This is a genomic window from Streptomyces sp. NPDC002580, from assembly GCF_042889485.1.
GTDB lineage: Bacteria > Actinomycetota > Actinomycetes > Streptomycetales > Streptomycetaceae > Streptomyces.
Genome location: NZ_JBIAQZ010000001.1, coordinates 115343 through 576715, shown reverse-complemented (window position 1 = coordinate 576715; position 461373 = coordinate 115343). Strand labels below are relative to the sequence as shown.

General features: G+C 71.7%; 384 protein-coding genes, 11 tRNA genes, 5 pseudogenes and 1 riboswitch (2 of these 401 only partly in view). Of the genes and pseudogenes, 184 read left to right on the top strand and 216 right to left on the bottom strand.

Going from position 1 to position 461373, the window contains the following annotated elements; all coding sequences use genetic code 11:
* Window positions 1-800, bottom strand: partial view of a 2-isopropylmalate synthase gene (gene leuA / locus ACFYW7_RS02450; protein ID WP_389497134.1) — the 5' portion only. 952 nt of this gene lie to the left of the window's left edge; the window shows 800 of its 1752 coding nt (coding positions 1-800); the start codon lies at window positions 798-800; the stop codon falls past the left edge of the window.
* 320 nt (window positions 801-1120) lie between these two features.
* Here leuA and ACFYW7_RS02445 point away from each other — a divergent pair, with 320 nt between their 5' ends.
* The 5 genes from ACFYW7_RS02445 to ACFYW7_RS02425 all read left to right on the top strand — a co-directional run bounded on the left by ACFYW7_RS02445 (window position 1121) and on the right by ACFYW7_RS02425 (window position 6213).
* Window positions 1121-2191 carry a M4 family metallopeptidase gene (locus ACFYW7_RS02445; RefSeq protein WP_389497133.1) on the top strand — a complete coding sequence of 357 codons (1071 nt, stop codon included), beginning with the start codon at window positions 1121-1123 and terminating at the stop codon, window positions 2189-2191.
* A gap of 103 nt (window positions 2192-2294) precedes the next feature.
* Window positions 2295-2561: a protealysin inhibitor emfourin gene (locus ACFYW7_RS02440; protein WP_389497132.1), complete on the top strand. Its 267-nt coding sequence runs from the start codon at window positions 2295-2297 to the stop codon at window positions 2559-2561.
* A 114-nt stretch (window positions 2562-2675) separates the two neighbouring features.
* Window positions 2676-3992 (top strand): GH1 family beta-glucosidase, encoded by a 1317-nt coding sequence (locus tag ACFYW7_RS02435; protein ID WP_389497131.1) that lies wholly within the window; start codon window positions 2676-2678, stop codon window positions 3990-3992.
* Window positions 3989-5251, top strand: a complete 1263-nt coding sequence (locus tag ACFYW7_RS02430) for an MFS transporter (RefSeq protein ID WP_389497130.1) — start codon at window positions 3989-3991, stop codon at window positions 5249-5251. The genes ACFYW7_RS02435 and ACFYW7_RS02430 overlap by 4 nt, the downstream gene beginning before the upstream one ends.
* A gap of 101 nt (window positions 5252-5352) precedes the next feature.
* A complete protein-coding gene (locus tag ACFYW7_RS02425; protein ID WP_389497129.1) occupies window positions 5353-6213 on the top strand; it encodes a GNAT family N-acetyltransferase in 861 nt (286 codons plus the stop codon).
* A gap of 4 nt (window positions 6214-6217) precedes the next feature.
* On the opposite strand, the gene ACFYW7_RS02420 is transcribed toward ACFYW7_RS02425, so the two are convergent.
* A complete protein-coding gene (locus tag ACFYW7_RS02420; RefSeq protein WP_389497128.1) occupies window positions 6218-7096 on the bottom strand; it encodes an NAD-dependent epimerase/dehydratase family protein in 879 nt (292 codons plus the stop codon).
* Between the two features lie 119 nt (window positions 7097-7215).
* On the opposite strand from ACFYW7_RS02420, the gene ACFYW7_RS02415 reads away from it, so the two are divergent.
* The 4 genes from ACFYW7_RS02415 (at window position 7216) to ACFYW7_RS02400 (ending at window position 11539) form a co-directional block, all read left to right on the top strand.
* Window positions 7216-8070, top strand: a complete 855-nt coding sequence (locus ACFYW7_RS02415) for a helix-turn-helix transcriptional regulator (protein WP_389497127.1) — start codon at window positions 7216-7218, stop codon at window positions 8068-8070.
* Between the two features lie 338 nt (window positions 8071-8408).
* Window positions 8409-8885, top strand: coding sequence for a hypothetical protein (locus ACFYW7_RS02410; protein WP_389497126.1), 477 nt, complete (start codon window positions 8409-8411; stop codon window positions 8883-8885).
* A 223-nt stretch (window positions 8886-9108) separates the two neighbouring features.
* Window positions 9109-10437: a beta-xylosidase gene (locus ACFYW7_RS02405; RefSeq protein ID WP_389497125.1), complete on the top strand. Its 1329-nt coding sequence runs from the start codon at window positions 9109-9111 to the stop codon at window positions 10435-10437.
* Between the two features lie 91 nt (window positions 10438-10528).
* On the top strand, window positions 10529-11539 hold the full coding sequence (locus tag ACFYW7_RS02400) for a WxL protein peptidoglycan domain-containing protein (protein WP_389497124.1): 1011 nt from the start codon (window positions 10529-10531) through the stop codon (window positions 11537-11539).
* On the opposite strand, the gene ACFYW7_RS02395 is transcribed toward ACFYW7_RS02400, so the two are convergent.
* Both ACFYW7_RS02395 and ACFYW7_RS02390 read right to left on the bottom strand, forming a co-directional pair.
* Window positions 11433-11771: a P-II family nitrogen regulator gene (locus tag ACFYW7_RS02395; RefSeq protein ID WP_389497123.1), complete on the bottom strand. Its 339-nt coding sequence runs from the start codon at window positions 11769-11771 to the stop codon at window positions 11433-11435. The two genes, ACFYW7_RS02400 and ACFYW7_RS02395, sit on opposite strands and share 107 nt — an antisense overlap.
* Entirely contained in the window at window positions 11768-13075 is a 1308-nt protein-coding gene (locus ACFYW7_RS02390) for an ammonium transporter (protein ID WP_389497122.1), read from the bottom strand. Before ACFYW7_RS02390 ends, ACFYW7_RS02395 begins: the two co-directional genes overlap by 4 nt.
* Window positions 13076-13343: 268 nt before the next feature.
* Here ACFYW7_RS02390 and era point away from each other — a divergent pair, with 268 nt between their 5' ends.
* A complete protein-coding gene (era, locus tag ACFYW7_RS02385) occupies window positions 13344-14336 on the top strand; it encodes a GTPase Era (protein ID WP_389497121.1) in 993 nt (330 codons plus the stop codon).
* A 201-nt stretch (window positions 14337-14537) separates the two neighbouring features.
* On the opposite strand, the gene ACFYW7_RS02380 is transcribed toward era, so the two are convergent.
* From ACFYW7_RS02380 to ACFYW7_RS02355, 6 genes are all read right to left on the bottom strand, one after another.
* Window positions 14538-14891, bottom strand: a complete 354-nt coding sequence (locus ACFYW7_RS02380; protein ID WP_389497120.1) for a cytidine deaminase — start codon at window positions 14889-14891, stop codon at window positions 14538-14540.
* Window positions 14892-14934: 43 nt separating this feature from the next.
* Window positions 14935-15294, bottom strand: coding sequence for an MmcQ/YjbR family DNA-binding protein (locus ACFYW7_RS02375; protein WP_389497119.1), 360 nt, complete (start codon window positions 15292-15294; stop codon window positions 14935-14937).
* Entirely contained in the window at window positions 15291-16595 is a 1305-nt protein-coding gene (locus ACFYW7_RS02370) for a hemolysin family protein (RefSeq protein ID WP_389497118.1), read from the bottom strand. The genes ACFYW7_RS02375 and ACFYW7_RS02370 overlap by 4 nt, the downstream gene beginning before the upstream one ends.
* Window positions 16592-17089, bottom strand: a complete 498-nt coding sequence (gene ybeY / locus ACFYW7_RS02365) for an rRNA maturation RNase YbeY (RefSeq protein WP_389497117.1) — start codon at window positions 17087-17089, stop codon at window positions 16592-16594. Before ybeY ends, ACFYW7_RS02370 begins: the two co-directional genes overlap by 4 nt.
* A gap of 12 nt (window positions 17090-17101) precedes the next feature.
* Complete coding sequence (locus ACFYW7_RS02360; protein WP_389497116.1) at window positions 17102-18169, bottom strand: PhoH family protein; 1068 nt, start codon at window positions 18167-18169, stop codon at window positions 17102-17104.
* A 308-nt stretch (window positions 18170-18477) separates the two neighbouring features.
* Window positions 18478-19587, bottom strand: coding sequence for a carbohydrate kinase family protein (locus ACFYW7_RS02355; protein ID WP_389497115.1), 1110 nt, complete (start codon window positions 19585-19587; stop codon window positions 18478-18480).
* Window positions 19588-20073: 486 nt separating this feature from the next.
* Between ACFYW7_RS02355 and ACFYW7_RS02350 the strand changes: the two genes are divergently transcribed.
* Window positions 20074-21480, top strand: a complete 1407-nt coding sequence (locus tag ACFYW7_RS02350) for an MFS transporter (RefSeq protein ID WP_389497114.1) — start codon at window positions 20074-20076, stop codon at window positions 21478-21480.
* 55 nt (window positions 21481-21535) lie between these two features.
* Here ACFYW7_RS02350 and ACFYW7_RS02345 read toward each other — a convergent pair whose 3' ends face one another.
* The 10 genes from ACFYW7_RS02345 to hrcA all read right to left on the bottom strand — a co-directional run bounded on the left by ACFYW7_RS02345 (window position 21536) and on the right by hrcA (window position 32664).
* Complete coding sequence (locus tag ACFYW7_RS02345; RefSeq protein ID WP_389497113.1) at window positions 21536-22528, bottom strand: adenosine deaminase; 993 nt, start codon at window positions 22526-22528, stop codon at window positions 21536-21538.
* A gap of 130 nt (window positions 22529-22658) precedes the next feature.
* Window positions 22659-23564, bottom strand: a complete 906-nt coding sequence (locus ACFYW7_RS02340) for a ribonuclease Z (protein ID WP_389497112.1) — start codon at window positions 23562-23564, stop codon at window positions 22659-22661.
* A gap of 6 nt (window positions 23565-23570) precedes the next feature.
* A complete protein-coding gene (locus ACFYW7_RS02335; RefSeq protein WP_389497111.1) occupies window positions 23571-23948 on the bottom strand; it encodes a histidine triad nucleotide-binding protein in 378 nt (125 codons plus the stop codon).
* 197 nt (window positions 23949-24145) lie between these two features.
* Window positions 24146-27358, bottom strand: a complete 3213-nt coding sequence (locus tag ACFYW7_RS02330) for a S41 family peptidase (protein WP_389497110.1) — start codon at window positions 27356-27358, stop codon at window positions 24146-24148.
* A 73-nt stretch (window positions 27359-27431) separates the two neighbouring features.
* A complete protein-coding gene (locus tag ACFYW7_RS02325; protein WP_389497109.1) occupies window positions 27432-27992 on the bottom strand; it encodes a hypothetical protein in 561 nt (186 codons plus the stop codon).
* A gap of 144 nt (window positions 27993-28136) precedes the next feature.
* Entirely contained in the window at window positions 28137-28529 is a 393-nt protein-coding gene (locus ACFYW7_RS02320; RefSeq protein ID WP_389497108.1) for a VOC family protein, read from the bottom strand.
* 32 nt (window positions 28530-28561) lie between these two features.
* Window positions 28562-29311: a 16S rRNA (uracil(1498)-N(3))-methyltransferase gene (locus ACFYW7_RS02315; protein ID WP_389497107.1), complete on the bottom strand. Its 750-nt coding sequence runs from the start codon at window positions 29309-29311 to the stop codon at window positions 28562-28564.
* Window positions 29308-30402: a nitronate monooxygenase gene (locus tag ACFYW7_RS02310; RefSeq protein ID WP_389497106.1), complete on the bottom strand. Its 1095-nt coding sequence runs from the start codon at window positions 30400-30402 to the stop codon at window positions 29308-29310. Before ACFYW7_RS02310 ends, ACFYW7_RS02315 begins: the two co-directional genes overlap by 4 nt.
* 111 nt (window positions 30403-30513) lie before the next feature.
* On the bottom strand, window positions 30514-31647 hold the full coding sequence (dnaJ, locus tag ACFYW7_RS02305) for a molecular chaperone DnaJ (RefSeq protein ID WP_389497105.1): 1134 nt from the start codon (window positions 31645-31647) through the stop codon (window positions 30514-30516).
* Window positions 31648-32664, bottom strand: coding sequence for a heat-inducible transcriptional repressor HrcA (gene hrcA / locus ACFYW7_RS02300; RefSeq protein WP_389498528.1), 1017 nt, complete (start codon window positions 32662-32664; stop codon window positions 31648-31650).
* Window positions 32665-32842: 178 nt separating this feature from the next.
* On the opposite strand from hrcA, the gene ACFYW7_RS02295 reads away from it, so the two are divergent.
* Both ACFYW7_RS02295 and ACFYW7_RS02290 read left to right on the top strand, forming a co-directional pair.
* Window positions 32843-33583: an MBL fold metallo-hydrolase gene (locus tag ACFYW7_RS02295; RefSeq protein WP_389497104.1), complete on the top strand. Its 741-nt coding sequence runs from the start codon at window positions 32843-32845 to the stop codon at window positions 33581-33583.
* A 31-nt stretch (window positions 33584-33614) separates the two neighbouring features.
* A complete protein-coding gene (locus tag ACFYW7_RS02290; protein WP_389497103.1) occupies window positions 33615-34421 on the top strand; it encodes a DUF3097 domain-containing protein in 807 nt (268 codons plus the stop codon).
* On the opposite strand, the gene ACFYW7_RS02285 is transcribed toward ACFYW7_RS02290, so the two are convergent.
* The 3 genes from ACFYW7_RS02285 to ACFYW7_RS02275 form a co-directional block, all read right to left on the bottom strand.
* Complete coding sequence (locus tag ACFYW7_RS02285; RefSeq protein ID WP_389497102.1) at window positions 34405-35682, bottom strand: hypothetical protein; 1278 nt, start codon at window positions 35680-35682, stop codon at window positions 34405-34407. The genes ACFYW7_RS02290 and ACFYW7_RS02285 overlap by 17 nt on opposite strands.
* A gap of 26 nt (window positions 35683-35708) precedes the next feature.
* The gene (hemW, locus tag ACFYW7_RS02280) at window positions 35709-36941 is read right to left on the bottom strand and encodes a radical SAM family heme chaperone HemW (protein WP_389497101.1); all 1233 of its coding nucleotides are present in this window, start codon (window positions 36939-36941) and stop codon (window positions 35709-35711) included.
* A gap of 219 nt (window positions 36942-37160) precedes the next feature.
* The gene (locus tag ACFYW7_RS02275; RefSeq protein WP_389497100.1) at window positions 37161-39260 is read right to left on the bottom strand and encodes a SpoIIE family protein phosphatase; all 2100 of its coding nucleotides are present in this window, start codon (window positions 39258-39260) and stop codon (window positions 37161-37163) included.
* Between the two features lie 375 nt (window positions 39261-39635).
* Between ACFYW7_RS02275 and ACFYW7_RS02270 the strand changes: the two genes are divergently transcribed.
* Complete coding sequence (locus ACFYW7_RS02270) at window positions 39636-40220, top strand: two-component system response regulator (RefSeq protein ID WP_389497099.1); 585 nt, start codon at window positions 39636-39638, stop codon at window positions 40218-40220.
* A gap of 161 nt (window positions 40221-40381) precedes the next feature.
* On the opposite strand, the gene ACFYW7_RS02265 is transcribed toward ACFYW7_RS02270, so the two are convergent.
* On the bottom strand, window positions 40382-42256 hold the full coding sequence (locus ACFYW7_RS02265) for an AMP-dependent synthetase/ligase (protein WP_389497098.1): 1875 nt from the start codon (window positions 42254-42256) through the stop codon (window positions 40382-40384).
* Between the two features lie 214 nt (window positions 42257-42470).
* The gene (gene lepA / locus ACFYW7_RS02260) at window positions 42471-44339 is read right to left on the bottom strand and encodes a translation elongation factor 4 (protein WP_389497097.1); all 1869 of its coding nucleotides are present in this window, start codon (window positions 44337-44339) and stop codon (window positions 42471-42473) included.
* Window positions 44340-44698: 359 nt separating this feature from the next.
* Between lepA and rpsT the strand changes: the two genes are divergently transcribed.
* The gene (gene rpsT / locus ACFYW7_RS02255; protein WP_261702665.1) at window positions 44699-44965 is read left to right on the top strand and encodes a 30S ribosomal protein S20; all 267 of its coding nucleotides are present in this window, start codon (window positions 44699-44701) and stop codon (window positions 44963-44965) included.
* 516 nt (window positions 44966-45481) lie between these two features.
* On the opposite strand, the gene holA is transcribed toward rpsT, so the two are convergent.
* The 8 genes from holA to leuS form a co-directional block, all read right to left on the bottom strand.
* On the bottom strand, window positions 45482-46468 hold the full coding sequence (holA, locus tag ACFYW7_RS02250; RefSeq protein WP_389497096.1) for a DNA polymerase III subunit delta: 987 nt from the start codon (window positions 46466-46468) through the stop codon (window positions 45482-45484).
* A gap of 432 nt (window positions 46469-46900) precedes the next feature.
* Window positions 46901-47146 carry a hypothetical protein gene (locus tag ACFYW7_RS02245; RefSeq protein WP_389497095.1) on the bottom strand — a complete coding sequence of 82 codons (246 nt, stop codon included), beginning with the start codon at window positions 47144-47146 and terminating at the stop codon, window positions 46901-46903.
* Between the two features lie 182 nt (window positions 47147-47328).
* Entirely contained in the window at window positions 47329-48168 is an 840-nt protein-coding gene (locus ACFYW7_RS02240; RefSeq protein ID WP_389497094.1) for an arylamine N-acetyltransferase, read from the bottom strand.
* A gap of 4 nt (window positions 48169-48172) precedes the next feature.
* Complete coding sequence (locus tag ACFYW7_RS02235; RefSeq protein WP_389497093.1) at window positions 48173-50743, bottom strand: ComEC/Rec2 family competence protein; 2571 nt, start codon at window positions 50741-50743, stop codon at window positions 48173-48175.
* A 446-nt stretch (window positions 50744-51189) separates the two neighbouring features.
* Complete coding sequence (locus ACFYW7_RS02230) at window positions 51190-52392, bottom strand: ComEA family DNA-binding protein (protein ID WP_389497092.1); 1203 nt, start codon at window positions 52390-52392, stop codon at window positions 51190-51192.
* Between the two features lie 126 nt (window positions 52393-52518).
* The gene (locus ACFYW7_RS02225) at window positions 52519-53364 is read right to left on the bottom strand and encodes a DegV family protein (protein WP_389497091.1); all 846 of its coding nucleotides are present in this window, start codon (window positions 53362-53364) and stop codon (window positions 52519-52521) included.
* 72 nt (window positions 53365-53436) lie between these two features.
* On the bottom strand, window positions 53437-54165 hold the full coding sequence (locus ACFYW7_RS02220) for a hypothetical protein (RefSeq protein WP_389497090.1): 729 nt from the start codon (window positions 54163-54165) through the stop codon (window positions 53437-53439).
* A 170-nt stretch (window positions 54166-54335) separates the two neighbouring features.
* Complete coding sequence (leuS, locus tag ACFYW7_RS02215) at window positions 54336-57224, bottom strand: leucine--tRNA ligase (RefSeq protein ID WP_389497089.1); 2889 nt, start codon at window positions 57222-57224, stop codon at window positions 54336-54338.
* A gap of 425 nt (window positions 57225-57649) precedes the next feature.
* Between leuS and ACFYW7_RS02210 the strand changes: the two genes are divergently transcribed.
* Window positions 57650-58918: a cytochrome b/b6 domain-containing protein gene (locus ACFYW7_RS02210; protein ID WP_389497088.1), complete on the top strand. Its 1269-nt coding sequence runs from the start codon at window positions 57650-57652 to the stop codon at window positions 58916-58918.
* Complete coding sequence (locus tag ACFYW7_RS02205) at window positions 58915-60531, top strand: NADH-ubiquinone oxidoreductase-F iron-sulfur binding region domain-containing protein (RefSeq protein ID WP_389497087.1); 1617 nt, start codon at window positions 58915-58917, stop codon at window positions 60529-60531. Before ACFYW7_RS02210 ends, ACFYW7_RS02205 begins: the two co-directional genes overlap by 4 nt.
* A gap of 114 nt (window positions 60532-60645) precedes the next feature.
* Here ACFYW7_RS02205 and ACFYW7_RS02200 read toward each other — a convergent pair.
* The 10 genes from ACFYW7_RS02200 to ACFYW7_RS02155 form a co-directional block, all read right to left on the bottom strand.
* Window positions 60646-60718 (bottom strand) — tRNA-Ala (locus ACFYW7_RS02200).
* A gap of 560 nt (window positions 60719-61278) precedes the next feature.
* A complete protein-coding gene (locus ACFYW7_RS02195; protein ID WP_389497086.1) occupies window positions 61279-61512 on the bottom strand; it encodes a hypothetical protein in 234 nt (77 codons plus the stop codon).
* A gap of 3 nt (window positions 61513-61515) precedes the next feature.
* Window positions 61516-61689, bottom strand: a complete 174-nt coding sequence (locus ACFYW7_RS02190) for a hypothetical protein (protein ID WP_389497085.1) — start codon at window positions 61687-61689, stop codon at window positions 61516-61518.
* A gap of 352 nt (window positions 61690-62041) precedes the next feature.
* Window positions 62042-62114, bottom strand: a tRNA-Ala gene (locus ACFYW7_RS02185).
* Window positions 62115-62230: 116 nt separating this feature from the next.
* Complete coding sequence (locus tag ACFYW7_RS02180) at window positions 62231-62905, bottom strand: histidine phosphatase family protein (RefSeq protein WP_389497084.1); 675 nt, start codon at window positions 62903-62905, stop codon at window positions 62231-62233.
* The gene (rsfS, locus tag ACFYW7_RS02175; RefSeq protein ID WP_081217237.1) at window positions 62902-63345 is read right to left on the bottom strand and encodes a ribosome silencing factor; all 444 of its coding nucleotides are present in this window, start codon (window positions 63343-63345) and stop codon (window positions 62902-62904) included. The genes ACFYW7_RS02180 and rsfS overlap by 4 nt, the downstream gene beginning before the upstream one ends.
* 112 nt (window positions 63346-63457) lie before the next feature.
* The gene (locus ACFYW7_RS02170; RefSeq protein ID WP_389497083.1) at window positions 63458-65248 is read right to left on the bottom strand and encodes a LytR C-terminal domain-containing protein; all 1791 of its coding nucleotides are present in this window, start codon (window positions 65246-65248) and stop codon (window positions 63458-63460) included.
* A 17-nt stretch (window positions 65249-65265) separates the two neighbouring features.
* Window positions 65266-65985: a nicotinate-nucleotide adenylyltransferase gene (gene nadD, locus ACFYW7_RS02165; RefSeq protein WP_389497082.1), complete on the bottom strand. Its 720-nt coding sequence runs from the start codon at window positions 65983-65985 to the stop codon at window positions 65266-65268.
* Between the two features lie 69 nt (window positions 65986-66054).
* Window positions 66055-66216, bottom strand: coding sequence for a hypothetical protein (locus ACFYW7_RS02160; RefSeq protein WP_389497081.1), 162 nt, complete (start codon window positions 66214-66216; stop codon window positions 66055-66057).
* A 218-nt stretch (window positions 66217-66434) separates the two neighbouring features.
* A complete protein-coding gene (locus tag ACFYW7_RS02155; protein ID WP_389497080.1) occupies window positions 66435-66593 on the bottom strand; it encodes a hypothetical protein in 159 nt (52 codons plus the stop codon).
* Window positions 66594-66696: 103 nt separating this feature from the next.
* Between ACFYW7_RS02155 and ACFYW7_RS02150 the strand changes: the two genes are divergently transcribed.
* Window positions 66697-67818, top strand: a complete 1122-nt coding sequence (locus tag ACFYW7_RS02150; protein ID WP_389498526.1) for a M48 family metallopeptidase — start codon at window positions 66697-66699, stop codon at window positions 67816-67818.
* 48 nt (window positions 67819-67866) lie between these two features.
* Here the strand turns inward: ACFYW7_RS02150 and ACFYW7_RS02145 are convergent, their stop codons facing one another.
* The 11 genes from ACFYW7_RS02145 to ACFYW7_RS02095 form a co-directional block, all read right to left on the bottom strand.
* Window positions 67867-68934 carry a hypothetical protein gene (locus ACFYW7_RS02145; protein ID WP_389497079.1) on the bottom strand — a complete coding sequence of 356 codons (1068 nt, stop codon included), beginning with the start codon at window positions 68932-68934 and terminating at the stop codon, window positions 67867-67869.
* 124 nt (window positions 68935-69058) lie between these two features.
* Entirely contained in the window at window positions 69059-69697 is a 639-nt protein-coding gene (locus ACFYW7_RS02140; protein ID WP_389497078.1) for a hypothetical protein, read from the bottom strand.
* 515 nt (window positions 69698-70212) lie between these two features.
* Window positions 70213-71499 (bottom strand): glutamate-5-semialdehyde dehydrogenase, encoded by a 1287-nt coding sequence (locus ACFYW7_RS02135; RefSeq protein WP_389497077.1) that lies wholly within the window; start codon window positions 71497-71499, stop codon window positions 70213-70215.
* A gap of 61 nt (window positions 71500-71560) precedes the next feature.
* Window positions 71561-72019 (bottom strand): hypothetical protein, encoded by a 459-nt coding sequence (locus ACFYW7_RS02130; protein ID WP_389498524.1) that lies wholly within the window; start codon window positions 72017-72019, stop codon window positions 71561-71563.
* Between the two features lie 167 nt (window positions 72020-72186).
* Window positions 72187-73293, bottom strand: coding sequence for a glutamate 5-kinase (gene proB, locus ACFYW7_RS02125; protein WP_389498522.1), 1107 nt, complete (start codon window positions 73291-73293; stop codon window positions 72187-72189).
* Window positions 73294-73967: 674 nt separating this feature from the next.
* Window positions 73968-75404: a GTPase ObgE gene (obgE, locus tag ACFYW7_RS02120; protein WP_389497076.1), complete on the bottom strand. Its 1437-nt coding sequence runs from the start codon at window positions 75402-75404 to the stop codon at window positions 73968-73970.
* A 201-nt stretch (window positions 75405-75605) separates the two neighbouring features.
* Entirely contained in the window at window positions 75606-75860 is a 255-nt protein-coding gene (rpmA, locus tag ACFYW7_RS02115) for a 50S ribosomal protein L27 (RefSeq protein ID WP_037618784.1), read from the bottom strand.
* 16 nt (window positions 75861-75876) lie between these two features.
* Complete coding sequence (rplU, locus tag ACFYW7_RS02110) at window positions 75877-76197, bottom strand: 50S ribosomal protein L21 (protein ID WP_164320786.1); 321 nt, start codon at window positions 76195-76197, stop codon at window positions 75877-75879.
* Window positions 76198-76449: 252 nt separating this feature from the next.
* Window positions 76450-80457, bottom strand: coding sequence for an Rne/Rng family ribonuclease (locus ACFYW7_RS02105; protein WP_389497075.1), 4008 nt, complete (start codon window positions 80455-80457; stop codon window positions 76450-76452).
* Window positions 80458-80718: 261 nt separating this feature from the next.
* Entirely contained in the window at window positions 80719-81507 is a 789-nt protein-coding gene (locus ACFYW7_RS02100; protein ID WP_389497074.1) for a TIGR03936 family radical SAM-associated protein, read from the bottom strand.
* Between the two features lie 48 nt (window positions 81508-81555).
* Window positions 81556-82773: a hypothetical protein gene (locus ACFYW7_RS02095; RefSeq protein WP_389497073.1), complete on the bottom strand. Its 1218-nt coding sequence runs from the start codon at window positions 82771-82773 to the stop codon at window positions 81556-81558.
* A 227-nt stretch (window positions 82774-83000) separates the two neighbouring features.
* Here ACFYW7_RS02095 and ACFYW7_RS02090 point away from each other — a divergent pair, with 227 nt between their 5' ends.
* The 3 genes from ACFYW7_RS02090 to ACFYW7_RS02080 all read left to right on the top strand — a co-directional run bounded on the left by ACFYW7_RS02090 (window position 83001) and on the right by ACFYW7_RS02080 (window position 85416).
* Window positions 83001-83408 carry a hypothetical protein gene (locus tag ACFYW7_RS02090; protein ID WP_389497072.1) on the top strand — a complete coding sequence of 136 codons (408 nt, stop codon included), beginning with the start codon at window positions 83001-83003 and terminating at the stop codon, window positions 83406-83408.
* A 409-nt stretch (window positions 83409-83817) separates the two neighbouring features.
* Entirely contained in the window at window positions 83818-84645 is an 828-nt protein-coding gene (locus tag ACFYW7_RS02085) for a hypothetical protein (RefSeq protein WP_389497071.1), read from the top strand.
* A 300-nt stretch (window positions 84646-84945) separates the two neighbouring features.
* Window positions 84946-85416 carry a VOC family protein gene (locus tag ACFYW7_RS02080; protein ID WP_389497070.1) on the top strand — a complete coding sequence of 157 codons (471 nt, stop codon included), beginning with the start codon at window positions 84946-84948 and terminating at the stop codon, window positions 85414-85416.
* A 163-nt stretch (window positions 85417-85579) separates the two neighbouring features.
* Here ACFYW7_RS02080 and ACFYW7_RS02075 read toward each other — a convergent pair whose 3' ends face one another.
* The 11 genes from ACFYW7_RS02075 to ACFYW7_RS02025 form a co-directional block, all read right to left on the bottom strand.
* Entirely contained in the window at window positions 85580-87550 is a 1971-nt protein-coding gene (locus tag ACFYW7_RS02075; protein WP_389497069.1) for a TIGR03960 family B12-binding radical SAM protein, read from the bottom strand.
* A gap of 244 nt (window positions 87551-87794) precedes the next feature.
* Window positions 87795-89306 (bottom strand): CHAD domain-containing protein, encoded by a 1512-nt coding sequence (locus ACFYW7_RS02070; RefSeq protein ID WP_389497068.1) that lies wholly within the window; start codon window positions 89304-89306, stop codon window positions 87795-87797.
* 310 nt (window positions 89307-89616) lie between these two features.
* Entirely contained in the window at window positions 89617-90813 is a 1197-nt protein-coding gene (gene rodA, locus ACFYW7_RS02065) for a rod shape-determining protein RodA (RefSeq protein ID WP_389497067.1), read from the bottom strand.
* Window positions 90814-90847: 34 nt separating this feature from the next.
* A complete protein-coding gene (mrdA, locus tag ACFYW7_RS02060) occupies window positions 90848-93106 on the bottom strand; it encodes a penicillin-binding protein 2 (protein WP_389497066.1) in 2259 nt (752 codons plus the stop codon).
* Window positions 93107-93353: 247 nt separating this feature from the next.
* Complete coding sequence (gene mreD, locus ACFYW7_RS02055; protein WP_389497065.1) at window positions 93354-94025, bottom strand: rod shape-determining protein MreD; 672 nt, start codon at window positions 94023-94025, stop codon at window positions 93354-93356.
* Between the two features lie 18 nt (window positions 94026-94043).
* On the bottom strand, window positions 94044-94982 hold the full coding sequence (gene mreC / locus ACFYW7_RS02050) for a rod shape-determining protein MreC (protein WP_389497064.1): 939 nt from the start codon (window positions 94980-94982) through the stop codon (window positions 94044-94046).
* A gap of 216 nt (window positions 94983-95198) precedes the next feature.
* Window positions 95199-96218 (bottom strand): rod shape-determining protein, encoded by a 1020-nt coding sequence (locus ACFYW7_RS02045; protein WP_389497063.1) that lies wholly within the window; start codon window positions 96216-96218, stop codon window positions 95199-95201.
* 437 nt (window positions 96219-96655) lie between these two features.
* The gene (gene ndk, locus ACFYW7_RS02040; protein ID WP_389497062.1) at window positions 96656-97069 is read right to left on the bottom strand and encodes a nucleoside-diphosphate kinase; all 414 of its coding nucleotides are present in this window, start codon (window positions 97067-97069) and stop codon (window positions 96656-96658) included.
* A gap of 207 nt (window positions 97070-97276) precedes the next feature.
* Entirely contained in the window at window positions 97277-97651 is a 375-nt protein-coding gene (locus ACFYW7_RS02035; RefSeq protein WP_389497061.1) for a DUF4233 domain-containing protein, read from the bottom strand.
* Between the two features lie 5 nt (window positions 97652-97656).
* Entirely contained in the window at window positions 97657-99192 is a 1536-nt protein-coding gene (locus ACFYW7_RS02030) for a bifunctional folylpolyglutamate synthase/dihydrofolate synthase (protein WP_389497060.1), read from the bottom strand.
* 222 nt (window positions 99193-99414) lie between these two features.
* A complete protein-coding gene (locus ACFYW7_RS02025; RefSeq protein ID WP_389497059.1) occupies window positions 99415-102066 on the bottom strand; it encodes a valine--tRNA ligase in 2652 nt (883 codons plus the stop codon).
* Window positions 102067-102202: 136 nt separating this feature from the next.
* On the opposite strand from ACFYW7_RS02025, the gene ACFYW7_RS02020 reads away from it, so the two are divergent.
* On the top strand, window positions 102203-103162 hold the full coding sequence (locus ACFYW7_RS02020) for a hypothetical protein (protein WP_389497058.1): 960 nt from the start codon (window positions 102203-102205) through the stop codon (window positions 103160-103162).
* A gap of 272 nt (window positions 103163-103434) precedes the next feature.
* On the opposite strand, the gene clpX is transcribed toward ACFYW7_RS02020, so the two are convergent.
* The 5 genes from clpX to ACFYW7_RS01995 form a co-directional block, all read right to left on the bottom strand.
* Window positions 103435-104721, bottom strand: a complete 1287-nt coding sequence (gene clpX / locus ACFYW7_RS02015; RefSeq protein WP_389497057.1) for an ATP-dependent Clp protease ATP-binding subunit ClpX — start codon at window positions 104719-104721, stop codon at window positions 103435-103437.
* 171 nt (window positions 104722-104892) lie between these two features.
* Window positions 104893-105573 (bottom strand): ATP-dependent Clp protease proteolytic subunit, encoded by a 681-nt coding sequence (locus ACFYW7_RS02010; RefSeq protein WP_261708770.1) that lies wholly within the window; start codon window positions 105571-105573, stop codon window positions 104893-104895.
* Window positions 105574-105690: 117 nt separating this feature from the next.
* On the bottom strand, window positions 105691-106296 hold the full coding sequence (locus ACFYW7_RS02005; protein ID WP_060897745.1) for an ATP-dependent Clp protease proteolytic subunit: 606 nt from the start codon (window positions 106294-106296) through the stop codon (window positions 105691-105693).
* Window positions 106297-106712: 416 nt separating this feature from the next.
* Window positions 106713-108107 (bottom strand): trigger factor, encoded by a 1395-nt coding sequence (gene tig / locus ACFYW7_RS02000; protein WP_389497056.1) that lies wholly within the window; start codon window positions 108105-108107, stop codon window positions 106713-106715.
* A 201-nt stretch (window positions 108108-108308) separates the two neighbouring features.
* Window positions 108309-108385, bottom strand: a tRNA-Pro gene (locus ACFYW7_RS01995).
* A 151-nt stretch (window positions 108386-108536) separates the two neighbouring features.
* Here ACFYW7_RS01995 and ACFYW7_RS01990 point away from each other — a divergent pair.
* Together ACFYW7_RS01990 and ACFYW7_RS01985 are read left to right on the top strand one after the other, a co-directional pair.
* Window positions 108537-108610, top strand: a tRNA-Gly gene (locus ACFYW7_RS01990).
* A gap of 135 nt (window positions 108611-108745) precedes the next feature.
* Complete coding sequence (locus tag ACFYW7_RS01985) at window positions 108746-109138, top strand: hypothetical protein (protein WP_389497055.1); 393 nt, start codon at window positions 108746-108748, stop codon at window positions 109136-109138.
* 21 nt (window positions 109139-109159) lie between these two features.
* Here the strand turns inward: ACFYW7_RS01985 and ACFYW7_RS01980 are convergent, their stop codons facing one another.
* Together ACFYW7_RS01980 and ACFYW7_RS01975 are read right to left on the bottom strand one after the other, a co-directional pair.
* Window positions 109160-110500 carry a PQQ-binding-like beta-propeller repeat protein gene (locus ACFYW7_RS01980; protein WP_389497054.1) on the bottom strand — a complete coding sequence of 447 codons (1341 nt, stop codon included), beginning with the start codon at window positions 110498-110500 and terminating at the stop codon, window positions 109160-109162.
* Window positions 110501-110817: 317 nt separating this feature from the next.
* Window positions 110818-111012 (bottom strand): hypothetical protein, encoded by a 195-nt coding sequence (locus ACFYW7_RS01975; RefSeq protein ID WP_010986847.1) that lies wholly within the window; start codon window positions 111010-111012, stop codon window positions 110818-110820.
* 646 nt (window positions 111013-111658) lie between these two features.
* On the opposite strand from ACFYW7_RS01975, the gene ACFYW7_RS01970 reads away from it, so the two are divergent.
* Window positions 111659-112846 carry an acyltransferase family protein gene (locus ACFYW7_RS01970; RefSeq protein ID WP_389497053.1) on the top strand — a complete coding sequence of 396 codons (1188 nt, stop codon included), beginning with the start codon at window positions 111659-111661 and terminating at the stop codon, window positions 112844-112846.
* Between the two features lie 179 nt (window positions 112847-113025).
* Here ACFYW7_RS01970 and ACFYW7_RS01965 read toward each other — a convergent pair whose 3' ends face one another.
* A complete protein-coding gene (locus ACFYW7_RS01965; protein ID WP_389497052.1) occupies window positions 113026-113481 on the bottom strand; it encodes an HD domain-containing protein in 456 nt (151 codons plus the stop codon).
* Between the two features lie 62 nt (window positions 113482-113543).
* Window positions 113544-114716 (bottom strand): PP2C family protein-serine/threonine phosphatase, encoded by a 1173-nt coding sequence (locus ACFYW7_RS01960; protein ID WP_389497051.1) that lies wholly within the window; start codon window positions 114714-114716, stop codon window positions 113544-113546.
* A 172-nt stretch (window positions 114717-114888) separates the two neighbouring features.
* On the opposite strand from ACFYW7_RS01960, the gene ACFYW7_RS01955 reads away from it, so the two are divergent.
* Window positions 114889-116118 carry a GNAT family N-acetyltransferase gene (locus tag ACFYW7_RS01955; protein WP_389497050.1) on the top strand — a complete coding sequence of 410 codons (1230 nt, stop codon included), beginning with the start codon at window positions 114889-114891 and terminating at the stop codon, window positions 116116-116118.
* 96 nt (window positions 116119-116214) lie between these two features.
* Here the strand turns inward: ACFYW7_RS01955 and ACFYW7_RS01950 are convergent, their stop codons facing one another.
* Together ACFYW7_RS01950 and ACFYW7_RS01945 are read right to left on the bottom strand one after the other, a co-directional pair.
* Window positions 116215-117024 carry an Fpg/Nei family DNA glycosylase gene (locus ACFYW7_RS01950; RefSeq protein WP_389497049.1) on the bottom strand — a complete coding sequence of 270 codons (810 nt, stop codon included), beginning with the start codon at window positions 117022-117024 and terminating at the stop codon, window positions 116215-116217.
* A gap of 118 nt (window positions 117025-117142) precedes the next feature.
* On the bottom strand, window positions 117143-117631 hold the full coding sequence (locus ACFYW7_RS01945; RefSeq protein ID WP_389497048.1) for a ribose-5-phosphate isomerase: 489 nt from the start codon (window positions 117629-117631) through the stop codon (window positions 117143-117145).
* A 259-nt stretch (window positions 117632-117890) separates the two neighbouring features.
* On the opposite strand from ACFYW7_RS01945, the gene ACFYW7_RS01940 reads away from it, so the two are divergent.
* Entirely contained in the window at window positions 117891-119378 is a 1488-nt protein-coding gene (locus ACFYW7_RS01940; RefSeq protein ID WP_389497047.1) for an amino acid permease, read from the top strand.
* Between the two features lie 185 nt (window positions 119379-119563).
* Here ACFYW7_RS01940 and ACFYW7_RS01935 read toward each other — a convergent pair whose 3' ends face one another.
* The gene (locus tag ACFYW7_RS01935; RefSeq protein ID WP_389497046.1) at window positions 119564-122260 is read right to left on the bottom strand and encodes a protein kinase; all 2697 of its coding nucleotides are present in this window, start codon (window positions 122258-122260) and stop codon (window positions 119564-119566) included.
* Between the two features lie 186 nt (window positions 122261-122446).
* On the opposite strand from ACFYW7_RS01935, the gene ACFYW7_RS01930 reads away from it, so the two are divergent.
* A complete protein-coding gene (locus ACFYW7_RS01930) occupies window positions 122447-123166 on the top strand; it encodes an LPXTG cell wall anchor domain-containing protein (RefSeq protein ID WP_389497045.1) in 720 nt (239 codons plus the stop codon).
* A 144-nt stretch (window positions 123167-123310) separates the two neighbouring features.
* Here ACFYW7_RS01930 and ACFYW7_RS01925 read toward each other — a convergent pair whose 3' ends face one another.
* Window positions 123311-123895 carry a biotin transporter BioY gene (locus ACFYW7_RS01925; RefSeq protein WP_389497044.1) on the bottom strand — a complete coding sequence of 195 codons (585 nt, stop codon included), beginning with the start codon at window positions 123893-123895 and terminating at the stop codon, window positions 123311-123313.
* 567 nt (window positions 123896-124462) lie between these two features.
* Between ACFYW7_RS01925 and ACFYW7_RS01920 the strand changes: the two genes are divergently transcribed.
* The 7 genes and pseudogenes from ACFYW7_RS01920 to ACFYW7_RS01890 all read left to right on the top strand — a co-directional run bounded on the left by ACFYW7_RS01920 (window position 124463) and on the right by ACFYW7_RS01890 (window position 133370).
* Window positions 124463-125689 (top strand): ROK family protein, encoded by a 1227-nt coding sequence (locus ACFYW7_RS01920; RefSeq protein WP_389497043.1) that lies wholly within the window; start codon window positions 124463-124465, stop codon window positions 125687-125689.
* 710 nt (window positions 125690-126399) lie between these two features.
* Window positions 126400-127479: an ABC transporter substrate-binding protein gene (locus ACFYW7_RS01915; protein WP_389498520.1), complete on the top strand. Its 1080-nt coding sequence runs from the start codon at window positions 126400-126402 to the stop codon at window positions 127477-127479.
* 164 nt (window positions 127480-127643) lie between these two features.
* The gene (locus ACFYW7_RS01910; RefSeq protein WP_389498518.1) at window positions 127644-128489 is read left to right on the top strand and encodes an ABC transporter permease; all 846 of its coding nucleotides are present in this window, start codon (window positions 127644-127646) and stop codon (window positions 128487-128489) included.
* A pseudogene (locus tag ACFYW7_RS01905) lies at window positions 128465-129193 on the top strand (ABC transporter ATP-binding protein); the annotation flags it as partial. The gene ACFYW7_RS01910 and the pseudogene ACFYW7_RS01905, both read left to right, overlap by 25 nt.
* 167 nt (window positions 129194-129360) lie before the next feature.
* On the top strand, window positions 129361-130758 hold the full coding sequence (locus tag ACFYW7_RS01900) for an LLM class flavin-dependent oxidoreductase (protein WP_389497042.1): 1398 nt from the start codon (window positions 129361-129363) through the stop codon (window positions 130756-130758).
* Between the two features lie 101 nt (window positions 130759-130859).
* The gene (locus tag ACFYW7_RS01895) at window positions 130860-131750 is read left to right on the top strand and encodes a TauD/TfdA dioxygenase family protein (RefSeq protein ID WP_389497041.1); all 891 of its coding nucleotides are present in this window, start codon (window positions 130860-130862) and stop codon (window positions 131748-131750) included.
* Window positions 131751-131975: 225 nt separating this feature from the next.
* Complete coding sequence (locus ACFYW7_RS01890) at window positions 131976-133370, top strand: amino acid permease (RefSeq protein ID WP_389497040.1); 1395 nt, start codon at window positions 131976-131978, stop codon at window positions 133368-133370.
* A 57-nt stretch (window positions 133371-133427) separates the two neighbouring features.
* Here the strand turns inward: ACFYW7_RS01890 and ACFYW7_RS01885 are convergent, their stop codons facing one another.
* Entirely contained in the window at window positions 133428-134054 is a 627-nt protein-coding gene (locus ACFYW7_RS01885; RefSeq protein WP_389497039.1) for a histidine phosphatase family protein, read from the bottom strand.
* A gap of 473 nt (window positions 134055-134527) precedes the next feature.
* Here ACFYW7_RS01885 and ACFYW7_RS01880 point away from each other — a divergent pair, with 473 nt between their 5' ends.
* Window positions 134528-134749: a hypothetical protein gene (locus ACFYW7_RS01880; protein WP_389497038.1), complete on the top strand. Its 222-nt coding sequence runs from the start codon at window positions 134528-134530 to the stop codon at window positions 134747-134749.
* Between the two features lie 105 nt (window positions 134750-134854).
* Here the strand turns inward: ACFYW7_RS01880 and ACFYW7_RS01875 are convergent, their stop codons facing one another.
* Window positions 134855-135523 (bottom strand): DsbA family protein, encoded by a 669-nt coding sequence (locus ACFYW7_RS01875; protein WP_389497037.1) that lies wholly within the window; start codon window positions 135521-135523, stop codon window positions 134855-134857.
* Window positions 135524-135717: 194 nt separating this feature from the next.
* On the opposite strand from ACFYW7_RS01875, the gene pepN (ACFYW7_RS01870) reads away from it, so the two are divergent.
* From pepN (ACFYW7_RS01870) to ACFYW7_RS01860, 3 genes are all read left to right on the top strand, one after another.
* Window positions 135718-138324, top strand: a complete 2607-nt coding sequence (gene pepN / locus ACFYW7_RS01870) for an aminopeptidase N (protein WP_389497036.1) — start codon at window positions 135718-135720, stop codon at window positions 138322-138324.
* A 293-nt stretch (window positions 138325-138617) separates the two neighbouring features.
* Window positions 138618-139670, top strand: coding sequence for a hypothetical protein (locus ACFYW7_RS01865; protein ID WP_389497035.1), 1053 nt, complete (start codon window positions 138618-138620; stop codon window positions 139668-139670).
* A 172-nt stretch (window positions 139671-139842) separates the two neighbouring features.
* Window positions 139843-140421, top strand: a complete 579-nt coding sequence (locus ACFYW7_RS01860; RefSeq protein ID WP_389497034.1) for an isochorismatase family protein — start codon at window positions 139843-139845, stop codon at window positions 140419-140421.
* Between the two features lie 73 nt (window positions 140422-140494).
* On the opposite strand, the gene ACFYW7_RS01855 is transcribed toward ACFYW7_RS01860, so the two are convergent.
* The gene (locus tag ACFYW7_RS01855; RefSeq protein WP_389497033.1) at window positions 140495-142279 is read right to left on the bottom strand and encodes a TIGR03767 family metallophosphoesterase; all 1785 of its coding nucleotides are present in this window, start codon (window positions 142277-142279) and stop codon (window positions 140495-140497) included.
* A 258-nt stretch (window positions 142280-142537) separates the two neighbouring features.
* A complete protein-coding gene (locus tag ACFYW7_RS01850; RefSeq protein ID WP_389497032.1) occupies window positions 142538-143407 on the bottom strand; it encodes a pyridoxamine 5'-phosphate oxidase family protein in 870 nt (289 codons plus the stop codon).
* Between the two features lie 155 nt (window positions 143408-143562).
* Between ACFYW7_RS01850 and ACFYW7_RS01845 the strand changes: the two genes are divergently transcribed.
* Entirely contained in the window at window positions 143563-144207 is a 645-nt protein-coding gene (locus ACFYW7_RS01845; protein WP_389497031.1) for a CGNR zinc finger domain-containing protein, read from the top strand.
* A 244-nt stretch (window positions 144208-144451) separates the two neighbouring features.
* Window positions 144452-147748, top strand: a complete 3297-nt coding sequence (locus ACFYW7_RS01840) for a S8 family serine peptidase (protein ID WP_389497030.1) — start codon at window positions 144452-144454, stop codon at window positions 147746-147748.
* 181 nt (window positions 147749-147929) lie between these two features.
* On the opposite strand, the gene ACFYW7_RS01835 is transcribed toward ACFYW7_RS01840, so the two are convergent.
* Together ACFYW7_RS01835 and ACFYW7_RS01830 are read right to left on the bottom strand one after the other, a co-directional pair.
* Window positions 147930-148703, bottom strand: a complete 774-nt coding sequence (locus ACFYW7_RS01835; protein WP_389497029.1) for a hypothetical protein — start codon at window positions 148701-148703, stop codon at window positions 147930-147932.
* 1 nt (window position 148704) lies between these two features.
* Window positions 148705-149232, bottom strand: a complete 528-nt coding sequence (locus ACFYW7_RS01830; protein WP_389497028.1) for an RNA polymerase sigma factor — start codon at window positions 149230-149232, stop codon at window positions 148705-148707.
* A gap of 308 nt (window positions 149233-149540) precedes the next feature.
* On the opposite strand from ACFYW7_RS01830, the gene ACFYW7_RS01825 reads away from it, so the two are divergent.
* A complete protein-coding gene (locus ACFYW7_RS01825; protein ID WP_389497027.1) occupies window positions 149541-150557 on the top strand; it encodes an aspartate-semialdehyde dehydrogenase in 1017 nt (338 codons plus the stop codon).
* Between the two features lie 163 nt (window positions 150558-150720).
* Here the strand turns inward: ACFYW7_RS01825 and pepN (ACFYW7_RS01820) are convergent, their stop codons facing one another.
* Window positions 150721-153300, bottom strand: a complete 2580-nt coding sequence (gene pepN, locus ACFYW7_RS01820) for an aminopeptidase N (RefSeq protein WP_389497026.1) — start codon at window positions 153298-153300, stop codon at window positions 150721-150723.
* A gap of 112 nt (window positions 153301-153412) precedes the next feature.
* On the opposite strand from pepN (ACFYW7_RS01820), the gene ACFYW7_RS01815 reads away from it, so the two are divergent.
* Window positions 153413-153889 (top strand): DUF1203 domain-containing protein, encoded by a 477-nt coding sequence (locus ACFYW7_RS01815; RefSeq protein WP_389497025.1) that lies wholly within the window; start codon window positions 153413-153415, stop codon window positions 153887-153889.
* 189 nt (window positions 153890-154078) lie between these two features.
* Here the strand turns inward: ACFYW7_RS01815 and ACFYW7_RS01810 are convergent, their stop codons facing one another.
* Entirely contained in the window at window positions 154079-155599 is a 1521-nt protein-coding gene (locus ACFYW7_RS01810) for an FAD-dependent monooxygenase (RefSeq protein WP_389497024.1), read from the bottom strand.
* 185 nt (window positions 155600-155784) lie between these two features.
* On the opposite strand from ACFYW7_RS01810, the gene ACFYW7_RS01805 reads away from it, so the two are divergent.
* Window positions 155785-156414 carry a TetR family transcriptional regulator gene (locus ACFYW7_RS01805; RefSeq protein ID WP_389497023.1) on the top strand — a complete coding sequence of 210 codons (630 nt, stop codon included), beginning with the start codon at window positions 155785-155787 and terminating at the stop codon, window positions 156412-156414.
* A 275-nt stretch (window positions 156415-156689) separates the two neighbouring features.
* Here the strand turns inward: ACFYW7_RS01805 and ACFYW7_RS01800 are convergent, their stop codons facing one another.
* From ACFYW7_RS01800 to ACFYW7_RS01790, 3 genes are read right to left on the bottom strand one after another with little or no spacing between them, the layout of a single operon-like run.
* Window positions 156690-156932, bottom strand: a complete 243-nt coding sequence (locus tag ACFYW7_RS01800; RefSeq protein ID WP_389497022.1) for a hypothetical protein — start codon at window positions 156930-156932, stop codon at window positions 156690-156692.
* A 57-nt stretch (window positions 156933-156989) separates the two neighbouring features.
* Window positions 156990-159137, bottom strand: a complete 2148-nt coding sequence (gene malQ, locus ACFYW7_RS01795) for a 4-alpha-glucanotransferase (protein ID WP_389497021.1) — start codon at window positions 159135-159137, stop codon at window positions 156990-156992.
* Entirely contained in the window at window positions 159137-159406 is a 270-nt protein-coding gene (locus ACFYW7_RS01790; RefSeq protein ID WP_389497020.1) for a hypothetical protein, read from the bottom strand. The genes malQ and ACFYW7_RS01790 overlap by 1 nt, the downstream gene beginning before the upstream one ends.
* 236 nt (window positions 159407-159642) lie before the next feature.
* Here ACFYW7_RS01790 and ACFYW7_RS01785 point away from each other — a divergent pair, with 236 nt between their 5' ends.
* The 6 genes from ACFYW7_RS01785 (at window position 159643) to ACFYW7_RS01760 (ending at window position 167555) form a co-directional block, all read left to right on the top strand.
* On the top strand, window positions 159643-162963 hold the full coding sequence (locus tag ACFYW7_RS01785) for a beta-N-acetylglucosaminidase domain-containing protein (RefSeq protein ID WP_389497019.1): 3321 nt from the start codon (window positions 159643-159645) through the stop codon (window positions 162961-162963).
* 33 nt (window positions 162964-162996) lie between these two features.
* Window positions 162997-163617, top strand: coding sequence for an RNA polymerase sigma factor (locus ACFYW7_RS01780; RefSeq protein WP_389497018.1), 621 nt, complete (start codon window positions 162997-162999; stop codon window positions 163615-163617).
* Window positions 163614-164507, top strand: a complete 894-nt coding sequence (locus ACFYW7_RS01775; RefSeq protein WP_389497017.1) for a zf-HC2 domain-containing protein — start codon at window positions 163614-163616, stop codon at window positions 164505-164507. The genes ACFYW7_RS01780 and ACFYW7_RS01775 overlap by 4 nt, the downstream gene beginning before the upstream one ends.
* 113 nt (window positions 164508-164620) lie before the next feature.
* Complete coding sequence (locus ACFYW7_RS01770) at window positions 164621-165364, top strand: ABC transporter ATP-binding protein (protein ID WP_389498516.1); 744 nt, start codon at window positions 164621-164623, stop codon at window positions 165362-165364.
* Window positions 165361-166911, top strand: coding sequence for a hypothetical protein (locus ACFYW7_RS01765; protein ID WP_389497016.1), 1551 nt, complete (start codon window positions 165361-165363; stop codon window positions 166909-166911). The genes ACFYW7_RS01770 and ACFYW7_RS01765 overlap by 4 nt, the downstream gene beginning before the upstream one ends.
* Entirely contained in the window at window positions 166908-167555 is a 648-nt protein-coding gene (locus ACFYW7_RS01760) for a hypothetical protein (RefSeq protein ID WP_389497015.1), read from the top strand. The genes ACFYW7_RS01765 and ACFYW7_RS01760 overlap by 4 nt, the downstream gene beginning before the upstream one ends.
* Window positions 167556-167605: 50 nt before the next feature.
* On the opposite strand, the gene ACFYW7_RS01755 is transcribed toward ACFYW7_RS01760, so the two are convergent.
* Complete coding sequence (locus ACFYW7_RS01755; RefSeq protein WP_389497014.1) at window positions 167606-168142, bottom strand: HNH endonuclease; 537 nt, start codon at window positions 168140-168142, stop codon at window positions 167606-167608.
* 271 nt (window positions 168143-168413) lie between these two features.
* Here ACFYW7_RS01755 and ACFYW7_RS01750 point away from each other — a divergent pair, with 271 nt between their 5' ends.
* Together ACFYW7_RS01750 and ACFYW7_RS01745 are read left to right on the top strand one after the other, a co-directional pair.
* Window positions 168414-169523, top strand: a complete 1110-nt coding sequence (locus tag ACFYW7_RS01750; RefSeq protein ID WP_389497013.1) for a mechanosensitive ion channel family protein — start codon at window positions 168414-168416, stop codon at window positions 169521-169523.
* Window positions 169524-169771: 248 nt separating this feature from the next.
* A complete protein-coding gene (locus ACFYW7_RS01745; RefSeq protein ID WP_389497012.1) occupies window positions 169772-170395 on the top strand; it encodes a Uma2 family endonuclease in 624 nt (207 codons plus the stop codon).
* Here ACFYW7_RS01745 and ACFYW7_RS01740 read toward each other — a convergent pair.
* Window positions 170385-170861, bottom strand: coding sequence for a hypothetical protein (locus tag ACFYW7_RS01740; RefSeq protein WP_389497011.1), 477 nt, complete (start codon window positions 170859-170861; stop codon window positions 170385-170387). The genes ACFYW7_RS01745 and ACFYW7_RS01740 overlap by 11 nt on opposite strands.
* Before the next feature lie 155 nt (window positions 170862-171016).
* Window positions 171017-171604: a hypothetical protein gene (locus ACFYW7_RS01735; protein WP_389497010.1), complete on the bottom strand. Its 588-nt coding sequence runs from the start codon at window positions 171602-171604 to the stop codon at window positions 171017-171019.
* A gap of 292 nt (window positions 171605-171896) precedes the next feature.
* Between ACFYW7_RS01735 and ACFYW7_RS01730 the strand changes: the two genes are divergently transcribed.
* The 14 genes from ACFYW7_RS01730 to ACFYW7_RS01665 all read left to right on the top strand — a co-directional run bounded on the left by ACFYW7_RS01730 (window position 171897) and on the right by ACFYW7_RS01665 (window position 190699).
* Window positions 171897-172736, top strand: a complete 840-nt coding sequence (locus tag ACFYW7_RS01730; RefSeq protein WP_389497009.1) for a hypothetical protein — start codon at window positions 171897-171899, stop codon at window positions 172734-172736.
* Window positions 172737-172959: 223 nt separating this feature from the next.
* Window positions 172960-174171, top strand: a complete 1212-nt coding sequence (locus ACFYW7_RS01725; RefSeq protein WP_389497008.1) for an ROK family protein — start codon at window positions 172960-172962, stop codon at window positions 174169-174171.
* A gap of 83 nt (window positions 174172-174254) precedes the next feature.
* Window positions 174255-175592 carry an ABC transporter substrate-binding protein gene (locus ACFYW7_RS01720; RefSeq protein ID WP_389497007.1) on the top strand — a complete coding sequence of 446 codons (1338 nt, stop codon included), beginning with the start codon at window positions 174255-174257 and terminating at the stop codon, window positions 175590-175592.
* 10 nt (window positions 175593-175602) lie between these two features.
* The gene (locus tag ACFYW7_RS01715; protein WP_389497006.1) at window positions 175603-176544 is read left to right on the top strand and encodes a carbohydrate ABC transporter permease; all 942 of its coding nucleotides are present in this window, start codon (window positions 175603-175605) and stop codon (window positions 176542-176544) included.
* A 3-nt stretch (window positions 176545-176547) separates the two neighbouring features.
* Complete coding sequence (locus tag ACFYW7_RS01710) at window positions 176548-177441, top strand: carbohydrate ABC transporter permease (protein WP_389497005.1); 894 nt, start codon at window positions 176548-176550, stop codon at window positions 177439-177441.
* A gap of 2 nt (window positions 177442-177443) precedes the next feature.
* Window positions 177444-178709: a 6-phospho-beta-glucosidase gene (locus ACFYW7_RS01705; protein WP_389497004.1), complete on the top strand. Its 1266-nt coding sequence runs from the start codon at window positions 177444-177446 to the stop codon at window positions 178707-178709.
* A 59-nt stretch (window positions 178710-178768) separates the two neighbouring features.
* Window positions 178769-179725, top strand: a complete 957-nt coding sequence (locus tag ACFYW7_RS01700) for an N-acetylglucosamine kinase (RefSeq protein ID WP_389498514.1) — start codon at window positions 178769-178771, stop codon at window positions 179723-179725.
* A gap of 288 nt (window positions 179726-180013) precedes the next feature.
* Entirely contained in the window at window positions 180014-181504 is a 1491-nt protein-coding gene (locus tag ACFYW7_RS01695; RefSeq protein WP_389497003.1) for a hypothetical protein, read from the top strand.
* A gap of 14 nt (window positions 181505-181518) precedes the next feature.
* Window positions 181519-182550 (top strand): glutamate ABC transporter substrate-binding protein, encoded by a 1032-nt coding sequence (locus tag ACFYW7_RS01690; RefSeq protein WP_389497002.1) that lies wholly within the window; start codon window positions 181519-181521, stop codon window positions 182548-182550.
* 68 nt (window positions 182551-182618) lie between these two features.
* The gene (locus ACFYW7_RS01685) at window positions 182619-183953 is read left to right on the top strand and encodes a hypothetical protein (RefSeq protein WP_389497001.1); all 1335 of its coding nucleotides are present in this window, start codon (window positions 182619-182621) and stop codon (window positions 183951-183953) included.
* 88 nt (window positions 183954-184041) lie between these two features.
* Window positions 184042-186540 carry a tetratricopeptide repeat protein gene (locus ACFYW7_RS01680; RefSeq protein ID WP_389498512.1) on the top strand — a complete coding sequence of 833 codons (2499 nt, stop codon included), beginning with the start codon at window positions 184042-184044 and terminating at the stop codon, window positions 186538-186540.
* Between the two features lie 3 nt (window positions 186541-186543).
* Window positions 186544-187980: a protein phosphatase 2C domain-containing protein gene (locus ACFYW7_RS01675; RefSeq protein ID WP_389497000.1), complete on the top strand. Its 1437-nt coding sequence runs from the start codon at window positions 186544-186546 to the stop codon at window positions 187978-187980.
* A gap of 99 nt (window positions 187981-188079) precedes the next feature.
* Entirely contained in the window at window positions 188080-189426 is a 1347-nt protein-coding gene (locus ACFYW7_RS01670; RefSeq protein ID WP_389496999.1) for a VWA domain-containing protein, read from the top strand.
* 73 nt (window positions 189427-189499) lie between these two features.
* Window positions 189500-190699 (top strand): FHA domain-containing protein, encoded by a 1200-nt coding sequence (locus ACFYW7_RS01665; RefSeq protein WP_389496998.1) that lies wholly within the window; start codon window positions 189500-189502, stop codon window positions 190697-190699.
* 113 nt (window positions 190700-190812) lie between these two features.
* Here ACFYW7_RS01665 and ACFYW7_RS01660 read toward each other — a convergent pair whose 3' ends face one another.
* On the bottom strand, window positions 190813-191799 hold the full coding sequence (locus tag ACFYW7_RS01660; RefSeq protein WP_389496997.1) for a methyltransferase domain-containing protein: 987 nt from the start codon (window positions 191797-191799) through the stop codon (window positions 190813-190815).
* 104 nt (window positions 191800-191903) lie between these two features.
* On the opposite strand from ACFYW7_RS01660, the gene ACFYW7_RS01655 reads away from it, so the two are divergent.
* Entirely contained in the window at window positions 191904-192308 is a 405-nt protein-coding gene (locus ACFYW7_RS01655) for a globin (RefSeq protein ID WP_389496996.1), read from the top strand.
* An 88-nt stretch (window positions 192309-192396) separates the two neighbouring features.
* Here the strand turns inward: ACFYW7_RS01655 and ACFYW7_RS01650 are convergent, their stop codons facing one another.
* From ACFYW7_RS01650 to ACFYW7_RS01635, 4 genes are all read right to left on the bottom strand, one after another.
* Window positions 192397-193104: a hypothetical protein gene (locus ACFYW7_RS01650; RefSeq protein WP_389496995.1), complete on the bottom strand. Its 708-nt coding sequence runs from the start codon at window positions 193102-193104 to the stop codon at window positions 192397-192399.
* Entirely contained in the window at window positions 193101-193511 is a 411-nt protein-coding gene (locus ACFYW7_RS01645; RefSeq protein WP_329299712.1) for a thioesterase family protein, read from the bottom strand. The genes ACFYW7_RS01650 and ACFYW7_RS01645 overlap by 4 nt, the downstream gene beginning before the upstream one ends.
* 6 nt (window positions 193512-193517) lie before the next feature.
* Window positions 193518-195182: an energy-dependent translational throttle protein EttA gene (ettA, locus tag ACFYW7_RS01640; RefSeq protein WP_389496994.1), complete on the bottom strand. Its 1665-nt coding sequence runs from the start codon at window positions 195180-195182 to the stop codon at window positions 193518-193520.
* Between the two features lie 270 nt (window positions 195183-195452).
* Window positions 195453-195737 (bottom strand): DUF1876 domain-containing protein, encoded by a 285-nt coding sequence (locus tag ACFYW7_RS01635; RefSeq protein WP_389496993.1) that lies wholly within the window; start codon window positions 195735-195737, stop codon window positions 195453-195455.
* Between the two features lie 511 nt (window positions 195738-196248).
* On the opposite strand from ACFYW7_RS01635, the gene ACFYW7_RS01630 reads away from it, so the two are divergent.
* On the top strand, window positions 196249-198264 hold the full coding sequence (locus ACFYW7_RS01630) for a hypothetical protein (protein ID WP_389498510.1): 2016 nt from the start codon (window positions 196249-196251) through the stop codon (window positions 198262-198264).
* 591 nt (window positions 198265-198855) lie between these two features.
* Here ACFYW7_RS01630 and ACFYW7_RS01625 read toward each other — a convergent pair.
* Window positions 198856-199950, bottom strand: coding sequence for a hypothetical protein (locus ACFYW7_RS01625; RefSeq protein ID WP_389496992.1), 1095 nt, complete (start codon window positions 199948-199950; stop codon window positions 198856-198858).
* 331 nt (window positions 199951-200281) lie between these two features.
* On the opposite strand from ACFYW7_RS01625, the gene ACFYW7_RS01620 reads away from it, so the two are divergent.
* Window positions 200282-201049, top strand: coding sequence for a calcium-binding protein (locus tag ACFYW7_RS01620; protein ID WP_389496991.1), 768 nt, complete (start codon window positions 200282-200284; stop codon window positions 201047-201049).
* 560 nt (window positions 201050-201609) lie between these two features.
* Here the strand turns inward: ACFYW7_RS01620 and ACFYW7_RS01615 are convergent.
* Window positions 201610-201685: transfer RNA gene (locus ACFYW7_RS01615), tRNA-Arg, on the bottom strand.
* Window positions 201686-201995: 310 nt separating this feature from the next.
* On the opposite strand from ACFYW7_RS01615, the gene ACFYW7_RS01610 reads away from it, so the two are divergent.
* From ACFYW7_RS01610 to ACFYW7_RS01595, 4 genes are all read left to right on the top strand, one after another.
* A complete protein-coding gene (locus ACFYW7_RS01610; protein WP_389496990.1) occupies window positions 201996-203603 on the top strand; it encodes a dynamin family protein in 1608 nt (535 codons plus the stop codon).
* 5 nt (window positions 203604-203608) lie between these two features.
* Entirely contained in the window at window positions 203609-205711 is a 2103-nt protein-coding gene (locus ACFYW7_RS01605; protein WP_389496989.1) for a GTPase, read from the top strand.
* Window positions 205712-205843: 132 nt separating this feature from the next.
* Window positions 205844-206311, top strand: coding sequence for a single-stranded DNA-binding protein (locus ACFYW7_RS01600; RefSeq protein WP_389496988.1), 468 nt, complete (start codon window positions 205844-205846; stop codon window positions 206309-206311).
* A 258-nt stretch (window positions 206312-206569) separates the two neighbouring features.
* Window positions 206570-207979 carry a TQXA domain-containing protein gene (locus ACFYW7_RS01595; RefSeq protein ID WP_389496987.1) on the top strand — a complete coding sequence of 470 codons (1410 nt, stop codon included), beginning with the start codon at window positions 206570-206572 and terminating at the stop codon, window positions 207977-207979.
* A 177-nt stretch (window positions 207980-208156) separates the two neighbouring features.
* Here ACFYW7_RS01595 and ACFYW7_RS01590 read toward each other — a convergent pair whose 3' ends face one another.
* On the bottom strand, window positions 208157-208921 hold the full coding sequence (locus ACFYW7_RS01590) for a YcnI family protein (protein WP_389496986.1): 765 nt from the start codon (window positions 208919-208921) through the stop codon (window positions 208157-208159).
* A gap of 29 nt (window positions 208922-208950) precedes the next feature.
* Window positions 208951-209538, bottom strand: a complete 588-nt coding sequence (locus ACFYW7_RS01585; protein WP_389496985.1) for a hypothetical protein — start codon at window positions 209536-209538, stop codon at window positions 208951-208953.
* A 129-nt stretch (window positions 209539-209667) separates the two neighbouring features.
* Between ACFYW7_RS01585 and ACFYW7_RS01580 the strand changes: the two genes are divergently transcribed.
* A complete protein-coding gene (locus tag ACFYW7_RS01580) occupies window positions 209668-210627 on the top strand; it encodes a D-2-hydroxyacid dehydrogenase family protein (RefSeq protein WP_389496984.1) in 960 nt (319 codons plus the stop codon).
* 205 nt (window positions 210628-210832) lie between these two features.
* A complete protein-coding gene (locus ACFYW7_RS01575; RefSeq protein ID WP_389496983.1) occupies window positions 210833-211177 on the top strand; it encodes a chaplin in 345 nt (114 codons plus the stop codon).
* A gap of 73 nt (window positions 211178-211250) precedes the next feature.
* On the opposite strand, the gene ACFYW7_RS01570 is transcribed toward ACFYW7_RS01575, so the two are convergent.
* From ACFYW7_RS01570 to chpG, 8 genes are all read right to left on the bottom strand, one after another.
* On the bottom strand, window positions 211251-212117 hold the full coding sequence (locus tag ACFYW7_RS01570; RefSeq protein ID WP_389496982.1) for a tyrosinase family protein: 867 nt from the start codon (window positions 212115-212117) through the stop codon (window positions 211251-211253).
* Window positions 212101-212523: a tyrosinase family oxidase copper chaperone gene (locus tag ACFYW7_RS01565; RefSeq protein ID WP_389498508.1), complete on the bottom strand. Its 423-nt coding sequence runs from the start codon at window positions 212521-212523 to the stop codon at window positions 212101-212103. The genes ACFYW7_RS01570 and ACFYW7_RS01565 overlap by 17 nt, the downstream gene beginning before the upstream one ends.
* Before the next feature lie 237 nt (window positions 212524-212760).
* A complete protein-coding gene (locus ACFYW7_RS01560) occupies window positions 212761-213270 on the bottom strand; it encodes a hypothetical protein (protein WP_389496981.1) in 510 nt (169 codons plus the stop codon).
* Between the two features lie 118 nt (window positions 213271-213388).
* The gene (locus ACFYW7_RS01555; RefSeq protein WP_389496980.1) at window positions 213389-214015 is read right to left on the bottom strand and encodes a vitamin K epoxide reductase family protein; all 627 of its coding nucleotides are present in this window, start codon (window positions 214013-214015) and stop codon (window positions 213389-213391) included.
* Window positions 214015-214512 carry a DUF5949 family protein gene (locus tag ACFYW7_RS01550; RefSeq protein ID WP_389496979.1) on the bottom strand — a complete coding sequence of 166 codons (498 nt, stop codon included), beginning with the start codon at window positions 214510-214512 and terminating at the stop codon, window positions 214015-214017. The genes ACFYW7_RS01555 and ACFYW7_RS01550 overlap by 1 nt, the downstream gene beginning before the upstream one ends.
* A gap of 164 nt (window positions 214513-214676) precedes the next feature.
* Complete coding sequence (locus ACFYW7_RS01545) at window positions 214677-214916, bottom strand: chaplin (protein ID WP_389496978.1); 240 nt, start codon at window positions 214914-214916, stop codon at window positions 214677-214679.
* Window positions 214917-215002: 86 nt separating this feature from the next.
* Entirely contained in the window at window positions 215003-215305 is a 303-nt protein-coding gene (locus ACFYW7_RS01540; protein ID WP_389496977.1) for a hypothetical protein, read from the bottom strand.
* A gap of 259 nt (window positions 215306-215564) precedes the next feature.
* Entirely contained in the window at window positions 215565-215804 is a 240-nt protein-coding gene (chpG, locus tag ACFYW7_RS01535; protein ID WP_389496976.1) for a chaplin ChpG, read from the bottom strand.
* Window positions 215805-216121: 317 nt separating this feature from the next.
* Here chpG and ACFYW7_RS01530 point away from each other — a divergent pair, with 317 nt between their 5' ends.
* Genes ACFYW7_RS01530 through ACFYW7_RS01490 form a run of 9 tightly spaced genes read left to right on the top strand, consistent with a single transcriptional unit; the run spans window position 216122 to window position 226957 of the window.
* Complete coding sequence (locus tag ACFYW7_RS01530; protein ID WP_389496975.1) at window positions 216122-217276, top strand: DUF3344 domain-containing protein; 1155 nt, start codon at window positions 216122-216124, stop codon at window positions 217274-217276.
* Between the two features lie 40 nt (window positions 217277-217316).
* Window positions 217317-218516, top strand: a complete 1200-nt coding sequence (locus ACFYW7_RS01525) for a glycosyltransferase (protein WP_389496974.1) — start codon at window positions 217317-217319, stop codon at window positions 218514-218516.
* Window positions 218513-219949 (top strand): exopolysaccharide biosynthesis polyprenyl glycosylphosphotransferase, encoded by a 1437-nt coding sequence (locus ACFYW7_RS01520; protein WP_389496973.1) that lies wholly within the window; start codon window positions 218513-218515, stop codon window positions 219947-219949. The genes ACFYW7_RS01525 and ACFYW7_RS01520 overlap by 4 nt, the downstream gene beginning before the upstream one ends.
* Before the next feature lie 4 nt (window positions 219950-219953).
* Window positions 219954-221366 (top strand): O-antigen ligase family protein, encoded by a 1413-nt coding sequence (locus tag ACFYW7_RS01515; RefSeq protein WP_389496972.1) that lies wholly within the window; start codon window positions 219954-219956, stop codon window positions 221364-221366.
* Window positions 221363-223303 (top strand): murein biosynthesis integral membrane protein MurJ, encoded by a 1941-nt coding sequence (murJ, locus tag ACFYW7_RS01510; RefSeq protein ID WP_389496971.1) that lies wholly within the window; start codon window positions 221363-221365, stop codon window positions 223301-223303. The genes ACFYW7_RS01515 and murJ overlap by 4 nt, the downstream gene beginning before the upstream one ends.
* Entirely contained in the window at window positions 223287-224048 is a 762-nt protein-coding gene (locus ACFYW7_RS01505; protein WP_389496970.1) for a polysaccharide deacetylase family protein, read from the top strand. The genes murJ and ACFYW7_RS01505 overlap by 17 nt, the downstream gene beginning before the upstream one ends.
* The gene (locus ACFYW7_RS01500) at window positions 224048-225160 is read left to right on the top strand and encodes a glycosyltransferase (RefSeq protein WP_389496969.1); all 1113 of its coding nucleotides are present in this window, start codon (window positions 224048-224050) and stop codon (window positions 225158-225160) included. Before ACFYW7_RS01505 ends, ACFYW7_RS01500 begins: the two co-directional genes overlap by 1 nt.
* Before the next feature lie 16 nt (window positions 225161-225176).
* Entirely contained in the window at window positions 225177-225833 is a 657-nt protein-coding gene (locus ACFYW7_RS01495) for a lipopolysaccharide biosynthesis protein (RefSeq protein WP_389496968.1), read from the top strand.
* A complete protein-coding gene (locus ACFYW7_RS01490) occupies window positions 225830-226957 on the top strand; it encodes a GNAT family N-acetyltransferase (RefSeq protein ID WP_389496967.1) in 1128 nt (375 codons plus the stop codon). The genes ACFYW7_RS01495 and ACFYW7_RS01490 overlap by 4 nt, the downstream gene beginning before the upstream one ends.
* Window positions 226958-227418: 461 nt before the next feature.
* Here ACFYW7_RS01490 and ACFYW7_RS01485 read toward each other — a convergent pair.
* Window positions 227419-228843, bottom strand: a pseudogene (locus ACFYW7_RS01485) (glycoside hydrolase family 26 protein); the annotation flags it as partial.
* 260 nt (window positions 228844-229103) lie between these two features.
* Between ACFYW7_RS01485 and ACFYW7_RS01480 the strand changes: the two are divergent.
* Window positions 229104-230564, top strand: coding sequence for an ATP-grasp domain-containing protein (locus ACFYW7_RS01480; RefSeq protein WP_389496966.1), 1461 nt, complete (start codon window positions 229104-229106; stop codon window positions 230562-230564).
* Window positions 230564-231835, top strand: coding sequence for an NAD(P)-binding domain-containing protein (locus ACFYW7_RS01475; protein WP_389496965.1), 1272 nt, complete (start codon window positions 230564-230566; stop codon window positions 231833-231835). The genes ACFYW7_RS01480 and ACFYW7_RS01475 overlap by 1 nt, the downstream gene beginning before the upstream one ends.
* Before the next feature lie 78 nt (window positions 231836-231913).
* On the opposite strand, the gene ACFYW7_RS01470 is transcribed toward ACFYW7_RS01475, so the two are convergent.
* Both ACFYW7_RS01470 and ACFYW7_RS01465 read right to left on the bottom strand, forming a co-directional pair.
* Window positions 231914-232948: a chaplin gene (locus tag ACFYW7_RS01470; RefSeq protein WP_389496964.1), complete on the bottom strand. Its 1035-nt coding sequence runs from the start codon at window positions 232946-232948 to the stop codon at window positions 231914-231916.
* A gap of 102 nt (window positions 232949-233050) precedes the next feature.
* The gene (locus tag ACFYW7_RS01465; protein ID WP_389496963.1) at window positions 233051-233308 is read right to left on the bottom strand and encodes a chaplin; all 258 of its coding nucleotides are present in this window, start codon (window positions 233306-233308) and stop codon (window positions 233051-233053) included.
* A gap of 622 nt (window positions 233309-233930) precedes the next feature.
* On the opposite strand from ACFYW7_RS01465, the gene ACFYW7_RS01460 reads away from it, so the two are divergent.
* Window positions 233931-234341: a rodlin gene (locus tag ACFYW7_RS01460; RefSeq protein ID WP_389496962.1), complete on the top strand. Its 411-nt coding sequence runs from the start codon at window positions 233931-233933 to the stop codon at window positions 234339-234341.
* A gap of 97 nt (window positions 234342-234438) precedes the next feature.
* Window positions 234439-234846 (top strand): rodlin, encoded by a 408-nt coding sequence (locus ACFYW7_RS01455; protein WP_389496961.1) that lies wholly within the window; start codon window positions 234439-234441, stop codon window positions 234844-234846.
* A gap of 94 nt (window positions 234847-234940) precedes the next feature.
* On the opposite strand, the gene ACFYW7_RS01450 is transcribed toward ACFYW7_RS01455, so the two are convergent.
* The 3 genes from ACFYW7_RS01450 to ACFYW7_RS01440 form a co-directional block, all read right to left on the bottom strand.
* Entirely contained in the window at window positions 234941-236557 is a 1617-nt protein-coding gene (locus tag ACFYW7_RS01450; protein ID WP_389498506.1) for a von Willebrand factor type A domain-containing protein, read from the bottom strand.
* 161 nt (window positions 236558-236718) lie between these two features.
* Window positions 236719-237582, bottom strand: coding sequence for an ABC transporter permease (locus ACFYW7_RS01445; RefSeq protein WP_389496960.1), 864 nt, complete (start codon window positions 237580-237582; stop codon window positions 236719-236721).
* Window positions 237579-240263 (bottom strand): alpha/beta fold hydrolase, encoded by a 2685-nt coding sequence (locus ACFYW7_RS01440; RefSeq protein ID WP_389496959.1) that lies wholly within the window; start codon window positions 240261-240263, stop codon window positions 237579-237581. The genes ACFYW7_RS01445 and ACFYW7_RS01440 overlap by 4 nt, the downstream gene beginning before the upstream one ends.
* A gap of 116 nt (window positions 240264-240379) precedes the next feature.
* On the opposite strand from ACFYW7_RS01440, the gene ACFYW7_RS01435 reads away from it, so the two are divergent.
* Entirely contained in the window at window positions 240380-240790 is a 411-nt protein-coding gene (locus ACFYW7_RS01435; protein WP_389496958.1) for a GNAT family N-acetyltransferase, read from the top strand.
* Between the two features lie 37 nt (window positions 240791-240827).
* On the opposite strand, the gene ACFYW7_RS01430 is transcribed toward ACFYW7_RS01435, so the two are convergent.
* The 6 genes from ACFYW7_RS01430 to iolC form a co-directional block, all read right to left on the bottom strand.
* A complete protein-coding gene (locus ACFYW7_RS01430; protein WP_389496957.1) occupies window positions 240828-242237 on the bottom strand; it encodes an APC family permease in 1410 nt (469 codons plus the stop codon).
* 376 nt (window positions 242238-242613) lie between these two features.
* A complete protein-coding gene (gene mmsA, locus ACFYW7_RS01425) occupies window positions 242614-244125 on the bottom strand; it encodes a CoA-acylating methylmalonate-semialdehyde dehydrogenase (RefSeq protein WP_389496956.1) in 1512 nt (503 codons plus the stop codon).
* Between the two features lie 14 nt (window positions 244126-244139).
* A complete protein-coding gene (gene iolD, locus ACFYW7_RS01420; RefSeq protein ID WP_389496955.1) occupies window positions 244140-246023 on the bottom strand; it encodes a 3D-(3,5/4)-trihydroxycyclohexane-1,2-dione acylhydrolase (decyclizing) in 1884 nt (627 codons plus the stop codon).
* Complete coding sequence (gene iolB / locus ACFYW7_RS01415) at window positions 246020-246862, bottom strand: 5-deoxy-glucuronate isomerase (RefSeq protein WP_389496954.1); 843 nt, start codon at window positions 246860-246862, stop codon at window positions 246020-246022. Before iolB ends, iolD begins: the two co-directional genes overlap by 4 nt.
* 7 nt (window positions 246863-246869) lie before the next feature.
* Window positions 246870-247751 (bottom strand): deoxyribose-phosphate aldolase, encoded by an 882-nt coding sequence (locus ACFYW7_RS01410; RefSeq protein ID WP_389498504.1) that lies wholly within the window; start codon window positions 247749-247751, stop codon window positions 246870-246872.
* A gap of 56 nt (window positions 247752-247807) precedes the next feature.
* Window positions 247808-248758 carry a 5-dehydro-2-deoxygluconokinase gene (gene iolC / locus ACFYW7_RS01405; RefSeq protein WP_389496953.1) on the bottom strand — a complete coding sequence of 317 codons (951 nt, stop codon included), beginning with the start codon at window positions 248756-248758 and terminating at the stop codon, window positions 247808-247810.
* A gap of 121 nt (window positions 248759-248879) precedes the next feature.
* Between iolC and ACFYW7_RS01400 the strand changes: the two genes are divergently transcribed.
* Both ACFYW7_RS01400 and ACFYW7_RS01395 read left to right on the top strand, forming a co-directional pair.
* On the top strand, window positions 248880-249857 hold the full coding sequence (locus ACFYW7_RS01400; RefSeq protein ID WP_389496952.1) for a sugar phosphate isomerase/epimerase family protein: 978 nt from the start codon (window positions 248880-248882) through the stop codon (window positions 249855-249857).
* 225 nt (window positions 249858-250082) lie between these two features.
* Window positions 250083-250283 (top strand): helix-turn-helix transcriptional regulator, encoded by a 201-nt coding sequence (locus tag ACFYW7_RS01395; protein WP_389496951.1) that lies wholly within the window; start codon window positions 250083-250085, stop codon window positions 250281-250283.
* A 117-nt stretch (window positions 250284-250400) separates the two neighbouring features.
* Here the strand turns inward: ACFYW7_RS01395 and ACFYW7_RS01390 are convergent, their stop codons facing one another.
* Window positions 250401-251444, bottom strand: a complete 1044-nt coding sequence (locus ACFYW7_RS01390) for a zinc-dependent alcohol dehydrogenase family protein (protein ID WP_389496950.1) — start codon at window positions 251442-251444, stop codon at window positions 250401-250403.
* Between the two features lie 43 nt (window positions 251445-251487).
* Entirely contained in the window at window positions 251488-253830 is a 2343-nt protein-coding gene (locus ACFYW7_RS01385; RefSeq protein WP_389496949.1) for an MMPL family transporter, read from the bottom strand.
* Window positions 253831-253996: 166 nt separating this feature from the next.
* On the opposite strand from ACFYW7_RS01385, the gene ACFYW7_RS01380 reads away from it, so the two are divergent.
* The 3 genes from ACFYW7_RS01380 to ACFYW7_RS01370 all read left to right on the top strand — a co-directional run bounded on the left by ACFYW7_RS01380 (window position 253997) and on the right by ACFYW7_RS01370 (window position 257795).
* On the top strand, window positions 253997-254671 hold the full coding sequence (locus tag ACFYW7_RS01380) for a TetR/AcrR family transcriptional regulator (protein ID WP_389496948.1): 675 nt from the start codon (window positions 253997-253999) through the stop codon (window positions 254669-254671).
* Window positions 254672-255213: 542 nt separating this feature from the next.
* Window positions 255214-255453, top strand: a complete 240-nt coding sequence (locus tag ACFYW7_RS01375; RefSeq protein WP_389496947.1) for a heavy-metal-associated domain-containing protein — start codon at window positions 255214-255216, stop codon at window positions 255451-255453.
* Between the two features lie 92 nt (window positions 255454-255545).
* Window positions 255546-257795: a heavy metal translocating P-type ATPase gene (locus ACFYW7_RS01370; protein ID WP_389496946.1), complete on the top strand. Its 2250-nt coding sequence runs from the start codon at window positions 255546-255548 to the stop codon at window positions 257793-257795.
* A 608-nt stretch (window positions 257796-258403) separates the two neighbouring features.
* Here ACFYW7_RS01370 and ACFYW7_RS01365 read toward each other — a convergent pair.
* From ACFYW7_RS01365 to ACFYW7_RS01345, 5 genes are all read right to left on the bottom strand, one after another.
* Complete coding sequence (locus tag ACFYW7_RS01365) at window positions 258404-259693, bottom strand: citrate synthase (RefSeq protein ID WP_389496945.1); 1290 nt, start codon at window positions 259691-259693, stop codon at window positions 258404-258406.
* A 293-nt stretch (window positions 259694-259986) separates the two neighbouring features.
* Window positions 259987-262242 carry an ATP-dependent RecD-like DNA helicase gene (locus ACFYW7_RS01360; protein ID WP_389496944.1) on the bottom strand — a complete coding sequence of 752 codons (2256 nt, stop codon included), beginning with the start codon at window positions 262240-262242 and terminating at the stop codon, window positions 259987-259989.
* Window positions 262243-262602: 360 nt separating this feature from the next.
* Window positions 262603-263433 (bottom strand): sugar phosphate isomerase/epimerase family protein, encoded by an 831-nt coding sequence (locus ACFYW7_RS01355; RefSeq protein WP_389496943.1) that lies wholly within the window; start codon window positions 263431-263433, stop codon window positions 262603-262605.
* Complete coding sequence (locus ACFYW7_RS01350; protein WP_389496942.1) at window positions 263430-264587, bottom strand: dihydrodipicolinate synthase family protein; 1158 nt, start codon at window positions 264585-264587, stop codon at window positions 263430-263432. The genes ACFYW7_RS01355 and ACFYW7_RS01350 overlap by 4 nt, the downstream gene beginning before the upstream one ends.
* Complete coding sequence (locus tag ACFYW7_RS01345) at window positions 264584-265735, bottom strand: Gfo/Idh/MocA family protein (RefSeq protein WP_389496941.1); 1152 nt, start codon at window positions 265733-265735, stop codon at window positions 264584-264586. The genes ACFYW7_RS01350 and ACFYW7_RS01345 overlap by 4 nt, the downstream gene beginning before the upstream one ends.
* Window positions 265736-266045: 310 nt before the next feature.
* Between ACFYW7_RS01345 and ACFYW7_RS01340 the strand changes: the two genes are divergently transcribed.
* The gene (locus tag ACFYW7_RS01340; RefSeq protein ID WP_389496940.1) at window positions 266046-267095 is read left to right on the top strand and encodes a LacI family DNA-binding transcriptional regulator; all 1050 of its coding nucleotides are present in this window, start codon (window positions 266046-266048) and stop codon (window positions 267093-267095) included.
* A gap of 163 nt (window positions 267096-267258) precedes the next feature.
* Window positions 267259-268158, top strand: a complete 900-nt coding sequence (locus ACFYW7_RS01335) for an MHYT domain-containing protein (RefSeq protein WP_389496939.1) — start codon at window positions 267259-267261, stop codon at window positions 268156-268158.
* A 138-nt stretch (window positions 268159-268296) separates the two neighbouring features.
* On the opposite strand, the gene ACFYW7_RS01330 is transcribed toward ACFYW7_RS01335, so the two are convergent.
* From ACFYW7_RS01330 to ACFYW7_RS01315, 4 genes are all read right to left on the bottom strand, one after another.
* Entirely contained in the window at window positions 268297-268941 is a 645-nt protein-coding gene (locus ACFYW7_RS01330; protein WP_389496938.1) for a GNAT family N-acetyltransferase, read from the bottom strand.
* Window positions 268942-269013: 72 nt separating this feature from the next.
* Window positions 269014-270309, bottom strand: coding sequence for a Gfo/Idh/MocA family protein (locus tag ACFYW7_RS01325; protein ID WP_389496937.1), 1296 nt, complete (start codon window positions 270307-270309; stop codon window positions 269014-269016).
* A gap of 109 nt (window positions 270310-270418) precedes the next feature.
* Window positions 270419-271657 (bottom strand): 3-phosphoshikimate 1-carboxyvinyltransferase, encoded by a 1239-nt coding sequence (gene aroA, locus ACFYW7_RS01320; RefSeq protein ID WP_389496936.1) that lies wholly within the window; start codon window positions 271655-271657, stop codon window positions 270419-270421.
* A 4-nt stretch (window positions 271658-271661) separates the two neighbouring features.
* Window positions 271662-272567 carry an EamA family transporter gene (locus ACFYW7_RS01315; protein ID WP_389496935.1) on the bottom strand — a complete coding sequence of 302 codons (906 nt, stop codon included), beginning with the start codon at window positions 272565-272567 and terminating at the stop codon, window positions 271662-271664.
* A gap of 114 nt (window positions 272568-272681) precedes the next feature.
* Between ACFYW7_RS01315 and ACFYW7_RS01310 the strand changes: the two genes are divergently transcribed.
* The 3 genes from ACFYW7_RS01310 to ACFYW7_RS01300 all read left to right on the top strand — a co-directional run bounded on the left by ACFYW7_RS01310 (window position 272682) and on the right by ACFYW7_RS01300 (window position 276512).
* Window positions 272682-273593, top strand: coding sequence for a LysR family transcriptional regulator (locus ACFYW7_RS01310; protein ID WP_389496934.1), 912 nt, complete (start codon window positions 272682-272684; stop codon window positions 273591-273593).
* Between the two features lie 324 nt (window positions 273594-273917).
* Complete coding sequence (locus tag ACFYW7_RS01305) at window positions 273918-275780, top strand: glycoside hydrolase family 3 protein (RefSeq protein ID WP_389496933.1); 1863 nt, start codon at window positions 273918-273920, stop codon at window positions 275778-275780.
* Window positions 275781-275888: 108 nt separating this feature from the next.
* Window positions 275889-276512 carry a hypothetical protein gene (locus ACFYW7_RS01300; protein ID WP_389496932.1) on the top strand — a complete coding sequence of 208 codons (624 nt, stop codon included), beginning with the start codon at window positions 275889-275891 and terminating at the stop codon, window positions 276510-276512.
* Between the two features lie 27 nt (window positions 276513-276539).
* On the opposite strand, the gene ACFYW7_RS01295 is transcribed toward ACFYW7_RS01300, so the two are convergent.
* A complete protein-coding gene (locus ACFYW7_RS01295) occupies window positions 276540-277997 on the bottom strand; it encodes a S28 family serine protease (protein ID WP_389496931.1) in 1458 nt (485 codons plus the stop codon).
* Window positions 277998-278175: 178 nt separating this feature from the next.
* Entirely contained in the window at window positions 278176-278562 is a 387-nt protein-coding gene (locus ACFYW7_RS01290) for a hypothetical protein (RefSeq protein WP_389498502.1), read from the bottom strand.
* Window positions 278563-278747: 185 nt separating this feature from the next.
* Between ACFYW7_RS01290 and ACFYW7_RS01285 the strand changes: the two genes are divergently transcribed.
* Window positions 278748-279224, top strand: coding sequence for a hypothetical protein (locus ACFYW7_RS01285; protein ID WP_389496930.1), 477 nt, complete (start codon window positions 278748-278750; stop codon window positions 279222-279224).
* Here the strand turns inward: ACFYW7_RS01285 and ACFYW7_RS01280 are convergent.
* Together ACFYW7_RS01280 and ACFYW7_RS01275 are read right to left on the bottom strand one after the other, a co-directional pair.
* Window positions 279208-282936, bottom strand: coding sequence for an ABC transporter ATP-binding protein (locus tag ACFYW7_RS01280; RefSeq protein WP_389496929.1), 3729 nt, complete (start codon window positions 282934-282936; stop codon window positions 279208-279210). The two genes, ACFYW7_RS01285 and ACFYW7_RS01280, sit on opposite strands and share 17 nt — an antisense overlap.
* Before the next feature lie 157 nt (window positions 282937-283093).
* Window positions 283094-284017: a serine hydrolase gene (locus ACFYW7_RS01275; protein ID WP_389496928.1), complete on the bottom strand. Its 924-nt coding sequence runs from the start codon at window positions 284015-284017 to the stop codon at window positions 283094-283096.
* A gap of 188 nt (window positions 284018-284205) precedes the next feature.
* Here ACFYW7_RS01275 and ACFYW7_RS01270 point away from each other — a divergent pair, with 188 nt between their 5' ends.
* From ACFYW7_RS01270 to ACFYW7_RS01260, 3 genes are all read left to right on the top strand, one after another.
* A complete protein-coding gene (locus tag ACFYW7_RS01270; RefSeq protein ID WP_389496927.1) occupies window positions 284206-286455 on the top strand; it encodes a glycosyltransferase family 39 protein in 2250 nt (749 codons plus the stop codon).
* A gap of 298 nt (window positions 286456-286753) precedes the next feature.
* Window positions 286754-287557, top strand: a complete 804-nt coding sequence (locus ACFYW7_RS01265; protein ID WP_389496926.1) for an endonuclease I family protein — start codon at window positions 286754-286756, stop codon at window positions 287555-287557.
* Between the two features lie 183 nt (window positions 287558-287740).
* Complete coding sequence (locus ACFYW7_RS01260; RefSeq protein WP_389496925.1) at window positions 287741-289225, top strand: FG-GAP-like repeat-containing protein; 1485 nt, start codon at window positions 287741-287743, stop codon at window positions 289223-289225.
* A 109-nt stretch (window positions 289226-289334) separates the two neighbouring features.
* On the opposite strand, the gene ACFYW7_RS01255 is transcribed toward ACFYW7_RS01260, so the two are convergent.
* From ACFYW7_RS01255 to ACFYW7_RS01245, 3 genes are all read right to left on the bottom strand, one after another.
* Window positions 289335-291020: a thiamine pyrophosphate-binding protein gene (locus ACFYW7_RS01255; RefSeq protein WP_389496924.1), complete on the bottom strand. Its 1686-nt coding sequence runs from the start codon at window positions 291018-291020 to the stop codon at window positions 289335-289337.
* Window positions 291017-291985, bottom strand: a complete 969-nt coding sequence (gene speB, locus ACFYW7_RS01250) for an agmatinase (protein WP_389496923.1) — start codon at window positions 291983-291985, stop codon at window positions 291017-291019. Before speB ends, ACFYW7_RS01255 begins: the two co-directional genes overlap by 4 nt.
* A gap of 63 nt (window positions 291986-292048) precedes the next feature.
* Entirely contained in the window at window positions 292049-293509 is a 1461-nt protein-coding gene (locus ACFYW7_RS01245; RefSeq protein ID WP_389496922.1) for a sodium:solute symporter, read from the bottom strand.
* A gap of 185 nt (window positions 293510-293694) precedes the next feature.
* Between ACFYW7_RS01245 and ACFYW7_RS01240 the strand changes: the two are divergent.
* Together ACFYW7_RS01240 and ACFYW7_RS01235 are read left to right on the top strand one after the other, a co-directional pair.
* A pseudogene (locus tag ACFYW7_RS01240) lies at window positions 293695-295342 on the top strand (PucR family transcriptional regulator).
* 96 nt (window positions 295343-295438) lie between these two features.
* On the top strand, window positions 295439-296227 hold the full coding sequence (locus ACFYW7_RS01235) for a phosphatase (RefSeq protein WP_389496921.1): 789 nt from the start codon (window positions 295439-295441) through the stop codon (window positions 296225-296227).
* 209 nt (window positions 296228-296436) lie between these two features.
* On the opposite strand, the gene tesB is transcribed toward ACFYW7_RS01235, so the two are convergent.
* The 3 genes from tesB to ACFYW7_RS01220 all read right to left on the bottom strand — a co-directional run bounded on the left by tesB (window position 296437) and on the right by ACFYW7_RS01220 (window position 299224).
* Window positions 296437-297321 (bottom strand): acyl-CoA thioesterase II, encoded by an 885-nt coding sequence (tesB, locus tag ACFYW7_RS01230; protein WP_389496920.1) that lies wholly within the window; start codon window positions 297319-297321, stop codon window positions 296437-296439.
* 33 nt (window positions 297322-297354) lie between these two features.
* The gene (locus ACFYW7_RS01225; RefSeq protein ID WP_151470808.1) at window positions 297355-298512 is read right to left on the bottom strand and encodes an acyl-CoA dehydrogenase family protein; all 1158 of its coding nucleotides are present in this window, start codon (window positions 298510-298512) and stop codon (window positions 297355-297357) included.
* Between the two features lie 109 nt (window positions 298513-298621).
* Window positions 298622-299224 (bottom strand): TetR/AcrR family transcriptional regulator, encoded by a 603-nt coding sequence (locus ACFYW7_RS01220; protein WP_389496919.1) that lies wholly within the window; start codon window positions 299222-299224, stop codon window positions 298622-298624.
* Between the two features lie 96 nt (window positions 299225-299320).
* Here ACFYW7_RS01220 and ACFYW7_RS01215 point away from each other — a divergent pair, with 96 nt between their 5' ends.
* From ACFYW7_RS01215 to ACFYW7_RS01165, 11 genes are all read left to right on the top strand, one after another.
* Entirely contained in the window at window positions 299321-300937 is a 1617-nt protein-coding gene (locus ACFYW7_RS01215) for a carboxyl transferase domain-containing protein (protein WP_389496918.1), read from the top strand.
* 8 nt (window positions 300938-300945) lie between these two features.
* Window positions 300946-302874, top strand: coding sequence for an acetyl/propionyl/methylcrotonyl-CoA carboxylase subunit alpha (locus ACFYW7_RS01210; RefSeq protein WP_389496917.1), 1929 nt, complete (start codon window positions 300946-300948; stop codon window positions 302872-302874).
* Window positions 302871-303830: a hydroxymethylglutaryl-CoA lyase gene (locus tag ACFYW7_RS01205; protein WP_389496916.1), complete on the top strand. Its 960-nt coding sequence runs from the start codon at window positions 302871-302873 to the stop codon at window positions 303828-303830. Before ACFYW7_RS01210 ends, ACFYW7_RS01205 begins: the two co-directional genes overlap by 4 nt.
* Before the next feature lie 11 nt (window positions 303831-303841).
* Window positions 303842-305002, top strand: coding sequence for an acyl-CoA dehydrogenase family protein (locus tag ACFYW7_RS01200; RefSeq protein ID WP_389498500.1), 1161 nt, complete (start codon window positions 303842-303844; stop codon window positions 305000-305002).
* A gap of 583 nt (window positions 305003-305585) precedes the next feature.
* Complete coding sequence (locus ACFYW7_RS01195) at window positions 305586-307361, top strand: tannase/feruloyl esterase family alpha/beta hydrolase (RefSeq protein ID WP_389496915.1); 1776 nt, start codon at window positions 305586-305588, stop codon at window positions 307359-307361.
* A 234-nt stretch (window positions 307362-307595) separates the two neighbouring features.
* The gene (locus ACFYW7_RS01190; RefSeq protein WP_389496914.1) at window positions 307596-308645 is read left to right on the top strand and encodes an ABC transporter substrate-binding protein; all 1050 of its coding nucleotides are present in this window, start codon (window positions 307596-307598) and stop codon (window positions 308643-308645) included.
* Window positions 308646-308685: 40 nt separating this feature from the next.
* A complete protein-coding gene (locus ACFYW7_RS01185) occupies window positions 308686-309540 on the top strand; it encodes a siderophore-interacting protein (protein WP_389496913.1) in 855 nt (284 codons plus the stop codon).
* Window positions 309541-309719: 179 nt separating this feature from the next.
* Window positions 309720-311162 (top strand): lysine decarboxylase DesA, encoded by a 1443-nt coding sequence (gene desA / locus ACFYW7_RS01180; protein WP_389496912.1) that lies wholly within the window; start codon window positions 309720-309722, stop codon window positions 311160-311162.
* The gene (locus tag ACFYW7_RS01175) at window positions 311146-312423 is read left to right on the top strand and encodes a lysine N(6)-hydroxylase/L-ornithine N(5)-oxygenase family protein (RefSeq protein ID WP_389496911.1); all 1278 of its coding nucleotides are present in this window, start codon (window positions 311146-311148) and stop codon (window positions 312421-312423) included. Before desA ends, ACFYW7_RS01175 begins: the two co-directional genes overlap by 17 nt.
* Window positions 312420-312965 carry a GNAT family N-acetyltransferase gene (locus tag ACFYW7_RS01170; RefSeq protein WP_389496910.1) on the top strand — a complete coding sequence of 182 codons (546 nt, stop codon included), beginning with the start codon at window positions 312420-312422 and terminating at the stop codon, window positions 312963-312965. The genes ACFYW7_RS01175 and ACFYW7_RS01170 overlap by 4 nt, the downstream gene beginning before the upstream one ends.
* Window positions 312962-314734, top strand: coding sequence for an IucA/IucC family protein (locus ACFYW7_RS01165; protein WP_389496909.1), 1773 nt, complete (start codon window positions 312962-312964; stop codon window positions 314732-314734). Before ACFYW7_RS01170 ends, ACFYW7_RS01165 begins: the two co-directional genes overlap by 4 nt.
* A gap of 78 nt (window positions 314735-314812) precedes the next feature.
* Here ACFYW7_RS01165 and ACFYW7_RS01160 read toward each other — a convergent pair whose 3' ends face one another.
* A complete protein-coding gene (locus ACFYW7_RS01160; protein ID WP_389496908.1) occupies window positions 314813-316396 on the bottom strand; it encodes a beta-N-acetylhexosaminidase in 1584 nt (527 codons plus the stop codon).
* Between the two features lie 119 nt (window positions 316397-316515).
* On the opposite strand from ACFYW7_RS01160, the gene ACFYW7_RS01155 reads away from it, so the two are divergent.
* Window positions 316516-317394: a DUF4429 domain-containing protein gene (locus ACFYW7_RS01155; protein ID WP_389496907.1), complete on the top strand. Its 879-nt coding sequence runs from the start codon at window positions 316516-316518 to the stop codon at window positions 317392-317394.
* 112 nt (window positions 317395-317506) lie between these two features.
* Here the strand turns inward: ACFYW7_RS01155 and ACFYW7_RS01150 are convergent.
* Window positions 317507-318304, bottom strand: a pseudogene (locus tag ACFYW7_RS01150) (phosphoesterase); the annotation flags it as partial.
* Between the two features lie 151 nt (window positions 318305-318455).
* On the opposite strand from ACFYW7_RS01150, the gene ACFYW7_RS01145 reads away from it, so the two are divergent.
* Complete coding sequence (locus ACFYW7_RS01145) at window positions 318456-318713, top strand: hypothetical protein (RefSeq protein ID WP_389496906.1); 258 nt, start codon at window positions 318456-318458, stop codon at window positions 318711-318713.
* A 14-nt stretch (window positions 318714-318727) separates the two neighbouring features.
* Window positions 318728-320545, top strand: a complete 1818-nt coding sequence (glmS, locus tag ACFYW7_RS01140; protein WP_389496905.1) for a glutamine--fructose-6-phosphate transaminase (isomerizing) — start codon at window positions 318728-318730, stop codon at window positions 320543-320545.
* A 121-nt stretch (window positions 320546-320666) separates the two neighbouring features.
* Here the strand turns inward: glmS and ACFYW7_RS01135 are convergent, their stop codons facing one another.
* Entirely contained in the window at window positions 320667-321230 is a 564-nt protein-coding gene (locus ACFYW7_RS01135) for a GPR1/FUN34/YaaH family transporter (protein ID WP_389496904.1), read from the bottom strand.
* Between the two features lie 180 nt (window positions 321231-321410).
* Window positions 321411-321938 carry a universal stress protein gene (locus ACFYW7_RS01130; protein ID WP_389496903.1) on the bottom strand — a complete coding sequence of 176 codons (528 nt, stop codon included), beginning with the start codon at window positions 321936-321938 and terminating at the stop codon, window positions 321411-321413.
* A gap of 385 nt (window positions 321939-322323) precedes the next feature.
* Between ACFYW7_RS01130 and ACFYW7_RS01125 the strand changes: the two genes are divergently transcribed.
* The 5 genes from ACFYW7_RS01125 to ACFYW7_RS01105 all read left to right on the top strand — a co-directional run bounded on the left by ACFYW7_RS01125 (window position 322324) and on the right by ACFYW7_RS01105 (window position 326162).
* Window positions 322324-322905 carry a hypothetical protein gene (locus tag ACFYW7_RS01125; RefSeq protein ID WP_389496902.1) on the top strand — a complete coding sequence of 194 codons (582 nt, stop codon included), beginning with the start codon at window positions 322324-322326 and terminating at the stop codon, window positions 322903-322905.
* A 383-nt stretch (window positions 322906-323288) separates the two neighbouring features.
* Window positions 323289-324530, top strand: a complete 1242-nt coding sequence (locus ACFYW7_RS01120) for a helix-turn-helix domain-containing protein (protein WP_389496901.1) — start codon at window positions 323289-323291, stop codon at window positions 324528-324530.
* A 141-nt stretch (window positions 324531-324671) separates the two neighbouring features.
* Window positions 324672-325274 carry an oligoribonuclease gene (orn, locus tag ACFYW7_RS01115; RefSeq protein WP_389496900.1) on the top strand — a complete coding sequence of 201 codons (603 nt, stop codon included), beginning with the start codon at window positions 324672-324674 and terminating at the stop codon, window positions 325272-325274.
* A 108-nt stretch (window positions 325275-325382) separates the two neighbouring features.
* Window positions 325383-325455, top strand: a tRNA-His gene (locus ACFYW7_RS01110).
* Window positions 325456-325598: 143 nt separating this feature from the next.
* The gene (locus tag ACFYW7_RS01105; RefSeq protein WP_389498497.1) at window positions 325599-326162 is read left to right on the top strand and encodes a GNAT family N-acetyltransferase; all 564 of its coding nucleotides are present in this window, start codon (window positions 325599-325601) and stop codon (window positions 326160-326162) included.
* Window positions 326163-326205: 43 nt separating this feature from the next.
* Here the strand turns inward: ACFYW7_RS01105 and ACFYW7_RS01100 are convergent, their stop codons facing one another.
* Complete coding sequence (locus tag ACFYW7_RS01100) at window positions 326206-327030, bottom strand: serine/threonine protein kinase (RefSeq protein WP_389496899.1); 825 nt, start codon at window positions 327028-327030, stop codon at window positions 326206-326208.
* A 77-nt stretch (window positions 327031-327107) separates the two neighbouring features.
* Window positions 327108-328163, bottom strand: a complete 1056-nt coding sequence (locus tag ACFYW7_RS01095; protein ID WP_389496898.1) for a LacI family DNA-binding transcriptional regulator — start codon at window positions 328161-328163, stop codon at window positions 327108-327110.
* A gap of 387 nt (window positions 328164-328550) precedes the next feature.
* Here ACFYW7_RS01095 and ACFYW7_RS01090 point away from each other — a divergent pair, with 387 nt between their 5' ends.
* The 4 genes from ACFYW7_RS01090 (at window position 328551) to ACFYW7_RS01075 (ending at window position 333345) form a co-directional block, all read left to right on the top strand.
* Window positions 328551-329873 carry an ABC transporter substrate-binding protein gene (locus ACFYW7_RS01090; RefSeq protein ID WP_389496897.1) on the top strand — a complete coding sequence of 441 codons (1323 nt, stop codon included), beginning with the start codon at window positions 328551-328553 and terminating at the stop codon, window positions 329871-329873.
* Window positions 329870-330898: a sugar ABC transporter permease gene (locus tag ACFYW7_RS01085; protein WP_356467855.1), complete on the top strand. Its 1029-nt coding sequence runs from the start codon at window positions 329870-329872 to the stop codon at window positions 330896-330898. The genes ACFYW7_RS01090 and ACFYW7_RS01085 overlap by 4 nt, the downstream gene beginning before the upstream one ends.
* Window positions 330895-331806, top strand: a complete 912-nt coding sequence (locus tag ACFYW7_RS01080; RefSeq protein ID WP_389496896.1) for a carbohydrate ABC transporter permease — start codon at window positions 330895-330897, stop codon at window positions 331804-331806. The genes ACFYW7_RS01085 and ACFYW7_RS01080 overlap by 4 nt, the downstream gene beginning before the upstream one ends.
* Window positions 331807-331914: 108 nt before the next feature.
* Complete coding sequence (locus tag ACFYW7_RS01075; RefSeq protein WP_389496895.1) at window positions 331915-333345, top strand: GH1 family beta-glucosidase; 1431 nt, start codon at window positions 331915-331917, stop codon at window positions 333343-333345.
* Window positions 333346-333460: 115 nt separating this feature from the next.
* Here ACFYW7_RS01075 and ACFYW7_RS01070 read toward each other — a convergent pair whose 3' ends face one another.
* Window positions 333461-333886, bottom strand: a complete 426-nt coding sequence (locus ACFYW7_RS01070) for an ATP-binding protein (protein ID WP_389496894.1) — start codon at window positions 333884-333886, stop codon at window positions 333461-333463.
* A 240-nt stretch (window positions 333887-334126) separates the two neighbouring features.
* On the opposite strand from ACFYW7_RS01070, the gene ACFYW7_RS01065 reads away from it, so the two are divergent.
* Window positions 334127-335008 carry a helix-turn-helix domain-containing protein gene (locus ACFYW7_RS01065; RefSeq protein WP_389496893.1) on the top strand — a complete coding sequence of 294 codons (882 nt, stop codon included), beginning with the start codon at window positions 334127-334129 and terminating at the stop codon, window positions 335006-335008.
* Between the two features lie 15 nt (window positions 335009-335023).
* A complete protein-coding gene (locus ACFYW7_RS01060; protein ID WP_389496892.1) occupies window positions 335024-335227 on the top strand; it encodes a DUF397 domain-containing protein in 204 nt (67 codons plus the stop codon).
* Window positions 335228-335357: 130 nt separating this feature from the next.
* Here the strand turns inward: ACFYW7_RS01060 and ACFYW7_RS01055 are convergent, their stop codons facing one another.
* The 3 genes from ACFYW7_RS01055 to ACFYW7_RS01045 all read right to left on the bottom strand — a co-directional run bounded on the left by ACFYW7_RS01055 (window position 335358) and on the right by ACFYW7_RS01045 (window position 339124).
* Window positions 335358-336845 (bottom strand): cellulose binding domain-containing protein, encoded by a 1488-nt coding sequence (locus tag ACFYW7_RS01055; RefSeq protein WP_389496891.1) that lies wholly within the window; start codon window positions 336843-336845, stop codon window positions 335358-335360.
* A gap of 201 nt (window positions 336846-337046) precedes the next feature.
* Window positions 337047-338423, bottom strand: coding sequence for a sensor histidine kinase (locus ACFYW7_RS01050; protein ID WP_389496890.1), 1377 nt, complete (start codon window positions 338421-338423; stop codon window positions 337047-337049).
* Entirely contained in the window at window positions 338420-339124 is a 705-nt protein-coding gene (locus ACFYW7_RS01045) for a response regulator transcription factor (protein ID WP_389496889.1), read from the bottom strand. Before ACFYW7_RS01045 ends, ACFYW7_RS01050 begins: the two co-directional genes overlap by 4 nt.
* Before the next feature lie 155 nt (window positions 339125-339279).
* On the opposite strand from ACFYW7_RS01045, the gene ACFYW7_RS01040 reads away from it, so the two are divergent.
* Window positions 339280-339840, top strand: coding sequence for a hypothetical protein (locus tag ACFYW7_RS01040; RefSeq protein WP_389496888.1), 561 nt, complete (start codon window positions 339280-339282; stop codon window positions 339838-339840).
* 162 nt (window positions 339841-340002) lie between these two features.
* On the opposite strand, the gene ACFYW7_RS01035 is transcribed toward ACFYW7_RS01040, so the two are convergent.
* Both ACFYW7_RS01035 and ACFYW7_RS01030 read right to left on the bottom strand, forming a co-directional pair.
* Window positions 340003-340896 (bottom strand): spermidine synthase, encoded by an 894-nt coding sequence (locus ACFYW7_RS01035; RefSeq protein ID WP_389496887.1) that lies wholly within the window; start codon window positions 340894-340896, stop codon window positions 340003-340005.
* A 271-nt stretch (window positions 340897-341167) separates the two neighbouring features.
* On the bottom strand, window positions 341168-341605 hold the full coding sequence (locus tag ACFYW7_RS01030) for a hypothetical protein (RefSeq protein ID WP_389496886.1): 438 nt from the start codon (window positions 341603-341605) through the stop codon (window positions 341168-341170).
* Between the two features lie 298 nt (window positions 341606-341903).
* Between ACFYW7_RS01030 and ACFYW7_RS01025 the strand changes: the two genes are divergently transcribed.
* Window positions 341904-343445 carry a hypothetical protein gene (locus ACFYW7_RS01025; RefSeq protein ID WP_389496885.1) on the top strand — a complete coding sequence of 514 codons (1542 nt, stop codon included), beginning with the start codon at window positions 341904-341906 and terminating at the stop codon, window positions 343443-343445.
* A 19-nt stretch (window positions 343446-343464) separates the two neighbouring features.
* Here ACFYW7_RS01025 and ACFYW7_RS01020 read toward each other — a convergent pair whose 3' ends face one another.
* Complete coding sequence (locus ACFYW7_RS01020; protein WP_389496884.1) at window positions 343465-344061, bottom strand: histidine phosphatase family protein; 597 nt, start codon at window positions 344059-344061, stop codon at window positions 343465-343467.
* A gap of 248 nt (window positions 344062-344309) precedes the next feature.
* On the opposite strand from ACFYW7_RS01020, the gene ACFYW7_RS01015 reads away from it, so the two are divergent.
* The 7 genes from ACFYW7_RS01015 (at window position 344310) to ACFYW7_RS00985 (ending at window position 350896) form a co-directional block, all read left to right on the top strand.
* The gene (locus ACFYW7_RS01015; protein ID WP_389496883.1) at window positions 344310-345311 is read left to right on the top strand and encodes a phosphatase PAP2 family protein; all 1002 of its coding nucleotides are present in this window, start codon (window positions 344310-344312) and stop codon (window positions 345309-345311) included.
* Window positions 345262-346485 (top strand): hypothetical protein, encoded by a 1224-nt coding sequence (locus ACFYW7_RS01010; RefSeq protein ID WP_389496882.1) that lies wholly within the window; start codon window positions 345262-345264, stop codon window positions 346483-346485. Before ACFYW7_RS01015 ends, ACFYW7_RS01010 begins: the two co-directional genes overlap by 50 nt.
* Complete coding sequence (locus ACFYW7_RS01005) at window positions 346476-348071, top strand: hypothetical protein (RefSeq protein WP_389496881.1); 1596 nt, start codon at window positions 346476-346478, stop codon at window positions 348069-348071. Before ACFYW7_RS01010 ends, ACFYW7_RS01005 begins: the two co-directional genes overlap by 10 nt.
* Window positions 348068-349402, top strand: coding sequence for an AAA family ATPase (locus ACFYW7_RS01000; protein WP_389496880.1), 1335 nt, complete (start codon window positions 348068-348070; stop codon window positions 349400-349402). The genes ACFYW7_RS01005 and ACFYW7_RS01000 overlap by 4 nt, the downstream gene beginning before the upstream one ends.
* Window positions 349403-349544: 142 nt before the next feature.
* Window positions 349545-349922 carry a hypothetical protein gene (locus ACFYW7_RS00995; protein WP_389496879.1) on the top strand — a complete coding sequence of 126 codons (378 nt, stop codon included), beginning with the start codon at window positions 349545-349547 and terminating at the stop codon, window positions 349920-349922.
* Between the two features lie 208 nt (window positions 349923-350130).
* Window positions 350131-350832 carry a hypothetical protein gene (locus ACFYW7_RS00990; protein ID WP_389496878.1) on the top strand — a complete coding sequence of 234 codons (702 nt, stop codon included), beginning with the start codon at window positions 350131-350133 and terminating at the stop codon, window positions 350830-350832.
* A tRNA-Lys gene (locus ACFYW7_RS00985) sits at window positions 350823-350896 on the top strand. Before ACFYW7_RS00990 ends, ACFYW7_RS00985 begins: the two co-directional genes overlap by 10 nt.
* A 289-nt stretch (window positions 350897-351185) precedes the next feature.
* On the opposite strand, the gene ACFYW7_RS00980 is transcribed toward ACFYW7_RS00985, so the two are convergent.
* Complete coding sequence (locus ACFYW7_RS00980; RefSeq protein WP_389496877.1) at window positions 351186-352715, bottom strand: M6 family metalloprotease domain-containing protein; 1530 nt, start codon at window positions 352713-352715, stop codon at window positions 351186-351188.
* Between the two features lie 324 nt (window positions 352716-353039).
* On the opposite strand from ACFYW7_RS00980, the gene ACFYW7_RS00975 reads away from it, so the two are divergent.
* On the top strand, window positions 353040-354968 hold the full coding sequence (locus ACFYW7_RS00975; RefSeq protein WP_389496876.1) for a putative bifunctional diguanylate cyclase/phosphodiesterase: 1929 nt from the start codon (window positions 353040-353042) through the stop codon (window positions 354966-354968).
* A 120-nt stretch (window positions 354969-355088) separates the two neighbouring features.
* Here ACFYW7_RS00975 and ACFYW7_RS00970 read toward each other — a convergent pair whose 3' ends face one another.
* Both ACFYW7_RS00970 and ACFYW7_RS00965 read right to left on the bottom strand, forming a co-directional pair.
* A complete protein-coding gene (locus ACFYW7_RS00970) occupies window positions 355089-356177 on the bottom strand; it encodes an LLM class flavin-dependent oxidoreductase (protein ID WP_389498494.1) in 1089 nt (362 codons plus the stop codon).
* Window positions 356178-356511: 334 nt separating this feature from the next.
* Complete coding sequence (locus ACFYW7_RS00965) at window positions 356512-357252, bottom strand: decarboxylase (protein ID WP_389496875.1); 741 nt, start codon at window positions 357250-357252, stop codon at window positions 356512-356514.
* A gap of 476 nt (window positions 357253-357728) precedes the next feature.
* Here ACFYW7_RS00965 and ACFYW7_RS00960 point away from each other — a divergent pair, with 476 nt between their 5' ends.
* From ACFYW7_RS00960 to ACFYW7_RS00930, 7 genes are all read left to right on the top strand, one after another.
* The gene (locus ACFYW7_RS00960; protein WP_389496874.1) at window positions 357729-358712 is read left to right on the top strand and encodes a D-2-hydroxyacid dehydrogenase; all 984 of its coding nucleotides are present in this window, start codon (window positions 357729-357731) and stop codon (window positions 358710-358712) included.
* 112 nt (window positions 358713-358824) lie between these two features.
* Window positions 358825-359754, top strand: a complete 930-nt coding sequence (gene ehuB / locus ACFYW7_RS00955; RefSeq protein ID WP_389496873.1) for an ectoine/hydroxyectoine ABC transporter substrate-binding protein EhuB — start codon at window positions 358825-358827, stop codon at window positions 359752-359754.
* Window positions 359751-360488: an ectoine/hydroxyectoine ABC transporter permease subunit EhuC gene (ehuC, locus tag ACFYW7_RS00950; protein ID WP_389496872.1), complete on the top strand. Its 738-nt coding sequence runs from the start codon at window positions 359751-359753 to the stop codon at window positions 360486-360488. Before ehuB ends, ehuC begins: the two co-directional genes overlap by 4 nt.
* A gap of 49 nt (window positions 360489-360537) precedes the next feature.
* Window positions 360538-361188: an ectoine/hydroxyectoine ABC transporter permease subunit EhuD gene (ehuD, locus tag ACFYW7_RS00945; protein WP_389496871.1), complete on the top strand. Its 651-nt coding sequence runs from the start codon at window positions 360538-360540 to the stop codon at window positions 361186-361188.
* Window positions 361189-361237: 49 nt separating this feature from the next.
* On the top strand, window positions 361238-362005 hold the full coding sequence (gene ehuA, locus ACFYW7_RS00940) for an ectoine/hydroxyectoine ABC transporter ATP-binding protein EhuA (protein WP_389498493.1): 768 nt from the start codon (window positions 361238-361240) through the stop codon (window positions 362003-362005).
* A 253-nt stretch (window positions 362006-362258) separates the two neighbouring features.
* Complete coding sequence (locus ACFYW7_RS00935; RefSeq protein ID WP_389496870.1) at window positions 362259-363017, top strand: IclR family transcriptional regulator; 759 nt, start codon at window positions 362259-362261, stop codon at window positions 363015-363017.
* 191 nt (window positions 363018-363208) lie between these two features.
* A tRNA-Lys gene (locus tag ACFYW7_RS00930) sits at window positions 363209-363282 on the top strand.
* Between the two features lie 120 nt (window positions 363283-363402).
* Here ACFYW7_RS00930 and ACFYW7_RS00925 read toward each other — a convergent pair.
* The 6 genes from ACFYW7_RS00925 to ACFYW7_RS00900 form a co-directional block, all read right to left on the bottom strand.
* Window positions 363403-364704 carry a M18 family aminopeptidase gene (locus tag ACFYW7_RS00925; RefSeq protein WP_389496869.1) on the bottom strand — a complete coding sequence of 434 codons (1302 nt, stop codon included), beginning with the start codon at window positions 364702-364704 and terminating at the stop codon, window positions 363403-363405.
* A gap of 796 nt (window positions 364705-365500) precedes the next feature.
* The gene (locus tag ACFYW7_RS00920; RefSeq protein ID WP_389496868.1) at window positions 365501-367201 is read right to left on the bottom strand and encodes an AMP-binding protein; all 1701 of its coding nucleotides are present in this window, start codon (window positions 367199-367201) and stop codon (window positions 365501-365503) included.
* A 71-nt stretch (window positions 367202-367272) separates the two neighbouring features.
* Window positions 367273-367743, bottom strand: coding sequence for a DUF3592 domain-containing protein (locus tag ACFYW7_RS00915; protein WP_389496867.1), 471 nt, complete (start codon window positions 367741-367743; stop codon window positions 367273-367275).
* Between the two features lie 133 nt (window positions 367744-367876).
* Window positions 367877-368515 (bottom strand): lytic polysaccharide monooxygenase, encoded by a 639-nt coding sequence (locus tag ACFYW7_RS00910; RefSeq protein ID WP_389496866.1) that lies wholly within the window; start codon window positions 368513-368515, stop codon window positions 367877-367879.
* A 155-nt stretch (window positions 368516-368670) separates the two neighbouring features.
* On the bottom strand, window positions 368671-369858 hold the full coding sequence (locus ACFYW7_RS00905) for an SPFH domain-containing protein (RefSeq protein WP_389496865.1): 1188 nt from the start codon (window positions 369856-369858) through the stop codon (window positions 368671-368673).
* A gap of 61 nt (window positions 369859-369919) precedes the next feature.
* Window positions 369920-371281, bottom strand: coding sequence for a peptidoglycan-binding protein (locus tag ACFYW7_RS00900; protein ID WP_389496864.1), 1362 nt, complete (start codon window positions 371279-371281; stop codon window positions 369920-369922).
* A gap of 185 nt (window positions 371282-371466) precedes the next feature.
* Between ACFYW7_RS00900 and ACFYW7_RS00895 the strand changes: the two genes are divergently transcribed.
* The 3 genes from ACFYW7_RS00895 (at window position 371467) to ACFYW7_RS00885 (ending at window position 375857) form a co-directional block, all read left to right on the top strand.
* Window positions 371467-371540, top strand: a tRNA-Lys gene (locus ACFYW7_RS00895).
* 433 nt (window positions 371541-371973) lie between these two features.
* Window positions 371974-373923 carry a glycosyltransferase family 2 protein gene (locus ACFYW7_RS00890; protein ID WP_389496863.1) on the top strand — a complete coding sequence of 650 codons (1950 nt, stop codon included), beginning with the start codon at window positions 371974-371976 and terminating at the stop codon, window positions 373921-373923.
* Window positions 373920-375857: a galactose oxidase-like domain-containing protein gene (locus ACFYW7_RS00885; RefSeq protein ID WP_389496862.1), complete on the top strand. Its 1938-nt coding sequence runs from the start codon at window positions 373920-373922 to the stop codon at window positions 375855-375857. Before ACFYW7_RS00890 ends, ACFYW7_RS00885 begins: the two co-directional genes overlap by 4 nt.
* Before the next feature lie 94 nt (window positions 375858-375951).
* On the opposite strand, the gene ACFYW7_RS00880 is transcribed toward ACFYW7_RS00885, so the two are convergent.
* The 6 genes from ACFYW7_RS00880 to ACFYW7_RS00855 form a co-directional block, all read right to left on the bottom strand.
* Window positions 375952-376968: a glycoside hydrolase family 6 protein gene (locus ACFYW7_RS00880; RefSeq protein ID WP_389496861.1), complete on the bottom strand. Its 1017-nt coding sequence runs from the start codon at window positions 376966-376968 to the stop codon at window positions 375952-375954.
* A gap of 553 nt (window positions 376969-377521) precedes the next feature.
* Window positions 377522-378187, bottom strand: a complete 666-nt coding sequence (locus ACFYW7_RS00875; RefSeq protein ID WP_389496860.1) for a class F sortase — start codon at window positions 378185-378187, stop codon at window positions 377522-377524.
* A 1-nt stretch (window position 378188) separates the two neighbouring features.
* Entirely contained in the window at window positions 378189-378908 is a 720-nt protein-coding gene (locus ACFYW7_RS00870) for a hypothetical protein (protein ID WP_389496859.1), read from the bottom strand.
* 128 nt (window positions 378909-379036) lie between these two features.
* A complete protein-coding gene (locus ACFYW7_RS00865; RefSeq protein ID WP_389496858.1) occupies window positions 379037-379816 on the bottom strand; it encodes an HAD-IIA family hydrolase in 780 nt (259 codons plus the stop codon).
* Between the two features lie 161 nt (window positions 379817-379977).
* Complete coding sequence (locus ACFYW7_RS00860; protein WP_389496857.1) at window positions 379978-380988, bottom strand: hypothetical protein; 1011 nt, start codon at window positions 380986-380988, stop codon at window positions 379978-379980.
* A 410-nt stretch (window positions 380989-381398) separates the two neighbouring features.
* Window positions 381399-382532, bottom strand: a complete 1134-nt coding sequence (locus tag ACFYW7_RS00855; protein WP_389496856.1) for an ROK family protein — start codon at window positions 382530-382532, stop codon at window positions 381399-381401.
* Between the two features lie 216 nt (window positions 382533-382748).
* On the opposite strand from ACFYW7_RS00855, the gene ACFYW7_RS00850 reads away from it, so the two are divergent.
* Both ACFYW7_RS00850 and ACFYW7_RS00845 read left to right on the top strand, forming a co-directional pair.
* The gene (locus tag ACFYW7_RS00850; RefSeq protein WP_389496855.1) at window positions 382749-383840 is read left to right on the top strand and encodes a Gfo/Idh/MocA family oxidoreductase; all 1092 of its coding nucleotides are present in this window, start codon (window positions 382749-382751) and stop codon (window positions 383838-383840) included.
* Window positions 383837-384310, top strand: a complete 474-nt coding sequence (locus ACFYW7_RS00845; RefSeq protein WP_389496854.1) for a heme-degrading domain-containing protein — start codon at window positions 383837-383839, stop codon at window positions 384308-384310. Before ACFYW7_RS00850 ends, ACFYW7_RS00845 begins: the two co-directional genes overlap by 4 nt.
* Before the next feature lie 121 nt (window positions 384311-384431).
* Here ACFYW7_RS00845 and ACFYW7_RS00840 read toward each other — a convergent pair whose 3' ends face one another.
* The 4 genes and pseudogenes from ACFYW7_RS00840 to ACFYW7_RS00825 form a co-directional block, all read right to left on the bottom strand.
* Window positions 384432-385289 (bottom strand): fumarylacetoacetate hydrolase family protein, encoded by an 858-nt coding sequence (locus ACFYW7_RS00840; RefSeq protein ID WP_389496853.1) that lies wholly within the window; start codon window positions 385287-385289, stop codon window positions 384432-384434.
* Window positions 385290-385518: 229 nt separating this feature from the next.
* Window positions 385519-386280, bottom strand: a complete 762-nt coding sequence (locus ACFYW7_RS00835) for a YidC/Oxa1 family membrane protein insertase (RefSeq protein WP_389496852.1) — start codon at window positions 386278-386280, stop codon at window positions 385519-385521.
* A gap of 146 nt (window positions 386281-386426) precedes the next feature.
* Complete coding sequence (locus ACFYW7_RS00830; protein ID WP_389496851.1) at window positions 386427-386735, bottom strand: DUF6412 domain-containing protein; 309 nt, start codon at window positions 386733-386735, stop codon at window positions 386427-386429.
* A 273-nt stretch (window positions 386736-387008) separates the two neighbouring features.
* Window positions 387009-387527: pseudogene (locus ACFYW7_RS00825) on the bottom strand (winged helix-turn-helix transcriptional regulator); the annotation flags it as partial.
* 128 nt (window positions 387528-387655) lie between these two features.
* Between ACFYW7_RS00825 and ACFYW7_RS00820 the strand changes: the two are divergent.
* Window positions 387656-389098: an MFS transporter gene (locus ACFYW7_RS00820; RefSeq protein ID WP_389498491.1), complete on the top strand. Its 1443-nt coding sequence runs from the start codon at window positions 387656-387658 to the stop codon at window positions 389096-389098.
* 34 nt (window positions 389099-389132) lie between these two features.
* Here ACFYW7_RS00820 and ACFYW7_RS00815 read toward each other — a convergent pair whose 3' ends face one another.
* Window positions 389133-389969 (bottom strand): class E sortase, encoded by an 837-nt coding sequence (locus ACFYW7_RS00815; RefSeq protein ID WP_389496850.1) that lies wholly within the window; start codon window positions 389967-389969, stop codon window positions 389133-389135.
* 345 nt (window positions 389970-390314) lie between these two features.
* On the opposite strand from ACFYW7_RS00815, the gene ACFYW7_RS00810 reads away from it, so the two are divergent.
* The 4 genes from ACFYW7_RS00810 to ACFYW7_RS00795 all read left to right on the top strand — a co-directional run bounded on the left by ACFYW7_RS00810 (window position 390315) and on the right by ACFYW7_RS00795 (window position 397023).
* Window positions 390315-391790 (top strand): beta-1,6-galactanase, encoded by a 1476-nt coding sequence (locus ACFYW7_RS00810; protein ID WP_389496849.1) that lies wholly within the window; start codon window positions 390315-390317, stop codon window positions 391788-391790.
* A gap of 290 nt (window positions 391791-392080) precedes the next feature.
* Complete coding sequence (locus ACFYW7_RS00805; RefSeq protein WP_389496848.1) at window positions 392081-393097, top strand: SEC-C domain-containing protein; 1017 nt, start codon at window positions 392081-392083, stop codon at window positions 393095-393097.
* A 38-nt stretch (window positions 393098-393135) separates the two neighbouring features.
* On the top strand, window positions 393136-393555 hold the full coding sequence (locus ACFYW7_RS00800; protein ID WP_389496847.1) for a DUF3592 domain-containing protein: 420 nt from the start codon (window positions 393136-393138) through the stop codon (window positions 393553-393555).
* A 378-nt stretch (window positions 393556-393933) separates the two neighbouring features.
* Window positions 393934-397023 carry a DUF3427 domain-containing protein gene (locus ACFYW7_RS00795; RefSeq protein ID WP_389498489.1) on the top strand — a complete coding sequence of 1030 codons (3090 nt, stop codon included), beginning with the start codon at window positions 393934-393936 and terminating at the stop codon, window positions 397021-397023.
* Window positions 397024-397026: 3 nt separating this feature from the next.
* On the opposite strand, the gene ACFYW7_RS00790 is transcribed toward ACFYW7_RS00795, so the two are convergent.
* Window positions 397027-397683, bottom strand: coding sequence for an ATP-binding protein (locus ACFYW7_RS00790; RefSeq protein WP_389496846.1), 657 nt, complete (start codon window positions 397681-397683; stop codon window positions 397027-397029).
* A gap of 211 nt (window positions 397684-397894) precedes the next feature.
* Between ACFYW7_RS00790 and ACFYW7_RS00785 the strand changes: the two genes are divergently transcribed.
* Together ACFYW7_RS00785 and ACFYW7_RS00780 are read left to right on the top strand one after the other, a co-directional pair.
* Entirely contained in the window at window positions 397895-398740 is an 846-nt protein-coding gene (locus tag ACFYW7_RS00785) for a helix-turn-helix domain-containing protein (protein ID WP_389496845.1), read from the top strand.
* Window positions 398740-398958: a DUF397 domain-containing protein gene (locus ACFYW7_RS00780; RefSeq protein ID WP_389496844.1), complete on the top strand. Its 219-nt coding sequence runs from the start codon at window positions 398740-398742 to the stop codon at window positions 398956-398958. The genes ACFYW7_RS00785 and ACFYW7_RS00780 overlap by 1 nt, the downstream gene beginning before the upstream one ends.
* A 33-nt stretch (window positions 398959-398991) precedes the next feature.
* Here ACFYW7_RS00780 and ACFYW7_RS00775 read toward each other — a convergent pair whose 3' ends face one another.
* Complete coding sequence (locus ACFYW7_RS00775; RefSeq protein ID WP_389496843.1) at window positions 398992-399684, bottom strand: hypothetical protein; 693 nt, start codon at window positions 399682-399684, stop codon at window positions 398992-398994.
* 161 nt (window positions 399685-399845) lie between these two features.
* Between ACFYW7_RS00775 and ACFYW7_RS00770 the strand changes: the two genes are divergently transcribed.
* Window positions 399846-400148, top strand: coding sequence for a hypothetical protein (locus tag ACFYW7_RS00770; protein ID WP_389496842.1), 303 nt, complete (start codon window positions 399846-399848; stop codon window positions 400146-400148).
* A 19-nt stretch (window positions 400149-400167) separates the two neighbouring features.
* Here ACFYW7_RS00770 and ACFYW7_RS00765 read toward each other — a convergent pair whose 3' ends face one another.
* Window positions 400168-401133, bottom strand: coding sequence for a GlxA family transcriptional regulator (locus ACFYW7_RS00765; protein WP_389496841.1), 966 nt, complete (start codon window positions 401131-401133; stop codon window positions 400168-400170).
* A 258-nt stretch (window positions 401134-401391) separates the two neighbouring features.
* On the opposite strand from ACFYW7_RS00765, the gene ACFYW7_RS00760 reads away from it, so the two are divergent.
* Complete coding sequence (locus tag ACFYW7_RS00760; protein WP_389496840.1) at window positions 401392-401940, top strand: hypothetical protein; 549 nt, start codon at window positions 401392-401394, stop codon at window positions 401938-401940.
* Window positions 401941-402092: 152 nt separating this feature from the next.
* Window positions 402093-402608: a levansucrase gene (locus ACFYW7_RS00755; RefSeq protein WP_389496839.1), complete on the top strand. Its 516-nt coding sequence runs from the start codon at window positions 402093-402095 to the stop codon at window positions 402606-402608.
* 52 nt (window positions 402609-402660) lie between these two features.
* Here ACFYW7_RS00755 and ACFYW7_RS00750 read toward each other — a convergent pair whose 3' ends face one another.
* The 3 genes from ACFYW7_RS00750 to ACFYW7_RS00740 form a co-directional block, all read right to left on the bottom strand.
* A complete protein-coding gene (locus ACFYW7_RS00750) occupies window positions 402661-403020 on the bottom strand; it encodes a VOC family protein (protein WP_389496838.1) in 360 nt (119 codons plus the stop codon).
* 116 nt (window positions 403021-403136) lie between these two features.
* Window positions 403137-403616 (bottom strand): hypothetical protein, encoded by a 480-nt coding sequence (locus tag ACFYW7_RS00745; RefSeq protein WP_389496837.1) that lies wholly within the window; start codon window positions 403614-403616, stop codon window positions 403137-403139.
* A 132-nt stretch (window positions 403617-403748) separates the two neighbouring features.
* A complete protein-coding gene (locus ACFYW7_RS00740) occupies window positions 403749-405113 on the bottom strand; it encodes a DUF445 domain-containing protein (RefSeq protein ID WP_389496836.1) in 1365 nt (454 codons plus the stop codon).
* A gap of 292 nt (window positions 405114-405405) precedes the next feature.
* Here ACFYW7_RS00740 and ACFYW7_RS00735 point away from each other — a divergent pair, with 292 nt between their 5' ends.
* The gene (locus ACFYW7_RS00735) at window positions 405406-406734 is read left to right on the top strand and encodes an SGNH/GDSL hydrolase family protein (RefSeq protein WP_389496835.1); all 1329 of its coding nucleotides are present in this window, start codon (window positions 405406-405408) and stop codon (window positions 406732-406734) included.
* A gap of 79 nt (window positions 406735-406813) precedes the next feature.
* On the opposite strand, the gene ACFYW7_RS00730 is transcribed toward ACFYW7_RS00735, so the two are convergent.
* The 4 genes from ACFYW7_RS00730 to ACFYW7_RS00715 all read right to left on the bottom strand — a co-directional run bounded on the left by ACFYW7_RS00730 (window position 406814) and on the right by ACFYW7_RS00715 (window position 410532).
* Window positions 406814-407689 (bottom strand): DUF1707 domain-containing protein, encoded by an 876-nt coding sequence (locus ACFYW7_RS00730; protein ID WP_389496834.1) that lies wholly within the window; start codon window positions 407687-407689, stop codon window positions 406814-406816.
* Window positions 407690-407749: 60 nt separating this feature from the next.
* Window positions 407750-408748, bottom strand: coding sequence for an ATP-binding cassette domain-containing protein (locus ACFYW7_RS00725; RefSeq protein ID WP_389496833.1), 999 nt, complete (start codon window positions 408746-408748; stop codon window positions 407750-407752).
* Between the two features lie 10 nt (window positions 408749-408758).
* A complete protein-coding gene (locus ACFYW7_RS00720) occupies window positions 408759-409625 on the bottom strand; it encodes an ABC transporter permease (RefSeq protein WP_389498487.1) in 867 nt (288 codons plus the stop codon).
* A gap of 106 nt (window positions 409626-409731) precedes the next feature.
* On the bottom strand, window positions 409732-410532 hold the full coding sequence (locus ACFYW7_RS00715; RefSeq protein ID WP_389496832.1) for an ABC transporter permease: 801 nt from the start codon (window positions 410530-410532) through the stop codon (window positions 409732-409734).
* A gap of 209 nt (window positions 410533-410741) precedes the next feature.
* On the opposite strand from ACFYW7_RS00715, the gene ACFYW7_RS00710 reads away from it, so the two are divergent.
* Window positions 410742-413195 (top strand): transglycosylase domain-containing protein, encoded by a 2454-nt coding sequence (locus ACFYW7_RS00710; protein ID WP_389496831.1) that lies wholly within the window; start codon window positions 410742-410744, stop codon window positions 413193-413195.
* A gap of 60 nt (window positions 413196-413255) precedes the next feature.
* Here ACFYW7_RS00710 and bcp read toward each other — a convergent pair whose 3' ends face one another.
* Window positions 413256-413723: a thioredoxin-dependent thiol peroxidase gene (gene bcp, locus ACFYW7_RS00705; protein ID WP_387192983.1), complete on the bottom strand. Its 468-nt coding sequence runs from the start codon at window positions 413721-413723 to the stop codon at window positions 413256-413258.
* A gap of 133 nt (window positions 413724-413856) precedes the next feature.
* Here bcp and ACFYW7_RS00700 point away from each other — a divergent pair, with 133 nt between their 5' ends.
* From ACFYW7_RS00700 to ACFYW7_RS00675, 6 genes are all read left to right on the top strand, one after another.
* Window positions 413857-414195, top strand: a complete 339-nt coding sequence (locus tag ACFYW7_RS00700) for a DUF3618 domain-containing protein (protein ID WP_389496830.1) — start codon at window positions 413857-413859, stop codon at window positions 414193-414195.
* 97 nt (window positions 414196-414292) lie between these two features.
* Window positions 414293-414595, top strand: a complete 303-nt coding sequence (locus ACFYW7_RS00695; protein ID WP_389498485.1) for a GroES family chaperonin — start codon at window positions 414293-414295, stop codon at window positions 414593-414595.
* A gap of 53 nt (window positions 414596-414648) precedes the next feature.
* Window positions 414649-414714: riboswitch (guanidine-III (ykkC-III) riboswitch) on the top strand.
* Between the two features lie 34 nt (window positions 414715-414748).
* On the top strand, window positions 414749-415069 hold the full coding sequence (locus ACFYW7_RS00690) for a DMT family transporter (RefSeq protein WP_389496829.1): 321 nt from the start codon (window positions 414749-414751) through the stop codon (window positions 415067-415069).
* Window positions 415070-415165: 96 nt separating this feature from the next.
* On the top strand, window positions 415166-415825 hold the full coding sequence (locus tag ACFYW7_RS00685; protein ID WP_389496828.1) for an HNH endonuclease signature motif containing protein: 660 nt from the start codon (window positions 415166-415168) through the stop codon (window positions 415823-415825).
* Window positions 415825-416499, top strand: a complete 675-nt coding sequence (locus ACFYW7_RS00680) for an HNH endonuclease (protein WP_389496827.1) — start codon at window positions 415825-415827, stop codon at window positions 416497-416499. Before ACFYW7_RS00685 ends, ACFYW7_RS00680 begins: the two co-directional genes overlap by 1 nt.
* A tRNA-Leu gene (locus ACFYW7_RS00675) sits at window positions 416499-416582 on the top strand. The genes ACFYW7_RS00680 and ACFYW7_RS00675 overlap by 1 nt, the downstream gene beginning before the upstream one ends.
* Before the next feature lie 50 nt (window positions 416583-416632).
* On the opposite strand, the gene rdgB is transcribed toward ACFYW7_RS00675, so the two are convergent.
* The 4 genes from rdgB to ACFYW7_RS00655 all read right to left on the bottom strand — a co-directional run bounded on the left by rdgB (window position 416633) and on the right by ACFYW7_RS00655 (window position 419043).
* The gene (rdgB, locus tag ACFYW7_RS00670) at window positions 416633-417235 is read right to left on the bottom strand and encodes an RdgB/HAM1 family non-canonical purine NTP pyrophosphatase (RefSeq protein ID WP_389496826.1); all 603 of its coding nucleotides are present in this window, start codon (window positions 417233-417235) and stop codon (window positions 416633-416635) included.
* A gap of 150 nt (window positions 417236-417385) precedes the next feature.
* On the bottom strand, window positions 417386-417784 hold the full coding sequence (locus ACFYW7_RS00665) for a hypothetical protein (RefSeq protein WP_389496825.1): 399 nt from the start codon (window positions 417782-417784) through the stop codon (window positions 417386-417388).
* A gap of 144 nt (window positions 417785-417928) precedes the next feature.
* Window positions 417929-418675 carry a ribonuclease PH gene (gene rph, locus ACFYW7_RS00660; RefSeq protein WP_389496824.1) on the bottom strand — a complete coding sequence of 249 codons (747 nt, stop codon included), beginning with the start codon at window positions 418673-418675 and terminating at the stop codon, window positions 417929-417931.
* A 134-nt stretch (window positions 418676-418809) separates the two neighbouring features.
* Window positions 418810-419043, bottom strand: a complete 234-nt coding sequence (locus tag ACFYW7_RS00655; protein WP_389496823.1) for a glucose PTS transporter subunit EIIB — start codon at window positions 419041-419043, stop codon at window positions 418810-418812.
* A 173-nt stretch (window positions 419044-419216) separates the two neighbouring features.
* Here ACFYW7_RS00655 and ACFYW7_RS00650 point away from each other — a divergent pair, with 173 nt between their 5' ends.
* Both ACFYW7_RS00650 and ACFYW7_RS00645 read left to right on the top strand, forming a co-directional pair.
* Window positions 419217-420503: a PTS transporter subunit EIIC gene (locus ACFYW7_RS00650; protein ID WP_389496822.1), complete on the top strand. Its 1287-nt coding sequence runs from the start codon at window positions 419217-419219 to the stop codon at window positions 420501-420503.
* 236 nt (window positions 420504-420739) lie between these two features.
* Window positions 420740-421990 carry a PTS transporter subunit EIIC gene (locus ACFYW7_RS00645; RefSeq protein ID WP_389496821.1) on the top strand — a complete coding sequence of 417 codons (1251 nt, stop codon included), beginning with the start codon at window positions 420740-420742 and terminating at the stop codon, window positions 421988-421990.
* A gap of 86 nt (window positions 421991-422076) precedes the next feature.
* On the opposite strand, the gene ACFYW7_RS00640 is transcribed toward ACFYW7_RS00645, so the two are convergent.
* The gene (locus tag ACFYW7_RS00640; protein WP_389496820.1) at window positions 422077-422829 is read right to left on the bottom strand and encodes an MBL fold metallo-hydrolase; all 753 of its coding nucleotides are present in this window, start codon (window positions 422827-422829) and stop codon (window positions 422077-422079) included.
* Window positions 422830-423079: 250 nt separating this feature from the next.
* Between ACFYW7_RS00640 and ACFYW7_RS00635 the strand changes: the two genes are divergently transcribed.
* Entirely contained in the window at window positions 423080-423553 is a 474-nt protein-coding gene (locus tag ACFYW7_RS00635) for a type II toxin-antitoxin system PemK/MazF family toxin (RefSeq protein WP_389496819.1), read from the top strand.
* 234 nt (window positions 423554-423787) lie between these two features.
* On the opposite strand, the gene ACFYW7_RS00630 is transcribed toward ACFYW7_RS00635, so the two are convergent.
* The 7 genes from ACFYW7_RS00630 to clpS form a co-directional block, all read right to left on the bottom strand.
* Complete coding sequence (locus ACFYW7_RS00630) at window positions 423788-424738, bottom strand: PLP-dependent cysteine synthase family protein (protein ID WP_389496818.1); 951 nt, start codon at window positions 424736-424738, stop codon at window positions 423788-423790.
* Between the two features lie 17 nt (window positions 424739-424755).
* Window positions 424756-425034: a MoaD/ThiS family protein gene (locus ACFYW7_RS00625; protein WP_389496817.1), complete on the bottom strand. Its 279-nt coding sequence runs from the start codon at window positions 425032-425034 to the stop codon at window positions 424756-424758.
* Window positions 425035-425150: 116 nt separating this feature from the next.
* Window positions 425151-425252 (bottom strand): putative leader peptide, encoded by a 102-nt coding sequence (locus ACFYW7_RS00620; protein WP_389496816.1) that lies wholly within the window; start codon window positions 425250-425252, stop codon window positions 425151-425153.
* A 79-nt stretch (window positions 425253-425331) separates the two neighbouring features.
* Window positions 425332-425754, bottom strand: a complete 423-nt coding sequence (locus ACFYW7_RS00615) for a Mov34/MPN/PAD-1 family protein (protein ID WP_389496815.1) — start codon at window positions 425752-425754, stop codon at window positions 425332-425334.
* Window positions 425755-425864: 110 nt separating this feature from the next.
* Window positions 425865-427316: an amino acid permease gene (locus ACFYW7_RS00610; RefSeq protein WP_389496814.1), complete on the bottom strand. Its 1452-nt coding sequence runs from the start codon at window positions 427314-427316 to the stop codon at window positions 425865-425867.
* A gap of 344 nt (window positions 427317-427660) precedes the next feature.
* Window positions 427661-428266 carry a DUF2017 domain-containing protein gene (locus tag ACFYW7_RS00605; RefSeq protein ID WP_389496813.1) on the bottom strand — a complete coding sequence of 202 codons (606 nt, stop codon included), beginning with the start codon at window positions 428264-428266 and terminating at the stop codon, window positions 427661-427663.
* 54 nt (window positions 428267-428320) lie between these two features.
* Window positions 428321-428638: an ATP-dependent Clp protease adapter ClpS gene (gene clpS / locus ACFYW7_RS00600; protein WP_389496812.1), complete on the bottom strand. Its 318-nt coding sequence runs from the start codon at window positions 428636-428638 to the stop codon at window positions 428321-428323.
* A gap of 118 nt (window positions 428639-428756) precedes the next feature.
* Between clpS and ACFYW7_RS00595 the strand changes: the two genes are divergently transcribed.
* Together ACFYW7_RS00595 and ACFYW7_RS00590 are read left to right on the top strand one after the other, a co-directional pair.
* Window positions 428757-430136 (top strand): nicotinate phosphoribosyltransferase, encoded by a 1380-nt coding sequence (locus tag ACFYW7_RS00595; protein WP_389496811.1) that lies wholly within the window; start codon window positions 428757-428759, stop codon window positions 430134-430136.
* A 197-nt stretch (window positions 430137-430333) separates the two neighbouring features.
* Window positions 430334-430918: a nicotinamidase gene (locus tag ACFYW7_RS00590; protein ID WP_389496810.1), complete on the top strand. Its 585-nt coding sequence runs from the start codon at window positions 430334-430336 to the stop codon at window positions 430916-430918.
* Between the two features lie 133 nt (window positions 430919-431051).
* On the opposite strand, the gene ACFYW7_RS00585 is transcribed toward ACFYW7_RS00590, so the two are convergent.
* Together ACFYW7_RS00585 and ACFYW7_RS00580 are read right to left on the bottom strand one after the other, a co-directional pair.
* On the bottom strand, window positions 431052-431387 hold the full coding sequence (locus tag ACFYW7_RS00585) for a hypothetical protein (RefSeq protein ID WP_389496809.1): 336 nt from the start codon (window positions 431385-431387) through the stop codon (window positions 431052-431054).
* Window positions 431388-431508: 121 nt separating this feature from the next.
* The gene (locus ACFYW7_RS00580; protein WP_389496808.1) at window positions 431509-433863 is read right to left on the bottom strand and encodes an immune inhibitor A domain-containing protein; all 2355 of its coding nucleotides are present in this window, start codon (window positions 433861-433863) and stop codon (window positions 431509-431511) included.
* A 441-nt stretch (window positions 433864-434304) separates the two neighbouring features.
* Between ACFYW7_RS00580 and ACFYW7_RS00575 the strand changes: the two genes are divergently transcribed.
* Window positions 434305-434604: a hypothetical protein gene (locus tag ACFYW7_RS00575; protein ID WP_389496807.1), complete on the top strand. Its 300-nt coding sequence runs from the start codon at window positions 434305-434307 to the stop codon at window positions 434602-434604.
* 182 nt (window positions 434605-434786) lie between these two features.
* Here the strand turns inward: ACFYW7_RS00575 and ACFYW7_RS00570 are convergent, their stop codons facing one another.
* Together ACFYW7_RS00570 and ACFYW7_RS00565 are read right to left on the bottom strand one after the other, a co-directional pair.
* The gene (locus ACFYW7_RS00570; protein ID WP_389496806.1) at window positions 434787-435509 is read right to left on the bottom strand and encodes an RDD family protein; all 723 of its coding nucleotides are present in this window, start codon (window positions 435507-435509) and stop codon (window positions 434787-434789) included.
* Window positions 435510-435572: 63 nt separating this feature from the next.
* On the bottom strand, window positions 435573-437273 hold the full coding sequence (locus tag ACFYW7_RS00565) for an RDD family protein (RefSeq protein WP_389496805.1): 1701 nt from the start codon (window positions 437271-437273) through the stop codon (window positions 435573-435575).
* 277 nt (window positions 437274-437550) lie between these two features.
* Here ACFYW7_RS00565 and ACFYW7_RS00560 point away from each other — a divergent pair, with 277 nt between their 5' ends.
* On the top strand, window positions 437551-438069 hold the full coding sequence (locus ACFYW7_RS00560; protein WP_389496804.1) for an SsgA family sporulation/cell division regulator: 519 nt from the start codon (window positions 437551-437553) through the stop codon (window positions 438067-438069).
* Between the two features lie 95 nt (window positions 438070-438164).
* Here ACFYW7_RS00560 and ACFYW7_RS00555 read toward each other — a convergent pair whose 3' ends face one another.
* Complete coding sequence (locus ACFYW7_RS00555) at window positions 438165-439580, bottom strand: FAD-binding oxidoreductase (protein ID WP_389498482.1); 1416 nt, start codon at window positions 439578-439580, stop codon at window positions 438165-438167.
* A gap of 92 nt (window positions 439581-439672) precedes the next feature.
* Between ACFYW7_RS00555 and ACFYW7_RS00550 the strand changes: the two genes are divergently transcribed.
* Window positions 439673-441370: a tetratricopeptide repeat protein gene (locus ACFYW7_RS00550; RefSeq protein ID WP_389496803.1), complete on the top strand. Its 1698-nt coding sequence runs from the start codon at window positions 439673-439675 to the stop codon at window positions 441368-441370.
* A gap of 160 nt (window positions 441371-441530) precedes the next feature.
* On the opposite strand, the gene hppD is transcribed toward ACFYW7_RS00550, so the two are convergent.
* Complete coding sequence (hppD, locus tag ACFYW7_RS00545; RefSeq protein ID WP_389496802.1) at window positions 441531-442685, bottom strand: 4-hydroxyphenylpyruvate dioxygenase; 1155 nt, start codon at window positions 442683-442685, stop codon at window positions 441531-441533.
* 122 nt (window positions 442686-442807) lie between these two features.
* Here hppD and ACFYW7_RS00540 point away from each other — a divergent pair, with 122 nt between their 5' ends.
* From ACFYW7_RS00540 to ACFYW7_RS00520, 5 genes are read left to right on the top strand one after another with little or no spacing between them, the layout of a single operon-like run.
* Window positions 442808-443278 carry an Lrp/AsnC family transcriptional regulator gene (locus ACFYW7_RS00540; protein ID WP_389496801.1) on the top strand — a complete coding sequence of 157 codons (471 nt, stop codon included), beginning with the start codon at window positions 442808-442810 and terminating at the stop codon, window positions 443276-443278.
* A 22-nt stretch (window positions 443279-443300) separates the two neighbouring features.
* Complete coding sequence (locus tag ACFYW7_RS00535; RefSeq protein ID WP_389496800.1) at window positions 443301-443948, top strand: ABC transporter permease; 648 nt, start codon at window positions 443301-443303, stop codon at window positions 443946-443948.
* Window positions 443941-445230: a betaine/proline/choline family ABC transporter ATP-binding protein gene (locus tag ACFYW7_RS00530; RefSeq protein WP_389496799.1), complete on the top strand. Its 1290-nt coding sequence runs from the start codon at window positions 443941-443943 to the stop codon at window positions 445228-445230. Before ACFYW7_RS00535 ends, ACFYW7_RS00530 begins: the two co-directional genes overlap by 8 nt.
* A 41-nt stretch (window positions 445231-445271) precedes the next feature.
* Window positions 445272-446090: an ABC transporter permease gene (locus ACFYW7_RS00525; RefSeq protein ID WP_389498479.1), complete on the top strand. Its 819-nt coding sequence runs from the start codon at window positions 445272-445274 to the stop codon at window positions 446088-446090.
* Window positions 446087-447070: a glycine betaine ABC transporter substrate-binding protein gene (locus ACFYW7_RS00520; protein ID WP_389496798.1), complete on the top strand. Its 984-nt coding sequence runs from the start codon at window positions 446087-446089 to the stop codon at window positions 447068-447070. Before ACFYW7_RS00525 ends, ACFYW7_RS00520 begins: the two co-directional genes overlap by 4 nt.
* Before the next feature lie 61 nt (window positions 447071-447131).
* Here the strand turns inward: ACFYW7_RS00520 and ACFYW7_RS00515 are convergent, their stop codons facing one another.
* From ACFYW7_RS00515 to ACFYW7_RS00490, 6 genes are all read right to left on the bottom strand, one after another.
* Window positions 447132-447920 (bottom strand): S16 family serine protease, encoded by a 789-nt coding sequence (locus ACFYW7_RS00515; protein ID WP_389496797.1) that lies wholly within the window; start codon window positions 447918-447920, stop codon window positions 447132-447134.
* Window positions 447921-448117: 197 nt separating this feature from the next.
* Complete coding sequence (locus ACFYW7_RS00510; protein ID WP_389496796.1) at window positions 448118-448759, bottom strand: IclR family transcriptional regulator; 642 nt, start codon at window positions 448757-448759, stop codon at window positions 448118-448120.
* Between the two features lie 489 nt (window positions 448760-449248).
* On the bottom strand, window positions 449249-451054 hold the full coding sequence (locus ACFYW7_RS00505; protein WP_389496795.1) for a DEAD/DEAH box helicase: 1806 nt from the start codon (window positions 451052-451054) through the stop codon (window positions 449249-449251).
* 231 nt (window positions 451055-451285) lie between these two features.
* The gene (locus ACFYW7_RS00500; protein ID WP_389496794.1) at window positions 451286-451672 is read right to left on the bottom strand and encodes a type II toxin-antitoxin system death-on-curing family toxin; all 387 of its coding nucleotides are present in this window, start codon (window positions 451670-451672) and stop codon (window positions 451286-451288) included.
* Complete coding sequence (locus tag ACFYW7_RS00495; RefSeq protein WP_389498477.1) at window positions 451673-451870, bottom strand: Arc family DNA-binding protein; 198 nt, start codon at window positions 451868-451870, stop codon at window positions 451673-451675.
* Window positions 451871-451918: 48 nt separating this feature from the next.
* Entirely contained in the window at window positions 451919-453349 is a 1431-nt protein-coding gene (locus tag ACFYW7_RS00490) for an MFS transporter (protein ID WP_389496793.1), read from the bottom strand.
* A gap of 227 nt (window positions 453350-453576) precedes the next feature.
* On the opposite strand from ACFYW7_RS00490, the gene ACFYW7_RS00485 reads away from it, so the two are divergent.
* Window positions 453577-453651, top strand: a tRNA-Cys gene (locus ACFYW7_RS00485).
* A gap of 70 nt (window positions 453652-453721) precedes the next feature.
* Here the strand turns inward: ACFYW7_RS00485 and ACFYW7_RS00480 are convergent.
* The 6 genes from ACFYW7_RS00480 to ACFYW7_RS00455 all read right to left on the bottom strand — a co-directional run.
* On the bottom strand, window positions 453722-454900 hold the full coding sequence (locus ACFYW7_RS00480; RefSeq protein WP_389496792.1) for an SUKH-4 family immunity protein: 1179 nt from the start codon (window positions 454898-454900) through the stop codon (window positions 453722-453724).
* A 345-nt stretch (window positions 454901-455245) separates the two neighbouring features.
* Entirely contained in the window at window positions 455246-455470 is a 225-nt protein-coding gene (locus ACFYW7_RS00475) for a hypothetical protein (RefSeq protein ID WP_389496791.1), read from the bottom strand.
* A complete protein-coding gene (locus ACFYW7_RS00470; protein ID WP_389496790.1) occupies window positions 455470-457773 on the bottom strand; it encodes a xanthine dehydrogenase family protein molybdopterin-binding subunit in 2304 nt (767 codons plus the stop codon). The genes ACFYW7_RS00475 and ACFYW7_RS00470 overlap by 1 nt, the downstream gene beginning before the upstream one ends.
* A complete protein-coding gene (locus ACFYW7_RS00465) occupies window positions 457770-459218 on the bottom strand; it encodes a 2Fe-2S iron-sulfur cluster-binding protein (RefSeq protein ID WP_389496789.1) in 1449 nt (482 codons plus the stop codon). Before ACFYW7_RS00465 ends, ACFYW7_RS00470 begins: the two co-directional genes overlap by 4 nt.
* Complete coding sequence (locus tag ACFYW7_RS00460; RefSeq protein ID WP_389496788.1) at window positions 459215-460108, bottom strand: FAD binding domain-containing protein; 894 nt, start codon at window positions 460106-460108, stop codon at window positions 459215-459217. Before ACFYW7_RS00460 ends, ACFYW7_RS00465 begins: the two co-directional genes overlap by 4 nt.
* Before the next feature lie 280 nt (window positions 460109-460388).
* Window positions 460389-461373: the 3' portion of a beta-N-acetylhexosaminidase gene (locus ACFYW7_RS00455; protein ID WP_389496787.1), read on the bottom strand. Its footprint extends 692 nt past the window's final position; the window shows 985 of its 1677 coding nt (coding positions 693-1677); its start codon lies beyond the right edge, outside the window — the gene reads right to left on this strand; it ends in the stop codon at window positions 460389-460391.

Sequence of the window (461373 nt, the reverse complement as noted above, 5' to 3'; positions counted from 1 at the left end):
TCGTTGTGGGGGTGGATCGACAGGCAGACGTGCTCACGGCGGGACAGGTGGCGGCCCATCCACTCGAAGCGGTCCGCGTGCGTGGAGGGGGTCGAACGCTCCACGGTGGCGGGCAGGTTGAGGATGATCTCGCGGCCCGGGCCGGGCTGCCAGACGTCCATGACCGCCTCGCAGACCTCCAGCGCGAAGTCCAGCTCGGTGTCGGTGAAGATCTCGGGGCTGTACTGGTAGCCGAACTCGGTCTCGGGGCCCAGCAGCTTCTCCGCGTACTCGACGACCAGGCGGGTGCCGTCGACGGCGATCTGCTTGATGTCGTCCCGGGAGCCGCGGAAGACGACGCGGCGGAAGACCGGGGCGGTGGCGTTGTACAGGTGCACGTTGGCGCGCCGGGCGCCCTTCAGAGACTCGACGGTCCGCTCGATCAGGTCCTCGCGGGCCTGGGTCAGTACGGAGATCGTGACGTCGTCCGGGATCGCGGTCTCGTCCTCGACGATCGAGCGGACGAAGTCGAAGTCCGTCTGGCCCGACGCCGGGAAACCGACCTCGATCTCCTTGTAGCCCATCTTCACCAGCAGGTCGAACATCTCGCGCTTGCGCGCGGGCGACATGGGGTCGATCAGGGCCTGGTTGCCGTCGCGCAGGTCCGTGGACAGCCAGCGGGGGGCGACGGTGATCCGGTTGTTGGGCCAGTCGCGGTCGGGGATGTCCACCTGGTCGTACTGACCGTACTTGTGGACCGGCATCGACGTGGGCCGCTGACGGTTCGGGCGGGTCTGCTGGCTGCTCTGGCTGTTCGCCATGATGCGTGGGCTCCTCAGGATGTCCGAAAGGACGGCCGACGGCGCAGCACCGAACTCCGCGGGGAGGGGGCCGGCCTCGACTACAGACCCTCGCCGCGGCAGCTAAGGAGAAGCAGCCCGAAACGCATGATGCTCGGCAGCCTAACCGAGCCGCGCTCCGTACGGGGGGGCTGTATCAGTATGCGGGATCGCACCCCCTGAAAAGGACGAAAAGTGCGCCATACCACTTCTTTGCGGAATCACAGGCTCCCCGTCCGGCATTTCACCAATCATGGTTGCGCGTAGTGACATGAAGGTCACTCAGTGCAAGGGTGCCGGGCATGACGACACACGGGGGCTTCGAGCCCGTCTTCTGCACCATCGTCCCGCCCCACGTCCTCGACAAGCTCGCCCGGCACGAGGACCCCGCGCTCTCCGGTCCCGCGCGCCAGACCCTGGAGCGCGACGCGTACGAGCGCACCCACCGGCGGCTGACCACCGTCATCGGCGCGCCCTCCGTGGCCGCGCCCACCACGGGCGACGAGCCGAAACCGCACCGGACGATCTACGACGCCCGCCACCGCCAGGACCTCCCCGGCAAGAGGGTCCGCGGCGAGGGCGACAAACCCGGCAAGGACGCCACGGTCAACCGCGCGTACGCCGGTCTCGGCGCGACCTTCGAGCTCTACCTGAAGGCCTACCAGCGTGCCTCGATCAACGGCGAGGGCCTGCCGCTCGACGCCACCGTGCACTTCGACACGAACTACAACAACGCGTTCTGGAACGGCGAGCAGATGGTGTTCGGCGACGGTGACGGCGAGATCTTCCTCGACTTCACCCTCCCGATCGACGTCATCGGTCACGAGCTGACCCACGGGGTCACCCAGTACACGGCGAACCTCACCTACTTCGGCCAGCCGGGCGCCCTGAACGAGTCCATGTCGGACGTCTTCGGCTCCCTGATCAAGCAGTACACGCTCGGCCAGACCGCCGGTGAGGCCGACTGGCTGATCGGCGCCGGGCTGCTCGCCCCCCGGATCAACGGCACCGCGCTGCGCTCCATGAAGGAGCCGGGCACGGCGTACGACGACGACGCCCTCGGCAAGGACCCGCAGCCCGCGACGATGGACGACTACGTCAACACCGGCCGCGACAACGGCGGCGTCCACATCAACTCCGGCATCCCCAACCACGCCTTCTACCTCGCCGCCCAGGCCCTCGGCGGCCACGCGTGGGAGCGGGCCGGACAGCTCTGGTACGACGTGCTCACCGGCGGAGAACTGCCCCAGCAGGCCCTCTTCTCGGACTTCGCGCGGCTGACGCTCGCCGCGGCCCGCGCCCGGTACGGCGAGGGCGAGGAGCTGCTGGCCGTGACGAAGGCCTGGGAGCAGGTCGGAGTGCCGTCCGTCTGAGCCCCGCCCTCCGGACGGGACCGGGCCCCCGGGGCGACGGGGGCCCGGCCGCTCGCCGCCGGGCGTCTGGCCCCGGCGCCCGACACGTACTAGACAGGGACCCATGCGTATCCAGGTACGGCGCACGGGCGGGTTCGCCGGCATCGAGCGCCACGGCGAGGTGGACACCTCGGGGCGGCCCGACGCCCACGAGTGGCACACCCTGGCCGAGCGGGCACTCGCGGCCGGCCGGAGCACACCCCCGGCCGGCGTCCCGGACGGCTTCGGCTACCGGATCACCGTGGACGGCAGGACGGTCCACGCCGCCGACCCGGGGCTGACCGAGGAGCAGCGCGAGCTGATCTCCCGCGTACTGAAGGAAGGGGCCTGAAGGAGGGCGCCTGACGAGGGGCCGGACCGGAGCGTCCGGCGGCCCGCCGGGCGGGCGGCGGGCGGGAGCCACGGGTTCACGCCGAACCGTTGACTTCCGTCCCCGCCGGTACCGATGATCGCGCGCATGGCGACCCATCCGCTCCCCCGGTTCCCGTCCGACTTCCTCTGGGGTGTGTCCACCTCGGCCCACCAGATCGAGGGGGCCGTGGACGAACGCGGCCCCTCGGTGTGGGACGCCTTCACCGCCGGGCCCGGACACATCAAGGACGGCTCCACAGCGGCGGTGGCCTGCGACCACGTCCACCGCTACCCCGAGGACGTGGCCCTGCTCGCCGGCCTCGGCGTGGACGCGTACCGCTTCTCCGTCTCCTGGCCCCGGGTGAACTCCCCCGGGGGACTCGACTTCTACGACCGCCTGGTCGACGCCCTGTGCGCGGCCGGCGTCCGGCCCGTGCCGACCCTCTTCCACTGGGACCTGCCGGCGGAACTGGACTGGATGGACCGGGACACCGCCGAGCGGTTCGCCGAGTACACCTCGGTCGTCGCCGGACGCCTCGGCGACCGCGTCAAGAAGTGGATCACCCTCAACGAACCAGCCGAACACACCCTGCTGGGCCACGCGCTCGGCGCGCACGCCCCCGGCAAGCAGCTCATGTTCGACGCCCTGCCCGCGGCCCACCACCAGCTCCTGGCCCACGGTCTCGCCGTACGGGCGCTGCGCGCGGCCGGCGCCGACGACATCGGCATCGCCAACTCGCACGGCCCTACCTGGGCGGCCTCGGACCGCACGGAGGACGTCGAGGCGGCCGACTTCTACGACCTCCTGCTCAACCGCCTCTTCGCCGACCCCGTGCTGCTCGGCCGGTACCCCGAGGGCATCGGCGAGCTGATGCCCGGTGACGTCGAGGCCGACCTGAAGATCATCGGCGAGCCGGTCGACTGGTACGGGATCAACTACTACCAGCCGACGAAGGTGGGCGCCCCCGAGGGCGCCGAGATCGAGTTCGGCGGACTCACCCTGCCCGCCGAACTGCCCTTCACCGTCAAGGAACTGGAGGGGTACCCGGTCACCGACTTCGGCTGGCCGGTGGTGCCCGAGGCGCTCACCGAACTGCTGACCGGCTTCCGCGAGCGCTACGGCGACCGGCTCCCGCCCGTCGTCATCACCGAGAACGGCTGCAGTTACGACGGCGTCGACGACCAGGAGCGGATCGCCTTCCTGGACGGTCACATACGGGCGCTGCACCGGGCGTCGGAACAGGGCGTCGACGTACGCGGCTACTTCGTCTGGTCCCTGATGGACAACTTCGAGTGGGCGGAGGGGTACGAGCGCCGCTTCGGTCTCGTGCACGTCGACCACGACACCCTGGAGCGGACCCCGAAGGCCTCGTACGGCTGGCTGCGGGACGCCCTGCGGGCGCAGAGATGACCGCGGCCGACCCGGTCGTGCCCGTGGCCGCGCTCACCGAGCCCGCCGAACGGGTCGGCCGGGGCTGGACCTCGGCGCTCTCGCTCGCCAACGGGGCGATCTGGGTGGGCTGGTACGGCCCCCTGCAGATCCTCCTCGCCTCCCAGGCGGAGGACTTCGCTCCCGGCAGCGGCCTGTCCAAGGAGGCGATGCTGGCCTGGGTGACGGGTGCGGGCGCGGTCGTCTCGCTGATCGCCAACCCGCTGTTCGGCGCGCTGTCCGACCGTACGACCTCGCGCCGGGGCCGCCGTACGCCGTGGATCGTGGCCGGGGCGGCCGGCGGAGCGCTGTCCCTGCTGCTCCTCGCGGGAGCCGGCGGCGTGTGGACGATGGCGGCGGGCTGGTGCCTGGTCCAGCTGACCCTGAACGCCGCGTTCGCCGCGGTCACCGCGGCCGTCCCCGACCGGGTGCCGCGGCTGCAACGCGGCTCCGTGGGCGGCTGGCTGGGCGCGGCCCAGATCCTCGGCGTGGTCGGCGGCACGGGGCTGGCGACGGTGGCCGGGGGCATCGGCGGCGGCTACGCGGCCTGCGCGGTGTTCACCCTGGTGGGCGTCCTGCCGTACGTGCTCCGCTTCCCCGACCTGCGTCTGCCGGTGTCGGCCCGCCCGCCCTGGTCCCGGCGCGCCTTCCTCGGCTCGTTCCGGCTGAGCCCGCGCGAGCACCCCGACCTGGCCTGGGCCTGGCTGACCCGCTTCCTCATCAACCTCAGCAACGCCCTGGTCCTGCTGTACCTGCTCTATTACCTGCGGGACCGCCTGCACCACGACGACCCCGAGCAGGGGGTGCTGATCCTGACGGCGGTGAACGGGGTCACGCTGCTCGCCACGGTCGTCGTGGGCGGGGTGTGGTCGGACCGGCTGGGCCGCCGCAAGCCGTTCGTCATCTGGTCCGGGGTCCTGATGGCGGTGGCCACCGCGGTCCTCGCGGGGTGGCAGACCTGGCCCGGGGCGATCGTCGCGGCCGCCGTCCTCGGGGTCGGCTTCGGCGTCTTCACCTCCGTCGACTTCGCCCTGATGACCGACGTCCTGCCCACGGCCCTCGACCGGGGCAAGGACCTCGGCGTCATCAACATCGCCAACGCCCTCCCCCAGGTCGCGGCGCCCGTGCTGGCGGCCCCGATCGTGACGTATCTGGGCGGGTACCGGGTCCTGTACCTGGTCGCGGCGGTGATCGGCCTCGCGGGGGCGGTGCTGGTGGGGCGGATCAGGGGAGTCGACTGAGCGCGGGGCCGAGGGGGAACCCCGGGGGAGCCGAGGGCCGGCGGGGTCGAGCGTGGCCGAAATCGGGTGACTCCTCCCGGGCGGTCGTCTTGGATGGCCGCATGACCACCCTGAACCCGTCACTCGGCCGGCTGGAGCAGTACTACGACGCGGTGCCGCGTGCCTCCGCGCGGGCTGAGGACCTCGGCCCGTTCACCCTCTTCGTCCGGGAGCCCCCGGGCTGGCCGTACTACGCGCGCCCCGCGATCGGCTGGACGGGCCCGGCAGCGACCGCCGAGGACGTCGACCGCGTACGGGCCCGGCAGCGCGAGCTCGGGGTGCCGGAGGCGTTCGAGTGGGTGGCCGAGGTGACACCCGGACTGCGGGAGGCCGTCGAGGCCGCGGGGCTACGGGTGCACGCGCACCCGCTGATGGTCCGGGAGGGCGACCTGACGGACCGGGACGCAGACCTGACGGACCGGGACGGCGCGGACCCGGCCGGTGCTCTCCCCGGCCCCCACCCCCTCGTCCGCGTGCTCGGCCCCGACGACCCGTTCCTGGCCGGTGCGCTGGCCGTTCCGCACCTGGCGTTCGCCGCTCCCGGTACGGCCACGGGCCCGGCGGGGCCCGCCGAACTGGCCGCCGAGATCATCGCCCGGGCCGACGAACTGCCCGCCGGGGCGGAACGCGTGCGCGCGGGCCGCACGGTGATCGCCGCCGCGGTCGAGGACGGCGTGGTCCTCTGCTCCGGCATGCACCTGCCCGTCGGCCGGGTGAGCGAGGTCGTGGGCGTCGGCACGCTGCCCGCCGCGCGCCGCCGCGGGCTGGGCCTCGCGGTGACCGCCGCCCTGGTGGCCGACGCCCGGACGCGCGGTGTCGACACCGTGTTCCTGTCCGCCGGGGACGAGGACGTGGCCCGGATCTACGCCCGCCTGGGGTTCCGGCGGGTGGCCACGGCGCTGATCGCGGAACCGGTGGCCTGAACCGTCACAGGGCCCCGGCGTCCCTGGCCGTCCACAGGGACGGGTACACCGGGCGGAAGCCCAGGTCGTGGCGGATGCGGTCGGTGGACACGATCCCGTGCCAGGGGTCCGGGTCCGTGCGCTCGTACAGGGCGGGCGGCACCTCGACTCCGTTGATCAGGTGGAGGTCGACGGTGGTAACGGGGGCGTCGTCGGCGATGTTGTAGATCCGGCCGCCGCCCACGGCGGGGGCGTACAGCAGGCGGAGCAGTCCCTGGGCGACGTCCGCGTGGTGGACCATCTGGAGCCGCCGGCCGGCGGCCCAGTGCGCGGCCCAGTGCAGTGACGCGGCCAGATGCGGGTCGCCCTCGCCGTAGACGAAGGAGAGGCGGCCGATCCGGACGTCCATGCCGCCCTCCAGGGCGAGCAGGCCGTCCTCCGCCTCCTTCTTGGACTCCGGGTAGGCGCCCCACATCTCGGCACCGGGCAGGGTCGGGTCGTCCTCGGTCAGCGGGCGGCCCCGGCCCTTCCCGTACACCAGATTGGTGCTGACCTGCACGAACCTGCGCACGCCCGAGGAGAGCGCGGCGCGGCCCAGTTCCAGCGCGGCGTCGCGGTTGACCGACCGGGCCTCCTCGTCGGGCACCCCGCGGAAGGCGGCGGCGATGTTCACGACCGCGTCGACGCCCACAAGGGCCTTGCCGAGCGTCCCGGAGTCGCGCAGGTCCCCCACGGCGATCTCGACCCCGAGACCGGTGGGGCCGGTCAGGTCCGCCAGGGCCGTGGCCCGGGACTCGTCGCGGACCAGCACCCGCACCCGGTCGCCCGGGGGTGCCTGCTTCAAGAGGCGGGGTACGAAGCGGCGTCCGACCTCGCCGGTGGTTCCGGTCACCAGTGTCAGCATGATCTGTTCCTCTCGTCGGCCTCCACCGTCCCCCGGTGCCGGGCGGGGCGGGAGAGACCTCCTTGTCCGGGGACCGGCGGTCCCTGGATAAGACCGGCGGCCCGCGTCACCCTGGAGAGGTGGACCGAGCCGAACTCGCCGACTTCCTGCGCCGCGGCCGTGCCCGGCTGGACCCCTCCGACGTGGGGCTCCCCGCCGGTTCCCGGCGCCGCACCCCGGGCCTGCGCCGCGAGGAGGTGGCGGCGCTCGCGGGCATGTCCGTGGACTACTACACCCGGCTCGAACAGGCGCGCGGACCGCATCCCTCGCGGCAGATGCTGGGCGCCCTGGCCCGGGCCCTGCGGCTCACCGGCGACGAGCGGGACCACCTCTTCCACCTGACCGGGGAGGAACCGCCGCGCGCCACGAGCGCCTCCGCACACGTCCGCCCCGGACTGCTCCTGATCCTCGACCGGCTGCACGACGCGCCCGCGATGGTCCTGACTGACTACGGCGACGTGCTGGCGCAGAACGCGATGGCGGCCGCGCTGACGGGCGAGGCCGAGCCCGGGCGCAATCTCGTACGCCGGTTCTTCACCGACCCGCGGGCCCGCGCCCTCTGCCCTCCCGAGGACCGCCCCGGGCACGCGCGCTCCCATGTCGCCAACCTGCGCGCGGTCGCCGCGGCCCGCCCCGACGATCCGGCCCCCGCCGCCCTGGTGGCCGAACTCCGCTCCGTGAGCGAGGAGTTCGCGCTCCTGTGGGAGTCCCACGAGGTCGCGGTGCGACGCGCCGCGACGAAGCGGTTCCTGCATCCCACGGTGGGTCTGCTGGAACTCGACTGCGAGCTCCTGCTCAGCTCCGGCGACCACCAGCAGCTCATCGTCCACACCGCGCGCCCCGGCACCGAGTCCTACGAGCGCCTCCGGCTGCTGCGTGTGGTGGGCCTGCAGGACATGACCTCGCCCGCCGGGCCGCCGACCGGTCCGAGGTGACACCGGACGCCCGCGCCCACACCGGAGCCGGGTACGGAGCCGGGGCGTCGGTCCGGCCCCGGGTTCGACTTCGGCCACTTTTCATGACCGTTGAAGGAAAGGGTCCGCTTCCCTTGCCATCGTGAGGCACCCGCGCCTCAATGGAACCGCACGTTCCGACAGGCCGTCAGTCACGCCTCCGCACGGCGTCCCGCACCCCACCCGCGGACGGTCCGCGTACACGTCTCCCCGCACCCTCACCGGGCACAGAGGTGAGGACCCGTGTGCCCGGACCAGGGCGGACGGACCCGTCCCGACCATCCCCACATGGCAATTCCCGTACAAGGGAAGGGATTTCGATGAGAGGCAAGCAACTCACCACCGTCGCGGCGTTAGCCGCCGGCACCCTCGCCGCGACCGGTCTGGCCTTCGCGCCGGCCGCCGCGGCCGTCACTCCCCAGAGCGCCACCATCAACGCGACCTGCAACATCGGCGGTGGCGGAGAGGCCACCCTCACGGCCACGCAGGACAGCACGGCCGCGACGATCACCCTCAGCTCCACCAGCATCACGACCCCGCTCCCCCTGGCCCAGAACTCGGTCACCTCCACCCTGACCCTGGTGAACGCGAGCGGCGGGACCACCGCCTTCAGCGGCAAGAAGAACCCGGCCATGGCCGCGGGCAGCGGGGTCTCGGTGGGCCCGCTGGACGGCACCGTCGCCTCCGGCGACAGCCTGGAGACCTACGGCGGCTCCCTGAAGATGGTGGTGTTCGGCATCACCATCAGCTGTACGGCGAACGCGCCGCAGTCCCCAGGCCCGTTCGTCTTCGACTGACCCGCCACGACCTGACCCGAGGGCCGGTGCCGCCCGCGCGCAGCGGCACCGGCTCGGCAGTTCCCCGGCGGGTGGAGGCAGCCGCCGACCATGACAGGAACTGATGGGCCATCAGTCACTGCACCGGGACTCCATTGACTTCTTACACGGCCCGCACATCAATGGCCCCCTGTCGGCGCGGATGAGCCGCTGCGCCCGCATCCCTCAGGAGGGGGCAACAACCATGTCAACCACGGGTCCGACAACCCGAAGACGCCGATGGGCGGCACTGCTCGGGGCGGCCGCCCTCGCACTCACCGCGGGAGGTGCGCTGGCCGCCCCGGCCGGAGCCGCCTCCACGAACGTGGACTTCGCCACGCACTGCATCCCGCCGGCGATCGCGGGCCTCCCGCCGATCGACGGCACCACCACGGCGAAGATCACGGTGGACGACGCGAGTCCCCAGGTCGGCGACACGGTCACCGTCACGTACACGGTGGTCACGCCCGCCGCGAGCAACCCCACCGATCTCGCCCTGCCGGCCGACATCATGACGCCGACCGGCAAGGTCACGCTCGGCGGGGCGCAGACGGGCAACGTCACCGTCGCGGGGCCGAAGAAGAACGACCCGGTGCCCGGCCGGGGCGCCTTCCCGTCGTTCTCCATGACCGGCACCTTCACGGTCACCGCGCCCGGCGCGATCACGCTCTCGCCCGGCGACTACAACATCCACACCAGCTACATCCTGGAGCTGGACACCCCGTGCACGGTCATCAGCCCGCCCGCCCCGGTCTCCGAGACGGTCACCGCGACGGGCGGCGGACAGACCAACACCCGGGCCATCCAGCTCGGTTCGGCATCCGGCAACCCCGGTGACAGCGTGACCGTCACCGGCAGCGACTTCACCCCGGGAGCCACCGTCACCCTCGCCGGACGGTCCGGGGCCACCCAGACCGCCGACACGGCGAGCGTGACCGCGAACGCCCAGGGCTCCTTCAGCGGCTCGCTCGTCGTCAACGACAAGACGACGACCGGCGTGGTCGCGTACGAGGGAGGAAGCTGGAACGCGGACACCGGAGCGGGTCCGGCCGCGTATGTCGTCATCGACAACACCCCTGTCCCCGAGGGCAGTCAGAAGCTCACCACCACGGTGAAGGCGGGCACGCTGTCGATGACCCAGGCCGGGGACGCCGTCGCGCTGTCGGCGGTCGACTTCGGCAAGGGCGGAGCCTCCACGGGCGCCCTGAAGACGGTGACGGTCAAGGACTTCCGCGGCGGACCCGCGGGCTGGTCCCTGACCGGCAAGGTCACCGACTTCACCGGCCCCGGCGCGAAGATCGACGCCGGTGCCCTGAGCTGGACCCCGGCCTGCGCCACCAAGGCCGGCAGCCCGAGCACCTGCCAGGCCGGCTCGTCCGGCACGGTGGGCACCTCGGGAGCGACCCTGGCGTCCACCCCCAACGGGGCAGTCACCGGTGGCGAGTTCACCGTCGACGCCGGACTGTCGCTGAACGTCCCGGAGTTCACGCCTCCCGGCTCCTACTCCGGTGTGCTCACGCTGACGCTCAGCTGACCGGTCCGCCGGTCGCTCCGCACCCCGGTGGCCGGGCGCGCACCCGCCCGACCACCTCGTCCGCCCAAGCCGTCCGCGGGGGTCCGCACCCATGCGCAAGACGTACGCCCTCCTCCTGAGCCTCTTCCTGGCCCTCCTCGCCACCCCCTCGTACGCGGCCGACAACGGCAGTTGGTCGGTCTACCCCGTCGCCTCGCGCGTCGCAGCGCGGCCGTACTTCTACCTGTCCGCCGATCCCGGCCAGACCCTGAGGGACAAGGTCACCGTCACCAACAGGACCGGCCGCCCCCTGGCCTTCCGGCTGTACGCGGCCGACGCCTACAACACCGCCCGCGACGGCGGTTTCGCCGTGCGCACGCTGAAGGAGAAGCAGCGCGGGGTGGGGGCGTGGGCCAGGGCCGCCCGCTCGCGGGTCACCGTTCCCGCGCACGGGAAGGTCACCGTGCCGTTCACCCTCCGGGTCCCGGAGGGGGCCGAACCCGGTGACCATCCGGGCGCGCTGGTGGCGCTCGACGAACGGATCGAGACGGGCGGGGACTCCCTCACCGTCGGGGTACGGCGGGCGGTGGCCGCCCGTGTCTATCTCCGGGTCGGCGGACCGACCGTTCCCGCCCTCGCCGTGGAGAAGGTCCACCTCTCCCACCACCAGCCGCTGATCCCCGGCGCGGGATCCGCCACGACCACCCTCACCTACACCCTCCACAACACGGGCAACGTGACGCTGAACCCGCAGGTGCGGCTGAGGGCCGAGGGCCTCTTCGGACGGACCCTGCTGTCCCGGGGGCTCACGGACATCCCCTCGGAACTGCTCCCCGGCCAGCGGGTCCGGCTCACCGCCCCCTGGCACGGATCGCCCCAACTCGACTGGGGAGACGTGACGTTGACAGCCAGTGCCCCCGGTACCCGGGAGTCGGCGAGGGTGTCGTTCCTCGCACTGCCGTGGCCGGCGGCGTTGCTCGTGACGGCCGGACTCGCGGCGGCGGTGGTACTGACGGTCAGAGCGCGTCGGGCCCGCGTTCGCCCGTCCGCACCCGCACGACCGTCTCCACGGGTACGGCCCACACCTTCCCGTCCCCGATCTTCCCGGTCCGCGCGGCCTTGACCACCGCGTCGATGACCGCCTCGGCGTCCGCGTCGTCGACGACGACCTCGATCCGGGCCTTGGGCACCAGGTCGACCTGGTACTCGGCGCCGCGATACACCTCCGTGTGCCCGCGCTGACGCCCGTACCCGCTGGCCTCGGTGACGGTCAGCCCGTGCACACCGATCTCCCGCAGGGCGGTCTTGACCTCGTCGAGCCGGTGGGGCTTGACGATCGCCGTGATGAGCTTCATTCGTGGGGCCTGGCCTTCTGCGCGGTGGGAAGGGACGAGGAAACCGGGGCGCCATGGCCCAGAACCCCGTGATCGTAGGCGCTCTCGGCGTGCACCGTAAGGTCCAGGCCGGTCCGCTCGTGGTCCTCGTCCGCGCGCAGGCCCACGACCCGGTCGATCAGCCTGCCGAGGCCGTAGGTCACGGCGAACGCGTACGCTCCGACGGCCGCCACCGCGACCAGCTGCCTGCCGAGCTGGCCGAACCCGCCGCCGTAGAGCAGCCCCTGGGCCCCGCCGGTCATGTCGTGGACGGCGAAGACGCCGATGAGCAGCGTGCCGATGACGCCGCCGACCAGGTGGACGCCGACGACGTCCAGCGAGTCGTCGTAGTTCAGCCGGAACTTCCAGCCCACGGCATACGAGCAGACGGTGCCGGCGGTGAGCCCGACGGCGAGCGCGCCCAGCAGGGACACGGAGCCGCAGGACGGGGTGATGGCCACCAGACCGGCGACCGCGCCCGAGGCGGCGCCCAGCGTCGTCGGGTGGCCGTCGCGACGCTGCTCGACGAGGAGCCAGCCGAGCAGGCCCGTGCAGCCGGCGGTGAGCGTGTTGAGGAAGGCCGCGGCGGCCAGACCGTTCGCGCCGAGGGCCGACCCGGCGTTGAAGCCGAACCAGCCGAACCACAGGAGACCGGCGCCGAGCATGACCATGGGCAGGTTGTGCGGTCGCATCGCTTCTTTCTTGAAGCCGAGCCGCGGGCCGAGGACCAGGCACAGCGCGAGCCCGGAGGCGCCCGAGGTGATCTCGACCGGCATACCGCCCGCGAAGTCGAGCGCGCCGAGACCGTCACGGATCCAGCCGCCCGGACCCCACACCCAGTGCGCGACGGGAACGTATACGAGCAGCGCCCAGGCGGGCACGAAGACGAGCCACGCCCCGAACTTCGCCCGGTCGGCGACCGCCCCGCTGATCAGCGCGGCGGTGATGACCGCGAAGGTGAGCTGGAAGGTGGCGAAGAGCAGGGTGGGGACGGTGCCCTGCACGTCGGCGGGACCGAGTCCGGCCATCCCGGCGTGCCGCAGCCCGCCCACGAGCCCGCCGAACGCGTCCTCGCCGAACGCGAGGGAGTACCCGGCGGTCAGCCACACGACCGTCACCAGGGCGATCGACACGAAGCTCATCATCAGCATGTTGAGCACGCTCTTGGCCCGGACCATGCCGCCGTAGAACAGGGCGAGGCCGGGAGTCATCAGGAGGACGAGCGCGGTGGCGGCGAGCAGCCAGGCTGTGTCGCCGGTGTCGATCCGGGCAGCGGCCAGAGTCACGGTCTCTCCAACGGGGTGGGGGCGTCGTCAGAGCGTCACGGGCCCGCATTTCCGGATGTGTTCGCCGAGGTTTCCACGGTGTTTCATTGCGTCGCGGTTACCGGATCCTCACCTCCGGCACACCGGTGGGCGACATCGGGACGGCCCGGACCGCGCGTCCCGGCCCACCGGCGGACGCGTCCTCGAACGCCGTGCGCGCGGGTAGCGGAATGCCTGCTTCCGGCCTCTCGAACAACTTGGTACGGCGGGCACCCGACGATCAGGGAGAATGGGCGCCATGAGCGTTCGCAACCAGTCATCCGAGCCGTCCAAGGACGGGGGCAGCTCGCAGGCCCTCGACGCCGCGGGGAACCACCGCGCCGGCTTCGCCTGTTTCGTGGGCCGCCCCAACGCGGGCAAGTCCACCCTCACGAACGCTCTGGTCGGCCAGAAGGTGGCGATCACCGCCAACCAGCCGCAGACCACGCGGCACACGGTGCGCGGCATCGTGCACCGGCCCGACGCGCAGCTGATCCTCGTGGACACCCCCGGCCTGCACAAGCCGCGCACCCTGCTGGGCGAGCGGCTCAACGACATCGTCCGCACCACCTGGGCCGAGGTCGACGTGATCGGCTTCTGCCTGCCCGCGAACGAGAAGCTCGGCCCGGGCGACCGTTTCATCGCGAAGGAGCTGGCGTCGATCAAGAAGACGCCGAAGATCGCGATCGTCACGAAGACCGACCTCGTCGACAGCAAGACGCTCGCCGAGCAGCTCATCGCGATCGACCAGCTCGGCCGGGAGCTCGGCTTCGAGTGGGCCGAGATCGTTCCGGTGTCCGCGGTGGGCGACTCACAGGTGGGCCTGCTGGCCGACCTGATCGTCCCGCTGCTGCCGGAGGGGCCCGCCCTCTATCCCGAGGGCGACCTGACGGACGAGCCCGAGCAGGTCATGATCGCGGAGCTGATCCGCGAGGCCGCGCTGGAGGGCGTCCGCGACGAGCTTCCGCACTCCATCGCCGTCGTGGTCGAGGAGATGCTGCCGCGCGAGGACCGCCCCGCCGACAAGCCGCTCCTCGACATCCACGCCTTCGTCTACATCGAGCGCCCCAGCCAGAAGGGCATCGTCATCGGCCCCAAGGGCAAGCGGCTGAAGGACGTCGGCATCAAGTCCCGCAAGCAGATCGAGGCGCTGCTGGGCACGCCGGTCTTCCTCGACCTCCATGTGAAGGTCGCCAAGGACTGGCAGCGGGACCCCCGGCAGCTGCGCAAGCTCGGCTTCTGAGGAACCTCCGGCTCCGGCCGCCGTCTCCACCCGCACCGCCCGCACCGCCCGCACCGCCCGCACCGCCCGCACCGCCCGCACCGCCCGCACCGCCCGCACCGAGTACTTTCGGCCGCCCGGGCAGTGGCGGCGGGGTGGGGTGGGACAGGCGGGGCGGACGGTCGGACGAAGCGGCCGGTCGGTCCGGCGGTCGGTCGGGGCTCAGCCCGCGGTGACCGTCATGTGCACCACACCGTCGGGTCCGGCCAGCAGCACCGGTGTGCCGGGCCCGCCGAGATCCCGTACGGCCGCGAGATCCTCGTCCACGACGGCCGCGACCTCGGACACCACGGCAGCCGCCTCCAGGGACTTCGCCCCGGACGCCACCGCCATCGCCACGGCCGTGCGCAGGGCGCTCAGCCTCAGGGACGCCAGGTCCACGGTCCCGGCGACGTAGGTACGCCCCGTCTCGTCCCGTACGGCCGCCCCCTCGGGCACACCGTTGCGGGCCCGCGCTGAACGGGCCAGGGTGACGATCTTGCGGTCCTCGGGGTCGAGCGCGCTGCTGTCGGTCATGCCCAGAGCATACGAAGTGCCGGGGCCGGTCCCCGCCGACGGGTCAGGGCCGGTCGAGGCGCAGCCGCTCGGCGCGCGGCAGACCGGCCACGACGAGGTCGTACGAGTCCTCGACGAGCTCCCTGACCAGGCGGTCCGGGAGTTCGCCGTCCACGGTCACCGTGTTCCAGTGCCGCTTGTTCATGTGCCAGCCGGGGACGATCAGCCCCGGGTACTGCTCGCGCAGCCGGATCGCGTCCTGCGGGTCGCACTTGAGGTTGACCGCGAGCGGGCGCGCGTCCAGGTTCGTCAGCGCGAAGAGCTTGCCCAGCACCTTGTAGACCGAGGTCTCGGGGTTGAAGGGGAAGTCCTCCACGGCGGCGTTGAAGGACAGGCAGAACGCGCGCAGCCGCGACGGAGTCACCCGGGTTCCTCCTCCTTCTCCTGACCGGCCGGGCGGACCGGTTCCACGAGCACCGTGACGATCTTGTTCCGGCGGCCCGCCGCGGCCTCCGCGGTCAGCCGCAGCTCGCCCCCGTCGGGCAGTTCGACCACCGAGGAGGCGCCGGCGATGGGCACGCGTCCCAGCGCCTTGGCGAGCAGGCCGCCGACGGTCTCCACGTCCTCGTCGTCGTAGGCCTCGAAGCCGTACAGCTCGCCGAGGTCGCCGATGTCGAGGCGGGCGGTCACCCGGAAGCGCCGGTCGCCGAGCTTCTGGACGGGCGGCAGCTCGCGGTCGTACTCGTCGGTGATCTCGCCGACGATCTCCTCGAGGATGTCCTCGATGGTGACGATGCCGGCCGTGCCGCCGTACTCGTCGATGACGACGGCGACGTGATTGCGCTCCTGCTGCATCTCGCGCAGCAGGTCGCCCGCGTTCTTGGTGTCGGGCACGAAGGTGGCCGGCCGCATCGCGGTGGACACGAGTTCGGACTCGGCGTCCCGGCTGATGTGCGTCTTGCGGGCCAGGTCCTTCAGGTAGACGATCCCGACGATGTCGTCCTCGTTCTCCCCGGTGACGGGTATGCGCGAGAAGCCCGAGCGCAGGGCGAGGGTGAGGGCCTGCCGGATCGTCTTGTAGCGCTCGATGACGACGAGGTCCGTGCGGGGCACCATGACCTCGCGCACGAGGGTGTCGCCGAGCTCGAAGACGGAGTGCACCATGCGGCGCTCCTCGTCCTCGATGAGGGACTCCTTCTCGGCGAGGTCGACGAGCGCCCTCAGCTCCGCCTCGGAGGCGAACGGGCCGTGCCGGAAGCCCTTGCCGGGGGTGAGCGCGTTGCCGATCAGGATCAGCAGCGGGGGGATCGGGCCCATGATCCGGGCCAGCGGCAGCAGGACGTACGCGGCGGCCGTCGCGGTGTTCAGCGGGTGCTGGCGTCCGATGGTGCGCGGTGAGACCCCGACCGCGACGTACGACACGAGGACCATGACGGTGATGGCGACGGCCAGTGCCTGCCAGGTCCTGTCGAGCTCCTTCAGGCAGGCGTAGACGACGAGCGCGGCGGCGGCCATCTCGCAGACGACACGGACGAGCAGCGCCACGTTCAGATAGCGCGTGGGGTCCGCGGCGACCTTCGCGAGCTTGGCGCTGCCGCGCCGCCCGCCGCGCACGGCCTCCTCGGCGCGAAAGCTGGAGACGCGGGCGATACCCGCCTCAGCGCAGGCGGCGAGCCAGGCGACGACGACCAGGGCGATGGCGCCCAGGACCAGCTGAGCGCTCATGACACGGTCGGGGCCGGAGAGGGACCCGTCATGCCCTTCTCCGCGCGCCAGCCGTCCACGATGGCGGCCTGGAGACCGAACATCTCGGCCTTCTCGTCGGCCTCCTCGTGGTCGTAGCCGAGCAGGTGCAGCACTCCGTGGACGGTGAGGAGCTGGAGCTCCTCGTCCATGGAGTGCTGCGTCGGGGCGTCCTTGCCCTGCTGTTCGGCGACCTCGGGGCAGAGCACGATGTCGCCGAGCAGGCCCTGCGGCGGCTCGTCGTCGTCCTTCGACGGCGGACGCAGCTCGTCCATCGGGAAGGACATGACGTCCGTCGGGCCGGGCAGGTCCATCCACTGGATGTGCAGCTGCTCCATGGCGTCGGTGTCCACGACGATGACCGAGAGCTCGGAGAGCGGGTGGATACGCATCCGGGCGAGCGCGTAGCGGGCGATGTCGAGGATCGCCTGCTCGTCGACCTCGGTTCCGGATTCGTTGTTGACGTCGATCGACATGGCGGTGCTGGTCTACTTCCCCTTGTGTCCGGCGTTGCCGCGGCCCTTGTGGGAGCCGTTCTCGGTGCCGTTCTCGCTGTCGTACTTCTCGTACGCGTCGACGATACGGCCGACCAGCTTGTGCCGGACGACATCCTGGGACGTGAGCCGCGAGAAGTGCACGTCGTCGAGGCCCTCGAGGATGTCCTGGACCTGCCGCAGACCCGACTTGGTGCCGCTCGGGAGGTCGACCTGCGTGACGTCACCCGTGATCACGATCTTCGAGTCGAAGCCGAGCCGGGTGAGGAACATCTTCATCTGCTCGGCGCTGGTGTTCTGGGCCTCGTCCAGAATGATGAAAGCGTCATTGAGGGTGCGGCCCCTCATGTACGCCAGCGGTGCGACCTCGATCGTCCCTGCCGCCATGAGCCTCGGGATCGAGTCGGGGTCGAGCATGTCGTGCAGGGCGTCGTACAGGGGGCGCAGGTACGGGTCGATCTTCTCGTACAGCGTGCCGGGCAGGAATCCCAGCCGCTCGCCGGCCTCGACCGCCGGGCGGGTCAGGATGATGCGGTTGACCTGCTTGGACTGGAGCGCCTGGACGGCCTTCGCCATCGCGAGGTACGTCTTGCCGGTACCGGCGGGGCCGATGCCGAAGACGATGGTGTGCTTGTCGATGGCGTCCACGTAACGCTTCTGGTTGAGCGTCTTGGGGCGGATGGTGCGGCCTCGCGAGGACAGGATGTTCTGCGTGAGCACCTCGGCCGGAGTCTCCTGGCCGTCGCCCTCCCCGTTCTCGCTCGCCCTGAGCATGGCGATCGAGCGTTCCACTGCGTCCTCCGTCATGGGCTGCCCCGTGCGGAGCACCAGCATCATCTCGTCGAACAGGCGCTGGACGAGAGCGACTTCATCGGCGTCGCCGACCGCACTGATCTCGTTTCCCCGGACGTGGATGTCGGCCGCCGGGAAGGCCTTCTCGATCACGCGCAGGAGGGAGTCCCCGGAACCCAGCACCGTCACCATGGGGTGTTTGGCCGGGACGGTGAAGTGCGCGCGTGCCTGCCCCTGAGCGGGGTCGTGAGCTGTGGGTGTCTGAGTCATGGGCCGGCTCTGTAGGCCTGCGTATCCTCCTCGGTCGGCACGCTTGCCACACGGGCAGCCTTGCGTTCCCAGCGTACGTCGCGGCGCTGACAGAGCCGTAGGGCTTTTCCCGACGTCACGACGTCGTGACCTGAGAGCGAGACGATCAGGCGCCTCCGGCCCCGTCCCCGGCCTCGGGGCCGCGGGCACGGACGCGCCTACGGCGAGGGAGGACCCACGATCGGGCTCTCCGCGACCGGCCGTCCCCTCGTCGGGCACTCCGTTCGATCGAGCGCCCGTTTGATCGAGCGCCCCACGACGGGCCGGTCTCACGCCGAGCGGCCGAACCCGATCGTCGGCACGGCCCGCCGCAGCGGCCAGGGGCGGGTGACCTCGGGGAGCAGTCCCTCCAGGAAGGCGTACCGGCGCAGGGCCGCCGGGTCCTGGTCGTCGACCGACTGGACCCGGCGCCACCAGGCGGCGATCTCCGACCAGCCGGGCGCCGACAGCGATCCGCCGAACTCCTGGACGGAGAGCGCGGCGGTGAGCCCGGCGAAGGCGAGCCGGTCGGCGAGCGGCCAGTCGGCCAGCGTCCCCATGACGAATCCGGCGACGAAGACGTCCCCCGCGCCCGTCGGGTCCAGCGCCTCGACGGCGATCGCGGGAACCTCGGCGCACTCCCCCGAGCCGCCGTCCACGGCGTAGGCGCCGTCGGCGCCGAGGGTGACGACCGCCAGCGGCACGTGCTCGGCGAGCGCGTGCGCCGCCGCGCGCGGGCAGTCGGCGCCGGTGTACCGCATGGCCTCCTCGGCGTTCGGCAGGAACGCCTCGCAGTGCGCCAGGTCGGCGAGGCCCGCCAGGTCCCAGCGGCCGGTGTCGTCCCAGCCGACGTCCGCGAAGATCCGGGTCCCGCGGCTCGCGGCCTGCGCGAGCCAGGGCGCGCGGATTCCCGGGGTCAGCGAGGCGACGGCGGCACGCGCGCGGGGCGGGCAGTCCGGGGCGGGCTCCTCGGGGGGCGGCTCGTGCCCGTGGCTGACCATGGTCCGCTCGCCCTCGTACGCCATCGACACGGTGACCGGCGAGTGCCAGCCGGGCACGGCCCGCGACGGCGTCAGATCGATGCCCTCGCCCTGTTCGAGCGCGTCCCAGCAGTACTCGCCGTAGTGGTCGTCCCCGAAGGCCGCGGCGAGCGAGGTCCTCAGACCCAGCCGGGCGAGGGCGGTCGCCATGTTCGCGACCCCGCCGGGGCTCGAACCCATGCCCCGCGCCCAGGACTCGGTGCCGCGCACGGGGGCGGAGTCCAGCCCGGTGAAGATGATGTCCAGGAAGACGGGGCCGGTGAGGTAGACGTCCCAGGGCGGGTCCTGCGCCGTGCGCAGCCGGGCGAGCGGGTCGACATGGGCCTGGCGGAACGGTCCCCCGCCGTTGGACGCGATCACGGTGCGCTCCCTGGGGTGGTACGGATCTGGCCAGTGTGCACCACACCGGCCGGACGGGCCGTGGGTCACGCCGGGGCTGTCGCCGCCCGTGGTGCGGGCGGGGCTCCACCGGTCACCGACCCGCGCCCGCCGCCGCCCCCGCCGAGGGGCGCGCACCCGCGGCCACCTGCCGGTACGCGGTCCTTCCGGGGTGCGGGAGGCGTGCTCCGACGGCTCGCGCCAGGGCGGCCCGACCGCCTTCCCCCGAGCGGGGGCCGGCCCCGCTCCCGCGCCGGGTGATGACGTCCGGCACCGTCCGGTGCCGGGAGAAGGGGCCTGGCTGCCCCCTCGGCCCCCACCTCAAACAAAGAGTGCCCCAGATCACACCGTCACACCTTTTTCGCGGACCCCCCACTTTGATACAAATTGCCCGCGCGTTCCTGTCCGTCGACAGCCGCTCCTCCCCCTCTCTCTTCCGAGTCGCTCTCGCATGCCCTGGGAACGCCCGTGTCCGCCCGCACCCCCACGCCCTGGCCCCTCGTCGCCCTTTTCACGGCCGGGTACCTCGCCGCGTATCTGCTGCCCACCACCGTCGGCCGGCTGGACGCGGGGCTCCCGCTCTCGGCCACGCAGGCCGGAGCCATCGGCAGTGTCCTGCTGCTGGGCTCCGCCTCGTCCGGCTTCCTGCTCGCCTCCCGCGTCGACCGTTTCGGCCCGCGCGCTCTGGCCCGCGCCGGTCTGCTCCTCGCCGTCGTCGGCTACGGCACCGCCGCGCTCTGCGGAGCCGTGCCCCTCGTGGTCGCCGGCGCGATCGTCGGCGGCTTCGGATCGGGTACGGCCACCACGGTCGCCGCGACCGGAATCGCCGGCCGGCGCGATCCGCACCGGGTCACCACGCTGGGTCTGCTCGGGGTCTCCGGCCTCGCGGGCGCGCTGTACCTGACGATCCCCCACCTCGGCCCGGCGCACGGCGTCCCGCTCGCCGCGATCGCCTGTACCGCCCTGCTCGTCCTGCCCCTGACGGGACGGCTGCCCGCGCACGCGCCGGCCGCCCACACCCGGCGTGCCGCCGGTGCGCTCCCGCACCGGCGCTCCGGCCTGCTCCTGGCCGCCTCGATGCTCTTCTGGTCCCTCGCGCAGAACTCCCTGTGGGGCGTCAGCGGCCGGATCGGCGTGACCCAGGCGGGCCTGAGCGAGGTCACGGTCGGCGCGGTGTTCGCGGTGGCGCTCGGCGCCGGACTGCTCGGGGTCGTCGGAGCGGGCGTCCTCGGCCCGCGGCTCGGCCGGGCGCTGCCGATCGGCCTGGGCACGGCGCTGATAGCCGGCTGCATCGCGCTCAGCTCGGCGGCCACCGACCTGACGTCGTTCGCGTCGGGCGAGATCGCCTGGAACGCGCTGTACCCGGTCGTGCTCACCTACGTGATCGGTCTCGCCGCGTCCATGGACCCGCGGGGCCGGTGGGCGGTCCTCGTCGGTTCCGCCTCCTCGCTCGGCACGGCCTGCGGTCCGCTCACCGGCAGTCTGCTGTCGGCGCGGGCGGGCTACCCGGCGATGGGCACGGTCCTGGCGGCGGGTCTGCTGCTGGTGAGCGTCCCGATGACGCTGGTGGCCCTGCGCTCGCGACGCGGCACGCAGGTCGTGGAGATCCCCGTCGTGGAGGTGCCGGTCGCGACCGAACCGGTGGCGCCGGTCCCGGTCATGGGCGGCGGGTCCACCGAACTCCCCGTCTCGGACGGCCGGTTCCCGGAGGTCCCGGTCGTGGAGATCACCCTGGCGCCGGTCCCGGCGGCCGAGCGGCCCTTCGCCGAGATCGGCCCGGAGCCCCCCGCCACGGCGATCGCCTCGCAGGCCCCGTCGGCCGGGCCGGCGGCGTCCGACGCGGCGGGTCCCCGGCACCCGGTGGCGGCCCGCTAGGCCGTGCCGTCACCTTCCCGCCGTCGCCCGGAGGGCGGCCCCGCGGCGTCAGGGCCTAGGGGAACTCGTACGCCTCGACCTCGGCGATGTAGCGGGCCCGCCGCTCCTCGTCGTGTTCCAGGAAGGACGCCTCGAACGAGTTGCGCGCCAGTTCCCGCAGCCGCTCCTCGCCGAGCCCGAGGGCCTCGCGCACCGCGCGGAAGTTGTCGCCGACGTACCCGCCGAAGTAGGCGGGGTCGTCGGAGTTGACCGTGCACAGCAGCCCGGCGTCGAGCATGGCGGGCAGCGGATGCTCCGCCAGGACGTCCACGGCGCGCAGCCGTACGTTCGACAGCGGGCAGAGGGTCAGCGGCACCCGCTCCCGGACCAGTCGCTCGACGAGCGCGGGGTCCTCCATGCAGCGCAGCCCGTGGTCGACGCGCTCGACGCCGAGGACGTCGAGGGCCTCGGTGATGTAAGCGGGCGGCCCCTCCTCGCCGGCGTGCGCCACGCGCCGCAGACCGAGCTCGGCCGCGGCCTCGTACACCGCCCGGAACTTGGCCGGCGGGTGGCCGACCTCGGCGGAGTCGAGTCCGATGCCGACGATCCGGTCGAGGTGGGGCTTCGCGGCCTCCAGGGTGTCCATGGCCGACTGGGCGGACTCGTCGCGCAGGAAGCACATGATCAGCTGGGTGGAGACGCCGTGGGTCTCCTCGCTGCGCCCGAGCGCCCGCCACAACCCCTCGACGACCGTCCCCATCGGCACGCCCCGGGCGATGTGCGCCTGCGGGTCGAAGAAGATCTCCGCGTGCCGCACGCCCTGCGCGGCGGCCCGGGCGAGGTAGGCGTCGGCCAGGTCGGCGAAGTCCTCCTCCGTCCGCAGCACGGCCATCAGCTCGTAGTACAGGTTCAGGAACGTCTGGAGGTCGTCGAAGAGGTACGCCTCGCGCAGCTCCTCGGTGTTCGCGTACGGCAGGGTGACGCCGTTGCGGGCGGCGAGCGCGAAGGCCAGTTCGGGTTCGAGGGTGCCTTCGATGTGAAGGTGCAGTTCAGCCTTGGGGAGGGACATCGAAGCATCGTACGGTCGATTCCCGGGCACACCGAAACCGGCACCTTCCCGACACCGGTGCCGGACCCAGCCCGGACCCGGCCCGCGGCGAACCGCGGGCGACGGGCCCCGGCCCGGGTCCGTCGCCCCGTCACCGGCGCTTGGGGACCGGCACCCTGACCAGATCGTGCGCCACCGTCAGTTCCCCGTCGAACCCCGCCGCGCGGGCCTCGCGCTCGAACTCCCCGGGATCGGAGTAGCGCTGGCTGAAGTGGGTGAGCACGAGGTGCCGTACGCCCGCCTCCTTGGCCACCCGGCCCGCCTGCCCGGCGGTCAGATGTCCGTGGTCCGAGGCGAGCTTGTGGTCACCGTCGAGGAAGGTCGACTCGATGACGAGCAGGTCGCAGTCCTCGGCGAGGGCGTCCACCCCCTCGCACAGCCGGGTGTCCATGACGAACGCGAACCGCTGGCCGCGCCGCACCTCGCTGACGTCGTCCAGCGTGACGCCGCGCAGCGAGCCCTCGCGGTGCAGCACGCCGACGTCGGGGCCCCTGATCCCGTGCTCGGCGAGCCGCTCGGGCAGCATCCGCCGGCCGTCGGGTTCGACCAGCCGGTACCCGAAGGACTCGACGGGGTGGGAGAGCCGGCGGGCCTCGAGGGTGTACGCGGGGGTCGTCGCGAGCACGCCGTCGTCCGCGACCGGCGCCTCGGTCAGCGCGACCGTCTCGCGGTAGGCCGTGGCGTACCGCAGCCGCTCGAAGAAGTGCTGTCCGGAGAGCGGGTAGTGCGCGGTCACCTCGTGCGGTACGCGGTCGAGGTTGACGCGCTGGATCACCCCGGCGAGTCCGAGCGAGTGGTCGCCGTGGAAGTGGGTGACGAGGATGCGGTTCAGGTCGTGCGCGGCGGCCCCGGCGCGCAGCATCTGGCGCTGGGTGCCCTCGCCCGGGTCGAAGAGGAGACCCTCGCCGTCCCAGCGCAGCAGATAGCCGTTGTGGTTGCGGTGCCGGGTCGGGACCTGGCTGGCGGTGCCGAGGACCACCAGTTCACGTGCGGACAAGGCGGGCTATCCCGGCGGCCACTGGAGACCGCGGCCGCCCAACAGGTGGGCGTGCGCGTGGAAGACGGTCTGGCCGGCGCCGCTGCCCGTGTTGAAGACGATGCGGTAGCTGTCCAGCTTCTCCTCGCCCGCGACCTCACCGGCCTCGCGCAGGACGTCCGCGAGGACGCCGGGTTCGGCGGCGGCCAGGGAGGCCGCGTCCGGGTAGTGCAGTTTGGGGATGACCAGGATGTGGGTCGGCGCCTGCGGGTTGATGTCGCGGAACGCCACGACCGTGTCCGTCTCGCGTACCAGTGTCGCCGGGATCTGCCCCGCCACGATCTTGCAGAACAGACAGTCGTCCTGCGGTTCCCCGCCGTCTTCCCGCCTCGGCTCCTGCGCCATGCGTGTGCCTCCTCACGCCAGCCGATCATTACCTGGGCATGCTAGGCCCTGTCGTCACCTTCCCGCCTGTCCCGCGACGCCATGCACGCTCCCCCGAGCTCTGCGGGCAGGGGGCACCCCCACTCGCCGCACCGGGCGACAGGACCTGGCGGCCCGGCGCGGGCGGGCCGCCTCTCACGCCGCCCGCCCGTGCCGGATCACAGCGGCGGCAGCGCGGGGGCGGTCCTCGCCGGGTTCTCCTCCAGCGCGGCCAGCGCGATCCTGACCGCCTCGTCGAGCTGGGTGTCGCGGCCGGCCGCGTGGTCCTGCGGGGCCTGGACGACCTCGATGTCGGGATCGACGCCGTGGTTCTCGACGCTCCACTCGTAACCCTCCAGCCAGAAGGCGTACTTGGGCTGGGTGACGAGGGTGCCGTCGACGAGGCGGTAGCGGCTGTCGATGCCGATGACGCCGCCCCAGGTGCGGGTGCCGACCACGGGTCCGATGCCGAGCGCCTTGATCGCCGCGTTGACGATGTCGCCGTCGGAGCCGGAGAACTCGTTGGCGACGGCGACGACCGGGCCGCGCGGCGCGTCCTCCGGGTAGCTGTAGGGGCGCAGGCCGCGGGGCAGGTCCCAGCCGACGATCCGCCGGGCGAGTTTCTCCACGACGAGCTGGGAGGTGTGGCCGCCGCGGTTCTCGCGGACGTCCACGACGAGGCCCTCGCGGGCCACCTCGATGCGCAGGTCGCGGTGGAGCTGCGCCCAGCCGGAGCCGACCATGTCCGGCACGTGCAGATAGCCGAGGCGCCCGCCGGACCGCTCGTGGACGTAGGCCCGCCGGTCGGCGACCCACGCGTGGTAGCGCAGCGGTTCCTCGTCGGCGAGCGGGACGACGACCGCGTGCCGGGGGTCGCCGCCGCCCGAGGGCGAGACCGTCAGTTCGACCGGTTTGCCGGCCGTGCCGACGAGCAGCGGCGCGGGTCCGGTCACCGGGTCCACCGGCTGTCCGCCGACCGCGACGATCGCGTCCCCGGCGCGCACGGCGACTCCGGGCGCGGCGAGCGGGGCCCGCGCGTCCGGGTCGGAGGTCTCCGAGGGGAGGATCCGGTCGATGCGCCAACTGCCGTCCTCGTGGCGGGAGATGTCCGCCCCGAGGAGTCCCTGCGCCCGGTCGCCGCCGCCCCGGCCGCCGCGCGGGGTGACGTACGCGTGCGAGGTGCCCAGTTCTCCCTGGACCTCCCAGAGCAGGTCGACGAGGTCGTCGTGGGTGGCGACCCGGTCCAGGACGGGGCGGTAGCGGTCGAGGACCGCGTCCCAGTCGACGCCGCCCAGGTCGGGGCGCCAGAAGTTGTCCCGCATGAGGCGGCCGGTCTCGTCGTACATCTGGCGCCACTCGGCGGCCGGGTCGACGGTCTGGCGCACCCGCGACAGGTCGACGGTGATGTTCGTGTCGCTCTCGTCGTCGTTCGAGGCGCGCCGGTCGCTGGGGACGACCTTGAGCTTGCCGTCGGTCCACAGCAGGACCCGCTTGCCGTCGCCGGTGACGGTGAAGTGGTCGGCGTCGGCGGCGAGGTGCTCGATGCGCTGCTGGGCGAGGTCGTACCGCTCCAGTTCGGTCTTCGGGTCCGGGTCGTCCGGGGTGGCGCGGGAGGCGCCGAGCACGCCGCGGACCGGGTGGCGCAGCCAGAGCACCCCGTCCTTGGCGGCGCGCAGCGTCGAGTAGCGGGCGGCCTCGACGGGGAACGGCACGATCCGGTCGGCGAGTCCGTCGAGGTCGATGCGGGTGCTGGGGGTGCCCTCGCTGTCGGGGGTCTCGTCCTTGTCGGGTGTCTCGAAGGGTCTGCCGTGGCGCTGCGGTCCGAAGGGGGAGGGTGTCGTCGCCGCGAGGGTGATCAGGTAGGGCCGGGAGCCGCCGACGAAGGCCAGGTCGAAGACGTGCTCGTCGTAGACGGGGTCGAAGGCCCGGGCCGAGAGGAACGCGAGGTGCTTGCCGTCGAGGGTGAACGCGGGCGCGTAGTCGCGGAAGCGCAGCGGGGTCGCGTCGGTCACCGACAGGTCGGTGGTGTTGGCGAGCTTGAGGTGGCGCAGCGGGCGCGGTCCGGGGTGCGACCAGGCGAGCCAGGCCGAGTCGGGGGAGAAGACGAGCCCGGTGACCTCGCCGTCCTCGCTGCGGTCCACCTCGCGGACCTCGCCGCTCTCGCGCTCGACGAGCAGCACGCGCCCGTCGTGGGAGGCGACGGCGGCGCGGCTCCCGTCGGGTGCCACGGCGAGGCCGAGGACCCTGCCGAGCGCGCCCGCGGCGAGCCGTCGCGGGGTGGCCCCGGGGGCGACGCCGGTGGCGGGGGCGAACTCGAGGGCGTCGTCGCCCTCCGCGTCCGTCACCCACACCACGTGCTCCTCACCCTCGGCACGGAAGGTGTGGGGCAGCCGGGCGCGGACGCCCTGGGTGGTGGCGAGCGCGCGGGCCGGGCCGGAGCGGTGGGTGACCCAGTGGACGGCGCCGCGCACGGAGACGGCGCTGCCGCGTCCGGTGTGGTCGGGCGCGGCGGCGGAGAACCAGCGCGCGGCGCTGACGGGGTGCGGCTGCTGGTCGACGCGCTGGCCGCCGAGCCGGATGTCGAGGCGGCGCGGCTCGGCGCCGTCGAGGTCGTCGAGGAGCCACAGTTCACCGGCGGAGGCGTACACGACGCGGGTGCCGTCGGTGGCCGCGTGGCGGGCGTAGAAGTGGTCGAGGGGCGTGTGGCGGCGCAGGTCGGATCCGTCGGCGAGGGAGGAGTACAGGGCCCCGACGTCCTCGTGGTCGGACAGGAAGGCGATCCGTTCGCCCACCCAGAGGGGGTGTTCGAGGTTTCCGTCGACGTCCTCGTGCAGCCGGACGAACTCGCCCCGGCCGTCCCGGTCGATCCACAGCTTGCCCGCCGTCCCGCCCCGGTAGCGCTTCCACCAGGCGGCCTCGCGGCCCATCGGGGCGGACAGCAGGACGACGCCGGGCGCGCCGTGGGCGACGTCGCCGACGGGGCCGTACGGCAGGGTCGTGGCGGGGCCGCCGTCGAGCGGGACGGACCGTGCCCAGGTGCGGCGCAGGCTGGCCTGGCCCTGGGTGCTGAGCGCGAGCACCTGTCCGTCGGGGGTCCAGCCGCGCACCTGGGTCTTCGAACTGCCCCAGTACGTCAGCCGTCTGGCGGGCCCGCCGTCCAGGGCGGCGACGTGGACCTCGGGGGCTCCGTCACGCGTGGACGTCCAGGCCACGGTCGTGCCGTCCGGGGAGATGCGCGGATGGTTCACCGGTACGTCGTCGGCGCTGACCCGCCAGGCGCGGCCGCCGCCGTCGAGGGCGGCGGCCCAGATGTCGTCCTCGGCCGTGAAGACGACCAACTCGCCGTGCAGGTGCGGGAACCGGAGATACGCGGAGGCTGCGGACTCTGTCACCCGGTCACCCTACGCAGCCCGTGGACGCCCCGACAGAGGTTCGGATCACTTGAACCTCGTACGGCCCGGCAGGTCACTTGCCCTGTGCGGGCCAGCAGGTGGGGTCGCCCTTGCACCACATCGTCTTCGTGACGGTGACGGTGACGGTCGGGTCGGGCTGTCCGTCCGGGGGTCGGTAGGTGGCCGGCGGGGTGGTGGTGTCGCAGTTGCCCAGACCGCTCACGTGGAACCACTGCTTCCCGCCGACGGTGGCGCGCAGGTCGCCGCGTACGCAGGCACCGCTGACCGCGCGGGTGACCTTGCCCTTGACGGTGATGTCCCGTCCGTCCTCGGTCTGGCCCCGGCAGTCGACGGACACCACGGTGTTCTCGCTCGGCGAGCGTGACCTGCCGGGGGTGGGGGCCTTGTCGGCGCCGCCGTAGTTCGCGGTGCAGGTGAGCCAACTGACGTCCACGTGCTGCCGTTCGAGCTGCTTGGTCGCCGTCTGGTCGGTCGTGTAGGCCACGGTGGCGGCGCTGAGGCCGTCACCGGGCTCGCACCCGGTCACCGCGAACACACCGGCCGCGGCCAGCCCGAGTGCCGTCAGCACCCGCTCGCGCACCGCCCGGCGCCTGATCCGCCTCAATGCCCCCATGGACGGCAGCGTGCCACCGCGCGGCGCGGCGCGGTAGACCGCATGCGGCCATCGGGGGCACAACCACCCGAAGGAGTTGCCCCTCTCCCCCGGGTCACGGGGGAGGTTCCCCGTCCCCCGGCCCGCCGGGCCGGGGGCCGCCGGTCAGCCCAGCAGCAGGAGCCACTCCTGGAGTTCCACGAGGTTCCCCTCGGGGTCCTTGAGGTGGGCGACGCGCATGCGTTCGGTCATGGGCGCCGGGCCGTGCACCAGGGTCGCGCCGCGCGAGACGACCTGCTCGCAGTAGGTGTCGAGGTCGTCCACCCGCAGCACGACCAGCGAGCGGTGCCCGGCCACCTCGTCGCCGATCTCGCCCAGGATCCCGGTCATCATGGCGCGGTCCTGGAGGGCGATGCCGGCGGACCCCGTGACGGGACTGAACTTCTCGTACGGGCCCTCGGCGGCGCCCGACTGGGGCTTGAGGCCGAGGACCTCCGAGTAGAAGCGGTAGCAGGCGGGGAAGTCGGAGACGAGCAGCCGTACCTGGGCGAGTTCCATGGGTTCCCTGCTGGATGTGCGGACGGTGGGGGTCAGGACCAGCGGCCGGTGCGGGCCAGCAGCAGTGCCGTGGCCACGGTCCCCGCCGTCGACGTACGCAGCACCGTACGCCCCAGGTGGAACGTCTTCGCCCCCGCCGCGGTGAAGAGGGCGACCTCTTCGGGGGAGATCCCCCCCTCGGGGCCGACCACCAGGACGATCTCACCGGAGCCGGGCAGGGCCGCCGTCGCGAACGGCTCGGTGCCGGCCTCGGTGTCCTCGTGGAGCACGGCGGCGAGGTCGGCTTTGGCGAGAAGTGCGGCAACCTGCTTGGTCGTCATCGCGTCCGCGACCTCCGGGAAGCGCACCCGGCGGGACTGCTTGCCGGATTCCCGGGCGGTGGCGCGCCACTTGGCGAGAGCCTTCAGGCCCCTCTCGCCCTTCCACTGCGTGATGCAACGGGAGGCCGCCCAGGGGACGACGGCGTCGACGCCGGTCTCGGTCATGGTCTCGACGGCCAGTTCGCCCCGGTCGCCCTTGGGCAGTGCCTGGACGACCGTGATGCGGGGCTCCTCGGCCGGTTCCTCGGCCACCGTGTCCATCTTCACGATCAGCCGGTCCTTGCCCTCGGTGTCGAGGACCACGCAGTCCGCCCAGCGGCCGGCGCCGTCGGTGAGTACGACGTCCTCGCCGGCCCGCAGCCGTTTCACGGAGACGGCGTGCCGTCCCTCGGGGCCGTCGAGGACGTAACGTCCGCCGCCGCCCGCGTCGAAGTGCTCGACCAGGAACACCGGTGCTGTCATCGGGCCGCTCCCTCTTCCGGGATCTCCTCGGCCGCCGACAACGCTGTCCGCGCGGCGGCGATCTCGGCGTTCAGTACCTCCACGAGCTGCCCGGCGGGCAGCTCGCGTGCCATGCGGTGCCCCTGTCCCGCCCACAGCGCCATGCCCTGCGCGTCGCCCGCCTTGGCGGCCGCCTTGCGCAGCGGCACGGTGAGGTGGTGGACCTCGGGGTAGGCGGCGGGGGCGTACGGACCGTGCTCGCGCATGAAGCGGTTGGCCAGCCCGCGCCCCGGACGCCCGGAGAACGCGCGCGTGAGTTCCGTGCGGACGAACAGGGGGTCGGTCAGCGCCTGCTTGTGCACGGCGTGCGCGCCGGACTCGGGGGTGGCGAGGAACGCGGTGCCGAGCTGGGCGGCGTTCGCTCCCTCGGCGAGCACGGCGGCGATCTGGCTGCCGCGCATGATGCCGCCGGCCGCGACGATCGGGATCCCCACGGCCTCGCGGACCTGCGCGACCAGGGAGAGCAGGCCGATGCCCGTGCCGTCCGTCTCCGGGTTGTCGCGGTGGGTGCCCTGGTGGCCGCCGGCCTCGATGCCCTGCACGATGACCGCGTCGGCGCCGGCCCGCTGCACGGCGAGTGCCTCCGCGGCTGTGGTCGCGGTGACCAGGGTGAGGGTGCCGGCGCGGCGCAGGGAGTCGAGCACGTCCTGGCTCGGCACGCCGAAGTGGAAGGACACCGCCGCCACCGGGTTGTCGAGGAGGACGGCGAGTTTGGCGTCGTAGCCGTCGTCACGTCCGCTGTCCCGGTCGCCGAGCTCGACCTCGTACCAGGCGGCCTCACCCGCGAGCTGGCAGGCGTACACCTCGACCGTGGCGGCGTCCGCGTGCTCGGGCTGCGGCATGAACAGGTTGACGCCGAAAGGACGGCCGGTCAGTCCGCGAAGCTGCTTGATCTCCTGGTACATGCCGTCGGCGGTCTTGTACCCGGCGGCGAGGAATCCGAGCCCGCCCGCATCGGACACCGCGGCCGCGAGCTGCGGGACGGAGACGCCGCCCGCCATGGGGGCCTGCACGATCGGGTGAGGGAAGAGATCGGTCAGTGCGGAGGACATGACGGCATGTTGTCACGTCCCCAGGGCAAGTCCGAATCCGGCCGTCCGCCCGGCACGGGCCGCCGCGACCGGCGGGCACGGGGTGGCATCCCACCCCGTGCCGCGCTTGGGTCAACGGCCGTTGAAGGCGTCCTTCAGCCGGGAGAAGAGCCCCTGCTGACCGGGCTGGAACTGACCGGTGGGCCGCTCCTCGCCGCGCAGTATGGCGAGCTCGCGCAGGAGCCGCTCCATCTCCGGGTCGAGCTTGGTCGGCGTGGTGACCTCGACGTGCACGATGAGGTCGCCGCGTCCGCCGCCCCGCAGGTGGGTGACGCCCCGGCCGTGCAGCGGGATCGACTGGCCGGACTGCGTGCCCGGACGGATGTCGACCTCCTCCATGCCGTCGAGCGTCTCCAGCGGCACCTTCGTGCCGAGGGCCGCCGCGGTCATCGGGAGGGTGACCGTGCAGTGCAGGTCGTCGCCGCGCCGCTGGAAGGTCGAGTGCGGCAGCTCGTGGATCTCGACGTACAGGTCGCCGGCGGGGCCGCCGCCGGGGCCGACCTCGCCCTCGCCCGCGAGCTGGATCCGGGTGCCGTTGTCCACACCGGCCGGGATCTTGACCGTGAGGGTGCGACGGGACCGGACCCGGCCGTCGCCCGCGCACTCGTGGCACGGGGTCGGGACCACGGTGCCGAAGCCCTGGCACTGCGGACACGGCCGCGAGGTCATGACCTGGCCGAGGAAGGACCGCGTCACCTGGGACACCTCGCCGCGACCGCGGCACATGTCACAGGTCTGCGCGGTGGTGCCGGGGGCGGCACCCTCGCCGCTGCAGGTGGCGCAGACGACGGCCGTGTCGACCTGGATGTCCTTCGTGGTGCCGAAGGCCGCCTCGTCCAGCTCGATCTCCAGCCGGATCATGGCGTCCTGGCCCCGGCGGGTGCGCGAGCGCGGTCCGCGCTGCGACGCCGTGCCGAAGAAGGCGTCCATGATGTCCGAGAAGTTCCCGAAGCCGCCCGCGCCGAAGCCTCCGGCGGCGCCGCCCTGCTGGGACAGCGGGTCACCGCCGAGGTCGTAGACCTGCTTCTTCTGCGGGTCCGACAACACCTCGTAGGCGGCGTTGATCTCTTTGAATCGCTCCTGCGTCTTCGGATCGGGATTGACGTCCGGATGCAGCTCGCGTGCGAGCCTCCGGAACGCCTTCTTGATCTCGTCCTGGGACGCGTCGCGGCGCACGCCGAGAACGGCGTAGTAGTCCGTGGCCACTCAGGACTCCGCCAGGATCTGTCCGACGTACCGTGCCACCGCTCGTACCGCTCCCATCGTTCCCGGGTAATCCATGCGGGTCGGGCCGACCACGCCGAGTTTGGCTACTGCCTCGCCGCCCGAACCGTAGCCGACCGAGACCACGGACGTGGAGTTGAGTCCCTCATACGCGTTCTCGTGCCCGATTCGCACGGTCATGCTCGAATCCCCGGCCTCTCCAAGCAACTTGAGGAGCACAACCTGCTCCTCCAGCGCTTCGAGCACCGGCCGGATGGTGAGAGGGAAGTCATGTCCGAAACGGGTGAGATTGGCGGTACCGCCGATCATCAGCCGCTCCTCGGTCTCCTCGACGAGTGTCTCCAGCAGGGTGGAGACCACTGTCGAGACCGTACCCCGGTCCTCCGCCTCGAAGGCGTCCGGGAGGTCCTGCACGAGCTGCGGCACGTCCGCGAAGGGGCGTCCCGCGACCCGGCTGTTGAGCCGGGCCCGCAGATCGGCGAGGGACGTCTCACCGAACGGCGCCGGGCAGTTGATCATGCGTTGCTCGACCCGGCCGGTGTCCGTGATCAGCACGAGCATCACCCGCGCGGGGGCGAGTGACAGCAGCTCCACATGGCGCACGGTCGAGCGGGTCAGCGAGGGGTACTGCACGACGGCGACCTGGCGGGTGAGCTGCGCGAGCAGCCGCACGGTCCGCCCGACGACGTCGTCGAGGTCGACGGCACCGTCCAGGAAGTTCTGGATGGCCCGCCGCTCGGGCGCGGTCATCGGCTTGACGCCCGCGAGTCTGTCGACGAAGAGCCGGTATCCCTTGTCCGTGGGGATGCGCCCTGCACTGGTGTGCGGCTGGGCGATGTAGCCCTCGTCCTCCAGGGCCGCCATGTCGTTGCGGACGGTCGCCGGCGAGACGCCCAGGCGGTGCCGTTCGGTGAGCGCCTTGGAACCGACCGGTTCCTCGGTGCCCACATAGTCCTGGACGATGGCGCGCAGCACCTCGAGCCTGCGTTCACTGAGCATCGCGCACACCTCCAGAGTCGACTCGGTGGTCTTCGTGGCCTTCGTGGCTTTCGTCTGGCACTCAGCGCACACGAGTGCCAACGTTCCCCGGTTCAGTGTACGGCGGTGCGGCACGACCCCGGCAAGGGCGGGCCTGCGCCGTGGTGGAGTGGCACCCGGTCACCGCTAGCGTCGCCGCATGAGGCTGACTTGGGAAGAGCTGGAGTGGGAAAGGGTGGCGGACCGGGTCGGACGGCGGCGGCTTCCGGACTGGGACTGCACCGTCGGGCTCGTCGTCGGCGAGGGCGCGGCCCTGCTGATCGACGCGGGATCGAGCCTCGCGGAGGGCGCGCGGCTGCGCCGGGAGGCGCAGGCCCTCGTCGGGCACCGTGTGACGCTTGTCGCGCTCACCCACCCCCATTTCGACCACGTCTTCGGCGCGGCGGCGTTCGCGGGCGCGGAGATCCTCGTCGCGGACGGCTCGGCCGAGATGTACGAGAGGGGCCGCGGCGAGCTGTGCGCGGACGCGGTGCGCAACGGGCTGGACCCCGGGGCGGCGGAGGAGGCGGCCGACGCCCTCGTGCGCCCTGGGGGGTTCGTCCGGGGGACGCGGCGCCTGGAGCTGCCCGGCGGCGTCGAGGTCCTGCTGGTGCGGACGGGGGACGGCCATACCGCCCATGACCTGGTGGTCGTGGTGCCGGGTGATCCGACGGTGGTGTTCTGCGGCGACCTCGTCGAGGAGTCCGGCGAGCCCCAGGCGGGGCCCGACGCCGTGCCCTCGCGCTGGCCCGCGGCCCTCGACCGGCTGCTGGACCTGGGCGGCGAGGACGCGGTGTACGTGCCGGGTCACGGCGCGGTCGTGGACGCCGGGTTCGTACGGTCCCAGCGGGACGCCCTGGCCGCGCGTTTCGGCGTGCCGGGTTCCGGCGTGTCGCGGTGAGCGCCGCCGGGTTTCTCCTATCGTCATCCGAATGCGCCAGTACTCTCCGGACCTGACCCCGCCGTGGAAGAAGCCCGAGCCCGTGCCCGAGGTCCCGGCGGACCGGGGTCTGGTGGTGGAGGAGCCCGGCACCGGCTTCTGCGGCGCGGTGATCCGCTGCGAGGCGGGCACGGTGACCCTGGAGGACCGCTTCGGCAAGCACCGGGTGTTCCCGCTGGAACCGCGTGGCTTCCTGCTGGAGGGCAGGGTGGTGACCCTGGTGCGCCCGGCCGCCGGCGCGCCCGTACGCCCCGGCCGCACGGCGTCCGGCTCGATGTCCGTGCCCGGTGCCCGCGCCCGGGTCGCGCGGGCCGGACGCATCTACGTGGAGGGCCGCCACGACGCCGAACTGGTCGAGCGGGTGTGGGGCGACGACCTGCGGATCGAGGGCGTCGTCGTGGAGTACCTGGAGGGCGTCGACGACCTCCCGGCGATCGTCGCCGCGTTCGACCCGGGCCCGGACGCCCGGCTCGGCGTCCTGGTCGACCATCTGGTGCCGGGTTCGAAGGAGTCCCGGATCGCCGGGGCGGTCACGAGCGAGCACGCCCTGGTGCTCGGCCACCCGTACATCGACGTCTGGGAGGCCGTGAAGCCGTCCTCCGTGGGTATTGCGGGCTGGCCGAGGGTCCCGCGCGGTCAGGACTGGAAGACGGGCGTGTGCCGGGCCCTGGGCTGGCCGGAGAACACCGGCGCGGCCTGGCAGCACATCCTGTCCCGGGTGCGCTCCTACAAGGACCTGGAGCCGGAGCTGCTGGGCCGGGTGGAGGAACTGATCGACTTCGTCACTGCGCCGGAGTGACGGCCGGGGCGGCGGCCTCCCGGGTCCGGCGGCGGTGGCCCTTCACGTCGGGGGTCCCTTCGTAGCCCGGCGGCATCCGCTGCGCGCCGAACCAGAGGTCGGGCGCCCAGCGCCGGCAGCCCGCCGCCACGGCGTGCCGGGCGCTGCCGGGCCGGACGGAGACGCGGTGGCGCAGCCGGGGTCGCCCCGGCTGCGCCGGCTCGCTGTCGCGCACGAAGATCCACAGCATCGGGTCGTCGCGGTCGATCTCGTCCTTCGGACAGAGTTCGAGGGTGTGGAGGGCCGATGTGCCATGGATGCCGACGCCGGTCAGCGACTCCCACGGCACGGTCGCGGACCGCCCGCGCCGGCTGACGTGGACACCGGCGGCGTCCATCGTGACCCGCTGGTTCCAGATGTATCCCACACCCCGGGCGATCGTCACGAGGGCCCAGGAGGTCAACAGCACGAGGGCGGCGGCGAGGCCGTCGCGCACCACGGCACCCACCCCGTGCCCGTGCTCGGGGACGAGCGCCCACGCGGCCCACGCGCAGGCCGCGACCATGACCGACGCCGCGGCCAGACGGCGGCGGACCAGTACGCCGCCACGATGGACGACGACCGAATCCCCGATCTCGACGGTGTCGAGCACCAGCGCGTCGGACGCGGCGTCCGCCGCCGGGCCGGTCCGTCCGGCCAACCGGTCCCGGTGCCCCTGGCGATCCTGCTGGCCCGGGTACGAGTACGGCTGCTCCTTGCGTCCGAACCACAGGTCGGGCGCCCACTGTCTCAGGGCCTTCTCGTACAGCTTGTCGGAGCCACGGACGTCGATGCGGTACCTGAGCCGGGGCAGGTCCGGCCGGATCGGGTCCGTGTCGCGGACGAACTTCCACAGCAGCGGATCATCACGGTCGATCTCGCCCTTCGGACACAGCTCGACCGTGAAGACGACGCTTTTGCTCCCGCGCGCCCAGTAGATCCCCGCCCCGGCCAGCGAGTCCCAGCGGATCAGCGCGATCTCCTTGCCCCGCATCCACCAGAACCCGGTGGAGTCGAAGACGGTGATCCAGCGGCGGGCCCGCCAGGCGGAGACGAGGAGTGTCACCCCCATGATGCCCAACAGCAGCGCCATCCAGCTGGACGCCGTCCCATGGACGGCGCTCCAGAGTCCCATCGCGCTACTCCCGATGAGCACCACCACGAACGGCAGCACCTGGAGCAACTGCCGCTTTCCGTAGCGCACAACGGTCGCGTCCTCGTCGGGCCGTCCACTGGAGATCATGGTGCCGGACGGTAGCGAACAGGCGTTCAGTCCACCAGGTCCCGGACCACCGCGTCCGCCAGCAGCCGTCCGCGCAGCGTGAGCACGGCGCGGCCCTCGTCGTAGGGGCCGGTTTCGAGGAGTCCCTCGGACAGGGCGCGGCGGGAGGCCGAGAGTCCGGCCGGGCGGAGCAGCGAGAGCGGGCAGCCCTCGCGCAGCCGCAGTTCGAGGAGGATGCGCTCGACCCGGCGGTCCTCGCCGGAGAGGAGTTCGCGCCCGGCCCCCGGGGAGCGGCCCGAGGCCAGCGCCGCCGCGTACGCCCCCGGATGTTTCACGTTCCACCAGCGAACGCCGCCGACGTGACTGTGCGCGCCGGGGCCCGCTCCCCACCAGTCGGCGCCGCGCCAGTACAGCTCGTTGTGCAGACAGCGGCCTGCCTCGGAGGTGGCCCAGTTCGACACCTCGTACCAGTCGAAGCCCGCCGCGGACATCACCTCGTCCGCGATGAGATAGCGGTCCGCGTGCACATCGTCGTCCGTCATCGGGACCTCGCCGCGGCGGATGCGGCGCGCGAGCTGGGTGCCCTCCTCGACGATGAGCGCGTACGCGGAGATGTGGTCGGGTCCCGCGCCGAGGGCCGCTTCGAGCGAGGCCCGCCAGTCGTCGTCCGACTCCCCCGGTGTGCCGTAGATCAGGTCCAGGTTCACATGTGCGAAGCCGGCCGCGCGGGCCTCGGCGACACAGGCCTCGGGGCGGCCGGGGGTGTGCGTGCGGTCGAGCACCTTCAGGACGTGCTGCCGGGCGCTCTGCATGCCGAAGGAGATCCGGTTGAAGCCGCCGGCGCGCAGCGTCGCGAGGTACTCCGGTCCGACCGACTCGGGGTTCGCCTCTGTCGTGATCTCCGCGTCGTCCGCGAGCCCGAACTCGTCCCGGACGGCCGCCAGCATCCGTACGAGGTCGTCGGCGGCCAGCAGCGTGGGCGTGCCGCCTCCGACGAAGACCGTGCGGACGGGGCGCGGGTCGTCGCCGAGGACCTTGCGGGCGAGGCGGACCTCGTCGATCAGCGTGTCCGCGTAGTTGTCGCGGGAGGCGAGCACACCGCCGGTGCCCCGCAGCTCGGTCGCCGTGTAGGTGTTGAAGTCGCAGTAGCCGCAGCGGGTCGCGCAGTACGGCACGTGGAGGTAGAACCCGAGGGGCCGCTCGGCCGCCCCGGCCAGGGCGTGAGCGGGCAGCGCCCCGTCGTCGGGGACGGGCTCACCGTCGGGAAGTGCGGAAGGCATGCGTTCCATTGTCCAGCACGGGCGGGGTCCACGTGTCCGGCCGGGACGGGCGCGCACGTGTCCGATGTCACGGGCGGGGTCCACGTGTCCGGTCCCACGGGGCGCTCGCTCTCGTCCCGCGCCCGGTCCGGCACGGACGCGGGCCGGTCTCCGGCCGGGCGCCCGCCACCGCCGCGGGTGCGCGCCCCGGCACCGGCCCGAAGCGCGTGCCGTCGCGTGCTACTCCGCCTGTAACACCAGGAGGGCCATGTCGTCCTCGGGCGGGCGCGGACCGAATGCGTGGACGAGCCCGCGGATCCGTTCCGCGACGGACTCGGCGTTCAGGCCGGCGCAGTCCGCGAGGGCGCGCGCGAGGCCGTCGTCGTCGTCGAACTGGCGGGACCCGTCGCGCCGCTCCGTGACCCCGTCGGTGACGCACAGCAGGGTGTCCCCGGGATACAGCTCGAAGGACTCGGAGACGTACTCCGGGTCCTCGAAGACGCCGAGCAGGGTCTGCGGCCGGGCCACCTCGCGTACGTCGCCGTCGGGGCCCAGCAGCAGCGGCAGCGGATGCCCCGCCGAGGCGAGGGTGCAGCGGACTCCGCCGTCGAAGGGCACCAGCTCCCCGTACAGCATGGACAGGAACCGCGTCTGCGGTCCGAGGTCGGTGCCGAGCCCGGGTCCGCCCGCGGCCACGAGCGCGCGGGCCGCCGCGTCGGCGGCCTCCGTGGCGTCGTCGAGCAGGAGCTGGTTGAGGCGGTCGAGGACGTCCGCGACGTCGTAGCCCTCGCGGGCCAGCAGCCGCAGCCAGGGCCGGGCCAGGCCGATGACGACGGCGGCCTCGGGCCCCTTGCCCTGGACGTCGCCGACGGCGAAGCACCAGCGGCCGTCGCCGGCCGGGAACACGTCGTAGAAGTCGCCGCTGGGCCCGCCCTTGTCGAGCGGCTCGTACACGAGCGCGCTGCGCACCCCGGGGATCTCCGCGACCGCGCCGGGCAGCAGCCCGCGTTGCAGGATCCGGCTGATGGTGGCCTGGCGCGCGTACTGGCGGGCCGCGCCGATGGCGAGGGCGATGCGGCGGCTGAGGTCCTCGACGAGCCCGGTGACCTCGTCGGGGAAGTCCGGCAGTCCGGCCCGGCCGATGACGAGCGTGCCCAGCGGCCGGCCGCCCGCGATCAGCCGGTACGCCAGTGCCGCGCCGCTCACCCCGCGCGCGCCCAGGGCCGCGCCGGGCCAGGGCACCGGCACGGCACGGGACCGCACCGCGTCGGGCAGCCGCGGCGGGTCCCCCTCCAGGGCCGCGCGCAGGTCCTCGATGAGGTTCTCGCTGCCGTGCCAGACCCTGGCCAGGCGGGGCCCGAGGGCCAGGCCGAGGCCGCCCGCCCGGTCGGTGGCCTCGTCCTCCAGCCACACCGCGCACCAGTCGGCGAGACGGGGGACCAGGAGCTGCCCGGCGAGCGCGGCGACCAGGTCCTCGTCGAGCTGTCCGGCGAGCAGGTCGGAGGCCTCTGCGAGAAAGGAGAGGGCTCCCCGGTCGAGCCAGTCGTGGGCCTGCGCCGTGCCCCACGGCGGCCCGGAGGCGAGCGCCCCGGAGGAGAAACGGACGGCGGCCCGCGGCTCGTACCCCGCGGACCACGCCTCGGCGTACGCGTCGGCCCCGGCCGGATCCGCCCCGCCCGCCGCCCCCACACGGCCGACGTCCGCGAACCCGCCCATCCCGGCGAGGTCGTCGGCGTCCGTGAACCCGCCGGCCCCGGGCACGCCGTCGGCGTCGGTGAACCGCCCGGACCTGGCCGGCTCGTCCGCGTCCGTGAACGCGCCCGTCCGGGGCACGACTCCGGTGTCCGTGAACACGTCCGGTCCGGGCGGCACAGCGGCGCTCGCGTCGGCGGGCAGGCGCGCCCACACCGTCTTGACGCCCGGCCGGTAGGTGATCCCCCAGGCCTCGGAGAGAGCGGAGACGAGACGCAGACCGCGCCCGTACTCCGGTGTCCCGTAAGGGTGTTCGGCGCTGTCGTCCCGTATGGCACGGGCCGGGTGCTGGTCGGAGACCTCCAGGACCAGCGCTCCGGGCAGGCCCTCCACCGGGCTCTCCAGGCGGCACAACAGCTCGACGTCGGTGCCCGCGTGGACGACGGCGTTGGTGACGAGCTCGCTGACCACCACGGCGGCGTCGTCGGCGAGCCGGTCGTCGGTCGTCCCGGGCCCCGGCAGGCCCGGTTCGGCCCAGATCGCGAGCGTGTCGCGCAGGAACCGGCGGGCGGCGCCGGGGGCGAGCGGGGTACCCGGCAACGAGGTGCGGGCCACGGCGTCCTGGCCGGGGCGGTGATAGGCGGGCATGCCCGGGACGCACGCCATGGACTCCCGTTGCGTCGGAATGGCCCCCACTGTGCGGCTCCCTGAGCAGTTCGGACGAATACACCTCAGCCGGTGCGGACAGGGTGACAGACTGAGCGCGCCCGTATGCGGCGAGTCACCGAATCGGGCCGTCATGAGTGAGAACAGTGGTAGTCATGTGCCCGAAGACGGACAGATCCGAGCATCGGGACGCACGTCCACTGTTCGCCTCGACGACCGCGGCCTCCCCGCGCGGACGCGGGCCGCCGCGACCCGATCGGGTCCGTCGACACCGGTTCCGCGCGAGCCGACCCCGTCGGCGAAGGCGCCGCGAAGCGGGGCACCGAGAAATCGCAGACCGAGTGAGGCACCGTCACGATGAGCGCTGAGGCAACGACCGGCGAGCGCGCGAACATCCTTCTTGTCGACGACATGGAGGACAACCTGATCGCCCTGGAGGCCGTCCTGGGCTCCCTCAACGAACCGCTGGTGCGGGCGCGTTCGGGCGAGGAGGCGATGCGGGCCCTGCTGCGGCAGCGGTTCGCGGTGGTCCTGCTCGACATCCGGATGCCGGGGATGGACGGTTTCGAGACGGCCGCGAACATCAAGAGGCTCGACCAGACCAAGGACGTGCCCATCATCTTCCTGACGGGCACGGACACCGACGCGGGCTACGCCTTCCGCGGGTACGCGACCGGAGCCGCCGACTACCTGACGAAGCCGTTCGACCCGTGGGTCCTGCGCGCCAAGGTCACCGTCTTCCTCGAGCTGCACCGCAAGAACCGGCAACTGGAGCACCTGCTGGCCCGCGAGCGGGGACAGTTCGACGAACTCGCCGACCGGCTGCGGAGGATCGAGGCGCACCTGGCGGCCGGCACCCTCCAGGACGCGTCCGAACTCCGCTCCCGGATACGGCGGATGGAGGAACTGCTGACCGAGATACGCAGGGGGCGGGCCGCGTAGGGCTTCACCGCTCGATCGCGGAGAAGCCCCGTACGACACCGCTCCCGTCGGCACCGGGCCACGGACCCGGACGCAGGTCCCCGACGCCGGACCCGGACGCCGGCCCCTGACATCGGGACCCTTGCGTCGGACCGGCCCCGCCCCCAGCCCCGGACCGGGGACTACGCCTCGCGGCTGCCCGCGTACATCTCGTCGATCAGGTGCTTGTACTCCCGCTCGACGACCGGGCGCTTCAGCTTGAGGCTCGGGGTGATCTCCCCGTGCTCGACGTCCAGGTCGCGGGGCAGCAGGCGGAACTTCTTGATGGTCTGCCAGCGCTGCAGACCCGCGTTGAGCTCCTTCACGTAGCCCTCGACGAGGGCGAGCGTGACGGGCGCCGCGACGACCTCCGCGTACGACTTGCCCTCCAGGCCGTTGTCCTTGGCCCAGCCGAGGATGGACGGCTCGTCGAGGGCGATGAGCGCGGTGCAGAAGTTCCGGTCCGCGCCGTGCACGAGGATGTTGGAGACGTACGGGCAGACGGCCTTGAACTGGCCCTCGACCTCGGCGGGCGCGATGTACTTGCCGCCCGACGTCTTGATGAGGTCCTTCTTGCGGTCGGTGATCTTCAGGTAGCCGTCCACGGACAGCTCGCCGATGTCGCCGGTGTGGAACCAGCCGTCCGCCTCCAGCACCTCGGCGGTCTTGTCCGGCAGCCCGTGGTAGCCCTCCATGATGCCGGGGCCGCGCAGCAGGATCTCGCCGTCGTCCGCGATGCGCACCTCGGTGCCGGGCAGCGGCTTGCCGACCGTGCCGGTGCGGTAGGCCTCTCCCGGGTTCACGAAGGAGGCGGCGGAGGACTCGGTGAGTCCGTAGCCCTCCAGGATGTGGATACCGGCGCCGGCGAAGAAGTAGCCGATGTCCGGCGCGAGCGCGGCCGAACCGGAGATGCAGGCGCGCAGGTTGCCGCCGAAGGCTTCACGGATCTTGGCGAAGACGAGCGCGTCGGCGACCTTGTGCTTGGCGCCCAGCGCGAAGGGCACGGAGGCCGAGCCGGTGCGGCGGAAGTTGTCCTGGCTGGCCTTCGCGTAGTCGCGGGAGACCTCTGCGGCCCACTGGAAGATCTTGTACTTGGCGCCGCCGCCGGCCCGTGCCTTGGCCGCGACCCCGTTGTAGACCTTCTCGAAGATGCGCGGCACGGCGGCCATGTACGTCGGCCGCACCACCGGCAGGTTCTCGATGATCTTGTCCACGCGGCCGTCGACCGCGGTGACGTGACCGACCTCGATCTGGCCGGAGGTGAGGACCTTGCCGAAGACGTGCGCGAGCGGCAGCCACAGGTACTGGACGTCGTCCTGGCCGATCAGGCCGGTCGAGGCGATCGCCTTCGCCATGTACGACCAGTTGTCGTGCGGCAGACGGACGCCCTTGGGGCGGCCCGTGGTGCCGGAGGTGTAGATGAGGGTCGCGAGCTGGTCGGCGGTGATCGCGCCGACGTGCTCCTTGATCAGCTCGGGGTGCTTCTCCAGGTACGCGGCACCGCGCGTCTCCAGGTCGGCGAGCGTCAGGACCCAGTCGTCGGTCTCCACGCCCGCCGGGTCGATGACCACGACATGCGTCAGCTCGGGAAGCTCCGCGCGCGTCTCCCGGGCCTTGGCGAGCTGGGCCGCGTCCTCCGCGATGAGGACCCTGCTCGCGGAGTCGGCGAGGATGAACGCCGACTCCTCGGCGTTGGTCTGCGGGTACACGGTCGTGGTGGCCGCGCCCGCGCAGAGGATGCCGAGGTCCGCGAGGATCCATTCGACCCGCGTCGAGGAGGCGAGCGCGACGCGCTGCTCCGGCTGTACGCCGAGTTCGATGAGGCCGGCCGCGATGGCGAAGACCCGCTCGGCGGCCTGTCCCCAGGTCAGCGACTTCCAGTCTTCCGGGCCCTCGCCCGAGGCGGGCACCACCGGGTAGCGGTAGGCCTCGGCGTCCGGTGTGGCCTCCACCCTCTCCAGGAAGAGGGCCGCGACGGACGGCGGGCGGTTCTCGATCAGGGTCTGTGTGTCGCTCACGACATCCTCCGGGGCCCCGCGGCAGTGCGGCTGGCTCAATTGCGGCTGTTGTTTAACTCGCGAGTAACTACCGAGCAGAGATCAGACTAGAGCGCGTCCGGCCGGTGCGTAAGAGGCGGCGGGTCGTCACTTCCTCCAGGACATCACCCGGAGACAAGCACAGGGCCCGCCGCGCCGAAGCGCGACGGGCCCTGGATTACGGCATTCGGCGTGACTACTTCTTACCCTTGGCCGAGCCGCCGCTGTCGTCGCTGGACAGCACGGCGATGAAGGCCTCCTGCGGAACCTCCACAGAGCCCACCATCTTCATCCGCTTCTTGCCCTCCTTCTGCTTCTCCAGCAGCTTCCGCTTACGGGAGATGTCACCGCCGTAGCACTTGGCGAGGACGTCCTTGCGGATGGCGCGGATGGTCTCGCGGGCGATGACCCGGGAGCCGATGGCCGCCTGGATGGGCACCTCGAAGGCCTGCCGCGGGATCAGCTCGCGCAGCTTGGCGACCAGCCGGACTCCGTACGCGTACGCGGCGTCCTTGTGCGTGACCGCCGAGAAGGCGTCGACCTTGTCGCCGTGCAGCAGGATGTCGACCTTGACCAGGCTGGAGGCCTGCTCGCCGGTGGGCTCGTAGTCCAGCGAGGCGTAGCCGCGCGTCTTGGACTTCAGCTGGTCGAAGAAGTCGAAGACGATCTCCGCGAGCGGCAGGGTGTAGCGGATCTCGACCCGGTCCTCGGAGAGGTAGTCCATGCCGAGCAGGGTGCCGCGCCGGGTCTGGCACAGCTCCATGATCGCGCCGATGAACTCCGAGGGGGCGAGGATGGTCGCCCGCACGACCGGCTCGAACACCTTGTCGATCTTGCCCTCGGGGAACTCGCTCGGGTTGGTGACCGTGTGCTCGCTGCGGTCCTCCATCTCGACGCGGTAGACCACGTTCGGGGCGGTCGCGATCAGGTCGAGCCCGAACTCGCGCTCCAGCCGCTCACGGATCACGTCGAGGTGCAGCAGGCCGAGGAAGCCGACACGGAAGCCGAAGCCCAGCGCCGCCGACGTCTCCGGCTCGTACACCAGCGCCGCGTCGTTGAGCTGGAGCTTGTCCAGGGCGTCGCGCAGCTCGGGGTAGTCGGAGCCGTCCAGCGGATACAGGCCCGAGAAGACCATGGGCCGGGGGTCCTTGTACCCGCCGAGCGCCTCGGTGGCGCCCTTGTGCAGGGTGGTGATCGTGTCACCGACCTTGGACTGACGGACGTCCTTCACGCCGGTGATGAGGTAACCCACCTCACCGACGCCGAGCCCGTCGGCCGCCTTCATCTCGGGGGACGAGACGCCGATCTCCAGCAGCTCGTGCGTGGCGCCGGTGGACATCATCCTGATGCGCTCACGCTTGTTGAGCTGGCCGTCGATGACACGGACGTACGTCACGACACCGCGGTACGAGTCGTAGACCGAGTCGAAGATCATCGCGCGGGCCGGGGCGTCCTGGACGCCGATCGGGGCCGGGATCTCCGCGACGACCCTGTCGAGCAGCGCCTCGACGCCGAGGCCGGTCTTGGCCGAGACCTTCAGCACGTCCTCGGGGTCGCACCCGATGAGGTTGGCGAGCTCCTCGGAGAACTTCTCCGGCTGGGCGGCCGGCAGGTCGATCTTGTTCAGTACGGGGATGATCTTGAGGTCGTTCTCCATCGCCAGGTAGAGGTTGGCGAGAGTCTGCGCCTCGATGCCCTGGGCCGCGTCGACGAGCAGCACCGTGCCCTCGCAGGCCGCGAGCGACCGGGACACCTCGTACGTGAAGTCGACGTGCCCGGGGGTGTCGATCATGTTGAGGACGTGGGTCTTGCCCGGGTCCTCGGTCGGCGCCCAGGGCAGCCGGACCGCCTGGGACTTGATCGTGATGCCACGCTCGCGCTCGATGTCCATACGGTCGAGGTACTGAGCACGCATCTGCCGCGGGTCGACCACCCCGGTCAGCTGGAGCATGCGGTCGGCGAGCGTGGACTTGCCGTGGTCGATGTGCGCGATGATGCAGAAATTGCGGATCAGAGCCGGGTCGGTACGGCTCGGCTCGGGCACATTGTTAGGGGTCGCGGGCACGCAGGGTCCTGTCTCTTGAGGCGCCTGTCGCCTCGGGTCGGATCGATACGTAGGCTCCATGGTCCCACGCGCGGGGACCTGCGACCGGTTTGGGCCACGTGAGCGGGGCATCCGCCGTCTTGTCCCGAGCCCGGACCGCGCTCGCGCGCACGGGCCGGGCACGAGTGGCGCACGGGTGGGGGCGGACCGGTTCCGGGTCCGCGAGCAGCGGCGGGGCGGCCGGGTTTGGGCCGGTCGCACGGGGACTGGTAGCCTGGGTGGCTGTGTCTCGTGCCCTCTCAGCAGGAGACACGCCCAAGAAAATCAAACGGCGAGTGAGACGTGCTGTCTCGCGCGCCTGAACCTGTAAAGGCTCATTCGTGGCGAACATCAAGTCCCAGATCAAGCGGATCAAGACCAACGAGAAGGCCCGGCTGCGCAACAAGGCCGTCAAGTCTTCCCTGAAGACCGCGATCCGCAAGGCCCGCGAGGCGTCTGCCGCGGGTGACGTCGAGAAGGCCACCGAGTACACGCGCGCCGCGTCGCGCGCTCTCGACAAGGCCGTCTCGAAGGGCGTCATCCACAAGAACCAGGCCGCCAACAAGAAGTCGGCGCTTGCTTCGAAGGTCGCCGCGCTCAAGGGCTGAGTCGGCTGAGTCCGTCTGGGCTCAACCCCTGACTTGACCGTCGGCCGGACCCGAGCGGGCCCTCTCTCCCGCTCCCGACCCGACACCTCGGATTCGCGCACGATCTGCGTTCGCCACGCGGGCGCGAATCCACCGGCTTGAACCGAAGGCCCCGCTCCTCCCTTCCCCGGGAGCCCGAGCGGGGCCTTCGGTGTACCCAGGAACTTCCCCGCGGTACTTCCACCGCCGGTGCCGGCGCCGTGGCCCGTGCGGTCGCTGTAATTCCGGTGTCGGGGCCGATGCCGGTGCCGCCGCGGTGTTTCCGCCACCGGTGCCGGTCGCGGTGCTTGCGCTGCCCATGACGAACTGCTGGGGCCGGTGCGGTCGCGGTGCTTGCGCTGCCGGTGCCGTGGCCGGTGCGGTCGCCGTGTTTCCGCCGCCGCGTCGTGGCCGGTGCCGTCACCGCGGTGTTTCCTCCACCGGTGCCGGTCGCGGTGCTTGCGCTGCCCGTGACGAGTCGCTGTGCCCGTCGAGGTGCTATCGCCGGCCGGAGCGGGCGGCGCGGGCGATGGCCACGACCGCCTTCTCCAGGGCGTACTCGGGATCGTCCCCGCCGCCCTTGACCCCGGCGTCCGCCGCGGCGACGGCCGTGAGGGCCGCGGCGACCCCGTCGGGTGTCCATCCCCGCATCTGCTGCCGCACCCGGTCGATCTTCCACGGCGGCATCCCCAGCTCACGCGCCAGGTCCGCGGGTCTGCCGCCCCGGGCGGAAGACAGCTTGCCGATCGCCCGAACCCCTTGCGCGAGCGCACTGGTGATCAGGACGGGAGCCACGCCGGTCGACAGTGACCATCGCAAGGCCTCCAACGCCTCCGCGGCGCGCCCCTCCACGGCCCGATCGGCCACGGTGAAGCTGGAGGCCTCGGCCCGCCCCGTGTAGTACCGCCCGACGACGGCCTCGTCGATGGTCCCCTCGACATCCGCGGTCAGCTGCGACACGGCGGACGCCAACTCGCGCAGATCGCTCCCGATGGAGTCCACCAGCGCCTGGCAGGCCTCCTGCGTCGCGGCCCGGCCCAGCGCCCGGAACTCGCTCCGCACGAACGCCAGCCGATCCGCCGGCTTCGTCATCTTGGGACACGCCACCTCCCGCGCCCCCGCCTTGCGCGCGGCGTCGAGCAGCCCCTTGCCCTTGACCCCGCCCGCGTGCAGGAGCACCAGGGTGATCTCCTCGGCGGGCGACCCCAGATACGCCTTGACGTCCTTGATCGTGTCAGCCGAAAGATCCTGCGCGTTGCGTACGACCACGACCTTGCGCTCGGAGAAGAGCGACGGACTCGTCAGCTCGGCGAGCGTGCCGGGCTGCAACTGGTCCGGGGTGAGGTCCCGTACGTCCGTGTCGGCGTCGGCGGCCCGGGCGGCGGCCACCACCTCCTGCACGGCACGGTCGAGCAGGAGATCCTCCTGGCCCACTGCCAGCGTGACAGGGGCGAGAGGGTCGTCTTGTGCGGTCTTCTTGGCCATCCCCGAAAGCATCCCACGCGCCACCGACAACAGGTGCCGCGAGCCGCGACCCCCACGCGAGCGAACTCCCGCCCCTTGCCCGGCGCCCCGGACACGCCCCAGGCTCCCGCTCCTGCCCCCGGCGCGGCTACGACCCAGCGCTCCCGTTCCTGCCCCCGGCACGGGCACGACCCGACACGCCGTTCCTGCCCCCGGCACGTCCACGGCCCCGCGCTCCCGCCCCGCCCTCGGCGCGGCCACGGCCACAGCTCCCCTGGCCCGCCTGCCCTGCGCACGGGTACGGTCCAGCGCTCCGGCCCTGCCCAACCCGCTCGGCTCGGCTCGGCTCGGCTCGGCTCGGGCCACAGCTACAACCACGGTTCCCGCCCCGGCCAGGTCTTCTGCCGCCCCGGGCAGGAACCCCCGCCGATTCCGGCTCCTCCCCGGTTCGGGCTACGGCTCCTCGTGCCAGCCGTCCCACTCCGCCGCGAACTCGTCCAGTTCCTTCGGGTCCAGCCCCGTCCCGGGGTCCGTCAGCACCACCAGCCACTGTGCGTCCTCGGCGTCGTCCTCGCCCGCCAGGGCATCGCGGACCAGCTGCGGCTCCTCAAGAAGCCCGAACCGGTCACCTACGGCCTCCGCCGCCTCTTCCGCGGCATCACGGTCGGGCAGCACCAGCACATGTCTCACATCGCTCACGTGAACATTTTCCGATACGCCCGGAGCGGCCGACGCCGGGGGCCGCCCTAGGGTCGGCGGCCCGGCCCGGCCGCCTCACCGCCGCGCCCTGGCGGCCCGCCCGACCCCGGTCTCCTCGACCGCCCGGCTCACCGTCGTCCGAGCCGGCTGCTCACCACGCTCCGGGGACCGCCGGGCCGGAGTCACCGCGTTCCCCGCGTTCCCCCGACTTCCGGGACCCGGTCCAGTTCGATTCCGAAGCGGTCCCGGTAGCAGGCCAGCACCTCCTCGTCGGTGGCCGGTTCGGACACCTCCTTGGTCCCGTCGGCCGCCGTCACCGTGAACCTGCGGCCGCTGAGTGTGATCCGCCCGCCGTCCTCCGTGACCCGCGAGCAGACCAGTGAGCGGGTGAAGTGGGACAGCGGCGAGGTGCGGTGCCACCACGCGCCGGCCACGAAGTCCCCGAGCGCCCGAGGCCGAACCTCCAGGCGGTACTGGCGCTTGCCGCCCATGAGGACGTCGAGGTCCTCGCGCTCCCGCGATCCTCCGGCACCGCGCACTCCCGCCGCGTCCGGGCCCGATTCCACGACCCGGAACACTCCGCCGGGATCCTGCTGCTCCCCCCGCTCCCCGAAGGCCAACGGGTAGTGGCTGTGCGCCCCGAACCCCACATCGGTCAGCCAGTCACCCCCGTCCACCGTCCGCACCCGCAGCGCGAGATGGTCGAAGGGAATCCCGGGCTTCCCCTCGTCTCCGTACACCCGCGCCGCGAGCAGCGTCACGTCGAAGCCCAACGCCCCCAGCAACGCCCCGAAGGCACCGTTCAACTCGTAGCAGAAGCCTCCTCTGCGAGCGCCCACCACCTTGTCCAGCAGTCTCTTCTCCTCCAGCACGATCTCCTCGCCGAGATGGATCGACAGGTTCTCGAACGGAACCGTCCGAAGATGGCGCAGCTGAAGGTCACGAAGCACATCGGACGTGGGCCAGGCCGGGTGCTGGGCCCCGATCCGGCGAAGATAGGCGTCGGCCTGTGCGGAGTTCATGTCCTCATTGTCCTGCCACGCTCAGCCCGTCGCCCACACCGCTGACCGCCAGCGCCCCCTCCTCGTCGGTGCGCACCACCACCGCTCCCCCGGCTCGCAGGGCCGCGACCGTACTCGGGGCAGGGTGCCCGTACCGGTTGTCGCCGCCGACGGAGATGAGCGCGAGTCGCGGCGCCACTCTGCGCATGAGTTCCGGATCCTGATAGGCCGACCCGTGATGGGCGACCTTGAGCACGTCCACTCCGCCCAGTTCCCCGGCCTCCGGTGATCTCGACAGGGCCCGCTGCGCGGGTGGCTCCAGGTCTCCCAGCAACAGGAGCCGCAACCCCGCGGACCGCACGAGCAGGGTGACGCTCGCGTCGTTCGGACCGTCCGGGACCGGGGCAGGGTCCGGTGGCGGCCACAGCACGCGCCAGTCGAGGTCTCCCGTACGCCGCCGCTCCCCCGCCACGGCCCGAGTCAGCGGAATGTGCCGTGCGTCCGCCTCCCTTCGTACGAACTCTGCCTGCTCAGGGGGCTCTTCGAACCCCGTCGTCTCGATCGCGCCCACCGAGCGCCCGTGGAGCACGCCCGGCAGCCCCGCGACATGGTCGGCGTGAAAATGTGTCAGGACGACGAGCGGGATCCTGGTGACGCCGAGCGTGCTCAGGCAGCGGTCGACCAGCACCGGGTCGGGCCCGGCGTCCACCACCACGGCACTGCCGTCACCCGCCGCCAGGACCCCCGCGTCGCCCTGGCCCACATCACATAGCGCGAACCTCCAGCCCGCCGGCGGCCACCCCGTGATCACACGGGTGAGCGGCGGCGGCTCCACCACCACCAGAAGGAACAGCACCGCGCAGACGGCGCTCAGCAGCGGATGCCTCAGCAGCCTCCGACCGGCGACCACGACGACCACCACGACCAGGGCCAGCAGGAGGGCTCCCGTCCAACTGCCCGGCCAGTCCACTCCCCCACCGGGCTGGGCCGCCCCCGTCCGCCCGATGTCGGCGACCCATCGCACGGGCCAACTCGCGCACCACGCCAGGGCCTTGGCCACCGGCATCGCCACGGGAGCCGCCGCCAGCGTCCCGAAACCCAGCACCGTGGCCGGCGCGACCGCGAACTCCGCGAGCAGGTTGCACGGTACCGCCACCAGACTCACCCGGGCCGACAGCATGACGACCACGGGCGCGCACAGGGCCTGGGCCGCGGCGGCCGCGGCGAGCGCCTCGGCCAACCTCGGAGGCACCCGGCGCCGCTGAAGCGCCCTGCTCCAGCGCGGGGCGAGCGTGAGCAGGGCTCCGGTCGCGAGAACGGAGAGCAGGAAGCCGTAACTCCGGGACAGCCAGGGGTCGTACAGCACCAGGAGCAGCACCGCCGTGGCCAGGGCCGGAATCAGGGACCGGCGGCGTCCGGTCGCGATGGCGAGCAGCGCGACCGAACCGCAGGCCGCAGCCCGGAGCACGCTCGGGTCCGGTCGGCACACGATCACGAAGGCGAGGGTGATCGCTCCGCCGAGCATCGCGGTCGCCCGGAGCGGCAGGCCGAGCCAGGCTGCGAGACCTCGGCGCTCGACCCTCTGGGCGAGACCCGGCGGCCCGATGAACAACGCGAGGATGATGACGAGGTTGCCTCCACTGACAGCGAGGAGATGGGTGAGATCGGTGGCCTTGAAAGCGTCGTCCAGCTCCGGCGGGACACGCGAGGTGTCCCCCACCACCAGCCCCGGCAACAGCGCCCGCGCGTCCGTGTCCAGGCCGTCGGTCGCCTCCCGCAGTCCTTCGCGCAGCCGGCCGGCGAACCGCTGCGGCCCGGACGGCCCCGCCACCACCTCCGGCGGGACGCTCCCCCGTACCCGCAGCACCGCGGCGATGTCGTCCCCGTCCGACAGAGCGGGCACGATCCTGGCCGCCACCCGCAGCCGGGTGGACGGCAGCAGCGACAACCAGGGCGAGCGCTCGACCGCCCGGGGCGAACCGCGTCGCGTGCGCGCGTCGACGACCACGAGCACCGGTGTCCGCGTGGCCAGCGCCTCGCCGCCCACCGGCGTGACCCGGGTGACCCTCGCGTCGAACACCACCCCGGTCGGAACGACCCGGTCCCCGCTGACGCGGGGGCGGGTGAGCCGTGGATCGGAGGTGATCTCCACCTCGGCGATCACGTCGGCGTACCGCTTCGCGAGCGCGGGAACCGGTCCGCGTCGCAGGTCCGCTCCGTGCAACCCGGCGGAGGCCGCGGCCGCGCCGACGCAGAGCAGCACGGCGGCGACCGCCACCCATGGTGACGACTCCGGCCGCGCGACCGCTCGTCCCCGCCCGGCAGGCGCGTCACTCCGCCCCGCACGCTCGTCCGGCCGTCTCGTGGCGCCGTCTTCGCGCCGCTCCTTGATCGTGTCCCGCCGCCCGACCGCCAGCACTGCGCAGCCCGCCACCAGGGACACCGCCACCACGCCCGTGACCCAGCCCGGCGACAGCCCGACCGTCACGGCCGCCGTGAGCCAGACCGCTGCCGCGGGGCCCACCAGCCGAAGGTCCGCGGGCCCTTCCGTCCTGGGGTGCGAGGCGCCAAGGCGTCCGCCCGAGGCGGCGTGCACGGACCTGCGGTCGGTGGCGCCGGGGAGTCCCGACGGGCGCGGCGGACGGTCATCCGACTCACCGACCTCCCTCGCCCCCACCGGCCCGCGTGGCTCTCGCGTCATGCCCGGCTCTCGCGTCGCTTCCGATTCGCCCTCCCCCACCAGTCCTCGCGGCTCTCGCGTCATAGCCGCTTCTCGTACCGCTTCCGATTCGCCTTCGCCCTCCCCTCCCGCGCTCCCCAACCCACGCGGCGCCGGCGTCGCCGCCCGGCCTGACTGCCCGCTCGCTCCCCCAGGCCCGCGCGTCCGTCGGGTGACCAGCCCTCCCCGTCGGTCCCGCGTCGCGGACCCGGCCGGCCCGGCACGTCCCGCACGACGTCCGGCACGCCCGTTCCCGGCCAAGGGCGCACCACGGCACGTGCTCGTCGCCGGGATCGTGATCCTGACCCTCCTCCCTGAATGCCTCATGGCCGCACCAGCGGGCGCAGGTCGGCGAATCGGCGGTCCCCGATGCCGTTGACCTCGCGGAGTTCGTCGACGGAGCGGAACCCTCCGTGCGTCGTGCGGTAGTCGACGATGTGCCGGGCCAGGACAGGACCGACGCCGGGCAGGCCGTCCAACTGGTCGACGGTGGCCGTGTTCAGGGCAACCGGCGAGGAGGGTGCCGCTCCCGCCACGGATCCTCCGGACCCGACCGGACCCGGACCGCCCGCTCCCGCCCCCGCGACGGGCACGGGCGCGCCGACCACGATCTGTTCGCCGTCCACGAGCAGCCGCGCACGGTTGAGACCGTCCGTGTCCGTGCCGGGCCGCACCCCTCCGGCGGCTCGCAGGGCGTCCTCGACACGGGACCCCGCCGGCAACCGCTGGAGTCCGCGGACGCGCACCTTCCCACCGACGTCCACGACGATCGTGGTCCCGACGGCCCCGGTGTTCGAGGCTGCGGCCGGGGCCCCGGACTCCGTGCCCGGCGACTTGCGCGGCCCGCTCTTCCCGCCGAACGGCGCCGCCGCGCGCACCACTTCAGGAGCCCGGACCGGCTGGGTCCTGCCGGCCCAGAAGTGCTGGAGGGCGAAGACGGCGGCGACGGCCAGCAGCACGGTCAACGCCGCCGCGCTCCTGCGCTCGAGACCGCACCTGGACTGCAACCACAACGGCATCCGTTCCCGCACGGCGAGCCCGGCCCTGTCCCGCCAGCCGCCCGCCTCCACGACCGGCACGCTCCTGCCCGTCCCCGTCGTCGGCGCGCTGGTGGCGGCCGCCCGGCCGGTCCGTGAGCGGTCCGGCCAGCGGGTCCGGTCCGTCCCGTCAGTCCCGTCAGTCCCGTCCGTCTCCGGACCCCTGTCACGGCCGTCGGTGCGGACCTGGCCGTATCGGGGTCGCCGAATGTCGGCCGCAACTCGCGTATCCACCGCCGTGTTCGTGCCGGGGCCGTCCCCGGCATCGCGGTCGGCTCCCGGTGGCGCGTTCCCCGACTCCCTTCTGCCTCCCGGGCGTTCGACGAAGAGCGCTTCGGCGCGCAGGCGGAGGGCCGAGGCCGACACCTCGTGGCGACGGGTGCGGCCTCGTGGATGCCGAGGTCGATGCCGGCCGCGGCTGTCGGAGGCGGGGCCGCGACCGGGTCCACTGGTCGGCGTGGCAGTGCGTGAGCTTGATCGAAGTGCCATGCGACGAGAATCCGGCATCCCGGCACCCTCGCGATGATCTTGCTCAATTCCGGTGGAGAACGCCCTGGTTGTGGATAACCCCGTCACCCTCACGGGCGCCAGGCACAAGCAGAGCAGAGGGCCGCCTCAACGAGGCGACACGACCACCCCGAGCAGTCCCGGACCCGTGTGGGCTCCGATCACCGCGCCCACCTCGCTCACGTGCAACGCGGCGATACCCGGCACCCGTGCCCGCAACCGGTCCGCGAGCGCCGAGGCACGCTCGGGGGCCGCCAGATGGTGAACGGCGATGTCGACCTGCGCGCCGCCCGCACGGTCGGCGACGATCTCCTCGAGGCGGGCGATCGCCTTGGACGCCGTCCGGACCTTCTCGAGGAGTTCGATGCGGCCGTCGTGAAGCTGCAGCAGCGGCTTCACCGCGAGCGCCGAACCCAGCAGCGCCTGCGCGGCCCCGATCCTGCCGCCACGGCGCAGGTAGTCGAGGGTGTCGACGTAGAAGTACGCGGATGTTCCCGCCGCCCGCTTCTCGGCGGCCGTGACCGCCTCGTCGACGGTGCCCCCCGCCTCCGCGGACTCGGCCGCGGCCAGCGCGCAGAACCCGAGCGCCATCGCGACCATCCCGGTGTCCACCACACGCACCGGTACCGGGGCGTCGCGCCCCGCGAGCACGGCGGCGTCGTAGGTGCCCGAGAACTCGGAGGACAGGTGCAGGGAGACGATGCCGGTGGCACCGGACTCGGCGACCCTGCGATAGGTCGCGGCGAACGTCTCGGGGCTGGGCCGGGATGTCGTGACGGGGCGCCGCTTCTGCAGCGCCTGGGCCAGGGAGCGGGCCGAGATCTCGGTGCCCTCTTCGAGCGCCTGGTCACCGAGGACCACCGTCAGGGGGACCGCTGTGATGCCATGGCGCTCCATCGTCCGCGGCGGCAGGTAGGCCGTTGAATCGGTGACGATCGCGACATGGCGGGACATGAGCTGGAGATTACCTGGCGGGGCGGGTGCGCGGCAGCCCGGCCCCTCCCACCCGCGGTCGACACGGCCGGATCACGTCGTGCTCTCGGGGCGGGGCTTCTTCTGCCAGGGGTAGGTGGGACGTTGGGCCGGCGGCTTGATGGCGGCACGCGTCGGCTGCTCCGGCGTACCGGGCTCGGGAGCCCCGGGCCAGGTCTGTCCGCCGGAACCGTCCGCGTCCGTGGTGGGAGCCTCGGGCCAGGAGGCGGGCCCCGGCTCCTGGGTCCAGTGACGCAACGCCCCGGCCTCCACGTCGATCTGGGCACTCAGGGTGTCCAGGTCGTCGCCCGCGAAGCGGTGGGCCCGGTCGCGGGCGGCCCAGCGCAGCGAGTCCGCGGACCGCGTGATCCGCTCGGCGCGTTCGCGCAGGCCGGGCAGCCGGCTGGCGAGCGTGCCCCGGTCGGGCTCGGTCTCCAGTCGCTTCAGTTCCGCGTCCAGCTCGTGGCCGTGCGCGCTGAGCCGCTCGAAGAGGCTCAGCGATTCCTTCAGGGACTCGTCCTCCGCCGCGCTCGCGTGCAGCGCGTCCTGAGTGGCGCGCATCGACCTGCGCAGCGTCAGCCGGAGCTGGGCGAGCTCGCCCTGGGGTCCGGGCTGGGCGAAGGTCTTCGCGCGCAAGGTGGTGTCCTCGACCGTGCGGCGGGCCTGCGAGATCGTGCGGTCCACGCCGCGCTTGGCGGCGCCGATCACCTTGACGGTCGCGTACGCGCCGAACACCACGAACAGTAGGAAGAGCAGAGCGATCACGGTGATCACTGTTCCCATCACACTCCTCCTCGGCCGGTCGCGGCGAGTGTCGCCACACTCTCAACGGTAAACGCTGCGGGCAGGTTCGGAGTTCCGGAAGAACCCCGAACCTGCCCGTAGGGGACGACCCCGACCCGGCCGCGTGACGGGCGTCGGGCCGGGGCCCGGCACCCGTCACGCCGTGCGGACTAGGTCGTGACGATGTTCACCAGCTTCGGCGCGCGCACGATCACCTTGCGGATTCCCGCGCCGTCCAGCGCCGCGACGACCTTGGCGTCGGCCAGCGCCACCTTCTCCAGCTCCTCGTCGGAGATCGAGGGGGAGACCTCCAGGCGCGCCTTGACCTTGCCCTTGATCTGCACGACGCAGGTCACGGCCTCGTCGACGACGTACGCGGGGTCGGCGACCGGGAAGTCCCGGTGGACGACCGATCCGGTGTGGCCCAGCTTGCGCCACAGCTCCTCGGCGATGTGCGGGGCCAGCGGCGCGACCATCAGCACCAGGGCCTCGGCGACCGGGCGGGCCAGCGGGCCGCCCGCCTTGGTCAGGTGGTTGTTCAGCTCGGTGACCTTGGCGATGGCGGTGTTGAACCGCATGCCCTCCAGGTCCTGGCGTACCCCGTCGACAGCCTTGTGCAGGGCGCGCAGGGTGTTCTCGTCCGGCTCGGTGTCGACCACCGTGACGTCACCGGTCGCCTCGTCGACGACGTTGCGCCACAGCCGCTGCAGCAGCCGGTACTGGCCCACCACCGCGCGCGTGTCCCACGGCCGGGACACGTCCAGGGGACCCATCGCCATCTCGTACAGACGCAGGGTGTCCGCTCCGTACTCGGCGCAGATCTCGTCGGGAGTGACCGCGTTCTTCAGGGACTTGCCCATCTTGCCCAGCAGCCTGGAGACCTTCTCGCCCTGGTGGAAGTAGGCGCCGTCGCGCTCCTCCACCTCGGTCGCCGGCACGGCGATGCCGCGGCTGTCGCGGTAGACGTAGGCCTGGATCATGCCCTGGTTGAACAGCTTGTGGAACGGCTCGGCCGACGAGATGTGGCCCAGGTCGAACAGGACCTTCGACCAGAAGCGCGCGTACAGCAGGTGCAGCACGGCGTGCTCGGCACCGCCGACGTACAGGTCGACGCCACCGGTGGGCTGTCCCTCGCGCGGTCCCATCCAGTACTGCTCGATGGCCGGGTCGACCAGCTTCTGGTCGTTGTGCGGGTCCAGGTAGCGCAGCTCGTACCAGCAGGAACCGGCCCAGTTGGGCATGGTGTTGGTCTCGCGGCGGTACTTCTGCGGGCCCCGGCCGTCGCCCAGGTCCAGGGTGACGGCCACCCAGTCCTCGTTGCGGGACAGCGGAGTCTCCGGGGACGTGTTCGCGTCGTCCGGGTCGAAGGTGCGCGGCGAGTAGTCCTCGACCTCCGGCAGCTCCAGGGGCAGCATCGACTCGGGCAGCGGGTGGGCGACGCCGTCCTCGTCGTAGACGATCGGGAAGGGCTCGCCCCAGTAGCGCTGGCGGCTGAACAGCCAGTCGCGCAGCCGGAAGTTGACGGTGCCCTCGCCGATGCCCCGGCGCTCCAGCCACTCCGTGACACGCGCCTTGGCGTCGACGACGCCCAGGCCGTCCAGGGAGACCTCGTCACCGGCGGAGTTGACGATCTTCGCGTCGTACGAGGCGAAGGCGTCGTCCCAGTCGGCGGGGTCGGTGCCGCGGTCGTCCGAAGGCTCGACGACACAACGCATGGGCAGTTCGAAGGCGCGCGCGAACGCGAAGTCGCGGGTGTCGTGGGCCGGGACGGCCATGATCGCGCCGGTGCCGTAGCCCATCAGCACGTAGTCCGCGATGAAGACCGGGACCTTCTCGCCGTTGACCGGGTTGGTCGCGAACACGCCGGTGAAGACGCCGGTCTTGTCCTTGGCCTCGGCCTGTCGCTCGACGTCGGACTTCGAGGCGGCCTGCGCGCGGTAGGCGGCGACGGCCTCGGCGGGCGTCGCGTGACCGCCGGTCCACACGTCGTGGGTGCCCTCGGGCCAGGCGGCCGGGGTGAACTTCTCGACCAGCGGGTGTTCCGGGGCCAGCACCATGTAGGTGGCGCCGAACAGGGTGTCCTGGCGGGTCGTGAAGACCGTGATCGCCTCGCCGTCGACGGGGAAGTCGACGCGGGCGCCCTCGGAACGGCCGATCCAGTTGCGCTGCTGCAGTTTGATGGCCTCGGGCCAGTCCAGCGCGTCCAGGTCGTCCAGCAGCCGGTCGGCGTAGGCGGTGATGCGCATGTTCCACTGGCGCAGCTTGGCCTTGAAGACGGGGAAGTTGCCGCGCTCGGAACGGCCGTCGGCGGTGACCTCCTCGTTGGCCAGGACGGTGCCCAGGCCGGGGCACCAGTTGACCGGCGCGTCGGAGGCGTACGCCAGGCGGTAGCCGCTCAGGACGTCGGCGCGCTCGGTGGCGCTCAGCTCGTTCCACGCGCGCGTGGTGCCGCCGGCGACGGGGACGGCGCGCTCACCGCTCTCGAACTGGGCTACCAGCGCGGAGACGGGACGGGCCTTGCCGGCCTCGTCGTCGTACCAGGAGTTGAAGATCTGCAGGAAGATCCACTGCGTCCACTTGTAGTACTCCGGGTCGATCGTGGCGAACGACCGGCGCTTGTCGTGGCCCAGGCCCAGCGCGCGCAGCTGGACCTTCATGTTCTCCATGTTGGCCTCGGTGGACACGCGCGGGTGCGTGCCCGTCTGCACGGCGTACTGCTCGGCGGGCAGGCCGAAGGCGTCGAAGCCCAGGGTGTGCAGGACGTTGTGGCCCGTCATCCGCTGGAACCGGGCGTACACGTCGGTGGCGATGTACCCCAGGGGGTGACCCACGTGCAGTCCCGCACCCGAGGGATAGGGGAACATGTCCATGATGAACTTCTTGGGCCTGGCGGCCAGCTCGGGATCCCCGGCCAGGTCACCGGTCGGGTTCGGGGCCTCGTACGTACCCTCGGCGTCCCAGAAGTCCTGCCAGCGTGCCTCGATGTCAGCGGCCAGGGCGGCCGTGTAGCGGTGCGGCGCGGCCACCTCGGCGGGGGCAGCGGTGTTCGTCTCGCTCATGATCCTCAAAGCTCCATCGATCGTCTCTGCCAGCGGCTGCGACATTCAGGAAACGAAAAATCCCCTCGCACAGGAGGGGACGCCGCGCCGATGCCGACCACGATTCGTCAGCGGTCGGGACTGATCAGCGCGGCTCGCTAAGCAGAAGGCGTACGGCACGCATGGCGTCAGGGTACCCCAGCCCCCGCGCGAGCCGCGACGAGCTTCCAGGACCACGCGACACGCCGCAGGACCCCCGCGATCCTAAAAAAATATGTTGAACGAAGTTCAAATTTTACTTCGCGTAACGGACTCTTGCGGACAACACAAAGACCTCGCAGCCCTTTGGTAACAACGCAATAACTGAAACCTCGAACTCGTCGGTATTTCTCGACCTAGAGTGCGGCTTCGGGACCGCTTCCCCGAACCGTTGGGAGTACCCCCCCATGAACCCTCGTCGTAACAACAGCTCGCTCCCCCGAGCGGGCCGTTCGGCCTACGGGACGGCTACGGCTGCCGTCCTGCTCCTCATACCCGTGGTCGTGCTGGTAGGAGGCAATGGAGTCCGTGACTTCCTGAACTTCGGCGCCGGCGTCCTGTCGCTGGTCTCCTTGTCGTGCTCCGTGATCTGGGGACTCGTCGCGACGGACCGGGTCTTCCTGAACACCCGCCAGCGGCTGGTGGCCCAGGCGGTGCACCGGACGACCGCGGTGTCCTCGGTCGCCTTCCTGCTGCTGCACATCACCGTCAAGGTGGCGCTCGACCACACGAGCCTGCTCTCCGCCCTGATCCCCTTCGGCCTCGGCGTCACCGGAACGGCCGGGCTCATCGGGCTCGGCTCGCTGGCCGCGCTGCTCATGATCTTCACGGCCGTCACCGGCGCGATGCGCAGCGCCTTCGCCTCGCCCGCGCCGATCGCGGCCCGCTGGCGCACGATGCACATGCTGGCCTACCCGGCCTGGTGCTCGGCGCTGGTCCACGGCCTCTACGCGGGTCGCCAGGCGAAGCCGATCTTCACCATCCTCTACAGCCTGTGCCTGATCGCGGTCATGGCGGCCCTCCTCCTGCGAACGGCCCCCGCCCCCTTCAAGCGCAAGCTCGCCGCGCAGGTCCTGGGGATCCTCGGCGACAGCCCCGGCCGCGGGTTCCGCGACGACCTCGAGGCCTCTCGCGCGACCGCGGCGGAGTCGCGCTCCGCCCAGCAGCCCAGGGGCGACAACGGCGTCCCCTCCCAGCGCGGCAAGTCCCCGACCGCGCAGTACGCCGCCACGCCCGACCCCGCCGCCGACACGGCCGGCTTCGCCGCGGCCTACCGGGCGGTGTCCACCCCCGGCGACGGTGCCGCGGCCTCCGGGACGCAGCAGTTCCAGATGCCCATGAACATGCAGCCCACCGAGACGTTCCCCCGCGTCGACAACGGCGGCGCTCAGGGCAGCTGGCCCGTTCCCACCCCGCCGCCCGTCGGTGAGGCACCGGCTTCGGCGTACGACCCGCTGAACGACACCGGATATACCGTTCCGGTCTACAGCAATCCGGCCTCCAACGCCTACGGCACAAGTGATGCGTACAACACCGGTGAGACGAACGCGTCCTACCGCACGTACAACACCAACGACACGTACGGCAGCGGTCCCACGCCTGACGTACTGCCGGGCGCCTTCGACGCTCCTGGCTCCGGTGAATCATGGAACGCCCCTTCCGGAGGCTTTAAGTGAACGAGGCCCTGCCCGACGTCCCGGAAGTCCGCGTGGTCGGACTTCCGCAGCTCACGTCGGGTTTCGACCTGGTTGAACGCCTTGATCTGCCCATGCACCTCAAGGTGCACGGTCCGCTCGAACCCCTGGGCGGGGAACAACTCGCGAAGCTGGCCGAGGACATCGTCCTGAAGGGCCGCGGCGGCGCGGGCTTCCCCTTCGCCAAGAAGCTCCGCTCGGTAGCCGAATCGGCCATCAAGAAGGGCATCCGCCCGGTGGTGGTCGTCAACGGAAGCGAGGACGAGCCGGCCTGCCGCAAGGACACGGTGCTCATCAACCGTGCCCCGCACCTCATCCTCGACGGCGCCCTGCTGGTCGCGGAGGCCATGGGCGCGCGCACGCTCGTGATCGGCGTCACCCGTGAGTCCACGCAGCGCTCCATGGAGGCGGCGCTGGCCGAGCGGGGGCTGAGCAACCGGCGCGGTTCGCCCCTTCGCGCACGCGTGCAGCGCAATCCGATCCGGATGGTGACCGGAGCGGCCGCTTCGCTGATCCGTTCGATCGACGGCGGTCCGCCCATCCCGCCGGGCCGCAAGGTCAGCGCGTCCCAGACCGGTGTCGGAGGCGCGCCCACCCTGCTGTCGAACGCCGAGACGTTCGCGCAGCTGGCCATCGCCGCCCGCATCGGCCCGGACCGCTACCGCAACACCGGCCTCTACGACGAGCCGGGCACCGTCATGCTCACGGTGTCCGGGGCGGTCGCACGCCCCATGGTCATCGAGGTCCCCACCGGCGTACCGCTGCGCTACGTGCTCCAGCTGGCCGGCGCCCCGCCGATGCCGCAGGGTGTGCTGACCGGCGGCTACCACGGCAAGTGGCTGGACGCGGCGACGGTCAACGAGGCGATCGTCTCGCGGGACAACCTGGCCGCCGTGGGCGGTGCGCTCGGCGCCGGCGCGATCCTTCCGATCACCCAGGAGACCTGCCCCCTGGGCGAGTCGCTGCGCGTGGCGCAGTGGCTGGCCGACGAGAGCGCGGGACAGTGCGGTCCCTGCTACCTCGGCCTGCCCGCCGCGGCACGCGGCCTGGAGGACATCCTCAACGGCGGCGGCCCCGCGGCGCTCGAGGCCGTGAAGCAGGTCGCCAAGTCCGTGAAGCGGCGCGGCGCCTGCTCCCACCCGGACGGCTCGGCGATGTTCATCGAGTCGACCCTCAAGGCGTTCACGGACGACCTCGCCGCGCATACCCTCGGAAACGGCTGCGGAAGGCCCGTGGAGGGCGTTCTGCCGCTCTTCGAGGGCGGTCAGGTCCCGCTGAGCATCACGAGCGGCCAGGGCGGGCAGGATGCCGGTCCCAGCCGCCAGAAGATCTTCGTCGACTGGACGCTGTGCCGCGGGCACGGCCTGTGCGCCGACCTCCTCCCCGAGGTCTTCGAGCTGGGCGCCGACGGTTTCCCCACGGTCGCGCAGGCTCCGGTCCCCCAGTTCGCCGAGGCGAAGGCTCTACGCGCGGTGCGCCGCTGCCCGGCCCTCGCCCTGCGCATCGAGGAGGACACCCGGTCCTCCGCTCCGGCGCGCAACCTGCCGGTCCTCTCCCAGGGGCGCGGTCGCCGCGCGCTCGGCAGCGGCCGCTGAACACGAGAGAGCGGGCCGCCGGTCATCGGTGGCCCGCCTTCGCCACGTTCCGCTGGACCCACCGCACAACGAAGAAGCGGGTCACCCGATCGGGTGACCCGCTTTCAACGTCTGTGGAGCTAAGGAGAATTGAACTCCTGACCTCCTGCATGCCATGCAGGCGCTCTACCAACTGAGCTATAGCCCCTCGTGGCCACGCGGCCGGGCCGCGTATTCACTGTGTCGCCCGGTTTCCCCGGCGGCGACGCCAACATTACACGGTTCCCCTGGTGCACCACCAAATCGTTTCCCTTATGTACCGATTCGGCACTTCATGTCTTCCTTCGGGCGACTCCTGGAGGGCAGTCGGCATCGGGAACGGGGCGGCCTCGCGCTGACGGCGCGAACGGTGTGGACGACGCGGGCTCCGCAGGAACGCGGCCGACGGAACGGGGGCGGGACGGAAAGGGAAGGGGCGGCGATCCCGGCCCTCAGATGCCCCCTGGCGGGCCTCACGGGCCCCTGTCGTGGTCCGCCGACCCCGAGTTGCGCGAGCACCGCCCCTGGGCGGCCGTGGCGGGCGCGCGGCGGTCCCGGCGCCGATGCCGCCGGCCGTCGGATCTCAGGGCTCCGGGCTCCGGGCACACCCCCGACGGTGACGGCGGGAGTCACACCGACCGGGCGGGTCGGAACCTCGCGGGAACGGCACCGGGTTGACGTCGTCGGACCGCTACGGGGAAACGGGTGCCGCGCCGGCCGCTCCCGGGGTCAGGCCGTGGCGAACGAGTAGAACCGCTTGAGGGTGCAGTGCTCGTCGAGGAGGCGTGCGTAGATCGGCTCGCCCTCCAGCTCGCGGTACGTCTCGATCGGGTCGCCTTTTATGATCAGCGCCCGCGCGCACTCCTCACACCAGTACTGGTAGTCGTCGTTGACCGGCTCCATGTCGCGGACGATGGGCGTACCACTGCCGCACCAATCGCATTTCCGCCTGTGCGCACCCATCAATCAGCTCCAGCTGTGGCCGCAGGCCGTGCACACGTAGGAGATTCCACCGTTGTCACCAAGAACTTGGGCAACGTGGACCGATCCGCAGGAAGGGCAGTCGAGGAGGGTGGCTTTCTTACGGTTCAGTGCCACTTCGAGGAGATCGTCGACCTCCTCGATGATGCTGGCAGGCATCGCTACTCCCTCCCGTCGGGCCGCGCCCCCTTCCGGCCGTTTGATTCTGCCACGGCCGGAGCAATACGGTCAGCGACGCCTGCGTACCAGTCCGGACACAGCGCCCCAGCACGGCTGTCGCGGCCAGCGCATACGTGCACGCCGGGAGCGCGTCCGTAGAGGTATACGCCCCCAGGGCCCAACTGACTCAAGGCACCGCGAGAAGAGTGTGCGGTACGCAGGAATCCGGGCCCGGGTCCCGGCTGTGCCGCGGGCGGTGGCGAGGGGCCTCCCGGGAACGAAAAATCCCGCCCCCAGGAGGGGCGGGATCCTTCATCACTGATCTTCGACAACTCCCTGGAGAGTCGAACTGTGGAGCTAAGGAGAATTGAACTCCTGACCTCCTGCATGCCATGCAGGCGCTCTACCAACTGAGCTATAGCCCCTTGCGTTCTTCCCGCTCCGCGGGCCGAACAAGAAGAACTTTAGCCTGCGACCAGCCGGAAAGTGAAATCCGGTCCCGCCGGGCCCCGAGGACCGGACGGGGGCCGCCCCGGTGCCCTCAGTCGTCGTCGCCGAGCACCGGTTCCGGCAGCGTGCCGGCGTTGTGCTCCAGGAGCCGCCAGCCGCGGGCGCCTTCGCCGAGGACGGACCAGCAGCAGTTGGAAAGGCCGCCGAGGCCCTCCCAGTGATGGGCCTCCAGGCCGAGCAGACGGCCGATGGTGGTACGGATCGTGCCGCCGTGGCTGACGACGACGAGGGTGCCGTCGTCGGGAAGCTTGTCCGCGTGCCGCAGCACCACGGGGGCGGCGCGGTCGGCGACCTCGGTCTCCAGCTCGCCGCCACCCCGGCGCACCGGCTCACCGCGCTTCCACGCGGCGTACTCCTCGCCGTGGCGGGCGATGATCTCCTCGTGCGTCAGCCCTTGCCAGACGCCCGCGTAGGTCTCACGCAGGCCCTCGTCGTGGGTGACGCCGAGGCCGGTGAGCCCGGCCAGCTCCGCGGCCGTCGCGGCGGCCCGCTCGAGGTCCGAGGCGACGATGGCGTCGGGCTTCAGCGAGGCCAGCAGCCGGGCGGCGCGACGGGCCTGCCCGATGCCCGTCGCGGTCAGCTCGACGTCCGTGGAGCCCTGGAAGCGACGGTCCACGTTCCAGGAGGTCTGGCCGTGCCGCCACAGGATGACGCGGCGGCCCCGGCCGGGCCTGCCGCCGTCCTTCTTCCCGGCCTCCGCGGTCACCGCAGCTCCTCCAGTTCGGCGGAGTCCTCCTCGGCCTGGAACTTGGCGTGCTCGGCGCCCTTGCCGCGGGTGGCCTTGGCCTCTTCGGGCAGGTCCAGCTCCGGGCAGTCCTTCCACAGCCGCTCGAGGGCGTAGAAGACGCGCTCCTCGCTGTGCTGGACGTGGACGACGATGTCGACGTAGTCGAGGAGCACCCAGCGCGCCTCGCGGTCGCCCTCGCGGCGCACCGGCTTGACGCCGAGCTCCTTGCTCAGGCGCTCCTCGATCTCGTCGACGATCGACTTGACCTGGCGGTCGTTGGGCGCGGACGCCAGCAGGAAGGCGTCGGTGATGGAGAGCACATCGCTCACGTCGTAGGCGATGATGTCGTGCGCGAGCTTGTCGGCGGCCGCCTGTGCGGCGGTCTTGATGAGCTCGATGGAGCGGTCCGTGGCGGTCACTACGCGGCTTTCCGTCGGCGGTCGGTTACGACTCAAGGGTCTCACGGACCGCCGAGGACACCCCACGCGTTTCTCCGGCCACGCCCCGGGCGGACCCGGGGCGTGACACCCGTCACCCCTTGGGAACCGCGACGACCCGGTAGTCCTGGCCGAGGACGACGGACACGTCCGCGTTGGTGGTGACCTTGCCCTTCGTCACGGCGCTGGTGGGCAGGCCCAGGGTCTTGGCGACCTCGACGGCGTCGGCCTTCTTGGCCGCGTCCGCGTAGGTGATCTGCGACACGCTCTGGGCCGCGGCGGCGGAGCCGGCGTCCAGGTAGGTGTAGCCGCCGTTGACCAGGAGGACACGGGCCTGGCCGGTGGCCGCCTTGTCGCCGGTGGCGTTCCTGATGCCCACGCGGACCGCCGCTCCGGCGTCGGGGCTCTTCGCCGTACCGCCCAGGACGTTCTTGATCACGCTGCTGGAGGCGCTCTCGCTCAGGGTGCCGTCCTGCTGCACGGGCAGCAGCGCGGTCTTGTAGTCGCCCCCCTTGGCGAGGTCGGCGAGCTCGGCGAGGAAGGCGCCGAGGTCCTGGTCGGTCAGCGAGGGGTCGAGGATCTGCGCCAGGGTCTGCACGGTGGTGGTCGCGGCCTGCTTGTCCGAGGACAGCTTGCGCATCACTCCCTGCATGACCTGCCCGAACCGCTCCAGCTGCGCGTCCTGGTCCTCGCCGGGGGCCCGGTAGGTGGCGTAGGCGACGGCCATCTTGCCGCTGAGGGTCTGGTCCTCGCCCTTCTTGACGAGCGGGGCCTCGCCCTTCTTGACGAGCGGGGCCTCGCCCTTCTTCTTGGAGGCGGGGTCCGGTACGGCGGCGTCGGTGGTGACCTCGATGTTGCCGACGAGTTCGACGAGGTTGTTCAGGTAGGGGGTGTCGAGCCGCCAGGTGCCCTGGATGTTCGTGCCGAGGACGGTGTCGACCGCGTCCCGCGTCCCGGAGGAACCGTCGTCGTCGACGGACTTGGCGAGCGTGGTCGTCGAGCCGTCGTCGTCCGTCAGCGCGAGGGAGTTGGGCAGCAGGACGGTGGTGCCCTGCTTGGTGGTGGTGTTGTCGACGAGCAGGGCCGTGGAGGTGCCGCCGCCCTTGGTGTTGTGCAGGTGGACGACGATCACGTCGCGCTTCTGGGCGGTCACGGCCGTGGTGGCGCCCGGCTTGCCGTCCGAGGCCGTGCCGGGCAGCTTGTCCGCGTACCAGAGGTAGCCGGCGCCACCGACCACGACCAGGGCGACGACCACGACCAGCGACACGACCCGGCTGCGGGCGCGGCGCTTGGCCTCCTCGCGGCGCTCGGTGCGGTTCTCGGTGAACTTCAGCCAGTCGATGACGTCTTCGGACTCGGCTTCCTTCTCCTCGACGAAGGCGAACTGCTCGGTGCCGTAGTCGCGGTCGGCCTGGGGAGCGTCGTCCTCCGACGGCCCCGCCTGCTGCGGGATGTAGGCGGTCTGCTCGGCGACCCTGGGCTGCCGACCCGTCCCCCCGGGCTGCCGGGCGACACGGGGCTGCTGCCCGGTGCTCGCCGCACCGGCGGACTGTCCGTAGGGGTCGTACGACGTCGGGTCGGCCCCGCCGCTGCCGGGCGCACCGGTGCCGAACGCGTCGAAGGCGTCGCGCGTGGGGGCGGCCTGCTGCTGACCGGTGTCGTACGGCGCCACAGGTGGCTGCCGGCCCGTGTCGTAGGGCTGGACGGGGTCCTGACGGCCCGTCGCATAGGGGTCGTAGCCGTAGCCCTGCTGCTGGGCGTCGTAGCCGTCGTACCCCTGGGCAGGCTGCTGGGGCACCTGTCGGTACACAGGCTGCCCGTACTCGTCGTAGCCGACGAGTTCGTACTGGTCGCCGCCCGCGTATCCGTCGTATCGGTCGTTCACCGGGTGCCCCTCTCGGCTCACTGGCCGCGGTACAGCTCACGCTTGTCGATGTAACGCACCACACCGTCCGGCACCAGGTACCAGACGGGGTCGCCCTTGGCGACTCTCGCACGGCAGTCTGTGGAGGAGATGGCGAGCGCGGGGACCTCGACGAGCGAGACACCGCCCTCCGGGAGCCCCGGGTCCGTCAGCGTGTGGCCGGGCCGGGTGACCCCGATGAAGTGCGCGAGGGAGAAAAGTTCTTCGGCGTAGCGCCAGGTGAGGATCTGGCCGAGCGCGTCGGCGCCGGTGATGAAGAAGAGGTCCGCGTCCGGGTTGAGCGCGCGCAGGTCGCGCAGTGTGTCCGTCGTGTAGGTCGGGCCGCCGCGGTCGACGTCGATGCGGCTGACCGAGAACTGGGGGTTCTCGGCGGTCGCGATGACGGTCATCAGATAGCGGTCCTCGGCCGGGGTGACCTTGCGGTCGATCTTCTGCCACGGCTGCCCGGTCGGCACGAACACCACCTCGTCGAGGTGGAACTGCGCGGCGACCTCGCTGGCCGCGACCAGGTGTCCGTGGTGGATCGGGTCGAACGTGCCGCCCATGACGCCGAGACGGCGCTTGCCCGGAGTCGACGGGCCGTTGCCGGGTCCGGTCGCCAGACGCTTCACCGTGCCGCTCGCGCCGCCCGTGGCGGTGCCGGCGGCGCCGCTCTCCGTGTCACTCGCCGGACCGGTAGGCATGTCCTGCTCTCCCATGCGTGCAGACCCTACCGGCCCGGCCGACGGGCTCCTGCGGACAGGGGCCCCGAGCGGGCCCGGTGGGGCTCAGCGGTCGCGGTTGAAGCGCGTGGTGATCCACAGCAGCAGAAGCAGGAGGAACAGGGCCCCGCCGCCGGTCAGGTACGGGCTGAGGCTCTCGTGGTTGCCGCCGTTCTCGCCCTCGGCGACGACGGTGGCCAACTGTGCGGCGGTGCTGTGGAAGCTCATCTCGGCAGGACCTATCCGATGGGGGTCCCCCGCTCGCGCGAAGTCGAGGGTGGGGGAACGCGGGACAACGACGTCGGCTCATCGTATGCGGGCGCCTCGACCGCGAACACGCCGACTCCGCCGTTGGGGACGCCGGTTGCCGCGGCCCTCGCGCCGGATCGCGGGTGACGGCCTTCTCCTCGGAAGCGCCGCCGATCCGGTCGCGCCTGGACGTACGTCTAGTCGTCGCGCTTGTAGCCGCGCAGCAGGAACCAGGCGGCCAGGACCACGCCGATGACCATGACGACCAGGACGACCCGGAGCAGGTTGCCCGGGCCCTGCCGGTCCGCGGCCTTCGCTGCCTCCGTGAGCCAGGCGGCCGCGGGAATGTGCTCCATGACGTACGACTCCTTATCTGTACTGCCCGTCAACGGTATATCCGCCTAGGCTGGTCCCTGCCTCGGGGGCACATGGGGCACTCAGACGCACATGGGGGAACACATGTCCGACGACGGCCACGAGCAGAACGGGCACGAGAAGGCGCCGAGCAGGCGGCGCAGGCGCTTCGAGGGGATCTCCTCACGGACCTACGAACACCCCGCGGACCGCTCGGCCCTGGTGGCCCTGCGCAAACTCAGCGGCTTCGACACGGTCTTCAAGGCACTGAGCGGTCTGCTGCCCGAGCGCAGCCTGCGGCTCCTCTTCCTCTCCGACTCGGTGCGCGTGTCGGACGCCCAGTTCACGCACCTCGACGTCATGCTGCGGGACGCCTGCCACATCCTGGACCTGGAGAAGGTCCCGCCGATGTACGTGAACCAGGACCCGCAGCCGAACGCCATGTGCATCGGGCTCAACGACCCGATCATCGTGGTGACGACCGGGCTCGTCGAGCTGCTGGACGAGGAGGAGATGCGGGCGGTCATCGGTCACGAGGTCGGCCACGCGCTGTCCGGTCACGCGGTCTACCGCACGATCCTGCTGTTCCTCACCAACCTCGCGGTCCGGGTCGCCTGGATCCCGCTGGGGAACCTCGCGATCATGGCGATCGTGACCGCGCTGCGGGAGTGGTTCCGCAAGTCGGAACTGTCCGCGGACCGCGCGGGGCTGCTGGTCGGCCAGGACCTGCGGGCCTCGATGCGCGGACTGATGAAGATCGCGGGCGGGAACCATCTGCACGAGATGAACGTGGACGCGTTCCTCGCGCAGGCCGAGGAGTACGAGTCGGCGGGCGACCTGCGGGACTCCGTGCTCAAGATCCTCAATGTGCTGCCGCGTACGCACCCCTTCACCGCGGTCCGCGCGGCCGAGCTCAAGAAGTGGGCGGAGTCCCGCGACTACCAGCGGATCATGGACGGCCACTACCCGCGGCGGGACGCGGACAAGGACACCTCGGTGTCGGACTCCTTCCGGCAGTCGGCGGCCAGCTACGCCGGTGACGTGAAGAACTCCAAGGACCCGCTGATGAAGCTGGTCAGCGACATCGCGGGCGGCGCGGGCGACCTCGGGGGCCGGGTACGCCGCGGCTTCGGCGGTTTCGGGAGCGGTACGTCCGCGGACGCCGGTACGGAACGGCCGCCGCGTGAGGGCAGCTCCGACGACGAGGACACCGGCGGCCGCGGCTGATCACCCCGCCGGGCGCCGCCCGACCTCGCGGCGCCGCCCGGCGGTCGGCTACACCTTCGGCTGCGCGCTCCTGGCCAGCGACCCGCACAGGGCCGTCGCGCTGTCCGTGGCGTACGGGTCGGTGCCGGCCGGGCCGCCCGCCTTGGCCGTCTGACCCGCGAGCAGCGGCCGGAACCGGCTCACGGAGTCCTCGGAGCAGGCGAGCGGGCCCGCCTGGACGTAGGACATCACCGGCTCGGCCTGGTGCAGGCGCAGGTCGTCCCGGTCGAAGCGGAAGCGCACCTCGCGCCGGACGGTGAACAGCGAGGCCTCGGCCCCGGCGTCCGCCCCGGCCGGTTTCAGCGCGTACACGAAGGTGTGGTCGGCGATGACCTCCAGGGTGTTCGCGTCGAACTCGGCGGCCTGGAGGGTGCCCTGCACCCGGATCTTCTCGTCGGCGAGCTGCGCGCGGGTCGCGTCGAAGCGCACCAGCCAGCCGGTCGGGGCGTGCCGTCCGTCGGCGACGGGGTGCCCGAAACTCTGGTCGAACTGGTCGAGCTGCCGCGGGTCGAGCAGCATCCGCACGGGCCGGGTGGTGCCTCCGGTCAGCACGCTCGGGTCGAGGGACGACTCGACGAGGTAGTCCTTGGCCGTGGTCAGGGCGGAGACGACCTGGCTCTCGGAGAAGTGCGCGGTGCGCCGGGTGGCGGGCATCGTGATGCCGTCGGCGCCGATGCGGAACTGGGCGGCCGGGCTGCCGGCGTACAGCTCGTCGGTGTTCGTGGAGCCGGGCACGGCGGTCTGCGGGGCGAGCGGGATCACCGTCATCCGCAGGGGTTCGGCCGGGAGGGCCGCGGGTGTCTGGTACGGATGGCGTACGCCCAGGTAGATCGCGGTGCCGAAGGCGACGGCGATCAGCAGGACGAGGATCAGCGCCTGCCGGGACAGGCCCCGCTGGAGGGGCGGACGGCGGCGCACGGCCAGGCTGTGGTCGGCCATGCGTTCCTGCGCGGAGAACTCCTGGAGACGGGCAGCACGGACGAACGACTCGTCGAAGACGACGGATCGGTACTCGTCCTCTCCACCGGCGGGAGCCCCCTCGGGTGTCCCCTCCGGTGGGTCTCCAGGCCCGCCCATATATTCAGAGTAGGTCTCCGGGAGCTTCGGTAAACGCTGTGGTGCGCGACAAGTTCTGACAGGTTCCCACCAGGAGGGTCACGCTGTTCGAGGGGTCGTCGGTGCCTCGCCGGACGGAGCGCGCTCAGGGTGTTCGCGGCACCGCGGAGACCGCGGGCTGGGAATAGTCCGCCGAGGCCGACGGGCTCGTGCCGGTGACCTTCTCGCGAGCCTGCTCGAGGCCCGAGGAGGCGGGCGAGGGGACCTGCTCCTGGCGCCCGGAGGAGGCGCCCCGGTACACCGCCGTGAACGCGAGGGCCACCATGCCGATCCCCATGGCCAGGGCGAGGATCCAGGCGACGGGGCGATGCCAGCGGCTGTGCCTGCCGTACGGCCTGCCGAACCATCCCGGTGCGCGGTCGCGGCCTTCCAGGACCTCGGTGCCGTCCGGATCGTCCAGGTCGGGGTCGTAGCGGAAACGGCCGGGGTCGTCGGGGCCGAAGCCGTCCTCGTAGCGCTCGTCGTCACCACGGTGGCCGCGGGTGTGCGACCGGCGCGCCTCCGCCTCGGAGGCCTCGGCGCGGGCCTGGGCGGCTGCGAGCAGTCTCTCGACGGCGGTCGGTTCGTGAATCACCGCCGCCCGCACGAAATCCTCGTCGAAGACCACGGAGGCGAACTCTTCGTCCGCGCCCCCGCGGTCGTCGTCGTCGGGCTCCCAGCCGTCAGGGAACGGCGTGCCCCCCACGTCCTCCGGCACGGACCCAGAGTAGACCTGGGGGGTCAATTTGGGCAGACGGTATGGAAATTCATCCTCCTGCCGGGATGCGCCGACGTGGACGCGGGCCGTGAACCGTCCGCCGCACGCCCCGGCGCCCGGCGCCACGACCCCCGCGCGCCCCATGTACGCCCCTCGTGCGCCGGTCGCGCGACCGGCGCACGGCGAACAGGGCCGGGGCCGGCAGAAGGAGCCGCTCCCGTTCGGGGAAGCCGTCCGGTACGTCCGTACCCGCCCCCGACCGCCATCGACCGGCGGGGGCGACCGGCAAGCGGCGACCGGCGGGCCCCTCGGCGCCCTAGGGGCCCTCCACGGCTCAAGGCCGCCGCCGGAACGCTCACAGGCCTGTCTCCGGGGCTTCCCGACGCCTTCCCGGCCTCGCCCCGCTCACACCGCCCTCCCGGGCTTCCTGGGGCCGCAACCCGCCCGGGACACGGCTCTACGACCGCGAGGCCGCGAGGTCCCGTGGACCGCGCCCGAGGCCGCTCACCCGCCGTCCGTCACCGCCGGCCCCCGCCGGTGCCTCAGCGTCGGATGTGGCCGTCGCCCGTGACGATGTACTTCGTGCTCGTCAGTTCCGGCAGGCCCATCGGCCCCCGGGCGTGCAGCTTCTGGGTGGAGATGCCGATTTCGGCGCCGAAGCCGAACTGGCCGCCGTCGGTGAAGCGGGTCGAGGCGTTCACCGCGACCGTCGTGGAGTCGACCAGTTGGGTGAAGCGGCGGGCGGCCTGCTGGGAGTTGGTGACGATGGCCTCGGTGTGGCCGGAACTCCAGAGCCGGATGTGCGCGACGGCCTTGTCGAGCGAGTCCACGACGGCCGCCGCGATGTCGTAGGACAGGTACTCGGTGTCCCAGTCCTCCGCCGTGGCCTCCACGACGGTGGCCTTGGAGTCCTTGGCGTGGGCGAGGACGCGCTCGTCGGCGTGCACGGTGACCCCGGCGTCCGCGAGGGCGTCCAGGGCGCGCGGCAGGAACGCGGCGGCGATGTCCTGGTGGACCAGGAGGGTCTCGGCGGAGTTGCAGACGCTGGGCCGCTGGGCCTTGGAGTTGATCAGGATGTCGACGGCCATGTCGAGGTCGGCCTGCGCGTCGACGTACACGTGGCAGTTGCCGGTGCCGGTCTCGATGACCGGGACGGTGGACTCCTGGACGACCGTGCGGATCAGGGAGGCGCCGCCGCGCGGGATGAGGACGTCGACCAGACCGCGGGCGCGCATCAGCTCGCCCACCGACTCCCGGCCCTCGCCGGGGACGAGTTGGATGGCGTCGGCGGGCAGCCCGGCGCCGCCGACGGCGTCGCGCAGGACCCGGACGAGGGCCGTGTTCGACTCGTAGGCGGAGGACGAGCCGCGCAGCAGGACCGCGTTGCCGGACTTCAGGCACAGCGCCGCCGCGTCGACGGTCACGTTCGGGCGGGCCTCGTAGATGATGCCGACGACACCGAGGGGGACCCGTACCTGGCGCAGGTCGATGCCGTTCGGGAGGGTCGAGCCGCGGACGACCTCGCCGACCGGATCGGGCAGCGCCACGACGTCACGGACGTCGGAGGCGATCGCCCGCACGCGCTCGGGAGTGAGGGTGAGCCGGTCGATGACGGTCTCGCTCGTCCCGGCCTCACGGGCCCGTGCGATGTCCTTGGCGTTGGCGGCGACGATCTCGCTCGTACGGACTTCCAGCGCGTCCGCGATCGCGAGCAGCGCGTCGTCCTTGTCGGCCCGCGGCAGGGGGGCCAGATCGGCGGCGGCGGACTTCGCGCGGTAGGCGGCCTGGGCGACCGGTGACATCGAGTCGTACGGCGAGAGCGTGGTCATGAGAGAAGGGTAGTGCGCCCGCCGGGGCCGCCCGGCGGCTGTCCCGAACGACGAGACGCGCTCAAAAAGGGTGGACTCCCACGGGCGTCGCCGGCAGCGGCCCGTACCCCTCCGCGATCCGCTGGTGGTACGTCTCCCGGTCGATGACCTCCAGTCCGACGATCTCCCAGGGCGGGAGTTTCGCGGTCTGACGGTGCTCGCCCCACAGCCGCAGCGCGACGGCCGCAGCGTCGTGCAGGTCGCGGGCCTCCTCCCAGTAGCGGATCTCCGCGTGGTCGTTGGCGTACCGGCTGGTCAGCAGGAAGGGGTGGTCGTGGGCCAGCTGTTCGAGACCGCGCCTGACCTCGGTCAGCGGGGCCTCGCCGCCCGAGACGCTCAGCGTGACGTGCCAGAGGCGGGGCTGGTCGGCGGGCCGCTCGCTCTCGAAGGTGTCACCGGCCGCGACGCTCGTCAGCGCCCGTTCCTCGCCTGCCGCACGGGAGGCGGGACCACCGCGGGACGCCGCCGCCCCAGGGCGCACTCGTCTCACGACGGCCTCCTTTACCCAATGGTCGTACCGGTTCCCGGACTCTCCCTGCCACAAAGTTGAGCAGGTGAGAAGCCGCCATGTGGCGGTTTTACGGAACGTCCCCCGGTGGGGGCGGAGGGAATCGGCCGTTTACGGGTGTAGCGGGCGGGGCGAGGGCGTCACGGGTTCAGCAGGACGAGGTCGTCGCGGTGCACGACCTCACGCTCGTAGGCGGGACCGAGCTCACGTGCCAGCTCCCGGGTGGAGCGGCCGATCAGCTGGGGGATCTCCTTGGCGTCGAAGTTCACCAGCCCACGGGCGACCGCCCGGCCCGTGCTGTCGCGCAGCTCGACCGGGTCACCCGCGATGAACTCGCCCTCGACGGCCGCGATGCCCGCGGGCAGCAGCGACGTACGCCGCTGGACGACCGCGCGCACGGCGCCGTCGTCCAGGGTCAGGGCTCCTTGCGGGGTGGAGGCGTGCTGGAGCCACAGCAGGCGGTCGGCGGACCGCTTGCCGGTGGCGTGGAAGTAGGTTCCCGTGTCCCGGCCCGCGAGGGCGTCGGCGGCGTGGACGGCGCTGGTCAGCACCACCGGGATGCCGGCGGCCGCGGCGATCCTGGCCGCCTCGACCTTGGTGACCATGCCGCCGGTGCCGACACCGGCCTTGCCCGCGCTGCCGATCTCGATGCCGGCGAGATCCGAGGGGGCCCGCACCTGCGCGATCCGGGAGGTGCCGGGCCTGCTGGGATCGCCGTCGTAGACGCCGTCCACGTCGGAGAGCAGGACGAGCAGATCGGCGCGTACGAGGTGGGCGACGAGGGCCGCGAGACGGTCGTTGTCGCCGAAGCGGATCTCGTCCGTGGCCACCGTGTCGTTCTCGTTGACGACCGGCAGGGCACCCATCGCGAGGAGCTTGTCGAGGGTGCGCGAGGCGTTGCGGTGGTGGGCCCGACGGCTGGTGTCGTCGGAGGTGAGGAGCACCTGTCCGACGCGGATGCCGTAGCGGGCGAAGGAGGCGGTGTAACGGGCCATCAGGAGGCCCTGTCCGACACTGGCGGCGGCCTGCTGACGGGCGAGGTCCTTGGGCCTCCGGCGCAGTCCGAGCGGTGCGAGACCTGCGGCGATGGCACCGGAGGAGACGAGGACGATCTCCTTCTCGCCGCCGTCGCGCCCCTTGGCCAGGGCGTCCACCAAGGCGTCGACCCGGTCCGCGTCGAGGCCGCCGGAGGCGGTGGTGAGCGACGAGGAGCCCACCTTGACGACGATCCTGTGGGCCTGCCCCACGGCGTCCCTGCCGGCGTTCGTCTCGGTCTGGCCTGCCCCTGCCACCTGCGGTCTCCCCCTCGCGTCGGTCCCGGTGTCCGCAATCTACGCGAAGGGGAAGGGTGTCGGCCCGCCGGTCCGGTGGACGGACGGCTCCGCGCGGGCGCGCGACCACGTCTCGTCGTGCGTGCGAGGCGTTCGCGGGGCCGCCACCGTCGGCGAGGGGCCCCTCCCGTGTGGGCCGGACCCACGCGTGACGGTGGCGGCCCCGCGCGTGACGGTGGCGGTTCCACGCGTGCCGCCGGTGACGCGCCGGTCGGGGACGCCACGCGCCGACCGTCTGGATCGCCGGATACGGGACCGCCGGACTGCCTAGCTGCCTGACTACCTGCCTAAACGGTCGGGAAGACCGTCGGGCCGTCGGGAAGCCGGATCTCCAGACCTGCCGGACCGCCGGGGAAGGACCCTGCCGGACCGTCGGGGAAAACGGTCGAGAAGGGCAGGGAGGGGGAAGGCGGTCGGGGAAAACGGTCGGGCGCGGAGAGGATGATCCTCTCCGCGCCCGCTACGACTTCCGGGGATCCGGCCGGTCGCCCCTCCCCCGCCGGGGATCGACGCCCGCGTCCACCCGGGCCGGGGCCGACCGCGTCGGCTCCGGCAAGGCCGCCCCCCGTACGGGCGACGGCCGGCTCCGGCTAGAACGGCTCGAAGTCGTCGTACTCCTTCTGCGACTCGTCCCGCTCGGCCTGCTTGTCCCGGCGGCGCTGGGTGGCGGGGCGCGGCTCCTCGAACCGGTGGTCCTCACCACGGCGGCCCAGCATCTCCGCACCCGCCATGACGGTGGGCTCCCAGTCGAAGACGACCGCGTTGTCCTCGGGGCCGATGGCGACGCCGTCGCCGGAGCGGGCACCCGCCTTCATCAGCTTCTCCTCGACACCGAGGCGGGCGAGCCGGTCGGCGAGGTAGCCGACGGCCTCGTCGTTGCTGAAGTCGGTCTGGCGCACCCAGCGTTCGGGCTTCTCGCCGCGCACGCGGAAGAGGCCGTCCTCCTCCTGCGCCACGGTGAAGCCGGCGTCGTCGACCGCCTTCGGACGGATGACGATGCGGGTCGCCTCCTCCTTGGGCTTGGCGGCCCGGGCCTGCGCGACCATCTCGGCGAGCGCGTAGGAGAGTTCCTTCAGGCCCGTGTGGGCCACCGCGGACACCTCGAAGACGCGGTAACCGCGTGACTCCAGGTCGGGGCGGACCATCTCGGCCAGGTCCTTGCCGTCCGGCACGTCGATCTTGTTCAGGACGACCATGCGCGGACGGTTGTCCAGGCCGCCGTACTGCTTCAGCTCCTCCTCGATGATGTCGAGGTCGGAGATCGGGTCGCGCTCGGATTCGAGGGTCGCCGTGTCCAGGACGTGGACGAACACGCTGCACCGCTCGACGTGGCGCAGGAACTCCAGGCCGAGGCCCTTGCCCTGGCTCGCGCCGGGGATGAGTCCGGGCACGTCCGCGATGGTGTAGACGGTCTCGCCCGCGGTCACCACGCCCAGGTTCGGGATGAGGGTCGTGAACGGGTAGTCCGCGATCTTCGGCTTGGCTGCGGACAGCACCGAGATGAGCGAGGACTTGCCCGCGCTCGGGTAGCCCACCAGGGCGACGTCGGCGACGGTCTTCAGCTCCAGGACGATGTCCTGGGAGGTGCCGGGCACACCGAGCAGCGCGAAACCGGGCGCCTTGCGGCGGGCCGAGGACAGGGCCGCGTTGCCGAGGCCGCCGCGGCCGCCTTCGCCGGCGACGTACGACGTGCCGTGACCGACGAGGTCCGCGAGGACGTTGCCCGCCTTGTCGAGCACGACCGTGCCGTCCGGCACCGGCAGGATCAGGTCCTGGCCGTCCTTGCCGGAGCGGTTGCCGCCCTCGCCGGGCTTGCCGCTGGTGGCCTTGCGATGGGGTGAGTGGTGATAGTCGAGCAGCGTGGTGACGGACTGGTCGACGACCAGCATCACGTCACCGCCACGGCCGCCGTTGCCGCCGTCCGGGCCGCCGAGCGGCTTGAACTTCTCCCGGTGTACGGAGGCACAGCCGTGACCTCCGCTACCCGCGGCGACATGCAGCTCGACGCGGTCCACGAAGGTGGTCATGTGGGGTGCCTCCAGCACTTCGGTTACTTCTGTCCGTACGGGATGTCTCGCACGGAATGTCTCTTGCGTAACACGCGAAAGGCGGACCCGCTTCCCGTGGGGGAAGTGAGGTCCGCCTCGCGAAGAACTCTGTTCTGCGGAGCCTGGGCCCCGAGGCGTGCGGTCCGTCCGTGGGGACGGATCAGCCTCGACGGGACTGGATCAGGCGACGGGAACGATGTTCACGACCTTGCGGCCGCGGTGCGTGCCGAACTCGACCGCGCCGGCGGCCAGCGCGAACAGCGTGTCGTCCTTGCCACGGCCGACGCTGACGCCGGGGTGGAAGTGGGTGCCACGCTGGCGGACCAGGATCTCACCGGCGTTGACGGTCTGACCGCCGAAGCGCTTCACGCCGAGCCGCTGAGCATTGGAGTCGCGACCGTTCCGAGTGGACGATGCGCCCTTCTTGTGTGCCATGTCTCAGTCCCTACCCTTACTTCGCAGCCGCGGGGATCTCAGTGACCTTGATCGCCGTGTACTGCTGGCGGTGGCCCTGACGACGGCGGTAGCCGGTCTTGTTCTTGTAGCGAAGGATGTCGATCTTGACACCCTTGTGGTGGTCCACGATCTCGGCCTGGACCTTGATGCCGGCCAGGACCCAGGGGTCGCTCGTCACGGCTTCGCCGTCGACAACGAGCAGGGTCGAGAGCTCGACCGTGTCGCCAACCTTGGCGGTGGGAATCTTGTCAACCTCAACGATGTCGCCGACAGCAACCTTGTGCTGGCGACCACCGCTGCGCACGATGGCGTACACGCGGATCTCTCTTTCGCTCGGAACGGACCCCGCAGTCCAGCCGCCGACTTGCGCGAGCAGCCTCTCCCGGCACATGAATCACCGGGAGGAAAAGGTTTACGGGGGTGCGGCGCGTCAGGGGACACGCCGACGGTCAAGGTTACGGGGCCACGGCCGAAAGGGTCAAACCAGGCCGGGCCCCGCGGGTGTGCCACCGGTCACGCGACGTCCCGGGCCCGGCGGATGCGCGGGCCCGGGACGTCGTGCGGAGACTCAGCTCTCGTCGGTGGACGCCGTGACGGAGGGCATCGTCTGCTCCGCCGCCGCGGTCTTCTTCGCCGTGGACTTGGCGGCCGTCTTCTTCGCGGTCGCCTTCTTGGCCGTGGTCTTCTTGGCGACCGTCTTCTTGGCCGCCACGGTCTTCTTGACGGCGGCCTTCTTCGCGGTCACCTTCTTGGCCGTCTTGCGCGCGGCCGTCTTCTTCGCCGCGGGGGCCTCGGCGTCGGCCTCGGCCGGCTCCACGGGCTCCGGCTCGACGGGCTCGGCGACCGGCTCCGCCGCGGCCGACGGGACGACCGTGACGGCCGCCTCCGCGGAGGCGGTGGGCGCGGTGGCCTTGCGGACGGCACGACGGCGCGGACGGGCCGGCGCGGCGCTCTCGGCGGCGGCCTCGGCCACCGGCTCGGCCTCGGGGGCGGCCTGCTCGGCGACGGGCGCCGGAGCGGGCTCGGTGACCGTGACCTTCACCACGGTCTCCTCGGCCGCCTTGGGCGAACCGGCCGGAGCCGACACCTTCCGGGTCGCACGACGACGCGTACGGCCCCTGGGCGCGGCCTCGTCCTCCGCCGGGGCGGCCGGGGCCTCCTCGACGGGAGCCTCGGCGACCGGCTGCTCGGCGGCGGGCGCCTCGACGACCGGGGCCTCGACCACCGGCTGCTCGGCGACCGGCGCCTCGACGACGGGGTCCTCGACCGCGAACGGCTCGGCCTCGGCGTCCTCGCGGTACCGGGCGGCGGCCCGCTCGGCCCGCTCCTCGCGCCTGCTCCGGGGAGCACGCTCCTCGGCCTTCGGCGCACCCGCCGGAGCGGACGCGCGCCGGGTGGCCCGACGCCGCGAACGGCCCCGGGTGGCCGCGGCCTCCGCCTCGGCGGCGCTGCCGTACAGCTCCTCGTCCGGCTGGAACTCCGTGTCGACGAGCGCGACGGGCGCGGCGACCTCGGCGGCCACCTCGGCCTCGCTCTCCAGGGTCTCCTGCTCGTCCGCCGACTCGTGGGTGAGCTCGTGCTCGTGGTCCTGCTCGGCACCGCCGCGGCCGCGCTTCCTGCGCTTGCCGCCGCCACCGACGGACGTGGGCTGCTCCATGTGCACGATGACACCGCGGCCGTTGCAGTGGACACAGGTCTCGGAGAAGGACTCCAGCAGGCCCTGGCCGACCCGCTTGCGGGTCATCTGCACGAGGCCCAGCGAGGTGACCTCGGCCACCTGGTGCTTCGTACGGTCACGTCCCAGGCATTCGAGCAGGCGCCGCAGCACCAGGTCCCGGTTGGACTCCAGGACCATGTCGATGAAGTCGATGACGACGATGCCGCCCAGGTCGCGCAGCCGCAGCTGGCGCACGATCTCCTCGGCCGCCTCCAGGTTGTTCCTGGTGACGGTCTCCTCGAGGTTGCCGCCCTGGCCGGTGAACTTTCCGGTGTTGACGTCGACCACGATCATGGCCTCGGTCTTGTCGATCACCAGCGAACCGCCGCTGGGCAGCCAGACCTTGCGGTCCAGCGCCTTCATCAGCTGCTCGTCGATCCGGTACGTGGCGAAGACGTCGACCTCGGAGGTCCACCGCGACAGCCGGTCGGTCAGGTCGGGCGCCACGTGGGAGACGTACCCGTGGATGGTCTGCCACGCCTCGTCGCCGCTGACGATGACCTTGGAGAAGTCCTCGTTGAAGATGTCGCGGACGACACGGACGGTCATGTCCGGCTCGCCGTAGAGCAGGGTCGGGGCGTTGCCGCTCTTCGCCTTCTTCTGGATGTCCTCCCACTGCGACTGCAGACGCTCGACGTCACGGCGCAGCTCGTCCTCGCTCGCGCCCTCGGCGGCGGTGCGCACGATGACGCCCGCGTCCTCGGGGACGATCTTCTTGAGGATGGTCTTCAGACGCGCGCGCTCGGTGTCGGGCAGCTTGCGGCTGATGCCGGTCATCGAACCCTCGGGGACGTACACGAGGTAGCGGCCCGGAAGGGAGACCTGGCTGGTCAGGCGCGCGCCCTTGTGGCCGATCGGGTCCTTGGTGACCTGTACGAGGACCGACTGGCCGGACTTGAGGGCGGCCTCGATGCGGCGCGGCCCGTGGGCCATGCCGAGCGCCTCGAAGTTGACCTCACCGGCGTAGAGGACCGCGTTGCGGCCCTTGCCGATGTCGATGAACGCGGCCTCCATCGACGGCAGCACGTTCTGGACCTTGCCCAGGTAGACGTTGCCGACGTACGAGGTCGCCTGCTCCTTGTTGACGTAGTGCTCGACGAGCACGTTGTCCTCGAGGACGCCGATCTGGGTGCGCTCGCCGCTCTGGCGGACGACCATCACGCGCTCGACGGCCTCGCGGCGGGCCAGGAACTCGGCCTCCGTGATGATCGGAACACGACGGCGGCCCTGCTCACGCCCTTCGCGACGGCGCTGCTTCTTCGCCTCCAGACGGGTCGAGCCCTTGATGGACTGCACCTCGTCCGAGGGGTGCTCTTCCTTCTTCGCGCGCGGCTCGCGGACCTTGACGACGGTGCGCTCGGGGTCGTTCTCGCCGAGGTCGGCGTCCCCGCCGGAGTCACCGGCACGACGGCGGCGACGGCGACGGCGACGGCTGCTGCTGCTGGAGCCGCCCGACTCCTCGCGCTCCTCGCCCTCCTCGGCGTCCTCCTCGACCTGCTCGGCGGTGTCCTCGGCGTCCTGTTCGGCCTGCTCGACGGCGTACTCGTCCTCGCCGGCCTCGCTGTCCGACTCGGCGGACTCACCCCGGCGACGGCGACGGCCGCCCCGGCGGCGACGGCGACGGGAGCCCGCGGACTCCTCCTCGCCCTCGTCACCCTCGACGGCGTCCTCGGCCTCGTCGGCGTCCTCGGGGGACTCCTCGGGCTCCTGCGGCTCCTCGGCGGCGACGGTCACCGGCTCGTCCTCGGCGCCGCGGCGGCGCCGGCGACGACGGCCGCCGGTCGGCTCCTCGACGACCTCGACCCGCTCGGGGGCCTCGATGACCTCGGCGGCTTCCTCGGCTTCCTCGGCTGCCTCGGCGGCAGCCGCGGCGGCGGCCCGCTCGGGCGTCTGGAACATCGGCTCGGTGAACACCGGCGCCTGGAACACGGCGACGGCCGGACGGCCGGGGCGACGCGAGGACTCCTCGGTCTCCTTCGGCGCGGGCGCGGAGAAACCGCCGGCGGCCTTGCGGGTGGCACGGCGGCGGCCACGGCGCGGGGCGCCCTCCTCGGCCTCCGGCTGCGCGGCCTCTTCGGGCTTGTTCTCGCTGGTCACGGGCGCCTCCACACGCTCGTCGGCGGCGTCGCCCTCGGGCGCGCCGGCGGGTGCGGAGACGCGCCGGGTGGCACGACGGCGGGTGGTGCGGCGGGGCCCGGCCTCTTCGGCGGCGGGCTCGGCGGCGGGCGCCTCGGCCTCGGCGGGCGCGGAAGCGGTCACCGGTTCGGCGGCCGTGGCGACCTCGGCGGACTCGGAGGTGCCGGGCGTCCCGGTGGGCGTGGTGACCCGGCGGGTGGCGCGACGGCGGGGCCGGCCCGCGGGAGCGGTCTCCTCGACGGCGGGCGCCTCTTCGGCGGTCCGGGTCTCGGGTTCGGCGCTCGCGGCGGCGGCGACCACCGTCTCGACGGGGGCGCTCTCGGCCGCCGCGGGCGTACCGGCGGGGGCGGAGGCGCGCCGGGTGGCGCGGCGACGCGTACGGCGGGGTGCGGCGTCGTCGGTGGCGGCGGGAACGTCGGCCTCGGCCGGCGTCTCCTCCGTCTCCTCGGCCACGACCGTCCCGACAGCCTCGTCGGTCTCGTCCGGCTCTTCGGCCTCGGCGTTCGCGGAGGCCGGGTTCTGCGCTGAGGAGTCCTCCGCCCTGAGGTCGGCGGACGCCACGGCCGGTATGGCCGGCGCGGTGGTCTCGCCCGAGGCCTCGGAGGCCCCGGTCGGAGGACCGGCGGGTCGCGACGCCGCGCGACGGCGACGCCGCGGCGGCAGGGTGTCGCTGGGTGAGTTGTTGGTCTCGGAACCCTCGGTGGGTTCGGTCGGCTCGAGCATGCGGGTGGATCTCCCGTCAGGCTCCCGGGCGCCGCACCTGGTCCGGCAGTGCCGGTGACGTCCGCGGCTCGCGCGATGCGCGGTGCCGCCGTCCGGGGCGCGGGCGCCGCACGGGAGCTCTCTGTGTCCTGTCTCGCCGGTTCCGTACGCCATGTGTGCGTACGGCCTGGCGAAAGTCTTCTGGTCGGTGCGCTGCCCGACCCAGGTGGCTCCCGGATACGAGGGCGGCGCTACGACGTCCGTCCCTACGCGGGACCTTCCTTACGCCGACGCCTTCGCGGCGGCAGTTTCGGCGGCCCCTGTGCGATCGGCTGGGGCGGCTGCGACTGCCTCGCGGTCGGGCGCGAGCGGGTCGGTCACCGTGCCGGTCTCTTCATCGAACAGCCCCTGCGCCAGCCTGGTCACCGCTGCGGCGACCGGCGGCGCCAGGTCGGCCACGGCGCGAAGACCGGACAGGACGTCGTCGGGTCGAACGGCAGGCGTCACGTGCCGAACAACCAGCCGCAGTATCGCACAGCCCTGGTCGGTCGGCCTATCAGCCTGTGGACTGTGCGTCTCGGGGGTTGTCTCGAGGCTTGCCACGGCACCGCGGGCGTCGAACGTCCGCATGCCGTTCTTGGTCTTGCGGCTGACCTCTACGGTCTCGGCCGCGTTGAACACCTCCACGGCACGCTCCGCCTCCTTGGGGTCCACGCCGTCGAGGCGCAGCTCCCACACCGAGGCGGTGAGCCGTTCGGCGAGACCCGAGACGCGGGCCTCGACCGCCTCGATGATGTCGAGCCCCAGGGGCATCGACTCGTCGAGGAGCGCGCGCAGTGTCTCGGGATCGCGCTTCTCTGTGAGCGCGATCTCCAGGTACTCCGCCTCGCTGCCCGTGCCGGTGGGTGCGGCATTGGCGTACGACACCTTCGGATGCGGCGTGAATCCCGCCGAGTACGCCATGGGTACGGCGGCACGGCGAAGCGCACGCTCGAAAGCGCGCTGGAAGTCACGGTGGCTGGTGAACCGGAGGCGGCCGCGCTTGGTGTAGCGCAGGCGGATGCGCTGCACCGCGGGTGCGGGCGGCGGGCCTTCGGGCTGTCGCTTGCCCAGTGTCGTTCAGTCCTTCGTGAGTGCGGTCGTACTGCTACCTAGAGTACGTGTCTCACCGGCCGGTGGTTCCCGCCGGGCGACCGGCAGCGGTTCCCGGGGTGTTCCGAAGAGCATTCTCCGGAAGTCGGCCCGGGCCTGCCGGGCGCTGTCCCGGGCGGCGGTCAGGGCGGCCCTCGTGGCCTGTCCGACGCTGCGGGCGGCCTCGGCCGCGGGCTTCAGCACCAGGTCGCGCACGACGTGCCCGACCGGTGTCAGCACCGTCCGGTAGGCCCAGCGCACCGGTTCCACGAAGACGATGCGGAAGAAACTCGCGAGGAACCGTCCGACGGCGAGCGACACGTGTCCGGCGACCCGCCAGGCGTGTCCGAGTGCCTCGCCGATCTCTCCGGCGACGACGGCGATGGCCCGCCCGATCGGCGCGAGCACCCAGCGCCACACCGCGAGCGCGGGCAGCACCAGGAGGACGCGTGCCGTCCAGTAGAGCGCGATGCCGATACCCGCGAAGACCGTCCGTACGGTCCACGCGAGCCCCGCGGCCAGGAGGGCGAGCGCCTTGCCGACGGGCGTGAGGACCCAGACGTACAGCCACAGGGCCGGCACGACGATCAGGTGGCGCACCAGCCAGGCGACGACCGTGTACATCCCGAGCCCGACGGCCGCGAGGACCAGTCCGACGCTCTTGAGCAGCCATACGACGGCCCGGCCCGTCGGCGTGAGCAGCCGGGCGTACACCCAGCCGAGCCCGGCCCCGACGCCGCCGGCGAACCAGGCGATCACGGACGCGACGCCCACGAACAGCAGGACGAGCCCGGCGGCGGTCCTCCGCGCCGCCCAGGAGACGGCGTGGCCGAGCGGGGTCAGGACCGCCCCGTGGAGCCACACCGCGGGCACGACGAGCAGCACCCTCCCCAGCCGGGCCAGCGCCGTACCGACCGGCACGACGACGTAACGCCAGAGCGCCACCCAGGGCCAGACGAAAAGCGCCCGTGCCAGCCACCCGAGCGCCCGCCCCAGGGGCCGCAGCAGGACGTCCCGGAGAACCCTTCCGCCGACGACGAGCGCGTCCCACGCCATCCGTACCGGCACGACGAGCACGAACACCACGATCCGCACCGGGACGCGGATCGCGACGGCAAGGCATCCCCCGGCCTCGCCGGTCGGCCCGGCGGGTTGCCCGGCAGGTTGCCCGGCGGGTTGCCCGGCGGGCGGTTTCTCCAGATCCATACCTGCGTAGACGCACCCGCCACCACGATGGATGCGACGTATCCGCACCCTTTTGGCACCTCCGTCGGTACATCCACGCCCGGGAACGTGCCGCGCCCGGCGGCCGTACGTCCGTGAACCGAGGCGGGTCGCACCGCAGCCGGGCGCGACGGGACGGAGCGGGACGCCGGACATCCCGGGATGTTCAGCGCGGAACGCACGGTCGACCAGCGCCCGTCCGGCCACGGGTGACCCCGACTTCGAACGGGGCCACGGGGGCGCCCGGTGCGCGTGCCGACATCGACGCCGCGCAGGACGTGAACTCGTGCGGGGTCCGCGCCGCACTGACCGGAGGGAGGACCTTCGCGGGCGTCCGGGACCGGCGGGTCAACGAGTCGCAGAACTTCGTGTGGACCAATCTCAGTACGCACCCCGGCCACCCCCTGAACACGGTGACCGGCGTGCTGCCCTGCGCCGCCGCCGTGAACGCGCACGGCGGCGACGACCTCATCAAGTTCGACGTGATCACCGGCACGGGTCAGGTCCGGGAGACCGGCTGCCTGGCGGTCACCAACACCCATCCGGTCACCCTGAACTGCGACAGCACCAACAACACGCCCATCCCCTGGACGCTGGTGACCAACCAGCCGGCCTGAGCCGTCGCCTCGCCGCGACCGGTCCGTCGTGGGCGGCTCGTTCGAGCCGGCAGGGGCCACCGACCCGCGCAAGGGGTGTCCGAAGGGTCACCGGCCGACCGCTCCGGGCAGCCCTCGCGGGTCTCACGGACCTCGCGCGCGGCATCGCTGCCGGCGCCGGTTCGGTTCGGTCCGGTCCGCGCGGACCGTTCCGCGACGGGCGGTGGAGCGAACACCACCGATACCCCCCGGACTCGTCCGACTCCGAAGCACGGGTGGGCCATTGACCCATCAGCTCGCCCGGAATTGAGCTGATCTGATGATATGCATGGCGTTTCGATCGGATACGCCGGTCCGGCCACCGCCGAGGAGTCAAGCTCACGGTCGGCTTCGGGAAAACCCCACCGATCGATCCAAGGAGCACCCGCACATGAATCCTGAGTCCAGGCCAACCGCCCGGCTGGGCCCGTCGGCCCGCGGCCGGTTCAAGCAAGCCGGCATGGTGGCCTCGCTCGCGCTGATGGTGTCGTCCGGCGCGGCCGAGCCCGCGACGGCGGCGGCCGTGAGCGCCACCGGCCACGCGACGGCGACCTCGTACGCCGCCGACAAGTGCAAGCCCAGCCACCACCACGGCCACCGGGCCCTTCCTGGCCGGCCCTCCGACGGCAAGGACTGGTGCAAGCGCCCGACCGGTCCGACGGGCCCCCGCGGCCCGAGAGGTGCCACCGGGCCCAGAGGGCCGATGGGTCCCCAGGGCCAGACGGGTGTGGCCGGCGCCGTCGGAGCCGACGGAGCCGACGGAGCCGCGGGCGCGCCCGGAGCCACGGGCCCCGCCGGCCGCCGGGGCCCGACCGGCGACCCGGGTCCGTGCTCGGCCATCGACTCCGCGCAGGAGTCCAGCGACTTCGAGCTCCGCGTCGCCCTGACCGGCGGCAGGACGTACGCGGGCGTCCGTGACCAGCGGACCGGCGAGACGAAGAACTTCCTGTGGACCGACCTCAGCACCCACCCCGACTACCCCTCGGGCGGTTCGGCCGGCTTCCCCTGCGGCGCCTCCGTCAACGCGTACAACCAGAGCACCCTGAACCGCATCAAGTTCGACGTCGTGACCACCACGGGCCAGGTCTGGGAGACCAGCTGCGTCGTGCTCACCAAGACCCACCCCGCCGTCCTGTCCTGCAACGACCGTATGGGCCCGAAGGCCTGGAGCCTGGTCGCCCGGCAGCCGAAGCCCGGCGTCGTCAACGGCGGCGCGTGATCGTCACCGCTCCCCGGACGGTTCCGCGCACGTCCCGCATCCGCGTCTGAACCGGTCGGCCGGCCGACACGCGAAAAGGGTGCCCGAGGTGTCGACGACCGACCCCTCGGGCACCCTCACGACCTACCGCACCGGTCACACCGCGGCTCCGCTCCCCCGAAGTCGTCGAGCCACCTGTCGACGACGTGAGGTGACAGGACGTGAGGTGACGGCAGGAGGCGGAGGGACCACCGATGAGTTCCGCCGGCCGCGTCGGTCTACCCGGACGTACGCCATCGAGCCATCCACTGGAGACCCGCCATGACCGATCCCTCGCACCCCGGCCGCATGCTGTTCGTGAACCTCCCCGTCACGGACCTCGAGCGCAGCAAGGCGTTCTTCGCCAAGCTGGGGTTCTCCTTCAACCCGAAGTTCACCGACGAGACCGCCGCCTGCATGCTGGTCGGCGAGCACGCCTTCGTCATGCTGCTCACCCGCGAGAAGTTCGCGGAGTTCGCGAAACTGCCGATGGCCGATCCCACCACGCACACGCTGGCGTTGTACTCCTTCAGCGTGTCGTCGCGCGACGAGGTCGACGCGGTCGGCGCCGCCGCGCTCGCGGCGGGCGCCACCGAGGCGGACGGCGCCGAGGACTACGGCTTCATGTACTCACGCAGCTTCTTCGACCTCGACAACCACGGCTGGCAGGTCATGTGGATGGACCCGGCGGCGGCCGAGCAGGGCCCCGAGGAGTTCGCGGCCTCCACGCAGGACGCCGACGCCCGAGCCTGACCCGCCGCCGCGTTCCGCAGGCGGTTCGGCTGTACGGCGGTGCGCCTCACAGCGCCGGATCGACCGGGTCGAACGCCACGCCACCACGCCGAGAGCCCTCTCCCGGACGGGAGAGGGCTCGAAGGCGGGACAGCCTCGCACCAGCCTGGTGCGAGCTCTGCCGTCAGTGCGTGTGACCGGTCGGGGTCGGGGCCGAGGCCGCATTCTTGACCGTCAGCGGCAGCAGCTTCTTCCCGGTCGGGCCGATCTGGATCTGGGTGTCCATCTGCGGACACACACCGCAGTCGAAGCACGGGGTCCAGCGGCAGTCCTCGACCTCGGTCTCGTCGAGGGAGTCCTGCCAGTCCTCCCAGAGCCAGTCCTTGTCGAGGCCCGAGTCGAGGTGGTCCCAGGGCAGGACCTCCTCGTAGGTGCGCTCGCGGGTGGTGTACCAGTCGACGTCCACGCCGAAGGCGGGGAGCGTCTTGTCGGCGCAGCTCATCCAGCGGTCGTAAGAGAAGTGCTCGCGCCAGCCGTCGAAGCGGCCGCCGTCCTCGTAGACGGCGCGGATCACGGAGCCGATGCGGCGGTCACCGCGGGACAGCAGGCCCTCGACGATGCCCGGCTTGCCGTCGTGGTAGCGGAAGCCGATCGAGCGGCCGTACTTCTTGTCACCGCGGATCTTGTCGCGGAGCTTCGTGAGGCGGGCGTCCGTGTCCTCGGCGGAGAGCTGCGGCGCCCACTGGAAGGGGGTGTGGGGCTTGGGGACGAAGCCGCCGATCGACACCGTGCAGCGGATGTCGTTCTGGCCGGAGGCCTTGCGGCCCTCGGCGATCACGTTCATCGCCATGTCGGCGATCTGCATGACGTCCTCGTCCGTCTCCGTCGGCAGGCCGCACATGAAGTACAGCTTCACCTGGCGCCAGCCGTTGCCGTAGGCGGTGGAGACGGTCCGGATCAGGTCCTCCTCCGAGACCATCTTGTTGATGACCTTGCGCATGCGCTCGGAGCCGCCCTCGGGGGCGAAGGTCAGGCCCGACCGCCGGCCGTTGCGGGTCAGCTCGTTGGCCAGGTCGACGTTGAAGGCGTCCACGCGGGTGGAGGGGAGGGAGAGGCCGATCTTGTCCTCCTCGTACCGGTCCGCCAGCCCCTTGGCGATGTCGCCGATCTCCGAGTGGTCGGCGGAGGACAGGGAGAGGAGGCCGACCTCCTCGAAGCCCGTGGCCTTGAGGCCCTTCTCGACCATCTCGCCGATGCCCGTGATGGAGCGCTCGCGCACCGGGCGGGTGATCATGCCCGCCTGGCAGAAGCGGCAGCCGCGCGTGCAGCCGCGGAAGATCTCCACCGACATGCGCTCGTGGACGGTCTCCGCGAGCGGCACGAGGGGCTGCTTCGGGTACGGCCACTCGTCGAGGTCCATGACGGTGTGCTTGGACACGCGCCACGGGACGCCCGACTTGTTCGGGACCACGCGGGCGATCCGGCCGTCGGCGAGGTACTCGACGTCGTAGAAGGCGGGGACGTAGACGTTGCCCGTCCTGGCCAGGCGGAAGAGGACCTCCTCGCGGCCTCCGGGGCGGCCCTCGGCCTTCCAGGCGCGGATGATGTCCGTCATGTCGAGCACGGCCTGCTCGCCGTCGCCGATGATCGCCGCGTCGATGAAGTCGGCGATCGGCTCGGGGTTGAAGGCCGCGTGCCCGCCCGCGAGGACGATCGGGTCGTCGAGCGTGCGGTTCTTCGACTCCAGGGGGATGCCGGCCAGGTCCAGGGCCGTGAGCATGTTCGTGTAGCCCAGCTCCGTGGAGAAGGACAGGCCGAACACGTCGAAGGCCTTGACGGGGCGGTGGCTGTCCACCGTGAACTGGGGGACCCGGTGCTCACGCATGAGCTCCTCCAGGTCCGGCCAGACGCTGTACGTGCGCTCGGCGAGGACGCCCTCGCGCTCGTTCAGTACCTCGTAGAGGATCATGACGCCCTGGTTGGGCAGCCCGACCTCGTAGGCGTCGGGGTACATGAGCGCCCAGCGGACGTCACAGGCGTCCCAGGGCTTGACCGTGGAATTGAGCTCTCCGCCGACGTACTGGATCGGCTTCTGCACATGCGGGAGCAGGGCTTCGAGCTGTGGGAAGACCGACACGGCGGTTTCGGCAGGCATCTTGCGAACCTTCGTGAGCTGACAGAGGGGACCATCAAGCGTAACGCGACGGGAGGGACCCGCCGCACCGCTGGACGGACCGTCGGTCTCGGAGGGCCCGATCCCGGACGGTACGGCCCGGACGGAAACTCCCTCCCGGGCGGTACTGCCCGGCCGGGAACTCCCCTCGCGGACGCGTCCCGCCCCCGTCCGCGCCACGGGACGGAACCCCTCCCCGGTGCCCGGCTGCCCGCCGCGCGAGCCGTCAGACGGACGTCTGGCCCTCGATCGCCTCCCAGACCTCCGGCAGGGCCGCCTCGACCGCCGCCGCCCGCTGCTCCTCCCGCCCGTACAGCACTCCGTACGTGAACGAGCTCTCCCCCGCCGCGTGGGCCAGGGTGGCCAGTTCCCGCAGGGCCTCGCGGGTCATCACGCTGTCCTGGTGGTCGCCGAGCAGACTCTGCAGCGACTTCATCGACTTGACCAGACCCGCGGCCGGTCCGCCCAGGGCCGGAGCGGCGGCCTCGGAGGCGTAGCGGGTGCGCTTGGCCTTCTTCCGGGCATCGTGCATCGCCTGGTCGCGGTCGGCGCCCGGCGGCCGGTCCAGGGCCTGGGCGACGAGGTCGGAGACCTTGGCGAAGTCCTTGCGGACGGCCTTCGCGACCACCTTCGCGGGATCGCCGGCGGCTGCCTCGAGGAGCGGCGGGTCGGTGACGAGCGCGTCGAGCGCGGTCAGCAGCGCCAGGTAGCGCTTTCCGTCCAGGACGGCGATCAGGCGGCGCCTGGAGCCGCCGCGGCGGGCGTGCGCCCAGGTGCGCAGCCGGGTGCGGACGGGTCCGGTGAGCAGGACGCGCGGCAGGTCGGCGAGGGCGCCGGTGAGCCGTTCGGTGAGGACTTCCTGGTCGCGGTCGACGCCGAGTTCGCCGGCCAGCCACTTCAGCTCGTCGCCGATCGGGTCGGTGACGGCGCGGTCGAGGATCTTGCCGTACGAGCGGAAGGTGCCGCGCGTCCGGCGGGTGGCGACGCGCATGCTGTGGACGGAGTCGAGGACGTCCCGGCGGACGGCCGGGTCGAGTTCGACGATGGCGTCGTACTGGGCGCGGAGGTAGGCGAGGACGTGGTCGCCCGCGGTGACCGGGTCCTTCTCGGGGGCGGGCTTCCTGGCGCGTTCTCCCGTCTCGTCCAGCGCTTTCGCGAGTTTGGAGGACGAGGTGGAGCGGCGCAGGCCGGCCTTGCGGAGCTTCTTCTCGACCTTGTCCAGGAAGGCGGGGTCGCCGTCGTCGGCGAGTTCCACCTCGATCTCGGTCCATTCGACGGTGCCCTCGCCTCCGCCGAGCCGTTCGGCGCGGACCCGGTCGAGGCTGACCTCGGCGAGCAGGGCGCCGGACGCGTCGACGAGGTGGCGGATGTCGCGGGTGGACCTCAGCCGTACGAGGGGGGCGAGTTCGGCGTCGCGTACCCGGGAGCGCACGAGGCTCGCCAGGGCGCGGGGCACGGTGTCGGCGAGCGGGGCCCGGATCTCGTCGCGTACGCCCTCGGAGACGGGGAGTTTGAGGTGCCAGCCGGCGTCGCCCCCGCCGGTGCGGCGGCGCAGGGTGAGGGAGGCGGCGGCGAGCCGCTGGTCGGGGGTGTCGAAGTAGGTGGCGTCGAGGTCGGCGACACCCTTGTCGACGACGCTCGCGACTCCGGCCACGCCGCTCAGGTCCGGCAGACCGGTGCCGCCCTCGGCCGCGGGACCTTCGTACTTACGCTCGATCTCGCGCTTCGTGTCCGCCATCTCTCTCCTTGCGCGGGAATTCCGGCCTTCAAGCCGGGCGAGAAACGCATCCGCAGTGCCGGACGGCGCAGTACGCTTTGCATCTGCCTCCGGCAGCGGTCAGGGCTTGGCCGTCATGAAACTCCTCGGAGTCGAGTGAGAAGCCCCCTCGTCCGCGAGGGGGAGGAGTCACGAACCGAATCTAGACGCGTTGGCGGGCCCTGGGCAGTACCCGACCGGCCCCCGCTTGTCCTGGGGCCGTCTTTTTCCGCTGGCCCGGGTGTCGCCCCGTGTTCTCCGAAGCGACACCCGGAATCCTTCCGGGCCGTTCTCAGGCCGACATCGGGCGCTGGACCCTGATCGACTGCAGGAGGCCCACCGCGACCCAGACCGCGAACATCGACGATCCTCCGTAGGACACGAACGGGAGGGGCAGACCGGCCACCGGCATGATGCCGAGGGTCATGCCGACGTTCTCGAAGGACTGGAAGGCGAACCAGGCGATGATGCCGGCGGCGACGATCGTGCCGTAGAGCTCGGTCGTCTCGCGGGCGATGCGGCACGCGCGCCACAGGATGACGCCGAGGAGCAGCAGGATCAGGCCCGCGCCCACGAAGCCGAGTTCCTCGCCGGCGACCGTGAAGACGAAGTCCGTCTGCTGCTCGGGCACGAACTGGCCGGTCGTCTGGGAGCCGTGGCCGAGGCCGGTGCCGAAGAGGCCGCCGGAGCCGATGGCGATCCTGGCCTGGTTGGTGTTGTAGCCGACGCCGGCCGGGTCGAGTTCGGGGTTGGCGAAGGCCGCGAAGCGGTTGATCTGGTACTCGTCGAGGATCTTCAGTTGCCAGGCGGCGACCGCGCCGAGGGCGCCGGCCCCGATCAGGCCGAAGACCCAGCGGTTGGAGGCGCCGGAGGCGAGCAGCACGCCGAGCACGATGATGACCGCGACCATGATCGTGCCGAGGTCGGGCATGAGCAGCACGATCAGCATCGGGACGGTCGCGAGGCCCAGCGCCTGGACCACCGTGCGGTGGTCGGGGTACTGCTTGTCGCCCGCGTCGACCCGGGTGGCCAGCAGCATCGCCATGCCCAGGATGATCGTGATCTTGATGAACTCGGCGGGCTGGAGCGACAGGCCGCCCGCGACGAGCCAGTTGCGCTGGCCGTTGATCGTCTCGCCGAGCGGGGTCAGCACCAGCAGGATCAGGAAGACCGAGAGGCCGTACAGGATCGGCACGGCCGTGCGCAGGGTGCGGTGGCCGAGCCAGATCGTGCCGACCATCAGGCCGAAGCCGATGCCGGTGTTCATGAGGTGGCGGATCAGGAAGAAGTACGGGTCGCCCTGGTTGATCTCGGTGCGGTTGCGGGTCGCCGAGTAGACGAGGGCCGTGCCGATCAACGAGAGCGCTACGGCCGACAGCAGTATCGGCCAGTCGAGACGGCGGGCGAGCGAGTCGCGGGCGAGCAGTCTCGTCCAGCCCGCGCGCTCGGGTCCGTACCCGGAGACGGAGAAGTTGTTGGCTCCGGTCATGTCAGGATCCTCAGCACCTTGGTCACCGCGGTCGTCATGTGAGGACCCTCTTTCCCCGCCCCTTGTTCCGGCGGGCCGTACGCCTCCGGGTGTCGCGGTTGCCGGTGCCGGGTGAGGCGGTGGTGCCGGCGGGCAGCGGCTGGCCGGTGGCCCCGTCCTCGGGCTTCTCACTGGCCTGCAGGTCCTTGACCGGGTCCTTGGAGACGCGCGGGGACTCGACCGTGCCGTCGGCCTGGATCTTCGGCAGACCCTTCTGCGGGGTCGGCAGCAGGGCCTTCTTCTTGTCGACGGAGCCGTCCGCGGAGACACCGTAGAGCGCGTTGTAGATCTTGCGCACGGCCTCACCGGAGGCACCGGAACCCGTACCGGCCTGGGAGATCGTCATGATGATCGTGTACTCCTTGGAGTACGTGGCGAGCCAGGACGTGGTCTGCTTGCCGTAGACCTCGGCGGTACCGGTCTTGGCGTGCAGCGGGATCTTGTCCTGCGGCCAGCCCCCGAACTTCCAGGCGGCGGTACCGCGGGTGACGACGCCCGCGAAGGCCTCGTTCATGCCCTTGAGGGTCGCCTTGCTGACCGGCAGCTTGCCGTTCACCTTCGGCTTGATCTCCTGGACGGACGTGCCGTCCGCGCTGACGACCGCCTTGCCGATGGTCGGGGCGTACAGGGTGCCTCCGTTGGAGACCGCGGAGTAGATGGCGGCCTCCTGGACCGGGGTGACGAGGGTGTCGCCCTGTCCGATGGAGTAGTTGATCGAGTCACCCTCGCGCATCCGGTTGCCCTCGAGGCAGTTCTCGTACGCGATCTGCTGGACGTAGGTGCCGCCCTTCTTACCGGTCTTGCACCAGACGGCCTTGTTGGCCTTCCAGTAGTCCGCCTTCCACTTGCGGTCCGGGATGCGGCCGGTGACCTCGTTGGGGAGGTCGATGCCGGTCTCCTTGCCGAGTCCGAACTGGTGGGCGGTCTTGTAGAAGTAGTCCTTGGGCTTCTTCTTCGGGTTGATGCCGCCGTCCTTCTTCCACTCGTTGTCGGCGAGTCCGTAGAAGACGGTGTCGCAGGAGACCTCGAGGGCGCGGCCGAGCGAGATGGGGCCGAAGCTCTCTCCCTCGAAGTTCTTGAAGACCTGGCTGCCGACGGAGTACGAGCTGGTGCACGGGTAGCGGCCGTCGAAGTCGTAGCCGGCCTGGACCGCGGCGGCGGTGGAGATCACCTTGAACGTCGAGCCGGGGGCGGACTGACCCTGTATGGCGCGGTTCAGCAGCGGGTAGTTGGACTTCTTGCCGGTGAGCGCGGTGTAGTCCTTGCCGGAGATGCCGCCGACCCAGGCGTTCGGGTCGTAGGTCGGCTGGGACGCCATGGCGACGACCCGTCCGGTCTTGGCCTCCATCACCACGACCGCTCCGGAGTCGGCCTTGTAGTTCTCGCCGGTGATCTTGTCGAACTGGGTCCGGGCGACTTCCATCGCGTAGTTCAGCTCGTACTCGGCGACGCGCTGGACGCGGGAGTCGATGCTGGTGACGAGGTTGGCACCGGGTTCGGCCTTGTCGGCCTTGGCCTTGCCGATGACACGGCCGAGGTTGTCGACCTCGTAGCGGGTGACGCCGGCCTTGCCGCGCAGGGCCTTGTCGTACTCGCGCTCCAGGCCGGAGCGGCCGACCTGGTCGGAGCGCAGGTAGGGCGAGTCGGTGTCCTTGGCCTTGGTGATCTCGTCGTCGGTGACGGGCGAGAGGTAGCCGAGCACCTGGGCGGTGTTGGCCTGGCCGGGGGCGGCGTAGCGGCGCATGGCCTCGGGCTCGGCGGTGATGCCGGGAAAGTCCTCGGAGCGCTCGCGGATCTGCAGCGCCTGGCGCGCGGTGGCCTCGTCGGTGATGGGGATCGGCTGGTAGGGCGAGCCGTTCCAGCACGGCTGCGGTGTCTTGGCATCACAGAGGCGGACCTTCTGGATGACGTCCTTGGGCTTCATGCCCAGGACACCGGCGAGCTTGGTGAGTACGGCCCTGCCGTCGTCCTGCATCTTCATCAGGTCGGTGCGCGAGGCGGAGACCACGAGCCGGGTCTCGTTGTCGGCGATCGGCACGCCCCGGGCGTCCAGGATCGAGCCGCGCACGGCGGGCTGGACGACCTGCTGGACGTGGTTGCCGGAGGCTTCCTTGGCGTACTCGTCACCGTTGCGGATCTGGAGGTACCAGAGGCGTCCGCCGAGGGTGCCCAGGAGGGAGAGCACGAGGATCTGGATGACGACGAGCCGGATCTGGACCCGCGGGGTCCGACCGGTCTCGGGAATGTTGGTCATGGGCGCAGCCCATCCCTTGCAGGGGTGGTGGCGGGCGACGGGTGGGTGTTGGTCATGGGCGCAGCCCATCCCTTGCAAGGGCGGTGGGCGACGGGTGGGCGTGGGTCACAGCGGCTGCCTCCCCCTCAGTGTGTGTACGAGACATACGAGTACACGGCGAACCTGTGCGCGGCGCCGCCGCGGTCGGTCAAGTTCCGTGACTCGTGCGGCGCTTGAGGTGTGCGCCCGGCGGCTCTCGTCGCTGTCGTCACAGCCGCTTGACCCCCTTGATGCGTCCGGCGCGGGCGACCCGCGCCTTGGCCGCCTTCACGCGCAGTCCGCCGCGCTGGCTGCCGATGCGCAGCCCGGTGCCGGAGGACAGCCAGCCGGAGGCGACGTCGGCGGACTTGGACGCCGAACCGCCTTCGCCGAGCGGGTCGTTCTCGGCGCGTCGGGCCAGTGCCATCAGCACGGGGACGACGAACGGCGCGAGCAGCAGGTCGTAGAGGGCGGCCGTGAACAGCAGGCTGCCGAGTCCGACGTGGCGGGCGGCGGTGTCTCCGACGAGGGCGCCGACACCGGCGTACAGCGCGGTGGAGCCGATCGCGGCGGCGACGACCACGGCCATCGGCCCGGTGGCCGACTTGAGCCGGCCGTTCTCGGGTCTGGCCAGGCCCGCGAGGTAGCCGATGACGCAGAGCACGAGGGCGTAGCGCCCGGCGGCGTGGTCGGCGGGCGGGGCGAGGTCGGCGAGCAGACCGGCGCCGAAGCCGATGAGCGCGCCGCCGACGTGGCCGTAGACCAGGGCGAGGGCGAGCACGGTCAGGAGCACCAGGTCCGGGACGGCGCCCGGGAGGTGGAGTCGGGCAAGGACGCTCACCTGGATCACCAGGGTGACGACCACCAGGGTGACGGAGAGCAGCATCCGGTTGAAACGCATGGGATTCGGCTCCTCCTGCTACTGCTGCTGGCCGTCGATGGGGGCGCTCGCCGAGGGGGTGACCGTCACGGTCACGGTCGGCGTGGGCGTCGGTTTCGGTTTCGGCGGCAGGACGGTGTCGCGCGGGTCGCTCTTGGGAGCCGCGACGACGACGCCGACGATGTCGATCTTGGTGAACGAGACGAACGGCGTGACGTAGATCGTGCGGGTCAGACCGCCGCCGGACGGATCGATACGGGAGACGAGACCGACGGGGACGCCGGGCACGAAGGGCTTGTCGGCCTGCGAGCCGAAGGTGACCAGCCGGTCGCCCTTCTTGATCTTCGCCTTGGCGTTGAGGAGTTCGACGCGCAGCGGGCGGTCGCCCTGTCCGGAGGCGAAGCCGAGTTCGTCCGTCGACTCCATGCGTGTGCCGACGGTGAAGTCGGGGTCGTTGGCGAGCAGTACGGTCGCGGTGTCCGGGCCTACGGTGGTGACGCGGCCGACCAGTCCGTCGCCGTTCAGGACGGTCATGTCGCGCTTGATGCCGTCGTTGGCGCCGACGTCGATGGTGACGGTCCAGGAGAAGCCCTGGGCCGCCCCTATGGCGATCACCTCGGCGCCCTTGATCCCGTACTGCCCCTCGCCCGCCACCTTGATCATCTTGTCGAGCTGCTTGAGGCGGCTGCGGTTGCGGTCGTCGCTGCCGAGCTTCGCCTTCAACGCCGCGTTGTCGTGCTCCAGTTGGGCGACGCGATCGTGGCGCGTGCCCGAGTCGCGGACCGCGGCGATGGCGTTTCCGACGGGGTCGACCGCGGACGACACCCCGTTCTCGATCGGGCCGAAGACCGTCGCGGCGGCCTGGCGGGCCCCGTCGACCGGTGAGTCCTGCCCGCCGCGGATGTCCACCGTGATCAGTGCGAACGCGATGGCGATCAGCAGCACCAGGAGCAGCCGGCTCTCTCGTGTGTCCCTCACGTGCGGCGGCCGTGCCTTCCTCGTCGAATTGGGTCAACAGGTGCGCGCCCTGGGCCAAAAGGATGCCCACGGTGCGATGAGGCTGGGGTGGGGGGGCTGACGGGGTGGCTGATATGGGGGAGGTTATGGCTCTATGTCGCTGGAGTTTATGCCTCCATACCAACGATCCGCCGCACGAGAAGGGGTGATCTCGTACGGCGGAATCGAAGTGTTACCTCATCTGCGGGGCTGGGCGTCCAGCACCTGCTGGAGGGCCTCGAACTCCTCGACACACTTACCGGATCCGAGGGCCACGCTGTCCAGCGGGTCCTCCGCGATGTGGATCGGCATGCCGGTCTCGCGGCGCAGTCGCTCGTCCAGGCCGCGCAGCAGCGCTCCGCCGCCGGTCAGAACGATTCCGCGGTCCATCACGTCGCCGGAGAGCTCGGGCGGGCACTTGTCGAGCGTCGTCTTCACGGCGTCGACGATCGCGTTGACCGGCTCCTCGATCGCCTTGCGGACCTCCGAAGCGGAGATGACGACCGTCTTGGGCAGCCCGGAGACCAGGTCCCGGCCGCGGATCTCGGTGTGTTCCTCGGTGTCGAGTTCGTACGCCGAACCAATCGTGATCTTGATCTGCTCGGCCGTCCGCTCACCGAGAAGGAGGCTGTACTCCTTCTTGATGTACTGGATGATCGCGTTGTCCAGTTCGTCACCCGCGACGCGGATGGACTGGGCGGTGACGATGCCGCCCAGCGAGATGACCGCGACCTCCGTGGTGCCGCCGCCGATGTCCACCACCATGTTGCCCGTGGCCTCGTGGACCGGCAGGCCGGAACCGATGGCCGCGGCCATGGGCTCCTCGATGATGTGCACCTGGCGGGCACCGGCCTGGGACGACGCCTCGATGACGGCGCGTCGCTCGACCCCCGTGATGCCCGAGGGCACACAGACGACGACGCGGGGGCGGGCGAGATAACGCCGCTTGTGGATCTTCAGGATGAAGTAGCGGAGCATACGCTCGGTGATCTCGAAGTCGGCGATGACGCCGTCCTTCAGCGGGCGCACGGCAACGATGTTGCCCGGCGTCCGTCCGATCATCTTCTTCGCTTCCGCGCCGACAGCGAGGATCCCGCCGGTGTTGGTGTTGATCGCGACGACGGACGGCTCGTTGAGTACGATCCCGCGACCCCTGACGTACACCAGCGTGTTGGCGGTCCCGAGGTCGACAGCCATGTCACGGCCGATGAACGACATTGAGTTCCCCATCAGGATTCGTCTGGCCTTCCCAAGTGGAGCTTTGACGGCTTTTTAGGACGGCAAGGTTGGTGCAGCGACGTGAACGTCTCCATCGTAGACGCGCCTACACGAACACTGCGCGAGGGTCTTCGCCATTGTCAGCAGATGGCGAGCCGCCTCGCTTGTGGAGACGGGCCATCGGGGTCACGCGTTCCCCCGATCAGCACGCATATGCCACGGGACGGCCGGATATTTCACGGCCGTCCCAGGTCAGACTGTCCGAAGCGCGCTGACGCAGCCTCAGAAAAAATCTTCAAAATATGCTGCCCGACGTGCCCGTGAGCCCCTCCTGGAGACCTCTCCGGGACCGCTCGCGACCTGGGCCGAGACCGTCCGGACGCCGAATCGTGACCGTCCGTGCACGTGGGCGCGCCCGCGTACCGTCGTACGGACGCTCAGGCGCGGCCGGGGAAGAAGATCTTCACCTCGCGCTCGGCGGACTCCTCGGAGTCGGAGGCGTGGATCAGGTTCTCGCGGACGATCACACCGAAGTCACCGCGGATGGAACCGGGGGCGGCCGCGATCGGGTCGGTCGGACCGGCGAGGGCGCGCACGCCCTCGATGACCCGCTCGCCCTCGGCGATCAGCGCGACGACCGGACCGGAGGCCATGAACTCCACCAGCGGCTCGTAGAAGGGCTTGCCCTTGTGCTCGCCGTAGTGCTGCTCCAGCGTCTCCTGGTCCAGCGTCCGCAGCTCGAGCGCGGTGATCTGCCAGCCGGCCTTGCGCTCGATACGGCTGATGATCTCGCCGGTCAGGCCGCGACGGACGGCGTCGGGCTTGAGAAGGACGAGGGTGCGCTGGCTCACGGGATGGCTCCTTCGGGTCACGCTTGTACGGATGACCGAGGCTACAGGGCGTGTCCGGGTGGCTGTCACACAGCGTCAGCTGATAGGGGCGCGCGCACGGCCCGTTCGGTCCTACGCGCCCGGCCGGGCCGGGGTGCTCCCGGCCCTCGACCGGATCACGGCCGGACGGCGGCGCCGCGGGTCCGTCCGGACCCGTTCGGCCTCCGGCTACGCCGGGTTGCCGCCCGCCTCCGTACGCGGGTGGGCCGCCGGTGACTGGGCGGCGAACCGGGCCTTCGCCTCGTCGATCTTCCGCCCGTAGTGGACCGACGCCCACCACAGCGCGGCGAAGGCCGCGCCCAGGACGAACATCGACGGAACGACGAAACCGCCGGCGATCAGCAGGATCTGCAGCGCCCAGCCGAGCTGGACGCCGCCGGGCCGCGTGATCATGCCGCACAGCAGCACGCTCAGCGCCATCAGGACCCCGCAGACCGTCCAGACCGTGGCCGTGGACAGATCGGGTTCCTTCATGGCGACGAGTCCGGCGAAGCCGATGACGAAGAACTCGCCGATCAGTGTCGAAGCACAGAGCGTACGCATGCGGTTCAGCCCCTCCCCAGGAGCAGTCGGACCTCGCCGACCGTGATGACGGATCCGGTGACCAGGACGCCCCCGCCCGCGTACTCGGCCTCTTCCTCGGCGAGCGTGATCGCGGCCTCCAGCGCGTCGTCGAGCCGCGGTTCGACCTGGACCCGGTCCTCGCCGAAGACCTCGACGGCGATCCCGGCCAGTTCGTCCGCGTCCATCGCGCGATGGCTGGAGTTCTGTGTGACGACGACCTCCGCGAAGATCGGCTCGAAGGCCTCGAGCAGTCCCCGGACGTTCTTGTCCCCGCTCGCGCCGACCACCCCGATCAGCCTGCTGAAGTCGAACACCTCGCTCACGGCCTCGGCGGTCGCGCGGGCGCCCGCCGGGTTGTGCGCGGCGTCGAGCACGACGGTGGGCGAGCGCCGCACGATCTCCAGGCGGCCCGGTGAGGTGACCGAGGCGAACGCCTTGCGCACGGTGTCGATGTCGAGCCGGTTGGCGTGCGCCGAGCCGACCCCGAAGAACGCCTCGACCGCGGCGAGCGCCACGGCGGCGTTGTGTGCCTGGTAGGCGCCGTGCAGCGGCAGGAAGACCTCTTCGTACTCCCCGCCGAGACCGCGCAGCGTGAGCAGTTGCCCGCCGACCGCGACCTGCCGTCCGACGACGCCGAACTCGAGCCCCTCGCGGGCCACGGTGGCGTCGACCTCGACGGCCTTCTTCAGCAGCACCTGCGCCGCGTCGACCGGCTGCTGGGCCAGGATGACGGTCGCGTCCTGCTTGACGATGCCCGCCTTCTCGACGGCGATCTCACCGGGCGTCTCGCCGAGCCGGTCGGTGTGGTCGAGGTCGATGGGGGTCACGACGGCGACGTCCCCGTCGATCACGTTGGTGGCGTCCCAGCTGCCGCCCATGCCGACCTCGACGACGGCGACGTCCACGGGGGCGTCGGCGAAGGCGGCGTACGCCATCGCGGTCAGCACCTCGAAGAACGACAGCCGGTACTCCTGCTGTCCGTCGACCATCTCGACGTAGGGCTTGATGTCGTTGTACGTCTCGACGAAGCGCTCGGCGCTGATCGCCGCCCCGTCCAGGCTGATCCGCTCGGTGACCGACTGCACGTGGGGGCTGGTGTAGCGGCCGGTGCGCAGCTCGAAGGCGCCGAGCAGGGCCTCGATCATGCGGGCGGTGGAGGTCTTGCCGTTCGTGCCCGTGATGTGGATCGAGGGGTACGCGCGCTGCGGCTCCCCCAGGACGTCCATCAGTGCCGCGATCCGGCTGACGGACGGCTCCAGCTTGGTCTCGCCCCAGCGGGTGGCGAGTTCGGCCTCCACCTCGCGCAGCGCCTTGTCGGTCTCGGGGTCGGAGGGCCGCCCGGGTACGTCGGCCTCCGGGCCGCCGCCCTGGGTCCGCAGGGTGCGGCTGCCGGCCTCGATCACCGCGAGGTCGGGGTCTCGGTCGGTCTCGTTCGCCACGATCTCGTCGAAGAGACCGTGGGGGTCACCGTGTTCCGGCTCGTCGGACGCGCTGCTGTCGTGCGGGGGGAGGTCACTCACGGGGCCAGTCTACGGAGACGGCGGGGTGTGGGGGCGTGTGGGGGCGTGTGGTGCCACACGGGGGTTTTCGCCCCCTCCGCCCCTACCCGTCCCCTACCCGTCCCGTCCCCGGGGGCGGCGCCCCCGGGGACGGGACGGGAGAGCCCGGCCGGGTACGGCGGAAGGCCCCCCGGACCTGAGCGGTCTCGGAGGGCCTTCGGCTGCGTGCGGCGGGGCGGCGGGCTACGCCTCGGGGAGCCCGTCCAGCTGCGCCTGGATGCGGGCGATGTCCTCGTCCGCCTTGGCGAGTCGCCCCCGGATCTTGTCCACGACGTTGTCCGGGGCCTTGGCCAGGAACGCCTCGTTGCCGAGCTTGCCGTTGGCCTGGGCCTTCTCCTTCTCGGCGGCGGCGAGGTCCTTGGCCAGACGCTTGCGCTCCGCGGCGAAGTCGATCGTGCCCGACAGGTCGAGCGCGACCGTGGCGCCCGCCACCGGCAGCGTCGCCGTGGCCGAGAAGCTCTCGCCCTCCGGCTGGAGACGCAGCAGCTGACGGATGGCCGCCTCGTGCGGGGCCAGCGCGGTCCCGTCGAGGGTCAGCCGGGCCGGGACCCGCTGGCCGGGCTGCAGGCCCTGGTCGGCGCGGAAGCGGCGGACCTCCGTGATGACCCGCTGGAGCGCCTCGATCTCCTGCTCGGCGGCGATGTCACGGAAGCCTCCCGCCGCTTCGGCGCCGGGAACGGACACGGCCTTCGGCCACTCCGCGATGACGACCGACTCGCCGCCCGTGAGGGTGGTCCAGAGGGTCTCCGTGACGAACGGGACGACCGGGTGCAGGAGCCGCAGGGTCACGTCCAGGACCTCGCCGAGGACCCGGCCCGAGACCTTCGCGGGCTCGCCGCCCGCCATGAAGGTCGTCTTGGACAGCTCGACGTACCAGTCGAAGACCTCGTCCCACGCGAAGTGGAACAGGGCGTCCGACAACTTGGCGAACTGGAAGTCGTCGTACAGGGCGTCGACTTCGGCGACCGTGGCGTTCAGCCGGGACAGGATCCAGCGGTCGGTGGCGGACAGCTCCTCGACGGGCGGGAGGTCGCCCTCGACCGTCGCGCCGTTCATCAGGGCGAAGCGGGTGGCGTTCCAGATCTTGTTGGCGAAGTTGCGCGAGCCCTGGACCCAGTCCTCGCCGATCGGCACGTCGACACCGGGGTTGGCGCCGCGCGCGAGGGTGAACCGCAGCGCGTCGGAGCCGTACTTGTCCATCCAGTCCAGCGGGTTGACCGCGTTCCCGAAGGACTTGGACATCTTCTTGCCGAACTGGTCGCGGACCATGCCGTGCAGGGCGATGGTGTGGAACGGCGGGGTGCCGTCCATCGCGTACAGGCCGAACATCATCATCCGGGCGACCCAGAAGAAGAGGATGTCGTAGCCGGTGACCAGGACGGAGTTCGGGTAGAACTTCGCGAGGCTCTCGGTCTGTTCGGGCCAGCCGAGCGTGGAGAACGGCCACAGGCCGGAGGAGAACCAGGTGTCGAGGACGTCGGTGTCCTGGTGCCAGCCCTCGCCCGTCGGGGCCTCGTCGTCGGGACCGACACAGACGATCTCACCACTGGGCCCGTACCAGACGGGGATCCGGTGGCCCCACCACAACTGCCGCGAGATGCACCAGTCGTGGAGGTTGTCGACCCAGTCGAAGTACCGCTTCTCCATCTCCTGCGGGTGGATCTTGACGCGGCCGTCACGGACGGCGTCGCCCGCGGCCTTGGCCAGCGGGCCGACCTTGACCCACCACTGCATGGACAGCCGCGGCTCGATGGTGGTCTTGCAGCGCGAGCAGTGGCCCACGGAGTGCTGGTACGGACGCTTCTCGGCGACGATCCGGCCTTCGGCGCGCAGCGCGGCGACGATGGCGGAACGGGCCTCGAGCCGGTCCAGGCCCTGGAAGGGACCGGGGACGGTGATGATCGCGTGCTCGTCCATGACGGCGATGTTGGGCAGGTTGTGGCGCTGCCCGATCTCGAAGTCGTTCGGGTCGTGGGCGGGCGTCACCTTGACGGCACCGGTGCCGAACTCGGGGTCGACGTGCTCGTCCGCGACGACCGGGATGGAACGGTCGGTCAGCGGCAGCCTGATGAGCTTGCCGACCAGGTGCTTGTAGCGCTCGTCACCCGGGTGGACGGCGACGGCGGTGTCACCGAGCATCGTCTCGGCACGGGTGGTCGCGACGACGATGGCGTCGTCCCCCTCCCCGTACTTCATGGAGACGAGCTCGCCCTCGTCGTCCTGGTACTCGACCTCGATGTCGGAGATGGCCGTCAGACAGCGCGGGCACCAGTTGATGATGCGCTCGGCGCGGTAGATCAGCTCGTCGTCGTAGAGCTTCTTGAAGATGGTCTGGACGGACTGGGACAGGCCTTCGTCCATGGTGAAGCGCTCACGCGACCAGGCGACGCCGTCGCCGAGGCGGCGCATCTGCCCGGAGATCTGCCCGCCGGACTCGGCCTTCCACTGCCAGACGCGCTCGACGAACGCCTCCCGGCCGAGGTCGTGCCGCGACTTGCCCTCCTTGCCCAGCTCCCGCTCGACGACGTTCTGCGTGGCGATGCCGGCGTGGTCCATGCCGGGCTGCCACAGCGTCTCGAAGCCCTGCATGCGCTTGCGGCGGGTGAGGGCGTCGATGAGGGTGTGCTCGAAGGCGTGGCCGAGGTGCAGGCTGCCCGTGACGTTCGGCGGCGGGATGACGACCGTGAACGGAGGCTTGTCGCTCTTCGCGTCCGCCTCGAAGTAACCGCGCTCCACCCAGCGCTCGTACAGCGGCCCCTCTACATCGGCCGGCGCGTACTGGGTCGGCAGTTCGGTGTTGGGCTCTGATGGCTGCTGCTGAGCGTTTTCGGTCACGGGGTCAGTTTAGAGGCGTCACGCCCCTGTCCCGAAACTCGATTACTTCGTAACGGTGCGGTCCCCGGGGGCTTGAGCGCCTGACCTGTACGACAGGATGTTCGGAAAGCATAAGTATCTGGAGGGGAACCCAGGAATGAGCTACAACCAGCCGGGCCCGTACGGCGGGCAGCCGCAGCAGCCCGGACCGTACGGTCAGCCGGGCCCCTACGGCCAGCAGCCGCAGGCCCCTCAGCCCGGCTACGGCTACCCGCCGCAGGCTCCTCCCGGGCAGCCCGGCCACCCCCAGCACGCTCCCCAGGGCGTCCCGCCGCAGGCCCCTCCGTACGGCCAGCAGCCCGCCTACGGGCAGCAGCCCCCGTACGGCCAGCAGCCTCCCTACGGCACGGTCCCGATGCCTCCCGAGCCGTCGGGCGGCAAGAAGAAGACGGGCCTCATCATCGGCGGGGTAGCCGTGGTGGCGGCGATCGCGGTGGGCGGCTACCTCCTCTTCGCGGGGACCAGCAGCTCCGACGTGGCCGACGACGGCCCGCACAAGCTGACGACGCCGGCCAAGGTGATCGACGACCAGTACCAGCGCGTGGGCAAGGCCCAGGAGCCGCAGGACGCCTCTTCCGGCGATGCGAAGAACCTGGCCGCCAGTGGCATCACCGGTGCCAAGTCCGTCGGCGGCATCTACTCCACGATCGACCTCACCGATCCGGAGACACTGAAGGACCCCGCGGCCATCGCGGGATCGAAGACGATCACCTTCTCCGGCCTCTACGGCAAGGTGAAGGACCCCGAGGCCGCCCTCGACTCCGCGTTCGCCAACCTCAAGAAGGACTCCGCCAAGAACTCCACCAGCAAGATCGAGTTCATCGGCGACCCCAAGTCCGTGAGCCCGGCCGATCTCGACGGCGCCCTGATGAAGTGCCAGCAGGCGAAGGCGCCGAACTCGGCGACCGGCAAGACCGACACCCAGTACCTGTGCATGTGGTCCGACTACAGCACGCTCGGGTTCGGCGTTCCGGCGCAAGGCGGCCAGGGTGTGAGCATGGAGGAGTCCGCCAAGGTGACCGCGGCCCTGCGCAAGGACATCCGCGTCAAGGTCTGACGTTCCGGCACATGGACGAGGCGCCCCGCGAATCCCGCCGGGCGCCTCGTCCGTGTGCCCGTCCCCATGCGCCCGTCCCCGTGCCCTCGGATCCGTCAGGGCCGGACGCGGGCGGCTCGCGCGCCATCGTTCCCGGCGTGGATCCGCACCGGGCCGGCGATGCGGCGACCGGGAGCGCGGACACGCGTCGCCCACGCGTCGGACGAGGCGGGCATACGGAAGCAGGGGCCCGGCGACTTGTCGCCGGGCCCCTGCTTCTTCGCGTGTTTCGGTTACGCCGTCTTCTGCTCCCCCGGCCCACCGCGGCGCGCGTCGCGCGGGATGAGGGTGGGGTTGACGTTGCGCAGGACCACGTCGGCGGTGATGACGACCCGGGCGACGTCCTTGCGGGACGGCACCTCGTACATCACGGCCTGGAGGACTTCCTCCATGATGGCGCGCAGGCCTCGGGCGCCGGTCTGGCGGAGGATGGCCTGGTCCGCGATGGCCTCCAGGGCCTCGCGCTCGAAGTCCAGCTCCACGCCGTCGAGTTCGAAGAGACGCTGGTACTGCTTCACCAGGGCGTTGCGCGGCTCGACCAGGATCTGCAGGAGCGCCTCGCGGTCCAGGTTGTGGACCGAGGTGATCACCGGGAGACGGCCGATGAACTCGGGGATCATGCCGAACTTGACCAGATCCTCCGGCATGACGGCCGCGAACTGGTCCTTGGACTCCAGCTCGCGCTTCGAGCGGATCGTCGCTCCGAAGCCGATGCCCTTGGCGCCGGCCCGGGACTCGATGAGCTTCTCCAGACCCGCGAAGGCGCCGCCCACGATGAACAGGACGTTCGTCGTGTCGATCTGGATGAACTCCTGGTGCGGGTGCTTGCGTCCGCCCTGCGGGGGAACCGAGGCCGTCGTGCCCTCGAGGATCTTGAGCAGGGCCTGCTGCACGCCCTCACCGGAGACGTCGCGCGTGATCGACGGGTTTTCGCTCTTACGGGCGACCTTGTCGATCTCGTCGATGTAGATGATCCCGGTCTCGGCCTTCTTGACGTCGTAGTCGGCGGCCTGGATCAGCTTCAGCAGGATGTTCTCGACGTCCTCGCCGACGTATCCCGCCTCCGTCAGCGCCGTCGCGTCGGCGATGGCGAACGGGACGTTCAGCATGCGCGCGAGGGTCTGGGCGAGGAGCGTCTTGCCGGAGCCCGTGGGGCCCAGCAGCAGGATGTTGGACTTCGCCAACTCGATGGCGTCCTCGCGGTTCTGGCCCGTGCTGTTCTCGCCGGCCTGGACGCGCTTGTAGTGGTTGTACACCGCGACCGAGAGGGCCTTCTTGGCCGACTCCTGCCCGACCACGTACCCCTCGAGGAACTCGTAGATCTCGCGGGGCTTCGGGAGTTCCTCCCAGCGCACCTCGCTCGTCTCCGCGAGCTCTTCCTCGATGATCTCGTTGCAGAGATCGATGCACTCGTCGCAGATGTACACACCGGGGCCTGCGATGAGCTTCTTGACCTGCTTCTGGCTCTTGCCACAGAACGAGCACTTGAGCAGATCGCCGCCGTCACCGATGCGTGCCACGGTGTGCTTCCCCTTCGCCTGGGAGACGCCTAGGTCCAGCGGCTCCTGGTGCTGCCTTATGTCCGACGGTACCTTGCCGAGCCCCCCGTTCGGGCCCCCCTTGGCGCGGTTCACTTTGTCGTGAACCGCGCCAAGCGGCGACGGACGAGCGGCCGACGATACAGCGGTACGTCAGACGACAGCGGAGTTGTTCATCTTCCGGGTGGAGATGATCTGGTCGATCAGGCCGTACGCGAGCGCGTCCTCAGCGGTGAGGATCTTGTCGCGCTCGATGTCCTCGCGGATCTTCTCGATCGGCGTGGTGGAGTGCTTGGCCAGCATGTCTTCCAGCTGGGCACGCATCCGGAGAATCTCGTTCGCGGCGATCTCGAGGTCCGAGACCTGCCCGCGACCGGTCTCGCTGTAGGGCTGGTGGATCAGCACACGGGCGTTCGGAAGCGCCATGCGCTTGCCCGGCGTACCGGCGGCCAGCAGGATCGCGGCGGCCGAGGCGGCCTGGCCCATGCAGACCGTCTGGACGTCCGGCTTCACGAACTGCATCGTGTCGTAGATGGCCGTGAGGGCCGTGAACGAGCCACCGGGGCTGTTGATGTAGACCGAGATGTCACGGTCGGGGTCCATCGACTCCAGGCACAGGAGCTGCGCCATGACGTCGTTGGCGGAGGCGTCGTCGATCTGCACGCCGAGGAAGATCACGCGCTCCTCGAACAGCTTCGCGTACGGGTCGTACTCACGCACGCCCTGCGAGGTGCGCTCGACGAAGCGCGGGATGACGTAGCGGGACTCCGCGCGAGGACCGGTGTACTCGGCCTGCGTGCGGGCGAAGAGGCCGCTGCCGGGGAAGTCGTTCACTGTGTCTCCTGAAAAGCCTGAAAAGGGCTGAGCGGTCGGCTGAGGACGCGCCGGGCGCCCTGTGCCGCCCGGGAGCGGGAAGGGGCCCTGCGCCGCCCTCGGGGGCGCTGGAGGGGCTTACGCCGCCCCGGTGCCGCCGCCGCCCGGCATTCCGGCAGCGGTGGGCATGATGTCGTCGATGAGGCCGTACTCCTTGGCCTCGATCGGGTCGAACCAGCGGTCGCGGTCCGAGTCACGAGTGATCTGCTCGACGGTCTGACCGGTGTGGAAGGAGGTCAGCTCCGCCATCCGCTTCTTGGTGTGCAGCAGCCGCTCGGCGTGGATCTTGATGTCCGACGCGGAGCCCGCGAGACCCGCGGAGGGCTGGTGGATCAGGATCTCGGCGTTCGGCAGGGCGAAGCGCTTGCCCGGCGTACCGGCGCTGAGCAGGAACTGGCCCATCGAGGCCGCCATGCCCATGGCGATCGTCACCACGTCGTTCTTGATGTACTGCATGGTGTCGTAGATCGCCATGCCGGCCGTGATCGAGCCGCCGGGGCTGTTGATGTAAAGGTAGATGTCCTTGTCCGGGTCGGAGGCAAGGAGCAGCAGCTGCGCCGTGATCTTGTTGGCGATGTCATCGTCGACCGCCTGGCCGAGGAAGATGATCCGCTCGCCGAGCAGTCGGTTGTAGACCTGGTCGCCGAGGCCACCACCGATAGGGTCGCCGGCAGCTGTGGGCATCAGATTCGTCACGTATCCACCTGCTCGTCTTGCGACGGCGCCGGGCCGTCTCACGTCTTCTGCAGGGCCTGGGACCCCGGGTTCCGCGCCGCCTCCCGGCGGCGTCCGGAGACTCCCCTGCCCTCGTATTCATGGACCCTAACGCGCGGGTCCCCCCGGGGAATCCCGCAGAGGGAACTGTTCGCTGTGAGCGCATGCGAGGCGCCGGCTTCACCGGGGCTCCGGTCCCGTCTCCGGAGCGGCTCGGGGAGTCCGCGGCGCCCTCGGAAGGCCGCGTCCTCCGTACGCACCGGGAAGCGGACGCGCCCGCGGCCCGGTGGGGGTTGCTCGCGCAGTTCCTCGCGCCCCCGAACGCGGACGGGCCCCCGGGGACGATGAAGTCCCCGGGGGCCCGTCCAGGCGTGCTGGTGAGGTGATCAGGCCTCGGGCTTGTCCTCGGACTCGGACTCGGCCGGGGCGTCGGCGGACTCGGCGGTCTCGGCCGTCTCGTCCTCCTCCTCCTCGTCGTCCAGGTCGACGATCTCGCCGTTGGTGTCCTTGACCGTGGCGGCCTCGACGACGACCGCGAGGGCCTTGCCGCGGGCGACCTCGCCGACGAGCATCGGGACCTGGCCGCCCTCGACGACGGCCTGGGCGAACTGGTCGGGGGACATGCCGGAGGAGGCGGCGCGCCGCATGAGGTGCTCGGTGAGCTCCTCCTGGTTGACGTTCAGCTTCTCCTTGTTGACGAGCTCGTCGAGGACGAACTGCGTCTTGATGCCCTTGACCGCGGCGTCCTTGGTCTCGGCGTCGAACTCTTCCTCGGTCTTGCCCTGGATCTCCAGGTACTTCGCGAGGTCCATGCCCATCTGGCCGAGCTGGTGGTGCTCGAGGTTGTGCTTACGGGTGTTGATCTCGTCCTCGAGCAGCTTCTCGGGGACGGGCACCTCGACCAGCTCGAGCAGCTTCTCCAGGACACGCTCCTGGGCCTGCGTGGCCTGGTCGTACTGCTTCATGTTCTCGAGGCGCTTGCGGCTGTCCGCCTTGAGCTCGTCGAGGGTGTCGAACTCGGAGGCGAGCTGCGCGAACTCGTCGTCCAGCTCGGGCAGTTCACGGGCTGCGACCTGGGTGACCTTGACGGTGACCTCGGCGGCCTTGCCGGCGGCGGAGCCACCCTTGAGCTCGGAGGTGAAGGTGGTCTCGCCACCGGCCTCCAGGCCCTTCACGGCCTCGTCGATGCCTTCGAGCAGCTCGCCCGAGCCGATGGTGTACGAGACACCGCTGGCGACACCGTCCTCGAGGACCTCGCCGTCGACCTTGGCCTCCAGGTCGAGGGTGACGACGTCGTCGTCCTGGGCGGCGCGCTCGACCGGGGAGGTCGAGGCGAAGCGCTCACGCAGGTCGGAGACGGCCTTCTCGATGTCCTCTTCGCTGACCTCGATGGCGTCGACCTCGACCTCGATGCCGGAGTAGTCCGGGATCTCGATGGTCGGGCGGACGTCGACCTCGGCGGTGAAGTTCAGCGTCTCGCCGTCCTTCAGCTCGGTGATGTCGACCTCAGGCTGTCCGAGGACATTCAGCTCAGCCTCGTTGACCGCTTCGGTGTAGAACTTCGGGAGCGCGTCATTGACGGCCTCTTCGAGCACGGCGCCGCGACCGAACCGCTGGTCGATGATGCGCGCCGGGATCTTGCCCTTCCGGAAGCCCTTCACCGTGACCTGCTGGTTGATCTTCTTGTACGCCGCGTCGAGGCTGTCCTTGAGCTCCTCGAAGGGCACCTCGACAGTGAGCCGAACCCGGGTCGGGTTCAGGGTCTCCACGGCGCTCTTCACGGTTCGGTCTCCTTGTGGCTGACTTCTTGGGGGGTTCTGCTGCGTGCTTCTGCCGGTCGGGCAGAGCCTTGAGCGGATTCACGGCCCTTGAGAGACGTAACACTGCAGACATACGGGCACGCAGCTTGCATAGTAGCCGCAGGCGGTACACGCCCCAAAAGGTGATCTTGTGCGGACCGGAGCCCATCGGGTTCCAGCCGGTGGTCGGGGTGGCGGGATTTGAACCCACGGCCTTCCGCTCCCAAAGCGGACGCGCTACCAAGCTGCGCCACACCCCGTCGGTGCGACACGTAGGGTACATGCCCGCAGACAGTGCGGCTGCCGCATTGTGCGAGCGTCGACGCGGGCGGGAACGGAGTGTGCGATGTGGGCGGCCGACCCGCTACGATGCATCCTGTGCCGCGGTCGCTGACCTGCGGCGCGTTCTGCGCGGGTGTAGCTCAATGGTAGAGCACTAGTCTTCCAAACTAGCTACGCGGGTTCGATTCCCGTCACCCGCTCCATATGGCGTAGGGCCAGGCCGGAGGTTCGTTCCTCCGCCTGGCCCTCAGTCGTTTTCCACGGGACAGGGGCGCCGGTCCCGCAAGGAGACGGCGGCTCTCTTGGCCGAGTTCCGGGCCGGTCCTAGACTCCGGGCCGTGCCGACCGCTCAGGACAGACTCAAGAGGGCCTTCTGGTCCGTGGACCGCGTGCTCGGCGGGCAGCAGTCCCCGACGCGTTCCCAGCGCTTCGCCGCTCGTCATCCGCTCGGCCTCGGTGTCTGTATCGGTGCGCCGATCGCGATCCTCTGTACGGCGGCCGCGCTCGGGGACCACGCGTCACCGGGTGAGGCGTTGATCCCGGGCGGCCTGGGCGCGGCCCTGGGGGTGGTCTTCGGGCTGACGGCCTGGGGAGAGCGTCACAGGCAGCGGCGCCTTCGGCGTCTGGGTCTGTGGACGCCGCCGACCGGCGACCGTCGGGGAGAGGGCTCGGCGGTCGCGGAGCCGACAGCCGTCGACGGCCGGGCGCCGGGTCGCACTTCTGATCGATGACCGGGCTCGGGCGGGCGGCCTTCAGTCCGTGGCGACCAGCAGGGTCCCCTCGCCGTCTCGCCTCTCGATGCTCAGGGCGCCGTCGGCCGTGTCGGTGACGTCGAGTTTCTCGAAGTACTCGTCGTCGTCCCGCACCGTCTGGGCCGGCAGTGCCAGGGTGTGGAGCAGCCGTCCGGTGGCCGCCTCCAGGACGAGCAGGTCGGCGCCGAGCGGGCGACCGACGTCCGCCTCGGTGATCAACCGCCGGCGCACGACGTACACCCGGCCGTCGGCGATCACGGGGAACCCGTACTCCTGGCCGTCCGGCGCCGGCAGCCGCCACGAGAGGCGCCCGTCCCTGGTGTCGTAGGCGCGCAGGAGCGTGTCGCGGTACGCGGAGCCGTCCCCCGGATCGGTGCCGGACACCACGGTGCCGCCGCCCGCGGCGACGATGTCCAGCTCGTCGCGGGGGAAGGCGTGCCGCGGAAAGGCCCCTCGACGGTTCACGTCGAGCGACCGGACGGTCCCCTCGTCGTTCCGGTCCGGAGCCAGGAGGGTGTGTTCGTCGCCCCACGCCGTTTGTTTGGGGTCCACGGTGCGCCGCCGCCAGAGGACCTCGCCCGTACGGTCGTCGACACCGAGCAGAAGGCTGTACTCGCCCCGGTCCGGGGTCACCACGTTGCACATCACCTGGACGGCGCTCAGATGGTCCGGCAGGGCGTGGACGGAGTAGAGGAGCACTTCGGGACACGACGCGGGCGTCCTCATCGTCCACAGGCTCCGGCCGTCGCGCTCGCCGAAGGCGCGTACGGCGCCGGGTGCCGAGGTGACGGCCTGGCCGCCGACGAGCTCCACGAGCCGGAAGCCCTTCTCCCGGGGGACCTTCGCGCTCCACAGCGGCCCGCCCCCGCGCAGGTCGACACCGACGAGTCTCCCGTCGTCGAAGCCGGCGACCACGGTGCGTTCCGACGCCTCGAAGGAGAACAACGTACGGTCCGCGTCCCGGCGTTCGTAGCGCCAGTACTCCTTGCCGGTCCGCAGGTTCACCGCCGCCAGGCCGGAACCGACCCACCGCAGGGACAGCCCGTGCGCCAGGACCTGCAACTCGGCTCTCCGGCGTATGACGTGTTCCGGCGCGACCGGGGCGCCGTCGGCGAACGCGGCGGGGAACGGGCCGTGGGGCCCGGTGACAACGTCTTGGGACGGGTGCCGGTCCACCAGCGAACCGACCGCGAGCACGGCCAGCGCGATGACCAGCGTGATGAACGCACCGCACGCCTGCCAGAGGCCCTCCCGCACGTCCGCACGGCTCGGAACGGGTCTGCCCGGTCCCGTCGCCGGCCCCACGCCCGGTTCTCCCAGCAGATTCATCCGTTGCGCCATGGCCGCCCCCCGGCAGACTCCGCCTTCTGCCATGACGACAGAGGCTCAGAGATCTTCACCCGCCGTGCGGGCCCGGGCAAGTGGGCGCGGCCGCCGGAACCCGGTCGGGGCGAGGCCCGTGGCCCGGACGTGCCGAACCGCCCGCGAGGCCGGTGCCGCCGGGGTCGAGGCGGGCGCCGGTGACGGCGCGGCGGGGGACAGCGAGGTCCGCGACCGGTGCCGGCGGGGTCGGTGGCGGCCGTCCGGCAGGGGACGCCCCGCGCGGACGTTCGCGATCGGGCGGTGGACGCCTCCGATCGGCTCTCGTCGCGTCTCGTTCAGAAACTGATCGAGTTGATGGTCTCCGCTATCGAATCGAGGAACCGGTTGATGGACGGAGCCATGCCGGTCGACGCGAGGAAGAAGCCGAAGAGCACCGCGACGATGGCGGGCCCCGCCTTGATCGACCCCCCTCTGATCAGCACCACGAGGATGATCGCCAACAGCAGCACCACTGACAGCGAAATGGCCACAACTGATCACACCCTACGGTCGGTTCACTCTCCCGGCCCGGAGATGCAGCCCCGCACACCCCCGCCAGAACCATCGTGCCACCAACGGGCCCCTCGTATGCCGCAGGTGACGCATCGTTGGCCAACGGCAGGCCCGGGAGCGAACCGGGGATCCGTCGGCGCGGAGCGGTGGCGCACTCCCCCACCACCCCCGAACACGTCGGCCAGGCACCTGCGCTCCGTAATTCGGAGTGCGCCCGAACAGGGAATTCACAGGGATCGTTGCCGTGTCCACACACCCTGTTCGCAGGCAATTCGAATTGTCGCCACAGACACACCGCGAGGGCCGCACGCGGGCGGCCCAAGTCACACCGAAAGGGATATATCCACAGAGTCGCCCGCAGGTGTTATGAGCACCTTTGTCGGCACGAAGCCGGACAGAACACCCCTTATTGGTAAGCGAATCGATACCCGGAAGGACTTGCGAAAGAGCAGGCACACATCTCCGAATCCGGGGTAGGCGCAGGCGATAAGCAGGAATGAGATCGGGCGTTTTACGAGAACGCACAGACAACGCTAGGGTGCCTCAGATGTTCCACGCCGCCACGCCCCCCGTACGCGCAGCGAGGTCCAGGTTCGTCTCCCGGAGTTCTTGGTGGGAGGGCCTGTGACGAACTCGCTCCGACCCCACCACCACCACAGATCTCCACTCCCGCCGGTGCAGCAGCCGACGGGCGGAGTGCCCAGCCCCCGCTCGCCCCAGACCCCCGCGGCGGCCACCAACGCCGTCGGCGCCGCCGCACCGGGCGGCAAGCCCGCCAAGCAGCGCGACGCCTTCTTCGACAACGCCAAGTACCTGGCGATCGTGCTCGTGGCCCTGGGCCACGCTTGGGAGCCGCTGAAGGGGCAGAGTCGTTTCGTGGAAACGCTGTACACGATCGTGTACACCTTCCACATGCCGGCCTTCATCATCATCTCCGGCTATTTCTCACGCAGCTTCGACATGCGCCCGGACCGCCTGAAGCGGCTGGTCACCGGTGTCGTCGTGCCGTACGTCCTGTTCGAGACGGCGTACTCCCTCTTCAACCGCCTGGTCCTCGGCAACTCGGACCAGGCGATCAGTCTGCTCGACCCCTGGTACCTCACCTGGTTCCTGGTCGCCCTCTTCGCCTGGCGGCTGACGACCCCCCTGTGGAAGCTGGTCCGCTGGCCGCTTCCGCTGGCCCTGTGCCTCGCCCTGCTCGCGTCCGTCTCGCCGGAGATCGGTGACGACCTGGACCTCCAGCGGGTGCTGCAGTTCCTGCCGTTCTTCGTCCTGGGCCTGTGCATGAAGCCCGAGCACTTCCAGATGGTGCGCCGTCGCGAGGTGCGCCTCCTGTCGGTGCCGGTCCTGGCCATGGCACTGGTCGTGGGCTACTGGGCGGCTCCCCGGATGAACGCGGCCTGGTTCTACCACCGCGACAGCGCCCAGGAACTGGGTGCCCCCTGGTGGGCCGGTGCCGTCATGACGCTCGCCCTGTTCGGCTGCTCGCTGGTGCTCACCGCGTGCTTCTTCGCCTGGGTGCCGCGACGCACGATGTGGTTCACGGCGCTGGGCGCGGGCACGCTGTACGGCTACCTGCTGCACGGCTTCGTGGTCAGGGCGTCCCGCACCTGGAACTGGTTCGACCACGGGTGGGTGCAGACGCCGCTCGGCGAGGTCCTCGTGACGGTCGTCGCGGCCGCGCTGGTCACCGTGCTGTGCACGCTGCCCGTCCAGCGGATGTTCCGCTTCGCGATGGAGCCGAGGATGACGTGGGCGTTCAAGCGGGACGCGGCGGAGATCGCCCGGGAGCGCGCCAAGGCCGACGCGTAGCCTTCCGGCGCGTCGCCGAGGGGAGCGTGGCGGCCGGCGCGTGACGGGAGGTGGACGGCAGTGGGGCGGGCCCGGGATCACCGGGCCCGCCCCACTGCCGTCCGACTCGGCGCGGAACACGACCCGCTGTCGGACGAGGGAAGCGCCGGAGAGCCGCGGGGCCCGGACGGCGCCGGCGCTCAGCCCGGTGGCAGCCCGAGCAGGTTGCGCATCGTCGCGTACTTCTTCGTCAGGCGGGCCCGGGTGTGCTCGTCGAGGACCGCGAGGCGGCCCGGATCGGCGTTGTGCGCCAGGTCGGACGCCTTGACCAACAAGGCGCCCCGGGTGGTGCGGATGCGTCGCGCGTACGACTCCGGGGACTCGCCGTCCTGTTTGGTGAGCGCCAGCACGATGTCCTTCGTGCCGGGGGTCAGCGCGGCCTCGTTCAGCCAGACCTCGGAGAGGGCGTCGTCCTCGACGGCGTCGTGCAGCCAGGCCGCCGCTATCTGGTCGTCGTCCCCGCCGCGGTCGCGGACGCCGTCCGCCACCGCCTGGAGGTGCTCGGTGTACGGGCGGCCGGCCTTGTCGGTCTGGGCGGCGTGCGCCGTGCGGGCGAGCGCCTCGATCTCGGCGAGGGTCAGGAGAGGTTGCGTCACGCGATCAGTGTCTCCTCGGTACGGGCCTCTGCCGCCGCGTTGCCGAAATCCGTGGGGCGCGGTCAGCGTACCGGTGCCAGGCCCTCGCGGCAGATCAGCAGGAGGGCCCGGTCGTCGTTGACGTCCTTGGCCACCGCTTCGATGAGGTGCCAGGCGGCGCCGTGGAAGCCGCCGGCCACATAGCGGTCGGCCTCGCCGGTGAGCCGGTCGATGCCCTCGACGATGTCCCGGTCGGCCGTCTCGACCAGCCCGTCCGTGAACAGCATCAGCACGTCCCCGGGCCGCAGCGAGCCCTTCACCGGGTCGAACTGGGCACCGTCGTACACCCCCAGCAGGGGGCCTTCCGCCACCTTCTCCTCCCAGCGGCCGCTGCCGGCGCTGAGCTGGAGGCCCGGCGGGTGTCCCGCCGAGAAGAGTTCGTAGTCGCCCGAGTCGAGATCGAGCACCAGATGGATCGAGGTGGCGAAGCCCTCGTCCCAGTCCTGGCGCAGCAGGTAGCCGTTCGCGGCGGGCAGGAAGGCGTGCGGCGGCAGCGAGCCGAGGAGACCGCCGAACGCCCCGGAGAGCAGCAGGGCCCGTGAGCCCGCGTCCATCCCCTTGCCCGACACGTCCGTGAGGACGACTTCGAGGGTCCGGCCGTTGTTCGTCCGGGCGGCCACGACGAAGTCCCCGGAGAAGGACTGTCCGCCCGCCGGGCGCAGCGCCATCTCGCGGTGCCAGCCGAGCGGCAGCTTCGGCAGCTTGCTCTGTACCCGGATCCGCTCGCGCAGGTCGAAGAGCATGGTGCCGCCGCGCCGCCAGGGCACACCCACCCGGCTGCGGAACTGTGCGATCAGCAGTCCGAAGAAGCCGCAGGCCGCGACCACCAGGACCACGCCGGGTGTGACCCGGGACGGGCCCTCCGTGTACGGGCCGAGCTTCACGGACTCCACTATGAGCGCGGTGGCGGCCGCCGCGTACAGCCCGAGCAGGCTGGCGGGCCGGAGCAGCAGTCCGCCGGCCACGATGGGCAGGACCAGCGCGGCGGGCGAGCACCACACCGAGTTGACCAGGGTCGTGGAGGCGATCAGCGGGATCGTGATCAGCAGTCCGGCCAGCGCGATCCAGTCGGAGCCGTCCCCGCGGAAGTAGTCGACGGCGGATCGGCGCAGCCCTGTGCGGGCCCGGTGCCATTGCATCTTCAACCGGGCCGTGAACGTATCGGCCTCCGCGCGCCGCTCTCGTCCTGCTGCCATTAGTTCGGGACCCTATCCATCGGACCAGGCGCTTGGCACGGGAGGTCCCACTTGTCCCCCCACCGAGCACTCAACTTCACAGAGAACTGCACAGACGCGTTCCGCTCGACGGGCCTCGGCGGGCGGGTGAAATTCCCTCGCTCGTACCGCATTGCCCTGGTAGGCATGGGTTATGACGACTGACGTTCGGGTGCTGCGGCAGGCCGACTGGGACAAGTGGTACGAGAACCTGATCCGCGCGTTCGGAGGTGTGGCGGAGTCGTCCGAGGAGCGCGAACTGTGGAACGCGCTCACAGAGTACGACCGTTCGCTCGGCGTGTGGGACGGGGAGGAGTGTGTGGGTACGGCGGGGGCCTTCCGCTTCCGGATCACCGTCCCGGGTGGCGCCTCCGTACCGGCGGCCGGGATCACGATGGTGAGCGTCGCGGCCACGCACCGGCGGCGCGGGACACTCACCGCGATGATGCGGCGGCAACTGGACGACATCCGTGCCTGGGGCGAACCGCTCGCCGTCCTGACCGCGTCGGAACCGGCGATCTACGGGCGGTTCGGCTACGGCATCGGGACGCTGCAGATCAACGCGGAGATCGACACCGGCCGCGTACGTCTGTCGGTACCGCCCGGTACGGACGACGTACGTCTGCGGTACGCGCGGTACGCCGACGTGCTCGACGCGTGCGAGGCGGTGTACGCGCGGCTCGTGCCGGAGCGTCCCGGGATGCTGGCCCGGCAGCCCGGCTGGGAGCGGCTCGGGCTCCTCGACCCGGAGAGCGAGCGCGACGGCGCCTCGCCCCTGCAGTGCGTGGTCGCCGAGCGGGACGGCGAGATCGTCGGGTACACGCGTTTCCGCGTCAAGCTCGGCTGGAGCCCCGCCGGACATGACGGCACGGTGCTGATGGACGACCTGGAGGGACTCGATCCGGCGGTGCGGGCGGCGCTGTGGCGGTTCCTCTTCGGCGTCGACCTGACGTCCAGGCTGCGCACCCGGGGTCGCCCCGTGGACGAGGCGTGGCAGCACCTGGTCTCCGACATCCGCCGCTGCCAGGTGGGGATGAAGGACTCGCTGCACGTGCGGCTCGTCGAGGTCGGGGCCGCGCTGGAGGCCCGTACGTACCAGACGCCCGTGGACGTGGTGTTCGAGGTCGAGGACCCCTTCTGCCCCTGGAACGAGGGACGTTGGCGGCTGATCGGTGACGCGAAGGGCGCGTCGTGCGTGCGGACCGACGACTCTCCCGATCTCGCCCTGTCCGTCAGGGAGTTGGCGACGGCCTATCTCGGGGGAGTGACACTCGCCTCGCTCGCGGCCGGCGGGCGGGTGCGCGAACTGCGGCCGGGAGCGCTGGCGGAGGCGTCCACGGCGTTCACCTCGACGCTCGCGCCCTGGCTGCCGCACAGCTTCTGAGACCCGGGCCCGGTCGGCGCGATCCGCCCGCCGCCGGCTCCGCCCGGTACCGACGATACTCGCCGACGCCCCCCTCGCCACCGACTCCGCCCGGATTCAGGGCCGTTGGCAGGCCGGGCACCAGAAGAGGTTGCGGGCGGCGAGATCGGCGGTGCGGATCTCGCCGCCACAGATGTGACAGGGCTGGTCGGCCCGGCGGTACACGTAGACCTCGCCGCCGTGGTCGTCGACGCGGGGCGGCCGGCCCATGGCCTCGGGGGTGTGCTCCGGGCGGACCGTGTCGATGCGGTTGTTGCGGACGCCCTCCCGCATGAGGTCCACCAGGTCGGCCCAGATCGCGTCCCACTGCGCCGCGTCGAGGTCCTTGCCCGTGCGGTAGGGATCGACGCCGTGCCGGAAGAGGACCTCGGCGCGGTAGACGTTGCCCACGCCCGAGATGACCTTCTGGTCCATGAGCAGGGCGGCGATGGTCGTACGGCTGCGGGAGACCCGGCGGTACGCGGCCGACGGGTCGGCGTCCGCGCGCAGCGGATCCGGTCCGAGGCGGTCGTGTATCGCGTGCTTCTCGTCGTCCGTGATCAGGGCACAGGTGGTGGGGCCGCGGAGATCGGCGTACGCCGTGTCGTTCACGAGCCGGAGGCGGACGGTGTCCGTGGGCGGCGGGGCGGGGGTGCCGCCGAAGCCGACCTTGCCGAAGAGGCCGAGGTGGATGTGGACCCACTCCGAGGGGCGGAAGCCGAGGAAGAGGTGCTTGCCGTGGGCTTCCGCCGCGGTCAGGACCGAGCCGTCGAGGAGGGCCGCGGCGTCACCGAACTTGCCCTGGGGGCTGGTGACACGGGTCGCGCGACCACCGAACGCGGCGAGGCAGTCCTCGGCGAGCCGGTGAATGGTGTGCCCCTCGGGCACGGGTCCTCCTGTGTTCTCCCGTCCCAGGTCCTGTCGCCACCGTCCCGTCGTCGCCCGGAGGGCGGGTGGGAAGGTGACGGCAGAGCCTGGCGCCCGGCGTCCCGGGCCCGGACAAGTCCTACGGCTGCTGCGGGTGGTGCGCCGGGATCGGCGGGAGTTCCCGGGTCGTCTCGTAGTCCGCGAGCATCTCGATACGGCGGACGTGGCGCTCCTCGCCCGTGAAGGGCGTGCCGAGGAAGGTCTCGACGAACTTCGTCGCCTCTTCCTGGGTGTGCATGCGGGCACCGACGGACATGACGTTCGCGTTGTTGTGCTCGCGGCCCAGCGCCGCTGTCTCCGCGCTCCAGGCGAGGACGGCCCGCACGCCGGCGACCTTGTTCGCGGCGATCTGCTCACCGTTGCCGGAGCCGCCGATGACGATGCCGAGGGCACCCGGGTCCGCCACCGTGCGCTCCGCGGCGCGGAGGCAGAACGGCGGGTAGTCGTCCAGGGCGTCGTAGATGTGGGGCCCGCAGTCGACGGGCTCGTGGCCGGCGGCTTTGAGCCACTCGACGAGATGGGTCTTCAGTTCGAGACCGGCATGATCGGAGCCGAGATACACGCGCATGGTCCGAGTGTGGCACGACCGTTCCGGATCGGTCCCGCCGGGGGCTACGGCCGAGAAACGTGAGCAATCCTACAGAACCTCAAGGAAACCTCAAGTAACGATCTGGATTCAAAGGTTCACGAATCGCTTTGCCTCCGTTTCACTGGACCAACTCGTACGACGACCCCCACCCCGGTCGAGCGCGTGCCCCATACACCACTCGCACGGGATGGGCGATCCGTACGGGAATCTGCCCATCCGGCGCAAAGGAATCCCCCTCATGACCTCGCAGCCGAGCCCCACGAAGGCGGCACAGGCCCCCGGTGGCCCCGGAGAACCCGGTGGCGGCCTCCAGGCAGGACTCAAGAACCGTCATCTGTCGATGATCGCCATCGGCGGCGTCATCGGAGCCGGACTCTTCGTCGGCTCCAGCACCGGCATCGCGACCGCCGGACCCGGCATCCTTCTCTCGTACGCCCTCGTCGGCACGCTCGTGGTGCTGGTGATGCGGATGCTCGGTGAGATGTCCGCCGCCAACCCGACCTCGGGCTCGTTCTCGGCGCACGCCGACCGCGCGCTCGGCCGCTGGGCCGGCTTCTCCATCGGCTGGCTGTACTGGTTCTTCTGGGTCGTGGTGCTGGCCGTGGAGGCCACCGCCGGCGCCAAGATCCTCGAGGGGTGGATGCCCGGCGTACCGCAGTGGGGCTGGGCGCTCATCGTGATGGTGGTGCTGACGGCCACCAACCTGGTCTCCGTCGGCTCGTACGGCGAGTTCGAGTTCTGGTTCGCCGGGATCAAGGTCGTGGCGATCGGCGCGTTCATCGTCGTCGGCGGCCTCGCGATCTTCGGGGTGCTGCCCGGCGTCGAGGCCGAGAAGGCCGGACTGGGCAATCTGACCGAGCAGGGCGGATTCCTGCCGCACGGCCCCGGAGCGATCCTCACCGGCGTCCTGCTGGTCGTCTTCTCCTTCATGGGCAGCGAGATCGCGACCCTCGCCGCGGGCGAGTCGGAGAACCCGCAACGGGCCGTGACCAAGTCGACGAACAGCATCATCTGGCGCATCGCCGTCTTCTACCTGGGCTCGATCCTCGTCGTCGTCGCCCTGCTGCCGTGGAACGACCCGTCGATCAAGGACAAGGGCTCGTACGTCGCCGCCCTCGACTCCCTCGGTATCGCGCACGCCGGTCAGATCATGAACTTCATCGTGCTGACGTCCGTGCTGTCGTGCCTCAACTCCGGTCTCTACACCGCCTCCCGCATGGCCTTCTCGCTCGGTGAGCGCGGGGACGCGCCGAAGGCGTTCGCCAGGACCACACGGCGCGGTGTGCCGATGACCGCCATCGTCGTCTCGGTCGTGTTCGGCTTCGTCGCCGTCTTCTTCAACTACAAGTTCCCGGACTCGGTCTTCCTCTTCCTGGTCAACTCGTCGGGCGCGGTCGCCCTGTTCGTGTGGCTCGTCATCTGCTTCTCGCAGCTGCGGATGCGGAAGATCATCCAGCGTGAGGCGCCGGAGAAGCTCGTCGTGCGGATGTGGCTCTACCCGTACCTGACCTGGGCGACCGCCGCGATGATCGTCTTCGTGCTCGGCTACATGCTGACCGACACCGAGCACGACGGCCGGGAGACCGTGCTGCTGTCGCTGCTCGTCGCGGCGGTCGTGCTCGTCATCGCCTTCGCCCGGCAGAAGTTCGGTTCCGGCTCCCGGGCGCCGGAACCGCTGCCCGCGGGAGAGTCCCGCGAAGAGACCCAGGCTTCGGTCGGCGCCTGACCCGCCACCGAAGCCTGAGCGAGGAGGGGCCCGCGGCACTCGCCGCGGGCCCCTCTCCTCTTCCCTTCTTCCCTTCCCTTCTTCCCTCGCGCCCGTCAGCTCTTGGGCGGGAGGGACCCGCGGGCGCGGCGGGCGCGCGGGTCGCGGGAGGCGCGGGGGTGCCGGGAGCCGCGGAACTCCTCGCCTCACAGCACGGTGAAGCTGTTCCTGACCTGGTTGTAGACCGTCAGGGCCCGGTCCTCGATGTCCTGGTGGTACCAGGTGTTGATCTGGTACGACTTCCCGTCGGCGTCGAAGCCGAGCAGCCGCGCGTGCCAGCTCACCCCGCCGAGCGTGAACGTGTACTCCCAGACGATCGCGCTCCGGCCCCGGAACGTCGTCCGCTCCAGCCGGATCTTCCGGTAGTCCCGCCCCTGTCGGGCGTCCTGCTCGGAGGTCCGCCAGGTGTCCATCAGATTCCCCTTGGCCAGGGAGGACTTGGCCGCGAGTTCCTGCGTGCCGTCGGGTGCGGTGTAGTGCACCTCGGAGCCGGTCTTCAGGTCCCGCCGCCAGCCCTCGGGCGTCACCCACGCGTATCCGCCGGCCTCCCGGTGCGCTCCCGGGGGGAGGCTGGGCGGGCGCGAGGTGCCCTCGACGGTGGGCGCCGCAGACGAGGGGGTGCCCGTGCCGGGACCTGTACCGGTGGCAGAGGTGGCCTTCGGCGCGGACGATCCCGCGGTGGCGCCGGTGCCGGTGCCGGGCGATCCGCCCGTCATCGCGATGACGGCCCAGGCGACGGCTCCCGCCCCGGCCACTCCCGCCGCCGCGGCGAGGCCGGCACGGCGGCGGGGGCGGCGCGAGCCCGTCCTGACGGTGCCGTGCCCGTCCCCGTCGCCGCCGCCGTTCCCGGTCCCGTCGTCACCGGCGCCTGCGGCTTCGCCGAGGTCGCGGCCGTGTCCCCCGCCGGGCCCTCGGCTCTCGTCGGTGCCGGGCTGTCCGACGGGGCCGGGGAGTTCGCCCGCCGGCCGCACCACGGGCACGGGTTCCGTGGGCAGCCGGGAGGCAGTACGTGCGCCGGTCTCCGCGCGCGATGCGGACGAGGCGTGCGAACCGGGCTCCGTTCGCGGTGCGGAGGGGACTTCGGTGGACGCGTTGGCTGCCGATGGTTCGGGGCCCGTAGGGACGATCTCGGGTGCGGGAGCCGCGAGCGGCTCCGCGGAGGGTTCCGCGGAGGGTTTCTGAGGTCGCTTCCGGAAGTCGGGCGGGACCTTGCGGGTCGGGGTGCGCTGGATCAGGCCGCGCCCGGTCGGGTCGCGCTCGATCGGGTCGCGCCGGGTCGGAGCGCGCTGGATCGGGACGGCGTCGTGCACGGAGTGGCGCTCCGTCTCGGGCTCGGGCTCGGTTCCGGGCTCGGGCTCGGGCTCGTTTCCCGGCTCGGGTTCGGGCTCGTTTCCCGGCTCGGGTTCGGGCTCCGCTGCGGGTCCGGACCCGAGCCGAGGCCTGCGGAGATCGCTGGTGCCGATGCGCTGTTCGTCCGGGGCCGGAGCTGCTTCGGGACGGTCCGCCGGAGTCTGCCGCGCCGCCCGCACGTGCCGGGCGTCCAGGAGGGCGCGCGTGGACGACTCCGGCAGAACGGTCCCGGGGGCCGGCCGGTCCTGCCCTGTCTCCGGCGCCGGAGGCAGAGACGGCCCAGGTTTCGGACTCAGGGCGGATTCACGGGTCGGGGTGGGACTCGGACGCGGGGGCGGGACGGGTCCCGCAGCCGGGTCGGGGGACGTGGGCGGGGGCTGCTCGGCGGTGGGATCACCATCCGGGGCCGACGTGCGCGCCACCGTGCGGACGGGTCCGAGGTCGGGCCCGGGAAGGGGCTCGTGCACGGGAGCGGGCCCGGGAGCTGGGCTGCGCTCGGGCCCGGGAGCTGGGCTTTGCGCGGGGTCGTGCGTGGGAACTGGGCTGCGCTCGGGAGCGGGCCCGGGAACTGGGCTTTGCGCGGGGTCGGGGGTGAGGGCGGGCCCAGGCGCCGGTGTCGGGGTCGACGTCTGTGTCGGGGTCGGGATCGGCGGGGGCGGGATCGGCGGGGTTGTGGGGGTGGGGGCTGGGCTCGGGGGGCGGGCCATTTCTCCGAGGCACGCCTCCAGTTCCTCCAGGCCGGGCCGAGTGGACGGGTCCTTCTCCAGGAGGGCGGCCAGGATCTCTCGTAACCCACCCGCGCCGGAGGGGAGTTCGGGTTCCTCGTAGAGAACGGCGTGCAGGGTCGCGAGGGTGGTGGAGCGGGAGAACGGGGACCGCCCGCCCAGAGCCGCGCAGAGCGTCGCCCCGAGGGACCAGACGTCGGAGGGCGGGCCCTGTGGTCGGCCGGAGATCCGCTCGGGTGCCATGTAGTCGGGGGAACCGACGAGCATGCCGGCCATGGTGAGCGCCTCGGCGTCCTGCAGGGCGGCGATGCCGAAGTCGGTGAGGACGACACGGCGCTGTCCGGCGTGCTCGACCAGCACGTTGCCCGGCTTGATGTCACGGTGCAGCACGCCCTGCGCGTGCACCTGGCGCAGCGCCCCCACCAGTTCGAGGCCGACCCGGGCCGCCTCGCGCGCGTCCAGCGGTCCGTCCTCGACGACGATCCGTTCGAGGGAGCGGCCGGCGACGAGTTCCATGACGATCCACAGCCGGTCGTCCGCGTCCACGACGTCGTAGATGCGGACGACGTGGGGATGGTCGATCCGGGCCGTCGCCCTCGCCTCGCGCAGGGTGCGTTCCCGGCGCGTGCGGGTGTCCTCGGGATCGAGTCCGTCTATGCGCATTTCCTTGATCGCGACCTGCCGGTCGAGCATTTCGTCGGCGGCTCGCCACACCCGCCCCATTCCCCCCTGGCCGATACTCTCGACCAGTCGATAACGTCCGGTCACCAATAGTCCCGGAACACCACCCTGAACATTCGCCGACAATCCCCGCACCCCCTCAACTTCAGCCACGATCGCCGGTCACAGCGGAACCATAATGGTCACACTTCAGGCCGTACCAGCATAGTGTGGAGAAATCTTGTGGTACCTCTTCAAGTACTGCGAATTCAGGCGCAGCGAAGGGGGACGAACATGAGTTCTCGTAGCATGACGACCATCACGGGATCACTGCTCACGGCATGCTTCTCGGCCGTGCTGATCCTTTCCCACACCGCCGTCGCGGACGATCAGGGGCCGGGGAGCGGCAAGGGCGGAAAAGCGGTGGACAAGGCGCCGACGGGCGTCAAGGTGACCACTCTGCTGCCGGAGAGGATCTCGGTCGACAACAGCACCCGGAAAACCTCCTTCACCGTCACGGTGAAGAACACGGGGACCGAGGAAAGCGGCGATCTCCGACTCCTGGTGGTCGGTTTCGACGGCCTGACTGTCAAGAACGTCGAAGACTGCACCGCCATCGCGAAAAAGAATCTCCCCGAGGGGGCGAACAGCGGTTTCGCCTGCCCTGTCGGGAAACTCGCGACGAAGAACGCGAATTCGTACGAGGTCGACGCGACGTTCGATCTGAGCAGGACCGGGAAGATCTGCCTCCCGGTCCAGACGAGCGACGGCAAGAAGACGTACTGGCAGCAGGGCCCCGTTCCGTTCGGTACGACGAACCCGTCGCCGAACGCCCCGGCGACCCCGCTCCTGCTGGGCACCGACAACAAGCCGGTGGCCCCCGGCGGCGACCGGCTGCCGAAGACCGGTGCCGGAAGCGACGTCCTGCCGTTCGGCGCCGCGGGCGCGGCGCTGCTCTCGGCCGGAGCGGCGGGACTGTGGTGGTCCGGTCGCAGGCCCCGGCGGGAGGACTGACCCCGGGAGACGGCACTGGGGGAGAACGCGCGAGAGGCTCGCCGGGTCGCGATACGACCCGGCGAGCCTCTCGCGCGGAGCGACGGCTGCGCCGCCGCGGGCGTCACACGACCGGTGGCGCCATCACGTCACCGGGGTGACGCGTCACTTCTTGTCGACGAGCTTCCACGCCGTGGGCAGGACGCCCATCGCCAGCGCGGCCTTGAGGGCGTCGCCGATCAGGAACGGGGTGAGGCCCGCCGCGAGCGCCGCGCTCGCCGACATGCCGGTGACCACGCCCAGGTAGGGGACGCCGACGGCGTAGATGATCGCCTCGCCGAGCAGCATCGTGCCCGCCATGCGCAGGGCGGAGCGGTCGGCGCCGCGGCGGGCCAGGGCACCCACGACGGTGGACGCGAGCAGCATGCCGAGGATGTAGCCGAAGGACGGTGCCGAGGCGCCGGAGCTGCCCTCCGCGAACCACGGGACACCGGCCATGCCGACCAGCGCGTACACCGCGAGCGACAGGAAGCCGCGGCCCGCGCCGAGCGCCGTGCCGACGAGCAGCGCGGCGAAGGTCTGGCCGGTCACCGGCACCGGGGAGCCCGGGACGGGCAGCGAGATCTGGGCAGCGATGCCGGTCAGCGCGGCGCCGCCGAGCACCAGGGCGACATCGCGGACGCGGGAGGCCGGAAGGAGGTCGGCGATGACCTCGCCGGGTCGGGAGGACGTGGCGACAGCGGTGCTCATGAGGACTCCGGCGAACGGGGTGCCCCGTCGCTCAGGAGGAGCTCGGGGGGAGGGCAGGTCGGACACCGTGACGCTATCCCAGGGGTATACGGGCGATCACCGTCAGCGCTCGACAAAGGGCGGATCACGACCTTGGTGGGCTCCTTACAAAGAGTGCCCTCCACACCCGCGTGAAGGTGACGCCGGTCACTGAGGTGACGTCGTTTCCGCTCCGGGACGGTTCACACCCGGGACTGTGGAGACCCGCCAAAGGAGTCCGGCACGGGCGGGAACAGGAACGGGCCTGGTCTGTCCGGCCCTTGGGCACCCCTGGCAGCTCCCCCGGCCGTGCCCCTACCCTTCAGCGCATGGTTCCCCAGGCCCTGAACTTCTCGTCGCGTCGCTATGTCGACCTGCGACGCCAGGGCACTGCCACCTGTCGCCGTCCGTCCTGAGGCGGGGCGGAGCGGATCCCCCTCGCCGAGACGAGGCCAGAGCACACCACCACACCGGTCGCGCGTCACATCCGTTGTGACGTGCGGCGTGCGTGACGGCGCAGTTCCGGACCAGCTCCCGAGGAAGAACTCCATGGCACCTACCGTGGCACCGCCTTCGACATCCCCTCCCTCACACCCGCCCTCCCGTTCCCCCTCCCCCTCTCCCGTCCTCGACCGGCGCCGGAGCAGCGCCAGCGTGATCCTGCGGTCCGTGCTGGAGCACGGGCCGGTCGCCCGCAGCACCATCGCCCGGCTGACCGGGCTCTCCCCCGCCTCGGTGACCGGCTACTGTGCCCGGTTCGCCGAACAGGGCCTGATCCGTGAGGCCGCCGTGCCCCGCCGGTCGGGCGGGGTCGGGCGTCCGCATCTCCCGGTCGACCTGGACCGCTCCCGGTTCGTCGTCGGCGGGGTGCACATAGCCGTGCCGTACACGACCGTCGCGGTGCTGGACCTGCGGGGGCGGGTCATCGCCGAGAAGCGTCTGTGGCACCAGGGGACCGAGCCGCACCTCGTTCTCGCGAGGGCCGCGGACGGGCTCGCCGCCCTCCTCACGGGCGTCCCCGGCCGTACCCCCTTGGGCATCGGTGTGGCGACCGGCGGCTGGGTCGACCCGGACTCCGGCACGATCGTGGAGCACCCACTGCTGGGCTGGCGCGACGTGGCCGTCCGGGACCCCTTCGAGGCGCGCACCGGACTGCCGGTCCATGTGGACGGGCACGCGCGGGCGTTGGTCAACGGAGAGCGGCTGTTCGGCCGGGCCCGGGGCAGCCGGAGCCTGCTGCACCTCTTCGTCGGCAACGTGGTGGACGCCGCCTTCGCCACCCATGACCAGGTGCACTACGGGCCCCGCTCGCAGGCCGGGGCCATCGCCCATCTGCCGCTGACCGGCGGGTCGGAGCGGTGCGACTGCGGGCGGACGGGGTGCATCCAGGCCGAGCTGAGCGAACGGACGCTGTGCCGTCGGGCGCGGGAACGGGGTGTCATCGACAGCTCGAACCCGATGCACGTGGTCTCCGCGGCGGCCTCCGGCGACCCGTCGGCCGTGCGGCTGCTGGTGGAACGGTCCCGGGCGGCCGGACTGGCGGCGGCGCTGCTCCTCGACGTGCTCAACCCGGAGACGGTCGTCGTCACCGAGATCGGCGCGATGCACCGGGAGGACTGCCTCGGCGCGCTGCGGGAGGCGGTGGGCCCGGGGCGGGCGGAATCGGTCGTCCCGACCAGCTTCCCGGAGTCGGTGCTGGCGGTGGCAGGCGGATCGGTCGCCCTCGACGTCCTGTACCGCGATCCCCTGGGTTTCGCCGGCTCCGCCGCCGCCTGAGTGTCGCGGCCCGACTGCCTCCGGAGGCCTCCGGAGGCCCGGCCGTCCTGTCGTCCGGGCCTCTTTGGCCGTCCGGGACGCTCGGTCCCCCGGACCGCGCCGGGCCCCTCACCGGGAACGAATTAATTCAGAAACTCGGAATGTTGACAGGGTTCACCGCCGGACAGGAGCATCGAGGCATGAGCAGCGCGCGGGTGCAGGTTCCGCTCACCAAGTGCCGTGTGGTCGACCTGATGCGGGTCGCACGCACACGTTGTCGCTGACCCGTCGCCGCCGGCCGTAGCTGTCGGCCGTAGCCGCCGACCGCTGTCGCCCGACGGGTCGTCGACGGGCTGAAGCACGGAAGCCCTGAGGCTCGCCGACGGTTCCGCCGCCGAGAGCCCCCCGGCTTCCGGCGCTCCGAGAGCCGGTCGACGGTCGTCACCACGAACGCCCGGTCCGACGTCGTCGCCTCACCGGCTCGTCGCCGACCGCCTGGCCGATCCGCCTCGTGGTGCCGCGGACCGTTCGGCCACCGTCGCCCCGGCCGGCCCACCCACCCGTCACGCCATCGGCGTGTGTCCCTTCGGCGCGCGTTCCTCGCTTCCGGTCCTACGGTCCACCGCTCGACCACTCCGCCGGCTTCGCCCTGCCCGGAATCCGCACGCCCTCCCGCCACTTGGAAACCCCGGAGTCCTTCCATGCCACGACTGTCCCCATCGCCCTCCGCCATGTCCGCCGCCGCCTCCGCCCCCTCCAGGTCCGGTGTCGACCGGCGCGTGTTCCTGTCCTCCCTGCTCGGTGTCGCCGCGGCGGCGGGGCTGAGCGGCTGCGCGGGCGCCAGTGCCGCCGACTCCGGTTCCCGGGCCGACCTGTCCGCGCCCCTGTCCGACAAGGTGCCGCGGGGCACCGAGCTCGCGATCGCCTCGTACCAAGGGGTCCAGCAACTCCAGCTGAAACTGGCCGGGCTGGGCGAGCTGCCGTTCACCGTCTCCGACTGGGTGAACATCGGCGCCGGCCCCGACGTCATCAACGCCTTCCGGGTCAAGTCCCTGGACGTCGGGAACAACGCGGGCATCCCGCCGATCCAGGCCCACTTCCAGGGCTTCGACGCGAAGATCGTCGCGATCAACATCACCCGCAAGCCCAACTACCTGTTCGCCACCAAGCCGGGCAGCGACATCCAGGACGTCCAGGACTTCAAGGGCAAGAAACTGGCGTTCTCGCAGGGCCAGGCCCAGGGTGTCGTCCTGCTGCGCGCCCTGAAGAAGGCCGGGATCGCCTACGACGCCGTGAAGCTGGTTCCGCTGACCAGCAACCAGTTCCTCACCGCACTCCAGGCGGGCCAGGTGGACGTCGCCCCGCTGGCCAACAGCCAGGCGCCGGCCTACCTGAAGCAGTACGGGGCCAAGGGTGCCCACACCGTCGCCACCGACGTGGTGGACCTGCTCAACCTGCTCTGGGCGCCGACCTCGGTGCTGGCCGACCGCGCCAAGGCGGCCGCGGTCGCCGCGTACATCCCGCTCTGGGCGAAGGGTCAGGTGTGGGCGTACGAGCACCCCGAGGAGTGGAACGAGGAGTTCTACGTCAAGACGCAGAACCTCACGCTCGCGCAGGCGCGGTCGATCACGGAACTCGCCAACAAGCCCTTCTTCCCGCCGCGTTGGGACGCGGCCGTGAAGTGGGAGCAGGAGACCGCCGATCTGCTGGCGGAGGGCGAGTTCGTCGAGGAGTTCAAGGTCGACTCGCTCTTCGACCGGCGCTTCGAAGCCATCGCGGCCAAGGCCGTACCCGCCGAATACCGGAGGTGAAGGCCGTGACCACCAGGACCACGCCCAGGACCGCTCTCTCTTCCACTCCGCCTTCCGCTCCCTCCACCGCCCCGCCGTCCGCGGTCGAGGACGGGCCCGCCCCCGCCTCCGCCCCGCCCACCGAAGCCGCCACCGCCACCGCCACCGAGCCTGCCCCGGATCGGATCCCGGCCTCATCGGAGGACGAGGCCGGCGCGAGCGGTCGCCCGTATCGTCGGTCTCGTCGCTCGCGGCGCCGCGGTCTCGCGCCCGGCAAACCACTGCCCGCCTCCCGGCTGATCGGGCCGGTGCTGTTCCTCGCCCTGTGGGCGCTCGCCTCCGCCACCGGGCAGCTCGATCCCGGCGCGATCCCCGCGCCCTGGACGGTGCTGAGGACCACCGGCCACCTGTGGACCGACGGCACCCTGCCCACCGATGTGCTGACGTCCCTGGAGCGCGCGGGATACGGGTTCGCTCTCGGCCTGAGCGCCGGCGTCGTCCTCGCCCTAGCCTCCGGGCTCAGCCGGGTCGGGGAGGCGCTGATCGACGGGACCGTACAGCTCAACCGGGCGATCCCGACCCTCGGCCTGATCCCGCTGTTCATCCTGTGGCTCGGCATCGGCGAGACGTTCAAGATCGCGATCATCGCCATCGTCGTCTACATCCCGATCTACCTGAACCTGCACTCCGCGCTGTCCGGCATCGACCACCGGTTCGTGGAACTCGCCGAGGTCCAGGGCCTGTCGAGGCTCCGTTTCGTCCGGGAGATCGTGATCCCCGGCGCGCTGCCCGGCTTCTTCGTCGGACTGCGGCTCGGGGTGACCGGCTCCTGGCTCTCCCTGGTCGTCCTGGAACAGATCAACGCCACCAGCGGCCTCGGCTACATGATGTTCCAGGCCCAGAACTACGGGCGGACCGACATCATCCTCGTCGGCCTGCTGATCTACGGCATCTTCGGGCTCGTCTCCGACAGCGCGGTTCGTCTCATCGAACGGAAGGTGCTGTCATGGCGACGCACACTGAGCAGCTGACCCGTCACCACACCGTCCGGCTGCACGGCCTCACCAGGTCGTTCGAAGGCCGCATCGTCCTCGACGACATCGACCTCGACCTGCCCGCTGGCCAGTTCACCGCCCTGCTCGGACACAGCGGCTCCGGCAAGAGCACCCTGCTGCGCGCCATCGCCGGACTCGATCACGACGTCGCCGGAAGCGGGGAACTCACCGCCCCGGAAAGGGTGTCCGTCGTCTTCCAGGATTCCCGGCTGCTGCCCTGGCGCCGCGTCCTCGACAACGTCCTGCTCGGCACGGACGGCAGGGAGGCGGCGGAGAAGGGCCGTTCCGCCCTCGCCGAGGTGGGACTCGCGGGACGCGAGCGGGCCTGGCCCAACGAGCTGTCCGGCGGCGAGGCGCAACGTGCGGCGCTGGCCCGTTCCCTCGTACGGGAGCCCGAACTGCTCCTCGCCGACGAGCCGTTCGGGGCGCTGGACGCGCTCACCCGGATCCGGATGCACGTGCTGCTGCGCGAACTGTGGGAGCGCCACCGGCCGTCCGTGCTGCTCGTCACGCACGACGTGGACGAGGCGATCGTGCTGGCCGACCGGGTGCTCGTGCTCGACCGGGGCCGCATCGGCCTCGACCTGGCCATCGACCGCCCGCACCCCCGCTCGTACCGCGATCCGCTGCTCGGCGAGTACCGCGAACTCCTGCTGAACGCCCTCGGGGTGACCGAGGACGTGACGGGAAGGGGCGCGACGACAGGGCCGCAGGAAGCGGAACACGCGGCGACGGGACATCCCGGGGCCGGACCGGACAGCGCGGCGGGACACCCCGTCCCGGGACCGGACGCGCCCGATGAGAACGCCGGGCCTGACGTGCCCGCGCACCAGGAGGAGAAGCACCCGTGACCAGCCCGCGCCGACTCCATCTCAACGCGTTTCTGATGAACACCGGTCACCACGAGGCCTCCTGGCGGCTCCCGGAGAGCGATCCGCTGGCCCACGTGGAGACGGACCACTACGTGCGTCTCGCCCGGATCGCCGAACGCGGCACGTTCGACTCCCTCTTCCTCGCCGACGGCCCGGTCCTGTTCAACAACGTGGGCCAGCGTCCGGCCGGCGCCCTCGAACCGATCACCCTGCTCACCGCGCTGGCCACGGCCACCGAGCACATCGGTCTGATCGCCACCGCCTCCACGTCCTACAACTCCCCCTACAACCTGGCCCGCAGACTCGCCTCCCTGGACCACATCAGCGGGGGCCGCGCGGGCTGGAACATCGTCACCACCGCGGGCGCGGAGGCCGCCCGCAACTTCGGCCTCGACGACGAGCCCGCGCACGCCACCCGCTACGAGCGCGCCGCCGAGTTCCTGGACGTGGCGCTCAAGCTCTGGGACAGCTGGGAGGACGACCTGGTCCTCGCGGACAAGGCGGCCGGTGTCTGGGGCGACCCGGACAAGATCCATCCGGCCCGCCACCAGGGGACGTACTTCCGTGTGGAGGGCGCGCTCAACGTGCCCCGTACGCCGCAGGGTCACCCGCTCCTCGTGCAGGCCGGCTCCTCGCTGGACGGCAAGCGGTTCGCGGCCCGGTACGCGGAGGCGGTGTTCACCGCCCAGCAGACCCTCGCGGACGCGCAGGACTTCTACGCCGACCTCAAGTCCCGCACCGAGCGGGCCGGCCGGGACCCGGACCACATCAAGATCCTGCCCGGGATCGTCCCGGTCATCGGCTCGACCGAGGCCGAGGCGCGCGACCGGGAACGGGTCCTCGAGGACCACATCGTGTACGAGCACGGGCTGCACCGCCTGGAGCACCTGCTCCACCTGGAGCCGGGCACCCTCGGTCTGGACGAGCCGCTGCCCGCCGGCCTGCCGCCGGAGAGCGCGATCGAGGGGGCCAAGAGCCGCTACACCCTCGTCGTGGAGCTGGCGCGGCGCGAGCGGCTCACCGTCCGCGAGCTGATCGGCCGGCTCGGCGGCGGGCGCGGGCACCTGACCTTCGCCGGTACGCCGGAGCAGGTCGCCGACGCGATCGAGGAGTGGTTCCGGAACGGCGCCGCCGACGGCTTCAACATCATGCCCGCCGTCCTGCCGTCCGGCCTCGACCTCTTCGTGGACCACGTGGTGCCGATCCTGCGCGAACGCGGCCTGCTCCGCCGGGAGTACGGACCCCGGCAGACCCTGCGGGAGCGCTACGGCCTCCCACGTCCGGCCAACCGCTACACGATCCCGGCCGCGACCACCACGACCACTCCGGCCACCGCGCCGACGGTCACGGCGCCCGCGACCGCCCTCGCCTGAATCCGCCCCGGCCACCACCGCGTCGCCCTGCCCGACTTCCACCGATCCACCGCCGATCGACTGATCCGCCGATCCACCCGATCCGAAAGGACCCGCACTCCATGACAGACATCGAGATCCAGAAGGTCACCGCGCACATCGGTGCCCGCGTCACCGGCGTCGACATCTCCAAGCCCCTGGACGACATCACCGTCTCCGCCCTGCGCACCGCGCTCAACCAGCACAAGGCGCTGGTCTTCGACGACGTCGACCTGGACGACGAGGGCCAGCAGGCCTTCGCCCGTCACTTCGGCGACCTCACCACCGCGCACCCCACCGTGCCCGCCGTGGACGGCGCCCCGAACGTGCTGCCCGTGGACAGCGAGCGGGGTCGCGCCAACCACTGGCACACCGACGTGACCTTCGTGCTGAACCCGCCCCAGGCCAGCACCCTGCGCAGCATCACCGTCCCGCCGTACGGCGGCGAGACGCTCATCGCCAACTCCGCGGCCGCCTACCGCGATCTGCCCGAACCGCTCCGCGCGTTCGCCGACACCCTGTGGGCCGAGCACACCAACGACTACGACTACGCGGTGCCGGACGAGGCCATAGGCGAGGAACAGGCCGCACAGCGCGCCCAGTTCACGTCCATCGCGTTCCGCACCGCGCACCCGGTCGTCCGGGTCCACCCGCTGACGGGTGAACGCGGGCTGTTCATCGGCGGGTTCGCGCAGCGGATCGTCGGGCTGTCGGTCGGCGAGTCCCGCAAGATCCTCGACCTGCTCCAGGCGTACGTGACCCGGCCCGAGAACGTGCTGCGCTGGCGCTGGTCCCCGAACCAGCTGGTCCTGTTCGACAACCGGATCACCCAGCACTACGCCATCGACAACTACGACGACCAGCCGCGCCGGCTGCACCGGGTGACCGTCGCCGGTGACGTGCCGGTCGGCGTCGAGGGCAAGGAGAGCACCTCGATCGCGGGCGACGCGTCGCACTACACGTCGGTGGCCTGAGACCGACGGCCTGAGACGGACGGCGTGAGACCCATGGCGTGACGGGGTGGACCGCCCCGGAGGGTGCGGAAGCCGGCCGCCGGCCGGTCACGGACCGACGGTGAACGGAATCTCACGCTCCGCATGGATCACGTCCACATTCTGGGCGGCCCCGTCCCACGATCGGCGGGGCTGCCCAGACTGTGGGCGTTTTCGCCGCTCACCCGCAAGGAATCCCCCACGCCCATGTCCCGTCCCACCCTCGACGCCCCGACCGGCACCACCGCCGCGGACGCCCCGCTCTCGCACGGCCTGAAGCAGCGCCATCTGTCGATGATCGCCCTCGGCGGGGTGATCGGCGCCGGACTGTTCGTCGGCTCCGGCGCGGGCATCGCCGCCGCCGGTCCGTCCATCGTCGTCGCCTACGCCGTCTCCGGTCTGCTCGTCATGCTGGTGATGCGGATGCTCGGCGAGATGTCGGCCGCGTATCCGTCCTCCGGTTCCTTCTCCGCGCACGCCGAGCGGGCGATCGGCCCCTGGGCCGGCTTCGCGGCGGGCTGGTCCTTCTGGGTACTGCTCTGCACGGCCGTCGGCCTGGAGGGCATCGGCGCCGCGAAGATCGTCACCGGCTGGCTGCCCGGCACCCCCGAGTGGGCCTGGGTGGCGCTGTTCGTGGTCGTCTTCTGCGTCACCAACCTCGCCGCCGTGAAGAACTTCGGCGAGTTCGAGTTCTGGTTCGCGGCATTGAAGGTCGGAGCCATCACGCTGTTCCTGGTGCTCGGAGTGCTGGCGATCGCCGGTGTGCTGCCGGGCACCGCGGCGCCGGGCACCGCGAACCTCACCGGCGAAGGAGGCTTCCTGCCGAACGGCGGGGAGGGGCTCGTGATCGGTCTGCTCGCGTCGGTGTTCGCGTACGGCGGGCTGGAGACCGTGACGATCGCGGCGGCCGAGTCCGAGAACCCGGTCAAGGGGGTCGCGAGCGCCGTCCGCACCGCCATGTGGCGCATCGCGCTCTTCTACATCGGCTCGATGGCGGTCATCGTCACCCTCGTCCCCTGGGACTCGAAGGCGGTCGTCGAGCGGGGCCCCTACGTCGCCGCGCTCGAACACCTCGGCATCCCCGGCGCCGGGCAGCTGATGAACGTGGTCGTGCTCGTGGCACTGCTGTCGGCGATGAACGCCAACGTCTACGGCTCCTCGCGCATCGCCTACTCCCTCGTGGAGCGCGGCCAGGGCCCGAAGGCGCTGGGCCGGGTCTCCTCCGGGGTGCCGCGGATCGCGGTGCTCGTCTCCTGCGTCTTCGGGTTCGGCTGTGTCGTTCTCAGCTACTGGCGTCCGGACGACGTCTTCCCCTGGCTGCTGAACATGATCGGCGCGGTGATCCTGGTCGTCTGGATGTTCATCGCCGTCTCGCAGCTGCGGCTGCGGCGCCGCCTGGACCGGGAGGCACCGCAGAAACTGGTCGTCCGGATGTGGGCGTTCCCGGCGCTGACCTGGGTCGCGCTGGCGGGCATGGTGGCGATCCTCGCCCTGATGGCCCGGGAGCCCGGCACCCGGACGCAGTTGTACGCGACGGGCGCCATGACGCTGCTGCTGGCGGCCGTGGGCCACGCCCGGCAGCGGGCGCGCGCCCGCGCCTGACCGGTGGACCGCCGCGCCGCGTGACCCCGCGAGGACGTACCTCGCGGGGTCACGCCGTCACTGTGCGCACGGCACGTTGAGCGAGACCAGCGCGGCCGACCCGTCCTCCACCCGGAGTTCGGTGATCGCCGCGTCGGCGAGGGCGGGCAGGACCCGGCGGTACTCGCCCAGGGGGATGGACAGGGCGGAGCACAGCACCAGACGCAGCAGGGTGTTGTGGGCGACCACCAGCACGCGTTCGCCGGGATGGGCCGCGGCGATGTGGCGCAGGGCGCGCGTTCCCCGGGCCGCCGCGGTGCGCGGATCCTCCGCCTCCGGGAAGGGGTACGACACCGGATCGGCCCGGAACGCCTTCGCCCGGACCGGGTTCTCGGCCTCGAACTCGGCGAGCGTACGGCCCTCCAGCACGCCGAAATCGCATTCGCGCAGGGTGGGTTCGCGGCGCGGATCCAGCCCGAGGGCGTGGCACGCGGGCTCGGCGGTGGCGACGGCGCGGGACATGGTCGAGGTCCAGATCGCGTCGACAGGGTGCGCGACCGCCCAGCGTCCGAGTGCCTCCGCCTGGGCGCGGCCCTCGTCGCTGAGGGGGACGTCGCTCACGCCGGCATAGCGGTTCTCCGCGTGCCAGACGGTCTGCCCGTGCCGGGCCAGGAGGAGGGTCGCGCTGCGGCTCGTTGTACTCATGAGGCCGCAGTATCCAGGTCCGGACGCGCCCGTGCGCGCGCCGCGGGGGAAGCCGCGGACCGGCCCGTCGCCGCGGCCCGGCGACGAACCGGGCGTAGCGGGGCGGCGAACCGTGCCGTACCGGTGGAATGGGTCGGAGGACCGCCCGGAGTCCGGACGCGGAGATTCCGCGGTGGCGGTGGGAGTGTCGGCCGCGCCCCCGCCGCGGACTTCCGGCACCAGCTCGCCGGGCCCGGCCCGGGCTCCGCCGGAGGGGGGGCAGGGCGGACGGGGACCGGGCGGACGGGTATCGCGGAGCCGAGCTGCCGCCGCTCCCGAAATCCGGGCGCGGCCGGACGGATACCGCCCCCGCCGTCGCCCCTCGAACCCTTACGCTCGCGAGGGACGGTGTCCGGCGCCGGGCGCTCCTCGCCCTTGCCGTCGTTCCCCACCGACCGTTCCCGGACGGACCGCTCTCCTACGGAGGTGTCGCCGTGTACGTGCGCTGCCCGAACTGCGGAGGACCGCTGCAGAAGTTCCGCCGACTCACCAAGGACGAGGAGGCGGCGGTGCGCAAGATCAAGGACGTGAACGACCCGGCGGCCTACCACCGCTGCGCCACCACCGACTGCCGCCGCTTCCAGCGCCAGACCAAGTGGTGGGTCGGCGGTGACTTCCCCGAACCCGACGCCGACCCCAAGAAGGCCGCCAAGTAGGACGCCGGGCGGTCCGCCACCGGTGGCGGACCGCCCGGGGCCTGCGAAACCGGGGCCTGCGAACCCGGGGCCGGCGCGCCGTGGCCGGCCCCGGACCGGAGCCGACTACAGGTTGCTGAAGTCCGGTCCCGCCGTACGGGTGCGCTTGATCTCGTAGAAGCCCGGCACCGAGGCGACCAGGAGCGTGCCGTCCCAGAGCCTGGCCGCGTCCTCGCCCTGGGGGGTCGGGGTGACGACCGGGCCGAAGAAGGCGAGCTGCTCGCCGTCGGCGCCGGGAACGGCGATGACCGGGGTACCGACGTCCTGGCCGACCTTCTCGATGCCCTCCTTGTGCGAGGCGCGCAGCTCGGCGTCGAACTCGAAGTCCGCCTGGTCGGCGTAGTCGATCAGGTCGGCGGGCAGCCCGACCTCTTCCAGAGCACCCGCTATGGCCTCCTTGGTCGGGCCCGTGCCCTCGTTGTGGAAGCGGGTGCCGAGCGCGGTGTACAGCGGGCCGAGGACGTCGGCGCCGTGCTTCTGCCAGGCGGCGGTGACCACCTTGACCGGCTGCCACGCCGTGGTCGCGAGCATCTCGCGGTAGTGGTCGGGAAGCTCGTCCAGCTTGGGCTCGTTCAGTACGGCGAGGCTCATGATGTGCCAGCGCACCTCGATGTCGCGGACCTTCTCCACTTCCAGCACCCACCGCGAGGTCATCCAGGCCCAGGGGCACAGCGGGTCGAACCAGAAGTCGACGGGGGTCTTGCCGGAACTGGTCTGAGCGGTCTGCTCGGGCATGGCTCTCCTCTATAACGCGGTCCTTTCCCTGGCGAACACCGGCACTCACCCGCACCATTCCCGCGGGTCTGCGCGATTCCCGCGGGTTCGAGGGATTCCCCTGTGTCTCCGCCGCCACAGCGTCCGGCGTCAGGGGCACATGGCAGGATCGGTCCTGTTCGCGCATGTCTATGACGCCATGAGGGAGTGCAGCCGTGCCCGGTGAGAACCTGTCCCGCGACGAGGCCCAGGAGCGGGCGGCACTGCTGTCCGTCGACAGCTACGACGTCTTCCTCGACCTGCGCTCGGCCGTCGGGGAGACGGAGCCCGACCCGGCACCCGGCGAGCCCCGCACCTTCCGCTCGGTGACCACGCTCCGCTTCCGCTGCGCCGACGCGGGCGCCGCCTCCTTCGCCGACCTGATCGCGCCGCGGGTGACCGCCGTCTCGCTCAACGGCCGGGACCTCGACCCGGGCGAGGTCTTCGACGGCTCCCGGATCCGGCTGGAGGACCTCGCCGCCGAGAACGAGCTCGTCGTCGACGCGCGGTGCGCCTACTCCCGCACCGGCGAGGGCATGCACCGCTTCGTCGACCCCGAGGACGGCGAGGTGTACCTGTACACGCAGTACGAGCCCGCCGACGCCCGGCGCGTCTTCGCGAACTTCGAGCAGCCCGACCTCAAGGCGCCGTTCCGCTTCGAGGTGCGGGCCCCCGAGGGCTGGACCGTCTGGAGCAACGGACTCGGTGAACTCACGGACGGCGTCTGGAGGTTCGCCGAGACCAAGCCGATCTCGACGTACATCACGGCGGTCGTGGCCGGCCCGTACCACTACGTGACGGACTCCTACTCCCGCGCCTTCGACGACGGTACGACGCTGGAGATCCCCCTCGGCGCGATGTGCCGCAAGGGCCTGGCCCCGCACTTCGACGCCGACGACGTGTTCCTGGTGACCAAGCAGGGGCTCGACTTCTTCCACGACCACTTCGACTACCCGTACCCCTTCGGGAAGTACGACCAGGCGTTCGTGCCGGAGTACAACCTCGGCGCGATGGAGAACCCGGGTCTCGTCACCTTCCGCGAGGAGTACATCTTCCGCGGCAAGGTGACGCAGACGTCGTACGAGGCGCGCGCGAACGTCATCCTGCACGAGATGGCGCACATGTGGTTCGGCGACCTGGTCACCATGGTGTGGTGGGACGACCTGTGGCTGAAGGAGTCCTTCGCCGACTTCATGGGCACGTTCGCGAACGTCGGCGCGACCCGCTTCACCGACGCCTGGATCACCTTCGCCAACCGTCGCAAGGCCTGGGCCTACCGAGCCGACCAACTGCCGTCCACCCACCCCATCACGGCCGACATCCGTGACCTGCAGGACGCCAAGCTGAACTTCGACGGCATCACCTACGCCAAGGGTGCCTCGGTCCTCAAGCAGTTGGTGGCGTACGTCGGGCAGGACGCCTTCCTGGAGGGCGCCCGCCGCTACTTCAAGCGGAACGCGTACGGCAACACGCGCCTCGGCGACCTGCTGTCGGTCCTGGAGGAGACGAGCGGCCGCGACATGGCCACCTGGGCCCGGTCCTGGCTCCAGACCGCGGGCGTCAACTCCCTGACCCCGCAGGTGATCCTGAGCTCGGACGGCCGCGTCACCGAGCTGGCGATCCTCCAGGAGGCCGCCGAGTCGCACCCCGAACTGCGCCCGCACCGCGTGGCCGTGGGCCTCTACCGCAGGCAGTCGCTGCGCGAGGGAGGGGACGGCTCGCTCGTCCGCTACGCGCGCGCCGAGGTGGACGTCGACGGGCCGCGCACGGTCGTCACCGACCTGGTCGGCGCCGAGGCCCCCGAGCTCGTCCTCGTCAACGACGACGACCTCACCTACTGCAAGATCCGCTTCGACGAGGGCTCACTGGCCACGCTGCGGGACGCGCTCGGCGAGATGACCGATCCGCTCGCGCGGGCCCTGTGCTGGTCCGCTCTGTGGAACCTCACGCGCGACGCGCTGATGCCCGCCCGGGACTTCATCGGCCTGGTGCTGCGTTTCGGGGGCCGCGAGTCCGACATCGGCGTGCTCCAGATGCTGCACGCCTGGGCCAACTCCGCGCTCGTCCACTACGTGGCGCCCGACTGGCGCGCGGAGGGCGGACGACTGCTGGCCGAGGGCGCGTTGAAGGAACTGCGGCTCGCCGAACCGGGCAGCCAGCACCAGCTCGCCTGGGCCCGCTTCTTCGCCACCATCGCGTCGAGCGAGGCCGATCTCCAGCTGCTCCAGGGCCTGTTGGAGGAAACCGCGAAGATCGACGGACTGGCGGTCGACCAGGAGCTGCGCTGGGCCCTCCTCGAACCGCTGGCCGCGCACGGGGTCGCCGACGAGTCCGTGATCGCCGCCGAACTCGCCCGTGACGACACGGCGTCCGGCAAGCGGCACCAGGTCCGCTGTCTCGCCGCCCGCCCCTCCGCGGCGGTCAAGGCCCAGGCCTGGTCCGCGGTCGTGGAGTCCGACGCGCTCTCCAACGCCCTCGTCGAGGCGACGATCTCCGGCTTCGGCCAGCCGTCCCGACGGGACCTGCTGGCGCCCTACACCGCCAAGTACTTCGCCGCGATCGACCGTGTCTGGGCCGATCGGTCCATCCAGATCGGCATGGACGTGGTCCGGGGGCTGTTCCCCTCGCTCCAGGACTCCCCCGCCACCCTGGAGGCGACGGACGCCTGGCTCGCGGCGCACGAGGACGCGCCGCCCGCGCTGCGCCGGCTGGTGCTGGAGTCACGGGACGACCTGGCCCGGGCCCTGCGGGGGCAGGCCTGCGACATCGCCGCGGCGGGCTGAGGAGCCGGCCCGCGCTCTCCGGCCCGCGCGGGCCCCGGTGGAGGCACCGGGGTCCGCGCGTCCGGTGCCCCCACCGGTCGCCCCCGCGTCCGGTGTCCTCACCGGTGGACTGATCCGATCCGTCCACTGGTTACAAGATGCAGGTATTCAGAGCCGTAACCCCTATTAATCCTCATCCGGACCAGCGCCTTTCGGCAGTCGAACGCCCGTACTTTAGGGCGTGCTTGTCCCGATTCTCCGACGAGCGTGTAACAGGGGTTAGAGGACGGTTCCCCGGCGGGAAACCCCGGTTCATGAACCACATCCCCCCGCTCTCCCCCCGCCTCCCCCGTCACCTGTCCCCCGTGCGGCGCCGGGTCCTGACCACCGCACAGCTGCGCGGTCAGGGCGTGACCGTCGCCGACGCCGACGAACGGTGCCGGCCCGGCGGAACCTGGCAGCGGCTCCTTCCCGGGGTCTTCCTGCTGCACCCCGGCCCGCCCACCTCCGAGGAACGGCTGCACGCGGCGCTGCTGTACGCCGCCCGGACCCCCGCGGCCCCCGCGGCGGCCCGCATCCCCCTCCAGCCGAGCGCCGAGGAGCCGCACGCCGCCCAGCCCTACGCGGACGCGCTCGTCACCGGCCTGGCCGCGCTGGCCCTGCACGGCTTCAGCTCCGTCGGGCCGCTGCTCTCCCTCGACACGATCGACGTCCTGGTCCCCCGCCTGCGCCGGCTGCGCTCGACCGGCGGTGTCCGCATCGTGCGCACGCCGTCCCTGCCTGCCCCCGCGTTCGTGACCGGTGTCCCGGTCGCCGCCGTCCCGCGCGCGCTGGCCGACGCGGTCGCGGAGCTGACCGACGCGGACGCCGTCCGCGCGCTGCTGACGGAGGCGGTGCGCGGCGGCCACTGCGACCCGGCCTCCGTCGTCAAGGAGTTGACGACCGCGCGGCTGCTGGGCCGCCCGTACGTGGTGGACGCCGTGGACTCGCTGAAGGCGGAGGGCAGAGCGATCGCGGAGACCCATCTGTACCGGATGGTCTACGAGCACGGGCTGCCCGACCCGGTCTGGAACGTCGACCTGCGGCTGCCCGGGGGGCCGCGTCTGGGCGGTGTGGACGCCTACTGGCCCGAGCAGGCGGTGGCGGTCGAGCTGGACACCCGCACCCCGCGCCAGCGCGAGGACGCCACGGGGTCCGGGTACGCCCGCAAGCGTGAGCATCTGGAGCGGCTGGGCATCACGGTCGTCCACATCACCCCGGCGAAACTCCGTGAGGCGATGGAGCAGCAGGCCATGGTGGTGCGCACCGCGCTGATGGCCTCGACCGACCGTGATCCGGCGGCGTACGTCGTGGTGCGGCCGCGGTAGTGACGGACCGTGGCGGCATCAGGAGGGGAGGGGAGGGGTCCGCGGGTGTTCACCCACGGACCCCTTCCCGCGTTCCCGTGGCGTTGTCAGTGCCCCGATCTAGTGTGGGGCGAGCAGGTGATCCATGGCCGACGCGCCTGCCGTGACGCGCACGACGAGACAGGAGAGCCCGATGACGACCCTGCCCGATCGCCCGAACACCGCGCTGCTGGTGATCGACATGCAGCACGGAGCGGTGGACGGTGCCCACGACCTAGGCACCGTGATCGCGAACATCGACACCCTCGTCGCCAGGGCCCGTGCCGAGGCCGTGCCGGTGATCTGGGTGCAGCACTCCGACGACCAGATGAAGCGGGACAGCGAGTCCTGGCAGTACGTGCCGGAGCTGGTCCGCCACGACGGGGAGCCGGTCGTCCACAAGCACTACGGCGACTCGTTCGAGGCCACCGAGCTGGAGGAGCTGCTCGCCGGACTCGCCGTCGGCCATGTCCTCGTGACCGGTGCCCAGACCGACGCCTGTGTGCGCTCCACCCTGCACGGCGCCTTCACCCGCGGGTACGACGTGACCCTGGTCGGCGACGCCCACACCACGGAGGACCTCACCGCGTACGGCGCCCCCACCCCGGCCGAGGTCATCGCGCACACGAACCTCTACTGGAGCTTCCAGAAGGCGCCCGGCCGGCTCGGAAGCACCGTCGAGACGGCGAAGGTCAGCTTCGCGCCGAGCGCCGCGGACCAGCGGACCGGCTGACCGGGGAGGGCTGCGGTCGGGCCGCGGGGGCGGCCCCGCCGCGGCGGCCCGAGCCGCGTTCACCGAGCCTCGTTCACCCCTTCTTCAGGATCAGTTCGGTGTTGCGGTCGCGGGGGTTGCCCGACAGGTCGGTGCGGGCGCCGGGCGTGTTGAAGGAGATCTCCCGGTAGAGCGCGGCGAGCCCCGTCTGGGTGAGGTCGGAGAAGTCCGTGGTGTGCGGGGCGGCGGACTCGACGAGGGTGGTGAACAGGGAGAGGGTGCCGTCCCTGTTGTCCACCAGCTCGATGATGCGGGCGAGTTGCGGGAAGTCGACGTGGGAGGCGGTGCTGATCTCCCAGAAGGAGCGGTTGTCGGGAGCGGCGTGCGCGACGATCTCGTTCCTGTGGGTGTGACCGTTCACCCAGGCCAGGACGTTGCTGAAACTGGCCAGCAGGGCGACGACCGCGTTCCCCTCGTGCCGCCTCTCCGCCGGGTGGGCGGGGTCGGGGTGGGTGTTGCGCATCGACTTGCTGGTGTGGTGGCTGAAGACGATGACGTACGCGTCCTCGTTCTCGCGCAGCGTCCTCTCCAGCCAGCGCAGTTGGGCCGTGCCGATGGAGCCCTCGTAGTGGCCGCCGGGGTCGGTGGTGTCGAGGCTGACGCCGATGACGTCCTCGGCGATGCGGAACGTGTAGTGCTGGGTGCCCGCCGCGAGGTTCTCGGAGGAGTAGCCGTGGCCGATCGGACCCGGTCCGGTGTGGGCCGGGTCGAGGTGCGCCTTGACGTACTCGGCGGGGGTGAACGGGGCGCGCTTCTCGTCGGGGGTGACCGAGCGCATCTGCCGGGTGTGCGCCCTGAGCAGGTCGTGCAGCTCGGCGCCCTTGGGGCTGGTGCCCTTCTTGAGGCTCTTGGCGAGCGCGGCGCACTCCGCCGCGCCCAGGGACATCAGCTTCTTGCCGCCGACGGCGAACTCGGTGAGGTAGGAGTCGCCGTGCGAGCCGTAGCAGCCCAGCGGGAGCGCGTCGTGGTTGCCGACGGTGGAGTACCAGGGCAGGCTCAGGCCGGGGCTGCGCAGTTCGCGGATCGCCGCCTCCAGGAAGCCCGGTATGCGCGGGAAGCCGATCTGCTTGTCGGCGTCGCGCAGGGCCGCGTCGGGCTGCCAGTACGTCTTGAGGCCGCTGGCCTGGACGCCCTCGTAGTGCCGCGGGTCACCGCTGTTCGGGGTGATGCGGCCACCGCTCATGACCTTCAGGAACCACTCCAGTTCCGTCTTGGAGTTGTTGTCCGTGTTGTCCCCGGTCGTCATCACGAAGTGCAGGTCGGAGCCGGTGACGGGGGCTCCCGGCAGGGAGTTGACCCGCTCCACCAGGGAGACCGCGCCCGCGACGCTCAGCGTCTCCTGCGGACGCCAGGCGCTCGTGTTCCGGGCGCGCAGGTACTCCGTCCGCAGCGGGTGCTGGGTGTCGGTCAGGTGCAGGTCGGTGAGCTGCACGAACGCGGCCAGCGCGGTCCGCCGGTCCGCGCGGCCCGGCTTGCCCGCGGCCAGGTCATCGCGGACGACCCGCTTCCAGCCGGGCCCGTCGCCGAGCCGGCGGTACCCGGAGGAGCCGGGCCGCGGGGCGGCGACGCCCCGCAGGGTCGTGCCGCGCGTGTACGGGACGAGCGCGGCCGGTGCGTGCGGGCCGATCGGGCCCGTCTGCGGGCCCGAGCGGGCGACGGAGTCGGCGACGGGCGCCTGCCCCTGGGTCGCGGCGTGCGCCGAGGCCTGCGGGCGCAGGGCGAGACCGATTCCCGTGGTGAGGGACACCGCTCCGGTGGCGGCCAGCAGGGTGCGGCGGTTGAGGGCGGGTACGGTGGCGACAGAGCGTGTGCGCGGCATGGCGCGGTCTCCCCGAGTGCGAACGCGTCGGCAGTGGCCGCGGGATGCTCCGGTTGGCGAACATCCCGCTCACACTGGATCGTCGGCAGCGGGGATGACCTGTGCGTTAACTGGGCGGCAACGGGCAGCGCCGATCACCGTACGTCGATCTCGGCACACCCTGTGCGTCCATGGAGTCCTGTCCGAACGGCCGGTGGACGGTCACTCCGCGTTCATCTTCCGGGGTAGAAGAGGTGATTCCGGGGCGGGGGCGGGGGTTCAGGGATTGGCCGGGGAATACGCGGGCGCGGTCCAGCGCAGGAGGCCGGCGGCGGGCGTCTCGACCGCTTCGGTGAGGGTGAACCTCACGGTCCGTTCGCCGTCGGGGGCGAACTCCGTGCGGGCCGTGCCGGTCAGTTGGAGCACGGCTCCCGACGTCCAGTCCAGGAGGAGCAGGCCGGCCCGCGGGTCGCACTCCAGGTTGCCGAGGCTTCGGAACATGGAGTTCCCGGAGTAGTCCCGCCAGCTGAGTTCGGTGGGGCCCTCGACGCGTACGAAGCCGGGGTTGCCACCGCGATGACCGGCGTCGGCGCCCTGCCGGTGGACGGTGGCGAGGAAGAAGGTGTCGGCGGACCCGACGAACTCCCTTTGGGCGGGCGTGAGTTCCGTGGAGTGCCGGGAAACTCCCGCCGTGCGGTCGGCCACCAGCTCGTACGCCTCCCTCTTCTGGAGGTACTTGGGGCAGTTGCCGAAGACCTCGTCGGCCTCGACCTCGAAGCCGCGCGGGGTCGGCAGGACCCGGCCGCCCAGGCGGATCCGGCGCCGGGTGCGCGGGTCGAGGGCGAGGACGCCGACGGGCGTGCCGGAGGTGGCGAGCGCGGCCGTGAGCGGATCGCCGGCCCGGAGCCCGCCCACGACGGAGATCCGGTGGGGGCCTGCGGCTCGCACGAAGCCGGGCCTCCCGGTGAGCAACGAGGCCCACACCCCACCGCCCCGCGAAGCCGCGCCGACGACCAGCATCGGCTGCTGTTCGAGGAAGGCGGCGACCACCGGGCGGACGGCCCGGCCGATGGCACGGCCCACGTGGTCGGCGAGCTCGCGGACGCCGACACGGTCCTGGATCGCGCGTGAGCCCGAGTGGTACGTCATGACCGCTCCCGGTTCCCGAAGGGGCCGCGGGCCGGCGCGGACGAGGTCGGCGCCGCCCTGGATAACTAACCTTTCTCATTGACATTAAGGGTTATAAAGAGGATCGTCAACCGGTGACCTACTCTTGAGCGGTTAGCCAGCAAGGGAGACCCGCCATGCCCGCCCGCCCCGACCCCCGCCCGCTCACCGGCGAGCCGGTCTCGCTCGACCTGCTCAACACCCGCTGGATCCACGAGGGCGTGACACGGGACCTGCTGACCGACACCGAGGGCCTCGCGGTCTGGCTGGCGGGCAACGGGCTCGACTTCCCGGCCGACGACACCGTCCTGCGGCACACCCTCGAAGCCCGTGACGCCCTGCGCGCCGCGATCGACCGGCCCGGCGGACACGGCGACACCGGACCGGACGAGAGCGGACCGGACGGGAGCAGCCCGGACGGCGAAGGGCCGGCGGCCACCGGGTCCCCAGCCGCACCCCCGGCCCCGACCCCGACGCGGGGCGTCGCCCGTGTCGACGCCGTGCTGGCGCACGGGCGCGTCCGGCTGACGCTGACCGACCGGGGCCCGGGCGAGACGCCCGAGTTCGACGACCCCTCCTGGGGCCCGGCCTGGCTCGCCGCGCGCGACTACCTGGACCTGCTGGCCACCGCCCCGGACCGCATCCGCCGCTGCGCCCACGACGCGTGCGTCCTGCACTTCTTCGACACCTCACGGAACGGCACCCGGCGCTGGTGCTCGATGGCGGCCTGCGGTAATCGCGCGAAGGCATCCCGCCACTACGCGCGCACAAAAGAGAGTTGAATCGACAAAGAGAGACATCCGCGCTGTCCGGGATGTCCGCGCATAGCGCGCTATCGACGGCATGACGTATGGCGGAAGTACGCCATGACTTCATCCCGCCACGGTCAACTCTCCCCAAACAACTGCCCCTTGGGTAAAGCTGAGCGGTCATCCGGGTTCACATACCGGACTGATGCGACCGGACCCCGTCGAACGCCGGGAACCGGCCGTTCCACGCTCGTTCCTTTACCTCCAAGGGATGCAGATGACCTCCGACCCTCAGCGCGCTCCGATATCGGGCGCGAGACGCGCGGCCCGCATTGCCGTGGCCGCGGGCCTGGTGGCCGCGCTCTCCGCGGCCGGGCCGATACCCATGGCCTTCTCCGCGGACACGGGCGCGCCCACGGCCGACCCCGGCACCAAGTCCGCCGCCGCCAAGCTCGGTTCGGCCGACGCCGACCTCCTCACCGAGGCCAAGGCCAACGGCGACAAGAACGTCACGATGATGATCGCCACGGCTCCCGGCCGGACCGAACAGGTCGCCGAGGAGCTGGGCGCGGTCAAGGGCGGCTCGGTGGGCCGCAGTTACGACAAGCTCGGCTACATCCGCGCCACCGTCCCGACGGGCAAGGCGGACGCGGCCATCGCCGCCGCCGCGAAGCTGTCCTCGGTGCACGGGATCGACCTGCGCCAGGAGATCGCGCTGGACGACCCGACCCCGAGCGCCGACACGGCCAAGCACGGCAGCAACACCTCCACGGCCGCGACGTACGCGGGTCCCGGCAAGAACACCCCCGCCGAGAACCCGTACAACCCGTCCTTCGAGACGGGTGCCGTCGACTTCGTCAAGGACCACCCGAAGGCGGACGGCCGGGGCGTCACCATCGGCATCCTGGACTCCGGCGTCGACCTGGGCCACCCCGCCCTGCAGAAGACGACCACCGGGGAACGCAAGATCGTCGACTGGGTCACCTCGACCGACCCGATCCTCGACAGCGACGCGACCTGGCGCGCGATGATCACCTCCGTGGCCGGGCCCACCTTCACGTACAGCGGCAAGACGTGGACGGCGCCGGCCGGTTCGTACGGGATCAACGTGTTCCGGGAGTCGGCCACGACGGGCGGCGACGCCAAGGGCGACGCGAACCGCGACGGTGACACCACCGACGCGTGGGGCGTGCTCTACAACGCGGCGGCGGGCACGGTCACCGTCGACCTGAACAACAACAACGACTTCACCGACGACACGCCGATGAAGCCGTACAAGGACGGCTTCCAGATCGGCTACTTCGGTACCGACGACCCGGCTACGGACGTCGTCGAGCGGCAGCCGTTCGTCGTGGAGATCCGCAAGGACGTCGTCTACAACTCGTCGACCGGCGCCAAGGCCGACTTCGTCAACATCGGCGTCATCGAGTCCGAGCACGGCACCCACGTCGCGGGCATCACCTCCGCGAACGGGCTCTTCGGCGGGAAGATGAACGGCGCCGCGCCCGGCGCGAAGATCGTCTCCTCCCGTGCCTGCACCTGGACCGGCGGCTGCACCAACGTGGCGCTCACCGAGGGCATGATCGACCTCGTCGCCAACCGCGGCGTGGACATCGTCAACATGTCCATCGGCGGTCTGCCCGCGCTCAACGACGGCAACAACGCGCGCTCCGAGCTCTACACGCGTCTCATCGACACCTACGGCGTCCAGCTGGTGATCTCCGCGGGCAACTCCGGCCCCGGCGCGAACACCATCGGCGACCCGGGCCTGGCCGACAAGGTCATCTCGGTCGGCGCGACCATCTCCAAGGAGACCTGGGCCGCCAACTACGGCTCGCAGGTGGAGAAGAAGTACGCGATGCTGCCCTTCTCCTCGCGCGGCCCGCGTGAGGACGGCGGCTTCACGCCGACGCTGAGCGCGCCCGGCGCCTCGATCAACTCCACCCAGACCTGGCTGCCGGGCTCCCCGGTCGCCGAGGCGGGCTACACCCTGCCGGCCGGCTACTCGATGCTCCAGGGCACCTCGATGGCGTCCCCGCAGGCCGCGGGCGCCTCGGCGCTGCTGCTCAGCGCGGCGAAGCAGAAGGGCATCGAGCTCACCCCGGCCACCCTGCGCACCGCGCTGACGTCGACCGCCGACCACACCAAGGGCGTCCAGGCGTACGAGGAGGGTGCGGGCCTCATCAACATCGGTGACGCCTGGGACTCCGTCAAGGACGGCGCCACCGCCCACGAGTACACCGTCAAGGCCCCGGTCGACACCGCGATCGACTACGCGCTCAAGACCCCGGGCTTCGGCACCGGCCTGTACGACCGCGAGGGCGGTCTCAAGGCCGGCGAGCGCAGGACGTACGACGTCACCATCACCCGCACGTCGGGCGAGGACCGGGCGATCCGGCACGAGCTGTACTTCGAGCACAACGCCGCCGACACCTTCCGGATCGTCGGCTCCGACGAGGTGAAGCTGCCGCTGAACCAGCCGGTGACCGTCAAGGTCCAGGCCGCGCCGAGGTCGGCCGGTCTCAAGAGCGCGATCCTGGAGATCGACGACCCGCGGACCGAGGGCGTCGACAAGCAGATCCTGTCCACCGTCGTGGTCTCGGCTCCGCTCAAGTACACCTACGCCGCGTCGAGTTCGGTGCAGCGCAACAGCACCACCTCGTACTTCGTCACGGTCCCCGAGGGCGCGAAGTCCCTGGAGGTCGCGATCGGCGGGCTGAAGGACAAGAGCCAGACCCGGTTCATCGCGATCCACCCGTACGGCGTCCCGGTCGACAACACCGGTACCCCGTACTGCTACAACAACTACCTCGACGGCAACGGCTGCAAGGCCGACGTGCGTTCGTACGCGGACCCGCAGGCCGGCGTCTGGGAGATCGAGGTCGAGGCGCGCCGCACCTCGCCGCTGCTCGACAACCCGTACAAGCTGGATGTCGCCGTGCTCGGCGCGGTGTTCGACCCGGCGGTCGTGACCGTCCCCGAGGCCAAGGTCGGCACCCCGGCCACCGCCTCCTGGAAGGTGACGAACAGCTTCGCCGCGCTCGACGGCAAGCTGAAGGGCGGCCCGCTCGGTTCCTCGAAGAACGCGCGGCCGACCATCACCGAGGGTGCGACGCAGACCACCACGGTCGAGGTGCCCGCGGGCGCCGCGTCGCTCGACGTGGCCATCGGCAACGTCTCGGACAACGCCGCCGACCTCGACCTGACGGTGAAGAACGCCGCCGGGACCGTCGTCGGACAGTCCGCGGACGGTGACTCGGAGGAGGCCGTCTCCGTCGCCGCCCCCGCCGCCGGGACGTACACCATCGAGGTCGCGGGCTACTCGGTCCCGGCGGGCTCGACGGCGTACGACTACCAGGACGTGTTCTTCTCCGCCTCGCTCGGCACGGTCACGGTCGACGGCTCCACCCCGGTGAAGCTCGCCACCGGTGCCTCGGCCACGGTGTCCGGCTCGGTCACGGCCGCCGCCGCGGCGCCCGAGGGACGCGAGTTCTTCGGACAGGTCCAGTTGGTGAACGCGCGCGGCACGGTCGCGGGCACCGGCAGTGTGAAGATCGAGAAGGTCACGCCGTAAGGGTGTGGTCCCCGGCCGCCTGAGCGGTCCGGGGCGAGGGCGGGCGTCCGGAGACGGACGCCCGCCCTTTTCGTGTGCCGTCGAGCCTTCGTGCGCCGTCCGTCGGTGCGGCGTGCGGCCCCGCCCCCGGACCGCCCCTCGTCCGCCCCGCCCTCACCGCCCGCGTCTCGTCGGCCACCTCTCAGCGGGCGCAGCGCATGGCCCGCGCCTCGGGGAGCGCCTTGACGATCCAGGCACGGTCGCGGGCGATGTCCGCCTCGCCCGTGGCCCAGATGTCGGGAGTCACGCTGTGCTGCTGGATACCGACCAGCGCCTCGTCACCCCGGTGCAGCCGCGGATCGACGTTCCTGTCCATCAGGAAGACGACCTCCTTCTCGCCCTTGGCCGGCTTGTAGTAGTGGTACACGTCGAGGGTGATCCGGTCCTGCGTGGTGCCGGGGACCCGGCTCACCTCGGTGACCGTGCCCTCCGCGACGAGCCGGGCGCAGGCGAGGTAGCCGGGCCCGGTCTGCAACTGCTGGCTTCCGGCGTCCTTCTTGGAGTCACTGGCGGCCTTGTCCGCCGCACCCGTCCCGCCCTGCGCGACCAGCCAGCCCATCCCGACGACCATCGAGGTCACCGCGGCCGCCGCCAGGACGCCCACGGCGAGGGCGCCGCGATTCCGGGGGCGCTTGATCGGGGCGCCGCCCGGACGCCCGCCCCCGGACCCGCGTGGACTCCGCGGCCCGCGGAACCCCCGGCGTTGCCGGGACCCGCGGTCCCGCTCGGCCGCCTTGCCGGACTCCGCGCCCGCGAGCGCGTCCCCGATGATGATCAGCTGGTCCCGGAGCACGTCCACGTCCGCTCGCGCCGACCGGTGCTCGGCCATGAACACGACATCGTCGCGAGCGCCTTCGGGCAGTGCGTCGTCCGTGATCGCGGCCAGCAGCGGGTCCATGTCCTCGTACTCGGCCACGTCACACCACCTCGTCCTCGTGCAGGCGGGCGCGCAGCGCGCGGACCGCCGTGTGCAGCCTGCTCTTGACCGTGCCCTCGGGTATGCCCAGTTCCGCGGCGATGTCCCGCACGGGCAGGTCGGCGTAGAACCGCAGGACGAGGACCTGGCGCTGGGCGTCGGGCAGTTCGTCCAGTCCCTGGGCGACGGCCAGCGAGAGCACGCTGGCCTCCTCGTCGGAGGGCTGCTCCAACTGTCGCAGCGAGGCGAGTCGTTCGCCCAGCCGGTCCTGCCGACGCCTGGCCCGGTGCCAGTCCATCGCGAGGTTCGAGGCGACGACCGCCGCCCAGGCGGACACGTCGCGCGGCGCCTCGTCCCCCTTGGCGGCCCGTTCCAGCAGCCGTAGCCGGACCTGTTGCACCCCGTCCGGCAGGTCCGCCTGCGGTACGCCGCCGAGCGCGAGCACCGCACGCACCCGGCGTTCCTGCACCGCGTCCAGGGGATCGTCCGCCCCCGGTGCGCGGCGTGGCTTTCTGCGCAGCACAGCCACCCCTCCCCTCCCGCGTCCCCCCTACGACGCCGGTGCGGGCCGAAACGTTCGGGCGGGTTCACGGAGTCGTACGTCACACCGGGCCCGAGGCCATGGCGGCGCCCACACCGTACGGCTTGCGGTTCCCCCGTGTCACCGGGCGATTTCTTCGTACCGGGACGCCCGGCCGCCGCAGGATCGGGCTCCTCGGCACGCGTCCGGGCGTCCCACCCCTTGGGCGGCGCGACGAAAGGATTGGACACGCGGACCGGGGTCAGACGCATGATGGAAGCGCTGGACCTCGTAGAACGCACGTCAAGGGAGTCGCCGTGAGGGTCGGAATCGTCGGAGCCACCGGTATGGTCGGCACAGCCATGCGCAGGATCCTCGTCGAGCGGGACTTCCCGGTCGCGGAGCTGCGTCTGTTCGCCTCGGCCCGTTCGGCCGGGACGGTCGTCGACGGGGTCACGGTGGAGGACGCCTCCACGGCGGACTACTCGGGCCTGGACATCGTGCTGTTCTCCGCGGGCGGAGCCACCTCCAAGGCGCTGGCCGAGAAGGTCGCCTCCCAGGGCGCGGTCGTGATCGACAACTCCTCCGCCTGGCGCAAGGACCCCGGGGTACCCCTCGTCGTGTCCGAGGTGAACCCGCACGCGATCACCGACCGCCCCAAGGGCATCATCGCCAACCCGAACTGCACGACGATGGCCGCGATGCCGGTCCTGAAGCCGCTGCACGAGGAGGCGGGGCTGGAGGCGCTGGTCGTCGCCACCTACCAGGCGGTGTCCGGTTCGGGCGTCGCGGGCGTCGCGGAGCTGCACGGCCAGGCCCTGAAGGTCGTCGCCGACGCGGACCGGCTGACCCATGACGGCGAGGCCGTCGACTTCCCCGAGCCGACCGTCTACAAGCGCCCGATCGCCTTCAACGTGCTCCCCCTCGCGGGTTCGATCGTCGAGGACGGCCTGAACGAGACCGACGAGGAGCAGAAGCTCCGCAACGAGTCCCGCAAGATCCTGGAGATCCCCGGTCTCAAGGTCTCCGGCACCTGTGTCCGTGTCCCGGTCTTCTCCGGCCACTCCCTCCAGGTGAACGCCCGCTTCGCGCGTCCGCTCTCCGTCGAGCGCGCCACCGAGCTCCTCGGGGGCGCCCCCGGTGTCGTCCTGTCCGACATCCCGACCCCGCTCCAGGCCGCCGGCAAGGACGCCTCGTACGTCGGGCGCATCCGGCAGGACGAGACCGCCGAGCACGGCCTCGCGCTGTTCGTCTCGAGCGACAACCTCCGCAAGGGCGCCGCGCTGAACGCGGTCCAGATCGCGGAGCTGGTGGCGGCCGAGCTCAAGGGCTGACACCCCGGATCCACCCCACGCCGGAGGGGCGGGCACCGGTCGGTGCCCGCCCCTCCGGCTTCCGCTTTCCGCGGGCGCCGAGCACCGGGCACGTGGTCCACGCGCGTGGGGTCCGCGGACAGCCGTCCGCGGACCCCACGTTCACGAACCACCCGGTCGGGACCTACGCGGTGGCCGCCTGCGCGTCCGCCGCCTGCGCCTTCAGGGCTCGCTCGACGCCCGAGCGGGACTCCGAGACCAGGCGGCGCAGGGCGGCGCTGGGCTCGGCCGAGAGCAGCCAGGCGTCCGTCTTGTCCAGGGTCTCCCGGGCGATCTGGATGCCCGGGTAGAGACCGGTCGCGACCTGCTGCGCGATCTCGTGCGACCGCGAGTCCCAGATCTCCTTGACCACGGCGAAGAACTTGTCCGTGTACGGGGCGAGCAGCTCCCGCTGGTCGGTCTGGACGAAGCCCGCGATGACCGCTTCCTGCACGGCGTTCGGGAGCTTGTCGGACTCGACGACCGAGGCCCAGGCCTCCGCCTTCGCCTCCTCGGTGGGACGGGCCGCCCGGGCGGTGGCCGCGTGCCGCTCGCCGGCGGCCGTCCTGTCGCGCTCGTACTCGGCGGCGATCTCCGCCTCGTCGAAGCGTCCGACGGCCGCGAGCCGCTCGACGAGCGCCCAGCGCAGCTCGGTGTCGACGGCGAGACCCTCGATGGTCTCGCGGCCTTCGAGCAGGGCCTCCAGGAGGTCCAGCTGTTCCGGCGTGCGCGCGGTCGCCGCGAAGGCACGGGCCCAGGCGAGCTGGTGGTCGCTGCCGGCCTCGGCCGAGCGCAGGTGGGCGAGCGTCGCGTCCGTCCAGCGGGTCAGCAGCGCCTCGCGGGCGGTCGGGTCGGCGTACAGCTCGATCGCGAGCTTCACCTGGCGGTGCAGCGACTGGACGACACCGATGTCGGACTCCTTGCCGATGCCGGACAGCACCAGGGCCAGGTAGTCGCGGGCGGCGAGCTCGGCGTCGCGCGTCATGTCCCAGGCGGAGGCCCAGCAGAGAGCGCGCGGGAGGGAGGACGCGAAGTCGCCGAGGTGCTCGGTGACGAAGGCCAGCGAGGCCTCGTCGAGGCGGACCTTGGCGTACGACAGGTCGTCGTCGTTGAGCAGGATCACGTCGGGGCGGCGCTTGCCGACGAGCTGCGGAACGGCGGTCAGCTCCCCGTCCACGTCCAGCTCCACGCGCTCGCCGCGGACGAGCTTGCCGCTGTCGGCGTCGAAGTCGTAGAGGCCGACCGCGATGCGGTGCGGGCGCAGGGTGGGCGCGCCCTGGGCGCCGGCCGGCAGGGCCGGGGCCTCCTGGCGGACGGCGAAGGCGGTGACGACGCCGTCGGCGTCGGTCTCGATCTCCGGGCGCAGGATGTTGATCCCGGCCGTCTGGAGCCACTTCTGCGACCAGGTCCCGAGGTCGCGTCCGGAGGTCTCCTCCAGGGCGCCGAGGAGGTCGGACAGGCGCGTGTTGCCGTACGCGTGGGCCTTGAAGTAGGCCTGGACGCCGCTGAAGAACTCGTCCATGCCGACGTAGGCGACGAGCTGCTTGAGGACGGAGGCGCCCTTGGCGTACGTGATGCCGTCGAAGTTGACGAGCACGTCGTCGAGGTCGCGGATCTCGGCCATGATCGGGTGGGTGGAGGGCAGTTGGTCCTGCCGGTACGCCCACGTCTTCATGGAGTTGGCGAACGTGGTCCAGGAGTGCGGCCACCGGCTGTCGGGGTGGTAGGCCTGGCAGGCGATGGAGGTGTAGGTGGCGAACGACTCGTTCAGCCAGAGGTCGTTCCACCACTCCATGGTCACGAGGTCGCCGAACCACATGTGGGCCAGCTCGTGCAGGATCGTCTCGGCGCGCAGCTCGTACGCGGCGTCGGTGACCTTGGAACGGAAGACGTACTGGTCGCGGATGGTGACCGCGCCCGCGTTCTCCATCGCGCCGGCGTTGAACTCGGGCACGAAGAGCTGGTCGTACTTCGTGAACGGGTACGCGTAGTCGAACTTCTCCTGGAACCACTCGAAGCCCTGCCGGGTGACCTCGAAGATCGCGTCCGAGTCGAGGAACTCGGCGAGCGAGGGGCGACAGTAGATGCCGAGCGGGACGGTCTGTCCGTCCTTCTCGTACACGCTGTGCACGGAGTGGTACGGGCCGACGATCAGCGCGGTGATGTACGTCGAGATCCGCGGTGTCGGCTCGAAGACCCAGACGTCGTCCTTGGGCTCCGGGGTCGCCGAGTTGGAGATGACCGTCCAGCCGGACGGCGCCTTCACGGTGAACTGGAAGGTGGCCTTCAGGTCGGGCTGCTCGAAGGACGCGAAGACGCGGCGCGCGTCCGGGACCTCGAACTGGGTGTACAGGTAGGCCTGCTGGTCGACGGGGTCGACGAAGCGGTGCAGTCCTTCACCGGTGTTGGTGTAGGCGCAGTCCGCCACGACACGGACGACGTTGCGCCCCTGAAGGAGACCCGGCAGCGCGATCCGCGAGTCCTCGAACACCTCGGCGGGGTCGAGCGGGTCGCCGTTGAGGGTGACTTCGTGGACCGTCGGGGCCACCAGGTCGATGAACGACTCCGCGCCGGTCTCGGCGGAGTCGAAGCGCACCGTGGTCACGGACCGGTAGGTGCCGCCCTCCTGCGCGCCGGAGAGGTCGAGATCGATCTCGTACGAGTCAACGGTGAGCAGCTTCGCGCGCTGCTGCGCCTCTTCGCGGGTCAGGTTTGTGCCAGGCACGCGGTCATCTCCTCGTTATGTGTGGGTTGCGCCATCCTTCCACGGGACCCGCGCGGAACGCGATGTCCGTTTCCCGCCGGTGCCGGGCCCGCGCGGGCGCGAGCCTGGACGTATGACGACGTACACCGCACACCCCATCGACCCGGCCGCGTTGAAGGAACTCCGCGACACCGACGACGCGGGCCGTCCGCTCGTGCCGCTGACCGACGAGGAGGGCGGCGCGCTGCTGCGCTGCTGCCTGCGCCGCAGCGAGCCCGGTGAGCGCATCGCGCTCGTCTCGTACGCGCCGCTGCGGCGCTGGGCCGCGCGAACCGGCGCCGAGCCGGGCGCCTACGAGGAGCTGGGGCCGGTCTTCGTCCACGCGGACCCGTGCGCGGGTCCGGCCGGGGACGCCCTGCCGTTCACGAACTCCCACCGCACGGTCCGCCGCTACTCGGCCCAGGGGCACATCCTGGGCGGACGGCTGGTGCCGACGGCGGACGGCTTCGACGAGGCGTTCACGGCCGCGTTCACCGATCCGGAGGTGGAGTTGCTCCATGTGCGGGCGGTGGAGTACGGCTGCTTCCTGTACGAGGTGCGCCGGGACTAGGGCGTCCGGCCGGGGCCGGGCTCCTCGGTCGGTGAGCACGTGACCGGGGGCTTCGGCGCGGCGGGGGCGGGGGGGGGCGGGACGCCGCGGGCGTCCTGGGCGTCCCGGGCGTCCCGGGCGTCCCGGGCGTCCCGGGCGTCCCGGGCGTCCCGGGCGTCCCGCGGGGCGTACGGCCCCCGCCACCCGCCGCTAGGCCGGGTTCCTCGGGGTGCCCACGGCGGCGACGAGGGCCGCCGCGACGTCGGCGGTGTCCGGGGACTCGGCGGCCCAGGCCACGTATCCGTCGGGCCGCACCAGCACCGTCGTACGCCGTTCGCCCGCCCAGCGCTCCACCGCGAGAGCGTCCACGTCCCTCTCCGACCGCCCGATCTCCCCGGCCTCGTACGACCGCGGGGCGATCAGGACGAACCGCCCGCCCCGCAGGGCTTCGTAGAGCCGGCCGCCACCCCTCAGGGCGACGTCGGGGGCGCGGGTGCCGACCAGCCGGTGGGCGCCGCGCGGGGCCCCGTACGCGTACCCGATGCCCGTGATCCGTCCGACCGCCCTGCGCCGAGCGGGGCCGACGCGGCCGAGGACCGTGGTGATCCCCGCGCGCAGTGCCCGTGTCCAGGGGTTCTTGGCCATAGCGAGCCGGACGATGCCGCCGCTGCTGCGCACCACGGAGGCGCCGACGGGGTGCCGTTCGGCCTCGTAGGTGTCCAGCAGCCTCTCGTCCACGAGCCCGTCGGACACGGCCGCGAGCTTCCAGCCGAGGTTCGCCGCGTCCTGGAGCCCGGTGTTCATGCCCTGGCCGCCGGCCGGGGTGTGCACGTGCGCGGCGTCGCCCGCGAGGAAGACGCGGCCCACGCGGTAGGCGGGCGCCTGCCGCTCGTCGCTGTGGAAGCGGGACATCCAGCGGGCGTCGCGCATGCCGTAGTCGCGCCCGAGCGCCAGCCGGGCGATCTCCTTGACCTCGTCCAGTCCGACCGGTTCGCTGTCCGGGACGTCCCGGCCTCGGTGCCAGCCGATGACGCGGTGGTAGCCGTCGCCGAAGGGCGCGATGAAGGCGAACGCGTCGCCGACGGCGTCGGCGGTCAGCACCGACTCCGGTTCCTCGTCGAGCCGGACGTCCGCGAGCACGACGGACCGGATGACCGACCTGCCGGGGAACGGCAGCCCGATCGCCTCCCGCACCGCACTGCGCATCCCGTCCGTCCCGACGACGTAGTCGGCCGCCAGCTCGCCCGGTACGCCGCCGGGGCCCCGGACCTCGAGCGTCACCCCGTCCGTGTCCTGCCGCAGTCCGGTCACCTCCGTCTCGTGCGCGAACCGCACTCCGGCCTTCTCCGCCCGGCGCGACAGCGCCTCCTCCACCTCGTACTGCGGGATCACCAGCAGGTGGCCGAAACGGGAGGGCAGCGTGTCCAGCGTGAGCGAGAGGCCGCCGAAGAGCCGGACGCGGTCGAGGGCCCGGCCCTTGCGCTCCAGGTCGTCGGCGAGGCCCCGGGCGTCGAGCTGCTCCAGGGTGCGGGCGTGCAGGACGAAGGCGCGGGAGAGGTTGCTGATCCCGCGGGGGCGCTTCTCGACGAGGGTGACGGGGACACCCGCGGTGGCGAGGTCGCCGGCCAGCAACAGGCCGGTGGGCCCCGAGCCGACGACGATCACCCGGCGGCGCGTGGGTTCGGGCGTGCCGAGCGGGGTGCTGGGGGGCGTGCGCGTGTTGCCGGTCATGACGGCTCCTCCGATGCCGACGCCGGCCGGCCGGCGTCCACCGGCCGACGACCGTCGGCCAACCCCCGCGTACCGGCCTCGTCCTACCCGGCAACAGTGCGCCAACACTCGTTGGCCAACGGTTGTTGGCAAGGATAGAAAGGCGCTGCTGGACTGTCAACAAGTGTTGGCCTACGGTTGTTGGCATGCACGTCCAGGAACAGCACGAGTCCAGCTCGGACGACGGTGCCGGCACGGTGCCCGCCGCCGCTCCCGCGACGGCCCCTCGCCGGTCCGACGCCACCCGCGGCGCGATCGTCGCCGCGGCCCGTGAGCGCTTCGCGGCCGACGGCTACGAGCGCGCGACGATCCGCGCCATCGCCAAGGACGCGCGCATCGACCCGTCGATGGTCATGCGCTACTACGGCTCGAAGGAGGGGCTGTTCGCGGCCGTCCTCGACGTCGATCTGCGGCTGCCCGATCCGACGGCCCTCGATCCGGACGACGTGGGCCGCCTCCTGGTGGGCCACTTCCTCGACCTGTGGGAGGAGAACGAGGTCCTCACCGCGCTGCTCCGGGTCAGCGCCACCAATCGGTCGGGCGCCGAGCGGATGCAGAGCATCTTCAGGGACCAGTTGATGCCGACGACCCGGCACTTCTGTCCCGACCCCGAGCAGGCTCCGGCCCGCGCCGCGCTCTGCGCCTCACAACTGCTCGGACTCGCGCTCACCCGCTACGTCCTGCGTCTGCCCCCGGCCGTCACGCTGCACCGCGAGGAGATCGTGGCGTGGCTGGGCCCCACGGTGCAGCGGTATCTGACGGCACCGCACCCGTAGCACCGGACAGGCAGAGGATCGGACAGGCGCAAGACCGGGCGGCCAGAGGTCAAGGCGGGCAGAGGTCCGGGACGCGAGCCCCCGGACGGAACGGCCGCCGCCCGGGCCGCACCCCCGGAACGGGACGACCACGCCCGGGCCGGGCATCCGGACGGAACGGCCCCACGCGACGCGGACGCCCGGCACCGGACGGGGGACCCAAAACGCGTCGAGGGGGTCTTCGCACCCGTGGGTGCGAAGACCCCCTCGACGGGGAGTCGGTGCGCGAGCGGCGCTCAGCCCTGCTTCGGCTGCCGGTCGGCGGACTTGTCCAGGACCATCACCAGGCCGGCGATGATCACGAACAGCCCGATCGGCGCCAGGACGTAGAGGCTGAGCGTCTCGATCACGCTCAGGCCGGAGCCGGGGTCGTCACCGTCGTCGCGGGTCAGCGCGAGCGCGGGGGACGACATGAGCAGCATCATCAGCGTCGTACCGGCGGCCAGGGCACCGGCGCGCAGAGCGTTCTTCTTGTCCACGGTGCAAACGTAGCGAACAGCTGACAGGGCCGCGCGCCCGGGGGTGCCGTACGGAGGTCACGGGGCCCGGCGCGGCGGGTTCCCGGGCGGTCCGGCCCGGCCGCTCTCCGCCCGCACGACGTCGACCAGGGCGTGCAGCCGGGGGGAGGCGGCCAGTTCCTCCAGGGTCACCGGGCGCCCCTCGGCGTCGGCCACGGGCAGGCGCCAGTTGGGGTACTCGTCCCAGGTTCCGGGGAGGTTCTGCGGACGGCGGTCACCGACGGCGTCCGGCAGCCAGACACCGATCAGGCGCGCCGGGGTGCGCATCAGGAAGCGGTGCACGGCCTGGATCTCGGCCTCCTCGGCCGAGGAGGGCGCCCCTCCGTCCCGCCCCCGCAGCAGCCCGAGCCGGGAGAGCAGCGCCAGCCACTCCCGGGTGTCCGCGGCCGCTGCGGCCCGTTCCTCACCGAGGGGGCGGGTCAACAGGCCGAGCCGGTCGCGGAGCTCGACGTGTTCGCCGGTGAGCCGGGCCGCGGTGGACGGCAGGTCGTGAGTGGTGGCGGTGGCCAGGCAGTCGGCGCGCCAGCGGTCGAGGGGCAGGGGCGCGCCGTCGCCCTCCCAGTCGCGTTCGAACCACAGCACCGAGGTGCCCAGCACCCCGCGTTCCTGGAGTCTCTCGCGCACTCCGGGTCCGACCGTCCCGAGGTCCTCGCCGATCACCAGCGCTCCGGCCCGCGAGGCCTCCAGCACCAGGATCGCGAGCATCGCCTCGGCGTCGTGGCGGACGTACGAGCCCTCCGTGGGCGGTTGTCCCTGGGGGATCCACCACAGCCGGAACAGGCCCATGACGTGGTCGATGCGCAGGGCGCCCGCGTGCCGCAGGAGGGCGCGCAGGAGGTGGCGGTAGGGGGCGTATCCGGAGGCGGCCAGGCGGTCGGGCCGCCAGGGCGGCAGGCCCCAGTCCTGGCCGCGGGCGTTGAAGGCGTCGGGGGGCGCGCCGACGGACATCCCGGCGGCGAAGTACTCCTGCTGCGCCCAGGCGTCGGCCCCGTCGGGGTGGACCCCGACGGCCAGGTCGTGCACCAGCCCGACGGACATGCCCGCGTCGCGCGCGGACCGCTGGGCGGCGGCGAGCTGGGCGTCGGTGAGCCAGGCGAGGCGGCTGTGGAAGTCGACGCGGTCCATCAGTTCGCCGCGCGCCCGGGCGGTCTCGGACGAACGGGGGTCGCGCAGACCGGCGGGCCAGCTCCGCCAGTCGCTGCCGTGCGCCTCGGCGAACGCGCACCAGGTGGCGTGGTCCTCCAGCGCCTGGCCCTCCGCGGCGAGGAAGTCGGCGTACGCGGCCTGCCGGCCGGGCCCGAGCGGCACCGCGCGGACCGCTTCGAGCGCCTCGCGCTTGAGGTCCCACACGGCGTCGCGGTCGATCAACGCGCCCTTGCGCAGGACGGATTCGCGCAGCCGCTCGGCGCGCTCGAGCACCGCGCGCAGCTGGTCCCGGTCCTCGGCGTACGGGTATTCGGGGATGTCCTCGACGCGCAGGTGCACCGGGTCGGGGTAGCGGCGGGAGGAGGGCCGGTACGGGGAGGGGTCGGTGGGGTCGCCGGGCACCGCCGCGTGCAGCGGGTTGACCTGGACGAATCCGGCGCCGAGCGCCCGGCCGGCCCAGGCGGTCAGCTCGCCGAGGTCGCCGAGGTCGCCCATGCCCCAGGAGCGGCGGGAGAGCAGGGAGTAGAGCTGGACGAGCAGGCCGTACGCGCGTCCGGGCGGGGCGGGGAGCCGGGCGGGGGCGGCGACGAGGTGGACGTCGGCGGTGCGGCCGTCGGGGGCGGTGGCGTGCAGCGCGTGGACGCCGGGCGGGAGCCGGTCGGCGGACGCGCGGGCCTCGCCCCGTTCGGTGGTGACGCGCAGCAGGGTGCCGTCCGGCAGCCCGGCCAGTGCGGCGGGGGCGTGACCGTCCCAGCTCACCAGCGTCGGCGGCAGCAGCCGGGCCGCCGTCTCGGCCTCGTGGAGCGCGAGGGCGGCGCGTACGGCGTCCGGGGTGCTCGCGTCGACACCGAGCGCCGCCAGGATCGCGACGAGCGCGGCGTCCGTGGCCGCGACCGTACGGTCCGGGGAGGGGCTGTAGGAGGCGGCCACGCCGTGCAGTTCGGCGAGCCGGGACAGGGGTGTCCGCGGCGCGGGCTCGGACGGCGGCCGCGGCGGGCCGGCGGGCTCCCTGGATGCCATCAGGCCCCCGACGCGGCGCCGGTCGAGGTGGGCTCGCTCGTCAGATGGGCGGCGTCGGCCAGCGGCGGCTCGCTGGTCAGCGGTTCCGCGTCGGGCAGCGGGGGTTCGCTGGTCAGCGGCACCTCGGCGCAGGCGCCTTCGGCGCTGAGCAGGCACAGGTGGGCGCCGTCGGGTTCGGTGGAGGCCCGGCCGGCGCGGGGGCCGGGGACGGACGTCTCCGGTCCGCGTTCGGACAGGGCCGAGAGGAGAAGGTGTGCCGATGCGGCCACGGGGGCCTCCTTGTCGAGGTCGGATCGGGCGCCCGGGGCATTCCGGGGGATCGTGCCGGAATCGGATGCCCTGGTGGTTACCGCAGCCCTACCCAGCGGGCGCGAGGGCAGACGCGCACGGACGGACAACGTGCTCCTGGTCACACGCCGTCGCCGCACCTCGCCTCCGGACCACCCGTCCAGGCTGGGGCAATCCTGACACTTCGACCGCCTTCGTTGACACGTTCACCACGCGGATGGTGGGCTCGTCGCCACCCCGACATTGCGGTGGGGGCGGCGAGCTACGAGGGGGGAACGTGCGGCTCCGGCGTGGAAGAGGGGCGACCGTGCTCGCGCTGGCCGTGGTCGCGGGCGCACTCGGCACGGCTCCGGCTGCCGTCGCGGCGCCCTCCGGTCCGGCGGCCGCCGCGGACGACCGGTCCACCGGCGGTGTGCCCGCCGTCTGGCCCCGCCCGCAGTCCCTGCGCCCGAACGGCACTCCCGTCACGGTCACGGACGAGGTCGTCCTGGTCACCGGCTCGACGACGGCGTCCGGCCCTCCCGGCGGCACCCGCTCCGGCTTGTACTCCCCCGGCGCCCCTCAGGCTCCGTACGCCCCCGGCGTGGCCATCGATCCGCGCGCCTCGGAGACCCCGCCCGACCCGTACGCCCTCGAGGCGTTGCGCGCGCTGCTGCGACAGGCCGGCGCCCGCAGCATCACGACGGCGCGCGACGGCGACACGCTCCCCGCGCGCGCTCTGGTGATACGGGTGGGCACGGAGCCGGCGAACTCCGGAGGTCAGGGCGCGCGAGGCGTGAGCTCCTTCTCCGCCACGGGCGCCGGACCGGATTCCCTGGAGCGGGTGCTCACGGCGCTCGGCGCCGCGCCCCGCGCCGATCTCCCCTCCGGCGGCTACCGGCTGGCCGTCGGCCGCGCCGACGGACGCGACACCGTCGCCCTCGCCGGAGTCGGCGAAGACGGCCTGTACCACGCGGTACAGACGCTGCGCCAGCTCCTCGGCGCCGACCGCCGGATCGCCGGCGCAGTCGTCCGGGACTGGCCCGGCACCGCCGCGCGCGGCACCACCGAGGGGTTCTACGGCAGCCCCTGGACCCCCGAACAACGCCTCGCCCAGCTGGACTTCATGGGGCGGACGAAGCAGAACCGCTATGTCTACGGTCCCGGCGACGACCTCTTCCGGCAGGCGCGCTGGCGTGAGCCGTACCCGGCCGGGCAACGCGCCCACTTCCGGGACCTGGCGGACCGCGCGCGCCGCAATCACGTCGGGCTGACCTGGGCGGTGGCCCCCGGGCAGGCGATGTGCTTCTCCTCGGACGCCGACGTCCTGGCGCTCACCCGCAAGCTCGACGCGATGTGGGCCCTCGGGTTCCGGGCCTTCCAGCTCCAGTTCCAGGACGTCAGTTACACCGAGTGGCACTGCGAGGCGGACGCGGACGCGTTCGGCTCCGGTTCGGAGGCGGCGGCGAAGGCGCAGGCCCGGGTGGCGAACGCCGTGGCCCGGCACCTCGCCGCCCGCCACCCGGACGTGGCCACGCTGTCCCTGATGCCGACGGAGTACTACGAGGACGGTTCGACCGCCTACCGCCGGCAGCTGTCGAGCGCCCTGGACGAGGGCGTCGAGGTCGCCTGGACGGGCGTCGGGGTCGTGCCGAAGACGATCACGGGCGGCGAACTGGCGCGCACCCGCGAGGTGTTCGGCAGCCACCCGCTCGTCACGATGGACAACTACCCCGTCAACGACTACGCGCAGGACCGGGTGTTCCTGGGCCCCTACCAGGGACGCGAACCGGCGGTGGCCACCGGCTCGGCCGCCCTGCTGGCGAACGCGATGCCCCAGGCCGAGGCCTCCCGCATCCCGCTGTTCACCGCGGCCGACTACGCGTGGAACCCCCGGGACTACCGGCCGCAGGAGTCCTGGAGCGCCGCGATCGAGGACCTGGCGGACGGCGACGCCCGGACCGAGGACGCCCTGCGCGCGCTGGCCGGGAACGACGCCTCCTCCGTCCTGGGCGGCGAGGAGTCGGCGTATCTGCGCCCCCTGATCGAGGCGTTCTGGCAGGCGCGGGCGGGCACGGACCGCGCCGCCGACGAGAGCGCGGCGACACGGCTGCGCGCCGCGTTCACGGTGATGCGCGAGACGCCGGGGCGGCTGGCCGGGCGCCCGATCGCCGTCGAGGTGGAGCCCTGGACCGAGCAGTTGGCCCGCTACGGCGAGGCCGGCGAGACGGCCGTAACCCTGCTGAGCGCCCAGTCGAGCGGCGACGCCACGGCCGCCTGGACGGCGTACCGGACGCTGAACCGGCTGCGCGCCGAGCTCGCGGCGAGCGGGGTGACGGTCGGCGAGGGCGTGCTCGACCCGTTCCTGACGAAGGCCCGCACGGCGTACGAGAAGTGGGCGGGTCTCGACAACGGGCCCGCCACGGGCGACGGCGCGCGGCAGGACCCCGGGGCGCCGGCGGGCCGCGGCACGGGGACCGGCGGGGACGCGACGGCGGACGGCGCCGACCCCGCGGACGGCGGCTCCCCGGACGGGACGGCACCCGGGGACGACCCTCGAGGCCAGGACGACGGCACGGGACAGGACAGCCGTGTCGTCCGCCTCCCGCGCCCCCGGGCGCTCAGCGCCGTGAGCGTGCTCACCGATCCCGGCACGACGGGCTTCGTCGAGGCGCGTGTCCCGGGCGAGGGCTGGCGGTTCCTCGGTCCGCTGGACGCCGGGGGCGCGACGGAGATCGGCGCGGTGGGCGTGCGCGCCGACGCGCTGCGGGTCAGCGGTCCCACCCGTGCCCAGGTCCGTCACCTCGTGCCGTGGTTCGCCGACTCCCCCGCCGTGGCACTGGATCTGGCCCGCTCCGTGACGGACGTGGAGATCGGCGGCACCCAGCGGGTGGGGGTCCGGCTGAGGTCGCTGCGCCCCTCCGACGTGCGCGGTGAACTGACCGCTCACGGACCGAAGGGCGTCGAGGTCGAGGTCGCGCGGTCCTCGCCGACCCTGCGGCGCGGCGCCGTCGTCGACCGCCTCGTCGAGGTGACCGTCCCGCCGGGGACGCCCCCCGGCACGTACGACGTCACGGTCGCCTTCGGCGCGCAGACCCGGACGCTGACCGTCCGCGCCTTCCCGCCCACGGCGGGCCCCGACCTGGCCCGCACCGGCACCGCCTCCTCGTCCGGCGACGAGACCGCCGACTTCCCGGCCGCCGCGGCCCACGACGGTGATCCGGGGACCCGTTGGTCCTCCCCGGCCGAGGACGGCGCCTGGTGGCAGGTGCGGCTGGCCGAACCGGCGCGGCTCGGCCGGCTCGTGCTGAACTGGCAGGAGGCGCACGCGTCCGCGTACCGCGTCCAGGTCTCCGCGGACGGACGCGTCTGGCGCACCGCGACGACGGTGAACGACAGCCGCGGCGGCCGCGAGTCCCTCCGCTTCGACGAATCCGACGTCCGCTACGTACGCGTCCAGGGGATGACACGGGCGACGCGGTTCGGGTATTCGCTGTGGTCGGTGGAGGCGTACGCGGTCGCGGAGAAGGCCGAGGGGCAGGAATCCCCCGCCGGGTGAACCAATGGCCCTGAAGTGATCGATAGACAGGGTGTGAGACTGTTCCGCCCCTTCAGGGGCCACCGGGAGGACGACACGGACGCGGCGCTGCTGCGGGCCGTCTCGGACGGGGACTCGGCGGCGATGGCCGCGCTGTACGACCGGCACGCCGGCTGGCTGCACACGCGGCTGACCCGGCGCTGCGCCGATCCCGAGGTCGTGCGCGAGGTGTTGCAGGACACCTTCGTGACCGTCTGGCGGTCGGCCGGCACCCACCGGGGCGCGGAGGCCGGCGGCTGGCTGTGGACGATCGCCGCGCGGCGTCTGGTGGACGCGCGCCGGGTGCAGGAACGGGCGGCCCGCGTGGAGTACGCGGCGCCGGTGCCCGCGCCCTCCGCCGAGGACCGCGTGCTGGCGGAACTGGAGTACGGCGACGTGGGCACGGCCCTGGACCGCATCTCTCCCGAACTGCGCGAGGTGCTGCGGGCCACGGTCGTGGACGGGCTGACCACCCGGGAGACCGCCCGTCTGCTCGGCATTCCCGAAGGCACCGTCAAGACGCGTGCCATGCGCGCCCGCGCCGAACTCCGGGCGGCCCTCGCCCAGCTGAACCCGCCGCAGAACACCTCCCGGCATCCGTCCCTGGTTCCGTCCCCCCTGGGAGGCCCGGCATGACCGGTTGGCACGCCCCCGACGACCTCGTCGCCCGCTACACGGACGGCTCCCTCCCGGAGTCCGACGCCTGGTCCCTGGAGAAGCACGTGGAGCGCTGCGGGTCCTGCGCCGCACGGGTCTCGCACGCGGTCCGGTCGGGCGCGGCCGGGACGGTACTGGCGGAGGTCCGCGACGCGGTCCTGACCTCGGTACGCGAACCCGCACCCGCACCGAGCAGGTCGGCGGTCTTGGCCGCGCGAGCCGTCGGGGGGTGGCTCGCGCGGATCGTCTGGGCCGCCGGACCCGCCGTGCGCGGGTCCTGGGCCGGGGCCGTGGTGCTGGTCGCCGTGGGGGCGGTCGCACTCACGTACGGGGGCGACTGGGCGGGCGCACGGCCGCTGCTGCTGGCCGTCGCCCCCGTCGTTCCCGTGGCCGGGGTCGCCCTCTCCTACGGCAGGCACGCCGATCCGCTGCACGAGATCGTCGCGTCCACCCCTTCCGGCGGCCTGCGCCTCCTGCTGATGCGGACGGCCGCCGTGCTGGCGGTCAGCCTGCCGACGCTGACGGTGGCGGCTCTGCTCCTCCCCGGCTCGGGCCCGCACCTGCCGGCGGGGCCGACGACGGCCGGCTGGCTGCTGCCGGGGCTCACTCTGACCCTGGCCTCGCTCGTGCTCTCCGCGTACGTGCGATGCCGTACCGCGACGACGGTGATCGGCGGGGGCTGGCTGTTCGCGGTCACGGCTCCCCTCCTCGCGGACACCGGCACCAGCCTCACGGCCCGTCTCACCGAGCAGCTCTCCCTCTATTTCTCCGGCGCCCCGTCGCAGGGGGGCTGGGCAGCGGCGACCGCGCTCTGCGCCCTCCTCCTCGCCGCGCGCCGCACCGCGTACAACCGTCTGGAGACGATGTGAACAGCACCGGTACGACCGGCACACCTGCCGTCGGCAGCGACGACGGTCCCGGAACGGTCCCGGAACGGCACGGGGAGCACGGCCCCCGGACCGTCGCCGTACGGGTCTCCGGCCTGACCGTCCGGCACCGCAGGAACACCGCCCTGGACGCCGTCGATCTGGACTTCGCCCCCGGCGTGCACGGCCTGCTCGGCCCCAACGGCGCGGGCAAGACCTCGCTCATCCGCGTCCTCGCGACGGTCGCGGAACCCACGGCGGGCCGGGTGGAGATGCTCGGCGGCGACCTGCGCGACCACCGGGCACGCGGCGCGGTGCGCCGGGAACTCGGTTATCTGCCGCAGGACTTCGGGTACTACCCGGGCTTCACGGTGCGGGAGTTCGTCGCCTACGTGGCTTGGCTGAAGGAAATGCCGCGCGCGGCCGCCTCCGACGCGGTCGAACGGGCCGTGGCCCGGGTCGGCCTCGGCGACCGGATCGACGCCAAGGTGAAGACCCTGTCCGGCGGCATGATCCGGCGCGTCGGCATCGCCCAGGCCATCGTGAACGACCCCCGGCTCCTGCTCCTCGACGAGCCCACCGCGGGCCTCGACCCGGAACAGCGTGTCGAGTTCCGCGCGTTGCTGCGGGAACTGGGCCGGACCGCCACCGTGATCGTCTCCACCCACCTGGTCGAGGACGTGGCCGCCGCCTGCACGGACGTGACCCTGATCGAGGCCGGCCAGGTCGCCTACCGCGGCACGCCCAGCTCACTCGCCGCGCTCGGCGCGGACGGCCACGAGGCCGACGGCAACGCCATCGAACGCGGTTACACGGCGGCCCTGCGCGGCCACCGCGCGGCCACGGGGGCCGGCCGATGAACATACGCCTCCAGCCGGGCGGAGACGGCCCGTCACGCACCCCTGCCCGGACCGACACCACCCCGGACCTGAACCCGAACCCGGGCCCGAGCAGCGCGTCCCCGGACCCGGACCCGGCCGGCGCGTCCTCCGACACGGACCCGGGCGGCGCCGCCGGCCCCGAGTCCGGCCGGAACGGCGGGCTGATCCCGCGACCGGGCGGCCGGGCCCAAAAGCCCCGCTCCGCGCCGCACCCCCTGCGCGCCGAGTGGCTGCGCGGCTTCGCCCCCTGGGCGGGCGCGGCGCTGCTGCTCGCTCTCGCCTGGGCCACGGCCGCCAGAGCGGACCAGTGGCAGGGGAGCTGGGGGATGACGACGGAGACGCTGAGCACCGCCGCCGCCCTGATCGGTGTTCCGTTCGCACTCGCCGCGGGCTCCTGGCAGGGCGGCAGGGAACGCAGGCGCCGGACGGCGGAGCTGCGCTCCTCCACCGCCCGTACGCCGCTCGTCCAGTTCCTGGCGGCCGCCCTGCCGCTCGCCGGCTGGCTGGTCGCGGCCCATCTGCTGGTGGTCGCGGGCACGTTGGCGGCCTGCGCGCCGTACGCGTCGGCGGGCGGACCCGCGTTCGTCGTGCACGCCGGGAACACCCTCACGCTCGCCGCCTGCGCGGTCCTCGGTCACGCGGCCGGGCGGGCGATCCCCTTCCGGCTGACCGCTCCGCTGCTCGCGATCGGCGGATACGTCGTCATCGGCGTGCTCGGCACCCAGCAGTCCGTCCTGCGCTACCTCGCGTTCTGCATGGTCCAGGTCCGCGGTGACCACGACCTCACCGTCTGGTGGTACCCGCTGCTGTCGGCCCTGTGGGCCGCCGGGCTCGCCGCCGCCGCGGTCCTGGCCCTCGCCGCGTACCGCCGTGCCACCGCGCTGCTGCCGCTCGCGGCCGCCCTCGGCGCCGCCGTCCTCCTCGTCCAGACCGGCGACGGCCTGCTGCGCGACAACCCGCTCGCCCACCGCCAGGTGTGCGACACCTCGACCACCCCGAACATCTGTGTCAACGCGAACTATCCGGGCATGCTGCCGGAGGTGACCCGGGCCCTGTCCGGCCTCACCGGCCGCCTGGAGGGCGTGCAGAACCTGCCGACCCGTTACGAGGACCTGGGGCGGCCCCCGCGCCGGGGCGAGGCAGAGCTGCCGAACCTCACCCCGTTCGGCTGGAACGCCGTCCGCGGCGAGGTGACCGATCCCGGACGCTACGCGTGGGAAGCGGCCTACATGCTGGTCCGCTTCGACTGCGGGGGACCCCCGTCGGCTCGACGGGTCCAGATCGCGGACGACGCCGTACTGCGCTGGCTGGCCCCGACCCCCGGGGCCGCGGATATGCGTGAGCAATTCATGGCGCGGGCGCGGGAAGACGGGGACGTGAAGAGACTCGCGAGGTACCGGGCGGAGGACAGGGCGTACGCCCGCCTCACCGCCCTGTCCGACGACGAACGCCGCTCCTGGCTCGGCCGCTACTTCGCGACCGCCGGGGAATGCGACCCGAAGCCGAGCGAGGTGCCGTCCCTGTGAACACCCCACGGACCACTCCTGTGACGCGGGCCGCACCCGGGCCCCGTCCGCTCGCCCTCTACGTCCGCTCGCGGGGCGTTCCCACGGCCCTCGCGGCCCTCGTCGGCGCCGCGCTGCTCACCGTGTGGATGGCGGGCCGTCCGGACGCCTACCTCGACCCGGAGCGCAGGGTGCCGCTGATCGCGCTGGCCCCGCTGCTGGCGTCGATGGCGATCGGCGTGAGTCTTCACACGTACACCCGCGAGCTGGACGACACCGCCGTACGCCCCTGGTGGCCGCGGCGTCTGGCTCACCTGCTGCTCCTCAGCGCCCTCGCGGCGGTGCTGCTGGCCTTCGCCGTGCCGGGGAACTCCCAGGTGTTCGGCGCGGCGGCGATGGTCCGCAACACGCTGGGGGCCGTCGGTATCGCCGCGGGCGCGTCGGTGCTGCTCGGCGCCCGGCTCAGCTGGATGCCGACGGCGCTGTACTTCAGCGCCGTGTACCTCTCGGCCTCCTCGCCGCGTGTGAGTCATGCGACAGTCCTGGCCTGGTCCATGCAGCCGGGTCCGCAGCGCGGTGCCTGGGCCGTCGGCATCGGACTCTTCGTGGCCGGGACGGCACTCTGCGCAACCCGCGGGGCCCGTCCCGAAGGACCCCGCGGCTGACACGGGATCCCACCGGACGGCCCCGCGAGCCGACACGAAAGCCCGGATCGTCAGGCGGAAATGCCGTCGATCCGGGCCATCGCGTCATCCGCGCCGTACGGCTGGAGGTAGGGCAACCAGCGTGGGTCCCTGTGCCCGGTTCCGATGATGCGCCAGGCGAGCCCGGACGGCGGGGCCGGTTTGTGGCGCAGGCGCCAGCCGATCTCGACCAGGTGCCGGTCGGCCTTGGTGTGGTTGCAGCGGCGGCAGGACGCCACCACGTTGTCCCAGGCGTGCTGACCCCCGCGGGAGCGCGGGACGACGTGGTCGACGCTGGTTGCGACGCCACCGCAGTACATGCACCGGCCGCCGTCGCGGGCGAACAGAGCTCGCCTGGTCAGCGGGACGGGCCCTCGGTAGGGAACCCGTACGAACCTTTTCAGCCGGACCACGCTGGGTGCGGGGACAGTTACGGTCGCGCTGTGCATGAAGGCGCCGGATTCCTCGAGAGAGACGGCCTTGTTCTCGAGGACGAGGACGAGCGCGCGGCGGAGCGGTACGACGCCGAGGGGCTCGTACGACGCGTTGAGGACCAGGACATGCGGCACGGATGCCTCCTTGTACGCCGGCGGCGCGTGGCTCGCGCCGGGACGATCTGCAGTCAGTCTCCCCTCATGCCTGGTGGAAGCGCCACCATGTCCCGGTAACGGGCTGGGAGTGTTTTCGACCACACCTCATTCCTCCCCAGGTGAGTGGTGTCTCTCCCCCGCGTAAGGCAACAATCCACGCGCGATGCCCCGTTAGTGTGGTGGTTCTGCCCGAACGGCGCCCCTCGTGTCCCCGGCCGTGGGCAGACCGCTACGCCTGGAGGTACCTGCTGTGTCCCTGCCCGTCCTACTGGCCCTCGCCACCGGTTCGACCCCGTCGCCGACCCCCGTGTCGCCGACCTCGACCGTTCCGGCGACTCCCACGCTCCAGGACGCCCAGGAGAGTGCGACCCACGCCGCCAGCTGGGTCGAGGAGAACTGGTCGACCTGGCTGGCGATCGGTCTGCGCGTCCTGCTGATCCTGGTGATAGCCGCCGTGCTCAGAGTGGCCGTGCGGCGGGCGATCACCAAGCTCATCGACCGGATGAGCCGCACCGCGGAGGCCGTCGACGGCACGACGCTCGGCGGTCTGCTGGTGAACGTGGAGCGCCGTCGGCAGCGCTCCCAGGCCATCGGGTCGGTGCTGCGCTCGGTCGCCTCCTTCCTGATCATGGGCACGGCCGCGCTGATGGTCCTCGGCACGTTCGAGATCGACCTGGCCCCGCTGCTCGCCTCGGCCGGTGTGGCGGGTGTCGCGATCGGTTTCGGTGCCCGCAACCTGGTCACCGACTTCCTCTCCGGCGTGTTCATGATCCTCGAGGACCAGTACGGCGTCGGCGACCAGATCGACGCGGGCGTCGCCTCCGGCGAGGTCATCGAGGTCGGCCTGCGGGTGACCAAGCTGCGCGGCGCCAACGGTGAGATCTGGTACGTCCGCAACGGCGAGGTCAAGCGCATCGGCAACCTCTCGCAGGGCTGGGCCACGGCCGGTGTCGACGTGACCGTGCGCGCCTCGGAGAACCTCGACCGGGTGAAGGCCACCCTCGACGACGTCGCCGAGCGGATGAGCAAGGAAGAGCCCTGGAACGAGCTCCTGTGGAGCCCGATCGAGGTCCTCGGCCTGGACAGCGTGCTGCTCGACTCGATGGTGGTCCGGATCTCGGCGAAGACGATGCCGGGCAAGGCCCTCACCGTCGAGCGCGAACTGCGCTGGCGCGTCAAGCGCGCCTTCGACGAGGCCGACATCCGCATCGTGGGCGGCGCGACCGCCCCCCTGGAGGAGGACGCCGTGGACCCGGCCGCCGCGGTCGCGGCCCCGTCGGCCTTCGCCAACGCGGACTCCCCGCAGTCGATGGCGACGACCCCGATCGCCCAGCCGTCGTCGGCGGTTCCGGCGAAGTAGGCGGTACGGGCGGTAGAAGCCGTACGAGTCGTACGAGCGGCATGAGCGGTACGACAGGAGGCGGCACCCGGGAAGTTCCGGGTGCCGCCTCCTCGGCTTGTCCGGGAAGGGGCGGAACGGTTCAGCACGCTCGTTCGAGTGAACAGCCGCGGCATTCCTGCACCGGAATCCCTCCGGGTGTCCCACCCTTCTGCCGGGGCACCCCGTGCGGGCTTAGCCTGGCATCAGCGTGACAAGGAGAACCAAGGATGCGTGTCGAAGCCATCGTGGAGCCGGTCATGGAGCCGAAGCAGGACCCCATCGATTTGTTGATCGCGATCGAGGAGGCGTCACAAGCGCCCACTCGACCCGAATACGTCGAGGGGATGGTCATCGTGCCGCCGCAGCCGAACGACAACCACAACGATGGAGCCGGCGAGCTGTACTACCAGTTCCGAGCGGCCGGGATCCGCCTCGCCGGCTTCAACAACGGCTACCGCGCCGCTCACAAGGACGGCGGCACCATGGCGTTGGTGGTCCCCGACTTCTACGTCCGCCGCCGCAGGCCGTCCGAGTTGGACAAGGCATACTCCAAGGCACACAGGGGTTGGTACCCGATCGACATGCTCTCCCTGGTCGGCGAGGTCACATCCACCAACCACGAGACCGACACTGGCCCGAAACTCCGCACCTACGCCGCCGCGGGCGTCCCCGTCTACGTCCTGATCGACCGCCACACCGGGACGGCCCACTGCTACGCGGACCCTGTCCTCCCCGGCGACGACCCCACCGAGGCCTACTACGGCACCGACACCAAAGTCGCCCTCGGTGACCCGCTGCCCCTCCCGGCCCCGTACCCCACCCTGGACACAGCCCCGTTCCTCACGGACTGAGCGGAAGCGGACCGCACGTCAGCCGGTAGGCCTCCTCGACCCAGGGCTCCTTGCCGGGGCTCACGCCACACTGGAGGAAGGCGGTACTGTCGCCGGACCAGGTCGTCACACTGCCGTAGACATCCTCGTCACGGCCGGGGCAGGTGACGGTGAAACTCGCGTTGACGACCGTGACGCCGTTGGCCTGCACGAAGCGGCCGGGCTCTCCGAGGGTGCCGGTCTTGATCTTGTCCCGTGGACGACCCTTGGACGTCTGCCCCGGTCTCGCCAGCATGCCGGGGGCGAGGTGGAGATGACCGGCGAGTGAGGCGACGACGCGTCGGTCGGTGGGACCGTCCGCGACGGTGTCCACACGAGCGCCCACCGTGCGCACATGCACGACGGGGTACTCGATCTCTCTTCTGTCGCCCTTGCGAACCTTCACTACGGGGGACACTTCGGTGAGCCGTCTCTCCCGCTGCGTCATGACCCAATGAATACGCCCGGACCGGCAGGACGAGACGGAGGGGGAGGCAGACACGGAGGCCGTCGCACGGGGCCGCTCCCCCGCCTCCGCCGCACACCCCGCCGTCGGCACCACCGCGCACAGCAGCGCCACCACCGCCCACCCATGACGCCGGGTCATCCCGCTTCCCCCGTCCCCGTATGCTCCCCGCCCGGGCCTCCGGCGGGTTCGAACGACCGCACTATCTGGCACAGCGCGATGAACGCGGCACCCCGGAACAGGGGACCTCTGCCGTTCAGCCGGTCCCCCTGTACTTCCACCCGGACTTCGCCCAAAGCCTCGTCGAAGGTCACCGAGCCCTGTGCGGACAGCCTGGAGAAGAACCGGAACGGGCGCCAGCGGAACCTGACCCGATTACCGCTGTCCGACCAGGTGACGGCGAACGCCCTTTTCGCGGCGCTCAGTTCGGCACGGATCCGCGCGGAGGGGATGTCCGCCAGGGTGTGCGTCTGGGTGCCCCGCAGGACATCCCCGGCGACCGGGATCCCCAGGCCGCGGGCCCGGCGCAGCAGAGAGCACGTCCGGTGGACGGCCCAGGCCAGCCAGAGCAGCGCCCAGGCCGGCAGGAGCAGGGCCGTATCGGCCAGCGTCGACCAGGAGAGCCCGCTGTCGACGAACCCGGTCACCCAGGCCACACCCATCCACGGCAGGGAGTCCACGAAGGTGGCCCCCCAGAGGCTCAGCAGGAGTCTTCCACGGGCCATGCGCTGCCGTTCCACTCGCTCAGGTGCCGGACCCGGCTGTCCACCGCGAAGGGGCCAAGAACCAGGAAGCTGTGACTGTAAGCCCTCTGACCAGCCAGAACAGAGTTCGTGACGCAGTCGTGACGCACCGGTGCGGCGGCCCTGGATTCCGTGGGACGCGACGACACCCGGAACGCCCTTCACGAGGGGGCCGCATTCCCTCCACATCTCGCGATCACTTACTGTCCCCCTCACGACGGACTCTCGTTCTGGAGCGCAACGCCCCGGGGTCCGCCGCGAAGGTGGGAGATCCATGCGCAAAATCGCCATAGGCGCCGTCGCGTCCGGCGCCCTGGCCCTGTCCGCCCTGGCCGTGCCGGCCGCGTCGGCCACCACTCCGGACTTCACCTTCTCGAAGGTGGTCGTCAACGGCGGCACGGCGATCGTCGTCGGCACCACCAACATGGTGGACGTACCGGTCACGTACACACTGACCCGCCCCGCCGACATCGTGATCGACTACAAGACGAAGGCCGCGGGCGTCGTCCTGTACCGGGGTTCGCTCTCCCGGGTCGAGAACGAGGTCGGGAACGAGGACGCGCCCACCTGCACGACCACCGCCACGACGGCCACGACGGTGACCGAGTCGTGCAAGGAGACGGTCGTCATCGACCCGTTCTCGCTGTTCGAGAGCTCGGACGCCGGCACCTGGCACGCCGCCGGCTACTACGGGCGCGTCGACTCCGACGAGGACGACTCCGACGGCCACGTCAGCTTCGACTACGCCGACGACATGTGGGGCCCGCTGGCCTCCGCGCAGGTCAAGCGCGCCGCCAAGCTCACGGTGAACGCCGGTCCCGAGCCGGTCGGCAAGGGCAAGACGCTCACTGTCACCGGCAGCCTGACCCGCGCCACCTGGTACGGCTACAAGGACGCGAACTACACGGGCTACACCGGCCGACCGGTCGCCCTCCAGTTCAAGGCCAAGGGCGCGACCGCCTACACGACCGTCAAGACGGTCACGTCCGGAACCTCCGGCGCGCTCAAGACCACCGTCAAGGCCTCCGCCGACGGCACCTACCGCTTCTCCTTCGCCGGGACGTCCACGACCGGGGCGAAGGCGGCCACCGGGGACTACGTCGACGTGAAGTAGGCCCGCGGCGCGCCACGGACGCGCGCCGCCCAGCACCGACGCACCGCCCTCGAGGCAGCGACTCCGTCGCCTCGGGGGCGGTTTCCCTTGACGTCCCCACCTTCCTCGGCCTACTTTCCTCGCACAGCAATAGGAAACTTTCCTAACAATGATCTCGCGGTGGACTTCCCGAAGGCACCCCTGGGAAGCTGGTCGGCCAGGAGAAGGGCAGGTGGCGACAGCCATGGCAGGATCCGCCGGTACGCCGGGCACTCCGCGCGTCCTGCGCGCGATGAACGACCGCGCCGCCCTCGATCTGCTGCTCGAGCACGGCCCGCTCTCGCGGACCCGGATCGGCAAGCTCACCGGCCTGTCCAAGCCCACCGCCTCGCAGCTCCTCGCCCGCCTGGAAGCGGCGGGCCTGGTGCTCGCCACCGGCACGAGCGAGGGACGACCGGGCCCCAACGCCCAGCTGTACGAGGTCGATCCGGGCGCCGGCCACGCGGCGGGCCTGGACGTCACGCCCGAGCGCATCCTGGCCGCCGTCGCCGACATCACCGGCCGCACGGTCGGCGAGTACGAACTGCCCACCCCCGGACGCCGCCCGGCCCAGCCCGTCGTACGCCAGGTCACCGACGCCCTCGACGGCGCGGTGAAGGCGGCCGGGCTCGCCCGGGACGACGTCCGCCGTCTCGTCATCGGCACCCCCGGCGCCTTCGACCCCAACACCGGCCGGCTGCGCTACGCCTCCCACCTGCCCGGCTGGCACACACCCACCCTCCTGGACGAGTTGGCCGCCGCGCTGCCGATGCCCGTCGAGTACGAGAACGACGTCAACCTGGTCGCCATCGCCGAACAGCGGCTCGGCGCCGCCCGGGGTCACGAGGACTTCGTCCTGCTGTGGAACGAGGGCGGTCTCGGCGCCGCGCTCGTGCTCGGCGGCCGGCTGCACCGCGGCTGGACCGGCGGCGCGGGCGAGGTCGGCTTCCTGCCGGTGCCCGGCGCGCCCCTGGTGCGCCATGTGACCAAGGCCAACAGCGGTGGTTACCAGGAGCTGGCCGGTTCGCAGGCCATCCCCCAGCTGGCGCGCGAACTCGGCGTCACGGACCTGCCCTCGGGCCCCTACGCCGAGGCCGCGGCGACCCTCGTCGAACGGGCAGCCGCCGTCGGCGAAGGCCCCTACCGGCGACTCCTGGAGACCTACGCGACCGGGCTCGCCACCGGTCTGGCCTCCCTCGTCTCCGTGCTCGACCCCGAACTCGTCGTCCTCAGCGGATCGTCGCTCACCGCCGGCGGGGAACCGCTGCGCGCGCTGGTCCAGGCCGAGCTGGAGGAGCTGGCCGCCTCCCGGCCGCGGCTCGTCGTCGGCGACGTGCACGAACACCCCGTGCTGCGCGGCGCGCTGGAGAGCGCGCTGGCAGCCACCCGCGACGAGGTCTTCGACACCTCGCGCTGACCCGGTCCCACACCCTCTCTCCGAACCCTTCCCAAGCCCGCAACTCCCCCGTCCCGCCCCGTCCTTCGCAGGGAGATCCCGCCATGCCCGGAATGTCACGAACCGTGGCCGTCGCGCTCGCCGCTTCCGCCTCGACAGTCCTCCTCGCCACCGCCTGTACCGGCCAGTCCACCTCCGACGCGAGCGACGACGCGGCCAAGGAGCAGACGATCAACTTCTGGCACGCCTGGAGCGCGCCGAACGAGGTCAAGGCCGTGAAGACGCTGGTCGCGGGGTTCGAGAAGGCCCGCCCCAACATCCACGTGAACATCGTCGGCAACATGACCGACGACAAGATCAACCAGGCGCTGCGCGCGGGCGGCGAGAAGGCCCCCGACGTCGTCTCCTCCTTCACCACCAACAACGTGGGCAAGTTCTGCTCGTCCGGTGCCTTCGTCGATCTGAACCCGCGCTTCAAGAAGGCGGGCATCGACCCCGGGACGACGTTCCCGAAGGCGATGAACGAGTACACCCAGTTCGAGGGCAACCGCTGCACGGTGCCGCTCCTCGGGGACGCGTACGGGCTCTACTACAACAAGGACGCGTTCGCGAAGGCCGGGATCGCCTCCCCGCCGAAGACCTGGTCCGAGTTCGAGAAGGACGCGAAGAAGCTCACGATCGCCAAGGGCGACTCGTACTCCCAGCTCGGCTTCATGCCGAACTACCACGGCTGGGAGTCCACCACCGAGCACTACTTCGGGCAGTTCTCGCCCACGTACTTCGACAGCAGCGGCAAGTCGAACATCGCCAAGGACCCCGCCTTCACGGCAGGGTTCACCCTCCAGAAGAAGCTGGTCGGTGAACTCGGCGGCTTCAAGAAGCTGGAGACCTACCGTTCCAAACTCGGTGACGAGTGGGGCCCCAAGCACCCCTTCCACACCGGTCAGGTCGCCATGCAGCTGGACGGCGAATGGCGGCTCGGGATGGCCGAGGAGGCCAAGCCGGGCTTCGAGATCGGCGTCGCCCCGCTGCCCGTGCCGGACGACCGGGCGGACCAGTACGGCAAGGGCTACATCACCGGCACCATCGCGGGCATCGCGTCCACCAGCAGGAAGCAGAACGCGGCCTGGGAACTGATCAAGTACATGACCACGGACACCGACGCGGTGGTCGGCTTCGCCAACGACATCCACAACGTGCCCTCCACGCTCGCGGCCCTCAAGTCGCCGAAGCTGACGTACGACCCGCGCTTCAAGACGTTCCTGGACATAGCCTCGAACCCGAACTCGACGACGACTCCGGCGTCCATCAACGGCGGCACCTACCTCGTGACGCTCCAGCAGTTCGGATACGACTACGAGAGCGGCAGGTCCAAGGATCTGAAGGCGGGCCTGGAAGCCACCGCCGAGCAGATCGACACGGACATCGCGCAGGCGAAGTAACCGCACGGACATGAGTACTGTCACGCTCGCCTCCAAGCGCCGCCGGTCGGCGCTGCGGACGCTCGCCTTCATGTCGCCCTGGCTGGTCGGCTTCGCGGTCTTCTTCGCCTACCCGCTGATCTCGACCGTCTACTTCTCCTTCATGCACTACGACGGCTTCAAGCCGCCGACGTGGGTGGGGACGAAGAACTGGGCCTACGTCTTCGAGAACTACCCGCTGTTCTGGCCCGCGTTGCGCAACACCCTGTGGCTGGTCCTCGTCATGGTCACCCTGCGGGTGCTGTTCGGGCTCGGCGTGGGCATGCTGATCACGAAGATCAAGACGGGTACGGGTGTCTTCCGCACCCTCTTCTACCTGCCCTACCTCGCCCCGCCGGTGGCGGCCACGATGGCCTTCGCCTTCCTCCTCAACCCCGGTACGGGGCCGGTCGACTCGCTGCTGGAGAAGGCCGGCGTACCGGCGCCGGGCTGGTTCAACGACCCCTCCTGGTCCAAGCCTGCCCTGACCCTGCTGGCCCTGTGGGGCATCGGCGACCTCATGGTCATCTTCATGGCCGCGCTCCTGGACGTGCCGACGGAGCAGTACGAGGCCGCCGAGCTGGACGGCGCCTCGGCCTGGCAGCGCTTCCGGTACGTCACCCTGCCGAACATCTCGCCCATCGTGATGTTCGCGGTGGTCACCGGGGTCATCCAGACCATGCAGTACTACACGCAGCCACTGATCGCCGGGAAGGTCGCCTCGGGCGTCATCCAGGGCGCCGGTACGCAGTTCGAGCCCGGCTATCCCGACAAGTCGACGCTCACCCTGCCGCAGCTCGTCTACAACCTCGGCTTCCAGCGCTTCGACTACGGCTCCGCCTGTGTGGTCGCGCTCGTACTGTTCGCCCTGTCCATGGTGTTCACCGCGTTCCTGATGCGGCGCCGGGGCGGTCTCATCCAGGCAGGTGACTGACCGATGGCCCAAGTACTCGACAAGCCGGTGAAGTTGACGGCCGCCGCCTCACCCGCCGAACGCACCGCCCGCCGCAGGGCCCTCCTGGAGTGGGTGGCGGTCCACTCGCTCGGCGTCGCGGCCGCCCTCTTCTTCGTGCTGCCCTTCGTGTTCGTGTTCCTGACCTCGTTGATGAGCGACACCCAGGCACTGAGCCGCGACCTGATCCCGCACACCTGGGAGTGGGGCAACTACAAGAAGGTCTTCGACACCCCGGGCTTCCTCACCTGGTGGAGGAACACCCTGCTCTACGCCGGCTTCGGCACGGTGCTGACCGTCGTCTCGTCGGTCCCGGTCGCCTACGCGCTCGCCAAGTTCCGCTTCCGCGGCCGGAATCTGTCGCTGATGCTGGTCATCTCGATGATGATGCTGCCGCCGCAGGTCGTGATCATCCCGATGTACCTGTTCTGGGCGAAGCAGCTGGACCTGTCCGGCACGCTGTGGCCGCTGATCATCCCGATGGCGTTCGGGGACGCGTTCTCCATCTTCCTGCTGCGCCAGTTCCTGATGACCATCCCGAACGAGTACCTGGACGCGGCCAAGGTCGACGGGTGCGGGGACCTGCGGACCCTGCTGAGGGTCGTCCTGCCGATGGCACGGCCGGGCGTCGCGGCCGTCGCGCTGTTCCAGTTCTTCTACGCCTGGAACGACTACTTCGGACCGCAGATCTACGCCTCCGAGAACCAGGGCGCCTGGACACTGTCCTACGGCCTGGAGTCGTTCAAGGGCGCGCACCACACCGACTGGAATCTCACCATGGCCGCGACCGTCCTGGTCATGGCCCCCGTGATCCTCGTGTTCTTCTTCGCGCAGAAGGCGTTCGTCGAGGGCGTCACGCTCACCGGAGTGAAGGGTTAAGCATGAAACTCACCGTGGTCGGCGGAGGGTCGACCTACACCCCCGAACTCATCGACGGTTTCGCGCGGCTCAGAGACACCCTGCCCGTCGAGGAACTGGTCCTGGTCGACCCGGCGGCCGAACGCCTGGAGCTGGTGGGCGGCCTGGCCCGCCGGATCTTCGCCAGGCAGGGCCACCCGGGCCGGATCATCACGACGTCCGACCTGGACGCGGGAGTCGAGGGCGCCGACGCCGTGCTCCTCCAGCTCCGGGTGGGCGGCCAGGCGGCCCGTGAGCAGGACGAGACCTGGCCGCTGGAGTGCGGCTGCGTCGGGCAGGAGACGACGGGCGCCGGCGGTCTGGCCAAGGCGCTGCGCACGGTTCCGGTCGTACTGGACATCGCCGAGCGGGTCCGCCGCGCCAACCCGGACGCGTGGATCATCGACTTCACCAACCCGGTCGGCATCGTGACGCGCGCCCTGCTCCGGGCGGGACACAGGACGGTCGGCCTGTGCAACGTGGCGATCGGCTTCCAGCGGAAGTTCGCCGCGCTGCTCGGCGTCTCCCCCGCCGAGGTGCACCTCGACCACGTGGGCCTCAACCACCTCACCTGGGAGACCGGTGTGCGCCTGGGCGGTCCCGAGGGCGAGGACGTCCTGCCCGGGCTGCTCGCCGGGCACGGCGACACGATCGCCGAGGACCTCCGGCTGCCGCGCCACGTCGTCGACCGCCTCGGCGTCGTGCCCTCCTACTACCTGCGCTACTTCTACGCGCACGACGAGGTCGTCCGGGAGCTGCGCACCAAGCCCTCCCGGGCCGCCGAAGTGGCAGAGATGGAAAGGCAGTTGCTGACGATGTACGGCGACCCCGCGCTTGACGAGAAGCCCGGGCTGCTCAGCCGGCGCGGCGGCGCCTACTACTCGGAGGCCGCCGTGGACCTCGCGGCCTCGCTGCTCGGCGGGGGCGGCAGCCCCCACCAGGTGGTGAACACGTACAACCGGGGGACCCTGCCGTTCCTGCCGGACGACGCGGTGATCGAGGTGCAGGCCGCGGTCGGCCCCGAGGGGCCCGTACCGCTGCCGGTCCCGTCCGTGGACCCGCTGTACGCGGGACTCATGGCGAACGTGACCGCGTACGAGGACCTCGCGCTGGAGGCCGCCCTGCGCGGCGGCCGCGACCGGGTCTTCCGGGCCTTGCTCGCGCACCCCCTGGTGGGCCAGTACGCCTACGCCGACACCCTGACCGACCAGCTGATCGCGCACAACCGGGAGCACCTCGCGTGGGCATGACCTCGACGGAGTCCGGCGCCGGGACGGTCGCCGGGTCCGGCCCCGCGGCCGCGGGCCTCGTGCTGGCCATCGACGCGGGGAACAGCAAGACCGACGTCGCCGTGGTGGCCGCGGACGGGCGGGTGACCGGCACCGCGCGCGGGGGCGGGTTCCGGCCCCCCGCAGTGGGCGTCGAGACGGCGGTGGACGCGGTCGCCGACGCCGTGCGGCGGGCCTTCGCCGAAGCGGGCGTCACCGAGGTCGGCCATGTCTCCGCCTGCCTCGCCAACGCCGACCTGCCCGTGGAGGAGGAGCGGCTGGCGGCCGCGCTGCGGGCGCGCGCCTGGGGCGCCGAGGTGGCAGTGCGCAACGACACCTTCGCGATCCTGCGGGCCGGGATCGCCGAGCCGCGCGGTGTCGCCGTGGTCTGCGGGGCCGGCATCAACTGCGTCGGCATGCGGCCCGACGGCCGCACCGCCCGGTTCCCCGCCGTCGGCCGCATCTCCGGCGACTGGGGCGGCGGCTGGGGGCTGGCGGAGGAGGCGTTGTGGCACGCGGCGCGGGCCGAGGACGGTCGGGGCGGGCCCACCGCCCTGGCGCGCACGCTGCCCGCGCACTTCGGGCTGGACTCCATGTACGCGCTCATCGAGGCGCTCCACCTGGAGCACATCGGCAACGCGCGGCGCCACGAGCTGACCCCGGTCCTGTTCGCCACGGCGGTGGACGGCGATCCGGTGGCCCGCGGCATCGTCGACCGGCTCGCGGAGGAGGTGGTCGCGATGGCCGCGGTGGCGCTGACCCGCCTCGGTCTCCTCGGCGAGGAGACCCCGGTCCTCCTCGGCGGCAGCATCCTGGCCGCCCGCCATCCCCAGCTCGACGACCGGATCCGCGAACTCCTGGCCGTCCGCGCGCCCAAGGCGGTCCCCCGGGTCGTCACGGTCGCGCCGGTGCTGGGGGCGGCCCTTCTCGGCCTGGACCGGGTACGGGCCGGGGACGAGATCCACGCGCGGGTACGGGAGTTCTACGAGCGGGGCTGAGGAAGCCCCGGTGACGCGCGGGGCGCGTGCGCCACCGGGGCGCCCCGCGCACGCTCCATGACCTGCCGTGACGGGACGGGAACCAATCCGAACCGGAACACGTGTTCATGGGCAGGGGGTTGGCACGGGGGAGTCGTGCTGCCCGTGATCCGAACAAGATCCAGGCAAGGCCTGTGCGGATACCGGTCCCGGCGGCGATACTTGCCGCCGTGCACGTACGCCGACCGGCCGCGCTTCCCGCGCCCGCGGCGAGCGTGACCGGCCGGATGACCCTGGGGGAGGTCGAGAGTGACACACCCGCCGAACGGAAACGCGACGCCGCCGGGACGTGGCGCGAGCACGATGCCGTCCGTGCCGGCGCAGGCCGGACCTCCCGCACCCCCGGGCGGACCCACCCCGCCGCGGTCCCTGCCCGGTTCCCCGCAGGCCGTTCCCCCGGCTCCCGGAGCGACACCACGGCGTACGGCCTGGGCGGAGGGCGTGGACCGGCTGCGTGCCGCGGCGACGACGGAGCCGGGACGGCTGCGGATCATCGGCGCCGTACTCGCCCTGCTGGTCGTCGCGTTCGGCGCGGTCACCGCCTGGCAGATGACGGAACGTTCGGCCGCCGCGGACAACGTGCTGCACAGCAGCCAGCCGCTGAGCGCGAGCGCCGCCGAGATCTACCGCTCGCTCGCCGACGCCAACACCACGGCCTCCAGCGGCTTCCTGGCGGGCTCTCAGGAGTCGAAGGAGACCCGGGAGCAGTACGAGAGGGACATCAGGACGGCGGCCGCCAGGCTGGTCACCGCGGCCAACAGCTCGGAGCCGGGCTCCTCCTCGTCCGCCACCATCTCCCAGCTGAACGAACTGCTGCCCGAGTACAAGGGCTTGATCGAGCGGGCCCGCGCCAACAATCTGCAGGGCTATCCGTTGGGCGGCGCGTACCTGCGGTACGCGAACGAGAAGATGCAGAAAGACATGCTCCCGAAGGCCCGGGATCTCTACCAGCGGGAGAACCAGCGGCTGAACGCCGACTACGCCGACGCGAAGCCCTATCCCTGGGCCGCGATCGCCCTCGGTCTCGTCGCGCTCGGCGCCCTCGTGTGGGCCCAGCGGCGCAACTACCGCCGTACGAACCGCGTGATGAACCAGGGCCTGGCCGCCGCCACCGCGGCTTCCCTCGTCGTGCTGCTGTGGCTGTCCGTCGGGCACACCGTCGCCCGGGCCGGGCTCGACGAGTCCTACGACCACGGGGTCCGTTCCCTGAACGAGCTGCACGACGCGCAGATCGCGTCCCTGAAGGCCCGGGGCAACGAGACCCTCACCCTGGTCAGCCGGGGCGCCGAGACGAAGGTCCTGGCGGACGACTCGTCCGTGGACCTGTACGAGTACAACTTCAAGCTGGACATGAAGAAGCTCACCAAGGGCCTGGCGGTGGCGGCGGCCCTCTCCGACGACGCGGCGGGCGAGAAGCCCGTGCGGACCGCGACCTCCAACATGAAGGAATGGAAGCAGCGTCATCGGGAGGCCGCCGACGCCAACAAGAACGGCGACTACCAGAGCGCCCTGGACCGGGTCATCGGCTCCAAGGACAAGAAGCCCACGAGCGAGTGCTTCAAGGGCGTGGACGGCAACCTCACGCTCGCGCTGGAGCACGAGGAGACCGAGTTCCGGCAGGCGGCGAGCGGCGGGCTGGGCGCGATGACCGGAATCCCGGTCGGTGCGGCGGTCCTGGCCGTGCTGGCCGCGGCGGGCGCGGTGTTCGGCGTCGGGCGCAGGCTTTCGGAGTACCGGTGAGAGGGGGAGGGACGATGATCGGACGACGCCTGAGGGCGAGCCTGAGGGGCTGGGGCGGCGTGGGCGCGATGGCGGCCGCCTGTGCGATCACCCTGGTCCTCGCGCTGCTGCTGCCGCTGGGCGGCGCGCGCGGCCAGGACGGCACCACCGACGTCGGCGGGCAGGGCGTGGCCCGGGGCACGCAGGCCAGGGCCAAGAAGTGCGTCGTCGACCCGCAGGACCGGAGCCCCGCCCCGTCGGGCGCGGACGGGCCGACGATCGACGCCATCAAGAGCCGCGGGCGGCTGATCGTCGGCGTCGACCAGAACAGCTACCGCTGGGGCTACCGCGACCCGAACAACCTGAAGTCCGGCAGCGACCTGGAGGGCTTCGACATCGACCTGGTCCACGCGATCGCCGAGGACATCCTCGGCGACCCGAAAGCGGTCCAGTTCCGGGCAGTCCCCACCGCGCGGCGCGTCGAGGCGATCCAGAAGGGTGAGGTCGACATGGTGGTGCGCACCATGACGATCACCTGCAAGCGTCTGGACGACGTCGTGTTCTCCGCGCCCTACTTCCAGACCGGCCAGCAGGTGCTCGCCCCGACGGCGTCGAAGATCACGGGGCGCGACGAGAGCCTCGCCGGCAAGAGGATCTGCACGGCGGCGAGTTCGACGGCGAACGAACAACTGGTGGAGGACCGGAGGAAGGGCAGGCTCGTCTCCTCCGCCAAGATCATAAAGCCCGTGCCCAACCAGCTCGACTGTCTGGTGCGCCTCCAACTCGGCTTGGCCGACGCGGTGGTGACCGACGGCGCGCTCGCCGCGAGCCAGGCCGCCCAGGACCCCACGGTGCAACTCAAGGGCGGGACCTTCACGACCGAGTACTACGGCGTGGCGATGAAGAAGGGTCCCGACGACGACCTGGTGCGCCGGGTCAACAAGATCCTCGCGGACTACCGCGAGAGCGGCTGGGGCCGGTCGTACGACAAGTGGCTCGCCCCGACCCTCGGGGAGAAGTCCCCTTCACGGACCCCTCCCGTCCCCCACTACAAGCAACCGACCTGATACGACTGGAGAGTTGCCCCGGGCGCACACCGAGCGCGCGGGGAACGCACGAGAGCGAGAGGTGATCGATGGGCGTCACGGGACCCCCCGGGCCGGTGATGGACCGGGACGAGGCGGACCGTGCGCTGGCGCGCCTCGGCGCGGAGTACGAGGCCATCGAGACCTCGCTCCTCGCCCTGCAGGACCACGCGGGACGCAGGCTTCTGGAGGGCGCCGAACTCACCGGCACCACCAAGGAGCGCTGGACGTCCGCGGAGGCGTCGATCACCTTGCTGTGGGCGTACTTCGACGCGTACACGGACGCGCTGCGCTCCGCGCGCGAGATCCGTTCCCGCAGACGCTGGTCCAGCCGTGAGGACCTGGTGGAGCTGACCGAGCTGCTGCGCGGTTCGGGCATCACCGTCGCCGGTTCCACCACCGCGACCGCGAACGCGCCGACCCTGGCCGGCACCGGCAAGCTCAGCGAGCGGTTCTCGCTGGCCGGCCTGGTCGACCGGATGAACGAGCTGTACGCGACCTCGCTCGACATGGTCGTCACGGCGGACGCCGTGTGGTCCGCGCTGCCCGCCCGGATCGATTTACTGGCCGCGGAGCTCCAGCGCACCCGGCAGCTCGCGCACTCCGTGGGCGTGCGCCCCGGCGAGCATCCCTCGGGCGACGACCTGGAGCGGATCACCCGGACCCTGACCACCCTGCGCGAACGGGTCGTCTCCGATCCGCTGGCCTTCTGGGTGCCCGCCCAGGGGAGTTCGGCACCGGGCGGCGGCCGTCCGGACACGACGACGTACGACCGTGAGGCCCGCGCCCTGGAGGAGGTGCGCCGGGAGATCGACGCGGTCCTCACCGTGCGGCAGGACGCGGAGGCCCGGCTGGTGAGGCTCCGGGACGTGCTCAGCCGCGCGGACCGCACGCTCGCCGAGGCGCGGAGTGCCCGCGGCGAGGTGCTGGCGAAGATCGCCGCGTCCGAGGTGCCGGCCGTCAGCGGTCCGCCGACGGCACTGCAGGAGCAGCTGGCGACGGCCGCGGAGTACCGCAGGCACGCCCAGTGGCACCGCCTCTCGCCGCTGCTCGAAGCACTGGAGGAGAAGGCGGAGGACGAACTCCTGCGCGCCCGTGAGTCGCTGACGGCCGTCACCCAGCCGTTGGCGGTCCGCGCCGAGCTGCGCGGCCGGCTCGACGCGTACAAGGCGAAGGTCGCCCGGCACGGCTTCGCCGAGGACCCGTTTCTGGTGGAGCGCTACGACGCGGCCCGGCGCATGCTGTGGAGCGCTCCCTGCGATCTGCGGGTGGCGGAGGAGGCGGTGCTGCGCTATCAGCGGGCGGCCGCCGAACTGCTGAGCCCGCGGGTGCCGGAGCAGGGCGGGCCACAGGACCGTGCGGACCGGAGGGGGCCCGGCGCGTGAGCGTTGAAGGGGATGCGGCGTGAGTGAGCAGGCTGTGAGCGCGGAGCGGAAGTGTCAACGGCCCGACTGCGAGGGGTCGTACGAGGACATGGGCGGCGGAGAGCTGTACTGCGACACGTGCGGGCTCGCCCCGGTCGTGTCGGCGAAGCCCCCGGCGCATCCGTCGCAGGCCGGCCCGGGAGCGGGTGGCGCGGCGGCGGCCGGTGCGGGACCGCACGGCGCCGACAGCGGCAGTGTGCGCGGTGGTTCGCGGGCCAGCGCGCGTACGTCCTCGCGCTCCTCGCAGTCGCGGCGTTCGGTGTCCGGCCGGCTGTCCCGGTCGCTGTCGGGCGGTTCGACGGGCCGCTCGGTGTCGGTGCGCAGCTCCGGTTCGACGGCGTCCTCCTCCGGGCGGGGCCGGCTCGGCGCCGGGCTCGTCGAGGTCCCGGACGTTCCGCGGCCCGATCCGCGCGCGATGGTCCAGGAGCACCCGGAGGTGCCCGAGCGCAAACGGTTCTGCTCGCGCTCCGACTGCGGTGCCCCGGTGGGGCGTTCGCGCGGCGACCGGCCCGGCCGCACCGAGGGCTTCTGCACGAAGTGCGGACACCCGTACTCGTTCGTGCCGAAACTGCGCGCCGCCGACATCGTGCACGGCCAGTACGAGGTGGTGGGCTGTCTGGCGCACGGCGGGCTCGGCTGGGTCTACCTGGCCGTCGACCGCGCGGTGTCCGACCGCTGGGTGGTCCTCAAGGGGCTGCTCGACACGGGCGACCAGGACGCGATGGAGGCCGCGATCTCCGAGCGGCGCTTCCTCGCGGAGATCGAGCACTCCAACATCGTGCGGATCTACAACTTCGTCGAGCACCTCGACCAGCGGACGGGTTCGCTGGACGGGTACATCGTCATGGAGTACGTCGGTGGCAAGTCGCTGAAGGAGATCGCCAACGACCGCCGCACCTCGGACGGCAAGCGCGACCCGCTGCCGGTGGAGCAGGCCTGCGCGTTCGGCATCGAGGCCCTGGAGGCCCTCGGTCACCTGCACAGCCGCAACCTGCTGTACTGCGACTTCAAGGTCGACAACGCGATCCAGACCGAGGACCAGCTCAAGCTGATCGACATGGGCGCGGTGCGCAGGATGGACGACGAGGAATCGGCCATCTACGGCACGGTGGGCTACCAGGCCCCCGAGGTGGCGGAGGTCGGCCCGTCGATCGCCTCCGACCTGTACACGGTGGCCCGTACGCTCGCCGTCCTCTCCTTCGACTTCCAGGGCTACACGAACGTCTTCGTGGACTCCCTGCCCGACCCCGACCACATCGAGGTCTTCCGCCAGTACGAGTCCTTCTACCGGCTCCTCGTCCGGGCCACGGACCCCGACCCGGCCCGCCGTTTCGCCTCCGCGCGGGAGATGTCGGAACAGCTGACCGGCGTGCTGCGCGAGGTGGTCTCGCTCCAGACGGGGCGGGCGCGGCCGGCCCTGTCGACCCTGTTCGGACCGGAGACCAGGGTCACGGACACGGAACTGTTCGGGAGGGCGGCCGAGGACGTGTCGCTCCTCGGGGTCCGCGCGGTCCCCGTACGGAGGAGGAAGGGCGCGCCCCGGCCCCTCGCGGGGACGAACGGGAGCGGGCCGCTGTCTCCCGTGCCGGCCTCCACCACCCTGGTCAGACCCGTTCAGGCGACGGCCACCGCGCTCGCGCTGCCCGTCCCCCGGGTGGACCCCGGTGACCCCAACGCCGGTTTCCTGGCGGGCCTGATGACGTCCGCGCCCGCGGAGCTGATCACCGCGCTGCACACCGCGCCGACCGGTTCGACGGAACTGCGGCTGCGGGAGCTGCGGGCCCGCCTGGAGATGGGTGAACTGGGCGGCGCGAGCCGTTCCGTCGAGTCGCTGGAGGCGGATCACCCGGACGACTGGCGGGTGGTCTGGTACCGCGGGGTCACGGCCCTGGCGACCGGGGACAACGAGATCGCGGCGCTGTCCTTCGACGCGATCTACGACGCCTTCCCCGGGGAGCCCGCGCCCAAGCTGGCGCTCGGCGTGTGCGCGGAGGTGCTCGGCCAGCTGGACAACGCCGCCGAGTACTACCGCCTGGTGTGGACGACCGACCCCGGGCACGTGAGCGCGGCGTTCGGACTGGCCCGGGTCCAGCTCGCGGCGGGGGACCGCCGTGGCGCCGTGCGCACGCTGGAATCCGTCCCCGAGTCGTCGATCCACTACACGGCGGCGCGGGTCGCGGCCGTGCGGGCGAGACTGCGGCAGCGGCCGGTCTCGGAGGCGGCGGCTCCGCCGTTCCTCGACGATCTGACGGCGGCCGCCGAACAGGTCGAGGCCCTCGACGGATTCGGTCTGGACGCGATGCGCCGCGAGCAGTTGTCGACGGAGGTCCTCGGCTGCGCCCTGGACTGGGTACTCTCCGGTAGCCAGGGTTCCGCTCCGGCCACCGGAGGCGGAACCGCGCTGCTCGGCAGCGCGTTGGACGAGCGTGGCCTCCGTTTCGGCCTCGAACGTTCGTACCGCACGCTGGCCCGGCTCGCCCGGGGCGGCGAGGAGAGGATCGACCTGGTGGAACGTGCCAACCGTTACCGCCCCCGGACGTGGGTGTGATTGATGTCCCAGATGCCCCAGCCGACGGCCCTTTCGCGGTGCCCCAGTTGCGAGGAGCCGCTGGAGGCGGCTGACCGTTTCTGCGGTGCGTGCGGCTACGACCTGTCGGCGGTGCCCGCACCGCCGGACGACCACCCGACGATCGCCATGAACGGCGTTCCGCCGGGCCTCGCCCCGGCCGCCCCGTCCGTGGACTGGCCCGTCGCGCCGGAGGTCGACAGCTCCGACGTGCCCGCGCCGGTGCACCGCGCCACCGACATCCGGGGCACCGATTCGGGCGGTTCCGAACTCCCGCGTCAGCAGGACCCGCACGGGGTTCCGGCGAGCGTCCGGCCGTCCGCCGCGAAGCGGCCCGACGGGCAGCCGTCGGGCGTGCGGTTCGACCGTCCCTCGGAGCCCGACGAGTACCCGCTCGCCCCGCCGGCCGGTGAGGCCGGGACCGCGGAGACCCGTCCGGGTGACGGCCCGGCCCCGGAGATCCCCGCCGATCCCCGCACCGCCGACCTCGCGGCGCCCCCCGCGGGTGCCAAGCTGTGCGTGGCCTGCCGGTCGGGTCACGTCGACCCCGACGGCTACTGCGAGAACTGCGGGCACGCGCAGCCACGGGAACGGGACCACATGGAACAGGAGTTGGGCGCGGTCGCCGCGGTCAGCGACCGGGGCCTGCGCCACCACCGCAACGAGGACGCCTTCGCGATCTCCTCGACCGCGCTGCCCGACGGTTCCCCCGCGGTCGTCGCGATCGTCTGCGACGGGGTCTCCTCCGCGACCCGTCCGGACGAGGCCTCGCTCGCGGCGTCCACCGCGGCGAACGAGTCGCTCCTGGCGGCGCTCCCGCTGGGCACGCACCCGCAGCAGGCCATGCACGAGGCGATCGTCACGGCCGCCGAGGCCGTCAACGCGCTGGCCGACCCGTCCACCGAGCAGGGCGAGAACGCACCGCACGTGAACGCGCCCGCCTGCACCATCGTCGGCGCCGTCGTCACGTCCTCCCTGCTGATCGTCGGCTGGGTCGGCGACAGCCGCGCCTACTGGGTTCCCGTCGACCGCTCCTCGCCGCCGGCCCGGCTGACCGAGGACGACTCGTGGGCCGCCCAGATGGTCGCCGCGGGTCTCATGAACGAGGCGGAGGCGTACGCCGACGAGCGCGCCCACGCGATCACCGGCTGGCTCGGCGCCGACGCCTACGAACTGGAGCCGCACACCGTCTCGTTCAAGCCCGACCGGCCGGGTGTGGTGGTGGTGTGCACCGACGGTCTGTGGAACTACGCGGAGGCGGCCGGGGAGATGGCCGAGATCGTCCCCCGGGACGCCGCCGAACGACCCCTGCACACCGCCCGGGTCCTGGTCGGTCACGCCCTCGACGGTGGGGGCCACGACAACGTAACAGTGGCCGTCATGCCGTTCCCCGCCCCCTCGCAGGGGGCAGGATCGGCCTGAGGCCGCGAACTGACGGGGGCGGCCGCGGACCGGAGGGGACCGGTCCGCACCAGTCATCACCTCCGCCGGCGGCGGAGGCCCGAGGGGGACAGAAAAGGCATGGCCAATTTCTCGAAGTCGAACGTGCCGCAGTTCTCGGTCGACGTCTACCAGAACGAGTACCTGCCGGAGGGCGGCCGCGAGGTCAACGCGATCGTCACGGTGAGTGCGACCGGCGGCGGCACCGTCGGCAGCGCGGTCGCCGCTCCGCACCTGTACACGGCGGGGCAGAGCCCGGACGCCGCCGTGGCGATCATGGTCGACTGCTCGGGCTCGATGGACTACCCGCCGAACAAGATGCGCAACGCCCGGGACGCGACGGCCGCCGCGATCGACACGGTGCGTGACGGGGTCCACTTCGCGGTGATCGGCGGCACGCACGTCGCCAAGGAGGTCTATCCGGGCGGCGGACGGCTCGCGGTGGCGGACGCGGCCACCCGCGAGCAGGCCAAGCAGGCGCTGCGCAAGCTGAGCGCGGGCGGCGGCACGGCGATCGGCACCTGGCTGCGTCTCGCCGACCGGCTGCTGTCCTCCGCGGAGGTGTCGATCCGGCACGGCATCGTGCTCACCGACGGCCGCAACGAACACGAGTCGCCCGAGGACCTGCGGGCCGCGCTCGACTCCTGCGCCGGACGCTTCACCTGTGACGCGCGCGGAGTCGGCACCGACTGGGAGGTGAAGGAGGTCACCGGCATCGCCTCGGCGCTGCTCGGCACCGCCGACATCGTCGCCGACCCGGCCGCCCTCACCGCCGACTTCACGCACATGATGGAGACGGCCATGGGCAAGGAGGTCGCCGACGTGGCCCTGCGGCTGTGGACCCCGGTCGGCACCGAGATCAAGTTCGTCAAGCAAGTGGCGCCCACCGTCGAGGAACTGACGGACCGTCGGACGGAGGCGGGCCCCCGGGCCGGCGACTACCCGACCGGCTCCTGGGGCGACGAGTCCCGCGACTACCACGTGTGCGTCCAGGTCCCGACGGCCGCAGTCGGCCGGGAGATGCTCGCCGCCCGCGTCTCACTGGTGATCCCGCAGGGCGACGGCAGCGCGCAGAACCTCGGCGCGCAGGGACTCGTGCGGGCCGTGTGGACCGACGACATGGTCGCCTCCACGTCCATCAACCCGCAGGTCGCGCACTACACAGGTCAGGCCGAACTGGCACAAGTCATCCAGCAAGGGCTCGATCTTCGCAAAGCGGGAGATGTCGACGGAGCAACGGCCAAGCTGGGACGGGCCGTTCAGCTCGCCGGAGCCTCCGGCAACGCCGATACTGCGAAACTGCTCGCGAAGGTGGTGGACGTGGTCGACGTCGCGGCAGGTACTGTGCGATTGAAGGCAAGGGTCGACGAGGCAGACGAAATGACCCTTGAGACACGGTCCACAAAGACTGTTCGTGTAAAGAAGTAGCGAGCCCGGTTCCCGTGGGGAATCGGAGAAATCCGGTCACAACGGCCGGAAAAGGAGAGGGGGAAGCACCGATATGCCGACCTGCCCGAACGGACACCAGTCGGGTTCCGACGACTGGTGCGAGGTCTGCGGTCACCGCATGGCCGGTGCCGTGCCCCCGCTCCCTCCCCCGCCGCCGCCCGGCTACGGCTATCCGGCGCCCGGTTCGCCGCAGCCCGGCCCCGGCAACGGGTCGCACCTGTCCGGCGGACCCGGCTCCGAGCCGGACCTCTGCCCGCAGTGCCGCACGCCCCGCGAGGGCGCCGCGCCCTTCTGCGAGGAGTGCCGGTGGAACTTCCTGACCAACACCGCGACGTCGTACACCCCGGCGGCACCGCGTCCGCAGAACCCCTCGCCCGGCGGGCAGGCGCCGTACGGCGGTCCCGGTAACCAGAATCCCGCGCTGCGGTTCCAGCAGCAGGGTCCGGGACACCAGGGCGGTCCGGGTGCCGGCGGCCCCGGTCACGACCCGTTCGAGTACCAGAGTTCGCGGCCCTCGCAGATGAACCGGCCCGCCGAACCGATCCCGCAGGGTCCCCCGGCCCAGCCGTACGGCGGCCCCGGCGCCCCCCAGCAGGCCTACACCCAGCAGCCCGCCTCGCCGTACACGCAGGGCGGACCTCCGCAGCAGGGCGGCCGGCAGTCCGGCGGCCCGGCCTTCGGCGGCGCCGACGACGACTGGGTGATCCCCCCGCCGTCCTCCGGTTCGCCCGGCGGCCAGGGCGGCCCGAACGGCCCGGGGCAGGGCGGTGGCTACGGCTATCCGCAGCCCGGCGCCACCCAGGCCCCGCCCGGCCCCGGCTACCAGCAGCAACAGCCGCAGCAGCCGCTGGGCTGGAGCATGACCATCGCCCCGGACCGCGAGTACTTCATGGCGATGATGCAGCGCTCCGGGCCCGAGGCCGCGGGCCTGAACCTGCCCGCGTACTCACCCGAGCAGCAGCGCCCGCTCACCGGCAACCAGATCACCATCGGCCGCCGCCGGCACTCCACCGGCGACACCCCGGACATCGACCTGTCGGTGCCCCCGGAGGACCCGGGCGTCTCGCACCAGCACGCGCTCCTGGTCCAGCAGCCCGACGGCACCTGGGCGGTCGTCGACCAGAACTCGACGAACGGGACCACGGTCAACGGCGGCGAGGAGCCCATCCAGCCGTTCGTGCCGATCCCGCTGCAGGACGGGGACCGGGTGCACGTCGGCGCCTGGACGACGATCACCATCCGCCGGGGCTGAGCGCGCCCCTGGGGCTCCCGTGGCCGGGAGCCCCTGCCCGGCCGCCCGGAACCCGGTCGCGGGCGGTACGGGCCCGGTGACGGGCCGCACGGGCCCCCGGGTCGTGGGCGGTCTCAGGGCAGCGGCCAGGCGTACGGCCCGTCCGGGTCGTCCAGCCAGGCCCAGGCACGTTCCGCGCCGACCGTGATCCCGTACCGCTCCCGCGGTGGCCGCCCCTCGCGCTCCCACAGCGCGTACGCGTCGTGCGGGTCCAGGCTGCCCGCCGTCAGGGCCACCAGGAACCGGAACAGGTCGTGGCCGCGGGCGTGGCGCGGCAGCCCGCCGAGCCGGGCCGGCTCCGGCTCGGACCGGGTGGCCCCGCGCAGCGGCACGAAGAAGGCCGGCGTGTGCAGGAAGCGTCCCTCCGCGTGCCCGGCGTCCCGGACGCGCAGCGCGATGAGCCCGGTGGCCAGCGGCGCCAGGACGCGTGCGCCGGGGCCGCACTGGGGCAGCCAGGCGCGCGGGATCGTGGTCAGCGTGCAGGTGGCGATGATCCGGTCGAAGGGGGCGCGTTCGGGGACACCGCGCGCCCCGTCCCCGGTGACGACCTCCGGGTGGTACCCGGCGACGGCCAGATGGGCCCGCGCGGTCTCGGTGATCTCCGCGTCGAGGTCGATCGTGGTCACCAGGTCGTCGCCCAGCCGGCGGGCGAGCAGGGCCGCGTTGTAGCCGGTCCCGGCGCCGATCTCCAGGACGGAGTCCCCGTCCCGTACCGCCAGCTCGGTCAGCATCTTCGCCATCAGCGACGGCTGGCTGCTGGAGGAGACCAGTTCTCCGTCCCGCACCCGGGTCGCCAGCGGGGCGTCCGCGTACGCGCCGCGCAGCCAGCGCTCCCTGGCCCGCGGGTCCGGGTCCTCTCCCCACACGCGCTGGAAGCCGCCGGTGACGCCGATGTAGTACGAGGGCACGAAGAGGTGCCGCGGGACGGCCTCGAAGACCTCCCGCCAGACCGGGTCGCCCTCGAAGGCCCCGCTCCGCTCGATCTCGCGCACCAGGGACGCCCGCGCCAGCTCGGCGAGGTCCTCGGGTCCGGTGCCGGTGTCGAGAGCGTTCGCGCCCATACCTCCACTGTGCTGCGGGACGGGCCCGGGTGCGAGCGGCGGCCCGGTCCGGAACCGGTCCTAGGCCTTGAGTCCTCGGTCACGTCGTCTGAGACCATGGGGACGTGAAAGAGATTCGGCGCGGCACGCTTCAGGAGCAGACCTTCTACGAGCAGGTCGGCGGCGAGGAGACCTTCCGGCGCCTCGTGCACCGTTTCTACGAGGGCGTCGCCGGGGACCCGCTGCTGAAGCCCATGTATCCCGAGGAGGACCTGGGCCCGGCCGAGGAGCGCCTCGTCCTGTTCCTGATCCAGTACTGGGGCGGTCCGACGACGTACAGCGAGAACCGCGGCCATCCCCGGCTGCGGATGCGGCACGCGCCCTTCAAGGTCGACCAGGCCGCGCACGACGCCTGGCTCCGGCACATGCGCGTGGCCGTCGACGAGCTCGGGCTCTCCGAGGAGCACGAGCACACGCTGTGGAACTACCTGACGTACGCGGCCGCTTCGATGGTGAACACGGCGAGCTGAGCACGTCGCCGACGCACCCGTTCCGGTCGCGCCACGTCACCTCCCGGTCACGATCCGGCCGGTCCCGGCCCTGAAGCGGGTCCGTGGGTCAGCGGACGCTGACGTCCAGGGAACCGAGTCCCGCCCTGCGGACGGCGACCGATCCGAACGGCGTTCGCAGGCGCAGCCACACTCCTGACGAGTAGAGCGTCAACGGGCTCTCACCGGAAGGACCTTGTGGGGCGCCGGGTACGGAGGCCACGGGCCGTAGGAATCCCAGCGACTGCGCGGCGTGCGCGGCCCGCACGGGAAGGCCGGTGTCGCCGATCGGCCGGGACCATATCTCCCGCCCGACACGGTCGAGTTCACCACGGGTCCGCGCCTCGGGCGCCAACTCCTCGGTACGGGAGCGGAATTCGGCGACGGCCTCGGCGACCGCGGCCCGTACGGCGTCCGGGGCGGGCAGCCCCGGCTCCCGCCGCCAGCCGCCGCGGGGCGGCAGCACGCCCGCCCACGGCGGCCCGGTCACCGCGCCGGGGACGCCGACGGTGGCCGCCGGCTCCGTCACGGATTCCAGGAGTTCACCGGCCGAGACGGTCACGTCGAGGGTGACCTCCAGGCCGTTCTCGTACGGCTTGGCCAGTCGCGCCGTGCGGATGGCGAGGACCTCGAACGACGGCGGCCGGCCGAACACCGCGAGCGTGGTGCCGTGCGCCTGGAGGCGCACGGCGGCCGCGCGGTCGTAGTGGACAAGCCGGGAGAGGAAGGCGGCCAGATCGGCCGCCTCCCCCGCGTCGGCGAGGTGCAGGACGGTCATGCCGCGACGGCCTCGTCCGCGTCGTCGCGGTACGACTCCAGGAAGTCGCGCTCCTCGGCGGTGATCCGGCGCGGGCGCTGCTGCTCGAAGTCGAACGGCACGATCACCGTCGAGGCCGTGACGTAGACCTGATCGGGGTCCTTGACCTCGTAGGTGATCGTGAAGGACGCCGCCCGGATCTGCGTCACCCACATCTCGATGTCCACCGGCGTGTGCCGGTGGACCAGCTGCCTCTTGTAGTCGATCTCGTGGCGCGCCACCACGGACCCCTGCTTGAAGTCCTTGTCCGGGCGGAACAGAAAGTTGATACGGGCTTCCTCCAGGTAGCGGAGGAACACCACGTTGTTGACGTGGCCGTACGCGTCCATGTCCGCCCAGCGCAGCGGGCAGCTGTAGATGTGGCGCAAGACCGATCAGCCCCGGGTCAGCTTCTTGTAGGTGGCACGGTGCGGGCGCGTGGCGTCCGCGCCGAGGCGCTCGACCTTGTTCTTCTCGTACGACTCGAAGTTGCCCTCGAACCAGTACCACCGCGACTCGCCCTCGTACGCGAGGATGTGCGTCGCGACCCGGTCCAGGAACCAGCGGTCGTGGGAGATGACCACGGCCGCGCCGGGGAACTCCAGCAGCGCGTTCTCGAGCGAGGACAGGGTCTCCACGTCGAGGTCGTTGGTAGGCTCGTCGAGGAGCAGCAGGTTGCCGCCCTCCTTGAGGGTCAGCGCCAGGTTCAGCCGGTTGCGCTCACCACCGGAGAGGACACCCGCGGGCTTCTGCTGGTCCGGGCCCTTGAAGCCGAAGGCGGACACGTAGGCCCGCGACGGCATCTCGACCTGGCCGACGTTGATGTAGTCGAGCTCGTCGGAGACGACGGCCCACAGCGTCTTCTTGGGGTCGATGTTGGCGCGGCTCTGGTCGACGTAACTGATCTTGACCGTGTCGCCGACCTTGATCGCGCCGGAGTCCGGCGTCTCCAGGCCCTGGATCATCTTGAACAGCGTGGTCTTGCCGGCGCCGTTCGGGCCGATGATGCCGACGATGCCGTTGCGCGGCAGCGTGAAGCTGAGGTCGTCGATGAGGACCTTGTCGCCGAACGCCTTGGAGAGGTTCTTGACCTCCACGACGATGGAGCCCAGTCGCGGGCCCGGCGGGATCTGGATCTCCTCGAAGTCCAGCTTCCGCATCTTGTCGGCCTCGGCCGCCATCTCCTCGTAACGGGCGAGGCGGGCCTTGGACTTGGTCTGACGGCCCTTGGCGTTGGAGCGGACCCACTCCAGCTCTTCCTTGAGCCGCTTCTGGCGCTTCTCGTCCTTGCGGCCCTCGACCTTGAGGCGGGTGGACTTCTTGTCGAGGTACGTGGAGTAGTTGCCCTCGTAGGGGATCGCGCGGCCGCGGTCCAGTTCGAGGATCCACTCGGCGACGTTGTTCAGGAAGTACCGGTCGTGCGTGACGGCGACGACGGCGCCCGCGTACTTCTGGAGGTGCTGCTCCAGCCAGTTCACCGACTCGGCGTCGAGGTGGTTGGTGGGCTCGTCGAGGAGGAGCAGGTCCGGAGCCTCGATCAGCAGCTTGCAGAGCGCCACGCGGCGCTTCTCGCCACCGGAGAGGTTGGTGACCGGCCAGTCGCCGGGCGGGCAGCCCAGCGCGTCCATGGCCTGCTCGAGCTGCGCGTCGAGGTCCCAGGCGTTGGAGTGGTCCAGGTCGTCCTGGAGCTTCCCCATCTCCTCCATGAGCGCGTCCGAGTAGTCGGTCGCCATCAGCTCGGCGACCTCGTTGAAGCGGGCGAGCTTGCTCATCTGCTCGGCGGCACCGTCCTGGACGTTCTCCAGCACCGTCTTGGACTCGTCCAGCTGCGGCTCCTGCATGAGGATGCCGACGCTGAAGCCGGGCGACAGGAACGCGTCACCGTTGGAGGGCTGCTCGAGGCCCGCCATGATCTTGAGAACGGTGGACTTACCGGCACCGTTGGGACCGACCACACCGATCTTCGCACCCGGGATGAAGCTCAGGGTGACGTCGTCGAGAATCACCTTGTCGCCGTGCGCCTTGCGCGTCTTGCGCATGGTGTAAATGAACTCAGCCAAGAGAAACCGTCCGGACGCTTGAAATCGGCAGTGGGCAGATACACCCCATCTTGCCTGACGGCTACCCCTCGGGGGAAACCAGTCTCATCGGGCACCCGTGACCTGGAGCTTCTCCGGCCCGGCACGGACCGGGCCTCGGAGGGCCCCCGGCAGACCCACGGCGGAGCCGGGCAGAACCTCGAAGGACGCGGGCCGGGCACACCCGGTGGGGCGGGACGTGCCCCCGGCCCCACCGGGCCTCCGACGCCGCCTGGTCACGTGGTCACCCGGTCACCTCAGGGCGTGCGAGGTCCTGCCGGACGCCGTGTCGATCTCGTCGTGGGCCTTGGTCAGCAGTTGCATGGCGAGTTCGTTCAGAGCCCTCGCGCCCGCGACCTCCTCGCCGACCCTGGGCTGGTTCGCGTCGGAGGGATGGCGGCTGGCGTACCCGTGGGCGCGCACCTCGTTCCCGTCGGGGAGCCGCAGGAGAGCCGCCGCGCGCGTGCGGTGGTCGTCCTCCTGGAATTCCATCTCGACGTGCCAGCCGACCGTGGTCCGTGTCTGCGTCTGTGTCATCGCGATCACCTCCGGAGCCGCCGCCCCCTGGTTGAACCCCTATGAGAAGTGTGCGCCTCCGGCCCGCCGGGCACGAGGTGAACGTGCGCGGGGTCACGCCCGGGCACGGGGCGGGAGTGCCGATGGTCACGCGACACGAAGTGACCGCGCCTGTGCCGCGAGCCGTCGCCGGATCCGGGGCGGCGCCGCTGACCAGGCACCTCGGCCGGGATCACGCCCGCCGCAAGCCGCTCGTCCCGCCGCTCTCCCGTCCGTTCCCGAGGCCGGGGGCGGGTCGGCGGAAGTGACGTCCGACCCCCTGTCAGATAGATTCCGCCTGCCCAGAAGGTAAAGTCCGACCACCTTCTAGTAGTGAGAACATCCGTACGCACGGCTTCCGGCCCGCGGCGATCCGATCGCGCCGGTCAGCGAGCCCGAGCACGAGGATGTTGAGTTGTCTGGAGCCCGCGAAGTGTCAGCATCGCCCTTGCCCGCTCGGTTGCGCACCGCAGCGGCACGCCTCCTCCTGCCCATGGTGCTCGCGGTGTCGTTCGCCGTTCAGGCAGTGGGCGCCTTCCTCCCCAACGTCTCCCTGCTCGTGGCCGCCGCGGCCGTGGGGCTGGCGACGGACGTCGCCCTGCACCGCTGGCAGCGGAGCCTGGCCTCGACCCTCGGGAAGCTGCACGCGACGGTGTTCGTGCGCCAGGTCATCCGGGACTTCCTGCTGATAGCAGGCCTGATCCGCATCGAGGAGCAGGACGACGAGACCAGGTACCTGGCCCTCGTCTGCGGTCTGCTGTTCTTCTACGCCCTGCACTTCGCGTGCCAGGCGCTCGCGATCGCCGTACGCCGTACCCGCACCCTGCCCGTCCTGACCCGGAACATCGACGCCTCGTCGCTCCGGCTGAGCCCCGCCCTGCCGGCGCTGGTCATGCAGCGTGCCGGGCAGCGGCTCCTCGCGTTCGGAGGACCCTCGACGGCCGGTCTGCTGATCACCGCGGTGACGGGCTCGGCCCGGTGGGCCGCCGCGGGAATGGCCCTGTCCGTCGTCCTCGGAGTGGTGGCCGTCGGCATGCTGACGCTGCGGCTGCTGCCCTCGCGCAAGCCGGTGTCGAACGAGAAGGCCCTGGAGTGGTTCGAGGCCTGGCTCGCCGAGTACCAGCCGACCGTGGGCATGTACTTCTCCGGCGGCACGAGCTCGGCCTACCAGGCGAACATGTGGCTGGAGCCGCTGGCACGGCTGGACGGCCGTCCGCTGATCGTGCTGCGCGAGCGCTTCATGGTGAAGCACATCGCGTCCACCGACATCCCGATCGTGTGCCTGCCGAAGGTCTCCGACCTGATGCGGCTGGAGCACTCCACGCTGAAGATGCTGATCCACCCGTCGAACTCGGGCAAGACCTCGCAGGTTCTGCGGATCCCCACCATCAAGCACGCGTTCGTCAACCACGGCGAGAGCGACAAGCTGTCCAGCTGCAACCCGTACGCCAAGGCGTACGACGAGGTCTGGGTGGCCGGTCCCGCGGCGCGCGAGCGGTACGCCGCGGCGAACGTGGGCATCGACGACCGGGACGTCGTGGAGATCGGACGCCCGCAGCTCGACACGATCGCGCCGTACGCCGGCGCTCCCACCGGCGCGTTCACCACGGTGCTCTACGCCCCCACCTGGGAAGGCTGGGACGGCAACCCGGGCAACACCTCGATCGTCCAGGCCGGCGAGAACATCGTCCGCGCCCTGCTGGCCGATCCTTCGGTCCGGCTCCTGTACAAGCCGCACCCGCTGACCGGCTCGGTCGACCCCCGGGCGGGCGCCGCGGACACCCGGATCCAGGAGATGATCCGCGCCGCGAACGTCCTCCGCGCCTCGAAGCACTCCGCCGACAGGCCCGCGGCCTCCGCGGCCGCGGAACTGGCCCGGCGGACCGCCGAGCTGGACCAGCTGACCACGTCCACGTTCCGGGCGAGCGCCGACGACGTGGAGCGGATGCTGCTCCGGACGGTCTCCGAGCCCGACCGGGCCGACGCCGTGGCGTCCGCGACCGCCGCCTGGGAGGCCGCGTACTGGGCCTCGTTCCCCGTGTGGGAGCACCAGATCGTCATCGGGGCGCGACCGACCGTCTACGCCTGCTTCAACGTGACCGACCTGCTGATCAGCGACGTCTCCAGTGTCATCTCGGACTACCTGGCGAGCGAGAAGCCCTACGCGGTCGCCAACACCAGCGGCCTTCCGGAGCAGGCGTTCCGCGAGGCGTTCCCGACCGTCCGGGCGGGTGCCGTCCTGGCCGCGAACGCCTCCGGCGTCCCGGCCCTGCTGGAGTCCGTGCGTCACCCCGAGAAGGACGCCTACGTCGCGGCTCGCGCCGAGCTGAAGCTGCACCTGCTCGGCCCCTCCGACCCGCCCTCGGCCGTCCGCTTCAACGACGCCGCCCGCGCGCTGTGCGCGGTGGCCGACAGGCACCGGTCGGCCATGGCGGTACGGGCCACCGCGGAGATCCCGGGCCAGCGGGACACCGAGTCCGCGCTGGACAGCGAGGGCGTCCTGGGCTGACCCCGGCCCCCTCACCCCGGCCTCCCCGGAGCAGCCGACACCCGCACAGGAAGCGCCGGATCCCTCCCCGACCACGGGAACGGGGTCCGGCGCTTCCGCGTACGGGAGGACGGACCGAACGGTCGCGACGCCGACCTGGGCAACGGCTGGACGTGGACGACCCTCGACGGCACCACCCTCGACGGGCACCCGTGCACGCTGTCGCCGGCGCCTTCCACGGGCACCTGTCACAGGTCTCCTGGTCGGTACGGGTGGCCGGGGCCGAGGACCCGGGTGTCCGGCCCGGCCCGGACACCGCGGCCGAGGAGACGGACCTCGTCACGCGGATCCTCACCCTGGCGTTCGGCCCCGGGCGGCTTCCGGACCCGCGCACGGGTCACGAGCGGGACGTCCCCCTGGAGAAACGTCCGGTGCGCGACGGACCCTCGGGACGGCACCTGCGCCTTTGGCCCGCGGTACTCCACGTCCCGGGAGGGCCCGGGCGAGGACTGCCGCGCTGCCCGCCGGTGCGTGGCGTCGCGGGGCGGACACTCACCGACCCGCGACGCCCGAGGCTCCCGATCACACGGTCCGGTTCCCCGGAACCGCGGCTCATGACCGCGTGGCCCTCCCGCAGCCCTCGTCGCCGCCCTCCCGCATGCGCGTCTCCACCGACTTGCTCCGGTCGTAGGGGTCGACCCGGTCACCGTTCCCGGGGCTCGCCGTCGCCCGCTCCGCACCGAACTCGGGGGTGAGGTAGCCGGTGAAGGTGTCGCAGCCGGCGTTGGTGGCGTCCACCCTGTAGGAGACGAGGGAGAACGTCCCCGGCTCGGTGACGATCTTCGCCGGATCGTCCCAGCTCATCACGACCTCGCGGCGCACGATCGTCCGCACGACCTCGTCGCTTCCGGCCGCGGCGCGGACGACCGGATAGACGTACGTGACATCGGTGACCACCTCGACCGCGCCGCGCTCGCCTTCGCGGAAGGTGATCCGCCCGCGCACCTTGACCACATCCCCGACCAGCCGGACCTCCGCCTTGTCGAACCGGCTGAACAGCAGCAGCGGATCGTTCTCACGGCTCGGCGAACGGAACGCGGTCGTCAGGAAGTCATGGACATCCCGCTGATGAGGATTGATCGACGCGATCGCCTTCTTCGGCCGCTCCCCGCGCAGCACACCAGGATCCAGGCTGGACGCGTCGAGGAAGTCCCGGGTCTTCTCCAGCGTCCGCGCGACCTGCCGTTCGCTCATCCAGCCGGTCGCCTTCGCCTCGGGCAGGCCGATCCCGTCCGTGCCGTCGCTCCAGCGCGCGGCGGGCGACCCCTTGAACGGCTCGTCCAAGGTCCCTCGCCGGGCCGGCGCCTGCGTGGTCGGGGGTTGATCCGGGCGTTCCGATTCCGTGGCGAGCGGCGTGCTCTCGCCACCCTCGCCCGCGAGCCATCCGGCCACCCGCCCCGGGTCCAGCGCGACGACCAGCAAGCCGACCGCGGCCATCAGACCGATCGCGTACCAGCCCTTCCCTCTTCGCCGCCGGGCCGGTTGATGACTGCGCCACGGTTCCGGCCGGTCGCCCTCCGCCAGGCGCCGCGCCACCATGCGGGCCCGCGCCGACGGCTCCGCGGGCGCGCCCGCGGTCCCCGCCTCGGCTTCGCGAAGAAAGCGCTCCCACTCTTCGTCCGGTATGGACTCCCCAGCCTTGCCCACGACGGGCCCCGCCCTTCTCACGCACCCGGACCCTCCCCTGGGCCGGTGTCCAACGCATCATCACACGGCGCGAGTTGAGCTCATGATCGCCATCGGTGGATCTCCAGGGCTCCCGCTCCGTCACCCGGCCGAGCACCGACCCGGGAGCGCGGCCGACGGGCACCGACCGGCCGGACGATCGTCGCGACCGCGGCCGACTCGGCCCGATCCGGAGCCCGCGTACAACCATTTCCCCAGGTGAGGGGTCTTGTGCACACCCGGGACTCCGCGAAGCGGAGATCCGGTCCACCGTTACCGTCGCTCCTCTCGTTCCTGCCGTTCCTGGAGAACCATGCGCATCCGTACGGCCGCGGCCGCCACCTCCGGCAGCCTGGCGCTGCTCGCCCTTCTCGCGCCCGCGGCGCAGGCGGACGCCCACAAGGGCGACGCCGCCTTCACCTCGGTGGTCTTCAGCAGGACCACCGTGAACGTCGGCGTCAGCGCCGTCCAGAAGCTGACCGTCACCGCCACCGCCAAGGACAACTCGGGCATCAAGCTCATGGCCGGCCTCAAGCTGGTGAGCTCCGACAACCGCATCCAGTACGCGAAGTCGTCGACGTGTACGCGCCCCACGTCGACGACCATGAAGTGCACCTGGTCGTACGACCTGGACCCCGACAGCACCGACTACCCCGATCTCCGCAACAGCTCGGCCGGCACCTGGCACCTCGACGTGGAGGCCGCCGCCTACGACGGCGACTTCTACACGCTCGACAGCAGCGCCACCATGAAGATCAAGCGCTACGCCAGGCTGGCGACGACCCAGGCGACGCCCGAACCGGTCGCCAAGGGTGGAAAGCTGACCGTGACCGGGGCTCTGACGCGAGCCGACTGGAACACCAACGCCTACACGGGCTTCGCCGCCCAGAAGGTCGCTCTCCAGTTCAAGAAGTCCGGTGCCTCGGCGTACAGCACGGTCAAGACGGTGACCACCGACAGCGCGGGCAAGCTGAGGACGACGACCACGGCGAACGCGTCCGGCACCTGGCGCTGGCAGTTCGCGGGAACGAGCACGACCGCCTCGGCGACGGCCTCCGGCGACAAGGCCGCGTTGAAGTAGGGCTCTTCGCGGCCCGGTCGGCCGGGGTGGTCCGACCTTCCGAGGGACACCCCTCGGCCGACCGTACGCCGCGGCCGGCGCCCGCCCCACTCGGCGGTGCGGACGCCGTCCGCGTTCCCCCAGGCCATCGACCTGGGGGACCGCCGACAGGCATGCGGCCCACCGACCGTGGGCGAACGCCCCCTGACGGTCCCTGGCGGTCCCGCCCGGAGGGAAGCCTGGCCGTGCGGGTGAAGGAGGTGACGCTTCCCGGCCCGGACGTCGAGGACCGGTTCGAGCGCTGTCGGCCACCCGCGCACGATGCGTCGGCAGACGGACGCCTGACCTGAAAACGCGCTTCGAAGCCGCCGGGTGTCTCCCCGGACCACCCGACGCCCAGGACACGCCCGACGCCGAAAGCCTTGGCACGCATTCGACGGGACCCCCGGCGAAAACCCGGCGCCGACCGGCCGTCCCGGCCCCTTCCCCTTGATCGCCGGGAAGGCGTTCGGCGCCTCGGCGTGTCGCGTGAAACCCTGCTCCGGCCAGCAAAAAGCCCTCCCCAAAGGGAGGGCGGAGACTGGCGCCCCCGGCAGGACTCGAACCTGCGGCCAAGCGCTTAGAAGGCGCCTGCTCTATCCACTGAGCTACGGGGGCCGGGTGTGTCGGCCGGTGTCCTGGTGCCCGGGTGTGGGCTCGTCCCTGACCTTGCCGGGGACAAGGATAGGGCTCCTGTGTCCCTGTCCCTCGTTCTGCGCCTCCGTGGCTCGATGTGGAGGTTCAGTGAAGCGGTCCTGATAATCGCAGGCGGGTACGAATCGTGCACCGCTTTTGGCGTCTCGCGCACCGGGTGTTGTGCACTCGTTATGCCCCCGCCCCAGTCATCCCTTCCGCCCCGTGTGTCCTGTCGGCGCGCAGGCATACCCATATGCTTCAGAAAGACTCGAAAGTTGGGCATTCTTCACATGTGGTGACCTTGGACGTACGGCCCCAGCTGCTCGACGCACTTTCCGCCCTGCGCGACCGTGTCGCCGCCGCACGCTTTCCGTTGCCCCTGGCGGGGGCTCCACGCGCGCGTGCCAACCGCGATGAACTGCTCGCACAGCTCGACGACTACTTGGTGCCCCGGTTGAGGGAACCCGAAGCACCGCTTCTCGCCGTCATCGGAGGGTCCACCGGCGCGGGCAAGTCGACCCTCGTCAACTCCCTTGTGGGACGGCGGGTCAGCGAGGCCGGCGTGCTGCGTCCGACGACCCGCACGCCGGTCCTGGTGTGCCATCCGGAGGACCACCACTGGTTCAGCGGCATGCGCGTGTTGCCCCAGCTCACCCGGGTGTGGGTGCCCCATCGGGAGTCCGGCGACGATCTCCCCGTCCGCACCGACGGCGGGGAGCGGGTGCTCCGCGTCGAGACCGCCGCCACCCTCCCCCGTGGCCTCGCCCTCCTCGACGCTCCCGACGTCGACTCCCTGGTGGCCGACAACCGCGTACTGGCGGCGGAACTGATCTGCGCGGCCGACGTCTGGGTGATGGTCACCACGGCGGCCCGGTACGCGGACGCCGTGCCGTGGCATCTGCTGCGCACCGCCAAGGAGCACAAGGCGACCCTGGTGACGGTCCTGGACCGGGTACCGCACCAGGTGCTCTCCGAGGTCTCCCGGCAGTACGGGGCGCTGCTCACCAAAGCCGGACTCGGCGACGTGCCCCGTTTCACCGTGCCCGAACTGCCCGAGTCCGCCTGGGGCGGCGGCCTGCTGCCCGCGACCGCCGTCGCCCCGCTGCGTACGTGGCTCACGCACCACGCCCAGGACCCGGGAGCCCGCCACAGCGCGATGGCCCGGACCGCTCACGGGGTCCTCGACTCCCTGGAGTCGCGCATGCCGGAGCTGGCCAGTGCCACCGCCGCGCAGTACGCCGCAGCGACGCGGCTCACCGCGGCCGTCGAGAGCGCGTACGACAGCGAACACACGCGCGTGAAGAGGCGTCTGCAAGCCGGGGCCGTGCTCTCCGGGGACGCTCTCAAGCGCTGGCGCGCCTATCCCCTCGACTGCGCCCCGGACGAACTGCTGGACGCGCTCGTGGAGAGCCTGTGCGCCCTGCTGCTGTGCTCCGTCACGGCCGCCGACGAGCGCGTGGACGACGCCTGGCGCCGCGAACCGGCCTCGGGCGCGCCGGGGCTGACGGACCGCGACCCGACCCTGGAGAGCGCCGAGCACCGGATCGGCCTGGCCGTACGACGCTGGCGGCGCGTCCTGGAGGAGTACGCCGAGGACGAGGTGCGCGGCCTCGACAAGAGTGTCGCGCCGGATCCGGCGGTGGTGGCCGCGCTGGTCGCCACCGCGCTCCTCGGCGGCCGCAGGGCGCGCAACGCGGGCGAGGGGCTCGCCGAGCGGATCGGGGCGCACGGCGCGCTGCGCCTGCGCGACAAGGGCGGCCTGCTGCTGACGGACTTCATCGACACGGCCCTGCACACCGAGCGGGAGCGCCGTCTCGCGCCCCTCGACGCGCTCGACGTCCATCCGGAACCCCAGGCCGAACTCATCGCCGCGCTGTCCGTACTGCAGAAGGAGAGGTGACCGTGGTGACTGCCGTCACTGACCACACGGATCACGCCGACCGTCCCGGAGACGACCGTCCAGAAGGGACCGGTCCCGGAGGCGACGGTCCTGGAGACGAGCGGCGGGGGGCCGGGCACCCCGAGGGCGGCGTCCCCGAAGGCGCCGCCTCCGCCGCGGGCTCCGCGGATCAGGAGCACGCCGACGGCACCTCCGGAGAGTGCCTCCCGGACGCGGCGGGCTCCGGGGCGGGATCGCCGTTCCCGGAGAAGGCCGAGCGGGCCGAGGCCGACGGGAGCGGCGGGAGCGCGCGCGGCGACGCCCCGTCCGCCCAGGACGCGTCAAAGGACACCTGCGAACCGCCGTCCCGCGCGCGTGCGGAGGGAGACGACCCCTCACGCGCGGAGGAGGGTCCCGTATGGGACGACGGCCTCATCGCACGACGCGTGACCGAGGGCGCCCCCGGCCGGTACCAGGCGCCGACCGCGACGACCGGGACCGTCGCACCGGCGCTGCCCGCCCCCCTCGCGTACGACGGGCCGCTGCGCTCGCGCCTGGACGCGCTCCGCGAACTCGTGGGCCTCTCCCGCACCCGGCTCGACAGCAGGACGCTCGCCGAGGCGGGCCGGGTCCTGGACGAGGCGGCGGCCCGCCGCAGGCTCTCCGGGGAGCACACCGTCGTCGCCATCGCCGGAGCCACCGGCAGTGGGAAGTCGCAGCTCTTCAACGCGCTCGCGGGCGTGGCCATTTCGGAGACCGGTGTCCGCAGGCCGACCACCTCGGCGCCCATCGCGTGCAGTTGGAGCGACGGCGCGGCCACCCTCATCGACCGGATCGGCATCCCCGGGCGGCTGCGCAGACGCCCGCTGCAGAGCCCGGAGGCGGAGGCGCAACTGCGCGGCCTGGTCCTGGTCGACCTGCCCGACCACGACTCCGCGGCCGTCCAGCACCGCGAACAGGTGGACCGCGTGCTGGCGCTCGTCGACGCGGTCATCTGGGTGGTGGATCCCGAGAAGTACGCGGACGCCGTCCTGCACGAGCGCTACCTGCGGCCGCTGGCCGGGCACGCGGAGGTCACCTTCGTGGTCCTCAACCAGGTGGACCGGCTCCCCGGGGAGGCCGCCGACCAGGTGCTCGACGATCTGCGCCGGCTGCTCGACGAGGACGGCATCGCGCTCGGCGAGTACGGCGAACCGGGCGCGACCGTCCTCTCGCTGTCCGCGCTCACCGGGGCCGGAGTCCCCGAACTGCGCGAGTGTCTCGGCCAGTTCGTCGCCGAGCGCGGTGCCGCCGCGCGGCGGATCACGGCCGATCTCGACGCCGCCGCCGCACGGCTCCGGCCCGTCTACGCGACCGGCCGGAGGGTCGGGCTCAGCGAGGAGGCACGTGATGAGTTCGCGGACCGGCTCGCGGACGCGGTGGGTGCCGTCGCGACCGGCGAGGCCGCCGAGCGCGCCTGGCGCCGCAACGCCAACCGCGCCTGCGGCACGCCCTGGCTGCGGCTGTGGCGCTGGTATCTGGACCGGCGCGAGCCCTCGACCGGGCGTCTGCCCGTGAGCACCCCCGCGGACGAGGAGGCGACCGCCCGCCAGCGCGTCGAGCAGGCGGTACGGACGGTCGCGGACCGCGCCTCCTACGGCCTTCCCGCCCCCTGGGCCCAGGCGGTGCGCGAGGCGGCCGTACGCGGCGCTCAGGGGCTGCCCGAGGCACTGGACGACATGGCGGCGCGCGCGACGACACCCGCGGGACGGCCGCCGCGACCCGGCTGGTGGCCCGTCGCCGTGTTCGCGCAGGCCTCGATGACGATCCTTCAGATCGTCGGCGGACTCTGGCTGGTGGGCCAGATCGTCGGGGTCATGTCCCCGAACCTCGGGGTCCCGGTGCTGTTGATGATCGCGGGCATCGTCGGCGGTCCGGCGGTCGAGTGGAGCAGCAGGATGGCGGCGCGCGGACCCGCCCGGAGGTACGGCCTCGAGGCGGAGCGCCGCTTGCGCGAGGCCGCGGCCGGATGCGGAAGAGCCCGGGTGCTGGATCCCGTGGCCGCGGAGCTGCTGCGGTACCGCGAGGTGCGGGAGCAGTACGGGCGGGTCACGGGGGTGACGACGACGGTCGGGGCCCCGGTCGGGTGACGCGGTTCTCCACAACCGGCCGGTCGCACACAGCGCTCGGCGGGCCCGGCCCGGCGGAGGCAGTCTGAGTCCGCGGCGATCGCAGCGCGTGCGACCGCCGCGGCAGACGTATCCGCACGGGAGGGATCCACGATGAACGAGACGATGGTGTGCGCGGTGGGCAATGTGGCGACACGGCCCGTGTACCGGGAGTCGGCGAACGGCGCGTCGGCGCGGTTCAGGCTGGCGGTGACCTCGCGGTACTGGGACCGCGAGAAGAACGGTTGGACGGACGGGCACACCAACTTCTTCACGGTGTGGGCCAATCGGGCGCTCGCCACGAACGTGGGGGCCTCGGTGTCGGTGGGTGATCCCGTCATCGTGCAGGGCAGGCTGAAGGTGCGCACCGAGACCCGCGACGGGCAGAGCTGGACGTCGGCGGACATCGACGCGGTGGCGATCGGTCACGACCTCTCCCGCGGTACGTCGGCCTTCCGGCGTCCGGCCAAGGAGGGCGAGCCGGCTCCGGCACCCCTCCCCGAGCCCCGTTGGGAGTCGGCGCCAAACGTCCTGCCGGACGACACGCCCCAACAGTTCCGCGAACCCGCCGGAGTGACGTGATGTCAGTGAAGGGCACGAACTGACCGGACTGCGGCTTATCGACAAATACGCTCTACCGGATCTCGTGTATTTGTCGATAGGCGCAGCTCACACGGCTGTTCGCGATAACGATTCCGAGTCGGATCGGTTATCGGACGACATGACCGGGGGAGAGCGATGCGCCGCTTCCTTAGGATGCCCAACACAGCTCTTGGGGCTTCTGATTCTGCCGGCGGGACCGTCCCTCATGCCAAAGGGTCCCGACTGAAGGGGAATTCTGTGTCTTCTGCGTTCTCGGTGTCGTCCACGCACGGGCGGAGGGCAGCCCGTCTCGCCGCCGCGGCGTCGGTGTGGGGGTTCATCACCGCGGGGACGATCGCCTTCGCCGGTACGGCCGCCGCCGAGGAGACCCCGCAGAGCCCCGGTGGAGCGACCGCCACGATAGGCGAGCTGAAAACATACGGCTCCGCGGTCGTCCATGACAACGGCGAGGACGCCTGGATCTCGGCCGGCCTGTTCGAGATGTCCGTCGATGACGGCGGCACCCTGCAGACCTACAGCGTCGACCTCCACAACCCGACCCAGCGGGACGCCAAGTACCAGGAGACCCCCTGGAGCGGGACCTCGCTGAACCGCAACAAGGACGCGGGCCGGATCCACTGGATCCTGCGGAACTCGTATCCGCAGGTGAACGATCTGGCCGCGCTGGCGCGGAAGGCTGGTGTCCCCGGTCTCACCGAACAGGACGCGGCGGCCGGTACCCAGGTGGCCATCTGGCGGTACTCGGACGGTGCCGACGTGGACGCGGTGGACCCGCAGGCGGAGAAGCTCGCGGGCTATCTGCAACGGAGCGCCCAGAGACTGCCGGAGCCCGAGGCCTCGCTGACGCTCGCCCCGGCCGCGGTCTCCGGCCACGCCGGCGAGCGGCTCGGTCCGGTCACGGTGCACACGACCGGGGGCAGCGTGACGGTGACGCCCCCGGCGGACGCCGCGGCGAGTGGCGTGCGGATCGTCGACAAGGACGGCAAGCCGATCACGTCCGCGGTGGACGGCGGCCGGTTCTTCTTCGACGTGCCGGCGGACAGCGCCGACGGCGAGGCCTCACTCACCGTGCAGGCCTCGACGACCGTGCCGGTCGGCCGCGCCCTCACCTCGGACTCCCGCAGCCAGACGCAGATCCTCGCGGGCTCCAGCGAGTCCACCGTCTCGGCCACGGCGACCGCGGACTGGGCGGCGAAGGGCGCCATACCGGCCCTGTCCGCCCAGAAGAACTGCGCCAAGGGCGGTGTGGACATCACCGCGGCCAACAAGGGCGACGAGGCGTTCACGTTCGAGCTGATGGGGGTCGAGCACGCCATCGAGGCGGGCGTGTCCCAGCGGATCAGCATCCCGCTGCTGGAGGACCAGGCATACGACTTCACGATCGCCGGCCCGGGCGGTGTCGAGAAGCGCTTCAAGGGCGTGCTGGACTGCGAGACCCAGGGCTCCGCGAACGACATCTCGGCCCAGACGCTCAAGGAGCCGAGCCCGGCGTCGGTCGGTGGTGTCTCCGGCGGGGGCACCGACCTCGCCGAGACCGGCGGATCGGGCGTGACCCCGGTCATCGCGGGCGTGGCCATCGCCCTCGTACTGATCGGCGGGGCGGCCGTGGTCCTCGTCAGCAGGAGGCAGTCTCCGCCCCAGGTCTGAGCGACACCGTCCTCGGCCTGTCGGCGGCTGCTTGCCCCCGGCACCCCCGGCCCCTGCGGATTCTTGTCGCGCTCCTGCCGGGAACCTGGCGCCTGATGCGCCGGAACCCTTCCGGCGGGGCCGTCGCCCCGCCGGAAGAGTCGACACCGGCAGGACGACGACCGCAGTCCGGCGGTGCTAGGAGCGGGCGCTCCGGCCGCGTACGACAGCGAATCCGGCCGCGAGCAGACCGAGGACGCCGACGATCAGGCCCGCGATACCCAGAGCGCGCGCGGTGGAGTCACCGCTCCCGCCACTCGCCGTCGCCTGCTCGGCCTCGGAGGACGAGGCCGAGGCCGACGCGGACGACGAGGACTCTTCGGATCCGGCGGCTCCGGCCACGGGCTTCTCGTCCGCGCCCTGGGCGGTGAGGGCCAGGATCGGAGCGGGGTTCTCCGGCTCCTCGCCGCCCTTCTGCGGCTCCTCGATCCAGCGGGCGACGCTGCCGTCCGAGTAGGTCTGGAGTGTCTTGAAGCTCAACTGGTCGGTGTCGTCCGGGAGCTGGCCGAAGGCGACGTCGAAGTCCTGGAACTCGCCGTGGCGGATCCGGCCCCCGGTCCAGGTGATCTCGGAGACGGCGTCGGTGATCGTGCCGTCGTCCGTCTTGACGGGCTTCTTGAGCTTGATGGTCGTGACCTTCGCGGTCCAGCCCGCCTGAGGGGTCACCAGGACACCCACGACCGGGTGGTCGGTCGGCAGAAAGATCTGCACCTTGGTGGTGCTGGCGGTGTCCTCCTCATTGGGGACACGGAAGCTCAGGACACCGTCCGTGGCGCCCTTCGCGTAACTCCCGGGGTGGACGGTCACATGCGCGAAGGCCGCGCCCGCGGCGGTCAGGACGCCCGCGGTGGTGAGGACGGCGAGTGTGCCGGCCCGGCGCAGGGAGGTGCTCATCGGGGACATCTGGGAACTCCGTACTGATGGGAACGTGGTCAGGGCGAGTACGCGAGCCCTGCCGGTGGTCCCCGACGGGAGACGGCGTGACGCAGAAAGGCCTGCCGAAGCGGCCGCGGTTCCGCCGGTGTCCTGCCCGCGGCCTCCTCGTGCGGCCGGGCCGGGGTCCGCCCCGTCCGTACCCTCCACCACGCGGCGAGCCCCGGCACGAACGCGGCGGCCCGGCCCAGCAGGGACCACAGGGCGGCCTCGCCGCGCCGCAGCCACCAGGTCGCCAGCAGGGCGGCGGCGACGTGCGCGGCCGTGGCGTGGGGAGTCAGGGCGTGGGTGTGCGGGTGCGTCATGTGCGCCCCCGACATGTTCATCACCATGCGCGGCCGGGCGGCCTCGAACCCCACGTGGAGTACGGCCTGCGCGGCCAGCATGCCACCGCCTATCCCGAGCAGGGACCGCTCCCGGCCGCCCAGCGGACAGCCGACGGCGAAGACGGCGAGCAGTCCCGCGCCGTCCGCCCAGCGCGGCGGTGCCTGCCCGGTGGCGAGAAGGTGCCCCCCGGCGGCCAGCAGCACGCACAGCACGGCGAACACCGCCGCGCGCAAGCTCCGTACTGCCAGGGACGCACTCATGAAGCCCAGATACTGCCATGGGGAGTCAGGGACCGTCGCGGCTTCCCCCCGGAGGCGCCCGGCACGGGCCGCCCGGTCCCTCCGGCCGCCGCCCCGATAGGGTCCGGATGAGTCCGGAAGGAATCTGACATGCGACTTCGCTGTGCGGTGCTGGACGACTATCAGGGCGTCGCGACCGGGATGGCCGACTGGTCCGCCGTCGCGGACTCCGTGGAAGTCACCACGTTCGACCGGCACTTCGCCGACGAGGACGCGCTGGCCGCCGCGCTGGCGGAGTTCGACATCGTCGTCACCCTGCGCGAACGCGTGTCCTTCCCGGCGTCTCTGCTGGCCCGGCTGCCCCGGCTGCGGCTGCTGATCGCCAGCGGGATGCGCAACACCGTGATCGACTACGCGGCCGCCGAAGCGCACGGGGTGACCGTGTGCGGCACCCCGAGTTCCTCGACGCCTCCGGTGGAGCTGACCTGGGCGCTGCTGCTCGGCCTCGCGCGGGGGATCGTCGCGGAGCACAACGCGTTGCGGTCGGGCGGACCTTGGCAGAGCACCGTCGGCGCCGATCTTCACGGTCGCCGGCTCGGTCTGCTCGGGCTGGGCCGGATCGGCGGACAGGTGGCCCGGGTGGGTCTCGCCTTCGGCATGCGGGTCAGCGCGTGGAGCCAGAACCTCACCGCGGAGCGGACCGAGGAGGTGGGGGTGGAGCTCGCGCCCTCCAAGGAGGAGCTGCTGGCGACCGGCGACTTCGTCTCCGTCCACCTGGCGCTCGGCGATCGCACCCGGGGACTCGTCGGCGCCGAAGAACTCGCCCTCCTCAAGCCGACCGCCTTCCTCGTCAACACGTCGCGTTCGGCGATCGTCGACCAGGACGCGCTGCTTGACGCGCTGCGCGCGGGGCGGATCGCCGGGGCGGGCCTGGACGTGTTCGACACGGAGCCGCTGCCCGCCGGCCATCCGATGCGCTCGGCCCCCCGGCTGCTGGCCACCCCGCACCTCGGCTATGTGTCGCGCTCCAACTACGAGGCGTACTACGGCTCGGCGGTCGAGAACATCCAGGCGTTCCTGGCCGGAGCCCCCCTGCGCCGCCTCGGCTGACGCACCCGGCCCGCCCCCGCCGGGAACGAACGCCCGGTGCGCCCCGGCGCGTTCGGGGAGTGCCGCTGCACGGCCGCGCTTCCCGTTCACTGACCTGGAACGGTGATCTCCCGGTGAACGCCCGTGACCAGGTGTGGGTGAGCGCGTTGAAGGGGACGTGCGATCGCGTCCGAGCCATCGCACTCATCGAATCAAAGGAGAAGTGATGTCTCGCATCGCGAAGGCCGCCGCAGTCGCCGTGGGCACGGGTGCCGTGGTGCTCAGCGGGGCCGGTCTGGCCATGGCTGACGCCGGCGCCCAGGGCGAGGCCATCGGCTCGCCCGGTGTCGTTTCGGGCAACACCATCCAGGCCCCGATCAACGTGCCGGTCAACCTCTGCGGCAACACGATCAACATCGTCGGCCTGCTGAACCCCGCGTTCGGCAACACCTGCGTGAACGGTGGTGGACTCCACAAGGAGCACGCCGGCCACAGCAAGGACCGCAAGGAGCACAGCGGTTACGGCAAGGAGCGCAAGGAGCGCAAGGACCGCGGCGGCTACGGCAACTGAGCCCCCTCACGTGAAAGGCCCCCGGCAGGAAGTCGCTGCCGGGGGCCTCGCCGTGTCCGCTGCGCCATGTCCGCTACCCGTAGCGGTAGATGGCGCTGTGGTCCTCCATCGCCTCCGGCGTCACGCCCCACGGGGGCATCTTCTCCTTCCGGGCGACGATGCGACGGCGCTGGGAGTCGCCGGGACCCGGCGGCCGCTCGGGCAGATAGCGCGCACCCCTGTGCCGCTGCTGCCAGCGGGTCCACTGGAGGTCGACGAAGGCGTGGTGCAGCCAGAAGACGGGGTCGTTGACGGAGGCACCGCCCAGCATGTGGCCGCCGACCCAGCGGTGGACGCGGTTGTGGTTGCCCCAGGAGGCGTTGCCGGTCCCGCGGCCCCACCCCTCCAGCCGGTTGCGGAAGCCTCGCGCCGACGTCGAGTTCCAGGGGGCCGTGTCGTAGACGGGGTCCTCCAGGGCGGTGTTCAGGTCGCTCCGGGTGGGGAGTCCGAGCGGCTTCTGCGGTCGGCCCAACTCACGCGTGAGGAAATTGCCGTCGGTCACCGCTTCCTTGATCGTCCAGTGGCCCTGCGCGTAGGCGAAGGGGCCGGTCATGACCTGCCGGTCCGAGCGCCGCCCGGTGCCGCCGAGCAGGTCCGCGGTCCACGGCGCGGAGGTCGTCGTACGGTCCTTCGTCCAGTCCCAGTACGGCACGCTCACCGCGGAGTCGACCCGGCGCAGGGCCCGCTCCAGATCCAGCAGGAACCTCCGGTGCCAGGGCAGGAAGGAGGGGGCCATATGGGCCGCGCGCAGTCCGCCGTCGCCGTCCGCGACGTAGTAGTCGATGTGCATCCGGACGAATTCGTCGTACTCCCCCCGGCGTTTGATCTCCAGCATCGCCTTGACGAAGCGGCGACGCTCCACGCTCGTGAGGGCGCTGACGTTCTTACGCGTGTACACCATGGTGGTGGCCGTTCCCCTCCGCGCCGTTCTTCTCCACACCGCTCTCCTGCGCCCCGCCCGGCATGTGGTCCATGCCGCGCAGGCGCTCTGCGGGGCCCAGCGCGTCGACGGCGGCACGTGCAGCCGCCAACGGCGTCGGATACGACTCGTAGTGGTCGATCATGCTGAGATAGCTGCCGTCCGCGCGGCGCATCAGGTGCAGCGGACGGCCGTCCACCGTGACCTGCCACTCGGCACCGTCGAACGCGGCCCTGCCGTCGGAACCGTTCTGCGAACCGAGGATGTGCCGGCCGCGGTACACCTCGTCGAAGAAGTGGTCGTCGGGCCCGAGCGGGCGGGGCGGTCTCGATGCGGCGACGACCGGGGCCAGGGCCACCGCGACGGCCGACACGAACAGACCGCGCATCGCGCCGCGCCGGGTCACGGCCACTCCACCCGCCACCCGCCGTGCCCCCACCACGCTTCCCCGGGCCCTCGGTCCTCGCCTCGGCACTCTGCTCGACACCCAGCTGACGAACATTCTTCTCTCCTTGACGGATCCAGGCGGACTCGATGGGCTTCAACCGGGTTCAACGACGACGGCCCCCGATGGTTCGGTCGGCAGGCCCGCTCCGGACCCCCGGGCCTGCTCCTCGAACGCTTCCTAGGCCCCCGGGCCCAGCTCCAGGTTCGCGGCCGGCGTGGTCCTCAACAGCGGTGCGAGCAAAGCGGCCTGAGGCAGTCTCGGCTCCGCGGGACCGCGCTTCGCGGATGTCGGCCCGCCCCGGGGGGTGTCCAGGGACAGTCCGGGGGTGAGCGTGCGCAGGGCGGCCGCCGGCGCGTCGAGACCGACGTGCTCGAAGCCGTGACCGAGGACCCGCGGGAGGGGCGCGTGGACGTCCGCCCCGGGCAGTCCGCCGCTGAGCGGCACCTGCGGAACGGTCCGATCGGGGATCATCCGGCCCTCGACGTACCGGGGTCCGTCGATCCCGCCCGGCAAGGGAACCGGCAGCTCACCGGCGATCCTGGGCGTCTTCAGACCGAGTGCCTGCTCGGCACCGTTCAGCGGTACGGGGATGGGGACCGCGACGGCGGGAGTCGCGGCCGCGGCGCCCACCGCCGCCGCCACACCGGTCAGGGCGGCGGCGAGGGATCCTCGGGTGGTCGGCTTCATCTCAGGTACGGTCCCTTTCAGGATTCGGGGGCTCGGCATGCGTACCGCGTAACGATTCCGGCAGCGGCATCAGTTCAACATTCCCCCGCCGGACCCAATAGTCTTCCGATACGGATATTCAGCTCGTCCAGAAGTCCCACCAGCGGGTGAGGATGAGCATGCCGATGATGCCGATGTGCAGCACCGGAACAACCCAGGTGAATTCCGAGAGGAATCCCTTCACCCATTCCGGGGCGGGCAGGAAATCATTTCGCACGTCGAAGGACGTGACGTACCAGAACATGACGATGGTGGCGACCCACGCCAGGCAGCACCACAGGCACAACGAGTTGATCCGGTACAGGGACTGGAACTGGAGCCAGGTGCAGAATCCGACGCCGAAGAGCATCCCGAGGTCGAGGGTCAGCCAGTACCAGCGCGGGAACTCCGCACCGGTCAGCAGGCTCACGCCGACGCAGACGACGACGCTGTACGCCACCAGGCCCAGCATGGGGTTCGGGAACCCGAAGACGGAGGCCTGGTCGCTCTTCATGATGTTGCCGCAGGACACCACCGGGTTCAGGCTGCACCCCGGGACGAAGCCCGGGTCCTCCAGCAGTTTGAACTTGTCGATCGTGATGACCCACGCGGCGAGCAGACCGGCCGCGCCCGTGATCACCAGCAGCAGGGCGAGGGCGCGGCCACTGCCCGCGGTGCGCCCGTGCGCCCCGCCGCCGCTCGCTCCCCGTCCTTCGGTGGCCGCCATCAGCCACGCAGGGTGCGAGCGGGAACCAGCACGTGCGCCGCGCTGAGCAGGGTCCCCTCGTCGCCCGCGAAAGCCGTCAGGTGCTCCGGCGCGACGGGCTTGCCCGGCTCGGCCACGGGCCAGGCGCGCGTGGCGAACAGGAAGTAGGCGTAGCCGCGTTCGGCCACGGCGGCGAGCCACTCCGGCGGGGCGACGCACTGCGCGTTGAGGTGCGGCATCGAGACGACGGCCTGACCGGCCTCGACGAGCAGGGTGAGCGGCACGCCCGGCTGCTGGGAGGCGTCGATGAGCCTGTCACCCACGGGCAGTCCGTTGTCGATCAGCAACTGCCGGACGGCCGCCGCCGATCCTTCCGGACCGCCCTCGCCGTCGCCGAGGGAGTAGGCGAGGAGATAGGGCATGTCGCCGTCGGGGGTTTCACCGCTGAATGCCATGACGGCGAGCGTGCCGAGAGCGGCGACCCGAAGAGGACGCATTTCGCTTGAGGTTGAGGTCACCGCGGAACCCTATCGACGCGTCCGTCCGGATTCTGACGTGATTTCACCCGCCCGGGCGATGACCGGACGGGTGACCACACGAACGAGGGACGTCGCTCGAACAGCGTGAAGGGTCGATTCCGCAGCTGCGGAATCGACCCTTTCGCCGCATCGGCCGTACGATCTCAGCCGTTGACGCAGGTGTTGCCGAACGCCGGGTTCAGCGCGCCGATGATGCTGATCGTGTTGCCGCAGAGGTTGATCGGGACGTGCACCGGAACCTGAATGGTGTTACCGGACAGGACACCCGGGGAGTGGGCGGCCACGCCCTGCGCACCGGAGTCAGCGGCAGCGCTTCCCGCAGCGGCACCAGCGGCCATTCCAGCGGTGGCGAGAATCAGTGCGGCCTTCTTGGCGTTATTCATTGTCAGCCCTTTCTTTGGAGAATTGATGGAGATTCTAGGGAATTACTCGCAGGCGTTACGGAGAGACACGCGCCGAAAGAATACGACTAGCCCTTGAGGGGAAGTCCGCCGAGAAGCTGCGCGGGACCGCCGACCGCGTTGAGCGACTTCGCCGCGCCGTTCACGCTGCTGAGGGGGGACTTCTTGTTCTCGGTGTCGAGCGCGTTCGACTGGTGCTGCAGGGGCAGAGCGTCCTGCAGACTGACCGAGCGCTGACTGGTGACGGACTCCAGGGCGCCATTGAGACTGGAGGGGGTGACCCCCGACGCTCCGGCGGCGAAGGCGGGCGCGGCGGCACCCGCGATGACCATGGATCCGGCGACTACAGCGGCGGCCTTGAGGGACTTCATCGTGTTCCTTTCTTCGGCGACTCATGTCACCCGAGGAAATTCCTTGCTCCCGCTGACTAACGAGCCCCGAACGCGATTGGAAACCCCATGAGCGAAAGATTCCCGCACCCACCCGAATGAACGGTCTGCCACACCCTCGCGCCAGGCCGCGGACAGGACCGTGCGCGGGAACCCGCCGGGGCCGCCGCGGGGCGGACCCGACGCGGACCGGCCGTCCCCCTTCTCGGGAGGACGGCCGGCAGAAGGGTCCGCGCTGACGTCAGCCGTTGACGCAGGTGTTGCCGAACGCCGGGTTCAGCAGTCCGCCGGCGTTGATGGTGTTGCCGCAGACGTTGACCGGAATGTGCACGGGAACCTGGATGACGTTGCCCGACAGGACGCCCGGGGAGTGGGCGGCCACGCCGTGCGCGCCGCTGTCGGCGGCGGCGATGCCAGCGGTGCCGGCCACAGCGGCGGCGGCAACGGAGGTCAGGGCCAGGCCCTTCGCGATACGCGACATGGGGAAGTGCTCCTTGAATCGACACAACATCCGGGCGGGGATGCCCGGCTCTGGATTCAACGCGTGGAGCACACGCGGGTTGTGCCTCCAAAAGAGTGATCTCGTGAACGGCCGAGCTTCACGGTTCAGACACACATCACAGCTTTCATGGATAAATCAGGACAGAGGTTAGAGTCGGGCACCTCCGAGGGCGCCGGGAAACCGGGCGTCGGGCGGCGTCGGGACCAGGACGGGGAGCCGGCGCGCACCCATCCGATCCGAAGCTCTCCGTCCGTTCGCTGGTCCAGAACCGTTTCCCCGAAAGGCCACCGCCGGTCATGCGTATCTCCCCGGGCCTGCTGCTGCGCCGCGCGATCGTGGGCTGCTCCGTCCTCGCCACCTTCTGGGCACCGGGCGTCCCCGCCTCCGCGGCGGCGCCCCCCGGTCCGGCCCCCGCCGCGGAGGCGCGGACGCCGTCGTTCGCCCAGCGGTACCGCGCGCTCCAGCACGGCGGGATCGTGCGCGCCGCCAACTCCTCGATCAGCTGCCGGAGTTCCACGACGTCCGGCCGGCCGCGCGGCCCCGTGAGAACGGCCGGGACCGCGCGCCCCACGGCGCCCACGTGCCTGGGGGCGCGGGCCGGAGGGGCGGCCGCCAACGGCGACTTCGACATGCTCTACATCGACGTCGACAACGACCCGAACACCTACAACTCCAGTCGTGCCGAAGTCCGTCTGCCGAAGGGCGCGCGCGTCACGTACGCGCGGCTGTACTGGGGCGGCAACCTCCGTGTCGGCGAGCAGAAGCCGCCGAAGGACAACGGCCGGGTGCTGATCGCCGAGCCCGGCGGCGCGTACAAGAGTCTGCACGCGGACCGTGCGGCCGGACACCGGGTGGCCCGTGGGGCCGACGCGTTCCAGGCGTCGGCGGACGTCACCCGGCTGGTGCGGGCGAGCGGTTCGGGGCTCTACACGGTGGCCCAGGTCAATGTGGCCAAGGGCCGGTCGGCCGCCGGGGCGTGGGGCGGCTGGACCCTGATGGTGGCGTACGAGAAGAAGTCGGAGCCGCTCAGGCATCTGGCGATGTGGGACGGCTTCGACGCGCTCGGCCCGCGCGAGGAGCGCGTGGTGCGGCTGGGCCGGCTGGCCCTCCCCGAGAACGTGAAGGGCCGGGTGGGCCTGGTCGGGTACAACGGCGACCGGGGCCGCGAGGGCGACTCGCTGTCCGTCTCGACGGGCAGCGGGGCGCCGACCGTCCTGGGCGACGCCGCCAACCCCCGTGACGACGTGCTGAATTCGACCATCAGCGAGCCCGGACCCACGACGGCCGCACGGGTGCCCGCCTACGCGAACACGCTCGGCTACGACTCGGACGTCCTCGAACTTGGCAAGGGGATCCGCTCCGGGGGTGACCAGTTGGCCTTCCGGATCGTTTCGCAGCGGGACGCGGCCTGGATCGGAGCACTGTTCGCCGCCGTCGACGCGAAGCAGTGACGCGCGCCCCGGCGCGCCGCCCGTGAGCAAGGAACCGCGCATGCATCTGCCAACAGACCCTCCGCCGCGGGTCCTTCATGTGACGCAACCGGTCGACGGCGGCGTCGCCCGGGTGGTCACCGACCTCATCAGGACCCAGCTCGCGGGCGGAACGCGGGTGACCCTCGCCTGCCCGGACGGCAACGGCTTCGCCCGGGAGGTGCGGGCGCTCGGCGCGGACGTACGGCCCTGGCACGCGACGCGGGCGCCGGGCCCTCAGCTGGCCCAGGAGGTGCGGCGCCTCGGCCGCCTCGTGGCGCGCGTCCGGCCCGATGTGGTGCACGCGCACAGCGCGAAGGCGGGACTGGCGGCCCGGCTGGCGCTGCGCGGACGGGTGCCGACCGTGTTCCAGCCGCACGCCTGGTCGTTCGAGGCCGTCGACGGGGCCGCCGCGGCGCTCGCGCTGCGGTGGGAGCGGTGGGGCGCGCGTTGGGCCTCCCGGGTCGTGTGTGTGAGCGAGGCGGAGCGCATGACCGGCGTACGCGCCGGTGTGCGCGCCCCCTGGCAGGTGATCCCCAACGGCGTCGACCCGGAGCGGTTCCACCCCGCGCCCGCGGACACCGTACGGGCCGGCATCCCCCTGCTCGAAGGGGTCGATCCGGCGGCTCCGCTGGTCGTGTGCGTGGGGCGGCTGTGCCGGCAGAAGGGGCAGGACCTGCTGCTGGAGGCGTGGTCCTCGGTGCTGCGGCAGGTGCCCGGGGCCCGGCTCGTGCTCGTCGGGGACGGGCCGGACGCCGCCCGGCTGCGCGCCGCGGCAGGACACGACGTGCTGTTCGCGGGAGCCGCCACCGACGCCGTCCCCTGGTACCAGGCCGCCGATCTGGTGGTGCTGCCGTCCCGCTGGGAGGGCATGGCGCTGGCTCCGCTGGAGGCCATGGCCTGCGGGCGTCCGGTCGTGATGACGGACGTGGACGGCGCTCGGGAGAGCCTGCCGCCGGACCACGACGCCCGGTGCCTCGTGGCCTCGCGCGAGCCGGAGGCACTGGCGGCGGCGATCGGGGCGCTGCTGTCCGATCCGCCGCTGCGCGCATCGCTCGGCCACCGGGGACGCGACCACGTACTGACCACGCACGACGTGCGCCTCACCGCCGACGCGGTCGCGGGGGTGTACCGCGAACTGCTGGCCGGCCGACAGGCGCGGCACGCCGGGAGCGTCAGGTGCGGGGACCATACCGAGTGCAGGGAGTCGATCCACTCGTGACTGCGGAAAGCACTGTTCCCTCCCCCGGCGGACAGCCCCGGGACTACGGATCCTCGCCCGTCTCGGTCATGCCCGCGCGCGAACCCGGCAGCGGTTTCAGGTTGCCGGCCGGGCCCCGGCGCGCCGCCCGGAGCACCTCCTGGCTGCCGCTGGCCGCCGTCGACGCCGTGGCGGCGCTGGTGACCGGACAGGCGCTCGCGGAGATCAGACCGTACCCGCTGTTCGTCGTCGCGCTGCTGCTGGGCGTGGTCGCGCTGAACACGCGGGCGTCGCTGTACCGGCCGGCGCCCGTACCCGTCTTCCTCGACGAACTGCCCACCGTCTGCGCGCGGATCGTGGTCACCTGGTGCGCGCTGGCCGCCGCGGTCGCCGCGTTCGCCCCGGGCGGCGCGCTGTCGGCCCGGACGCTGGCCCTCGGGTGCGCCGCGCAGGCGGCGATGAGCTGCGCGGGCCGCGGCACGGTGCACTGGCGGCGGCGCCGGGCGGTCGTGCTGCGGCCCCGCGCGGCCCTGGTGATCGGTCCCGCCGCGACCGCGCAGCGGGTGGCGGCGGCCTTCCTGCGCCATCCGAACTGCGGGGTGCAGCCGGTCGGCGTCGTCTCCGACCAGACGGCCGGTTTCGACGGACTGCCGGTGCTCACCACCGGCGAGGAGGTGCAGCGGGCGCTCATCCAGAACGGGGTGCGGGCCGTGCTCGTCGCGGAGCCGCCCGGCCGGCGCGGGCCGATGCTGCGGGCGCTGGCCGAGGCGGGCTGCGAACTGTGGGAGGTCGACGCGGACTCGCCGTCGTACGACGAGGACGGCCGGCACACGCTGGCCGGCTTCTCCTGCCGGCGGCTGTCGATCCTCGAGAAGCGCACCAGCATCGGCAAGCGGTTCCTCGACGTCGCCGTCTCCGGAACCCTGTTGCTGCTGGTCAGCCCCCTGCTGCTGGTGTGCGCGATCGTCCTGCGGCTGAGCGACGGACCCGGGGTGGTGTTCCGGCAGGAGCGCATCGGCAAGGACGGACGGCCCTTCACGCTGCTGAAGTTCCGCACCCACCGCCCGGTCGACGCGCACGAGGCCGCGACCCGCTGGAGCGTGGCGGGCGAACACGACATGAGCGGCTTCTGCCACTTCCTGCGGCGCACCTCGCTCGACGAGCTGCTCCAGTTGCTGAACGTCCTGTGGGGCGACATGAGCCTGGTCGGTCCGCGCCCCGAACGACCGTACTTCGTGGCCCAGTTCAGCCAGACCTACCCCGGCTACGCGGCCCGTCACCGGATGCACACCGGCATCACCGGGCTCGCCCAGGTGAACGGGCTGCGCGGCGACACCTCGATCGAGGACCGCTGCCGTTTCGACAACGCGTACATCGACAACTGGTCGCTGTGGCAGGACGTCTGCATCCTCCTGCGCACGGCCGCCTCGCTCGTCCGCCCGACGGGAAGCTGAGCCGATGAGCCAGGCCCCGCCGGTCGCCCCGCTGGACACGCTGACCGCCGCGCTGCGGAGCGCTCTGCCGGTCTTACCCGTCGTCGCGGTCGTCGCGCTGCTCGGGCTGCCGATCACGCCGACCGACGAGGGCGGCGCGAACGCCGCGGACGCCATGTCCGGTCTGGCCGTCCTCTGGTGCGCCGTCCATCTCCTACGGGGCCGGCGGCGCCCCCTGTCCCCGACGGCCGCGCTGGTCCTCGGGCTCCCCGTGGTCGGCGTCGCGGTCGCGGCGGCCGGGGCGGCGGACCCGGGGGCCGGGATCACCGGCCTCGCCCGGTATCTGCAGATCTTCGTGCTGGTCCCGGCCGCGGTCCTGCTGCTGATGCGCGACCGACGCGACTTCCGGCTGCTGACCTGGTCGTTCGTCGCCCTCGCGCTGTGGCAGGGGGCGATCGGGGTCCAGCAGTACGCCACCGGGACCGGCGCCTCGTACCAGGGCGAGGACGTCCGGGCGGTCGGGACCTTCGGGCCGACCGACGTGATGGGCATGGCGGCGGTGGTCGCCTTCGGGCTGGTCTGCGCCGTGGCCCTCGCGCTGGGGACGTGCTCCGCGCGGCAGCGCGCCGTCGCCGTGCTGTGCGCGCTGGCCCTGCTGGCGCCGCTCGCGCTGTCGTTCAGCCGGGGCGCGTGGATCGCCACGGGCGTGGCCTGCGGCGCGCAGTTGCTGCTGGCGGGGCTGCGGCGCGCGGTGAAGGTGGGCGCCGCGGTGGCGGCGGCCGGGGTGATCCTCGTGGGCGGGCTCGGCGTCGGCACCGCGATGCTCCAGGAGCGCATGACCAGCATCACGCAGGTCGCGGACGCGCCGGACCAGTCGGTGATCGACCGGTACACGATGTGGGCGGCGGCCATCGACATGTGGCGCGAACACCCGCTGACGGGCGTCGGGTTGAAGGGGTTCCCGGACAACCGGGACGGCCACGCCTCGCTCGCCCTCTCCTCGGGCAGCGACATCGCGGGCGCGGGGGCCGCCTTCCACAAGCAGGCGCTGCTCTCGCCGCACAACATGTATCTCCTCGTCCTCGGCGAGCAGGGACTGATCGGGCTGGTCGCCCTCGCGGGCAGCTGGCTCGCGCTCCTGGTGTGCGCGCTGCGCGGGCTCGTCCGCGTACGCCGGGCGGGCCGGGACCCGGCGGATCCGGGCCCGCCCCCGGACCGGACACCGCCCGGCACGGACTGCGCGCTCGTCGCGTGCGGGCTGCTCGTCTGGCAGTTGACCGACTTCGTGTACGCGGACATCGGCGGCCCCTCCACCGTCCTGACGGCCGTCGTCTTCGGCCTCGTCGGCTGGTGGGCGCTGATGGACGCGTCGGCGTCCGTCGGCCCCGGCGCGACGACACCGGTCCCCTCCGTGGCGGAAGCGACCGTGGCGCGATGACGATGACGCCTCCCAGGGCGGGGGAAGACCCGGACACGGGCGCGGGGACGAGCACGGGGACGAGCACGAGCACGGGCACGGGGACGGGTTCGGGCACGGGGACGGGCTCGGGGACGGGCACGGGGGCAACAGGCGCGGGGGCGAACACGGGCGCGGCCCCCGACATGGACATGGGCATGGGCGGGGACGCGATGCCGGGCGCCGGCACCGACACGAACCCGGACGCGGACCCGAACAGGAACACGGACGCGAGTACGGACGCGGGGCGGGGCCGCCGGCCGTCGGTGGCGGGCGGCCGACGGGGCCCCTTCCCCTCCGCCCGTACCGCTCCTCCCGGCCCCGCCGCACCCGCCGTTCCCCGGAAGGGGTCCGGACGGCCCGAAGCGACCTCCAACGGGTTTCTCGCCAAGGCGGCTCTCGTCACCGTCGCGCTCTCGATCGCCGGGGCCCTGCTGGGTCTCGGCCGGGACCAGGCGCTGGCGCATCTGTTCGGGGCCGGGTCGGACACGGACGCGTTCCTCGTCGCGTGGACGCTGCCGGAGTTCGCGGCGACGCTGCTGATCGAGGACGGGCTGGCCTTCGTGCTGATCCCCGCCTTCAGCGTGGCCGTGACCCGGCGGGCCCAGGGCGCGGCGGGTGATCCCGTACGCGCGCTGGTCGCCGCCACCCTGCCCCGGCTGACGCTCGCCTTCGCGGCCGTCGGCGCGCTGCTGATCGCCGGGGCTCCGTACCTGGTCGCGGCGCTCGCCCCCGGCCTGCCCGACCCCCGGCTCGCGGTGGACTGCACCCGGCTGACCGCGACCTGCGTGTTCTCCTTCGGGCTCGCCGGGTACTGCAGCGCGGCGCTGCGGGCGCACCGGCGGTTCGTGGCGCCCGCGGCGATCTACGTGGCGTACAACACCGGGATCATCACGGCGATGTTCGTCCTCGGGGACCGCTGGGGCGTGCGGTCGGCCGCGCTCGGGGTCGCGGTCGGCGGCGCGCTCATAGTGGTGGCGCAGGGGCCCTCGTTGTGGCGCCAGCTTCGGAGCGGGCGGTCGGCGCACGACGCCCTGGGCGGTGAGCCGGCCCGCCCGATGGACCTGACCCTCCTCAGCACGGTGCTGCTCTTCGCCCTGTGCCGGCAGTCCCAGGTCCTCGTCGAACGCTTCCTGGCCTCCTCCCTGCCCGCCGGGGCCATCTCGCATCTGAACTACGCCCAGAAAGTGGCCCAGATGCCGATGGTCCTCTCGCTGATGCTGTGCACGGTCACCTTCCCGGTGGTCGCGCAGGCGATCGCCGAGGGTGACACCGAGCGGGCCCGCGACCGGGTGGAACGCGATCTGGCGCTCGTCTCCTGCACGGTGCTCCTGGGCACGGCGGCGGTCGTCGCGTGCGCCCCGCAGATCATCCAGCTGCTGTTCCAGCGCGGCGCGTTCACCGCCGGGGACACGGCGGCCACGGCGACCGTCATGCGGGTGTACGCCCTCGGGCTGCTGGGCCACACCCTGGTCGGCGCGCTCGTGCGCTCCTACTTCTCCTCGGTGCGGCCCACCTGGTACCCGCTGTTCGCGATGACCGCCGGGATCATCACCACCTCCTTGATCGGCGTCCTGGCCGTCGGCCCCTGGGGGGTCCGCGGGATCGCCGTCGCCAACGCGACCGGCATCACCCTCAGCGCGCTGCTCCTGCTGTACGGCATGGGGCCGCGCAGCGTGCCGATCCGCACCCGCAAGGTGGTGACCGAGATCGGCAAACCGCTGCGGGCCGCCCTGGTCGCCGCGGCGGCCGGAGGTCTGTGCGCGAGCCGCCCGGACTCCCCGCTGCTCGGCCTCGTCGTCGGCGGCACGGTCGTGACCGTCGTCTTCACCCTGCTGGCCTGGGCCTTCCGGGTCGAGGGGTTCGCATCCGCACTCCGTTCCGTCACACGAAGGGTTCCGCATGCCCGTTTCCGCTGACAGCAGCAGGCGTACCGGCACGAACTCCCTCGACGCGCCGCCCTGGGTGGCGATGTACCACTCCGTCGGGGACTGTTCCGACGACCCGTACCGCGTCACGGTCTCCCCGGACCGCCTGGACCGGCAGCTGGGCTGGCTGCGCCGGCGCAGGCTGCGCGGGGTGCGCATGACGGAGCTGCTCGCGGCCCGTGCGCGCGGACAGGGGCAGGACCTGGTGGGTCTGACCTTCGACGACGGGTACACCGACTTCGTCGACACCGCCCTCCCGATCCTGCGGCGGCACGGCTTCGGCGCCACCCTCTTCGTGCTGCCCGGGCGGCTCGGCGGCGACAACGCCTGGGACCCGCTGGGCCCCCGCAAGCCGCTGCTGACCAAGCAGGGCATCCGGCTCGCCGCCGCCTCCGAGGGCATCGAGGTCGGCTCGCACGGACTCACGCACGTCGATCTGACGAAGGCCGACGACGCCCTGCTGCACGCCGAGGTCGCGGGAAGCAGAGCGGCGCTCTCCGAGGTGATCGGTGCTCCCGTCGACGGCTTCTGCTACCCCTACGGAACCATCGACCGCCGCGTCGTCGACGCCGTCCGCGAGGCCGGGTACGGCTACGGCTGCGCGATCGACCCCGGCCCGCTGACCGGCCCGTACGCCCTCCCCCGCGTGCACATCGGCGAGAACGACACCCCCGTACGCCTGTTCCTGAAGCACAAGCTGCACCGGCTGCGCCGACGGCCGGCCGAGGGGGTCTGATGAAGGCGCTGCACATCATCACCGGCCTCGGCATCGGCGGGGCAGAACAGCAACTGCGGCTCCTGCTGCGGCATCTGCCCGTCGAGTGCGACGTCGTGACGCTCACCAACCCGGGGACGGTCGCCGACGGACTCGCCGAGGACGGCGTCCGCGTCATCCATCTCGGCATGGCCGGCAACCGCGATCTCGCCGCGCTCCCCCGCCTGGTGAAGGTGATCCGCGCGGGCCGCTACGACCTCGTCCACACCCACCTCTACCGGGCCTGCGTGTACGGCAGGCTCGCCGCCCGGCTGGCCGGGGTGCGGGCCGTCGTGGCCACCGAGCACTCGCTCGGCGACTCCCAGATGGAGGGCCGCCGGCTCAGCTCGGGCGTCCGCGCCCTGTACCTGGCCAGCGAGCGGCTCGGCCGCTCCACCGTCGCCGTGTCGCCCACGGTCGCCGAACGGCTGCGCCGCTGGGGTGTGCCGGGGCCGCGCATCGAGATCGTGCCGAACGGCGTCGATGTCGCCCGCTTCCGCTTCGACCCGCTGCTGCGCGAACGCACCCGCCGCCGGCTCGGACTGCCCGAGGGCGCCTACGTCGTCGGCGGCGTCGGCCGGCTCGCGGCGGGCAAGCGGTTCGACGTCCTGATCCGCGCCCTGGCCGAACTGCCGGGCGACTGCTGGCTGTTGCTGGTCGGCGGCGGTACGGAGGAGAGCGTGCTGCGGCGCGCCGCGCACGACGCCGGGGTCGCGGACCGGGTCCTGTTCACCGGCGAGCGCCCCACCGGCGGCTCCCCCGGCGCCGATCTGCCGTCGCTGATGGGAGCCATGGACGTCCTCGCCTCGCCCAGCCCCGAGGAGGCGTTCGGCCTGGCCGTCGTGGAGGCCATGGCCGCCGGGCTCCCCGTCCGGTACGTCTCCTGCCCGGCCGTCCAGGACCTGCCTCCCGAGGCAACCCGCGGTGCCGTCCGGGTCCGGGGCGGCGCCGACTCGTTCGCGCGCGCCCTGACGGACGTCCGCGCGGCGGGTCCCTCGCCCCGCTCCGCCGCGGAGGCCGCCCACCACTACTGCATCACCCGCAGCGCCGCACAGCTCATGGACGTGTACGCGGCCGCTGTCTCGCGCACCTGACTGGAGTGAGTTCCTCATGTCCGAAAACCTCACCAGGGGTCACCGTTCCCCGGGGACGACCCTCGTCCGGGTGAAGACCACGCCGTCGTGGTCGCTGCTCGCCGCCGGAGTCGTGCTCGGGGGCCTGCTCGGCGGCGCCTACGGCGTGGTGAAGCCCCCGACGTACACGGCCACGAGCTACGTCATCGCCGTCCCCACGGACAAGGGCGATCCGTCGGCCGCGCTCGGCTTCGCCCAGGCCTACGGCCGGGTCGCCACCCAGCTCGCCGTGCTCGGTGACGCGCAGGTGCGGGCCGGTGTGCCGATGAAGACACTCCAGGCGAGCGTGCGGACGGCGACGTCCCCGGACGCTCCGATGGTCGCCGTCTCGGCCACCTCCTCGCGCCCCGGGCGCGCCGCCGCCATGGCCAACGCCGTCAGCAGCTCCCTGACCCGGCACGCCAACGACAGCCGCAACAGCACGCACGTCGAGCTCCTGTCGTTCTCCCGCGCGGTGAAGCCGATCTCGGCGTCCTCTCCGTCCCCGACGGTGACGGGTCTGGTCGGCGCGAGCGCGGGCGGGCTGCTCGGCGGACTGGTGCTGCTCGTCCGCCCCCGGCGGGTCGCCGACACCGTCCGCCCGGCCTCCGTCCCCGGCCCGGCCACCGCCGCCGACGTGCACGGACAGCTGTGAACGGGACTCTCCACGCCGGCGTACGCAGGGCCGCGCGAGCCGAGATCATCACCGACGAGCGGGAGTTCGCCGACCTGGCGCAGGCCTGGGGGCGGCTGTACCGACGGTGCGCCGCCGCGACCGCGTTCCAGAGTCACGCGTGGCTGCATTCCTGGTGGCTGTCGTACGGAACACCGGGAAGGCTGCGTCTGGTGGTCGTCCGCGAGGGGGACGAACTGCTCGCGGTCGCGCCCCTGATGCGGGTCCGCCGTCCGCTGCCCGCGCTCGTGCCGCTCGGCGGGGCGATCTCCGACTACGCGGACGTGCTCCTCGACGACGAGCACGCCGACCGGGCGGCGGAACTGCTCACCGCCGGCCTGTCGGCCGCCGCACGGACCGGGCTGATCGACTTCCGCGAGGTCCGCCCCGGCGGTGCGGCGGAGCGGATCTACGAGCACTGGCGCGGCCCGCGCCGCCGGCTCCAAGATTCCCTGTGCCTGGAGCTGCCGGCCACCTCGATGGACGAGCTGGTCAACCGCCTCCCCTCGTCCAAGGCCCAGCGGGTACGCGCCAAACTGCGCAAACTCACCGCGCTCGGCGTCGAACAGCGGGTGGTGGCCCCCGACGAGGTGGACCTGGCGCTGCGCCGTCTGCTCGAGCTGCACGCGTTGCAGTGGGAGGGCCGGAAGGTGACGTCCGAGCACCTTCATGAGCGGTTCTCGGAACATCTGGTCCGTTCGGTGGGCCCGATGGTGCGGTCCGGGGACGCGGTGGTCACCGAGTTCCGGCTCGACGACACCGTGATGGCCGTGGACCTCACGCTGCTGTCGCGCCGCCTGGCGGGCGGCTATCTCTACGGTGCCCATCCGCGACTGCGTGAGCGCAAGGCGGACGTGGCGGTGATACTGCTCGACGCCTGCTCCCGGCACACCGAGGCGGGCGGGCGCGGGGCGCTGAGCCTGCTGCGGGGCGACGAGCCCTACAAGCGCCACTGGCGCCCGGAGCCCGTCGTCAACCAGCGGCTGCTCCTGGCCCGCCGGCGTACGGCGGCGCTCATGTCCGCCGTCGTCTTCGACGTCGCCGCGCGCCGGCGGGGCAAGGAGTTGCTGAGGAGCTGGAGGGAACGCGGTGGCGGCGGGGCCTGAACCGGCCCGCCGCCACCCGGGGCTCACCTGTCGCGCGACCACCAGTCGCTCGACCACCAGGCGGGCGCCGCCCAGTCGGGTCCCGTCCAGTCGAGGTTCAGGCACACCGGTCCGCCGATCCAGTACTCCACCCACTCGCCGAGCTCCAGCTTCGAGCAACCGGGCGGTGACGCGGGCGCGACGGGCTCGAGCGGGTCCGGCGTCGATGTCGGGTCGGGGTCCGGCTCGGTTGTCGAGGCCGGGGACGGCGTCGGGTCCGGGGACGGCGTGGATGCCGGGACCGCGATCGGCTCCTTGGTCTCCGGGGTCGACGTCGGGGTCGGCGTCGTGACCGGCGTCGGATCCGTCGTCTTCACCGGAGCCGGAGTCGGTGTAGGCGTCAGAACCGAGGTCGGACCCGTCGTCTTCACCGGAGCCGGAGTGGGCGTAGGCGTAGGCGTCAGAACCGTCGGAACCGGACTCGGATCGGTGGTCGGGACCGGCGTCGGAGTCGGTGTCGGCGTCGGCGTCGGCGTCGGCACGGGAGTCGGTGCCGTCGTCGGGGCCGGAGTCGGATCTGTCGTCGGGACCGGGGTCGGCGTCGGATCCGTCGCCGGGCCGGCGAGGTCGGACAGCGCGGCGCGGTAGACCTCGGACGCCTGCGGGTTGTCCTCGCACTGCCACACGCCGTGCGGGCAGTAGTCGGTGAGCGTGTTGTACAGCGGCTTGTGCTCGCCCATCCACGCGAGCATGCGCTTCACGTACGTGGGGTTGTCACCGTTCCGGAAAAGCCCCCATTCAGGATAGGAAATGGGCTTGCCGTGGGCTCTCGCGAAGTCCACCTGCGCCTGGAGCCCGTACGGCTCCGTCACCTGCTCGTCGAACGAAAGTCCCGACGGCTGGTCGTACGAGTCCATGCCGATGACGTCGACCGTGTCGTCCCCCGGATAGCACTCGGTCCAGGGAACGCCGTCCAGGCCGCGGTTCGGGGCGAAGTCGAACCGGAACCGCTGGCCCGGCACCGCCCGCATGGTGGTGACGATCCTGTTCCAGTACCTCTTCCAGGCCTCCGGGTCGGGACCACAGCGATGGGTGTACGTGATGCCGTTCATCTCCCAGCCGAGCACGACGACCGTGTCGGGCACCTTCAGCTGGACGAGCCGCTCGGCGAGCGCGCGGAAGTGGTGGTCGAAGGCCCCGTCGGCGGCCTGGCGCAGCAACGGGCGGACCTCGTCGTCGGACAGCCCGTCCTCGTTGCGCTCCATCATCGGGACGTTGAGCACGAACATCCGGTCGTCCCGCTCGCGCCGCCAGTCCGCCCAGGCGTCCAGGAATCCGGGAGCGCCCTCGATGTCGCTCCAGTGGCCGCCGGGCAGATACGTGTGCGCGACCCGCAGGTCGGTGCCGCCCAGCCACTGGCTGAGCTGTTCCATACGGGCGATACCCCTGGGCCCGGAGTCGAGGTAGGCGCCGAACGGGGGCAGTCCGGCGGGGCGCTGTTTGAGGGAGCCCTGCCCGGCAGGAGCCTGTGCCGCAGGAGCCGGCGCCGCGGCAGTCTGTGCGGCGGGGGCCTGGGCCGCCGGGGTCTGTGCGGCCGGGGTCTGTGCGGCGGACGGCATGGGCGTCGTTCCGGTCGCGGTGGTCGCGACGGGCCGCACGGGCACGGTGGAAGCCCCGGCCGGGCCGGCGGGCGCCGACGACCCGGCCGGGGTCGCGCCGTCGCCGGTGGTCGAGGAGGTCACGGGCGGTGTCGTCGCCGTGGGTGTCGGAGCCGGCGGGTCTCCCACCCGCACCGACCCGGCGCCCAGGGCGTATCCCGGACCCGACGCAAGGGCGACCGACGTGACGATGCCGGCCGCGACGAACGCCAGTCTTCTGTTCCTGGGCCGTTGCTGCTCTGGGGCCACGCCTGCTCCTCTCTCCTCTTGGCACTCCGATGTGCATTCCGATTACTGACAGGCAGTCATACAAATCCCTCCTCAGCCAACGGAGCCCTCGGCCTCGGCCTCTGATGATCACTCACACGGGTGACCCGCCCCCGTCACCGCGTCGGCCCGCGTTCCCGCCGTCCGCGTTCCCGGCGCGTCGCCCCTCCGTTCCCGCCCCGGCCCCTCGCCGATCCCGATCCCGCCCCCTGCCCCCCCTGCCCCCGATCCGAAGGAAGCCCGTGCCGACTCTCGACACCCGGGTCCCCGCCGTCCTGCTGCGTATCGACCGGAACCCCTTTCACCACGGAACGCTGGGAGCCGCACGCTCACTCGGCAGAGCCGGTGTGGAGGTGCACGTCGTCGCCGATTCCGAGGGAAGTCCCGTCCGCAGATCGCGCTTTGTGTGCGCAACGCATCCCCCGCCGCCGCCCGGTTCCTCCACCGCCGACATCGCCGCCGTATTGCGCCGAGTGGCCGCCCGGATTTCCCGCCCGGCCGTACTGGTCCCTATGGATGACGCGAGCGCCCTGGCCGTGAGCCGGCTGAACGAGGAACTCGCCTCCGGGTTCCTGCTGCCCCGGCAGCCCGTCGCCCTGACCGAACGCGTCGCCGACAAGGCCGAACTGGCCGCCGTGTGCGAGAGCGCGGGCGTTCCGCACCCGGTGACCCTGGTTCCGCGGAGCGCGGCCCAGGCGTCCGCCGCGGCCGCGCGACTCGGGCTGCCCGTGGTGGCCAAGTGGAGCCGCCCCTGGCTGATCCCGGCCGGGACGGGCCTGCGCAGCACGGTGGTGGTCCGCTCGGAGCGGGAGGCGCGGGCCCTGTATCTGCGCACCGAGGAGGCGGGCAGCCGGCTGCTGCTCCAGGCCTTCCTGCCGCCGGGGCACGACCGCGACTGGTTCTTCCACGGATACGTCGACCGGTCCGGCGTGACCCACGGAGGCGGCCCCGGGCGCAAGCACCGTGCGTGGCCCCGCGGCGCGGGCCTCACGGTGGTCGGCCGCTGGACGCCCAACCCGCGGCTCCAGTCCCTCGTCGAGAGGCTCACCGAGGCCCTGGGCTACCGCGGCATCTTCGACCTCGACTTCCGCCGGGACGCCGAGGACGGCCGCTATCACCTGCTCGACTTCAACCCCCGTCCCGGAGCCCAGTTCCGGCTGTTCGCGGACGGGTCGGGCCTGGACGTCGTACGCGCCCTGCACCTGGATCTGACCCACCGTCCGCTGCCCGCGCCGGCACCCCTGCCGGGCCGGACGTTCGTGGTGGAGAACTACGCCCCGTTCGGGGCGCTGCGTCCTCGGCCCGCCGGGCGGGAACTGGCCTGGCACGCGCTGGACGACCGCGCCCCGGGGAGGGCGCTGTGGGGGCTGTGGGCCCGCCATGTGGCCTCGCGCCTGACGCAGCGCGCCGGCCGTCCGCTGCCCGGCCCGGCCGCCGGGGCGCGAGCGGTCGCGTCGCCCCGGGTCTCCGGACCGACGGCCGGCCCGCCGCGCCAGACACCCGGGGCGACGGCCGGACCGCGCGGGGCCGCGACGGGGGCGGGGAGCCCGGTCGGCGCGGACTCGACCGTCGTACGGCCGCGCGGCGGCCCGGTCCCGCGCGCGGATGCCCGGCGCCGTCACGTGACCGCCCGCCCGGCCGCCCTCCCCGCGGGGTCCGTGACCCGCCTCCCCGCCGACGACGAGAAAGCGAGCAGCTGCTGATGTACGACCTCTTGGTGGTGGGAGCCGGCCCGTACGGCCTGTCCATCGCGTCCCACGCCGCGGCGGCCGGGCTGAGCCTGCGCGTCCTCGGCCGGCCCATGGCGTCCTGGCGGGACCACATGCCCCGCGGCATGTTCCTGAAGTCGGAGCCGTGGGCGTCCAGCCTCTCCGACCCCGACGGCCGGCTGCGCCTGGAGACGTACTGCGCGGGCCGGGGTGTGGCGGCCCGGCACGGCGAGCCGATCCCGGTCGAGCTGTTCGCCTCCTACGGCCTGTGGTTCGCCCGCAACGCCGTGCCCGGGGTCGACGAACGCATGGCCGTCCGCGTACGGGCCTGCCCGGGGGGCTTCGAGGCCCTGGTCGACGACGGCGAGGTGCTGCGGGCCCGCACGGTCGCCCTGGCCATCGGCGTGATGCCCTTCGTCGAGGTGCCGGCGGCGCTGAGCGCCCTCGGCCCCGAGCAGGTGTCGCACAGCAGCCATCACCCTGACCTCGCGCGCTTCCGGGGGCGTGACGTCACGGTGATCGGCGGTGGCCAGGCGGCCCTGGAGACCGCGGCCCTGCTCGCCGAACAGGGCACCCGGGCAAGGGTCCTGGCCCGCGCCGACCGGCTGGGCTGGAACGACGTGCCGCCCGCTCTGGAGCGGCCGTGGTGGCGGTCCGCCCGCGCCCCGCACAGCGGTCTGGGCTGCGGCTGGCGCAACTGGTTCTACGCCGAGCGCCCCGGTGTCTTCCGCCGGCTGCCCGAACCCACCCGGGCTCGGATCACGGCCGGCGCGCTGGGCCCGGCGGGTGCCTGGTGGGTGCGCGACCGTGTCGAGCCGGTGGTCGAGCTGATGCTGGGCCACGAGGTCACCTCGGCCTACACCTCGGGCATCGGGGTACGGCTCGAAACGGTGGACCGGGACGGCACGGCGAGGTGTCTGGAGACCGACCACGTCATCGCGGCCACGGGGTTCAGGGCGCGGCGCGAGCGGCTGGGCCTGCTCGACGACGATCTGCGCGCGAGCCTGGCCGCGGTGCCCGACGGCTCCCCGTACCTCGGCCGGGACTTCGAGTCGTCGGTGCCGGGTCTCTTCATGGCGGGTCTGATCACCGCCTCCGGTTTCGGGCCCGCCATGCGCTTCGTGCACGGGACCGGCTTCACGGCGGGCACCCTCGTGCGCGGTGTACGGCGACGGCTGCGCACGGGACCGGCCGGCGGACGGATTCCGGCTCCCGGGGCGCGCCGTCGGCGGGGATCGGACCTGGGGCTCGGCTCCGGGCACTGACGCCGACGGCGGACCGGGCGCCACGATCGCCCCGGGTGCCGGACGCGGGGACGCGCGTCCGGCACCCGGGGCGGAGCGTCACGGACGGGCCGCGAACCGGTTTCGCCGGTACAGCAGGGCGCCACCCGCCAGCAGGGCGGCACTGGCGGCCGAGGTGGCGAACAGCCCCTCGCCGCCGGTCTCGGCCAGCGTCTGCGGCGGGGTGTACTGCCGGTGCACCGCGACCGGCGGGGCGGGCGGCTGCTCACGGACGCCGGGCGGGTTGTACGAGGTCGGCGTGAACGGAGTCTCCGTCGGCGGCTGCTCGTGGGCCCTGGGCGGGTGCGGGTGGGTGCAGGGCGCGTGCGGAGTCGTCGCGTGGCCCTCCGGGCCGTGGTGATGGCCGCACTGGTTGCCGAACGCGGGGTTGCCCAGGCCGACCGCGTTCACCGAGTTGCCGCAGACCTCGACCGGGACGTCCACCGGGATCTCCGCGTGGTTGCCCGACAGGACACCCGGCGAGCCGTACGCCCCGCCGTACGCCGAGGAGCCGTCCCGACCCCCGTGGTGGCCGCCCGAGTCGCCGTGGCCGGAACCCTGACGTCCGGAGTGGCCGTGGCCGGAGTCTCCGTATCCCGAGTCTCCGTACCCTGAACCGCCGTATCCCGAGCCGCCGTATCCCGAGCCGCCGTGACCCGAGCCGGCGCGCTCGCCGCCGTATCCACCGTGGGCGCCGTAGCCCGAGTCGCCGTGGCCGGAACGGCCGTCGTGTCCGCCGTAGCCGCCGCCCGCGTGGCCGGCGCCGCCCTGACGGACCTCGCCTCCCCTGCCGCGGCCGGGGTCGGTCTCGTGCGCCGACCGGTGCGGGGCGGCCTGCGGGCCGTGCGAACCCCCGCCGTTGACGCAGGAGTTGCCGAAGGACGGGTTGAGCGCGGCGATGATGTCGACCGTGTTGCCGCACAGGTTCACCGGCACGTTCACCGGGACCTGGATGTTGTTTCCGGACAGCACGCCGGGTGAGTCGGCGGCGGTCGCGGCCGCTTTCGAGTCCGCGAAGGCCGGACTCGCGTACAGGGACATGAAGCCCGTCGCGGCCGCGGCCACGGCCACTCCCCTACTCAGGTTCTGTCGCACTCTTGTTCTGTCTTCCTGTTGGTAGAAGTGAGGCCGGCCTCGAGGCCGCGGAGGCGGTCCAAGGCCGGCCGTGGCACAGCCGGAGGCCGAAGTGCCGAGGGGTCAGTGGTTGGAGCAGCGGTTGCCGATCGCCGGGTTCAGCAGACCGATGACGCTGACCGTGTTGCCGCACACGTTGACGGGGATGTGGATCGGGAGCTGGATCACGTTGCCCGAGAGGACACCGGGAGAGTGAGCGGCGACACCCTTCGCACCTGAGTCCGCGAAGGCCGGGGCACCCATGCCCAGGGCCATGATCGCTCCGGCGACGACAGCAGCGCTCTTCTTGTGCTTCACGTGCTTTCCCTTCTCTGCGGTCATGCCCCTTTGTCGGCCGAGGCCGAGCGAGCACAGCTGAGCGGCTCGCGCCATGACCTGCGGGCTGTAAACGACGGACCGACGACCCAAGAAACTGTGAACCGTAGGCCAATTGGGAATTCACTCGAATCGCCCCGTACCGAATCGACACGGAAACTCCACAACAGCAGAAACGCTCCTTCCGGAAGAGAAGCGTTTCACCGTCAGGGAATGTCAACCCGACAGAAATGTAATTCAGACAAACGACGGGAACGGGGTGCGCGGCCCGGGGCGTCAGTTCGAACCCGGCGCGCCGCCCCGAGCCGGGGGCGGAGGGTCGGCCGCGGTCTTCGCCGCTGCTCAGAGGCCGACTCGGCCGACGGTCCGGGCACGGTTCTCCCGGGGAACCCCGCGTCCCGTTCCACCCTCCGCCTCATATCGGAAAATCGGAGTCGACGGAATCGACTGCGCGACATCACCCGATCGGGCTGACCCCTCCGCCCGCATTCCTGGAACCTCCGGACCAGGAAGGGGACCGACACGCCACCCACAGGGGCCATCGGGGTGAACCGCAGCAACTATGCATCCCGGGCCCAGTTGTCCAGTTCGCTCCGGTGGACGGGGTTTATCCAGAAGGGATCAGTACGTGATCAAGAAGGTTATGGCTGCCGCGGCGATCGCCGCTTCGGTCGTCGGAGTCTCGGCCGCCGCCGCGCCTCAGGCGCTGGCCATCGGGAACGACGGCGGCGTCACCACCGCCAACGGCAACGGCGCCGCGCAGATCTACGGAAACCAGGCCACGTACGGCACCATGAGCCCGCAGATGGCGCTCGTCCAGGGTTCCCTGAACAAGCCCTGCGTCGGCCTCCCGGCCAAGCTCAACGCCCAGAGCCTGGTCGGCGCGACGCCGATCGGCGTCCAGGACGTCCCCGTCCTGTCCGCCCCGCAGAACCAGCAGTGCACCGAGAACTCCACCCAGGCCAAGGGCGACGAGCCGCTCTCGCACATCCTGGACAACATCCCCGTCCTCTCCGGCAACGGCGCCAGCCGCAGCTGACCCGTCCGGGGAACGTCCTCCACCACACACCCGCAGCACCGTGATCACGAAGCGGCTCCGTTCGGAGTCCGCTCTCCGAAAGGGCAGAAGACCGACCATGAAGAAGCTCTGGGCGACCGCGGCCATCGCCGCTTCCCTCGTGGGTGCCGCGGCGGCCGCCGCGCCCCAGGCCCTCGCCATCGGCAACGACGAGGGCGTCACCACCGCCAACGGCAACGGTTCCGTCCAGAAGTACGGCAACCAGGCGACCCACGGTGACATGAGCCCCCAGCTCGGGCTCGTCCAGGGTTCCCTGAACAAGCCCTGCGTCGGCCTCCCGGCCAAGCTCAACGCCCAGAGCCTGGCCGGCCTGACGCCGATCGGCGTCCAGGACGTCCCCGTCCTGTCCGCCCCGCAGAACCAGCAGTGCACCGAGAACTCCACCCAGGCCAAGGGCGACGAGCCGCTCTCGCACATCCTGGACAACATCCCCGTCCTCTCCGGCAACGGCGCCAGCCGCAGCTGACCGCTCGGGCACCACGAACGGCGGGCCGCTCCCCGGAGCGGCCCGCCGTCTCGTGTGTCCGGTGCGGATCCCCGCCCCGCGTCCCGTCGGGCGGCTACCCGTCGCAGCCCGCGCCGCAGACGTGCAGGTCGTCGGCCTGGCCGATCGCGGTGGCGAGGGTCGAGACGTCCCGGTCCTCGGTCCCGTTCGCCAGATCACGGGCGCGGGAGGCCAGCCGGGCCAGCGGGAGGCCACCGGGCAGCGAGCTCCAGCGGGCGTCGCCCGAGCGCAGGGCGTCGGCGAAGTAGGCGGCCACGGCGGTGACCTGGAAGGTCCGGGGGGAGGTCCAGACGTCGCCGCCGAGCGAGCCGGTCTCCAGGCGGCCGTACTCCTCGTGCGGGACCCGGGAGTCGGGGTCGAGCCAGCGGACGGTCGCGGTGGCGAGATGGCCTGCGGCGCCGGGGCGGGTGCGGACGGCGTACAGCGCGGTGACCGTGTGGCCGGGGCCCACCTCGCCGCCGTCCACCCGGTCGTTCCGGAAGTCCTCGTCGGCGACCTTGCGGTTGTCGTAGCCGATCAGCCGGAACTGCTCGACCGTCTCCGGGTCGAAGGCGACCTGCGCCTTGGCGTCGCGTGCCGTGAGGTCGATGTTCCGCGGAAGCTGGTCGCAGAAGACGGTGAGGGCGTCGTCGCGGGTGGAGACGTACGTCGTGTGGCCGTCGCCCTTGTCGGCGAGGCGCTCCATGAGGGCGTCGCCATACTCGCTGCCCACGCCGACACCGAAGAGCGTGATGCCGTGCTCACGGCGGGCGTCGGAGATCCGTTCGAGGATGCTGTCCGCGTCCGTGTCACCGGTGTTGGCGAGGGCGTCGGAGATCAGGACGACCCGGTTGGTGGCACCCTCGCGCAGTCCCTCCACGGCGGTCGCGTAGCCGGTCCGCACGCCCGCGCCGAGGTTGGTGGAGTCGGTGGGCTCCAGCCGGTCGATCGCCCGGTGCACGCGTTCGCGGTGGTCGCCGAGCCGGGTCATCGGCAGGACGGTCTCGGCCTCGGCGCTGAAGGTGACCAGGGCGACCGAGTCGTCGTCGCGCAGCCGGTCCGTCATCACGTCGAGGGACTCCCGGGCCAGGTCGAGGCGGCCCGGCTCGGACATGGAACCCGAGATGTCGATGACGAAGGTGAGGGCCGCGGGCGGGCGTTCGCTCTCCTTCTCGGCGGCGCGGGTGGCGAGGCCGACCCGGACGAGGGACCAGCGGTCGTCGCCGGTGCGGGCGCCGTCGACGGTGACCGAGAAGCCGTTGCCGTCCGGACGTTCGTAGTCCTGCCGGAAGCTGTTGACGAACTCCTCGGGCCGGATCGTCGAGGGGTCGGGGGCGTGGCCGTCCGCGAGTTCCCGGCGGGCGTAGCCGTAGGAGGCGGTGTCCACGTCGAGGGCGAAGGTGGAGAGGTAGTCGGGGGACGGAGCGACGGGAGCGTCCGACTGTTCGCCCTGCCGGTCGCCCTCGTCCGTGCCGCCCGACGGCTGGACGGGGGCCGGCAGCGGGAGGTTCTTCCCGCCGGACTTGTCGGCGCTGTCCGAGGAGTTGCTCCCGCTGCCCGCGCCGCATCCGGTGAGCAGCACCGCGCCCGCCACCGTCAGGGCGAGCAGCGACCCGCCGAGCCTTCGGCGGCCCGCCGTCCGGCCGCCCCCGCCCGGGCGGCCCGCGGCGGCCGCCGTCCGTTCGTCGTGCATCCCCATCTGTGCCCCCTCGGCTTACGGCCCTCGTGTGGGCCGGCATGTGTGACTGTGACGGCCGAGGGGGCCGGAATGTGCGCTCGGGAGCGTTGCGGAACGATCTCGAAGCGGCCACGACGAGGGGCCGCCGAGACCGGTGGGTGACCCTCCGGAGACCCCTACGACACGATGTCCTTGCGCGCGAACCCGCGGAAGGCCAGGGCGAACAGGACGAGCGCGTACGTCACCGAAACGGCCGCGCCCTGGATCATCCCTCCCCACTCCATGGTCGGCTGGACGGCGTCGGCCCAGGCGAACTGCCAGTGGGCGGGCAGGAAGTCGCGCCAGTGACCGAGCGCGGTGACCGCGTCGAGCACGTTGCCCACGATGGTCAGGCCGACCGCGCCGCCGACCGCGCCGAGGGGGGCGTCCGTCTTCGTCGACAGCCAGAACGCGAGTCCCGCGGTGACCAGTTGGGACACGAAGATGTACACGATCACCACGAGCAGCCGCTGGGCGGCGGTGCCCGCGGAGAGCGCTCCTCCGGTGGGGATCTCCAGCGGGCCCCAGCCGTAGGCGGCGGTGCCCACGAGCAGGGCGACGACCGGCAGCAGGACCATCGCCGCGAGGCTGAGGCCGAGCGCGACGGCGAGTTTGGACCACAGCAGCCGGGCTCTGGGCACGGGGGCCGCGAGCAGATAGCGCAGGGAGGACCAGCTCGCCTCGGAGGCGACGGTGTCGCCGCAGAACAGCGCGACCGGGATCACCAGCAGGAAGCCCGCCGAGACGAACAGGTTCACCGCGGCGAAGTTGGCACCGGACGCGGTGGCCGTGTCCAGCAGGGTGATCCGGCCGTTGCGGGCGCCCGGTTGGCCGCCGATGGTGAACGCCGCGAGCAGGACGAGGGGCAGGACCGCGAGGACCGCCCCCATCACCAGGGTGCGGCGGCGCTTCAGCTGGCGCAGCAGCTCGACGCGCAGCGGCAGGGTGTGGCGCGCCCGGTACCCGTCCGCGGTCTCGGTCCGCTCGAGAAGCGTGCTCATGCGGAGCCTCCGATCAGGGTGAGGAACGCGTCTTCCAGACGGCGGTGGGGGCCCACCGACGCCACCGGTACTTCGAGGCGCACGAGTTCGACGACCAGGTCCCGTGCGCTGCCGTCGGCGTCGAGGCGGACCAGCAGTCCGCCGTCGGTCGCGACGGCCGAGGTCACCCCCGGCAGTGCGCCCACCTTCTCGACGACCGGTCCCTCGACGGGCGATTCGGTGCCGACGAGCAGGGTGTCGCCGGAGCCGATGATCTCGGACACCGGGCCCGCCTGGACGAGCCGGCCGCGGTCCATGACCACCAGGTGGGTGCAGGACTGCTCCACCTCGGCGAGGAGGTGGCTGGAGACGATGACCGTGCGGCCCGCCGCGGCGTACCGGATCATGACCTCGCGCATCTCGCGGATCTGTGGCGGGTCGAGGCCGTTGGTGGGTTCGTCCAGGATCAGCAGGTCCGGGAGTCCGAGCATGGCCTGGGCGATGGCGAGGCGCTGGCGCATGCCCTGGGAGTAGGTGCGGACCGCGCGGGCGAGGGCGTCGCCGAGTCCGGCGATCTCCAGGGCCTCCTCCAGGTGGGCGTCCGCGGAGGGACGGCCGGTGGCCCGCCAGTACAGCTCCAGGTTCTCGCGGCCGGAGAGGTGCGGGAGGAAGCCCGCGCCCTCGACGAAGGCGCCGACCCGGGAGAGGACCGGGGCTCCCGGACGGATCGCGTGTCCGAAGACGCGGATCCCGCCCTCGTCGGGTTCGATGAGGCCCATGAGCATGCGCAGGGTGGTCGTCTTGCCCGCGCCGTTCGGGCCGAGCAGGCCGAGGACCTGGCCCTTCTCCACCTGGAACGACAGCTCCCGTACCGCGTACCGGTCGGCCGACCTGGCGTAGCGCTTGCTCAGGCCGGTGATCCGGAGCGGGACCTCGGACAGTTCGGGGTCGGGCGCCGGGGCGCTCGTGCGGCGGCGGCCGGTGACCAGCAGGGCCAGGGCTGCGAGCGCGCCGGTGAGCGGCAGCCACCACACCCAGGAGGGCAGCGACGTGGCGGCGGTCCTCACCCCGGGGGCCGTCGGCACCTGGAGGTCGCTGCCCAGGGAGACGGTGTACGTCGCCGGGGCGGCCGGGGACGCGTAGCCGAGATCCGTCGAGGCGAGGACCAGGCGCAGCCGGTGGCCCTTCCGGACCTCGTGGTCGACGGCGGGCAGGGTGACGCGTACGTCCTCGCCGGTCTTCGCGTCCTCCACGCGGAAGGGGGTGACGAGCTGGGAGGGCAGCACCTGCTGGGTGCCGCCCGGGCCGACGTCGTACACCTTCCCGAAGAGGACGGCGTCGCCGGTGCTCGACGCGACGCGCACCGTCACGGTCGGCGAGCCGGTGATCCGCAGGTCGTCGCGCAGGGGCGCGGACTCGAAGCGGGCGTACTGGCCGGGGAAGTCGAGGGAGACGCCGACGCCGAGGGAGGAGAGCTGGGTGAGGCCGCCCGTGCCGCCGAGGCCGGGCAGGGCCGAGATGGCGGGTGGGCTGGCGCCCGCCGGGTTCTGGAAGTCCTGTTCGCGGCCGGCCAGCGGGACGGCGTGCCGGCCGCTCTCCAGCCCGGGGTAGGTGTCCGCGCTCGCGCCGCGCAGCTGGGCGGCGCCGTCGGTGGAGTCGATGCCTCCGGTGCGGGTGACGCGGAAGGCCGGGCCGGTGTCGGCGCCCTTGTCGTCCTTCAGGTAGCGGTCGAACCAGGAGCCGACCCGGGAGGTGACGCGGTCCGTCTCCCGGTCGCCGCCGTCGTGGCCGCCGGAGATCCAGTCGACGTCCACGGGTGCGCCGTTGGCCTTGATGGCCTCGGCCATCTCGTCGGCCTGGCCGAGCGGGAAGAGGGAGTCGGTCTGGCCCTGGGTGATGAGGGTGGGCACCTTGATGCGGTCGCCGACGGCGGACGGGCTGCGCTCCTGGAGCAGTTTCGTCGCGGCCGCGTCCGGCTTCCCGGACTCCGCGACCCGGTTGTACATCGCGCACAGTTCGTCCTCGAACCGGTCGCAGCCGCCGCCGGAGTTGATGAAGAGGCCGGCCCAGACCTTCTTGAAGACACCGTTCGGGAACAGGGCGTCCGCCAGGTTCCAGTAGGTGATCGACGGGGCGATGGCGTCGACGCGCGGGTCGTTCGCGGCGGCCAGCAGGGAGACCGCCCCGCCGTACGAGGCGCCGGCCACGCCCACGCGCGGGTCGCCGCTCGCGTCGAGCCGGACCTCGGGGCGCTTCGCCAGCCAGTCGACGAGCCGGGAGACGTCGGCGACCTCGCCGTCGGGGTCGTTCAGTCCGATCCTGCCGGTGGACTCGCCGAAGCCGCGCGCGGACCAGGTCAGCACCGCGTACCCGTCGCGGGCGAGTTCCTCGGCCTCGCCGCGGACGTCGGTCTTGCTGCCGCCGAAGCCGTGCGCGAGCAGGACGGCGGGGCGGCGGGACGAGGAGGGGCCCGCGGTGAAGTACGAGGTGTCGATCCGTACCCCGCCGTCCGTGGTCATGACGCGGTCGGCGCGGTGCACGGCGGGGGCGTCGCCGGAGGCGGCGGCCGTCCAGGTGCCCGCGCCGGCGAGCAGCAGGACGGCCGCGCCTGCGGCCGCCCGTCTCCCGCGGGCTCGCGCCGTCGTGCGAGCGGGGAGTCGCTCCCGGCGCGGCCCGCGCGGCCGGGGCAGTCGAAGATCCATGCCTCAACGGTACGGGCGCCCTCGGACAAGCGGTGCAGCCCCCGGGGTGAACCCGTCGACCTCCCACGGGAGTACGACACGGGTTGCGCGTACCGCGTCCGTGGTACGAACGCCCCATGGAGCTGCGCCGCGCCACCACGGTCGGGGAACTGACCGCCGCCGAGTACCTCTTCGACCGTCCCGTGCGTCCCGAGTGGGCCCGGCGGTTCCTGGACGCCCAGGGCCACCATCTGTTCCTGGCCTACGAGGGCGAGGTTCCCGTCGGCTTCGTCAGCGGCGTGGAGACGGTCCACCCGGACAAGGGCGCCGAGATGTTCCTGTACGAGCTGGCGGTGGCCGAGGGGTTCCGGCGGCGGGGCACCGGGCGGGCGCTGATCCGTGAACTCGCCTCCCTGGCACGGGAGCGCGGCTGCTACGGGATGTGGGTGGGGGTGGACACGGGGAACGACGTCGCCCTCGCCACCTACCGCGACGCGGGTGGCGAGGACGACGGGACGTGCACGGTGGTGACGTGGGACTTCGGCTGAGGCCCCTTCGGCGGTACCACCCCGGCGGGGCGGGCGGTCAGGCCTGCGCGTCCTCGGGGATCGACACCAGCCAGCGGGTGTCGCGGCGCGGGCGCAGGTAGAGGGCCCAGTAGAGGGTGGCGACGGCGGTGATGCCGCCGGTCCACAGGAGGTAGCCGGTCTCCTGCCGGCTGAGGACGTACGCGAGGACCGCGATCAGGAGGACCGGCACGCCGGGCCACAGCGGCATGCGCCAAGCCTGCGTGTGCTTGTGGGCGCCGCGGCGGCAGAGCAGTGCGGCGACCGCGACGAGCAGGTACATGGCCGTCACGGAGACGCCCGTGACGCCGTACAGGGTGTCCAGGTCGACGAAGCAGAGCAGCGCGCCGGGGACCCCGACCGCGAGCGTGGCGACCCAGGGGGAGCCGAAGCGGCCGAGCTTGGAGAAGACGTGGTTGACCGGCTCGGGCCAGGCCTTGTCGCGGGCCGAGGCGAACAGGACGCGGGAGTTCTGGATGACCATGACGATGCCCGCGTTGATGATCGCGAGGGCCACGCAGAGGCTGACGAAGGTGCCGACGGCGGAGTTGGACCAGGCGGTGACCATGGAGCCGAGGTCGCCCTCGGTGAGCTGGCCGATGTCGGAGGCGCCGAGGGTGATGGCGACGACCGGGACCAGGATGATCACCGTGGAGATGGCGAGGGTGGCCAGGACCGTACGGGCGACGTTGCGGCGGGGGTTCTCCAGTTCCTCGGAGAGGTAGACGGCCGTCGAGAAGCCCTGGGTGATGAAGAGGGCGATGGCGAGTCCGGAGACGATCAGCATGGCCGTCACGGTGTCCGTGTGTCCGCTGGGGCCGGTCACCTGCATCGAGGTGAGGCTGTCGAGGCCGCGGTGGCTGTGGGTGAAGCCGAGGAGGGCCACGACACCGGCGGCGATGACCTCCAGGACCAGGAAGATGCCGGTGATCCAGGCGTTGGCGCGCAGGTCGAGGAGGCCGGCGAGGGTGGCGAGGAGCATCACGCCGGCGCCGGTCATCGCCGGGTCGAGGTGCACGATCGGCGCGAGGTAGTCGGCCGTGCCGATCGCGATCACCGGCGGGACGATCATGACGACCAGCAGGGAGAGCACGAAGACGAGCCAGCCGGCGAGGCGTCCGGCCATCGTCGACACCATGGCGTACTCGCCGCCCGCGCTGGGGATGAGGGTGCCCAGCTCCGAGTAGCAGAAGGCGACGGCGACGCAGAGGAGCGAGCCGATCGCGATGGTCAGCGCGGTCGCCGTGCCGAGGGAGGAGAACAGGTCGGGGACCACGACGAACAGGGTCGACGCGGGTGTCACGCACGAGAGGGTCAGCAGGGTGCCGCCGACGACGCCGATGGAGCGCTTGAGCTGCTGGGGGTTCCCCGTGTCCGCGGGGGCTGTGTCCAGGACGGCGGTCTCTACGGGGCGGAGCGTGTCGGTCATGAAGCGGTTCCGATCGACTCGTGCGTCAGGTGGTTCGGGCGGGAGCGCTATCGCCTCCGGCGGCTCGCGTCGTGGTCCTTCTCGTCCGCTCCCGCGCTGATGGAACCTTGACGGAAACCGTTGCGTCAATGGCCGTTTACCTACGGAATCCGCAAGGGCGGAGCGACGCACGTCACAGCACTTTCCCAGGCCGTGACGTCACTCTGTTGCAATCATCAAGATCCAGCGGACCGTTACCTTGCTTTCCTCTGTCATATCGATGAGTTGCCTGCGTCACCCGGTTGATCCCGTCAAACGGGAATCGTTGTGAGGGCGTCAAAAAAGACGGGAAGCCGTCCGCATAGCGGACGGCTTCCCGGGGTGGTTCGGCGGGGTCTCAGTGGTTGCGCGGGAAGCCCAGGTCGACGCCCTCCGGGGCCTCGGACGGGTCCGGCCAGCGGGTGGTGACGACCTTGCCGCGGGTGTAGAAGTGCGTGCCGTCGTTGCCGTAGATGTGGTGGTCCCCGAAGAGGGAGTCCTTCCAGCCGCCGAAGGAGTGGTAGCCCACGGGCACCGGGATCGGCACGTTCACGCCGACCATGCCCGCCTCGATCTCCAGCTGGAAGCGGCGGGCCGCGCCGCCGTCCCGGGTGAAGATCGCGGTGCCGTTGCCGAAGGGCGACGCGTTGATCAGCGCCACGCCCTCGTCGTAGGTGTCCACGCGCAGCACGCACAGCACCGGGCCGAAGATCTCGTCCTTGTACGCGTCCGCCGTCACCGGCACGTGGTCCAGGAGGGAGAGACCGATCCAGTGGCCGTCCTCGTGGCCCTCGACCGTGTAGCCCGTGCCGTCGAGGACGACCTCGGAGCCCTGGTCGGCTGCGCCCTTCACGTACGACGCCACCTTGTCGCGGTGGGCGGCCGTGATGAGCGGGCCCATCTCGGACGCCGGGTCGTTGCCGGGGCCGATCTTGATCTTCTCGGCGCGCTCACGGATCTTGGCCACCAGCTCGTCGCCGATGGAACCGACGGCGACGACCGCGGAGATCGCCATGCAGCGCTCACCGGCCGAGCCGTACGCGGCGGAGACGGCGGCGTCGGCCGCCGCGTCCAGGTCGGCGTCGGGGAGGACCAGCATGTGGTTCTTGGCGCCGCCCAGGGCCTGGACCCGCTTGTGGTTCGCGGCGGCGGTGGTGTGGATGTGGCGGGCGATCGGCGTCGAGCCCACGAAGGACACCGCGGCGACGTCCGGGTGCTCCAGGAGACGGTCGACGGCCACCTTGTCACCGTGCACCACGTTGAAGACGCCGTCGGGCAGACCGGCCTCGGCCAGCAGCTCGGCGAGCTTCATGGCGGCCGAGGGGTCCTTCTCCGACGGCTTGAGCACGAAGGTGTTGCCGCAGGCGATGGCGATCGGGAACATCCACATCGGGACCATCGCCGGGAAGTTGAACGGTGTGATGCCCGCGACGACGCCGAGCGGCTGGCGGATCGAGGCCACGTCGACCCGGGAGGCCACCTCGGTCGACAGCTCGCCCTTGAGCTGCGTGGTGATCCCGCACGCCAGGTCGACGATCTCCAGACCGCGCGCGACCTCGCCGAGCGCGTCCGAGTGCACCTTGCCGTGCTCGGCGGTGATCAGCTCGGCGATCGCGTCCCGGTTCGCGTCGAGCAGCGCGCGGAACTTGAAGAGGATCGTGGTCCGCCTGGCCAGCGAGGACCGGCCCCACGTCGCGTACGCGTCCTTCGCGGCGGCGACCGCGGCGTCGACCTCGTCGACACTCGCGAACGCGACCCGCGTGGTCACGGCGCCGGTCGCCGGGTCGGTGACCGGCCCGTAGGTACCCGACGCGCCCGCGGCGTTCCCGACGGGCTTGCCACCGATCCAGTGGTCGACGGTCTTCGTCATGGCCAGTAACTCCTTCACAGATGGCGGCGACGGGCGGCGGCGTGCCGGTCGTACTCCTCACGTGCCTCGACCGCCGACGATCGGGTCGCGGTCTCGGCCACAGGTACATCCCACCAGGCTTGGGCCGGGGGCGCGCCCGACACTCTGTCTGCCGTTTCGGTCTCCACATAGACACAAGTGGGAGTGTCCGCGCCGCGTGCCTCGGCCAGGGCGGCCCGCAGGTCACGGACGGTCTTCGCGCGAAGGACCCGCATGCCCAGGCTGGCCGCGTTGGCCGCGAGATCCACCGGCAGCGGCGCCCCCGTGTACCTGCGGTCGTCCGCGCGGTGGCGGTACGCCGTGCCGTACCGCTCGGCGCCCACGGACTCGGAGAGGCCGCCGATCGAGGCGTACCCGTGGTTCTGGAGGATGATCACCTTGATCGCGACACCCTCCTGGACGGCGGTGACGATCTCGGTCGGCATCATCAGGTACGTGCCGTCGCCGACCAGCGCCCACACGGGCCGGTCCGGGGCCGCCATCCGTACGCCGATCGCGGCCGGGATCTCGTAGCCCATGCACGAGTAGCCGTATTCGACGTGGTACTGGTCCCGCGACCGCGCCCGCCACAGCTTGTGCAGGTCGCCGGGGAGCGAGCCGGCCGCGTTGATCAGGATGTCGTCCTCGGTGACCAGCTCGTCGAGGACACCGAGGACCTGCGGCTGGGTGGGCCGGAGGTCGGCGTCCCCGGCCTCGTAGGCCGCGTCGACGCGGTGCTCCCAGCGCTCCTTGTCGCCCGTGTACTCCATGACGTACGCCGGCTCGACGCGGTGCCCGTGCACGAGCAGCGCCTCGGTGAGGGCTTCGAGACCGGCGCGCGCGTCGGCGATCAGGGGCGTGCCGGCGAGCTTGTGGCCGTCGTACGGGGCGATGTTGAGGTTGAGGAAACGGACGCCCGGCGCGCCGAACAGGGTGCCGGAGGCGGTGGTGAAGTCGGTGTAGCGGGTGCCGACGCCGATCACCAGGTCCGCGGTGCGGGCGAGCTCGTCGGCCGTCGCCGTGCCGGTATGGCCGATCCCGCCGACGTCCTGGGGGTGGTCCCAGCGCAGCGAGCCCTTGCCCGCCTGGGTGGAGGCGACCGGGACACGGGTGGCCGAGGCGATCTCGGCGAGCGCCTCCTCGGCACGGCTGTGGTGCACACCGCCGCCGGCGACGATCAGCGGGCGCCGGGCCCCGAGGATCGCCTGAACGGCACCGGCCAGTTCACGGGTGTCGGGCGCCGGGCGCCGCACGGCCCAGGTCCGCTCGGCGAAGAACTCCTCGGGCCAGTCGTACGCCTCCGCCTGCACGTCCTGGGGCAGCGCGAGCGTGACCGCGCCGGTGTCGGCGGGGTCGGTGAGCACGCGCATCGCCTGGAGGGCCGCCGGGATCAGGGCTTCGGGGCGGGTGATCCGGTCGAAGTACTTCGACACCGGGCGCAGGCAGTCGTTGACCGACACGTCCCCGGCGAAGGGGACTTCGAGCTGCTGGAGCACCGGGTCGGCGGGGCGGGTCGCGAAGACGTCACCGGGCAGGAGCAGCACCGGGAGGTGGTTGACCGTGGCGAGCGCGGCCCCGGTGACGAGGTTGGTGGCGCCGGGTCCGATGGAGGTGGTCACGGCGTGCGTCGAGAGCCGGCCGCACTGGCGCGCGTAGCCGACCGCGGCGTGCACCATGGCCTGTTCGTTGCGTCCCTGGAGGTAGGGCATGTCGTCGGCGTACTCGACGAGCGCCTGGCCGATCCCGGCGACGTTCCCGTGGCCGAAGATGCCCCAGGTGGCGCCGATCAGGCGCTGCCGTCCGCCGTCCCTCTCCGTGTACTGCGCGGCCAGGAACCGCACCAGCGCCTGCGCGACCGTCAGCCTCGTCGTCGAGGTCATCGGTATCCCCCTGTGCTCTTCACGTGTCCCGGGTGGAAGCGGATCCGCCACTCCCTGTCCCCGCCCGGTCCTGCCATGACGTTCAGGTAGTACATGGCGTGGCCGGGCTGGGCGATGGACGGACCGTGCCATCCGTCGGGGACGAGGACGGCATCGCCGGTACGGACCTCGGCGAGGACGTCCGAACCGCCCTCACGGGAGGGGAACACGCGCTGATAGCCGAAACCGTTCGGTCCGTCGATCTCGAAGTAGTAGATCTCCTCCAGCACCGATTCGACGCCGGGCAGGTGTTCGTCGTGCTTGTGGGGCGGGTACGAGGACCAGTTGCCGCCCGGGGTGATCACCTCCACGGCGATCAGCCGGTCGCAGTCGAAGACGTCCGCTGCGGCGAAATTGCGCACCTGGCGGGCACAGTCGCCGTCACCGCGGTCTTCGACGGGAACCTCCGGCGCGGGGCCGTAGCGAGCGGGGAGTCGGCGCTCGCACTTCGCTCCTGCCAGGGCGAAGCGGCCTCCCGCGCCGGAGGCGATCTGGGCCCGGGCCTCGCGGGGCACGTACGCGAAGTCGGAGACTCCGTCGAACACGCTCGCTCTGCCCAGGAGTCGGAACTCTTCCTGTTCGATCCCGTCCTTGGTGCGCACCGTGCAGCCACCGCCGAGCGGGAGCACGATCCACTCGCTGTCGCCCGCGGTGAAGGTGTGGGTGCCGCCGGGTGCCAGTTCCACGATCCGCAGGCTGCTGTGGGTCCAGCCGGCCCGGTCGGGGTCGATGTCCAGGGCGTAGTACGCGTCGGCCGTGCTGCCCCTAGGGACGTACAGCCCGTTGTTCGGACGACTCATGCGGCCCTCACAGAAGTCCTACGGCGGTGTCCACGGCCGCGACGACGTCCCCGTCCGCGGGGTACAGCAGCGAACGGCCCACCACCAGGCCCTGCACGGTGGGGAGTTGGAGCGCCCCGCGCCACTTCTCGTACGCACCCTCCTGGTCCTCGCCGACATCGCCGCCGAGCAGGACGGCGGGCAGCGTGGAGGTCTCCATGACGCGGGCCATGTCGTCGGGGTTCTCGGTGACGGGGACCTTGAGCCAGGTGTACGCCGAACTGCCGCCCAGGCCGCTGGCGATGGCGATGGACTTGGTGACGGCCTCGGCACTCAGATCGTTGCGCAGGGTACCGTCCGGACGGCGGCGGCAGAGGAACGGTTCGACGAAGACCGGGAGTCGCCGCTCGGCCATCTCGTCTATCACCCGGGCGGTGGACTCCAGGGTGCGCAGCGAGCCCGGGTCGTCGTAGTCGATGCGCAGCAGCAGCTTGCCCGCGTCGAGGCCATGCCGCTCGATGTCCCCCGGGCGGTGTCCGGTGAACCGGTCGTCCAGCTCGAAGGCGGAGCCCGCGAGTCCGCCGCGGTTCATCGACCCGATGGCCACCTTGCCCTCGAGGGCGCCGAGGAGCAGCAGGTCGTCGAGGATGTCGGCGGTGGCGAGCACGCCGTCGACCCCGGGGCGGGAGAGCGCGAGACACAGGCGCTCCAGCAGGTCGGCGCGGCCCGCCATGGCGAGCGGCCGGTCGCCGACGGCCAGCGCGCCGCGTGCCGGGTGGTCCGCGGCGACGATCATCAGCCGTCCCGAGCCGTCGACGAGCGGCCGTCGCACCCGCCGCGCGGCGGCCTCCGCGATCGTCTCGGGGTGCCGGGCGCGGACCCGGACCAGGGAGGGGACGTCGACGCGCACGGACGCGGGCCCGCCGCCGCCCTGTTCGGGGCGGGCTCCCCCGACGTGCCCCGCCCTCACCGCACGGCTCCCGCGGCCAGTGCCTGTTCGACCTCACGGGTGGTCGGCATCGCGGACGAGCACTCCAGCCGGGAGGCGACGATGGCGCCCGCCGCGTTCGCGTGGCGCATGACCCGCTCCAGATCCCAGCCGGCCAGCAGTCCGTGGCAGAGGGAACCGCCGAACGCGTCTCCCGCGCCGAGGCCGTTGAGGACCGTGACCGGGAGGGGCGGCACCTCGGCGGAGGTGCCGTCACGGTGGACGGCGAGGACGCCCTTGGGGCCCTGTTTCACCACGGCGAGTTCCACACCGGCTTCGAGCAGCGCGGCGGCCGCGGCGTGCGGTTCGCGCTCGCCCGTGGCGATCTCGACCTCGTCGACATTGCCGACGGCGACGGTCGCGTGGCGCAGGGCCCGCGCGTAGAAGGGGCGCGCCGCGGCGGGATCGCTCCAGAACATGGGACGCCAGTCGAGGTCGAAGACCGTCGGGCCGGACCGGTCGCGGTGGGCCAGCGCGGCGAGCGTGGCCGCGCGGCTCGGCTCCGCGCTCAGCCCGGTGCCGGTCATCCAGAACACCCGGGCGGCGCGCACGGCGTCGAGGTCGAGTTCATGGGCGCCGATCTCCAGATCGGGCGCCTTGGGCTGCCGGTAGAAGTAGAGCGGGAAGTCGTCCGGCGGGAAGATCTCGCAGAAGGTGACGGGGGTCGGCAGGCCGGGGACCTCGGTGACCCAGCGGTCGTCCACGCCGAAGCCGCGCAGTTCCTCGCGCAGATACGCGCCGAAGGGATCCGCGCCCGTACGGGTGATGACGGCCGTACGCCGTCCGAGTCGCGCGGCGGCCACCGCGACGTTGGTGGCCGAGCCGCCGAGGAACTTGCCGAAGGACGTCACCCGGGCCAGGGGGACCCCTGTCTGCAACGGGTAGAGGTCCACACCGATCCGCCCCATGGAGATCAGCTCGTACGCCATCGAGTCCCCTTCACTACGGCTGCCCCCAGGTCTAGTGCCGCGCGGGGAGCCTGTCAACGTTTTGTCCAGACATTCGGACGACGTCTTGACACCTCTCCGGAGCCGCCGGAAGCTGACGCCCATGACGTCGTTGCCACCTCAGTCATCGCCGCGGTCCCGGCCCGATCCCTCACCTGAGTCGTCACCGCGGTCGTCGCCTCCGTCCTCACTGTCGCGCATCCGGATCGGTTCGGCTCCCGACTCCTGGGGCGTCTGGTTCCCCGACGATCCCCAGCAGGTCCCCTGGCGGCGCTTCCTCGACGAGGTGTCCGGCTCGGGCTACGAGTGGATCGAGCTCGGCCCGTACGGCTATCTGCCCACCGATCCGGACGTCCTCAAGGAGGAGACCGTCCGGCGCGGGCTCGGCGTCTCGGCGGGCACGGTCTTCACGGGGCTGCACCGGGGCCCCGACGTCTGGGAGTCCACCTGGGCGCACGTCTCGGGCATCGCGGCGCTCACCCAGGCGATGGGCGCCGGACATCTCGTCGTCATCCCGTCCTTCTGGCGGGACGACAAGACCGGCGCGGTGCTGGAGGACAGCACCCTGACGCCGGCCCAGTGGCGCCATCTCACCGCCCAGACCGAGCGGCTCGCCCACGAGGTGCGCGAGCGCTACGGGCTGAGCATCGTCGTCCACCCGCACGCCGACACGCACATCGACAGCGAGGAGAACGTCACGCGCTTCCTCGACGCGACCGATTCCTCGCTGGTGTCGCTGTGCCTCGACACGGGCCACTACGCCTACTGCGGCGGGGACAGCGTCAAACTCATCGAGACGTACGGCGAACGCATCGGGTACCTCCACCTCAAGCAGGTGGACCCGCTGGTGCTGGCCGGGGTCCGGGCCGAGGAGGTGCCGTTCGGGCCCGCCGTCGCGCGCGGGGTCATGTGCGAACCGCCGTCCGGTGTACCGGCGCTGGAGCCCGTCCTCGCCGCGGCGCAGAACCTCGGCGTCGAACTCTTCGCGATCGTCGAGCAGGACATGTACCCGTGCCCGCCGGACAAGCCACTGCCGATCGCCAGGCGCACCCGGGCGTTTCTGAGGTCGTGCGGAGCCTGACGTGCGGGGCCTGACTCCAATGCATCACTCGTGTCACAAAAGACTCCCTTGTGTCACACATGTCGCGAATACGCGGGTCTTGCGTCACACCCGGTCGACAACCACTGCCCCTCTCCCGCGCCGCGTCGTTCACGGGGCGAAGGCTTTGTGATCACCAGCGCAGCGCCCGGCTCCCCCGACGGCCGCCCCAGGCCGCCGCCGCGGTGCGCGCAGGGAGGTGCCCCCATGACCGACCGCAGGCTCTGGTCGTACAAAGAGATCGCCGCACACATCAAGGTGCAGCCGGACACCGTGCGGTCCTACCGAAAACACGGGCTGCTGCCGCCGCCGGATCACATCGAGGCCGGAAAGCCCTACTGGTACGCCGACACCGTCCGGTCCTGGGTCGCCTCCCGACCGGGAAACCGGGGCCGCCGAGAGGGCTGACCCGCCCCGCCCGGTGCCTCGCGGTGCCCGACCTCCGGGTGGGGGCAGCGTGGGGCACCGCCCGCCGGGCCCGACAGCCGATCGCCATCGGGCCGACGCGCCGATCCGCGGCGGCCGTCAGCACCAGGGCTCGATGACCGTCACCCCCGAACCGGGTGCCGAGCCCAGGGCGGCCAGCGCGGACGGCGCCGCGTCCAGGGTGATGGTGGACGTCACGAGCAGGTCGGGGCGGAGCACCCCGGCGCGGACCATCTCCAGCATGGGCGGATAGGCGTGCGCCGCCATTCCGTGGCTGCCGAGGAGTTCGAGTTCGAGACCGATCACCCTGGCCATCGGGACCGGGGTGGTGCCGGTCGGCGAGGGCAGCAGGCCGACCTGGACATGCCGGCCGCGACGGCGCAGACCGTCGACCGAGGCCGCGCAGGTGGCCGGCGACCCCAGGGCGTCCAGCGACAGGTACGCGCCGCCGCCGGTCAGTTCGCGGACCGCCCGCGCCGGGTCCGCCACGACGGAGGCGTCCACACATTCCGCCGCGCCGAACTTCCGCGCGAGGTCGAGTGCCGCCGGTGACACGTCGACGGCCACGACCCGCGCCCCGGAGGCCGCCGCGATCATCACCGCCGAGAGACCCACGCCACCGCAGCCGTGCACCGCGACCCACTCCCCCGGGGCCACCCTGCCCTGGGCGACCACCGCGCGGAACGCCGTGGCGAAGCGGCAGCCCAGCGAGGCCGCCGTCGCGAAGGACAGCTCCGCCGGCACCGCCAGCAGGTTCACGTCGGCGTGATCGAGCGTCACGTACTGGGCGAACGAGCCCCAGTGCGTGAAACCCGGCTGGGTCTGGCGCTCGCACACCTGCTGGTCGCCGGCCGCGCACGCGGCACAGCTTCCGCAGGCGCAGACGAACGGGACCGTGACCCGGTCGCCGGGCTGCCAGCGGGTCACCCGGGGACCCGCCGCCTCGACCACCCCGGCGAGTTCGTGCCCCGGCACGTGCGGCAGCGTGATGTCCGGGTCGTGGCCCATCCAGCCGTGCCAGTCGCTCCGGCACAGGCCCGTGGCCTCGACCCGCACCACGACGCCGTGTTCCGCGGGCGCCGGGTCCGCGACGTCCCGGACCTCGGCCGGCTCCCCGTACCGCTCGAACACCACTGCCCGCATCGGCTCCCGCCCTCCGCTCGGAAATCAGCTTCCGCGAGGAACGCTATCCGCGCGCCTCGGCCTTGTCCCGGCCGGAACCCGTCGCCGGCACCGGCTTCCCCTCCGCGTCCGCCTCCACGCCCGTTTCCGCCTCCGACTCCGGATCCGATGCCTGGTGGTCCAGTGCCGGGGCTGCCTTCGGCGCCTCCCCCTCGCTGAGTCCGAAGCGGTCGTGGAAGCGCCTGAGCGGTCCGGGCGCCCACCAGGTGGCCCGGCCGGTGAGACGCATGACCGCGGGGACCAGCAGGCTGCGGACGACCATCGCGTCCATCACCACGGCCAGCGCGATACCGAGACCGAGCATCTTGGTGTTGGCCACCCGGGAGGTGCCGATGGCGACCATCACCACCGCGAGGATGACCGCGGCCGCGGTGATCAGCCCGCCGGTGCGCTGCAGCCCGAAGCGGACCGCCTCCCGGTGGTCGCCGGTGTGGTCGTACTCCTCCTTGATACGGGAGAGGAGGAACACGCCGTAGTCCATGGAGAGGCCGAAGGCGACGCAGAACATCAGGACCGGCAGGGTCGTCTCGATCGAACCGGAGCTGGTGAAGTCGAGGAGGCCGGAGAGGTGACCGTCCTGGAAGACCCAGACCACGGCGCCGAACATCGCGGTCAGGCTGAGCGCGTTGAGCAGCACCGCCTGGAGCGGTATCAGCACGCTGCCGGTCAGCAGGAACACCAGCAGCAGCGTGACGATCGCGATGAACGCGACCGCCCACGGGAGCCGGTCGGCTATCGCGTGCTTGGAATCGACCAGGACGGCCGCCGTGCCCGTCACGGACGTGTCGAACGGAGCCTCGGCCGCGCGGAGTCCGCCCACCAGCCGCTGGGCCCCCTCGTCCACGGCCTCGCCCTCGGGCAGCACCGTGAAGTACGCCGCGTCGCCCCGCACCAGGGGTCCGTCCACCCGCAGCACCTCGGGCAGCGCGGCGATCCGCTCCCGGTACCGGGCGTACTGGGCGTCCGTGGCCGCGCCTTCGGCCAGGATCTCCAGACCGCCGCCGGGGCTGCCCGGGAAGCCGTCGCGGATGTGCTGCTGGACGATGTGCGACTCCGCGCCCGAGGGCAGCTGACGGTCGTCGGCCGTGCCGAACTTCACGCCCAGGAAAGGCAGTCCGAGGACGACGAGACCCGCTGTGGTGGCCACCGCGAAGAGCGGAGCCCTGCGCATCACGAGGGAGGCCACCCGTCCCCAGCCGGCCCCGTCGTCGACCGGATCCGGCCTTCCGCGCCGGAACAGGCGCCGCAGATCGAGGGAGTTCACCCGGTCTCCGAGGAGCACCAGCGCCGCGGGGAGCAGGATCAGGGCGGCGGCCGCGGCCAGCAGCACGACCGCGATGCCGGCGTAGGCGAAGGAGCGCAGGAAGTACTGCGGGAAGACCAGCATCGCGGCCAGGGACACCGCGACGGTGAGGGACGAGAAGAGCACCGTGCGGCCCGCCGTGCGCAGGGTGGTGCCGACCGCGGTCCGCGGCGGGGCACCGGCGGCCAGCTCCTCGCGGAACCTGCGGACGATGAACAGGGCGTAGTCGACGGCGAGACCGAGCCCGAGGGCCGTCGTCAGGTTCATCGCGAAGACCGAGACCTCCGTGACCTCGGTGAGTCCGCGCAGCACCGCGTTGGTCCCGAGGATCGCGATGATGCCGACCCCCAGGGGCAGCAGGGCGGCGACGGCGCTGCCGAAGACCATCACCAGCAGCACGAGGGTCACCGGGAGCGCTATCAGCTCGGCCCGGGTCAGGTCCTCGCGGATGGTCGTCTGCATCTCGTGCCGCACGGCGACCGGCCCGCCGACCTTCACCTCGACGGGTCCGCTCCGGCCCCGATAGGCGGGCGCGAGGCGGTCCAGGGTGTCGGCCGCGGCCTTCTCGTCGCCGGTGATGCGCGCGGCGATCAGCGCCTCGTGGCCGTCGCGTGCCTTCAGTGCGGGTGAACCGGACTGCCAGTACGAACCGACGCCGGTGACACCCGGCTCGGTGGCCAGGCGTGCCGCGAGCCGCTCGGCCTCGGCGGCGACCGACGGATCGTCGACGGAACCCCGGCCGGCGTCGAGGAGGAGCAGCAGATTGGGCTGCGAGGCCGGGAACTCCCGCTCCAGTGCCTTCGTCGCGTACGTCGACTGCGCCGTCGGGTCCTCCCAGCCGCCGCTGCCCAGCCGGTCCGCGACCCCGCTTCCGGCGGCCACCGCGAGGGCGGTCAGCAGGAGGGCGACCAACAGGGAGAGGCGTGGCCGCGCGGTCACGAACCGGGTCCATCCGCCGAGCCGCGCCTCCCCGCCCGAGCCCGCTCCCGTGCCCCCGTCGGGCCTCGCTCCGGGCCCGTCACCCGCGCTGTCGACTCCGGACATGATGCGGTGTCCCCTTCACCGTGACCCCGATCGCCCGCATCCGCGCAGGCAGCAGGAATCGCCCATTGCCATAGAATGGCAAACACGAGTCGTCGCTCGCGTTTTTCAAGAATGCGAGCGACCACTCGCGTTTGTCAATCGCGTCCCGAGAAGCTGGGGATAACCCGTGCCCGAGAAGCAGCAGACCGAGGAGTCGCCGACGCCGCCGCAGCGCGCCGAGGAGAGGCCGCGCCGCCGCCAGGCCCGTGGCGAGCGCCGGATCGCGGAGCTCCTCGGGGCCGCGGCCGCGGTGTTCTGCCGGTCGGGCTACACGGCCGCGAGCACGAACGCCATCGCCCGCGAGGCCGGCGTCTCACCCGGCACGCTCTACCAGTACTTCCCGAACAAGGAGGCCATCGCGGTCGGCCTCGGCGACCAACTGCTGGAGCACTGGGCCCGGTCGCACGGGCAGGCCCTCACCTCGGAGAACATCGGCCTCCCGCTGGACCGGATGCTCGACGCGGTCCTCGACCCGCTGATCGCGTTCAACGTCGAGAACCCGGCGTTCGCCGTCCTGATGCACGGCCCCGACACCCCGGGTCCGATCGCGGACGAGATCGGCACCGTGCACTGCGCCCTCCTCGCCCGCGTCGAGGAGATGATCGCGACCCGCCTCCCGGACCTGCCGCCCGACGAGCGCACGGTCACGGCGAACATGACGCTGCACCTCTTCAAGGCCGGCCTCACCCTGATCATGTCCCACGAGGGTTCCGAGCGGGACGCCTACATCGCGGAACTGAAGACGGTCATGCACCGCTACCTGGAGCCCCTCCTGGAGCGCGAGCACCCTGTCGGCCGCTGAGCCGCGCGCCCGTACGGCGAGCACCTCCCACCCCACACCTCGCACCTCGCACCGCTCCCGCCGCACCTGCCCCCACACCGGCCAGGCGCGCCGGACACGCCCGCCCACCCGTCGCACGCACAGCCGGGCGCGCCGCACACACCGACCCCCGAGGCCGCCCCGTCCGCCCGTCCGCCCGCCCGTCCGACCGTCGCCGTCGCCGTCGCCGGCCCGACGGAATCCCGCCGGGCCCTCCGGACGCCGCCGCGAACGTCACCACGGACGCCACCCCACGCCACGTGGCGCCGCACCGCGCCCCGCCCGCCGACGATCGCCGCGCACGCGCCTGCCCCGGTCCGACCTGCCGGGAAGCCCTCCGACGCCCGTCCCCTCCGCGGCCGGACGTGCGCGCGGTGCCGGAATCCGCCACCGGCACGCCTCGACCCAGCTTGGATTTATACCCCCTAGGGGTATAGTCTCGTGAGCATGGAGGGGGAACCCTGGGTTCCCCGGGGCCCCTCCCGCACCAGTACGCCCCAGACGTCTCCACGAGGAGCAACACCATGACCGCCCAGACCGACACCGCGGGTTCCGTCACCACCGTCTACCAGGTGAGCGGGATGAGCTGCGGGCACTGCGAAGGCTCCGTCGGCAGCGAGATCTCCGAGATCCCCGGTGTCAGCTCGGTGAAGGCCGTCGCCTCGACCGGCGAGGTCACCGTCGTCTCCGAGTCCGCGCTCGACCCGGCCGCCGTCCGCGCCGCCGTGGACGAGGCGGGCTTCGAGCTCGTCGACCCCGCCTGAGCGGGCCCCGAGACCCTTTCCCCTCCGCACCGGGCCGTGCCGACCGGCTGATACCGGCTCCGCGCGGCCCGGCTCATTCCTGGAGCCGGACCATGACCACCGCAGTACCCCGGACACCCATAGACGTGACGACCTCGGACGTCGAACTCTCCATCGGCGGGATGACCTGCGCCTCCTGCGCCGCCCGCGTCGAGAAGAAGCTCAACCGGATGGACGGCGTCACCGCCACCGTCAACTACGCGACGGAGAAGGCCAGGATCTCGTACCCGGAGGGGGTACAGGTCGCGGACCTGATCGCCACCGTGGTGCGGACGGGCTACACCGCCGAGGAACCCCCGCTCCCCGCGCCACCGCGGGAGGAGGCACCGGCCGCCACCGACGACGACCCCGAGACGGCCGCCCTGCGCCGCCGGCTGACCGTCTCCGCGCTGCTCGCTCTGCCCGTCGTGCTCATGTCCATGATCCCGGCCCTCCAGTTCGACAACTGGCAGTGGCTCTCGCTGACGCTCGCCGCGCCGGTCGTGGTCTGGGGCGGGCTGCCGTTCCACCGGGCCGCGTGGACGAACGCGCGGCACGGCGCGGCCACCATGGACACCCTGGTCTCGGTCGGCACCCTCGCCGCGTTCGGCTGGTCCCTGTGGGCGCTGTTCTTCGGCGACGCCGGGATGCCGGGCATGCGGCACGGCTTCGAGTTCACCGTGTCCCGTACGGACGGGGCGTCCACGCTCTACCTGGAGGTGGCCGCGGGCGTCGTCGCGTTCATCCTGCTCGGCCGCTTCCTGGAGGCCCGTTCCAAGAGGCGCGCGGGGACCGCGCTGCGAGCGCTGATGGAACTCGGCGCCAAGGACGTCTCCGTCCTGCGGGACGGCCGCGAGGTCCGCGTCCCCGTGGCCCGGCTGGCGGTCGGCGACCGCTTCGTCGTACGGCCGGGCGAGAAGATCGCCACCGACGGGACCGTCACCGAGGGCGCGTCGGCCGTCGACGCGTCCATGCTGACCGGCGAATCGGTGCCGGTGGACGTGACCGTCGGCGACGCCGTCACCGGTGCGACCGTGAACGCCGGGGGCCGGCTCGTCGTCGAGGCCACCCGGATCGGCGCCGACACCCAGCTCGCGCGGATGGCCCGGCTCGTCGAGGACGCGCAGAACGGCAAGGCCGCGGTGCAGCGGCTCGCCGACCGGATCTCCGGGGTCTTCGTGCCCGTCGTGCTGCTCGTCGCGCTCGGCACCTTCGGGGCCTGGATCACGGTCACCGGCGACACGGTCGCGGCGTTCACCGCGGCCGTCGCGGTACTGATCATCGCCTGCCCCTGCGCGCTCGGCCTGGCCACCCCGACCGCCCTGATGGTCGGCACCGGCCGCGGCGCCCAGCTCGGCATCCTCATCAAGGGGCCCGAGGTCCTGGAGTCCACGCGCCGCGTCGACACCGTCGTCCTGGACAAGACCGGCACCGTCACGACGGGACGCATGAGCCTCCACGAGGTGTACGTCGCCGACGGGACCGCCGAGAAGGACCTCCTGCGGCTCGCCGGCGCCCTGGAACACGCCTCGGAGCATCCGGTTGCCCGAGCGATCGCGGCGGGCGCTCAGGAACGCACAGGCGGCCTTCCGTCCCCGGAACACTTCGAGAACGTGCCCGGGCGCGGGGTCCGCGGGCGGGTGGACGGCCACGACGTCACCGTCGGCCGGTTCACGGACACGCTCCCCGAGACGCTTGCGGGCGCGAAGAACGCGGCCGAGGCCCAGGGCCGTACGGCCGTCGTGGTCACCCTGGACGGCCTCGCGGTCGGCGTCCTGACCGTCGCCGACACGGTCAAGGAGACCAGTGCCGAGGCCGTACGCGAACTGCGCGCCCTCGGACTCACGCCGCTCCTGCTGACCGGGGACAACCGAGCCGTCGCCGAGGCCGTGGGGCGGGCGGTCGGCATCGGCCCCGCCGAGGTGATCGCCGAGGTGCTGCCCGAGGACAAGGTCGCCGTGATCGAACGGCTCCGGAGCGAGGGGCGGACCGTGGCGATGGTCGGCGACGGCGTGAACGACGCGGCGGCGCTCGCCACCGCCGATCTGGGCCTCGCGATGGGCACGGGGACGGACGCGGCGATCGAGGCGAGCGACCTGACACTGGTGCGCGGGGACCTGCGGGCGGCCGCGGACGCGATCAGGCTGGCGCGCAGCACCCTGTCCACGATCAAGGGAAACCTGGTCTGGGCGTTCGGCTACAACGTGGCGGCACTGCCGCTGGCCGCCGCCGGCCTGCTGAATCCCATGATCGCGGGAGCGGCGATGGCCTTCTCCTCGGTGTTCGTGGTCACGAACAGCCTTCGACTCAGAGCATTCGCGTGACGACAGAGCATGAGTCCCCCTAGAGTCCAACGGGAGCCTCACATAAGCTCTTCACAAGGCTCGCGCATCTTCCTTACGCTTGGTTCCCGATTCCCATATCGGGGCTCTTGCCTATCTTCAGGACATATGCAAGAGACACAGATCACAGTGACGTGAACGTAACCATCAAAGGGGTTCGCCGGTCTAAGTTTGGCGATGTCAGAAGCGTCTTGGGGGGCGTGACTGGCATCTGGGGATGTCTTGGGGGACGTTCCCGGAAATTGCGTCGCCGGGGCACGTACACCGGGGAGCTTTGAGCGGCCCTCCCGATCCGTACGCGTCCCGGCAGATCGCACCGCGCACCACCGCAGTACGGCGAGCTCCGCTCGCCCGGTTCGACCGTCGGCCCCGTGCCGGCACACAGCGATTCAGGCGCTGTCCCACAGACGCCCGGCCGGATCCCGTGGGGGGAATCCGAACCGGGACAAGGAAAGCGCCCTGACTGCCGGCCCGTGGGGGGACCAGTAGCAGGGCGCTTTCCGTTTTTCTGCCTCTGTACGGTTCTTCGCCGCCTCAGTACGGGTTCACCGGGCCCCGCGCACGGGGTCCGGTGCTCTCTCGTACAGGCCTCAGCGGGCCTCGACCGGCACGAAGTCGCGCTCGACGACACCCGTGTAGATCTGACGCGGGCGGCCGATGCGGGAACCGGGCTCCTTGATCATCTCGTGCCACTGGGCGATCCATCCCGGCAGCCGGCCGAGGGCGAACAGGACCGTGAACATCTCGGTCGGGAAGCCCATGGCGCGGTAGATCAGGCCGGTGTAGAAGTCGACGTTCGGGTAGAGGTTGCGCGAGACGAAGTAGTCGTCGGAGAGCGCGTGCTCCTCCAGCTTCAGCGCGATGTCCAGCAGCTCGTCGGACTTGCCGAGAGCGGAGAGGACGTCGTGCGCCGCGGCCTTGATGATCTTCGCGCGCGGGTCGAAGGACTTGTACACCCGGTGGCCGAAGCCCATCAGGCGGACGCCGTCCTCCTTGTTCTTCACCTTGCGGATGAACGAGTCGACGTCACCACCGTTGGCCTTGATGCCCTCGAGCATCTCCAGGACGGACTGGTTGGCGCCACCGTGCAGCGGGCCCCACAGCGCGGAGATGCCGGCGGAGATCGAGGCGAACATGTTCGCCTGCGAGGAACCGACCAGACGCACGGTGGAGGTCGAACAGTTCTGCTCGTGGTCGGCGTGCAGGATCAGCAGCTTGTCGAGCGCGGAGACGACCACCGGGTCGAGCTCGTACTCCTGCGCGGGGACCGAGAAGGTCATGCGCAGGAAGTTCTCGACGTACCCGAGGTCGTTGCGCGGGTAGACGAACGGGTGACCGATCGACTTCTTGTACGCGTACGCCGCGATCGTCGGAAGCTTCGCGAGCAGCCGGATCGTCGAGAGGTTGCGCTGCTTCTCGTCGAACGGGTTGTGGCTGTCCTGGTAGAAGGTCGACAGCGCCGAGACGACCGAGGAGAGCATCGCCATCGGGTGGGCGTCCCGGGGGAAGCCCCGGTAGAAGTTCTTGACGTCCTCGTGCAGCAGGGTGTGCTGCGTGATCTCGTTCTTGAACGTGGAGAGCTCGTCGACGTTCGGGAGCTCCCCGTTGATCAGCAGATAGGCCACCTCCAGGAAGGTGGAGCGCTCGGCCAGCTGCTCGATCGGGTAGCCGCGGTAGCGGAGGATGCCCTGCTCACCGTCGAGATAGGTGACCGCGGATTTATACGCGGCGGTGTTGCCGTACCCGCTGTCCAGCGTCACCAGACCGGTCTGGGCGCGGAGCTTGCCGATGTCGAAGCCCTTGTCGCCGACGGTGCTGTCGATCACCGGGTAGGTGTACTCGCCATCGCCGAACCGCAGTACTACAGAGTTGTCGCTCACGTCATCCCTCACCGACGTTGTGCCTCTTCTTCGAGGTGCCCTGACTGTCTCTACCATCCCCCATTTGGCCCTGGAGAGTGCACTCGGGGTCGGCCATTGGGCCCATTGGCGGCACTCAGTGCCGTCAATCTGCTCATCCTGCCCCCTTCGTCGCCCAACTGGAAGTGCTCTGTGACCTTCATGACTCGTTTGATCGATCATTTTTTGTGACGGGCCGTGTCACGCGTCCGAAAGGCCCCGTTCGGCCGTCGAAAACGCCTGGTTCCCGCCGCTCGGAGGAGGTTGTCCGTTCCTCACGAGCCGGACAGCCGGAAGTCCAGGGCCGTGCACCGGCGTCCCGCCGACACCGTGCGCACCGCCTGGCCTATCGCCTTGCGCGAACCGACGAGGACGACCAGCTTCTTGGCCCGGGTGACCGCCGTGTAGAGCAGGTTGCGCTGGAGCATCATCCACGCGCCCGTGGTCACCGGGATCACCACCGCCGGGTACTCGCTGCCCTGGGAACGGTGGATGGTCACCGCGTAGGCGTGGGCGAGCTCGTCGAGTTCGTCGAACTCGTACGGGATCTCCTCGTCCTCGTCCGTCCGCACGGTCAGGCGCTGTTCGACCGGATCGAGCGAGGTGACGACCCCCACGGTGCCGTTGAAGACGCCGTTCTCGCCCTTCTCGTAGTTGTTGCGGATCTGGGTGACCTTGTCCCCGACCCGGAAGAGGCGGCCGCCGAAACGCTTCTCGGCGAGGTCCGGGCGGCCGGGGGTGATGGCCTGCTGGAGCAGGCCGTTGAGGTGGCCCGCACCGGCCGGGCCCCGGTGCATCGGAGCGAGGACCTGGATGTCCCGGCGCGGGTCGAGACCGAACCTGGCCGGAATCCGCCGGGCCGCCACGTCCACGGTGAGCCGCCCCGCCTCCTCGGTGTCGTCCTCGACGAACAGGAAGAAGTCCTTCATGCCGTCGGTGACCGGGTGCTGCCCGGAGTTGATCCGGTGCGCGTTGGTCACCACCCCGGACTGCTGGGCCTGGCGGAAGACCTTGGTGAGACGGACCGCCGGTACCGGACCGCGGTCGGCGAGCAGGTCGCGCAGCACCTCACCGGCGCCGACGCTCGGCAGCTGGTCGACATCGCCGACGAAGAGCAGATGGGCGCCCGGGGGCACCGCCTTGACGAGCTTGTTGGCGAGGAGGAGGTCGAGCATGGAGGCCTCGTCCACGACCACCAGGTCGGCGTCCAGCGGGCGGTCCTTGTCGTACGCCGCGTCGCCGCCCGGCTTGAGCTCCAGGAGCCGGTGGACGGTGGAGGCCTCGGCCCCGGTCAGCTCGGCGAGACGCTTGGCGGCACGGCCGGTGGGCGCGGCGAGGACCACCTTGGCCCCCTTGGCGCGGGCCAGCTCCACGATCGAGCGGACCGTGAACGACTTGCCGCAGCCCGGGCCCCCGGTGAGCACGGCGACCTTCGCGGTGAGCGCCAGCCGGACCGCGGCCTCCTGCTCGGGAGCCAGGTCCGCGCCCGTCCGCCCCTTCAGCCAGGCGAGGGCCTTGTCCCAGGCCACGTCGTGGAAGCCGGGCATCCTGTCCCGGTCGGCGCGCAGCAGCCGCGACAGCTGGGCCGAGAGGGAGACCTCCGCGCGGTGGAAGGGGACCAGGTAGATGGCCGTCACCGGGTCGCCGCCGTCCGGGCCCGGGACCCTCTCCCGTACGACACCGGGGTCCTCGCCCTCCTCGGCGGGGGCCGCCAGTTCGGCCAGGCAGTCGATGACCAGGCCCGTGTCCACCTGGAGCAGCTTCACCGCGTCCGCTATCAGCCGCTCCTCGGGGAGGTAGCAGTGGCCCTGGTCGGTGGACTGCGACAGGGCGTACTGAAGGCCGGCCTTGACGCGCTCCGGGCTGTCGTGCGGAATGCCGACGGACTGGGCGATCTTGTCGGCGGTCAGGAAGCCGATGCCCCAGACGTCCGACGCCAGCCGGTAGGGCTGGTTCTTCACGACCGAGATCGAGGCGTCGCCGTACTTCTTGTAGATGCGGACGGCGATGGAGGTGGACACCTCGACGGTCTGGAGGAAGAGCATGACCTCCTTGATCGCCTTCTGTTCCTCCCAGGCGTCGGCGATCCTCCCCGTCCGCTTGGGGCCGAGTCCGGGGACCTCGATGAGCCGCTTCGGCTCCTCCTCGATGATCCGCAGGGTGTCCAGCCCGAAGTGCTGGGTGATGCGGTCGGCGAAGACCGGGCCGATGCCCTTGACCAGTCCCGAGCCGAGATAGCGGCGGATGCCCTGGACGGTGGCCGGGAGCACGGTCGTGTAGTTCTCCACGGTGAACTGCTTGCCGTACTGCGGATGGGAACCCCAGCGGCCCTCCATGCGCAGGGACTCCCCGACCTGGGCGCCGAGAAGCGCGCCGACGACGGTGAGCAGATCTCCGGCGCCCCGGCCGGTGTCCACCCGGGCGACGGTGTAGCCGTTCTCCTCGTTGGCGTACGTGATGCGTTCGAGCACGCCTTCGAGAGTGGCCAGCCGCCGCTCGCCCGTCTGGACGGCTCCCGCCTGATCGGTCATGGTCCGAAGGTACCGCCCGGCTCCGACAGCGCTCCGGACCTGTGGACGACTCCCCCGATCGGGGCGGATGTCCCGGTCCGGTCCCGGCCGCCGGGCGGGCCCGTGCGCCGTCGTGCCCCCGGGAGTCCTCGAAGACGTGCGGAAAGATTTCGAGGGGCCCGGTCCGTCGACCGGGCCCCTCGGATTCCCTCCCCATCAGAACCCCCGCGATCCCCCCGGATCCCCCTCCAAAGGCCCTGATGCCACGTACGACCGGCGAGGCCGGGAAAGGGTTGCACGACTTCTGAAGATTCTTTCGGGGCGGTGCCGGACGGCTTCGGGCGTACGGTGCCGCCGCCGGTCCGGCGCCCCTGCGCGGCGCTATCCGGCGTGTTCCAGGAACCGTGCCGTCGTCTCAGCGAGCACCTCGCGCCCGTCCCGGGCCCACAGCGCGTCGTTGAAGAGCTCGACCTCGATCGGTCCGGCGTAGCCCGCCGCCTCCACGTGGGCCCGCCACGCGCGGAAGTCGATCGAGCCGTCGCCGAGCGGGCCCCGGCCGTTGAGGACGCCCTCGGGAAGCGGCGTGGTCCAGTCGGCGAGCTGGAAGGCGTGGATGCGGCCCCCGGCCCCCGCGCGGGCGATCTGGGCGGGAGCCGTGTCGTCCCACCAGAGGTGGTAGGTGTCGACGGTGACGCCCACCTGGTCGGCGGGGAAGCGTTCCGCGAGGTCCAGGGCCTGGGCGAGGGTGGAGACCACACAGCGGTCGGCCGCGTACATGGGGTGGAGCGGTTCGATCGCGAGGCGCACGCCCCGCGAGGCGGCGTACGGGCCCAGTTCGCCGAGCGCGTCGGCGACGCGCTCACGGGCGCCGTGCAGGTCCTTGGAACCGGACGGCAGGCCACCGGAGACCAGGACGAGGGTGTCGGTGCCGAGGGCCGCGGCCTCGTCGACGGCCGCCCGGTTGTCGTCCAGGGCCCGCTTTCGGTCCAGTGGGTCGACTGCCGTGAGGAAGCCGCCCCGGCACAGGGTGGTGACCGCCAGGCCCGCGGCGCCGACGAGCGCGGCGGTGGCGTCGAGGCCGTACACGTTCACGGGTTCGCGCCACAGGCCGACGCCCGGGATTCCCAGCTCCAGACAGCCTTCGACCAGTTCGGGCAGCGACAGCTGCTTGACCGTCATCTGGTTGACGGAGAAGCGGGCGAGAGGGCTCATGGGGTCACTCCGTACAGGGACAGCAGGGTCTTCATCCGGGTCTCGGCGCGTTCCGGGTCCGGGAACAGGCCGAGTCCGTCGGCCAGTTCGTAGGCGCGTGCCAGATGCGGCAGCGAGCGCGCCGACTGGAGGCCGCCCACCATCGCGAAGTGCTCCTGGTGGCCCGCGAGCCAGGCCAGCAGGACGACGCCCGTCTTGTAGAAGCGGGTCGGGGGCTGGAAGAGGTGCCGGGACAGCTCGACGGTGGGATCGAGGAGCTCACGGAACCCCTTGACGTCACCGGTGTCCAGGACCCGTACCGCCCGTGCCGCGACCGGGCCGAGCGGGTCGAAGACGCCGAGCAGGGCGTGGCTGAAGCCCCGTTCGTCGCCCGCGATCAGCTCGGGGTAGTTGAAGTCGTCGCCGGTGTAGCAGCGGACGCCGTCCGGGAGCCGGCGGCGCAGCTCGACCTCCCGGCGGGCGTCGAGCAGGGAGACCTTGATGCCGTCCACCTTGTCCGGGTGGGCGGCGATCACCTCCAGGAACACCTCCGTCGCCGCGTCCAGGTCGGGCGATCCCCAGTAGCCCTCGAGCGCCGGGTCGAACATCGGGCCCAGCCAGTGCAGGATCACCGGGTCGGCGGCCTGGCGCAGGAGCCGTCCGTAGACATCGAGGTAGTCCTCGGGTCCGCCGGCGGTCGCGGCGAGCGCGCGCGAGGCCATCAGGATCGCCCGCGCGCCCGACTCCTCGACGAGGGCGAGCTGCTCCTCGTAGGCGGACCGGACCTCGTCGAGGGTGGCCGGGCCGGTGAGCTGGTCCGTTCCGACGCCGCAGGCGATCCGGCCGCCGACGGCCCTGGCCTCGGCCGAGGACCTGCGCACGAGTTCGGCGGCTGTCGGCCAGTCCAGGCCCATCCCGCGCTGAGCGGTGTCCATCGCCTCGGCGACACCGAGCCCGTGCGACCACAGATGGCGGCGGAAGGCGAGCGTGGCGTCCCAGTCGACGGCGGCGGGCGATCCCGGCGAGACGTCCGCGTACGGGTCGGCGACGACGTGCGCGGCGGAGAAGACCGTACGGGAGACGAGGGGCGTGTCGCCAGGTGGGAAGGAGAGGGGCTCGGTGCGCGGCTCGTAGGTCCGCGACCGGCCGTCGGCGTCCGGGAGTCGGATGGTCACAGGGCGATCTCCGGGACGTCGAGGCGGCGGCCCTCTGCGGAGGACTTCAGGCCCAGTTCGGCGAGTTGCACGCCGCGGGCGCCGGCGAGGAGGTCCCAGCGGTAGGGGGCGTCGGCGTGGACGTGCCGGAGGAACAGCTCCCACTGGGCTTTGAAGCCGTTGTCGAAGTCGGCGTTGTCGGGGACCTCCTGCCACTGGTCGCGGAAGGAGTAGGTCGCCGGGACGTCCGGGTTCCAGACCGGCTTGGGGGTCGAACCCCGGTGCTGGACACGGCAGTTGCGTAGTCCGGCGACGGCCGAGCCTTCCGTTCCGTCGACCTGGAACTCGACGAGCTCGTCGCGGTTGACGCGCACGGTCCAGGAGGAGTTGATCTGGGCGACCGCGCCGCCCTCCAGCTCGAAGATGCCGTAGGCGGCGTCGTCGGCGGTGGCGTCGTAGGGTTTGCCGCGCTCGTCCCAGCGCTGCGGGACGTGGGTGGCGGTGAGCGCCTGCACGGAGGTGACGCGGCCGAAGAGTTCGTGCAGGACGTACTCCCAGTGCGGGAACATGTCGACGACGATGCCGCCGCCGTCCTCGGCCCGGTAGTTCCAGGAGGGCCGCTGGGCCCCCTGCCAGTCGCCCTCGAAGACCCAGTAGCCGAACTCCCCGCGCACGGACAGGATCCGGCCGAAGAAGCCGCCGTCGACGAGCCGCTTCAGTTTGAGCAGTCCGGGGAGGAAGAGCTTGTCCTGGACGACGCCGTGCCTGACGCCGGCGGCGTGCGCGAGCCGGGCCAGTTCGAGGGCTCCGGCCAGGCCCGTGGCGGTCGGCTTCTCGGTGTAGACGTGCTTGCCCGCCGCGATGGCCTTGCCCAGGGCCTCCTCGCGGGCGGACGTCACCTGGGCGTCGAAGTAGAGGTCGACGGCCGGATCGGCGAGGACCGCGTCCAGATCCGTCGACCAGTGCTCGAGGCCGTGCCGTTCGGCGAGCGCCCTCAGGGCGTCCTCACGACGGCCGACGAGCACGGGTTCCGGCCACAGCACGGTGCCGTCGCCGAGGTCGAGTCCGCCCTGATCGCGCAGGGCGAGAATCGAGCGGACGAGGTGCTGGCGGTAACCCATGCGACCCGTCACGCCGTTCATGGCGATACGCACCGTCTTGCGTGTCACGTGATTCCCCTTCGTACGCGTCAGGCGCCGCGCACGCTGACTGGTGAGCGTGGCAGCAAGCGCTTTCTATGCAGGGAGAAGCTAGCCTCTGTGCAGCGGTCGGGACAAGACCACCGCGAAGTGGACTTGTTCGAGGGGGCGAACAACGGGGGCCGATGGCCGTATGGTCTGCACGGACCCCGGCACCGGGAAGCGGCGCGCTCGGCCATCGACTCCGTGTTCGACGCCGTACGACGAGGCATGACCAGGCACGACGACGTACGAGACGTACGAAGAGGTACGACGAGACGCACGACCGGAGGACGACGAGATGACGGTGACCCTTGCGGACGTGGCGGCCCGCGCGCAGGTCTCTCCCGCGACGGTGTCGCGCGTGCTGAACGGGAACTATCCCGTGGCCTCCTCCACCCGTGAGCGGGTGCTGCGCGCGGTGGACGAGCTGGACTACGTACTGAACGGACCCGCGAGCTCGCTGGCCGCCGCGACCTCCGACCTCGTCGGGATCCTCGTCAACGACATCGCCGACCCCTTCTTCGGGATCATGGCGGCCGCGATCCAGTCGGAGATCGGCGGTCCGGGGGGACGCGCGGGCGGCGAGCGGCTCGGCGTGGTGTGCAACACCGGTGGCTCCCCGGAGCGCGAACTCACCTACCTCACCCTCCTGCAGCGCCAGCGCGCCGCCGCGGTCGTCCTCACCGGCGGCGCCATCGAGGACACCGCCCACGCGAGCGCCGTCGCGGCGAAGCTGCGCAGGCTGACGCAGGCGGGCACCCGGATCGTGCTGTGCGGACGGCCGCCCGCGCCCGAGGCGCCGGAGGCGATCGCGCTCACCTTCGACAACCGCGGCGGCGGCAGGCAGCTCACCGAACACCTGATCGGCCTCGGCCACCGGCGGCTCGGCTACATCGCGGGTCCCGAGGAACGCACGACGACCCGCCACCGCCTGGAGGGCCACCGCGCGGCCCTGGCCGCGCACGGCGTCGAGGACGATCCGCGGCGCACCGTGCACGGCCGCTACGACCGCCGGTCCGGCTACGAGGCGACGCTCGAACTCCTGCGCCGCGACCCGTCGTTGACCGCCGTCGTCGCCGCGAACGACACCGTGGCGCTGGGCGCCTGCGCGGCGCTGCGCGAGTCCGGGCTGCGCATCCCGGACGACGTGTCCGTCGCGGGCTTCGACGATCTGCCGTTCAGCGTCGACGCCGTGCCCGCCCTCACGACCGTACGGCTGCCGCTCTCCGAGGCGGGCGCCCGCGCGGGGCGCATCGCCATGGGCCGCGAGGAGCCTCCGCCGGGCGGGATCGCCACGGTGCGCGGGGAACTGATGGTGCGGGGATCCACCGGGGTTCCCCGGGACTGACGCCCACGCGTCGCCCGGCGCCCGGACCTGCCGGGCGCCCCTCCGTCGGATGAAGTCGCATCACAGAGTTAACTCAAATACCTACCGTAGGTGACCGTCAGGGCAACCTGAGTACGAGACCCTTCCTCCCCAAGTGACCCACGCTCATGGGGAGTTGGCATATATGCAAGGCACCGTGGACGGCTTCGGATACGGGGCGGTGACCCCGGTGGCCTCCTATCTGACCGCCTGCCTGGGCAGTGCTCTCGGGCTGCGCTGCGTCGTCCGTTCCCTGCACGACCGCCGGTCGTGGAAGCCCGGCTGGCTGGCGCTGGGAGCCGCGACGATCGGCTGTGGCATCTGGACCATGCACTTCATCGCGATGACCGGGTTCCGGGTCCAGGGCATCGCGATCGACTACGACGGCCGTCTGGTGGCGCTCAGTCTGGTCCTGGCGATCGCGGTGGTCGGCGTCGGTGTCTTCGCCGTGGGGTACCGCGGCGCCGACAGGACCACCCTGGCCGCCGCCGGGATCTTCACCGGGCTCGGTGTGGCCGGGACGCACTACCTCGGCATGGCGGCACTCAAGCTGAACGGGGCCCTCCACTACGCGTCGCTCACGGTCGGGCTCTCCGTGCTGATCGCGGTCGTCGCCGCGACCGCCGCGCTGTGGACCGCCGCCTCGTACCGGGGTTTCCCCGCCGCCCTCGCCGCCAGCCTCCTCCTGGGCGCCGCCCTGAGCGGCATGCACTACACCGGCATGGCCGCCCTCGGCGTACGGCTGCACGGCACGAGCCACAGCTCGTACGTCGCCGGCACGTACGGCGGCGGCGACTCACCGCTCTCGATCCTGCTCCCCATGCTGATCGGCCCGGTCGTCTTCCTGGTCCTGGCCGGAGTGATCGTGATGTTCGACCCCCAGCTCGTCCTCGGCGACGGGGACTGGGGCCGGACGGCCCCGCGGCGCCGCGCCGTCCCGGCCGTCGTGGCGGAGCGCCCCGTGGCGCCCTCCCGGAACGACGGCTCCCTCTTCGAGCCCCGGAGTCATCGCGCGGGCCGGCACACCCCGCCGCGCGGACGGTGAACCCCGGCCACCCCGCCGGAGGGCCGGGACACCGGGTCGCCGGTACGGGCGGGTGCGCGGCGGGCAGGACCGGCGCCCTCGGGGCGGTACGGGTCGCCGTCGCCCGCGGCGGGCCGGCCGGCCCGCCGGGCAGGCCTCCTACGCCACCGGCTCCGCCGCCGCTCCGGCCGCCCGGCGCACCCGCGCGGCCAGCCGGTCCCGGCAGGCGGGCCACTCCGTCGCGGTCACCGAGTAGACCGCGGAGTCGCGCAGCAGTCCGTCCTCCCCCGGCGCCCAGGAGCGGGACCAGTTGCGCAGGACTCCCTCCAGGCGGGCGCCGGTGCGCTCGATCGCGGCGCGGGAGCGGGTGTTGCGGGCATCGGTCTTCAGGTCGACCCGGGAGACGTCCCACACCTCGAAGGCGTGCCGGAAGAGCAGGAACTTCGACTCCGCGTTGACGCCCGTGCCCTGCGCGGAGGACGCGAGCCAGGTGAACCCGACCTCGACGGCGTCGAGCCGGTCCTCCGTCCGCCAGCAGCGCGGCTCCCAGTACGCCGTGGCGCCGACCGCCCGTCCGGAGGCGAGGGAGATCTGCGCGTAGGGCGCGAGCATGCCGGTGCCGGCCCGGGCGAGCTGCGCGTCGACGTACTCCCCGACCCGGTCGGCGCGGGGCACCCAGGTGAACGCGTACGAGTCGCGGTGTTCCTCCGCCGCCTCGGCGAGGTCGGCGGCGTGCCGGTGGCCGAGCGGCTCCAGCCGTACCAGCGTGCCCTCCAGAACCGGCCCCTCCGACGGGAAACCCAACGCCCTCACCCTTTCCTCGCTCGGTGTGCCCGCTGCGATTTTTATGGGGTGGGGGCGGCCCGTGTCCAGCGGTTATACGTCCTCGACGGTGCCCGCGTGCCGGGCTCGTTCGGCGGCCAGGACGGTGAGATGGCTGGTGAGGGACTCCCGCGGGCCGGACTTGACCAGGCCGGGGTTCCCGGTGGCGACGGCGGCGACGAACGCGTCCATGAGCCCGGCGTCGCCCCCGCCGTGGCCGCCGGCCACGTCCATGGCGCCCGCCGGCGCGAGGTCGAGGACCTCCTCGGTCCGGGTCAGGAAGTCGTAGACGCTCAGGCTCGCGCCGTCGCCGCGCAGTTCGCCTCGGGTCCCGAAGATCCGGGTGCGGCGGTCGGCCTGTTCGGTGAAGGCGGTCATGGTGAAGGCGGCGGTGGCCCCGGAGGCGAACTCCATCGACACCACCTGGTGGTCGACGACGTCGTTGTCGCAGGCGTACACGCACCGCCCGTACGGCCCCTCGCGCAGGGCTGTCTCCAGGGCCTCGGGGGTGAAGTCGTCGAGCAGCACGCTCAGCGGCCAGCGGTGTTCGCCGCGGGCGAGCCGGTCGCCGTACTCGCGCCGGGCCGAGTAGGGACAGGTGCTCTCCACGGCGCAGTCCAGGCAGCGGTCGGCGGCGCCCTCGGGCCGGTTCTCCGGCCGGAAGTGCGAGAGACGTCCGAAACTGGAGACGCGCAGGGGAGGTTGGCCGAGGACGTACTGCAACCAGTCCACGTCGTGGCAGGACTTGGCCATCAGCATGGACGTGGCCCGTTCCGCGCGGCCCCAGTTGCCGCGGACGAAGGAGTGGGCCTGGTGCCAGAAGCCGACCGGCTCCAGGTGCTGGACGTTGACGACGTCCCCGATCCGGCCGGAGTCGACGGCCTCCTTCACGGCGCGGGTGTAGCGGGTGTAGCGCAGGACGTGCCCGACCGAGAGGATCACCCTGGCCTTCTCCACGGCGTCGACGATCGCCCGGCACTCGTCCTCGGTCGGGGCCATCGGCTTCTCCAGCAGGATGTGGTAGCCGAGGGCCGCGAACTCCAGGACGGGTTCCAGGTGTTCGCGGTCGAGGGTGCAGATCAGCACGGCGTCCGCGATCCGGCCGCGGGCGGCCAGCGCCCGCCAGTCGTCGACCGCGGCGTCCTGCTCCAGCGCGTGGGCGGCCGCGAACCGGCGCCGCCGGGTCTCCCGCGGCTCGGCCACGGCCACCACCTCGGCCCGGTCCGGATGCGCGAGGGCCCAGCGGGCGTAGCCGGTCCCCCGCTGCCCGGCACCGACGACGGCGAGGGTGACGACGGGGGCGGCGGAGGCGACGGGTGCGACGGGTGCGACGGGTGCGACATCGGACATCTGTGGACCGCCTTCCGGTCGGGTCACAGGCGCGGTTGGCGCCGTCCGTCGCGAAGCTAGCCGCCCGGTATGCCCCCGACAAGACGCCCTCGGTGCCCGCCGGCCGGGCTCAGCCGTTCTCCCCGGCGGCCGCCCAGGCCCCGAACACCTCGTGGAAGGCCGGGAACGTCTTGCGTACGCATCCCGGGTCGTCGAAGCCGATGCCCGGGGTGCGCAGCGACGTCACGGCGAAGGCCATGACGACGCGGTGGTCGCCGTACGTCCTGATCTCGGCGGCGGACGGGGTCCCCGGGTGGATCTCGATCCAGTCGGGGCCGGTGTCGACCCGGACGCCGAGCCGCCGGAGGTTGTCCGCGCAGGCTTCGAGGCGGTCGCACTCCTTGACCCGGGTGTTGGCGACGTCCTCGATGCGGACCGGTCCCGAGGCGAAGGGCGCGACGGCGGCGAGCGTCGGCATGGTGTCGGAGATGTCCCGCATGTTGACGGTCAGGCCGCGCAGTTCACCGGTGCCGCGCACCGTCGTGCGGTCGGCGGCGGTCTCCACGTGCGCGCCCATCCGGCCCAGGACGTCCACGAAGCCGAGGTCGCCCTGGAGCGCCCGCTCGCCGAGGCCCCGCACCGTGACCTCGCGGCCGGTCAGGGCGGCCGCCGCGAAGAAGTAGCTCGCGGTGGAGGCGTCGGGCTCGACGGGGTAGGTGGTGGCGCGGTAGCCGCCGGGCGCCACCTCGAAGACGTCGCCGTCCACCGTCACGTCCGCCCCGAACGCTCGCATCATCGCGAGGGTGATCCCGACGTACGGGGCGGAGACCAGTTCGGTGACCTCGATCCGCAGGCCCTTGCGGGTCAGCGGGCCGAGCAGGAGCAGGGCGGTGAGGTACTGGGACGACTGGCCGGCGTCGAGGACGACCGTGCCGCCCTCCACCCCGGACGCGGCGATGCGCAGCGGGTGGTGGCCCTCCGCCTCCTCGTGCCGCAGGTCCACGCCCAGGTCGCGCAGCGCCTTCGACAAGGGTCCCAGCGGGCGGCGGCGCATCTGGGCGGAGGCGTCGAAACGGTAGGTTCCGTGGCCCGCGGCGGCGAGTGTCGGCAGGAAGCGGGCGGTGGTCGCGCCGTCCCGGCAGTACACGTCCGCCTCCGCGACCGCGGGGCCCTGCGGGCGTCCGTCGACGTGCCAGACCTCCGGTGTGCGGCCGACGCGGTAACCGAGCCGGGTCAGGCCCTCCGCGAAGCCCTCGGTGTCGTCCGAGCGGAGCGGGCGCACGAGGCGGGTGACCCCGTCGGCCGCGGCGGCCAGGAAGAGCGCGCGGGCGGTGATGGACTTGGAACCGGGGATGTCGACGACGGCCATGGGGTCATGCTGGCGCCCCGGTCCGCTCCGGCGCCGGAACGTCCGCCGAATGGACCCTTCCCGGGGTCCGCGAGGTGAGGGCCACCCCGCCCACGAGCAGGGCCGCCGCCGCCCAGCGCAGGGGGCTGACCGACTCGCCCAGGAACAGGGCCGCCGACGACATCCCGAACACCGGGACCAGGAGCGAGAAGGGCGCGACGGTGGACGCGGGGTGCCGGTGCAGCAGCCAGCCCCAGGCGCCGAAGCCGAGGACGGTCGTGATCCAGGCGACGTAGACGACCACGGCCGCGCCCTGCCAGTCCAGGGAGCGCAGTGCGTCGAGGTCGCGGGAGGGTCCCTCGGTGAGCAGGGACAGGCCGAGCAGCGGGAGGACGGGGACGGTGCTCACCCAGACCATGAAGTTCAGCGGGTCGGGCGGGGACGCCCTGCGGGTGAGGACGTTGGACAGGCCCCAGCAGGCCGCCGCCACGACGATCAGGGCGAAGGCGCCGAGGGGGCCGGCGGTGCCCTCGTCGACGGCGGCCAGGCCCACTCCGCACAGGGCCACCGCCATCCCGCACAGCTTGAGGCGGGTGGGGCGTTCGCCGAGGAGGGCGAAGGCGATGAGCGCGGTGAAGACCGCCTGGATCTGGAGCACCAGGGACGACAGTCCGGCGGGCATCCCCGCGTCCATGCCGATGAACAGGAGTCCGAACTTGGCGACGCCGAGGGCGAGTCCGACCGCCACGATCCACTTCCGGGCCACCTTGGGGCGGCCCACGAAAAAGACGGCGGGCAGGGCCGCCACCAGGAAGCGCAGGGCCGAGAAGAGGAGGGGCGGGAAGTGGTCGAGTCCGACCTCGATGACGGTGAAGTTCACGCCCCATATGGCGGCGACGAGGACGGCGAGGCTGATGTGGGCGGGTCGCATGCGTCGAGCATCGGACACGGCGACCGTGTAGCACCAGCGCGAATTCCTGCACGAATGGATGAAGCGGTGCTTACGTATGCTGGGAGCGAGCGATGTCCTGACCCGGGAGGCCCCGTGCTCGATCTCCAGCGTCTGCGCGCCCTGCACGCCGTCTCGGTGCACGGCACGGTCGGCGCCGCCGCCGCCGCGCTCGGCTACACCCCGTCCGCCGTGTCGCAGCAGATCGCGAAGCTGGAGCGGGAGACCAGGACCGTCCTGCTGGAGCGGCGCGGACGCGGCGTCCGGCTCACCGAACAGGCCGAGCAACTCGCCTCCACCGCGCAGGAGTTGATGGCCATCGTGGAGCGGGCGGAGACCGATCTGGAGGAGCGCAGGGGGATGCCGGCGGGGCGGCTGACGGTGGCCGCGTTCGCCTCGGCGGCCCGCGGTCTGATGCCCGCAGTCCTGGCCGATCTGGCCGCGCGGCACCCCGCCCTGGACACCCGGCTGACGGAGGTCGACCCGCACCTGTCCGTCGACCTGGTCGCCAAGGGCGCGGTCGACATGACCGTCGCGCACGACTGGGACATCGCCCCGCTGCCGGCCCCCGCGGGGGTGGAGCAGGCGGTGATCGGGGACGACCTGTGCGACCTGCTGGTGCCGGCCGGACACCCCTTCACCGGACGGGCCGCCGTACGGCGGGCGGACCTGGGCGGCCAGCGGTGGATCTGCCAGCCGCCGGGGCGGGTCTGCCACGACTGGCTGGTCCGCACGCTGCGCGAGGCGGGCCACGAGCCCGACATCGTCCACCGGGCCGAGGAGAACCCGACCCTGATCGCCCTGGTCGCGGCCGGCCTCGGCGTCGCCCTCGTCCCGCGCCTCGGCCGGGGCCCCCTCCCCGCCGGGGTGGTGGAGGTGCCGCTCGACCCGCTGCCCGTCCGCCGGCTGTACGCGCTGTGGCGCTCCGGGGCGGCCCGCCGGCCGGCCATCGCCGAGACGGTCCGCACGCTGCGCGCCCACTGGCCGACGGTGTCGGCACGTCCTTGAGCGGGCCCGTCTCCCCCATCCACCCCAGCCGTACCGACTTGGGGCGCCACCCCGGATCGCGGGAACCCGGGCCCCTTCCGCTTCGTCCCACCCGCATGCTGTCGGAAGAGTCTCCGTGGTGCGGTGTCGGCCTCGCTGCTGGCTGCGATCGCTGACCAACCCTCTCCGCCGCCCGCGGCCGACAGCACGCCGTCACCGGCGCGCCCCCCTCCAACTGCGCCGGTGACGGCCCCTTCCCGGATAACGTGCATCCCCTTGACTGGAAGAAACTTCCTGGATATTCGTAACTCCTCGGAAGTTTCCTTCACGAGGGAAGGAGCGCTTGTGCGCGACTCCAGCACGGGAAGCACCAGAAGACCGTCCAGACCGGCGGGCCCGGACACACCGTCAAGACCCTCCCGGCGTACGGTTCTCGCCGCCACCGCGGGAGTCACCGCCGCGCTGGCCGCCGGGCCGCACGCCCACGCCGCCGGCGCCCGGGGGGACACGGCCCTGCGCGCCCTGATCTCCCGTATGACGCTGGAGGAGAAGGTCGGCCAGCTCTTCGTGATGCGGGTGTACGGCCATTCGGCCACCGCGCCCGACCAGGCCGACATCGACGCCAACCTCGAGGAGATCGGCGTCCGGACGGCCGCCGAGCTGATCGCCAAGTACCGCGTCGGCGGCATCATCTACTTCGCCTGGGCGCACAACACCCGCGATCCGCACCAGATCGCCGCCCTGTCGAACGGGATCCAGCGGGCCTCGCTGGAGCAGCCGCGCGGACTGCCGCTGCTCATCTCCACCGACCAGGAGCACGGAATAGTGGCTCGGGTGGGCAAGCCCGCGACGCTGTTCCCCGGCGCCATGGCGCTGGGCGCGGGCGGCTCGCGGGCCGACGCCCGGGAGGTGGGCCGGGTCGGTGGCGCCGAACTGCGCGCGCTCGGCATCCGCCAGGACTACTCCCCCGTCGCCGACGTCAACGTCAACCCCGCGAACCCGGTGATCGGCGTCCGCTCCTTCGGCGCCGACCCGGACGCGGTGGCGGGCCTGGTGGCGGCCGAGGTGAAGGGGTACCAGGCCTCGGGGGTCGCGGCCACGGCCAAGCACTTCCCGGGCCACGGCGACACCGCCGTGGACAGCCATTTCGGCTTCCCCGTGATCACCCACAGCCGCGAGCTGTGGTCGACGCTCGACGCGGTGCCCTTCCGGGCCGCCATCCGCGCCGGGATCGACTCGATCATGACCGCGCACATCATGGTCCCGGCCCTCGACCCGGCCGGCGACCCGGCCACGCTCTCCCACCCGATCCTCACCGGCATCCTGCGCGGGGAACTCGGCTACGACGGCCTGGTGGTGACCGACGCGCTCGGCATGGAGGGCGTGCGGACCAAGTACGGCGACGACCGCGTCCCCGTCCTCGCGCTCAAGGCCGGGGTCGACCAGCTCCTCAACCCGCCCGACCTGGACGTCGCGTGGAACGCGGTGCTGAACGCCGTGCGCGGCGGCGAGCTGACCGAGGCCCGCCTCGACGAGTCGATCCTGCGCGTCCTGCGTCTCAAGTCGAAGCTCGGGCTGCTGAGCGACCCCTACGTCCGGGACGCGAACGTCGACCGCGTCGTCGGCACCCCCGGTCATCTCCGGGCCGCCGACAGGATCGCCGAGCGCACCACGACCCTGCTGGTCAACAAGGAGGGGCTGCTCCCGCTGTCCCGGCGGCGCACTCCGCGGGTGCTGGTGGTGGGCGCCGACCCGGCCTCCCCTTCCCTGTCCGACGGGCCGCCGACCACCGTCCTCGCCGGCGCCCTGACCGAGCTGGGCTTCACGGCGACGGCCCTGTCCACGGGGACGGCACCGTCGGCGGCGACGATCGCCCGGGCCGTGGCGGCGGCCGCCGACGCGGACGCGGTGGTCGTGGGGACGTACAACGTGACGGCGACCGGATCGCAGAAGACCCTGGTCGAGCGCCTCCTCGCCACGGGCGTCCCGGTGATCGCCGTCGCCGTCCGCAACCCGTACGACATCGCCCAGCTCCCGGGCGTCGGAGCCTGTCTGGCCGCGTACTCCTGGACCGACGTCGAACTGCGCGCCGCCGCCCGGGTGATCGCCGGGCGGGCGGATCCGCGGGGCAGGCTGCCGGTGCCGGTGCAACGGGCGGACGACCCGACGCAGGTGCTGTATCCGATCGGGTACGGGTTGACGTACTAGCCGTACGCCGTCCACCCGGGACTCCACCCCCAAGTGCGCCAAAGGGACCCGCGCGTCTGGCGTGTGCCCGCCTCGGCGGGTCACGCTGGGCGGGGGTCGGGGGGAGCCATGCGAGCCAGCTCGGTGTGTCGGCGTTCCGCGGCGATGGCGGGCGCCCTGCTGCTGGCCTCGGCCGCCCTCGCGGGCTGCGACCGCGGGCCCGGAGCGGGACCCGGGCCCCCGCCCTCCCCGACGCGCGCCCCCGGCTACGGATCGGTGTTCCTCGGCCGCGCCGAGTGCAGTTCCTTCGGCACGACCAACTTCCGGGAGGTGCCCTGCACCAGCGAACGGGCCGCCGCCCGGGTGATCGCCCGGTACGACGGGCCCGCCGCGGCCGGCCCGCCCTGTCCGGCGAACACGGACTTCGTCCTGCACATCAGCGAGACGGTGCCCGCCTCCGACGAGGACGGCGACGGCGCCGTCCCCCAGGGCTACGCCTGCATGCGCGGGCTCGAACCTCCGCACCCCGGGGATCCGGGCGGCGGAGGCGGCCCCCGCACCGTCGTCGGCGACTGCGTCCACGGCGCGGGCCGCGGGCAGGTCCGCGAGACGGCGTGCGACGGCACCGGCGCGAAGCGCCCGGAGTACAAGGTGACCTCGGCGGTCACGACCCGCTCGGCGTGCCCGTCCACGACGGAGCTGTACGTCGACCTCGGCGGCCCCAGACCGGTGGGCTGCGCCCGCCCCGTGTGAACGGGGCGGGCGCGGGCCGGGTGCCGGCTAGGGACGGAGCGTCAGGTCGCGTTCGACGTCACGCCGGTCCAGTTTCGCGTCGAACGTCGCGAGCGGCCTGGCCGCCGACGGGTTCGCCTGGACCGCGGTCGAAGCGACGCCCGCCCACTGGAGGATGCGGGCGGTGGCGAGGGCCTTCTGGTCGGCGGCGAGTCCCGCGACGTTGGCGCCGTGGTTCAGGCCCGGTGCCGTGAAGACGTAGGCGTCGCGTGCTCCGGAGCCGAGACGGAAACGCTCGGCGCCCCACGGGTCGTTCTGGCCGTAGACGAACAGCATGTGGTGCGCGTGGTGGCGGACCCAGCCGTCCACGTCACGCATCGCCGAGCGCTCGAACCTCATCGGGATGGAGCGCGGCACGAAGTTCCGCGGCGGCTGGTAGCCGTAGCGGACGTACTTCTTCTCGATGTTCGGGAAGTGGATCGTCGGCGCGCCGAGCTGGGTGCCCGCCTGGTAGTAGTACGGCGTGTACGGCTCCAGGCCCTGGTCGGTGTAGAAGGAGAAGCCGGAGATCGTGTCGACGGACGTCCAGATCTCGTCGTCCGTGGCGGTCTTCGCGTCCGCCGGGATCGTGTCGCAGTCCGAGAGCAGGCTGTACTGCCAGAAGCCCCACACGTAGTCCAGCACGACCGCCTCGTAGGCCTTGTCGAGACTGCCGACCGTGGTGAAGGTGTAGCCGTTCTCGGCCGCGTACGCCTCGTACTTCCTCTCCAGCGGCTCCCGGCGGACGAGCGCCTCGCGCTGCACGGCGTTCAGCCGGTCGCGGCACTCCTTGGTGCCGACCCCCGCGAAGAAGCGGTCGTACGCCGAGTCCTCGTCGTTGACGACGTCGTTGGGCGCGACGTAGGCGACGACGCCGTCCATGTCGCGCGGGTAGAAGCGCTCGTAGTACGTGGCGGTCATGCCGCCCTTGGAGCCGCCCGTGGAGATCCACTTCTTGGTGTAGACCGTCTTGAGCGCCTTGAAGATGCGGTGCTGGTCGCTCGCCGCCTGCCAGATGTCGAGCTTGGACCAGTCGGCCGGCGCGGGCCGGGACGGCGTGAAGAAGCGGTACTCCATCGAGACCTGGTTGCCGTCCACGATCTGGGTCGGCTCGCGCCTGCTCGGGGTCGTGGAGACGCTGTAGCCGCCGGTGTAGAAGACGGTCGGCCGTGCGGTGTCCTTGTGCAGCACCGTGATGCGCTGCTGGAACGTGCCCTTGGACGGGTGCCGGTGGTCGACCGGCTGGGTGTAGTTCAGGACGAAGAACCGGTAGCCGGTGTACGGCTTCTCCTGGATCAGGCTCATGCCCGGTATCGCGAGGAGCCGGTCCAGGACGTCGTCCCCGGCCGTCTTGGTGGTGCCTGTGGTGCCGTTGGTCGCCGGCTGGGCGGCGGTGGCCGCCCCGGCCGTACTCAGTGTGCCTATGAGCACCGTGAGCGCCAGCAGCCATCTGAACGCCTTGCGCATGCACCCTCCCCTGGGATTACGCAGATGTCCGCCGGAACCTAGCGGAGCAACTCCTGTGACACCAGGGGCTCTTGGGCCAATGCTGTGGACTTCCGGTGAAATCGGCGGGCGCACGGGGCCGGACGGCAGCGGCAGGACGTGCGATCCCCAGGCTGACGGGCTGACGGAAGCGTCGGGCTCAGCAGAGGATCCAGCCCGAGCTCACCGAACCCGAGCCGACCGTGCCCCTGATCCGGACGCAGCGGTGTCCCGCGTACACGGTCACCGGGCCCGCGTGATGCGCGAAGTGCCCGGAGTCGACCACCGGCCGGCCGCCGCGCGCCTGCACGCTGACGGACATCCGCTTGCGCGAGCCGCGCGCCTCGGGGAACGTCACGGCGCAGACGTAGCCACTGCGCTTGTACACGTGCACGGAACCGGTGGTGAAGGGCAGCGTGCGGATCTTGCGGCCCGAGCAGGAGGAGGCCGCCTGGGCGCTTCCCGGGCTCATGAGCGCGAGCAGACCGGCCGCGGTCAGCACGGCCGCGCCGAGCGCCACCCGTCGGCGTATCGCACCACTGTCCACTGTCGTCCCTCCCGCGGTCATGAGCGTACTGGTGTACGGACGCAGGACAGATGGCGGGTGGTTGCGCGCCGCGAGAATGCCGTCGACCGTCCGCGCCTCACTCGTAAGAGGTTTTTTCCTTTTTCAGGGCAACCGTGACTGTTTTGCCGTGGTCCAACTGGTCAGAAGACGAAAGGCGGTAGCTCATGTCCGGCATCGACTCCTCCCGAACGACCCACCGCGCGCTCGTGGCCGCGGCCCTTCTGATCGCCGCCGGTGCCTCCGTACCGGCGGTCGCGAGTTCCACCGCGCCGGCGCCCGCCCGCAGCGGGAGCAACGGTCCCGCCTACGACCGGGTGGCCGACTTCTACGGCGCGTACATCGACGCCGTGACCGACGAGGACTCCGGCCGCCTCGACTCCCGGCTGCGCGCCTTCTACCTGACCCCGGCGCTCCGCTCGCGTCTGGCCGACTGGGAGAACCGTCAGCACGCCGACGGCGTGCTGCGCGCCCAGGACGTGCCGCGCGCCTGGAAGGTGACGCCGGGCGACAGCGGCGCGGGGCACACCTGGTCGACGGTGCGGCTGACCTGGGGCTCCGACCGGCACCCGACGTACACCTATCTGACGGTGCAGTCGGATCTGGCGACGCGGAAGATCTCCGGCATCAGGCCGAGGAGCTGACCGGCTCCTCGGGTTCCGGGTCGCCCACGAACGTCCGCCACAGCGCGGCGTACCGGCCGCCGAGGCGGAGCAGTTCGTCGTGGGTGCCGTCCTCGGTGACACGGCCGTGGTCCATCACCACGACCCGGTCCGCGCGGGCGGCCGTCGTCAGCCGGTGGGCGACCACCAGCGTCGTACGGCGGCCCGCCAGCCGGTCGGTCGCCTGGTTGACCAGGGACTCCGTCGCCAGGTCCAGGGCCGCCGTCGCCTCGTCGAGCAGCAGCACGTCCGGGTCGACCAGTTCCGCGCGGGCCAGCGCGATCAGCTGGCGCTGCCCCGCGGAGAGGTTGCGGCCGCGCTCGGCGACCTCGTGGAGGTACCCGCCCTCCAGCGTGGCGATCATGTCGTGCGCGCCGACCGCGCGGGCGGCGGCCTCCACCTCGGCGTCGCCGGCGCCCGGACGGCCGTAGGCGATGGCGTCGCGGACGGTGCCCGGGAAGAGATAGGCCTCCTGGGGGACGACACCGAGCCGGTGCCGGTACGCGGTGATGTCGAGGTCGCGCAGGTCCGTGCCGTCGACCGTCACCCGTCCGCCGGTCGGGTCGTAGAAGCGCGCGACCAGTTTCACCAGCGTCGACTTGCCCGCGCCGGTCTCGCCGACGAAGGCGACGGTCTGCCCGGCCGGGATGCGCAGCGACACCGCGCTGAGCGCCTCCTCGGCCTCGTCCGCGGAGCCGTACGCGAAGTCGACGTCCTCGAACGCGACCTCGCCCCGCAGCGACGGGACCTGCCGCGGCGCCTCGGCGGCCTTCGTGGACGTCGGCTCCCGGAGCAGTTCCTGGATGCGGCCCAGCGAGACGGTGGCCTGCTGGTAGCCGTCGAAGACCTGCGAGAGCTGCTGCACGGGCGCGAAGAACAGGTCGATGTAGAGGAGGTAGGCGACCAGCGCGCCGGCGCTGAGCGTCCCGGCGCCGATCCGGTGGGCGCCCACGATCAGCACGGCCACCGCGGCCGCCGAGGACAGGAGCTGCACGAACGGGAAGTACACGGAGATCAGCCACTGCCCGCGTATCCGTGCCGCGCGATAGCTGTCACTGCCCTCCGCGAACCGCCGCCCGCTCGCGTCCTCGCGCCGGAACGCCTGGAGGATCCGCAGCCCGGACACCGACTCCTGGAGCTCGGCGTTGACCACCGACACCCGCTCGCGGGCCAGTTCGTACGCCTTGACGCTCGCCCGGCGGAAGAAGAACGTGCCGATGACCAGCGGCGGCAGCGTCACGAAGACGACCAGGGCCAGCTGTACGTCGATCACGAGCAGGGCGACCATGATGCCGAAGAAGGTGACGGCGGAGACGAACGCGGTGACGAGACCGGTCTGCAGGAACGTCGACAGGGCGTCGACGTCGGTCGTCATCCGGGTCATGATCCGGCCGGTCAGCTCCCGCTCGTAGTAGTCGAGCCCGAGGCGCTGGAGCTGCGCGAAGATCTTCAGGCGCAGCGCGTACAGGACGCGCTCGCCGGTGCGGCCCGTCATCCGGGTCTCGCCGATCTGCGCCGCCCACTGGACGAGCACGGTGACCAGCGCGAGCGCGGCCGCCGCCCACACCGCGCCGAGCGCGAGCCGGGTGACGCCCTGGTCGATGCCGTGCCGGATCAGCACGGGCAGCAGCAGCGTCATCACGGCGTCGACGGCGACCAGCGCGAGGCTGACGAGCAGCGGGGCCCCGAAGCCGCGCAGCAGCCTGCGCAGCCCGTAGGAGTCCTCGGCGCGCACCGCGCGCGCCTCGTCGATGTCCGGGACGTCGGCGGCCGGGGGCAGCGCCTCGACCTGGGCGAGGAGCCCCGGGGTGGCGGGCATTCCGTCGAGCGCGGTGTCCCTGGGCTCGCGGTCGCCGGTCCACAGGCGCGGCGTCACCCCGCGCTCGGCGTCGAACTCGGCGTCCAGCTCCTCGCGTACGGAGGTGTCCTCCCGGGGTGCCGCCGGCAGGGCGTGTCCCGGGGAGACGCCGCCCAGTTCGTCGGGGTCGGTGAGCAGTCGCCGGTAGAGGGCGGAGCGGGCCTGGAGTTCCTCGTGGGTGCCGATGTCGGCGAGCCGGCCGCCGTCCAGGACGGCGATGCGGTCGGCGAGGTTGAGGGTGGAGCGGCGGTGCGCGATCAGCAGGGTCGTGCGGTCCCGCATGACGTGCTTCAGGGCCTCGTGGATCTCGTGCTCGACCTTGGCGTCCACGGCGGAGGTGGCGTCGTCGAGGACGAGCAGCCGCGGGTCGGTGAGGATCGCGCGGGCGAGCGCGACCCGCTGGCGCTGGCCGCCGGAGAGGGTGAGGCCGTGTTCGCCGACGGTGGTGTCGTACCCGGCCGGCAGCTCCGCGATGAAGCGGTGCGCCTGGGCGGCGCGGGCCGCCGTCTCGATCTCGTCCTGGGTGGCGTCCGGACGGCCGTAGGCGATGTTGGCGCGCACGGTGTCGGAGAAGAGGAAGGAGTCCTCGGGGACGAGTCCGATCGCGGCGCGCAGGGACTCGGTGGTCAGCTCGCGGACGTCGTGGCCGCCGACGAGGACGGCCCCGTGCGTCACGTCGTAGAAGCGGGGCATCAGCAGCGAGACCGTCGACTTGCCCGAGCCGGAGGAGCCGACGACGGCGAGGGTCTCGCCGGCGCGGATCTCGAGGCTCAGCCCGGCGAGGACCGGCCGGCCCTCCTCGTATCCGAACGACACGTCGTCGAACTCGACGGTGGCGGGCGCGTCGGCGGGCAGCGTCCTGGTGCCGTCCTTGATCGACGGCTCGGTGTCGATGAGTTCGAGGACCCGCTCGGCCCCGGCGCGGGCCTGCTGGCCGACGGTCAGGACGACGGCCAGCATCCGCACCGGGCCGACGAGCTGCGCGAGGTAGGTGGAGAAGGCCACGAAGGTGCCGAGGGTGATCTCACCGCGCACCGCGAGCCAGCCGCCGAGCGCGAGCATCGCGACCTGGCCGAGGGCGGGCACGGCCTGGAGGGCCGGGGTGTACCTGGCGTTGAGCCGGATGGTCCGCAGCCGGCCCGCGAAGAGCCGCCGGCCGACCTCGCGCAGCTTGCCCGTCTCCTGGTCCTCCTGGCCGAAGCCCTTCACCACGCGGACGCCGCTGACGGCGCCGTCGACCACTCCGGCGACGGCGGCGGCCTGCGCCTGCGCGTACCAGGTGGCGGGATGCAGCCGGGAGCGGCTGCGCCGGGCGACGAACCAGAGGCCCGGGGCCACGGCCAGCGCGACCAGGGTGAGCGGCAGGGACAGGGCGGCCATGATCCCGAGGGAGATCAGGAAGAGCAGGATGTTCCCGATGGTCATCGGGAGCATGAAGAGCAGCCCCTGGATCAGCTGGAGGTCGCTGGTCGCGCGGCCCACGACCTGTCCGGTGGACAGCTCGTCCTGCCGCCGCCCGTCGAGCCGGGTGATCGTCCCGTACATGTCCGTACGGAGATCGTGCTGGACGTCGAGGGCGAGCCGGCCGCCGTAGTAGCGGCGGATGTAGGTGAGGACGTAGACGAGGACGGCCGCGCCGAGCAGCGCGCCCGCCCAGGGGGCCATGCCCCGGCTGTGGTCGCCGATGACGTCGTCGATGATCACCTTGGTGACCAGCGGGACCACCGCCATCAGGGCCATGCCGCCCAGCGAGGAGCCGAGCGCGAGCACCACGTCCTTCGGATACCGCCACGCGTACCCGGCGAGCCGCCGTGCCCACCCCTGCTCCGTCGCCACTGCGGTGCCTTCCGTAGATCTCACTCCGCCGGAAGGCACCAACGCCGAAGGGAGCGGATTTCATCCCTCCGCAACAATTCGTCCGCCCGCCGGGCGGGAGAGCCGGGCGGGCGGACGAGGGAGAACGGTGCGGATCAGCTCGCCGGAGCGGCGCGGATCAGCTCGCGGGAACGGCCGGGAAGGCCTCCGCGGGCTGCGAGGTCGGCGTGAACCGCTGGGGGGCGACGGAGGTCGGCACGAGGTCCTTGTGGATGGCCTTGGCGACGGCCTGGATGGTGGCGACGCCGTAGTCCATGGTGCTGCTGCCGACGGTGAGCACCGACATCATGTAGTCGCGGCCGCCGCCGTTGAAGGTGCCGAGGCTGTGCACCCGCCACGCGTTCGTGGAGCGCGAGAGCCAGCCGTTCTTGACGTGCACGGCGACCGTCGAGGGCGCCCCGGCCGGCGTCCCCCAGCGCTGCGAGGAGACGACCTGGCCCATGAGCTTCAGGACGTAGGCGCGGGCGTTGTCGCTCAGCACCGTGTTCTTGGCGGTGACGAGCTTGAGCAGCTTCTGCTCGTCGGTGACGTTGATCTGGGTGAGACCCCAGTAGCCGCCGGTACCCGGCGTGGTCTTCGTCATCCCCGCCGCGGTCAGGAAGCCCTTGATCTTCGTCAGACCGAGCTGGTTCCACAGCTTGGTGGTCGAGGCGTTGTCCGACTGGGTGATCATCTTGGTGGCGAGCGACGTCTCGGTGCTCGTCAGGTAGCGGTTGTGCTTCTTCGCGTCCCACAGCAGCGCGGCGAGGACGGTGACCTTCACCGTGCTGGCCGAGTCGAACGAGGTGGTGGCGCGGAGTGTGCAGGTGGTGTTGGTGGAACGGTCGTACAGTCCGACCGCGACGGTGCCCCTGCGGTTCGCGAGCGCCGCGGTGATGTCCGTCTGCAGCTTGGCGGCCAGACCGGCCTTGCTCGACGTGCAGCTGACCGTCGGCGCCGGCGCGGCGCCGGCCGGGGCCGCGGCGATCGCGATCGGCAGGATCACCGCGGCGCCGAGGCTCGTCGCGAGCACACGGGCAGCCCGGGATATCCGGTGAGTCATGGAGGCTTCCCATCCCCTTGAAGAGACACGGACGCGCCAAGGGCGCGCCCGCATGAATGACTCACCGGGGGGCCCGATAGTTGTACAGGTGTTCCGGGTACGGGGGTTCGGGCGCGGGAGCCCGAATACACAGCTCACCCCCAGGGGGGCCACAGTCCGCGCCCATCACCGCGCGTCAGGGTGCGATGGTGACGTCTGCCACTGACCCATCGCCCGACGCCCCCACGACTCCCCCCGCCCCTCCGCCGGTTCCGGTGCCGACGGGGCCCGCGGAGCAGGCGTCGGCCGCCCCCCGCTGGTCGCCGCCCGCGCTGCTCGCGATCCTCGTACTGGCCGCGGCCCTCTACTCCTGGAACCTGTCCGGGTCCGGCCTGAACAGCTTCTACAGCTCCGCCGTGTTCAGCGGCACGCAGAGCTGGAAGGCGTGGTTCTTCGGCTCACTCGACGCGGGCAACTTCATGACCGTCGACAAACCGCCGCTCGCGCTGATGGTCATGGGCCTGTCCTGCCGGATCCTCGGTTTCGGCACCTGGCAGATGATGCTGCCGATGATCCTCGTCGCGGTGGCGACGATCTGGATCCTGCACACCTCCGTCAAGCGGGTGTGGGGCCACGGCGCCGCGGCCGTCGCCGCGCTGGTGCTCGCGCTGACCCCGATCACGGTCGCCATCAACCGGGACAACAACCCCGACACCCTGCTGGTGTTCCTCATGGTGGCGGGCGCGGCCCTCGCGCTGCGGGCGGCCGCGAACGACAGGCTGCTGCCGCTGCTCGGCTCGGCCGCCTGCTTCGGCCTCGCGTTCAACACGAAGATGCTCCAGGGCTACATCGCGCTGCCCGCCGTCTTCGCGGCCTACCTCTGCGCGGCCGCGCCGAAGCCCGTGAAGCGGATCGTGAACCTGCTGCTCGCGGGCGTGGTCCTGGCCGTCTCCAGCTTCTGGTGGGCGACGGCCGTCTCCCTGGTGCCCGCCGACGACCGCCCCTACATCGGCGGTTCCACGGACGGCTCCGCCTGGGACCTGATCATGGGCTACAACGGCCTGGGCCGGGTGCTGGGCGGCGAGGGCAACGGCGGGGGCGGCGGAGGCGGAGGCGGCTTCTCCGGCGCCGCGGGCCTCGGCCGGCTGTTCAACGACGTCCTGGGCGGCCAGATCTCCTGGCTGATCCCCTTCGCGGCCATCGCCCTCGCGGGTGGTCTGGTGCTGTGCGGCCGCGCACCGCGCACCGACCTCACGCGCGCCGCGCTGATCCTGTGGGGCGGCTGGACGCTGCTGCACTACCTGACCTTCGCCATGGCCGAGGGCACGATGCACCCGTACTACACGACCGCGGTCGCCCCCGGCGTCGCGGCGCTGTGCGGGGGCGGTGGCAGCATGCTGCTGCGCGCCTTCCGGGGCGGCGACGCGCGCTGGTCGTGGGTGCTTCCCGCCGGGTTCGCGGTCACCGGCGTCTGGGCGGTCGTGCTGCTGCGCCGGGCCGCCGACTGGAACACCTGGCTGTGGCCCGCCGTCGCGGTGGTCACGGCGGCGTCGATCGCGGGCCTGCTCGTCTTCCGCTCCCCGGGCCGCGCACGGCTGCTGACCGCGTCCGTGGCGGCGGCCGTCGTCGCGGCCCTCGCGGGTCCGACGGCGTACGCGGTCGCCGTTCCGGCGGGTTCGGGCGGCGGCATGGGCGGCACCAACCCGACCGCCGGACCGTCGACCGGCGGCGGCTTCGGTGGTGGAGGCGGCGGCCGGGGCGGCTCCGGTGGCGGCCCGGGCGGCGGCGAGCCGCCCGGCGGCACCCCGCAGGGCGCCGGGAACGGTGGATTCCCGGGCGGCGACGGAAACGGCCGGGCCGGGGGCTTCCCCGGCGACGAGAACGGCACGGCTCCTGGCGGCACACCTCCCGGCGGAACGGGCGGTCGGCCCGGGGGCGGCGGCTTCGGTGGCGGAGGCGGCACGGGCGGCACCGCCGACAGCGCCCTGGTCTCCTACCTGGAGGAGCACCAGGACGGCGCCGAGTGGCTGCTGGCGGTGTCCGATTCGCAGTCCGCCGGGCAGTTGATCCTGAGCACCCGCAAGCCGGTCATCTCCATGTTCGGCTTCACCGGTTCCGACAGGGCCATGACCCTCACCAAGCTCGAAGAGCTCGTGCGCAAGGGCGAGTTGCACTACATCCAGCTCGGCGGGGGCATGGGCGGCGGAGGGATGGGCGGGAGCAACACGCTCAGCTCGCAGATCACCGCGTGGGTGGAGAAGAACGGCACGGCGGTGAAGCAGAGCGCGTACGACAAGTCCGCGTCGTCCGGGTCCACTTCGGGGGCAGGAACCAACTCCGGGACCGACTCCGACTCCGGGACCGACTCCAACTCCGGGACCAACTCCGGCTCCGGCGCACAGAGTGCCGGCCAGTCGGCCTCGACGCTCTACCGGCTGGATCCCGCCGACGCCGGCTGACGCGCGACGCGCCCGCCCGGCGCCGACGGCCCCCGACCGCCTTCCCGGTCGGGGGCCGTTCGCCGGTCCCGGTCGAGGAGCATTCGTCCGTCATTGCCCAGGACCGCCCCCTCCCGGTCGATGACCGTTCGTCCACCCCGGTCAGGGACTGCTCCCTATGTCATGTCTCGCCCGTGCCGGGCGAGTTGTTGAATCCCGACACAGAACCGACACCTCTCCTTAACCCCAAACACTGCATGTCCATGCCACTCTCCCGGTTATCCGGTTCATTCAACACGCGTAGAACGGACACCCCACGATGCCCGCCACGCACATTCGCCGCTGGAAGACCCTGGCGCTGAGTACCTCCGCGGTTCTCGTCGGCCTCACCCTGCCGACCGTGACCGCGTCCCCCGCGAGCGCCACCACGACCGCGTACGACACCACGTACTACAAGAACGCGATCGGCAAGTCCGGCACGACTCTGAAGTCCTCGCTGCACACGATCATCAGCAGCCAGACCAAGATCTCGTACGCCGCGGTCTGGGAAGCGCTGAAGGTCACCGACCAGGACCCGAACAACAGCAGCAACGTGATCCTGCTGTACAGCGGCGTCTCGCGCGCCAAGTCCCTCAACGGCGGTGACGTCGGCGACTGGAACCGTGAGCACACGTGGGCCAAGTCGCACGGCGACTTCGGCGAGGTGACCGGACCGGGCACCGACCTGCACCACCTGCGTCCCGCGGACGTCCAGGTGAACAGCATCCGCGGCAACCTGGACTTCGACAACGGCGGCAGCACCGTCACCAACGGCGGCGGCAGCACCGTCGACTCCGACTCCTTCGCGCCTCGCGCCGCGGACCGGGGCGACGTGGCCCGCATGATCCTCTACATGGCCGTGCGCTACGAGGGTGACGACGGCTTCGCCAACCTGGAGCCCAACGAGAAGGTGGGCAACGGAAGCAACCCCTACATGGGCAAGCTCTCCGTCCTGAAGGCGTGGAACGAGGCGGACCCGCCGAGCGCCTTCGAGGAGAAGCGCAACCAGGCCATCTACGCCACCTACCAGCACAACCGCAACCCGTTCATCGACCACCCGGAATGGGTCGAGGCGATCTGGTAGGACGGAGTAGTCACCTGAACTCCCTCCGTGAAAGAGGGAGTTCAGGCACCCTCCGGTGGCCCCGCGCCGCTGGAGGTGACAAATGAACGACCTCAGGGCGTACAACCAGTGACGCCCCGCCCGAGTCGCACCCGGTGGACGCGTCCGACCATCGCGTCCCACCGGAACGACGAAAGGCACCCGATGTTCCGAGCACGACGCAAAAACCGCTCCGCGCGGCTGACCGCTCCCCTGGCCGCCGCCGCGCTGCTGGCCGCAGGGGGCGGCGCCTGGTCCCTCACCGGCGCCACCGCCCAGGCCGCCACCGGATCGGCGGACGCCCGGGACGACTTCAACGGGGACGGCTACGCCGACCTGGTGGTCGGTGCCCCGACCGCGACCGTGTCGGGCAAGACCCGGGCGGGCTACGTGGCCGTCATGTACGGCTCCGCCGGCGGCCTGTCCACCGCGAGCAAGAAGATCGTCAGCCGCTCCACCGGCGGGGTCCCCGGATCCGCCACCGCGAACCAGCGCTTCGGATCGTCCTTCACCAAGGCCGACCTGGACAGGGACGGCTTCAGCGACCTCGTGGTCGCGGGCGGCAAGGAGGGCTCGGTCGTCCTGTGGGGCTCCGCCTCCGGGCTCACCGGCGGCACGGCCCTCGCCGGCTACGGCGCCGCCCCGGCGGCCGGCGACTTCGACGGCGACGGCACCACGGACCTCGCCCTGTTCTCCGCGCAGAACGTCGGCGGCGACGACCCGATACCCACCTCGGCCGCCCTGTGGAAGGGCCCCGTCTCCCGCGCCGGCAAGCCGGCCGCCGTCCTGAACATCCTCGACAAGTCGTCCTGGTGGGGATACGAGGAGAACGACGCCTCCTGCGCCACCGGCCACGGCTGCGAGGAGGACGGCGACACGGTCACCGGTCCCGTCGCCTCCGGCCAGGTCGGCGACATCAACGGCGACGGCCGGGACGACCTCGTCCAGTGGCGCTACACCGGTGACGGAACGTGGGGCAACCGGCTGCTGTACGGCAGCCCGTCGGGCTTCAAGCGCGCCGGCGCCCCCGGCGACGGCACGGGCATCACCCTGAACACCGGCGTCGGCGACGTGAACGGCGACGGGTTCGACGACATCGTCTCCGGCACCGACGGCTGGAACGACACGGTGCGGATCTCGTACGGCTCCGCCGCCGGCCTCACCGATCACGTGCAGACCTTCGACCAGGACCTGGCCGGCTTCCCCGGCGTCCAGGAGGAGGGCGACGAGATCGGTTCGGCCGTCTCGGTCGCCGACGTCACGGGTGACGGCTACGCGGACATCGCGCTCGGCATCGCCGGCGAGGACGTCGCCGCTGTCGTCGACGCCGGCTCGGTCGCCCTCGTCCACGGCGGCCCCTCGGGCGTCACGGGGGCCGGCACGCAGGTCTTCCACCAGGACACCGCCGGTGTGCCCGGCGTCGCCGAGACCGACGACCGGTTCGGCGACGCCACGGCGCTGCTGGACGTCAACGGCGACGGTCGTCTCGACCTCGCCGCGTCCTCGATCGCGGAGAACGTCTCCGCCGGCGCGGTCTGGGTCCTGCGCGGCACCACGACCGGCCTGACCACCGCCTCCGCCCTGGCGTTCGGCCCGAGGACCCTCTCGGCGCCCTACACGAACGCGCTGTTCGGCTCGTCCCTGCGCTGAGCGGCCTCGCACGACGGAGCGCCGGGGAGCGTGTCGCACGCTCCCCGGCGCTCCCGCGTTCCCGTGGCCCCTGTCCGCGTCGCGCGGTCCGGCCCGGTCCGCCCGGCGTTCAGCCCAGGTGGGTCGGCGCGAACATCCGCAGTACCGCCGGGAGGACGACCACCGAGGGACCGGGGGCGGCCAGGGCCTTGGCCAGGTCCTCCTCCAGCGTCTCGGGGCTCGTGAGGACGCCCGGCACCCCGAACGACTCGGCGAGGGCCACGTAGTCCGGGCGGGACAGTTCCGTGGCGGTCGCCTGGCCGAAGGCGTCGGTCATGTACTCGCGCAGGATGCCGTACCCGCCGTCGTCCACGATGAGCCAGGTGACCGGGAGGCCGCACTGCTTCGCCGTGGCCAGCTCGGCGATGGAGTACAGCGCGCCGCCGTCGCCGGAGACCGCGAGGACCGGGCGGGAGGGGTCGGCCGCCGCCGCGCCCAGTGCCGCCGGGAAGCCGTAGCCGAGGCCGCCCGCGCCCTGGGCGGAGTGCATGGTGTTGGTGCCGCGCGGGTCGAAGGCCGACCAGGCCCAGTACGCCAGGATCGTCATGTCCCAGAAGGACGGCGACGTGGCGGGCAGGGCTCGGCGGACGGACGCCAGCACGTCCTGTTCCAGGGTGAGTTCCTGGGCCGCGATGCGCTCCGCGACCCGGGCGAGAACGGTGCGCGCGCGCTCCGCCGCCACCGGATCGGGGCGTTCCTCCACCGTCTCCAGGAGCGCGGACAGCGCGAGGCGCGCGTCCGCGTGGATGCCGAGCGCCGGGTGGTTGGACTCCAGCTTGCCGAGGTCGGCCTCGATCTGGATCACCCGGCCCCGGGGCTTGAACGTGTTGTAGTTCGAGGAGAGTTCGCCGAGGCCCGAGCCCACCACCAGCAGGACGTCCGCGTCCTCCAGGAAGTCGGTCGTGTGCCGGTCCTCCAGCCAGGACTGGAGCGAGAGCGGGTGCTCCCAGGGGAAGGCGCCCTTGCCGCCGAAGGTGGTGACGACCGGCGCGTTCAGCTTCTCGGCGAGCGCGAGCAGCTTTCCGGACGCGTCCGCCCGGACGACACCGCCGCCCGCGATGATCGCGGGACGGGCCGCCGAGGACAGCAGGTGGGCGGCCAGCGCGGTCAGTTCGGGGCGCGGGACGACGTCCTCGGGGGTCGCGTCCATCGCCGTCACCACCGGCAGGCTCGTCTCCGCGAGGAGGACGTCCTGCGGGATCTCCACCCAGACCGGTCCGTGCGGGGCCGTCAGCGCCGACTCCCAGGCCGCCGCGATCGCGGAGGGGATCTGGGACTGCGCGCGGACCGTGTGGACCGACTTCACGACGCCCCGGAACGAGGCCTGCTGGTCCGGGAGTTCGTGGAGATAGCCGTGGCGGCCGCCGCCGAGGCCCGCGGTCGGGATCTGGCTGCTGATCGCGAGGACGGGCGCCGAGGCGGCGCGCGCCTCCTGGAGCGCGGCGAGCGAGGTCAGCGCCCCGGGGCCGGTGGACAGCAGCAGCGGCGCGGCCTCGCCGGTGATCCGGCCGTACGCGTCCGCCGCGAACCCGGCGTTGTTCTCGACGCGCAGCCCGACGTACTGGAGCGAGGAACGGCGCAGCGCGTCGAACATGCCGAGCGCGTGCTGGCCCGGCAGCCCGAAGACGGTCGTCGCGCCGAGACCGGAGAGGGTCTCCACGACCAGGTCTCCGCCGTTGCGGCCAGGGGGCGGGTTGAGCGCGGCCTCCGTCTGCGCCGCCGACGGTCGGAGAACCAGGTCGTGGTCGTGGGTCACTTGTTTCGGGCCTCCGCGATCTGGCGGGACATGATGGTGGTCAGTTCGTACGCGGTGTGGGACGCCGCCACCGCGGTGATCTCGGCGTGGTCGTACGCCGGGGCGACCTCGACGACGTCGGCCGAGACCAGGTTGCAGGACGAGAGCCCGCGCAGGATCTCCAGGAGCTCGCGGGAGGTCATGCCGCCCGCCTCCGGGGTGCCGGTGCCGGGCGCGTGCGCCGGGTCGAGGCAGTCGATGTCGATGGAGATGTAGAGCGGGCGGTTCCCGATGCGCTGGCGCAGCTGGTCGGCGACCTCGTCGGCGCCGCGGCGGTAGACGTCCGCCGAGGTGACGATGCCGAAGCCCATCTTCTCGTCGTCGGTGAGGTCCTGCTTGCCGTACAGCGGGCCGCGGATGCCGACGTGGGAGAGGGCCTCGGTGTCGAGGATGCCCTCCTCGACGGCACGGCGGAACGGGGTGCCGTGGGTGTACTCGGCGCCGAAGTAGGTGTCCCAGGTGTCGAGGTGCGCGTCGAAGTGGAGCAGCGCGACCGGACCGTGCTTCTTGGCGACCGAGCGCAGCAGGGGCAGCGCGATGGTGTGGTCGCCGCCCAGGGTCATCAGGCGGGCGCCGGTGCCGAGCAGCTCGTCGGCGGCGGCCTCCACCGTCTCCACGGCCTCGTTGATGTTGAACGGGTTCGCCGCGATGTCACCGGCGTCCGCGACCTGCGCGAGGGCGAACGGGGACGCGTCCTGCGCAGGGTTGTAGGGGCGCAGCAGCCGGGACGCCTCGCGGATCGCGTTGCCGCCGAAGCGGGCGCCCGGCCGGTACGAGACGCCTGAGTCGAACGGCACACCGACGACGGCGACATCGGTGGTGCCGACCTCGTCGAGGCGGGGCAGCCGGGCGAAGGTCGCGGGGCCGGCGTACCGCGGGACGCGGGACGAGTCGACGGGACCGCGGGGCGTCTCGTTGCTGCTCATGGTGGATTGCCTTCTTTCCTACGCTTTATCGCATATGTACAACTAAGTACAAGTAACACGACTCTACTGGTGAACCGGGACCGGTTCGGACAGGGGTTCGGCGTCACGGCCCGCGAGCCGCTCCCGCCAGGCGGCCAGCACCGCGGCGTCGGTCGCCGGCGTGGCCAGCGAGACGATCACGTACGCGGCCAGGGAGAGGAGCAGTCCGTAGTAGACGGGCTCGTTCGCGAGGATGCCGTAGCCGGCCATCAGGCCGATGACCGCGACACCGCCGACGACGACGGAGGCAAGGGCGCCGTGCACCGTACCGCGCTTCCACAGCAGACCGCCGAGGATCGGGACGAGCAGGCCGCCGACGAGCAGGTTGTACGCGACGGTCAGGGCCTCGACGACGTTGTTGAGCGCGATCGCCGTGCAGATGACGGCGATGCCCATGACCAGGATGAAGACGCGGTTGCCCCTGACCTCGTCGTGGTCCTCGGTGTCGCGCTTCACGGCGCCGCGCAGCCGCGACCAGATGTCGTTGTTGGCGACGGTGGCGCAGGCGATGAGGGCGCCGGAGGAGGTGGACATCACAGCGGCGAGGGCCGCGGCGAGCACCAGTCCGCGCACGCCGACCGGGAGTTCGTCCTTGACGATGGTCGCGAAGGCGGTGTCGGCGCTGGGCAGCTTCGGGTAGAGGACCTTGGCGGCCGTGCCGATGACGGCGCCGGCGAGGGCGTACACCAGGCAGTAGGTACCGGCGACGGTGCCGCCCCACTTGGCGGTCCTGGCATCGCGCGCGGTGAACACGCGCTGCCAGATGTCCTGGCCGATCAGCATGCCGAACGTGTAGATCAGGACGTAGGTGAAGATCGTCTCGCCGCCGATGCCCAGCGGGTCGAAGTACTCGGTGGGCAGCTTGGCCTTCATCTCGCTGAACCCGCCGGCCTTGACGACCGCGATGGGCAGCAGCAGGAGCAGCACGCCGACGGTCTTGACCACGAACTGCACCATGTCGGTGAGGGTGATCGACCACATACCGCCGAGCGTCGAGTACGCGACGACGATCGAGCCGCCGAGAATGATCGCGAGCGTCCGGTTCATGTCGAAGAGGACGTCGAAGATCGTGGCGTACGCGATGGTCGAGGTGACCGCGAGCATCAGGGTGTACGCCCACATGACGACACCGGAGATGACGCCGGCCCGGCCGCCGTAGCGCAGGTCGAGCATCTCGGAGACGGTGTAGACCTTCAGGCGGGCTATGCGGGCGGAGAAGAAGATGCTGAGCGCCAGCAGGCCGAGGCCGATGGTGAAGACCATCCAGGCTCCGGAGAGTCCGTACTGGTAGCCGAGGCCCACACCGCCGATGGTGGACGCGCCGCCCAGGACGATGGCAGCCATGGTGCCGGAGTACATGACGGGCCCGAGCCTGCGGCCCGCGACGAGGAACTCACTCTTGGACTTGGCGCGGCGCATGCCCCACCAACCCATGGCCAACATGCCGGCCAGATAGACGACGATCACTGCGTAGTCGACGGCCATAGGGGCTCCTCAAGGCGTTCGGTGGCGTGTCGTGCGGGATGTGGGGGACGAGCCGGCAACTGACCGCGGGGACATCCGCCCGTACCCGTGGCTGCCGGTCGGGACCGACACTAGGTGGCCGCAAAGCGACTGCGAAGTGTACGTTTCATCCATCTGATCCGAGCGGGATGGAGGAACCGTCCACCATGGCGGACCCACAGTCACCCTCCGCCCCACCGTCCGTGTCGCCGTCCGCCCCGGCGGTGCCGCCGACCCCTCCGGTACCGCTGTCGGCGCTCCTCGCCCGCGAGGACCTGGCCCTGCGCCTGATCGCCGGTCCGGCGGAGCCCGACACGGTCATCCGCTGGGTGCACACGTCGGAGATGGCGGACCCCTACCCGTACCTGCTGGGCGGGGAGCTGTTGCTGTCGGCGGGGGTCCACATCCCCGAGGCGGCGGGTCCGGACGGAGCCGGGGCCCCCGGAGGCTATTTCGACGACTACGTCTCCCGGATCGTCGCGGCGGGCGGCGCCGCGCTGGGCTTCGGGCTGGCGCCGGTCCACGACACGGTCCCGCGCGCCCTCGTCGCGGCCTGCGACGCCCAGGGGCTGCCCCTGCTGGAGGTCCCGCCGCAGACGACCTTCTCCGGGGTCGCCCGTGCCGTGTGGCAGCTCATGGCCCAGGCCCGGCTGGCGGAACTCCGCCGGGTGACCGAGGCCCAGCAGAGCCTGGCGGCGGCCGCCGCCCGCCCCGACCCGGTACCGGCGGTGCTCCGGCAGCTGGCCCGGCGGGTGGAGGGCTGGGCGGTGCTCTACGGCCCGGAGGGCACGGAGCTGGCCCGGTCCGGGAACCTGCCGCGGCCCCCGGCCACGACGGGTTCGACGGACACGGGCAGGGACACGAGCACAGGCACGAGCAGGGACACGGACGCGGGCGCGACCCGGACGGCCGACCCGGCCCGGCCCCCGCAGGCCGCGCCCGAGGACGTGCTGGCCGAGCTCGCCGGCGTCGTGCGGCCCCGGGGCGCCCAGGGACCCACCCCGTCCTCCGCCACCGACACCGTGGGCGGCGTCCACCTCACGGCGTACGCCCTCGGCAGCGGCCAGGGCTTCGTCCTGGGGGTCGCCGCGCCGCGCCGCGACCCCGGCGACCACACGATCGCCTCCGTCGCGTCCGTCCTGCTCTCCCTGCTCACCGGGGAGCACCAGAGCGGCAGCGGGGCGGCGCGTTCGGCGGCCCTGGTGCGGCTGCTGCTCGGGGCCGCGCCCGAGGAGGTGGCACCGCTGCTCGGCGGCGAACGGTGGGTGGTCGTGCACGCGCGCCCCGCCGGGGACGGCCCCGCCCCGGACGCCGTCTCCGCGTCGGCCCTGGCGGCCGCGCTGGGCTCCGCGCTGGTGGACGTCGGCGAGGACGTCGTCCGCGTCCTCGTCCCCGGCGACCGCGAGCCCACCGCCCAGCCGGGCTGGACCTGCGGGGTCAGCGCGCCCGCGAGCCCGCGCTCCTGGGCGGCCGCCGACACCCAGGCGGCCCGCTCCCTGGCCCGCGCCCGCGCCGTCCGGGCGCCCCTGGTCCGCCACGGCGACCGTCCCGCGCTCGCGGACCTGGTCCCCCCCGGCCGACGCCGCGGCCCACGCCCGGACCCTTCTCGCCCCCGTCGCGGGGACCCCGGCCCTGACCGAGACCCTGCGCACCTGGCTCTCCCTGCACGGGAGTTGGGACCGCACCGCGGTGGCCCTCGGCGTCCACCGCAACACCGTCCGCCAACGCATCGCCCGCTGCGCGGCGTTGCTGGGGACGGACCTCGACGAACCGGACGTGCGCATGGAGTTGTGGTTCGCCCTCAGGGACGGCTGAACGCCCAGGGCCCCGACGCCGTACATCCGAGTGACGCGCGTCCCAGCGACGGGGACGGCCGCGCCACCGGCGGGAACTCACCGGCACAATGGGCTCATGCCGATAACCGGGACCCCCAGCCGCGCCGAACTTGTCGACCATCTCGCGAAGACCCGTATCGCGGGCGATGTCGCCACCCCCCGCGAGAACAACCTCTCCCATTACCGCAGGCTGGCGAACGGCGAGCGCAACTGGTGGCTCGGCCTGGAACTCGGCAACCGCTGGAGCGACGAGCAGGACGTGCTCGCGGTCATGGCGGAGCGGGTCGGCGTCAACGACGACCCGGAGTACCGGTACGGCCAGGACACCATCGACCCCGAGCTGACCGTGGACGCACTGGACCGCCTCGCGGCCCGGCTGCGCAAGGCGGCCGAGGACCGGCAGCGGGTGCTGTTCGCGACCGGCCACCCCGGCGGACTGCTGGACGTGCACCGCGCCACGGCCGCCGCCCTGCGCGCCGCCGGCTGCGAGATCGTGGTGATCCCGGACGGGCTGCAGACGGACGAGGGCTACGTCATGCAGTTCGCGGACGTGGCGGTCCTGGAGCACGGCGCCACACTGTGGCACACGCACTCGGGCGAGCCGATGCGCGCGATCCTCACCGGCCTGGAGCGGGAGGGCCGGCCGCTGCCCGACCTGGTCGTCGCCGACCACGGCTGGGCCGGCTTCGCGGGCCAGCAGGGCCTGGACTCCGTCGGATACGCCGACTGCAACGACCCGGCGCTCTTCCTCGCCGAGTCGGAGGGCACGCTCCAGGTCGTGGTCCCGCTCGACGACCACGTCCTCAGCCCGCGCCACTACGACCCGATGACGGCGTACCTGCTCACCGCGGCGGGCCTGGTGTGAGCCCCGTAGATCCCGGCCGCCCCCGCCTCCCGTAGATCCCGGCGGCAGGTCCGGGGGCGCGCCCGGCGCGTACGAGCCCCGGATCAGGTCCGCGCCCCCGCCGCCGGACCGGAGGACGGCCCTTCACGGCAGGGGATCCGGCCCCTCGCAGCGGCGCCGGGCGTACCCCGGGTGCCGGTCCGGGCACCCCGCCGGCCACGGGGAACGCCTCACTGCCGCGGGACGCGGACCACGCCTTCCTGGATCACCGAGATGGCCAGCCGGCCGTCCTGGGTGTAGATCCGGGCCTGGCCGAGGCCGCGACCGCCCGACGCGGACGGCGACTCCTGGTCGTAGAGCAGCCATTCGTCGGCGCGGAACGGGCGGTGGAACCACATCGCGTGGTCGAGGGAGGCTCCGACGACGTCGCCGGTCACCCAGCCGCCGCGCCCGTGGGCGAGCAGGATGGAGTCGAGGAGCGTCATGTCGGAGACGTAGGTCGCGAGGACGGCGTGCAGCAGCGGATCGTCGACGGCGCCGTCGAGCTTGCCGTTGGTGCGGAACCACACCTGGGAGCGCGGCTCGCGGACCTCGCCGACGGTGCCGAACGGGGGCGCGTCGACATAGCGCAGGTCGACGGCCGCGCGGGCCTCCAGGATGCGTTCCACGACGACGGGGTCGGAGAGCACCTCGGCGTACCGGGGAAGCAGTTCGGCGGCCGTGGGCAGCGTCTCCGGGTCGGGCGCGGGCGGCATCGGGGCCTGGTGCTCCATGCCCTCCTCGTACGTCTGGAAGGACGCGGAGAGGTGGAAGATCGGCTGTCCGTGCTGGACCGCGACGACCCGGCGGGTGGTGAAGGAGCGGCCGTCGCGGATGCGGTCCACGGAGTACACGATGGGTGCCCCGGGGTCGCCCGCGCGCAGGAAGTACGCGTGCAGGGAGTGGGCGAGCCGGTCCTCGGGGACCGTGCGCCCGGCGGCGACCAGTGCCTGCGCCGCCACCTGTCCGCCGAAGACCCGCGGGACGACGGCGGACCGGGACCGGCCGCGGAAGATGTTCTCCTCGATCCGCTCGATGTCGAGCAGATCGAGGAGAGACTCAAGTGCCTCGCTCATGGGGCAGTTGTACCGTGCGGTCTTTTCGCCGACCTACAGGCCCATGTCCTTGGCGATGATCGTCTTCATGATCTCGCTGGTCCCGCCGTAGATGCGGTTGACCCGGTTGTCCGCGTACAGGCGGGCGATCGGGTACTCGTTCATGAAGCCGTAGCCGCCGTGCAGCTGGAGGCAGCGGTCGATGACGCGGTGCGCGACCTCGGTGCAGAACAGCTTGGCGCTGGCGGCCTCGGCCGGGGTGAGCTCACCCGCGTCCAGGGCCTCCAGGGCGCGGTCGGCGACGGCCTCGGCCGCGTCCACCTCGGCCTGGCAGGCGGCCAGCTCGAACTTGGTGTTCTGGAAGGAGGCGACCGACTTGCCGAAGACGGTGCGGTCCTGGACGTACTCCTTGGCGAAGCGGACGGCGGCCTTGGCCTGCGCGTAGGCACCGAAGGCGATGCCCCAGCGCTCGGAGGCGAGGTTGTGGCCGAGGTAGTAGAAGCCCTTGTTCTCCTCGCCGAGCAGGTCCTCGACGGGCACCTTCACGTCGACGAACGCCAGCTCGGCGGTGTCGGAGGTCTTCAGGCCGAGCTTGTCGAGCTTGCGGCCGACGGAGTAGCCCTCGGACTTGGTGTCCACGGCGAACAGCGAGATGCCGAAGCGGCGGTCCTCGGCGGTGGGCGCGGAGGTGCGGGCGCAGACGATCACGCGGTCGGCGTGGACGCCGCCGGTGATGAAGGTCTTGGCGCCGTTGAGGACGTAGTGTGTGCCGTCCTCGGAGAGCTTGGCGGTGGTCTTCATGCCCGCGAGGTCGGAGCCGGTGCCCGGCTCGGTCATCGCGAGGGCCCACATCTCCTCGCCGGAGACGAACTTCGGCAGGAACCGCTTCTTCTGCTCGTCGCTGGCGAGCATCTTGATGTAGGGCAGGCCGAGCAGCACGTGCACGCCGGAGCCGCCGAAGGTGATGCCCGCGCGGGCGGTCTCCTCGTACACGACGGCCTCGAACTTGTACGAGTCGATGCCGGCACCGTCGTACTCCTCGTCGACGCGGATGCCGAAGACACCCAGCTCGCCGAGCTTGTGGTAGAAGTCGCGCGGCGCCTGGCCGGCGGCGAGCCACTCGTCGTAGACCGGGACGACCTCGGTCTCGATGAAGGCGCGCAGGGTCTCCCGGAACGCCTCGTGGTCCTCGTTGAACACAGTACGGCGCACCGCCGCCACCTCCGCCTGAATACCTGGTGTCATGTCTAAGCGCTTGCTCAGACATCAGGTTACCCGCCAGTCACGAGAGTCGTCCAGAGGTCACCCCCCGAGACGCTCATCACGCACCGGGAACCGGCGCGGCCGCCCCGAAGGCCCCCCGCGCCATCCGGTGCAGCAGCTCCGCCGTCCCCGCGCGCCCCGGGAGCGCGCCCGGCCGCCCCAGGTGCGGGGTCGAGTTCAGCAGGCCGAAGACCGAGTGCACGGCCGAGCGGGCTGCGGGCTCGGTCAGGTCCGGGTAGACCTCGCGGACCACCTCCACCCACAGCTCCACGTACTGCCGCTGGAGCTGGCGCACGAGCTTGCGGTCGCTGTCCCGCAGGCGGTCCAGCTCGCGGTCGTGCAGGGTGATGAGGGGGCGGTCGTCGAGCGCGAAGTCGATGTGCCCCTCGATGAGCGAGTCGAGGAGCGCCTCGGCGCCCCCCGCGGACTCCGCCACACGGCGCTTGCCGCCCGTGAGCAGCTGCCCGCTGATCCCCACCAGCAGCTCGGCGAGCATCGCGTCCTTGCCGGCGAAGTGCCGGTAGAGACCGGGGCCGCTGATGCCGACCGCCGCTCCTATCTCATCCACTCCCACACCGTGGAAACCGCGCTCGGCGAAGAGCCGGGCGGCTTCCCTGAGGATCTGTTCGCGCCGGGTGGGGGCGTCGGTTCTGGTGGCCATGAAAACAATTCTAGACATCGAGGTTAGCGGTCGTTAACCTGAAGGGGTTGCGTTAACGCTCATTAACTAGTGGACCACTGGTGAGGGGACCGCAGGATGCAAGAGGCACCGGAGCTGACGAGCGCGGCAGATCCCGCGTCGGAGGCCTGGAGGGCCAACGAGGCGGCACACCGCGCGCTGGGCGAGGAGCTGCGCCACAAGCTGGCCGCCGCCCGGCTCGGCGGCGGCGAGAAGGCCCGCGCGCGGCACACCGCGCGCGGAAAGCTGCTGCCCCGCGACCGTGTGGACACCCTCCTCGACCCCGGCTCCCCGTTCCTGGAGCTGGCGCCGCTCGCCGCCGACGGGATGTACGACGGAGCGGCCCCGGCCGCCGGCGTCATCGCGGGGATCGGCCGGGTCAGCGGGCGCGAGTGCGTGATCGTCGCCAACGACGCCACCGTCAAGGGCGGAACGTACTACCCGATGACGGTGAAGAAGCACCTGCGCGCCCAGGAGGTGGCGCTGGAGAACCGCCTGCCCTGCATCTACCTCGTCGACTCCGGAGGCGCCTTCCTGCCCATGCAGGACGAGGTGTTCCCCGACCGCGACCACTTCGGGCGGATCTTCTACAACCAGGCGCGGATGTCCGGCGCCGGGATCCCGCAGATCGCGGCCGTCCTCGGCTCCTGCACGGCGGGCGGCGCCTACGTCCCCGCGATGAGCGACGAGGCCGTGATCGTGCGCGGCCAGGGCACGATCTTCCTCGGCGGGCCGCCACTGGTGAAGGCCGCCACCGGCGAGGTCGTCACGGCCGAGGAGCTGGGCGGCGGCGAGGTCCACTCACGCGTGTCGGGCGTCACCGACCATCTCGCGGAGGACGACGCGCACGCGCTGCGGATCGTCCGGAACATCGCGGCCACCCTCCCCGCGCGCGGGAGCCTCCCGTGGTCCGTGGAGACGGCGGCCGAGCCCAAGGTCGACCCGTCCGGGCTGTACGGCGCGGTGCCGGTCGACTCCCGCACCCCCTACGACGTGCGCGAGGTCATCGCGCGCGTGGTCGACGGCTCGCGCTTCGCCGAGTTCAAGGCCGAGTTCGGGCAGACCCTGGTCACCGGCTTCGCGCGGATCCACGGCCACCCGGTCGGGATCATCGCCAACAACGGCATCCTGTTCTCCGAGTCGGCCCAGAAGGGCGCCCACTTCATCGAGCTGTGCGACCAGCGCGGCATCCCGCTGGTGTTCCTCCAGAACATCTCCGGATTCATGGTGGGCCGCCAGTACGAGGCCGGCGGCATCGCCAAGCACGGCGCCAAGATGGTGACGGCCGTCGCCTGCGCGCGCGTGCCGAAGCTGACCGTCGTGATCGGCGGCTCGTACGGCGCGGGCAACTACTCGATGTGCGGCCGGGCGTACTCACCGCGCTTCCTGTGGATGTGGCCCGGCGCCAAGATCTCCGTGATGGGCGGCGAGCAGGCCTCCTCGGTCCTCGCGACCGTCAAGCGCGACCAGATCGAGGCGCGCGGCGAGTCCTGGCCGGCCTCGGACGAGGAGGACTTCAGGGCGCCGATCCGGCAGCAGTACGAGCGCCAGGGGAACGCCTACTACGCGACCGCCCGGCTCTGGGACGACGGAGTGATCGACCCGATGGAGACCCGGCAGGTCCTCGGACTCGCCTTGACCGCCTGTGCCAACGCGCCCCTGGGTGACCCCCAGTTCGGCGTCTTCCGGATGTGAGGGGACCCATGTTCGACACGGTGCTTGTGGCCAACCGGGGCGAGATCGCCGTACGCGTCATCCGTACGCTGCGCGCGCTCGGTGTGCGCTCGGTGGCCGTCTTCTCCGACGCGGACGCCGACGCCCGGCACGTCCGGGAGGCCGACACTGCGGTGCGGATCGGACCGGCGCCCGCCTCCGAGAGCTATCTGTCGGTGGAGCGGCTGCTGGAGGCGGCGGCCCGGACCGGCGCCCAGGCGGTCCACCCCGGTTACGGCTTCCTCGCCGAGAACGCCGCCTTCGCGCGGGCCTGCGCGGAGGCCGGACTCGTCTTCGTCGGGCCGTCCGCCGAGGCGATCTCCCTCATGGGCGACAAGATCCGCGCCAAGGAGACGGTGAAGGCGGCCGGGGTCCCGGTCGTCCCCGGCTCCTCGGGCAGCGGCCTGACGGACGCCGAACTGATCGCGGCCGCCCGCGAGATCGGCGTGCCGGTGCTCCTGAAGCCGAGCGCCGGCGGCGGCGGCAAGGGCATGCGCCTGGTGCGGGACCTCGGGGTGCTGGCCGACGAGATCGCCGCCGCCCGCCGCGAGGCGCGTGCCTCCTTCGGCGACGACACCCTGCTCGTCGAGCGCTGGGTCGACCGGCCCCGGCACATCGAGATCCAGGTCCTCGCGGACGGGCACGGCAACGTCGTGCACCTGGGCGAGCGCGAGTGCTCCCTCCAGCGCCGCCACCAGAAGATCATCGAGGAGGCGCCCAGCGTGCTCCTCGACAACGCCACCCGGGCCGCGATGGGCGAGGCGGCCGTCCAGGCGGCCCGCTCCTGCGGCTACCGGGGCGCGGGCACGGTGGAGTTCATCGTCCCCGGCGGCGATCCGTCGTCGTACTACTTCATGGAGATGAACACCCGCCTCCAGGTGGAACACCCGGTCACCGAACTGGTGACCGGCCTCGACCTGGTCGAGTGGCAGCTCCGGGTCGCCGCCGGTGAGCGGCTGCCCTACGGGCAGGACGACATCACTCTCACCGGGCACGCGGTGGAGGCCCGGATCTGCGCCGAGGACCCGTCCCGCGGTTTCCTCCCCTCCGGGGGCACGGTGCTCTCCCTGCGCGAGCCGCAGGGCGACGGAGTGCGCACCGACTCGGGCCTGTCCGAGGGCACCGAGGTCGGCAGCCTCTACGACCCGATGCTCTCCAAGGTCATCGCGTACGGCCCCGACCGCGCGACCGCGCTGCGCAAGCTGCGCGCCGCCCTCGCCGACACGGTCACCCTCGGGGTCCAGACGAACGCGGGCTTCCTGCGGCGCCTGCTGGCCCACCCCGATGTGGTGGCGGGCGACCTGGACACCGGTCTGGTCGAGCGGGAGGCGGCGGGGCTGGTCCCGGCCGACGTCCCGGAAGAGGTGTACGAGGCGGCGGCGGCCGTGCGGCTGGCCGGACTGGCTCCGGCGGGCGGGGGCTGGACCGACCCGTTCTCGGAGCCGAGCGGCTGGCGGCTGGGTGGCACACCCCGGCCGGTCGGCTTCTGGTTGCGGGTGGCCGACCCCGTGGAGTACGTCCCGCGCGGCTCCCACACGGTCACCGCCGACCGGGTCGCGGTGACCCTCGACGGGGTGCGTCACACCTTCCACCGGGCCGCCGACTGGATCGGCCGCGACGGCGACGCCTGGCACGTGCGCGACCACGACCCGGTGGCCGCGTCGCTCACCGGCGCCGCGCACGCGGGGGCCGATTCACTGACCGCCCCCATGCCGGGCACCGTGACCGTCGTGAAGGTCGCCGTCGGCGACGAGGTGAGTGCCGGGCAGAGCCTGCTCGTGGTCGAGGCGATGAAGATGGAGCACGTCATCTCCGCGCCGCACGCCGGAACGGTCAGCGAACTGGACGTCGTGCCGGGCACGACGGTCGCCATGGACCAGATCCTGGCGGTCATCACTCCGGCGGAGGAGACGGCGTGAACACATCCGAACTCGGCCTGCCCATGCCCGTACCGGCCCCGGACCTGCCCGCCCGGGTGCGGATCTACGAGGTCGGCGCGCGCGACGGGCTCCAGAACGAGCAGGCGGCCGTCCCGACCGAGGTCAAGGCGGAGTTCATCCGGCGCCTCGCGGACTCGGGACTGACCACGATCGAGGCGACCAGCTTCGTCCACCCGAAGTGGGTGCCCCAACTGGCCGACGCGGAAGCGCTGTTCCCGCAGGTCTCCGGCCTGCCGGTGGAGCTTCCGGTCCTGGTCCCGAACGAACGCGGACTGGAACGGGCGCTCGCGCTCGGCGCCCGGCAGGTGGCCGTCTTCGCCAGCGCCACCGAGTCCTTCGCCAAGGCCAACCTCAACCGCACGGTCGACGAGTCGCTCGCGATGTTCGAACCGGTCGTGAACCGCGCGAAGGACGCCCGGCTCACGGTCCGCGGCTACGTGTCGATGTGCTTCGGCGACCCCTGGGAGGGCCCGGTCCCGGTCCACCAGGTCGTCCGGGTCTGCAAGGCGCTGATGGACATGGGCTGCGACGAGCTGAGCCTCGGCGACACGATCGGCGTGGCGACCCCGGGCCACGTTCAGGCGCTGCTCTCCGAGCTGAACGAGGAGGGCGTGCCCACCAGCGCCATCGGCGTGCACTTCCACGACACCTACGGCCAGGCGCTCTCCAACACCCTGGCCGCCCTCCAGCACGGCGTCGCCACCGTCGACGCCTCCGCGGGCGGCCTCGGCGGCTGCCCGTACGCGAAGTCCGCGACCGGCAACCTCGCCACCGAGGACCTCGTGTGGATGCTCCAGGGCCTCGGCATCGACACCGGGGTCGATCTCGGCCGTCTCACCGCCACCAGCGTGTGGATGGCCGCACAACTGGGCCGACCCAGCCCGTCCCGCACCGTCAAAGCGCTCGGTAACACGACTCAGTCCCACCAGGAGTGATCCGCATGTCCCTGGACCACCGTCTCTCCCCCGAACTCGAAGAACTCCGCCGTACGGTCGAGGCGTTCGCCCATGACGTCGTCGCGCCGAAGATCGGCGACTTCTACGAGCGGCACGAGTTCCCGTACGAGATCGTGCGGGAGATGGGCCGCATGGGCCTGTTCGGGCTGCCGTTCTCCGAGGAGTACGGCGGCATGGGCGGCGACTACCTCGCCCTCGGCATCGCCCTGGAGGAGCTGGCCCGGGTCGACTCGTCCGTGGCCATCACCCTGGAGGCGGGCGTCTCCCTGGGCGCCATGCCGATCCACCTCTTCGGCACGGACGCCCAGAAGGCCGAGTGGCTGCCCCGGCTGTGTTCCGGCGAGATCCTGGGCGCCTTCGGCCTGACCGAGCCGGACGGCGGCTCGGACGCCGGCGCGACCCGCACGACGGCCCGCCTCGACCCCGAGACCGACGAGTGGGTCATCAACGGCAGCAAGTGCTTCATCACCAACTCCGGCACCGACATCACCGGCCTGGTCACTGTCACCGCGGTCACCGGACGCAAGCCCGACGGCAGGCCGCTGATCTCCGCGATCATCGTCCCCTCCGGCACCCCGGGCTTCACGGTGGCGGCCCCTTACTCGAAGGTCGGCTGGAACGCCTCCGACACCCGTGAGCTGTCCTTCACGGACGTGCGCGTCCCGGCCGCGAACCTGCTCGGCGAGGAGGGCCGCGGCTACGCGCAGTTCCTGCGCATCCTGGACGAGGGCCGCATCGCCATCGCGGCGCTGGCCACCGGTCTCGCGCAGGGCTGTGTCGACGAGTCGGTGAAGTACGCCAAGGAACGGCACGCGTTCGGGCGCCCGATCGGCGCCAACCAGGCGATCCAGTTCAAGATCGCCGACATGGAGATGAAGGCCCACATGGCCCGGGTCGGCTGGCGCGACGCCGCGTCCCGTCTCGTCGCGGGCGAGCCCTTCAAGAAGGAGGCGGCGATCGCCAAGCTGTACTCCTCCACGATCGCCGTCGACAACGCCCGCGAGGCCACCCAGGTCCACGGCGGCTACGGCTTCATGAACGAGTACCCGGTCGCCCGTATGTGGCGCGACTCCAAGATCCTGGAGATCGGCGAGGGTACGAGCGAGGTCCAGCGGATGCTGATCGCCCGGGAGTTGGGACTCACGGGCTGATTCCAGCGCAGAACCGGCAGACCGCGGCCACCGTCGGGCACCCGCCCGACGGTGGCCGCGGCGCGTCCGGCGCCACCCCGGCCAAGATCCCTGACAAAATCGTCGACAATTCCGTCGACAGGTATTGCGCGGGAGTGGACGCGAGGCTACGTTCGTTCGCTGTGACGCCACTGCAAAGCCGAGGGCGCGGAAGGAGGCCGCAGCCGGGGAGCGCGGGCGCGCGCCGACCCCGTACGGACGACCGCGCGCGAGCGGAGCCCGCGGCCCGGGCCGAGCAAGCAGGCCGACCGGCGGACCGACTTGCCAACTGACCGGCCGGACGCCTGACCGACCGTCAACACCGTTCACCGTTCGCCCTTTTCCCGTCCTGCCCCGGTCACCGACTCCGCACCGGTCCGCGGATCATCGAGCCCGGCCCCGCACCGACCCGACCACAACCGCGCGCCCCCCGCGCGCCGCACCGACCGCCGTCACGGTCCGATCCGCGCCGCCCACCGCGGGCTTCGCCGTGCCCGCGGACGGTTGCGTCCGCACACCCGCCTCTCCGCACCCGCACCCTCCGACGATCGAATGGAGACCGAGCATGGCCACGCTTGTCAGACGGCTCCGGTGGAGATCAGCCGCCTTCATGGGGACCCTCGCCGCCACCCTCGCGCTCGTGACCGGCACGAGCGTCTCGCTCGCCGGCGGCGCACCCGGCGGCGGAGCCCCCGCGACCACCGCCGCCGTCGCCGTCGCCGCGGTGAGCGACACGGCCTCCGGCATCGCGCCGGCCCTGCCCTGTGCCGGTGTCACCTCGCAGGACCTGGCCGCCGCCGTCCCCGGTGTGCCCTTCGAGATCACCTCGGCCACGGAGCTGGCGGCCTCCGCCAACACGCTCGGCAACTGGGCGGCCTGTGACGTGAAGGGCGTCATCGCCCCCCAGATCCACTTCGAGATCAAGCTGCCCCAGTCCGGCTGGCAGGCGGACTACCTCCAGGTCGGCTGCGGTGGGCTCTGCGGCAACACGAGCGTGAACAGCGCCCCCGCGTCGGCCGGTTGCGTCCCGCTGACGAGCGGCGCGTTCGCCGTCGCCTCCAGCGACGAGGGCCACTACCAGGGCGGCGGGCTCTTCTCCACCGACCCGACCCTGCGCGCGGACTTCGGGTACAAGTCCGACCACCTGCTCGCCCAGGCGGCCAAGGCGATCATCAAGGTCTACTACGGGCAGTCGCCCGCCCACTCCTACTTCGACGGCTGCTCGCAGGGCGGCCACCAGGCACTGACCGAGGCCCAGCGCTACCCGACCGACTTCGACGGCGTCATCGCCGGGGCCCCGGCCAACAACTTCACCGCGCTGAACACGTTCTCGCACGCCTGGACGGCCCAGTCCGTCTACCTCGGCGGCGGCCCGGCCACCCTCACCAACGCCGACCTCGCGGACCTGCACAAGGCCGTCCTCAAGGGCTGCGACGCACCCGCGGACGGGATCATCGCCGACCCGCTGAGCTGCACCTGGGACCCGGCCGCCATCCGGTGCGCGGCCGGGCAGACCCCGACGTCCGCGGACTACTGCCTGACGGCGGACCAGGTCACCACCCTGCGCCGGATCTACGCGGGCCCGACGGACGAGAACGGCCGCCTGCTGTACCCGGGGTACCAGCTGCGCGGCTCCGAGCTGAACTGGGCCGGGATCATCACACCGGCCACGACCACCGGCAACTCGGGCGACATCGGCTTCGTCCGCGAGACCCTTCGCTACCAGATCTTCGACAGCCCGCAACCCGCCCTGACCTACAAGGACGTCAGGTTCACCGCGTCCTACTACAAGAAGGTCATGGCGCTCGGCGAGGGCGTGTACGACGCCACCGACCCCGACCTCACGGCCTTCAAGAAGGCCGGCGGGAAGCTGATCCTGTGGCACGGCCTGGGCGACCAGCACATCCCGGCCGTCGGCACGATGGCGTACTACAAGGCCGTCCAGAAGGCCATGGGCGGCGCCGGGGCGACCAGTTCCTTCGCCCGGCTGTTCCTGCTCCCGGGCGTCGCGCACTGCGGTGGCGGCCAGGGCCCGAACACCTTCGACGCGCTGACCGCCATGACCGAATGGGTCACCGGGGGCAAGGCGCCCGACAGCCTGACGGCCAAGTCCGTGGACAGCGGCGGGAACACCACCGCCACCCGCCCCGTCTACCCCTTCCCGTACGTCGCGAGGAACACCACGGGCGGCCCGGACGAGGACGCGAGCAGCTACACGCCCGTGAGGTCCACCGCCGAGGCGGGCCTCGAGCTGAACTGGCTCGGGGCGTTCCGCTCCGGTTACGAGACCGTCGGCAACTGGGTCAAGGGCCGTTGGGTGGTCACCCGGGGCAAGGTCTGACCGACTGTCAGAATCCTCAACTGGCCAGAAATCGCAAGCCAGTTGAGGCCTCGCGGCCTCCCGGCCGGTGCCGGGGGGCCGCGGCGTCGCCGCATTCGCGCAGACCAGCGGCGGTCCGTGGATTCGATCACGGTTAGGGCCCACCCCTCTGGACAAGAGATGAGGTTAGGCTAACCTACCTTCGAACTTGTCCGGCGGGCGCTTCCCCGCCCCGTGCCGAAAGCAGCCACACTCATGCCCAACGCCCGTGCCACCCACCTCACCCGTCGCGGCATCCTGGCCGCCGGCGGCGCTCTCGGCCTCGGCGCCGTCCTCGCCGCCTGCGGCGACGACGACGCCTCGAAAAACGGTGGCTCGGACGCGACGAAGGCCGCCGCGAAGTCCGGCCCGTGGACGTTCAAGGACGACCGCGGCACGACCGTGAAGCTGGACGGGAAGCCCGCGAACATCGTCGCCTTCACCGGCGTCGCGGCCGCCCTGTTCGACTACGGCATCGAGGTCAAGGGCGTCTTCGGCCCGACCACGACCAAGGACGGCAAGGCCGACGTCCAGGCCGGCGACATGGACGTCAGCAAGCTGACGGTCCTCGGCAACGAGTGGGGCCAGTTCAACATCGAGAAGTACGCGGGCCTCGCCCCCGACGTCCTGATCTCGACGATGTTCGACGACGCGGGCACCCTCTGGTACGTCCCCGAGGAGTCGAAGGACAAGATCCTCAAGCTGGCCCCGAGCGTCGGCGTCTCCGTCTACGACATCCAGCTTCCCCAGCCGCTCCAGCGGATGCTCGACCTGGCGGGCTCCCTCGGCGCCGACGTGAAGTCCGCGAAGATCGTCGAGTCGAAGAAGAAGTTCGAGACGGCCGCCGAGCGCCTGCGCAAGGCCGCCAAGGCCCGCCCGGAGATCAAGGTCCTCGTCGGCAGCGCGAGCCAGGACATCTTCTACGTCTCCGGCTCCAACTTCTCCATCGACCTGGAGTTCTTCAAGGCGCTCGGCGTGAACCTGGTCGAGCCCCCGGCCAAGGCCCTCAAGGCCAGCGGCGGCTGGTTCGAGAACCTGAGCTGGGAGAACGTCGACAAGTACCCGGCCGACGTCATCATCATGGACGACCGCACCTCGGCCATCCAGCCGGCCGACATCACCGAGGCCACCTGGAAGAAGCTGCCCGCGGTCAAGGCCGGCCAGGTCGTCGCGCGGACGTCCGAGCCGATCCTGTCGTACGACAAGTGCACGCCGATCCTCGACCGTCTCGCCGAGGCCATCGAGAAGGCCAAGAAGGTCGCCTGACCCTCCCTTCCCACCCCCTGACGACAACTCAGGAGCACTCATGACGACGGCCGTAGCCGCCCCGTTCCGCTTCTTCACCCTCCGGGTCGCGCGGACGAGGCGGCTCGGTCCGTCTCTGGTCCGGGTGACCTTCGGCGGACCCGACCTGCGGGACTTCCACTCCGACGGGCGCGACCAGTCCCTCTCCCTGTTCCTGCCGCACCCCGGCCAGAGCGAGCCGGCCGTCCCCGTCGAACTGGGAGACGACTGGTGGCAGGGCTGGCGCGAACTGCCCGACGACGTACGGGCGGTGATGCGCTCCTACACCCTGCGCGAACTGCGCAGGAACCCCGACGAGATCGACATCGACTTCGCGCTGCACGGCCTGGAGCCGGGTGCGGCCTCTCCCGCGGGACCCGCCTCGCACTGGGCGTCCACCGCACGGGCAGGCGACCGCGTGGTGCTGCTCGGGCCCGCCGTCGCGGACAACCGGGCCATCCGCTTCCGGCCGCCCGCGGACACCGACCTCGTCGTCCTGTGGGGCGACGAGACGGCCGTCCCCGCCGCCTCCGCCATCCTCGAGTCACTCCCCGCCGGCCTGCGCGTCCGGGCCTGGCTGGAGGTCCGGCACTCCGGTGACGTCCAGGACCTGAGAACCCCCGCGGACGCCGAGATCACCTGGCTCGTGCGGGACGAACACGCCGACGGCTCCACCCCGGGCCTCGACGCCCTGCGGGCCGCCGCCCTGCCGCCCTCCGAGGCCCCGTACGCCTGGATCGCGGGCGAGTCCGGACGCGTACGGGATCTGCGCCGCCATCTCGTGGGCGAGCGCGGCATCGACCGCAGGCGGGTCACCTTCGTGGGTTACTGGCGACAGGGACTGACGGAGGAACAACTGCGGGAGCAGGGCGAGTAGTTCAGCGGGAGAACGCGCATCGCGGGAGAACCGGGAACGAGGCGTACGTCACGCGCGGCGAGGGCCGGACAGGGCGAGGAACGTGATCGACTTAGGTTAGGCTAACCTAAGTCGAAGTTCGCGCCCTGCCCTTTCTCCTGTCCCGCTCGGACTCTCCCCCGCACCCGGAGGACCCCCACATGCGCTCGCACCTGCTCAACGACACCACCGCGGACCGGTATCGCCGCTCCGTGACCGAAGGCGTCGAGCGGGTGGCCACCAAACTCGCCACCACCGACCGCCCGTTCACGGGTGTCACCGTCGACGATCTCGCCCCCCGCATCGACGGGATCGACCTCGGCAAACCGCTGCACGACACGACGGCCGCCCTCGACGAGCTGGAAGAGGTCTACCTCCGGGACGCGGTCTACTTCCACCACCCGCGCTACCTCGCCCACCTGAACTGCCCGGTCGTCATCCCGGCCGTGCTCGGCGAGGCCGTCCTCTCCGCCGTCAACTCCTCCCTGGACACCTGGGACCAGTCGGCCGGCGGCACGCTCATCGAGCGCAAGCTCATCGACTGGACCAATGAGCGCATCGGCTTCGGCCCGTCCGCCGACGGCGTGTTCACCAGCGGCGGCAGCCAGTCCAACCTCCAGGCGCTGCTCCTCGCGCGGGAGGAGGCCAAGGCCGACAACCTCGCCGAGCTGCGCGTCTTCGCCTCCGAGGTCAGCCACTTCAGCGTCAAGAAGTCGGCCAAACTCCTCGGCCTCGGCGCCGACGCCGTCGTCTCGATCCCCGTCGACCACGACAAGCGCATGCAGACCGTCGCCCTCGCCCGTGAGCTGGAGCGCTGCAAGGACGAAGGCCTCGTCCCCATGGCCGTCGTCGCCACCGCGGGCACCACCGACTTCGGCTCCATCGACCCGTTGCACGAAGTCGCGGAGCTGTGCGCCCGGTTCGGCACCTGGATGCACGTGGACGCGGCCTACGGCTGCGGGCTGCTCACCTCGCTGAAGAACCGCGGCCGCATCGACGGCATCGAGCGGGCCGACTCCGTCACGGTCGACTACCACAAGTCCTTCTTCCAGCCGGTGAGTTCCTCGGCCCTGCTGGTCCGCGACGTCGCCACGCTGCGCCACGCGACCTACCACGCGGAGTACCTCAACCCCCGCCGCATGGTCGAGGAGCGCATCCCCAACCAGGTCGACAAGTCCCTCCAGACCACCCGCCGTTTCGACGCCCTCAAGCTGTGGATGACGCTGCGCGTGATGGGCGCCGACGGGATCGGCGAACTTTTCGACGAGGTCTGCGACCTGGCGGCCGAGGGCTGGAAACTGCTCGCCGCCGACCCGCGCTTCGACGTCGTCGTGGAGCCCTCGCTCTCTACCCTCGTCTTCCGCCACATCCCGGCCGCCGTCATCGACCCCGCCGAGATCGACCGCGCCAACCTGTACGCCCGCAAAGCCCTGTTCGCCTCCGGTGACGCCGTCGTCGCGGGCACCAAGGTCGGCGGACGCCACTACCTGAAGTTCACGTTGCTCAACCCCGAGACCACGGTGGAAGACATCGCCGCCGTCCTCGATCTGATCGCCGGCCACGCCGAGCAGTACCTGGGAGAACCCCTTGACCGCGCTTCCTGAATCCACGGACAAGACCTACGACTTCGTGGGGATCGGGCTCGGGCCCTTCAATCTCGGGCTCGCCTGTCTGACCGAGCCCATCGCCGAACTGGACGGCGTCTTCCTGGAGTCGAAGCCGAACTTCGCGTGGCACTCCGGGATGTTCCTGGAGGGCGCGCACCTCCAGACCCCGTTCATGTCGGACCTGGTCACCCTCGCCGACCCGACGTCCCCGTACTCCTTCCTCAACTACCTGAAGGAATCGGGCCGTCTCTACTCGTTCTACATCCGCGAGAACTTCTACCCGCTGCGCGTCGAGTACGACGACTACTGCCGCTGGGCCGCGGACAAGCTGAGCAGCATCCGCTTCTCCACGACGGTCGCCGAGGTGACGTACGAGGACGAGGTGTACGTCGTCCGGACCGAGGCCGGTGAGGTGCTGCGCGCCCGGCGCCTGGTCCTCGGCACCGGCACCTCGCCCCACGTCCCGGAGGCCTGCGCGGACCTCGGCGGCGACTTCATCCACAACTCCCGCTACATGCAGAACAAGCGGGAGCTGCAGGCCAAGGACTCGATCACCCTGGTCGGCAGCGGCCAGTCCGCCGCCGAGATCTTCCACGACCTGCTGAGCGAGATCGACGTCCACGGCTACCGGCTGAACTGGGTGACCCGTTCGCCGCGCTTCTTCCCGCTCGAATACACCAAGCTCACCCTGGAGATGACCTCTCCGGAGTACATCGACTACTTCCACGCCCTGCCCGAGGCGACCCGCTACCGGCTCCAGTCGGAGCAGAAGGGCCTGTTCAAGGGCATCGACGGCGATCTGATCAACGAGATCTTCGACCTGCTCTACCAGAAGAACCTCGGAGGCCCGGTCCCCGCGCGCCTGCTCACCAACTCCTCGCTGGAATCGGTGCGTCACGAGGAGGGCAGCTACACCCTCGGCCTGCGCCAGCAGGAACAGGGCAAGGACTACGAGCTGAGTTCGGAGGGCCTGATCCTGGCCACCGGATACCGCTACGCCGAGCCGGAGTTCCTCGCCCCGGTCCGCGACCGGCTGCGCTACGACGAACGGGGCAACTTCGACGTGGCCCGCAACTACGCCGTCGACACCACGGGCAGCGGGGTCTTCCTGCAGAACGCGGGCGTCCACACCCACTCGATCACCTCACCGGACCTCGGCATGGGCCCGTACCGCAACGCGACCATCATCCGCGAGCTGCTCGGCACCGAGTACTACCCGGTCGAGAAGACCATCGCGTTCCAGGAGTTCTCCGTATGACCACCGCCACCGCCCTCGGGACCTTCACCGTCCGCCCCCTCGACCCCGTCGAGGACGCCCCGCTGCTGCACGGGTGGGTGACCCACCCCAAGGCCGCCTTCTGGATGATGCAGGAGGCGAAGCTGCACGACGTGGAGCGCGAGTACATGGCCATCGCGGCCAGCGAGCACCACGAGGCGTTCCTCGGACTCCTGGACGGCGAGCCCGTGTTCCTCATGGAGCGCTACGACCCCCGGTACGTCGAACTCGTCGGCCTGTACCGGCCGGAGCCGGGCGACGTCGGCATGCACTTCCTGGTCGCGCCGACCGACACGCCCGTGCACGGCTTCACCCGGGCCGTGATCACCGCGGTGATGGAGAACCTGTTCGCCGATCCGGCGACCGCCCGGGTCGTCGTCGAACCGGACGTCACCAACGCGGCCGTGCACGCCCTCAACGAGGCCGTCGGCTTCGTGGCCGAGCGGGAGATCCAGAAGCCGGAGAAGAAGGCGCTGCTGAGCTTCTGCACCCGGGAGCAGTTCACGAAGGCGGTGGCGGCATGACCCTCGCCGAGAGCGTCGCCCACCTCACCCCCGAGCGCTGGGCCACCGCCAACCGCCTCCTTCTCCGCAAGGCGCTCGCCGAGTTCGCCCACGAGCGGCTGATCACCCCGCGGAGCCTGCCGGACGGCCGCTACGAGGTCACCGGCGACGACGGCCAGACCCACTACCGGTTCACCGCCGTGCGACGGTCCCTCGATCACTGGCAGGTGGCCGCCGAGTCGATCACCCGGCACCGCGACGGCGCCGAACTCCCCCTGTCCGCACTGGACTTCTTCGTCGAGTTCAAGGCGTCGCTCGGCCTGAGCGACACGGTCCTGCCGGTCTACCTGGAGGAGATCTCCTCCACGCTGTCGGGCACCTGCTACAAGCTCACCAAGCCGCAGGTCCCGGTCCGCGAGCTGGCCGGCGCCGGTTTCCAGGCCATCGAGACCGGCATGACCGAGGGCCACCCCTGCTTCGTCGCCAACAACGGACGGCTCGGCTTCGGAGTGCACGAGTACCTCGCCTACGCTCCCGAGACGGCCGCCCCGATCCGGCTCGTGTGGCTCGCGGCGCACCGCTCGCGGGCCGCGTTCACGGCCGGGACCGGCATCTCGTACGAGTCCTTCGTGCGCGACGAGCTGGGCGCGGAGACCGTCGAGCGGTTCGCCCGGACGCTGGCCGACCAGGGTCTCGACGCGGACGACTACCTGCTCGTCCCCGTCCACCCCTGGCAGTGGTGGAACAAGCTGTCGGTGACCTTCGCCGCCGAGGTGGCGGAGCGCCGCCTGGTCTGTCTCGGCGAGGGCGACGACGAGTACCTGGCCCAGCAGTCCATCCGGACGTTCTTCAACACCACGAGCCCCGAGAAGCACTATGTGAAGACGGCGCTGAGCGTCCTCAACATGGGGTTCATGCGGGGGCTCTCGGCCGCCTACATGGAGGCGACGCCGGCCATCAACGACTGGCTGGCTCAGCTCGTCGACAACGACCCGGTGCTGAAGGCGACCGGTCTGTCGATCATCCGCGAGCGGGCGGCCGTCGGCTACCGGCACCTGGAGTACGAGGCCGCCACCGACCGCTACTCCCCGTACCGCAAGATGCTGGCCGCGCTGTGGCGCGAGAGCCCGGTCCCCTCGCTCCAGGAGGGCGAGAGCCTGGCGACGATGGCGTCCCTCGTCCACGTCGACCACGAGGGCGCCTCGTTCGCGGGCGCGCTGATCGAGCGGTCGGGCCTCGCGCCGGTGGAGTGGCTGCGCGGCTATCTGCGCGCCTACCTCACCCCGCTGCTGCACAGTTTCTACGCGTACGACCTCGTCTACATGCCGCACGGCGAGAACGTCATCCTGGTCCTGGAGGACGGGGCCGTGCGGCGGGCGGTCTACAAGGACATCGCCGAGGAGATCGCGGTGATGGACCCGCAGGCGGTGCTGCCGCCCGCGGTGGAGCGGATCCGGGTGGAGGTCCCCGAGGACACGAAGCTGCTGTCGATCTTCACGGACGTCTTCGACTGCTTCTTCCGTTTCCTGGCGGCCCAGTTGGCGGACGAGGGCATTCTCGGCGAGGACGACTTCTGGCGGACGGTCGCCGAGTCGGTGCGCGCGTACCAGGAGGCGACGCCCGAACTCGACGACAAGTTCCGGCAGTACGACCTGTTCGCGCCCGAGTTCGCGCTGTCCTGCCTCAACCGGCTCCAGCTGCGCGACAACCGGCAGATGGTCGACCTGGCGGACCCCTCGGGCGCGCTGCAGCTGGTCGGCACCCTGAAGAACCCGATCGCCGGGTTCTGAGCACCGGGCTCCCCTGGAGCCCCGAAGACGGGCGGGCGCCCCGGAGACGGTCCTCCGGGGCGCCCGTCGGCATTCCGGCTAGCCGGCGGGCCAGGGGACCTGGGGGGAGCGGTGGTACCCGATCCCCAGCGCGTCCCAGCGCGGCGCCTGTGCGGCGAGGCGCACCTTGTAGGTGTCCCAGTCGTGCGTCGACGCGGGTGACCAGCCGAGTTCGGCGGCCCCCGGCAGCCTCGGGAAGGCCATGACGTCGATGTCCGCGGAGGTCACGATGGTCTCCGTCCACAGCGGCGCCTCGACGCCCCTGACGGCCGGACCGGGCACTCCGGGAAGGTAGTCGCCCGGGTCCCAGTCGTAGGACCGGCGCACCTCGACCAGACCGGCCCAGTCCTGGCCGAGCGGGGTGTCGGCGGTGTACTTCATGTCGAGGTACAGCCGGTCGGCGGGCGACAGCACGATCCCGGTCCCGTTCCGCGCGGCCTCGGCGACCCGCGCCTTCTCCTCGGCGCCGGTGTCGTCCAGGCCCCAGTACTGCGCGACGGCGCCCTTCGCCGGTGTGGCCCCGGTCAGCTGGTGCCAGCCCATCACCTTCTTGCCGTACCGGGCCACGACGGGCTGCACCTTGTCCATGAAGGTCACGTAGTCGGCGTGGCTGGTGGAGTGCGCCTCGTCGCCGCCGATGTGGAGGTACCCGCCCGGGGTGAGCGCGGCCAGTTCGCGGACCACGTCGTCCACGAAGTCGTAGGTCACCGGCTTGTTCACGCACAGCGAGCTGAACCCGACCTCGGTGCCGGTGTAGAGCGGCGGCGCGACGCCGTCGCAGTTCAGTTCGGCGTACGAGGCGAGGGCGGCGTTGGTGTGTCCGGGCATGTCGATCTCGGGGACGACCTCCAGGTACCGGGAGGCCGCGTACCGGACGATCTCCCGGTAGTCGGCCTTGGTGTAGAAGCCGCCCGCTCCCCCGCCCACCGCGGTGGAACCGCCGTACGTGGTGAGGCGCGGCCACGAGTCGAGGGCGATGCGCCAGCCCTGGTCGTCGCTCAGGTGCAGATGCAGCTTGTTGACCTTGTAGAGCGCCAGTTCGTCGACGTAGCGCTTGACCTGGGCGACGGTGAAGAAGTGCCGGGAGACGTCGAGCATGGCGCCGCGGTAGCCGTAGCGCGGGGTGTCCGTGACGGTGCCGCCGGCGATCAGCCAGGGGCCCGGCTGCGGCGACTTCCTCTCGACGCGGGCGGGCAGCAGCTGCCGCAGGGTCTGGACGCCGTGGAAGAGGCCGGCGGGCCGGCCGGCCGTGACGGTGACGCCCGACCGGCCGCTGTCGAGGCGGTAGCCCTCGGCGCCCAGTCCCTCGCCGCCGAGCCGGAGCCGGATCGCTCCGTCGCCGTGGGAGGTGACCGGCAGCCGGTAGCCGGTGGAGGGCCGCAGGATGTCCGCGAGGTACGCGCCGACCGCCCGGGCCTCGCGCGAGTCGTCGACGCGGATGCGGGTGTCTGCGGTGAGGCGGTACGGGGAGCCGCCCGGGTCGACGGAGGCGGGGGCCGGCACGACACGGCCCAGCGGGACGAGCGTCGGGGCGGGCGGTGCCGCGCCGACGAGGGAGAAACCGGCCGCCGCCACGAGCAGCAGCGTACCGAGAAGGCGGGGCGTTCTGTGGTGCTGTCTCACAAGCGCTCCCTTCGGTGCCCGGCGGAGGCCGTCGGCCTGCCCTTGGCCGTGTCCTTCACCGGGGCCCTTCGAATTGGTCGAGACCACTCTCCCGCAGACGGGGTGGAACAATCCCCTGCATGGCGGAAATCATCCAGCGGGACGGCACGTGGACCTTCGACGGCGAGGCACTGCGACTGACCCCCGGGCGGGACAAGAGCGTCGGTCTGCTGCGCCGGACCATGGGTGAACTGACCCTGCCACTGGCCGCGTTGGCGGGTGTGTCACTGGAGCAGGGCAGGAAGGCCGGGCGGCTCAGGCTCCGGCTGCGGGACGGCGCCGACCCGCTGCTCCAGGCGACGGCCGGCAAGCTCGCGGAGCCGAACGACCCCTACCAACTCGCGGTGGAGGCCGACCGTTTCGGCGTCGCCGAGTACTTCGTGGACGAGGTCCGGGGCGCGCTGCTTCTCGACCAGGTGCCGTCCGGTCCGGTCGACGGCTATCTGCTCCCCGGCCCGGCGGTGCCGGTGTCGGCCGCCGCCGGTGACGGCTCGGCGAGCTTCGACGGCGAGCGCGTACGCCTGGAGTGGAACTGGAAGACGGAGGAGGCGAAGTCCGCGTCGGGCGCCCGTACGCTCGCCCTCGGCGACATCACGGGCGTCGAGTGGCATCCGGCGGTCGGCCTGGAGAACGGCTGTCTGCGCTTCACCGTGCGGGGTGCCGACGCCTCGGCGCCGCCGAAGTACGACCCCAACGCGGTCGAGCTGTGGGGCTTCAAGAAGGATCCGCTGATGGCGCTGGTCGCCGCGGCCGTGCAGGCGCGGCTGCCGCATCCGGCGGCTCCGGTGGAGGACCGGCCGGCGAAGGCGCTCGCCCCGGCGGCCTCCGAGCCCGGCCCCGAGGCCGACCACGACGCCCTGCTGCGCAGACTGCGCGAACTCGGCGAGCTGCGCGGTCAGGGCGTCCTGACGGACGAGGAGTTCACCCTGGCGAAGCAGGCGGTCCTCAAGCGCCTCTAGGTCCTGTCGTCACGGCAGGACCTGGCCAGGCACCCGAGGACCGCCGCTCGCGGCGCGGTCCGCCGGTCAGGGCGGCGGTACGCCCCGCCTTCCGGGCGTACCGGGACCGAACCTACTTGGCGCGGCGGGCGACCGTGAAGTGGTCGATCCGGTCACCCGTCTCGGCGATGCCGGAGACGTTCAGGGTGGTGTGACGGCCCTTCGGCGCGGGAGCGACGTCCACCCGCAGGAAGGAGTGGTTCAGGTAACGGACGCGCGACCAGGTGACGGTCTCGTTCTGCTTGCCGTCCTTGAGGTTCACGAAGGAGGCCACGGAGTCGGCCTCACTCTCGTGCCCCTCGTAGGAGTCCGGAGCGGTGAACGCGCAGAGGCCGCGGCCGGCGGCGCCCGCCGTCACGTACACGACGCCCTCGGTCTCCGGGTACGCCGTGCCGCCGATCGGCGGCTTCTTGGTGACCGTGTCGCCCTTGATGACGTCGGTGCGCTCGTACGGGTGGTTGTGGCCGTTGACGACGAAGTCGACGTCCTTCGAGGCGCGGAACTTCTTCAGCTGTCGCTCGAACCACGTCGTCCGGGTGCCGCCGGAGATGCCGAGGTTGGCCGGGGCCTCGAAGGAGACGTCGTCGGGGTCCAGCGAGATGATCGCGGTGTTGCCGTAGACGAAGGAGTGGACGCCCGGGAGGTTCCGCTTGTCCGGTCCGTCGTCCGGGAGCGTCCAGCGGGCCTCCTCCCCGCCGTAGCCGTTGGGCGAGTACCAGGCCTCCGTGTCGTGGTTGCCGTAGGAGACCATCCACGGGATCTGCTTGGCGACCGACTCGGTCTGGTGCAGGAACCGGTCCCAGGTGCGCGAGTCGAAGCCGGTGTCGGTGGCCTTGCCCCGGCCCGCGGGGTCGCCGTAGGCGATGTTTCCATGGGTTCAGAAGTCGCTCCGGGCAATCGACGCGGCGCAAGACACAGGATGGACAGCCTGCAAACAGCACACCATGAGAGTTTCGACAAGAGCCTGCCCGATATCGGGCAGGATTCTTGCGAATCACCTTCCGGTACCTCAGGATCAACGGGTGCACGACGAACTCGTTGATCATTTGACGCGGTCGACACCCCTGAACCGGGGCGAGGCGCTGCGAGTGATCCAGGACGTGCTCGCCTACTTCGACGAGACGACCGAGGACTACGTCCGTCGCCGCCACCGCGAACTCCAGGCCCAGGGCCTGGTGAACGCGTCGATCTTCGAGCGGATCGAGGCGGACCTGAAATATCGCGCGGTCGCGCCGCCGGAGCTCTCGCTCCGGCAGTTGCGCCGCATCGTTTACGGCTGAGGGACTCTACCTACATGTGCGGAATCGTCGGATACATCGGCAGGCGTGATGTGACCCCGCTGCTCCTGGAAGGCCTGCAGCGCCTGGAGTACCGCGGCTACGACTCGGCGGGCATAGTCGTGACCTCCCCCAAGTCGCCGGGCCTGAAGATGGTCAAGGCGAAGGGCCGGGTCCGCGACCTGGAGGCCAAGGTCCCCAAGCGCTTCGCCGGCACCACCGGCATCGCGCACACCCGCTGGGCCACGCACGGCGCCCCCTCCGACGAGAACGCGCACCCCCACATGTCGGCCGACTCCAAGGTCGCCGTCGTCCACAACGGCATCATCGACAACGCCTCCGACCTGCGCAAGAAGCTGGCGGCCGACGGCGTCGAGTTCCTCTCCGAGACCGACACCGAGGTCCTCACCCACCTCGTCGCCCGCTCCCAGCAGGACAAGCTGGAGGACAAGGTCCGCGAGGCGCTGCGCGTCATCGAGGGCACCTACGGCATCGCGGTCATGCACGCCGACTTCCCCGACCGCATCGTCGTGGCGCGCAACGGCTCCCCCGTCGTGCTCGGCATCGGCGAGAAGGAGATGTTCGTCGCCTCGGACATCGCCGCCCTGGTCACCCACACCCGCCAGATAGTCACGCTGGACGACGGCGAGATGGCCACGCTCAAGGCCGACGACTTCCGTACGTACACCACCGAGGGCACCCGTACGACGTCCGAGCCCACCACCGTCGAGTGGGAGGCCGCCTCCTACGACATGGGCGGCCACGACACGTACATGCACAAGGAGATCCACGAGCAGGTCGAGGCCGTGGACCGCGTGCTGCGCGGCCGCATCGACGACCGGTTCTCGACGGTCCACCTCGGCGGCCTGAACCTGGACGCCCGCGAGGCGCGCGCGGTGCGCCGCGTGAAGATCCTCGGCTGCGGCACCTCGTACCACGCGGGCATGATCGGCGCCCAGATGATCGAGGAGCTGGCCCGTATCCCCGCGGACGCCGAGCCGGCCTCCGAGTTCCGCTACCGCAACGCGGTCGTCGACCCCGACACCCTGTACATCGCCGTCTCCCAGTCCGGTGAGACCTACGACGTGCTGGCGGCCGTCCAGGAGCTGAAGCGCAAGGGCGCGCGGGTCCTCGGCGTCGTCAACGTCGTCGGCTCGGCGATCGCCCGCGAGGCCGACGGCGGCATGTACGTGCACGCCGGCCCCGAGGTCTGCGTCGTCTCGACGAAGTGCTTCACCAACACCACCGTCGCCTTCGCGCTGCTCGCCCTGCACCTCGGCCGCACCCGCGACCTGTCGGTCCGCGACGGCAAGCGGATCATCGAGGGCCTGCGCAAGCTGCCCTCGCAGATCGCCGAGATCCTGGAGCAGGAGGACGAGATCAAGAAGCTGGCCGCGGAGTACGCCGAGGCCCGCTCGATGCTCTTCATCGGCCGCGTCCGGGGCTACCCGGTGGCCCGTGAGGCCTCCCTGAAGCTCAAGGAGGTCTCGTACATCCACGCCGAGGCGTACCCGGCCTCCGAGCTCAAGCACGGCCCGCTGGCACTCATCGAGCCCGCGCTCCCCACGGTCGCGATCGTCCCCGACGACGACCTGCTGGAGAAGAACCGCGCCGCCCTCGAGGAGATCAAGGCCCGCAGCGGCAGGATCATGGCGGTCGCGCACCAGCACCAGGAGAAGGCCGACCAGACGATCCTCGTCCCGAAGAACGAGGACGAGCTGGACCCGATCCTGATGGGCATCCCGCTCCAGCTCCTCGCCTACCACACGGCGCTGGCGCTCGGCCGGGACATCGACAAGCCGCGCAACCTGGCCAAGTCGGTCACCGTCGAGTAGTCACCGCCGGGGCAGGTCCCCTGCCCCGGAACGGACATGAACGATCCCCGTGCACGCCACCCGCGCACGGGGATCGTTCCTGTAGGGCCGGAGCCGCCCAATACCCCGGCCCGCGCCGAGGTCAGCCGGTGGCCGTCACCCCCCGGCCGGCGGCGCGTCGCGGGAGGGCGGTGGGCCAGTGCGCGAGAGCCGCCGTCGCCGCGTACCAGGCGACCGCGCCCGCGGCGACGCCGAACCAGCCGCCGGCCCTGGCGAGGTCCGTGTTGTCCGCGAAGCGGCCGACGGCCAGGAGCAGCAGGGAGACGAAGAACAGCCCGTGGACGCCCTGGCCGAGCAGGTCCCCGCCCGCGAGGGCCAGCGACAGGACGACGAGGGCGAAGAGCAGCAGGAAGAGCCCCGCCGCGTTGTCGGAGACCTGGGCACCGGCCGAGACGGCCCAGGTGAACCAGAGGGCGCCGAGTCCCGTGAAGGCCGTACCGGTGGCCGTGTCGCGGTCGCGGAAGGCGAGCAGTCCGGCGACGAACAGCGCGACGCCGCCCACGTAGCGGGCAAGCGATACGGCGTCGGCCGCCGTCACGCCGTCGATGAGGTCGGTGTACCCGAGGCCGAAGGCCAGCAGGGTGACGCCGAGCGCGAGTCTGCCGACGATCGTGGTGGTGCTTCCCGCGGAGACGTCTTTGTCCACGGCGGGCTCCCTTCGTGCCTGTGCGGTCGTGCCGCGTCCTGCCGGTCGCCGCTGAAGGACCGGCGTCCCGTATATGCCCTTCACAAAGGCACAAACACCTCTACGCGCGGGTAGGTTCACTCACCGCGCACGGAGACGCGCGGGTTCGCGGGAGGTCGACGCGTCGCGGACGACGGTGTGTCAGGGAATGACGACGACAGGCCGCTTGGCGCGCTTGGCGAGCCGGCCCGCGACCGAGCCGAAGATGCGCCCGACGATCCCGTGCGTGGAACCCACGACGATCGCGTCCGCCTCGTACTCCCGTCCCACCTCTTCGAGTTCGTGGCAGATGTCGCCGCCGCGCTCGACCAGGATCCAGGGGACTTCGGAGAGGTATTCGGCGCAGGCCAGCTCCAGCCCCAGCACCTCGGTGCGGTGGTCGGGAACGTCGACGAAGACCGGCGGCTCACAGCCCGCCCACACGGTGGTGGGCAGCCGGTTGGCCACATGGACGATGATCAGGCCCGAGCCGGAGCGGTGGGCCATCCCGATCGCGTAGGCGAGGGCGCGCTCGCTGGACGTCGAACCGTCGAAACCGACGACGACGCCGTGCTTGAAGGCGGGATCGCAGGACTGGCGGGTTTCTTCCGCCGCCAGGGGCTCGGCCGCCGTGGGATCGGCGAGCGGGCGCTTGCGGTCCGCTGGATCGAAGAATTCGTGACCGGCCATGGGTGTCTCGGCGTCTGGATCCTCGTGGTGGGGACGACAACGGTCGGCGGAGCTGTGTCTGGGAAACATCTTCCCAACCCCATACCCCCAAGGGTACGGCGGCACGCCTCCTCCGCCCAGATCCCGCGCGCCATGCGCGGCGCTCCAGGGAGCATGCACGAGACGGCGCCCGTAACGCAATGGTTGCTGCCCCGTACAGGCGGTTTGCGGGGTGTTCACTCCCAGGACAGGCGACGGGGGCTTTCGCCGCCGTACGGGTCGTCCGGCCCGCCTTCGGACGCATACCGCCCGCCGGGCAGTGACCGGCCGGTCGAACACGCGTTGAACCGGTCGCGACCACCGCCATGGAGAGCATGGAGGACACCGGAGCACCAGGGAGCAGCACGTGAGCACCAGGGAGCAGCGGCACACGCCCGGACCCGGCGCCGTCCCCCGTCCCGCCCCGGCCCCCTCGGCCTCTCCGGCCCGCCCGGGCCCCTCCGGCTCCGTCGGCTCCCCCACCCTCCCCGGCTCCGCCGCCTTCCCGGCGGCCCCCCTGTCCGGATCGCGCCCCGGGACGCTCCCCCCGGCACCGCCGACGACGGACACGGTGAGCGAGGTGGTCCGCTGGGCGGCCTTCAGCTGCGTCCTGGTCCCGGTGGTCCTCCTCTGGTACGGCACCTCGCTGGCCGGAGCGGCCGGCACGGCGCTCGGCCTGGCGGCCGTGACGGGCGCCTGCCTGGTCCTGCTGCGCCAGTCGGAGCGGGGCGCCGCGCTCCTGACCGAGGAGCACCGCGACGCGTCGCGCTCGCGCGCCCGGCAGCCGGCGCCGCAGCAGCGCGGACGGCACGGGAGGACCGTCCCGGGGAGCGTGGCGGAGAAGGGGCGCTGGAGCGGGACGCGGGCGGGGTCGGAGCCACGCGGCAGGAGTGGCGCGGGAGTTCACCGAGGCGGACGTCACAGTGCGGGAAGCCAGTCGGTCGACTGACCTGTTTGCGCGCACGGGTACGCTTCTTTTCAGCCAACTTCCGGTTGTGGCCCATCCCTTGCTCGAACAACCCTCCAACCCCCGTTCCACCTGCACCGGAAGGGGTACGGAGGGCGCGTACACCCTACGTGGATTGGCCACCGTCACGAGGCGTACTTCCCTGCACGGCCCACGAGTGCAACGCTTCGTGATCGAATGCTTCACGCCAAGTTGCCATGTCGACATTCTGCGGAGTATCGAACTGGTCACCTCGGCGTCACGCGACACAGTAGATTCGATCTTGTCTTACGGCGGGGGACTCGTGCAGGACCGAGGGGAAATGTGTTGGAGCGACAGACCCGAAAGGTTGAGGGCGCCGCGACCACCGAGGGGGGCTTAGCAGGATGAGCCACGACTCCACTGCCGCGCCGGAAGCCGCGGCCCGGAAGCTGTCCGGGCGACGCCGCAAGGAGATCGTCGCGGTGCTGCTGTTCAGCGGCGGCCCCATTTTCGAGAGTTCCATACCGCTGTCGGTGTTCGGGATTGACCGCCAGGACGCCGGCGTACCGCGTTACCGACTCTTGGTGTGTGCCGGTGAGGAAGGCCCGCTGCGGACCACAGGGGGCCTTGAACTCACCGCACCACATGGCCTGGAAGCGATCTCCAGGGCAGGCACGGTGGTCGTGCCCGCCTGGCGGTCGATCACCTCGCCACCACCGGAGGACGCGCTCGACGCACTGCGCCGCGCGCACGAGGAGGGCGCCCGGATAGTCGGACTGTGCACCGGCGCCTTCGTGCTCGCCGCGGCCGGCTTACTGGACGGCCGTCCGGCGACCACGCACTGGATGTACGCGCCGACCCTGGCCAAGCGCTATCCGTCGGTGCACGTCGACCCCCGCGAGCTGTTCGTGGACGACGGCGACGTGCTGACGTCCGCGGGTACGGCGGCCGGAATCGACCTCTGCCTGCACATCGTGCGGACGGACCACGGCAACGAGGCGGCCGGCGCGCTCGCCCGGCGGCTGGTGGTCCCCCCGCGGCGCAGCGGCGGTCAGGAGCGCTACCTCGACCGGTCGCTGCCGGAGGAGATCGGCGCCGACCCCCTCGCGGAGGTCGTCGCCTGGGCGCTGGAGCATCTCCACGAGCAGTTCGACGTCGAGACGCTGGCGGCTCGCGCGTACATGAGCCGCCGCACGTTCGACCGCCGGTTCCGTTCGCTCACCGGGAGCGCCCCCCTGCAGTGGCTGATCACTCAGCGCGTGCTGCAGGCCCAGCGCCTCCTGGAGACGTCCGACTACTCGGTCGACGAGGTCGCGGGCCGCTGCGGCTTCCGCTCGCCGGTCGCGCTGCGGGGTCACTTCCGGCGCCAGCTGGGTTCGTCCCCGGCCGCGTACCGGGCGGCGTACCGCGCCCGCCGGCCACAGGCCGACCGCTCGCCGGAAGCGGACGGACCGGCGGGGCAGCTCGGGCCTCCGACGTCCCTGCACCACGAGCATCCGGGCCCGGTCCCGATGCAGACCCGGCGCACCGCGACGGCCGGTGTCCTGGGCACGGCGGCGTCCCTCTCCGCGGAGGGGATGCGGGAGCGCCCGGAACTGTACGTCGCGGGCAGGTCGAGCCTGCCCGGGCAGCGCAGCGCGCCGTAGTCGGGCCGCTGGAGAACGCGCGGGTCCGCACCTTCGGGTGCGGGCCCGTTCGCACGTGGGCCCGGCCCGGGACCGATCCGCCGCCCCGGCGGGACGCACGGGCGGGTCCACCCGACCGGGGCGGGCCGTAGGGTGAGACACATGAACGATCGCATGGTGTGGATCGACTGCGAGATGACCGGACTCTCGCTGTCGGATGACGCGCTCATCGAAGTGGCCGCGCTGGTCACCGACTCTGAGCTGAACGTGCTCGGCGAAGGTGTGGACATCGTGATCCGCCCGCCGGACGCGGCCCTGGAGACGATGCCGGACGTGGTGCGCCAGATGCACACGGCCTCCGGTCTGCTGGAGGAGCTCGCCGGGGGCACGACCCTGGCGGACGCCGAGGCGCAGGTCCTCTCCTACGTACGTGAGCACGTCAAGGAGCCCGGGAAGGCCCCGTTGTGCGGGAACTCCGTCGGCACGGACCGCGGCTTCCTGCTGCGCGACATGGCGGCCCTGGAGGGCTACCTCCACTACCGCATCGTGGACGTGTCCTCCGTCAAGGAGCTGGCCCGCCGCTGGTATCCCCGGGCGTACTTCAACAGTCCGGAGAAGAACGGCAACCATCGCGCCCTGGCGGACATCCGCGAGTCCATCGCCGAGCTCCGCTACTACCGCGAGGCGATCTTCGTCCCGCACCCCGGCCCCGACTCGGACACCGCCCGCACCATCGCCGCGAAGCACGTCCTGCCCGCCGAATAGGCCTTTGACGGGGCCCTGATGGGCCCCGCGAAAAGGCGTGCGCGAGCACCCCTCCGGACCCTGTACACTTTTTCTCGGCCGGTCAGGAAGTCTTCAAGACCGGACGCGGTGGGTGTAGCTCAGTTGGTAGAGCACCTGGTTGTGGTCCAGGTGGCCGCGGGTTCAAGTCCCGTCACTCACCCTGTGTGATCAGCCGGTGACCTGTTGAACAGGTCACCGGCTGATCGCTTTTCCGGGCCCGACACCGCCGTACCGTCCGGTCGCGGCGCACCGCGCGGGCCGGGCCGGCTCCGCGGCCCGTACGCTCCCCCCGTGAGTCACGCCATGGATCCCCTCGCCCGCGGAGCCCTCCGCCAGGACCTCCCTCCCGAGCCGGCCCCCGAGCCCGCCCCCGGGCCGACGGTCCGCACCGCCCGGCTCGATCTCGTCCCGCTGGCCGTCGAGCACGCCGCCGAGATGGCCGAGGTGCTGTCCGATCCGGCGCTGCACACGTTCATCGGCGGGGAGCCGTCCACGCCCGAGGCACTGCGGTCACGCTACGAACGCCTCGTCGCGGGCTCCCCCGATCCCGCCGTGCTCTGGTGCAACTGGGTGCTGCGGGAGCGCATCGGTGGACACCTGGTCGGGACGGTGCAGGCGACGGTCTCGGGAGAGGTCGCGGAGGTCGCCTGGGTGGTGGGCACGCCCTGGCAGGGGCGCGGCTACGCGGGGGAGGCGGCGCGGTCGCTGGTCGGGCACGTGGTGCGCGCGTTCCCCGTCCACACGGTCGTGGCCCATGTGCACCCGGCCCACCACGCCTCCGCGGCGGTCGCCACCACGGCGGGACTCACCCGGACGGAGACCCTCCAGGACGGCGAGACCCGCTGGGAGCTGCGGGCAGGACGGTGACCTCACCCGCCTTCCGGGTCCCGGCCCGCTCCTTGGCCCCGTCTCACTCCCGGGTCCCGCCTGCCGCACGCCACGCCGCCGCGAAGCGGTGCACGTCGGCGAAGCGGTCGTCCGGGGCGGGAAAGGTGGCACGTTCCACGACCGCCAGTTGCCGCGCGGTGCCGCGCCAGGCCCGTTCCTCGTCCCCCGCGTCGAGCAGCAGGCGGGCGGCGCGGCCGAGAGTGAACACGGTCGTACGGGTGTCGATGACGGCGCCGCGGACGAACTCCTCGGGGGCCATGAACCGTCGTGAACCCGGCAACCGTTCGCCGTCGAGGACGAAGGGGCCGGGCCGGTACTCGTCGAGGTCGATCAGGTGGACCGTGCCGGCGGTGAAGTCGTGGAGCAGCGAGCCGTCGTAGAAGTCGACGGCGACGTGGCCCGCGGCCTCCACGGTGAGGTGTGCGTCGAGGATCCGGTCGAAGGCGCCCAGCACCTCCGCGACGGGAAGGGAGCGGAACCGCGCCATCGGGCTGCCCGGGCCCGTACGGTCGCGGGGGCCGCCCCCGGTGGCGTGGTACAGCACCTCGCCCGCGCGCCAGGGCATGACCACCGCCCCGCCGCCGGGCACAGCGATCCGGTGGACCTGCGGGACGATCGCCGTGTGCCGAACGGTCCGGTGAAACGCCCATCCCCGGTCGAGTGAGCGGCGCCCCCGCTCATTGACCGCTTCCTTGACGAACCACCGGGCGCCGTCGAGCAGCCGCACTCCGTACGACACGCACCCGGAGTCCTGCTCCCCGAACACCCTGAACACCTCGCCCACCCTGGCCAAGTACGTTTCCACGGCAGGCACTTCGTCGACACCGAGCAAGGGGTGGAGGACCATGGACGCCAGCCTGCCCTACCCGGGCACACCGGGCGGACAGAAGCCGCAGGACGGACGTTCCCGGCGGGGCGGGTGCCCTACGACGACGCCCGCACCACCAGTTCCGCCGGCAGCACCAGTTGGCGCTTCTCCAGGCTCCGGGAGACCGCGGGACGACGGTCGGCGATCTCGCCGAGGAGGAGGTCGATCATGGCGCGGCCCATCTCCTCGATGGGCTGCCGGACGCTGGTGAGGGGCGGGTCCATGTGGCGGGCTATGGCCGAGTCGTCGTAGCCGATGAGCGCCACGTCGTCGGGGATGCGGCGGCCTCTCTCGCGCAGGACCTGCCGGGCGCCCGCCGCCATGACGTCGGAGCCGGCGAACACGGCGTCGAGGTCGGGGCAGCGCTCCAGCAGCAGGGTCATGGCACGCCGGCCCCCCTCCTCGGTGAAGTCGCCGGGGACGATCAGACCGTCGTCCACCGGGCGGCCCGCGTCCAGCAGACCCTGGCGGTAGCCGTCGACGCGGCGCTGGGCGCCGTAGACGTCCATGCGGCCGGCCAGGTGGGCGATCCTGCGACGGCCTCCGGCGATGAGGTGCTCCACGGCGGCGCGCCCGCCGCCGTAGTTGTCGGAGTCCACCGACGGAAGCGTCTCCTCCGCGGAGCGCCGGCCGCTGATGACCGCCGGGATCTCCAGCTGGGAGAGCAGGTCGGGGAGCGGGTCGTCGGCGTGCACCGAGACGAGCAGGACACCGTCCACCCGGTGCGCCGCCAGGTACTGGGCCAGGCGCTGGCGCTCCCGGTCGCTGCCCGCGAATATCAACAGCAACTGCATCTCGGTCTCGGAGAGTTCGGCACCGACACCGCGCAGCATGTCCGAGAAGTACGGTTCCGCGAAGAAGCGGGTCTCCGGTTCGGGGACGACCAGGGCGATCGCGTCCGTGCGGTTCGCGGCGAGGGCGCGGGCCGCCGTGTTCGGGACGTACCCGAGCTCCGCGACCGCCGCCTCGACCGCGGCGCGGGTCGCGTCGCTGACCCGCGGGGAGCCGTTGATCACCCGGGAGACCGTGCCGCGGCCCACTCCTGCGCGCGCCGCCACCTCTTCGAGGGTCGGCCGCCCACCGCTGCGGCCCCGCGCTCCGTGGACTGCCATGCGCTCCGCCTCCCGTCGATACCAAGTGGCCTGGAATGTAACAGCCTCACCCGAGGGGACGGGCGCCACCGGCCGTCGCCCCGGGGCCCTTCCTCGCGCCGGCCGCTCGTCTTCGAACTCCGAACGAGCTGTAAGACTCTTCCGGCCAGGTGGCGGAATGACATCTTCAGCTAACAGGCCGATAACTGAACGCATCTCTCCGCTCCCCCACCCTTGACACCCCCGCCCTAACCGACGACCCTTCAACACATCACCTGTGGGAGCGCTCCCACAGTACCTGACACATACACAACCCGCACGTTCCCCGCCCGAGCCGCAGCGAGAAACAACGGGCGCCACCAATGCAGTTGGCCGGGGGGTCGGCACGTCAGGCAACAGGAGGACGCAATGCGCACGAGTACCCGCCGGTCCCGCAGGCTGGGGGCCATCGCGGTCGTCGCCGCGCTCGCTACGGGGCTGCTGGCCGGCTGTTCCAGCGACCCGGACGACGGCTCTTCGGACGCGGACAATGGAAGCGGTGGCGGTAAGACCACCCTGACCATAGGCACCTTCGGCGTCTTCGGCTACAAGCAGGCCGGCCTCTACGCCGAGTACCAGAAGCTCCACCCCGACATCACCATCAAGGAGAACGTCACCACCCGGACCGACGTCTACTGGCCCAAGACGCTCACGCGCCTCCAGGCCGGGGCCGGGACCGACGACATCCAGGCGATCGAGGTCGGCAACGTCACCGAGGCCGTCCAGACCCAGGCCGACAAGTTCGTCGACCTCGGCAAGGAGGTCGACAAGTCGCAGTTCCTGGACTGGAAGGTGTCCCAGGCCACGACCAAGGACGGCAAGACGATCGCGCTCGGCACCGACATCGGCCCGATGGCGATCTGCTACCGCAAGGACCTGTTCGAGAAGGCCGGTCTGGAGACGGACCGCGTCAAGCTCGCCGCGCAGTGGAAGGGCGACTGGTCCAAGTACGTCGCCGTCGGCAAGGACTACATGAAGAAGGCGCCGAGCGGCACCAAGTTCGTGGACTCCGCCTCCTCGGTCTACAACGCGGCGCTCGGTGGGGAGAGCGAGCGGTACTACGACAAGGACGGCAACGTCATCTGGGAGAAGTCCAAGGGCGTGAAGAAGTCCTGGAACACCGCGATGTCGGTGGCGACCAGCAACATGTCGGCGAAGCTGAAGCAGTTCGACCCGACGTGGGACCAGGGCTTCGCCAAGGGCTCGTTCGCGACCGTGGCCTGCCCCGCCTGGATGATGGGCTACATCCAGGAGAAGTCCGGTGACACGGGCAAGGGCAAGTGGGACGTGGCGGCGGCGCCGACCGCGGCCAACTGGGGCGGCTCGTTCATCGGTGTCCCGACGGCGAGCAAGCACCAGAAGGAGGCCGTCGCGCTGGCCAAGTGGCTGACCGCGCCGGAGCAGCAGGCGAAGGTCTTCGCCAAGCAGGCCAGCTTCCCGTCGACCCCGTCGGCGTACGCGAGCCTGAAGCCGGCCGCCGCCACCACGGAGTACTTCTCGAACGCGCCGATCACCCAGATCTTCGGCGACTCGGCGAAGACCATCCCGGTCCAGTACTTCGGTACCAAGGACCAGCCGATCAACACCGCGATCTCGGACATCGGCATCCTCCAGGTCGAGCAGAAGGGCAAGTCGCCCGACCAGGGCTGGAACGCGGCAAAGGCTGAGGTCAAGGACGTGCTCGGCCAGTGACCAGCTCCAAGCAGGCTCTCGCGCATCCCGCGACGAGCGCCGACGCCGCGCCCGGCTCACAGCCGGGCGCGGCCCGGGGCGCTCAGGGTCGCGGTACGCCGCCGCCGGGCCCCGGTTCCTGGCGCAGCCGGCGGTACCGCTGGGACATGAAGGCGTCGCCGTACGCGTTCGTCGCCCCCTTCTTCATCATCTTCGGAGCCTTCGGGCTGTTCCCGCTGCTGTACACGGCCTGGTACTCGCTGCACAACGTGCAGCTGTCCGGTCTGGACCACCAGACCTGGGTCGGCCTGGACAACTACACGAACCTGTTGTCCTCGGAGTTCTTCTGGAACGCCCTCGGGAACACCTTCACCATCGGTGTGATCTCCACGGTGCCGCAGCTGCTCATCGCGATCGGCATCGCCCACATGCTCAACTACCGGCTGCGCGGCTCGACCGTGTGGCGGGTCGTGATGCTCACCCCGTACGCCACCTCGGTGGCGTCGGCGACGCTGGTCTTCACGCTGCTGTACTCGTGGGACGGCGGCATGATCAACTGGCTGCTGCACTTCGTCGGGGTCGACCCGATCAACTGGCGCGAGTCCGACTGGGGCGGCCAGTTCGCCGTCTCCTCCATCGTGATCTGGCGGTGGACCGGCTACAACGCGCTGATCTACCTCGCCGCGATGCAGGCGATCCCCGGCGATCTGTACGAGTCGGCGGCTCTCGACGGCGCGGGCCGCTGGCAGCAGTTCCGCCACGTGACGATCCCGATGCTGCGGCCGACGATCCTGTTCACGGTGGTCGTGTCCACGATCGGCGCGACCCAGCTGTTCGGTGAACCGCTCCTGTTCGGCGGGGTCAGCGGCTCCAAGGGCGGCTCCGCGCACCAGTACCAGACCCTCGGTCTGTACATGTACGACCAGGGCTGGGGCATCGGCAACCTCGGTAAGGCGTCGGCGATCGCGTGGACGATGTTCCTGATCCTGCTGATCATCGCCGCGCTCAACGCGCTGATCACCCGACGGCTGAGGAAATCCCAATGACCACCACCGAACTGCCTCTCCCTCGGACAGAGGCGAAGAAGGACCCGGACGGCCAGGGCCCCGGGCGCCGGCGGTTGCTCGGCGCGGGCAAGCAGATGCACGCCGGTCCGATCACCTACGTCGTCCTGGTCGTCTTCGCGCTGGGCTCGCTCGCTCCGCTGGTCTGGACGGCCATCGCGGCCTCGCGCAACAGCGCGCGGCTGGCGCAGACACCGCCGCCGCTGTGGTTCGGCGGGAACCTGTTCAAGAACCTCGAGGCCGCCTGGGACCAGGCCGGGCTCGGCACCGCGATGATCAACTCCACGATCGTGGCCGGCACCATCACCGTCGGCACGGTCGTGTTCTCCACCCTCGCCGGGTTCGCCTTCGCCAAGCTGCGGTTCAAGTTCTCCGGCCTCCTGCTGCTGCTGACCATCGGGACGATGATGATCCCGCCGCAGCTCGCCGTCGTACCGCTGTACCTGTGGATCAGCGACCTGGGCTGGTCCAACCAGCTGCAGACGGTCATCCTGCCCACCCTGGTGAGCGCCTTCGGTACGTTCTTCATGCGGCAGTACCTGCTCCAGGCGCTGCCCTCCGAGCTGATCGAGGCGGCGCGGGTGGACGGCGCGAACAGCCTGCGGGTGGTGTGGCACGTCGTCTTCCCGGCGGCACGCCCGGCGATGGCGGTGCTCGGCCTGCTGACGTTCGTGATGGCCTGGAACGACTTCCTGTGGCCGATCATCGCCCTGAACCAGCAGAACCCGACCGTGCAGGTCGCCCTCAACTCGCTGGGCACCGGCTACATCCCCGACCAGGCCGTGATCATGGCGGGCTCGCTGCTCGGCACCCTGCCGCTGCTCATCGCCTTCCTCCTGTTCGGCAAGCAGATCGTGGGCGGGATCATGCAGGGCGCGATCAAGGGCTGACCGCCCCTGCGAGCGGGGCCGGGTCATCGCCGCCCCGGCCCCCTCCGCCCCGCATCTCCCTCCTACCTCCAACCCGTCGGTCTTCACGACCCCCTTGGGAGCGCTTCCATGCCTCAGTCCAACACCCCTGTGACTTTCCCTCCGACCTTCCTCTGGGGCGCGGCGACCTCCGCCTACCAGATCGAGGGCGCGGTGAGGGAGGACGGCCGCACACCCTCGATCTGGGACACCTTCAGCCATACACCGGGCAAGACGGCCGGCGGCGACCACGGTGACATCGCTGTCGACCACTACCACCGCTACCGCGACGACGTGGCCCTGATGGCGGACCTCGGGCTGTCCTCCTACCGCTTCTCGGTCTCCTGGTCGCGGGTGCAGCCGACCGGCCGGGGCCCCGCGGTCCAGCGCGGCCTCGACTTCTACCGGCGCCTGGTCGACGAACTGCTGGCGCACGACATCAAGCCGGCCGTCACCCTCTACCACTGGGACCTGCCGCAGGAACTGGAGGACGCTGGCGGCTGGCCCGAGCGCGAGACGGCGCTGCGCTTCGCGGAGTACGCGCAGATCGTGGGCGAGGCGCTGGGCGACCGCGTCGAGCAGTGGATCACTCTGAACGAGCCCTGGTGCAGCGCCTTCCTGGGATACGGCTCCGGGGTGCACGCCCCCGGCCGGACGGACCCGGCGGCGTCGCTGCGCGCGGCCCACCACCTGAACCTGGCGCACGGCCTGGGCACTTCGGCCCTGCGTTCCGTGATGCCGGCCCGCAACTCGGTCGCGGTCAGCCTCAACTCCTCGGTGGTCCGGCCCCTTTCGCAGGACCCGGCGGACCTGGACGCCGTCCAGCGCATCGACGACCTGGCCAACGGCGTCTTCCACGGCCCGATGCTGCACGGCGCCTACCCCGAGACCCTGCTCGCGGCCACCCGGTCGGTCACCGACTGGTCGTACGTCCAGGACGGCGATCTCCGGGCGATCCACCAGCCGTTGGACGCGCTCGGCCTCAACTACTACACGCCGACGCTCGTCTCGGCGGCCCAGCCGGAGCGTCAGGGCGCGCGGGCGGACGGTCACGGGGCCAGCGACCACTCGCCGTGGCCGGGCTCCGAGGACGTCGACTTCCACCAGACCCCGGGCGAGCGCACCGAGATGGGCTGGACGATCGACCCGACGGGCCTGCACGACCTGATCATGCGGTACACCCGCGAGGTCCCGGGTCTGCCCCTGTACGTGACGGAGAACGGCGCGGCGTACGACGACAAGCCGGACCCGGAGGGCCGCGTCCACGACCCCGAGCGCATCGCCTACCTCAACGGCCACCTGTCCGCCGTGCACCGCGCGATCGCCGACGGCGCGGACGTCCGCGGCTACTACCTCTGGTCCCTCATGGACAACTTCGAGTGGGCCTACGGCTACGAGAAGCGCTTCGGCGCCGTCTACGTCGACTACGCGACCCAGGTCCGCACCCCGAAGTCGAGTGCCCACTGGTACAGCCGGGCGGCCCGCACGGGAACGCTGGCACCGGTGACGCCCGCCGAGTAGGCAGGCTCCCGGCAGAGCACGGGGGCACAGGACACGGGGGAACACGGGGGAAGGGCGCGGCACCCGAGGGGGGTGCCGCGCCCCACCGCGTTTCCCGGCCGCCCGCCCGCAGGGTTCACCCGGCCAGGTCCGCGCGCCCCAGTTCGAACCAGGTCGCCTTGCCCCACCCCGGCCCGTGCCCGCACACGCCCCAGGCGTCGGCGCGGTTCGAGATGAGCTGCAGCCCGCGTCCTCCCTCCTCGTCGGCGCCGGGGGTGCGCAGACCGGGGAATCCGGGAGCCTCGTCGTGGACGAGGACCCGGAAGCGTCGGGGACCGGACCAGCCCACGAGCAGGGTGACCGGGGTCGAGCGGCCCCAGCCCGCGGAGGCCTTGACCGCGTTGGTCACCGCCTCGGAGGTCAACAGGACCGCGATGTCGGTGAGTTCGGGCCGGTGGGACGCGGCGAGGAGGGTGCGGACGGTCTCCCGCGCGGTGCGGACCCAGAGGGGGTGGGCCGGAAAGACGAGGGATACGTCGGTGGGGCGTCGGTGATCCTCCATCGGAGGGGGCTCCTTCGGGTTGCGCGCGGCCGCGGTGACCAGGTCCCGGTTCTTCAACGCCGTTGAATCCGGGGGTACTTCCTCGGAGCGCGGAGGCGAGGTGGATCGCCTCGACCGTAGGGAAATGTTTTCCCCGCACGCAAGCGTCTCCGGTCTATGTCACCCACGTGGGTGACGTACGGACGGGTCGGCGGCTCACCGGCGCCGAGATCGGCAGACTGCTCCGCGAGGAGGTCGGCCATGCCACCCAGGAGCAACCCGAGCGAGCGCCAGCGCCGGCTCGGTGCGGAACTGCGCGGACTGCGCGTCCGCGCCGGGCTCTCCGGCGAGCGCGCGGCGGCGATCCTCGACGCGGACCGCGCCCGCATCAGCAACATCGAGACCGGCCGCATCGACGTCTCGCGCAACCGCCTGCACAAGGTCCTCCAGGAGTACGGCTGTCCGCCCGGCCCCTACTTCGACGGGCTGATGGCGATGGCCCAGGAGAACGGCAAGGGGTGGTGGGACGAGTTCAACGACACGATCGGACCGGCGGCCCGGGACCTGGCGGAACTGGAGTCCCGGTCGACGGTGCTGCGCACGCACGAGCCGCTGGTGATCCCCGGGATGCTCCAGACCGAGGAGTACGCCCGCGCGGTGCTGGAGGCCACCGAGCCGGACCCCCGACGCGCCCACCGCTACGCCGAGTTCCGGCTGGCCCGGCAGCGCGTCCTCACGGGCGACTCACCGGTGACCTACCGGGCCGTCATCCACGAGGCCGCGCTGCGCACCCGGGTGGGCGGCGCCGCCGTCATGCGGCGGCAACTGCTGCGGCTGATGGAGATCTCGCGGCTGCCCGAGGTGGCCGTACAGGTGTATCCGTTCGAGGCGGGGATCTACTCGGCGCACTCCCGGCCGTTCGTCCTCCACGGGAGCACCGCTCCCGAACTGGACACCGTCTACCTGGAACACCCGACGGACTCCCTCTTCCTGCGGGACGCGAACCATCTCGCCCAGTACACGAAAATGTTCGAGCGGCTGACGGAGCTGGCGCTGGCGCCGGTCGACCCCGAGTCGGCACCGGAGTCGCACGCGTCCCGTGACTCACTGGGCCTGATCCAGCACGTCATGTACGCCCTTTGAAAGGAACGCTCCCCGATGCCCCGACTCATCTGGCAGAAGTCCTCGTTCAGCACCGGCGGCGAAGGCAACTGCGTGGAACTGGCGGCGGCGGCGTCCGGTCACATCCACCTGCGTGAGAGCGACCGGCCCCGTGACATCGCCACGTCCACGCCGCACGCCGTGGCCGGCCTGCTCCACGTGCTGAAGGACGGCTCCTGGGGGCCTGCCGGGGGCCGGTGACGAGAAGCCGGGCCGTGTCCGGAAGGTCGTCACCGGACACGGCCCGGGTCGGCGGGGCCGCCACGACGCCCCGGCCGGGTGGGGGGTGGAGAAGTCCGGCCGGGGCGCGCGGCCCCCGTTTCGCGATGGCTTACTTGAGAGCGCCGAACGCCTTCGAGAAGGCGCCGTCGCTCTGCACGATGGAGCTGCAGACCGCGTCGGCGGAGTTCTTGGCGCCGCCGGCGCACTGCTTGTCACGGGTGGCGGACCACATGGAGAGCCAGCCGATGCCCTTGGACCGCGCGAAGGTCACCAGCTGCGAGGCGTCGTCGACCTTGAAGATCTCGGACGCGACGTCGTTGACGCCGATCATCGGGGTGATGGCGACGGTCTTCCAGGCGGCGCTGTCGGAGAGGCCGAGCACGCTCTTGATCTGCGCCTGCGTGGCCGTGGCGGCCTGCTCGGCGAGGGTGCCCATGTCACCGCTGTACGCGGGGCCGTAGTCCATCGCCATGATGTTCACGGTGTTGATCTTCACGCCGTTGGACTTGGCGTTGGCGAGCAGGGTCACGCCGTCCTGGGTGAGCCCCTCCGGCATGACCGGGAGGGTGAACGAGACGTCCAGGCCCGGGTGCTGCTGCTGGAGCTTGGCGATGGCCTTGGCGCGGGTCGTGTTCGCGGCCGTGTTCGGGAGTGCGCCGCCCTCGATGTCGAAGTCGACCTTCGTGAGCTTGTAGGCGTCGACGGCCTTGCCGTACGCGGCAGCCAGCGTGTCCGCCGAGGAGCAGGTCGTGGCCAGCTCCGTGCCGGAGGCTCCGCCGAAGGAGACCCGGACGTCGCCGCCCTTGGCGCGCAGCGCGCCGATCTGCGACGCCACCCCGTCACTGGCGAGGTCGCTCACCCCGCCCCACTTCGGCGTGCAGCCGCCGCCGTCGGTGATGAAGGCGAGGTTGAAGTTCTTGACGCCGGTGGCGTCGGCGGCCTTGAGCAGGTCGAAGGCCGGGTAGAGGGAGGTGTCGACGTAGGGCGCGAAGCCCGCGGTCGTCGTGCTGCCGCCGCCCGAGGTCTGGGTGGGGGTCGGGGTGGCCGTGGCGGTGGCGGTCGCCGTCGGCTTCGGGGTGGCGCTCGCCGAGGCGGTGGCGGTCGGGCTCGGGGTGGCCGTCGGGGTCGCGGACTGCGTCGGGCGGCCGCTCGGCTCGGGCGTGGCTCCGTCGTCCACCGAGCACTTGGTGCCGTCGATGACACAACCCGTCGGGTTCGCGCTGCCGTTCACGACGAAACCGACGGTGACGGACTCGCCGGCCGCCAGACCGTCCTTGTCCCAGGACGGCGGCGTCACGGTGACGTGCTGCCCGCTCACGGACGAGGTCGCGTCCCACATCGAGCCGAGCTCGGAGCCCGAGGGCAGGTCGAACTCCAGCTTCCAGTCCGGCTTCCGCTGGCCCGTGTCGTTGGAGACGACGTACTGCGCGGTGTACCCCGTGGACCACTCGCTGGTCCTGGTGTACGCGGCGCCGACGCTCGACGCGTTCGCGACACCGGTGAACAGGAAGGCGCCGCCGCCGGCCACGGCCGCCGCGACGACGCCGCCTATCGCCTTGTTCCTGCCACTGATCTTGCGCCGATGCGTACTGCTCATCGCGTGTGCCTGCCTTCACGGATTCACGGGGTTCGCCGGGGTGGCCCCAGGAGGTGCGGGCATCACGCTAGCGATCCGGAATCGGTCAAACCGCTTGATCCGGACGGCGTTCGAGGATCTTAGGGTCCGCTTAAGGAAGGCATCGGAAACCGTTAAAGGTCGAGACCAATGTGGGCGGTTTGGCGGCCCCACAGGTGCTTCTCAGCGCACGCCGACGCCACGCCTGCGGCGCCGTACGCTGCCCCGGTGTCCGCGCCGGACCGGTGCCCTTCCGTCCAGTTGGATCCAGATGCGCACCTCGGTCCCGCCCAGCACGGAGGAACCGACCCGTACGTCCCCGCCCGTCGACTCCGCGAGCCGGCTCACGATGTCCAGGCCGAGGCCCGTCGACCCGTCGCGGCCCGAGCCCCGCCCACGCGCCATCGCCGCGACCGGGTCCGCTATGCCCGGGCCCGCGTCCGACACCAGCATGATCACGGCGTCCTCGGCGTTGTGCACGTCGACCGCGAAGGCCGTGCCCTCGGGGGTGTGGCGGAAGACGTTGCCGAGGAGGGCGTCGAGCGCGGCGGCCAGGTCCGCGCGGGCCACGGGTATGCGGACCGGGCGGTCCACCCCGGCCACCCGCACCTTGCGTCCCTCGTCCTCGGCGAGCGCCGACCAGAAGTCCATGCGTTCACGGACGACCTCGGACGCGTCGCATCCGGCGCCGATCCCGATCGCCGCGGTCTGCGGCTTGGCCTCCCGGGCCGTCCGGATGATCGCGTCGACCTCGCGCTCCAACTGCGCGACGGCGGCCCGGGTCTGTTCGGCGGCCGGCCCGTCGCCGAGCGAGGCGGCGTTCAGGCGCAGCACGGTCAGGGGTGTGCGCAGCCGGTGCGAGAGGTCGGCGGCCAGTTCCCTCTCGTTGGCGAGCAGTTGGACGACCTGGTCGGCCATGGAGTTGAAGGCGACGGCGGCCAGTTTCAGTTCGGTCGGCCCCTCTTCGGGCACGCGGGAGCCGAGCTTCCCCTCGCCGAGTTCGTGCGCGCTCTCGGCGAGGTGCTGGGCGGGCTGCACCATCCGTACGCCCAGCCGGTCGGCGACCGCGACGGAGCCGATGATCAGGGCGACGCCGACCGCGGCGAGGACCGCCCAGGCCGTACCGACGCCGTTGCTGACCTCGGCCTCGGGGACGTAGACCTCGATGACCGCGATCTCGCCGGAGCTGAGTGCGATCGGCTGGAGCAGCGTGGAACCGCCGGACACCTCGGTGGTGGAGGCCCGGCCCAGCTTCCGGGTCATGCCGATGTCCTTGCCGGTGGCGCGCTGCTTGCCTATCTCGACCTCGGGCTTGCCGTCGGCGGCGGGGATGTGCACGCCCATTCCGGCGTCCGATCCCGCGGAGGCGACGACGCGCTCCAACTCGTCCCGGTCGGTGGTGATGGAGAGGGCGGGCGCTATGGCGGCGGCCTGCCGCTCGGCGTTCGAGAACGCCCGGTCGCGCGCCATCTCCTTGATCACCAGGCCGAGCGGGACCGCGAAGGCGACCACGACCATCGTCGTGACCGCCACGCACACCTTGACCAGTGCCCACCTCACAGCGGCCGCTCCGCTCTCGGCGGCTCCAGCTTCACGCCGACGCCCCGCAGGGTGTGCAGATAGCGAGGCCGGGCCGCCGTCTCCCCCAGCTTGCGGCGCAGCCAGGACAGATGGACGTCGATGGTCTGGTCGTCGCCGTAGGCCTGCTGCCACACCTCGGCGAGCAGTTCCCTGCGCGCCACGACGACGCCGGGCCGTCCGGCCAGGAAGGCGAGCAGGTCGAACTCGCGCCGGGTCAGGTCGAGTCGGACGCCGTCCAGTTCCGCCTGGCGGCGCAGGGGGTCGATGGCGAGCCCGCCGACGCGGATGACCGTCGACGGAGGGGTGTCGCCCGCGCCGGCGCGCGAACGGCGCAGCACCGCCGCGATCCGCGCGGAGAGGTGCTCCACCGAGAACGGCTTGGTGAGGTAGTCGTCCGCGCCGTCGTTCAGCAGTCGGACGATCTCCGTCTCGTCGTCCCGCGCCGTGGCGATGATCACCGGGACGTCGGTGATTCCGCGCAGCATCTTCAGCGCCTCGGACCCGTCCAGATCGGGCAGTCCGAGGTCGAGGATCACGACGTCGAAGGAGAAATGGGCGACTTCGCGCAGCGCCTCCAGGGCGGTGCCGACGCTGCGCACGATGTGCGTGGCCTCGGTCAGATGCCGGATGAGGGCCGAGCGTACGAACTGGTCGTCCTCGACAACGAGCACACTTGCCATGGGCGGCACCGTACGCCATTCGGGCAAGGCCTTCCGGTGCCTGTGGAGAACCCTGCCGGGCACCTGTGGACAATCCCGGACCACCCTCCGCGGACAATCCGGGTCTTGGCAGGGCCGTGAGACACCCATGGGGCTCGTGGTGCAGTATGGCCGCGATGCGCAGAGGACTCGTACACGTACTCGCGTGGTCGCTCGCCACGGGCGCGGCGGTCACGCTGTCGTGGTGGGGTGTGCACACCGTGATGACGGGGACCGCGTACGACCCGCCGCGCGCGCTGCCCATCACGGCCGCCGGGGCGACCACACAGAAGTCGAGACCGCTCGACTCCCCGACCCCGCGGGCCGAACCGTCCGCGGCGGCGCCGAACTCCTCGGACACGCCCTCCACGGGCGCGAAGCCGGGCGTGCGGCCCTCGAAGTCGGCGTCCCCCGGCGGTGCTTCCTCGTCGGTCTCCCCGGCCGCCCCGACCTCGGCGGCCTCCTCCGCCCCCGCCGGTCAGGTCAAGAGCTACGACACCGACGGCGGCCGGGTGGTCTTCGACATCGGCGTCGCGGACGCGACGCTGGTCTCCGCCACGCCGGACACCGCCTGGTCGATGCAGGTGTGGAAGACGGAGTCGTGGATCCGCGTGGAGTTCACCTCGGGGGCGGACCGGGTGTCGGTGTTCTGCACCTGGCACGACGGGCCGCCGCACGTGGAGATCGGGACGTACTGAACGCCGGACGCGGCTGCCGGGCCGGACACGGCGGGCGCGCGGACGGGTCCGGGCCGGAGCCGGGGGCCGGGGCGCATGACGGGGACGTGCGACGGCGGGATCCGCCGACGCCAGGGCGTGTTGGCCCCGGAGCGTGCCGACCCTGGGCGTGCTGACGCCGCGTCAGCGGAAGACGGAGGGCGGCGGCGCCGGTGACGCCACCGCCACCGCGTCGGTGACCGGTGCCGCGCCGCCCGTGAAGTCCATGAGTTCCCTGCCGTGCTGGACCCGGGCGGGATGCGGGTCGGAGGCGGCGCGGCGGGTCAGTTCGGCGACCGGCAGCGGCCGGCCGGAGGCGACGAGGACGGCGTTGCCGAAGCGTCTGCCGCGCAGCACCGTCGGGTCGGCGACCAGGGCGAGTTCGGGGAACACCGAGGCGGCGGTGGCGATCTGGCCGCGGAGGTGGGTGAGCGGCGGCCCGTCGGCGAGGTTCGCGGCGTAGACCCCGGAGTCCTTCACCACCCGGCGGACCTCCCCGAGGAACTCGACGGACGTCAGGTGTGCCGGGGTGCGCGCGCCGCTGAACACGTCCGCGATGACCAGGTCGGCCCAGCCGTCGGGCACCTTGGCGAGACCCTCCCGGGCGTCCGTGGACCGCACCCTGATCCGGGCGTTCGGGTCCAGCGGCAGTTCCCGGCGGACCAACTGGACCAGGGCCGCGTCGCGTTCGACGACCTGCTGGGTGGACCGGGGGCGGGTGGCGGCCGTGTAGCGGGCCAGGCCGAAGGCGCCGCCGCCGAGGTGCACGACGTGCACGGGCTTGCCGGGCGGGGCGACGAGGTCGATGACGTGGCCGAGGCGGCGCTGGTACTCGAAGCTCAGGAAGGCGGGGTCGTCGAGGTCGACGTGGGACTGCGGGGCGCCGTCGATGAGCAGGGTCCAGGCGCGCGCCCGGTCGCGGTCGGGGATCAGCTCGGCGAGCCCTCCGTCGACGGCCTCGACGACCGCTTCCGCCGCCGTCTGCCCGCGCCCCGTGTCGCGGCCGTCGTCCGCCCGCTGATTCCTCGCCCTTGCCATCCCGCCATTATCGGGGCGCGGCGGCGGGTCGGCTCAGCGACGGCCGGCCGGGCAGGACCGACGGGCGCCGACGGGTTCGCGGGCGGCGTCCCGGGGGCCGGTCCAGGCGGCCGGCTCACCGCGCGCCGCCCGTCCCGGGCCGGCTCGCCGAGGTCGGCGTCGCGTCCGCGCCCGGGCCCCGGGGCCGAGAGGCGCCGGGCCCGCGGGCGTCGGCCGGAGCGGTCACCGGGCCCCGCCGGGTCCGCGTGCCCCGGCCTCCGGCCCGGTGCGCTCAGCGGCAGCCGTCCGCCGCCTCGATCAGCCGCGCCGCCTCGCCCAGCGCGGCCCGCAGCACCGCCGGGTCGGTGGCGAGCTCCGCCTCGCCGGGCGGCAGCAGCCAGTCAGAACCCTCGACCGGGGGTTCTGGGGCCGCCCGCAGGCCACGCCCGTCGGTCTGGACGCAGGTGCTGCCCGGCACGTCCCAGGCGTCGGCGGTGCCGGGCGGCACCAGGAAGCCGAGGGTGCCGCAGCCGTCGTCGTGCAGGACGGGCCCCACGACGTCGCCTGCGCCGCGGCGCAGGATGTCGACGGCCTCCAGCCCCTGGCGCGTGGGAACGGTCACCAGGTCGCACTCACTGACGGGCCCCGGCGGGACGCCCCGCTCCGGGGTCGGCCCGTGCCGCGCGGTCGACGGCGGCGTACGGAACTCGGTGCTCTGCCTGGTCTGCATCCCGGCCTCCAACGGAACCCCTCCTCATGACGAGTGGGTCGGGAGTTCGGGCGGCTCCCGGTCCACCGGGTTCAACGCGCCAGGACGTCAACGGCTACGGCGAAACTCCGCCACAAAGGATGGCAGTTCATGGCAGATCGTGGATGAGATATCCGGTTTGTAGCCAAACCCAGCGTGGTGGCGTTGTCACAGCAGGTACGTTCTTGCCCCGCCGGACGCAGGCACCTACTGGGCACAACCCGGTCAAGTCGCCCCCGCCTCCGGCGTGGTTCGACGGTTCGCAAGAGAGGGCCCGGCCATGGCGTCGTCAACGGTGACCTCGTCCCCGTCCCCCCGGCCACCACGGCCGAATCTCGCCTTCCGGCGGTTGCGCGGTCAGCGCTCCCCGGGCGAGTTCGCCGCGGCGGTGCGGCGGGCCGCGCGCGAGATCGGCGAGCGGGTGAGCTGCGACGCGCGCTACATCGGGCGCGTCGAGGCGGGCGAGATCCGCTGTCCCAACTACGCGTACGAACGGGTGTTCCTGCACATGTTCCCCGGCCGCACACTGACCGACCTCGGTTTCGCCCCCCGCTCATGGGTACGCGGGCGGGGGGCGCGTGGCACGGACGAGACACCCCCCGTGCATCCCACGGGCCCCGCGCACGCCCCTTATGAGACGGGCGGGGCACGCGAGACGTACGAGACGCCGGGCCCGCACCTCCCCCCGGTCCCGTACGCCGCGCACCACCCGAATGATCCGCTCGATCCGCTCGACCCGTACGCCCCGCACCGTTCGTGCGACCCGTACGACCCGTACGAGAAACGCGATCAGAACCACGAGGAGAGCGACGTGCAGCGTCGCGCATTCATGACGCGAGGCACCGCCACCGTGGCGGCGGCCTCACTGGGCCCCTTCGCCGGCGGCGGCGCCGCGGCCTCCGAACGGCGCGTCCACCGGGCCGGCACCTCGGAGGCGGGAGCCCTGGAGGAAGCCGTCCGCAAGATCCGGCTGCTCGACGACCGGCACGGAGCCGACGGCCTCTACCGCCGCGCCGCGGCCCCCCTGCGCACGGCGTTCGCGCTGCTCGACGCGGGCACCACCCGGCAGACCACCGCCGACCGGCTGTACTCCGGCGCGGGCGAACTGGCCATCTCCGTGGGCTGGCTGGCCCACGACTCCGGACGCTTCGACGACGCGCGTTCGCACTACGCCGAGGCCCTCGCGACCGCGCGGATGGCGGGCGACCCGGGCCTGGAGGCCCACGCCTTCTGCAACACGGCTTTCCTCGCCCGCGACGCGGGGCGCCCGCGCGAGGCGGTCCGCGCGGCCCAGGCCGCACAGCGCGCCGCGCGCCCCCTGGGCTCCCCCCGCCTGCTCTCGCTGCTCGCCCTGCGCGAGGCGGGCGGCTGGGCCGGGCTCGCCGACCGCAAGGGCTGCGAACAGGCGATGGCCCGCGCGCAGGCCCTCTACGAACGGGGCCCCTCGGAGACCGACCCCGAGTGGATGACCTTCTACGGAGAGGCCGAGCTGGAGGGCCTCGAGGCGCAGTGCTGGTCGACGCTGGGCGACTGGCCCCGGGCCGCCCGCCACGCGCGCCGCGCCGCCCACCTCCAGGACCCGCACTTCACCCGCAACATCGCCCTCTACACCGCCGAGCTCGCCGACGACCTGGCGCGCGGCGGCCACCCGGACGAGGCCGCCCTCGCCGGGCTGCGCGTCCTCGACCTGCTGAACGAGGTCCAGTCCTCCCGCATCCAGACGATGCTGGCCGCGACGGCCCGCGTACTGCTCCCGCACCGCAGGGCCTCGGGCGTCTCAGCGTTCCTCGACCGCCACGCGAGCCTGCCGCGCACCGCGTGAGAACCGCCCCGGCCGCCGGTCAGGCGCTCAGGTGCCCGCAGTCGTTCCACACCTCGATCGCCGGCTCCCCGTAGGCCCACCCGAGCACCGACAACGAGGTCGGGTTGAGGCGGACACGGGCCGCGAAGTCCAAGGGAAGGCCGAGCCAGCGGGCGCCTATGGACCGCAGGATGTGGCCGTGGGCGAAGACCAGCAGATCGCGGTCCGCGGAACGGGCCCATGAGACGACCTCGTCCGCGCGCGCGGTGACCTGCTCCAGCGTCTCCCCCTCGGGGACGCCGTCGCGCCAGATGAACCAGCCGGGGCGGATGTCCTGGATCTCGGCCGGGGTCATGCCCTCGTAGGCGCCGTAGTCCCACTCCATGAGCGCGTCCCAGGGGGTCGCGCGCTCTCCGAATCCGGCGAGGTCGCACGTCTCGCGCGCCCGCGCGAGCGGGCTGGTGCGCACCTCGGTACCGGGGAGCCCGTCGAAGGGCGGCCGGTGGAGCCGCTCGCCCAGCAGTTTGGCGCCGCGCCGCCCCTCTTCCAGGAGAGGGATGTCGGTCCTGCCGGTGTGCTTTCCGGACAGCGACCATTCCGTCTGTCCGTGCCGGGCCAGCAGGATGCGCGGTGCCATGAGAAGGGGCCTTTCCGGGACGGGCGGCACGGTGAGGTGCGGGTTCGCCCCATGACGACTGAGGAGTGCGTCACTCCATCATCGCGCACCGCCGTTCCGGGCAACCCGGTGGCCGATCGCCGCGTCTTTGAGGACCGGGGCGCCCCTTCGGGGCAATGCCGTACATCGTAAAATCCGATGTGGCCACGGACCGTCGTCAGCAGACTGCGGACTGTCGGGTCACCACGAGCAGATGGGAGGGCGATCGGATGCCGCAGACCGACGCACCGCGTACCGAGACGGCGCCGGACGTCCGGTCGCGCCGGTGGACGGAGCTGCGCGCGTCCGCGGCGACCCACGCCCGGCTCCGCTGGTGGACCGAGCTCCCGCTGATCCTGCTCGTGTACGCGTCGTACTCGGCGGGCCGGCTGCTCGCCCGGGGCGACACCGCCGGCGCCGTCGGGCACGGCCTCGACATCCTGCGCGTCGAGAAGTTCCTGCACCTGAACGCCGAGCACCCGCTGAACCGGCTGTTCACCCGGCACGCCTCGCTGGGCGTGCCCGCGGACTTCTGGTACGCGTCGCTGCACTACCTCGTGACGCCCGCGATCCTGGTCTGGCTCTTCCGCTCCCGGACCGTGCGCTACCGCGCGGCCCGTACCTGGCTGATGACCTCCACGTTCATAGGCCTCATAGGTTTCACCCTGCTGCCCACCTGTCCGCCCAGGCTGCTGTCGCCCGGCCACGGCTTCGTCGACACGATGGCCCAGTACAGCGACTACGGCTGGTGGGGCGGCGAGGCGAGCGCGCCGCGCGGTATGGGCGGGATGACGAACCAGTACGCGGCGATGCCGAGCCTGCACGTGGGCTGGGCCCTGTGGTGCGGAGTGATGCTGTGGCGCCACGGCCGCACGCCCGCCGCGAAGGTGGCCGGCGTCGTCTATCCGCTGGTCACCACGATCGTCGTGATGGGCACGGCCAACCACTACTTCCTGGACGCCGCCGCGGGTGCCGCGGTCATGGGCGCCGGACTGCTGCTGACCCCCTTCGTGATGCGGGCGGCGAACCGCCTGCGGACCTTCCTCGCGGTCCGCGTCCCGTGGGGCAAGGGCGCCTCGGGGGACGAGGGTTCCGCGATTGTCAGTGCGGGATGCCAGACTTCCCCGGGTGAACGAATTCCCCGACAGCGCGAGTCCCGAACCGGACCGGGAGCCGAGCCTGGTGCCTCTCCCACGGACGCGGGGGACGGCGCTGCGGCAGCAGCTCGCTGAGCTGCGCGGTCCGGACGTGGCACCGAAGGCGCTCGACGCGCGCGCCCTCGCGGCGCTCGCCGCCAACCCCGGGTGCGACCGACGCGCCCTGCTGGACGGCGCGGGGGTCGACAAGGCGAAGCTGGCGAGCGCGCTCGGCTCGCCGTCCGCCTTCGGGATGTCGCAGTTCGCCTTCATGCGGGGCAACGCGTTCGAGGCGCGGGTCAAGGCCGACGGCGGTGCCGAACTGCTGCGGCTGGTGCACGAGAAGCTGGACCCCCGCGCCGAACCGCCCGGCTCCGGCGCGGTCCCCGACCTGAGCGCGATCGGTCCCGAGGGACGCGCGGCGCGTACGGCGCTCGCGCTGCGTGACGCCACCGGGGCCAAGGCCTGGACCCTGCTCGACCACCCCATGCTCGCCCTCGACGTCGCGGGCTCCGCCGCCTTCCTCGAACCGGACGCCGTGGTCGTGCACCCCGACGGGACCTGGACGGTCGTCGAGATCAAGTCGTTCCCGATGCTGGACGGTTCGGCCGACCCCGCCAAGGTGGGCGCCGCCGCCCGGCAGTCCGCCGTGTACGTCCTGGCCCTGGAGGAGGTCGCGGCCCGCCTCGATCCCGCCCCCGAGGTCCGCCACCGCGTCCTGCTCGTCTGCCCCAAGGACTTCTCCAACCTCCCGACCGCCTCGGCCGTCGACGTCCGCAAGCAGCGCGCGGTCACCCGCCGCCAGCTCGACCGGCTCACCCGCGTCGAGGACATCGCGGCCGCCCTCCCCGAAGGCAGTTGCTTCTCCCCCGGCCTGCCCGCCGAGGAACTGGTCACGGCCGTCGAGGCGGTGCCCGCGACCTACGCCCCCGAGTGCCTGTCCGCCTGCGAACTGGCCTTCCACTGCCGGGCCCGCTCGCGCGCCGAGGGCGCGGTCACCTCCCTGGGCCGCTCGCTGCGCGCCGAGTTGGGCGGTCTGACCACCGTCACGGACGTCCTGGCGGCGGCGCACGGGAAGGCGGGCGATCCCGAGGACCCGGCCGTCGCGGCACTCAGGAGAGCGGCGCTGCTGCGGGCGGAGGCCCTGCGCGGCACGGCCTCCGCGAACCCCCGTGTCCGGAGGCCGAGGGGGCCGGAGAGTTCCGCTGCCGGCTCCTCGGTCCCCGCGGCCGCCGTCCCGGGCGTGCGGGAGGCGACCGTATGTCGCTGATCTCCGCCCTCGCCCGGCTGGAGGCCGTCGAGAGCGGCCGGGCGCAGCCCGCCGCCACGGTGCTCCACCGCCATCTCGTCGAGCGGCCGCTGGTGTTCGTGCCGCTCACCACCGCCGGTGAGGCGGGAGCCCCGCTCGGCGCGCTCATCGGCACGGCCCGGGACGCGCCCCGGCTGCTGGCCGTCCCGCAGCCTCGCGACCGCGACCTGCGCTTCGCCTTCCTCGCCGAGCTGGCCGATGTCGTCCTGCCGTACATCGACGCGTACGCGGACGTCGTCGAGAGCGCGGAGCGGGCCGAGACCGACCCGGAGACCGGCAAGCGCGTCAAGGTCGAGGTCGAGCTGTGCGCGGACGCGCCGCAGTTGATCGTGCCGGGCCGCGCGGGCATCGAGTTCGTCCGCCTCCTCGGGCGCTCCACCCGCTTTCGCCGCACCGCCGAGCAGGATCCCGAGACACCGCATCCGGCGCCGCCCCGCGTGCCGTTGGCCGGGCGCTGGCTGACCCACTTCGGGGAGCGCGCCCGGGTGCCCGGCTCCGCCCTGCTCCTCGCCCTCACCGACGTGCTGGGCCGGCACTGGGCCACCGGGCAGAGCAGCCTGGAGGACCAGCACCTCGGGGCGCTGCTCGCCTGGATCGATCCGCCGGCCGGCGAGCCGGGCGCCGAGGCGGCGGTGCGGGCCGAGCTGCAGCGGGACGCGGGCGGCCAACTGGTCTGCCCGCCCGCCGGACCGGCCACCGACCCGGCCTTCGACAACGATCTGCTGGCCCCGGCCATCGAACGCTACGACCGTGCGCGCACCGCGCTGGCCGCCGCCGAGGACGGCATCGAGGCGGACGACCGGCTCGGTGAACTGACCGCCGCCGAGCGGGAGATCCGCGATCTCGTCGAGCGCGTCGCGCGGCCCACCTGGGACGCGGTCTGGAGCGGGCTCGACCTGCTGCGGGAGCTGCCGGAAGGCGCGCACGCCGCGGACCGGTGGACCCGCGACCGCTGGTCGTTCACCGGACACCGCGACCGGGTCACGGCCGGCGAGCCGCCGCAGCCGCGCCGCGACGACGCGGTCACCGCCGCGAACAAGCTCGCGACCCGGGAGCGCGAACAGGCCCGGCTGGAAGCGCAGGAGGCCCTGGACGACCCGCTGGTCATGGCCGGCCGGCGGCTCTCGGGAGAGGCGTTCGCGGGCGAGGTCACCGATGTCGTGATGGCGTACAGCGAGGGCCGACGGCCGAGTCCCCGCCCGCTGGTGACCGTCCGCACGGACGACCGGCCGTACCTCGGGGAGCGGGCCAAGGTGTACCGCTCGCTCGGCGGGAAGCCGCAGGCCGCCGAGTTCGTCGGGTACGACGACGCGAGCGGCTCGGTCGTGCTGCGGATCACCGACAAGATGGGGCGCGGCAAGGAGCCCGAGGCCGGGTCCGTGCCGGAGGAGGGGGATCTCGTCTGCTTCACCCTCTTCGAGCACGAACAGCGGGGCGGCGCCAAGCTGCCGGACCCGGAGGAGACGCCGTGGACGCACGGAGGGCCGCCGGGTGAGCCCGACGCCGTTCCGCTGCCGGACCCGGTGACCGAGGAGGACGTCCTTTGACCACCGCCTTCGACCCGGGTGCCGAGGCGGGCCGGGCCACCGACGCGATCCTGCGGGACACGCTGCACGGCGCCCACCGCGGCGTGGTGGTCGACTCCCCGCCGGGCGCCGGCAAGTCGACCCTCGTCGTCCGCGCCGCACTCGAACTGGCCGCCGCGGGAAGGCCGTTGATGGTCATCGCGCAGACCAACGCCCAGGTCGACGATCTGGTCCTGCGGCTCGCGGAGAAGGCCCCGGAGCTTCCCGTCGGGCGGCTGCACAGCAGCGACTCCGACCCGTACGACAAGGCGCTCGACGGCTTCGACCAGGTGCGCAAGTCGACGAAGGCGACCGATCTGGCGGGCCTCGACATCGTCGTCTCCACCGCCGCCAAGTGGGCCCACGTCAAAGGCGTCGAGCCCTGGCGGCACGCGATCGTCGACGAGGCGTACCAGATGCGCTCGGACGCGCTGCTCGCCGTCGCCGGGCTCTTCGAACGGGCGCTGTTCGTGGGCGACCCGGGGCAGTTGGACCCGTTCGCGATCGTCGGTTCGGAGCAGTGGGCGGGCCTGTCCTACGACCCGTCCGCGTCCGCGGTGAGCACGCTGCTCGCCCACAACCCGCAGCTGCCGCAGCACCGGCTCCCGGTGTCCTGGCGGCTGCCCGCGTCGGCGGCGCCCCTGGTCTCGCACGCCTTCTATCCGTACACGCCGTTCCGCAGCGGCACCGGCCTGGGCGACCGGCGGCTGGACTTCGGGGTCCCGTCGGACGGTTCGGGGACCGACCGGGTCATCGACGAGGCCGCCGAGTCCGGCTGGGGTCTGCTGGAGCTGCCGGCCCGGCACACCCCGCGTACGGACCCGGAGGCGGTACACGCGGTGGCCGGGGTCGTCCGACGGCTGCTCGACCGGGACGGCGCAGCCACGTCGGAGCGGGCGGACGATCCGGTGCCCCTGACGGCGGACCGGATCGCGGTCGGCACCGCGCACCGGGACCAGGCCGCGGCCGTACGGGCGGCGCTGACCGGTCTGGGGGTCACGGACGTCACCGTCGACACGGCGAACCGGCTCCAGGGACGGGAGTTCGACGTCACGGTCGTCCTGCACCCGCTGTCGGGGCGGCCCGACGCCACGGCGTTCCACCTGGAGACCGGACGGCTGTGCGTGCTCGCCTCCCGGCACCGGCACGCGTGCGTGGTGGTCTGCCGCGCCGGGGTCACCGAACTGCTGGACGACCATCCGTCGACCGAGCCGGTACAGCTCGGCGTCACCGTGAAATTCCCCGACGGCTGGGAGGCCAACCACTCGGTGTTGTCCCATCTGGCGGAGCATCGGGTGGCGTGGCGGCCCTGAACCCCGCTCCCGGCGCACCAGGTCGGCGCGCGGCCGCCCCGGGGGCGCACGCGGACCTTCGGGCCCACTTGCGCCGCCGGGGGACAATGGAGGGTGGCCCTTCGACCAGAGGGGTCCCTGACCCGTACGAGGAGGAGAAGACATGGCGGAGCCCACGCCGCGTCGGAACGAACCGCGGCTACGCCCCGCGCCCCTGCTCTTCGAGCCCGCGGAAGCCGCCGGGGATCCGGAGCACTTCTTCGATCTGGAGTCGATCGACGATCCGCGCGCGCTGCTGGAGCGGGCCACGGAGCTGACGCACGCCTTCCGGGCCGCCGCGGACCGGGCGGTCGAGTTCCAGGCCATCGCCGCCGCGCAGCTCGCGGATGCGCGCCGCTTCGACCGGCTGACCGCCGCCGCCATCGCCGAGCGGGCCGAATGGACCGAGGACTACGCGAAGAAGATGGTCGAGTTCGGCCAGGACCTGCTGCGGGGCGCGGAGGGCAACGGCCACGGCCACGGGGTGACCGACCCGCTCTGACCCACGCCGGGACCGGGCGGGAGGCCGGCGCGGGGGCGGGCAGCCCGGGAGGCGCGGGAGGCGGTTTCACGAGCGGGTCGGCAGCAGGTCCGGGCCCCCGTCCGCTGGCATATGCCAGCCGAGCAACGTACTCCACCGACCCCGAGCCTGTCCCGATTTTCGGCAACCCTCCGAAACAGGGTGCTCACGACCGGTAGATGTACTCGGCATGAGCAGCACACGGAACCCGGCAGGCAGCGCCCCCCACGGCCTCGGCGCGCCGTTGCCCGGGGGGCTGGACGTCTCGGGAGTCACCTCCGAGGGAGCCGCCTGGCTCGCCTCGGCGGGACCGTACCCGCGCAGCACGCTCGCCCTCTGGGGCGAGCGCCCGAAGGCCCCGGTCGTCCTGCCCTGCGGCAGCACCTTCGACATCGTCAGCGCGCCGGCGCTCTTCGGCCGGCGGATGCTCGACCGGCTCTGGGACGAGGGACCGGGCTCGGGCCCGGTGGCGGTGTACCGCGGCCGGACGCTGCTGTTCGCCGCGCCCGGCACCGCCCAGCGGCTCCCGTCGCTCATGGAGTGGGAGGAATGGGGCTCCGGCGCCGCCACGGGCCGCGCGGCCACGGAGCGGGAGCCCGCGGGGCACGTGGGGCGGTGCCGGAAGGTACCACCGCTGCTCTGCCACGGTACGGGGGACGCGGTCACCGTGCCCGCGCTGCGGGCCGACGACGACTCGCCGGACGCCGCCCGGACCGATTCCCGCTGGCTGGTCGCCCCCGACACACGGCAGCCCTGGCTCCCGGGCCCCGAGATCCTGCTCTGGGCCGCCGTACGAGCGGCCCGTGCGGCGGCGTCCGCTGCGGTGCGGATATCGATTTTTCCTCCCGCCGATCAGGATGCTAAGGTCTACGACGTCAGCAGGCGCCGCTAGCTCAGTTGGTTAGAGCAGCTGACTCTTAATCAGCGGGTCCGGGGTTCGAGTCCCTGGCGGCGCACGCCAAACGAGAGCGGGATGATTCGCGGAAACGCGAACATCCCGCTCTCGTGGTTTCCGCGTCCCCACGCTTCCGTGTTCCCGCGCTTCCGCGGACATCCGGACACTCCCCGCACCCACGCGTACGCCCGGCATCCCCCTCGCACGCCCCGGGTACGGGCGACAGCGACCTCGCGGACCCCGTCGCCCGCACCCAGGGCCCCACCCGGTCCGTTCCGCGGCCCGCCGCCCCCGGCCGCCGACCGCCCGTCGCGCCGACCGCCCGTCACGGCGTCCGGCGCCGCAAGGGCTCAGCCCGTCGTGATCCGCACCGTCCAGGCCCCCGAGGCCGTCCGGTCCTCCACGTCCACGCGGACCTTCGCGCCCGGCACCGAGAAGCTCTCGCCGAGGCCCACCGGCGCGTCCGCGAGCGGCGGGTACACCGAGTCCTCCCAGCAGGACTCGGCGTGGGGGTGCGCGTCGAGGACCTGGATGGGACCGCCGCCCGACTCGGTCCCGCTGCGGACCCGGTAGACGAGGACGCCCTGCGTGCAGGTCGAGCGGTCGTTGCCCACGGCGCCCCGGCCCTCGACGGCGATCGCGCTGTCCGGGCCCGTCCGGATCACCACCAGTTTGGTGCCCCCGCCGACGCCGAAGGTCCCCGAGCCGGGGGCGGCCGCCACACCGAGCCCGTACGAGGAGGCACCCGAGGCGCCCGAGGCACGCGCCGCCGTCGGCGGTCCGTACGGGGCGGCGTCGGACCCGCGGGAGAACTCCACAGGCCGCCGCCACGAGGCCACCGGCCCGCTCCGCCCTGCCGGACTCCCGGCCGCCAGCACCCCTGCGCCGGCCGTCCCGGTACGCGCGCCCGTCGTGGAACCGACGGGTCCGGCTCCCAACGGCTCCAGCGTCAGCCGGGTGACCCCGGAACCCTGCACACAGGCCACCTGGTGCGGTTCCAGCCAGCCCAGCCGCCACTTGTGCCAGCCGAAGAGGTCCGGAGAGAGCCCGAACTGACTGCCCATGAGGTCCCAGTCGCCCACATAGGTGTCCCAGTCGCCCTCTCCGTCGGCGGGCCGGTGGTAGAGGTCGGGCAGATCGAAGACGTGCCCGGTCTCGTGCGCGAGGACGAGACGGTCCGGGGGGTGCTTCTCGAAGACGGTGACGACGCGGCGGATGTCCTTGCCGTCCGCATGCAGGGGCGCGTCCAGGTTGACGACCTTCGTGGCGTCCGAGTCGACACCCGGCGCGTCCGGGTCGGCGACGAAGTAGACGACGTCGTAGCGCGAGAAGTCCACCTCCGGGTCGGCCACCGCGAGGGCGTCCCGGAGATAGGCGGCACGGTCGGCGGCGCCCCAGTCGCGCTGTATGGCGTACGACGTGGAGGGGCGCGGCATCTGGATCCAGGCCCGACGGGGGTGCGGGCGGACCGTGAACCTGCCGTACGACGCGCGCTCGAAGAACCTGCTGGTGGCCGGGAAGTAGTCGCCGGTCAGCTCGGCGGGTGTGGTGCGCGGGGTGGAGTCCGGGAAGGACAGGAAGACCATCAGCGCGTCGAGGGGGCGGGTGGGGCGCGCGTAGGCGGAGTTCCAGGTGTCGATGCCCTCCGAGTGGTGTGCCTCGGTCCGCGTCAGGGCGCAGGGGGACGAGAGGGATTCGGCGAGAGCGTGACCCGGCACCAGGGAGGTCGCGGCGAGCGCGGTCATCGAGGTGAACACGGCGGCGGTGCTGCGCCAGCGGGGCACTCCGTCACGGGCGAGGCCGCGCAGGGCCTCACGCGCGAGAGCCCTCAGGGGCAGCGGACGCGGCACGTCGACCTCCGGATGCGGATTTCGGGACACCGCACCCAGCCTTATTCAATTTGTATTACTTCGCCCTGTTTGTCTGCACCGGACGAGTGAAGGGGCGCGTGCGCCGACACCCCCGGACCTGCACGGAACGTCACATGCGGTCGGCGAGCGAAGGAACCCATCCAGATACAGGCAGAAACGATCTGTCAGAACGGGTGGTTGTTCCGGGACACTGGACAGTGGCTGCACCGTCCCGAAGCCAGCCTCTATGATCGGCACACTTTCCTGCACGGACACGGCTTGCGCGGCCGCCCTTCACCGGCCGACCGCCCCGAGAGACCCATACGAAGAACGAGTGCACTGCGGGAGCGAGCGGTGAGCGGAACGTCCGAAGGGCCGGCGCCCGCGGGAGACCTCGTCCGACCGGCCGTCACAGAACGTCACATCGAAGCACCTCCTCGTACGTCTGCCGACGCTTCCCCGTGCCCGCCCGCCCCTTCCGCATCGCTGGTGGCGCCGGGACCGCTTTCTCCGGCCCCCGCTCCCCCGGCGGTCCCCGACGGAACGTCACCCCGTACCTTCCACGCGGCCTTCGCCACCGCCCCCCTCGCCATGGCCGTCGTGGACCGCGACGGTCTCGTCGTCGCCGCCAACGAGTCACTGGGCACCCTGCTCGGCGTCGACGCGCGGACGTTCGTCGGGCGGATCGCGGCCGACCTGGTGGACCTCGCCTCCGCCGCGCGCACCTGGCACGAGTACCGCGAGGTGCTGGGCGGCCGGCAGGCCCGGCTGCGCTGCACGCGCCGTCTCAAGCACCCCGACGGTCATGCGATCTGGGCACAGGTCACGGTCGCGCCGCTGCCTCCGCAGGAGCGGGCCGTGCTGATCTCGGTCACCGACATCGGCGGCCGGCGTGAACTCCAGGCGCGGCTGCGCCACCTGCAGATGCACGACCCGGTGACCCGGCTGCCCAACCGCACGCTGTTCTTCGAGCGCCTGACGGCGGCGCTGGAGGCGGAGGCGTACGACGAGATCGGCACCGGCCGGATCGGGCTCTGCTACCTGGACCTGGACGGGTTCAAGGCCGTCAACGACACGCTCGGCCACCGCGTCGGGGACCGGCTGCTCGCCGCCGTCGCGGAACGTCTGACGCGCTGCGCGGAGGAGGCCGGCCGGACGAGAGCCGCGGCCCCGCTGGTGGCGCGGCTGGGAGGGGACGAGTTCGCGCTGCTCGTCGAGGACTCCACGGGCACCGACCAGTTGGCGGACCTGGCCGAGTCCGTGCTGAAGTCGCTCCAGGCACCCTTCGACCTGTCGGGGCAGCGGCTGTCGCTGTCGGCGTCCATCGGGGTCGTCGAGCGGCGCGCCACCGGCACGACCGCGACCGGTCTGATGCAGGCCGCGGACACGACGCTGTACTGGGCGAAGGCGGACGGCAAGGGCCGCTGGACGCTCTTCGACCCGGAGCGCAACGCGCACCGCATGACCCGCCAGGCCCTGTCGTCGACCCTTCGCGCGGCCGTCGAGCGGGATGAATTCGCCCTGGAGTACCAGCCGTTGGTCGGCATGGAGGACGGCGGGGTGCACGGGGTCGAGGCGCTCGTCCGCTGGAACCACCCGCGGTTCGGCATGCTCACACCGAACCGGTTCATCGGGCTGGCGGAGGAGGACGGTTCGATCGTCCAGCTCGGCCGCTGGGTGCTGGCCACCGCCTGCCGCCAGGCCCGCCGCTGGCAGCTGGACCACCCGGACGCCCCGCCGATCTTCGTCAGCGTCAACGTCGCCGTGCGCCAGGTCTGGGACTCCGACCTGGTGGCGGACGTGGCGGAGATCCTGGCGGAGACCGGACTGGCCCCGCATCTGCTCCAGTTGGAGCTGACGGAGTCGGCGGTCATGGGATCGGCGGGCCGGCCGCTCCAGGCCCTTCAGGCGCTCAGCGACATGGGCGTCCGCATCGCGATCGACGACTTCGGCACCGGCTACTCGAACCTCGCCTACCTCAGCAGGCTCCCGGTGTCGGTACTGAAGCTGGACGGCTCCTTCGTCCGCGGCTTCCAGTACGAGAACGCCGACGGCAGCTCCGCCCACCCCAACCCCGCCGACGAGGTCATCGTCGAGGCGCTCATCCAGCTGGCCCACCGGCTGGGCCTGACCGTCACCGCCGAGTGCGTGGAGACCGCGTCGCAGGCGTCCCGGCTGCGCGGGATCGGCTGCGACACCGGCCAGGGCTGGCTGTACTCGCGGCCGGTGACCCCGGACCGCATCTCCGCACTCCTGACGTCCATCGCCTGCCCCCGGGCCTGAGCGCTCCGGTCGTTCCCAGCCGGCCCCGCACCTCCGGCGCGGGCGCCCCGGCCCGCGGACCTGGCGTCCGGCCCTCCGGACCCGGGCACTCCGGCCGGCCGGACGCGACCACCCCGGGGCTCAGGCCTGAGCGCCCTGCTCCTTCGGCAACCCGTAGGCGTCCGCGATGAGTTCGTACGAGCGCAGGCGTACGTCCCCGCCGTGCGCGTTGCCGGTGAGCATCAACTCGTCGGCGCCGGTACGTTTCTGGAGGTCGTCGAGACCGGCGCGGACCTCGTCGGCGGTGCCGTGGATGACGTTCGCGTTCCAGGATCCGACGAACTCCCGCTCCATCGCGCTGAATTCATACGCCTCCGCCTCCTCCGGGGTCGGCACGAGACCCGGGCGGCCGGTGCGCAGCCGGACCATGCTCAGCGCGGCGGCCAGGACCTGACGACGGGCCGTCGACTCGTCGTCCGCCGCCAGGGCGGACACACCGATGAGGGCGTACGGGGCGTCGAGGACCGCGCTCGGCCGGAAGCTGTCCCGGTACAGGTCGAGCGCCGGGACGGTGTTCTGCGCCGAGAAGTGGTGGGCGAAGGCGAACGGGAGGCCGAGGCTTCCGGCGAGGCGGGCGCTGAAGCCGGACGAGCCGAGCAGCCAGATCGGGGGCCGGTGCGGGGACTGGACACCGCCCGGCGAGGTCGACTGGACGGGCCCGGGAACGGCGTGGATACGGGCGTAGGGGTGTCCGTCGGGGAAGTCGTCGTCCAGGAAACGGGTCAGTTCCGCGAGCTGTTCGGGGAAGTCGTCCGCGCCTTCGTTCAGGCGCTGGGTGCGGCGCAGTGCCGCGGCCGTCGCGCCGTCCGTCCCGGGAGCGCGGCCGAGGCCCAGGTCGATCCGCCCGGGGGCCATCGCCTCGAGGGTGCCGAACTGCTCCGCGATGACGAGGGGGGCGTGGTTGGGGAGCATCACTCCGCCGGAGCCCAGCCGGACGCGGTCCGTGTGGGCGGCCAGGTGGGCGAGGATCACCGCGGGCGAGGAGCTGGCCACACCGGGCATCGAGTGGTGTTCGGCCACCCAGTAGCGGTGGAATCCGCGGGATTCGGCGAGGCGGGCGATCCGGACGCTGGTGCGGAGGGCGTCCGTCGCGGTGCGGCCCGCGCCGACGGTGACCAGGTCCAGCACGGAGAGGGGGACGGGGGCGGTGCCCCGTGCGGTGCCTCGGATCTCTCCCGGCCCGCTCGGTCCGGTCGCCTCGGTCGTCCCGCCGGTCTCGCCCGTCTTGCCCGTCTCGTCCACCGGGGTGCCTCCTGTTGCGTACGCGATGGTGTCCTCCGCGTACGCAACAGGAGGGTGGCTCCGGTTATTCCTCCCCAGGGGTGCGCCGCCCGGAGCGGGACCCCCCGGGAGAGAGACGTCCTGCTTTCTTCGCCCCCTCCGCCCCCGCCCGTCCCGTACCCGGGGCTCCGCTCCGGACCCCGCTCCTCGAACGCCGGAGGGGCTGAGATGGGAGCGGCCGGAATCGCCGGGCGGGCCGAAGTTCTCCCGGTGGGCTGGTCGGTCAGGCCTGGATGACCGGTTCTCGGGTGAACAGGGTGCCGAGTCCGGGGGCGTTCACCCGGCGGCCGGTCAGGCGCAGGGCTTCCCAGACCGAGACCTGGTTCGCCGTGAGGACCGGCTTGGCCAGTTCCTTCTCCAGGGCCGGCAGGTGCGAGACGGTGTGCAGGGCCGCGTCGGGGAGGAGGATCGCGTCGGCGTCCGGGCGGTCCGCCTCGCGGGCCAGCGCGAGAACCCGGCCGTAGTCCCAGCCGGCGGCCTCCGCGTCGGTGACGGCACCGGAGCCGTGCACCGCCGCCACCTCCGTACCGGCCTCCGTCAGGAACGCGGCGAAGAGTCCGGTCACGTCGTCGGGGAAGGTCGTCCCGATCGCCACCCGGTGCGCCCCGATCTCCCCCAGCGCCCGGACGAAGGCGAAGGACGTCGAGGAGGCGGGCAGGCCCGCGGCCCTGGCGAGAGCGCGCACCTGCTCGTGGGCGCCCTGCGGACCGCGCACGAAACTGCCGCTCGCGCAGGCCCAGACCACGGCCTCCGCGCCGGACAGGCGCAGTTCGTCGACGCCCGCCGCGAGGCGCTCCGCCGAGCCCATGGCGAGGAGCGCGTCCACGCTCCGGACGTCCTCCCCGCTCTCCTTGGTCTCCGTGTGGACGACGGTCAGGCGGACGTCGCTGCCGAGCAGCTGCTCCATGCGGGGGTAGTCGTCCTCGGCCGAGTGGCCCGGGTAGAGGAATCCGAGTGCGGTCATGCCCAACCTTCCTGTTCTGCGGGCGGTACGGGTCCCCGGCGGACGGCCGGATCGACCGGCGGCCGACGGGGGCCCACCACTCGGGTACCCCGTTGTCGCGGCTCCCCTCGGCATCGTCACCTCGTTGGCCGAGATCACCGGTGTCCGCGGAGGGGGAAGGGGAGCGGGAGGGGGCGTCGTCCGGGTCCGCCGCCAGGGGTCTCGGTCGAACGGGTGAGCGTGCCGTCCCCGCGCCGGGGACGCGCAGTGCCCGGGCGGGAGGCGGCCTCGGCGGGCAACGCCCTCACGATGCGAAACGGACGGGCAACGGACCGTATGCGGGCCCGTGTTGGCGAAGGTAGGTTCGGGCACGGACGTGGTCGGTCCGCGGGTCCCGGACCCACGGGCCGCGCCCCGTCCAGCCGTACGTCTTTTCGGCCATCTGGCCTCAGGATCCACTGGAAGAGCGGACTCGCATTGCGAAACGGTTTCCCCGGATGAACGCCCGCCCGTCCCCCGGTCCGGCCCGCCCGACGGGCCCGGTCACCCTGCTCGTCCTGGACGCCGACCCGCTTCCCCGCCTCGGCCGGCTCACCGGCCGCGTCCGGATCGAGCACGCCGACGCGTCCACGCTGGCGGAGCGGCTGCCGTACGCGGACGCGCTGCTCGTGTGGGACTTCGCCTCGCACGCCGTACGCCGGGCCTGGCCGGGCGAGGGGCCCCGGCCCCGCTGGGTGCACGTCGCCGCGGCGGGCGTGGACCATGTGATGTGCCCCGAGCTCACCGCCTCCGACACGGTGGTCACCAACGCGCGCGGAATCTTCGACCGGCCGATGGCCGAGTACGTCGCGGCCCTGGTGCTCGCCATGGCGAAGGACCTGCCGCGGACCTGGGACCTGCAACGGAACCACACATGGCGGCACCGGGAGTCGCAGCGCGTGGCCGGGACCCGCGCCTGTGTGGTGGGGTCCGGGCCGATCGGGCGGGCGATCGTCCGCACCCTCAAGGCCCTCGACGTCACCACCGCCCTGGTGGGGCGCACCCCGCGCACCGGCATCCACGGCCCCGGGGAGCTGGACCGGCTGATGGCGCGCGCCGACTGGGTGGTGTCCGCGGCGCCGCTCACCGCGGAGACACGCGGCATGTTCGACGCGCGGCGCTTCGGGATGATGCAGCCCTCGGCCCGCTTCATCAACGTCGGACGCGGGCAGCTCGTCGTGGAGGAGGCGCTCACCGAGGCGCTGTCCAAGCGATGGATCGCGGGCGCGGCCCTCGACGTCGTCCAGGGGGAACCGCTCGGCCCCGACAGCCCGTTGTGGGAGGTCCCGGGGCTGATCCTGTCCCCGCACATGAGCGGGGACACGGTCGGCTGGCGGGACGAGCTCGGCAAGCAGTTCGTGGAGCTGTACGAACGCTGGGCGGCGGGCAGACCGCTGCCGAACGTGGTCGACAAGAAGCGCGGGTACGTGCCCGGACACTGACCGGACCCGCAGGTCGTACGCGCCCGGCCGTCCGGGGACCGGGCGCGCGCCGGGCCGTTCGGGGCCGGAACCGATCCGCATACTTCGTATGCTCCCGGGTAGCCGCGCGGCCATGGCTCCACCACTTGGCAAAGCACAGGGAAACGCACGGGGAAACGACAGACAGGGGTCCGGGACGACCCGCCGGTCGCTGCTCGCGGGGGTCGCGGCGCTCGGCGCGCTCGGCGCCGCCGGCTGCAGTCGCGTGGCCACGGCGTCCACGGCGGACGGCGGTGACCTCCTCTCCCGGCTGAGGGCGCAGGGCGTCGTCCGGCTCGGCATCGCGGGCGAGATCCCCTTCGGCTACATCGACCGGGACGGCGAACTGACCGGCGAGGCACCGGAGCTCGCGAAGGCCGTCTTCGCCCGGCTCGGGGTCCATCGCGTCCAGCCGGTGCCCACCGAGTTCGGATCGCTCATACCCGGGCTCGACTCACAGCAGTTCGACGTCGTGTCCGCCGGGATGTACATCAACCCCGAACGCTGTGAGCAGGTCATCTTCTCCGACCCCGACTACCGGATGCTCGACGCGTTCGTCGTGCGCAAGGGCAATCCGAAGGGGCTGCGCGACTACCGGGACGTCGTGGCGAAGAAGGCCAGGTTCGCGACGGGGACCGGCTACGCGGAGATCCAGTACGCGGTCGAGGCCGGGTACGAGGAGAGCGACATCCTGATCGTGCCCGACCAGGTCGCCGGGCTGAACGCGGTCGAGGCGGGGCGCGCCGACGTCTTCGCGGGGACCGCGCTGACCGTCCGCGAGGTGGTCAGGGGGTCCCGCTCGGCGGAGAGCACCAAGGCCTTCGCGCCCCTGGTCAAGGGCAAGCCGCACGTCGACGGCGGCGGCTTCGCGTTCCGTTCGCCCGAGACGCGGCTGCGGGACGCCTTCAACGCCGAGCTGCGGAAGATGCGGGAGAGCGGCGAACTCTTCCGGATCCTGCGGCCGTTCGGCTTCACCGAGGCCGAGATGACCGACATGACCGCGAAGGAGCTGTGCCGCGGATGACCTCGGGACTCTGGGAACTCGTACTCGAAGGGATCTGGGTCACCGTCCAACTGCTTTTCTTCAGCGCCCTGTTGGCCGGAGCCCTGTCCTTCGCGTCGGGAATCGCGCGTACCTCGCGGTGGTGGATCGTCCGCTTCCTCGCGGGCTTCTACACCGAGGTGTTCCGCGGCACCTCCGCGCTGATCATGATCTTCTGGGTGTACTTCGTGCTGCCCCTCGCCTTCGGCTGGCAGCTCGTCCCGCTGTGGGCGGGCACGCTGGCGCTGGGGCTGACGTACGGGGCGTACGGCTCGGAGATCGTGCGCGGCGCCCTGAACGCGGTCGATCCGGCGCAGCGCGAGGGCGGGGTCGCGCTCGGCTTCACGCCCTGGCAGCGGATGCGGCTGATCCTGCTGCCGCAGGCGGTGCCGGAGATGATGCCGTCCTTCTGCAACCTGCTGGTCGAACTGCTCAAGGGCACGGCGCTGGTCTCCGTGATGGGCATGGGCGATCTGACGTTCAGCGCCAACCTGGTGCGGCTCGCGCTCCAGGAGAGCGCGGAGGTCTACACGTACGTCCTGGTCGTCTACTTCGTGATCGCCTTCGCGCTCACCCGGCTGATGCGCGCGCTGGAGAAGCGGCTGCGGGCCGGGATCGGCAAGGAGCCGGAGCACGACGCGTCGGCGCGCCGGCGCAAGCGGGCACGGACGACGGGCGTGGGCGTCGGTGCCGCCGCGGACGGAGGCCGCTCATGAACGCGGTGCTGTCGGTGGAGCCCGTCCGAACGACGACCGGAGGTGCCTCATGACCTGGGACTGGAACGCCGTCGGCGACTTCATGCCGCACTTCTGGGACGGCCTGCTGGTGACCCTCCAGGCGCTGGCCCTCGGGTCGGTGATCTCGTTCGCCCTCGGTCTGGTGTGGGCGCTGCTCATGCGGACGCCGACGCGGTGGGTGCGCTGGCCGGTCGGGGTGGTCACCGAGTTCGTGCGCAACACCCCGCTGCTGGTGCAGCTGTTCTTCCTCTTCTACGTGCTGCCCGAGTGGAACGTCACGTTCTCCGCGCTGACCACCGGTGTGGTCGCGATCGGGCTGCACTACTCGACGTACACGATGCAGGTCTACCGGGCCGGTATCGAGGGCGTGCCCGCCGGCCAGTGGGAGGCGGCCACGGCGCTGAGCCTGCCCGTGCGGCGCACCTGGACGGCGGTGATCCTGCCGCAGGCGGTCCGCCGCGTGGTGCCGGCGCTCGGCAACTACGTCATCGCGATGCTCAAGGACACGCCCCTGCTGATGACGGTCACCGTGCTGGAGATGCTCGGCGAGGCGCGGTTGTACTCGCAGCAGCACTTCCAGTTCACGGAGCCGCTCACGGTCATCGGTGTGGCCTTCGTCCTCATTTCCTACCCGGCTTCCCTGCTGCTGCGAGCCCTGGAGCGACGCCTTGTCCACTGACACGAACGCCACGAACACCGCACCTGCCGGGAAGGCCGGGACCGATCCCCTGAAGGACCCCGCCAATCCCCCGGTGGACGGCAGCGAGCTGATCCGCTTCGACCGGGTCACCAAGCGCTTCGGGGACAACACCGTCCTGGACGGGCTCGACTTCCGCGTCGACTCCGGGAAGCACGTCACGCTGATCGGCCCGTCCGGTTCCGGCAAGACGACGATCCTGCGGCTGCTGATGACCCTGACCCAGCCGGACGAGGGGACGATCACGGTCGCCGGGGACCGGCTCTTCCCCGCCGAGGAGAAGCGGATACGCGAGGTCCGCAAGAAGATCGGGATGGTCTTCCAGCAGTTCAACCTGTTCCCGAACATGAGTGTGCTGCGGAACGTCACCGAGGCGCCCGTCACGGTCCTCGGCCTGTCCCGGGACGAGGCCGAGGCGCGGGCCCGTGAACTGCTCGACCTGGTCGGCCTCGCGGACAAGTGCGACGCGCGGCCGGGCCGGCTGTCCGGGGGCCAGCAGCAGCGCGTGGCCATCGCCCGCGCGCTGGCCATGCGGCCGCAGGTGCTGCTGCTGGACGAGGTGACGTCCGCGCTCGACCCGGAACTGGTCGCGGGAGTGCTCGACGTCCTGCGGGACATCGCCCACACCACGGACATCACGATGCTCTGTGTGACCCACGAGATGAATTTCGCCCGGGACATCTCGGACCAGGTTCTGATGTTCGATTCTGGCCACGTCATCGAGTCCGGGCCCCCGGAGAAGATCTTCAGCGATCCGGAGCACGAGCGGACCCGGGACTTCCTCGGCGCGGTCCTCTGAAGTCCGGTAGTGAACGAGGGGCGGAGGGGGAGCACCCACGGGAAGCTCCGAGGTCCAACCCCTGGGGCATGCCCGACGTTTCATGCCTTTGGCATATGCCAGAGTGGTGCGCTCCTGCTGAGCGGCACGGAGCGCACCACCAATCTCGTCAACAGGCGCTCACAGATGGGTGCTTGACGGTTATCGTGGAGTGAGGCCAGCTGTCCGGGCCGACGTCTTTTTTGAGCCGGGCCATGAAGCGCAGGGGGAAACCGTGGCGCTGAAGAACGAGCCGACCGCGCCGTACCACTCGGCCCAGGACGCCCTGCGCGTCCTGGAGACGGTGTCGCGGCACACCACCGGCGTCACCGAGGCCGAACTCGCCCGCGAGGCGGGCCTCGGCACCGACCGGCTGACCGCACTGCTGCGCATGCTGCGCAGGGAGGGCTACGTCGAGCAGGTCACGGACGGCGCGTACGTCACCGGCGCCGCCCTCGGCCGCCTCGGTTCCGCTCAGGGGCACGACCAGGCGCTGCGCGACAAGCTCCAACAGACGATCGACCGGCTCCGCGACTCGGTCGGCGCCGCGATCTATCTCAGCCGCTACATCGACGGCGAGGTGCACGTCACCCAGTGCGCGGAGAGCCCGGCGACCCCCGCGGTCAACGAATGGGTCGACTTCCGTTCCTCCGCGCACGCCAGCGCGGTCGGCAAGAGCCTGCTCGGCCAGCTCGACCACAACGGCCGCCGCGACCACCTCGCCCGGCACAAGATGGCCCGCCTCACCTCGCGGACCATCACCAGCGAGCGGCTCCTGCTGTCCCGTCTCGACTCCCAGCCGGCCACCGTGCCCGTGCTCGACCTCCAGGAGTACGCGATCGGCACAGTCTGCGCGGCCGTCCCGATCACCGCGGGCTCCTCCGTCGGCTGCCTCGCCCTCTCCCTCCCCGTCGAGCACGCCCACCGGCTGCGCCACGCCGCGGACACGCTGAACCGCGGGGCGGCTCCGGTGCTCCTCTCCCTCGCGATCTGACCGGAGCCCCGCCGGGCGGATTCCGGGCCCGCACCGGGCCGGCGGCCCGATCCGCCCGCGGGGAGGCCGAGGCGAACGGGACACGGGGCCCGCGGGTCGGCCCGGTGTCCGCACGGGTGGTCGGAAGCACCCCCGCGGACCAGGTAGTATTTCTTCTGTCGCCGCCCGCGGAAGCGGGAGGCGAGAGTCACGCGCCGCTAGCTCAGTTGGTTAGAGCAGCTGACTCTTAATCAGCGGGTCCGGGGTTCGAGTCCCTGGCGGCGCACATCGGTGAAGGCCCCCCACTTCGGTGGGGGGCCTTCACGCGTATCCGGCGTGGTTCCGCGCGCCCCCGGCAGCCCCGTGACCGCGCCACCGGCAGCCCGGGGCCGTCGGGACGACCGGCCTACCGCGCCATGACGAACTCGGTCAGGACCCGGGTCAGCAGCCACGGGTCCCGGGCCCCGCACAGTTCCCGCGCCGAGTGCATCGACAGCCCGGCCACGCCCACGTCGACCGTCGGCACGCCGAGACGGGCGGCGGTGATCGGGCCGATCGACGTCCCGCACGGCATCGCGTTGTGGGACACGAACGACTGCCAGGGCACGTCCGCCCGTTCGCACGCGGCGGCGAAGGCGGCGAAACCGCTGCCGTCGGTGGCGTACCGCTGATTGACGTTGACCTTGATCACGGGACCGCCGTTGGGCAGCGGACAGTGGTCCGGGTCATGGCGTTCGGCGTAGTTGGGGTGGACGGCGTGGGTCATGTCGGAGGAGACGCTCAGGGCGCCGGCGAGCGCTCGGCCGAAGTCCTCCGGACCGCCGCCCCGGGCGGTCACGGACCGGCCCAGCACCCGCTCCAGGAAGGGGCCCTGGGCACCGGACTCCGATCCGCTGCCGACCTCCTCGTGGTCGAAGGCGGCGAGCACCGGGATGTGCGCGGGCGGCCGGGCCGCACCGGCGGCGGCGACCAGCGCGGTGACGCCCGCGTGCACCGAGATCTGGTTGTCCAGGCGCGAGGCGACGATGAACTCCTCCTCGGCGCCGAGGTACCCGGGCGGCTGGACGTCGTGCAGCATCAGGTCCCAGCCGAGGATCTCGGCGGCGTCGGCACCGGCCTCGTCGGCGATCCTGCCGAGCAGGGCGCCGGGCCGCGCGTCGCCGAGCCCCCACAGCGGGGCCGTGTGCCGCTGCCGGTCCAGGGCGAGCCCCTCGTTGACGGTCCGGTCGAGGTGGATGGCGAGCTGCGGCACCCGCAGCAGCGGCCTGTCGACGCAGACCAGCCGGGTCGAGCCGTCGCGCAGGGCCAGCCGCCCCGAGACGCCCAGGTCGCGGTCGAGCCAGGTGTTGAGCGGCACGCCGCCGTAGATCTCCACGGCGATCTGCCGCCACCCCGCCGAACCGGTGTCCGGGGTGGGTTTGACCCGCAGGTTCGGTGAGTCGGTGTGGGCGCCGACTATCCGGAACGGAGTGCGGGCGGGAGCGCCCGGCGGGACGTACCAGGCGAGCAGCGCTCCCCCGCGGACGACGTACCGGCCTCCCTCCGCCGCGGCCGTCCAGTCGTCCCGCTCCCGCAACTCGGCGAACCCGGCCTTCTCCAGGCGCTGCGCCGCGCTCGCCACCACGTGGTAGGGGGAGGGGCTGGCTCTGACGAAGGCGAGCAGATCGTCGTTGTGTCCGCGGTCGAGCGTGTCATGCGTGGGGGACATGAATGCCTTTCAGGTGCTGTCGGGAGTCGGGGTGGGGGGCGTCGGCCGCCCGGCCGGACGCGGGGTTCGGCCCGGGCGGCGGCCCGTCCGGAGGCGGCCTGGCCGGCGAGGGCGCGCCGCGTCCCCGTCCGGGCCGGGATCCGGGAGTGCCCGGCCCGGACGCGAGCCGGGCCGGGACCACCCGGCGCCACCTCGTCCTCGGCCCCGGTCCGCAAAGAGCCGGACACTCGCCACGTCCGCGCCCCGGATCAGGCAACGCAGGTCCTTTCTTCCCTCGGCTCGGGCTTCCCTCGGGCTCGGGCTCGCCGCACGCGGACCTCCTCGGCACAGGTGCCCGGATATCCTCCCCGCGGCGAGCGGCCGGGATGCCTCGCTCCGCCGTCGTTCGAAAGCCGCCGCCGGACATCGGCACACCGGGCCGGTACGGCCACGGACCGGTACGGCCACGGGAGAACCGGGCGCTTCGGGGCCCGGCCGCCCCTTCGCCCGGAGCACACACGGAGGTCGCGGTCGCCCGGAACACACGCGGAGGTCGCGTGGGACGCCGGGCACCCGCCGCCCTCAGCGGTCCGGCGAGCAGCACTCCGAGGAATCCGTCGCCGGACACCCGTGTCGGACGCCCTCGCACCCTGCGAAAACCCCGCCCGCCCGAACGCCCCGCCCCTTCGGACCCACTCCGGACCTGCCGCCTTCGGGGCCCACTCCCGACCGGCACCCTCGGAGCCCACTCCCGAGCAGCCACCCTCGGGCGTCCCACCACCACCCTCCGGATACCCGACCGGCCACCCCGCCCCCTCTACCGGCTCAGCAACTCCTCGCGTCCGCGGTCCCGGTACTGGGCCACCAGGCCTTCCACGTCCGCCGCGGGCAGGGGCCGGTACGCCGGCTCGCCCGGGGGTCGCCACCACACCGGGTCCTGGCAGCGGAAGCCCTCGCGCCTGAGGCCCACCCGGTGGATCTTGTTGGTCGCGGTGACGGGCATCCGCTCCACGATCCGCAGGAAGCGGGGCGCCATCTTGGTCCCCAGGTCCGGCTGGGTGCCCAGGAACTCCGCGAAGGACGACGGGTCGAAACGAGCCCCCGCCCTCAGGGCCAGCGCCGCCATCACCTGGTCGCCCGCCACCGGGTCCGGGACGGCGTACACGGCGACGGCCGCGGCGTCCGCGTACCGGGCGAGGATGTTCTCGATCATCGCGGCGGCGAGGTTCTCGCTGTCGACGCGGAGCCGGTCGTCGGTGCGTCCGGCGAAGTAGAGGAAACCGTCGGCGTCGCGGTAGAAGAGGTCGCCGGTCCAGTACCAGTCCTCCCCCGCGTCGCCCCGCTCCGGGAACCGCTCCGGGGACCGCCCGCGGCGCCGGGCCGCGTCGGCCTCGGGATTGCGCCAGTACCCCTCGAAGGGACTGGCACCCCGGTTCACCAACTCCCCTATCGCCTCGGCGCCGTTGAGCAGGCGCCCGGTCCCGGAGAAGACGGCGGGCGGGCACTCGCGCCGGGTCGCCGGGTCGACCACGGCGAGGTCGTCGGCGGGGGCCGCCCGGCCGATCGCCCCGGCCGGGGTGCCGGGCGTGCGCTGGATGGCGGCCCCGCCCTCCGAGGAGCCGTAGCCCTCGACCAGCCGCGCCCCGAACCGCCGCTCGAAGGCGGCCGCGTCGACGGCGCCGGCCTCCGTGCCGAATCCCATGCGCAGCGGGTTGTCGCGGTCGTCGGGACGGGCGGGCGTGGCCAGCAGGTACTGCACGGCCCGCCCGACGTAGGTGAAGTAGGTGGCCCCGCAAGCCCGTACGTCGGTGAGGAACCCGGACGCCGAGAACCGGCGCCGCAGCGCGATCCCCGCGCCGGCCGCCAGCGCGGGCGCCCAGTCGGCGATCACCGCGTTGCCGTGGAACATCGGCATGCAGATGTAGTGGGTGTCGTCCGCGCGCACCCCGAAGTGGTCGACGAGCGAGCGCCCGGCGGCGGCGATCCTGCCCTGGGTGCAGATCGCGGCCTTGGGCGCGCCGGTCGAACCGGAGGTGAAGAGCAGCAGGAAGCGGCTGTCCGGGCCCGCCCGGCCCTCGTCCGGCTTCGCGCCCTCGTACGCCTTCAGGAGTTCGGCGTAGGCGTCGGTATCGGTCACCAGGACGCGTACGCCGGGGAGTTCGAGTCCGTCGAGGAGGGGCAGGTGGGCCCGCTCGGTGACCAGGACGCGGCACTCGGTGTGCCGGATGTCGCGGGCCAGCTCCGGGCCGCGCCGGGTCGGGTTGATCCCGGCGACGGCGGCACCGGCGAGGGCGGCCGCGCTCAACCACATCGGGTATTCGGGGGTGTTGTCGAGCAGCACTCCCACGTGCGGCAACGCGCCCGGCGGCAGCAGTTCGGCGAGCAGCGCCGCCCGGGCCGCCGCGCCCGCCGCCACCCGGTGGTGGCTGAGGACGCGGCCCTCGAACCACAGCCCCGGCCGGTGGTCGCCCCACCGTTCCCGTACGAGCTCCCCGACGGTGCGCCTGCTGGACTCCATGGCAGGGAACCATAATTGACGGATCGTCAGATGTAGAGAGACGTGTGCGTCCCGGCTCGGGCGTGCGCGCCTCAGATCCCGCCGAAGAGCGCGTCCTCGCTCGCGGACATCTCGTGGTACGTGATCATGAAGCCGATACAGAAGGCGATGATCACACCGAAGAACGCCAGCATGACCAGGGTGCCCGCGGCCACCCTGGCCCGGCTCGGCGTGTGGGCCGTGGCCTTGTCGGGGTGCTCGGCGGTGTAGTGCACGGTGACGACGTCGCCCTCGACGACCGTCGGGCGCCCGTTGCTCTCCTTGAAGCGTATGGCACGGCCGTCGCGCGTCGTGAACTCGTAGACGTGGTGCAGGGTCGTGGTGACGGAGGTGTCGTTGCCGCCCCCGCTGACCGTCGTGTACGAGCGCAGACAGCGCGCCTCCGCGGTCAGTCCGCTGTCCCAGGCGCTGCGCAGCTCCAGCGAGCGGCGGACCGCACCGGCCGCCGCGAACAGCACCAAGACGATGATCAGGCTGGGCAGGGCATAGAAGAACACACTCATGACGATCCCCCGTCGGTCGGAAACGGCTCCCCGCACGCCGACCTGGTCGAGTCGGCGTGCGGGGACGATACCCGCACCCGAGGCATCCGCGCCTCAAGGAATTCTCAGAACCGGGGTCCGGTGCGCGCGAACCTCAGAACGTGACGTCCGCGCAGGAGTAGAACGCGTTCGTCGTGTCCGCGACCGTCCACACCCCGAGGATGACGTGGTGTCCGCTCCTGCCGCTCGGCAGGGTTCCGGTGTGCGAGAGCGTGGACGGGGGGCGCTGTCCGTTGTAGGGGACCGTCAGGAACGGGGTGGTCTCCAGGTCCGCACGGGTGAGCGCGTGGTTCTGGTTCCAGCCGGTCTTGGTGATGAAGTACTTGAAGTCGGTCGTCGCGTGCATCGCGGTGAACTGCCAGCGGAAGCTGTAGCTCTGCCCCGCCGTGACCTTGGTCGTCGGCCAGGCCGTGCCCGCGGGCGTCCTGGGCTGGTCGAGCTGCCCGAAGTTGGTGTGGTTCGCGGAGCAGATCCGCCCGTCGGCCGGGCCCGCCGCCGGGAAGCCCTTGAGGCCCTCGACGCTCTGCGGTTCCCACTGGATGTCACCGCAGTTGGCGACGGTGCCGCCGTTCGCGGCGCACATCTTCTGCCGGCTGAGCGGCTGGTCGGTGTAGCCGTGGGCGCTGGCTCCGCCGGTGGAGAGCACGAACGTGCCCGCCACGGCGAGGCCGAGCGCCGCCGCGTACGTCTTCGCTTTCCTGCCGGTGAGGGACTGTTTCGCCGGTATGCGCATGCTGGCGCTCCTGGAGGACGTGGGGGATGTTCCCGTGAGCCGCGCGCGGTGTTGCCGTTCAGGTCTAGACCAAGTCCCAGATTATTGCGGGTAGTTGAACGTGTCCATACCAATAGCGAACCTGCCCGTGCGCTCCGGGAACGCTCCGGCGTGGATCAGGAGGACACCTCCCCGCGGCCGGTGCAGAACGCCACCGTGAGGTCCTTCACCAACGCCTTGCGTTCGTAGTCGTCCAGTTCCACCAGCCCCCGCAGGGTCAGCCGGGTCACCGTGTCCTCCACCGAGTCGACGACCGAGCCGAGCACGCTGTCGCGGTGCTGCGCGTCCAGGGCCGCGATCCGGCGGCGCTGCATCACCGCGGCGATCTCGGGCGCGTACTCGATCCGGGTCGGCTGCGCGGAGAACACCTCCAGGCCGACCGGGGCCGTGTCGGCGGCCACCATCCGGGTCAGCGCCTCGCCGACCGCGTCCGTGTTGCGCAGGGTCAGGTCCTTGACGACGGCGGGCGGCAGCTCGGCCGGCTGCCGCGAGAGCACCCGGGAGAGGGCGGCCTCCACGCACTCCCGCAGATACGTCCGGTGGTCGTCGACCGCGAGCGTGGCCCGCGCGGTGTCCTTGACCCGCCACACCACGAGCACGACCACCCGCAGCGCGACCCCGTTCGCGTCGACCACGGACATCGGCTCACTGCGCCAGTGCCGCAGCCGCACGTCGACCCGGCGGCGCAGCACCAGCGGGTTGACCCACATCAGGCCGGTGCGCCGGACCGTGCCGCGATAGCGTCCGAACAGTCCGAGCACCCAGGCCCGCCCGGTCCGGCCCCGGGCGAGCCCCCCGAAGCCGAAGAGGGAAAGGGCGCCGGCCCCCGCGTACGCCGCCCACTGCGCGGGCCCGAAGCCGGCGGCCGCGGACCCCGGCAGCCCCAGCGCCTCCAGCACGGCGGGCGGCAGGACGCCCGCCCACCAGGTGGTGAGACCGCATCCGGCCACACCACACGCCCCGGCCAGCACACCCGCCGCCCCGGGCAGCACCCGCGCGGGCCGCTCCACCAGCTCGGGGTCGACCTCCGGCACCGGACGCGGAGGTCTGCCGGGCGTGGTCCGCCTGACCCTCGGCTGCTCGCCGGTGCCGCGGCGGCGGCCCACCACGGCGGGGGCGAGCGGCACGGCCACCGGATCGGGGTCGTCGCGGAAGAGCAGGTGGACGGGGATCTCGGTGGTCACCTCGTTCTGGATGAGCCGGGCCGGCCGAGGACCGCCGGCGCCCTCGGCCACCGCCTCCGACCGGGGTTCCGTCGAGGGCGTTCCCTCGGAGTCCGGGGTGTGTGACGTCGTCGTACTCATAGCTGCCTCCATGCCTCCGCGCCTGGAAGTGTGTTCACGAGCCGTGCGGGACCCGGCCGGCTCAGGAGAAGAGCCGCCGCCAGGTCTCCGGTCCCGGATAGCCGTCGGCCGCCCCGCCGCGCCAGCCCTGGGACCGCTGGAAGGCCTCGACGCCCCGCCGGTCCGCCTCGCCCCAGCGGGGCCCTGGCCCTGTCGTGTAGTACGCGCCGAAGCCCTTCTCGACGAGCCGCCTCCCGAGCTGGGTGACGGAGGCGCTGCTCACGCCCGGCCGGAACACCGCGCGCCCCGGATAGCCGGGCACGGTGGGCGAGGTGCCCGGCACCGAGGGCGCCGGGGCCCCGGAGGCGCCCGTCGTCCCGGGGATGCCCTTGCCCTTGTTCCCGACCAGGTACGACCAGGTCGTCGGCCCCGGCAGCCCGTCCGCGTCCGCACCGGTCCAGCCCTGCGCCCGCTGGAACGCCTGGGTCGCCCGCCGGTCCGCGGCCGACCAGCGCGGCCCCGGCCCCACGGTGTAGAAGCGGCCCCCGCCCCGGTCGACCAGGAGCCGGCCGAGCTGGGTGACGTAGGCGTTGTCCGCGCCCGGCCCGAAGTACGCGGCGCCCGGAAAACCGGTCGTCGTGGACGGCAGGGAGCCGCCCGCGCCGGCCGCCACCCCCTTGTAGCGGTAGGGCACGTATCGGTCCGAGTTCGTCGCGTACGCGTACGGGGTGGACTGCTTCCTGGCCCGTGGCGGGGTCTGCTCGTAGGCGACGTAGTAGGTGTGCGTGTAGTCCGTCCAGCCGCCGAAGATGACGACGTGCGAGCCCTTCTCGGGGTTGTCCGGGTTGTGGAAGAGCAGCATGTCGCCCGGCTGGAGCTGGTCGCGGGTGATCCGCACCCCGAAGCTGTCGAGGCTGCCCGTCCATTCGTTGCCCGGCAGGTTCCAGGCCATCGAGACGAACCCGGAGCAGTCCTGGCGGTAACCGTCCTGCCAGTACTCGCTCATGCTGTACGGCACCCGCGCGTCGATCCAGGCCCTGGCCCGGTCGATGATCTTGGCCCGGGTGGTGGTGGGCGCCTTGACCGTTCCGGGCTCGGCGGGCAGCGCGGGTTTCCCCCTGGGGCCGTGCAGCGGTTCCTTGTGACCCTGCGGGGTCTCGGGTTCGTCGGCCGCGGGGGCGGCGCCGGGCCGGGCGGGCGCGTGCGCGGCGGCCACGGCGGGTGCCGCGGCCAGAGCGCCGCCCGCCGTGGCCGCCAGCGCGAGAGCGATGGGGGCCCGGCCCGCCCGGGCGAAGCCGAGAACGTGGGCGCGGGCCGCCGGGCGGTCCGTGCGGCCGGACGGGCCGAACGAGGGGGAGAAGGGCAGGACGCGCCGTCGGTGAACGCATCCGGGGCAGTCGCAGTCGCTCGCGGGATCGAGTTCCTCGAACACCGGAGTCTCCATGCACTGCCCCTCACACTCCAGATGGAAATGTCCGCAATTCTGCACATTCGTCAGTTTCTCAACTGTCCTCCGGCGGCGCACGTTGACGGTCCGAATGATGTACGGGACCGCTCCCACCTGCCACGCGGTCCCCTCGCGCGGTCACGAGCACCCCCGCGGGTCGGGTAGAGTTTTCGCGTCAGCAGGCGCCGCTAGCTCAGTTGGTTAGAGCAGCTGACTCTTAATCAGCGGGTCCGGGGTTCGAGTCCCTGGCGGCGCACAGACCGGCGGGCCTCCTCGTAGCGACGAGGGGGCCCGTCGTCATGCCGGAACGTCCGCCACCGCGGCCACCACCCGATCCCCTTTTCGCACTCACGTCCCAATGAACGCTTATGACCGGTTAACACCGCGTTTCGCTCTTGCGATCATGGCGGGCGGCGTAGAACCCTGGGGTCCAAAAGACTGTCGATTTAAGGCAGTTGAAACAGGTGGGGCAGGGCCGGTTGCGACCATGAGGGGCTGGGGGCCCGTTCGTGAACGACGCCGAGGGGGGCGTCACGCAACCGAGGGGCCGCAATTCCATGTCTATATGGTGGGAATGATGTGGTGACGCCGGCCGGCCAGTAAACCGCGTCCGTGAGGGTCGAGGGGGACCCGAGCGAACGACGAGAACCGACGAACACGCACCGACGGTGCGTGCGGGGGGATGACTCATGACGTCGACGCCGACGGGCGCCCGGCAGGAATTCGACAGTTCGGAGACGACTCAGCTGCGTATGCCCTCGCAGCGGACGGGCAGCTTCCGCAGGATCAAGAAGTCGCTTCCGAAGTACGACTACGAGCACTACAGCAGACTCGCGGGACCACTCACCCAACCCGATCCGGGCAAACCGTACAAGGTGCAGTACCGCTCCCTGCTGTCGCAGGAGACGCACCGCGTCCGCGCCGCCCTCATGCTGGGAGCGGCCCCGCTGCTCTCGCTGGTCCTGCTCGGCTGGCTGCTCCAGCCCGACCACTGGACCGAACGCGACTATCCCGCCTACGACTTCCTGCCGGCGCTGGACATCGTCATGCTGGTCTCGATCGGACTGATCGAGTTCTTCCGCTGCATGAACGTGCTGTCGAACGCGCACGCCACCCTGGTCGCCCGCGACCCGGTCCCGGTGGTGCCCGAAACCGGCACGAGAGTCGCCTTCCTCACCTCGTTCGTCCCCGGCAAGGAGCCCCTCGCCATGGTGACGAAGACCCTGGAGGCGGCCGTCAAGCTGCGCCACCGGGGCCTCCTGCACATCTGGCTCCTCGACGAGGGCGACGACCCGGAGGTGAAGGAGGTCTGCGAGCGCCTGGGCGTGCACCACTTCTCCCGCAAGGGCGTCGCGAAGTGGAACCAGGCCAAGGGCCCGCACCGCGCCAGGACCAAGCACGGCAACTACAACGCCTGGCTGGACGCCCACGGCGACGACTACGACTACTTCGCCTCGGTCGACACCGACCACGTGCCGCTGCCCAACTACCTGGAGCGGATGCTCGGCTTCTTCCGCGACCCGAACGTCGGATTCGTCATCGGCCCGCAGGTGTACGGCAACTACGACAACCCCATCACCAAGGCCGCCGAGTCCCAGCAGTTCCTCTTCCACGCCCTCATCCAGCGGGCGGGCAACTTCTACGGCTCCCCCATGTTCGTGGGCACCTCCAACGCCGTACGCATCAAGGCGCTGAAGCAGATCGGCGGCCTGTACGACTCGATCACCGAGGACATGGCGACCGGCTTCGAGATCCACCGCGCCAAGAACCCGGTGACCGGCCGCAAGTGGAAGTCCGTGTACACCCCGGACGTCCTGGCCGTGGGCGAGGGGCCGAGCGCCTGGACGGACTTCTTCACCCAGCAGCTGCGCTGGTCCCGGGGCACCTACGAGACGATCCTCAAGCAGTACTGGAAGGGCTTCTTCTCGATGCCTCCGGGCAAGCTCTTCAACTACACGATGATGATCATCTTCTACCCGATGTCCGCGCTCAACTGGATCCTCGCGGCCCTGAGCTGCGCCCTGTTCCTCGGGCTCGGGGCATCGGGCGTGAACATCGACCCGACGGTCTGGCTCATGCTGTACGGCAACGCCTCGGCTCTCCAGATCGGCCTGTACATCTGGAACCGCCGGCACAACGTCTCGCCGCACGAGCCGGAGGGTTCCGGCGGTGTCGCCGGCATGGTGATGTCGGCGCTGTCCGCCCCGATCTACGCCCGCTCGCTCATGGACACCGTACTGCGCCGCAAGAGCTCGTTCGTGGTGACGCCCAAGGGCGACTCGGCCAGCCCCGACACCCTGTTCGGGACCTTCCGGATCCACCTGTTCTTCATCCTGGTCTTCGCCGGGTCGATCACCGCCGGCTTCGTGTTCGGGCACTCCCACCCCGCGATGATCACCTGGGGCGTCTTCGCCCTGCTGATCACCGCCGCGCCGATCCTCGCCTGGCGCTGGTCCATGCGCCAGGACCGCGGGAAGAAGCCGGCGACACCCGAAGACGTCCACGTCCCGCAGCAGGCGTCGGTGCCGCGGCAGGAGCAGCACGGCCCGCACGCGCCGCAGCAGAAGCCCAGCTGGGTCGCCGCGGACGGGGAGAACGACCAGACCATGCAGATCGCCCTTGGGGGACGTAACAAATGAAAGACGGTGCCCGTCGCCGCCGCGCCCGCCGCCTCGGCATAACCGGGGTGGTGGTGCTCGCGCTGGCCGGAATGAACGGGCCGTGGCTGTATCGCTTCGGAACGGACAAGTACCACCACTACACGATCAACAAGCCGGAGTACAAAGCCGACAACGGCCACTGGGACGTGGTCGAGTTCCCGGAGGAGTACCGGCTCAACACGATCCACGCGGCCCTGCTCCACACCGGCAAGATCCTGCTGATCGCGGGTTCGGGCAACAACCAGGACAACTTCGACGCGAAGAAGTTCGACACCCGGGTCTGGGACCCGGTCAAGGGCACGATCAAGACCGTGCCGACGCCGGCCGACCTGTTCTGCACGGGGCACACGCAGCTCTCCAACGGCAATCTGCTGATCGCCGGCGGCACCAAGCGGTACGAGACGCTGAAGGGCGACGTCACCAAGGCGGGCGGCCTGATGGTCGTCCACAACGAGAACCCCGACAAGCCCATCACGCTGCCCGCGGGCACCAAGTTCACCGGCAGGAAGAACGGCAAGACGTTCGTGTCGAAGGACCCGGTGCTCGTCCCGCGCGCCAAGAAGGTCTTCGACAAGGCGACCGGCGCGTTCCTGCGCAACGACCCGGGCCTCGGCCGCATCTACGTCGAGGCGCACCGGAGCGGCCGGAAGCACGAGACCGGCACCCAGGACAACTACCGGGTCCAGGGGCTGACCGGCACCGACGCCCGCAACACCTACGGCATCGCGCAGAAACTCGCCCTGGACAAGAAGGACTTCCAGGGCATCCGGGATGCCTACGAGTTCGATCCGGTCGCCGAGAAGTACATCAAGGTCGACCCGATGAACGAGGCGCGCTGGTACCCGACGCTGACCACCCTCGGCGACGGCAAGGTGCTCAGCCTCTCCGGCCTGGACGAGATCGGCCAGCTCGTCCCGGGCAAGAACGAGGTCTTCGACCCGAAGACGAAGAAGTGGACGTACGCCAAGGGGATACGCCAGTTCCCGACCTACCCGGCGATCTCCCTGATGCAGAACGGCAAGCTCTTCTACTCGGGCTCGAACGCCGGCTACGGCCCCGACGACGTGGGCCGCGACCCCGGCGTCTGGGACCTGGCCAGTAACAAGTTCAGCAAGCTCAAGGGGTTGAGCGACCCGAACCTGATGGAGACCTCCGGCACGGTGCTGCTGCCGCCCGCGCAGGACGAGAAGTACCTGGTGATCGGCGGCGGCGGGGTCGGCGAGTCCGCCCTGTCCAGCAGGAAGACCCGGCTGATCGACCTCCTGGACAAGAAGCCGAGGTTCGTGGACGGGCCCGAACTGGAGACGGGCACCCGTTATCCGCAGTCCTCGATCCTGCCCGACGACACCGTCCTGGTCTCCGGCGGCTCCGAGGACTACCGCGGGCGCGGCGACTCCAACATCCTCCAGGCGCGGATCTACGACCCCGGTTCGAACACCTTCGACCGGGTCGCCGACCCGCTGGTGGGCCGCAACTACCACTCGGGTTCGATCCTGCTGCCCGACGGTCGCGTGATGTTCTTCGGCTCCAACTCGCTCTACGCGGACAAGGCCAACACCAAGCCGGCCACCTTCGAGCAGCGCATCGAGCTGTACACCCCGCCGTACCTCTACCGGGGCTCGCGGCCCTCGCTGTCGGGCGGGCCGAAGACGATCGCCCGCGGCGCGTCGGCGACGTTCACCTCGGCGCACGCGTCCTCGATCAAGACGGCCCGGCTGATCCGGCCGAGCGCGTCCACCCATGTCACCGACGTCGACCAGCGGTCCATCGCCCTGGACCTCACCAGGACGAAGAGCGGGATCTCGGTGACCGTGCCGAAGAACCGCAACCTCGTCGAGTCCGGCTGGTACATGCTGTTCGTGACGGACGACCAGGGCACGCCCAGCAAGGCCCAGTGGGTCAAGGTTCCCTGATTCCAAGGGAGTTGTTCACGCGTACGTGACGGGGCGCCCTCCGCGGGAAAGCGGAGGGCGCCCCGTCGCGTTCGGCCCGGCGTACGGGCCGCGGCTACTTCGAGGCCTTCGCGAGCTTCAGGGCGTACTCCGCCCACCACTCGCCCGCCTTCGGGCCGCCCCTGCACGTGCCGTCCGACTCTCCCGGCCGCTTGACCCACAGATACGCGTCGACGAGCGGGTCGGCGGTCCTGGTCGTCGGGCTCTCGCCGAGCGCGCGGCCCGGGGGGTTGCACCAGTTCTCGTCCGCCTCGCCCCGCGTGTACGGCCCGTTGCCGTTGCGGCTGGTGTCGATGACGAAGTGCTTGCCGCCGACCTTCGCGGCCAGCTGCTTGCCGTAGGCGACGGAGTCCTCGGTCGAGTAGAAGTTGGAGACGTTGACCGAGAAGCCGTCGGCCCGGTCGACGCCCGCCCACCGGAGCGGCTGGAAGATCTGGTCGGGGTGGCCCCAGCCCGCGTTGCCCGCGTCCAGGTACACCTTCGTGTTCTTCAGGGACGTCAGTTTGTCGACGGCGCCCTTGAGGAGGTCGTATCGCTCCTCGTGGAACTCCTCCGGGGTGCAGCGGTTGACCAGGTGCAGGATGGCGTCCGGTTCCAGGATCACCGTCGCGGGGCGGTCCCCGATGCCCTTCGCCACCCCGTCGATCCAGGTCCGGTACGCGTCGCCGTCGGCGGCACCGCCCTGCGAGAACTGGCCGCAGTCGCGGTGCGGAATGTTGTAGAGGACCAGGATCGCGGCCCGGTCGGCCTTCTCGGCGGCCTCGGTGAAGCCGCGCGCCTCCCCCTCCGGGTTCTCCGCGCCGATCCACTCGCCGGTGGGCTGCCCGGCTATCTTGCGGATCTGCTCGGCGGCCTCGTCCTTGCCCGCCTCGGCGTAGGCGGCGACCTGCTCGGCCGCGTTCCCGTCCGGGTTCACCCAGAACGGGTCCGCGTTCTTCGGCTGCTGCGTTATCTCGGCTCCGGAACGCTCGTCCTTGCCGCCGTCGCCCCCGGAGGAACACCCCGCGAGCAGCAGTGCCGCCCCCAGCACCGCCATGGACGACCGTGCCCCGGCACCCTTCTTGCCGTACATGCAACTCCCCCTCGGGTGCACCGTCCTAAGCCTCAATCCTGACATACCCGCCGCGCGGCCCACGAGGCCGTGCGGACCCTTGTCGGCCGACTGTTACAGCTACCCCGGACCGGATGAACACACCGCCAGAGATCCGCGTCCGACGGGGAGGGCGACGGAACCGGGGCGGGGTGGAAACGCGCGAAGGCCCCCGGGAAACGCCGTGGGAACCGGGACGAATCGAACGCATATTCATCCATCGCCGTGGGAAGGCTTCCGGCACGACCGCACACGGCCTGCGGGCATCACCCGGCGCCACCGTCGCGGACCTCGCACCGAACAGCCCATGAGCCCCGGCGCTCGCGTGGTCCGAGCCCGTCTCCAGCGGCCCCGGCCCGCGACCGGTCGACCAGGCCCGACCGTCCCGCCCGACGGACGGGCCGCAGACCTCCCGCGCCGACGCCGGGTTTCTCCCGCAACCCGTGCGCGCGCGGTCGAGGACCAGCCCGGCCGGCGGCTCAGGGGGGAGCGGGTCGCCGACCGGGCCGGGTGACCGCACGTCCCGAACCACCGCTCACAGCGCGCTCCCGGTGAGATACGCGGAGACGACCACGTTCGCCGTATAGCTTCCGCTCGCCTTGTCGAAGGTTCCGCCGCAGGTGATCAGCCGCAGCTCGGCCCGGCCCGACTGCCGTGTCCCGTAAGCCTGTCGGGCATCGAAGTGGTCGCGCGCGAGCACCTGGACGTCGTCCACGGTGAACTCGGCGACCCTGCCGTCGTCGCGGACGACCCGGACGGTGTCGCCGGGCTTGACGGAGCTGAGCCGGTAGAAGACCGCGGGCCGGGTCTCGGTGTCGACGTGACCGACCATCAGCGCGGTCCCGGCGGCCCCCGGCCGCGCCCCGGCCGCGTACCAGCCGACGACGCCCGGCTGGTCGTACGGCGGGGGATCGATGCCGCCCAGCCGGTCGAGCCCGCGGGCCACGACGGGGGCCTGCACACCGGTCGCGGGGATGTCGACGCGCTGCGGCCGGGCGTTCGGCAGGGGCTTCAGCGCGGGCGGCAGCCGCACCTCCGGCGGCCTCCCGACGGCGGCGATGTCCCCCGTGGTCGGCGCCGAGATCCCCAGCCGCAGGTCCGTCACCTGACGGCCCCACAGCCACAGCCCGAGCAGCAGCGCCAGCCAGACCACACCGGTCAGCAGCCGGCCGGTACCCGCGGATCGTTCCCGTTCGGCCATGTCAGTCGCGTCTGTCGTGGCCCCGGCGGACGCTGCGGACCGCGACGGCGATCGCGGCGACGCCCGCGAGGACCAGCCCGATCACGGCCTGCCTCGTACCGGGTCCGGCCGCCCTGGCGTCCGCCGCGGCGAAGCGGGCGGCGCCGCCGCCACCCGCGTGCACGGGCGCGACCGGCGAGGCGGGGGCGGAGACACTCGGAGCCGAGTCGTGCGGCGCGGAGTCGTGGGGTGCGGAGTCGTGGGGCGCGGATTCCGGCGGTGCGGATTCCCGCGGCAAGGACTCGTGGGGCGCGGTGTCGTGCGGTGCGGAGTCGTGCGGCGCGGAGTCCTGGGCCGAGGTGTCGTGGGGTGCCGAATCGTGCGGCGCGGAGTCGTGCGGCGCGGTGACGGTGACCGTGCCCTTGACCCGGCCCGCGTGGCCGTCGCAGTCGACCTCGATGCCGTAACTGCCGGGGGCGAGCGTGGTCCGGACGCGGGTCTCGCCGATCAGTCCGGCGCCGCCCCCGCCGGTCAGCCGCGCGTCCGAGACGAAGGCGTCCGACGCCGCGGTGCCCGTCCGGCCCCCGCAGCCCATGGCCCGCACCTGGACGTCGGTGCCGGGGGCGGGGGATCCCGGGGTCACGGAGATACCGGCCGGGCCCGCGCCCGCCGCGTACGCGGCGGGCGTGAGCGCGGCCGCGACCACCGCCCCGGCACCGAGAGTGAGTCGCATTGAGCGCATCGTGAAACCTCCAGACATCTGGAGACTCCCCCTCGCGGCGACGGCCCGCATCCCCAGCGGGCCGCCACTGCTCCGTACGGGTCCGTCCTCGGCCCCGGGGGTTTGGATCCGCTCGCGCGCTCCGGGATTCAGACGCGGTCGACCAGGTCGGCGATCGAGTCGACGATCTTCGACGGCCGGTACGGGTACCGCTCGACCTCCTCCGGCCCGGTCAGCCCGGTCAGGACGAGGAAGGTCTGCATCCCCGCCTCCAGTCCGGCCAGGACGTCGGTGTCCATGCGGTCGCCGATCATCGCGCTGGTCTCGGAGTGCGCGCCGATCGCGTTGAGCCCGGTCCGCATCATGAGCGGGTTCGGCTTGCCCGCGAAGTAGGGCTGCTTGCCGGTGGCCTTGGTGATCAGCGCGGCGACCGCTCCGGTGGCCGGCAGCGGACCCTCGGTCGACGGGCCGGTCTCGTCCGGGTTGGTGGCGATGAACCGGGCGCCGCCGTTGATCAGCCGGACCGCCTTGGTCATGGCCTCGAAGGAGTAGGTACGGGTCTCCCCGAGGACCACGTAGTCCGGTTCGTGGTCGGTCAGGACGTACCCGATGTCGTGCAGCGCGGTGGTCAGACCCGCCTCGCCTATGACGTAGGCGGTGCCGCCGGGCCGCTGGTCGTCCAGGAACTTGGCGGTGGCGAGGGCGGAGGTCCAGATGTTCTCGACCGGCACGTCCAGGCCCATGCGCCGGAGCCTGGCGTGCAGGTCGCGGGCCGTGTAGATCGAGTTGTTCGTCAGCACGAGGAAGGGCTTGCCCGACTCCCGCAGCTTCGTGATGAAGGCGTCGGCGCCGGGGATCGGCACACCTTCGTGGATGAGGACGCCGTCCATGTCGGTGAGCCACGATTCGATGGGCCTGCGCTCTGACATGTGCTGGGTCTCCTGCCGTCCTGGCGTACGTACGCGCGCGATCCGGGGGCGCCGGAACGACGTCGTGCCGACGCCCCCAGCCTAGTCAGGACCGCGGGACAGGGGGCCGGAGCGGGGGTGCCCTGCGGAGGCCGGGCTCCGGGAGGGCGGACCTCCCGCCGTCAGCATCGGCGCGGGCGCAACCGCCGGGCCAGGACGAGCAGTCCGGTTCCGGAGACGAGCAGGGTGAGCGCGAGCACGGCCGGGCCCAGCGGGTTCGGGGCGCCGGGCCCGGTACTGGCCAACTGGTCGGACGGCTCCGCCGCACCGGTCCCCGCGGTCGCGTCGCCGGTCGTCCCCCCGCCGGTGGTGCCGGTGCCGGTGGTCCCGGTGCCGTTCCCGCTCGCGGTGCCGGTGCCGGCACTCGCGCCGGTGCCGGCGCCCGTACCGGTCCCGGGGTCGGACCCGGCGTCCGCCGTGCCGTCCCCGTCCGCGCCGGTGTCCGCGCCCGGCTCCTCGCTGCCGCTCTTCGCCTTGTCCTTGTCGTCGTCCTCGACCCGGAACCGGTAGTCGTTCGACTCCCCCACCCAGTCGCCGTCGTCTTCGTGCCGCTGCACGACCGCCGCGTTCACGACGACGGTGTTGGGAGCGGTCGCGTCGGAGGTCAGGGAGAGCCGCACCTTCACCGTGAGGGTGCGGCCGGGTGCCACGGTGAACCCGGGGAAGCCGTCGTCGAAGGGCCCGACGTTCTCGTTCTCGTCGCTCCGCTCGAACGTCACCTCGTGCGCCCGCGCACCCTCGTAGAACTCCAGCCGCGTCTGCCGCGGGCGCAGGGTCCGCTTCGCGTCCACGAGGACGACGACCGGATGGATCGCGCCGCAGGTGTGCGCCGTGGTGTTGGTGAGGTCGATGTACCAGGTCCCGAAGTCGCCGCCGGCCTGATAGGCGTCGGGGCCACCGTGGATCCGGGCCCTGACCGGGAAGTCACGGGCGTCGGACGAGACGCAGGCGGCGCCGGGTTCCCGCGCGTGGGCCGGGGCCGGCGTGACACACAGGGCGAGAACGGCCGGGGCGAGCGTGAAACGCAGGGCGAGGGCCATCGGAGGTCGGGCCGCCGGGGCGGCGGGGGGCGGGGCCAGACCCGTCGGTTCGAGGGAGGACGGGGTGAAGGGTCGGGGCGTACGCAGTCGCATGAGGAGCCTTTGTCCGATCGGGGGTCGGCGGGGACCGGGAGGTTCGAAAGCGTCAGGCGGTGCCGGGCAATGGCCTCGCGACCCTGCCACGCGTCACCCCCGTCGGCGGACCGCCACGCACGGGACCACCCCGTTCGGCCGCGCAATTCCCCTCTCCTGGCCCCCGGATCCCCCGCCGGGCGGCAGGGAGCACGCCGGGTCGGGTCGGTCGGACGCGGACACCACCGACCCCGACCGGGCGCGCGGGAAGGCTCTCGCCCGACCCACGCAGCCCGACCCGCCGCCCAGCTCACTCTGCCCGACGCACCCAGCGGAACTCACGGCCCAGCCGGGCCCACCCGGCTCGCTCCGCCCGACCCACGCAGCGGACTCGCCGCTCAGCTCGGTCCGCCCGGCTCGCTCCGCCCGGTTCAGCCCTCCCCGCGCCCGAACAGCGGGGCCAGCAACAGCTGGGCCGCCCCCTCGGCCACCCCGCGCGCGCCGCCGGGGGCCACCCGGACCGGCACCGCGGCAGCGCCTCCCTCGCGCCGGGCCCGTTCCTCCAGGACGGCGCCGACGCCCCGTACGAAGACCTCCTCGTGGGCCGCCACCGTGCGCCCGCCCAGCAGGACGAGGTCGATGTCGAGCAGCCCCACCAGGTTCGCCGCCCCGGCCCCGAGCACCCGGGCGGCCTCGTCCGCGGTCCCCCGCGCCACCGCGTCCAGACACAGCACCTCGATGCATCCCCGGTTGCCGCACTCGCACAGCGGGCCGTCCAGCTGGATGACCTGGTGCCCGAACTCCCCGGCCCCGGTACGGGCGCCCCGGTGCACGACCCCGCCGAGCACGAGCCCGGCCCCGAGCCCCGTACCGAGATGGAGGTAGGCGAACGAGCCACCGCCCGCCGAGCCCGAACCGGACCGGACGCCGGACAGCACGGCGACCCCCAGCGCCGCCGCGTTGGTGTCCTTGTCCACCACCACCGGCAGCCCGAGCCGCCCGGCCAGCGCGTCCCGCAGGGCGAACCCGTCCCACTCGGGGAAGCCGGTGACCCGGTGCAGCACGCCCAGCGTGTGATCGAGCGGCCCCGGCAGCGCGACCCCGACGCCCAGCGGCGTCACCCCTGCGAGCAGGGCGGAGACCTCCTGGGCCGCACCCTCCACCACCGCTTCGGCACCGGCTCCCAGGTCCAGCGGCGCGTGCCGCTCGGCCAGCACGGTCCCGGTGAGGTCGCAGAGCACGACGGTCAGCTCGTCCCGGTCCAGGTGCAGCCCGACGGCGTGCCCCGCCTCGGGCACGAGCCGCAGCACCGTACGGGGCTTGCCGCCCGTGGACGCGCGGCGTCCTGCCTCCGCCGCGAACCCGTCCGCGCGGAGGCGCGCGGTGATCTTGCTGACGGCCTGCGGGGTCAGTCCGGTCCGCTCGGCGATCTCCAGGCGGCTGATGCCCGCGGCCCCCGCCGTACGGAGCAGATCGAGTACCAGCGCGGCGTTGTGGCTGCGCAGGGCGGGCAGGTTCACCCCGGCCGCCCCGATACCCGCGACGCCTCCCGGGCCACCGGGCACGCCCTGGTTCCCCGGGCCGCCCGGCCCCCGGGAAGCACCCGACACTCCGGCCGTCCCGGCCGACACCGACACCGGTCCCCGCCCTCCCGGAACCGCCGGGATCCCCGACTTCCCGGGGATCCCCGACTTCCCGGCCCCACCCGCACTGGTCCTGTTCACGCCGCCCATTGTCCCCCGCACTTGCACTTTGGCAACAGCGTTGCGAAAGTAGGACGCATGACAGGCATGACTGGTACTGGTACGCCCCTTCGCGTGGGTCTCGTCGGCTACGGCCTCGCGGGTTCCGTCTTCCACGCCCCGCTGATCGCCACGACCGAGGGGCTCACCCTCGACACCGTCGTCACCTCCGCCCCGGAGCGGCAGGCGCAGGCCCGCGCCGAGTTCGGTGACGGACTGCGGTTCGCCGCCGACCCGGACGAACTGCTGGCACGCGCCGACGAACTCGACCTGATCGTCATCGCGTCCCCGAACAAGACCCACGTCCCGATCGCCACCGCCGCCCTGAAGGCGGGCCTCCACGTGGTCGTGGACAAGCCGATCGCCGGTACCGCCGCGGAGGCGCGCGAGCTGGCCGCCCTGGCCGACGAGCGCGGCCTGCTGCTCTCCGTCTTCCAGAACCGCCGCTGGGACAACGACTTCCTGACGCTGCGCAAGCTGCTCGCCGAGGGAGAGCTGGGCGACACCTGGCGCTTCGAGTCCCGTTTCGAGCGGTGGCGTCCGCAGCCGAAGGGCGGCTGGCGCGAGTCCGGCGACCCGGCGGAGATCGGGGGTCTCCTCTACGACCTCGGCAGCCACCTCGTCGACCAGGCGCTCGTCCTCTTCGGCCCCGCGGCCTCGGTGTACGCCGAGTCGGACATCCGCCGCCCGGGTGCGCTGACCGACGACGACACGTTGATCGCGATCACGCACACGAGCGGGGTCCGCTCGCACCTCTACGTCTCCGCGACGACGGCCCAGCTCGGCCCGCGCTTCCGCGTGCTCGGCTCGCGGGCGGGTTACGTCAAGTACGGCCTCGACCCGCAGGAGGCCGACCTCCGCGAGGGCAGGCGCCCCGGGACCACGGCCGACTGGGGCGTCGAGCCGGAGGCCCTGTGGGGCCGCGTCGGCTCCGGCGAGTCCCCGCTGACCGGCGGCGGCCGACCCGAGCCGACGGTCCCGGGCGCGTACCCCGCGTACTACGAGGCCGTCGCCGCCGCGATCACCGCCGGCGGCCCCAACCCGGTCAGCGCCCACGAGGCCGCGGCCGCCCTCGACGTCCTGGAAGCGGCCCGCCGCTCCGCCCACGAGGGAACGGTGGTGTCGCTGTGACCGCGCCCGTCGCACCGGAGATCGCCGAGCTGGAGGAGCAGGAGCGCCGGCTGACGCTCCCCCGCTTCACGCACGACGACGCCTGGACACTCGGCACCCTCCTGGTCGAGCTCGCCCGCGAGCGCGGCGCGCCGGTCGCCATCGACATCCGCCGGGCCGGCCAGCAGCTCTTCCACGCGGCGCTGCCCGGCTCGACCCCGGACAACGACGCCTGGATCGACCGCAAGCGCCGCGTCGTCGAGCGCTACGGCTGCTCCTCGCTGCTGGTCGGCTCCCGGTTCCGCGCCAAGGGGACGACCTTCGAGGAGTCCTCCCGGCTGGACCCCGACGCCTACGCGGCCCACGGCGGCGCGTTCCCGATCGCGGTGACGGACGCGGGCGTCATCGGCACGGTGGTGGTCTCCGGGCTGCCCCAGGTCGAGGACCACCAGATGGTGATCGAGGCCCTGGAGAAGTTCCTGTCGGCGTAGCCGACGACCCGGTTCCCCGCGCCCCCTCAGGGGCGCGGGGAACGGCGCAAGGGCGACAACGCCCCCGCGCCGACAAGAGACCCCGGCACAGACGAACCCCGCCCTGAACCCAGTGGAACGCTCACGCGTTCTTGAGTTCCTGGCGTTGCCGCCCCAGCCCCCCGACCTCCAGCTCCACCACGTCACCGGCCCGCAGGAACGGCTTGGGCTCCGGCTGTCCGAGCGCGACCCCGGCCGGCGTACCGGTGTTGATGACATCTCCGGGGTACAGCGTCATGAACTGGCTGACGTAGCGGACGACCTCAGCCACCGGGAAGATCTGCTCGGCCGTCGTGCCGTCCTGCTTGAGCTCACCGTTCACCCACAGCCTCAGCGACAGCGCCTGCGGGTCCGGGATCTCGTCGGCGGTCACCAGCCACGGACCCAGCGGGTTGAACGTCTCGCAGTTCTTGCCCTTGTCCCAGGTGCCGCCGCGCTCGATCTGGAACGCGCGCTCGGAGACGTCGTGCGCGACCGCGTACCCGGCGACGTGCGCGAGGGCCTCCTCGTGGGACTCCAGGTAGCGGGCGGTACGGCCGATGACGACCGCCAGCTCGACCTCCCAGTCGGTCTTCACCGACCCGCGCGGCACGAGCACCGTGTCGTTCGGGCCGACCACGGTGTCCGGCGCCTTGAAGAAGATCACCGGCTCGGCGGGCGGCTCGGCGCCGGTCTCGCGGGCGTGGTCGTGGTAGTTGAGCCCGATGCACACGACCTTGCCGATCCTGGCCACGGGCGGTCCGACCCGCAGTCCGGTCGCGTCCAGCGAGGGCAGGTCACCCGCCTCGGCGGCGGCACGAATCCGGTCGAGCGCCGCGTCGTCGGCGAGCAGCGCCCCGTCGATGTCGTCGACGAGTCCCGACAGGTCCCGCAGGGTCCCCCCGGCGTCGAGCAGCGCGGGCCGCTCCGACCCCGTCGTACCGACGCGCAGCAGCTTCATGGTCACCATCTCCCTCGAATGCGGGCCGTCGACCGACGGGTGCGGCCATCGGAGAACCGGTCGATCCTCCAAGCCCGCCGTCCAGTCCGCAAGACCCCGTTCACGGACTGGACCACGACGACCACCTCCCGTGGGCCGCCCCCTCGCGTTCGCGGACCCCCCGAGGCCCGGAGGCCTTCCGAGAGCCCGGCCGCCTTCCGAGGGCCGGGCCGCTCCCGTCGGCCGGCCTCTAGACGAGAGCCGCGGCCGTGGGCGCCGCCCCCGGCATGTCCCGGTAGAGCACCGCCCGCTCCACCGCGCTCCAGGTCGTACTGGTCACCACGTACAGCGCGGCCGCCAGCGGCACCACGGCCACGGTGAAGAGCGTGAAGAAGGACAGGAACGGCATGAGCCTGCCGATCGAGGCGAGCCCCGGAATCTGCTCGCCGTCGCCGCCCGCCGGGGTCGCGGCGGCGGTCATCCGCTTCGTCCGTACGTAGTTGAAGGTCGCCACGGCCGCCACGACGGCGAAGAGGACCAGGTAGACGAGACCGGCCGGACCGAGCGGTCCCCCCTCGCCGAGCGCGTCGGCCCAGCGGCCGCCCAGCGGCGCGGCGAACAGTTCGTGGCCGAGCAGCGCGTTGGCGTCGCCGCCGATCGTCGAGCTCGAGAACAGGTGGTAGAGGAGGAAGAAGGCCGGCATCTGGAGCAGGCTCGGCAGGCAGCCGGAGAGCGGTGACACCTTCTCCTCGGCGTGCAGTTCCATCAGCTCCTTCTGGAACTTCTCCCGGTCCTTCCCGTGCTTCTCGCGCAGCCGCGCGACCTGCGGCTGAAGGGCCGCGCGCGCCCGCTGTCCGCGAGCCGCGGCCCGTGACAGGGGGTGCACGAGCAGGCGTACGAGCGCGGTGAACAGGACGATCGCGGCGGCGGCCGCCGAGGCGTGGAACAGGGGCTGGAGCAGGTCGGCGAACCGCTCGACCAGCGTCGCGAAAGCGGACATGAACGTGGACATGGGTGAGCCCTCCGGGGGTCTCGTCGTGCCGGGAGTACGGAATGCGGCATGACGACCCGCGCGGGGTCACCTGGAACGGAACGGTCCACCGGGACAGGGAGTCACCGAGGCGGAGCGTCACCGGGGTCGAGCTGGGAAGGGGTGCCCTACGCGGTCGCCGGGAGGGCGTGTCCGGGGGCCCTGGGCCGGGGGCGCCCCTGGGCGTCCGGATCGCGTTGCGGCAGGAAGGCGGTCCGCCGGGCGCGGTCGCGGATGGCCGTGCGCACCCGGGTGGGCGGGACCGCGGGGGCGCAGCGCGACGCCAGCAGGGAGCAGGCGGCGAAGGCGGATCCGGCGGCGGCGGTCGCGGCGAGCGTGACGGTGGCGGAGAGGCTGCCGGTGTCGAGCAGGGCCACTTCCAGGAGCAGGAGCAGCAGTACGGCGGCGGGGCGGGCGTTGGCCCAGGTCCGGATCATCGACTGCCCCTCCTCTCGTACAGGGTGCGCCTCGAACGTGGTGCGCGCGTCGTGCGGGGTGCGCCCCCGAACAGGGTGCGCGCGTCCTTCCGTTCGTTATACAGGATCCTTCTCGGCCGACCGCCGGGATCCGGCCCCGGCCGGCGTCGAGCGGCCCGTCCCCGCCGCTCCCCCGGAATCACCCTCGGCCGTCTCCCGGGAGCCGCCCCCGGCCGACTTCCGGGAGTCCCCCTCGGCCCGCTGCGGCACGTCCGCCCCGGCCTGTTTCCTGGGGTCCGTCTCCACCGGCTCCAGCAGCCGCCGCGGTCCGAGCAGCGCCCGGCTGACCGGATCGGCCGGATCGGGGTCGAGCCCGGGGCCCGGCGACATCTCGACGTCCGGGACGGGCACGACGAATCCGCAGGCGGGGCATTCGCCGTACGGGCCGAGTTCCGTACCGCAGGCCGCGTGACGGAAGTAACGCAGCCTGGTCTGGTCGAAGTGCTCACGGCCCCACAGTCCGAGCGACCGCAGGGTGGGCCACAGCGCGACACCGCGCTCGGTCGGGACGTACTCGTCGCGGGGCGGTGACTCCTGATAGCGGCGCTTCTCGAGGATGCCCTCGGCGGTGAGCGACTGGAGACGCGCCGCGAGGACGGCGCGCGGGATGCCGAGGTGCACGAGGAAGTCGTTGTAGCGCCGTACGCCGTAGAGCGCGTCGCGGACGATCAGAAGCGTCCAGCGCTCGCCGACGATCTCCAGCGCGCGGGCGATCGAGCACTCCTGCGTCGCGTAGTCCTTGCCGAGAGCCATGCCCCCACTCTAGCCACTTTTCGGCTTGTCGGTTCAATGACCGAACCAAGGTGCTACGGTCTACGCATACCGAAGGTTCAATGACCGAACTGATAACCGCACCGATCCGCACCGCGAAAGGGCAGGCCATGACCCGGCTCGACCGGACCGACACCAGCACGCAGTCGGCACTCGCCGCCGCAACCGCCGGGGCCACCCCGCGCTCGGCGCCGCCCAGCGCGCCCACCCCGCCGAGCGCGCCACGGGCGACCGCGACCCTCGCCCTGACCAGCGCCGCCACCGCCGTGGCCCTGATGACGTACACCGCCCCGATGGTCACGCTCCCCGACACGGCCGCCGCGCTGCACACCTCGGTGTCCGCCCAGGCCTGGCTGCTCAACGGCACCCCGCTGGGCCTGGCCGCGCTGCTCCTGGTCGCGGGCAGCCTCGCGGACGACTACGGCCGCCGCCGGATCTTCCTGGCCGGCACCGTGGCCCTCGGCATCACCACGGCGCTGGGCGCGCTCGCGGGCTCGACCTGGCTGTTCACCCTGACCCGCGTCGCACAGGGCGCGGCGAGCGCCGCGATCCTCGCGAGCAGCCTGGGGCTGATCGTGCACGCCTTCCCGACCCCGCGCGGGCGGCTGCGCGCGACGGGCGTGTGGGGCGCGTTCGTCAGCGGCGGCATCGCGATGGGCCCGCTGCTCTCGGGGGCCATAGCGGGCTGGAACTGGCGAATGACGTACGCCGTCTTCGGCGCCGCCGCCCTGATCGTCGCCCTGCTGGGAACCCGCGCCCTGACCGAGTCCCGCGCCCCGCGCGGCGGCCGGCCCGACCTGGCGGGGGCGCTGACCTTCGGCCTCGCGCTGGTGTCGCTGGTGGCCGCGCTGACGCTGGGCCGTGACGGCTGGCTGCGCGCGCCGGTGGGGCTGCTGCTGGCCGCGTTCCTCGTCCTGACGTCGGTGTTCGTCGTCGTCGAACGCCGCACCCCGACGCCCATGATCGACCTCGGCCTGCTCCGGCACCGCCGCTTCCTCGCCTCGTCCGCGGGCGGGCTCTTCATGGGCCTCGCGGTGATCGGCCTGTTCAGCTTCCTGCCGGCGCTGCTCCAGCGGACGCTGGGGCTGTCGGCGATGGACACGGCGTGGCTGTTCCTGCTCTGGTCGGGCCTGTCGTTCACGGTCGCCCTCCAGGCCCGGCGCCTCGCGGGCCGGGTCTCGCCCCGCCACCAGCTCGCCCTCGGCTTCGCGCTGCACGCGGCCGGGGTCCTCACGATGCTCGGCGCGGTCGGCGCCGAGTCCTGGCCGCGGCTGCTCCCGGGCTTCGTCGTCTCCGGGGTGGGCAGCGGCCTGCTCAACGCCGCGCTGCCGATGACGGCCGTCGAATCCGTTCCGGCGACCCGCGCCGCGATGGGCTCGGGCGCCCAGCAGACCTTCCGCTACATCGGCTCCTGCGCCGGCGTCGCCCTCACCATCGCCCTCGTCACCTCCACCGGCGGACCGGCGCACGGCGCGGACATCGCGATCGCCGTCTCGGCGGGACTCGCGGCCCTGGCGGCGGCGAGCGTGCTGGTGCTCCGGGACCGGGCTTGAGCCGGCGGGCCGGCGGCCGGTCACGGGGCGGGGGTCAGCGGGGCCGCACGGCGGTGAGCTTCCCCCAGACCGCCATCCGGTACGTGGACGTGTACTCGGGTGTGCACGTCGTGAGCGTGATGTAGTACCCGGGCTCGCCGTACCCGTACGAGGGATGCACGGTGCTGCGGGGCACCGGCCGGATGACCCCGCCGTCCCGCGGGGAGGTCCTCGCGAGCGTCCGGTCGACGGTGTACGTGTACACGGCGGTCCTCGTCTCGACGGTGATCGTGTCACCGCGCTCGAGCCTCGGGAGGTAGCGGAAGGGCTCGCCGTGCGTGTTCCGGTGCCCGGCCAGGGCGAAGTTGCCCGCCTGTCCCGGCTGTTGGGTGCCCTTGTAGTGGCCGACGTAGCCCTTGTTGAGGACGTCCGGCTTGCTGACCCCCTCCGCGACGGGCACCCGCAGGGAGAGCCGGGGGATGCCGAGGACGGCGTAGGCCTGGGACCAGCGGGGCCGCGCCTGAGCACCGCCGGTGGAGCCGGTGGAACCGCCGGACGGAGCGGCCGCCTTCCCGGCGGACGGCCCGGCGTCCCCCGCGTCCGTCTCCCCCGCGTCCGCGTTCCCGGCATCCGTCTCCCCGGCACCGGGACCGGCGCTCGCGTCGGGGACGGAGTCCCCGGGTGCCGGTGCCCCCCACTCCCGCTCCAGCGCCTGCACCTTGCGGTCGGCGCGGTGCTGCGCCTGCCGGTTGGTCCACCACAACTGGTGCACGACCAGGAGGAGCAGCACGAGTCCGACGGTGACGAGCGCCTCGGCGCCGCTCCAGACCGCTCGCCGGTACGCGGCACGCCGTCGCCGCGTGCCGTGGTGCACGATCCCCGGAGCCCGCATCCGTACGCCTCCTTCGCCGGGCGCACGATAGGCGCCGCCCCGCCAACTCGCCAGCCTCACGCGGCATCCGTACGTTCCCGGGCCCCGACAACCCTCCGCCAGAGCACCCTTCGGACACACCCGCGCCCCCCATCACCACCCATCCGGCTTCCTCCACCGGTTTTAGAAAGGGCTGTCACAACCCTCGACAACCCCACGCACCACACCCGATGCTTCCTGATGGCATCAGCGGTACGGGCAAGCGCCGGTGGGACGAACCGGCGGCCGAGATCCAGGTCGAGTCGACATCGACGGCCGACTCCGGTGGGACGACCGGCAGTCGCGCTACGGACGGAGAAGCCAGCCATGATCCGACGCAGAACACTCCTGACCGCCGCGGGCGGCACGGTCCTCGGCGGCGCCCTGGCGACGGGCACCGCCCGCGCGGACGCGACGATCGCCGTCAACCCGGCCACGACGTACGGCAAATGGGAGGGCTGGGGCACGTCGCTGGCCTGGTGGGCCAACGTCTTCGGCGCCCGCGACGACTTCGCCGACCTCTTCTTCACCACCAAGTCGACGACGTACGACGGAGCTTCACGTCCCGGCCTCGGCATGACCATCGCCCGCTACAACCTCGGCGCGTGCGGTTGGAACACCGTGGGCGGCGAGAGCATGACCGCCTCCGTCAACATCCCCTCCTTCAAGCAGATCGAGGGCTACTGGCAGGACTGGAACAACGAGGACCCGACGTCGTCCGCGTGGAAGTGGACGGCCGACGCGAAGCAGCGAGCCGCCCTGACCAAGGCGACCGCGCGCGGTGCGACGAGCGAGCTGTTCGCCAACTCGCCGATGTGGTGGATGTGCCTGAACCACAATCCCTCCGGCGCGTCCGGCGGCGGCAACAACCTCCAGTCCTGGAACTACCGCCAGCACGCCTCCCACCTCGCGGCGGTCGCCCTCTACGCGAAGACGAACTGGGGCGTGAACTTCGCCACCGTGGACCCGTTCAACGAACCGTCCTCCAACTGGTGGACGTCCACCGGCACCCAGGAGGGCTGCCACCTGGACGCCGCCGTCCAGTCGGCCGTACTCCCTTATCTGCGAAGCGAGTTGGACAAGCGGGGCCTGACGGGCACCAGGATCTCCGCGTCGGACGAGACGAGCTACGACCTGGCCCGTACGACGTGGAACTCCTTCAACTCGACCACGAAGGCCCTGGTCAACCGGGTCAACGTGCACGGCTACCAGGGTTCGGGCGGCCGTCGGGACCTCCTCTACACCGATGCCGTGACGTCCTCAGGCAAGGCGCTGTGGAACTCCGAGTACGGCGACGGGGACGGCACCGGCCTCACCCTCGCGAGCAACCTCCTCCTCGACTTCCGCTGGCTGCACCCGACCGCCTGGGTCTACTGGCAGGTGATGGACCCGACCGCGGGCTGGGGCATGGTCAAGTACGACGCGAGCACCCTGACGGCCGGCGCGGTCGAGACGAAGCTGTACGTGATGGCCCAGTTCAGCCGCCACATCCGCCCCGGCATGACGATCGTGGACACGGGCGTGGACTACGCGGTGGCGGCGTACGACGCGAGCGCCAAGCGCCTGGTGATCGTGGCCGCGAACAAGGCCGCCTCCGCCCAGACCCTGACCTTCGACCTCTCCCGCTTCACCACGGTCTCCGGCGGCACGGGCGGCCTGGTCCCGCGCTGGAACACGCTGACCTCCGGCGGCGGCGACCTCTACACACCCCGCTCGGACACCTACCTGAGCGGCAAGTCCCTCGCGGTGCCGTTCGCGGCGGGGTCGGTGCAGACGCTGCAGGTCGACGGGGTGGTGGTGTGAGACGGCGGTGAGACGCCCCCACCCGCGGGGGAGGCGGGCCGTCCCGGCGGGCAACCGGCCCCCGGCGGCGGCGGATCCGCCCGGCAGGGTGGGGTCCCTCCCCACCGACCCCGCCCTGCCACCGGATCGCCCCGGCCGGGGAGGGGACCGGGCCGGCCCGGACGCCGCGGCCGGGTCGGCGCGGGGCCGAGGCACGGGCCGGGGGATCCCGAATATGCCCCCGGGGACTCCCGCGGCTCTGGCCTGCAGGTCTCTCTCATTCGCGGCCCGGCGGCAGTACGGTGTCCCCCATGCGCCCCGACACGCCTGCCGAGAACGTCGACCACACCGCCGAAGCGGCTCGCCTGGAGCGGACCGCCGGCCTGTATCCGGAGGACGCCGAACACCTGCTCCTGCAGGCCGCGGCCCACCTCGAACTGTCCGGCGACCGCCCCGGCGCCACCACCCTCTACGACCGCCTCCTCGCCTCGGAGGCCCCCCTGGAGAAGCCCTACCTGGTCCGCGCCCTCAAGGCGTCGAACCTGTGGGAGTACGACCACGAGGCCGAAGCGCGCGCGATCATCGACGGAGTGCGGGCCGCCGCCCCTCGCGACCCGGCCCCCTGGGTCATCGTGGCCGAGGCCCTGGAGTCCCACGACGAACTGGAAGCGGCGCAGGACACCTTCACGGAAGGGGCGACCCTGCTGCTGACGGACGTGGCCGAACCCCCGTACTCCACGCTCCCCCTCCTCTTCGGCCGCCACCGCGTGCGCCGCATGCTGGGCGCGGCCCACGACGAGTGGGACGCCCTGGCGGACACCCTCCACTCGTCCCCGATCTCCCTGGACGAACTCCACGACCCCAAACGGGTCTGGTCCCTGGGCTCGGACAACCCGGCGGAACTCCAGGCCGAGATCACCCGCCTCCAGGCCGAACTGGGCTCCTACCGCGAGGCCTTGTCCCGCCCGTTCCCGGTCGCGGTCCTCCACTGGTCGGCCCCCGAACTCACCGAACTGGTCACCGCGTACCCGGACCTCACGACCGAGTACCCCTCCCACGAGGAGCACCTCGCGACGATAGAGGCGTCCCTCCGCGAACTGGCCGCCTCCGGAACCCCGAACCTCGGCATCGTCACCGCCACGGTCCCCTCCTACGAAGCCTTCGCCGCCTCGGAGGCCTCATCGCCGACAGACGTGACCCTGCTCCCGCAGTACGCGACGACACTGGCGGCCCGCGGCCTGGCAGTGCCGTGGCCGCCGCAGCGGACGAGCGCGTGTTGGTGCGGGTCGGGGCGGGGATATGGAGAGTGTCACGGCGTGGGGGCGTAGCAGCGCCCGACTTCAGAAGCGCAGAGGGGGAGGCGGACATGTCCCAGCCCTGGCTGACGTTCGCCCTCCTCTTCGCTGCCGGGTGGCTGGCTTATGGCCTCCGTGTCGTCCGCCGCGGCCTGCGTGAGCACAGGGGCGTACGACTGCTCGGCGTGCGGGGCTCCCTCACGAAGGGCGAGGTCGCCCGCGGGCCCCGACGCGAAGGCCCGACCTCTCACCCCGCCCAGATCCGCTACCAGGCGGGCCCGAGGAACCAGACCTACCGCCGAGCTCCACTCAACGCGGATCAACACTCGCTGTGGGTGGGCTTCGAGGTGGTGGCGCGGTACGACCCGCAGGACCCACGCAGGGTGGTCGTGGTACGCACACAGCAGACGTTCAACCCCGGAACGTACGTGATGAACGGTTTGCTGCTCTGTCTGTTCGGGGTGGGGTTGGCGGTGTGGTCGCTGATTTGAGGGGGTCGGTGGACGTCCTTGCCTACGGCCGAGGTCAACCTCTCGCCAACCGGCAGAAATGTTCACGTGCCAGATGTCGTACCGTCCTCCCCCGCCGTATCCGCCCGCATGAGCCGCCAGAACTCTCGTGACACGACACCGGAGGTCGCCGTCCGACGGCTCCTTCATGACGCGGTCTGCGAGACCAGGTGAACGTGCCTGCACTCGGCATTCTTCTAGCCGTTGCTTGGACCGATCCCTGGGTCAGCGTCCGCCTGCCAGTGGTCCCTGTTACAACTGGTCGTAGCCGCATCAGCGATCAGGGGGACCAGCGTGACTCAGCCAGGAGATCTGTCGCAGCCTGTCGCGGGTGTGTACGAGGAACTCATCACCCGGCGCATGCAGGCGCAGATGGACGAGTTGGACGCGGCTGGATGGCGAGCCATCGACGCTGATGTCAGCGAGGAATCCTCCTCTCACGTGATCGCTCGGCATCTCAGCCAGGCCATAGGACGCAGGCTCGCCCAAGTACCCCACAACCAACGCGTGGCTGTCGCGAACCAGATCATCGAATCGCTGGCTTCCGACACCACCACCCCCGCCGGGCTCAGCACCAGCGATAGCGTCGAGTTCATCGCTGACGGACCTCGCCAACTCTTGGCTCTCGCAGAGCAGGAGGCCCCGGGTGTCTACGCTGTGCGGCCTCTTACACCGCTCTCCGAGACTGCGCTGATCACCAACTCGTCGGAAGATCCCACCCTCGGGAGCGAGCTGCGCGCTGAACTGGCCACAGCGGACCGGATTGACCTGCTCTGCGCCTTCGTAAAGTGGTATGGCTTGCGCGTATTGGAGGATGCACTCCGAGCCGCAAGGGCACGAAACATTCCCATTCGGGTGATCACGACCACGTACATCGGCGCAACCGATCGACATGCCCTTGACCGTCTTGTGCGCGACTTCGGCGCCGAGGTGAAGGTCAACTACGAGATTCGCTCGACCCGATTGCATGCGAAGGCATGGCTGTTCCGGCGCAATAGCGGCTTCGATACGGCGTACGTCGGCAGCTCGAACCTGTCCAAGGCCGCATTGCTCGATGGCCTGGAGTGGAACGTTCGGCTGTCATCAGTAGCAACTCCCGCCGTACTCAATAAGTTTGAGGCGACCTTCGACGCATACTGGAATGACATCGCCTTCGAGTCGTATGACCCGGACAACGACAGGGAGCGACTCGATCACGCCCTTTCTCAGGCAAGCGGCACCAGCAGTCCAGGCGATGCGAAGATCAATCTGTCGGGACTTGAGGTACGCCCCTTCCCACATCAGCGCGACATGCTCGAACGCCTACGTGTTGAGCGTGAAATCCAGGGACGCAACCGCAACCTTCTGGTCGCTGCCACCGGAACGGGCAAAACAGTCATGGCTGCCCTGGATTTTCGAGCACTGAGCAAGAAGCACAATGGCGAAACCCCGAAGTTGCTGTTCGTGGCGCACCGCAAGGAGATTCTCAAACAGTCTCTACGTACGTACCAAGAAGTCCTCGATGACGCGTCGTTTGGCGAACTGCTTCACGGTGGTCAGGATCCTGAGCACTGGCAGCATGTGTTTGCCAGCGTCCAGTCGTTGAACGTTCAGCGACTGGAGCAATTTGCCCCCGATTACTTCGACATCATCGTCATCGACGAGTTCCACCACGCGACAGCGGCGACCTACCGGCGAGTCATTGATCACTTCAAGCCGAAGCAACTGCTCGGTCTCACCGCTACGCCGGAGCGGATGGACGGGCTCAATGTGCAGGACGAGTTCTTCGAAGGGCGCATCGCAGCAGAAATGCGACTATGGGAAGCCCTTGAGAACGATCTACTCTGCCCCTTCCACTACTTCGGCATTCCAGATGGCACGGACCTCACGGGCCTCGGATGGAAGCAAGGCGCGTACGCGGATCGAGACCTTGGGGACCTGTACACCGGCAACCACGCGCGCGCACGCATCGTCGTCAAACAGATTCAGGACAAGGTCTCTCACCCCGGAGCGATGCGCGCGCTTGGCTTCTGTGTAAGCAAGGCCCACGCACACTTCATGGCCGACTTCTTCCAGAAGGCTGGCTTCCAAGCCGCAGCACTCGACAGTGACTCACCTGCCAGCATGCGCGCCCAGACTCTGTCCGACTTGCGGAGCGGAAAGCTCCAAGTGATCTTCTCGGTCGACCTCTTCAACGAGGGTCTGGACATCCCAGACGTCGACACACTGCTGCTCCTACGCCCCACAAACAGCGCCACGGTCTTCCTCCAGCAGCTAGGCCGAGGCCTCCGTCGCACCGAAACGAAGCCAGTCCTCACCGTTTTGGACTTCATCGGTCAGCACCGCGTGGAGTTCCGCTTCGAGGAGCAGTTCCGGGCCATGACGAACCTCTCCCGCAACCGACTCCTCGAACACATCGAGCACGACTTTCCACAGCTTCCTTCCGGTTGCCAGATTCTCTTGGAGGGCAAGTCCAAGGACCTCATTCTTGACAACATTCGCGCCCAACTGGGCGCCACCGTCAAGACGCTGATGAAGGAAGCGAAGGACTACGGCACTACCCGCCTCGCTGACTACCTTCGCGAGAGCCGACGAGAGATCAAGGAGCTCTACAAAAACGACAACTCGTGGACGGCGATTCTCCGTAGATCGGGCTTGCTGAGCGAAGCAGTTCCGTCGGGTGAAGCAGAACTTCTCAAACGCGTCCACGCATTCCTTCATGTCGATGACCCTGATCGCGTCCGCGCGTACCTTCGGCTGCTCGCAGATGATGCTCCGTCCTACGCAGAACTCACCCAGACCGAGCAAATGTATGCCCACATGCTCTTCTTCAACCTCTGGGACAACGCCGGCGGCTTCACCAGCTTCCGAGAGGGGCTCGAATCCCTGCGGGATCACCGAGCGTTCCGAAACGAGCTCCGGCAGGTACTGTCGTACGCCATGGAGCAGTGCGACCACTTTCCGATCCCGCTATCGGGCCCGCACAGCAGCATCCCGCTCAAGGTCCACAGCTCCTACAACCGTTCAGAGATCCTTGCCGCTCTGGGAGTAGCGCGTTTCGGCGGCCAGATGCCCCGGACCTTCGCGCAGGGAGTCCAACGGGTGGAGGACATCAAGACGGACACCCTGTTGATCACCTTGGAAAAGAACGAGAAGGACTTCTCACCCACCGTTCGGTACAAGGACTACGCACTGAGCCCCACGCTCTTTCACTGGGAGTCACAGAGTTCGACTGCTGCGACCTCCCCCACGGGCCTTCGCTATCAGAAGCATGAACAACAGGGCAGCCACATGCTCCTGTTTATGCGCCGCTACAAGTACACCGACATCGGAAAGTCTCAGCCGTGGATGTTGCTGGGGCCAGCTACGTACGTGGAGCACACCGGCAGCAAGCCAATGGCCATCACCTGGCGACTTCAACATGAGCTCCCCGCCGACGTATGGACGTACTCGGCCATTGCTCCGGGGTGAGAATCACCCGTCGCCCCTGCCCATCGCAGCTTCGAGGTGCATCTGCGCACGATCCAGTGCCTCGTCCACATCACGACCGTGGGCTTGGAGCCAGTGGAGGAGGTCGGCGATGACGTCGATGGCCGCCTCTTCCGCTACGGCCACGCTTAACGTGCTCGAAGCCATCGCCCGGGACGGTTGCGCCGCACCGTAGAAACCGAGCAGCGCTCCCGCTCTTGCCACGCGGGCACCCCCGCTATGGCCGTGGGATGACCTCAACCGAGTGGACAGCTCGCACCACGTGACTTTTCGGTCCGGGTGGAGCAATACCCCCCAGCGGTCCGCGACGGCGTCGACGAGCGCCATGCCCCGCCCGCCTTCGGAATCGGCTGCCGCCTCGACGAGGGTTGGCAAGGCGCGCGCGTCTGGGTCATGGACCTCGATGCGCAGATGCGTGCCGTTCATCGAAACGGCAAGCGTGGCCGGGGTACCCGAGCCCACGTGGGTGATGACGTTGGAGACCAGTTCGGTGACGCACAGCTGCGCCGCCTCGCTGACCTCGTACAAGCCCCACAGCCCTAGGCGAAGCCTCATGATGCGGCGCAAGGCCGGCACTTCTCTGGACTCCGCCACAAAAGGGATGACCCAAGGCTTCCTCGGCACACAACTCGTGCACTCCACGCCTCACTCCTGCCCGCACCGGCCATCTCGCCTTCTGCGATTGACTCATGACTTAGAGTTACAGTGGAACTCTCAAAATGGAACTCTCATTTGGCAAATTCAGGCTGCGTCTCGGAGCGCGGCCGCGCTCGCGCGCCCCGGCGTACGCGACCTTGCCAGCAGCGTCGGGCAGCCACCACGATCTGAGAGATCCATACGAAGGGCCGTACTCATGGCAGTTGGACCTACCACTCGCAGACGCCAGCTCGGCGCCGATCTACGGCGACTGCGGGAACGTAAAAGGCTGACTCTGGAGGAGGCAGGCGCACGTGTCGGGATCTCCAAGGCGACGCTCAGCCGCTACGAGACCAAAGAGGGAGCGGTCAAGTGGCCAGCCGTGGATGCCCTTTGCCGGGAGTACGGCACTACGGACGAGGAGCGTCTCGCCCTCGTCGAACTCGCCAAGGGTGCCAAAATCCAAGGCTGGTGGCGATCCCTCGCTGACCCCATTCCCGAGTCAATGAACTTGATGCTCACGCTTGAAGACGAAGTGGTGCGCGAGGACCACTACGCCTGCATGTACATTCCCGGCCTGCTCCAGACGCGCGGCTACGCCGAGGCCGTCCATCGCGCCTCGGAGATGCAGTGCCTGGAGAGGGAGGTGCAGCACATGGTCGACATCCGCATGAAGCGACAGGAACTCCTACACCGGGATGAGCCTCCGCACATCTGGTGCGTGATCGACGAAGCGGCGGTCCGTCGAAGCGTCGGCGGACGCAAGGTCATGCACGAGCAGCTTCAGCATCTCCTGGCCATGTCGGAACAGCCTCACATCACAATCCAGGTATTGACGTTCTCAACAGGAGCTCATGCAGCAGCCGTTGGTAGCTTCGCGATTCTGCGCGGCCCGACCCCTGAGCTGGATGTCGTGTACGTGGACGTCCTGGGTGGTGGCCTGTTCATGGAGAAGCCGCAAGAACTGGAGCGCTATAGGTTGGCGTTCCAGTACCTCAGCGCGCAGGCACTCGATCTGGAGTCCTCGGCAGCGCTCATCGGCCGTATGAGCAAGGAGTCTTAATGCCCGACCCGTTGGCGCCCCTCTGGTTCAAGTCCTCCTATAGCGGCGGCAGCGGCACCGAATGCGTCGAGTGCGCCCACACGAACCGAGGCACGCTGATTCGCGACTCCAAGACACCCGTCGGCCCGATCATCGCAGTTCGCCCCTCGACTTGGCGGGCCTTCATATGCCGCCTACCCGAGGGTCAGGGCAACGGAAACAGAGAAGCGACTGCTTGACGCCGACGGGTGCTCATCCATGGCGACAGGCAGTCACCCCACGTCAGACAGCAAGTCCCCCGCAAGCGGATAGCCGATCCTCCCGGCCACCGCGACGACCGACTCGACCGGGGCCGACGGGTTGAGGGCGGTGATGTGCGAGCGGCCGAGCGGGTGCAACTCGTAAATGTGGCGTACGGCCTCGATGCTCACGGACACCTCGTAGTAGTCCTCGGCGAACGCCCGGAACGCCTCGGGGGTCGGGTCGAGCAGCGGCTCGAAGAGCCAGTGCGAGCCGTCGGGATCCGGGTGACCCTCGGGGAAGGTGATCCGGCCGGTCTCCCAGGCCGGGGCGTCCGCTTCGCGCCACAGGCACGCCGTCACCACGGGGCATCCGTTCTCGTCCGTGAACGCGGGCTCGTCCACGTGACGCCGGAAGGCCTCGGGCACCGAGTCCAGCACGCCGGGCCAGGGCCGCGGCACGTCCTCGTGGTGGTACGGGCTCAAGGGCGACTCGTGGTCGAAGCCGCGGATGTAGGCGCCCTCGGGGGCGAAGACCACGTCGTACTCGTCGCCGGATCCGTTCCTCATCGAGGCCGCTTCCTCGGTTTCCGACCACTGGGCGCTGTACGAGTAGACGCACTCGCCGTCGGGGTTCAATATCGCCTCGGCCATGGCCATCGACCGGCAGAGATCCCTCAGGGAGTCGATGCCGGGCAGGGCACCGGCGATGTCACGAGCTGTCATACGGCCCATCCAATCGGATGCCACCGACAACGGGTCCGGGGCGGCCTCGGGCAGCGGCCGGACCCCACCCGGCCCATCGCCACCCGCGCGCCCGTCGAACTCCGCCAGGGCGTTAGCCTCGGCAGAAGCCCTGGACGGGTGCGCGAAAGCAGGAGGCAGCGATGGCGAAGGTACCGGCCGCGGTGGTGGCCGCCGGGGGGCTCGTCGGTGGGTACGGCGTCGCCCGGTGGACGAGGAAGCGGCAGCTCGGCGGGGTCGTGCTCGCCGTCGCCGGGGTCGCCGCCGCCCGACAGTGGAAGCAGGAGGCCGGAGGAGTGGCCGCCGGGGTGCTGACCGCCGGGTACGTCGCCGCGTTCGCCGGGTCGCATCCGCTGGCCAAGAAGGTGGGCGCCTGGCCCTCCGTCCTCGGTGTCGCCGGCGCCATGGCCCTCACCTCCTGGGCCGTGGCCGACCGGCGCGCCTGAGCACGGCCACGCCTCCGCCTCAGGAAACCCGCTCCCCCGCCCCCTGAAACGCCCTCCGGTACGCGTACGGGCTCGTCCCCACCACCCGTTTGAAGCGGTCCCGGAATGCCGTCGGGGAGCCGAAGCCCGCCTGGACGGCGATGCGTTCGACCGGGTAGGCGGTCGTCTCCAGGAGGTACTGGGCGCGGCGCACCCGGGCCCGGTGCAGCCACTGGAGCGGGGTCGTGCCGGTCTGTTCGCGGAAGCGGCGGTTGAGGGTGCGGGTGCTCATGCCGGCCCGGACCGCGATGTCCTCCAGGGTCAGCTCGCGCTCCGCGTTCTCCTCCAGCCAGTCCAGGAGCGGCTCCATGGTCGTGCCCGCCGGTGTCGGCGGCTGGGTGTGGGCGATGAACTGGGCCTGTCCGCCCTCCCGTTCGAGGGGCATCACGGACAGGCGGGCGGCGTGTGCGGCGACCGCCGAACCGTGGTCCTTGCGGATCATGTGCAGGCACATGTCCAGTGCAGCCGCCGCGCCCGCCGAGGTCAGGAACTGGCCGTTGTCGACGTAGAGCACGTTCGGGTCGACCGTCACCGCCGGGTGCCTGGCCGCCAGTTCCCCGGCCGCGACCCAGTGCGTGGTCGCGCGCAGTCCGTCCAGCAGACCGGTGGCGGCGAGGACGAAGGCGCCGACGCAGATCGAGGCGATCCTGGTGCCGTTCGCGGCCGCCGCGCGCAGGGCTTCCGCGACGCCCGGCGGGAGCGGGGCGGACGGGTCGGCCACACCCGGCAGGATGATCGTGTCCGCGTCGGCCAGCGCCTCCAGTCCGTACGGGGCGCGCAGGGTGAACGCGCCCGCGCTCACCTCCGCGCCCGCCGTGACCGAGCACACCCGGGTGCGGTACGCCGGGCGGCCGTCGGGCAGCCGGGCCCAGCCGAAGGTGTCGATCGGGGCGGAGAGATCGAACGGGATGACCTGGTCGAGAGCCAGTACGGCCACGGTGTGCATGACCAGAGCGTAGGCATACACCGGGTTCTCGCCATCCCGCGTGCGCCGGGTTCTTGTCATCCGCGTACGCCGAGCCCCGCCGTAGGTGGCCGTTCCGTCTCGCACCGGGCCGACGGTCGTACGAGCAGGTGAGTGGGCACGTCCTCACCCCTCCCCCGGGCACGGTCGAGGCCGGGCAAGAAGCACTGGCCGGAATCCGTTGCCTCCTGGCAGAAGTGCCACTTCTCCATGATCTGCCCGGCCCTTTAACGTCGCCCCGTGACCAAGTTCCTTCTCGCCGTCCACGTCATCGCCGCGATCGTCGCCATCGGGCCCGTCACCGTCGCCGCGAGCATGTTCCCGCCCGCCGCGCGCAAGGCCCTTGCCACCCCCGGCGACCCGGAAGCGCTCGCCACCGTCCGGCTGCTGCACCGCATCTGCCTCGTGTACGCGGCGGTCGGTGCCACCGTCCCCGTCTTCGGGTTCGCCACGGCGAGCGACATGGGGGTGCTCGGCGACACCTGGCTGATCGTCTCGATCGTGCTGACCGCGCTCGCGGCCGTCGTCCTCGCCGCGCTGGTACTGCCCCGGCAGAGCGCGATCCTGGAGGGCGTGGCTGGAACTGAAGGAGCACAAGGGGTGCAAGGGGCTCAGGAGGGCCCGGGTGCTCAAGGTGCGGGGGATCCCGGGACCGCCGGGAACACCGGGACCGCGGGAGGTCGTGCCGCGACCGTGCGGCTCGCCATGTTCACCGGGATTTTCAACCTGCTGTGGGCCACCGTCACCGTTCTGATGATCATCCGCCCGGGGTCCACGACAGGCGCCTAGCGTTCCGCTCCCCGAGGACCGGAACGTTCTTCGAGGCGAGTCCGGAAACGGTCATCCCCGACACGGGTCCGGAACGTTTCCCGTCACCGGGTCCGGAACGTTCTTCGACACGGGTCTGGGGCGCGGTGGCGCCGCGGCCTAGGATCCCGCCCATGGACACGGACGCACAGCGGCAGCAGTCGGCGCCGGGGGCCTACCTGGCTTTCGTGCAGAGCCGGTTGACCGCGGACGGATGCACCACGCGGTGGGAGGACTGGGCCGGGGTTCCCGTGCTCGTCGGGCGGCGGGCCGAGTTCCGGATGCGCTGGATGGCCACCAAGCTGCACCTGTTCACGGTGGCCGCGGCCGTCCCGGAGATAACCGTGCCCGCCATCTCCGCCTTCACCGACCAGGTGATGCGGTACGCCAAGGACACCAAGGGCGGCCTGCCCGTCGGCTTCCAGAACGGCATCGGCGCGTTCCCTCTCCTCGTCAGCGACCGGGTCGACCCGGCGGCCGTGCGGTGGGCGGAGGAGCAGCAGCGGGTCAAGTTCGCCTGCATGACGCGGCCCGTCGTGGTCGACAGTTCGCGCCAGTACGTGGGGATGTACCGCGGCAAGCCGGTCCTCGGGCGGGTCTACGCGTCGTACTTCAACGAGAAGGCGGCGCTGTACTTCCACGGCCGGTGAGGTCCGGGGGAGGGTATGCGCGCGCGACGGGCCTCGGGTGACCGGGCCGGCCTCATCCCCGGTGCCCCAGCACGTTCACCACCCGCCCGTTCGGGTCGCGTACGAAGAACCGTCGTACGCCCCACTCCTCGTCCCGCAGGTCCCGCAGGATCTCCGCACCCGACGCGACCACTTGCGCGTGCACGGCGTCGACGTCCTCGACCTCGACGCTCAGGTCGGGGACGACGGGGGCGGTGCGCTCCTCGGTGAGGAAGCTGATCTGGGCGGTGGGGTTCGACGGGGAGGCGAGGGTCATCACCCAGCCCTGGTGCATGACTTCCTCCAGGCCGAGCAAGCCGTAGAAGTCCCGGTTCGTCGTCATGTCCGTCTCGGACGCGACCTGGATGTCGGGGACGATCCTGCGGACGGTCATGGGCGGTGCTCCTCGCGGCTCGCGGACGGTGGGCCGTGGCTCGGACGGTCGGTGGGCGACTCGGACGGTGGCCGAAGCGCCCCGGTGCCGGACGGGCCCCTGAGGACCGGACCAGGTCAGCAGCCGCCGGCCAGGCCCTGGCTCCATTCCTCGTCGAACGTCTCCGCCAAGTCTGTCCTGAACTGCCGGGCCACCGCACCCACGAACAGCACTCCGGCCGCCCCCAGCAAGGTGAACAGCGCCCAGGTCAGCGGCCAGGCGTCGACGAGGCCGTCCGGGGGGCCGGGGTGGGTGCGCAGCGACACGTACAGCAGGGTCGCCGGGGGTGCCGCGACCAGCAGCAGTGGCCAGGCCAGCGCGTCCCGGAGGCCGAAGTGGACGGCCAGGAACACCAGGACGGCGACCAGGGCGAGGACGCCCGTTCCGGTCACCGGGGTGGTCTCCACCTCCGAGCCCGGCAGCTCGGGGCGGTCGCGCAGGTCCCAGGGGAGGCAGAGGAGGTACGCCGCGCAGGAGAGGGCGGCGCCGAGCACACGCGTCAGCCAGCGTTCCGGCCAGGGGCGCGTTCGCAAGGGGCGGAGCAGTTTCTCGGTCATGCGTACGAGGGTCCCGTGCCCGGCGCGGGTCCGACAGAGTACGCGTACTCAGAACCCGGTGGGCGCCGGAGCCCGGCGCCCGCGATCAGGTCGCCCCGGCGGACGGCACCGGCGGATGGGCACCCCGGCCGGCTACGCCCCCAGCCCCTGCGACACCACGTAGATCATCAGGCCCGCCAGCGAACCGACGACCGTGCCGTTGATGCGGATGAACTGCAGGTCACGGCCGATGTTCGCCTCGATCTTCCGGGTCGTGTGCTCGGCGTCCCAGCCGGCGACCGTGTCCGTGATGAGCGAGGTGATCTCCTTGCGGTACGTCGTCACGACGTACACCGCGGCGCCCTCCAGCCATCCGTCGAGCTTGGCCTGGAGCTTCGGTTCGGTGGCCATGCGGGCGCCGAGGGACAGCAGGGAGGCGCGCACCCGCAGCCGCAGCTCGCTGCGCTCGTCCTCGGCCGCCGACACGATCATCGACCGTACGGCCGTCCAGGCGGAGGCGATCAGGTCCTGGACCTCTCCGCGGCCCAGCACCTCACCCTTGAGGCGCTCCACGCGCGCGCGGGTGTCGGTGTCGGACTGGAGGTCGGAGGCGAAGTCGGTGAGGAACCGGTCGAGGGCGCCGCGAGCCGGATGGGACGGGGAGTCGCGCGTCTCGGTGACGAAGCGGAGCAGCTCCCGGTAGACGCGCTCGCCGACCTTCCTGTCGACGAAACGGGGCGTCCAGCCGGGCGCTCCGCCCTGGACGGCGTCCATGACCTGCTCGTCGTGGAACACCAGCCAGTCGTGGGCGCGGGTGACCACGAGGTCGACGACCCGCCGGTGACCGCCGTCCGCGACGATCCGCTCCAGCATCTTCCCTATGCCGGGCGCGATCTCCTGGGCGTCGGCGCGCCGGGTGATCGCCTCACCGACCACGGCCTGGACGTCGGAGTCGCGCAGGACGGTCAGCACGCCCCGCAGCGCGGCGGCCAGCTCGGCCGTGACCCGGTCGGCGTGCTCGGGGTCGGCGAGCCAGACGCCGAGTCTGCTGCCGATGCCCACGGCCCGCAGCCGCTGCCGGACGACGTCCCCGGATAGGAAGTTCTCGCCGACGAACTCGCCCAGCGAGACCCCCAGCTGGTCCTTCTTGGTGGGGATGATCGCGGTGTGCGGGATGGGCAGGCCGAGCGGGTGCCGGAAGAGGGCCGTGACCGCGAACCAGTCGGCCAGCGCGCCGACCATGCCCGCCTCCGCCGCCGCCGCGACATAGCCGGCCCAGGCGCCCGCGCCCTCGTGCGACGCCCACTTGGCCAGCACGTAGACGAGGGCGACGAACAGCAGCAGGCCGGTGGCGGTCGCCTTCATCCGGCGCACCCCGCGGCGCTTCTCCTCGTCGGCCGGGCTGAAGGTGTTCATCGCCCGGCCCGGGGCTCCGGCGGCCGTCGTCGGGTTCGCGGCGGTACCGGCGCGGGCATGCTGCTCCCTGTCGTCCGGTTCACCCGTGTTCGTGCGTTCCATTCACTCCACCCGTCCGCCAGTCCCGTCGCACCCCGTCACACCGGTCACGCCCCGCCACTTCCCGTCATGCCCCGCCACGGCGCGTACGCATTGTCCCCTTCTCCCTCTCTTTCTGATCGACTCCTGGAACGACACAGGAGTTCCCGGCGTCTGTTCGGATGGGGAATCGGCCAGGGGAACCGGCCAGGGGGTCCCTCGGGGGGTGCGTCCGCACTCTTCCACCCCATGCCGCATCATGGGGTGATCACATCGGAGCCTCGGGCTCCCACTCGTCCGAGGGGAAACGCGTCGCATGACCAAGCGTCACGGTTATGCCCTGCTGGCCGCGATCCTCTCCGTGGTCGTGGTCCTGTCCGCGGCCATCTACCTCGGTGCAGCCGCCGACGACGGCAGCGGCTCGGTGTCCGACGTCGCACGCGGCCGTACGTCGCACAACGCCGCCCCCGCCTCCAGCGGCACCTGGGTCGGCGCCTGGTCGGCGTCCCCGGCCGGAGCCGAACCCGGCACGGAGACGGACGGGCTGGCCGGCCGTTCCGTACGCAACGTCGTGCACGCCGCCGCCGCGGGTACGAGTGCCCGCATCACGCTGTCCAACCTCTACGGCCAGCAGCCGCTCGCCGTCACACACGCCACGATCGCGGTCGCCGCGACCGCGAACGACGCCACCGCCGCGGACGGCACCATGCGCCGCCTCACGTTCGGCGGCGCCACCACGGTCATGGTCCCGCCCGGTGGGCAGGTCACCAGCGACGCCGTGCGCGTACGCATCCCGCACGGCGCGGACGTCCTCGTGACGACGTTCTCACCGACCCCGTCCGGACCGGTCACCTACCACCCGTTCGCCCGGCAGCTCTCCTACGTCGCCGCGGGCGACCACACCGAGGACACGAGCGGTGCGCCGTACACCGAACAGAGCCCTTACTGGCGCTACTTGACGGCCCTCGACGTGCTGAGCGGCGAGGCGTCCGGCACCGTCGTCGTCCTCGGCGACTCGCTCACCGACGGCATCACCTCCACCGTGGGCGCCAACCACCGCTGGACGGACGTCCTCTCGGACCGGCTGCGCGCCTCCGCCGGATCCGGCCGGACGCCCCGCTACAGCGTCGTCAACCAGGGCATCAGCGGGAACCGGATCCTCGCCGCCGGGCCCGGCCGGCCGGCCGACAACCCCAGCGGGCTGAGCCGGTTCGGGCGGGACGTGCTCGACCGCACGAACGTCAGGGCCGTCGTCATCGACCTCGGCGTCAACGACATCCTGCGCAACCCGAACCAGGTCGACCCCCGCACCGTCACCGACGGCCTGCGGGCCCTCGTACGGCAGGCGCACGCCCGTGGACTGCGGGTCGTCGGCGCCACCCTGATGCCCTTCCAGGGGCACCGGGGATACACGGAGGCGCGGAACGCCGTACGGGAGGCCGTGAACGCGGAGATCCGGGCCGGGAAGGTGTACGACGCCGTGGTGGACTTCGACGCGGCCCTGCGGGATCCGTACAACCCGCGCCGCCTGCGGTCCGACTACGACTCGGGCGACCACCTGCACCCCAGCGACAAGGGGTACCGGCGGATGGGCGACGTGTTCGACCTGACCGACCTGAAGGGCACCGCCCCGGCCCAGCTGTGAGCCACGGAGCGGCTCGACCGCGTGCCCGTCGGTGCCATGCCTGCCCGTTGCCGTCAACGGCCCCGGAAACCGCGGGCGTTCAGAGATCGCCCTCGCGCCGACGCTGACGGTCCTCCCGGTGCTCCCAGTGCCGCCGCCTGCGCTCCTCGTGGCGTTCCCGACGGTCCTCGTGGCGCCGGCGCCGGTCCTCGTGACGGTCCCGTATCAGATCACGGGCGTCGTCGAGCATGTCGTACACGTCACCGAGACCCCCCTCCCCCGCACCCGAAAGCTCCTTGCGGGCCTCCCGGCGCTCCAGCCTCTCCTGACGGCGCTCCTCCTTGAGACGCTGCCGCTCGGCACGGGTCAGCTTGCGCTCGACGCCGACCCCGCCCCAGAAGGCGAACCCCGTGATGATCACCCTGGGCGCCCCGGGGTCGCCCGCCCGGCCCTCCTCACGGTGGTCGAAGCCACCCATGATGCCGATGCCCCGCACGACGACCTCGACACCGGGCGGCACGACCACGTTGATCCCGCCCATGACCGCGACGCAGTTCACGACGACCTCGCGGTCCGCGAAGTCCGCCTCCCGCAGGTCGATCTCGCCGCCCCCCATGAAGGCGAAGCCGTTGAAGCGCTTCGGCACCGTCCAGCGGCCCTTGCGCTCGAAGCCGGACATGACCGCCACGCCCCACGACGACGAACCCTCACCGCCGACGATGCGCGAGCCCCAACTCCCGTCGTCCACCGGCTTCTTGACCATGGACACGGGAGAACCGCTTCCCGCCGCGCCCGGCAGGTCACGGGTGATCGGCGTCAACTCACCGTACGTACGGGCGCTGTACGTCGCCTCCAGCCGCTCCTCGAACTCCTCCATGTCGAGACGGCCCTCCGCGAGGGCGTCCCTCAACTGTTCGGCGACTCGTTCACGATCGGCGTCGGAGGCGCGCAGCTCCGGGAGTTCGGCGTCGGTCATGGACAGCAGCCTACGAGTTACCCCGCCCGCGGACCATCCGGCCCGCCCCTCCGAATCCCGTCACGAGACCTTCTTCCCGGCGTACATACGGCTGATGACCGCCTCGATGTCCGGTTCCCGCACCGAGAGGTCCAGCAGCGGGTACTCCGCCGCGATCCGCGCCACCAGCGGAGCGGCCGACCGGGAAGCGGGGAAGGCCAGCCACTGCCGCGGCCCCTCCACCTTCACCACCCGCGCCGACTCCACCTCGATCGGCGGCAGTTCGCGCTCCAGGTCCACGACCAGGGTCCGCTCGCTCTCCCCCACCTCGTGCAGCCCGCCCAGCGGACCGTCGTACATCAGCCGCCCGTGGTCGATGACCATCACCCGCCGGCACAACTGCTCGATGTCGGTGAGGTCGTGCGTGGTGAGCAGCACCGTCGTACCGCGCTCGGCGTTCAGGTCCCGCAGGAACCCCCGCACCCGCGCCTTGCTGATCACGTCGAGCCCGATCGTCGGCTCGTCGAGGTACAGCACCTCGGGATCGTGCAGCAGCGCCGCCGCGATGTCACCGCGCATCCGCTGCCCCAGCGACAACTGCCGCACGGGGACGTCCAACAGGTCGCCGAGCTCCAGGAGTTCGACACAACGGTCGAGGTTCTCCCGGAACCGCGCGTCCGGGACGCGGTACATGCGGTGCATCAGCCGGTAGGAGTCGATCAGCGGGAGGTCCCACCACAGGGTCGTCCGCTGCCCGAACACGACCCCGATCCGGCGCGCGAGCCGGGTGCGCTCACGCGACGGGTCGAGACCCGCGACCCGCAGCCGGCCGGCCGACGGGGTGAGGATGCCGGTGAGCATCTTGACGGTCGTCGACTTCCCGGCGCCGTTCGGGCCGATGTAGCCGACCATCTCACCGCGTGCCACGGAGAAGGAGATCGAGTCCACGGCCCGCACCTGCCGCCGCTCGCCGCGCAGGAACCCCGTCCTCCTGCGCACCTCGAAGACCTTCTCCACGCCGTCGAGTTCGATGAAACCGCCGTCCGGACCGACCGGTCCGGCGTCCTCGGTGATGGCCACGCCCGTTCCCCTAACTTCCCGTACTGCGGTACGCGCGCAGCCCCGCGCGCCAGGCGATCCCGGCCGGCACGCAGCAGCCCGCGGCCACCAGTGGTGGTGTGAACGCGGCCCACGTCGGCAGGCCGAGCGGATAGGGCCGCCCCAGCACGTACAGCGCGGGCAGCCAGTTGACGAAGGCGAGCGGGAGCACGAAGGTCACCCCGCGCAGCAGGTCCTTCGCGAACACGGTCGGCGGGTACTGCAGGAGCGTGCTGCCGCCGTACGTGAAGGAGTTCTGCACCTCGGAGGCGTCCTGGGCGACGAACTGGAAGGCCGCACCGCCCACGAACACCGCCGAGAAGATCACTCCCCCGCTCACCAGCATCATCGGGACCATCAGCGCCTTGAGCGGTGTCCAGTGGATGTCGAGGACGGCGAAGGCGTACCCGAGGACGAGCAGTCCCTGGGTGATCCGGCCGAGACGGCGCAGCGCGAATCGGTCCGCGGCGACCTGGGCGAGCACCGGCACGGGGCGCACCAGCAGGGTGTCGAGGGTCCCGTCGCGGATCCGGCGCCCGAGCCGGTCCATCGAGCCGAGCGCGAGGTCCGCGAGCCCGAAGGCGGTACCCGACACCCCGTACAGCAGGGCGACCTCGGGCAGGCCGTAGCCGCCGAGCCGGTCGACCTGCGAGAACATCAGCAGGATCGCCACGAAGTCCAGGGCGGTCGCCGCGAAGTTCCCGAAAGCGGTCATCACGAAGGACGCCGGGTAGGCCATCGTGGAGCGGATCCACATCGCGGTGATCAGCCGGTAGGCGCGCAGCCCGTCGCACAGCCGCTCGTACGCCCCCTGCCGCTCGAAGGGGTGAGCCCCCGCGGCACGGCCCGCCGCCCGCACCCGGCCGGTCTCCCGTGCCCCACCGGCCGCAGGTTCCCGACCGGCAGGCCGAAGCGCCCGTTCCTCCACCGGGACGGCCACCCCGCGCGTCCCCTCCTCCACCGGGTCAGCCACCCTGCACCACCACCCTCCGCGTCGCCACCGACTGCACCAGCCGGCCGGCCGCGAGCAGCACGATGGCCCAGGCCGCCTGGAACGCGTACGTGCCCAGCGGATCGGCCGTGCCCAGCAGGACGTCCACCGGCGCCTGGATCAGCGACGACCAGGGCAGGCCCCGTACGACCTCGCCGAGGACGCCCGGGAAGACGTTCAGCGGCAGCAGCATCCCCGAGCAGAAGATCCCCGCGATGAACGCCAGTTGCGCCACGCCCGCCCCGTCGAGGAGCCAGAACGCGGACAGCGCCACCAGGAACCGGAGCGAGAAACCGACGACCACCCCGAGCGCGACCGCGACCAGGAAGGCGAGCCAGGCCAGCGGATCGGACGGCAGCGCCAGGTCGAAGACGAGCGCGCCGAAGGCCAGCGGGACCACTCCGCGGCCCAGCAGATGGAACAGCGCCCGGCCCATGTCCTGCGCGAGCCACCACATCTGGAGGTCGGCCGGCCGGTACAGGTCGATCGCGATGTCACCCGTACGGATGCGCTCGATCAGTTCGTCCTCGAAGCCGCCGCCCATCATCGCGACCACCATCAGCAGCGCCTGACTGAGCCACACGTAACTGAGCGCCTGTGCCTGGTCGTAGCCGCCGAGGTGCGGCTTCGCGTCCCAGAGCGCGATGAAGACGTACGCCAGGATCAGCCCGAAGACGGTATTGGTGAAGACGCCCGCCGCCGTGGCGATCCGATAGGTGGCGTAGCGCCGGAACCCACTGGCCGCGACGGACACGTACAACCGCGCTGTGCCCACAACCCGTCCCTTTCCCGCGCGTTGAGCCAAAGCGCAGGAGCCTAGTCCCGGTCCGACATGGCCCGCCAGGCATTTTCCGGCGCGACGCGTGCCGGGATCGGGAACGGAACGCATGGTGCGAGAGTCTTCAAGAAGGGACGCATCAGGCATACGCGGCCCACGAGGCCGTATGGGAACATACGACGCGAAAACAGGAGTTCGGCGAACAGATGAGCGACGAGCTGCAGCAGCGCAGCAAGGGCTGGACACCCAGGGAACCGGAACCCGGCCCCCGCCCGGCCCCCGCCCCCGCCACGGAACCGGGGACAGGACCCCCCGCACCCGACGGGAAGCAGAAGACCGGACAGCGGCCCAGACGGACCGGCCCCCGCAGACTCCTCCCGACCTGGCGCATGCTGCTCGGCACCCTCCTCGGCGGGCTGCTGCTCGTCACCGGGCTCTTCGCACTCGGCTACTTCCTCGTCAAGATCCCGCCCGCGAACGCCGCCGCCACCAAACAGAGCAACGTCTACCTGTACGCCGACGGCAGCCAGCTGGCCCGCGACGGCGACGTCAACCGCGAGAACGTCTCCCTCGCCCAGATCTCCAAGGACGCCCAGCACGCCACCCTCGCCGCCGAGGACCGCGACTTCTACACCGAGTCCGCCGTCGACCCCAAGGCCATGCTCCGCGCCGGCTGGAACACCGTCACCGGCAAAGGCCGCCAGTCCGGCTCGACGATCACCCAGCAGTACGTGAAGAACTACTACCTCGGCCAGGAACAGACCGTCACCCGCAAGGTGAAGGAGTTCTTCATCTCCATCAAGCTCGACCGGGAGAAGAGCAAGGACGACATCCTGGAGGGCTACCTCAACACCAGCTACTACGGCCGCAACGCCTACGGCATCCAGGCCGCCGCCCAGGCCTACTACGGCATCGACGCCCACCGGCTCACCGTCGGCCAGGGCGCCTACCTCGCCGCCCTCCTCAACGCCCCCAGCGAGTACGACGTGATCGCCCACCCCGAGAACAAGTCCGCGGCCCTCGCCCGCTGGAACTACGTCCTCGACGGCATGGCCGAGAAGAAGTGGCTGACCCCCGCCGCACGCCACCGCATCGCCTTCCCCATGCCCAGACAGGCCAAGGGATCGGCCGGCATGTCCGGCCAGCGCGGCTACCTCGTGCAAGCCGTCAACGACTACCTGACCAGCAACGAGATCATCGACGAGGACACCCTCACCCGAGGCGGCTACCGCGTCACCACCACACTCCAGAAACCCAAACAGGACGCCTTCGTCAAAGCCGTCGACGACCAGGTGATGGACCGGCTCGACAAGAAGAACCGCAAGGTCGACACCTACGTCCGCGCCGGCGGCGTCGCCATCGACCCGTCCAGCGGCAAGGTCCTCGCCATGTACGGCGGCATCGACTACACCCAGCAGTACGTCAACAACGCGACCCGCCGCGACTACCAGGTCGGCTCCACCTTCAAACCGTTCGTCTTCACCTCCGCCGTCCAGAACGACTCACAGACCCAGGACGGCCGCACCATCACCCCGAACACCGTCTACGACGGCACCGACCAACGCCCCGTCGAAGGCTGGAACGGCCCCGCCTACGCCCCGGAGAACGAGGACGGCATCTCGTACGGCGACATCACCGTCCGCACCGCCACCGACAAGTCGGTCAACTCGGTGTACGCGCAGATGGCCGTCGACGTCGGCGGCGCCAAGGTCCGGAAGACCGCCGTGGCCCTCGGCATCCCCGCCGACACCCCCGACCTCACCCCCTCCCCCTCCATCGCCCTCGGCCCCGCCACCGCCGGCGTCCTCGACATGGCGGAGGCGTACGCCACCCTCGCCAACCACGGCAGGCACGGCACGTACTCACTCGTCGAGAAGATCACCAAGGACGGCGAGGACGCCGTCGAACTCCCGGCCCACCGCGTCCGGCAGGCCGTGAGCCGCCAGGCCGCCGACACCACCACCACGATGCTCCAGAGCGTCGTCGACGGCGGCACCGGACAGGCGGCACAGGCCGCGGGCCGACCCGCCGCGGGCAAGACCGGCACCGCCGAGGAGGACACCGCCGCCTGGTTCGCCGGCTACACCCCCGACCTCGCCACCGTCGTCGCCGTCATGGGCCAGGACCCCGAGACCGGCGCCCACAAATCCCTCTACGGCGCCCTCGGACAGGCCCGCATCAACGGCGGCGGCTACCCCGCCCAGATCTGGGCCCAGTTCACCGAGGACGCCCTCTCCGGCACCGAGGCACAGGACTTCGACCTGCGCACCCAGCCCGGCGCCGAGGAACCGGACTACCCCGCCTACGAACCCGACGACCCCGACACCGGCGACGGCCAGGACGACGACGGCACCACCGACGACGGCCGGGACACCCCGGCCCAGGACGAGGACGGGACCCCCGACGGCACCACCGCCAGGACACCGGGACAGACGGCCGGCCAGACACAGGGCCAGGGCGGCCGGACCCCCGGCCGCACCCCCGGCACCACCGCCGGAACCACGACCGGCACCACCGGAGGCACCGCCACCGACGGCGGCACCACGGGCGGCACCACCGAGGGCGGAGGCACGGACAGCGGCGGCACGGACGACGGCACCACCGGAGCACCGGAGGGCGAGGGCGGCCCCCTGAGCGGACTCACCTCAGGAAAACGATGAGCCCGCCCACCGGACGAAACCCCCGGCCCCCTCCGACCCCTCGCTCCTCCGCCCCTCCGGTCAGATCCCGAGATCCTTGATGATCTTCGCCACGTGCCCGGTCGCCTTCACGTTGTACAGCGCCCGCTCGACCTTGCCCTCCTCGTCCACGACCACCGTGGAACGGATGACACCGACGACCGTCTTGCCGTACAGCTTCTTCTCACCGAAAGCCCCGTACGCCTCCAGGACCGCCTTGTCCGGGTCCCCGACCAGAGTCACCTTCAACGACTCCTTCTCGCGGAACTTCGCGAGCTTCTCGGGCTTGTCCGGGGAGACACCGATCACGTCGTAACCCGCGCCCGCCAGCAGATCCAGGTTGTCCGTGAAGTCGCAGGCCTGCTTCGTGCACCCCGGCGTCAGAGCCGCCGGGTAGAAGTAGACGATGACCTTCCGGCCCTTGTGGTCGGCGAGGGAGACCTCGTTGCCGTCGGCGTCGGGCAGGGTGAAGGCGGGGGCGGTGTCGCCGGGCTGAAGTCGCTCGCTCATCGGAACCTCACGTGGCCGGGGGATGGAACGGATACGGAACGAGCGTAATGGGGGGTGCCGAGGGGTGCGGTCCGGTACGAACTGACAGACTGTCCGCATCAGGGACTCACCACACGACCACGGAGGCAGCGCGGTGTCGGATACGTCGAGAACGCCGGATACCAGGACTCCGGCGCAGATCGAGGCGGACATCAAGCACCGCCGCACAACACTCGCCGACACGCTCGACGAGATCGGCGTACGGGTCCACCCCAAGACGATCGTCGGAGACGCCAAGGCCAAGGTCGCCTCCAACATCGACCACACCATCGGGCGCGCCTACGTCGGCGTCCACCGTGTCGTCGGCGACGTCAAAGGACAGTTCGTCACCGAGGAGGGCGCGCCCAGGCTGGAGCGCATCGTTCCGGTGGCCCTGGTCGCGGCCGGGCTCGTCGGACTGCTCGTGATGGGTTCGCGGCGGCGCAAGCGCTGACCCGCCCGCGTACGAATCCGGCCGGGACAGGTAGGTTCGGGGCGTGAGCGCCAATCGTGAAACGCACAGCACCCATGACGACAAGCTGCCCATCCGGATGCTGCACGACCGCGTGCTGGTGCGGCAGGACGCCGCCGAGGGCGAACGGCGCTCCGGCGGCGGCATCCTGATCCCCGCGACGGCGGCCGTCGGCCGGCGCCTCGCCTGGGCGAACGTCGTCGCGGTCGGGCAGAACGTCCGTACGGTCGAACCGGGCGACCGGGTCCTGTACGACCCCGAGGACCGTGCCGAGGTCGAGGTGCGCGGGACCGCCTACGTGCTGATGCGCGAGCGGGACCTGCACGCCGTGGCGGCCGACCGGTTCGAGGGGTCCGAGGACTCGACCGGCCTGTATTTGTAGGGCGTACGTCGCCCCAGGGGCCGGTGACCATGGTCACCGGCCCCTTTGTCATTACTTTGCTACGGTGGAGACACCCCGACGAGACGCGCCGTACCGGGGCTCCGCAAAGACGACGCAGTTCCTGCCCGACCCGTCGTCTCCCGGAGGTGCCCCATGGCCTGGGTTCTGCTGATCGTCGCCGGCCTGCTCGAAGTGGGCTGGTCGATCGGAATGAAGTACACCGACGGCTTCACCCGCCCGATCCCGAGCGTCCTGACGGGCGCGGGCATCGTCGCGAGCATGGTCCTCCTCTCATACGCCGCCAAGTCGCTCCCCATCGGCACCGCCTACGGCGTCTGGGTCGGCATCGGCGCGGCGGGCGCGGCGATCCTCGGCATGGCCGTCCTCGGCGAACCGGCCACCGCGGCCCGCATCTTCTTCGTGTGCCTGCTGCTGGTGTCGGTGGTGGGCTTGAAGGCGACATCGGGGCACTGATCCCCCACCGATAACCCCTCACAGGGCGTAACCGTCCGATAAACGGTTCGTTAGTCCGTACGAGGTCGCGAACGTGCGGCCGAGAACGGAGGGGCAATGCCGGTCAGTCCGTACACCAAGGAGCGCCTGGCGGAGGCGGCTCGGACGTCGCGAACATTGTCGGAGGCATTGGGGAAATTGGGGGTGGATCCGGGGAGTTCTAGGCGGCATTACCTCCGGGGGCGGATGAAGAAGCTGGGGGTGAATACATCCCACTTCGAGCGGGAGGGGGTCAAATGGACGCGAGAGATCCTTGAACCCGTGGTCGCCGTGTCCGTGAGCGTCAACGACGTCGTGCGTCGGCTCGGACTTGATTCAGTCGGCGGTCACCACTCCAACATCGCCCGACGCATCAAGGCATGTGGGATTGACACCTCGCACTTCACGCCAGCGGTCCGAACCGAACGGATGAGGTACAACCAGCGCCGCCGCACTGCCGAGGAGATCCTCGTCAAGGACTCGTTGGCAGATGCCAGACGCATCCCGGGCCAACGACTCAAGAGGGCAATGCGCGAACTGGGTGTAGGGGAACGCTGCGCCCTGTGCGATACCGAACCGGTCTGGTTGGGGGAAACACTCCCGCTTGAGGTCGACCACATCGACGGCAACTGGCGCGACAACCGGATCGAAAACCTTCGGTTCCTCTGCCCCAACTGCCACTCCACAACCGATAGTTACCGAGGACGGGGTAGGCAACGCGTCAGGGGCGGTGCTTGATGAGCAGCGGCGCGCGGTACACCCGCGAGCGATTGTCGCAAGCTGCCGCACAATGTTCCGACATCGATGAGGTCATCGTCTTCCTCGGAACCGAACCGTATGCCAATCTCCGCCGGTACATCGCGAAGCGCTTCGCCGACTTCGGCATCGCCACCTCCCATTTCCGCCCCTGCGGCAGGCGCGCCCGGCCTCCGCACGACGAGTTGCGAGCGGCGATCGCCGAATCGTTCTCGATCACAGAGGTACTGCGCCGCTTGGGGCGCCCGGACAATGGCGCCCAGCGCGCGAAGCTACGCAAGTGGATCAACGATGATCGCCTGACAACCACACATTTTCTGGGCCAGGCGCATCGGCGAGGAAAGCGGAGTGCGACCGCCCAACGTCCTGACGATGTTCTGGTACGCCACAACGGCACACATCGAATCAAGACCGCCCGACTACGGCGCGCCCTCTGTGCACTGGGCGTCCCCGAGCGGTGCACCAAGTGCGGCGTCGGCCCCGAGTGGCTCGGCAGACTCATGACGCTGGAAGTCGATCACATTAACGGAGACTGGCATGACAACCGGCGCGAGAATCTGCGGCTGCTGTGCCCCAACTGTCACGCGATCACGAGCACCTGGTGCAGGGGAGGCAGACCTGCACTCCCGACTCCCGGTACGATGACAGGCGGCTAGCGGCGGTGGCGCAGTGGTGACGCAGCAGACTTAGGATCTGTGGCCCGTGAAACGGCTTGAGGGTTCGAATCCCTTCCGCCGCACCCTGAACGGCCTGCGCATCGAAAGATGCGCAGGCCGTTTTTGTGTGTGCTCAGCCCAACAACTCCCGCACCACCGGAACCAAGGCCCGGAACGCCTTGCCCCGGTGGCTGATCGCGTTCTTCTCCTGGGCGGACAGTTCGGCGCACGTGCGCGTCTCGCCCTCCGGCTGGAGGACCGGGTCGTAGCCGAAGCCGTTCGTGCCGGCGGGGATGTGGCGGAGGGTGCCGAGGAGTTGGCCCTCGACCACGCGTTCCGTGCCGTCGGGGAGGGCGAGGGCCGCCGCGCAGGCGAAGTGGGCGCCCCGGTGGGGGGCGTCGATGTCGGAGAGCTGGGCGAGGAGCAGGTCCAGGTTGGCCCGGTCGTCGCCGTGGCGGCCGGCCCAGCGGGCGGAGAAGATGCCGGGGGCGCCGTTGAGGACGTCGACGCACAGGCCCGAGTCGTCGGCGACGGCGGGCAGGCCGGTGGCCCGGGCCAGCGCGTGGGCCTTCAGGAGGGCGTTCTCGGCGAAGGTGACGCCGGTTTCCTTGACGTCGGGGATGTCGGGGTAGGCGTCCGCGCCGACGAGGTCGTGGATGAGTCCTGCGTCGGCGAGGATCGCCTTCAACTCGGTGAGCTTTCCGGCGTTGCGGGTGGCGAGGATCAGGCGGGTCATGCCCGCCAGTATCTCCGAGTCAGGCCCGCCGGGTCCGGCACCCCGGGTCTCCTACCGGAAGTCGGCCCTCGGGTCCGGTCCCCCGGTTCCGTCGCCGGGAGCCGGTCTCCCCGGGAGCCGGTCTCCCCGGGGGCCGGGCCCCCGGGCGGGTCACGGCGTGCACACCTTCGTCAGTTCGCCCGCCGCGTCGGTCACGGGGCTGATGTCGGGGGTCTCGTCGCCGTTCTTGACGGCCGTGCGGACGTTGGCGACGGCCTTCTCGAGGTCGTCCACCGCCTTGTTGACGTCGGCGTTGTCGGTCTTGTCGCCGATCTTGTCGAGGTTGTTCTCTATCGCGGTCAGGGACTCGCCGGTCTGCGTCGGGTCGTTCGCCGCGTTCTCGACGGCCTGCTGGAGGTCGGTGACGCTGTCGGCGATCGCGTCGGCGGTCTGTACGCAGTCGAGAGCCTTGCTGACGGCGTCACAGCCGACGGCCGCCGGCAGCACGACGAGTGCGGCTACGGCGGCGAGTACGGCGGTACGGTGGCGATGACGGTGGCGCGCGGCCATGGAACGGTCCCTCCCCGTGGGCATGATGTGGCGCGGCCGCGTCGGTGACCGGCCGGACCGGCTGTGCGGTCGGCCCGGACCGCCCGACGTGGCCGGTGGGCGCACGGCTGGACCGTACGCCCGTACCCCTAAGAACGCGAAAGGTTAACGCGTGGTTGCCTCACCGGTCTCTTCGAGTACCGCGCGCTGGATGGCGGCGAGTTCGTCGCAGCCTCCGACGGCCAGGTCGAGGAGGGCGTTGAGTTCCTTGCGGTCGAAGGGCTCGGCCTCGGCGGTGCCCTGGACCTCGACGAAGCGGCCGTCGCCGGTGCAGACGACGTTCATGTCGGTGTCGGCCTTGACGTCTTCCTCGTAGCAGAGGTCGAGGAGCGGGACGCCGCCGACGATGCCGACGGAGACGGCGGAGACGGTGCCGGTGAGCGGCTTGCGGCCGGCCTTGACGAGCTTCCTGCCCTGGGCCCAGGTGACGGCGTCGGCGAGGGCGACGTAGGCGCCGGTGATGGCCGCGGTGCGGGTGCCGCCGTCGGCCTGGAGGACGTCGCAGTCGAGGACGATGGTGTTCTCGCCGAGCGCCTTGTAGTCGATGACGGCGCGCAGCGAGCGGCCGATGAGGCGGCTGATCTCGTGGGTGCGGCCGCCGATCTTGCCGCGGACGGATTCGCGGTCGCCACGGGTGTTGGTGGCGCGGGGGAGCATGGAGTATTCGGCGGTGACCCAGCCTTCGCCGCTGCCCTTGCGCCAGCGCGGGACGCCTTCGGTGACGGAGGCGGTGCAGAAGACCTTGGTGTCGCCGAAGGAGACGAGGACGGAGCCCTCGGCGTGCTTGCTCCAGCCACGCTGGATGGTGATGGGGCGCAGCTGTTCGGGGGTGCGGCCGTCGATTCGAGACATGGCGTCGAGCCTAGCCGCACAGGGGTGAGGGGCTGTCCGCCGGTGGCGGAATCAGCCCCTCAAGGATGAGTCGGGGTTCCTGAGGCGGTCCGTGGCCCGTGGAGGGCGGGGGTGGCTTCAGTGGGTCCCGTCGCTCACATCATGTCTTCGATCTCGCTGGCGATCGGGTCGGCGTCGGTGCCGATGACGACCTGGATGGCGGTGCCCATCCTGACGACTCCGTGGGCACCGGCGGCCTTCAGGGCGGCTTCGTCCACGAGGTCCGCGTTGGCGACCTCGGTGCGCAGGCGGGTGATGCAGCCTTCGACCTCTTCGATGTTCTCGATGCCGCCGAGCCCGGCGACGATCTTCTCAGCCTTGGTGGCCATGTCGTACTCCCTGATCAGAACCGCTTTTTCGCAGTAACCCACAGTTGGCCCATCTTCGCGAGCGATCGTGTCATGGGTGCCGAATGATGGCGGTCACGACAGAGCGACGCGTCGTCAACTGGTCTACACCAGTCAGCGGGCGGTCGCCAAACCGGCCCGCCCGGAGGACGCCCATGAGTGCTGTGAGTGAGGTATCGCCGGCGCGTGCGCGTTGGCACAAGGCTTTCCAGGGGCTCCAGAAGATGGGCCGCAGCCTGCAGTTGCCGATCGCGGTGCTGCCGGCCGCCGGCATTCTCAACCGGCTGGGCCAGCCGGACGTGTTCGGTGCGGACGGGCTCGGCTGGGACAACCTGTCGAAGGTGATCGGCGCGGCGGGGGGCGCGCTGCTGGACGGCAACCTCGGGCTGCCGATGCTGTTCTGTGTCGGCGTGGCCATCGGCATGGCGAAGAAGTCGGACGGCTCGACGGCGCTGGCGGCGGTCGTGGGTTTCCTCGTCTACTACAACGTGCTGCGCGCGTTCCCGGAGACGTGTCCGGGCGGGAGCGTCAAGATCCAGCTGGGCTGTCAGCTGGAGGACAACTCGGTCGTCGAGTTCACGTACCAGAATCCCGGGGTGTTCGGCGGCATCGTCATCGGGCTGATGTCGGCGTACTTCTGGCAGAAGTACCACCGTACGAAGCTGGTGGACTGGCTGGGCTTCTTCAACGGCCGGCGCCTGGTGCCGATCATCATGGCGTTCGTGGCCATCGCGTTCGCCTCGCTGTGCCTGTGGGTGTGGCCGCCGATCGGTGACGCGCTGGAGAACTTCAGCGACTGGCTGGTGGGGCTGGGTGCGTGGGGTTCGGGTGTGTTCGGTCTGGCCAACCGGGCCCTGTTGGTGATCGGTCTGCACCAGTTCCTGAACGTGCCCATCTGGTTCCAGTTCGGGAGTTTTACCAAGCCGGACGGTCAGGTCGTGCACGGCGACATCAACATGTTCCTGGCGGGCGACCCGGACGCGGGGCAGTTCCTGACGGGGTTCTTCCCGATCATGATGTTCGCGCTGCCGGCGGCGGCGCTCGCGATGACGCACACCGCGAAGCCGCATCGGCGCAAGGAGGTGGGCGGTCTGATGCTCTCGGTGGCGTTGACGTCGTTCGTCACGGGGATCACCGAGCCGATCGAGTACTCGTTCCTGTTCATCGCGCCGTTGCTGTACGCGGTGCACGCGGTGCTCACGGGTGTGTCGATGGCGGTGACGTGGGGGCTCGGGGTGCATGACGGCTTCAGCTTCTCGGCGGGTCTGATCGACTACGTCATCAACTGGAACCTGGCGACGAAACCGTGGCTGATCGTGCCGATCGGGCTGTGTTTCGCGGTGGTGTACTACGTGATCTTCCGGTTCGCGATCACGAAGTTCGATCTGAAGACTCCGGGGCGGGAGCCGGAGGAGGACGTCGAGGACACGACGAAGGCATAGCCCCCCGCGTTTCCCGCTCACGGTGAAGGCCCCCGGACCTGCTGGTCCGGGGGCCTTCGGCATGAACGGAATCGGTTATTCCCGTTATGGCCGAGCCCACAGAATTCGAGGGTTCCTTATCCGGCCTTCACCGTGCTAGAAACAGGTCTACACCACTGGTGGTGTAGACCACATGGTCGCTGCCGACCCCTGTCGTACCTTCCCGTCCCCTGGCAGCGCCAGCGCATGGAGGAACTATGAGCACCGCCACCGCATCGGCGGCACCCGCGAAGAAGCGGGGATCCGGCCTGTTCCAGGGCCTGCAGAAGGTCGGCCGCAGCCTGCAGCTGCCGATCGCCGTGCTGCCGGCGGCGGGCATCCTGCTCCGCCTCGGCCAGCCGGATGTGTTCGGCGCGGACGGCCTCGGGTGGAACAAGGTCGCCTCCGTGTTCGCCACCGCGGGCGACGCGGTGTTCAGCAACCTGCCGCTGCTGTTCTGCGTCGGCATCGCCATCGGCTTCGCCAAGAAGTCCGACGGCTCCACCGCGCTCGCGGCGCTGGTCGGCTTCCTGGTCTACAAGAACGTCCTGACCGCGTTCCCCATCACCGACGCCAAGGTCACCAAGGGCGCTGACGTCGCCGCGACGTACAACGACCCGAAGGTCCTCGGCGGCATCGTCATGGGCCTGATAGCCGCCGTCACCTGGCAGCGCTTCCACCGCACCAAGCTGCCCGACTGGCTCGGCTTCTTCAACGGCCGCCGTCTGGTCCCGATCCTGATGGCCTTCATCGGCACCGCGGTCGGCGTCTTCTTCGGCCTGGTCTGGGAGCCCATCGGCGACGTCATCACCAACTTCGGTGAGTGGATGACCGGCCTCGGCGCGGTCGGCGCGGGCATCTTCGGCGCGATCAACCGGGCGCTGCTCCCGGTCGGCATGCACCAGTTCGTCAACACGGTGGCCTGGCAGGAGATCGGCTCGTACAAGGACCCCTCCGGCGCCCTGTGGCACGGCGACCTGCCGCGCTTCTTCCACGGCGACCCGACCGCCGGGCAGTTCATGACCGGCTTCTTCCCCATCATGATGTTCGCGCTGCCGGCCGCCGCCCTGGCGATCACGCACACGGCCCGCCCCGAGCGCCGCAAGGTCGTCGGCGGCATGATGGTGTCGCTCGCGCTCACCTCGTTCGTCACGGGCATCACCGAGCCGATCGAGTTCGCGTTCATGTTCATCGCGCCGGTCCTGTACGTGATCCACGCCGTGCTGACCGCCCTGTCGATGGCCATCACCTGGGCGCTGGGCGTGCACCACGGCTTCAGCTTCTCGGCCGGTGCCATCGACTACTTCCTGAACTGGAACCTGGCCACCAAGCCCTGGATGATCATCCCGATCGGTCTGGTCTTCGCGGTGATCTACTACGTGGTCTTCCGCTTCGCGATCATCAAGTGGAACCTTCCCACCCCGGGCCGTGAGCCCGAGGAGGAGGTCGAGGACCTCACCAAGGCGTGAGCCGTCCCGCCCCGCACGCGAAGGCCCCCGGAACCGTCTGGTTCCGGGGGCCTTCGCGTGTTCGGGGGCCGCGCGGGCGGCCGGGGTCAGATCTCGTAGACCGCCCGGGGTACCGCCAGTTCCGACGGGCCGGTGTACGCCGAGCGGGCGTCCGCGAGGTTGATCTGGGGGTCCGTCCACGGGGGGATGTGGGTGAGGACGAGGCGGCGGGCGCCGGCGCGGGCGGCGGTCTCGCCGGCTTCGCGGCCGTTGAGGTGGAGGTCGGGGATGTCCTCCTTGCCGTGGGTGAACGCGGCCTCGCACAGGAACAGGTCCGTGTCGCGGGCGAGTTCGTCCAGGGCCTCGGTCGCGCCGGTGTCCCCGGAGTACGTCAGCGACCTTCCGCCGTGCTCGACCCGGATGCCGTACGCCTCGACCGGGTGCGCCACCCGCTCGGTGTGGACGGTGAACGGGCCCACTTCGAACGTTCCCGGCTTGACGGTGTGGAAGTCGAAGACCTCGCTCATCGAGGAGGCGGAGGGCGTGTCGGCGTAGGCCGTGGTCAGGCGGTGCTCCGTTCCCTCGGGTCCGTAGACGGGGATCGTCTCGCAGCGGCCGCCGTCGTGACGGTAGTAGCGGGCGACGAAGTACGCGCACATGTCGATGCAGTGATCGGCGTGCAGATGACTGAGGAAGATCGCGTCGAGGTCGTAGAGACCGCAGTGACGCTGCAACTCGCCCAGGGCACCGTTGCCCATGTCGAGAAGCAGCCTGAAGCCGTCGGCCTCCACGAGGTAGCTCGAACAGGCCGATTCCGCGGACGGGAACGACCCCGAGCAGCCGACGACGGTGAGCTTCATAGGAGCTGGAACCTCCGCGCTGACAGGAAGTGCAGAGAGTAGATGCGGGGTGCAGGTACTCGGGTGCAGATACGGGAAACGGGGGTCGTGCGGTCCGTCGAGCGTAAGGCGCGAAAGGGCCGGTCGCTCCTCCGCCAGGGGCTGTTGTGGGCGAACTCACCTGTGCTGTCACCGGTTCGGATGGACCTTGGGGCGCCAGGGGTCCGCGCGGGGCGGACGGGGGCAGATGCGCGCCGGTACCTTCTTTGCTATGGACACGTCCTGGTGGCTCGCGTTGACGGCGGTGGTACTGCTCGCGCTGGTCGCGACGCTGGTGGACGGCTGGGGGCGCCGCGGGCGCCGGCCGGCCGGGCGCACGCGTCCGCCCGGCCGGGCCCGCGGACCCCGCCGGGGCACGACGCTCCCCGGCGGCCCGGTCCCGCAGGCGTCGGAGATCTGGTGGGCGAACGTCCCCTACGAGGACGGGCCCGGGGCCAAGGACCGGCCGTGTCTGGTGCTGGTGGTGCGCGGGAAACAGGTGACGGTCGCGAAGATCACCAGCAAGTACCACGACGAGCGGCCCGGGGTGATCCCGCTGCCCCCGGGGGCCGTGGGGGACGCCCACGGACGGCCTAGCTACCTGGAGACCGGCGAACTGCGCGAGGTGCCGGTGGGCGACTTCCGGCGGCGGGTCGGCGTGGTGGACCCGGTGCTGTGGGACCAGGTCCGGTATCTGGCGGGCTGAGCGTCAGGGGCTGGGATCGGAGACCCGACGGGCCGCGCCTGCCGGGCCGGACGATCTCCGGGCGGGAGGGTCCCGGGGCATCGGGAACCCTCTGGGGCGTGAGCCCCTTGCCCGGACACCGGGCAGCGCCGCGCCCCTCCCGGGGACGACGAAGGGCGCGGGGACCGTGACTCCGGTCCCCGCGCCCTTTCCCGGGTCGTCGGGGTGACCACGACGCCCAGGGTCTCCGGGGCACTACGCCCAGAGCTGTCCCTGGAGCGTCTCGATCGCCTCTTCCGTCGTGGCGGCCGTGTAGACGCCCGTCGAGAGGTACTTCCAGCCGCCGTCGGCGACGACGAAGGCGATGTCCGCCGGCTCCCCGGCCTTGAGGGCCTTGTTGCCGACGCCGATCGCGGCGTGCAGTGCCGCTCCGGTGGAGACGCCCGCGAAGATGCCCTCCTGCTGGAGGAGTTCCCTGGTGCGGGTGACGGCGTCGGCCGAGCCGACGGAGAAGCGGGTGGTGAGGACCGAGGCGTCGTACAGCTCGGGTACGAAGCCCTCGTCGAGGTTCCTGAGCCCGTAGACCAGGTCGTCGTAGCGCGGCTCCGCGGCGACGATCTTGACGTCCGGCTTGTTCTCGCGCAGGAAACGGCCGACGCCCATGAGGGTGCCGGTGGTGCCGAGGCCCGCCACGAAATGGGTGATGGACGGGAGGTCGGCGAGGATCTCCGGGCCCGTCGTGGCGTAGTGGGCACCGGCGTTGTCCGGGTTGCCGTACTGGTAGAGCATCACCCAGTCCGGGTGCTCCGCCGAGAGTTCCTTGGCGACGCGGACGGCCGTGTTGGAACCGCCGGCGGCCGGGCTGGGGATGATCTCGGCGCCCCACATGCCGAGCAGGTCACGGCGTTCCTGCGAGGTGTTCTCGGGCATCACGCAGACCATGCGGTAGCCCTTGAGCTTCGCCGCCATCGCCAGCGAGATGCCGGTGTTGCCGCTGGTCGGCTCCAGGATCGTGCAGCCCGGCGTCAGACGGCCGTCCTTCTCCGCCTGCTCGATCATGTGGAGGGCAGGCCGGTCCTTGACCGAACCCGTCGGGTTGCGGTCCTCCAGTTTCGCCCAGATACGGACGTCCGCGGACGGCGACAGCCGCGGCAGGCGCACCAGAGGGGTGTTGCCCACCGCGGCGAGCGGGGAGTCGTAGCGCATCGGAGACCAGCGGCCGATCAGGCCATGCCGCCGGCGACGGCCGGCAGGATCGTGATGTTGTCGCCGTCGGTCAGCTTGGTGTTGATGCCGTCGAGGAAGCGGACGTCCTCGTCGTTGAGGTAGACGTTGACGAAGCGGCGGAGTTCGCCGCCGTCGACGATCCGGGCCCGGATGCCCGCGTGCCGGGTGTCGAGGTCGGTGAACAGCTCGGCGAGGGTCTCCCCGGTGGCGTCGACCGCCTTCGCGCCGTCGGTGTAGGTGCGGAGGATGGTGGGGATGCGGACCTCGATGGCCATGGCTGTGGGCTCCTGTCGGAAGGAAAGTCGGGTCGGAGGGCGCGCGGCGGCGCGGGCACTGCGAGGGGGTACGCCGGTTTGCGTGCCGCGGCTCTCGGCCGTACGGCGGCGGCGGGTCAGCGCGTACAGATGGCGCTCTGCAGCCTGCAGAGGTCGACGTGCAGCCGCGCCACGAGCGGCGTGCCCGGCGTCATTTCGCTCACGTCGTGGGAAACCATGGGCTCATCGTATCGATTCCCGGTACGGGTACCCGAGTGTGATCTCGCATTCCGGACGCTTTTTGATCGGTGGGTGAGATCAGTAGGTCTCTACGACCTTGACCTCCTCCTCCGTGACCTCGCCTTCCACGATGCGGTACGAGCGGAACTGGAAGGGGCCCGCGTCGTCGGTGTCCGCGGTGGAGACGAGGACGTAGTGGGCGCCGGGCTCGTTGGCGTAGGCGAGGTCGGTGCGGGAGGGGTAGGCCTCGGTGGCGGTGTGCGAGTGGTAGATGATCACCGGCTCCTCGTCGCGGTCGTCCATCTCGCGGTAGAGCTTCAGCAGGTCGCCGGAGTCGAACTCGTAGAACGTGGGCGAGCGGGCGGCGTTGAGCATGGGGATGAACCGCTCGGGGCGGTCGGTGCCGGCGGGGCCCGCGACGACGCCGCACGCCTCGTCCGGGTGGTCCTGGCGGGCGTGGGTGACGATTTTGTCGAACAGGGCCTCGGTGATGGTCAGCATGCTGGTCAGGATAGACAGAAGGGCCGTCCCGTACCGAGGCGTGGTACGGGACGGCCCGAATGCCGGACGTCCTGAGCGGTGGCCGAGGTGGCCGGACGTCCTGGGGTCGGTCAGCCGACCGTCTCGAACTCCGGCTCGCGACGTGCGGCGACCTGCGGGTTGCGGGCCTTGAGGATGAACCAGCCGACGGCCAGGACGGCGGCCCAGACGGCCATCACGTACAGGCAGATCCGGGAGTCGCGGTCGTAGGCGATGAGGCCGGTGACGAAGAGCAGGAACACGACGGCCGCCCAGCTGCACTTCGCTCCGCCGGGGGCGGGGAACGACGAGGCGGGGAGCCGGCCCGCGTCGACCGCGCGGCGGTAGCGGATGTGGCTGACCAGGATCATCAGCCAGGTCCAGATGCCCGCCCCGGTGGCCACCGAGGTGACGTACTGGAAGGCCTTCTCGGGGACGACGTAGTTCAGGACCACGCCGATGCCCATGAAGAGGACCGAGATCGTGATGCCGAGCGCCGGGGTCTTGGTGGCGGACAGCTTGGCGAAGCCCTTGGGGGCCTCGCCGTTGTCGGCGAGGTTGCGCAGCATGCGGCCCGTGGAGTACATGCCCGAGTTGCAGGAGGACAGGGCGGCGGTGAGGACCACGAAGTTGACGATGCCGGCGCCGGCCGGGATGCCGATCACGGCGAACGCCTTCACGAAGGGGCTCACCCCCGGCATGAACTCGGTCCACTTCACGACGCAGAGGATGACCGTGAGGGCGCCGACGTAGAAGAGGGCGATGCGCCACGGGAGGGTGTTGATGGCCTTGGGGAGCGTCTTCTCGGGGTTCTCGGACTCGCCCGCCGTGACGCCGACGAGTTCGACGGCGAGGTAGGCGAACATGACGCCCTGGAGGGTCATCAGGGACGAGCCGATGCCGTTGGGGAAGAAGCCGTCGAACTGCCAGAGGTTGCTGACGGAGGCGGTGTCACCGGCGGCGCTGAAGCCGAAGGTGAGGACGCCCAGGCCGATCACGATCATGCCGATGAGGGCGGTGACCTTGACCATCGAGGCCCAGAACTCGATCTCCCCGAAGAGCTTCACCGAGATCAGGTTGGCCGTGAACAGGATGACCAGGAACACCAGCGCCGACACCCATTGGTGGATCGACGGGAACCAGTAGTGGACGTAGATCGCGGCGGCGGTGAGCTCCGCCATGCCGGTGACCACCCACATCAGCCAGTACGTCCAGGCCGTGAAGTAGCCGAAGAACGGGCCGAGGAATTCCCGGGAGTACTCCGCGAAGGAGCCCGAGACCGGGCGGTAGAGCAGGAGTTCGCCGAGGGCCCGCATGATGAAGAAGATGATGACGCCGGCGAGGGCGTACATGAGGATCAGGCTGGGGCCCGCCTTGGCGATGTTCGCGCCGGCGTTCAGGAAGAGGCCGACGCCGATGGCGCCGCCGATCGCGATCATCTGGACCTGGCGGCTGCCGAGCCCGCGCTCGTACCCCTCTTCGGGGGCGTCGCCGCTCACGGCCTCACTGCCGTCGTGACTCTTGTCGACCCGCGATGAGGTCATGTGTGGTGCGCCTTTCTCCATGACCGGTCCGAGCCGGTCCCTCGGCTTCGAATCGGCTTCCGATCCCCCCGGACAGGTGGAGCTTGTGCCTGGCCGGCGGTCCGCCGGCTCGGTGGCGCACCCGGCAGGACATGGGTGGTGTCCCGTCGGGCGGTCGTGAAGATTTATCACGGCGGCGGCGTTGATCGGCTCCGGGTCGTGTTGCGCAGACCACAGGAAGAACCGGACAAACGACGAACCGCGCCCCATAGGGCGCGGTTACGGTGACGCGATCGTTATTCGGATTTGAGCGTCCGTTGAGCGAACACTCGGGGTGCCGCTTCGAGGCGTTATGTCCTGACAGGTCAGGGCATAAGGGTTTCGACGAGGGTCTCCTGGAGGCCACCCAGCCAGAGGTACGCCATCACCATCGGCTTGCGCGGGTCCTCGTCCGGGAGGCGGTAGAGGAGGTCGGTGTCCTCCTCGTCGACGACGTCGAGCCGGGAGCCGATGGCGAGACGCAGGTCGTTCAGGGCGCGCAGCCACTGCTCGGACTGCGCGGTGGTCAGTTCGAGGACGGCTCCGCCGTCGCCGCCGGGGGTCAGGCCGTCGAGCGTGCGGACCACGGTGAGGGCGTTCTCGCGCTTGCCGGCCCGCAGGTCGTTCTCGGTGAAGCGGCGGAACTCGGCGGAGTGGGCGTGCTGCTCCTCCGCCTGTTCGGGCGAGGTGGCCTCGACGCCCGGTCCGCTGTAGGCGTCGGGGAAGAGGCGCTTGAGCACGGGGTCGCTCGGCGGCTCGCTGGGGCCCTCCGCGAAGAGTTCGGCGAGCGGGTCGGCCGAGGCGTTCTCCGCGGGGCCGGGACCGATGAGCTCCAGGAGCTGGACGGCGAGAGAACGGATGATGGAGATCTCGACCTCGTCGAGCGCGACGGCCGCGCCGCCGCCGGGGAGCGGTTCGAAGTGTCCAGGCATGGAGTGAGTTCGCTACTTCCGGTCCTGCTCGCGGGTGGGTGACAGAGGGGCCGGCTACTTCCGGTCCTGCTGAAGGGTGGCCCACAGACCGTAGCCGTGCATGGCCTGCACGTCGCGCTCCATCTCCTCGCGGGTGCCACTGGAGACGACGGCCCGGCCCTTGTGGTGGACGTCCATCATCAGCTTGGTGGCTTTGTCCTTGGAGTAGCCGAAGTACGTCTGGAAGACATACGTCACGTAGCTCATGAGGTTGACCGGGTCGTTGTGGACGAGCGTGATCCAGGGGACGTCCGGCTCGGGAACGGCGAAGGCCTCCTCCGCCGACTCGGTCTTCTCGATCTCTAGAGGTGCGGGAGCCGTCACACCGCCCATGCTGCCACCCCAGGGGGTCACCCGCACAAACGGACTCCCGAAATCGGGGCGACTCCCCCGGAAAACCCGGCGCGAACAGTATTCGTCAAAGTGACGAGATGGGGGTACGATCCCAGCCATGAACACAGCGGACCTTGGGCTGCCGGAAGAAGCAGGGCACGACGCGCTTTCCCTGGAGGGCGGTGGCGGGCGACGGGTGGGTGTGCCCTCGACGGCGCTCTTCACGGACCAGTACGAGCTGACGATGCTGCGGGCCGCGCTCGCGGCCGGGACCGCCGAGCGCCGCTCGGTCTTCGAGGTCTTCACCCGCCGCCTGCCCGAGGGGCGGCGCTACGGAGTCGTCGCGGGCACCGGACGGGTTCTCGACGCCGTCGAGAACTTCCGGTTCGACGAGGACGTCCTCGGCTTCCTGCGCGAGCGCGGGATCGTCGACGAGCCGACGCTGGAGTGGCTCGCCTCGTACCGTTTCGGCGGGGACGTCTGGGGTTATCCCGAGGGCGAGGTGTACTTCCCGGGCTCCCCCCTCCTGCGGGTGGAGGGCAGCTTCGCGGAGTGCGTGCTCCTGGAGACGGTGATCCTGTCGATCCTCAACCACGACTCCGCCATCGCGGCCGCCGCGTCCCGGATGGCCTCCGCCGCGGGCGACCGGCCGCTGATCGAGATGGGCGCCCGGCGCACCCACGAGCTGGCCGCGGTGGCCGCCTCGCGGGCCGCGTACATCGGCGGGTTCACCACCACCTCCGACCTGGCCGCCGGCTTCCGCTACGGCATCCCCACCGTGGGCACCTCCGCGCACGCCTTCACCCTGCTGCACGACGACGAGCGGGACGCCTTCCGGGCCCAGGTCGACGCGCTCGGCCCGGGCACCACGCTGCTCGTGGACACGTACGACGTCGCCGAGGCGGTCCGCACCGCCGTCGAGGTCGCCGGGACCGGGCTCGGCGCGGTCCGCATCGACTCCGGCGACCTGCTGCTCGTGGCCCACCGGGTCCGCCAGCAGCTGGACGAGCTGGGTGCGACCGGGACGAGGATCGTCGTGACCTCCGACCTCGACGAGTACGCCATCGCCTCGCTGGCGGCGGCGCCGGTGGACGCGTACGGCGTCGGCACCCAGCTGGTGACGGGATCCGGCCACCCGACCTGCTCGATGGTCTACAAGCTGGTCGCCCGCGCCGAGTCGGCCGACCCCGAGGCGCCCCTGGTGCCGGTGGCGAAGAAGTCGGTGGGCGGGAAGTCGTCCGTCGGCGGCCGCAAGTGGGCCGCGCGGCGCCTGGACGGGCAGGGGGTCGCCGAGGCCGAGGTGATCGGTGTCGGACCGGTGCCCGACGAACTGGCCGACCAGCAGCTCCTGGTCCCGCTGATCAAGGGCGGGCGGGTCCTGTCCCGGGAGCCGCTCGACGCCGTGCGCGACCGGCACACGCGGGCCCGCGCGGGGCTGCCGTTGTCGGCGGCACAGTTGTCGCGCGGCGAGCCGGTGCTTCCCACCGAGTACGTCTGAGCCGTGCGGGGCGGGCGGGGTGGGTGTGGTGTCGCGCATGAACCTCGGATGAGCGGGAATGCAACGGCAGCGTGCCCCGGCGGGCCGCCGAAGCCGAATACCCCCTCCCCTACCGCCCGCAAAGTCTCTAGGCTCGGAAGTTCAACGGCCGGGCCCGCACCCTTGTCTGCCGCACCCATAGCCGAAGGACACCGCCCATGCGCCGCGCCTTGATCGTCGTAGACGTGCAGAACGACTTCTGCGAGGGAGGCAGTCTCGCGGTGTCCGGGGGCTCCGACGTGGCCGCCGCCATCACCGAGCTGATCGGACAGGCTCCGGCCGGCTACCGGCACGTCGTCGCCACCCGTGACCTCCACATCGCCCCCGGCGGCCACTTCGCCGACAATCCCGACTACGTGCACTCCTGGCCCGCGCACTGCGTGGCCGGCACCGAGGGCGTGGGCTTCCACCCGAACTTCGCCCCGGCCGTCGCCTCCGGCGCGATCGACGCCGTCTTCGACAAGGGGGCGTACGCGGCGGCGTACAGCGGCTTCGAGGGGGCCGACGAGAACGGGGTGCCGCTGGGCGACTGGCTGCGGTCCCGCGGGATCGGCGAGGTCGACGTGGTCGGGATCGCCACCGACCACTGTGTGAAGGCGACCGCCCTGGACGCCGTGCGGCAGGGCTTTCGCACGACCGTCCTGCTCGACCTGACGGCCGGCGTGGCGGAGGAGACGACGCAACGCGCGCTGGAGGAGCTGCGCACGGCCGGGGTGGAGCTCACGGGCAAGCCGGTGGTCTAGGAACCCTTCCGGACGATCTCCGGCGAGCCGCCGGGGCCCGGTTGCCGGAGGGCCGGCCCCGCGGGCACGGTGTGCGCCCGGCCTCGCCCGAGGTCACGGCCGGTCGCGGTCCGTGTCGGTGCCGTCCGGTGGGTCACGCCTGTGGCGCCGGGCGTCTGAGCAGCGTCCGTATCGGGTGCCACAGCTCCTGGCTGACTTCGGGGACGCCGGCGTCCGGAGCCGTGCGCCATATGAGTCCGTCGGGGTGGTGCAGGACCGCGGTGATCTCGTCGGGCGTGGGCGGAGCTGCGTTGCCTCGCAGGTAGACGGCGCGCAGGCCCAGGTTCCGCAGCCGCGTCAGGGCCCGGGCACGGTTCTGGGCCACGACCAGGAAGCGCACGCAGCCGGTGCCGGAACCCGCCGGACCGGGCAGTTCCAGCGCCACCACGACGCTGCCGTTCGGCAATCGGCAGAAGCCTCCTGCGGCCATGCGGTCACACCCCCGTGCGATTCGATGTCAATAAGCCGGGCACAGGGTGCACCTAAACACGATCGGCGGCAACCCGCCAGGGGGCTGCCGCCGATACGCGCTTGACCTGCGAAAACGCTGACTACTTCACTGCGGGACCGACCTTGAGGGAGATCGTGGAGCCGTCGGAGGCCTCCTTGACGATCTCGATCTTGGTGTTGGTGTCAGTGATCTTGACACCACCGGTCGGGTTCCGGTTGTCGTAGTAGTCGCTCGTGTGGTCGTTGAAGACCGACACGCCCTTCGCCGACGGGATCTTCGTGGCGACGTCCGCGCTGTGCAGCGTGATGCCGTCCGTGCGGGACAGGCTGAACGTGGAGTCGTAGGCCTGGATGCGGTTGCGCATCAGCGTGCCGTTCTCCCACCACGTGGCCTTCGGGTGGGCGTCGACCGGAAGGGCGAGGCCGGTGCCCGGGTGCTGGCTGGTGTTGTTGTCAGCCTGCGAGGTGTCCCACTTCCAGATCAACAGGCCGTTCTGGTAGGCGTAGTGCTCCACCCAGTCCGGACGGGTCGTCGAGAAGCCGAAGTTGTACGGGCCGACCTTGAGGGTCTTGTCGTACGAGACGTACTGGCGGTTCTCCGCGAGGTAGTACTGCGCGTAGTCCTTGGTGAACGAGGCGCCGATGCGGGAGAAGCCACTGGCGGTCCAAGCGGCGTCGGCCGTCTCGGCGTTGTCCGAGAAGAGCGCGGTGCCGTCCGCGGTGACGGTGATCCCGTCGGCCGCGAAGCCCTTGAGCGCCACACCGCCGTCGCTCACGTAGCGGAAGCGGAGGTCGACCTTCTTGCCCGCGTAGGCGTCGAGCGGGAACGACAGCTTCTTGTAGGCGTCGATCGTGCCGGTGAGGGCGGGCTTGTCGCTGCCGTCACGCGGGATGGCGGCGCCGTCCACCGTGCCGTCGAGGGCGGTCCAGTTGGCGCCGCCGTCGGTCGAGACCTCGGTGTAGAGGTAGTCGTAGTTCGCCTCGATGTCGTACCAGCCGTCGAGGGTCAGCGTCGCCGACGACTTGCCCGTGAGGTCCACGGACCGGGTCAGCGTGTTCTTCAGGTTGTCACCGCTGCCGCTCCACCACTGGGTCGCGCCCTGCGCGGGGGTGACGACCGTGGTCGTGACCTCCTTCTCGGGCAGCGTGACGACGAGCGCCTGCTTGTCGAACGTGTTGTACTCCGCGACGCCCAGCTTGTGCGTGGACTGCTTGCCGGCCTTGGCGGTGTCGTAGTTCAGCCAGCCGAGCTGGAGCTTGTCCCAGGCGTTGAAGTCGCCGGGGAGGTCGCCGATGGAGTCCTTGCCCCTGCCGAGCCAGGAACCCGAGGACATCAGGGTCCAGAAGCCGGTGGAGTTGTCGCCGCCGGCGGTGTCGTAGTGGTCCGGCAGACCGAGGTCGTGGCCGTACTCGTGGGCGAAGACGCCCAGTCCACCGTTCTCCGGCTGGATGGTGTAGTCGCCGACCCAGATGCCGGTGTCACCGATCTGGGCGCCGCCGAGCTTGTTGTCGCTCGGACCCGTGGCGCCCGCGTCGGTGCCGAACGCGTACCAGCGGTGGGCCCAGATGGCGTTCTCGCCCTCGGTGCCGCCGCCCGCGGACTCGTCCTCGCCCGCGTGCACGATCTGGAAGTGGTCGATGTAGCCGTCGGGCTCGTTGAAGTTGCCGTCGCCGTCGAAGTCGTAGCGGTCCCACTGGTCGAAGCCGGCCAGGTCCGCCTTGATGGCGGCGTCGGACGCGCCGGCCGCCTTCTGCTGGGCGACCCAGGCGGTGACGCCGTCGCTGACGACGTTCCACACGCTCGGGCAGTTCGTGGAACCGCAGGCGTTGTTGCCGTAACGGGCCTCGTTGTACGGGACCTTGACCCAGTCGGCGACCTCGCCGTCCACCGAGTAGCGGCCCGAGGACTGCGCCTCGTAGAACTTCTTCATCGACTCGACGTTCTTGCCGGTGCCGAAGTAGAGGTCCTGGAAGTACTTCTGGTTGTAGTCGGCCCGCCAGGCCGTGCTGTTGTCCTTCTTGCGGTCCGGCTTGGCGATCGTGTTGTGCGCCGGGCCGGCGGTGCCGCCGAACTTCGGGTCCGTCTTGTCGCCGAACTCGACCAGGATGGTGAAGATCTTGTCGGTCTTCTCCCGTCCCAGCTCGACGTACTTGCTGTCGCCCTTCTTGCTCTTCAGCTGGACGACCTGCGAACCGTTGCGGTCCTTGACCTTGGCGTCGCCGGATATCACCTGGTTCAGCGCCTCCTGGCGCTGGGCGTCCTGCGTCTTGCTCAGCGGGCCGTCGAGGTCGTGGTCGACCTTGTTCTTGACCGGCTGCGGGTCGTGGCGGTCCACGACCGGTGAGGCGGCGGCCGAGTCGGCCTGCGCCACGGCGTACGTCGAGAACGTGGCGGTCGCCGCCGCGAGGGCTACGCCCACCGCTGCTGCTCTGAACGTCCATGGTCTGTTGGTCACTTGATGTCCTCCCCCGCGCACGTTCACGCGGAGGGGATTTCCGGGTCATGGAGGTCCGCGAGCGTCTGCGCGATTCAAGTGACGACATTTGACCGGAGTTACGAAAGAAAAAACAGATCTTGACTTGAACCTGGCAAGTGCATTATGCGGAGCCTCCGTTCGCTATCCGGACGCACCCCGAAACCCCCAACAGGCGCGCCGACAGGCATGGTTGACCGGCTCGATGACTCCGTGCGCCCCCTGTGCACCGGCACCGTGGGTAAGGTCACGCTTACCGGTCGTTCCTGTCGGGCATGCAGGCGAATAGAGTCGATTGGCGGAGCGCCGGAAGTCGGCGGAAAGCCAAGCCGACACCGTTGTCCCACCCTCGATTCCTGTCCGCCCCCTCCCCCATCGCGAGAGGCCCCGGGGGGAGAACCCCCATCCGAGGACACGATTGCCATGCCTCGTCCGACCGCCGCACAGCTCGCCTACGGTTCCTGCACCGTGATCTTCTCCACATTCGCCATGCTGCTGCTGTCACAGACGAGTTCGAGCCTGGGGATCGTGCTGATCACCCTCTCGTCGCTCGCTCTCGGACTGCTCGTCGCCATGACGGTCCCGCTGCCGAAGCCCGCGCGGTCCACCGCCGCCGCCCTCGCGCACGAGCGGATACCGGCACAGTTCGAGACCGCGTCCGTCATCGTCTCCGCCTCCGCCTCCTCGGCACCCGAGCCGGTACGCGAACCCGCGGGGCCCTGAAGCCTCGTACGCGAACCGTGGGCCCCGGTGCCTCCCTCGGACCGGCGGACTCCCCTTGCCCCGAGCACTCCTGACGCTCCGGCACGACCCGCGGTGCGTTCCGGCGTCTCACACGAACGGCGGTTCCGTGCCTCACGGACCCGCCGTTCGTGTGTGCCGTCACGGCCCGGCGCACGCCGTCGTCAGACGGTGACCACCACCGTCTTGGCCGCCTTGTCGTGCAGTCCCTGCTTGTAGGGCTTGTCGAAGAAGCTCCAGCCGCCCGCGATCGCCGTCCAGACGCAGGCGCAGCAGAACGCGAACGGGATCCACAGGACCAGGGCGCGGATCAGGGAGGTCTGCACGGAGGGCGTCGAGCCGTTGTCGAGGTCGGCGACCCGGTGGTGGAACAGCCTCTTGCCCAGCGTCTGGCCCGACTTGCTGATCATCACCGTGTCGTAGGCGACATAGAGCACCGCGGCCACCAGGGACTGCCCGAACGACTTGCTGACCTCGATCTTGTCCGAGTCCATGTCGTACTCCGTGACGCCGAACGCCCACGACAGCAGCCACACCACGACGCCGACCAGGATCATGTCCAGGATCCGCGCCAGCACCCGTTTCCCGCTGTCCGCGAGCGGCGGCATCCCGGCCAGCGGATCGCCGCCGTACGGGCCGCCACCGCCGTACGGATCACCGCCGGAGCCGTACGGGTCGCCGCCCGCGCCGTAGGGGCCGCCCGCTCCCGGTGGGGGCGGCTGGTTCCCGAACGGGGGCGGCTGACTGCCGTAGGGCGGGGTCTGGCCGCCGGGCGGGGGCGGTGGGTCGTACGGGGATCCCCCGCCCTCGCCGGGCGGGGGCTGCTTCTTGAACGGGTCGTCGTCCGGTGGCCTGCCGGGGCCCGGGGGCGGCGGTTCGCTGCTCATGGCCCGAGTCGACCGCGAACCCCCCGGCTCCGCATCCGGCGAGGGGCCGTCCGGGGGACGGGTCTACCGGGTCCTGTCGTCCCGCGCCGTGGACGCCACGAAGGTGTGGGCGGCCTTGTCGTGCCAGCACTGGCGCCAGGGCTTGTCGAACAGGCACCACAGGACGCCGACGACCCCGACGAGCAGCAGGCCCGGGACGCTGTAGACGAGCCAGCGGCCCAACGCCCGTCCGAAGGTCGGCGGTTCGTGACCCTCTATGTCGCGTACCTCGACGCCGCACAGTCGCTTGCCCAGCGTGCGGCCCCAGCGGGCGGTGGGCAGGACGTCGTAGAGGACGCCGAAGAGGAGCAGCACGGCGAGGACGACGCCGAAGCAGGTGGCGGTCGTGGCGTCGACCAGCCAGACAGTGACCTTCTCGCCCGACAGCTCGGCCGCGTCGATCTTCTCGTTGATGTGGTCGACCGCCCGGGTGCCCAGGGGGACGGCGGCCACCGCGGTGACGCCGGCCAGGACGACGGTGTCCACCAGCCGGGCGGCCAGCCGTCTGCCGAGACCGGCCGGGCGGGCCGAGGCGTGCCGCCGCGCGGCCGCCTGGAAGACGTCGTCGACCGGTGGCTTCCACGGAGCGGCCCGCTGCCCCTCCTCGGCCTGGTCACCCGCGAGCCGGTGCACCTGCTGGGCCCAGGAGGGCTGGCCGCCGCCGGCTCCGGCGGCCACGGCGGCGGAACCGCCGGGCTGTTGCGGAACGGCGGGAGCGGGGGTGGGGGCGGGAGCGGCCTGGGCGCCGGCGTTCGGCGCGGCGGCGTTCGGCGCGGCAGGGTTCTGGGCGGCGGGGTTCTGGGCGGCGGGTGCGGCCTGCGCTGGTCCGAAGGCGCCTCCGGCCGACGCGCCGGACGCGGCGGCCCCCGGGCCCGGCGTGGCCGCCGGCCCCGTACCCCCGTCGCGCGCCCCGCTCCGCTGCTCCGGCCGCGGGGAGGGCGCGCGGAGGTCCGTGTCGCCGTCGGAGGACACGGAGGCCTGGGCGCCCGGCGCCGCGGTGGAGTGCCCGGTTCCGGACTCACCGGTTCCGGGTTGCCCCGTGCCCGGGAAGGCGCCGGCCCCGCCGCCGTCCGCTCCGGCCGGACTCGCCCCGCCCGTACCGCCCGCCTCGCCCTGCGGCCCGGTGGGCGCCACCGGTCCGGTGGGGCGGCGGAAGACCACGGGGCCGCCGGGCACCGGGGACCTGGAACCGCCGGTGTCGGCGGGCGGGATCGTCGCCGTGCCGTCCGTGCGGGACGCCGTCCCGTCGGGCCCGCGCACCGGGTCGGCGGGCCGCTCCGAGCCCGCGACGCGCGGGTCGGGTGCCTGCGGCACGCCCCAGGACACCCGGCGGTCCTGGTCGCCGCCGAAGCCGGACTGCCGGGAGCGGTCGGCGCCCCACGCGGCGGCGGGCTCGGGCCGGCTGCCGTGCTGGGCCTCGGCGGGGGTGGTGCGGCGCGGCTCCGGGTCCTCGTCGAAGAAGTGCGGGCCCGTTTCCTCCGTCGTGGAGGTTGCGCCCTGTCCGGGCGCGGCCGGGAACACGGGCGACGGCGCCTGAGCGGGCACGTGCGCGGGGCGCGCGCCGGCCGGCGGGGCGAGCGCCTCGCCGCCGGACGGCGCCGGGCGGCTCGTGCCCGGCACCCAGGCGGCACCGTTCCAGTACCGGACATATCCAGGAATGGAGGGGTCCGGGTAGTACCCCTCGCGGGGCTTGTCGTCACCGGGTGCCGGGGTTGGGGCGCTCATGTCCGTCGTCCCGTATCTGCTCGGGGGTCTGATTGAGGGTCCACATCTACCAGACCGGCGCACGTGTCACGGCCGGTCCCGCCGGACCCACCCTTTCGGGCAAGGTTCCGTCCCGTCTTGCGAGCGGACGTCCGAGGCTGTGCGCGATGTGCCCGAAGAAGTGACACGGCGAGCCGGAAAAATTTCCCCGAACCCGCGTAATGGTCGCGGCGTCCGGCGCTCTCCACTCGTACGGGCCCGCCCACAGGGGCCCGCTCGGCGAACGAAGGGCATCGACATGGACACCGTGGTGGAACGTGAACTGGAGCTCAGGCTCGTCCTGTCGCCCGAGCGCAGCATCCCTGTGCCGGCGCGCCTCAGGTACCGCACCGACGACCCGTACGCGGTCCAGATCGCCTTCCACATCGGCTCGGACCAGCCGGTCCGGTGGACCTTCGCCCGTGAGCTGCTCGTCGAGGGGGTGTTCCGGCCGTGCGGCCACGGCGATGTGCGGGTGTGGCCGACGAAGGTCGGCGGCAGGGGCGTCGTCCTGATGGCGCTGAGTTCGCCGGACGGCGACGCGCTGCTCGAAGCTCCCGCCGAGCAGCTCACGGCCTGGCTGGAGCGCACGCTCAGGGCCGTCCCGCCGGGGTCCGAGGCCGGTCGGCTCGGCATCGACGCGGGCCTCGCCGAGCTGCTCGCGCCGTCCCCGAGGCTCTCTGCCTCTCTCGACCAGGGGGCGTCCCCGTCGCCCGACGACCTGTGGCTGCGCGACCCGTGGCCGTCGGACGAGTCCGCGGACGGGGAACAACCCTGAAGCGGGCGGCTCCCTGAGGTCGGCGGCCCCGGCGTCCATGGCTCCGGGACCTGCGGCCCTGACCTCCGTGCCCTGGGACCGGCGGCTCCGGAGTGTCAGAACAGCTTGCCCGGGTTCAGGATGCCGAGCGGGTCGAACGCCGTCTTGATCGCCCGCTGCATCTCCACGCCCACCGGGCCGATCTCGCGGGCCAGCCACTCCTTCTTGAGGACGCCCACCCCGTGTTCGCCGGTGATCGTGCCGCCGAGTTCCAGGCCGAGGGCCATGATCTCGTCGAAGGACTCACGGGCTCGCCGGGACTCGTCGGGGTCGGTCGCGTCGAAGCAGACGGTGGGGTGCGTGTTGCCGTCGCCCGCGTGGGCGCAGACGCCGATGGTCAGGGCGTACTTCTCGGCGACGCGCTCGATGCCGTCGAGCATGTCGCCGAGCCGGGAGCGCGGCACGCACACGTCGTCGATCATCGTGGTGCCCTTGACGGCTTCGAGCGCGGTGAGCGACAACCGCCGCGCCTGGAGCAGGAGTTCGGACTCCGCCGCGTCCTCGGCGGGAACCACCTGCGTCGCTCCGGCGGCCTCGCAGAGGGCGCCCACGAGGGCGAGGTCGGCTGCCGGGTCGTGGGTGTCGAAGGCGGCGAGCAGGAGTGCCTCGGTGGTCTCGGGGAGCCCCATGTGCGCGAGGTCGTTGACCGCCTTGACGGTCGTACGGTCCATCAGTTCGAGCAGGGACGGCACGTGGCCGCCCTCCATGATCCGGCAGACGGCGTCGCACGCGGCCCGTGCGGATCCGAACTCGGCTGCCAGGACGAGCTGTTGCGGGGGCTGCGGCCTCAGCGCCAGAGTCGCCCGTACGACGATGCCGAGCGAGCCCTCGGAGCCCACGAAGAGCCGGGTGAGGTCGTAGCCGGCCACGCCCTTGGCGGTGCGGCGCCCGGTGGACATCAGCCGCCCGTCGGCGAGGACGACGTCCAGCCCGAGGACGTACTCGGCCGTCACCCCGTACTTCACGCAGCACAGGCCGCCGGAGGCGGTGCCGATGTTGCCGCCGATCGTGCACGTCTCCCAGCTGGAGGGGTCCGGCGGGTAGTACAGGCCGTGTTCGCCCACGGCACGGGAGAGCTTGGCGTTGATGACGCCCGGTTCGACGACGGCGACGCGGTCGACCGGGTTGATCTCCAGGATGCGGTCCATCCTCACCAGGGACAGCACCACACAGCCTTCGGAGGCGTTGGCCGCTCCGGACAGGCCGGTGCGGGCGCCCTGCGGGACGACCGGGACGCGCAGTTCGGTCGCGACGCGCATGACGTGCTGGACCTGCTCGACGGTGCGCGGCAGGACGACCGCCGCGGGCGCGCCCGCCTCGCAGAAGCTCGCCATGTCGTTGGCGTACGAGGCCGTGACATCCGGGTCGGTGAGGACGGCCTCGGCGGGCAGGCCGTCGCGCAGCCGGTCGAGAAGGCTGCCGGTCGCTGCCGAGTCCTCGTCGCGCGGGGCTTCGATACGGCTCATGATCACAGGGTCGCACTCGGGGCCATCGGTGTGAACCCCATCCACGCGGGGCTTGGTCTGCCGAGGTGTGGTCTTCGTATTGACGCACAGTGAGCGGCATGGAGATCGAACAGCGACAGCCGGTGTCCGCCGGGGCCGGTGGCGCGGTGCCCGCCGGTCCGGGGCCCGCGGAACCCGTCGGCCCGCGGTGCCCGGAGCCCTCCGGTCCGCGCCGCTCCCCGTTCACCCGGCGCGCGCTGATCGCCGCGGTCGCCGGCTGTGCCGTCCTCGGCGGCGCGCTGGCGCTGTGGCCCTCGTCGGGGCAGGGCGGGGCACCCCCGCCCGCCGCGGGCCCGGTGGCGCGGGCGGTGACGGCCGTGGGGGCCGGGGTGCCCGCGGCGCTGCCCGATCTCGCAGCGCTCATCGAGGACCGCGAGGCCCGGGTACGGGCCCGTCCGCGTGACGACCGGTCGTGGGCGGTGCTCGGCGCGGCGTACACGGAGCGGGCGCGGCGGACGGCGGTGGCCGCGTACTACCCGAAGGCGGAGCGGGCGCTGCGCACCTCGCTGACCGTGCGGCCGAAGGGCAACGCGGAGGCGCTCGAGGGGCTCGCGGCGCTGGCCGTCGCGCGGGGTGACTTCCGGGCCGCGAAGCAGTGGGGCGAGGCGGCTCTGAAGCTGGCTCCGAAGCGGTGGACGACGTACTCCTCGCTCCTCGACGCGTACACCGGGCTCGGTGACCACAAGGCCACGCGCAAGGCCCTGGACAGGCTGCTGGCGCTGGGCTCCGGTTCCGGGCCGGGGGCGCGGGCCGTGACGGCGAGCGCGTACCAGGACCTCGGCCGGCGCGAGGACGCGGCGGCGGTGATCTCGGACGCGGCGGCCGGGGCGGCGACCCCGGCCGAGCGGGCGGCCTTCCTCGACCGGGCCGGTGACCTCGCGTGGGAGCGGGGCGACCTCCAGGAGTCGCTGGACCACTACCGCGCCGCGGTGAACACGGACGCCGACGAGCACGGGGCGTCGGCCGGGCAGGGGCGCGCGCTGGCGGGGCTCGGGCGGGTCCCGGAGGCGGTGGCCGCGTACCGGGCCGCGCTCGCCGCCCGGCCCACGCCGCGGCACGCGCTGGAGCTGGGCGAGCTGTACGAGAAGCTGGGGCTCGACGGGGCCGCGCGGACGCAGTACGACCAGGTGCGGGAGCTGGTGCGGCGGGACACCGGCGCGGGGATGAACGACGAGCTGGTCCTCGGGCTCCTGGAGGCGGACCACGGCGATCCGCGGGCTGCGGTGCGGGCGCTGCGCGCCGAGTGGCGGCGGCACCCGGGCATCGCGGTGGCGGACGCGCTGGGCTGGGCGCTGCACCGGGCCGGGGACGACGGGGAGGCGCTGGAGTTCGCCACGCGGACCATGGACGGGGAGCACGGCGGCGAGGTGCGCAGCGCGCTGTACGCGTACCACCGGGGGCAGATCGAGCGCGATCTGGGGCTGTCCGGTCCGGCGCGCCGGCACCTCGCCGAGGCGTTGCGGATCAATCCGTCCTTCTCGCCGCTGCTGGCGCCCGCCGCGCGGGAGGCCCTGGCGGCACTGGGCGAACCACCCCCCGGGGGCCCGCCGGAGGAGTCGGCCGGCTCCGGAGACACCGGGGACGCCGAGGCTGCCGGGGACGCCGACCGGTCCGGTCGGTCCGAAGGGTCGGTGGGGACGAGGGGCGCGGCCGGTGCTCCGCGGTCCGCCCCGACCGGCTCTCCCGGCGCGGCGGTCGCGCCGTACGCGCCGGAGCTGCTCGCGCCCTCCTTCCCGCTGCCCTCCGCCGCACGGTAGACACGGGAACGACGGCCCGGGCGGGGGTCCGGAGTACCGGGACACCCCGGACCCCCGCCCGGAACGCGCGTACCCGGTGCACGCCGTCGAAGCGTCCACCGGGTACGTGAGGACCGACCGGTCCTCAAGGGTTGCCTGCGCCGAACCCGTTCCGCGGGGTTCAGAGGTTGCCGCGCTTCTCCTGCTCGCGCTCGATCGCCTCGAAGAGGGCCTTGAAGTTGCCCTTGCCGAAGCCCATCGAGCCGTGCCGCTCGATCATCTCGAAGAAGACCGTCGGACGGTCCTGGACCGGCTTGGTGAAGATCTGCAGCAGGTAGCCGTCCTCGTCGCGGTCGACGAGGATCTTCAGCTCGCGAAGGGTCTCGACGGGGACGCGGGTGTCGCCGGCCCACTCGCCGAGGGTGTCGTAGTACGAGTCCGGGGTGTCGAGGAACTGGACGCCGGCCGCGCGCATGGTGCGTACGGTCGCGACGATGTCGTTCGTGTTCAGCGCGATGTGCTGGACGCCCGCGCCGCCGTAGAACTCCAGGTACTCGTCGATCTGGGACTTCTTCTTGGCGATGGCGGGCTCGTTGATCGGGAACTTGACCTTGAGCGTGCCGTCGGCGACGACCTTCGACATCAGCGCGCTGTACTCGGTCGCGATGTCGTCGCCCACGAACTCCTTCATGTTCGTGAAGCCCATGACCTTGTTGTAGAAGCCGACCCACTCGTTCATCCGGCCGAGCTCGACGTTGCCCACGCAGTGGTCGATGGCCTGGAAGGTGCGCTTCTCCCGGGGCTCGACGATGGGTGCCGCGGCGACGTATCCGGGCAGGTAGGGGCCCTCGTAGCCGGTCCGCTCGACGAGGGTGTGGCGGGTCTTGCCGTACGTGGCGATCGAGGCGAGGACGACCGTGCCGTTGTCGTCCTTCAGCTCGTACGGCTCGGCGACCGGGGTGGCTCCGTGCTCGACGGCGTACGCGAACGCGGCGCGCGCGTCCGGGACCTCGATCGCGAGGTCGACGACGCCGTCGCCGTGCTCCGCCACGTGCTCGGCCAGGAAGTGGCCCCAGGGGGTGGCGGGCTTGATCACGGAGGTGAGGACGAAGCGCGCCGAGCCGTTCTCGAGGACGTACGACGCCGTCTCGCGGCTGCCGTTCTCCGGTCCGGAGTAGGCGACGAGCCGCATGCCGAAGGCCGTGGAGTAGTAGTGCGCGGCCTGCTTGGCGTTGCCGACGGCGAAGACGACCGCGTCCATTCCCTTGACCGGGAAGGGGTCGGCCTGCCGGGCGGTGTCGGGGGTCTGGTGTGTGTTCGCAGAGATCGCAGCCATGGGCGCAGACTCCCCCCGTTCCGCAAGGTGCGCAATAGTTCGCCTGTCGACTGAACAATGTGTACAGCGAGAGGCGCGTAGCTGCGGGCTTTCTGTACATCATGACCATCCCGGAGGCTCCCATGGCGATCGATCATCTGGACGGGCGGCTGCTCGTGCTGCTGGCGAAGGAGCCGCGCATCGGGGTGCTGGAGATGTCGCGGCGGCTCGGGGTCGCGCGCGGGACGGTGCAGGCCCGGCTGGACCGGCTTCAGTCGAATGGAGTCATCCGGGGCTTCGGCCCCGAGGTCGACCCGTCGGCGCTCGGCTATCCGGTGACGGCGTTCGCCACGCTCCAGATCCGGCAGGGTCAAGGGGCCGACGTACGGGCCCACTTGACGACCGTGCCCGAGGTTCTGGAGCTGCACACGACCACCGGCGGCGGGGACATGCTGTGCCGTCTGGTGGCCCGCTCGAACGCCGATCTCCAGCGGGTGATCGACCGGGTTGTCGGTTTTGATGGCATCGTCCGGGCGTCCACAGCGATTGTCATGGAGAACCCGGTTCCGCTGCGGATCATCCCGCTGCTGGAACAGGCGGCGGCCGAGAACTGAGCCGATGAGCGGGTGAGGTGGCGTGAACTTCTGGGAGTACCTGAGCAGCCGCCACGAGCAACTGCTCACCGACGCCTACCAGCACGCCAGCGCCGTGTTCCAGTGCATGGTCGTGGCGACCGTCATCGGCGTCCTGATCGGCATCGTCACCTACCGGAGCGACTGGGCGGGCAACCTCGCCACCACGACGACGTCGGCCATCCTGACGATTCCCTCGCTCGCCATGATCGGCCTGCTGATCCCCATCGTGGGTCTGGGCGTTCCGCCGACGGTGATCGCCCTGACGCTGTACGGGCTGCTGCCGATCGTGCGCAACTCGATCGTGGGCCTGCGCGGGGTCGACCCCTCCCTGGTGGACGCGGCGCGAGGCATCGGCATGTCACGGATGACCCGGCTGGCACGCGTCGAACTGCCGCTGGCCTGGCCGCCGATCCTGACCGGCATCCGGATCTCCACCCAGATGCTGATGGGCATCGCGGCGATCGCGGCGTACGCCTCCGGGCCCGGTCTCGGCAACGAGATCTTCCGGGGCATCAGTTCGCTGGGCAGCAAGAACGCGCTCAACCAGGTGCTGGCGGGCACGGTCGGGATCATCATCCTCGCGCTGCTCTTCGACGCCGCGTACGTCCTGCTCGGCCGGCTGACCATCCCGAGGGGGATCCGTGTCTGAGACCACCGAGACCACCGAGCGCCCGGAGGGCGCCGCGGACCGGGGCACGTCGTCGACCACGGGCGCCACGATCGAGCTGGAGAACCTCACCAAGCGCTACCCGGGCAGCCGCGACGCCGCCGTGGACAGCGTCAACATGGAGATCAAGGCGGGCGAGCTGGTCGTCTTCGTCGGTCCGTCCGGCTGCGGCAAGTCGACCACCCTGAAGATGATCAACCGGCTGATCGAGCCGAGCGGCGGACGCATCCGGATCGGCGGAGAGGACGTCACCGACATGGACCCGGTGAAGCTGCGCCGCAAGGTCGGGTACGCGATCCAGTCGTCCGGGCTCTTCCCGCACATGACGGTCGCCCAGAACATCTCGCTCGTACCGAAGATGACCGGCTGGCCGAAGGCGCGCATCAAGGCGCGGGTCGAGGAGATGCTGGACCTGGTGGGACTCGACCCCGGTGAGTTCCAGGGCCGCTATCCGCGCCAGCTCTCCGGCGGTCAGCAGCAGCGTGTGGGCGTGGCGCGGGCGCTCGCCGCGGATCCGCCGGTGCTGCTCATGGACGAGCCGTTCGGAGCGGTGGACCCGATCACCCGCGACCACCTCCAGGACGAGCTGATCCGGCTCCAGCACGAGCTGCACAAGACGATCGTGTTCGTCACGCACGACTTCGACGAGGCCATCAAGCTGGGCGACCGGATCGCGGTGCTGCGCGAGCACTCGCACATCGCGCAGTTCGACACCCCGGAGGCGATCCTCACCAACCCGGCCGACGACTTCGTGTCCGGGTTCGTGGGGGCGGGTGCCGCGCTGAAGCGGCTCAACCTCAGCCGCGTACGGGATGTGGGGATCACCGACTATCCGACGGTCACCGTCGACGATCCGCTCCAGGAGATCTTCGGCAAGCTGCGTTCCAGCGGTACGAACGAGATCCTGCTGCTCGACAAGCGGGGCCGCCCCTACAAGTGGCTGCGGCGCGGGGACCTGATGCGGGCCAAGGGCTCGCTCGCGCGGGCCGGGACGCTGGTGCACGACACGGTGACCCGGGACGCCACCCTGCGGGACGCCCTGGAGGCGGTGCTCATCGACAACTCGGGCCGGGTCCCGGTGACGGGGCGGCGCGGCGAGTACATCGGGGTGGTCGACATGGAGACCCTGATGAACTCCGTGCAGGAACTCCTGGAGGCGGACCGGCTGGAGGCCATGGAGCACCAGCACGAACTGGAGGAGGCGCGCGCCCACCAGACCCAGTTCGAGCAGGAGGGCGTCGACGGCGGGGAGGCGAAGGCGTGAGCACGCCACCCACGGCCCGGCGCCCCGAGGGCGAGCACGAGGTGGGGGGCGTCGCCTTCCGCGACGACAGCGAGGGCGACGGAGAGCGGGAGGTCCCGCCGCCACCGCCGACGTCCCCGCGGCGCCGGATCACCTGGCAGAAGCTGACCTTCCTGCCCGCCGTGCTGATCGCCCTGCTGCTGGCCACCTGGATCTGGTTCCAGCAGGCGGACCTCGACGCGATCTCCGAGAACGCCCTGTCGAACGGCCAGGTGTCCAAGGCCCTGTGGCAGCACATCCAGCTGACGGTGATCTCCACGTTCTTCGTGCTGATCATCGCCATCCCGCTGGGGATCCTGCTGACCCGCAAGGCGTTCCGGAAGGCGACCCCGATCGCGATGACGATCGCCAACATGGGTCAGGCCACACCGGCGATCGGTCTGCTGGCCCTGCTCGTGATCTGGCTCGGCACCGGCGAGAAGTCGGCTCTGATCGGCATCACGATCTACGCGATCCTGCCGGTGCTCTCCAACACGATCGCCGGCCTGAACGCCAACGACCCGACGCTGCTGGAGGCGGCGCGCGGCATCGGCATGTCACCGACGGGTGTGCTCGGCCGGGTCGAACTGCCGCTGGCCGTACCGCTGATCCTCGCGGGCGTGCGTACGGCGCTGGTGCTGAACGTGGGCACGGCGACCCTCGCCACCTTCGGCGGAGGCGGCGGCCTCGGTGTCCTCATCACCACGGGCATCACCACCCAGCGCATGCCGGTCCTGGTCCTCGGCGCCATTCTCACGGTGGCGCTCGCGCTCCTGGTCGACTGGCTGGCGTCGCTGGCGGAACTGCTGCTGCGGCCCCGCGGGCTGGAGGTGGAGACATGAGGAGGACCCGCGCCCACGCGGCGCCGGCCGCCCTCGCCCTCGCCCTCGTCGTCACCCTGGTGTCCTCGTGCGGGCTGACCAGCGGCTCCCCCATGACCGACGACGTCAGCCCCGGCACGATCGGGCGGGGCGAGCCGCTCAAGGGCGCCGACCTCACGGTGGCGTCGAAGGAGTTCACCGAGCAGCTGATCCTCGGCGCGATCATGGGGATCGCCTTCCAGGCGGCCGGCGCCCAGGTGCTCGACCGCACCGGCATCCAGGGGTCGATCGGCGCCCGCGAGGCGGTCAAGAACGGTGACGCGGACGCCATGTACGAGTACACGGGCACGGGGTGGATCACGTACCTCGGCAACAGCGATCCGATCCCGGACCCGCAGAAACAGTGGCAGGCGGTGCACGACGCCGACCTGAAGAACGGGGTCACCTGGCTGCCGCCGTCCGCCCTCAACAACACCTACGCGCTGGCCATGAACCAGGCCAACTTCAAGAAGTACGGCACGAGGACCATGTCCGAGGTGGCCGCGCTGTCGAAGTCGGACCCGAGCGCGGTCACCCTGTGCGTGGAGAGCGAGTTCGCCAACCGGGCCGACGGACTGCCGGGTCTGGAGAAGGCTTACGGGATGTCCATCCCCGCGAAGAACATCACGCAGATGGACACCGGGATCATCTACACCCAGGTGGCGAAGGGGAGTTGCACGTACGGCGAGGTGTTCACCACCGACGGGCGCATCAAGTCGATGAACCTGGAGGTGATGAAGGACGACAAGAAGTTCTTCCCCAACTACAACGCCGCGCCGGTGATCAACACCAAGGCCCTGAAGAAGCATCCGCAGATCGCCGAGGTCATCGAGCCGGTGACGAAGCGGCTGAACAACACGGTGGCGCAGGAACTGAACGCGAAGGTGGACGTGCAGGGCCAGGACCCGCACGAGGTGGCCCTGGACTGGATGACGGCGGAGGGCTTCGTGAAGCAGGACTGACCGGCGGACGGCACCGGCCGGAACAGGTTCCTCTAAAGCGGGCTCCCGGCAGCTCGGGGTCCTAGCAGCTCGGGACCGAGCCCTTGCCCTTCTCCAGGGACACCAGGGCGTCCACCGCGCCCTGGAGGCTGGTCACCGGGATCAGCCGGAGTCCCTCCGGCAGCTCCGCCTTCGCGTCCGAGCACTCGGCCTTCGGGACCAGGAACACCGTCGCCCCGTCGCGGCGGGCCGCCTGGGTCTTGAGGGAGACACCGCCGACCGCGCCGACCTTGCCGGCGGCGTCGATCGTCCCCGTACCCGCGATGGTGCGGCCGCCCGTGAGGTCGCCGCCGCTGCCGTCACCGTCCAGTTTGTCGACGATGCCGAGGGAGAAGAGCAGTCCGGCGCTCGGTCCGCCGACGTCGGCGAGCTTGAGCGTGACCTTGACGTCGTCCTTCTCGTGCAGGTAGCCGAGGGCCGCCTCGGTGGCGGTGTCCTGGGACTCCTTCATCTCGTTCGCGTTGTGCCGCTCGATCTCCTCGACGCTGCCGCCGCCCGGGTAGACCGAGTCACGGGGCATCACCGCCTTGTCCGTGGCGAACCAGCCCTTGAGCACGTCACCGAGGGACACGGTCGCGTCCGGGCTCGTGGCCTCGATCGTCGTCATCCGCAGCTCCCCGCTGGTGTCCCGGGTGGGCGCGCCGGTGATCGTGATCACCGGGTCGCCCTTGTTCTCGCCGAGGACGTTCGCGGTCAGGCCGGGCTGCGCCAGGGAGAACGGCAGCGGCGCGAACACCGCCGTGGCGAGCAGGGCCACGACGGGGAGGGCGCAGACGGCGACGGCCTTGGGGCGCGTGAGGCGAGAGAGCACGGGGTCAATCTAACGTCACCGCCCGCCGGGCCCTCCGTACAGGTGTCACCGGGCCACCCGCGAAACCGCCGGGTGGCCCGTGAAACCGCCGGACGGTCCGGGAAACAGCCCAGAGCGGCCCGGGAAACAGCCGAGGCGGCCGAGCGCGGCCGGACGGGCCGGCGGACCGTCACCTGCCGGTGCCGGCCGGGCCGGGGTCAGCGCAGGGCGTCCGCGACCTCTCTGGCCGCGTCGACCACGCGTGGTCCCACCCTCTCCGGCACGGCGTCCGCCAGCATGACCACTCCCACACTGCCCTCGACCCCCGTCACCCCGATCAGCGGCGCCGCGGCGCCGCTCGCGCCCGCCTCCAGTTCTCCGTGGGTGAGCGTGTACTCGTGCTCCCCCACCGGCGCCTGCCGGGCGGCGAGGATCGCGCGGCCTGCGGCGCCGCGGTCCAGGGGATGCCGGAAACCGGCGCGGTAGGCCACGTGGTAGTCCGTCCACGTCGGCTCGACGACGGCGACCGCGAGCGCCTCCGTCCCGTCGACCAGCGTCAGGTGGGCCGTCGCCCCGATGTCCTCGGCGAGCGAGCGCAGGGCCGGCAGCGCTGCCTCCCGTACGAGCGGGTGGACCTGGCGGCCCAGGCGCAGCACGCCGAGCCCGACCCTGGCGCGGCCGCCCAGGTCACGGCGTACGAGAGCGTGCTGCTCCAGGGTGGCGAGCAGCCGGTACACGACGGTCCGGTTGACGCCCAGTTTGTTCGAGAGTTCGGTGACGGTCAGCCCGTGATCCGTGTCGGCGAGCAGCTTGAGGACACGTAGTCCCCGGTCGAGCGTCTGGGAGGTCTCCGCGGTCACGACGCCCACTCCTTCGTGGTGAGGTCGACGGCCCCCTCGCGGCGGTTGCGTCACCGAGTCCCGTCGGCGACGCGCTTCAGAGGCCGCCGGTCGGCCGGCAACCCGGGCTCTTCCCGGGCGCAGTCGCTTCACGGCTGCGCTCCGCGGCGGCGCTGCCACGGGGCGTGTGCGTAGCGGGACAGTAGCGAGCCGGTCCCGCTCAGCGGAAGCCTCCGTCCAGAATCCGGGCACCGGCTGGTACGGACTGATTCCGTTTGCCCCAGAACGTGCGGCGTGCGGCGGGCGGCGCACACCAGGCGCGCACGCGGCGCACAGGCCACGACGCACGCTTCTCCGGAGGCGGCGCGCCCCCTTCCGCGGGGGTGGGCACCGCGTGCCACGGGTTCCGGATGTCACCGGCTCCCGAGGCAATCACTTCCCCATGCCGCTCCGGGCGACGGCCGGCCGCGCGGTCACCCCGTGCCCGAGGGCCGAGAGTCCGTACGTACGTCACCGCATCCGGGTGGCCCACTCCTGCACCTTGGTGATCCGCTGCCGGAGCTGTCCGGCAGTCGCCTCCGCGCTCGGCGGGCCCCCGCAGACGCGGCGCAGCTCGGTGTGGATCACCCCGTGCGGCTTGCCGCTCTGGTGGACGTACGCGCCGACCATGGTGTTGAGCTGCTTGCGCAGTTCCAGCATCTCCTTGTGGGAGACCACGGGGCGGCGTTCGGCGGGGAGCTCGAGGAGATCCGCCTGCTCGTCCGGCTTCTTGCGGCTGTGCGCGATCTGCCGGGCCTGCCGCTTCTGGAGCAGCATCTGCACCTGGTCGGGTTCGAGGAGCCCGGGGATACCGAGGTAGTCCTGCTCCTCCGCGCTCCCCGGGTGGGCCTGCATGCCGAACTCGGCACCGTCGTAGAGGACCCGGTCGAAGACGGCCTCGGACTCCAGCGCCTCGAAGGAGAACTGCTCCTGCTCGCCGGTGTCCTCGTCCTGCTCCTTGTTCGCCTCGTCCATCTCCTTCTCGGACTCGGCGTACGGATCCTCCTCGCTCTCCTTCTTGGGCTTGTCGAGGGCGTGGTCGCGCTCGACCTCCATCTCGTTGGCGAAGGTGAGGAGGTCGGGGATGGTCGGCAGGAACACGGACGCGGTCTCGCCGCGCCTGCGGGACCGTACGAAACGGCCGACGGCCTGGGCGAAGAAGAGGGGGGTCGAGATGGTGGTGGCGTACACGCCGACGGCCAGGCGCGGCACGTCGACGCCTTCGGACACCATGCGGACGGCGACCATCCACCGGCCGTCGCCGTGGCTGAACTCGTCGATGCGGTTCGAGGCGCCGGTGTCGTCGGACAGCACGACGGTGGCCTTGGTGCCGGTGATCTCGCGGATCAGTTTGGCGTAGGCACGGGCCGAGTCCTGGTCGGCGGCGATCACCAGGGCGCCCGCGTCGGGAATGCCCTTCCTGACCTCGGTGAGCCGCTGGTCGGCGGCGCGCAGCACGCTCGGCATCCACTCGCCGCGCGGGTCGAGCGCGGTGCGCCAGGCCTGGCTGACGGCGTCCTTGGTCATCGGCTCGCCGAGCCGGGCGGCGATCTCGTCGCCCGCCTTGGTGCGCCAGCGCATGTTGCCGCTGTAGGAGAGGAAGATGACCGGCCGCACGACGTGGTCGGCGAGCGCGTTCCCGTAGCCGTACGTGTAGTCGGCGGAGGAGCGCCGGATCCCGTCCCTCCCCTCCTCGTACGTGACGAAGGGGATGGGGTTGGTGTCGGACCGGAAGGGCGTACCCGTGAGCGCGAGCCGGCGGGTGGCGGGCTCGAACGCCTCCAGACAGGCCTCGCCCCAGGACTTGCTGTCACCCGCGTGATGGATCTCGTCGAGGATGACCAGCGTCTTGCGCTGCTCGACGCGGTTGCGGTGCAGCATCGGGCGCACGCCGACACCGGCGTACGTCACGGCGACGCCCTGGTACTCCCTGCTGAGCGGCCCGGCGCTGTACTCGGGATCCAGCTTGATCCCTATCCGTGCCGCCGCCTCGGCCCACTGCTTCTTCAGGTGCTCGGTCGGCGCGACGACGGTCACCTGCTGCACGACGTGGTGGTGCAGCAGCCAGGAGGCGAGCGTCAGCGCGAACGTCGTCTTGCCGGCGCCGGGGGTGGCTACGGCGAGGAAGTCGCGCGGCTGCTCCTGGAGGTACCTCTCCATCGCCCCCTGCTGCCAGGCACGCAGCTTGCTGGCGGTACCCCAGGGGGCACGGCCGGGGAAGGCGGGCGAGAGGTGATGCGGCGGCGAGGCGGCACTGGCGGCGGCGGTGGTAGTCACGGTCTCCGGTCTGGGTGTCGAGAGGGAGCGTCCGGGTCCGCGCGCGGCGCGTCAGCTGAGGCGTGACGGCAGGCGGGAGGGCGGTCGGCTACGTATGACAACCGGGCCACCCTACCGGCGTCCGGCGCGCGACGTCGGGTGGACCAGGCCGGGGCACGGGTGGATGGGACTGAGGTCACATCGCCCCGGGCCGCGCCCCGTTGGACGCGACGCGGGCGGATGCGACTCGGGTCACATCGCCTCGTGCAACGCCCTCAGCCGTACGGCGATCAGCCTGACGTCCTCCAGCTCTCCGGACGCCACCTCGATGACGAGCTTGTACGCCTCGTCCTGGTCGACGGCGAGCATCTCGGTGCCGTTGAAGTCGAGGAGGCCGACCGTGCACATCCACGCCATGCGTTTGTTGCCGTCCACCAGGGGGTGGTTGACGGCAAGCGACTGGAACAGCGCCGCGGCCTTCTCGAAGAGGTCGGTGTACGCCTCGACCCCGAACATCTGCGACCGGGGGCGGTGCACGGCCGAGCTGAGGAGACCCAGGTCGCGCACCACGACCGGTGTCCGCTCCCCGCACGCCAGCTCGGTCAGGTCCAGGACCTCCTGGACCGTGAGGTGTTTCATCTACTCCCCCAGCCTCCGCAGCAGGTCGGCGTGGCCGGCCGCGTACTTGGCCCCCAGGCGACGGACCATGGCTCCGTCCGCCTCCTGCTCCAGATACCGGTCGATCGCCTGAAGCACTACGGCGTGCATGCTGCGGCCCTCCTCCTCGGCACGCAGCTTGAGCGCCTCCTGCTGATCGTCACGCAGACGAAGGTTCATAGCCATACCACGACGGTACCGAATGTGGGGTCAAAGCAGTACCACTTTCTATCGGAGTCTCCTCGTCACCCACGCCCCCACGAGCGCCACCCCGGCCATCGGCAGGAACACCGCGGCGAAGGCGGCCGGGTGGCCGGTGTGGGCGCCGGAGGCCGCGGCGCCGGCCACGTCGGCCACCGCGCCGCCGCCCAGGGCCGCGAAGGCGGCTCCGCCCACGGCGAGCAGCAGCACGGTCGACAGGGCGTCGGAGATCTGGAGGGCGGCCGAGTTGGTACCGGCCTCCTCGGGCGCCGAGAGCTGGAGCAGCAGCACGCTGGTCGAGGCGATCACCAGGCCCATCCCGAAGCAGCCGAACATCCAGGCGAGGGCGACGGTCCACACCGGCACGGCGGGGATCAGCACGCTCGGCGCGGCGGCGACGGCCCCGGCGACCAGCACCATGCCGAGGAACATCAGGCGTTCGCGGTACGGCTCCACGCGCGGCCGGGCCTGCACCCAGGAGCCCAGCGCCCAGGTCCCGCCGCCGGCCGCGAGGGAGAGCCCGGCGAGGGTCGGTGACAGCCCGCGCTGGGTGACCAGCATCAGCGGGACGAAGGACTCGGCGGCGATGAAGGAACCGGCGGAGACCCCGCGCAGCAGCACCACGGACGGCAGCCCCCGCGCCGCGCGCCAGGTGCCGCGGGGCAGCAGGCCGCGCACGGCGGGGACGAGCAGCGCGGCGCCGGCCGCGGCGGGCACCAGGGAGAGCGGGCGCAGGTCCTGGGCGGCGTACTGGAGCAGCCCGGCGCCCAGCGCGATCCCGAGGGCCAGCCGCATGCGCCGCCGGTCCGTCGGCGGCCGGTCGCCCGTCCCCGTGGGGCCCGACGCCCGCAGCCGTATCTGGGGCAGCGAGAGGGCGAGCGGGACGCCCACCAGCGCGGGGATCCCGAGGAACACCCAGCGCCACCCGAGGTGTTCGGTGACGGCGCCCGCCGCGAGGGGGCCGACGACGGACGGCACCACCCAGGCCGCCGCGAACGCCGCCATGATCGCGGGCCGCAGCCGCTCCGGGTAGGCGCGCCCGACGACGACGTACAGCGCGACGATGACGAGCCCGCCGCCGAGCCCCTGGACGGCCCGCCCGAGGATGAACACCCACATGCCGCCGGCCGTCCCGGACAGCAGCAGCCCCGCGGCGAACGCGCCGATGCCCGAGGCCAGCGAGGCCAGCGGCCCGTCGCGGTCGGACCACTGCCCGGCGAGCACCATCCCGAACAGGCTCGTCGTGAAGTAGCCCGAGAACGCGAACGCGTACAAGGCGACCCCGTCCAGCTCCCGCGCGGCGACGGGCATCGCCGTGCCCACGGCGGTCGCCTCGAACGCGATCACCAGGACGACGGACACGATGCCGATGCTGAGCGCCCGGTAGGGCCGGCTCAGCACCCCGCCCTTCTCCTCGGACGGGACCGTCACGACCTCGCGCGCCTGTAGTGCTGTCATGGCCGCCAGCGTAAGGTGCGCAGCCCGCACTGACTCCTGTCCGAAGTCGGTGATCACTCGGTCCTTCGGTCCTACGACCACTCCCCCGACCCGGGTCCGCCCCGGTTCGTGAACGGCGTGTGGCAGTCGCGTTGCGGCGTCCCCGGAACCCTTGAGCCCGCCCTCGCACCCCGCCTACGGTCGTCACATCAGGTTCGGAACGAGTGAGCCGTGCCGCACCTGAGACTGGCCGTGTGCCCGAGTGGTTCAGGGACTCGCCTGCAAAGCGAGTTACGCGGGTTCGATTCCCGCCATGGCCTCCATGTGAGGGTCGGCCGTCCCGGTTCGGGGCGGCCGATTCCGTTGTGCCCGGTCGCCGGGCGGCCGGGGCGGCTACGCGTACAGCCTGCCGCCCGTCCGGTCCTCGAATATCTCCGGCCAGTGGCGGCGGCCGTCGTCGCCCGGGAGGGCCGGGGTGGGGTCGCAGGCCGCGGGGTCGACGGTGGCGAGGGTCTCGGTCAGGGTGGCGGCGAGCCGGCCGTAGGCGTCGCCGAGGCCGTGGGCCGCCTCGACGGTCTTCTCGCGGTGGAGGAGCCAGAGGGTGAACGCCAGCGTGGAGATGTCCGCGTTGAGCGGGCGCAGGGTGAGGTCCGGTTCGCTCCAGGCGAGGACCGCGCCCGTGGTGCCGTCCACGACCAGGCTCGTGTCCTGGAGGAGGTAGCCGAGGCGGATCAGGCGGTCGGCGGTGGCCGGGAGCAGGTCGGCGGAGAAGTCGCCGGGGCGCTCGTCCGCGTAGTACTCGGTGAGGGCCGGCAGCGGCACCTCCGTGTCCAGCTGGAAGAGGAAGCCGTCCTCGGGCAGGCCGGTCTCCCGCAGGAAGCGACGGGTCGGCTCGTGGGTCAGCGCCGGCGGGAAGTCGACGTCCTCGAAGCGCATGATCTCGCCCGCGCCGAACTCCTCGTCCAGCAGCCGCTTGGACAGGCCGAGGACGAGTCCCTCGCCGGGGCCGGCGATCCGGGCCAGCGGGCGGATCAGCGCCGCCATCCGCCAGTACGGCGGCACGCCGTCCACACCGACGGCGTCCTCGAAGACGGCGCTCAGCCGGTCCGACGTCTCCGCGACCGCCTTGGGGCCGAACGGGCCGGGCGGGCCTGACAGGCCCCGGGAGAGGGTCAGTTCCTCGGTGGCCGCCGCGAAGCGCAGCAGGGCCTCCAGGGAGGGTGCCAGGGGCGAGAGGTCCAGGGGGGCGGGGTTCCGGCGGACGGACGCCGAGGTGATCTCCCCCGTCGTCCCGTCCAGCACGATCGACTCCAGGTCCCGGTCCAGACTGCGCAGCGCCCCGATGACGAGCTGGTCGCGCAGCTCCTCGGCGAGCCTGTCCGCGTCGCCCGCCAGGTCGGCGACGGTGCGCAGGCCGTGCTCCCGCAGCGCGCCGAACCCGAGCAGGGTGCTGTCGCAGGGCAGTCCGGGGCCGGTGAGGAACTCGCGCGTGCGCGCGTGCGTGACGTACGGATCGAGCTGGTCGTCGGTCAGTGTGATCAGGCCGCCGACATCGGTGTCAGTCGTGCTCATGGCTCCCCCGTGCATGTGAACGCGTCGTGCTTCCCCCACGAGGGAACGGCCGGTCGCCCCACGGCAGTTCCCCACTGAGCCAGAACCATACGCCGCCCCACTGACAACGCCGGAAACGCGTGGAAACAGCTCCCCCAGGGGCAGGGGAAGGTGAGGAGCCGGCGGTCCGCGGGGCGCCGACAGTCGTGATCCAGACACCGGTCGGCCGTCGCCGGGGCGCCCCACGGCTGTCACCGGGACACGGCACCGGGCTGCCGGACGGGAGGGAGGCGGGCCGGGCGTGGGACGGGTGAGATCTCGGGTGCCGTCACCGCGCCGAGGTGTCCGCGCGCGGTGCGGGGCGCGTCAGGAGAGGGAGACGCCGCCCGCGACGACGACCACGGCCGCCAGCACGAACAGCAGCGCCCGGATCAGCAACTTGCCGACGGCGGGCGCGGGTTCGTGGCGCGGCCGCCCGGACTCGTCGCCGCCCGGCGGGAGTTCGCCGGGCGGGAGTGCGTCGGGCGGGAGTGCGTCGGGCGGGAGTTCGCCGGGCGGGAGTTCGCCGGGAGCCGGCTCCCGCACGCTCACTACGCCGTCACCACCGCCGCCTGCGGGCGGATCGGCAGCCGGTTGACCGGACGGCCGGTGGCCGCCCGCACGGCGGACGCGATGGCCGCGGGCGAGGTCACGACCGGTACCGCGCTGGCCGCCTTGGCCCCGAAGGGGGCGACGACGTCACGCTCCTCGACGAGTTTGACGATGTGGATGTCGGGCGCGTCCAGGGCGGTCGGCAGGGCGTAACCGGTCAGGTCGGGATGCCGGACCAGGCCGCGGGCCGTGCGGAGGTTCTCGGTCAGCGCGGCGCCGACGCCCTGCGTGACGCCCGCCTCGATGCGGGCCGTCAGCTGGGCCGGGTTGAGGATCCGGCCGACGTCCTGGGCCAGCGCCAGTTCCACGACCCGTACCGAGCCCAGTTCGATGTCGACGTCCACCACCGCGCGGATGGCGCAGAACGCGAGGCCCACGAAGGCGTCGCCCTGGCCGGTCTCGTCCAGCGGCTCGGTCGGGTGCGGGCGGCACTGTGCGGTCGCCCACAGCTCCTTGCCGTCCATCGCCTCGGTGACCGTGGTCGACAGCACACCGTCGTACGACGTGATCTTGCCGTCGGTGATCTGGAGCAGTTCGGTGGACATGCCGAACTTGTGGGCCAGCGGTTGCAGCAGCTGCGTCCGGACCATCCTGGCCGCGCGTTCGACCGCGCCGCCGGACACCCAGGTGTGTCTGCCGCGGCAGCTCGGGCCGGCCGGGGGCTGGTCGGTGTCGACCGGCGCCACGTGCACCTCGTCGATGCCGAGCGTCTCCTGGACGATCTGGCGGGCCAGCGTGGTGAAGCCCTGGCCGGTCTCCACGGCCGCGCAGAGCACCGTGGCGACGCCGTCGTGGACCTTCACGGTGGCCGTCGAGACCTCGTCGGTGCCCTCGGCGCCGAGCATGTGCACCATGCCGAGCGCGTAGCCGACACCGCGGCGTACGGCACCGGGTTCGCCCGCGCCCTCGGGGCCGCCGGGCAGCAGCCACTCGTCCTCGGGGGTGTCCTTGGGGAGGGCGGGCAGCGGATGCTCGCGGACCGCCAGGAGCAGTTCGGCGACGGGTGCCGGGCAGGTGACCGTCTGGCCGGTCGGCAGGACGTCGCCCGTGGCCATGACGTTGCGCAGGCGCAGTTCCGCGGGGTCGACGCCGAGCTTCTTGGCCAGTTTGTCCATCTGGGCCTCGTAGGCGGCGCACACCTGGAGGGCGCCCTCGCCGCGTACGTGGCCCGAGGGCGGGTTGTTGGTGCGGACCGCCCAGCCCTCGATGAAGGCGTTCGGGACGACGTAGGGGCCGCAGGCGAAGGAGACCGCGGCGGCCAGGGACTCCCCGGAGGTGTCGGCGTAGGCGCCCGCGTCGAGCAGGATCTGCGCCTCCACCTTGACCAGGTTGCCGTCGGCGTCGGCGTGGTGCCGGTAGCGCAGCAGGGTCGGGTGCCGGTGGGCGTGGCCGAGGAAGGATTCCTCGCGCGTAGCGGTGAGCTTGACCGGGCAGCCGGTCTTCAGCGCGAGCAGGCCGAGCGCGAGCTGGAAGCCCTGGTCCTCGCGGTCGGCGGTGGCGCCGGGGACGCCGGTGACGACGACCTTCACGCGCGCGGGTTCGAGGCCGTAGCAGGCGGCGGCGGTGTCGCGGTCGGCGTGCGGGTCGGTCGAGGCGATGTAGAGCTCGACGCCGCCGTCGGGGCGGGGCACGGCGAGTCCGGCCTCGGCGCCGATGGGCGCGGGGTCCTGGCGGCCGATGCGGTACAGGCCCTCGACGACGATCTCGCCGAGCGCGTCCGGGTCGCCGTGGCGCAGCGGGATGTGCCGGATCAGGTTGCCGTCGGGGTGCAGGGGTTCGGCCTCGAAGGCGTACTCCGGGTCGGTGACCGGTTCGAGCACCTCGTACTCGACGATGACGGCCGCGGCGGCCATCCTCGCGGTGTCCGGGTGGTCGGCGGCGACGGCCGCGATGGGCTCCCCGTGGTGGCGTACGACGTCGGAGGCGAACACCGGGCGGTCGGCCCTGCCGCGGCCGTGCAGCGGGGTGCCGGGCACGTCCTCGTGGGTGATGACGGCTCGTACGCCGGGCATCTCGCGCGCGTGACTGGTGTCGATGGACACGATGCGCGCGTGCGGGTGGGGCGAGCGGAGCACGGCGGCCCACAGCAGGCCCTCGGCCCACAGGTCGGCGGCGTAGGGGAAGGTGCCCTCCGTCTTGGCGCGGGCCTCGGCGGCGGGCAGCGAGACGCCGAGCCCGTGCGGCAGGGGCTCGGGGCCCGTCTCGGGCACCGCCGGCGTCGCGGTCGCGGCTTGGTTGGTCACGCCTGGCCTCCGTCCTGGCCGTACGGCTGTTCGTACTGCGCCTGGGAGCCGTACGCGGCACCGTCCTCGTACGCGGACGGGTGGACACCGCCCGCGCCGGGCCCGGCCTGGTGCGGGATGCGGGGCTCGTCCGCCTCGGGGACGGCGTCGGCCGCGGCGGCGGAGTGCGCCTCGCGTTCGGCGACGACCTCGCGCACGGCGTCCAGGACGCCGCGGTAGCCGGAGCAGCGGCACAGGTTGCCGCACAGTGCCTGGCGGGTCTCCAGCTCCGTCGGAGCGGGGTTGCCCTCCAGCAGGTCGTGCAGCGTCATGGCCATGCCCGGGACGCAGAAACCGCACTGCACGGCGCCGCACTTGGCCAGCGCGCGCTGGACGTCGGAGGGCTGTCCGTCGGCGGCCAGGCCCTCTACGGTGCGCACCTCGCTGCCGGCGGCGGTGACGCCGGGGACCAGGCAGGACGCCACGAGCCGGCCGTCCACCTGGACGTTGCAGGCGCCGCACTCGCCCTGCGAGCAGCCGTCCTTGGCGCCCGCGAGGCCGAGCCGCTCGCGCAGCACGTAGAGCAGTGATTCGCCGACCCAGGCGTCGGTGACGGGCCGGTCGGCGCCGTTGACGCGCAGGACGTACGAAGCGAGGGGGTGTTCGTCGTGCGGGGCCTGGGCCGCGTGACCCGGGTCCAGGTTCTCGTCGCCCGCGGCCGCGTACGCCGGGTCCGACTCGTGGGCCTCGGGCGTCCCGGCGGTCACCGGCTCGGGGCCGGCGGCGGGCTCAGGGGCCTCGTGGACGGGCTGTGCGGGCCGCTGGGCGGCCTGCGCGGGCGATTCGGCCTGCGGCTGCCGTACGGGCTCCGCGAGGGCCTCGGGGGCCGCTTCGCGGGCGTCGGTGGTCCAGGTCTGCCCGGACTCGCCGGCCCAGGGCGCGGAGGCGCCGCCCGGGAGCGTGGCGGGCGGCGTGCCGCCCCACTGTTCGACGAGCGCCGATGTGGTGAACTCGCCCGATTCGTCCGGAAGGTCGCCTCCGGCCACGGGGATCGACCACTGCCCGGTCACGTCGTGTCCTGCGGGGCCGGCTCCGTCACGGGCCGCGTCGTTGAAGTCCCACTGCCCGGTGGAGCCCGGCTGGTACGAGAACCGGTCGCCGGGGGCGCCCGCGCCCGGCTGCGCGGCGTTCGGATCCGGCCACGGGGCGGCACCGTCCCGGGCGGGCCACGTCCCGCCGGCGGCCGGGTCCGCCGTCTCGGCCGGGGCGGGCGTCACGGCGATCTGCGGGGGCACGTAGCCGTGCCCGGGCGCCGCGAGCGGCTCCCGGGCGGCGAGGAGCGCCTCGATGCCCCCTTCGGGGAGCTTGACGAAGGCGGTGGCGCCGTCGTCGTAGTCGCCCTGGGGCAGCGGGTCCCAGCGGCCGCCGCCGCGCGGAGCGCCTTCTTCGTGCTGGTCGTCGGTCACGAAAGTGCCCTCCCCAGTGCTCGTCGGGCCAGCGCGGCGACCGTGCGCCGCAGGTGCAGTACGGCGGGCGGAAGCGGTGTCACGGATCCGTCCTCGGCGGGAACGGGGTCGGGGATGCAGGCCGCGGCCACGTACTCGCCGAACGCGTTCAGCGCCTCCGGGACGATCGTGCGGCTGTTGTCCCAGTCGATCAGCTGGGCCACCCACGCCTCGGCGTCCAGGGGGCGCAGCGGCATCGGCGCTATGGCTCCGACGGCACACCGCACGCCGCGCCGCGCCGGGTCGAGGACGACCGCCACGGAGGCGATCGCCCGCCCGGGGCCGGTGCGCCCGGTGGCCTTCAGGAAGACCTGCGGGGCGTGCAGCAGCGGCACGCGCACGTAGCCGATGAGCTCTCCCCCACGGAGCATGTCCACACCCGCGAGCAGGTGCGAGACCGGGATCTCGCGGCGTGCGCCGCCCGGGCTCGCGATGATCAACGTGGCTTCGAGCGCGGCCAGCACGGGCAGCGCGTCCCCCGTGGGCGCGGCCGAGGCGATGTTGCCGCCGAGGGTGCCGGCGTTGCGGATCTGCGGCGGTCCGGCCGCCCGCGCGGCGGCGGCGAGCGCCGGGATGAGCGCGGCGAAGTCGGGTCGGCCCATGCGGGCGTGCGTGAGGCCGGCACCGAGCAGCGCGTGGCCGTCCTGGTACTGCCAGCCACGGATCTCGCTGATCCGGCCGAGGCCGACGAGCGCCGCCGGGCGCAGTTGCCCGGAGTTGACCGCGGCCATCAGATCGGTGCCACCCGCCACCGGAACGGCTGCGGGCATGGCGGACAGCGCCGCCACCGCCTCGTCGAGCGAGACGGGCAGCGTCACGGCCTGCGCCGTCCGCGGTGCGTGCGTGGTCAAACCGGTTGCCCCTTCCCGCTGCCCCACCTGGTCCCACCTGTGCTGCCGTACGGTACGTGCTGACAGGGCGGACGTGGCAACTCTGGCACATCTTCCCCGGACCACGACGCGGGGGTCCGCTAGGAGGCATTCACCCCCCTCACCAGGGAGATGGCCGGTTTTCGCACGGCATCGCCGGTCGGCACGAATTGTCACTCTTCGGTGACCCTTGGGGGTCTTTTTCCTTACGGGGCCAAGGTGACAGGGCCCTGGCCCCGGTGCGCGCCGGTCGTGAGCGGTCTCACACGTTCGGGGGCGCCCCCTCGATCGGGCGTCCGAGCACCCCGGGCCGCCGCTGCCACGGCCGCGGCCCCGTGGGCGGCCGGTAGGCCACTCCGAGGGCGTCGAGTCGCGCGTAGTGCGCGCCCATCCGCCGCTCGAATCCGGCGAAGTCCCGCTCCTCGGGGGCCGGCAGCCTGCTCCAGGCGACCTCGGCGAAGGCGGCGAGCCTCGGGAACGCCTGGTAGTCCACGCGGGCGGGGTCCTCCATCACCTCGGTCCACACGTTGGCCTGGGTGCCCAGCACGTGCCGCGCCTCCGCCTCGGTGAGCTGCGGCGGAACCGGCTCGAAACGGTAGACGTCCTCCAAGGTGCGCACATAGGCGATGGGCACCGGTTCGTCCTCGCCCGCGGCCTGACGGTAGTCCAAGTACACGTGCTGCTCGGGGCACATGACGACGTCGTGGCCCGCGCGCGCGGCGGTGACGCCGCCCCGGTAGCCGCGCCAGGACGACACCGCGGCGCCCGGCGCGAGTCCGCCCTGGAGGATCTCGTCCCAGCCGATCAGCCGACGCCCGCGCTCGGAGAGCCAGTTGTCGAAGTGCCGGACGAACCAGGACTGCAACGCGTCCTCGTCGGCGAGCCCGAGTTCCTCGATGCGCGCCTGGACGGTCGCGGACTCCTTCCACTGGACCTTGGCGCACTCGTCGCCGCCTATGTGGAAGAAGCGCGAGAACTCCGGGAAGCGCGCGGGGTCCGCCGGGAACAGCTCGAGGAGTTCCTCGAAGACCCCCTCGTAGAAGCGCAGGGTGTTGTCGGTGGGGGCGAGTACGTTTTCGGAGACGCCCCAGTCGTCCCAGACGGTCAGGGAGGCCGTGTCGATGACATCGGTGTTGCCCAGTTCCGGATACGCGGCGATGGCGGCCTGCGAGTGCCCGGGGATGTCGATTTCGGGGACGACGGCGATATGCCGCTCGGCCGCGTACGCGACGATCTCGCGGATGTCG

Bases quoted from the DNA above. Each gene is read 5' to 3' on its own strand.
- ACFYW7_RS02445 (WP_389497133.1), top strand. From the start codon at position 1,121: ATGACGACACACGGGGGCTTCGAGCCCGTCTTCTGCACCATCGTCCCG.
- ACFYW7_RS02440 (WP_389497132.1), top strand. From the start codon at position 2,295: ATGCGTATCCAGGTACGGCGCACGGGCGGGTTCGCCGGCATCGAGCGC.
- ACFYW7_RS02435 (WP_389497131.1), top strand. From the start codon at position 2,676: ATGATCGCGCGCATGGCGACCCATCCGCTCCCCCGGTTCCCGTCCGAC.
- ACFYW7_RS02430 (WP_389497130.1), top strand. From the start codon at position 3,989: ATGACCGCGGCCGACCCGGTCGTGCCCGTGGCCGCGCTCACCGAGCCC.
- ACFYW7_RS02425 (WP_389497129.1), top strand. From the start codon at position 5,353: ATGACCACCCTGAACCCGTCACTCGGCCGGCTGGAGCAGTACTACGAC.
- ACFYW7_RS02420 (WP_389497128.1), bottom strand. From the start codon at position 7,096: ATGCTGACACTGGTGACCGGAACCACCGGCGAGGTCGGACGCCGCTTC.
- ACFYW7_RS02410 (WP_389497126.1), top strand. From the start codon at position 8,409: ATGAGAGGCAAGCAACTCACCACCGTCGCGGCGTTAGCCGCCGGCACC.
- ACFYW7_RS02405 (WP_389497125.1), top strand. From the start codon at position 9,109: ATGTCAACCACGGGTCCGACAACCCGAAGACGCCGATGGGCGGCACTG.
- ACFYW7_RS02400 (WP_389497124.1), top strand. From the start codon at position 10,529: ATGCGCAAGACGTACGCCCTCCTCCTGAGCCTCTTCCTGGCCCTCCTC.
- ACFYW7_RS02395 (WP_389497123.1), bottom strand. From the start codon at position 11,771: ATGAAGCTCATCACGGCGATCGTCAAGCCCCACCGGCTCGACGAGGTC.
- era (WP_389497121.1), top strand. From the start codon at position 13,344: ATGGGCGCCATGAGCGTTCGCAACCAGTCATCCGAGCCGTCCAAGGAC.
- ACFYW7_RS02380 (WP_389497120.1), bottom strand. From the start codon at position 14,891: ATGACCGACAGCAGCGCGCTCGACCCCGAGGACCGCAAGATCGTCACC.
- ACFYW7_RS02370 (WP_389497118.1), bottom strand. From the start codon at position 16,595: ATGAGCGCTCAGCTGGTCCTGGGCGCCATCGCCCTGGTCGTCGTCGCC.
- ybeY (WP_389497117.1), bottom strand. From the start codon at position 17,089: ATGTCGATCGACGTCAACAACGAATCCGGAACCGAGGTCGACGAGCAG.
- ACFYW7_RS02360 (WP_389497116.1), bottom strand. From the start codon at position 18,169: ATGACTCAGACACCCACAGCTCACGACCCCGCTCAGGGGCAGGCACGC.
- ACFYW7_RS02345 (WP_389497113.1), bottom strand. From the start codon at position 22,528: ATGTCCCTCCCCAAGGCTGAACTGCACCTTCACATCGAAGGCACCCTC.
- ACFYW7_RS02335 (WP_389497111.1), bottom strand. From the start codon at position 23,948: ATGGCGCAGGAGCCGAGGCGGGAAGACGGCGGGGAACCGCAGGACGAC.
- ACFYW7_RS02325 (WP_389497109.1), bottom strand. From the start codon at position 27,992: ATGGGGGCATTGAGGCGGATCAGGCGCCGGGCGGTGCGCGAGCGGGTG.
- ACFYW7_RS02320 (WP_389497108.1), bottom strand. From the start codon at position 28,529: ATGGAACTCGCCCAGGTACGGCTGCTCGTCTCCGACTTCCCCGCCTGC.
- ACFYW7_RS02315 (WP_389497107.1), bottom strand. From the start codon at position 29,311: ATGACAGCACCGGTGTTCCTGGTCGAGCACTTCGACGCGGGCGGCGGC.
- ACFYW7_RS02310 (WP_389497106.1), bottom strand. From the start codon at position 30,402: ATGTCCTCCGCACTGACCGATCTCTTCCCTCACCCGATCGTGCAGGCC.
- hrcA (WP_389498528.1), bottom strand. From the start codon at position 32,664: ATGCTCAGTGAACGCAGGCTCGAGGTGCTGCGCGCCATCGTCCAGGAC.
- ACFYW7_RS02295 (WP_389497104.1), top strand. From the start codon at position 32,843: ATGAGGCTGACTTGGGAAGAGCTGGAGTGGGAAAGGGTGGCGGACCGG.
- ACFYW7_RS02290 (WP_389497103.1), top strand. From the start codon at position 33,615: ATGCGCCAGTACTCTCCGGACCTGACCCCGCCGTGGAAGAAGCCCGAG.
- ACFYW7_RS02285 (WP_389497102.1), bottom strand. From the start codon at position 35,682: ATGATCTCCAGTGGACGGCCCGACGAGGACGCGACCGTTGTGCGCTAC.
- hemW (WP_389497101.1), bottom strand. From the start codon at position 36,941: ATGCCTTCCGCACTTCCCGACGGTGAGCCCGTCCCCGACGACGGGGCG.
- ACFYW7_RS02275 (WP_389497100.1), bottom strand. From the start codon at position 39,260: ATGCCCGCCTATCACCGCCCCGGCCAGGACGCCGTGGCCCGCACCTCG.
- ACFYW7_RS02270 (WP_389497099.1), top strand. From the start codon at position 39,636: ATGAGCGCTGAGGCAACGACCGGCGAGCGCGCGAACATCCTTCTTGTC.
- holA (WP_389497096.1), bottom strand. From the start codon at position 46,468: ATGGCCAAGAAGACCGCACAAGACGACCCTCTCGCCCCTGTCACGCTG.
- ACFYW7_RS02240 (WP_389497094.1), bottom strand. From the start codon at position 48,168: ATGAACTCCGCACAGGCCGACGCCTATCTTCGCCGGATCGGGGCCCAG.
- ACFYW7_RS02230 (WP_389497092.1), bottom strand. From the start codon at position 52,392: ATGGCACTTCGATCAAGCTCACGCACTGCCACGCCGACCAGTGGACCC.
- ACFYW7_RS02225 (WP_389497091.1), bottom strand. From the start codon at position 53,364: ATGTCCCGCCATGTCGCGATCGTCACCGATTCAACGGCCTACCTGCCG.
- ACFYW7_RS02220 (WP_389497090.1), bottom strand. From the start codon at position 54,165: ATGGGAACAGTGATCACCGTGATCGCTCTGCTCTTCCTACTGTTCGTG.
- leuS (WP_389497089.1), bottom strand. From the start codon at position 57,224: ATGAGCGAGACGAACACCGCTGCCCCCGCCGAGGTGGCCGCGCCGCAC.
- ACFYW7_RS02210 (WP_389497088.1), top strand. From the start codon at position 57,650: ATGAACCCTCGTCGTAACAACAGCTCGCTCCCCCGAGCGGGCCGTTCG.
- ACFYW7_RS02195 (WP_389497086.1), bottom strand. From the start codon at position 61,512: ATGGGTGCGCACAGGCGGAAATGCGATTGGTGCGGCAGTGGTACGCCC.
- ACFYW7_RS02190 (WP_389497085.1), bottom strand. From the start codon at position 61,689: ATGCCTGCCAGCATCATCGAGGAGGTCGACGATCTCCTCGAAGTGGCA.
- nadD (WP_389497082.1), bottom strand. From the start codon at position 65,985: ATGGGAGAGCAGGACATGCCTACCGGTCCGGCGAGTGACACGGAGAGC.
- ACFYW7_RS02160 (WP_389497081.1), bottom strand. From the start codon at position 66,216: ATGAGCTTCCACAGCACCGCCGCACAGTTGGCCACCGTCGTCGCCGAG.
- ACFYW7_RS02155 (WP_389497080.1), bottom strand. From the start codon at position 66,593: ATGGAGCACATTCCCGCGGCCGCCTGGCTCACGGAGGCAGCGAAGGCC.
- ACFYW7_RS02150 (WP_389498526.1), top strand. From the start codon at position 66,697: ATGTCCGACGACGGCCACGAGCAGAACGGGCACGAGAAGGCGCCGAGC.
- ACFYW7_RS02145 (WP_389497079.1), bottom strand. From the start codon at position 68,934: ATGGGCGGGCCTGGAGACCCACCGGAGGGGACACCCGAGGGGGCTCCC.
- ACFYW7_RS02135 (WP_389497077.1), bottom strand. From the start codon at position 71,499: ATGACCACGCTCTCGCCGTACGACTCGATGTCACCGGTCGCCCAGGCC.
- obgE (WP_389497076.1), bottom strand. From the start codon at position 75,404: ATGACCACCTTCGTGGACCGCGTCGAGCTGCATGTCGCCGCGGGTAGC.
- rpmA (WP_037618784.1), bottom strand. From the start codon at position 75,860: ATGGCACACAAGAAGGGCGCATCGTCCACTCGGAACGGTCGCGACTCC.
- ACFYW7_RS02105 (WP_389497075.1), bottom strand. From the start codon at position 80,457: ATGCTCGAGCCGACCGAACCCACCGAGGGTTCCGAGACCAACAACTCA.
- ACFYW7_RS02095 (WP_389497073.1), bottom strand. From the start codon at position 82,773: ATGGATCTGGAGAAACCGCCCGCCGGGCAACCCGCCGGGCAACCTGCC.
- ACFYW7_RS02085 (WP_389497071.1), top strand. From the start codon at position 83,818: ATGAATCCTGAGTCCAGGCCAACCGCCCGGCTGGGCCCGTCGGCCCGC.
- ACFYW7_RS02080 (WP_389497070.1), top strand. From the start codon at position 84,946: ATGACCGATCCCTCGCACCCCGGCCGCATGCTGTTCGTGAACCTCCCC.
- ACFYW7_RS02075 (WP_389497069.1), bottom strand. From the start codon at position 87,550: ATGCCTGCCGAAACCGCCGTGTCGGTCTTCCCACAGCTCGAAGCCCTG.
- ACFYW7_RS02070 (WP_389497068.1), bottom strand. From the start codon at position 89,306: ATGGCGGACACGAAGCGCGAGATCGAGCGTAAGTACGAAGGTCCCGCG.
- rodA (WP_389497067.1), bottom strand. From the start codon at position 90,813: ATGACCGGAGCCAACAACTTCTCCGTCTCCGGGTACGGACCCGAGCGC.
- mrdA (WP_389497066.1), bottom strand. From the start codon at position 93,106: ATGACCAACATTCCCGAGACCGGTCGGACCCCGCGGGTCCAGATCCGG.
- mreD (WP_389497065.1), bottom strand. From the start codon at position 94,025: ATGCGTTTCAACCGGATGCTGCTCTCCGTCACCCTGGTGGTCGTCACC.
- ACFYW7_RS02045 (WP_389497063.1), bottom strand. From the start codon at position 96,218: ATGTCGTTCATCGGCCGTGACATGGCTGTCGACCTCGGGACCGCCAAC.
- ACFYW7_RS02035 (WP_389497061.1), bottom strand. From the start codon at position 97,651: ATGCGTACGCTCTGTGCTTCGACACTGATCGGCGAGTTCTTCGTCATC.
- ACFYW7_RS02020 (WP_389497058.1), top strand. From the start codon at position 102,203: ATGAGCTACAACCAGCCGGGCCCGTACGGCGGGCAGCCGCAGCAGCCC.
- ACFYW7_RS02005 (WP_060897745.1), bottom strand. From the start codon at position 106,296: ATGCCCACAGCTGCCGGCGACCCTATCGGTGGTGGCCTCGGCGACCAG.
- ACFYW7_RS01980 (WP_389497054.1), bottom strand. From the start codon at position 110,500: ATGGCGCAACGGATGAATCTGCTGGGAGAACCGGGCGTGGGGCCGGCG.
- ACFYW7_RS01960 (WP_389497051.1), bottom strand. From the start codon at position 114,716: ATGGCAGCAGGACGAGAGCGGCGCGCGGAGGCCGATACGTTCACGGCC.
- ACFYW7_RS01955 (WP_389497050.1), top strand. From the start codon at position 114,889: ATGACGACTGACGTTCGGGTGCTGCGGCAGGCCGACTGGGACAAGTGG.
- ACFYW7_RS01945 (WP_389497048.1), bottom strand. From the start codon at position 117,631: ATGCGCGTGTATCTCGGCTCCGATCATGCCGGTCTCGAACTGAAGACC.
- ACFYW7_RS01940 (WP_389497047.1), top strand. From the start codon at position 117,891: ATGACCTCGCAGCCGAGCCCCACGAAGGCGGCACAGGCCCCCGGTGGC.
- ACFYW7_RS01930 (WP_389497045.1), top strand. From the start codon at position 122,447: ATGAGTTCTCGTAGCATGACGACCATCACGGGATCACTGCTCACGGCA.
- ACFYW7_RS01925 (WP_389497044.1), bottom strand. From the start codon at position 123,895: ATGAGCACCGCTGTCGCCACGTCCTCCCGACCCGGCGAGGTCATCGCC.
- ACFYW7_RS01920 (WP_389497043.1), top strand. From the start codon at position 124,463: ATGGCACCTACCGTGGCACCGCCTTCGACATCCCCTCCCTCACACCCG.
- ACFYW7_RS01915 (WP_389498520.1), top strand. From the start codon at position 126,400: ATGTCCGCCGCCGCCTCCGCCCCCTCCAGGTCCGGTGTCGACCGGCGC.
- ACFYW7_RS01895 (WP_389497041.1), top strand. From the start codon at position 130,860: ATGACAGACATCGAGATCCAGAAGGTCACCGCGCACATCGGTGCCCGC.
- ACFYW7_RS01890 (WP_389497040.1), top strand. From the start codon at position 131,976: ATGTCCCGTCCCACCCTCGACGCCCCGACCGGCACCACCGCCGCGGAC.
- ACFYW7_RS01885 (WP_389497039.1), bottom strand. From the start codon at position 134,054: ATGAGTACAACGAGCCGCAGCGCGACCCTCCTCCTGGCCCGGCACGGG.
- ACFYW7_RS01875 (WP_389497037.1), bottom strand. From the start codon at position 135,523: ATGCCCGAGCAGACCGCTCAGACCAGTTCCGGCAAGACCCCCGTCGAC.
- ACFYW7_RS01865 (WP_389497035.1), top strand. From the start codon at position 138,618: ATGAACCACATCCCCCCGCTCTCCCCCCGCCTCCCCCGTCACCTGTCC.
- ACFYW7_RS01860 (WP_389497034.1), top strand. From the start codon at position 139,843: ATGACGACCCTGCCCGATCGCCCGAACACCGCGCTGCTGGTGATCGAC.
- ACFYW7_RS01855 (WP_389497033.1), bottom strand. From the start codon at position 142,279: ATGCCGCGCACACGCTCTGTCGCCACCGTACCCGCCCTCAACCGCCGC.
- ACFYW7_RS01850 (WP_389497032.1), bottom strand. From the start codon at position 143,407: ATGACGTACCACTCGGGCTCACGCGCGATCCAGGACCGTGTCGGCGTC.
- ACFYW7_RS01845 (WP_389497031.1), top strand. From the start codon at position 143,563: ATGCCCGCCCGCCCCGACCCCCGCCCGCTCACCGGCGAGCCGGTCTCG.
- ACFYW7_RS01840 (WP_389497030.1), top strand. From the start codon at position 144,452: ATGACCTCCGACCCTCAGCGCGCTCCGATATCGGGCGCGAGACGCGCG.
- ACFYW7_RS01815 (WP_389497025.1), top strand. From the start codon at position 153,413: ATGACGACGTACACCGCACACCCCATCGACCCGGCCGCGTTGAAGGAA.
- ACFYW7_RS01810 (WP_389497024.1), bottom strand. From the start codon at position 155,599: ATGACCGGCAACACGCGCACGCCCCCCAGCACCCCGCTCGGCACGCCC.
- ACFYW7_RS01805 (WP_389497023.1), top strand. From the start codon at position 155,785: ATGCACGTCCAGGAACAGCACGAGTCCAGCTCGGACGACGGTGCCGGC.
- malQ (WP_389497021.1), bottom strand. From the start codon at position 159,137: ATGGCATCCAGGGAGCCCGCCGGCCCGCCGCGGCCGCCGTCCGAGCCC.
- ACFYW7_RS01785 (WP_389497019.1), top strand. From the start codon at position 159,643: ATGGTGGGCTCGTCGCCACCCCGACATTGCGGTGGGGGCGGCGAGCTA.
- ACFYW7_RS01775 (WP_389497017.1), top strand. From the start codon at position 163,614: ATGACCGGTTGGCACGCCCCCGACGACCTCGTCGCCCGCTACACGGAC.
- ACFYW7_RS01765 (WP_389497016.1), top strand. From the start codon at position 165,361: ATGAACATACGCCTCCAGCCGGGCGGAGACGGCCCGTCACGCACCCCT.
- ACFYW7_RS01745 (WP_389497012.1), top strand. From the start codon at position 169,772: ATGCGTGTCGAAGCCATCGTGGAGCCGGTCATGGAGCCGAAGCAGGAC.
- ACFYW7_RS01740 (WP_389497011.1), bottom strand. From the start codon at position 170,861: ATGACGCAGCGGGAGAGACGGCTCACCGAAGTGTCCCCCGTAGTGAAG.
- ACFYW7_RS01735 (WP_389497010.1), bottom strand. From the start codon at position 171,604: ATGGCCCGTGGAAGACTCCTGCTGAGCCTCTGGGGGGCCACCTTCGTG.
- ACFYW7_RS01730 (WP_389497009.1), top strand. From the start codon at position 171,897: ATGCGCAAAATCGCCATAGGCGCCGTCGCGTCCGGCGCCCTGGCCCTG.
- ACFYW7_RS01725 (WP_389497008.1), top strand. From the start codon at position 172,960: ATGGCAGGATCCGCCGGTACGCCGGGCACTCCGCGCGTCCTGCGCGCG.
- ACFYW7_RS01720 (WP_389497007.1), top strand. From the start codon at position 174,255: ATGCCCGGAATGTCACGAACCGTGGCCGTCGCGCTCGCCGCTTCCGCC.
- ACFYW7_RS01715 (WP_389497006.1), top strand. From the start codon at position 175,603: ATGAGTACTGTCACGCTCGCCTCCAAGCGCCGCCGGTCGGCGCTGCGG.
- ACFYW7_RS01710 (WP_389497005.1), top strand. From the start codon at position 176,548: ATGGCCCAAGTACTCGACAAGCCGGTGAAGTTGACGGCCGCCGCCTCA.
- ACFYW7_RS01705 (WP_389497004.1), top strand. From the start codon at position 177,444: ATGAAACTCACCGTGGTCGGCGGAGGGTCGACCTACACCCCCGAACTC.
- ACFYW7_RS01690 (WP_389497002.1), top strand. From the start codon at position 181,519: ATGATCGGACGACGCCTGAGGGCGAGCCTGAGGGGCTGGGGCGGCGTG.
- ACFYW7_RS01685 (WP_389497001.1), top strand. From the start codon at position 182,619: ATGGGCGTCACGGGACCCCCCGGGCCGGTGATGGACCGGGACGAGGCG.
- ACFYW7_RS01680 (WP_389498512.1), top strand. From the start codon at position 184,042: ATGGGCGGCGGAGAGCTGTACTGCGACACGTGCGGGCTCGCCCCGGTC.
- ACFYW7_RS01675 (WP_389497000.1), top strand. From the start codon at position 186,544: ATGTCCCAGATGCCCCAGCCGACGGCCCTTTCGCGGTGCCCCAGTTGC.
- ACFYW7_RS01670 (WP_389496999.1), top strand. From the start codon at position 188,080: ATGGCCAATTTCTCGAAGTCGAACGTGCCGCAGTTCTCGGTCGACGTC.
- ACFYW7_RS01665 (WP_389496998.1), top strand. From the start codon at position 189,500: ATGCCGACCTGCCCGAACGGACACCAGTCGGGTTCCGACGACTGGTGC.
- ACFYW7_RS01660 (WP_389496997.1), bottom strand. From the start codon at position 191,799: ATGGGCGCGAACGCTCTCGACACCGGCACCGGACCCGAGGACCTCGCC.
- ACFYW7_RS01650 (WP_389496995.1), bottom strand. From the start codon at position 193,104: ATGACCGTCCTGCACCTCGCCGACGCGGGGGAGGCGGCCGATCTGGCC.
- ACFYW7_RS01635 (WP_389496993.1), bottom strand. From the start codon at position 195,737: ATGACACAGACGCAGACACGGACCACGGTCGGCTGGCACGTCGAGATG.
- ACFYW7_RS01630 (WP_389498510.1), top strand. From the start codon at position 196,249: ATGGTGCTCGCGGTGTCGTTCGCCGTTCAGGCAGTGGGCGCCTTCCTC.
- ACFYW7_RS01620 (WP_389496991.1), top strand. From the start codon at position 200,282: ATGCGCATCCGTACGGCCGCGGCCGCCACCTCCGGCAGCCTGGCGCTG.
- ACFYW7_RS01600 (WP_389496988.1), top strand. From the start codon at position 205,844: ATGAACGAGACGATGGTGTGCGCGGTGGGCAATGTGGCGACACGGCCC.
- ACFYW7_RS01590 (WP_389496986.1), bottom strand. From the start codon at position 208,921: ATGTCCCCGATGAGCACCTCCCTGCGCCGGGCCGGCACACTCGCCGTC.
- ACFYW7_RS01585 (WP_389496985.1), bottom strand. From the start codon at position 209,538: ATGAGTGCGTCCCTGGCAGTACGGAGCTTGCGCGCGGCGGTGTTCGCC.
- ACFYW7_RS01580 (WP_389496984.1), top strand. From the start codon at position 209,668: ATGCGACTTCGCTGTGCGGTGCTGGACGACTATCAGGGCGTCGCGACC.
- ACFYW7_RS01575 (WP_389496983.1), top strand. From the start codon at position 210,833: ATGTCTCGCATCGCGAAGGCCGCCGCAGTCGCCGTGGGCACGGGTGCC.
- ACFYW7_RS01570 (WP_389496982.1), bottom strand. From the start codon at position 212,117: ATGGTGTACACGCGTAAGAACGTCAGCGCCCTCACGAGCGTGGAGCGT.
- ACFYW7_RS01565 (WP_389498508.1), bottom strand. From the start codon at position 212,523: ATGCGCGGTCTGTTCGTGTCGGCCGTCGCGGTGGCCCTGGCCCCGGTC.
- ACFYW7_RS01560 (WP_389496981.1), bottom strand. From the start codon at position 213,270: ATGAAGCCGACCACCCGAGGATCCCTCGCCGCCGCCCTGACCGGTGTG.
- ACFYW7_RS01555 (WP_389496980.1), bottom strand. From the start codon at position 214,015: ATGGCGGCCACCGAAGGACGGGGAGCGAGCGGCGGCGGGGCGCACGGG.
- ACFYW7_RS01545 (WP_389496978.1), bottom strand. From the start codon at position 214,916: ATGAATAACGCCAAGAAGGCCGCACTGATTCTCGCCACCGCTGGAATG.
- ACFYW7_RS01540 (WP_389496977.1), bottom strand. From the start codon at position 215,305: ATGAAGTCCCTCAAGGCCGCCGCTGTAGTCGCCGGATCCATGGTCATC.
- chpG (WP_389496976.1), bottom strand. From the start codon at position 215,804: ATGTCGCGTATCGCGAAGGGCCTGGCCCTGACCTCCGTTGCCGCCGCC.
- ACFYW7_RS01530 (WP_389496975.1), top strand. From the start codon at position 216,122: ATGCGTATCTCCCCGGGCCTGCTGCTGCGCCGCGCGATCGTGGGCTGC.
- ACFYW7_RS01525 (WP_389496974.1), top strand. From the start codon at position 217,317: ATGCATCTGCCAACAGACCCTCCGCCGCGGGTCCTTCATGTGACGCAA.
- ACFYW7_RS01515 (WP_389496972.1), top strand. From the start codon at position 219,954: ATGAGCCAGGCCCCGCCGGTCGCCCCGCTGGACACGCTGACCGCCGCG.
- murJ (WP_389496971.1), top strand. From the start codon at position 221,363: ATGACGATGACGCCTCCCAGGGCGGGGGAAGACCCGGACACGGGCGCG.
- ACFYW7_RS01505 (WP_389496970.1), top strand. From the start codon at position 223,287: ATGCCCGTTTCCGCTGACAGCAGCAGGCGTACCGGCACGAACTCCCTC.
- ACFYW7_RS01500 (WP_389496969.1), top strand. From the start codon at position 224,048: ATGAAGGCGCTGCACATCATCACCGGCCTCGGCATCGGCGGGGCAGAA.
- ACFYW7_RS01495 (WP_389496968.1), top strand. From the start codon at position 225,177: ATGTCCGAAAACCTCACCAGGGGTCACCGTTCCCCGGGGACGACCCTC.
- ACFYW7_RS01475 (WP_389496965.1), top strand. From the start codon at position 230,564: ATGTACGACCTCTTGGTGGTGGGAGCCGGCCCGTACGGCCTGTCCATC.
- ACFYW7_RS01465 (WP_389496963.1), bottom strand. From the start codon at position 233,308: ATGACCGCAGAGAAGGGAAAGCACGTGAAGCACAAGAAGAGCGCTGCT.
- ACFYW7_RS01455 (WP_389496961.1), top strand. From the start codon at position 234,439: ATGAAGAAGCTCTGGGCGACCGCGGCCATCGCCGCTTCCCTCGTGGGT.
- ACFYW7_RS01450 (WP_389498506.1), bottom strand. From the start codon at position 236,557: ATGCACGACGAACGGACGGCGGCCGCCGCGGGCCGCCCGGGCGGGGGC.
- ACFYW7_RS01445 (WP_389496960.1), bottom strand. From the start codon at position 237,582: ATGAGCACGCTTCTCGAGCGGACCGAGACCGCGGACGGGTACCGGGCG.
- ACFYW7_RS01440 (WP_389496959.1), bottom strand. From the start codon at position 240,263: ATGGATCTTCGACTGCCCCGGCCGCGCGGGCCGCGCCGGGAGCGACTC.
- ACFYW7_RS01435 (WP_389496958.1), top strand. From the start codon at position 240,380: ATGGAGCTGCGCCGCGCCACCACGGTCGGGGAACTGACCGCCGCCGAG.
- ACFYW7_RS01430 (WP_389496957.1), bottom strand. From the start codon at position 242,237: ATGACCGACACGCTCCGCCCCGTAGAGACCGCCGTCCTGGACACAGCC.
- mmsA (WP_389496956.1), bottom strand. From the start codon at position 244,125: ATGACGAAGACCGTCGACCACTGGATCGGTGGCAAGCCCGTCGGGAAC.
- iolD (WP_389496955.1), bottom strand. From the start codon at position 246,023: ATGACCTCGACGACGAGGCTGACGGTCGCGCAGGCGCTGGTGCGGTTC.
- iolB (WP_389496954.1), bottom strand. From the start codon at position 246,862: ATGAGTCGTCCGAACAACGGGCTGTACGTCCCTAGGGGCAGCACGGCC.
- iolC (WP_389496953.1), bottom strand. From the start codon at position 248,758: ATGGCGTACGAGCTGATCTCCATGGGGCGGATCGGTGTGGACCTCTAC.
- ACFYW7_RS01400 (WP_389496952.1), top strand. From the start codon at position 248,880: ATGACGTCGTTGCCACCTCAGTCATCGCCGCGGTCCCGGCCCGATCCC.
- ACFYW7_RS01395 (WP_389496951.1), top strand. From the start codon at position 250,083: ATGACCGACCGCAGGCTCTGGTCGTACAAAGAGATCGCCGCACACATC.
- ACFYW7_RS01390 (WP_389496950.1), bottom strand. From the start codon at position 251,444: ATGCGGGCAGTGGTGTTCGAGCGGTACGGGGAGCCGGCCGAGGTCCGG.
- ACFYW7_RS01385 (WP_389496949.1), bottom strand. From the start codon at position 253,830: ATGTCCGGAGTCGACAGCGCGGGTGACGGGCCCGGAGCGAGGCCCGAC.
- ACFYW7_RS01375 (WP_389496947.1), top strand. From the start codon at position 255,214: ATGACCGCCCAGACCGACACCGCGGGTTCCGTCACCACCGTCTACCAG.
- ACFYW7_RS01370 (WP_389496946.1), top strand. From the start codon at position 255,546: ATGACCACCGCAGTACCCCGGACACCCATAGACGTGACGACCTCGGAC.
- ACFYW7_RS01360 (WP_389496944.1), bottom strand. From the start codon at position 262,242: ATGACCGATCAGGCGGGAGCCGTCCAGACGGGCGAGCGGCGGCTGGCC.
- ACFYW7_RS01355 (WP_389496943.1), bottom strand. From the start codon at position 263,433: ATGAGCCCTCTCGCCCGCTTCTCCGTCAACCAGATGACGGTCAAGCAG.
- ACFYW7_RS01340 (WP_389496940.1), top strand. From the start codon at position 266,046: ATGACGGTGACCCTTGCGGACGTGGCGGCCCGCGCGCAGGTCTCTCCC.
- ACFYW7_RS01335 (WP_389496939.1), top strand. From the start codon at position 267,259: ATGCAAGGCACCGTGGACGGCTTCGGATACGGGGCGGTGACCCCGGTG.
- ACFYW7_RS01325 (WP_389496937.1), bottom strand. From the start codon at position 270,309: ATGTCCGATGTCGCACCCGTCGCACCCGTCGCACCCGTCGCCTCCGCC.
- aroA (WP_389496936.1), bottom strand. From the start codon at position 271,657: ATGGCCGTCGTCGACATCCCCGGTTCCAAGTCCATCACCGCCCGCGCG.
- ACFYW7_RS01315 (WP_389496935.1), bottom strand. From the start codon at position 272,567: ATGCGACCCGCCCACATCAGCCTCGCCGTCCTCGTCGCCGCCATATGG.
- ACFYW7_RS01300 (WP_389496932.1), top strand. From the start codon at position 275,889: ATGCGAGCCAGCTCGGTGTGTCGGCGTTCCGCGGCGATGGCGGGCGCC.
- ACFYW7_RS01295 (WP_389496931.1), bottom strand. From the start codon at position 277,997: ATGCGCAAGGCGTTCAGATGGCTGCTGGCGCTCACGGTGCTCATAGGC.
- ACFYW7_RS01285 (WP_389496930.1), top strand. From the start codon at position 278,748: ATGTCCGGCATCGACTCCTCCCGAACGACCCACCGCGCGCTCGTGGCC.
- ACFYW7_RS01275 (WP_389496928.1), bottom strand. From the start codon at position 284,017: ATGACTCACCGGATATCCCGGGCTGCCCGTGTGCTCGCGACGAGCCTC.
- ACFYW7_RS01265 (WP_389496926.1), top strand. From the start codon at position 286,754: ATGCCCGCCACGCACATTCGCCGCTGGAAGACCCTGGCGCTGAGTACC.
- ACFYW7_RS01260 (WP_389496925.1), top strand. From the start codon at position 287,741: ATGTTCCGAGCACGACGCAAAAACCGCTCCGCGCGGCTGACCGCTCCC.
- speB (WP_389496923.1), bottom strand. From the start codon at position 291,985: ATGAGCAGCAACGAGACGCCCCGCGGTCCCGTCGACTCGTCCCGCGTC.
- ACFYW7_RS01245 (WP_389496922.1), bottom strand. From the start codon at position 293,509: ATGGCCGTCGACTACGCAGTGATCGTCGTCTATCTGGCCGGCATGTTG.
- ACFYW7_RS01235 (WP_389496921.1), top strand. From the start codon at position 295,439: ATGCCGATAACCGGGACCCCCAGCCGCGCCGAACTTGTCGACCATCTC.
- tesB (WP_389496920.1), bottom strand. From the start codon at position 297,321: ATGAGCGAGGCACTTGAGTCTCTCCTCGATCTGCTCGACATCGAGCGG.
- ACFYW7_RS01220 (WP_389496919.1), bottom strand. From the start codon at position 299,224: ATGGCCACCAGAACCGACGCCCCCACCCGGCGCGAACAGATCCTCAGG.
- ACFYW7_RS01215 (WP_389496918.1), top strand. From the start codon at position 299,321: ATGCAAGAGGCACCGGAGCTGACGAGCGCGGCAGATCCCGCGTCGGAG.
- ACFYW7_RS01210 (WP_389496917.1), top strand. From the start codon at position 300,946: ATGTTCGACACGGTGCTTGTGGCCAACCGGGGCGAGATCGCCGTACGC.
- ACFYW7_RS01195 (WP_389496915.1), top strand. From the start codon at position 305,586: ATGGCCACGCTTGTCAGACGGCTCCGGTGGAGATCAGCCGCCTTCATG.
- ACFYW7_RS01190 (WP_389496914.1), top strand. From the start codon at position 307,596: ATGCCCAACGCCCGTGCCACCCACCTCACCCGTCGCGGCATCCTGGCC.
- ACFYW7_RS01185 (WP_389496913.1), top strand. From the start codon at position 308,686: ATGACGACGGCCGTAGCCGCCCCGTTCCGCTTCTTCACCCTCCGGGTC.
- desA (WP_389496912.1), top strand. From the start codon at position 309,720: ATGCGCTCGCACCTGCTCAACGACACCACCGCGGACCGGTATCGCCGC.
- ACFYW7_RS01170 (WP_389496910.1), top strand. From the start codon at position 312,420: ATGACCACCGCCACCGCCCTCGGGACCTTCACCGTCCGCCCCCTCGAC.
- ACFYW7_RS01165 (WP_389496909.1), top strand. From the start codon at position 312,962: ATGACCCTCGCCGAGAGCGTCGCCCACCTCACCCCCGAGCGCTGGGCC.
- ACFYW7_RS01155 (WP_389496907.1), top strand. From the start codon at position 316,516: ATGGCGGAAATCATCCAGCGGGACGGCACGTGGACCTTCGACGGCGAG.
- glmS (WP_389496905.1), top strand. From the start codon at position 318,728: ATGTGCGGAATCGTCGGATACATCGGCAGGCGTGATGTGACCCCGCTG.
- ACFYW7_RS01130 (WP_389496903.1), bottom strand. From the start codon at position 321,938: ATGGCCGGTCACGAATTCTTCGATCCAGCGGACCGCAAGCGCCCGCTC.
- ACFYW7_RS01120 (WP_389496901.1), top strand. From the start codon at position 323,289: ATGAGCCACGACTCCACTGCCGCGCCGGAAGCCGCGGCCCGGAAGCTG.
- orn (WP_389496900.1), top strand. From the start codon at position 324,672: ATGAACGATCGCATGGTGTGGATCGACTGCGAGATGACCGGACTCTCG.
- ACFYW7_RS01105 (WP_389498497.1), top strand. From the start codon at position 325,599: ATGGATCCCCTCGCCCGCGGAGCCCTCCGCCAGGACCTCCCTCCCGAG.
- ACFYW7_RS01100 (WP_389496899.1), bottom strand. From the start codon at position 327,030: ATGGTCCTCCACCCCTTGCTCGGTGTCGACGAAGTGCCTGCCGTGGAA.
- ACFYW7_RS01095 (WP_389496898.1), bottom strand. From the start codon at position 328,163: ATGGCAGTCCACGGAGCGCGGGGCCGCAGCGGTGGGCGGCCGACCCTC.
- ACFYW7_RS01090 (WP_389496897.1), top strand. From the start codon at position 328,551: ATGCGCACGAGTACCCGCCGGTCCCGCAGGCTGGGGGCCATCGCGGTC.
- ACFYW7_RS01080 (WP_389496896.1), top strand. From the start codon at position 330,895: ATGACCACCACCGAACTGCCTCTCCCTCGGACAGAGGCGAAGAAGGAC.
- ACFYW7_RS01075 (WP_389496895.1), top strand. From the start codon at position 331,915: ATGCCTCAGTCCAACACCCCTGTGACTTTCCCTCCGACCTTCCTCTGG.
- ACFYW7_RS01070 (WP_389496894.1), bottom strand. From the start codon at position 333,886: ATGGAGGATCACCGACGCCCCACCGACGTATCCCTCGTCTTTCCGGCC.
- ACFYW7_RS01065 (WP_389496893.1), top strand. From the start codon at position 334,127: ATGCCACCCAGGAGCAACCCGAGCGAGCGCCAGCGCCGGCTCGGTGCG.
- ACFYW7_RS01060 (WP_389496892.1), top strand. From the start codon at position 335,024: ATGCCCCGACTCATCTGGCAGAAGTCCTCGTTCAGCACCGGCGGCGAA.
- ACFYW7_RS01055 (WP_389496891.1), bottom strand. From the start codon at position 336,845: ATGAGCAGTACGCATCGGCGCAAGATCAGTGGCAGGAACAAGGCGATA.
- ACFYW7_RS01045 (WP_389496889.1), bottom strand. From the start codon at position 339,124: ATGGCAAGTGTGCTCGTTGTCGAGGACGACCAGTTCGTACGCTCGGCC.
- ACFYW7_RS01040 (WP_389496888.1), top strand. From the start codon at position 339,280: ATGCGCAGAGGACTCGTACACGTACTCGCGTGGTCGCTCGCCACGGGC.
- ACFYW7_RS01035 (WP_389496887.1), bottom strand. From the start codon at position 340,896: ATGGCAAGGGCGAGGAATCAGCGGGCGGACGACGGCCGCGACACGGGG.
- ACFYW7_RS01030 (WP_389496886.1), bottom strand. From the start codon at position 341,605: ATGCAGACCAGGCAGAGCACCGAGTTCCGTACGCCGCCGTCGACCGCG.
- ACFYW7_RS01025 (WP_389496885.1), top strand. From the start codon at position 341,904: ATGGCGTCGTCAACGGTGACCTCGTCCCCGTCCCCCCGGCCACCACGG.
- ACFYW7_RS01020 (WP_389496884.1), bottom strand. From the start codon at position 344,061: ATGGCACCGCGCATCCTGCTGGCCCGGCACGGACAGACGGAATGGTCG.
- ACFYW7_RS01015 (WP_389496883.1), top strand. From the start codon at position 344,310: ATGCCGCAGACCGACGCACCGCGTACCGAGACGGCGCCGGACGTCCGG.
- ACFYW7_RS01005 (WP_389496881.1), top strand. From the start codon at position 346,476: ATGTCGCTGATCTCCGCCCTCGCCCGGCTGGAGGCCGTCGAGAGCGGC.
- ACFYW7_RS00995 (WP_389496879.1), top strand. From the start codon at position 349,545: ATGGCGGAGCCCACGCCGCGTCGGAACGAACCGCGGCTACGCCCCGCG.
- ACFYW7_RS00990 (WP_389496878.1), top strand. From the start codon at position 350,131: ATGAGCAGCACACGGAACCCGGCAGGCAGCGCCCCCCACGGCCTCGGC.
- ACFYW7_RS00965 (WP_389496875.1), bottom strand. From the start codon at position 357,252: ATGACCGCACTCGGATTCCTCTACCCGGGCCACTCGGCCGAGGACGAC.
- ACFYW7_RS00960 (WP_389496874.1), top strand. From the start codon at position 357,729: ATGAACGCCCGCCCGTCCCCCGGTCCGGCCCGCCCGACGGGCCCGGTC.
- ehuB (WP_389496873.1), top strand. From the start codon at position 358,825: ATGGCTCCACCACTTGGCAAAGCACAGGGAAACGCACGGGGAAACGAC.
- ehuC (WP_389496872.1), top strand. From the start codon at position 359,751: ATGACCTCGGGACTCTGGGAACTCGTACTCGAAGGGATCTGGGTCACC.
- ehuD (WP_389496871.1), top strand. From the start codon at position 360,538: ATGACCTGGGACTGGAACGCCGTCGGCGACTTCATGCCGCACTTCTGG.
- ACFYW7_RS00925 (WP_389496869.1), bottom strand. From the start codon at position 364,704: ATGTCCCCCACGCATGACACGCTCGACCGCGGACACAACGACGATCTG.
- ACFYW7_RS00920 (WP_389496868.1), bottom strand. From the start codon at position 367,201: ATGGAGTCCAGCAGGCGCACCGTCGGGGAGCTCGTACGGGAACGGTGG.
- ACFYW7_RS00915 (WP_389496867.1), bottom strand. From the start codon at position 367,743: ATGAGTGTGTTCTTCTATGCCCTGCCCAGCCTGATCATCGTCTTGGTG.
- ACFYW7_RS00910 (WP_389496866.1), bottom strand. From the start codon at position 368,515: ATGCGCATACCGGCGAAACAGTCCCTCACCGGCAGGAAAGCGAAGACG.
- ACFYW7_RS00905 (WP_389496865.1), bottom strand. From the start codon at position 369,858: ATGAGTACGACGACGTCACACACCCCGGACTCCGAGGGAACGCCCTCG.
- ACFYW7_RS00900 (WP_389496864.1), bottom strand. From the start codon at position 371,281: ATGGAGACTCCGGTGTTCGAGGAACTCGATCCCGCGAGCGACTGCGAC.
- ACFYW7_RS00890 (WP_389496863.1), top strand. From the start codon at position 371,974: ATGACGTCGACGCCGACGGGCGCCCGGCAGGAATTCGACAGTTCGGAG.
- ACFYW7_RS00885 (WP_389496862.1), top strand. From the start codon at position 373,920: ATGAAAGACGGTGCCCGTCGCCGCCGCGCCCGCCGCCTCGGCATAACC.
- ACFYW7_RS00880 (WP_389496861.1), bottom strand. From the start codon at position 376,968: ATGTACGGCAAGAAGGGTGCCGGGGCACGGTCGTCCATGGCGGTGCTG.
- ACFYW7_RS00875 (WP_389496860.1), bottom strand. From the start codon at position 378,187: ATGGCCGAACGGGAACGATCCGCGGGTACCGGCCGGCTGCTGACCGGT.
- ACFYW7_RS00870 (WP_389496859.1), bottom strand. From the start codon at position 378,908: ATGCGCTCAATGCGACTCACTCTCGGTGCCGGGGCGGTGGTCGCGGCC.
- ACFYW7_RS00865 (WP_389496858.1), bottom strand. From the start codon at position 379,816: ATGTCAGAGCGCAGGCCCATCGAATCGTGGCTCACCGACATGGACGGC.
- ACFYW7_RS00860 (WP_389496857.1), bottom strand. From the start codon at position 380,988: ATGCGACTGCGTACGCCCCGACCCTTCACCCCGTCCTCCCTCGAACCG.
- ACFYW7_RS00850 (WP_389496855.1), top strand. From the start codon at position 382,749: ATGACAGGCATGACTGGTACTGGTACGCCCCTTCGCGTGGGTCTCGTC.
- ACFYW7_RS00840 (WP_389496853.1), bottom strand. From the start codon at position 385,289: ATGAAGCTGCTGCGCGTCGGTACGACGGGGTCGGAGCGGCCCGCGCTG.
- ACFYW7_RS00835 (WP_389496852.1), bottom strand. From the start codon at position 386,280: ATGTCCACGTTCATGTCCGCTTTCGCGACGCTGGTCGAGCGGTTCGCC.
- ACFYW7_RS00830 (WP_389496851.1), bottom strand. From the start codon at position 386,735: ATGATCCGGACCTGGGCCAACGCCCGCCCCGCCGCCGTACTGCTGCTC.
- ACFYW7_RS00820 (WP_389498491.1), top strand. From the start codon at position 387,656: ATGACCCGGCTCGACCGGACCGACACCAGCACGCAGTCGGCACTCGCC.
- ACFYW7_RS00815 (WP_389496850.1), bottom strand. From the start codon at position 389,969: ATGCGGGCTCCGGGGATCGTGCACCACGGCACGCGGCGACGGCGTGCC.
- ACFYW7_RS00810 (WP_389496849.1), top strand. From the start codon at position 390,315: ATGATCCGACGCAGAACACTCCTGACCGCCGCGGGCGGCACGGTCCTC.
- ACFYW7_RS00805 (WP_389496848.1), top strand. From the start codon at position 392,081: ATGCGCCCCGACACGCCTGCCGAGAACGTCGACCACACCGCCGAAGCG.
- ACFYW7_RS00800 (WP_389496847.1), top strand. From the start codon at position 393,136: ATGTCCCAGCCCTGGCTGACGTTCGCCCTCCTCTTCGCTGCCGGGTGG.
- ACFYW7_RS00795 (WP_389498489.1), top strand. From the start codon at position 393,934: ATGCAGGCGCAGATGGACGAGTTGGACGCGGCTGGATGGCGAGCCATC.
- ACFYW7_RS00785 (WP_389496845.1), top strand. From the start codon at position 397,895: ATGGCAGTTGGACCTACCACTCGCAGACGCCAGCTCGGCGCCGATCTA.
- ACFYW7_RS00780 (WP_389496844.1), top strand. From the start codon at position 398,740: ATGCCCGACCCGTTGGCGCCCCTCTGGTTCAAGTCCTCCTATAGCGGC.
- ACFYW7_RS00775 (WP_389496843.1), bottom strand. From the start codon at position 399,684: ATGACAGCTCGTGACATCGCCGGTGCCCTGCCCGGCATCGACTCCCTG.
- ACFYW7_RS00770 (WP_389496842.1), top strand. From the start codon at position 399,846: ATGGCGAAGGTACCGGCCGCGGTGGTGGCCGCCGGGGGGCTCGTCGGT.
- ACFYW7_RS00765 (WP_389496841.1), bottom strand. From the start codon at position 401,133: ATGCACACCGTGGCCGTACTGGCTCTCGACCAGGTCATCCCGTTCGAT.
- ACFYW7_RS00755 (WP_389496839.1), top strand. From the start codon at position 402,093: ATGGACACGGACGCACAGCGGCAGCAGTCGGCGCCGGGGGCCTACCTG.
- ACFYW7_RS00750 (WP_389496838.1), bottom strand. From the start codon at position 403,020: ATGACCGTCCGCAGGATCGTCCCCGACATCCAGGTCGCGTCCGAGACG.
- ACFYW7_RS00745 (WP_389496837.1), bottom strand. From the start codon at position 403,616: ATGACCGAGAAACTGCTCCGCCCCTTGCGAACGCGCCCCTGGCCGGAA.
- ACFYW7_RS00740 (WP_389496836.1), bottom strand. From the start codon at position 405,113: ATGGAACGCACGAACACGGGTGAACCGGACGACAGGGAGCAGCATGCC.
- ACFYW7_RS00735 (WP_389496835.1), top strand. From the start codon at position 405,406: ATGACCAAGCGTCACGGTTATGCCCTGCTGGCCGCGATCCTCTCCGTG.
- ACFYW7_RS00730 (WP_389496834.1), bottom strand. From the start codon at position 407,689: ATGACCGACGCCGAACTCCCGGAGCTGCGCGCCTCCGACGCCGATCGT.
- ACFYW7_RS00710 (WP_389496831.1), top strand. From the start codon at position 410,742: ATGAGCGACGAGCTGCAGCAGCGCAGCAAGGGCTGGACACCCAGGGAA.
- bcp (WP_387192983.1), bottom strand. From the start codon at position 413,723: ATGAGCGAGCGACTTCAGCCCGGCGACACCGCCCCCGCCTTCACCCTG.
- ACFYW7_RS00695 (WP_389498485.1), top strand. From the start codon at position 414,293: ATGCTGCACGACCGCGTGCTGGTGCGGCAGGACGCCGCCGAGGGCGAA.
- ACFYW7_RS00690 (WP_389496829.1), top strand. From the start codon at position 414,749: ATGGCCTGGGTTCTGCTGATCGTCGCCGGCCTGCTCGAAGTGGGCTGG.
- ACFYW7_RS00685 (WP_389496828.1), top strand. From the start codon at position 415,166: ATGCCGGTCAGTCCGTACACCAAGGAGCGCCTGGCGGAGGCGGCTCGG.
- ACFYW7_RS00680 (WP_389496827.1), top strand. From the start codon at position 415,825: ATGAGCAGCGGCGCGCGGTACACCCGCGAGCGATTGTCGCAAGCTGCC.
- rdgB (WP_389496826.1), bottom strand. From the start codon at position 417,235: ATGACCCGCCTGATCCTCGCCACCCGCAACGCCGGAAAGCTCACCGAG.
- ACFYW7_RS00665 (WP_389496825.1), bottom strand. From the start codon at position 417,784: ATGGCCGCGCGCCACCGTCATCGCCACCGTACCGCCGTACTCGCCGCC.
- rph (WP_389496824.1), bottom strand. From the start codon at position 418,675: ATGTCTCGAATCGACGGCCGCACCCCCGAACAGCTGCGCCCCATCACC.
- ACFYW7_RS00655 (WP_389496823.1), bottom strand. From the start codon at position 419,043: ATGGCCACCAAGGCTGAGAAGATCGTCGCCGGGCTCGGCGGCATCGAG.
- ACFYW7_RS00650 (WP_389496822.1), top strand. From the start codon at position 419,217: ATGAGTGCTGTGAGTGAGGTATCGCCGGCGCGTGCGCGTTGGCACAAG.
- ACFYW7_RS00645 (WP_389496821.1), top strand. From the start codon at position 420,740: ATGAGCACCGCCACCGCATCGGCGGCACCCGCGAAGAAGCGGGGATCC.
- ACFYW7_RS00640 (WP_389496820.1), bottom strand. From the start codon at position 422,829: ATGAAGCTCACCGTCGTCGGCTGCTCGGGGTCGTTCCCGTCCGCGGAA.
- ACFYW7_RS00635 (WP_389496819.1), top strand. From the start codon at position 423,080: ATGGACACGTCCTGGTGGCTCGCGTTGACGGCGGTGGTACTGCTCGCG.
- ACFYW7_RS00630 (WP_389496818.1), bottom strand. From the start codon at position 424,738: ATGCGCTACGACTCCCCGCTCGCCGCGGTGGGCAACACCCCTCTGGTG.
- ACFYW7_RS00625 (WP_389496817.1), bottom strand. From the start codon at position 425,034: ATGGCCATCGAGGTCCGCATCCCCACCATCCTCCGCACCTACACCGAC.
- ACFYW7_RS00620 (WP_389496816.1), bottom strand. From the start codon at position 425,252: ATGGTTTCCCACGACGTGAGCGAAATGACGCCGGGCACGCCGCTCGTG.
- ACFYW7_RS00615 (WP_389496815.1), bottom strand. From the start codon at position 425,754: ATGCTGACCATCACCGAGGCCCTGTTCGACAAAATCGTCACCCACGCC.
- ACFYW7_RS00610 (WP_389496814.1), bottom strand. From the start codon at position 427,316: ATGACCTCATCGCGGGTCGACAAGAGTCACGACGGCAGTGAGGCCGTG.
- ACFYW7_RS00605 (WP_389496813.1), bottom strand. From the start codon at position 428,266: ATGCCTGGACACTTCGAACCGCTCCCCGGCGGCGGCGCGGCCGTCGCG.
- clpS (WP_389496812.1), bottom strand. From the start codon at position 428,638: ATGGGCGGTGTGACGGCTCCCGCACCTCTAGAGATCGAGAAGACCGAG.
- ACFYW7_RS00595 (WP_389496811.1), top strand. From the start codon at position 428,757: ATGAACACAGCGGACCTTGGGCTGCCGGAAGAAGCAGGGCACGACGCG.
- ACFYW7_RS00590 (WP_389496810.1), top strand. From the start codon at position 430,334: ATGCGCCGCGCCTTGATCGTCGTAGACGTGCAGAACGACTTCTGCGAG.
- ACFYW7_RS00585 (WP_389496809.1), bottom strand. From the start codon at position 431,387: ATGGCCGCAGGAGGCTTCTGCCGATTGCCGAACGGCAGCGTCGTGGTG.
- ACFYW7_RS00575 (WP_389496807.1), top strand. From the start codon at position 434,305: ATGCCTCGTCCGACCGCCGCACAGCTCGCCTACGGTTCCTGCACCGTG.
- ACFYW7_RS00570 (WP_389496806.1), bottom strand. From the start codon at position 435,509: ATGAGCAGCGAACCGCCGCCCCCGGGCCCCGGCAGGCCACCGGACGAC.
- ACFYW7_RS00565 (WP_389496805.1), bottom strand. From the start codon at position 437,273: ATGAGCGCCCCAACCCCGGCACCCGGTGACGACAAGCCCCGCGAGGGG.
- ACFYW7_RS00560 (WP_389496804.1), top strand. From the start codon at position 437,551: ATGGACACCGTGGTGGAACGTGAACTGGAGCTCAGGCTCGTCCTGTCG.
- ACFYW7_RS00550 (WP_389496803.1), top strand. From the start codon at position 439,673: ATGGAGATCGAACAGCGACAGCCGGTGTCCGCCGGGGCCGGTGGCGCG.
- hppD (WP_389496802.1), bottom strand. From the start codon at position 442,685: ATGGCTGCGATCTCTGCGAACACACACCAGACCCCCGACACCGCCCGG.
- ACFYW7_RS00540 (WP_389496801.1), top strand. From the start codon at position 442,808: ATGGCGATCGATCATCTGGACGGGCGGCTGCTCGTGCTGCTGGCGAAG.
- ACFYW7_RS00520 (WP_389496798.1), top strand. From the start codon at position 446,087: ATGAGGAGGACCCGCGCCCACGCGGCGCCGGCCGCCCTCGCCCTCGCC.
- ACFYW7_RS00500 (WP_389496794.1), bottom strand. From the start codon at position 451,672: ATGAAACACCTCACGGTCCAGGAGGTCCTGGACCTGACCGAGCTGGCG.
- ACFYW7_RS00495 (WP_389498477.1), bottom strand. From the start codon at position 451,870: ATGAACCTTCGTCTGCGTGACGATCAGCAGGAGGCGCTCAAGCTGCGT.
- ACFYW7_RS00490 (WP_389496793.1), bottom strand. From the start codon at position 453,349: ATGACAGCACTACAGGCGCGCGAGGTCGTGACGGTCCCGTCCGAGGAG.
- ACFYW7_RS00480 (WP_389496792.1), bottom strand. From the start codon at position 454,900: ATGAGCACGACTGACACCGATGTCGGCGGCCTGATCACACTGACCGAC.